The sequence below is a fragment of the Beduini sp. genome (assembly GCF_047239305.1).
Classification (GTDB): domain Bacteria; phylum Bacillota_I; class Bacilli_A; order Erysipelotrichales; family Coprobacillaceae; genus Beduini.
The window spans coordinates 1-461373 of sequence record NZ_JBKTEM010000002.1 but is presented as its reverse complement, the minus strand read 5'-3'; the positions used below and the strand labels follow the sequence as shown (position 1 = coordinate 461373).

Here is a 461373-nt window from a genome sequence, read left to right as displayed (position 1 = left end):
TATTTATTAATACAAAACTCTTTACTTCATCATTAGTCGGATCATAAAAATATTCAGCTTCTAAATCATTGTTTCTATACACTTTCACGTTCCCATAAGGACTATCTAACTTACCCGGCTCAATCAAGTTTGTATCAAACATATAGATCGGCTGAACCTCTTCTACTCCTTTTGTTTTTTTTATTTCTTCCAAAAAACTGTCGGTAAGAAATGCCTCGTTTGAAAATGGTGCATACTCTGAATCTTTTTGGGTGGATTTCACAGCCATATACCAATTTGAACTTTGTACTTTAGGTTCCTGTTTCTGACATCCAACAATTAAAAGCGCGAGAACACATAATATAATTTTCTTCATAAGTCACTGCTCCCTTCTTGATTCTCTAAAAAAACCACCCGCTTAGAACGATACTCAGACAATGTGGATTCTCACCCTTTCCCACTTATCCTTTTAACAGATTATAATATTTCCCCCAATACACATTATTAAAATTATTTATATTATTTATCTAAATAAATTTTACCATGCCCCATGTATAAGTCAATCCATTCACATTTATATTTACTAAAAGTCAAAAGTATAAAATATAATATTTATATTTTCATAAATAAAAACTGTTTCTTTTAGAACTATCCCTTAATCTGAAATATTTCAGATTTACTAGAGAGTTCATACAGAAACAGCTTCTCTTTACTTCCTTATTTTATTTAAAAACAATTCAATACGTCCTAATGCTTCTTTGATCTGATCAATGCTGTAAGCATAAGACACACGAATAAATCCCTCACCGGCATCTCCAAAGGCAGTTCCCGGTACACAGGCGACTTTTTGATCACTTAACAATGCTTCACAAAACTCTTCACTTGTCATCCCTGTCGATTTGATACATGGGAAAATATAGAAAGCCCCCTGTGGCATAAAAGTTTCTAAGCCTAAATTATTAAAGCCTTCCACAATATAATTTCTTCTCAGCATATAAGACTGCTGCATGCTTTCAATCTCATCATCACAATGACGCATCGCTTCGATTGCTCCATACTGAGCTGCTGTCGGCGCTGACATGATGACAAATTGATGAATCTTGTTCATCGCTTTAACAAATGTTTCATTTGCCAGCACATAGCCTAAACGCCATCCGGTCATAGCGTAGGCTTTAGAGTAACCGCTGATTAGTATCACATGATCTTTAATTTCATCAAATGAAGCAATCGAACAGAACTTTTCATCATAGCTAAGTTCCGCATAGATTTCATCTGTAATCACTAAAAGATCATGCTTCTTAATGATCGGAACAATTAATTCATAGTCTTCTTTCGTCATGAAGCCACCGGTCGGATTATTAGGAAAATTTAATAAGAGCAGTTTAGTTTTATCTGTGATAGCCGCTTCTAATAATTCCGGTGTCAGCTTAAACTGATTTTCCTGTGTTAATGTAATTGTGACCGGTGTTGCCCCAGCCAATTGTACGCCCGGCATATAGGCAACATAACTGGGATCCAGCAAAATAACTTCGTCTCCCGGATTGACTAAGGCACGTAAAGCGATATCAATGCCTTCGCTTCCGCCCACAGTAACAATCGTATTTTTAATAGGATCATAATCTAAGTTAAAACGTCTTTTTTGATATTTGCAAATTTCTTCACGCAGTTCCAACAAGCCCTGATTAGCAGTATAAAAGGTCTTTCCTTTTTCGATAGAATAGATCGCCGCCTCACGAATCTTCCAAGGTGTCGCAAAATCCGGTTCTCCTACGCCTAAAGAAATAACCCCCTCCATCTGGCTCGCTAAATCAAAAAACTTGCGAATACCGCTTGGTTTTATTTCTTTTACTTTCTGACTTAAGTATTCTTCATACATTATGGTGTCACCACCAAACGTTCATTAGGATCTTCATCTTCAACAAAAGCAATCCCATTGTTTTTATACTGTTTCAAGACAAAATAAGTGGATGTTCCGGTTACAGATTCAATAATCGCCAGTTTACTCGCCACAAAATTTGCGACATCCTGCATTGTCTTTCCTTTGATAATCACTAAAAACTCATAGGCTCCGCTTAATAAATACATCGTATCTACTTCCGGGAATTTATAAATGCTCGCCGCAACACGGTCATAACCATATTCCCTTTCAGGAGCTGCATTGATTTGGATTAGTGCCATGACATCATCTTTATTTAAATGATCATAATTGATCATCGTATGATAGCCACAGATCACTTTTCGTTTTTCCAGATCGCTCATCGTATTCAATACATTTTCTTCGCTCTCCTGTAAAGCCATTGCCAAGTCTTTTACTTCCATGCGGGCGTTCTTTTCCAGCAATGATAATAAAGCCAATTCTTTCATGGGAACTCCTCCTATCTAATTTATAGGTTTTATTATATCTTTTTTATAATTGAAAATCTATACTAATAAAATAGAATTGAACTGCGTATGTATAGAAAAGAAGGTCAGGTGAAAACAATGGGATATACAGAAATGATTTTTATCGCTGTCGGACTGGCAATGGATGCCTTCGCTTTAGCTTTATGCCTTGGTTTGCCTATGCATAAGATGGATTGGGGAAAAGGGATTAAAGTAGGCATATACTTTGGCTTCTTTCAAGGATTGATGCCCTTTATCGGCTATTTATTAGGAAAGCAGTTTGCAGTTCATATCGTCCAGATCGATCATTGGATTGCATTTATTTTATTAACCTATACCGGCATTAACATGCTTAGAGAAGCCCATATGGAAGAAGAAGTCTGCCCGGCTTTTGATTTTACGACATTGTTTCCATTATCCATTGCCTGCAGCATTGATGCTTTTGCCATTGGGATCACCTTTGCGTTCTTTAAGATAGAGATTTTAGATGCAACACTGATCATTGCCATAATCACTGCCATTATCTCGATTATAGGAGTTAAGATCGGGCATCTGTTCGGAAGCAAGCTCAAATCCAAAGCAGATATTCTTGGGGGAGTGATTTTGATCTTGATGGGGATCAAAATTTTGATTGAACATTTATTTTGATAAATTGAAAATAGATTGAAAGCGGATAAGCACTGAATAAATCAGTGTTTTTTTATATTTCCGGTCAATTTCAAAAGAAAAATAGCGATTGTCATAGTCTCTTAGACATAGTATAATTTGGCGAAGGAGGTATTTTTATGAATCCAATCATGTGTATCACTTTGAATAATCAAAAGCAAATTAAAATTGAATTGTATCCGGACATTGCCCCGAATACCGTCAATAGTATGATCACTCTTATTCAGCAAGGCTTGCTTGATCATCGTCCGATTCAAAGAATTGCTTATGATTTTGTACTGCAGTTTACATACAACGGATTTAATCATGATCCTAAATGTGAATATATTATTGATGGGGAATTTGATGAAAACGGACATTCTAATCCGATTGCATTTGAAAAAGGGGTTGTCGGAATGGGCGGAGATGGCAGCAGCATCGCTTCAGGCTGTGATTTTTTTATTGTGATCGGCGATCACTGTCAGGAACGTTTAAATGGTAAATTCACTGCTTTTGGCAGAGTGATCAGCGGTTATGAAGAAGTGGACAGGATCATTCAAGTACCCACTAAAAAAATAATACGTGCCGACAATCCTAATGTGGATATCAACGAACCCCTTGTTCCTGAAATAATGGAAAGGGTTACCGTTGAAACCTTTGGCATTGAATATCCAAAACCGCATATTTTACGCTATGGAGAATCCTAAGCACATCTTTAGTAATCAAAAAGATTTTATTTTATAATGAGTCATATATAAGGAGTGGGAAAATGAAATTAGAGGAAATCAGAGTTATAAAAAAGGACAATACCAAAGAAGTATTTAATATCCAAAAAGTAGTAATCGCTGTGAATAAATCAGCTTACCGTACTTTAGTGACTTTCACAGATGAGGATATTAAGAAGATCTGTGAAATCGTAGAAAAACGTGTCGGCGAATTAACACATCCGGAAATCTATATTGCACAGATGCACAACATTGTTGAAGAAGCATTGGAAGCTACCAATCCTAAAGTCGCAAAAAGTTATCGTGACTATCGTAACTATAAACAGGATTTCGTGCAGATGCTGGATGAAGTCTATAAAAAATCACAATCGATCATGTATATTGGGGATAAAGAAAACAGTAATACAGACAGTGCCCTTGTTTCTACAAAGCGCAGCTTGATCTTCAACCAATTAAATAAAGAATTATATCAAAAGTTTTTCTTAACAACAGAAGAACTTCAAGCCTGCCGTGACGGATATATTTATATCCATGATATGTCAGCTCGCCGTGATACAATGAACTGCTGTCTTTTTGACGTTCAGAATGTTTTAAAAGGCGGATTTGAAATGGGGAACCTTTGGTATAACGAGCCTAAAACATTAGATGTTGCATTTGATGTCATCGGGGATATTATTCTTTCTGCTGCCAGTCAGCAATACGGCGGATTTACCGTGCCAAGTGTAGACTTATTATTAGAACCTTATGCAATAAAACAATATGAAATCTTAAGAAAAAAATATACAAACTTGGGACTGGGACAGGAAAAAGCAGAAGAAGCTGCTTTAAAAGATATCGAAAGAGAATTCAGACAAGGATTCCAGGGGTGGGAATATAAATTCAACTCTGTTTCTTCTTCTCGCGGAGATTACCCTTTCATCACAGTAACTACAGGAACCGGAACAGGACGCTTCGCAAAAATGGCATCTCTTAAAATGTTGGAGGTGCGTCGTATCGGTCAAGGAAAAGATGGTAGTAAAAAGCCTGTCTTATTCCCTAAGATTGTTTTCTTGTATGATGAAGAACTGCATGGTGAAGGAAAACCGTTAGAAGATTTATTTGAAGCCGGTGTGCTTTGTTCAAGCAAGACCATGTATCCGGACTGGTTAAGTTTAAGCGGTGAAGGCTATGTGGCAAGTATGTATAAAAAATACGGGAAGATCGTTTCTCCGATGGGGTGCCGTGCTTTCTTATCTCCTTGGTATGAAAGAGGCGGAATGGAACCGGCAGATGAAAAGGATGAACCTGTATTTGTCGGACGTTTCAACATTGGTGCAGTCAGCCTGCATTTACCTATGATCTATGCCAAAGCGAAACAGGAATCACGTGATTTCTATGAAGTATTAGATTATTATATGAATTTAATCCGTGAACTGCATATCCGTACATATGACTACTTAGGAGAGATGAAAGCTTCTGTAAATCCATTAGCTTACTGTGAAGGCGGGTTCTACGGCGGTAACTTGAAACTAAACGATAAGATTAAACCATTGCTTAAATCTTCTACAGCATCTTTTGGAATTACAGCCTTAAATGAATTAGAACAGCTGCATCATAAAAAATCACTTTATGAAGATGGAAGCTTTGCTTTAGAGGTGCTTGATTATATTAATAAAAAAGTGAATGAATTCAAAAAAGAAGATGGTATCCTCTACGCCATTTACGGAACACCGGCAGAAAGTTTATGCGGATTGCAGATTCAGCAGTTCCGTAAAAAATACGGTGTCATTGAAAATGTATCTGATCGTGAATATGTCAGCAATTCTTTCCACTGTCATGTCTCAGAGGATATTACACCTATTGAAAAACAGGACAGTGAGGGACGTTTTTGGGATCTATGTAACGGTGGAAAGATCCAGTATGTAAAATATCCGATCGATTATAATATTGATGCGTTTAAAACATTATTGAAACGTGCAATGAAAAAAGGATTCTATGAAGGTGTCAATTTATCACTTTCTTACTGTGATGACTGCGGTCATGAAGAATTAAACATGGATGTCTGCCCAGTCTGTGGAAGTACTAATCTGACAAAAATTGAACGTATGAACGGTTATTTATCTTACTCAAGAGTAAAAGGGGATACTCGTTTAAATGATGCCAAGATGGCAGAAATTAAAGAAAGGAAATCAATGTAATGCGTTATCATGATATTACCAAAGATGACATGTTGAATGGGGATGGACTGCGTGTCGTACTTTGGATTTCAGGATGTACCCATGCCTGTGAACAATGCCAAAACCCTATCACTTGGGATATTAATGACGGATTGGTTTTTGACGAAAAAGCAAAAGCTGAATTATTTGAAATCCTGGGACGTGATTATATTTCCGGCATTACTCTGAGCGGCGGAGATCCTTTGCATCCGCAAAACCGTGAAGAAGTCGGAAAATTAATTGAAGAAATCAAAGAAAAATTTCCTAATAAAACAATCTGGTGCTATACCGGATTCTTATATGAGGAGATAGAGGATTTAGACTTCATGCCTCTCATCGATGTATTAGTAGATGGGAAATTTGTGATCGGACTGCTCGATCATCAACTGCATTGGCGTGGGAGTTCAAATCAGCGTGTAATCGATGTAAAAGAGACCTTAGCTTTAAATAAGATTGTTTTGCATAATTCTTAGAAGATGGTTTCCCATCTTCTCTTTTTTTCTCTTTTATTTTCCATTTTTTTATAGTATGATGGTGCTGAAAGCATTTTCAAAATATGAAAAGAGAGTGAAAAAAGCGTGGAATATAAAGATAATTTTGATTACTTTCTAGAAGAAAAACAAATTAATACGTATCAATTAGTAAAAGAAATAGTAAACCAAGAAGAGCATCGGGTATTCTATTTTAAAGACTTAGAAAGTCGCTTTTTGTATGTGAATGATGCATTTGTCAGTAAATTTAATTTAAAGAACCGAGATGAAGTCATTGGTAAAACGGATTATGAATTATTTACTCATTGTCCAGAGCATGCCAAGCTGGCTTATCGGGATGAACAGGAAATTATTGCAACGGGAAAAGCGATTGATATTCTTGAGTATGAAGGAATCCGAGATGGGATTGAGCGGGTTGTGCGTACGCATAAATATCCTCTCTATGATCATCAGCATCGTATTTGCGGGACATTTGGGATTTCTGAGGATATCAGCATGGATCTCCAAATTATTCAAGAGGAAAGAAAAAAAAGAAATAGAAATGGCACAGCAAATTCATAAGCTTAATGAAAAGATCAATGAAGATGCACTGAGCAAACTGAAAAATGCCCGCTATGCTAAACGGCGCTATCGTTATCTCTATCAACAGTTTATCAAGGAATACATTCCTTTTTCTATCATTCTTTTAGACAGTGATAACTTTAAGCAGGTAAACGATGAATTTGGGCACATGATCGGAGATCTGGTCATCAAATATATAGGCAAGATCCTGTTATCGATCAAGGAAACTTATAAAAATGAATTAAATATTTGCCGTATCGGCGGAGATGAATTTTTAGTAATTTTGCCAAGCACGACAATCAAAGATGCCAAAGATGTTGCTTTTATGATTAAAGAGGCCTTTGAACAGCGTCCTTTTTGTGAAAATGAGATTCTGACAAATATTACCTTTTCAATGGGCGTCGGTGAAATTCAGCTAAATGAAACATTAGAAGACTTTTTACATCGAGTTGATACTCATTTATACCGTGCAAAACGCAATGGTAAAAATGATATTGACTTTAATGTATCAAATTTAATTTAATAGGAGAGAGATTTATGTATTTAGTATTTGATATTGGCGGAACATTTGTTAAATATGGATTGATGAATGATATGGGAGAAATCTTTGAAAAAGGAAAAACTCCTACAATCAATGACAATCTGGAAGCATTCTTAGACAGTTTAGTTACTGTTTATAATCAGCAAAAAGATATTAAGGGAATTGCCATCAGTTGCCCCGGATTAGTAGATATTGATAAAGGAATCGTCTATGGCGGAGGTGCTGTTACTTGTTTAGATCAGGTTCATATTGTCGATGAATTATCAAAGCGCTGTGACGGGTTGCCTGTCTCAGCGGAAAATGATGGAAAATGTGCAGGCTTGGCAGAGGCGTGGATTGGTGCAGCCAAAGATGTCGATAACTGCTGCGTACTGGCATTTGGTACCGGAGTTGCAGGTGCAATTATCAAAGATAAGAAAATTCATCGAGGAAATCATCTTGTTGCCGGAGAAGCCAGCTATTTTATTATGGATGCCGATCGTAAAAGCATAAAGCTGAAATATTTCGGTCACGATTCTTCAACTTTAGGTACCCTTAAAAAAGCAGAACACTTATTAGGGATAGAACCGGGAAGTTTAAGTGGGGAAAAACTCTTTAGCTTAGCTAAAGACAATGATCCGATCGCTACAGAAGTATTAGAGGATTTTTATTTCAATATTGCCGTACAATGCTATAACCTGCAATATGTGTTTGATCCCGATATTATTTGTATCGGCGGCGGAATCAGCGAACAACCTGCTGTCATTGAAGGAATCAATCGCTATGTAACAGCGATCTATGAAAATACCAAACAGTTTTTAAAACCGGAAGTGACTGTCTGTCAGTTTAATAACGATTCTAATCTGATTGGTGCTTTATATAATTTTAAACAGATTCATGAATCCTAAGACCGTTAAATCGGTCTTTTTATTATAATAAAATCCTATTCACGTTTATGACAGCGATCTAAGTACACTGTTCCACATAGAGGATTATTGGTGAATAAAAAAAAGAACCGCAGTTTTAAATGCGATTCACTAATTTTGTTCTTATCCATTTAATGATCTGAATTACAAATAAATTTGATAAAGCTAATCCCCAGATCAGTCCTAATAATTCAAATGAAATATCGGCGACACTGAATAATCCATGTAATCCTGGGAGTAGTAAGACACTCATCAGTAAAGTTACGCCTACTAAGAAGGCTCCTAATAAGAATTTGTTGTTCATGAATTGTTTGGTAAACAATACTGGATGCTGCGATTTACAGTTATAGCCATGCACTAAACGAGAAAGACACAGTGTTGCAAAGGCTAATGTCTGTGCAGTTAAAGTATCAAAATAAGTAATTCCAACCCAAAAAGCAATGAATGTCGTTACCGAAATAACAATACCTTCAATCAAGATCGTGGTCACAAAATCTTTAGTTAATATTCCTTCGCTCTTTGGTCTTGGCTTTTCTTTCATCACATCTTTTTGATCGGGTTCCAAGCCTAATGCAATCGCCGGTAAACTGTCTGTCAATAAGTTAATAAAAAGCAAGTGAACCGGAGCAAACGGAACCGGCAAAGCTAATAATGAAGACAACAGTACAACAATAATCCCCGCCGTATTTCCGCTTAATAAGAACTGAATTGAACGTTTGATATTGGCATAGATGTTACGTCCATTTTCAATCGATTTAACGATTGTCGCAAAATTATCATCTGTTAACACCATACTCGCTGCATCTTTAGATACTTCTGTTCCGGTAATCCCCATTGCTACTCCAATATCTGCCTGTTTTAAGGCTGGAGCATCATTGACACCATCTCCGGTCATAGATACAATATGTCCTTTTTCCTGCCATGCACGAACAATTCTGATTTTATGTTCAGGACTAACACGGGCATAGACGGATTTATTTTCTACAAACTCTTTTAATTCTTCATCACTCAAGTGGTCGATTTCCATACCTTCAACCGCTTCATCTATATTTTCTAAGATACCGATCTCTTTTGCAATGGCAGCCGCTGTAATCTTATGATCGCCGGTAATCATGATAGGTTTGATTCCTGCTGCCTTACATTTTGCTACTGCTTCTTTTGATTCTTCACGAGGCGGATCAATCATAGCAATTAAACCTACAAAAGTCAGTCCTTTTTCATCTTCTAATGTTAAATCGAGGTGATCGATCATTTTATAACTAAAGGCAAGTACACGCAGTCCCTGACTTGAAAATTCCTGATTTACCTGAACCAGTTTTTCTTTTTGTTCTTCGCTGAGATCCATGCGTGTCAATAAAACATCGACAGCTCCTTTTGTAATCATGACATCATTGCCCCCAATATGATGAGTTGTTGACATCAGTTTACGATCTGAATCAAACGGGATTTCTGATAAACGAGGGTATTCCTTACGAATTTCATCGCTGGAGAAATCATGTTTAATGGCGTAATCAATTAAAGCCACCTCTGTAGGATCGCCAATTTGCTTTCCTTCTTCATCAATTAAAGCATCACTACATAGGATACCATCTAAAATAAGTTTGCGTAAATGCTGTTCATCATCTTTGAATAAGAAATATTTTTGTACGGTCATTTTGTTTTGAGTCAGAGTTCCGGTCTTATCCGAACAGATAATCGAAACACTTCCTAATCCTTCCACTGCCTGCAGTTTTCTGACAATCGCATGTTCCTTTACCATCTTTTGCGTACCAAATGATAAGACGATCGTAACAATAGAACTCAAGGCTTCAGGAATGGCCGCTACAGCAAGAGCTACAGCAAACATAAAGGAATCTAAAATCGGCATTCCTCTCAATGCACTCACACCAAAAATAATTGCACAGATAATTAAGATGATAATTGACAAACGCTGTCCAAACTGATCTAAGCTGACCTGCAACGGCGTTTTCTTTTCTTTTGTTTGTTTAATTAAAGCCGCAATTTTTCCTACTTCCGTATCCATTCCAATGTTGGTTACTACATAGTTCCCACGCCCATAAGTGACATAGCTTCCTGAGAAAACCATATTTAACCGATCTCCTAAAGGCATATCTTTATCAAATACCGTATCTTGCTTATCTACACTTTCACTTTCACCAGTCAAAGCACTTTCATTGATCTTCAAGCTGGCATTTTCAATAATGCGTCCATCGGCACTGATATAATCTCCCGCTTCCAGCATGACAATATCTCCGATCGTTACCTCATTTGAAGGAATGATCATTGGCTTTCCTTCACGAATAACTTTTGCGGATGGCGCCGATAGTTTTTTCAAGCTGTCAATCGACTGATCCGCTTTTGTCTGCTGATAAGTTCCTAGTAAAGCATTCATGACAACCACGGTAAAAATAACGATGGCACTTTCATGATCTCCTAAAATTGCGGAGATTGTTGCCGCCACTAATAAAATAATGACTAAAAAGTCTTTGAACTGTTCTAAAAAGACGAGAAGAATACTTTTCTTCTTCGTTTCTACCAGCTCATTCAAGCCATACTTCTGCTGATTTTGTTTGACTTGGGTTTCCCCTAACCCTTCGCTCGAACAATGCAGCTCATCAAGTAATGCCTGCTTATCCATTTGATAAATCTTTTTGCTAGTTTCCAATGCATATCCCTCCTATTTGTATATAAACGAAAAGCGAGCCCATATTGAAAACGCGCTTAACGTTTCAATAAAGTCTCGCTATTTAAACTTGCTCCGGATGAATTCACCGTGTATTGACGGATGACAAGTACACTATTGGCTAGCTACTCCCTTTATGATTTATATCATACTCGATTAAAATTTAGTTGTCAACTAAAAATTCTGGAGCAATGCATCTTGTCCGTAAACAGATTTAAAATCTTGATTGAAGTCTTTAACGGCTTTATCGATTGAGGGATGGCTTAATGCTGCCGCAATAACATCCACACCCATCGTAGCGGTTTGAGCGCCTTTCATAAAAGCATTATTGACTTGATTCATGTTTTTAAAACTCGCTGCAAGAATTTTTGTTGAATAATGATACTTTTCAATCATTTTAGAAAGACTTTCAATCACTTCTAAAGGATCAATATTAAGATTTTCCATTCGATTATAATAGGGAGCAATAAAATCAGCCCCGGCTTCCATTGCCATTAATCCCTGTGCCACTGTATAAATGGCAGTAGCAGTGATATGAACTCCTTTTTGCTTTAACTGATGTATAGCCTTTAATCCTTCTTCATTCGTAGGAATCTTAATGTAAACAAGTGAATCCACTTTTTCTAAGATAGTCATAGCATCTTGTATCATTCCTTCACAATCCTCAGAAACTACCTGAACATGTAATGTTTTTTCGTTTCCGATCAGTTCACGTATTTTGCGAAGATGAGCAAACAGGTCAATCTTTCCTTCCCTTTTTAAAATAGTTGGATTGCTGGTCACTCCCGTAATTTTAATAATCTCCTGATATTTTTTTATTTCTTCTAAATTAGCCGTATCTAATAAGTATTCCATTTTATTTTCTCCTATAGTATATGCTCCGTACGGGCAATGATGTCATCTTGAGTCGTCTTTGATAAAACATTGAAGAACGCTGAGTATCCAGCCACACGTACAATCAGATCACGATGCTGTTCAGGATGGATCTGAGCATCGATCAAGGTGTCACGTGACACTACATTATATTGAACATGGAAGCCATGCAGACGATTGAAGAAAGTTCTTAATAAGAAAATCAGTTTTTCTCTGTCTTCTTCTTTTTCTAAAACCTGCGGTGTTACTTTTTGATTAAGCAGAACACCACCGGTAATCTCTTTTGTCGGCAGTTTTGACACGGATTTAAATACGGCGGTTGGTCCATGTATATCCATTGCGTGAGTAGGTGAGCAGCCCTCTGCTAATGGTGTATAGGCATGACGTCCGTCAGGTGTCGCCATAGTGCCTAACCCCTGTCCGACATTGGCAGAAATAGATGATGTTCCGGCATAGCGAGTTCCCCCAATAGGACCTCTTTGAAAACGGGTATTTGGATATTTCACTACTTCATCAATATAGCTCTGGTAAGCTTTAGTCACCAGTAAATCTACATAATCGTCATCATTTCCGTATTTTGGTGCTGCCAGCAGCATCTTTTGAATGCGCGCCCCTTCTTCACCACTAAAATCATTCATTAACACCTCCCATAGCTGTGCAGGTGTTATCCATTTCATTTCAAATACACATTGTTTAATTGCGGCTAAGGAATCCGCCAGATTGGCAATTCCCACTTGCAATCCACTGATGAAGTCATAAATTGCACCGCCTTCTTTTAATGTCTTTCCACGTCCGATACAATCTTTAGTTAAAGCAGAGCATAGTACATCAGGGACATCCGCTTCCAATACGAGATCACAGGTATTTTCAATAATAACACTGTGACGTGTAATTTGACGAATCACTTTATCCCAAGCTGCTTCGAGTTCTTCATATCTTTGCATCGCTGTGAAATGTCCTGATCCTTCCACTAATTTTTTACCGCTTTTTGGATCTACTCCATCATTCATCACAATCAGCAATGATTTAGGAAAGTTAATAAAGCTCATTCCTGTACAACGGTATCCCCATTTTCCGGGTACAGCTACTTCCACGCAGCCAATCGCACTATAGTTATAAGCATCTTTTTCACTGATGCCACGATCAATAAAAGACGGAATGATAATCTCATCATTATTAAATGCCGGCATTCCTGTTCCTAACCGAATCATTTCAATACATTCTTTCATAAAATCCTCATCTAACCCGGCATGATAGCGCACTGTCAAATTAGGCTGAGGCAGCTTCGTCTGTGCCACACTCTTTAAGATCAAATAAGTAAGTGGGTTTACTGCATCCTGATGATCGGTTGTTTGTCCGCCGATTGTAACATTCTGATATAAAGGACTTCCAGCACTGAACTGTGTATGTGACCAACTGCGAATTTTATTAATTGTATACGTTTTAATCCATAAATTCGTCAGCAGTTCGACAGCTTCTTCACTTGTCAGAATACCTTGATCGATATCTTTTTGATAGTAAGCAAACAGATACTGATCCATTCTGCCATAAGATAAAGAATGCCCATTTGATTCAATTTGCAGTACTAGATGAACCAGCCACATTGATTGAATCGCCTCATAAAAATTATCGGCAGATAGATAAGGAACTTTCCCCATCATTTGGGCAATTTTATTGAGTTCTTCTTTTCGCTTTACATCTTGTGTTTCAATTGCCTTTTGTTTAGCTAACTGCTGATATCTTTGGGCAAAATTACGAACGGCTTCAATCACGATTAAGATTGCCTGATAAAAATGATACTGTTTCAATACACAAAAATCAGTTAAATCCAGCTTTGCCAGCATTTCTTTTGTGTAATCCTCATAATATTTTAAGCCATGCTGCATAATCATGCCATAATCCACCGCTAAATGAGCATCACCGGAAGTAATATTTCCTTCTGCTTTAATAATTCCCAAATCATAAAACAATCGGCTTTCTTTTGGCATTGCCGCCAAGCCCTTGTCTTTAGTAGTATTATGATACCAGAACGGGGCAATCTCTCGCAGCTGTTCCTTTGTTTCCTCCGTAATATAAAAGACATCTCCATCCCTTTTTTCAAACTCATCTAATTCCGCAATAACCCAATCCATGGCATATTCAGGAAAAATCGGTGCTGAACGATTACTTGATGCTTGATTTCCTACAATAAGCGTATCCTCTTCAATAAAGATCTTCATATTCTCTAATATATTTTTCAGCATATAGGCTCGTTTTAATATTGTTGGCTGATCTGCATGTTCCTTATAACTCTCTGTCGCTAAAACGGCACGTGTTGCATCAACATATGGTTTTTGGCTTAATACATCTTCTCTAAAAGCTTCCATTCTTTTCGTTAAATGCCCAAAATAAGCTTCCATTCTATTTCCTCACTTTCATATGAAACTATTTTATATTTTACTTGCAATTAAAATATATCATTCTTTTATTTATTAGTCAATCTTATTTCATATGAAAGTTAAATATGTTTAAAAGAAAAAGATCTTTCGATCTTTTAAAAGAATACGGTTATAAATCGTATGAAAAATATTAAAATGACTACCAGTACAATGACGGTTATCGCAATTGTATTTTGTTTCGATGCCATCTTATTAAGCTCGGTCATCTCATGGTCTGTCATTTTAGTGCTGCGAAAATTTTGACCATTCATTAATTTATTAAACATTTTTTCTGCCGATGTATGTGCACTATATTGTTCTATATGATTAAAGTCGTTTAATTTCACCTTAGGTGTCACTTTAGCTGTATCAAATTCTCTTGGTTTAAACGTTGTCTCAATATGATCAAATCGGTTGAGTGCTCTTTTCTTTTTCAGCATTCGCCCGCAGTTTAGACAATAATCATCATTCTCATAAAGTTTATTATGACAGTATGGGCAATATTTCATTTTAATCCCCTCCCCATTTACTATACTCCAATTACTTTTATTGTAGCACTAATATAAGGAAAGAGGTATGAATTATTGTGAATTTTCACACTCCTTTAACATCTTTCGTGCTTATTGCCTACTATTCGCTTTATACTTATCAGCAATTTCTTTTAGTTTTATTTTCGCAGAATATATATCAATGGTGAATGAGTAATAAACTGCCCCTTTTACAAGTTTAAGACAGAAATTTCATCAAAATTTCTATGCCATAAGCAATACTGATATACATTCCAATATAAAGCTCACCTTGTCTTGGCTGGTTATAAAGAATAGTCTCCTTTTCAATATCTGCTATTTTAATTGCCACAGCAAGTAAATCAATATAAATATTTTTTGTCTCCACTCCATTTTTCACATACAATATTCCTAATCCTCCACATTGGATGTAACTCATAAGTATCATCTAATCTCTTTTTTTCTATTTATAAGATACAGACCTGATATATAAAAATGATTTTTAAAGTGTTAAAGAAAGATGAATCTATGATAAAATAAAAACGGAGGTACTCACCATGCACATTGATTTAACCGACTATTCCTATCTTACGCCTTTATTGACACGAATCGATTTGAGAGAGGATTGTAAAAACTTGCTTTGTCTGCATCATAAAGAAAAAACATGGGAGCATGTTCAGCAGGTGGCTAAGGTGGCTCAAGATTTAGCACTCGCTTATTCTATTGATTCACAATCTGCTTTTGTTTGTGGTTTGCTGCATGACATCAGTGCTATTATAAAACCTGAAGACATGTTAGTGTTGATGAAAGAAAATCAGCAGGATATTGACCCTGCGGAAGAAAAATATCCTTTTTTACTTCATCAAAAAATATCTGCCTTGATTGCACAAGATTATTTTCAATTCAATGATCCAATGCTCCTTTCAGCAATAGCTTGTCATACCACACTGCATAAACACCCAACAAAGCTGGATATGATTTTATTTTTAGCGGATAAGATGGCTTGGGATCAAGCAGGGGAAGCACCTTATCTGCAAGCCCTTAAAGCTTCATTAACCCATTCTTTAGAACACGCCTGTCTAACCTATATCGACTATCTATTTAATGAAGGCAATCTGCTTTACCCACATCATGACTTAATTGAAGCACGTCAGTATTTAAAGGAGTCAGCGTTATGAAATTTAAACGTCTCATGATTTTAGCTGGTCTCTTTATTTTAACACTTATTCCTAATTATCTGATTTATAGAAGGGTTATCTATTCATATTTATTTGATATTCGCTCCTTCTGTCTGTTTAAGTTTATCAATACACCATATTTTGTAATTGTATATTTAATTCTTGGCGAAATATATTATATGACTGTTTTTAATCAGTTATTAGAAGAAAAATACATAAAAATTTAATAACCGGATCGCCTTAGTTTAATCTTTATCTTGTTTTTTAAAAGTGTTGGCATCAGGGGCTGTGAATGGAATGTTTTTAAACTCATTGACTATCTGCGTTATGATACAACTGCCGCTTTGATTAATCTCTTTTTGTTTATACCGATGGGTTTATTCATTAAACGATTAAATGTAAAGACTGTTTTTTTAAGTATTGGCATGTTGTTTGGGATTGAAGCAATTCAATATATTTTCTCACTGGGGATTTTTGATTTACTTGATATCCTTTTAAATTTTGTCGGTTTGCTGATTGGGTATCAGTTAAGACGCCTTATAAAATCTCAGAATATTATTATTGAATAAAAAAAATCATCGATAGTTTTCGATGATTTTTATATTTTCTATTTATTTACAGTTTCTACGATCTTTTTGACTAACTCTAATGATACCACATCATAGTCATTATGATGGGCTTCGTCTGCATAGGCATACGTCACACCATTCGCTGAAGTGGTTGAATCACTCAGCCAGTCTTTGCATGAACTATGCACTTGATGAATGCCGGTATAGGCAATCATTTCATTCGCATTTGTCGCATTGATGCCGCTTCCGGCTAAAATCTCAATGCGCCCGTTAAATTTTTCCTGAAGCTGTTTAATCATTTCTTTCCCGTCCATTGCTTTTGCTTCAAGTCCGCTCGTTAACACACGGTCAACGCCTAAAGCAATCAATGCTTCCATCGTCGCAAAAGGATCTTTCACACAATCAAAGGCACGGTGGAACACAGCCGTTCCATTGTATTTTTTAATGATAGTGATGATCTGACGATTGCGTTCAATATCCACTTCACCTTCGGCATTCAATATTCCAAATGCTAAACCATCCGCATGATTTTGCATCAATAGTTCAGCATCTAGCAACATCACTTTGAAATCTTCTTCATTATAATTGAATCCTGCCCCACGTGGTCGCACCATGCAGATGACATTAAGATCAAATTCTTCTTTAACCAATTTTAAACTAGCCAATGAAGGGGTTAATCCCCCTAAATGCAGTGCGCTGTTTAACTCAATTCTTTTCGCACCGCCCAATGCTGCCATTTTTGCGTCATAATAGCTTCCGCAGCAAATCTCAACGATCTTTTCCATATTATTTATTTCCTTTCTTGGCATTTAGATAATAGAAACTTAATGCATATATTTTTGCGTTCGCAATGATATCTTCGATCTTCATCCATTCATTCGGCAGATGAGCGATACCCTTTTGTCCGGGGAAGCTTGGTCCAAAAGGAACGATATTTGGCATCAGCTTTGCATAAGTCCCGCCTGTTGTTGTGACCGGTGTCCCATCTTTCCTAGTTACTTCTTCATAGGCTTTCTGCAATGAACGCACTAAGAAGCTGTCTTTTTCAAAGCGAACCGGTAAATAATGTTTTGTACATTCACAGCTGAACGGACATGTTTCCTTGATTTTATCCATCAAAATCTCTAAAGTAACCCCGGAAGGGTAACTTAAAGTAAAATCAAAATAGAGATGCTGATCATCACTATCTAAATGATAGCCTCTCATTTCCAGCATGCCGAATTCCTGATCTCTAAAGTCAATGCCAAGTGTTTCACCATTGTTTTTGGTGTTCATGAAATAAGTATTCAGATAATCAAAGAACTTCTGATGCTGTTTAAGAGGGGCAGTAATACGGATAACGGCACGTCCGCGTTCTCCATAAACAACCGGATACTTACAATCCGGAGTAAATCCCATCACCGGCGGCTGTTCTTTAGAAAGATAGTATTCTAAATCTTTGAAGCCTGTCTCTTCATCACAGCCAAAAATGATACGTACTTCCTTTTCCATCTCAATGCCTAATTCTTTTAATGCATATAATGCATATAAGCAGCTAAGAATAGGGCCCTTATTATCTAACACACCTCGTCCATATATAAAGCCATCTTCCTCAAATGCACTAAATGGGGGATGTTTCCATCCTGTCCCAACAGGTACAACATCTAAATGTCCGATTGCACATATATAATCTGTGCTTTCTCCCCAAGAGGCATAACCGATATAGTGATCCATATTGGTGGTTTTAAAGCCTAATTCCTGACTGATTGTCAGTGCCTCCATCAGTGCCCTTTTTACCCCTTCACCAAAAGGGGCATCAAGCACGGCAGGCTGTTCAACACTATCGATCTGAACCATTCTCTTAATATCTTGAATAAGACGATCCTGCAGTTGGTCTATTTTTTTTAATATTTGCTTTTCCATATTATTCCTCTAAAGGTGCCATTCTGGTACGCATATAATTATCCAGCCATTCCTGACTTGCTACTTCGTGAATACAATGTCCATCTACATTTTTAGTCAGATAAACTGTAGGAGCTTCTTTTTGAGTCGCTACAGCAAAAGAGAATCCTTCAATGTTGGTGGCAACGCCCCATTCTCCTTCGTTATTCATCGCGATTACCGATAAATCACCTGCCTCACCACGGCGTTTTGTCAGTTCCGCATGCAGTTTATTCACTGCTGTTTCACAGGCTAGCTGCGGATGCATTCCTTCTTTCATCAGGCGTACGATCTCATAAGAGATACATCCTTTCATCAGATCTTCTCCTAATCCGGTTGCACTGGCTCCGCCTACCTCCGAATCCGCATAAAAACCAGATCCGGCAATCGGTGAATCCCCGACACGCCCTTTTTTCTTCATGAAAAGTCCGCTGGTAGAAGTCGCTGCTGTTATTTTACCACTTTGATCCAAGCAGACCATTCCCACCGTGTCATGCCCTGAATAAGGCTTGATTTCCTGACTCAATTCTTTTATACGTTTACGATAATGAATCTTTGCACGATCACTCAGCATATTTTTACGTTCAAAACCTTCTTTATGAGCAAACTTTTCTGCCCCCTCGGCAACTAATACGTTATTTACTTTTTCTTCGGCTAAGCGTTTAGCTATTGAAACAGGATTAGCAAAATCCTTGATAGCCGCTACCGCACCAATGCTTAATGTATTCCCGTCCATAAATGCAGCATCTAATTCCACTTCCATTTCTTCATTAGGCAGCCCGCCATAGCCTACTGATTTATAATAAGGGAAGTCCTCTACTTCTCGAATTGCTGTTTCAATAGCGTCTCCGGCATCTCCGCCAGTTTCTAATTCTTCTTTTGCTTTAGTGATTCCTTCAACTGCCATTCGCCATGTTGCGATAATACCCCACATATCTATATCCTCCTTTAATCCGGGTTTTCCCACTATTAGTAGTATAACTTTTTGAATAAATCTTGTCTATTCATTACACGAAATTTGCATTATTTTTCCACAACAAAAAAAACAGGCAATATCTGCTATCTGCCTGCTTTTTCTCAATATCCTAAATAAGTCTCAAAACGTTTGATGTCACTCTTTTTCCCAACTACATATAATTTATCGCCGGTTTGGAAAACATAGTCGGGAGTGAATTCAACCGTAGTTTCATGGTCATGACGCACCGCAATAATATTCAAGTGATACTGCTGTCTTAATGACGCTTCTAAAATCTTTTTGCCAATTAAAATTTCCGTGACGATCACTTCAAAGATTGCAATGTTCTCATCTAATTCAATAAAATCCGATAAGGTAGAATACAATAGTCGATTCGCTAAACGACACGCCATATCTTTTTCTGGATAAACGACTTCTGCACCAATCTTTTTTAAAACAAAGCCTTGATCTTCACTGATAGCTTTGGCGATTACCCGCGGAACTCCCATCGAAATCACATTTAATGTTACCAGAATACTTTTATCAATCTGCTGACCGATACAGACAATAACTGTCTGACAATTTTGAATACCCGCTTCTATCAAGCTTTCCTTGGTTAAATGATCAACAACCAATGCTTCTTCTACAAAATCTCGAATATCTTTTATTTTAGACTCATTATTATCTATAACAAGTACTTCTTTTCCGTTATTGGCAAGTGCCATAGCTAGTGCCATGCCAAAGCGACCTAATCCAATGATTCCATATTCAATTGTTTGTTTCATACTCTTTTCCACCTATCCTATAGTAATTGTCTCTTTTGAATAATGCACTCCGGATTTTTCATTGAATGACCAAAGTGATGCGATTGTCAGCGGTCCTAAACGACCGATGAACATAGTGAGAATAATCAGTAATTTGCTGACTACATTTAAACTGGTTGTAATCCCGGCAGATAATCCAACTGTACCAAAAGCACTGGTCACTTCTGTCAGTACATGAATAAAAGAAAACTCCGGCTGTAAGATCGTAATACCTAGTGTCACAAAGACAACGACTGACAGTCCTAAAAGCAAGATGATATTTGCCTTGGTGATGGTATCATTGCTGATTTCACGTTTAAAGGTGCTGCAGTTTTTATTTTTCGCAATGCTGATGACATGTTTAAATAAAATATAGGCTGTTGTTGTCTTGATCCCGCCCCCGGTAGATCCCGGAGAAGCTCCGACAAACATTAAAATAATTAATATAAATAAAGTTGCATTTGAAAACTGTCCCAATGGAAATGTACTAAAACCGGCGGTTCTTGCTGAAGTAGAGTTAAAGAAGGCTCCCAGCCATGTAATGTTCTCTGTACATTTAATGCCAATTGTACCGATTACTAATAAGAAAACTGAAGTCACGATGACTACTTTTGAATGCAGAGTCAATTTTTTAAATGAACGTTTTTTCATGATATCTAAAATAACCAAGAATCCTAAGCCGCCAAAGATGATGAGTCCACAGGTGGTTAAATTCAATAATACATTGTTTTGATAAGGAATTAGATTCTGCAATCCGCCTAGTATATCAAACCCTGAGTTATTAAATGCGGCGATGGAATGAAAGATACTGATCCATACCGCTTGAAGGAAAGGATAATCCTTTGAAAAAGTAATAAAGCTTAATACTGCACCGATGCTTTCAAAAGTCAGTGTCATCAGTAAAATGGCTTTTACCAGTTTCACAATGCCCCCTAACGAATCTAAATTCATTGCTTCTCTGACTAAAATTCGGCTTTTGATTCCTACCTTTTTACCGGCAAGAATAATAAAGCCTACCCCAATACTGGTAACGCCTAAGCCTCCGATTTGAATCAATGCGGCAACGACGATTTGTCCGAATAAATTAAATGTATCTGCGGTATCAACGGCAATCAATCCGGTGACACAGACTGCACTCGTTGAGGTAAACAAAGCATCGATCAATGAAACATGAATGCCTTCATTTGCACTGATTGGCAGCCATAATAAAAAGGCGCCCAGCAAAATAACGCCAGCAAATCCCAATGAGATGATTCGCCCCGGTCCGAGTTTTTTAAAGATACGCATTTTTCTCACTCCCTACGCTAACAGTGTATTCCCAAATAATTTTTAACTCAACAAAATTGACTTTATCTTAACAACATCTTAATCCACATTCACACGATTTACTTTTGCTTAATAGATGTAAATGTATATAATGATAATAGGTGATAAAATGAACAAATCAAAAGATCTGCTGATCACAATCATTGCGATGGGATGTGCAACGATGATCGCTCAGCTGTTTACCCTCTTTACCAATAATCCCGCGAATACCTCTATTTCCTATATTTTCTTTATCGTTCTCATTTCACGTTATACCTCCGGCTATCGATGGGGTGTGATCGCATCTGTATTTTCTGTTTTTGCGATCAATTTCCTTTTTACTTATCCATATTTTAAAATTAATTTTACCTTGTCAGGCTATCCTTTAACATTCATCGGGCTGTTGCTTATCTCAATTTTTTGCAGTACCATTACGGCACATGCCAAAGAGCAGACAAGGATTGCCAATGAGCGGGAAATGATGATGGTACGTTTAAATGATTTCAACCGTTCATTACTGATTTCTAAAGACAGTGATCAGACCATTGATATTACACTAGCCTATATTCATACTCTGCTGCATCGTGATTGTCTGATCTACTTTGAATATGAGGATATAAAGAAGCAGACATCTACCTGCGATCCTGCCTGCTTTGAAGAATTTTCCGTCAAAACCAGCATCGCTCATGTTTTAAAAGAACAGACAATTTTTAAAGATCATAGCTATACATATCTGCCATTGGATCAACTTGGTGTAGTGGGAATCAAGGATTTAAATAGCGATACTTCTTTAACTTATCTTTCTTTAATCGTTCAGCAATCCGCAATGAATTTAGAAAAACAGGTGCTTCAGGATACTCATCATCGTTTAAGTGTTGAAACGGAAAAAGAAAAGATGAGAGCTAACCTATTGCGTGCCATTTCTCATGATCTGAGAACACCGCTGACAAACATGATTGGTGCAAGTGCAACTTATATCGAAGCAAAAGAACATTTAAGTCAAAAAGAACGTGATCGTTTAGTAGCAAGTATTCATGAAGATTCCAACTGGCTTTTGCACATGGTAGAAAATCTTCTATCCGTGACTCGCATTCGTCAGGAAGAAACAAAAGTAACCAAGACAGCAGAAGCGGTCGAAGAGATTGCGGCGGAATCGATCACCCGCGTTAAAAAGCGCTACCCTGAAACACAAATAAAAGTCACGGTACCTGATGAATATTTACTGGTGCCGATGGATGCCACTTTAATTGAACAGGTTATTATTAATCTAATCGAGAATGCCATTAAATATGCTAAGTCTACTCAGCCAATTGAACTTATTGTCACTAAAACAGATACTCACGCAGTTTTTGATATTATTGATTACGGGGTGGGGTTTGATACCGAAGATATGGAAACCATCTTTGATTCTTATCGCAGTAATGATGCTTCTAAAGGAATGGGAATCGGTCTATCGATCTGTAAGACCATTATTCTTGCCCATGACGGAGAAATCTCTGCGAAAAAGAATCCACTGGGAACTCAGTTTACTTTCTTATTACCATTAGGAGGTCAATCTTATGAAAGCTAAAATTATGATTATTGAAGACGAAATCAATATATGCAATTTTGTATCGACTACCTTACAGGCTCACCACTATGAAACCTGTAAATTTTTGAAGGGAAAAAAAGCATTGGACTATCTTCAATCCAATGTCGTTGATCTAATCTTATTAGATTTAGGACTGCCGGATATAGATGGCATTGATATATTAAAATACGTTAAAGGGCATACCACAATCCCAATCATTATTATTTCCGCACGTACCGACGAAAAACAAAAAGTAGAAGCACTGGACTTAGGCGCTGATGACTACATTACCAAGCCTTTTGGAACAGAAGAACTTCTAGCTAGAATCCGAACAACTTTTCGTCATTTCGATCATTTGAATCCCTCTCATTATCACTATAAAGAATTGCTGATCGATTTTGATAAACGCCGCATCACGCTCGCAGACAAAGATATTCATCTTACTCAAATTGAATATAAGTTAGTTTCTCTGCTTGCCAAAAATGCCGGGAAAGTATTAACCTATGACTTCATTATCAAACAAATTTGGGGTCCCTATGCTCCTGACGATAATCAAATCCTCCGTGTCAACATGGCAAACATTCGCCGTAAATTAGAGACAAACCCAGCTGATCCGCAATATATTTTTACAGAAGTCGGGGTTGGTTATCGCATGGCAGAACCTCAGTAAATATCCTAATACGATTTATGCCAAAAGATTGTGACATTTTTCTACATTGATTTCACATCATCATTATTTTATGCTTATAGTAGATAAACAATAGGAGGCAAGGTATGGAAAATAAATATGTACGTCTTCTTGTATTAGTAGTGGGAGTATTGCTTCTGAGCGGTTTTATGTAAGAAACATTTCCTTGAAAAGATGCTTGGTTAAATTTGGGCTGATTTAACTTAGCATCTTTTTACTTTTTGATTAGATAGTCTCACTGAGTAATCTCCTAAAATAAAAAAATCGTAGGTTTCCCTACGACAAAGCTAGTCACTTGTGACTGCTTTTTTATTTAGTTTTACTTTTTCGATACGCAAATCATGAATTTCAACAACCGTGAACTCCAAATCACCAATCACAACGATCGGATGCGCTCCCGGTTTTGGAATATAACCCAGCTTTTCAATGATTAAGCCTGATAGAGTATCACTGTTTACAGACGTTAAATTCAAGTCAAGATCTTCATTGATCTCCACTAAGCTTAATTTTCCATCTAAAACATAGCTGCCATCTGCATTGCATAAAATCTGGTCTTCTTCAAAATCATATTCATCATTTAAGTCTCCGACAATCTCTTCGACTAAGTCGACCATCGTGACAATTCCACTGAAAGCACCATACTCATCGATAAGAATTGCCATATGCTGACTGCTGTTTTGGAGCTGGGTGAATAATTCTTTTGTATTCTTGCTGTCTGGTATAAAATAAGGGTCCTTCATGATCTTTCTGATATCCACTTCTTCAAACGAATGATGACGTGCTTCGATCATAAAATCTTTCATATTCAAAACCCCGATGATATCATCAATGTCTTCATCATAAACCGGTACACGGCTATGGTAGGTATTCAATAATTCATCCAGGTAATTTTTTATTGGTTCATTAATATCAATCGCATAAACATCAACACTTGGTGTCATAATATCACGAGCCGTCTTATCATCAAATAAGAAAATTGAATTAATCATCTGAGCATCCTGCTCATTAAATACTCCGATTTCACTTCCGTTATCCAGCATGGCAATCACTTCTTCTTCCGATACGCTTTCTTCAAACTCGGATGAACGAATCCCTAATAATCTTAATACACCATTTGTGGATAAAGACAATAATTTGATAAACGGCGACATCATTTTAGAAATAAAATTAATCGGTTTAACTGTCATCAAACTAAACTTTTCTGCATGATGCAGCGCTAAACGCTTTGGCACCAATTCACCAAAGACTAAAGTGAAGTAAGATAAAATAATTGTAACGACTACAACCGCTAATGTTGATGAATAAGGAATTCCTGCCTTCACCATTACATTGGCTAAAACCTGTGAAATTCCGGTTGCTGCCGACGCACTTGAAAAGAATCCGGCAAAAGTAATCGCAACTTGAATTGTTGATAAGAACTTCGTTGAATCATCAAACAGATGAGTCAATAAAGTCGCTCTCGAATCTCCTTGAGCAGCTCTTGCACGTATCTTATTTTTATTGACAGATACAATAGCCATCTCTGCTCCTGCAAAAAAGGCATTCACTAAAGTTAAAAAAACTAAAAATAATAATTGAATCAATATGTTTCCCGACGCGGGGTCCATTTCTTCATTCCTCCTAACATATTGCTACCATTATAACAAAACTATTATGAATAGATGATGAATAAAATTAAATCTTAACATTTTCTTTATTATTCCTGTTCGTAATTTTCTTCCATCCATTCTTTGAATTCCTCTACAAATTCATTGAATTTATTCTGTCTTTTCGTTTCATCACTGATACCGTAATAATCTAAATCTAAAAATGTATAGCGATCTATAATCTTATTATTCTGGTAATGCTGTAAAGTGGGAGTCCAGTCGAAATCAAGATTCTTTTGAAGATTGTCATAAAAATCTATTTCTTCTTGTGAGGCGCCTTCTTTCTTCGCATTATCTCTGAAATTTTTCACATTTAAATAGTAAATCCCCTGTCCGGTCTCATTAACATATTCCTCTAAATAAGGATAAAAGACCTGACAATCCCCGCAATCAGGTCGTCCGATATAGAGCAGGAAATCTGTTTGGGAAGATAGTTTTTCTTTTAACTGTGTATAATCTATTTCTTCAATTGCAGTTGTTCGATCATACTGCGTTTCTACTTTTCTTTGCGTACATCCCAATAGTGTAACCATTAAACAAATAACGATGAACCATCTTTTCATAAGCTCCTCCTTTTTTTATGACTATATCATAAATAGATGATCGTTTCTATCTCTTTCCTTATTTCTTACGCCATCGATAGAACGTTGAGATACTGACATTCAGCATATCGGCAGCTTCTTTTGTAGTAATTTGTTTTTTATTGAACAGACGAATCACTTCACTGTAATAATCCGGTTTATTAATTGGTGTTGGTCCAAACTTCACCCCGCGCTTTTTTGCCGCTTCTATTCCCTCCGCCTGACGCTGACGAATGTTTTCTCTTTCATTTTGAGCGACGAAGCTTAATAACTGCAAAACCAAGTCCGAAATAAAGGTTCCCAGTAAGTCTTTGCTGCGGGTTGTATTCAGCAGCGGCATATCAATAACGACAATATCTGCTCCGATCTTTTTTGTAATCAACTTCCATTGATCGATGATCTCTTCGTAGTTGCGTCCTAAGCGATCAATTGATTTCACATAGACAATATCACCGTTTTTTAATCGCTTAATCATGCGTTTATAAGCTGGGCGATTAAAATCTTTTCCACTCAGTTTATCCGTATAGAGATTCTTTTTAGGTATATCATACTGATCTAATGAAAACTTTTGACGATCATCATTTTGATCTTTGGTTGAAACACGGATATATCCAAAATTATTTACCATAATTTACCTCCTTATATTGTTAGTATGACTACGCAAATTAATAGTATACTAATTAGTATTTTGCAGTAAATCATCGTAAAAGAAAATAGTAGTTTCTATACTTGTTTTTCTTTTTTTAATAACCAAATTAAAAACACGAATCAAGTCGTTCGTGTTTATTTTATATTATTTTTATATCTGATTTTTGATTATCTGCATAAACACTATATTTTCAAGCATTTTGAAGTATAGAAGCTCATTTATTTTACCACGAATTTGCCAAGATTGAATGAGCCTTGATATGATAATAAAGCAGCACTAAAAAGACACCATTGACACCTATGTGGTATCTTTTATTAAAAAACAGTTAATCCTAAGACTAACTGCTTTGTGTGTATGGATATGAAGTTGTCAAACTGAAATTTAGTTGTTCCAGATTTTATATGATTGATACAAAATATCTTTAAGAACTAACATTGCGTCTTGTTTACTATATCCATATTCATTCTTAATTTCATTAAACATTTTTGTAATTCGAAAAGCATAATTTGAAGTATTTACTTCTCTCTGGTATTTAAGGAGTATAGGATATTTCTTTCCCCATGCATTTGTCCAATTCACTTTTTCATTTAGTTTTTCATCACTTTTATCAATCATTTCTTCGATTTCTTGTAAATCAATATCAAATTCAATAAGTTCATCTAAAGAAATTCTATAGAGTTTCGCCATCTTCTTTGATTGGTAAATATCTGGAACTGTTTCATTGGTTTCCCATTTTGATATTGTTTGTCTGCTTACGCCGATTTTTTCAGCAACTTCCTCTTGTGATAATCCACTTTTCTTTCTTGCGTGAAATAAACTATTTCCTAAATTCATTGTGTTATCCTCCTTGTTCTTTGATAATCAAATTATAGAGAATATTAAAGAAGAACTCCACCAACTTTTGCAATTAATATCGCACGAGAATTTAACAAACTGAAATTTGTAGTTCTAATTAACAATAATACAATCACCATAACAATTTTCAATAGTGTATCTATTAAAAGTGTTTTATAAATAGAACTATCTTTTTTAACAAAAGAATATACAGCATTCAAAGTAACTAGAACACTTAAAATAATATTATAAATTATTTAAAACTTTTATATGATTCGCTTTTAATAACAGCTGCTGAATAAATTCCAGCTTCCTTACCGGTGAGATTAGTATCTCATCTTCCCCATTTCCACCGTTTTGTGCTTTAAAGACGAGATCAATACGATCTAAGGATAAAGCAGAAGATGCAAGCGGGTTATGAGTCTCTTTTAATGTATGAATATCCTTATATGGGATTTTTAAAGGTCTTCCGATTCCGCAGCGAATAAAAAGATGATCTTTTTCTAATACATAGTATGTTCTGAAGGTGAGATCCAACATATACAGATCACAAGGGATCATGATAAGCAGCACAATAAAGACAGTTGTATTTGACGCAGCTTTTTCGATTAACGGAATATTCAGCCATATCATCGTAATCATGGAAATAATCCAAATTGCCCCAATTTTAGAACGATATTTCATAATGCTTCTCCTGTTTCATAAAAAGATCCCAAACGGGATCTTTTATTATTTTAATAAACTGTTTCCTGTCATTTCTTTTGGAATTGGCAATCCTAGAAGTTCAATGATCGTTGGTGCTAAATCGCCTAATTTTCCATCTTCTGCTAATTCTAAATGAGAATTTGTCAGAATTAATGGCACATCATTTGTGGTATGAGCAGTAAACGGATTATTGTCTTCATCTAACAGCATTTCACTGTTTCCATGATCGGCAGTAATCAGCATTGTTCCTCCTAATTCCAATACTTTTTCATAGATTTCACCAACGCATTCATCGACAACGCTGACGGCTTTGATGGCAGCAGAAATAATTCCTGTATGTCCTACCATATCACAGTTTGCAAAGTTGACGATAACGACATCATGAATATCTTTATCTAATTCTGCAATCAGTTTATCTTTTACTTCATAAGCTGACATTTCCGGCTGAAGATCATAAGTCGCTACTTTTGGTGAATTTACCAATACACGTGTTGCTCCTTCAATTTCTTTATCGATTCCGCCATCCATGAAGAATGTAACATGAGCATATTTTTCAGTTTCCGCAATTCTTAATTGCTTCATTCCCATTGCAGATAAATAATCTCCTAATGTGTTCGTTAATGTAGGCAGTGCAAAAGCGATGTCTCCATTTACCGTATCCGCATATTTCATCATGCAGACAAAAGCAAGATTTTTAGGCTTATTATCTGGTTTGTAATCATAAACATCAGCAGTTAATACATTGGCAATCTGCATTGCACGGTCTGGTCTGAAGTTTGCAAATACTACTGCATCATTATCAGCAATCGCACCATTGACTTCACTATTATATGCAGGGATAACGAATTCATCAAAAACTTCTTTTGCATAGCTGTCTTTGATATATTGTACCGGACAAGTGAATGATTCTCCTTTATGGTTAACCATTGCCTGATAAGCTAAATCGATACGTTCAAAACGTTTATCTCTGTCCATTGCATAATAACGTCCTGAAATACTTGCTACTTTACCGATTCCGATTTCTTTCATTTTATTTAATAATTCTTCAACGAATGAAGCTGCTGAATCAGGGGCTACATCACGTCCGTCTAAAAACGCATGCACATAAACTTCTTCTAATCCCTGCTGTTTTGCCATTTTTAATAAAGCATAGATATGCTCGTTAGAAGAATGCACTCCACCATTTGATAACAATCCCATGATATGGAATTTAGAACCATTGGCTTTCGCATGATCCATTGCTTTAATGAATTTTTCATTTTTGAAGAATTCTCCATCTTCTACTGCTTTATTGATCAATGTCAATGACTGATAAACAATTCGACCGGCACCGATATTCAAGTGACCTACTTCACTGTTTCCCATTTGTCCTTCTGGCAATCCTACCATTTTTCCACTGGCTTTGATCGTTGTTGTCGGATACATTGCCATCAAATCATCAAGTGCTGGTGTATTCGCTAATTTAACGGCATTTCCTGATACTTTAGGGCTTAATCCGTAACCATCTAAGATACACAACACAATTGGTCTTTTTTTCATCAATAATTACCTCCTATATGCTTCATATTATAATCATTTTAACAACAGAATTCAAATATTAAAAGGAAAATACACCGTTATTCAGCCATTATTTTTATGCAACCGTTTACATTATGTTTTTTTATTTTTTCTTTCTTGGTTCTCCCCAAAGATAAATACCGATAAACACTAAAACCAACGGCCAATAATTTTCAAAGAAAGTAGTGAGCTTCTGCAAGATTCCACTAAACTCACTGGTCTGATCCATTGTTAATATAAATCCTAGAATAATTAACATAATTCCTAAGTTTTTTCTGATTTGCATCCTTATCACCCATCTTATCTTAACAGTGAGGATAAAAGAAAAATGTCAAATCATAAATTTGACACTTCTTTTGCGAAAACAAGAAATTTATCCAGTTTGATCCGTTCTTCACCTCGGCGTGAAAAGACACGAATAAAGTGCTCCTGTGTATCGTACTCGAATCGAGCTGAGTGAATCAATGCATTGACATCATCACGGATATATTCAGGAATAACAATATAGCTATTTTCACTCATCTTTCTTAGGAGGACTGCTAAGAGAGCCAATGTAATCTCTAAATCAAAATAGCTTTCTTCCAAGTCCAGTTCTAAATAGTGATCGGCAATAAAATCTTCCCGGTCATAGATCTTATCAATTCGATTCATCACCATCTCTACCTGATTGATATTTGCTTCTACCGCTTCGATAAAGCATTGCTTTTTCATTTTTCTTGTTCTTTTTTGAGTCTCACTCATCTTACTCTCCCCCTAAATGCTGATAATAGAAGATCGCCAGCTGTGTACGATCCCGCAGTTCCAATTTATTTAGTAAAGAACTTAAATAATTGCGGACCGTTCCTTCTGATAAAAACAAAGTCGCCGCAATTTCTTTATTATTAAATCCTTTTGCTACCAAAGTAATAAAATTCAGTTCTTTCTCATTAAGCTCATACTTCTCTATCGCAGAAGGAATCTTATTATCTTTTAAAGTGGGAATCTTAGAAATGATCTCTGTATTAAAAACATTCTGACCGGCAGCAACTGCTTTTAAAGAAGGCACAATACAGTCAAAGTTCTGTTTTAAGATATACCCCTTAATCCCCAGCTTAAAGGCTTCCATGATGTATTCGTCATCTAAAAAAGTCGTTAAAAATAAAATCTTTGCCAATGGATCTGCCGCCAAGATATGCTGACTGGCTTTTACGCCATTCCCCTCAGCCATACGAATATCCATTAGGATGACATCCGGATGCCAAAACTGATAAAGTTCAATGGCTTCATTGCCACTGTGCCCTACTGCCAGCACTTCAATATGATTTGCTTCAATAATCGTCTTTAATGAACTGGTGACTAATGGATCATCATCAATAATAATAATTTTCAAATTACTTTTCCTCCTTTGGTATCGTAATAAAGATTTCAAAACCTGCTTCTGTCTTAAAATTAATATATCCTTTATATTGTTCCACTCGATCACGCATATTTTTTAAACCCATGCCATTTCCCTGAATAGTGCTTGGAGTTCCGTTATCTTTAATAATCAATTGATAAAAAACAGGCTGTTCTCTTAATAAAATATCTATCTTGGTTGCATCGGAATGTTTATAGGTATTATGTATTGCTTCTTTCACAATCGCAATAATCGTATATTTAAGCTGGATATTATCTAAATGTATAATGTCATAAGCAAAATGGATAGAATATTGCGGATATGCTTTAATAATTTTATTTATAGCCACTTCTAAATCCAAAGCATCGTCTTTCATATCATGTACATTGCTGCGAATAGCATCCAATGATTCTGTTAAGGTCTTCTTTAGATTTAACAGCGGTTCTTTTATATTTTCCTGCTGATTAATCGCAATTAATGCGCCAACCTGCAATAAGGAGCTGGATAGTCCGTGACCGGCATGATCATGAATTTCACGGGCAATACGATTACGTTCACTCAAAATCGCTAATTGTACCTCATAATCCTTTTGAACGATCAGATCTCTGTTTTGCTTGGTTAAAAGCATTGAGATTTCCTGACTCTGATCTCGCTGCAAGCGATACAATGCATCTATCTTTTGATGATCTTCATAGCGCTTCTTCAAAATAACTGCCATCATCGCCCCTATCACCACAGCAAATAAAAACAGACCGTCACATAAAAAGATATTCCAGATAAAAGGCAGAGCAAACAAGGTAATTAACCCATGAGACTCTTTTCCAAATAAATCATAGATCGCTAAAGGTAAAAAAGCTAAGAAGCTTTGATTGAAAAAACAGCAGACGCCAATCAGCAAAGGCAATATCCATGAATAGACCTTATCTTCCCATAAATAATATAGACTGCTGAAAATTAAGGCACCCAGTAGTACAACGATGGAATAGAAATCAAGTCCATATAGGAATAACAGGATCCATCCTAATATATAAAAAATACATTTATCCATTATTTTTGTCATGATATGTCCCTCTTTTTCTACTATAACAAACATTCTAGGATTACTCAATTGCTTATTATGACAAATGTCATTTGCGATTATGACTTCCTGCACTTATATATCTTATGTAAAAATAATAAGATAGAAGCATAAGGAGGGATTACCCATGATTATTCATGTTGAACAATTAGTAAAAAGATATAAAGACTTAATAGCCTTGGATCATTTTGATCTGGATGTCCAAGAAGGAGAGGTTCTTGGATTATTAGGTCCTAACGGAAGCGGTAAAACGACAGCCATCAACTGTATGCTTTCACTGCTTAAATATGATAAAGGAACGATTGAATTATTCGGTAAACCGATGAATGCTAATTCATATGATCTTAAACGGGATATTGGATTAGTATTGCAGAATGTAGCAGTATTTGATGAATTAAGTGTGGAGGAAAACATCGATTATTTCTGTGGACTTTATATTCATGATAAAGCAGAGCGACAACGTTTAGTCAATGAAGCCATTGACTTTGTCGAGTTAATTGATTTTAAAAAGTTCAGACCAAAAAAACTAAGTGGGGGATTATTAAGAAGATTAAACATTGCTTGTGGGATTGCTCATCGTCCTAGGCTGATTTTTATGGATGAACCTACCGTTGCCGTAGATCCACAGAGCCGCAACAGCATTTTAAACGGAATTCGCCGATTAAATAAAGAAGGAGCAACCATCGTCTATACGTCTCATTATATGGAGGAAGTAGAGGATATTTGCAGCCATATCGTCATTATGGATAATGGCAAAAAGGTAGCACAGGGAACAAGAGAGCAACTAAAAGCCATGATCTCATTAAAAGAAAAGATTGAGATCGATCAAATCAAATTGACAGATCAGCAGCTCGATGCCATCCGTGATATTGCTAATGTCAGTGAAGTTCAATACTATGGCGATCATTTAGAGGTTAAATGTAATGGCGGTGATCATAACTTAGTAAATTTGTTGGATTACTTCAAAGAAAATAACATAGACTTTGGCATGATCTATTCAAAATTACCGACTTTAAATGACGTATTCTTAGAGATTACAGGTAAAGAATTAAGAGATCAGGGGTGATTAGAATGATGTGGCATTTAATTAAATACCGATTTAAAACTTTGCTTAAAGATAAAAGCCTGTTGTTCTTTTCTATTTTGTTTCCGATTGTGTTAGCGACTTTCTTTGGAATGACTCTAAAAGGAGCTTACAATGTAGAAACATTAAAACCGGTAGATGTGGCAATCGTGTTAAACGATAATTATAACCAGGATCAAGCATTTCAGGAATTTGTTAAAGCGATATCTCAGGAAGACGGGTTACTTTTACCTCACTACGTCAGTGAAGAAGAAGCAGAATCACTTTTGGAAAGCGGCGATGTAAAAGGGATTATCACTAAAACAGAGAGTATTAAATTAACGGTGAAAGCTTCCGGAATCGATCAAACAATACTTAAAACAGTCACTGACGAATATTTAGTTAAAAGTCATATGATTGAAAATATATTAGCCAATGGAGCAGATTTCCAGCAGCTGATGGCATCAATGAATGAAACAACGGATTATTTACAGTCTAATTCGGCAGACAATGTTAATTTATCTTATATCTTTTTCTACACGATCATTGCCATGACCTCACTTTATGGAGGAAACTGGTATATGCGATGCATCTGTGATACAACCGCCAATCTGAGTGACCGCGGTGTTCGCTTTAACGTATCCCCAGTAAAAAAATCACAGGCTTTGCTTTGTGATTTCATAGCGGCAAATATTATTCAGTTTTTTTCCATGGTTATTCTTCTGGCTTATCTAATCTTTGTGATTGGCATTGATTTTGGCAGTCAGATTCCGCTGATTTTCCTTACTATTTTAGGCGGAAGTCTTGCCGGAAGTGCATTAGGAAGTCTGATCAGTGCCATCGGAACACAATCTTATCAGATTAAAACCAGCTTACTGGTTGGACTGACAATGCTGATGTCATTTTTATCGGGAATGATGATGGTGGAAGTAAAATATTATATTCAGATGTATGCACCGATGATCGCTAAAATTAATCCTGCCAATATGATTACCGATGCCTTTTATTCACTCTATTATTATGGCGGAGGATCACGCTTTTATATGAATATCGCATCCCTCTTCATTTTTTCAGGAATTCTTTATCTCATCAGCTTTGTTATTCTAAGGAGGAAACAATATGACAGTTTATAAACTCTACTTAAAATTAATCCGTCGTAATTTTAAATCCATCCTTCTGTATTTATTTATCTTTGTCGGTATCTTCTTCATGTTTGTAATAATTAATTCAAACAATAAAACAACGAATAGTTTTAAAGAAGTAAAACCGACGATTGCCTATATCGATGAAGAACAAAGTAATCTCTCAATGAATTTAAAAGATTACTTAGCAACAATAACTAAAATCTCTGATATTGATTCGGCTGAATCAGGAAAAGACGCTCTTTTCTTTGGTGATATTGCCGCCTGCATTACCATTCCTGATGGATTTAGTGAACATTTCAATAATCAACAGGTGACAAATATTCAGATCGAACAGCGTGAAGACGAAAGCAATGCCATGCTGGTACAGCAATATGTCAATAGCTATCTGCAGTCTGTCAGCACCTATCAAAAAAATACAACCTTAAGCTTAGATGAGATTCATGCTAAGATTCTAGATGATCAATCGAATAAAACAGAGGTAGCATTTGCTATTGCAGATCCCGAAACCGCTAATGATGATGTTATCTTACGTCAATTATTCTTCAATTACTTATCCTTTATTTGTTTAAGTGTAACAATCTTAATGGTAGGGGTAGTGATGCACAGCATGAATAACAGTGAAATACGAAAAAGAAATTTAGCTGCACCAATTAAAAGTCTTTCTATGAACATTCAAATGGTTCTAGGAAACCTTACTTTTTCAATCGGACTATGGGTTCTCTTTATGATAATCATCTGTGCTTTTAGTAATAATATGTTCAGTTTGATCGGCTTTACTTATATGTTAAACAGTCTTGTTTTCTTCCTTGTCGCTTTAAGTATTGCGTTCTTAGCCGCTAACTTAATTGTCAACACGGCACACCCCACAGAACTTCTCAGTGCAATTACCAATATCTTAGGATTAGGAATGACATTCCTTGGCGGTGCCTTTGTGCCTCAGAAGTTAATCAGTGATTCAGTCTTAGCAATTTCCCGCTTTACTCCTACTTACTGGTATGTATTAGCTAATGATAAACTGGTCGATCTAAGTCAGCCTACTTTGGAAATCTTCCAATATATTGGCATCCAGTCTTTATTCGCTGTTGCCTGTTTTATTCTAAGTATGGTAGTTTATAAAAATAAACGTGTACAAGAAAGTATATAGTAAAAGATATAGCGAAATGTGAAGGGCTCCCAAAAAGTTAGACCAAAAATCTAATCGATTGAGAGTAGTTCAATAGCTATATCTTTCTTTGTTTGTTTTAACCATCAATTTATTTGATCGCCAGCAATTTTTTAATATCCTCAACATGGTCTACAGAAGTGACTCGATAGTGTATCCAGCCGCCATTTCCGCAAGGAAAGCGGTTATCGATATACTCCTGAGTATACTTTTGCAGTTCAGGATAAATCGATTGATATTGCCGATCAGATAAACGCATCATGATAGTAAATGCATTATTTTCCGCAAAAACATTGCAGATTAGCTTCGTCTTTACTTTCCAAGCAACACCCCATCCATAGCTATTGCCATAAGGAAAGACTATTTTCTTTACAATTCCTTCCTTTTTAGAGAGCCAGGCATTCAATTCGATAAATAAAGCTTTCTGCTTACCACAGTATGCTGCCATTTCATCAAATGTCGGCGTTACTGTCTTATCCAGCATTCTCTCATACATGTTCTTTTCCTCCTAAAACTTTGCATTGTACATACGTTTTTAAATAAGTCCCTGGCTTGATAAGAATTTTTCAAATCTTTTTTCACTCATAATCTCATTGGTTATAAATTCACCGTTATAAAATAAAGTATATGTCGTAAACGGGGTTGGTGCCGTCTGTGCTTCAACTGTCGTAGTTATCTCATGAATCGTTAGGTTCTGTCCATGTTTAGCGGCACATTCTTTCAATACAGGCACGTATTTATCGGTATGAGGACATTGACGTGTGTAGTAAAGAACAATCCCCATCTCCTCAATTTTACCTGTTTTAACGCAGTCTGCAAACTTAGGCATCGGTACTTCCTCATTAAAAGGAAGATAATATAAAATAAAATCATTAGGAACTTCATCGGCAATCAAGAATCCCTTATATTTCATATAATCCGGATCGGACAAATAACCACGTTTCTTTTTTGATGAAATAATGGTAACCCCGCATTTCTCTTTTTGCTTTGCATCTTCAATGCAGTATGCTAATAACTCATTGGCATATCCCTGTCCTTTAAACTGACCGGACACCCAAAAACAGTTGATATGCATATATCCCTCTGCCATAATCGGATACCATGCCTTTTCTGATGGAATATATTCGATAAAAACTTTTCCCCGTGTATCTAATTTCCTAAAAACCAATCCCTCTTTAAAACGTTCGCTTAACCATGCTTTTTTTGAACCCACACAGTTTTCCTTTTTTTTATCAGATATCGCACAACAAATATGTTCCTCTTTAATATTATGTTCATCAACAGTGATAAAGTTCATTTCAATAACCTCCTTTATACTTTACATTATACATGGGATAACCTGACAACAGATTGTCTAGTTATAAATTTAAGCTCATTAAATATTCATCTTCATAATGTCCATCACGATACTTAAAGGATTTTTTTCTTAACCCATACGCTTCAAATCCTAATTTTTTATATAAGCCAATGCCTCTTTCATTGCTCGCTACTACTTCTAATTCCAATTGTTCATAACCCATTTCTTTTGCTTTATTTATTAAAGCCCGAGTAATGGCACTCCCAATGCCTAATCCCCAATACGCTTTTTGAATAGACACCCCAAACACTGCCCGATGCTTTCCGCGGTCACAGCTTCCAACCGGATCAATTCCACCATTGGCAACAATCTTTCCCTCCACTTCGGCACAGATCATCAGACTTCTAGGCTCTTTTTCAACTTTAGCCAAATAGCTTTCTTCCATCTGTATTGTCATTTTAATTTCATCCGGATAACGCAGCATAAAATCGGTTTCTCCCGATGTAATCACAAGATGATGCAAAATGCTTTTAGCATCCTGTGCCGTAGGATGACGCAGCAGGCACTCTCTTCCATCTTTTAATTGAATAGGTTGTTTATAAATCATAAAGAACCCTCCCTTTTCAAAAGTATAACATATAATAAAGACTATTATATACAAAAAGAAAAGATAGAGTTTTCACTCTATCTCAGTCTATTATCCTAAGTTTTCGATCATTGCGATATAAGAATCAGCAACTAATGAAGCTCCACCAACTAATGCTCCATCAATATCAGGCTGTTCCAATAAAGTTTTGATTCCTTCAGGTTTAACAGATCCACCGTATTGGATACGTACAGCGTCTGCTGCTTCCTGACCAAATAATTTAGCAAGTTCATCACGGATGATAGCACATACGTTTTGAGCAATTTCGTTTGTCGCTGTTTTACCAGTTCCGATTGCCCAAACAGGTTCATAAGCGATGACAACTTTTTTGATGCAGTTAGGACATACATCTTTTAAAGCTGCTGCTGTTTGAGTTCTTACAACGTTTTCAGTTTCGTTTGCTTCAAATTGTTCTAAAGTTTCCCCTACACAAACAATTGGAGTAAATCCATTTTTTAATGCCTGTAATGTTTTAGCGTTTACTGTTTCATCAGTTTCACCAAAATACTGTCTTCTTTCAGAATGCCCTAGAATTACCCATTCAATTCCGATTTCTTTCAACATATCTGCACTAACTTCACCTGTATAAGCTCCGTTATCTTTGAAATGCATATTTTCAGCAGCAATATTTAAATTGCTTGCTAATTCTTTTGCTTTAGCTAACGCTAAATAAGGAACACCGATTCCCCAATCCGCATTATCCTTTACTTCTTTATCAACTGCATTGATGAATTCAATTGTTTCAGCAATTGTTTTATTCATCTTCCAGTTACCAAAAATGACTGGTTTTCTCATTTTATTTCTCCTTATGCTTTCTTCTTATTTATCATCAATAGCGGCAATACCAGGTAATACTTTACCTTCCATGTATTCTAATGAAGCTCCGCCACCAGTTGAAATATGAGATACTTTATCCGCATATCCTAATTGCATAACTGCAGCAGCTGAATCTCCACCACCGATAATTGTATTGCATTCAGGTAAGTTAGCCAATGCTTCACATACAGCGACAGTTCCTTTAGCAAATGGTTCTAATTCGAATACACCCATTGGTCCATTCCAGATGACTGTTTTAGCACCTTCTAATTCTTTTTTGAATAATTCGATAGATTTAGGTCCGATATCCAATCCTAAATATCCATCAGGTACATCTTCACCACATTCTTTGATGTCTCCATCTGTACCGAATTTATCTGAACAGATAGAATCGATTGGTAAGATTAATTTTCCTTTACCTTCTTCAATGAATTTTTTAGCCATTTCTACTTTATCATCTTCACATAAAGAGTTACCGATAGAATGTCCCATTGCTTTAGCGAAAGTATAGCACATACCTCCACCAACAATAACTTTATCTGCAACTTTTAATAAGTTTTCAATAACACCGATCTTATCAGATACTTTAGCTCCACCTAAGATTGCTACTAAAGGTCTAACTGGATCATTAACAGCTTTACCGATATAAGCGATTTCTTTTTCTACTAAGAAACCTGCTGCTGAAGGTAAATGAGCTGGGATTCCTGCTGTAGAAGCATGTGCTCTATGCACTGAACCGAATGCATCTTCAACAAATACATCCCCTAATGAAGCCCAGTATTTTCCTAATTCAGGATCATTTTTACTTTCCCCTGCTTCATAACGTGTATTTTGAACCAAAATAACATGTCCGTTATCCGCTTTAGCGATTGCTTCTTCTAAAACCGGTCCTCTTGTAGCATCTACGAATTCCACTTCTTTACCTAATAATTTAGATAAAGCAGGAGCTACGACAGCTAAGTTATTTTTAGCTTTGTCTTCTTCTGTTTTTACTTTACCTAAGTGAGAGAATAAGACAACTGCTTTTGCTCCGTTATCGATCAAGTATTTAATAGTTGGCAATGCTTGAACAATACGGTTATCATTAGTGATTTCTCCAGTAGCTTTATCTCTTGGTACGTTGAAGTCAACACGAACTAAAACTTTTTTTCCTAATACGTCAATATCTTTGATTGTTTTTTTATCCATTGTAAAATCCCTCCATGCAAGAATTATACCAAAATTAGCGGTTGATGTAAATTTCTTTTACCACTTTTCACAAGGTTTTGCGCCTTTTGTCAAGCTATTTTAATAAAAATAAAAAGTATTCTGAATTTCCTGTTTTTCTTATTCTTTAGCACCTTTATGAAATAGATTCATATACTACATTGAGGTGGTCACATGTTCTATTATGATTATTATATGCGCGGGTGTTTCTATCAAGATCTTGCAACGATTCCAACCCTCCAGCGGCAAAAAGCCCAGCTGATCGATTTAAGAAGCAGCACTGCTTTTGAGCATGCCCATATTCCCGGTTTTATAAATATTCCCTATTCCCAAATTTACCAGCAGCTCCAATATATTGATAAGCGTTATCCGGTTTACTTTCTATGCGATAACGGACAAAAAAGCGAAATTGTTGCCAGTGATCTGTGTGCCCATGGATATCAAGCCTATTCATTTATTGGCGGCTATAACCATTATCACTATCAAATAGACCAATCTCTTTATTAAAGACATCTTAGGATGTCTTTTTATTGACAAGTATACTTGGCATAGAGGTGAATTATATGATACAAGAAGAAATACTTAGAAGAAGCCTCAGTGAAAGAAATGATGTACGCAGTCAATGCACTGATATAGGTATTCTTTTTTGCGATCAACTTTGAATCCACCCGTTTCAAGCATAATAAGACCTTGATTGTAGCCAGTGTCTGCGGTCTTATGACCGCTATCATTGCTATCATTCGTTACTTCAATATTTTATTAGGATAAATCTATGGAAAATAATCTGATCCTTAAAAACCGGCTTAAAACAGTCCGTACACAAAAAAATCTATCACAGAGTCAGTTGGCAGAATTAGTCGGAGTATCTCGCAATACGATCAGTTCGATCAAAACCGGACAGTTTAATCCTACCGTCAAATTAGCCTTAATTCTTTGTATTGCCTTGGATAAAAAATTTGAAGAACTCTTTTATTTTGAAGATATTTAAAAACACTGGGCCTTAACTCAGTGTTTCTTAATTCGTTTTAGATTATATAAATTTGAGGCTCCCGTAACACCGCCAGCCAACAGACTGCCTAAGCCAAAAGTGCTTCCTTGAATTAGCCCCCATATTCCCACTCCGATCAAAATGCCGCCAACACCAATCCCAACTGTTGAACCAGCTCTGGCAACCTTTACATTTGGATAAGTTCCTGCAATGGCACGTTTGGATAAATCTTTCATTTTTTTATTATGTTCTTTTATATCTAACATTTTTATTCTCCTTATTCAAAGATGTCCTCAATCAAATGATCAATCATAAAATCAAATACCGCTTCAGGTTCGGACAGCATTTCATCTTTCTGTACAATCGTATTCAATGTTGCCGAAAGAATTGAAATCGCTAAATTCTCTTCGATCTTCAGCTTTAAAAACGGCTTATTCAGCATAAATTTAGTTCCTACATAACTGTTTTCATTCAGCTGCTGACGTTGATTATCGCTCAATTTATTGATAAAGCTTAAAAAATCAGGACTTTTATTATCGTACATAAATGGGTGTGTAACATACTCTGCATAAATTTCTTTTAGCGCCGTAGCAACTCCGTATTTACTTTGATCTTGTTCAAGACGGCTTTCTACCGTTTGATACAGATTTTCTTGAATTTGTACGATTACCTCATAAAATAAAGCTTCTTTTGTTTCATAGAAATGATAAAAGGATCCTTTCGCAATACCGATATTTTGACACAGCATATCAATGCTGGTTTTTTTATATCCAAATTTCTGCCAGCAGGCTTTGCATTCATTAAACAATTTTTGTTTTACTCTCTTTTTTTCTTCTTCACTAAATCCCTTTGGCATGGTCCCCCTCTTCTCTGTGACTATTATATTCATTTAAGTCACATATATCATATAGCTAAAATGTATTTTTGTCAACTAAGAAAAAACCAGTTGAATGAATCAACTGGCTATCTGAATCCATATTGAGTATGAGGAACATAGGGGGCTTCTAAATATTGAATATCCTCTTTCGTAAGCCGGATATCGAATGCTTTGATCGCTTCTTCTACATATTGAATTTTGGAAGCTCCGACTAATGTGCTGGTCACATAAGGTTTTGAATAAACCCAACTCAAAGCGATCTGGCTGGCAGAAACTTCATAGCGCTTAGCTAATTCATGGACACGTTTTATAATCTCACGATCACTTTCCAACTGATACTCATTCTGCAATGCTCCGACACCATCGCTTCTTGGCGCATCGGCTGCTTTTACCAAAGCTCCATGAGCTAACGGTGACCAAGGAGTAATCGCAATATTTTCATACTGACACATTGGGATCATTTCCTTTTCTTCCTCACGATAAAGCAGATTATACATATCCTGCATGCTGATGAATTTAGTCCAGCCATGCTTTTCAGAAATACTGTTAGCTTTGATAAACTGCCAAGCATACATGCTGGATGCACCGATATATCTTACTTTTCCCATTCTGACAAGATCGTTCAAGGCTTCCATCACTTCTTCAATCGGTGTCGTATAGTCCCAGCGATGAATGATATACAGATCTAAATAATCGGTTTGCAGTCTCTTTAATGTTTTATCAATCTCTGTAAAGATTGCTTTTCTTGATAATCCTTTTGCATTGGCACCATCAAACATTGGATAATACAGCTTGCTTGCGATGACAACTTCATCACGATTAGCAAAATCTTTTATAGCCCGACCAACAATCTCCTCACTCGCACCTAATGAATAATAGTTGGCTGTGTCAAAAAAGTTAATACCTTGTTCTAGTGCATATTTAATAATCTTTCTAGCTTCTTCTTCATTCGTTTTTCCGGGAACTCCACCCCGATCCATTTCTCCAAATCCCATGCAGCCTAAACATATTTTTGATACTTTTAGTCCCGTTTTTCCTAGATTAACATATTCCATAATTATCGCTCCTTTGCTTCATTTACATTCCCACTTTAGCATTTGGAGTGCGCTCCAAGTCAATAGACTTTTTTAAATAAATCATTACTCATATTTTTTACCTGTAAGATAAGTCACTATGACTAATCCTCCCAAACAGATCCAGATCAGCGGCATTTTAATTTGTTCCCATAAGACCAAATCGGATACATGAATAACGATCAAACAAATGAGCGGATATAAAACAGCAATCGATAAGGTTCCTATTTTTAATAATCGGCAGATAAAGCTCCAATTACTGTTGTTGAAGGATAATCCCGGCATGTGCATTCTCACTATCCCCTGTGTGTAATAGTTTACTTTATTTTGATCGTAATAACCCGGCAGCAAGTCTTTCGCAAAAAAACAGAACCAGCCGCCAAATGCCAGCATTAGTCCGATCATGACCAATACATCATTGCGCAGCTCATCAAGTGTCATATTGGACATAAGCAAAAGAATAACTTCCCCAACAGAAAGAATAATGCAAAGCATATAAGCCAATATCCAGTTTCTTTTCTGCTGTTTTAAAGTTTCTTGAATTTTTAAGTCAAGCGATCCTGCCCCTATCCCTTCTACTTCACTTGCATCAAAAGGTTCGTCTTTAATGATTCTTTCTCCTCGCAATAATTCGGTTACCGTTACCTCCAATATTTCCGCAATTGGAATCAGCAGGGCGATATTAGGCATACTTAATCCTCTTTCCCATTTACTCACCGTTTTATCTGTTACGTATAATTGTTCTGCTAATTCTTTTTGCGTAAGATTTTTCTCTTTTCTGATTTCTGATACAAATTGACCAAATCTTTCATTACTTACCTGCTCCATACTTGTCCCTCCTGTTTCCATACTAGCGTGTCGATGTTTATAAATCAATCGACTGTCAGTAGAATAAGAAAAAACAGCCAATCACAAAAGTGCGGCTGCATATCTTCAATTATAATGTCACCTCATTAATGATATTGATGGCATTTAAGGTTCTTGGAAACCCAATGTAAGGAATACACTGGGTAATGGCTTCAATCAACAATTCTCGGCTATTGCCTACACGGATATTGGCTCCTACATGACTGCGAAGCTGATTTTCGCAGCCACCTAAAGTCGACAGCATTATAAACGTAATAAGCTCACGCTGTTTCAAGTCCAATCCCGTTCTTGTATAAAAATCACCAAAGCAATATTCAGATAAATAGTTTTGAATATGCTTTAATTCCTTTGGTGCCTGATCGTGTCCGCTTTGTATAGCTTCTTTTGTAAAAGCTTCACTTTGAACCTCAAATCCTTTTTCAAAACGAGTTTCATCAGTCACTGTTTTTTGAGAACATAAAGGAAGTTCAATAGAGTAATCAATAAAAATTTGATTAACGACTCTTAAAGCTTCAGTAACCTTTCCAACACCGATATAGGGTGTACACTGATATACTGCTTCTTTGATCGCAATCGGCGAAAGGTCACAGTTCAGCCCCGCCACAACATGTTCCTTTAATGTTTCTAAAGTATGATTGGTTGTATTGGCAACAATCGCAATTAATTCTCTTGTCTTTAAATCCAGTGTTCCATGCTGATAAACGTTCCCATATATAAAATCTTTCATGATCTGCTGATACTCTTTATCATAATCTAAGGGACCTGCATGCAATGTATCATATAATTTCTGTGCTTTTTCTGATCTTTCCATTTTATCTCTCCTTTTGCAGTGTATAAATCAAATAATCAATTGAATTGATGTTTTTTTGACCATCATGTATATTTTTTAAAAGTCTTGATCTTTCTTTTTCTAAAATCTTTACCTTCTCCTGTCTGCTGCAGATCGGCAAATCTAAATAATTAGAAATAGCAGATAGAGTAAATCCAGCATTTTTCAAGGTCATAATCAGACTTAAACGATGAATATCCTCATCAGAGTATTCACGTCTTCCATTTATTCTTTGAACATGATCAAACAGTCCTGAGCGTTCATAATACCGAAGTGTTGATATAGAGATTCCAAAGTTTTTGCTTACTTCACTTATTTTCAATGATTAATCCTCTTTTTATTTTAATAAGGCGTACACTTCATCACTGACTGCTTCCAACCATTCATTGCTGGCATTTTCTGCTGGAATCTCAATAGCTAAATGAGCAAACATACTGTCTTTAGCAGCACCATGCCAATGTTTCACTTCAGCCGGGATATTCACGACATCTCCAGGATTAAGCTCCTGTGCTGGTTTTCCCCACTCTTGATAATAGCCTCTGCCATTTGTCACTAATAAAATCTGTCCGCCACCATGATGGATATGCCAATTATTGCGGCAGCCTGCTTCAAATGTTACATTGGCGACTCCAACACCACCATTTCTAGCCAGCATATTCAGATAGCTTTGTCCGATGAAGTATTTCGCATATGCATCATTTTTCTCACCAATACCAAACAAACTCTTTAATTCAGTCATAAATAATCTCTCCTTTTTATTCTGTTTATTTTCTACACTTTTATCTTATGACGAAAAGCAATGATTGTCTAATGCCTATAATTTATCTTAATCCATGCATTTTAAGCATTAAAAAGGTTTATCCATAACAGAATAAACCTTACTGTTTGATAAGCTGATGAACAAGTTCTAAAAAGCGTTTCATGATTGGCGTAAGTACCTGATGCTTTTTCCATACCAACACCGTATTTGAAACAATTGCAGGTGAAAAGGGAATAAAGCGCATGTCTGTATGATAACGCTCAGTTAAAGCACCTTCGATAGCAATGGCTCCACCCATCTCGTTTTTAAGAATGGCAATGATATTGGAAATCAAATTATAGGATGCCATGAACTGATATTCTCCATAACAGCCTTTTGCCCAGCTTTCCAATTCATTCTTAATGATTGTCCGACGATCATTAAAAAACAGAGGAACCCCGATCAAATCTTTAGGCAACAAAGTCTCTTTATTAGCGATCGGATGAAGCTGATCGACAATCAGTCCCCATGGATCCTGATAGGGAAGACGAATGAAATCAAATTCTTCGATGTCAATCGGTTCAAGCAGGATACCTACATCCAAGATTCCCTGGTTTAGTTTTTCTTTTACTAAATTTGCTTCTCCAGTATAAAAATCATATGTCACCAAAGGATACTGAGAAGAAAAGGAATGAATGATATTTGGCAGGAAATGATAAGAAGCACTGCTTTCTGCTGAACCAATGGAAATCTGACCTATCAGCTGTTCAAGTTCATTTGTCATTTCTCGCTCTGTCTTACTGACGAGATCTAAAATTTCTTCTGCCCGCCTTCTAAAAAGCATACCTGCTTCGGTCAACTGAATACCCCGTTTTCCTCGAATAATCAGCTGCTGTCCGAATTCTTCTTCTAATGACACTAGCTGTCGGCTTAAAGTTGGCTGCGTAATATGAAGAAGTTCAGCACTGCGGGTAATATTTTTCTCTCTGGCAATGGTTAAAAAGTATTCTAATAAGCGTGTTTCCATTTCATCATCTGCCTCCTTTTAATTTATTATAAGGGATTTATAATCAGATATCAAAAGATAATAAAAGCTAAAAGCACTAAGCTCTTAGCCAATAATTATAAAACAAATTTTTCAATGGCTTCCTTAACAGCTCCTTGATCGTAGTCATTTTCTGTCACATATTGACAGAGTTCTTTGATATCTCCTTCTGCACAAGGCACACAGATGCCTAAAGCTGCTTCTTTGATCATATCCACATCGTTATAATTATCACCGATCGCAATCGTTTCATTCATATCAATGCCTAGATATTCGGATAGCCAGCGCAAGGCAAAGCCTTTACTTACACCAATCGCATTAAATTCTAAATAGCGATAAGAAGAATAGCTTGCGCAAACGCCGATTCTTTCTATATCTTCCAACAGATCCTGTTCAATACTTTTTAATAACGGCATATTTGGACGTACATACAATAGTTTAGCGATCTGGTCATCCTTTAAAAAGTCCATATTAAATTCATCAATAATTTTAAAAGGTGCTTTCTGTGCGGTTTTTCTTTCTACTTCGGTAGGGTCTGCATTAAATAAATAACACATACTGGTAGTAAAAATCATCACACAGACATCATAATTCTTCGCTAATTCAAATAGTTCCTTTGCTTGTTCAAACGAAATACCTTGAAAGTGAAGAACTTTATCATCTTTATTTTCCATGATTAAAGCACCATTAAAACAGATTGAATATTGTTCTTCTTTCTGATAAGTTCCGATCTCTTGTAAAATCTCCTGAATCATATTATAAGCACGCCCTGTAGCAGGGACAAATTTTAATCCTTTTGCCTGTGCCTTTTTGATTGCCTCTGCATTCTCTTTAGGAACATGGTGATTCACTAACAGTGTTTCATCCAAGTCTGATAACATTAATTTATACATATCCTTCCTCCTATTGCTTTCATCATAATATAAAGAAAGTAAAAAGTCACTCTTTTTCACTTATAAGAAAAGGAGGTTCCCCTCCTAATCTAAGTCTTCTCCATTGCTGGCAATCACCTTTTTATACCAGTTAAAAGAATCCTTTTTCATTCGTTTAAACGTTCCCTTACCTTCATCATCAACATCAACGTAAATAAATCCGTAACGTTTACTCATTTCACCGGTTCCGGCTGAAACTAAGTCGATGCAGCCCCAAGTGGTATATCCCAATAAGTCCACCCCATCCTTTTCGATGGCTTTTTTTAATTCTTTAATATGACGACGTAAATAATCAATACGGTCAGTATCATGTATTTGCCCGTCTTCAATATAATCGACATCTCCGTACCCGTTTTCCACAATGAATAACGGAATACGATAAGTCGTATAGATTTCATTCAACAGAATGCGCAGTCCTACCGGGTCAATATTCCATCCCCATTTACTTTCTGCTAAATATGGATTTTTCATACCTCCGGCAATATTTCCCACCGACTGCTCTGATTGATCATCAGGATGGGTTGTAATCGTGACACTTTGATAATAGCTAAATGAGATAAAATCAATTGTTCCTTTTCTTAACGCTTCTTCATCTTCTTTGGTAATATCTAAAGTAATGCCTTTATCTTGTAAAATAGCTTTACATTTTGGTGTATATTCCCCTTTAACCATTACATCATTAAAGTAAAAGAAGAACTGATCTTTCATTTTTTGTACTAATAAATTATCCTGTGGATCACAGGTTCCAGCATAAACACTGGCAGCCGCCAACATATTTCCTACTTTTAAGTTAGGATCGATGGAATGTGCCAAAGCCACTGCTTTTGCCCCTGCCACAAAGGCATGATGCAGTGCTTGAAACAGCTTCTTTTCATAATCCTCATTCTTTTCTAAAATCATTCCTAATGCTGAATAAGTAGAATGCAATGCCAGGTTGATTTCATTGAAAGTCAGCCAGTATTTTACTTTTGTATGATAACGTTCAAAGATGACTTGACAGTAATTCATGAAATAATCTATCATTTCACGACTTTCCCAACTATTGCATTTCTTCATTAATCCATAGGGACTTTCATAATGGGAAATGGTCACCATGGGTTGGATATTGTATTTCAAACACTCATCAAATACATCATCATAAAATTTCAATCCTTCTTCGTTAGGTTCCGTCTCATCGCCATTAGGAAAAATTCTTGACCAGTTAATTGATAAACGGAACATCTTGAATCCCATTTCTGCAAACAGGGCAATATCTTCTTTATAGTGATGGTAAAAATCGATGGCTTTATGACTTGGATAATATAATGTTTCATCAATTTCCGGAGTAAACCCTCTTTTCTTGTCTTTACTTCCAGCTAAACGGAGATCTGCGATACTTAAACCTTTTCCATCTTCTTGATAAGCTCCCTCACATTGGTTAGCCGCTACAGCGCCTCCCCATAAAAAATCTTTACTTATACTCATTCGTCTCTTCCTTTCTATTTTTCTTTTAGTTATACTTATTATAGAAATGAATCTACTGTAAAACAAACATTAAAACAACTAAAATCTGTTGGATAATCAACAGATTACAATGAATATGTTGAAAAGGATGAGAAGATATGAAAGAAGATCGCCGTATTCAAAAAACTAAACAAGCCTTAATTAATGCGTTTGGCGCTTTAGTAAAACAACATGAAGGCTATCACATGACAGTAAAAGAATTATGCGAAAAAGCCAATATTAACCGCAGTACCTTTTACTTATACTATCAAGATCTCAATGATTTCTTAGATCAGCTGCAAGATACGGTTGCCCAAGAAGTCGCCAAAATCATCAATACCTATCATCATCCCAAGATTCCTATGATCCAAAATCGTGAGATGATCTTAGCCTTATTTACCTATTTTGAAGAAAAACAGTATTTTATGCAGGCAATCCTGACTCGTTCAGTCTTACGTCGTGCCATCATTGAACATTTTTGTTTTATTTTAGAAAACGAACAAATCTTTAAAGACTATGAAAACGAAGATTTAATGATCCCATATATTACTTATGGCTTTATTGGTCTTGTCAATAAGTGGCTGAATACAAAAAAAGAATCTCCGGAAGAAATGACAGAGATTACCCTTGATTTTTTTAACGGACAATTCCATAAAAAGGAAAAAGGATGAGAGTTCTCATCCTTTTAGCTTGTCTGCAATTATTTACTTAATTCAGAGAAATATTTGATTGTTCTAACCATGTTAGAAGTGTATGAATTTTCATTATCATACCATGCAACAACTTGAACTTCAGTAGTTCCGTTTTCGCAGTCTTTAACCATAGTTTGAGTAGCATCGAATAATGATCCGTAGTTGATTCCAACGATATCAGAAGATACTAATTGTTCTTCAGTATAACCAAATGAAGGGTTAGATGCTGCTTTCATAGCTGCATTGATTTCTTCAACAGTTACTGTTCCTTCAACTACTGCAGTTAAGATAGTAGTAGATCCTGTAGGTACAGGTACACGTTGAGCTGAACCGATTAATTTTCCATTTAATTCAGGGATTACTAATCCGATTGCTTTAGCTGCACCAGTAGAATTAGGTACGATGTTTACAGCAGCTGCACGAGCTCTTCTTAAATCACCTTTTCTATGAGGTCCGTCTAATACCATTTGGTCACCAGTATAAGCATGAACTGTTAACATGATACCAGATTTGATTTTAGCTAAATTGTTTAAAGCGTTAGCCATAGGAGCTAAACAGTTTGTTGTACAAGAAGCTGCAGAGATGATTGTATCATCAGCAGTTAAGATGTTTTCATTTACACCAAATACAACTGTTGGTAAGTCATTTCCAGCTGGAGCTGAGATAACAACTTTTTTAGCACCTGCATCGATATGTGCTTGTGATTTAGCTTTAGATACATAGAACCCAGTACATTCTAATACTACGTCTACACCTAATTCTCCCCAAGGTAATTTTGAAGCATCAGCTTCTGCATAGATCTTAATTGTTTTTCCATCTACAGTGATTGAATCTTCACCAGCAACAACTGTGTCACCTTTTTCGTATCTACCTTGTGCTGAATCATATTTTAATAAATGAGCTAACATTTTAGGATTAGTTAAATCGTTGATAGCTACTACTTCGTAACCTTCTGCTCCAAACATTTGTCTGAATGCTAGACGTCCGATACGTCCAAAACCATTAATTGCAACTTTTACTGCCATTAAAAAATTCCTCCTTATATTTGTATATACATATTATAAGCCACCAATCAAATAAAATCAACACATGAAACCACTTACATGTGAAATTGTTAACTTTTTAGCATGAATATTTTTTTTATTTAGAACTATAATTTAAACATGGAGGTACGAATACATGCAAATCATTCCAACTGTTATTGAGAAAACAGAAAGATCGGAACATGCTTACGATATTTTTTCGAGATTATTAGAAGAAAGAATCATTATACTGACAGGAGAAATCAATGATCAGCTCGCCAGCAGCATTGTTGCTCAGCTACTTTATTTAGATTCTAAAAGCTCTACTCAGCCCATTTATATGTATATCAATTCACCGGGCGGATCAATCAGCTCCGGTTTTGCCATCTATGATACAATGAATTTAGTGAAGTGTGACGTTTCTACCATTGCGGTAGGGATGTGTGCCAGCATGGCAGCTTTTTTATTGTCTTCGGGAACACCGGGAAAACGTCATGCCCTGCCTAACAGTGAGATCATGATTCATCAGCCTTTAGGCGGATTTAACGGACAGGCCAGCGATATTGAAATTACTGCCAAACGCATTCTCAGACAAAAGCAGCATTTAAATGAATTACTGGCTAAACAAACATCAATCCCTTTAAAACAGATTGAAATCGATACTGATCGTGATCATTTTATGACGGCTAAAGAAGCATTGGATTATGGCATTGTCGATGAAATTATTGATCAATAAAGAAAACTGCGCCAATTGACGCAGTTATTTTAATTGCTGAGCTATTTTTGCCATGCTTTGGTAATGCTCCTCTAAAAAATCCTGATAGCCGCAGTAATGCTGATCAAAGTAAGTGATACTTAATCGTTTGCAGTTGCCGTGACAGATATTTTTAAATTTGCATTCAACGCAGCGATCGCATTGCGGATGCGGCTGAGCTAAGAAGTCTTTCATCGCCTTGCTCTGACGAATCTCAGCGAAGCTGGAATCTTTGATATTACCGGTATCATATTCATCTAATACATAAAAATCACAGGGGTATACATGCCCGTTTGACTCAATGACATATTGTGGCAAGCACTGTCCCAGCATCCCGCACTGCTGTGGCGGAACGCCTTTAAACATCAAAATCAGATTATCAAAAAGTGTCACTGACATATAATCCCCTTTTAGATAGTCCGCTTCCCATAAGCGATAGAATATCTTATAGAATTTAGCGAAACCCTGCGGTGTTAATTTATAAGGGTCCTTTTCATTATCCAGTCCCGGCAGACAGGGAATCAGCTGCACATATTTAAATTTCTGTTCTTTAAAAAAGCGATAAAGCTTTTCCGGATGCTTAGCCAAGGGCTGAGATAAAACCGTCAGAATATTATAGTCAATCTGATATTTTTTCAAACGTTCTATGCCTGTCATGATCGTTTTAAAGGTCGGCTTATTGGCATTGGTCAAACGGAAATAGTCATGATTTTCACGATACCCATCTAAGGATACACCCACTAAAAAATGATACTTTTTAAACAGCTGACACCATTCTTCTTCTAATGATACTCCATTGGTCTGAATGGCATATTGAATCGTCTGATTAGATTTTTTATGTAAAGAAACATAATCTGTAAATTTCACAAAGTAGTCAAGACCGGCAACTGTCGGTTCTCCCCCTTGAAAAGCAAAGGTAATTGTCGCTTCATTTTCAACCACTAAGGCACGATCAATTAAAGTATAGAGCGTATCATCGCTCATTACTCCATTAGATATGACTTCCCGATGCTCACTGACATCATGGTAAAAACAATATTTACATTTCAAATTACATAAAGATGATGCCGGTTTGATTAGATAACTATAATATTCCATATGTATACTCCTATCTTCTTAAAAAAGCTTGCACTCTATTATAGACGCTGCATAGATTAGCCCCTAAAACTGTACTGCTAAATAATTTGAGCCCTGTGAACATAAAATAGCCACGCACTTTTATATTAATGAAAAAGAATGAAGCAAAGACCGTGACAATGAATTGTTCCTTCGCCTAGTCCGGCACTGACGCCTAAAAATGTAAGAATAAAATGACAATGATATAAATAATTTCAATCATCATTTCCCATTTCAGACTAAAAGGGGAATGTTTCCCCGCTAGTCTAATCTCATATTTAAATTTAATTGATACATCACATCATTAATTCGTTCTTTACCTACCGTTTCTTCAACCAGCTGGTAAAACATCGTTTCATCAATTAAAGCCTGTTTTTTAAAACATTCAGCAATGTAAGAAGAATCAGGCATATTTTTTATAAAGGCTAAATACCCTTCTTTTAATTCTTCCGTCGTAAAATGGATGCCCTGTATCAACTCCGCTTCACTCTCAACAACTTGCCGATCTAATAATTTCAGATATTCGGGATTAATCTCATGATCAAATCCATAAAATGAATAGAGTTCACTTGGTGCATCATTTTCTTCCATCATTTTTTTGATAGCTTGAATTAATCGGCATTGAATCTCTTTATCTTCAATCTTTCTTGTTTGCTTAGGATCAACATCAATATGATACAAACGGTTTTTGAAACGGTGATAGTTGCTTCCGCCAAATCCTTGAGCAGGGATTTTAAGCAGCGGCACACCTTTAGTAAAGCTAAATGGTTTCGCTAATGTCATTCCTTGAAGTTCCTGTGTGGAAAATAAAGAATTGATATGGGTTGGCATGATCGTGTATTCAAAGATATGATCCTTTTCGTCTGTAATCGGTGCATGCATATACGTATAATGACCATCCGTAATATTAATATTTGAACCAAAGTAGCCATACATTGCATATGGACGATTCGGTTCATCTTTTTCTATGATGCCTTTTAGAGACTGTCCCATCATCTCCTGCGGTTTATCCAATCCAAAATACTCCAGCAAAGTTGCAGGCACGTCAATGTTTTGAGCAAGCGATTGACGTTGTTCGTTTTGGATTTTTGAACGCGGATCATAAATAAAGAAAGGAATATTCGCGATTTCATTATAGATTGGCATGATATTCTTGCCCCACCAGTCATGTTCTCCCAATAAGAAGCCATGATCGGTGTTAACGATCAGCATTGTATCTTTCCATAGATCATAGCGATCAAAGGCATCCAGCACTTTTCCTACATAGGCATCACACATGCTGACTAACGCTTTATAATACCCTTTTAACAGCTCATTCGTACGTCCATCCTGATTATTATAGTAGTATGACGGCCAGCCGTGGAAGCCTTCTTCCAAACCATACATTTTCAGATATTTTTTTGGTACAAAGAACGGTTCATGAGGATCAAAGCATTCAATCTGCAAATACCATTGATCACTCTGATAATTAGTATCGATAAATTCCAGTCCGGCTTGCACCGTACGGCATAATGGATGCATCGCTTCATCTCTCATATAGCGGCGATTGACAAAGTCCTGATCACGGCTTTTTGATTTAAATTTCTTTGATAAAGGGGCTTCATTGAGTTTCAAATCAACATGAGGTTTATCTACAACCCCTTTCCAGTTGTCACCCTCTTGCCCGCGGATAAACTCATAACTGCTGTAACGGGGATGATAGGTGGCTCCTCCATCACGCCAGTAATGCTTATGATCGGTCACAAGATGTGTATAGATTCCCTGTTTTTTCATGAGCTCCACAGCTGAGTTTTCCCAAGGTTCCAAAGGGCCCCAGCTGCGATGTAAAAAGTTATAGCGACCTGTGTGCAGTTCACGTCTAGCCGGCATGCAAGGCATGCTTCCTACATAGAAGTGTTCAAATGCAACAGTTTTTTCTTTTAATCTTTGAAAATTAGGTGTAATTGTTTCTTCATTGCCATAAGCACTCAACAAGTCTTTTCGCAATGAATCAAACATCAACATAACTGCTTTCAAAATACAGCCTCCTTATTAAGTTTCACGAATGATCAAGCGTTCCTTTCGTTCATCTAATTCCTGAACATATTGATCTATAATCGGTTGAACATTCTCATTTCTGATGGCTGCAATCAAAATATCAACAGCATAGCTAGTTGTCGTCTGACAAGTTGTAACGGTAGTCAAAGCAGGTGTCACTAATTTTGAATAAGGAAGGTCATTATAGCCAACGACCGATACCCTTTGGGGGACTGCAATGCCATGATCGATTAAACATTTAACCCCCGGAATAGCGATATCATCATTAGAATAGAAGATAGCATCAATCTGGTCTATTTTCTTTATTATTTCCTTTGTTATTCGGTATCCATCTTCATACTCGCTGCCATTTGCATTAAATACTATCTCTTCGTTAAATTCTAAATTAAGTTGAGTTAATGCTTTCCGATAAGCCTTAAAGCGACGAATTGTTCCTAACGTATGAGGCAAAGCTTTCACAAAAGCGATTTTACGATATCCTTTATTATAAAGGTACTCGACAACCTCTTCTCCCTGAGTCACATTTGACAATGGTTCGGAATAGACATGTTCTGCGGTCAGATAGCGCCCAATCACAAAGATCGGCATATCTTTACAGGCATAGCGCAGGACATCTTCATCTTCAATACGATTCGTAAAGACAATAACACCATCTGCTCTTCGTTCTGAAATATAGCGTTTTGCGGTTTCAATATGACCATTAAACGTTGTTGCAATCAATAGGTCATAACCATATTCACTGACCTTGCGCTGTACTGCGTTGATCGTTCTGGAAAAGAACGGACGTGAAGCATCATCTACAACCAATAAAATCAAATTAGTTGACTTACGCTGCAGATCCACTGCAATACCATTTTTTACATAGTTTAATTCCTTTGCTTTTGCTAATACCTTTTGTCTTGTTTCCTCATTGATTCGAGGATTCCCATTCAATGCCATCGACACCGTTGACACGCCTATATTCAACTCTCTTGCGATATCTTTGATTGTTGCCATAATTATCACTCCATCCACTTCATTTCAGTTAAATTCTAACATGTTTAATGGGGGATGGCAAATTAATTGAAACGTCTCAACTAAATGCTTGAAGCGTTCTCCTGAGTCAGCATTTGTTTATCATATGCTTTAACAAATGGCAATAAAATCAAGATATCCGCAGCAAACATAATTACCCACATAATCACCGCTCTAAAGTCCATCGTCGATAAGAACAGATTGATCACACCCGGGGTTGTCCAAGGCACCGTTATGTAGATCGAACCAATCAATCCGGCATCCATAATCAGATATGCAATAGAACACATCACTAAATTACAAAGCAGCAGCGGCAAAGCAATCAAGATGTTCATTACGACAGGGATCCCAAATGTTAAAGGTTCATTAATATTAAAGATATCCGGTACCAAGGCAATCTTACGAAGAGATTTTAACTGAGCTGAACGAGCTACCAAGAAAAAACATACCATCATTGCCGGATAAGACATCCAGTTACCGAAAATTGTCATAAAAGAACCTGCAAGCGGTGTTGTTGGTCCGCTCCCATTCATGACCGCTGAAGCATTTAAGGCAATATTCGCTGTAGTAATCGGTGTTAAAACAGAACCGACGATATTGTTTCCATGAATGCCCATGAACCAAAATAAACTAAGTAAAATACTGCACAGCATAACAGATGGCAATGAGCTTGAAGCTCTCATTAAAGGATATAATAAGGTAAAGATTAAACGACAAAGATTGTTTCCGGTTATATTAATACAAACAATATTACCGATAAAGAATAAAGCAGTTAAAAAGACTAAAGGAAATAAAGCTTCAAACGGTGCCGCAACATTGGGCGGTACTTGAGCAGGCATTTTTAATTTAATATTATGATCACTCATCCATTTAAAAACTTCAACAGAGATAAACGCTACGATAATTCCATAAAACATTCCTTCTCCGCCTAAATTCTTCATTGACATAATCAAACCATTATCTGCTGACGTAAAAGGTTCAGCTGAGGTCATTAAGAATAAAAATAAAGCAGATACTCCACATGAGATTCCATTTAATTTATAATGTTTCCCTAACTGATAAGCTATTGAGAAAGTAATATAGACCGCTAACAAGCCAATCGTTAAATTATAAGGAACACTCAATATTTGTGCATAAGTGGTAGACCAGGCTTTCCAGTCTAATAAAAATTTAAAGAAAAAATTGGTTGGCTGTAAAGTAGCCGGATTAACAGGCGGCTGTGCTAGTAACATGAAGAAACCACCAATGATCGTTAATGGGATTGTACAGGTCATCCCATTTTTTAAAGCTGCCAAATGACGTTGTGAATTTAATTTGTCTGCAATAGGTAAAAAGACTTCTTGAATCTTCTCTTGAAAAAGATCCATTTTGCTTGAACTCATTGTATTTTCCTCCCAATGATATATGTTGAAACGTTTCACAAACACATTATAACATTTAAGAAAGCGGTGTCAATACTTTTTTGAAACGTTTCAACAATATTTGAAAACGAGAAAAGCGAACTTGAGTTCGCTTATCGTTTATCTCTTCCCATTGGGACAAAATCTCCGGTTTCCATGAAATACTGCAATAGTCTCTCTTTCATTTTCCATACCGTCTCCTGATATTCCGGTTCTTCAATCAGGTTCTTTAATTCCATCGGATCTTTATCTAAATCATACAGCTCATCTTTTTCATATAAGCGCATCGTATATTTGATATTCCCCATTCGCATCATCGTTGCTTTCGTATGTTCCGGTCCTTCTGACCCTTGTGTCGCTAAACGTGGATAGTATGGCGATTCTGGTCCATGTCCTTTTTCCATACATTGTTCTTCTCCGTGAATTCGTCCGCCTTCACAGAAAACTGCATCTTTATGCGTTTCATTCCCTGCCAATGTCTCTAATAACGGCTTGCCAAACTGGGTATAGCTTAATTCAAATCCTCCCATTTTTGCGATTGTTGCAGGTAAATCCACTAACTCGACTAACGCTTTTGAAACTCTCGGCTTCACTTCAAACTGTTTGGCTGGTTTGATGACTAACGGGATATTCGATACTGGATTTTCAAAACAGTTCTGCACTTTTTCACAGATCGAATAATCCCCTGTATAATCTCCATGATCACTGTAAACAAAGATGCTGGTATCATCGTATTGATTCGTTTCTTTCAATTTATCGACAATCATTCCAAACTGATGGTCGAAGCGTGAAACCATCGCTAAATACGTCGCCCTTAATTCGGTGAAGCGATCTTCACTCCAATTATCTAAATGTTGTTTCGCATTGATGCCATAAAGCATGCTGGCTTTATCTTTCAGTGTTTGTATATTAGGTCTTCGTGGTGGTACTTTACTGCGATCGATCATACTGTACCAAGGATCTTCACAAGCGTATGGTGGATGTGGGAAAGAAATCGTACAGTATACAAAGAACGGTTTAGAATCATTTTCCTTGCTTTTTCTTTCAATATAATCAATCGCACTCTTTACACAATTCCAATCCATACTTCCATATCCGCTGCTATTTTCTAATTTACCGATATAGAAAGAATACAGACTGCCGTCATTCATCATTTCTTCTGTAATTTTCGGCTGATTATCCCCATGTCCGCCAAAAGGCTTATCATTGGTGACATCACGCATATTCGTAAAATGGATACCATCATAATATTCATCACAATAGGCTGTTTTCAGCTTGTCTCCGGGAACAACGTCATTGCGTCCGATCCAGATTACTTCATAGCCGTTGTTTTTCATTTCTTTTAAAACATTGGGTTCATTTTCTCTTTGTAAGAAATGCATTGTACGATGTCCGGTTGTATGTGGATACAGCCCCGTTAAAAAACTGCAGCGAGACGGCACACAAACTGGATTTTGGCAGTAAGCATTTTCAAAGGATACCCCTTCATTCAAAATATTATCAATATTCGGTGTTATTGATGCTTCATTTCCTAAATGGTGCAATGCATCCGCACGCATCTGATCTGCCACAAAAAATAAAATATTTGGTTTTTTTGCCATGATTTTTCATTCCTCCCTATCTAATTTAACTATACCTTTTGGGATTTGTTTTCTCTATACACCCTTTTGCCACAATGCTTGGCATACTATAGAAAGAGTGAATAATTTGTTTTCCCTATCTCTTTTATAGCACGTATTGAAACTTATTTCAAATATAATTGGTAAATTTATCGTTAAATGGAAAAAGTTCCAAAACAATAGATTTTAACATTAATCATGCTATAATGGGGACGGAGGGATAAACATGAATCCAATAGATAAATTAAACATATATAAAGACTCGTTCACTAAATCTGAACGTCTCGTTTATGACTATATTATGAAAAATCCCAATACGATCATTCGCAATACAATCGATAGTTTAGCGGAGCGAACGGACACCTCCAAATCAGCTATCATGCGCTTATGCAAAAAAATGGGATATCAAGGGTTTTCTGAATTCAAATTTGAGTTGTCACGCTATATTATTTCTATGGAAAAAGATTATGAGACGGATAAACCAGATCCGATCGCCAAGATTGCCAACGAATATTCCAAACATATCTTAGCATTAAGACAACATGTTGAACCCAATCAATTAAAGAAGATTGTCCAATTATTTAAAAAAGCAAAACGAGTAAAAGTGATGGGAAATAATCGTACCGGTCTATCTGCTCAGCAATTTCGCTATCGTGTCGCTCAGTTGGGATTTGACTGCGAAGCGATTGTAGACAGTGTGCTGATGATCAATCAGGAAGGAATTTTAACGAAAGGGGACCTATGTATTATTTTCACGATTACCGGATTATCCCATGTTTATGAACAGTTAACTGCTAATTGTAAAGAAAAAGGCTGTGATGTCATCATCTTTACAATGAATCCGCACTGCCCGCTTTCAACTTACGCTAAAGAAATGATTTATCTGCCGTATATCTCCCGATCTTCTTACGATTCATTCCTTGATGATCAAGCAATCTTCTTTGTATTTATCGAATTATTCCTGAGTGAACTGGCTACTCAATCCAAATAGTGCTTCCTTGAAGCGCTTTTTTAATAGAAAAAAAACAGAGAACCTTCTATTCTCTGTCTGATTATTAATATTCGTCTTCTTCAGAAGCAACCTCTTCCTCTTCGCTGTCTTCTTCTATTTCTTCAATAGCGTCTGCTTCTTCTGTTTCATCATCATTGTAGATGTCATTCATATCGATATGCACATTTTCAAATTTATGTCGGCTTCTTAAATCCCACTGGTTTTCTCCTACGGTGATGAAACGACCATCTAATGTGATATTAGTATAAAATAATGATTGATGTTCACTAGCATCCTCACTGTTAAATCCTTTGATTTCACTTACTTCTTCGTAAAGTTTATAAAAATCTACCGGTTTCTTCTTTTTAGACATTAAATCATAAGCAATGTCTAACATCGAATTTTGACTCATTTCTTGCATAACCTTATCTCCTTACATTTTGTCAGGTGCTTCAACACCAATTAAATTCAAAGCATTTTTTAAAGTGATTTTCGTCGCTTCCACTAACGCTAAACGCTGAGCGCTTAACGCTTTATTTTCGCTGTCCAATACTTTGCATTCACCATAGAAGCTATGGAAAAGCTGTGCCAGTTTCTGAATATAGTTCGCGATTTTATGGGGGGTGCGATTCTTTGCACTATCGATGATTTCATTTCTAAACTCATTGATATGTTTCACTAGTTCAATTTCTTTTTCTTCTACTATTAAATCATATTGAGACGACTTGTCAATATGAAGTTTCTCAGCCTGTGTCATAATAGAGCACATTCTAGCATGAGCATACTGTGCATAAAAGACAGGATTGTCATTTGACTGGCTCTTTGCAAGATCCAGATCAAAATCAAAACGGCTGCTGGCTGCTTTGCACACAAAGAAATAACGTGTTGCATCCACTCCGATTTCTTCTACCAGATCACGGATCGTAACTGCGTTTCCTGTACGTTTTGACATTTTCACTTCCTGACCGTCCTGAATCATTCTAACCATTTGAATAATGTCAATTTCCAACTGATCGGCGTTATATCCTAACGCTTGAACCGCCGCCTTCATACGAGCGATATAGCCATGATGATCTGCACCCAATAAATCGACTAAATAATCATATCCACGATTAAACTTATCTAAATGATACGCAATATCCGGTGTCAGATAAGTATAGCTTCCATCACTTTTGATTAATACACGATCTTTATCATCACCAAAGGCTGTTGATTTTAACCATAAAGCACCTTCTTCTTTATAGGTATAGCCCTTTTCATTTAATTTATCCAAGGCTGGCTGAATACGTTCTTCTTCATATAGACGTGTTTCCGGATACCATACATCATAAGATACTCTGAATTCTTGTAAAATATCCTTGATTTTCTGCAATTCATATTTTACTCCGATATCTCTGAACTGCTGACGTACCTCTTCATATTCACTATTCACAAAACGATCGCCAAATTCCTCTTTCATTTTTTCAGCGATATCAATAATATCCTTACCATGATACCCATCTGATGGCAATTCTACTTCTTTGCCAAAAGCCTGTAAGTAACGAGCAAATAATGAAGCTGCCAGATTGTTGATCTGATTCCCTGCATCATTAATGTAATATTCTCTTGTTACCTCATAACCGGCAGCATCTAAGATACGGCAAATACTGTCACCTACCGCTGCCCCCTTGGCATGACCTAAATGAAGATCCCCGGTTGGATTAGCCGAAACAAATTCAACATCATATTTAATTCCTTTCCCAAAATCCGTACGACCATACTGGTCTCCTTCACTGATAACTTCACCGATAATTGATGTCATTGATGCTTTATGTACAAATAAATTAATGAATCCCGGACCGGCAATCTCTACTTTCGTGATTAGATCATTATCCGTTTTCAAACCATCAACGATGGCCTGCGCAATTTCACGAGGATTTCTTTTCAATTGTTTCGTAAGCTGCATCGCAATATTTGAAGAATAATCCCCATGAGTCGTGTCTCTAGGAATTTCAATAACGATATTATCTGCTTCGATTGTATCTAATAAACCACTTTTAATGACGCTGTCCGCCAATAACTGTTTAAGGGCTGTTTCTATTTTATTAATAGCCATTATCTGACCTCCTATCAAAATACACACAAATATACACTATAATAAAACAAAATGATGTCATAGTCAAAGAAAAAATAAATTTTCTTCTATTTATCAATAAAAAAGATCAACTAGCAGGCAGCCAGTGGATCTGCATATAGATATTTGAAATGCATTCCTCTTCATGAAATAAACGATATTTTATTTTTAAGCGATCTTCATTTAACTCTAAAACATCTAAATGTGTAATTAACCCCAACATACCATAAGGTGTCTGATAACTGTTTTCAATCATTTTTTTCATTTCTAAATGAAGTTTGCTTTCTCCTTGCTTCAAATCAAGGCATTCATTTTCAATATCAATCTCAAATACTGTTTTTTCTTTTGATTCAAAATAAATGTTCGTATGACCGTTTCGTTCATGAATTGTTCCATTCGCACTGATCTCAACACTGTTCTTATCGTCACCATTGACCATAATGCTTTTATATTTTATCCTAACAAACTTATACATTTTTATCACCAGTGAATATTATACACGAAATTATCCAAAATAAAAACAGGTGATAAAATGAAAAAGTTTACGAAAATCATGATTTGTATTGTTCTTACGCTTGTCGCTTTATTAATTAGTGCATATATCATTGCTTTTTTATCAAGCAAACCATCCATAGGAAAGAGTTCATATTTGGAAATGTATGACAATAAAGGAGAAATCTTTTATCAAGCCAACCATGAGAACAGCGGCAGTTACGTCAGTTTAGAAGAAATTTCCCCATTATTTATTGATAGTATCATTGCGATCGAAGATCGTAATTTTTATCAGCATCATGGTTTTGATCTGACAGGTATAATTCGTGCCATCACAAATAACGTGACATCCGATACAACACAAGGGGCAAGTACCATTACTCAGCAATATGCTCGTAATCTTTTTTTGACGAATGAAGTCACATATAAAAGAAAAATCGAAGAAGCCATCTATGCGATGCAGATCGAAACGCATTATTCTAAAGATCAAATCTTAGAAGGGTATGTCAATACGATCTATTTTGGACATGGTGTTTATGGCATTGAAAATGCTGCAAAGTTCTATTTCAACAAATCTGCCAGTGAACTTAATCTTTTAGAAAGTTCGATGCTTGCCGGGGTAATCAACGGACCTAATATTTATTCTCCCCTGATTTCTCCCGAAGATGCGAAAGAAAGACAAGGGGTTGTTTTAGCTGCTTTATTAAAACAAGGAAAAATTGATCAGGAAACTTATGATCAAAGCATTCAACAGGAGACACCTTTAAATACAGATAATAATCCTTTTATGGATACTACCCTTTACTATTATAAAGATACTGTCATTAATGAATTAAAGGAGCTTGGTTTTTATGAAATGGACTATATCAATAAAGGCTTAAAAGTCTATACAACGATGGATGCTGCCGCTCAAAATGAAATGAGCAACAGTGTCAACAATCGAATGACCAATGAACAGCTTCAATGTTCTGCGATTGCGATTGAACCTTACACCTTTAAAATTCTCGCATTAACCGGTGGGAAAGACTATCAGGATTCACAGTTTAACCGTGCAACCGATGCTTCTCGTCAGGTAGCTTCTACTATTAAACCACTTCTCTATTATATTGCCTTAAAACAAGGATTTGATCCTACTACAAGTTTCATCAGTGAACCGACCAAATTTAAATTAGCAAGCGGAAAAGAATATGCTCCGACAAATTTTGGCAATCTCTATGCCTTTGATAAGATTACACTCGCCTGTGCGGTTGGCTTGTCAGATAATATTTATGCGATGAAAACCCATCTTTTCTTAGGGGAAGATGTCTTAACCAATCAGTTGAAGCAATTTGGCTATACCCATATTTCCCCTGATGCCTCTTTAGCACTGGGAACGTTTACGGGATCAGTGTATGATATTGCGCAAATTTATGCCGCTTTTGCTTCCGAAGGACTCTATGATAAACCCTACAGTATTGAACGAATCGAAGATCAGGAAGGAAATGTGCTGTATCAGCATTCCAGCACCCCTACTCAGTTACTGGATAAAACAACTTGTCTTGTATTAAGCCAATTATTAACAGCTCCTTTCGATGATAAATGCATCCTTTACAGCAATCCTACTTTATTAAACTACAAACGTGCACAGGTGTTTGCCGGAAAGAGCGGAACCAGTGATTATGACAGTTTAGTCGTTGGTTATAATCAAAAAGTCGTCTGTGCCACCTGGGTTGGCTTTGATGATAATACAAATTTAGATAATTATGATGACCGTGTGGTCGCAAAGGATATGTGGTATGATCTCACAAATCTCTATGTAACGGATTCCTGGTATAAGCCAAACGGCGATATCGAAGAACGAATCATTGACCCAATCACCGGAAAATCTACTCCTAACGGCAGTCTCTATTGGTTTAAACGTGAATCTTCCACCAAAATTGTAAATGCAGCACCAAACGATGAACAAACTCTTGGTGAATAAAGGCTATTATAAGCAGATAGCCTTTTATTTCAGTCAAAACAAATCACCAATATGACTGTTCGATAAATATTTCATTATTATTTGACTGTTTTTGATTGACTATTTGATTGAACAGTCATAAAATAAGAATGAAAGTGGTGATTATAAATGATGACAGATAAAAGACATGATTATATCTTAAAAGAATTACAGAAAAACAAAAGTGTCAGTGTGGTCGATTTAGTAGAACAGATCGGCGCTTCTGAATCAACGATCCGGCGTGATCTATTAGAATTAGACCAGCAAGGCTTATTAAAAAGAGTGCATGGCGGTGCTGTCATTCTCGACAAAAGAAATGTTTTAGTAGAAAACCCATTGAGCGAAAGACAGCTGCAGCATGAACATGAAAAACAGGAAATTGCTTATCATGCCTGTCAGTACATAGAAAAAAACGATATTGTTTATATCGATTCCGGTTCAACAACTTTAAAATTATTGGATTATCTGCAGGAAAAAAACGCAACCTATATAACAAACGGACTTCTGCATGCTCATATCTTAGCTATTCATGGCTTTAAAGTTATTTGTATTGGCGGAGAAATACGTGGGATCACCGGCGGATGTGTAGGAAGCCAAGCTATCAAAGAAGTATCTCGCTACCATTTCACGAAAGGTTTTTTTGGTACTAACGGTGCAGACAGTGAATATGGCTTTACCACTCCTGACAGTGAAGAAGCTGCCATGAAAGAAGCTGCATTTTACCGCTGTGAAAAAAAGTATATCCTTTGCGATCACAGCAAATTTAATAAAATCAGTCCCGTTCATTTCGCCAATATTGAAGATGCCATTATTATCACCGATTACTGTGATCATACAAAGTTAAAAAATCTTACCCTTATTAAGGAGGTTTCAAAATGATATATACCATAACATTTAATCCATCGCTAGATTATATCATGCAGGTTCCCGATTTCAAAGAAGGAGAAACCAACCGTTCTGTCAAAGAAGACATGTATCCCGGAGGAAAAGGATTCAATGTTTCAACAATCCTGCAACGTTTAGGTTATCAAAATACGGCTTTAGGTTTCATTGCCGGCTTTACCGGTCAGCAAATCAAAAAAGAATTAGCTCAGCGTGGTTTCATCTGTGACTTATGCGAACTAGAAGATGGTATGACACGTATCAATATTAAAATGAAAGGTGACAAAGAAACGGAAATAAATGGCAATGGTCCGTTCATTTCGCAAAAAAAGCTGGACGAACTTATAAGCAAGATCGATACCTTAAAAAAAGGAGATACCTTAATCTTAGCTGGAAGCATTCCTTCTTCATTGCCGGATGATATTTATGAAAAAATCATGGATCGTTTAAAAGACAAAGAAATACAGATTTTAGTAGATGCGACCAAACAGCTGCTGTTGAATGTTCTGCCTTATAAACCTTTCCTGATTAAACCGAATCATCGTGAATTGGAAGAAATTTTTCAAACAGAAATCAACAATCAAAAAGAATTAATCTCCTACGCAAAAAAGCTGCAGGAACAAGGAGCGATGAATGTTTTAGTCTCTCAAGGCAAAGATGGAGCACTACTTATTGCCAGTGATCAGAAGGTCTATTACTGCCCGGGTGCAAAAGGAACGCTCATCAATTCAGTAGGCAGCGGTGATTCGATGGTTGCCGGTTTCTTAGCTGGATATTTAAAGCATCATGATTACAGTGAGGCCCTGCGTCTTGGCAGTGCCTGCGGCGGAGCAACAGCTTTCAGTAAAGACTTAGCCCACAAAGAAACCATCGATAATATCTATCAACAACTAAAAACGGAGGTAATACAATAATGAGAATCTTAGATTTACTAAAAAGTGAATCCGTTGATGTTCATGCACAAGCTGATAATAAAGATCAGGCAATCAATCACTTGGTCGATTTAATGAATAATCAAGGAAATTTAAAAGATAAAGAAATCTACAAGCAAGGCATTTATGCCCGTGAAGAATTAAGTACAACCGGAATCGGTGAAGGAATTGCTATTCCGCATGCTCAAAGTGAAACTGTTACAGCTCCCGGATTAGCGGCAATGGTCGTTAAAAACGGAGTGGATTACCAGTCATTAGATCAGCAGCCGGCGTATCTCTTCTTTATGATTGCAGTTCCTAAAACCGGTGGGAATGAGCATCTTCAGATTTTAGCGATGCTTTCTCAAATGCTGATGGATACTGAATTTAAAGATAAGCTAATCAACGCTAAAGATAAAGAAGAATTCTTAAATCTAATCAATGAAAAAGAAGTCAGTCAAAGACAAAAGGAAGAAACAAAAAAAGAGGAACAGAATGCTTTTAGCGGTACTTATCGCTTATTAGCAGTCACTGCTTGTCCAACCGGAATTGCTCATACTTATATGGCTGCCGAAGCCTTGGAAGAAAAAGCAAAGCAGATGGGAATTTCCATTAAAGTTGAAACTGATGGAAGCGGTGGGGTTAAAAACGCACCTACTGCCAAGGAAATTGCTGAATGTGAAGCCGTTATTATTGCAGCTGATAAAAATGTTGAGATGGCTCGATTTAATGGCAAACCCGTTATTCAAGTTAAAGTAGCTGATGGCATCAATAAAGCAGAAGAATTGATTAATAAAGCAATCAGCGGCAATGCTCCAATCTATCATAGTGACCATGCTGTGCAATCCGATGAAGAAACTTCTTCCGAAGGAATAGGGCGTACTATTTATAAACACTTAATGAATGGGGTATCTCATATGCTGCCATTTGTTATTGGTGGGGGAATCCTCATTGCCTTAGCTTTCTTATTCGATGACTTTTCTATTAATCCAGCAAATTTTGGAACTAATACACCACTGGCTGCTTTCTTTAAAAAAGCCGGTGATACTGCCTTTGGTTTCATGCTGCCAATCCTATCCGGTTACATTGCCATGTCGATAGCCGATCGTCCCGGATTAGCTGTTGGTTTTGTAGGCGGAGCTTTAGCTAATGCCGGTGGTTCCGGTTTCTTGGGGGCTTTAGCTGCCGGATTTGCTGCCGGATATTTAGTAAACGGTCTGCGACGCTTATTCGATCATCTGCCAGATGCGTTTGAAGGGCTAAAACCCGTTCTGCTTTATCCATTCTTTGGAATTTTATTTATGGCACTGGGAATGACTTTCTTAATCAATCCGCCCATGTCTGCAATTAATAACGGTATTACCGGTTTATTAAATTCCATGGGCGGTTCAAGTAAAATCCTGCTTGGTATCGTCTTAGGCGGAATGATGGCTGCCGACATGGGAGGACCAATCAATAAAGCGGCATATGTTTTTGGAACCGCATCAATTGCAACCGGAAATTACGATATTATGGCGGCTGTTATGATTGGCGGAATGGTTCCTCCATTAGCTATTGCGTTAGCTACATTCTTCTTCAAAAACCGTTTCACTAAAAAAGAACAGCAGACAACTTTAACGAATATTATCATGGGATTCTCATTTATAACCGAAGGTGCCATTCCATTTGCAGCTGCCGATCCACTGCATATTCTACCTTCTTGTGTTATCGGTTCAGCCGTAGCCGGAGGTCTGTCGATGGCATTAGGCTGTACACTGATGGCACCTCATGGCGGAATCTTCGTGATCGGTGTTATCGGGAACCCTATTGGCTATATCATCGCTTTAACAGCCGGATCAATCATTGGAATGATCATGCTCGCCTTATTAAAAAGACCACTTAAAAACGCTTCATAATCGAAGCGTTATTTTATTTCTTTGGGATAATATACTTTTTGATCTGTTTTATTGCGCTTGCTGCGGACAATAGCGTCAACGATCTCCGATACTTCAGGAAGATCTTTCAATGTTTTTTGATCATCCATCAGTATTTTAATATCCTCGATTGCTCCATCTGTTCCATAATGCTTATAGGGAATCTGACGCTGATTATCGGTAATGATATAATATTTAGGATCAAATCCATTTTCTAAAGCAATCTTAGATAACTGTTCTACTTCTCTAGGATCATGATAATCCTGATGCTTCAACAGATGACGATTTAAGAAACGGCGGGATAAATCAGATAATATCGGATCTTTGCTGTCACTGAAACATCTGAAATAATATTGTACGACAGATTCATCTAAATTAAGATAATCACGATAGTCCCAATGATTCTTTAAAAACGGCAGCAGATAACGGATATCCGTATCAAAATCAAAGCCATCTTGATAAAGATCCTTGATACGTTTAAACACCTGCGATAAAAGCTGCTCAAATGAACGGGCAGTAGGATGATAATATACCTGCCAGTACATATGATAACGAGCTAAAATATAGTTTTCAATTGCCTGTACTCCCGAATTTTTATAAACAATCTGGTGATCCACTAAACGCAATGTTCTTAATATGCGTGCCAAGTCAAATTGCCCATAAGTCGTACCGCTAAAATAAGAATCACGCAGTAAATAATCCATGCGATCCGCATCGATCTGACTGGATACCATCTGTACCAGCACTTTGTTGGGATGCTTTTTTTCGATGACTTTCGCCACATCTTTAGGTAAATCAGGATGATAGCGCGTCAGTACCTGATTCACTTCTGTATCTCCTAATATGATATCGACCGTAATCGTTTCATGATGTGTTTGAAACACTTGTTCAAAGGAATGGGAATAAGGACCATGCCCCAAGTCATGACATAAACCTGCACACAGTACTGTTGCCATATCATAATCACTCAAATACTGTTTGATTTCTGTTTCTTCAATCATGCGGCGGACAATCTCATAAACCCCTAAAGAGTGGGTAAAACGTGAATGTTCTGCACTTTGGTATACCTGAAAGGTTCCGCCTAATTGCTTAATACGACGCAGACGTTGAATTTCTCTGGTATTGATCAGCTGCCAAAACAGTAAATGATTGATATGAATATAGTTATGAATCGGATCCCTAAACACACGGCTGTCATGCAGCTGCAGTTTATCTAGTTTAAAATGTTCTTTGTTCATTTTCCCACCTCGCTCTTTACTCTTATTATACATGAAAGTTTCTCTTTCTTCCTCATATTTGTTTCACTTTTTCTTATTTTATTTACGATATACCGGCAAATTTCGCTTTTTTATTAAGCCACTTTAAAAACAGACAGAGAACATGATATAATATTAAAAACAATAAAGGAGAAAAATCGATGATTAATAAAATTAATGAAGCTTCTTGCTATATCCAGCAATACTTGCCATGGCAGCCGGAAATCGCTATTATCCTAGGTTCAGGGTTAGGACCATTAGCAGATATCGTAGAAAATCCAATTACTCTTGATTATAAGGATATACCACATTTCCCAACCCCAACGATTGCATCTCATGCGGGTAAATTAGTGATTGGAACAATCCGTAACAAAAAAGTGGTTATTCTAAACGGACGTTTTCATTATTATGAAGGGCACGATATCTACACGAATACCTTACCGGTTCGAGTGTTTAGAAAGTTAGGCATTGAAACATTAATTGTAACAAACGCTTGCGGTGGTTTGAAAGACGACATGGAAGCTGGTACAATCTCAATCATTGAAGATCACATCAGTTTCTTTGCCCCAAGTCCATTACGCGGTCCAAACTTAGATGAATTTGGTCCTCGTTTCAAGGATATGACCGAAGTCTACAATAAAAATTATCAGACTTTGGCTAGAAAGGTTGCAGATGAGCTTGCAATTCCGGTAACAAGCGGTATCTACTGCTTCTTCCAAGGTCCGATGTTTGAAACTCCGGCAGAAATTCGCATGCTGAGAATGTTAGGTGTCGGCATGGTGGGAATGTCTACTGTACCTGAAGCCATTGTCGCTCGTCACAGCGGTATGAAAACCTTAGGAATTTCTTTAGTTACCAATAAAGCGGCTGGTTTATCTCAAAATCAATTATCACATGAAGAAGTGATGGAAGCTGCTAATAAAGCAGAAAAGAATATGGTAGCCTTAGTATCTGGTATTATCGAGAAAATAGAGATTTAATCTCTATTTTTTTACGTTTTAAAAGGGCTGCTTTGATCAACAGTCCTCCATTTGCTCTCATCATTCGTTTTCACTTCAAAATTCTTCATAACAGCTTTCAATCATATTTCTTGGTCTGACATTTTATTCACGATCACTGATCAGCTTCACCTGTTCCGGCAGATTCAATAACTCCTTAGCAAAAAAGTTTGGAAAAACCGTATAGTTTTTCAGCTGATCGATCGGCAGCCAGCATAAGATTTCCTTATTTCCCGTCTCCGATACAGAAGTGCATACCATCTCTTGATCTTCACTTGGCTGCTTCATCAAGTAATAGAGGGAGATTTCATGAAAATGTTCTTTAGAATCCACTTCATCAAAGAACTGTTCATGAAAGAAGATAGGACGATCAATTTCCAGTTCGATTCCTAATTCTTCTTTCACTTCACGTTTTACAGCTTCTCTTGTTGTTTCACCAAACTGCACACGTCCGCCCACACTGTAATGATAGGTTGATTTTTCATTCTTAACAACTAATATTTTTCCGTTTTTTATTATGATTGCCCCGACACGATAGTTAAATCGTCCGCAGTCAGTTTTAAATGTTAGATCCATCATAATTCCCTTTCTTTAAAACAGTCGATGATGACTGTTTATTTTTTAATATACACTTACCGCCTTTTTTTCATCATTTCCTGACTTCTTTATCATTAAATGATGAAAAAAAGCAATATCTCTAAACTGTGGAATCTGATCCGCTTTTCTTTCTAAAGCGAACATCTCCTCCAACCAACCCGGTTTTACTTTTAAATCATTATTCTGCAAAGCAAAGAAAATTCTTACCCCATAATAATCGTCAATCTTCAACAAACCTTTAGAATAGACTTCTATCTCATTATTTTCATAGAGATGAATCGTTCCGAAATTTGATGATTTTACATCCTCATTATCCAGTAATGTCATTGCTTCATCGACTTTATATTCAAGTACCGCCTTCTGCATGATTTTTCCCAGTTTATTATGCTTTACAATCGATATAAATCCGTCCTTTTTTAACACTCGATGAAATTCCTCTAATAATGTTTGGCGGTCTTCTACGTATTCTAAAACATTATGACAGATAATCACATCGTACTTTTCATTCGGTTCCTGCTTTAATCTTTCAAGTGTCCCGATCAGTTGTGTATAAGCATGCTCAGAGCTTCTTAACTGTAACATATCTTCATTAGGTTCGATTGCTGTCACTTCATTCTTGGCGGCTAAATAATTTGCCGTAATACCAAATCCACTGCCATAATCCAGTATCTTTTTATTATTTAAGTTTCCCAGCTGATCCCATATAATCTTATAAAACAGTAACCCCCAAGGCGCCTCCACATTTCTTTTATAGCCTTTTAAGCCTTCGATTTCTTGTTCTTTCTTATTTATTGTTTGTGCATTCTCCATACACTTTCCTCCTTGTTTTATTTTCAATCCCCCTAAACGTGGGCAGCCCATTGACAATCCATTATTTTTAATTCTGTAAAAGAAGCTTTAAAAGAAGAAGCTTCGGGACTGCAGGCATAGACTCCAAAAGAGATTTCTTTACTCCCTTCCCATAAATGGCATATTCTCATCTGTTTAAAATGAATGCCATCTTCACTGCATTCGATACAATAATCACTTTCTCTTCTGCTGAGACGATACCACATTTCCTTGATAGAAGCAGAGATATCCGTTGTTGCCCAATCCGAATAGCCATGATTTGTAACTACACTCCCCAGTCTTTGATACGTTTCATTTTCATATTCAATCGAAGCTTTCAGCCAATTCTCACTGTCTAAATATAAAACAATGCCACATTGATCGAAGCGATGCTTGCTTTCAAAGGTCGTCTTAACGACAAAAGAAAAGTATTGTTCTTTGGTTTTCATCTGCAAAACAGGTGCGTTGTCATTTTGAAAACCATAATAAGTTCGCTGCCATAAATCTGTTTTAGGCAGTGTCATGATCTCAATCTTCCCATCTTCCACTTTCACATGTTCGGGTTTTCTAATCCAAAATAAATCTTCCTCTAAAAAGTTTTTCATTTTCATTCCTCCACATCGCCTATTGCCCCTATATCAAGGAAAAGGCGACTATAATCAACGGCGTATACTTTTCTTTGTAGTTCTCATCTTTTTTGTTCATTCATGGTTATCCATTCCAAAATGGAACAACAAAACACCAAGTAAGATCATGATAACACCATAGATAGTTCAATGCCATAGATAACCCTATTTTTCACTTTCTTTGATTCATGGATACTACGTAAAGATTAATTTAATTTCGATGATATTCCTCTTCTTTTTCTAACATTTAAATCTAATGGCTGCTGATCTTTATTTTTATTCCCTTGTCTCCATAACAAAACATACATAACAAAACTGCAATAAAACCATAAACAGGGAACAAATTCAAACTTAATCACAGTATCTAATGGCTTAAATAAAAAGAAGATAGTCGCTATTATAAATGTTGCCGCCATTCCCAACAAGGCCGCATAAAGCAAAGTGCTTCTTTTTTGTGGGCGCTTTATCTCAAGTATCATGCAGCTTAATATATGGGTTAACAAAATAACAAGTAAAAGGCTGATCATTCCCGATGATAGGAAATCTATCTGATAGGCATGCCCGATCTCCTCCACAAGGATAATACAGACCGGATGAATAAAATAATAGTATTTTGATAATCGGCGAAATTTCTTAGTATCACATTTAGGTGCATAGGGAATAGAAAGCAGCCAAATAAAAAAGAAGAAACTAAAAGGGACCAGCATCAGTAAAAAGTTCATATCCAGTCTTTCGATCGAATAAAGGAAGGTTCCTTCTATCACTAACAATACAGCACTGATGAGTGTCAATACCGGAACATATCTTAATAATAGCTTTAATTTTTCCTGACGATCATAAATATAAAATCCCATTAATGTAAACATCATACCAAAAAACAGTCCGCTTCTGGTCGTAAATATAATTTGTATCAGCAAATCAAAGAAATCTTTAAATGTACCATTTTGCAATAAACCGTAATATGTTTCAAGACTGCCGAACATAAACAGCACTGTAGATAGGATAAAAAGGTATTTATAAGAAAAGTGCTTCAATAGTTTATTTACAAAGAAAACAGAAAAGATCAGCGCAGGGATATACCAAAGATGGTAATAGGTACCAATATGAATAAGTCCATAAATTAAAGCAAAGGGCAGTAAATAACTGGAAATGCTTAAATTCTGATGAATCCAGTCTAAGCCAATCGGGATAAAAACCAAACTCCATGCCCAATACGATTTCATTAATCTCTTTAAATAGTCTGAAACATACCTCGGCTTTCCATCACTGCCTTTTCTAATAAAATAAGCACTGCTGATAAAAAAGAACGGAACAGCGATCCGACACATGATCTGCTTTATGAAAAAATTGAGATAAGGTTGATTAAACAGTACATTGCAATGAATACAGATGACCATAATTGCTGCCACATATTTCATTAAATCCAGCATTTTATAGTTATTCATCGCTGTTTCTGTCTGCATCATCATTTATTCTCCATAACCCTTTTATTATTTTTTATAAACGCTTTAATTTGAATACTGTCGGGCAAATGCAGCATATGATGCAGCGTTAACGGAAGCAAGATCAATCCGGATACAGTATATTTTCCCCAAAAGTCTTTGAGCCATATCGATTTTTTGTCCTCCAAAAGCCCGCCTTCGCTGACCAGTCTGTCCAAATACTCCGGTTTCAGCTTTCTTTTAAGATCCTCTGCTTTTAATCTTCTGAGAATATTCCGCGTTTGACAGCCAACCGCATTACGGTAGTGTATCAATGCCTGTTTGTTTACTTTTTGGCTAAAAACAATAATTTCTTCGTCACTCATTGCATTGCCGGTGTCCTTAATCTCTACGTTAAGCGAAGTCATCCACTCGTCATTAAAAACCTGAGGCTGCTCAGCAATCAACAGATTGCTGACCAAATCCTCAATTCTTGCAATATGCCACAAATGCCAAGCAATTGTTTCATCTTTACTTGTTGGCATGACACTGTAATCTTCATCTTTTAATCCCTCCAGCAACGTATCACAAAGAGTGGGCTGATCCCTGCCAGACACAATGCTTGTATGTGTCATCGCATGGATTTCAAGTGCTAACTGCATAGCGGAATCGAATTGCTTAGATGTTCTTATCTTTTTTCTTAATTTATCGATTTTCTGTCGATAGTCTATTTCAATCTCTGTTTTCACATTATTTTCCATATCTCATTCCCCTAATTCTTATAATTTTATTTCAAAGCCATATTCCCATAAGGTCAGTTCATCATCTATTTTTTCTTCTAAAACACCTTCTACCTGTTTAAAGCCATTCTTTATATACAGTTTTATCGCCGGAGTATTCATATCCACAACAAAAAGGCGCAGATACTCCCCCGTCTTGTCTTTTGCCACAGTCATCGCTTCTTTCAGCATAAAACTGCCCAGTCCCCTTTTTAAATAATCCGCATTCACACCAAATCGATCAATATAAAACGCTTTAGCCTGCTTATTTTCCCATTGCATCGCCTGTGCTCCCAAATGTGTATCACTCAATACGAAAGCCCCGACAATCGTTTCATGATCGATCAAAACATAAAGTTGCTTTTGCTTGATGTCTTCACCTAAAAATGCGCTTGGATAAACATCATCCCAAATCTGTATATTATTTTCGTTCATTTGTGTCACAATCTTGTTGTACATGATTTTTAGCGGAGATAAATCTGCTTCATTCGCTAATCTTAATTCCATATCCGTTTCTCCTTATTTCATTTATCTATTTGCCATTTTTCAACTTTAAACTCTGGATCACCATAGCAGCATATATAATGATCTCCTTTGCCATCTGTAAATTCAATTGCCTGATCTGCCCTTTTTTGAACTTTATCATAAAGATAAATACAACGGGCTTGAACAGAGTCTGGATCAATGTCTGTTTTTATTAAATGATCTCGAATCTCGTTAATATTCTTATTTAAATCATAGGAATATGGAGTTGTCTCTTTTACCTCCCAGTTGGTAATGCTGGGATCAGAAGCATTATAAGCAAAAACCACATAGCCATAACGATTATTTTGATAAGAAAAATTACAGCAGTATAGCTGCTGATCGGGATACATTACCTTTAAATCTGCATCGACATAGACAATTTTTGTAAAAATATTATCTTGCCAGATCGGCTGATCGATATCGCCTGTTTCGTTTTTTACCCACATCGCTAAAAATCTTTGAATGCTGGTATGATGAAAATAATCATAAGCAGGAGAATCCTGATCAAGATAATAAGAAGCCATTATAGCATTCGTCAATAAATCTGTGTTATCTTCTTCAATCGGACTAGGAACAGGTTTATTTTTTAAACATGCCGTTAATAAAGAAATAATCATAACTCCAAAAAACAACTTCACAATACTTTTTTTCATCTCTGTTCCCCCATTCCAATATGTTTTGCTTCGCTGATTCTTTCCCCCATTATAGCAAAGCTCTAAAGCTAAAACATCTTTAATAAAATTAATTTCAAACATCTTGCAGTTTTCATTGTATTTTTTTTGATACATACTATAATGATAAAGGAATTTACATAAGGGAGAATTTAAAAACATGGTTTATGCAAAATCCAAAGAACAAAAGCTTTGGAAAAAACATCTTATTTCGATTATTTGTGTCGTGATTGCATCATTCATTATGTCTTGCAATATCAAGTCCTTTGTACGGGCAGGAAACCTACTGCCCGGTGGATTTACCGGATTATCCTTGCTGATTCAAAGAATCGCTTTAGAATTATTCGGTATCTCTTTGCCTTATTCAATTATTAATATTGCTTTGAATGCTGTACCAGCATATATTGGCTTTAAAACGATTGGTAAGAAGTTTACCGGTTATTCTATTTTAATGATCGTTCTTAATTCATTTTTAGTTGATCTTATTCCGGCAATGCCGATTACATCGGATCCTTTGCTGGTTTCAGTGTTCGGGGGAATCTTTAACGGTTTAGCTATTTCGATCGCTTTACATGGCAAAGCTTCAAGCGGGGGGACAGATTTTATTGCTGTGTATTTATCTGATCGCTGGAATACCTCTTCATGGAATTTTGTGTTTGGCTTAAATACGATTATCCTCATGATTTCCGGTGTCTTATTTGGCTGGGAAGCGGCTTTATATTCGATCATCTTCCAGTTTGTATCGACACAGATCATCGGACAGCTCTATCAGCGTGATCAGCGTACAACCCTATTTATCATTACTGCTGATCCCAATAGTTTAGAAAAAGCATTGTTAACTTATACGCATCACGGAATTACACGTTTTGAAGGAAAAGGCTGCTATAAAGATGAACCGCGTACCTTGCTTTATACGGTGGTTTCAGCCCATGAAGTAAAAGACGTTGTACAGTTTGTAAGAACCTACGATCCAAAAGCCTTTGTCAATATTGCTAAATCAATTAAGATAGATGGACGTTTCTATAAAGAACCGATGGAATAATTGGTTCTTTTCTCTTTATTTATGGGTTGACTTTCTTATTTCGGTACCTTACAATAAAACAATGTAGGAGGAATTATATGGAAAAAAATGAAATGGGTACGGGAAAGATTTCCCAGTTATTAATTAAATTCTCTGTTCCGGCTATTATCGGAATGTTAGTAAACGCTATATATAATATCGTCGATCGTATGTTTATCGGAAATGCACCGCATTTAGGATCATTGGGAATTGCCGGGATTACAGTCAGCTATCCGGTTACATTGATATTAATGGCGGTCAGTTTGATGTGTGCTGTCGGAGGAGCTACATGTTTTTCCATCAGTTTAGGTGCAAAGCGAAATAAAGATGCCAGTATATACATAGGGAATGCATTAACTTTGGCAATTATTTTCGGAGCCGTCATCATGATTTTTGGAAATTTATTTATTAATCAGGTCTTGGGAATACTGGGAGCCAGCAGCAATGTATTGCCTTATGCTCGCTCATATTTAAGTATTATTTTATACGGGGCTGTTTTCTCATGCATTACAATGTGCGGAAACAACTTCTCAAGAGCACAGGGGAATCCTAAAAATGCTATGGTTTCTCAATTGATTGGGGCAGGCTTCAATATCGTCTTTGATTACATTCTGATCTTTAAATTTAATATGGGAATGGAAGGCGCTGCTTTAGCGACCATTGGCGGTCAATTTTTAAGCATGGTCTGGCAGTTAGCGTTCTTATTTTCAAAGCGTTGTTTAATTCCAATTCAATTAAAATCGATGGTTTTAAAATTTGAACATACTAAAAGGATTATAACGACAGGAATTCCTGCTTTCTTAATGCAGTTTTCTAATAGTATCTTAAATATCATCTTGAATGGTACATTAGTTAGTTATGGCGGTGATATTGCGATCTCAACAGTGGGAATTATCACCAGTGTGCAAACGATCTTATTCATGCCAATTACCGGTCTAACACAAGGACAGCAGCCTTTAATCAGCTACAACTTTGGGGCAAAGCAAATGAGTCGTGTCAAAGAAACATTGAAATATGCAATTATCGCAGCTACTACCATTGCGGTTATCGGTTTTGCAGCGATCCAGCTATTACCGGGATTTATTATTACAGCTTTCAATAAAGAAGCGGATATCATCCAGCTGGGAACCAATGCCTTACGAATTTGGTTTCTATGCCTGCCGCTGATCGGAGCGCAAATCTGTTGCGCCAACTATTTCCAAGCCATTGGAAAAGTACGTGAAGCTAGTATTCTGACACTATTAAGACAGATCATTATTTTAATCCCAATGATCCTGATCTTATCGAATCTATTTGGTCTATACGGAATTTTCTTTGCCGTGCCAATTGCCGATGCCGCTTCATTCCTAATTACTACTTTACTAACCTATCACCAAATGAAGCAGATTCGCACTGAACCAGAAGAAACGGCAGTAACTGAAGAAATCATTGAAGAGGCACAATAAGCCTCTTTTTTCTTGTTGTGACTTTAAGGATCATGATATGATAGTGAAAATGAGGTGATACCATGCAAGTGATTAAAGCAAAATCAATTCTTCAAAAAGTCGGAGAACATTCAAATCAGTGGTTTGGCATCGATTATAATATCAATCTTTATAAAGGGTGTTCTCATGGGTGTATCTATTGTGACAGCCGCAGCAGCTGCTATCAGATCGACCATTTTGATGAAGTACGCATCAAAGAAAATGAGATCGCGATTTTAAACAAGGAACTTCAGTCAAAAAAGAAAAAAGGCGTGGTAGGGATTGGTGCCATGAGTGACACCTATAACCCCTTTGAAAAAAATCTTGAGATTACCCGTCAAGCTTTAAAGCTGCTGCAATTTTATCATTTTGGCGTATCAATCGATACAAAAAGTGACCTCGTTGCCAGAGATATTGATATATTAAAGCAAATGAAGAATGTTATTATAAAGTTCACAATTACAACCGCCGATGATGAGCTGTGCAAAAAAATCGAACCGCATGTCTGTGCTTCTTCTGCCCGTTTCAAAGCGATGAAAGCATTGAGTGACGAAGGGATCTTTACAGGAGTATTATTTACTCCGATCCTGCCTTTTATCACCGATCAGGAAGACAATATCAGAAACGTTATTCGTCTTTCCTATGAGCATGGAGCTAAGTTTATTTATTCGATGTTTGGGGTAACATTAAGGGAAAATCAAAGAGACTATTACTATTCGCAGCTAGATCAGTTATTCCCCGGATTAAAAGAAAAATATCAGCAGTTTTTTGGAAACAGCTATATGTGTGGAATCCGAAATTATTCCCATTTAAAGAGGATTTTTATACAGGAGTGCCAAAAATACGGACTACTTTACAAAATGGAAGATATTATCGCTGCCTATAAAGAAGAGAATGAACAGATTCAGTTAACATTTGATTTATAGTGTGCTAGAATAAATACGGAGGTATAAGATAATGATGAGGATAATGTTAGCATGTGCCGGTGGAATGTCAACAAGCTTACTTGTAACCAAAATGCAGGAAGAAGCTAAAAAACAAGGTATCGATTGCAAGATCTGGGCGATAGGAGAATCTGGAATCGAAAATTATCTTGGTGACTTTGACGTTTTACTGCTAGGACCGCAGATTCGCTACAAGCTAGAATCGGTCAAAAAAATCTTAAACGGTAAATATCCTGTCGAAGTCATCGACATGCGTAATTACGGAACAATGAACGGAAGTGCCGTATTTACAACTGCCGCTAACCTTTACAAAGAATTTTACCAAAAATAATAGTTAAAAAAGTACGGATTATAATCTCCGTACTTTTTTATTGTGCCTCGATTTCTTCATTAATGGCATCAATAATTCCTTGTCGATCATATCCTAAGCCATTCATTTCACTGACAAAAGTATGCACTTTTTCATGACTGATCTCGAAACGCAGGCGATCAATCAATTCAAGATCTTCTGTCACAAAACGTCCGACGGTTCGTTCACTATGCAGTAAACCAGCTCTTTCAAGCTCACTGAGTGCTTTTTGAATCGTATTAGGATTAACACTATATTGTAAGGCTAATTCACGTACAGAGGCAATTTTATGCCCTGGCAAGTAGTGATGAGTGAAGACATCTTTTTTGATTTCGTCCATGACTTGCAGATAGATCGGTAAATTTGGATCGAAACTGTTCTTCATATTCCCACCTCGCTATTCAATTTGTAATTTTTTATCAATTAAATAGGTTGTTCCAACAAAGAATCCAACAGTAAATACTACATTGATAAATATATTAAAGATATAAAGTGATGAACTGTTCATTGAACTGACTAATCCATAAAACATTGATGAATCGGCAATAAATCCTAAAGCCAAAAGTCCGAGAATATATCCGCCTACCCCAATCAATACTCTGTTTTTAGTAACATATTTCGTATGCACAAAGGTAATCGTAAAATAGAATGAAGCAATCATCGCTAAAATAGAAGTGAAGGCAGCAAGAAGTGACTGCAATACTTCTCCCGGATAAAGAGATATATTATAGCACAGCTGATTAATAAAATTAAAGATATCTCCGAATGAAAAGTCGGCGATTAACATCATTAAGATCATCAGTCCCAACCCTAAGATAAAGAAAGCTACAAAAGTCCAAATCATTGCCCCAATCATTTTAGAAAAAACAAGTTCTTTAGATGATACCGGCAAAGTTAGAGTCAAATAACCGGGACGGTTAAACATTGAGCGTGAAAAGTGCTGAACAATATTGACAAAGATGGATATGACGATCCCAAATAAAGCTACCATCAATAATCCACTCAAAAATTGATTAATCACTGTCGGCAAGAACGGTGTCGCACAGCAAAGTAATAAATAAACAGCAAAAGTCAATAAATACTGACGATAAGAACCAATTAATTCATATTTTAATAATTTTAGCATTTGAATACCTCCCTAAACAATTCATCGATAGACATATGACGATCATTTCTCAATGTCTCCGTATTTTCGTGCATAATTAATTTCCCCTCTTTAATAAAGACGACTTCATCAAAGATAGTTTCCAAATCACTTATTAAATGGGTAGAAATAATAATTAAGGCATCTTCAGCATAGTTATTTAATATCACATCTAAGATGACTTCTCTGGCAGCCGGATCCACCCCTGCAATCGGTTCATCCAAAATGTAAATCTTTGCTTTACGTGACATCACCAAACATAATTGAAATTTTTCTCGCATCCCTTTTGACATCGATTTAATCTTCATTTCCGGTGTTAAGTTGAAACGAGTCATCAGTTCGATGCAATGTGCATATTGAAAATCTGAATACAGTTCTCTAAACATATTTAATGCATCTTTAGCATGCATCCAGTCTAAGAAATAAGATTCATCCGGCAAATAAGAGATGATTTCTCTTGAATGCACTCCGATTGGCTGTCCATCGATCAATACATTCCCATGATATGCTTTTAATAACCCGTTCAATATTTTAATCAATGTTGTTTTCCCTGAACCATTTGGTCCTAATAATCCAATAATCTTCCCTGATGTAAGACTTAAAGAAATGTTTGTTAAAGCAATCTTCTTTCCGTAAGTCATTGAAAGATCTTCTATTTTAATTAATTCGTTTTCCATAGTTTCCCTCCTACTGTATTAATACACTAATACAATAACACGGACTATAATGATTGTCAACAGAATAAATAAAAAAGTTAGAAATTAATCTAACTTTTCAATCAGTACCACATGATGAGGATCGACAATTCGTTTTCTCTCCAAATCATATTACCCTGTCCCATTATTGTTTATTTAATGCTTCATCAATCGCTTTAGCGGCGTTTTTACCTGCTCCCATCGCTAAAATAACAGTTGCCGCACCGGTCACAACATCCCCGCCGGCATAAACCCCGTCTTTGCTGGTTGCCATGGTTTCTTCTTCCACAATGATTCCGCCCCATTTTTGTGTTTCCAACCCCGGAGTTGTCTGACGGATCAAAGGATTCGGACTTTGACCGATCGCTTCGATAACAGTCCCTACTTCCAACAAGAATTCGCTGCCTTCTTTTTCAACCGGACGTCTTCTTCCGGAAGCATCAGGTTCTCCTAATGTCATTTCCACACATTCCATCGATTTTACCCATCCGTCTTCACCATGAATCGCAATTGGGTTATTCAATAGTTTAAAGATAATCCCTTCTTCTTTAGCGTGATGAATCTCTTCTTTTCTGGCAGGCAGTTCTTCTTCACCACGACGATAAACGATATACACCTCTTTTGCACCGAGACGCTTTGCCGTTCTGGCGGCATCCATCGCTACGTTTCCACCTCCGATAACAGCTACTTTTTCACTGATTTTAACCGGAGTCGGGTGATCAGGGAACTGATAAGCCTTCATTAAATTAACACGAGTTAAGAATTCATTCGCAGCATAAACCCCATTCAAATTCTCTCCGGGAATACCCATAAAACGAGGCAGTCCGGCACCAGAACCGACAAAGATCGCTTCATAGCCTTCTTCTTTTAATTCATCAATCGTGATGGAACGTCCTACAATCACATTCGTTTCAACATGAACTCCTAATTTTTTTACATTATCTACTTCTTTTGCCACAAGTGCTTTTGGCAGACGGAATTCAGGGATTCCATAAACTAATACCCCACCTGTCTCATGCAAAGCTTCAAAGACAGTCACATCATAACCACGTTTGGCTAATTCTCCCGCACAGGTAATTCCTGCCGGACCGGAACCTACGATTGCTACTTTATGATGATTCTTTTCGATTTCAACCTTTTCTTCTTTATTTAAAGCCATGTGATAATCGGCAACAAAACGTTCCAAGCGACCAATTCCAACCGCTTCTCCCTTGATTGCACGTACGCATTTTCCTTCACATTGATTTTCCTGTGGACAAACACGTCCACAAATAGCAGGCAGTGCATTCTCACGTTTGATTGTTTGATATGCCGCTTCGATATCCCCTTCAGCTACATGCTGGATAAATTCCGGAATCGGAACTCCTACCGGACATCCATTCATACAAGGCTTATGACGACAGTTTAAACAACGGGTTGCTTCTTCTTGCGCTTGTTCTAAAGTATATCCCAAAGCAACTTCCTTAAAGTTTTTATTACGTACATCTGCCTCTTGTTCAGGCATCTTGACTTTTTCTAATGACATGTTTGGCATTTTATCTATCCTCCATGGTGAGGTGACAGATATGCTGTTCCTCAGATTTAAACATACGCTGACGATTAATCAATTCATCAAAATCCACTAACATTCCATCAAAATCAGGTCCATCTACACAGGCGAACTTGATCTTGCCATCGACACTGACACGACAGCATCCGCACATTCCGGTTCCATCAATCATGATCGGATTCAAGGACACTGAAGTCTTGATCTGATATGGTCGGGTAACATTAACCACTGCTTTCATCATTGGCACAGGTCCGATCGCAATGACCTCATCAAATGTTTCTTTCTTATCTAACAAATCCTGCAATACGGTTGTAACAAACCCTTTTGTCCCCATTGTCCCATCATCTGTCGCAATGTAAACATGTTCACAGATGGGTTCAAATTTTTCTTTCCATAAAATGTATTCTTTGCTTCTTCCCCCAATAATAACATCCACTTTTACACCCATGTCATGCAGTGCTTTTAACTGCGGATACAGTGGTGCAGCGCCAACCCCTCCGGCAACTCCAATCACATGCTGATGTTTAGACAAAACGGTAGGAACGCCTAACGGTCCGGCAAAGTCCTGAAGTTCATCGCCTTCATTCAGCTTTGCTAATTGTGCAGTAGAATATCCCACGATCTGGTAAATGATCGTTACAGTTTCTTTTTCACGATCAAAATCTGCAATTGTTAATGGGATTCTTTCGCCATCTTCACTTACTCTTAATATAATAAACTGCCCAGCAAGACATTTACGTGATACATGAGGTGCTTTAATTTCCATCAATTCAACGACATCGTTTAATTTCTCTTTTTTTATGATTTTATACATTTTTCAACCCTCTTTCCACTTTTTCCTTATTATATATAAATTTTATTTTAAAATCAATCAATCTTTGTTACTATTGTTAAGGAGGTAACAGCATGAAAATATTAATTATCGGCGGTACCGGTACGATCAGTACTCCTATCACTTCCGCCTTAGCTCAAAACGTTCAAAATGAAGTCTATGTTTTAAACCGCGGTAATCATAATGATCGCCTGCACCCAAACATTATCTCATTGGTTGGGGACATCAATGATAAAGAAGCAATCTCTTCTTTAATCAAAGAAATGACATTTGACACTGTCATTAATTTTATTTTATTCACACCCGCACAGGCCTATGATAATATTGCATTATTTAAAGGGAAAACGAGGCAGTTTATTTTTATTTCGACAGTGGTCACGTATAACCATGACGGAGCTGTCTGCTTTAATGAAGATCATCCGCTGGGAAATCGTTATTCTCGCTACGGACAAGGGAAACAAGCTTGTGAAGAAATATTCAGAAAAGCCTATCAGGAAGAAGGATTTCCAATTACTATCGTTCGCCCTTCCCAAACGTATTCCAATGACCGTATTCCTCTAAGTATTAAAGGAAAGAACTGCTACAGTGTTATTAAAAGAATGCTGGAAGGAAAAGAAGTGATTATCCACGGTGATGGAAACAACTTATGGACATGCACACATGCTGATGATTTTGCCAAAGGTTTTGTTCCTTTAGTGGGAAATCCTGATACAATCAATGAAGCCTATCAAATTGTTTCTGATGAACAGGTCAGTTGGAATATGATTTATCTTTATTTAGCTAAATTATTGAGCGTTCCTTTTAAACCTGTCTATATGACTACAGATTTGCTTTCTAAAAGCAAAACCTACGCATTAAGTGAAAGCATCCAGGGAGATAAGCAGTTCTCCCATCTATTTGACACAACAAAGATCAAACAGGCTGCTCCTGACTTTAAATGTGCCATTACGATTGAAAAAGGATTGGCAATGTATCTTGATTATATGGAAAAACACCCCGAATTAAAACAAGCAGATGAAAAATTTGATCAATGGTGTGACCAAGTTATCGCTGCCTATAAATTGGCAATGAAGTCCGTAGAAGAGGTTTTATAATCATGAGAAAGCTTCTGTTCTTTGATATTGATGGGACCTTATTAAGCGATACTACTCATCAGGTTCCTCAAAGTGCCAAAGAAGCATTAAAACAGGCACAGGCAAACGGACATCTCATCTTTATTAATACCGGTCGTCCTTATGCTTCCATCTCACAGGAGATCAAAGACTTGAACTATGATGGAATATTGTGCGGCTGCGGCACTTACATCGAGTATCATCAGCAGATTTTATTTCATCGGGAAATTTCCCCGGAAATAATCGTTCAGGTCATAACTGCTTTAAGAAAACATAAGGTCGCTGCCCTTTTAGAAGGAAAAGATGCCGTATATTATGATCCAAACAACCAACACCCTCATGTAGCCCAAATTAAAAATAAATATACAGCAATTGGGATGGATACTCAGCACACATGGGATGATGCTGATATTCATTTTGATAAGTTTACAATTTGGCATGATGCACACAGTGATTTTCCGGCGTTAAAAAACGAGATGACTTCTCATTTCGATTATATCGAACGTGCCCTTGACTTTGGCGAATTTGTACCGCATGGCTTTACCAAAGCAACCGGTATTCAGTTTTTGATGAAGCATCTGCAGGTAGACCATCAGCATACATACTGCTTTGGTGACAGCACAAATGACCTTTCGATGCTTGAATATTGTCAGCACAGTGTCGCTATGAAAAACAGTGATCCGCGAATCTTTAGTCATGTTGAATACGTCACGACAGATGTCGATGATGACGGCATTGCCAATGCTTTAAAGCATTATCATCTAATATAAAAAAGGACAATGACATGATCATTGTCCTTTTCTTGTGATAAAACTGCCATCAACTTCATCGAGGGGCAGGATCATCAATACTCCCGAATTCGGCTGATCCAAACCACCGGTCACATCGTTTACAATTTGTTTAAACTTTGCAACCTTTTCTTCTTCCATACAAAAAAGCATTGTCTTGTTGGCATCCCGAGGAATAATAAACAGCTGTTTTAATACAGATACTAAATCCTCATTCTGATAATCTGTTTGCTTCTTTGCCATCCCCATACTATCCAAAATTGTACCACCACGAATCCCGGCATTATAAAGCTTGCCTAAAAACGTTTCCTGTAAATCCGGATTGTTGAGAATAAAAATGACTAATTTCATTTTTCTCACCCCATTATTTATAAACTGTACGTGTTACCACGAAACTGCCTTCTTTCTTGAACTCTCGTTCAAAATAATCATAATAAGTCCCCGGTGTGATCATCCCGTTGATATTCAATAAATCCGTTCCTGCTTTTCCTAATACACTGTCAGCCAGCAAGACACAGTTTGTACTCATGACAAAATAGGTTTTAAAGCGGCTGTATTTAAACTTGTAAAGCAAAGCGTCGCAATCTTTAACTAACAGACTCCCATAATCCTGATATTTCTCCGGATGCTCCGGATCTTTCATAATCGGTGGCTCCCAGGGCACTAATCGTGATTTCAAATCATCAATCTTCGCTTTGACATTTTTATATTGTTCTTCATCTAATTTCAAACCATAGCTGAATAATGTTTTTTTACTGTGTTCAATGCAAAAGGGAATATATTTTTCTTTAGTTGTGATAAATAAAATCCCATCACCGATAGATTCCATCAGTTTAAAGGAATCTTGATCATAATTGCCATAAGAAATAATCTCGTTGTTAAAGTATAAATCAACATGTCCTAAGGCACCATAGCCATTTTGCGTGACATGAATAAAAACCTCGATATCCGGAATAACCTCTTCTTTCTTTTCTACAAACTCAGTGACCTCGCCGTCATCATCGTATTCCCCTAAATATTTATTGATCGCCTGCAAAGCACGATACGGCAATAATGCCACCAAAAAGATTGGTAAATTAATACGGATCATCCTTTTATACTTTGTTTTTGTTGCTTTTGGAATGATGAGCTCAAAGCCATCACGTACATAGGTATAGCCCAAACATACGGCATACAAACCCAACAGTAAAAACAGCTGCCCTACTCTGGCAAAAGGAGTTAAGACCAAAAACAACCCTAAACCAATAAACAAGAGTGCATCCAATAATAAGATTAAACGTCCTTTCACATGATCTTTACGGTAAATAAAATAAGTAATAAGCTTTAACACTCCCGTCATAATGCCATACAGTCCAAACAAGATGACAATCAAAGAAACCGGCACTTCGGGAAATAACTGTATCAGTTCTCCTGCCACAATACTCACTAAAGCCGTTGTCAGAGATACTGATTTTTTAATATCATTTGAACCAATCACTAATGCCACTAGTTGAAATACTCCGGCGATAATCAATAGGGAAGCGATAAGTTCGATCATCGTAATCGCAAACGTAGCTCGCATAATCATAACGCTGATGCCTAATACAACAAGACATGTTCCCCCGATGACCATTGAAGAGGATTCCCAACGTTTATCCTTCATCGCTCTCCCTCCTTATATTTATTATATAATAATAATTAATCCCGATAAAGCAAATGTTTCCATGCTTTCTTTACAAATGGAATCTTATAAATGAAAAAGACAATCATGACCCCGGTAAAATTTAATATAAAATCATCAATATCACCAACACCTACACTAAAGTATACTTGTGCACACTCACTTAAAATGATAGTTGTCGCCATAAAAAGCGGAAAGCGAAAGAAAGAATCCATCGTTTCCGATAAGGTTGGCAACAGAATCCCCATTGGAGCAAAGACGATTAAATTGCCTACAACATTAAGCAATAGATGGGATAAGTAGATATTGCCATTTTGATAAGCCAGCATGTAGTCCTTCATCATTTTAAACGGTTCTAAATTAATCCCTTCAACCATATGGGATAAGAGTTTATTACTTTGCACGGTGATATTTCTGCCAAAGTCGCTATCAAAGAATAATAAATAGACGAGATTAACCAAATAAATAATAAAAACAATAAAAATAAAGGCGGTCATCAGCTTACGTTTTTGTGAACGTTCCTTTAATTCTTTTAATAGCTGCCATACACAAAGGCTCAGCCATAAAATCCCCAGTGTCACGACTCCGATTTTTTCTTTTACTCCAAATGTAATAAGGGGACTTACGGCTACAAAGATTTGATAAAGAAGGGTAGATAAAAATAAAATAAAGTATATAATGAATGATTTATTTATTTTCATACGAGCCTCCTTCTTAACCCTTATAGTATATCATAATGTCTGTCTATTCCAAATAAAAAACAAAAAAATAATCTGAGGTTTGATCCCCAGATTATTTCAATTTCAGACATTACTTTTTAGTTGTTTTTCTTTCATAGCTGTAAGTTAATCTTAAGATTTGTTCCATATCTTTAACCATCGGCATTCTAGGGTTAGCTGGTGAACATTGATCTTCATAAGCGTTCATAGCGATTCTGTGAACTGCTTCTTCCCAATCTTCTTTGCTGATTCCCTGAGATGCGAAGTTAGAAGGGATTCCAACTTTTCCTGATAACTCATCACAAGCTTGTGCAAACATTTCTACACCTTCAGCCGGAGTTTTTGGATTTAATCCGATTAACTGAGCTAATTCCATGTATTTAACATCAGCTTTATAGTTTTCGATCTTAGGCCAGATGTTTAATTTTGTAGGTACTGTTCCGTTATAACGGATAACATGTGGTAATAAAATAGCGTTTGTACGTCCATGAGGGACATGGAATTCTCCACCGATCTTATGCGCTAATGAGTGATTCATACCCAAGAAAGCATTTGCGAATGCCATACCAGCGATCGTTGCAGCATTATGCATTTTTTCTCTTGCTTCAGGATCGTTTTTACCATTTTTAACTGATCTTTCTAAGTAATCGAATACTAATTTAACAGCTTGTTTAGCCCATCCATCTGTAAAGTCAGATGCTAAGATTGAAACATAAGCTTCAACGGCATGAGTTAATACGTCAACTCCTGTATCCGCAGCGATAGAAGCAGGCATACTCATTGCAAATTCTGGATCTACGATGGCTACTGTTGGTGTTAATGCATAGTCAGTTAATGGATATTTTTTATTTTCTTTACGATCAGTAATAACCGCAAATGGTGTTACTTCTGAACCTGTACCTGAAGTTGTTGGGATACAGATTAATCTTGTTTTCTTACCTAATTCAGGGAATTTGAATGCACGTTTTCTAATGTCCATGAATTTTTGTTTAATATCATCGAAGTTTACTTCCGGATGTTCATGTAATAACCACATAACTTTAGCGGCATCCATTGAAGAACCTCCACCTAAAGCGATAATAACATCAGGATTGAATTTATTCATCAATTCAACACCTTTTTGTACTGTATCTACACTTGGATCTGGTTCAACATCAAAGAATAATTCGATATCTACTTTATTTCTTCTTCTCTTGATCGCATCTTCAATTTTAGCTACATAACCTAAATTATACATACCACGGTCAGTGACGATCATAGCTTTTTCCATTTCTTTCATATCAATCAAGTATTTGATTGAGTTCTTTTCGAAATAGATTTTTGGTGGAAGTTTAACCCATTGCATATTGTTGTTACGTCTCCCTACTCTCTTAATATTTAATAAGTTGATGGCACTTACGTTGTTAGAAACTGAGTTTCTACCATAAGATCCACATCCTAATGTTAATGAAGGAATGAAGGCATTATAAACTGAACCGATTCCTCCGAATGTAGATGGAGCATTTTCAATAATACGGATTGCTTTACAAGCTTTACCGAATTCGATTGTTACATCATGATTTTGAGTATGGATCGCTGCAGAGTGTCCTAAACCGTTAAATTCAACCATTGCTGCTGCTTTTGCGATACCGTCTTCTGTAGAATCCGCTTTTAAAATTGCTAATACTGGAGATAATTTTTCTCTTGTTAAAGGTTCTTTTGGTCCTACTTCATTACATACTGCACAAAGAATCTGAGTATCTTCCGGTACTTTGATTCCGGCTTCCAAAGCGATTGAATAAGCTGAATGTCCAACGATATTTGGATTTAATTTAGCGTTTTCAACACCTTCAGAGTTAGAAGCAAATCCGAACATATATTTTTCTAATGCTTCTTTTTCTTTATCATTTACAAAATAAACTTTAAAGCGTTTCATTTCATTGATCACTTCATCATAGATTTCATGATCGATGATTGCTGCTTGTTCAGAGGCACAGATCATCCCGTTATCAAAAGATTTTGATAGGATAACGTCATTCACTGCACGCTTGATGTTACAAGTTTTTTCTAAGTATGCAGGCACATTTCCAGCTCCTACACCTAATGCTGGCTTACCGCAAGAATAAGCAGCTTTAACCATTGCGTTACCACCTGTTGCCAAGATTGTAGCGATACCATCATTATTCATTAATGAAGTTGTTGCATACATTGATGGAGTTGGTAAATCCAACCATTGAATACAATCTTCCGGAGCTCCGGCTGCAACCGCTGCATCTCTCATACAAATAGCTGCTAACTTAGAACATTGTTGAGCAGATGGATGGAATGAGAAGATGATTGGGTTTCTTGTTTTTAAAGCGATTAATGATTTAAAGATAACTGTAGAAGTTGGGTTTGTTGTAGGGATAATTCCACACACTACCCCAACCGGTTCAGCAATTTCAGTGATTCCAGTTAGTGGATCTTCATTGATGATTCCTACTGTTTTTAAGTGACGTAAGTTAGAGTTTACGTATTCGCAGGCAAATAAGTTTTTAACGGCTTTGTCTTCAAATACCCCTCTGCCAGTTTCTTTGATAGCAGCTTCTGCTAAAACACCGTGCTGATCTAATCCAGCAACTGAACATTTTGCTACGATATAATCTACTGCATCTTGATCTAAACGTCTAAATTTTTCCAATGAAACTAAGGCTTTGCTTACTAGACCATCTACATAAGCATCCACTTGTTCATTTGTCATTTCTTCTACTTTGGCAACTTTTTTTTCTGCCATGATCACACCTCCGTATGTTTTTTGTGAAATATTTAATTTGATTTACACACGTAGTTTATCATCTTGTGAAAAAAAATACAATAGCTTTTTTACCTCCTTTTTGACATTAAGCGCTTACACTTAAAAAATTTTTTTAAACCCCGTGAAATGTAAATCAAACTAGCTCTTATTTATATTGATTTTATCATACTTTTTCTTAATTTTAAAGTGAATCGCCAAAAGAACGTTTTTTTCAAAATTTTACACTTTTTTTATGTTCAAAACAGCTTGATTTTCACTCCTTTACAAACGAAAGTCCTTTCATAAAACTAACCTTTATAAATTAAAAAAAGATTGCAGTTCTGCAATCCTTACCGATTGATTTCATAGGGCCAATCTAAAATTCCACCAAAGTTATACACATTCTGATAGCCCATTTTTTCAAGTTGTTCACATGCCGCCGCACTTCTTTTTCCGCTGCGGCAATAGACTAAAATCTTTTCATCGAGATCTTTTAATGATTCCGCTGCTGTTTGTGTAATCGTTCCTAAGGGAAGCAGGATTGACCCTGGGATATGGCATTGCTGCATACTCATCTTCTTCACGAACATCCACGATCGCTACTTTTTCATGATCGATCATTTCTTTTGCAGTCTGCGGTGTGATTGTTTTATACTCCATTCGATTTTCTCCTTCACCTTTATTATAACAAGATATCATGCGGTATATTCGCACAAAATGCTTCCAGCATCGGTGTCATCTTTTTATTCTTATTCATTACCATCGTGATTGGATTGCTCAGGTTTAAATCTGTAATCTCTAATTCTATCAATTTGTTTTCTTTTAACTCCTGCTGAACCAATACTTTGGGTAAAATCGCAATGCCTAATCCCATTTTTGCTGCTTCGATCAAGGTTTGTGAATCCACACTGACCCACTGAGCAAAAAGCTGATAACCCGCCAATGTCACGGCTGATTCAAAAGTTTCCCGCACTGCACTCCCGCGTTCTCTTAACAGCAAGCGATGCTCCATCAATGCTTTGAGTGATAATTTACTATGAATCGTTGTATTAGGTGACACATAAGCCCCAATGTCATAATTTAAAATCGGAGTCATTAAAAAAGACTGTGACGGCAGTGCCCCTTCAATAAAGGCAACATCCGCTCTTCCCTCTAATAATGCTTTTAACGCTGAAGCCGCACTGTTAATCTCTACTTGTACTTTAGTATGATGAATACTTTGAAACTGCTCAATATAGCGGGGCAGCCAAATTTGGGCAAACGTAATACAACTGGAAATAGAAAGCGGCGCCGCTTCCTTCAACTCCCCTAAACGAGCCTCTAAGCGTTCCATTTCTTCAAGAAGAGGGAGGACTTCTTTTAAAAGTAATTCTCCGCTTTTTGTCAGCTTCACACTTTTATGCATTCTTTCAAATAAAGGCGTATTGACTTTACCTTCTAATTCTTTCATTGCATGAGAAACGGCTGATTGTGTTAAAAACAGATTTTCTGCGGCACGGGTAAAATTTTCTGTTTTAGCGACTTCTCTAAAAATAAGATAGTGTTTAAGGTTCATATAAAGCTCCTTTTGCCATGAATTTTATTCATATCACTCCCAATATATTATCATTTCACAAATGGCAAAGCAACTTTTATAATAAACCTTGCATACAAAGAAAGGAGTTCTATGAAAGAGAAAATTCGTTTTTATTTATGGCTGTGTTATGTCAATCTATTTATCAGTACGTTTACTTTTGGCGGAGGGTATGTGGTCATCCCGATGATCAGAAAATACTTCGTCGAGCAAAGAAAATTATTCAGTGAGGAGGAACTGATGGAGATGGCTGCCATTGCTCAATCTTCTCCGGGAGCAATCGCAATCAATTTAAGTATCTTAGCAGGAAAACGCACCGCCGGCTGGATCGGCATCCTCATCAGTAGTCTTTGTTCGATTCTTCCTCCCATCATCATTCTCAGCTTTATATCTACTTGGTATGTGGCATTTTCCAATAATCTCTATATCGCCGCAATCTTAAAAGGTATGCAAGCCGGCGTTGCCGCTCTGATCGTTGATTTGATTATTGATATGTATAAAATGATCTTAGAAGAAAAATCGGTATTATTAAATCTATTGGTTCCCGCCGCTTTTATTGCCAATGCTTTTTTTAATGTTAATGTCATGCTGATCCTGGTTATCAGTTCTTTAATCAGCGTTTTCTTCTTATTTATGCAGCCGGTTGTCAAAAGGAGGCAAAAGCATGTTTAATCTTTTTATGACCTTTTTAAAAATCGGTCTATGCAGTATCGGCGGCGGTTATGCGATCATACCGATGATTCAGCAGCAAGTTGTTTTAACACAGGGATGGATCAGTGAAAAAGTATTTACTGATATTATTACTATATCACAAATGACACCGGGTCCTTTAGCGGTGAACACCTCTACTTTTGTCGGGATTCAGATTGCAGGCATTCCCGGCGCTATCGTTGCCACTGTAGGATGTATCCTGTGTGGTATCCTTATTTCTACCTTGCTTTATGAGTTCTTCAAAAAATATAAACATTCTAAATATATTTTTGAGATCCTTAAATCATTGAAAGCCACCTCTTTAGGTTTAATCGTCTCTGCCGCCTTTACGATTCTGCTGCTGACTTTTTTTGGCACTTCCACTTTAAACAGCTCTGTTCATGGGGATTTGCTGGCAATGCTGGTATTTGGAGCTGCCTTATTTTTATTAAGAAAATATAAGGTGAATCCGATTGTCATGATGAGCTTATGTGGTGTCATCGGCCTATTTATCTATATTTAAAAAGGTTGGAAATTCCAACCTTTTTAAATAAACCGGTAATGCTTTAACGCTTTGGCTACACCATCTGATGCCACATCATCACTGATGTATTCGGCAATTTCTTTCAATGCTTCTACAGCATTTTCCATCGCTATACCGTGCCCAACAACACTTAGCATTTCAAGATCATTATTTCCATCACCAAAAGCATAGGTATCCTTAATATCAATGGCTAATGCTTTAGTCAGTTCAATGATTCCTACCCCTTTATTAATCCCTTTGATATTAAGATCAAAGGAAAGCTGATTAGGATGCTGAGCAATATCAAAATGTTCTCCCAGCAAATCATAGACTAACTTAAATTCTTTAGGAGCTTGAACCTTGACCATTGCAATATACGCTTCAATATCCTCTTCATCGAAGCTATCCACCATCGTTTCTGCATTCATTTCCCAGCGTCTGCTGAAATCCTGGATGCTTTTTCTATTTTTATCATTTACATAAATATGATCATAGCCTTCAATATAGTAATCAAAACCATATTGATCACATACCTGTATCAGCGTTTTAATAGCAGACTGAGAAATTTTTTGCTTAAAGATGCATTTCCCTTTATATTCCACATAAGCTCCATTGCATGTCACAAAACCGCTAAAAGGGAAATCCCGAATCGGCTTTACAATAAAACATTTTGTTCTTCCAGTCGCAATGAATGCCAGATGCTCTTGCTGAAGTTTTAAAATAGCGGCTTTATTCACCGATGAAATATCAATGAGTCCATGTGGAGTATCTAACAATGTCCCATCAATATCAAAAAAGAAAGCTTTACTCATAACCTACCTCCTACCTTGTTTATCATACCAAGAATTTTCCTTAATTACTATTAATTACTAAAGAAAAACCGCCGGCTTCACCAGCGGTTATTCTACTTTTTAAGGAAACCAAAGAGTCCCTTTTTCTTATTTTTTTCTTGTTCTGCTTTTTCTTTTTTGACGTTTTCCAGTTTCTCAACCGCTTCTTCGTACCCATCATTTACAGCTTCCTGATACCAGCGAATCGCTTCATCTAAATCTTTTTTAACGCCAATACCTTTTTCATAACAGTGCCCTAAATTGCTTTTAGCGATGCGATTTCCCTGACGGGCTGCTTTGGCATAAAGTTCTACTGCTTTTGCTTCATCCTTTTTGACACCGGTTCCATTTTCATAGTTGACTCCTAAATTATTGATCGCTGTAATATGTCCTAAATCTGCGGCTTCTTGATAAAGCACAACAGCTTTTGCTTCATCTTTTTTCACACCGGTTCCAAAATCATAACAGCAAGCTAAGTTATAGATCCCTTGCGGAAATTTTGCATCTGCACTGCTTTGATATAGTTCAATCGCCTTTTTAAGATCGACTTCGACACCGATTCCCGTTTCATAGCAATACCCTAAGAAGCAAGTAGCTCTGGCATACCCAAGATCAGAGGCACGACGATATAATTCTACGGCTTTATCCGGATTTTTATCAACCCCATAGCCGTTTTCATACATAACCCCTAAGTTAGTCATCCCTCTGCCCGAATTCATATCAGCAGCTTTTTGATAGTATTCCACCGCTTTTTCATAAGATTGTTCCACACCTTTTCCGAATTCAAAGAAAACCCCAAGATTACAGCAGGCATTGATATCATCCTGATCCGCAGCTTTTTGATACCATTCAGCAGCCGTTTTGAGATCCGCTTCGACACCGTCTCCTACTTCATAGCAATAGCCTAAATTGCATTGGGCACGCGGATAGCCTTGCTGAGCAGAAGCCTGATACCATTTAAATGCCAAATCGATATTTTTTTCTGTTCCGATTCCGTAATCGTACATATAGCCTAAGTTGCATTGTCCGACTGCATCCTCATTTTCCGCTGATAAAGTATAATAATGAAGTGCCAAAGCAAGGTCTTTTGTAGTCCCTTCTCCCATTTCATAGCAGTAGCCAGTTACACACTGGGCTCTTGCAAATCCTGCATCCGCCGCTTTTTTATACCAAACAAACGCTTCTTCCATATTAGCTTCTACACCATCACCGTTTTCTAAACAGCAGGCATAATTATACATCGCACGTGGATAATGCTGATTAGAGGCGGCAATATACCATTTTACCGCTTCTTCCATATTCTTTTGAGTACCACGTCCCACTTCATAGCAAAGTCCTAAATTACATTGGGCACGCGGATAGCCTTGTTCTGCTGCCAACTGATAGAAGTGAACAGCCTGCTTGGCATCTTCTTCAACCCCAATTCCAACTTCATAGCAATACCCTAAATTGCATTGGGCTACCGGATATCCAAGGTCAGATGCTTTTCGATAATAATCGGTTGCTTTTTTCTCATCCTGCTCGCACCCCTGACCCGCTTCATAACAATACCCGATACATGAAATGGCGCGTGGATAATCTTGCTTGGCTGCCATATCATAATATTTAAAGGCTTCATCATAATTGATTTCAACCCCGATTCCCACTTCATAACAATATCCTAAGTTACATTGAGCTACTGCATAGCCTTGTTCTGCCGCCTGACGATATAAGGAAACGGCAATCTGCGGATCGGCTTTACAACCTAATCCCACTTCATAGAAATAACCCAAGTTTGCCAGACCACGTGGATAGCCTTCTTTAGCAGACTGCTCATAATATTTAAAAGCCTCGTCTGCATTTCTTTCTACCCCTATTCCACTTTCGTAGCAATACCCTAAATTGCATGCTCCGATCGGATCCCCTTGATCAGCCGCACGACGATAATATTCACATGCCAAAGCTTCGTCTTTTTCAACCCCAAAGCCTACTTCTAAGCAATATCCGTATTTGCACTGTGCCTGCGGATAATTCGCTTCTGCTGCCTGGCGGTATAAAACTACTGCACGTTCAATATTTTCTTCTAAACCAATGGCATTTTCATAGTTGTAAGCAAGATTATACATTGCTCTTGGATACCCTTGATAAGCAGCACGCTCATAAAGCTCATTCGCTTTTTTTATATCCTTTTCAACTCCATTGCCGTTTTCATAGCAATACGCTAAATTACATAATGCCGGTGCATAATCCTGATTGCTGGCAGCCACATACCATTCGATGGCAGCATCCATGTTCTGTTCGATGCCTTCCCCAAATTCATAACAGTACGCCACATTGAACTGCGCTCTTTCATATCCATCTTCTGCCGCTTTTAAATACCATTCAAACGATTTTTCCGGATCCGGATTCACATAAATCCCAAATTCATAACAAGCGCCAATACACCATTTAGCCGGAGTGAAATTCTTTTCTGCCGCTTTTGTATAATATTCAAATGCTTTTTGATGATCCTTTTCGATTCCAATCCCATATTCATAGCAATGCCCTAGATTGCATAATGCTCGTGCATACCCTTGTTTTGCCGATGCCTGATACCATTTCACCGCTTCCTCAAAGTTTTTTTCTACTCCGCGTCCCATTTCATAGCAATACGCTAAATTGCATTGTCCGACATCATCCCCATTGTTAGCTGAGGCAGTATACCAGTGAATCGCTTCTGACAAGTCTTCGCCTACTCCCTGTCCCATTTCATAGCAATACCCTAAAATACATTGAGCAGGAGGAAATCCTAAGATAGCCGCGTGCTTAAACAGCTCTGCCGCTTTAATCTCATCATGCAGCTTTCCATTTCCATAAAAATATTTTAATCCTAATTCATAGATACCTTCTGGCGTAGACGGCATTTCTTCCACTTCTTCAATGATCTCGTCTTCCTTCATTAAAAAGCAGATATCCATTCCTAAAATGCAGTCATCTTCTTCTATATAATAATGTTCTTCATTGATATAGGGAGTATTGGTAAAATCCAAGTCCTCTATTTCATAATTGCTTAGTACCTGCTTATACGCTTTATCAAGTTCATTCATCTTCTGATCATTATCATCACTCTTAGCTGCTATCAATGTTTTTACTTTTAATAATTTAGTCTGTGTTTCGCTAAATCCTTCGATTTTCACTTTACACCAAGTGATATCACCTTCACACGTTATAATCTCATCGACATTCCATTGATTAAATAATGGTTCATAAAATTTTAACCTTTCTAATATATCCATATTATTCTCCCCGTATTTATAATTTATATATATCTATATCATACCATATTCGTTATATTTGAACAAAAAAATTATAAAAATTTCAATTCTTAAAAGTAACTTTACAATTTTGAACCATAATAAGACTGTACCAATAAACTATTTAGTGTTAATATTAGTTTGGTGTATGCTATTGTTTCCAAATAGCTAACAGAAAATATGATAATAAAGGAAAAAGAGAAACAAATAATTTATTTTCATACAAGTTTAGAGATTTTATCGTATTTTCTATATGAATCGTATATAATATGATTAAAGTTTTTAAAAAAAATGAGGGTATAAAATGAAGAAATTAGGGTCAAGAATCGTTGGATTACGACAAGAATTAAACATTACGCAAATTTCTTTAGCGAAGTCTGTAGGTATAACAAAGTCAATGCTATCTAAATATGAAAATGATATCAATGTTCCAAAAGCTGATGTGCTTGGAGAAATTGCTACTCGTTTAGATACTTCAACTGACTATTTGCTTGGTAAAACGGATAATCCGGCACCAATTATAAAGAATGATACATGGATTCAACTTCGCGAAGATGAATATGAAATTCTTCAAGGCTTCAGAGCGTTGAACGAAGAAAATAAAGTGCGTATTAAAGAACGTATGGATTGTTTGTCGTCTTTCCAAGAAAAGTAAAAAAGCGTAAATAACGAAATTATCTGTCATTAGGTAATTTCGTTATTTTTGTTTAACTCGCCGGAGCGTTGGTTGTATAAAGGAAGAAATTCGCTACAATGATAGAGGAGGTGTTGTTATGAACAGTTTAAAAGTAGGACAATTAATTTTAGCTTTACGCAAGGAAAAGAAGATGACTCAAAAAGAATTGGCAGATCAACTATCAATCAGTGATCGCACCGTTTCTAAATGGGAACGCGGAATCGGCTGTCCTGATATCAGTCTGCTTCCTTCATTAGCCAATCTGTTTGGTGTAAGTGTTGAGGATATTCTTTCCGGAGAACTTTCATGCAACGTCCTAGATGGAGGAAATATGAAGCGAATCAAATTTTATGTGTGTCCCATCTGCGGCAATATTATCTATTCGATGAATACCATTGACATTGCCTGCTGCGGACGTAAGCTTGAACCCTTAGAAACAAATAAACCTGATGACTTACACCATTTAAATATTACTGAAAGTGATGGTGAGGACTATATTACGTTTGATCATCCGATGAACAAAGATCATTACCTTTCTTTTATCGCTTTGATGATGTATGATCGGGTAATGCTTGTCAAACTCTATCCCGAACAATCAGGGGCATTGCGTATGCCAAGAAAAAGAGGAAGCAAAATTTATTATTACTGCACTCAAGACGGTTTATTTATGATTTAAGATCCTGCGGGATCTTTTTCTATATCTAAAAAAGATAGGTCTTCCTATCCTTTTTAATATTATTAAGCCGTCAGCTTCCACAATAATGAGTTCATTGACTTACTTAAATACTGAACGATGATCTTAAATCCTTCATCTAAATCATGAATTTCTAATAAATCTTCTTCCATTGAGCAGATACCGTCTTTACAAATATTTTCAATATATTCCACTTCATGATCATACGTATAGCAGATGTGATAACGATCCAGAATTTCCTTCGCCGGACGGCTGATCACATGGGCATGTAAATATTGAATGCGGCTCCTAGCCAGCAAGATTGCTGTCGCTTTGCCAACACGACATTCTAAAATAACGGCATCTTTGAAATAATAACGATGCTTAACAGCTTTGTATAAGATCGGCGTTGTTCCACTATCATTCGCCGTATATAAGTAATCTTGTGAACTCGCTACAAAAGAGTAATGATTTTTTCTTTGCATTTCTTTTAATTCTTCAATGGTCATATAAATCCCTCCAATCGCATGTCTATTGAATGAACATCTATAGCTTAGCACTTGGAGTTAACTCTAAGTCAAGGGCTTTTTTGTATTTTTATAAAAAAGTAAAAGCATTACACTTCTACTCTTTTATCCATTCCTCTTTTAAGATGGCATACTCAAATGTATCCTGCCAGATCGGATTCCCATTTTTATCTTTAAAAAACCAAATGTTTTTGATATGATGAGCCTCTCTGCGCATGTTTAATCGTTCCATCAATTTCCAAGAAGGTATATTTTCCGGATTACACATCGCTACTACACGGTGGGCGCCCTGATTAATAAACACATCCTTTATCAAAGCACGAGCAGCTTCTGAAGCATATCCCATACCTTGGAAATGCTGGTTAAACACATAGCCTAATTCCCATGTATCAAAATCCTGCTTTTCAAAATATATATTACCGATCAGTTTTCCGTTTTCTTGCAGGCAAACCGCCCAAAAAGCCGGATTGACTGATCGTTTAACTGCTTCTTTCTTTGCTTTTTCCAAAGTAAAGACATCATAAGGCTCATATTTCACAACCTCTGCCTGTGATAAATATTCATATAAACCCTTATAGTCTTCTGACATAAACCGTCTTAGAATTAATCTTTCTGTTTTCATATCATTCCTCTTTCTTTAGCCCCCATTATAGCATACACTGCATAGCGCTTACAAATCTAAAAAAGACCAGTTTGAAATGGTCTTTTAATAATCTGATTTTGTACTGATCTCTTTATAGTTGTCAATTTCCTTGATTCTTTCCTGCAATGCTTCTGAAACGATTCTGACTGCATCACTTCCTAATAATAACCTAAAGGGATAATCTTCACGTTCAATTGCTTCAACAATAACTTCTCCGCCTTTAATCGGATCTCCCGGCTGATTTTTCAAATTAACAACATTTTCTTTACGTGTTTTTCCAGCCGTTTCAGCGTAATCCTCAATCTTCTTTTCTGTTCCTTTCAATGATGTATCATAGAAATGTGTTCTGAATGATCCCGGCTCAACAATCATGACTTTAATGCCCAATGGTTTCAGTTCTTTTGCCAATCCATCCGTCATCAGTTCCAAAGCTGCTTTACTAGCGGCATAATATCCAGAACCAACACCTGAACGAACCGCTGCAATAGAAGAAACATTGACAATCGCTCCGCTTTTATTAGCTCTTAAAGTTGGCAGTACTTCTTTAATTAATTCGATAGGTCCAAAAAAGTTTGTATTGAATAACTGATTGACACCTTCAATTTCTCCTTCTTCTACTGAAGAGCGATAGCCATATCCGGCATTGTTGATTAAAACATCAATCGTACCAAATTTAGCCAAGGCTTCTTTAAAGGCGTTTGTAATGCTTTCTTTATCAGTCACATCCAAAGCGACTGCATAAGCGGTCTTGGGGTATTCTTTTACCAAATCTGATAGTTTTTGAGGATTTCGAGCTGTAACCACTGCCTGATCTCCCTTTTTTAATACCGCTTTAGCAATTCCTTCTCCAATCCCACTTGAGCATCCTGTAATTAACCATGTTTTCATACTTTTTTCTCCTTTATCTGTTTTTTATTTCTATTACAAGAACAGTATAATGCTTGGAGTATACTCCAAGGCAATAAGAAAAATAAATATTTTAGAACTTAACTCATAAAAATCATCACAAAGGCTGTGGCGATTACCAAAATTGGCAAACGCTGACCGACTTTGTGTTCGGATGCTGGTGTCTCTTTTACTTTTAGTTTTAAAATTAACTGATAACAAAAGAATCCGAGCAAAGCACCAAAAGTATTGGCAATCAGATCATTAATATCCGTTGCCCGATACAGCGTAAATAACTGACTTAATTCAATGACTAAGGATACTCCAAATCCTAATACTACAACATTTTTCATCTTATTAAAGGATTGACTGACCAGCGGGCAGAAAAACCCTAAAGGCATAAAACAAAAGATGTTCAAGATAAATCCGAGACTGACACCGCCATCTAATGGAATTAAACTGATATTTGGATTAAACAAAGGTTCTCCTAAACTTGTGACACGTATAAGTTCACTGATTGTCGGAATTCCCACCACATTATATAAAACAATACATACATAATAATACAATAAAAATGAAGCAATGATGATCTGACCTTTAGGTAACTTATTCTCTTTCTTAAACAATGCAAATAACACCACTGACAACAATACAAATCCGATCATAAATATTGGTTTTAAACACAACATATCAATGATTGCATCAAAAACACTCAACTGACTTTCCATAGTTTTTATTTCCCTCCTGCCTTGCTTACAGGATACAATAAAAGCCTTAAATTAAAGTCAAAATAGATGAAAACCTTTCTAAAGAATTACAGTATTTTTTAAAAGAATTGCCAAGTTTTATATAAGAAAAACAATAATAGGAACAGTCTTACAACGAAGGTGATCCAGCTCGTAATTTTATTTTTCTAGTCATGATCTAACTGATATAATTGATAGAATTTAAAAGATAAAAAGAACATTAAAATACTGATAAGCGAATAAAAATCCATTTACTCCAAACGCTCTTGATTTCATCTCATTCATTTTAGCAATATCTATCAGACTTTCTTCATGGCGTTCATTCCTTTCTTGTTGGAGAACATGCTCACCTAACAAAAGATCGATAACGCTGACACCCAGCAATAAACTTAAAGGCTTTAATAACGAGATATCCATTAAGCAAATTCCTCTTTCCCACTTGCTTATAGCAAAACATTAAGCTTCTCAGCTAATTGTTTTTAGGTTAAATTTTCTTTATGTCGTTGTTTTACAATGAACTTACCGATTTTAAGCTGATCCATAGTTTCTGCCTCCAAGATTATTTTAGGATAATAAAGTCAAATTGAAAACAAATCTATGGTTGAATTAATCTCTAAAGTAAAAAACTCTGCTTTATCGCAGAGTTATTATTTATTTAAATCTTCATCTGTAAAGGTTTCTGCAATAGCGCCTCCCGGTGCTACCATCGGCCATACTTTATCATCTTGATCGATGATGCATTCGATTAAAACAGGAGCGTTTAAAGCAATCGCTTCTTTGATTATGCCTTCTAGTTCTTCTTTCTTTGTCACACGATAAGCTTTTGCCCCAAAGGCTTCCGCCAATTTCACAAAGTCTACCCCGTCATTTAAGATCGTGTGAGAATAACGCTGATCGTAGAATAGAGTCTGCCATTGTCGCACCATTCCCAACACTTGATTATTCAGCACGACTTGTATAAGCGGAATCTGATTGCGGCATACGGTTGCCATCTCATTTAAATTCATTCTGAAACATCCGTCACCGGCAATATTAAACACGGTTTTTTCTCTGTTCCCTAGCTTTGTCCCAATGGCTGCACCTAAACCAAACCCCATTGTTCCTAATCCGCCTGATGTAATGAACTGACGAGGATGTTTGTATTTAAAATACTGTGCTGCCCACATCTGATGCTGTCCGACTTCGGTGACCATCAAGGCTTCCCCGTTTGTCACACGGTCAATCGTTTCAATTATATAAGGACCCGTTAAAATACTTCGATCGTAAGTTAACGGATATTTTTCTTTTAACTTCTGAATTGTGTTCATCCATAATGAATGCTCTTGTTTTTCTAAACGGCTGTTCAACACTTTCAGAATCTCTTTAGCATCACCGACAATGGCATGATCCACTTTGATATTCTTATCGATTTCTGCTTCATCAATATCGATGTGAATGATCTTCGCCTGACTGGCAAAAGTTTCTGTATTCCCAGTCACACGGTCACTGAATCTAGCCCCGATAACGATCAGTAAATCAGATTGACTAACCCCAAAGTTAGTGGGTTTTGTTCCATGCATTCCAATCATGCCGGTATAACGTGAACAGGTATTCGGGTAACTTCCTTTACCCATTAATGTATCACAGACAGGGGCATCAACCAGATCAACAAAAGTTTTCAGTTCGTCGGTTGCTTCGCTGATGATGACTCCTCCCCCACTCATAACAAACGGCTGCTTGGAAGCTTTGATCATTTCGACAGCCTGATCGATTTGATCTAAAGTAAATGTATCTTTCGCCATTTCTTTTTCTTGTTTTGGCATTTTTTCATATTCATATTTAGCGGCTGTCACATCTTTAGTAATATCAACAAGAACCGGTCCCGGTCTTCCCGATGCAGCAATTTTAAAGGCTTTTCTGATCGCCGGTGCCAAATCACGAATATCTTTAATCATATAATTATGTTTAGTAATGGGCATTGTCATTCCCATGATATCCACTTCTTGAAAACTGTCTTTACCGATCAGGTTGGTTATCTGGTTGCATGTAATCGCAACAACAGGTACAGAATCCATATAAGCAGTTGCTAATCCGGTTACTAAATTCGTCGCTCCCGGACCTGAAGTTGCCATGCATACCCCTACTTTTCCGGTTGAACGGGCATACCCATCTGCTGCATGGGATGCCCCTTGTTCATGTGAGGTCAAAATATGCGTCAGCTTATCGCGATATTGATATAAGGCATCATAGACATTTAAAATAGTTCCTCCCGGATATCCGAAAATAGTGTCTACGCCTTGTTCCAAAAGACATTCAATGACGATCTGTGATCCTGTCATCAACATATTTATTCCCCCTTACTTTTCTTCCGGTACTTTTAATACGGCTCCTGTATTTGCTGAAGTGACTAAAGCGGCATAACGTTTTAAGTAACCCGTTGTAATTGATGGTGTTTTTGGTTTCCATCCCACTTTACGTGCTTCTAGTTCTTCATCACTAATTTGTACTTCTAAAATATGATTTGGAATATCAATATGAATCATATCTCCCTCTTCAACAAAGGCAATCGTTCCGCCCACGGCAGCTTCTGGTGAGATGTGTCCGATGGATGCCCCTCGGGTTGCCCCAGAGAAACGCCCGTCTGTAATTAAGGCAACATCTTTATCTAAGCCCATTCCGGCAATCTCAGATGTTGGTGAAAGCATTTCACGCATACCCGGCCCGCCTTTAGGTCCTTCATAACGGATTACTACCACGTCACCTTTGACAATTTTATTTGAGCGAATCGCTTCGATCGCTTCTTCTTCTGAGTTAAACACTCTAGCTGGTCCTGTATGCACAAGCATTTCTTTAGCGACCGCTGACTGTTTTACCACTGCCCCATCTTTTGCCAGATTTCCTTTTAAAACAGCGATACCGCCTGTTTTTGAATAAGGCTCTTCTACCGGACGAATAATCGTTGGATCCAGGTTAATGCATCCCTCGATATTTTCTGCCACTGTTTTTGTGGTACAGGTGATGATATCGGTATTCAGAACACCGATTTTATTTAATTCATTCATGACTGCATAGATTCCGCCGGCATCATTTAAATCTTCAATAAAGGTATCTCCGGCTGGCGCTAAGTGACATAAATTCGGAACTCTTAAACTCACTTGATTAGCGACTTCTAAGTCTAGTTGCACCCCTGCCTCATAAGCAATAGCAGGAAGATGAAGCATAGAGTTCGTTGAACATCCTAAAGCCATATCCACAGCTAAGGCATTCATAAAGGCTTTTTCATTCATAATATCTCTTGGTTTAATATCTTTTTTCACAAGTTCCATGATCTGCATTCCGGCATGTTTAGCTAAACGAATTCTTTCAGAGTAAACCGCTGGAATTGTTCCATTCCCTTTTAACCCCATCCCTAAAACTTCAGTTAAACAGTTCATTGAATTGGCGGTGTACATCCCCGAACAAGAACCACAGGTAGGACAGGCTTTATTTTCAAACTCTTTTAATTTTTCTGCTGTCATTTTTCCGGCATTAAATTGTCCGACTGCTTCAAACAAAGATGATAAGCAAGTACGTTTACCGTCCAAGGCTTTCCCTGCTAACATCGGTCCGCCGCTGACAAAGATTGTCGGGATATTGACACGGGCTGCCGCCATCAATAACCCTGGAACATTCTTATCACAGTTAGGAATCATAACCAGTCCGTCAAATTGATGAGCAATCGCCATCGCTTCTGTGGAATCGGCAATCAATTCACGAGTCGCTAATGAATATTTCATTCCCACATGTCCCATTGAAATTCCATCACAGACCGCAATAGCCGGTATTTCTACCGGTGTTCCTCCGGCTAGATAGATACCTTTTTTAACGGCTTCCGCAATTTTATCAAGATTCATATGTCCGGGTACGATTTCATTATAAGAATTTACCACACCGATCAATGGACGTGCTAATTCTTCTTCGGTATATCCTAATGCATTATATAATGAACGGTGTGGTGCACGCTCTACACCGCTTTTTGCGTTATCACTTTTCATCCTTGTTCCCCCTCTTATACTCTTTGGGCAATTAATGTACCCATTTGACTTGTTGTTACTTTCTTTGTTCCTTCTTCGTAAATATCGCTTGTACGATACCCTTCTTTTAATACTTGCCCAACTGCTGCCTCAATCTTTGCTGCTTCTTCATCTAAATCAAAAGAATAACGAAGCATCATTGCTGCAGATAAAATGGTCGCAATTGGATTTGCTTTTCCGGTTCCGGCAATATCCGGTGCAGACCCATGGCTTGGTTCATATAAACCGAATTTTCCTTCCGCTAAAGAAGCACTTGACAACATACCGATAGATCCTGTTACCATGCTGGCTTCATCGGATAAGATATCACCAAACATATTTTCTGTTAAGATGACATCAAACTGCTTTGGATCACGAACCAACTGCATGGCACAATTATCTACCAGCATATGTTCTAATTTGACTTCCGGATAATCCTTTGCCACTTCTTCCACTACTTTACGCCATAATCTTGATGAATCCAAAACGTTTGCTTTATCCACACTGATCACTGATTTTCGACGTTTCATGGCAATATCAAATCCCCATTTTGCGATTCTGCGAATCTCGTTTTCATCATAAGTTAAGATATCGGTAGCTTTCTTAACCCCGTTCACTTCTTCTGTTTTACGATCACCGAAATAGATTCCGCCGGTTAATTCACGCATAATCATCATATCGAAGCCACCCTTTGTGATTTCTTCTTTTAATGGGCAGGCACCTTTTAATTCTTCATAAAGATAAGCAGGTCTTAAGTTTGCGAATAAACCTAGTTCTTTTCTTATTTTTAAAAGTCCGGCTTCCGGGCGAAGATTAGGCGCTAACTGATACCAAGGTGACGTCGTTGTATCGCCGCCAATCGCCCCTAGAAGAACGGCATCACTTTTTTTAGCGATGGCAATCGCTTCATCGGTAATAGGAACACCATAGGCATCGATGGATTCTCCCCCCATCAATACACGTTCATAATTGAATTGATATCCGTATTTTTCCCCGACAGCATCTAAAACTTTGATTGTTTCATCAACGATTTCGGGACCAATCCCATCCCCTTTAATCACTGTAATCTGGTAAGCCATTATTGTGCCTCCTTCTTTTTTGAGTTGACATAGTTCACCAATCCGTCTAGTTCGATCATTTTCTGTAAAAATGGCGGAAAAGGCTGAGCCTGATAATGTTTATTCTTTGTTTTATTATAGATAATTCCGGTTGCATAATCGATTTCGATTTCATTTCCTTCATCGATGTCATCTGCTGCCTCTACACATTCTAAGATCGGAAAACCGATATTAATTGAGTTACGATAGAAGATACGGGCAAATGATTTAGCAATGACACAGCTTACACCACAGGTCTTGATTGCTAAGGGGGCGTGTTCACGAGAAGAACCGCAGCCAAAGTTTTTTCCACCGACAATTATATCCCCGGATTGAACCTTGTTCACAAATTCTTTATCAATATCCTCCATGCAGTGTGCGGCCAGATCACGAGGATCAAATGAATTTAAATAACGTGCCGGGATAATGACATCTGTATCAACGTTATCCCCATATTTGAATACTTTTCCTAATGCTTTCATAATGTTCCTCCTTTAAATATCTTCCACGCATGCTATGACACCTTTAATAGCGCTGGCAGCGGCTACTGCTGGTGATGCAAGGTATACTTTTGAATCAACATGTCCCATACGTCCAACAAAGTTACGATTTGTCGTTGAAACACATTTTTCTCCTGCAGCTAATACGCCCATATGTCCGCCCATGCATGGTCCACAGCTTGGTGTATTAAATGTACAGCCACTTTCAACAAAGATTTCTGCCAAACCTTCGGTAATACATTGCAGATAGATTTTTTGTGTTGCCGGGATCACCATTACTCTGACATGATCCGCAACTTTATGGCCCTTTAGGATAGCAGCAGCTTCACGCATATCGTTCATACGTCCGTTTGTACAAGAACCGATAACAACTTGATCAATCTTAATCGGTTCCATCGCATATACTTCATCAATCGTTTTTGCATTTCCCGGTAAATGTGGGAAAGCAATCGTCGGACGAATTTTTGACAAATCAATCGTATATTCTTCATCATATACAGCATCTTCATCCGGTGCATATTCAGTATATGTTTTTGTGGAATGTTCTTTCATGTAGTCTCTCGCCTGATCATCAACGATAAAAATCCCGTTTTTTCCTCCGGCTTCAATTGCCATGTTGGAAATCGTGAAACGATCATCCATAGTAAGTGAAGAAACACCTTCCCCAACGAATTCCATTGATTTATATAATGCTCCATCTACTCCGATCATCCCAATAATATGCAAAATAACATCTTTTCCACTGACATGGGGTGGAAGTTTTCCTACTAAATTAAATTTAATGGCAGATGGGACTTTGAACCATAGTTCTCCGATTGCCATCCCGGTCGCTATATCCGTACTTCCAACACCGGTAGAAAAAGCGCCCAAAGCACCATAGGTACATGTATGACTGTCGGCTCCGATGACGCATTCCCCAGCGACAACCAATCCTTTTTCCGGCAGTAACGCATGTTCGATCCCCATGCGTCCGATTTCATAATAATGCGTTAAGCACTGTTCACAGGCAAATTCTCTCATTGCTTTTGCATTTTCGGCAGATTTAATATCTTTAGCCGGTGTAAAATGGTCTGGTACAATTACCACTTTGTCCTTATCAAAAACCTTTGATCCCATTTCTTCAAAAATCGGTTTAGCCATTGGACCGGTAATATCATTTGCCATTACGATATCCAGTTTTGCTTCAATCAGCTGTCCGGCTGTTACTTCTTTTAATCCGGCATGTGCTGCCAAGATTTTTTGTGTCATTGTCATTGCCATTGTTGTGTCCTCCCTTTGTTTAAATGACGAAGCTACTAATGAGTATCGATTACTCATTACTAGCATCGCATTAAATGCGATGTGTTTAATTTAGTTGTCTAATAATTTGTTGTCATCATTCCAGCTGTATAATTTACGTAGCTCTTCCCCTGTTTTTTCTGACTGATGGTTCGCTTCATTTTTTCTCATAGCTAAGAAATGAGGACATCCCACTTCATTTTCCACTAACCAATCTCTGGCAAATGTTCCGTCTTGGATATCTGATAAGATCTTCTTCATAGCTTTTTTAGTATCTTCTGTGATGATTTTAGGTCCTGTGATGTAGTCTCCATATTCTGCTGTGTTTGAAATTGAATAACGCATTCCTTTAAATCCGCTTTGGAAGATTAAGTCAACGATTAACTTCATTTCATGAATACATTCAAAATATGCACTTTCAGGTTCATATCCAGCTTCTACCAATGTTTCAAATCCGGCCTTCATTAAAGCCACAACCCCACCGCATAATACGGCCTGTTCTCCAAATAAGTCTGTTTCTGTTTCTTCTCTGAACGTTGTTTCCAATACTCCGGCTCTGGCACCACCGATCGCTAATGCATAAGCTAATCCGATGTCATAGGCTTTTCCGGTTGCATCTTGATGAACAGCGATTAAGCAAGGTACTCCTTTTCCTTCTTGATATTGGCTTCTTACTGTATGACCCGGACCTTTAGGTGCGATCATGAAAACATCGATATCTTTAGCCGGTGTAATGCACCCGTAATGGATATTGAATCCATGAGCAAACGCTAAAGCTGCTCCTGATTTTAAGTTTGGTTCAATATCATTTTTATATAATTTAGCTTGTTTTTCATCATTGATTAAGATCATGACGATATCTGCTCTCTTTGCTGCTTCGGCAGAAGTGTACACTTGGAAGCCTTGTTCTTCTGCTTTTTTCCAAGATTTTGATCCTTCATATAATCCAATAATGACATTCACTCCTGATTCTTTCATGTTTAATGCATGAGCATGCCCTTGTGAACCATAACCGATCACCGCTACTGTCTTTCCGTCTAATACTGATAAATCACAATCACTTTCGTAGTAAATCTTTGCCATTTTCTTTTCCCCCTTGGTTATTAATTATTTATGTTTCCATCACTGATACCACGGCTAAGTCCGGTTAAGCCGGTTCTTGCCATTTCAATAATGTTGAAACCTTTCATCATGGCGAGCAATCCATTAATTTTGGATTGATCCCCTGTTACTTCTATGGTTAATGATGCCGGTGCGACATCAATGACCTTCGCTCTAAATAAATCGACGATTGAGACAACTTTCTGACGGCTGTCATCATCGACTTCCACTTTTAATAAGACGAGTTCTCGAAATACCGATCCTTCTTCCGGCAATTCATAGAGTTCTACCACATCAACTAATTTACTAAGCTGTTTTTTGAGCTGTTCAATCACATCTCTTTCTCCGCGAGCCACCACTGTCATGCGGGAAATTCCCGGGATCTGTGTGGTTCCGGCAGTCAGCGTATCGATACTGTACCCACGGCGGGCAAACAGACCGGTCACACGGCTGAGCACTCCAAATGAATTTTCTGCTAGGATTGAAATTACAAATCGTTTCATTGTTTCACCTACTTTTTCATTTTTTCATCTATACGATTCATGGCTGAGAAGATTGCTTTGATCGAAGCGATATTAATATTCGGATCGACCCCTGCACCAAATTCACAGATGCCGCTTGCAGATTCTTTTAACTGAACGTATGCCGCGGCTTTGGCACTTGAACCGGAAGCTAAAGCATGTTCTTGATAATCAATTAATTCTGTTTGAATATAGCCATTTTGATCTAAAGCATTTTTTACGGAATCAATCGGTCCGTTTCCATGCCCGATAATTGTTTTTTCATTCCCATGATCCATCAAGGTTATTTCTACTTTAATAGGGTTCTCACTAGTTGTATCATGATGATCTTCAATGCGGTATCTTACAAAAGCATACGGTGTTTCTTTCGTTAAGTATTCCTGATCGAATGCCTGATAGATTCTTTCCGGTGTGATTTCACCTTCTGCTTCGGTAATCTTTTGAATACTTTTAGAAAAGTCCTGCTGCATTGCCTTTGGCAGTCTGAAACCGTAAGTCGTATCCATCACAAAGGCAACCCCGCCTTTTCCAGATTGAGAGTTAATACGAACGATCGGTTCATACTGACGATTCAGATCCGCCGGATCAATTGGCAGATAAGGCACTTCCCAAGTACCGGTATTTCTTTCATGATAAGCCCTCATGCCCTTATTAATTGCGTCTTGATGGCTGCCTGAGAAAGCAGTAAAGACAAGCTGTCCGGCATATGGATGTCTTGGACCGACTTCCATTTTAGTAACACGTTCGTAAACTCCTTTAATCGCATTCATGTCTGACATATTTAATTTAGGATCAATGCCATGAGTAAACATATTCATTGCGACATTGATAATATCGACGTTTCCGGTTCTTTCTCCGTTTCCAAATAAAGTCCCTTCTACACGATCAGCTCCGGCTAAGAGTGCTAATTCGGTAGAAGCAACGCCGCATCCGCGGTCATTATGTGGATGAACACTGACGATCACACGGTTACGATTTTTAAAGTTTCTGCAGCAGTACTCAATCTGATCGGCATAGACATTCGGAGTATTCATCTCCACTGTCGAAGGAAGATTGATAATCACTTTTTTATTTTCTGTCGCTTCCCATTCATCCATGACCGCATCACAGATTTCGACTGCGTAATCCATTTCCGTTCCCGTAAAGCTTTCCGGTGAATATTCCAAGATGACTTCACCGTCAAACTCCGACGTTAAGCTTTTAACTAAACGCGTTCCTTCTACGGCAATCTGTTTGATCTGTTCCTTATCCATTCCAAACACAACATCACGCTGTAATACTGAAGTTGAATTATAAATATGCACGATTGCTTTTTTCAAACCTTTCAAGGATTCAAAGGTACGTCTGATCAAATGTTCTCTCGCCTGTGTCAAGACTTGAACAATCACATCATCCGGAATCAGCTGGCGGTCGATCAAAGCTCTCAAAAAGTCATATTCAATCTGTGACGAAGAAGGAAATCCCACTTCAATTTCTTTAAATCCCATATCTACCAGCATTTGAAACATCTCTATTTTTTCTTCAATGTTCATTGGGGTAATTAATGCCTGATTGCCATCTCTTAGATCGACACTGCACCAGATCGGTGCTTTGGTGATTTCATTATCCGGCCATGTACGATCTTTCAATTTCACGGTTTCAAATTTTTTGTATTTTTTATAATTCATCATTGTTTCGCCCTTCCTCCATATAAAATAAAAACTCCCGCACTAATCTTAAAGATTAGAGGACGAGAGTTGTATGCTTCCGTGGTTCCACCTCAATTTATTAATATGTCACCATATTAACCTTATCAAGTACGCTGAATAAATCAGTATATACTCTAGCACGATAACGGGTGCAGGGACCGTAGCAGCTTACTTGCCTATGGCGTTTAGTGCTCTGCTCGTGGACGAGTTCGATTAATCACATATGATTCTTTACACCAACCAGAATCTCTCTATGCTATGTTCATCATCTACTATTTCCATTCATCGCATTTGTTTTGTTGACATGATATTACCTGTTTTTTATTAAAAAGTCAACCCCTTTCATTATATTATTTAAAAAATTTTTTTATTAATTTAGCAATAATATAAAAATGGATTAATTTGTTTAATAAAGTGAATTATCTTTCATGAGATTGCCGTCTTTTTACCATGACATAATTTTTCATCTGAACCCCAGCTTTTTCTACAATTTGTGCATGATCTGTCACATACCCCATTCTTATAAAAAACGGTTTAGCCGTAATCGATGCATGGGTTACAATATCTTGATCTTCTGCCACACAAGCCTCCAGTGCTTCTAATAAAAGTCTGCCGGCTCCTTTTCCTTGAAAGGAGGCATGTATATAAAATCGATCGAGATAACCCGAATCATCAATGTCGCCAAATCCAATCACCTGGCCCTCTTCTTCAACAATCAAGCTGTAGTGTTCAAGAAAAGAGATGTTCCATTGATTAGAATCTCGCTTTTTAGGTGCCCATACATCAAGCTGTTCCTGATTATAATCGCGGCAATTAATTGTATGAACAGTATCATAAAATAACTGCATGGTCGTAAACGTATCTGATGGCTGATAGTTTCTTATTTTCATATGTATTCCCCCTTTCCTAAGTATACACGATAAAATAAAAAGATGATCAAAGATCACCTATTTTCGATAATAAATACAAGATTCATAAGGACGAAGAGTCAGTTCTTTTTTCAGTGACTGCGAAGGATAATTGCTTAACAATAACTGATAACCTTCAATATCATCTAGTTGTATCATGACTTCCTTGGCATAAAAATTATTAATTACCAACAAAGTTTCGGACTCAAGATGTCGCAAATAAGCAAAAACTTGCTTTGAATCCTCTAACAAGGGTTCATACAATCCCTCTTGAATCACAGGATATTGTTTTCTTAACTGAATCAATCTAGCGTAATGATAAAAGATTGAATCGTTATCCTGCAAAGCAGCTTCTACATTGATATGCAGATAATTGGGGTTTACTTCCATCCATGGTGTCCGATCACTAAAGCCCGCATTCATCGTGTTATCCCATTGCATTGGTGTTCTTGCATTATCGCGTGATTTTGATTGCAGGATAGCATAAATTTCTTCATCTTTTAATCCTTGATTTTTAAGGATATGAAAATGATTAATACTTTCAATATCACGATATTGCTTTAAATCTGTGAAATAAGCATTCGTCATGCCCAATTCTTCCCCCTGATAAATATAAGGTGTTCCACGCATCATATGCAGGGCTGTTGCGAGCATCTTTGCAGATTCACGATGATACTCCTTGTCATTGCCGAAACGAGAGACAATACGGGGCTGATCATGACAGCACCAAAACAAAGCGTTCCAACCGCCTCCTTCTTGCATACCGATCTGCCAGTCATTAAACAGCTGCTTTAATTCCATAAAATCAAATGGCATTAACGTCCATTTCTCTTTATTTAAATAATCCACCTTTAAATGATGAAAGTTAAAGGTCATATCTAACTCATGATGTTCCGGTTTACTGTAGCGTACACAATTTTTTATTGTGGTAGCTGACATTTCACCGACGGTAATCGTATCATCACAACGACCAAACGAATGTTCATTCAACTCTCTTAGATAATCATTTACTTTCTTACAATCAGTGTAGAAACGTTTTCCTACGCCTTCAAAATCATCTTCAAAGCTTTCCTTGCTGATAAGATTGATGACATCAAAACGGAATCCGGTAATTCCCATCTCTAGATAGTAGTTGACAATCTTTGCCATCTCTTTAACAACATTCGGATTTTCCCAATTTAGATCTGCCTGTGTAACATCAAATAAATGTAAGTAATATTCATCGAATGCTTCTACATATTCCCAAGCATTTCCACCAAATTTGGACTCCCAATTCGTCGGCGGCTGATGATTTTGTCCTTTTTTGAAAAAATAAAAGTCTTTATAGTAAGGGTCTCCTGCCATTGCTTTTTTAAACCATTCATGATGGGTAGATGTATGATTAAAAACCATATCAAACATGAGCCCGATTTCTCTTTTTTTAGCTTCTTTAATCAATCGCTGTAAATCATCAAGGGTTCCGTAAATCGGATCTATCTCATAATAATTAGCTACATCATAACCATTATCATTCTGCGGTGAGACAAAAAAAGGCGTCAGCCACAGCATATCTACCCCTAGCCTTTTTAAATAATCTAACTTTTCAGTCACTCCATTTAAATCCCCAATACCATCATGATTCGTATCATTAAATGATTTAGGATAAATCTGATAGATCACTTTATCTTTAAAGTTCTTCATTATGTTCCCCTTTCAATTCTATAATCTTTTCTTGTAATGCCTTTATTTTCCCGCTTTGTTTCAATGTAATTTCCTGTCCATTGGTGAAGATAATGGGTGAAACCAACGATTTTCCCTGTTGCAAAATATAAGTCGGATCAACTTCCACCAGCTTGTCTCCTTGTTTAATCCTATCTCCGACTTTTACTAAAGGAATAAATCCTTTTCCCTGTAAAGCCACCGTATCCATACCAATATGGATTAAAACCTCCTGCCCATCCTGACTTTTAATACCATAAGCATGACCGGTTGGATAGGTCATTACTACTTCACCATCAAAAGGAGCATATACTGCGTTTCCCTCTAATTCAATCGCAAAGCCATCTCCCATTAAACGCTGAGAAAAGACCTGATCTTCAACCTTTTCTAAAGGTATTAGCTTCCCTTTCATCGGTGAAACAAAGAAAGCTGAGACATCTGATTTTAAGCATAATTTACCTGTAATCAAGGTGAGCATAAACGAAATACATATAGCGATGAACAGCGCAATCAGGTAAGAAGGAATAAATTGAGGTAAAATGGAAAAGATACCCGGCAATCCCCCTACACCAATAGAGGCCGCCATAATCTGTTGGTGTACAGCAAACAAAGCCGCGCAGCTGCTGCCAATCACTGCACAAATAAATGGAAAACCATATTTTTTATTCACTCCAAACAAAGCCGGCTCAGTCACACCAAGCATACAGGAAATACAAGCGGGTACATTCACAGCCTGATACTTCTTTTCATTTCTTTGCAGACAGATCATCCCTAATACAGCAGCTCCTTGGGCAACATTCGCTAAAGCAATCAAAGGCCAAAGCATCGTTCCGCCAAAGCTGCTGATAAACTGCAAATCTAGCAATGTTGTGATATGATGCATGCCTGTCATCACTAAAAACATATAGCCTCCGCCAAATAGAATTGCACTCAGGTAAGAGAATGGTGGAGTAAAAAGAAAATACAGCAAATCAGCCAAACCACCACCAATCAGACTACCTAAAGGCGCTAAAATAAACTGACTAAGTACAACTGCGCTGATCAACGATCCAAAAGGAACCACCAGCATACCGATTGATTCCGGCGATAACTTCCTAAATAAACGTTCTAAATAAACAAGGGCAAACCCCGCTAAAATAGCCGGAATGACTTCAGATGGATATCCCTTAATGTTTTCAAGCTGCTGATAGGAGGTAAGCAAAGCCGGAGATACCAAAGTAATCCCTAATACAATACCTAATATCTCACTGCCTTTCATTTTCTTCATGATGGACCACACAATCGCAATCGGCATGAAATAGAAAACCGCATTGCCTATCATTCCCAATAATTCTGCTACTGCAAGAAAGAATGGAGAAATCTGAGCTAATGTATGAGTTCCCTGATCAAAGAAATAAATACTGCCAATAATATTTTCTAAGCCAATCACCAGCCCACCGCAAATAATAACCGGGATGATGGGTGAAAAAATTGCTCCCAGATTAGCCATGATCTTTTTTAACGGATGCACATTTACTTCTGACTTTAGCTGTGTGGATGTGCTAGGCTGATATAGCTCCATTAAATCTTGGTAAAACAAAGAAACATCATTTCCGATAATAATCTGAAACTGTCCCGATTGCTTGACTACCCCTTTCACCACGTTTATCGTTTCAATCGCTTCCTGATTGACCTTCGATGAATCTCTTAATTCAAAACGTAAGCGGGTCACACAATGGCTTAACGCTTTAATATTTTCACTTGCTCCCACCGCCTCAAACAGTAGTTCCGCTTCTTTTTTATATTTTCCCATCTTGCTTCTCTCCTCTTTTATCAGTTGCATTATAACTTGTACGTACATGTATGTCAATGGTCAAAATAAAAACTATCCGAAGATAGTTATCCATGGCGTCTGGCAAAATCTACAAAGCGGAATTTATCGGGACGATGGCGAGATTCAGTAAACTGAAACAAGCGAGTATCTTCCAAATAAACCAACGATTTTACTACGACAACCAAATCATAATTCAGCATATCCAAATAATTCCGATCCACTGCTGTGCATGACTGCACCGTTATTTCCTTTTGAGCATAGCTGATGGGTAAATGCAGTGTATTTTCAATATATTCATACAGTGAGTCTCCGGCAATTCGTTCATCCATGAAAGGGACAATGTCTTTGATTAAGTAATCAATATCATAGATAATCTTCTCATCGTCATACTGACGTATTCGTTCTATTTTATATAGTTCTGTATTTTGAGGTATCGACATTTCTTCACTCAATGCTTGATCGGCTTTGATGATGCATACTTTTTTCACATGCGTTTTAATACTTTCTGGGCGTCCTTTTGCCAGTTCTTTAAAACTGATAACACCGGAAACCGGAAAGCTGATGCGATCCGTTTGCAGAACAATCGATCCTTTTCCTTTATTTTTTTGAATAAATCCATTTTGAGCCAATAGCGTCAAGGCTTTGCGAATCGTATCCCGGCTTGCCTCATAGGTTTTCATCAATTCGTTTTCACTGGGAAGAAGTTCTCCTTTTTGGAATTTCCCCTGTTCAATAGCTTCTTTTAACTGCAGATAGATCGCATAGTATTTACTCATATTCCCACCTCTTTCCTATTTTATAATAATTCGAATATCTCTACAAGCAAACATAATAAAAAGATGGTTCCCCATCTCTTATCTTTCTAATGCCAATTCGATTAAGCGGTCTAATAATTTTTGATAGCTCAGTCCACTTGCTTCCCATAATTTAGGATACATACTGATACTTGTAAACCCGGGCATCGTATTGATTTCATTTAAATAGACCTCTCCGGTATCTTTATCTAAAAAGAAATCCACACGTGCTAATCCATGTCCATCGACTGCTTTAAATACTTTGACTGCTGTTTCCCGAATATATTTTGTCACTTCATCACTCACTAATGCCGGTGCTCTTGTTTTTGAATTTTCATCTTCATATTTAGATTCAAAAGTATAGAAGTCTCCGGCTGGCAGAATCTCTCCCACGATTGTTGCCTGAGGATCATCATTTCCTAAAACCGCACATTCCAATTCTGTAGCGTTAATACCTTCTTCTACGACTACTTTACGATCATACTGGGCTGCTTCCTCTAATTTTGCCATTAATTCATGACGATCATTCACCTTATAGCAGCCCACCGAAGACCCGCTGTTAGACGCTTTAACAAAACAAGGATAACCAAGCCTTGATGTAATGATGTCTTCAATATTCGTATGTTCACAAAAATCCTGATCGACGATTACCAGAGTGCCATCGTAACGCTTTTTCACATAGGCGGATTTCACTTGCTTCACCCCTGCCTGTTCAAGGATCATTTTTGTATAAATTTTATCCATTGATACACTTGAACCCAGCACTCGGCAGCCGACATAAGGCACTTTAGCTAATTCCAGCAACCCTTGAATCGTTCCATCTTCTCCATACATTCCATGAAGTACCGGAAATACAACATCAAAAGATTTAATCAATCCATAAAGATCTTCCACTTTTTGGCTTCCATCCAGCCAAGAAGGCAAGGTTAAATCGGTTTGCTCAGGTGATAAAATGTGCCATTGCCCCATTAGATCGATTCCCGCTAGTGTAATCTCATATTTATTTTTATCTAATTCTCTATATACAGATGTACATGACATTCTTGATACGGAATGTTCAGTTGACTGTCCTCCGCAAATGACAAGTAATTTTCGTTTATTCATCTCTCTCGTCCTCTTCTTTTTTTAATCCTTACCTATTATATCATTGAACTAAAAAAAATCACTAAAAAATAAAAGAAATTCATCTCACAAATCAACATGCTATCTTCAGACAATTAAGCCATTTTTCAATTTCTGACCACTTTACAGATGACAACGCCTTCAAAAACTGAATAAACTGCCTCTGCCATTCCATCGAACTCTCTAACTCCTCTAATAAGGAATGGTTTAAACATTGGGTCTGATGGAAAGCATCGCCATTAGGATTAAGCAGTTTGATGATAACCGCCACCTCCTTTAAGTCCATACCGGAAAAGAACTGCTGGTATTCTTCACCATAAAAGATATCATTTTCCAATAAATCCAGTACATCATAAAATGGAATATCAGCAAGATAACGAATCTTTTCCTCTGCTTTGGTCATCTCTTTTAAATCATAGAATGCTTTATCAAATACAGCATTAGCTGGACTTTCTAAATAGACCATCGTTTTTTCACTAAAGGTAAGCTGGTATACGAAAGCATCATAGTTCTCATAAATAAAATATTTAAATATACGGATAATATTTTCTTTATAACTAAGTAAATAGTTTCTGACTTCCTGATGTGCGACATGGGATAAAGCGGAGGTTATTTCGTGTGTTATATCTTTGTCTGATAAGATATTTTTCAATTCATCTATGTCTTTCTTTTCAAAAAATAATCCGATGGAATGATGCAGTAAACAGTAAGCTGTCATCTGACATGCGATTAATTCAAAAAGATTGATGCTTAAATAGTCGATTGAAATGCCTTTAAGAGCAACATATTGCCCAATAAGCTCAGGCAAATCATGACGAAAATACCAGCAGAAACGATTTTCTAAAGCAAAACGACGGATATAGTAAATAACTAAGTCTGTTCCCGATAAGCCATACATGTCATGATCTAACGGTAATCCATCAATGAGCGGATAATCCAAATCTCCTTCTACATAGCAGTAATTAAAAACTGCTCGATACTCTTGTAAAGTCTTTAGAAAATTAGGAATCTGTTCATTGATGATACTGAGATAGCGGTCATTTTGAACAGGGAGTATCTGTGTCTTTAAGGAGTCGTAGATGACTTGTATTTTTTGAGTGTCTCTTTTTAGTATATGAAGTCCATCCTCAAAAAAGAACATGATTGAATGATCGTTTAATGCTTTAGGATCTTTACAGCTATGCTTAAACATATAATTAATGGTATCAATAATCCTTAAAAACTGACTCTGACTGACCGAGCTGCTGTTTTGATGTTGGTAATGCAACGCTAAATGCAAAGTAAGCTCCTCTATTTCCTGATAGATACTTGCAGCTTTTTCATCGCTGATATAATGCCGATCTAAAGCAATCTGAATTGTCTCAAAAAGAGAATAGTGTGGTAAAACTAATTCATTGATTCTCATGCTGACCTACCTCCTGATCCAATAAAATAAGGAGTTCATCCATGATCGAGGTGTACTGACCCTTTGTTTGTTTAAAAGCAATAGCAACAAGTTCACTTAAACGATCATCGGACAGTCGCCAGTCATTTTGTGACCGAACCATATAATAAGAACGAATGATCATTCTTAATGTATCTATATAGTTTTGATCGTGCAGATAACCACTCTCAATAATAGGGATTATCATTTTCCTCATTTTAGCAGGATCAAGCTCAACCCATTCCAATTGTTTACAAACCTGTCTTTGATAGGTAACCAGGTTTTGATAATCTTCTAAAGATAATGTCACTTTGATCACTAAAAAATCCTGCTTTAATTTCAGCCATTCTTTATCCTTTTCCACTTGTTTTTTTATGAGCATATGTTGTCTCCTTTCTAAAGACTACATACTTAATAACATATCCATGCTTACATATCAATTCTTGAAAAAATCGTGATTTTGTGGTAATATAAGCATAGAGATAAAGAAAAAAACGTGTCATACAGCACGTTTTTATTGTTTTAACTGTTTTTTTGCTTCCTGCATTGCTTCACGCATTTCATCAGATACTTCAGGATACTGCGGATCAATTTCTTTAAGCGCATCAAGCATAATTTCCGATACTAAATAGCGGGTATACCACTTTTGATCGGCAGGAATGACATACCATGGTGCTTCCTTTGTTGCCGTTTTAGTGATCGCTGTATTGAATGCTTCCATATATTCTTCCCAAAGCGCTCTTTCTTTTAGATCACTTTCAGAGAATTTCCAGTTCTTTTCAGGAATTTCAATACGTTCTAAGAAACGTTTTTTTTGTTCCTCTTTTGACACATTCAAAAAAATCTTAACAATACGGTAACTGTTGTCGTAAAGGTATTCCTCATAGTGACGAATATGTTTATAGCGTTTTTCAAAGAAATCTTTTTTCAGGCAGCGCTCTGCCATCTGGTAGGTCTTTTGCAGTTCATGAACCTTTACAACCAAAACATCTTCATAATAAGAACGATTAAAGATCGCCATCTTTCCTCGTCTTGGCATCGCCTTGTTGGCGCGCCATAAGAAATCATGTGCCAATTCTTCACTGGTTGGCTGTTTAAAACTGTAGACATCGATCCCTTGAGGATTAATGCCGCTCATCACATGCTTGATTGTACTGTCCTTACCGGCTGCATCCAGTGCTTGTATAATAATAACTAATGATTCTTTGGAATCCGCATATAATCGATCCTGCAAAGCATCGATTTTCATTTGATTTTCATTTGTTTTACGAACGATTTCTTCTCGCCTTGACTTATCCAGCTTACTGTTGGTTGGCATCTTTCGAATATCACATTCCTTATCTCCATCAAATCGATATTCTTTTATTTCCATACTTTCGTCCTCCTCATTGATTTCATTATACCCCTATTTATATAAAAATGCCAAAAAGATAAACCCTAACTTTTTTGTTTTTGCTTTCTTACAAAAATATAGCGTGACTCATCAGACAACGCTTCATCAAAATGATAGCCTAATTCATGAAAGGCCTTCACCCCTTCAAAGTCTAAAATGTTATGTTCACTTAAATAGCGTACCATTGCCCCTCGTGCCATCTTGACATAAACACCTTTTTCTTTTAACAAAGTACCATCATCTTCCATAAAGTAGCATTTCACGTATCTTACATCCGACGTAACAAATTTTTGTATGATACGGCTATGCTGGGCACTCGCTAAATCTAAGATTTCTTTATCTTCCTTAATAATAGCTTGATAGATCTTATCTTTCCAAAAATCATACAAGCTGCTACAAAAAGAAGTATGAAACGGATTATTGATTTCCAAACGATAGGGTACCACTCCGTCAAATGCACGCAGCAAGCCATAAAACCCAGATAAAATATAGAGATGTTCACCGGCATAGTCAAACCATTTTGTTTCAAAGATATGAGGTGCCATGTAGGTATACTGAATCCCATCAAACGCTAATAAAGCCGGAGTGAAAGATTCTTGAAGATTCATCTTCTGATACATTTGATAAGCCTGCTCCGCAATCGCCTCACTGCATCCTAGTGTCTTTTTTAAGGCTGGAACATTCAATGTTTTCATATGGCGTCTAAGCTCCTCGCTCTCTTGAATGAACATGGGAATTGTTTTAGCTTCCATATAATCGATATTCGTTCGCATCTTTTTAGCTGGAGCAATAATAATCTTCATGGTCTCACCTCCGATTAAAAGAGACTGTCCTTTGACAGTCTCTAAGCTGCTTTATAACGTTCCATCAAATAACGTGTAATCTCTACTAAATTCATGCCCTGAGACCCTTTCACCAGCAAAATATCCTCCGGTTTTAATAAGCTGTCTAACTGACGGATAGCCGCACCATTATCTTTAAAATGATAAGTTTCCTTGATCCCATTTCTTTTGGCACTGTCTTCAATAAACTTAGATTCCTTTCCGATACAGATAACAAGATCAATCTTCTTTTTAGCTAAGGTACTCCCCACCTGACGATGCAGATCTTCACTGAATTCACCCAGCTCCAACATATCCGCTAAGATCGCTACTTTTCTTTCTTTATATTTAGATAACACATCAATACTTGACATCATGGAATCTAAATTAGCATTATAAGTACCGTCTATCAGCGTCATGTTTTGTGATAATGAATAAAAATCCATTCTTTTCTTTGTAAGTTCAAAGGATTCAATACCTTTAATCATCAATTCCGGTTCAATCTTTAACTGATCTCCCACTGCAATCGCCGCCAAAGCATTTGATACAAAATGACTGCCCGGAACATTTACCGTTACCAAGCGATTTTTCCATTTAAATGTACTTAAATGTGGGATGGATACAATATCAGATGCCTGATAAAGAGAAGGCTGTTCCATTCCAAATGTAATCACCTCATGATTTAAAGCATATTCATGAAGCTTATCATTATCATTATTAATAATTAGTTTGCCATCTTCTTTCAAGCCGTCAATAATTTCCAGCTTTGCTTTTAAGATATTGTCACGTGATCCTAAATTACCGATATGTGCCGTTCCGACATTGGTGATGACCGCAATATCCGGTTCAGCAATCAAGCTTAATTCATGAATTTCACCTAAGTTATTCATTCCCATTTCCAGTACCATGACTTCTTCATCCTGCAGTCTTAAAATAGTGAGAGGTAACCCAATCTGATTATTATAGTTCCCTAAAGTTTTTAAGGTTTTATATTTGGTTTCAATAACACTGGCTATCATATCTTTCGTACTGGTTTTGCCAACGCTTCCGGTAATCGCCACTACTTTTACACTCTTATGCATACGATGATAATGTGCCATGTCCTGTAATGCCTTTAAGGTATCCGCTACTAAAATGACAGTTTTATCCGAAGGATAATCGCCTTCTTTTGCTGTGATAATCGATCCTGCACCATTTTGAAAAGCCGTCTCAATAAACGTATGACCATCAAACACTTCTCCCACTAAAGGAATATACATATCCCCTGGCTGTATTTTTCGTGTATCTTGATTAAATGATCGAATGTCCGCATTTATATCTCCTTGAAGCAATTTCCCATTTGTAGCCGCTAAGATATCTTTTACTTTCATGTTATCCCCACTTTCGTTGTAATTTTATTATACTATAAAAAAACATTGGTGCAAGTTATAAGCCAATTTCTCGAACTAAAATAAAAACTCCTCTTTCTATCATTGTAATCCCCGTGCATATTGCTTATAATTAAATTAATATGAAGAAACGGAGATAATAATCATGATCAAAATATTAATTAGTTGTGGAGCCGGGATGTCATCAAGCTTTTTAGCCCAAAAATTGCAGAATGCCTGCATCGAAAAAGGATTGGATCAAGAATACAGTTTTGATTTTTACCCCATTCATATGGCAGGGGACAAAGCTGTTACTAAATTAAAAGAGTATGATATTTGCATGGTATGTCCTCATTTGCGTCTTTTTGTAGATGCTTTATGTAAAAAACAAAATGTGACAACCCCTATCTATGTTCTGCCGCCTAGAATGTATGGCACTATGTTTTTAGATCAAGTCATTACGGATGCAAAAGATATTGTAGAAGGATTCAAACAAGATCATATGAATCCATGGCATTTCCCCGGTGAAGATAACCCATTAAAAATAAGAAGAAGATTTGCTTACCGCAATCAAGACCAGGATAAAGGATAAAACAGCCAAGACAAAACATTGTTTTGTCTTTTTTAATGAAAGGAGTTTATCGTGTATACATTAATCAAACAGGTAAAAGACAATGAAACATTACGAAAAAGCTTTAATTCCCTAGCCCAAAAGACTTTCGGCATTACCTTTGAAAAATGGTATCAAGATGGTTTTTGGACAGAGCGCTATATTCCCTATGTTTTTGTGAAAGAGTCAAAGGTAATCGCTAATATATCCGTCAATCTAATTCATATAGTGGATCAAGGCACAAGCAGAAAATATATTCAACTGGGTACCGTAATGACCGATGAAAATTATCGCCACCAAGGCTTAGCTAAACTCTTAATGAAAGAAGTCATTAAAGAGTGGAAAGACCAGTGTGACGGCATCTATTTATTCGCCAATGAAACTGCTTTAGAATTCTATCCTAAATTCTCTTTTATAAAAGCGATGGAGTATCAGTACAGTTTTACTATTCAGCCAGTAAGCGGTGATTTTTATGAACTGGATATGACTCGGCATGAACATCAAGCCTTATTTAAACATTATTATGCACTGGGGAATCCATTTTCCAGTTTTGCTTTGAAAGATAACCTTGAACTGCTGATGTTTTACTGTCTGGATGATCTAAAAGACTGCGTTTACTATTCTAAACAATTTGATCTTGTCATGATAGCAAAGCAAAAAAAGAACACCCTGCTGTGCTATGATATTTTCGGCAGACCGAACGCTTCATTAGAAGAGATAACTGCTTCCTTTAGCGACCTTAACCATCCGCATATCACCCTCGGATTTACTCCAAAAGATACAAAGGGCTATACTGTTATGCCTTTAGAAGAAAATCATTTATTTATCACAAAAAATATGCTTACTCATTTTGATACAAAGAAGATGTTCCCTTTGTTATCGCATACTTAGATAATGTTTTATCATACCTTGAAAATTGATAAAAACTTCCTCTATTATTTATGGGGAAGTTTTTTATATCCTATATATACATTATTTGGAAACACCAGTAAAAAAAATCTGCATACCATAATGCAAATCTCTTTTTCAAAGAAGCTTTTATTTTCTCAGATCATTAAATTTTTTAATGAATAGGATCATAAATTTACATAATTCTTTCACCAAGGTACCTATTGCCAACATTAGAAAAAATAATGCAATCCAAGTCAGCCACAATGTAATTTGGGCAGTATTCATATAATGAACATCTTTTAAAATCCAACAGACACCATACAGCAATAAGGCGTTGGATAAAATTAATCCGGATATGATTAAGTATTTTATTGTATTTTTAAAACTGGTCTGATCAACTTCAGGTTTCATTTTTCTCCTTTCCAAATAATATATCTTTACTAAAACAGGCTAATTTAACAGCTTTCTAATATTAAGTGAATCCACTCATTTTTTCCTGTAAATACCGATATAAATGATGCCATTATAAAAAGTATAGCAGATCCTAATAAAGTACAGTGAATACTGCTTTTAGATCATCTTTCATCCAAATCATCAAACAAATGATGCTGCAGGCTGTCAGGATCATCTAAAATCAATTTATAGGTCTGGTAAATATCGGTATCTTTGAGATTGACTTTACTAAAATGATGGTTGAGATCATAAATGATGCCATCTCGATAAGAAAGCAGGATCGGTGAATGGGTACTGATAATAAACTGTGATCCCCCTTTAACAAGATCATGAATCAAGACAAGTAAAGCCAGTTGTCTTGAAGGCGAAAGTGCCGCTTCCGGTTCATCTAATAAGTATAAGCCATTTTTAGTAAAACGGTGAGTCATCAATTGCATAAACGATTCACCATGCGAACTTTGATGCAGACTTTTCCCTCCGTAGCTATTGAAAGCACCGGACTGGACTTTGTCTAACTCTTCCAATTCGGTTGCAACATTATAAAAGCTTTCTGCACGTAAAAAGAATTTAGTTTGGGGTCTGCGATAGCCCTTCATAATTTTTAGGTATCGGTATAAATCAGAATGTGTGTTTGCTGTCTGAAATAAGAAGTTTTGAGTACCGCCTTCGGCATTCAACCCCAAACCAACTGCCAAAGCTTCAACAAATGTGCTTTTACCTACACCATTTTCACCAATAAAAAATGAAACCGGACTTTCAAATACCAGCCTATCAAAATCTTGAATAAGCGGTATGTTGAAAGGATAGGCTTCCATTGAAGCTGTCTCTTTTTCTAATCGCACTTGTTTGACAAACAATCCATCCATAACATTCACCCCTTTTTCTCATTATAGCAAACTCTATCAAGATTGAGTATGTTTATATAAAAAGGACATCCAAGATGTCCTAAATATTTATTTAAACATACTAAAGAGATGAATCAACCATGATGGAAGCTGACTGTTCCACTGACGAATAAATTCAAAAATCTGAGATGATGTTGTACTTTCTATCACCTTGAGTACATGAGTTCCCTGAGCCTCTGCACCAATGGCTATATAACCTTTGGCAAAACCACCTACCGCAAGCTGTGCCCCTAAAGCCACTCCACCAAAGCTGTACACGCCCAAAGCAAAACCACCAAGGGCAAAGATTCCAAAAGCTACACCGCCGTGGGCTGCGAATCCTGCTGCCAGCCCAGCTAAAACAAAGAGTCCCAAGCCAAGTCCACCTAAAGCAATTCCGCCGCAGCTTAATCCGCCAATGGCGAAAGCTCCAATCGCAATATTACCAAAAGCAAAGATTCCTTTTGCTACACGGTAACCATAGCCAAAATTGATATGCACTAAAGGGATTTTCCCAATATGCAGCTTACTCTTATATTCATATCCCATCGCCTGACGAATGGTATGGCGTAAAGTAATCGGATCAAGCTCATTTGTTGAAACAGTGGTCTGTCCTCTGATTAACTCATCTAAACTGACATGGAATAAATCGGCCATTTCAATAAGCCTTTCTAATTCCGGTGTTGATTGCCCCGCTTCCCATTTACTGACGGATTGTCTGGAAACACCAAGTTGATTAGCCAGTTCTTCTTGAGAATAGCCTTGTTTTTTTCTTAATTCAATGATCTTATCTGCAAGTTCCATGTTTCTTCCTCCTCATTGCCCTTAAATCATAGCATGACCTTTATAAAAGGCAATAAACCGCCGCTTATCAATCTGTCAACCAACGGTTGCATCGCTTATAAAGCTACATAACCACTCTCCTCAATCAACGTTTGTCCCTGCTTTGACAACATAAATTCCAACATCTTATTTACATTTTCATTTTTGTTGCCTTTTACTGTAATACAGTACAAATTAACGGTAAGAGGGTAAGAGTCATCTCTTATTGTCTCTTTATTAGGTGCAATCCCATCAATACTTAACATCTCAACTTCAGGATTTTCACTCATTCCCGTTAAAAAGAAACGGAAAGAATAACCGATGGCACCGGAAAGATTGCGATAGTCTGCTACCCTTTCCGCAACCCCTGCCATAGCCGCTTGATATTCCTCTTTCAAAGGTGTTTTTAATGGTGTATCTCCCATAAACTTTACCATCATTGACTGACTGCCGGAACGTTCCGGTCTTTGAAATGCCATAATCCTTTGATTTTCTCCGCCAAGCTGTTTCCAATTTGTATATTCCCCTGAATAAATCTTGCGAATCTGTTCACTGCTTAGCTCTTTGATTGATTGATTTTCCGGAACAAAAAAGACAAACGCTTCTTTTCCTATCGGCGTATATTCCAGCTCTACCCCTAAATCTTTAGCTAACTGAAGCTGTGATGCAGATGGATAAGCTCCAAAAAACATATCCGCTTTTCCATTGACTAAACGTTCAAATCCAACCGCTGTATTATAGAATGAAACAATGCGTTGAACATTTTTTTCCGCTTCACTCTTTGTAGCTTCTTCGTCAGTTTCCTGATTCATTCCTAAACGATCACGCTCTATTTCATCAATATTGACATATACTGCATTCGCTAATGCGCTGTATACGGGATAGGCAGCTTCTGCCCCATCTAGTATTGGCATCTTATCGGGATCCGTGATAGTAAAGGCAGCCGGTTCGTCAAGTTTAGCTAACTTGTTGTCCTTGTTGATGACATCATATTCCTCTAAATTGACACTGGAATAACCACCACTGTAATCAAAGCCATGTCCCGGCAGTACGACGTGCTGACGTTGATACAGAATCACACTGCTCACACTTAACCCAATCACTAAACTCACAATCAACTTAATATGATGTTTCCACTGATAGTCCTTATTGAGGATGACCATACCCATATAAACAGTCATCTGCCAAATCAGAGGGACTAGATAGTAGACCATTGGTTCATTATAAAGGACTGCAAATAGACGTACAGGGAATGATGGCAGCAACGCATAATTATAGAGCCCTCATATTTGATGACTGTTAGCCCCCTTAGAAATCAATAAACAAAGCATGAGAACCATGATGGTATACATGATATAATAGCTGAAATATTTTTGAATCTTAGACTCAATTTTCTTCCGTTTAACCCAAACGAAAAAGACAGCAAAAAATATCATCCCTAAAGCCATAATCCAAGTAGTAGTAAAACGAGAGAATAAGCCGATAAACAGTCCCATTATTATTAAGGAACTTAAAAATTCATAAAGCAGCCAGCTAAACATAATCATCTCCTCCTATCACTTTTATTTTACCATAATTAGAGGCAGTGATGAATCTTAAGATTTTCTTCTAAATTTTACCCACAATTACTTTAAAATTATCAAGTACACTGTACACGAAAGTGAGTGAGTAAAATGAGACATCGCCGTTTATCGAATAAATTTTTAACCGTTGTATTTTTCCCTATCATTATCCTGCTTTTGATGTTCGCTAATTTTTTAATTGATCAGCCCAGTCATCAGGCGTTTAGTCAGCAGCGAATGACACAGACACCAACCGGATTAGGGTTTGATGTCAGTGAACATCAGCAGACAATAAATTGGCAGGAAATTGATACCAACACATATAGTTTTGTTGTTATACGTAGTGGATATGGAGATACTTTAACGGGAGCGATCGATCAATATTTTTATGAAAATATAAAACAGGCAAAAGAACGTGGACTCAAAGTAGGAGTCTATCACTACAGTTATGCGATGAGCGCCCAAGAAGCTAAGCAGGAAGCGGAATTTGTTTTATCCATCTTGGAAGGCATCGATCTTGATCTCCCGGTTTATTTTGATTTTGAAGATTCTTGTCATGATGTATTAAGCAGCAATGAAATGAATAAAATAGCCAAGGCATTTTTGACAACAATAGAAAACAGTCATTATTCAACCGGTCTTTACGCCAACAGTGATCGTTTAAGCTATCTTTCATCTGATCTCTTAGATCAGCATGATATTTGGATTGCCAGCTATGGACAGGAGCCGATTTATTACGGAACGATTAAGCTATGGCAATATACCAACCAAGGCAAGATTCCCGGAATCTCTACAGATGTGGATATCAATTACAGTTATTATTGACGAACATAAGACAAATTCAAGACATCATGGTAAAATAATAGATAGACAACCATGGGAGGAATAATATGGCGACAGACATTGAACAGATCTTATCACACCGCTGCGATAATGGCGATGACTATTGGACAACACCTGATCATAAGCTGCTTAAAGGCGCTCCTTTTACCACTTTAGAAAGTGTCCTTTATTTATTGGAATTAGGATTTGATCCCGGTGATCCGATCATGAAAGAAACCGCGGCTTTGATCTTTAGCACTCAAAAGAAGGACGGACGGTTTAAAATATCCCCAAGCGGCGGTATTTATCCATGTCATACTGCCATTGCCTTAAACAGTTTATGTCATATGGGATATAGTCAGGATGTCCGCTTGAAACAAACTTTCCACTACTTTTTAGAGACTCAGCAAGAAGATGGCGGCTGGAAATGCAACAAGTATAGTTTTGGCAGAGGGGAAGAAACCCAATACTCCACTCCGAATACTACTCTATATGTCCTAGATTCTTTTCGCTTTACCACTGGCTTTGAACAAAACAAACAATTAGAAAAAGCGGTAGAATTCTTACTTTGGCATTGGGAAGTTCGTAAGCCAATCAGTCCTTGTCATTATGGTATCGGTACCCTTTTCATGCAGGTGGAATATCCGTTTCGTGGCTATAATCTATTTTATTATCTTTATGTTCTTTCCTTTTACCCCTGTGCAAGAACGGATCCCCGTTTCTTAGATGCCTTAAAAATACTGGAAGACAAGACCATAGACGGTCAGATCATTGTCGAAAGGGTTGTTCCTAAATTAAATAAATTGGAGTTCTGCCGAAAAGGAAAGCCAAGTGTGATTGCCACGAAGCGTTATCAGGAAATATTAGCGAACCTAAAAAAATAGCCATTAGGCTATTTTTTCATTTGATGCTGCTGGAAGCATCTTTTTCATTTTAGAATGATAAGCAAAGAATAAGATAAACACGGCTCCGCACCATGCGGTTACTTCAGCAAAGTAGATGCCATCTGATCCTAAGAATTGTGGAAGGATCAATGCTGTACCAACACGCATGATTAATTCCGCAATACCTGAAACCATTGGCATGAAGGTATCACCCATCCCCTGCAAAGCTGAACGATAAATATGAAGCATATATAAAACCCAAAGCAGACAGCTCATGACAAATAAATAATGATAAGCAATGCCTAATACTTGTGAAGTGACATCCGGTGTTCCTGAGACAAATAACTGAAGGAATACTTTTCCAAACGGAATAAGGATTGCAGTTAATACAAAGGAAATCAGTAATCCCATGATTAAAGCGGCTTTTACTCCGGATTTAATACGATCATATCGTTTCGCACCCAGATTCTGTCCGGCATAGGTTGCCATCGAGAACCCTAATGAAGTAGCTGCTAATTCTAATAATCCATACAGCTTATTGGTTGCGGTAAAGCCGGCTACATAAATAAATCCGAATCCATTTACTACACTTTGAACAACCATGCCGCCGATTGAAATCACAACATTTTGAAACGCTGTCAGTGTTCCTAGCTGAATCAGTCTTTTGATAACCGAAAAGTCTAACTTAAAATCTTCTTTATGAATCTCAATGATCGAGATTCGTCTGATTGCGAAAAAGCAGAATACACTAGAGAAAAACTGAGCTATCACAGTTGCGATTGCAGCTCCGGCAACGCCCATTTTAAACACCATAACAAACAGTAAATCCAATATGATATTAATAATTGCCGCAACAATCATCGCATACAGCGGTGTCTTACTGTCCCCTAAAGCACGTAAAATAGAGGAGAATGTATTATATAAAGTGATAACGATAATACCTAAAAAGACAATATATAAATAGGTAAGCGATTGTCCGATGATATTCAAGGGAGTATTTAATAGATGCAGGATCGGCTTTGCCATCAATAACGCAAGAACCGTCAATGTAACTGCCATAATCATACCTAATACAAAAGACATGGCGATTGATTTTCTTAGTTTGCTCTTATCATTAGCTCCGAAGTTATGCGAAATCAGAATAGAGAACCCTTGTGTAAATCCTAATACAATTCCTAAGACCATCCAGTTCAGCCAGTCTGCTGCTCCTAAAGCTGCCAAGGCTTCAACACCTACCCCTCGACCTACGACCATAGTATCGACCATTGCATAAAATTGCTGACAGGCATTCCCCAACATTAGCGGAATTGCAAAGCTAAATATCAGTTTTGCGGGTGATCCGCTTGTCATATCTTTAACGCGTGTTGCCATTATTTTCCCCCTCCATTCATTCCCTGTTCGATTAACTGAGTTAATCGTTCATTAATACGTGTAAAATCTTCACGATCTTTTATACTTAATTGATTAAACGCCTCAAACTCTATTTTATCTAAATCGGCAATAATCTTTTCACAAAGCGTACAGCCGGATTGGGTAAGATAATAGAGGCGCAGACGTTTATCAACGGCAGAATTCTTTTTATATACGAATCCCTTTTTTTCTAAGTTGCTCATCACACTGGATACTGTTTGCTTTGGCATATTCAATACACAACAGATATCTTTTTGACTGCATCCATCTTCATGATGATAAATTTCATCCAATGCTGTCATAGTAGCTCGTGTTAAATGGTAGCGTCCGGCATATTTACTATATAAATATTCAATGTACAGCCATTGAGCATACCAGCTTTTAATATGTTGATCAATCTCCATTATCCTACCTCCATTTAGTCCGATATAGGACTATATTAGCATAATACATATAAAATGGCAATTAAAAAGAAGTGATCTTTCACACCTCTTACTCCAAGCCTTTGATTAGGTTTAATTCCTTAACCGCATCCTCTTTTAATTTTTTAAAATGTTCACGATCAAAATTTGCACCTTGATCAATTAAATCTAATAACAGATCATATTTTTCAATCGCCAGTTCCATGGAAGCAGCCTTGATTGTATAATCTAATTCCTCATGAGCAGACTGCATAATACCATTTAATGCTTTATATTTTTCCTTAAACACCTCATCCAAATCCACTGTTTTTTTCTTACTGAATAGTCTCATAGGCATCCTCCTTAGCTTTGAGTATACCACCGATTATCTTTATAAACAATCCCTGTGCTTTCTCTCTTTAACTATCCCAGTCAACATCAAACCGATTGCGACAATATACAACACAATAGCGATAAAATGAGGAATATGATCCCTACACAAAATACAAAATGAGTTCATTAATAAACCAAAACCGATAAAATAGTTTGCTTCTTTACCTCTTCTTCTGCACATAGTAATTCCTTCTTTCTAATATTTTTTAGCAAAATACACCTTTAATATACCTAAGATAATACCCATGCCATAAATGACACTGATCAGCGTCAATGCAACAGTTTGATTGATATAAACAGCAATCAATGTCGCAACGCCTAAAAGTCCGATGCTGATAAACAGTGTTCCCATTGCCATTTTGCTTTTAATTAACACTTTTCTTTCATCATGCTCCTTGATATACAGCAGCTTCAAGCGATCCTCATTGCGATAAGCATGTTCATACATATACAGATTAATAGATAGCAGGATAATAAGACCGATCAGTACTCCTATTTGATAGCCGAAGGCAAAATCGGGAATATTCGTAAATCGATCTCTAAATACATTAAGTAAAATATCAATGACAATAATCCCCACTAGCAGAAACCTTCTCAATAAAATACGCTTACGTACTTCTGCTTTAAAATTCTTCATTTAAAACTCCTCCAGTTCTGAAAAATCAAATACTTCTTCTATCGTTAAGCCAAAATAGTGTGAAATTCGATAAGCTAGCGGAAGAGAAGCAAGATATTTTTCTTTTTCTAAAGATATAATTGTTTGCCGCGTAACACCTACAGCTAAGGCTAATTCATCTTGGGATATTCGCCTTGCTTTTCTTAATTCTTTAATTTTTGTTTTCAATGACAGCCCTCCTGTCCCTTATAAATAGTATAGTTTACTTTACATTTTTTGTAAAGTATATTTTACATTATTTATTAAAATAAAAACCACTGTAAAAGTGGTTAATGCTTATTGCTTAGATCGATCATATCTCCATATAATGGGGTAGCCAGTCCAAATCCTCCTGAAACGGCTAAAATCTGTCCGGTTGTAAACTTGGATTCATCACTGGCAAAATAAACGACTGCATGTGCTATTTCTTGCGGTTTTGCCATTCTTGGAATAGGACTGTGCTTTAAGAAAAACTGAGTAAAGCCCTCACTCATATTATCTGTCACTGCCTCAGTTGCCGTCATTCCCGGCATGACTGCATTACAGCGAATCTGATCTCTTGCCGTTTGTACCGCAATATTTTTAGTCAGATAGTTAATGGCATCCTTGGAAATGGCATAGCCGATTCTTGAAATATCGGGAATCATTCCACCGACAGAAGAAATATTGATGATACTTCCGCCCTTGTTTTCCCGCATATAAGGAATGACTGCTTGCACAGGCAAAAAGACACTTGCGAGATTCATTTGGATCGTATCGATAAAATGATGATATTCGGTATGCTCAATATCAAGATCGGTTTTTGGATCAGATGTTCCAAAGTTGTTGACTAAAACATCAATATGACCGGATTGCTTGATTACCGATTCTATCATTTGCTTATAGCTTTCTAAAACGCTCGCATCATTATAAACCGTTCGTACCTGATAACCCCGAGCATTAAATTCGTCTGCCCGTTCTTTTGCCCGTTCCATGTTTCGGGCTCCCATGTAGACAATAGCCCCTTCTTTCGCACAGGCCTCGACAATTGCTAACCCGATTCCACGTGTCGATGCTGTGACTAAAACCACTTTATCTTTAAGTCTCACTATGAATGACCTCCTCTTTCTTATACCTTCATTATTGCTGAAATGGTTAAAAATATGCAGAGAATGTATTCACTTAAAGGGATCTTTAAAAAACTGTGGTATAGTAGTAGTGAGGTGAAACATATGAATCATGTATATTATTATGATTTTCCTATAGGAAGACTGGCGATTGCAGATAACACAGAGGCAATTACCCAAATTTCCATTCATGATGGATTTGATAAAGAAGAATATCAATTAATAGAAACACCCCTTATTAAAAAAGCCAGCTTACAGCTATCCGAATATTTTGAGGGGAAAAGAAAAAATTTTGAGCTTCCGTTAAGTCCAAAAGGCACGGACTTTCAGAAACGATGCTGGGAAGTTTTGCAGACTATTCCTTATGGAGAAACGTGGTCTTATAAGCAGCTGGCACAAGCAATCGGAAATGAAAAAGCCTGCCGAGCAGTCGGAGGTGCTAATAATAAAAATCCGATCATCATCGTTATTCCTTGCCATCGTGTGATTGGAGCAAACGGACAATTAGTAGGCTACGGCGGTGGATTGCCTATAAAAAAAGCACTTCTCACTTTAGAGCGTGAATACCGTTAACCCCAGTTATTTTCCTTATACGCTCCAGCAAGTTGAGCAATTAAAAAGCAATGCTCCCCAATTAGGGAAGTACATTGATCAGATCGGTCCTCTTTCAAGGATTGTTTTCCCTGATCCTTATACTGCGATGATTCACACCATTGCCGCTCAGCTCATTTCGACGGCCGCCACAAAAAAGATATGGCAGAAAATGCAGGATAATTTAGGCGATATAACACCTGCCAACCTCGCAAATAAAACCGTTGAGGAAATTAAAAGCTGTGGCTTAACCTATAAAAAAGCAGAGACTATTCATCTATTAAGCCATAAAATCATTACTCACCACTTTTGTTTAGATACTTTATATACGATGAACGATCAAGAAGCAATCGATTATCTATGTCAAGAAAAGGGCATCGGTCCTTGGAGCGCCAAGATGATTTTACTTCATGGGCTGCTGCGTATGGATATTATCAGCTATGAAGATATCGCTATTCGCAAAGGAATGTGCAGAGTTTATCAAACGGAAAGACTAACTAAAAAAGAATTTGATAAGATCATTCAATATTATCACCCTTATGCATCCATTGCTTCCATTTATCTATGGCGTATTGGTACTCAGTAATAAAAAAGATATTTAAGCTAGAACTCAAATACCTTATCTTGATAATCTTGTGTTAGAAACTGTGTGTCCTTTAAAAACTGTTTTGCTTCCTCAAATTCTTCCTTTTCAACATCTTCAATAATCCCATCATGATAAAGTTTACAGACATCATACATACTAAACCAGATACCATCAAAAGGATAATCCATTTCCTTCTCATCTGCTTTTTCTGATGATTCATAAACATACATAGAATGTGCTGTTTTTACTGCTGAATCGATTGTATATTCCATAATGCTTCCTTTCATATAAAAAGTCGGTTTCCCCGACTTTTTATTTTACCTGATCCTTATGATCAAAATAGTTCCCCAATCTTACTTTGATTAACAGTTTTACATCATGTCGCATTTCTTTTTCTTTATGCTCTAAGAGTGGGACAGGTGTAGAATCCACAATGTTTTTTTCCAATTCCGGATAAAAGGCATCCATTAAAGAACCGTTAATCCAATCAATCATCCCCATTTGAATGGTTAAACGTGTTGAAACATTATGCCTAAAGATAACAGTACAAGATTTCGTCGCTGTTTTGCTTCTTCTGATTTGGCAGGCATAACGAGCCCCATCTTCTTCACTTTGGAACTCATATCCCTTAATCTCAGCATAGAATCTTAAATCCTGTTTTAACTGCTCCATTTCTTTTTCATTAAACTTATAATAGTAGCGTTTCATTGAATTCTCCCTCCTTAATTAAAATATAACGCACAACCCTAATTTTGACAATCCTTTAATTGATAAAGTGCCATAAATTTATCTTTTAAATAATCTACATAGTAATGAGCATTGAATTTCTCTTTTGTTAACATCATTAAAAGTTCATTCGTATCATAAATAGCCCCATACTGATGGATATGTTCTTTCAAATAAGCTTTGATTGAAGCGAAATCACCTTCGCTGATCCATTGATCAATCGCTGTATTTTTCTGCATATAAGCATAAATCTGGCTGGCGATCGCACTTCCTAAAGCATAACTTGGAAAATATCCCAACATTCCCCCAGCCCAGTGAACATCCTGCAAAATACCGGCTGTATCGTTTGGCGGTGTAACGCCTAAGTATTCCTGATACATCTGATTCCATAATGCCGGTAAAGCATCATAGTCAATTTCTTCACTGAACAATTTCTTTTCTATTTCATAACGGATCATGATATGCAGTGAATACGTTAATTCATCCGCTTCCGTACGAATCAAACTGGCTTCAGCTTTATTGATTGCTTCCATAAAATGATCGAAAGTAATATCATCCAACTGCTTAGGAAATAATCCTTTCAATTTAGGATATAGAGGCTTCCAGAAGTTCTCGCTGCGTCCAATCACATTTTCATAAAATCGTGACTGTGACTCGTGTCTCCCCATTGACACTTGATTCGCCGGTGTTAAGGTGATGTCATCGGCAATATTGAATTCATAAGTGGCATGCCCGGTTTCATGAATTGTGGAAAAAATGGCACTTTCTAAATTATTCAAATAATAATGTGTCGTCAAACGGACATCATGATTATGGAAATTCGTAGTAAACGGATGTTCACTTTCCTTAATCACTCCCCTATCAAAATCAAATCCAATATATTTAGCCAGCTGTAAATTAAATGTCTTTTGCAAATCAATCGGATATTCACGAGTCATGAACGATTTATCAATCTTTTTGGGTGATGCCTGAATTCTTTTTAATAATGGTACTATCTCTTTTCTCAGCAAAGCAAAGAATTCATCTAATTCCTTTGTAGTAAATCCCGGTTCAAAATCGTCCAGCAGGACATCATATAAACAGGCTTCGTCTTCCTGACGATATTTTGCGAAGCGTTTTTGATCTTCCACGATCTTTTTTAAATAAGGTTTGAACAGCGGATAATCATTTGTAACCTTCGCCTGCTGCCAGACACGTTGAGCCTTCATGATTAATTCCTGATGAGCCTGATACTCTTCTGCCGGAATTTTTTCAAGCTGCTTAAGGTCTTTCAGCCATTTTTTCACAACTGTTTTTTGTGTTAACGGCAGATCCTGCTGTGATAAATCCAATAATATCCTTTTTACTTCAGGATTAGTCACAGCCTCAAAATAATCATTGGTCAGTACCCCGACAAATTTAGCCGTGTTATCCACCGATTGGCTCGGTGCCTCTGTATCCTGATCCCATGCAAACAATGTCAATGCGGCATTCAATGCCTGACATCTCAATATATGTGGTTTTAAATCTTCATATGTCATTCAATTCTCCCCCCTTCATGTGTTTAATCATATCACAAACCATTAAAAAATGGAGCAATAATACAAAAAAAGCGTATTTCTACGCTATGATTGAGTCAGCATTTTACGTTTACGCCACATCCCGCTAAAAAAGTAAACGGCAGCAGGAATTGTTGTTCCATAAGCAGCTAGAGAATATCCTAGGAAAAAGCCAAATAATCCCAGATTTAGGAAGATTCCCAAAAACCAGCTTAGTGTAATACGAATCACGATACCATCCAATAAAGCCGTTACAAAAGAGAATGCAGCAAAACCGATTCCCTGAATAAAAGCGTTGATTGGTGACATAAATGCCATTGCCGGAAAGCCTAAAAGCATCGATGTTACAAACATTCTTGATAAGTCAATAACTTCCTGTTCATTTGTAAAGATTGAAAAGATTTGACTTGGGAAAAGGAAGAAGACAATTCCCATCAATGTATAAATGCAAGTCGTAAACATCAGTCCTACATGTACCGTGTGTTTAGCACGTTCCGGTTTTCCTGCTCCCATATTCTGTCCAACCATTGAAGATACCGCCATTCCGATCGACTGTCCCATGATCCCAGGAATTTGCGAAACTTTCGTTCCGACTCCGAAAGTGGCTGAAGCAAAAACACCAAATGTATTGACCAGTCCGCTTACAAATACCATGGATAATGAGATCGCACTTGACTGCAATGCGAAGGGAACCCCTAATTTAACTAACACTTTTAAAGTAGGACGATCTATTTTAAAGCTTTCTTTCTTAAAGTCTAAAGAAAATGAAGCTTTATTTTTATATAAGAAATACAATGCCCATAAAAATGAAACCGCCTGACCGATGATCGTTGCTAAGGCTGCACCGGCTACTCCCATTTTAAGCGGTCCGACAAAAAGCAAATCAAGAACAAGGTTGATGACAGACGCTATCGCCACGAACATGAAAGGACGTTTAGAATCCCCCATACCTCTTAATACTGCCGATACCATGTTGTAGCCAAAGGTAAAAATAATCCCGCCGCTGCAAATATACATATAAATATTAGCCTGAGCAATCGATTCTGATGGTGTATTTAAAAGATGCAGAAAAGTATTTGAGCCAACGATTCCGATGATACTCATGATCACTGCCCCGATCATTAAAGTAGAAAACAATGTTCCAACCGCTTTTTTAATTCCTTCTTTATTACCGGCACCGGTCAGCTGTGATATATACACCTGTCCGCTAGTCGAAAACCCCATGCATAACGTTGTCATCAGCATCACAATCTGAGCCGAAATAGAGACAGCTGAAAGTCCTGAACTCCCTACAAATTTACCTACAACAACCATATCAACCATATTATAAATCATCTGCAAAGCATTAGATAACATAAAAGGCAAAGCAAAAACTAACAGTTTTTTACCGACATGCCCCTCTGTAAGGTCATTTGTTAATTTTCTATTATTCGACATGATTTCCCTCCTTAAAATATATCTTTTTTACAATACCATACCTAATTAGTATACCGATATATTTTTCAGGTTTTGAAAACCATCAAAAAAAGAAGCACCTCACAATACGATGCTTCTTTCTATTTATTCATTGATTCCAGCAAGAGTTCTTTCATTGTAAAACCATTTCGGTTCCTTAGAAAAGTCAGCTCCCACATAAGTTTTAACAATATTAAAATAACCTCTTGATTTACTTGATTGACTTATCTTTTCAAGAATACGGTTTAAACACAGCAGCAAAGGTTTAAATAAACATTCATTGTTTTCCGGTTTTACTTCTATTATTCGATCAATGAATTCCTTCAATGCCGGATTGAGATACGGATCACTGCAATACAAGATATTCTTAGCCAAGAAATGCAGATCCTCCTCAACATAGTCTTCAAAATTATGAACCTCTTGATCGATTTCATCAAAGATGGTTTGAATAACAACATGAAGAATCTTTTTTGCGTCATTTTCATTAATATCAAAAAGCAAATATGCCATATATAAGGATTCTTCAATCGCAATCAATTCATCTAAATACTGGCGTTCATTTTTTCGTAGATCGCCATAATCTTTTTTTATTCGTTTACTGTTGTTTCTTGCATCACGTTCATCAAACGATTCAGCTTCTTCATTAGGCAAAGTATAATGGACATCGTTTAAATAAGATTTCCATTCAAACTCACTAAATGGCTGGTTCGATCCGATAATCGCTTTCGTATAGGTTTCTAATACATAAGCCATTAGCTGTACAATTCGTTCTTCATGATAACCATCTTTATACAGTTTTTCATAGTATTCAATCGTTGTTTTAGGCTCTTTTGTATTCAACTGATAACGGATAATGCTTTGGTATTGTCTTCTTTGTTCTGTTCTGCCCATAAATTCCTCCTAATATAATGAATCAATATCATTATATTAGCGCATTTATCATTTTACCGATTCATTTTTTCAAAATTAGACAACTCCCGCTATTTGAGATGTTCCGCAAAATTTAAAGCATATGCCTTAATCTCTTCAATCTGCTTATCACTTGGCTTGAATTTAACACGATAGCCTTCATCCACAATTTTATGTTTCTGCTGTTTTAAACGTGTCATCATATTGCCTACTGCTTCTCCTGTCCAGCCATAATCACCAAAAGCGGAAACAACTTTTACCCCATCATACGCCGTTATGATACTGTTCATTACATCATAAATCGGCGGCAAGGCATCGTTCAGCAAGGTTGGGCAGCCATACATAATGCCATCTGCCTGTTTCATTTTAGTAATCACATGATCACGGTCTGCCTCTGTCAAATCATAGATTGCTACTTCAATACCATTATCTTTCAATACTTCTGCAATCGTTTCTGCCATGGTCTGTGTATAGCCATAAGCTGAAACAAACGGAATGACGACTTTAGGCTGATGGTTCGGTTTAGGCTGGCAAAGCTTATAATAATGCTCCTGAATCTCTGTAATCTCCTGATCTAACACAGGTCCATGTCCCGGTGCAATCATATCTATCGTTAACCCTTCAATCTTTTTCAATGCTTTCAGCATAAACGGTTTAAACGGTCCTAAAATCATATTAAAGTAATAATCCAAAGCTTCCTGATAATCCGCTTTGTTTTCCACTGTTGAAAGAAGAATCCCATCATGCGCATAATGAGCTCCAAAAGAGTCACACGTTACTAGTGTGTTTAGTTCCTTAATGTATGTATACATCGTATCCGGCCAGTGCAGATTCGGGACCGACAAAAATTTAAATGAATATTCTCCGATTGTCATTTCTTCATTGTCTTTAACGATCTTAGAATTAAATTCTTTATTTGTGATTTCCTTTAAATAATTTGCAGCAATCATCGTTGATACGATCGTAATATTAGGATTTAATTCTAAAAGCCTTTCGATTGAACCGCTGTGATCCGGTTCAGTATGTTCCACAATGATATAGCTGATCTCTTCTATATTGCAGTATTCTTGGATTTTTTCTAAATAATCATCAAAAAACTTAGCTTTAGCTGTTTCAAATAGAACTACTCCCTCATTCGTTTTTAATAAATATGAGTTATAAGTCGTTCCGAATTTTGTTTCCATGATAATGTCAAACACTCTTAGCTGTGCATCTTGGATACCGATCCAATAAAAATTATCTTTTAATTTCAAGCAATTCATTTATACATCCCCCGTTTCCATTAATGATTATAGTCGTTTGCTTTGTTTTTTTCCATTAATATGATTGATAAATTGATTGCCTTTTCTACTCTATTTTATAATAGAATGATATTCTTTTTTAATTCATAGCATAAAGTCAAAAATTTGCTATAATAATAGAGATGAATAAGGAGGATACATATTATGAAAGATGGCTTTATTCGTGTAGGTGCCGCTTCCATTCAGACAAAGATCGCAGACTGCATTTCCAATACAGAACAGATCATTAAAATGATGAAAACAGCACAAAAGAATCAAACTAAAATTTTAGTATTTCCGGAGCTTGCCATTACCGGATATACTTGTGAGGATTTATTTTTTCAGGATCGTCTTTTAAACGAAGCCTTGCAGCAGTTAAAAAATATTATAGCAGCATCGGAATCATTAGAGATGATGACTATTGTGGGCTTACCTTATGTTTTAAATCATAAATTATATAATGTGGCGGCTGTTATTTATGAAGGACAGCTACTAGGACTGGTGCCTAAAACGCATATTCCTAACTATAGTGAATTTTATGAAGCTAGACATTTTGAATCTGGGAGAGAGATTCTCACCGAAGTGATCTTCGATGATCAAATCGTGCCTTTTGGCAGTCATATTCTGTTTGAAAACAGTCAAATGCCGGCAATGAGTGTCGGAGTTGAAATCTGTGAAGACCTGTGGGCACCCAATCCCCCCAGCAGCGATCATGCACTTGCCGGAGCTACGATCATAGCCAACGCTTCAGCCAGCAATGAATTAACCGGAAAAAGCGATTACCGTCGTTTACTTGTTCAGTCTCAATCTGCCCGTTTGGTCACTGCTTATATTTATGCCAATGCCGGAGCCGGGGAATCAACGACTGATGTTGTTTTCAGCGGACATAATATCATTGGCGAAAATGGAACGATTCTAAATGAATCGGACTGCTACTCTGTAGGAATTATTTATGCAGATATTGATGTTTCAAGATTAACGGCAGAAAGAAGAAAGATGACAACGTTTAAAACGAATGACGAGTATGACCGTGTTTATTTCAATATGCCGATTAAAGAATTTAAGATTGATCGCCGCTATGATCCAACACCGTTTGTTCCCAGCGATCCTCAGCAAAGACAAATACGCTGTGAAGAAGTATTTAATATTCAAATCATGGGACTTAAACAAAGATTAGAAGCCACCCATACTAAAAAAGCCGTTATCGGTATTTCTGGTGGACTGGATTCTACTTTAGCTTTGCTGGTGACTCATATGACGTTTAAGAAGTTAGGTTTGCCAAGCGAGAATATTTACGCTATTACCATGCCTTGCTTTGGAACCACTTCGAGAACCTTAAACAATGCCTTAGGCTTAATGGAAGAATTAGGGGTAACCAGCAAGACGATTCCGATTAAAGAGGCAGTACTGCTGCATTTTAAAGATATAGATCACGATGAAAATGTTCATGATGTCACTTATGAAAATGTCCAGGCAAGGGAAAGAACACAGGTCTTGATGGATCTTTCCAACCAGATCGGTGGCATTGTCGTAGGTACCGGTGACCTTTCTGAAGTTGCTTTAGGCTGGTCTACCTATAATGGGGATCATATGTCAATGTACGGGGTCAATGCTTCTGTGCCCAAAACATTAGTTCGCTATTTAGTGGATTATGTTGCCAGTCAATATAAGGGACAGCGATTAGAAACACTCCTGCGTGATGTATTAGATACTCCAGTTTCTCCCGAGCTTCTACCGGCCGCGGATAACGAAATCACACAAAAAACCGAGGATATCGTAGGTCCTTACGAACTGCATGACTTTTTCTTATATCATGTTGTTCGATTCGGCTATGAACCAAGCAAAGTTTTGCGTATTGCGGAAATGGCATTTAAAACCCAATATGACAAAGCAGTGATTTTAAAATGGCTAAAAACATTCTATCGCCGCTTTATCACTCAGCAATTTAAACGCAGCTGCATTCCGGATGGTCCGAAGGTCGGAAGTGTGGCTTTATCTCCGCGCGGAGATTTACGTATGCCAAGTGATGCCAGCTATCGCTTATGGCTTGAACAATTAGAGAATTTATAATTAATTGCCTCTTTCATGAGGCTTTTTCTTTACTTTTTAGACAAAGTTCTCTATTAGATAATGAAATGACTATACCAATTATGATATACTGTTTACATAAAAGGAGAAACGTATGAGTATTTTTAGTCAGTATAAGGAACCCATTTTTCTAAATAAGTCTTCTTCATTACAGGAACAGATCGATCAGCTCAAAGAATTAGAGCCTAAATTAAATGAAGTTGGAAGAGAAAAAGTAAAAAAGGATATTAAATTGTTAGAGTATGGTCTGCTAGGTGAAAATTCGATTATCTATGAACTGCAAAACAGTCATATGCCCCTATATATTTTACATGATGTTTATTTTGAAATTGATGGTTTTACCGCTCAAATCGATTTTCTTGTATTTACGCCCAAGCTATGCTTTGTTATTGAATGTAAAAATTTATACGGCAACATCACCGTAAATAATGACGGCAGCTTTAGCAGAAAAGTCTATTTTGGCAGCCGTTATATTTCTGAAGGAGTCTATTCACCCATTACTCAAAATGAAAGACATCTGCAGGTTATCAAGAAAATAAGATTGAATCAAGCGGGAACGATCAAGAAAATCCTTATAAACAACGCATTCGACATTACTTATAAACCCATCATTGTCATTGCCAATTCTAAAACGATATTAAACACTCGCTATGCACCTAAAAACATCAAATCTAAAATAATCCGCGCGGATCAGCTGATCGAATATATGAAAACGGAATACAATGCTTCCAAGATTTCCCCGTCTTCTGATAAGCTCACTCGGCAATGGGCGGAATCATTCTTAGCCTGTAATCAGACCAATATTACAGATTATTTAAAAAAGTATAATCCGTATATAATAGAAGAACCTGAAAGATTAGATAAAGATACACTCTATCAAAAATTAAAAGAGTTTAGATATGAAACGGCTAAAGCTGAGAATATTGCTGCATATATCGTTTTTAATAATAAAACTTTAGACGCGCTGATTGAAAAGCACCCTACAACATTAGAAGAAATAAAGGAAACTCCCGGCTTTGGAGAAGTAAAAGTCCAAAAATACGGAAAAGCAATCTTAGATATATTCTTAGGAAATACAAGCAAACAAAAACAGCCCTCATAAAAGGACTGTTTTCTTATACCCTAATAAATATCATTCAATAGACCAAGATCTTTTTTATCGCATAGATGAGCAATATAGTAATTTTCATAATGCAAAGGAATAGCATAAGTTTGTTCAGTCAAATACCTTTCAAGCAAATCCCCTGCTTCAAGCAAAGACTTTCCATCTAATTGAAAGTAGAATTCACTTAAATCCCAATTGTCCAATAAGGTATCTATTTGACCACTGTAATAATAGAGAGAAACATCGGTTTCTTCAACAGTAGACGTATTGATCGGTTTCTTTCTTCCTTCAACATTTACCCCCACATTTGCAAGCTGTTTAGTTAATGCTTCGTAAAGACTTTGCTGTGTTCCCTCATAGCTAAATTGAAAGATAATACTTTTATTTAAACTGTGTTTCTTCGACTTCATCAAAGAGAGATAATTCGGTGCTTCTTTATCACCGGATAAAAGTCCGACAGACTGCTGTCCTGTTTCGTATGCCTCTTTAAATAATACCTTGGTATCAATAGATTCCGCCATTTCACGACGTTTCTGTACATCTGCTATCTCTTCATTATTGAGATTAAACAATATAAAATCCTGATCTTTCATTCCCTGCTGAGATATTTGATAACTGCCTAAATTCTTTATCTCCTCTAATTGAGTTTGATTGATGATCATTGTATCCAAGTTTTGTGATTCAAGCTGATTGAGATCAGCTGGCACTACTTTTATCGTTTTATAAGGTGCGCTTTGATGACTGTAATTATTTTTAATTAATTCTATCTCCTGATAAAGAGTATGTTTATCAAGCTTATAAGCCCCACTGCCTAATTGCGTTTTCCTCATGTCAAAAACAGAATAGTCATGATCTTGTGGGTGCAGGATCGGCAACTCAAAAGCTTGAAACATCTCCCATGATTTTTTTATAAAATCAATTTGTATCTCTTGATCAGAAATCTTAGTAATACCGCTAATCACATCACTAGACCCCATTTGATATTCACTCATGCCTTTAATGCAGGTATAAATCGCTTTATTATCATAGGCAATGCTTGAATGATTAAAAAACATAAAAGAGTAAATAACATCTTCAACTGTCATTTTACAGCCATCACTAAAAAAGGAGTTAGAATCCATCTTTATTCTAGCACTATGGGTATCCTCTTGAAAGACAATGCTTTTAGCTAATTGGTACTGATAATCTCCCTTTGTTTTTTTCGCAAGTGAAGGAAATACCAAGTCATTTACAACACGTGATCCTTCTGTGAGCTGTAAGTAAGGCTGCATGGTCATGGGCAGCTGTGAGACGCCTATGATATAAGTATTTTTTCTATCTTGATCTTGAGGTAAAACCTTGCTTGTATCTCCTTTAAAAAAGAGATGAGATGATGAACGATCTTTTCTATTTAAGTAAAGTCCACTGGCGATAATGATCACTAGCCCTATACATACGATAATAAAACTCTTCTTTTTCATTCCATTCTCCTATAAGAAAGAAAAGGAGTAATGTGTATTACTCCTCTTCCTTTTTCTTTCTGTTCAACATGGCGATAACTAAGCCTGATACAAGCATTAAGCCTGCAATTCTAATGATTGAATTTCGATCTCCGGTATCGATGTTGCTGACCGGTTCCGCATATGACAATCCTAAATACAGTTTACCTTCCTTTAAGATATCCTGTGGCTTATACATCAATCCATAATAGTTACTGTGGCTTACATATGATTGGACATTATCAACTAATTCGAAACTATGCGTAATACCATCATGTTCCGAATAACCGCTGTCTAATCCATGGCGTTTACCATAACCGTTTAATCCTCCTTCATTATGAATGTCATTAGCTTTTACATAAGTGAAGTTTGCTTGTTCCGGTTTGATCATACGCAAACGATAGCGATACAATTCATTTGTTTCTTCATTCAGCATTGGAATATCTTTAAATTCCACTCTGCCTTCCTCATTAGAAGTCATGACAGTATCATTATACAACTGATAGATACCATCTTCAGCAATTCCGGTTTCTGAAGAAATTTTTATCGGTGAATCGCTGTTTTCGACCATGACTTCCAACATTACCTGCTGTCCGCTAATAACCGATTCTCCTTCATCAAAGATACCATTGCTGTTTTCATCTTCAAATAAGATCGCTTCAATACTACCAGATTTATATGGTGTTAATCCGGCATCCAAATTCGTTTCATGATCCACTTTAACGAAGTTGTAGCCATTTAATACATAGCTTGGATCGATCGTATGATCCGCCTTTTGAGCTAATACAATATAATCGTCTGCATGTTCCAAATATCCTGTTTCTTCGTTTAAATCACTATCCAGATATTGACCATTTAACTGATAGTCAGAGACATTGTATCCTTTAGGCAAGGTTTCGATTTTCACTTTATATCCTAAAAGAACCTGTTCGTTATCTACATAGCTGAATGTTGCCAGATGGTTGAATTCATAACTTCCATCTGCACTCGTTGTGGCAGTTAGGTGTTGATCTTCCATCAGATGCCATTTGCTGTTTTGATAATAATACGTTTCTAATGTCACTTTAATATCAGAAAGCCCTCTTTCCGACTCATGCTGAATACCATTATAGTCGTCGTCTTCCCAAACCATTCCGGAAATCGTTCCTTCATCGATCGTTGTCAGACCAACGTTATAATCAGTTAAATGTTTGGCTGCGATAATATCATAATCTCCGATAGTATAGTAAAGATTTTGATAGCTTTCTTCACTCACATTTTCGGCTATTGTGATCAAGCCTTTGTTCATCTCCGGCAGCTTAGGATCATTCTTGATTATCTGCAATGTACTCGCATTTAAAGCACTGTCTTCAATGCCGGCATTCTGCTGATATTTCGTTGCTGCATAGCCTTGAGGAATGCCGTTAATCCATAACTCATAGCCATAGACATAACGTTTTCCATCAACTTCTTTGTAAGTTTCTAAATTATCGAAGCGATAGTGTCCATCACTTCCGGTTAGGAACTGACGATAAATGCTTTCAGGTCTTTCTGTGTTTTCAGTGTTTTCATCGTCCTTAGGATTTTCTTCGATAACTCTTGGACTGCGGTCATCTTCAATCCATTTTCTTTCATCACTATTGTAATAGTAACGTTTCAACTGTACTAAGATTCCCTCTTTAAACGAATCACTGTTGTTGAAAATTCCATCATAATCACTATCGACGAAAGCAATTCCTTCAATACTTCCTAATTGATATTCAGTAAATCCGGCACTGTAATCCTTGTTGTTTTCTCCTACTAGAATATCATAATAGCTTACTGAACGGAACCAGCCATTGTCAACCTTGATTGTATATGGCTTATTGATATAAGCATCATTCGTTACATTCTTTGCCAAAATGATATATTCTTTTGCTTCTGTCATGCTTGAAGTTTCCACGCTGAGATCATTGTCTTTTGTTGGATCTTCACCTTGACGGTATTTTGTCACAGCGTAGTCTTCTATCATTTCTTCAAGGCGCAGCTGATATCCATAAAGATAACGTGTACCGTCAGCTTCTTCTTTATAAACCGGCAGATCACTAAATAAGTAATGTCCGTTTTCATCACTCATACCTGTCAGATATTCATCTTCCACTAATTCCCATTTACCATTCTTCAGTAAGTATTGAGACAAGATGACATTCTGATCTGCGATGCCTTGTTCATCTTGATCTTTGATCCCATTGTAGCTGGTTTCACCGTTTTCACTGCTGTCCAGCCAAATATCGCCTTCGATGCTTCCTAATTGATAAGGCACTAATCCGGCATCGTAGTCGTTTACTGTACGATTTAATAAGATGTCATAATCCTGACCCTTATAAGAATAGATATACTGTTCATTACGTACATCATCCTCTTGTAATGGATAGGCAACGATAATATTTTCATCATCTGCGTTCTTTCCATCATTTAAGTTCAGGTAGCCTGTTTCATAAACAAGGTCACTGTCTCTTATTTCATCATACGTATCACTTTCACCTGTACGCATATTGAGATGAGTAATTCCATACTCGTTTGGAATCGTATCGATTCTTACTTTGTAAGAAGCTAAGTGAACACTTCCATCTGCCAAAGTGACATGCGTAGGCAGATCCTTAAATTCAAATATTCCTTTATGGCTGTTTACTGTCTGAGTCAATGTGGATGCATAATCTGCGGTTGCATCTGTACGCACCCAATGATTGTCATCATCTAAATAATACTGTTCGATAAAGACTTCAATATCATTGATTCCCACTTCTTTTGTTTCATCATAGAAACCGTCGTAATTTTTGTCTTCAAAGATCGTACCGATAATATTTCCGCCTACTTTATCGGTATACCCTACGTTATACTCATTTAATTCTCTTGATTTGATTAGGTCGTATCCATTGATTACCGAACTGCTGTTTACAATATCGTTTGCCTTATTGTGATAAGCGGCAATGATATAGCCATTTGTTTCTTCTGCAGCGGTTCCTGTGTAGCCATCATCAGGACTCGTCTTTGTAATCAATAAGTCTGTGCCTGCTTTATATAAAGCACTGTCGTTTTGACCGGAATTTCTCAAATATTTAGTAACTCCAAATCCTTCCGGAATTAAATTAATGGATAATTTATATCCTGCTAGATAATGTTTGTCATTAACATAGACTTGTGTTGGCACTTGATCAAAGACATATTGTCCGTTTTCATCTACCTCTGTCACTCGTTGTACCGGCACACCAACATTTATCAATGGCTGCCAAACAGAATTCTCATCCAAGTAATAAGAAGTAAGTGTCACTTCTAATTTCTGACCGGTTGCTAAAGCATCTTTAATATCGCTGTAGCTTTCTTCTGTGTCATACAGACCATCATAATCTTCATCTGCGAATACATTTCCGGAAATCGTTGATTTTTGGTAAAGGGTTAATCCGCCATCATGCTGATCACTATCTGCAGCTGTCACAAGGTCATAGCGATTGCCTTTCAGTTCGATGATATATGGTGTGTTTTCTTTTCCTGCTGCCACTTTATCGGCCGTAATAATATATTCATCCTCTTTTTGCATCTTATACTGTGATGATAAATCACTGTTTCTTTCATCATTTTGTATATTGACTCGATAAAGTGTAATACCATAATTTTCTTTATTTGGTATTGTGTCTTGATCAACAGTGACTTTGTATCCAGCTAAGTAACGCTGACCATTGATAACGACATGTGTATCCACATCTTTAAACAGATAATTACCATCAGCATCGGTTACTGCCTGATGATTTTCAGGATCCCAAAGACTTACTGGAACCTGTTTCCATTGCTGATTCTCATCTAAATAATATTGTTCTAAATGAAGAGTTACATTATTTATACCCGGTTCATCAACTAATGAATCATCTGTCTCTTTGTACTTATTGATAATACCGTCATAGTTTTTATCATCCCAGATTTTTCCTGAGATTTCCGCTTTTTCATAAGCCGTTAAACCGGCATCATAATGATCAATATTTTCTACTTTGTGAATATCAAAGTTACCTAAATTATTTTTAATGATATATTCCGGAGCATAGTTAAGATTATTCACTTTCTTAGCTACAACAAGATATTCATTATCCTCTGTCAAATTCAGGTTTTCATCAATCAAGTTGCTGTCAAGGGTTGTATCTGTAGTTGCTTTGTATTTTGTTACGGCATACTTACTGTCAATATCTTTAATATGAACCTTGTAGCCAGTAATATAATTCTGTCCATCAACTACAATATAAGAATCTAACTGATTCACTGTATAAACCCCATTAGCATCGGTTTTAACTGTTGGTGACACATAAGCTTCATTTTTGATCCATTGAGAATCTTTATAATAGTATTGCATAACTTCCAGTTCAATATCGGCAATGCCCGGTTCATCTTCTAACCCTGTCTCACTCTGATATTGATTTTGGATACCATCATAATTCTTGTCATCCCAAACAATACCGGTGAAGGATGCTTTGTCTTTTGAAGTCAATCCAATATCCAAATCAAGAATCATTCTTCCTTCAGCGGTGTTATAATCCACCCCATTATAGGTTTTGATATAATCCGCCTGTGTATGTTCATCTGCCTTTTCGGCAATGATGATCATCTGTGACGTTGCATCGTGATCCCCGACTGAGGTTAAATATCCATCCGATGATAGAATTGGCAAATCACTGTCATTTCTACCACTGTTCATCTGGTATTTTGTTACCGCATAATCACTTGGTAAAGTGGACGGATCTACTTTAATCTTATATCCTGCCAGATATACTTTATCGCCTAATGTATAAGTGGTCTTTACATTTTGGAACGTGTATGATCCACCGGTATTAGTGAACTGCTCTGTAGTTGGGGCGTCCGGTACCGGCTTCCATATATTATCCACATCATCATAATAGTATTTTTCTAAAATAAACTTAATGTCTTTAAGTCCCGGTTCACTGACAAGGTTACCGTCTTGGTCTAAATAGTCCCCACGAATACCATCGTAGTTTTTATCATCCCAAACATATTTACCGAGATATCCTCGACCCGCTTCTACGAAACCTAAGCCAATGTAGTTATATTTTCCATAGTAATTGCCATCTGCGTTCATAATAGGTTTACCGCTGGCATCAAATTCCACACCTGTATGCAATGTAAAGGTCTGATTATACAACTTATCATCTGAAAGTATTAAGTCATTATCATTGTTTTGTGCTTTAGGATCAGTATTTAATGTAATAGGCGATGGTTTATAAACACCGTTTGTATTGGAAGTATTAACTCTGGCAATATAACTTCGGTCTGGATATAAAGACATCTCGAAGTTACCATCAGCATCACTCTTGGTCACAGCCGGTTTACCATCGGCATTGATTGCCTGTACTAAACCTGTGTCTGTCACTTCATAGAAAGTGATATCGACATTTTCCAAGCGTTCTTCTGCTGCACCGATCAATCCATCACTGATGATGTTATCTGGATCTGTCGGATCTTGTGTTTCATCCACCCATGCGGTTCCGCCATAAACATACGCTCTTGATACACCAACGTTATATGATGTCATTTTTGCATCATAAGCGGCATACGTGCTTGGATCACTGCCGATTGCATCGATACGTATACTGTCAGCTGTCTGTACTATTAATTTATTGGTGACTGTCTGAGCATCGCTCTCGACATCTCCCTGACCTGGATTTCCTAAATCCGGCAGCGTATCACCATCACGATAAATATCCATTTTTGCCTTTGTATCCCCTATTTCTAAGGTCGTTAAGGCATGTGTGTTATACGTTTTTTCAGGGAACGTATATCTTAATTTATAGTTACCCGGTGTAACATTGGAAATCACAAAGTATCCGTTATTTCCATAAGCATCTGCTTCTGTCGTATATGTTGCCGGTCCATAGATCGTGTAAAGATAGGTTCCGTTGACATCTTTCTTCTTCAGACCTGTTGCTTCATCTACAAGAATGAATTTACCGGTTCCTTCCTCTTCAACAACTGCTTCACCCAGTTTATTTACCGGATATCCGTTTTCTGATAATAATTCAACAAGTACCCCATTGATTCCCGGATCATCATTGATACCATCATAATCCAAGTCTTTTGTCTTATTTTTAAAGATCAGACGACCATCATCACGACGAACATATTCACCTTCATCGATATTAGCATTGTAGTTGGCATCATACCAGACATAGCTTCCGATATAGCCTTTTTCTACTGGAGCATTCAAATAGACACCTGCACGTGGAGATTCTACAACTGAAATCGGATTATCATTGTTGGAAGCTTTTGCTTGAACCGCAAAAGTATTCCATCCTGTATAGTTCGCTACACTTTGACGAATTACATCATCACCAAGATCACTTGTTATGGCACCATTGTATTGTGGAAGGTTCAATGGTGAATGCAAGCTGTAATTCAATTCAAACTTCATACTTCCGTCCAAGCCTAGATCATTACGATCTTTGATTTGAACCCAAATCGCTTGAATATTCTTTGATAACATTTTATATCTTTCATTATCAGTTGTTTGTAGAGCTTTCAGTTCAGATAATTTCACAAAATACTGTCTGCGCAAATTTTCATCGGCATACAGCTTACTGTAGAATTCTGTATTCTGTGTATCTTTAAATGCTGGTAACTGGCTGATATCTTTTAAGTTAATCGTTCCACCGCTCTTTTCAAACGGACCTATCCAAGCTTCGTAGTCTGTATTATCGACTAATTCCGTTGTTACTGTTCCGCCTGTTGCTGGTGTAGTTGTTTTAGATACTTTGATAGTCTCAGGCATTACCCAGCCTGCCCATGCCGAATCACGACTGGCAGCAGGTGAATCAGGATCATTTCGATCTAATGGGTTGACGATATTCTTGTCATTCGCATAAGGCAGGACATCATAAATAATCGCTTGCTTATACCCCGGTTCTCCATAATTATCCGGATTCAGGATGACTGATCTGAAATTGTAGTCTGTTCCTTCCGGTACTAATGCAGGACGTGTCGTTTCCAATCCCGATGTATCGTATTCGGAGTATGCAAATTTCAGACGATTCAATGCTTGTTTCGATTCGAATGAAATTCCACCGACTCTTTTTACTAAAGTCGCTTCACTGATCGTCTTACCATTATTATTGATATCACGAGAATCAATCTCGATACTATACGTTTCATTCGTATTTTCTGATGGCGGGATATATCCTTTAAAACTTCCCTGCAAGAACCCAAAGCCGCTACAGTTCAATAAGTCCGGAGAAATCATACCAAAATCTTTTGTTCCAATCGGAACCATGAATTCAACTGCTACTGTTTCACCTGGTTCCAAATAGCCATCAAATGACCATGTTAATATCTTTCGATCTGTTCCGGATAAATCGGCACTCTTCTTATAAGATTTGAAATCAACATCTTTAATTCGAGAGTTTGCTTTGATATTACCGTCACTATCCTGAACGTAATAAGTCCATTGTGCCTGATCCCTTTCGATTCGCTCATCAGATGTATACGCTGTATTAACAAATGAGTCTGCATACTCTTGTGAATGAGCATCCACATAATTGTACTTCGTATCCATGATATCTTCCATATATGGCAGGATCGCCGATATTTCCGGTCCAGTTGCATTGTCTTGCTCTTCACCGGCAAAATCCGTCATCGCAATTTCATCATCTGTCAAGTTCTTAATTGTCATCTTATATTTCAGCATTGTACTGAATCCTTGCTTGATGACCATATCTGTATCTGACCATTCAAAGCCATAGTTTTCTTCATCTATTTTATAGCGATGGAAGTAGTATGGCACAAGGTCAACTTGAATTGCTGGTAATTCTGTATTAACAAAGTATCCAGCACGAGCGGCATTGGATAAAGCACTGTATTGTGTGTCATCATATCTTGCCCATGCTGTCGCAAAATTATTAGCGTGCAGCTTGACTGTTGTACTGTTTTTATGAGCCGTTGTTAATTGAATATAAGCTGCATTGTTTTTAACACTGTCAGGCAGTTCCTTGACATTATCACGATTTGGATCGATTTCGTCCATTTCCTCTTTTTTATCCGAAGTGGTTGAGTCTGCATCGATATCCAATCTAAATCCTTGTGGAACCGGATATTTTTGAGTCGCTTTTGTATCCACCGGATCCTCCGCTTTAATGACGTAGCGAATCTGAACAATGGATTCGGCATAATACAGATTTTCCACATCAATCTCTTGATTGTCTGTTAACCCATAGATGCCTAAATCTTTCCATTGTGAACCCGTATATTCTCCTGATGCTCCCGGAACCGTATAAGGGAATGTTCCCGGATCCGATACAACTAAGGCATAGATATGCACCTTCAGTTTATTTTGAAGCTCTGCAACACTTGAAGGACCTTTGTAGTCTGCTTGATCCGGCAGTTCCCAAACTCCGGTTCTGATCTTTCGTACAGAAGAGTTCAATTCAGGTGCAGACATAGGCGCTTCATAGATCGTTCCTGATGTAGTTCCACGGTATGGAACACGATAATCAACAACGAATTCCGAAACAGCTCCACCACGATTAACAACCTCATCCATATAAACGGTCACTAATGTAGCTCCTTTAATACTTGGGTCTTCCGCAACGACGATACCTGCATCCGGATTATTCAGCTGGTTACGTTTAATAGAGGTATCTAAACGAATATCCGCCTGCGGTTTCAATATCGTGACACGTGCAGATGTATCAGATGCATAGCGTTCTTCTAAATCACCATCGCCATCATAGTCGATATCTTTACTGTTTGGATCGGTTGGTTCTTTCTTTTGATCTTGAACTTCTCTGACAAACTCAACGAGATCCGCAGACTGTTCCGTTAAATCACTCATTCCCAGATAACCGCCATCTAGTTCATGGAACGTGACATAACTTTGAGCATAATAACGATTATCCCAATAGTCATCCCCGGCCAACACCGTATTCGGTGTATCTAAATGATCGATTACCGTCTCCATCTTTAATTCGAAAGAATCTCCTGTACCAAAATAACCGGCTAAATTCTTTCCTGTCAGATACTCATCATAATCTGTTGTTTCCCCTGGAGTAATGATTTCAAAAATCTGTGTTTCTTCGTTCGTATCCGGATCAATGACTGTATCAATATTCTTGATCTGCCATCCATGATTAATGGCTGGGTCCGGATTTTCGATATCATCTTTTGATAATTTAATCGTTTGGCCTAAATCATCTTTATATTCTAAATAATATTGTTCTTGATAGGTGACAATTGAAGGTAGCTTCACTGAAACAATAATTTTAGCGTGTTTAATATCCCCTTTATGCATGTAGTCTGCATCATTTGCCGGAATATTTGACACTTTTGTTGTATACCATAAATGATCGGCATATTGGCGATGATCTTGATCTGTCTTGATGTAATTTTGATTATCAAAATTAACGGTTGGATAATGATCAACCCCCTGAACCGTATCCGTATCTCTCATCGCATCTGTGCTGTCTTCTTTATCTCCAACATGATTTTCTACTTCCAAGCGAGCATGCTTCGTTCTGATTCTCATCGAAGTATGAACCCCTTGATCATTAAAATCTCCCTCAGCAGGAACATCCGTATGGGTAAAGAATCCGCTTAGATCAAAGTCTTTATCATCATCACTTAGCTTTACATTTGCTCGGATATCCGTATAATCCTCTAAATTGAAAGTATCATTTTCATTATAGCGATGATTGGTTGCGTCAATGACTTCATAGCTTGTATTCAAGATGCTGACTGGGATGTTTGGAAGAACGCCTCCCGTTATATAACTGCTGCTTCCCGGTCTTTTCAAGGTTCTTGCAATAGCGTCTTTACGTCCATCTCCTGTGTTGTATTTACCTGCATAAAACGGTGACCATGCGATACCGACATTGTATGGATTAGCATTAATATCACTGTCTGTAATGAATTTAAATCCTGTTAACTGACTCGTTACATAAGTATGGTTCGACTGATACTGTGCGAGTAGTTCACTGTTTTCTGTACCGTCTTTTGTAGTTTTATCCGGTTCTTTTACAGTGACAAGATCAATACTATACACACGGGTATCACCGGAAACGATTTTCGCATCAGGATCATTTCCTTGAGTCGTTTTATCCTGATAGAAGGTAACTTTAAAACGTCCTTCTTTACCGCTTCCATCTTCTTTGTCTAATTCGATATATTCTACTTTCGTTGTATATAAATCTTTTTCCAAAGCATTGATATTGGTTTTGGTTTGACCGTCATAAATATCCCATTTTAAAGTCATACCGGCATTTACTGTGTTATCTTTAGTAAATGGATCTCCGTTGACATCCTTAGGCACTACGCCCTCTGGCAGGATATTGGTAATAACTGGGAAGAATAAGGTTCCCTGATTTCCTCCATCTGTCGAATAATTATGAAGATGGCGTAAAGCACTGTCACTATCCTTGCTTCCGGTTAATGGAGAATTTCCGTTTGTCGACTGATCATTCCAATAGTAATTGTTCTCCACATGGATATTTAGGATTCCCTGATCCGCTTCCGGATTCAAATAATAAGCATTTGGATCGGCACCATCAATATCATCGCCCATGGTTGTCCATGTACGAATCAATGGCTTTCGCATATGTGCACGTGTTCCTGTTGCCGCATAAGTATTCGTACTTCCGGAACCATAATACGATTTTAAATTCCCATTAACTTCTATTCCGTTGATATCGGTATCCACGGTGACTTCACTGTTTTGGATATTGAATCCATTAATATATGGCATGTTTGGTGAACCGTTATTGTAATTCGTCGCTAAATCAGGGTCATTAGCGTCATCATAACCGTCCCATAAATAGTCCATTCCGCCAAATTGTGTGCTGAGTGATCCATAACCGTTCTTATAGCTCTTGACTTTTGTAGCCCCTTGCCATGAGGTTATATCGTAAATCTGATAATATAAGCTGTTTTCACTGTCGATTGGTTTAGCGAACACCTTATCATACCAGTATTCACTTTCATTTGTACTATCAACATGACAGCCGATATCGACATTTAAAATATAGCCTGTATCACTGCCGCGGTTAAACCATTTTTTAAGATCTTGATTTACTGTTACTTTCAATACCCATGACTGTGCATCAGCAGCGTCATAATACTCATTGCTGTTATCATAAATATCGGTGGTCGTATTAATCTTGGTCTGAACAAGATAAGGATCTTGAACTTTCTTTGGTGAAAGATAGCCGCTGTTCAATGCATTCGGATCTTGAATAACTTGAACCGTAATATTTGCCGGATCAATCGCAGTGTATCCTCCGCTATATGAATTCCCGCTTGTCAATGTTGTTCCACTAATCACAATATTGCCTGATTCATCTCGTTGTGGAGAAACCCCTCTAGGCAGTACATAGATGAATTCAACACCATCTAATGACCAATCCCCATAGTTATATGCAGATAAACGTGCATTATAAGACTCATCATATTCAATTGTTGGAATTGAGTCATCAGGGAATAAAGCATGACGGGCATGTTGTCCATAGTTATCATAAACATAGTAACTATAGTTTGGATTACTGCTACTGTTGGCCCATTCTATTTTAAAATAGTTCGTATACCCATTGTTTAAATATTCTAAGGCATGATTTGTATATTGAACACCAGCTTCACCAGCCTCTTGATTCGGTATAATCTGTGAACTGGCAGCAAGCCAAGCTGTCTGTAAATGACTTCTGGCTTCTGACCATAAAATAGGTGTATGCAGAGTTTTATTATCCCATGATGATTCATTGAGATTAGTTCTTGGCTGTACCACATATTTATACATATCTCGATTTGCATTGCCAACTTGGTACTGGGAACCTGTAGGCATAATATCTAAATTGTTTCCTGTAACCGAAGGTACATATTTTACTTTTTGATAGATACTTCCTGAAGCACTATCATAATCCATCAATACATTATTACTTCCATAAAGCGAATAGTTTGAATTTGTATCATTTGATTCGCTCCCCGGAATATAGGTGGTTGAGCCAGTCAGGAATTCCCAACGGTCAACATCCGTATTCAAGGTTCCGCTGATTCCTACATCGTGAATCAGATAGCTCATATCCATCATGATGCCACTATTATTAACTGCTCTGATTCTTCCATCGGCTGATGAGCCACTTCTGCTCGTATTGATTAAAGGCCAACCTGAAATTCCGTAAGAACTTCTATAAGCTGTTTGATAATATTCTCCCATCTTAGGATAGTATTCCGGATAAACATTGCCATTGTCATTGACATAAACCATTGGTAAGTTTTCTTCTCTGGCAGTTGCTTCATACCAGATTTCAATCGTTTCGCCTACTTCTAAGCGTGCGTTACCTTCAAAAGAGAATTCATAAACAGTGTAATTTATCTCTGTTGAATTATCCTTATTAGGAATAATATCATCAAAGTTCTTACCATGAAGATTGCCTCCCTCTCCTTCTTTTACAGAAGATTTTGGCACCACCATATCTCCGCCATAGTCAGATGCTGTAACAGTGGTCAACACTTTTGTTTGAATTTTAGGAGCATCGGTTTTAACAGTTCCATCAGCATTCAGCCAACGAACTTGCAAATGATCCATATCGGCACTGACATATTCAGGAACCTTATCATAGAATACTGGGTCTAATAATACTCCCTGATTTCCTGTTGCTGCTTCGGCTTCACTTAATTTATTGTTGATGACGGATACTTTATACCACATCGTATCGTTAGGACGATATCCATTCTTTTGTACAGCTGCCGGATCATAATTGGCTTCTGCTTTTTCCTGACTATCGAAGATCTGTGTCTGATAAGTAAGGACCGGACGTTCACGAGCGATAGAAACCTGTGCCTCACCTTCTCCATAATAATTAATCAGATTATCTACACTAATCGGCGTTTTTATGCCGTCAATTGTATTATCGACAGTTTCTTTATGCTGGTGTATTGGGGTTACTTTTCCCTCCGTTACCATCGTATAACGATCTTTAATTGGCGTCGAATCCGTTTCACGAATATCATTGTAGCGTCCCAATCCTTCAAAAATGAATGGATTTGTTTGGGTAGCAAAGACAATCTCATTGCCGTCGGTTCCAAATGCAGGAACATCGTAATAGGTCCAACGAATCTTTTTTGCTTCTGTAGTGAGATAAGTTGTACTTAATACTGCGGTTCTTGAAACAGATGGTTCATTTACTAAAGATTCATCTACCCATTCGTCCACGCCATTGACGTCAAATAAATATTCTATCTTGATCGGCTGAGCAGAGGTCATGTTTTCAGGATATTCAAAGGTAGGTTTTTTGGTCAGATCAAACCCTTTGAAATAACGATCTACTCCTGCTGATGTCGTTTCTTTTGATAAGAAAGACACTTCAAAGATCATTTCTGCTACATCATGATGCAGATCATTTACCGCATCCACTTTAGTGTGAGTAACAGAGTCCTTACCGGTAACTTTCAAGGTCATTTCTTGACCGTCATATTGTGTTGTCTTATCTGTAAATGAATAATCGAAAAATAAATCATTGGAATCCTTAAATGTCACATTACTTGTAATGATAGAAGTATAGTCATTTCCTTTATAAGGAGTTCCGTTTTTTCCATAGAAGTCGGTTTTCTTACGGTAATAAACAACGTCATTATCACTTGAATAAGCACTGTCTCCATAGTAAGCAGTCGTATTTCCATTACCACTGATCGAATACTGACTATACGTATGTTTAGGCTGACAAACAGCTTCATACTTCGCAGTTACTGTTTTTCCTTCAAATGCCGGATTGCCGTCATTATCTTTTAATTCATCGTTCATTTGAGTATAAACAATGATTTCAATCATTTCTCCCGCTTGAATTTGATTTTCCAGTTCACTCTTAGTCGTATCTCCAATTGAGAGATTCAATTCTTTATAATTTGTTTCAGCGCCATTATTATCCAGTAAATAATAATGTTCAGCCAGCATTGGAACATCTGTATTTGTTCCTTTCACAAAAGCTGTCATATCATCATCACTGATGTTTGCAGTCCCATTATTTTTAATTTTCCAGCCAACGATACGCTGTCCGTCTGGCGCAGTAAAGCGAAGATCTGCATGCTGTAAAGGAATTGGAGAATCATTACTGGCCTTTAGTGAAAGTGTATAGTCAATATAATCATAAGGAACGATATGCTTTTGATCGACCGGTAATTCCACGATGGTTCCATCTTGATTTTCACTGCGGTCATAAGCAAAACTATTAGATCCATTAATCTTAGTTCCTCTATCGATCGCTACTTCCATTTTTCCAACTAAGTTAGCAATATTGTAATTTTTGGTTCCTGTAGTGCCACTGACATTGCCCTGATAATTTTCCGCATTGAAATCTGCAGCGGTAAATTTAACGGCGGTTGTCGTTGTCGTCGATAATGCCGGATATTGATTTGGGGTCATTCCAAAGGTAGGGCGTGACTCAGCGCTCCATACATTATTAGCTACATCGTCCTCTGTACGATCCACCCAAACACCGTCATAAGTCACTGCGTATCCTTCATTTTTATCTGCACTCAAATATTGAGAAGCTGCCAACAATGTTTCTTCCTTTTCTACATCTGAGTTTACCGCAGACATGGTCAAAACAAAACTGTTGATATGCTCTTTAAGATAAGTCTCGGCTGAATTATCCACCGTATATTGAGGCAGGGAAGCCGCAATCTCACTAATAAACTTATTCACATCAAAGTAATAATCTGTCCCTACCTTAATTAGATATGGGGTAATGTCTTTTGTATTAACATTAGCGTTATCATAATCGAATGTCGTACTGGCATTGCCTGAACTTAACGTATAATTTAATTTGATGGAAGTCACATTAAACCATGTTCCATCGATAAATTCTCCCGGAATATGAATCTTCTTCAGATTATAATGGGTATCTAAATTACTTGTGATTTCGACCGTTTTAATTCTGGAAGCTTTATCTTTAACCGGATCATCCCCATCATTTTGATTCCAAACCTTAATTCCAAATGTTGTCGTATGCGGTGTAATATTCGCCTCAACATTATTTGAAGAATCGCTCACACTCTCATAATCCAGCTGTATCGCTTCACTGTTTCTGCCTTCAATTTTATAACCTGCTTTAAATGGCAGTCTGAATCCCATCAGATACGCCGTATCGGTATTTTGATCATACAATGTATCTGCAGAATCATTTTTTAAAGTAGATTTGATACTGTTAGTGGCATCACTCACCGGATTAATATCTTTAATCAGATAAACATATCCACCTACTTTAATATCTACTTTACTGCTGTCACCATGAAAATCAGCTACCTTTAAGTCTGTATTTCCTAATAATTCTCTCGCATAATCGGCACTGCCCGGAATATTCTTTAAGACGATTTTATAACTATAAAGATAGTCCTCTTGTTCAAAGACAATTTCATTCGCTGCATTAGAAACAGCATCGGCGTCTTTTTCCTTATATTTAAATAGAATCTTATAGTTATTGTCTGCATCCTTAGCCCCTAGATCACTTTGAGTCAAAGTCATAAATGGTGTCTGTTCTACAGTTGTCTTATAGCCTTTCATTCCGTCACTGCTGTCGGGAACCGCTGTTGAACTGCTGTCTTTGATAACTTTCTGTTTTGTTAGTTCAATACGATCAATATATAGATATAATTCTTCTGATATCAAGATGTCTTCGGTTAGGAAACCATAATAGTCATTTGTGTCATCTTTTCTTATCTTTGGCAGTGTATCTTCCAAATAGATTTCATCTGCAAATGACACCTTATTTGCCCAGTCATCAAGATCCTGATATGTCCAGCCATTATTTCCTGATTTATAATCATGGTTTACGGCATCGGATTGACGGTAAAAGCTGACCGCAAAATAATCTTTGCGAGAATATTCAACGTTAATATCCTGATTGGTTGCCGGACTATCATGCACTCCTTTTAAAACGACATTCTTATCATTTCGTACATTCACCCATGCAGTTGATTTTAAGTGACGGGCATCATATTCAGCCGTTGTACGCTCATTCCAGTAATAGCCTGTTTTATATTGATAAGTATTCTTATATGACCAGTTAGAGCGAGCATTTTGATCGCCTGAATCGACTCTTGCTTTACTGCGTCTGCTTCCAACATTTAATTGCGTTGTTGCCGTAGCTTCTGCTTTTCCGGTTTCATAAAATCTTCCGGTCACTTCAAACATGTATTTAGTTTTTTGATCATTAGGATTATACCAAGATCCAAATTAAACTCAATGGAAGTTACCGGGTTTACCGCTTCATAATCCACAGGTGATTTATAATAGTCCGTATTACTGCTTGCAGCTGCCACCGTTTCATACAAATCGGCATTTTCATCTGCGAGATTGATTCGGAAATAATGATTTCCATTCATATCTTCTTCAATCCCATTGCCCACCTTGCTGATCCATTCGTTTCTTTCTAACTTCCTAATCGTTCCATCGCTTCGTGTAATGGTAATCGTATTAAGGTAATCTACGGCACGAGGATCAACTTTGATATAATACGTATCAAATTTGTCAGAAGGCAGATTCATCGTCATATCAAGATTTGCCGCTGTATTGAAAGACTGGGTATAGATGTAATTCATACTCTGATGTTCTTGGCTGACATACCCTAAATATCCAGAAAGCGGATTAGAGTCAATCGGATAACTGGTTCCGACATTTAAATACTGTCTGAAATCTAACATGTAAGAACCGATTGCCTTATAACCGATATCCAATTCACTGTCATCCTTGAAACTATTTCCGTTACCAGCACTCCCTGTATAACCACCGTTAGTATCACGATAGCCTCGGCGCACATCTTCTACTTGAGTAGAGGTTTGATCAAAACGATCCGTATCCTGCGTTTGTTCGGTATCTTTAAATCCTGCCGTTAAAATCGTATCAAAATACATCTTACTTACAGTCGATATTGAACTGTCATTCGCACTTATCTTATAAGCATCGTTTCGGATTCCATCTAAATAATTTTCAGTAAGTGCCGTTACTGTATTCTGCACTCCAAAATCTGAATCCGAATAACCATAGAAATCAATCCATGCTTCATCTGTACTATCATCTTTTAATTTGACTTTTTCACCATGAACAATGACTTTACCTAAATAAGGGATGTTGAAGCTTTCTAAATCGGCTTGGTTGATTTCTAAATCCCCATCCGCATTGAAAGATAATGTTTTGTGATCTGATGAAATAAAAGCATCAGCTGTTTGATCATAGATAAATTCAACACCATGATTTAAATCGTCCTGATCAAATAGAGTAATGGAGTCGACACTCGCATACTGATCAAAGAATTCCTTATTAAATACTGCTTGGGTTGTATGGAACCCGGTATGTGCTTCATCTCCGTTTTTATCGTTGATAGGTAAAGTAACTATCAAATCAACATCATCGATAACAGAAACTTCCTTATTTTCAATAGATACTCGATACTTGAAATTGCGGTCATACGGAATCCCCAAACGAGTTAGGTTTCCATCACTATTTGCACTTGCATTCGATGATGTTTCCGGAGTATTCTCGTAATAATAAATATTCGTATGCACCATTAGAGCTGGTCTTTTTACTGTCAGCCCTGCGGTCACTGATTTGATTTGATCAGACATGGTTGGGTTTTGCGGTTCAAAAGTTAAAACCGCATCTAAATTATCAAACCAGTCTGTTGTTCCATCAATCTCGATCATCAGTTTATCCGGATTAGATTTATCTGCCTGACCATAGAAATCAGAGAAAATTACATTAATCTGCAGGATTCTTTCCAAACCAGCTAGTTTATCCTGTCCGATAAATAAACGTCCGTCAGCCAAAACCGTAATATCTGCTAGTTCTATTGATACAGAGGGTGTGTCATGAGCAGGATCTTGATTCCAATCAAAGAATTCCACACGTTCGATCGCACCAATCTGATCATAATTGCTTGAAAAGTAAACATCACTGACATCGAAGCCATGGACTAACTGCGGACAAGCTCCACCGCTTCTGAAAATACTATCAAAGAATGATGTCGAACAAATATTTTTATCTCCCACACTTGATGACAGGTCAATAGAAATATGTGTTTCTCCTGCCGGTGAATTTGAAGCATTACTGACTTCGAAAATATATCCGGTGTCAGCTTCTTTATTAGGTACACTTAATCGTGCCGGATTTCCTGTTATGTGCGTATTGACAGAAGAGTAATTGCCCGCAGCATCATGACTTTTTCCAGTCAATTGTGGGTTGATTGCTTCAATTCTCAGTGTTCCGTTATCGGTTGCCTTACTATCCGCAGCAGAATTGTTGTATTTAGTTTCAAAAGACCCTGTTACGGTTAAATCTCCCACTAAGTTCGGTTTCCCATTAATCATAATATAGATATCATCTGTGATACTGACATTGTGATCAAATTTATTAAAAGTGACCTGTACCTTATTCACATTCGACAAAGAAGACCATTGTGATTTACTGATAACAATTTTACCGTCACTGTCTGTGACTAATTTATTGCTTGGGATCGTAATCGTTCTGCCAGATATATCTGTAATCAGAACGTGATCGACTTCACTTACTGCAATTAACCCCTTTGAAAGGACAATCGAATCTGCCACTAATCCATAATATTTCCCATTAACCGTCTTTAATAGATTTCCTGATTCAAATACCGCCGGAATAATAGAAGAAATACTGCTGTTTCCTAAACGATAACGGAAGCCGGAATTCGCTTCATTAACTGCCACTCCTAATGGATCTCCATAAAGATAGGTATCATTTGAAGCGTTGTAGTGGTATCCATCTGTATCTATTACCGGTATCCCCGGTTCTGTATTGACGATTGCTTCATCTTGCTCCACTTCTTTTGGTGTCACCAGATACCCTTCTTCAGCCGTTGTCGTGGCAGTAGAATATATCCACATTTCATAACTGGTATCGATGGTGTTCTTGTATTCTTGTAGAATTGAGGCAACGCCATTGACTACGATTCTACCATTGAATTGAGCATTTGTACGAATACGTTCCGCTAAGTTGAATCGCATATGTCCTGTAAACGTTGAACCAACATGCGTATTTAAATAATTTTGGATTTTACCTTTCATATCCAGTGTCCAAACCTTAGATGCACTTGTATCCTGTGAAGCTGTGACAGTGCCTAAATTCACGTAACTGGCATTACCGGATGCATCGGTAAATTCAAATTCTAATAAACGATCTGTTTTGAACCATTCCGATAAATCAGGAATATAGCTTACATCCAATGAATCAAAATCTAATTCGATCGAGATCTTCTGTAGATCAAAATTTTCTGGCAGTGTATCCACTACAACTGGATTGAACGCCGGAATATTTCCCGTATTATCAAACCCAGACAAGTAGTAATTTACCGAATCTCCAATCGCTATGCTGCGTTGATCCACCTTATTATTGTTCTCATCTAATAAATACTTTTCGTGACTCATTCCTGCTTCTGGTGCAACAAAGTAATTATTATAATTCGCTGTCTTTGACCATGAAAGTCCCTGTCCAAAATAAATGGTTGGATAGGTTTCTGTTTTAAAGCGATAGTTTAAAACCTCCGGGAAATTATTAGCGAATGGAATCGCTACGTAGTAAACACGTTCCTCACTCATATCAATTCGCTTATCTTTAACCGGAATGTTAATAATCCTATTGTTCGTATAATGATAAATCATGGAATTTTCATCGACATTTGCATATGTACTCAAATCCCACTTCTTTAATTCTTCGTCTGTTTTACCAGTCACATCATAAATCAAAACCCCGCCTTGATTAGGCACCCCAACGTAACTTCGGTCTGTGATTTCCAACTCATCATTTTTAATCGGATCTCCATTCTCGTTATAGATCCATGCCATGATGTCTTGATCCAACACCCCATAGTTTTGTTGACTGTAAGAAGGAACCGTAAAGTTTAAATCGAATGAATCAAAGAAACTATCTTCATCATTAGATGTATTCTTCATTGTCACTTTATAGGTCATATAATTATATTTATCCCACATGACTGGTTCTCCGACCTGCTCTACAGCAGATTCCCAAGTCAGATTGGAATTAATCAGTGTATATGAACTATTTTCACTTTTACCCGGAGCAACTACATAATTAATATCACAGCTAACCGAATCCTCAGTGACATACTTCTTATATCCCCCTCCGGCCTCCACGGAAACGGCTGCATTTTCCGGTACTGAACCATAAAAACTCAGTGCCACACGCACTTTCTGCGGAGATCTGGCATCAACTTTTGCTCCACTGGTGATTTGCATTGAACCCTTGTAATATTTTGTAGTATCTGTAGCGTCAAAATCCCCGCCATCAACGACACGTGCCTGAATCCCCATCAGCTTGTCTCCCCGCTGATTAATAGGTACATCTTCAATATTAGTACTATAAAGAATCTCATTTGCCTCTCCATAGTATAAATAAGGTAAGTTCATCTGTAGGCTTAGTCCTAATGCCTCTCCCTTATCAAATTCTGCATCCATGACAATATCAACGACCAGTTCTTCTTTTTTACCGATCAATGAAGTCATGGACTGACTGGTTTCTACCCCTCCGGATACCTTTTTCAAGGATACTTTTACCCCAGGTCGTCCAATCGTATCACAGGTTGCACTTGTTCTTGCTTCATTTTCAGCGTAGACTTTAAATCCATTCCAATCCATCATTGAAAACAACATAGCAAAAACCAGAACAAACTGCATACACATCTTCAACAATTTACCTATTCGCTTTTTAGTCCCCATAATTCCTTCATCCTTTCTCTTTCTAACCATATATATTTGAAAATGAAAAAAGTTGATTTAAATTTTAGAATTTAATCAATACTCATTTTTAATATCAAATTCCTATTTTTTAAAGATTCCTTATAACCAAATCCTTAATTTTATGGCACAAATTTAAAAATAATTAAACAAAATCTCACATAATTAGACGATAAAATGTAACAAATATAATTCTTGCTGTATGTAAAAATGTTTGAAAACATTCAATTTCTTACAATATTCGCCAAATTCATAAAATTATCTCATATAAATATATGAAATGTTATACTTATATGTTATTTATTTCACATAACAGTCATCACTAATATAAATCTAATATTAAAAATAAATATTATAATATTTGTCTTTTAAACAAATTTACACATCTATTAATTTAAATAGCTACTCTGAAATGAAAAGTCGAACATTGAATAGAATAAGTCAAATTGTATACGTTGTGAATACGTTGCTCCTCTGTTTTCCAACCTAATTTAATCACATTATAAAAGTAAAGTCAAACGTTTATTTTTGGTAAAAAATATACTAAATTAGTAGGGTTTAATAAAATAAACACTTATATTTTTTATTAAATATATATGGTCATAATGTATACGTTATGACCGCCTAAGATAACGTTTAAATTAAAAAGCAGCCACTTTACTTTTATAAGTAAAATGACTGCTTTTATGTTTTGTACTAATCCTTAATTTGAATATTTCAATACTAGCCCGGCAATCCGACAAAACAAAATCGTATGAAGTCAACAATGCCATGAGCTAGCATCGCCGAAGAAAGATCCTGCTTCTTTTGAAGCAAAGCAAATGGTAATCCATATAAAACAGTATAAATCAATGTATTCATCATACCGCCTATTACCCCCATTTGAATAAACAGGCTTGGTGTATGAATGAGGACATGGGGCATCACCATCATAAAAAGACATATCAGATGCTGCCCGTTTGTTTCAAGCTTACCTTTAAAACAGTGCAGGCATAGGGCATAAAATAGTGTTCTCATAACTAATTCTTCCATAATAGCGGGGCTGAAAGAACCTAGCAAATTATAAATACTAAAGTTAAATGTCACAGGCTGACCAGCAAGAATTAAATTGACAGTACCCAATAAAACACCAATACTCAATCCTATAAAAACAGTGATCAGTAGTTGATATTTCCCATTTTTGATAAAAGGCAGTGCTAGTTTGTGATAACGATCAAAGGTACTGAATACAGCTAATATACCAATGAACGTTATGATTGGATTCAACAGCATCGAGCGAGGATTGGTCATAACATTTGGCAGATAGGACAAAGCCACCAATATGCTTAACCCGAATGTGATCATCACTTTATTCAGATCAGGAAGTTTGTATTTTGATAATAAACAGATGGATATTATGACACAAAATCCATCTAAGATCAGCCACATGCGTTGAGTTGCCATCGCTCCTGCAATATACAAATTGCCAATAAACAACAGTATAAATATAAGAAAAATTGTCATAATTTTTTTTATTCCACTCATGCCTGTTCCCCCTTTTTATTTTGAATCGAATGTTCAGAAATAGAATCCCGACATAATAAATAGATCACCAATCCTACAACGCTTATAGAGATGATTACAAAAAACCATGGGCGAATACCTCTGTTTATGCAATCCTTATATACATAGCGCATGACTAAACTGATGATAAACAAAGCTAGGACAAACATAATACCTCCGGAAACCGTAGCGATCCATAATGTGACAGACCGATCAAACTCAACGATCTTTAAATAGACTGCCGGTATAAATGTCATTAAAAATAAACTAATCAAAGTAACTACTATTTTTAAATTCATTTTATTATGCATTAAATCAAGCAGTATTGCCTGTGAATCATAAACAATGCCAATATTGGTATTTAAATCTAAGAATTGTTCTAAATCTATGTCAAAATAAGCAGCTAAGCACTTTAAATTTTCTGTGCTAGGCTTTGATTGTCCCTGTTCCCATTTTGAAACAGCTTGTCTGCTGACTCCCAGTTCACTGGCTAAGATTTCCTGTGAGACACCTTTAAGTCTTCTTAGTTCCCCTATCTTTTCCCCGATTGTCATCTTATCCCCTCCTTACTTTCTATAAGGTATCAAAATATTATGGTTTTTACTACCAACTATTGCGCAACCGTATTGCTTTTTTCACTCAACTTTATGATTTATGCAGTTTAAGAGCTGAATTATGCCTTTAAAAGACAGATTCAGCTCAAATTAGAATTTATAAGGTTCTGCTACTTTCATACTGATAATTTCACCGCATTTCGCACAGAATGTCACATGCACCTCCGAGCGTTTTAAATTTACAATCGAATTCATTTCAACGATATATGCCGGTGGATTGAGTCTTCCTGTTTTGATGACATCATGTCCGCATACCGGACAACTTATTTTTTTATCTTCCATTTTAACGTCTCCTTTCCATTTATGATAAAACATCTGCTTCCTCTTATCTTTATCATAAACGAAATGAAACAATAAAAAAAGATATAGCCGTCACTATATCTATCCTAATGAAATAAATTTTTCCAGCCAGCTGCCTGCATAAATCAATGTCAGACTATACATGGCAATAGAAGCCGGTTTTCCTAATAATATAATAGCGGAGAATCTTTTTAGGGACATCTTGGTTAAACCAGCTAGCATGCATAAAAAATCATCCGGAGCAACAGGGAAGAAAATTGCCAAAGCAAAAAACTTATCAAATTTCTTTCCTTTATCCAGCCAGTTTGAATATTTATCATACGTACTTTCACTGACAAAAGACTTTACTAAAGTTGTTCCATACTTTCTTGCCAAATAGAAGTTGATGAATGAACCGATCACGATTCCCACATAATTATAAAGCAGCCCTGCCCAAGGACCGAATAAAACAACACCGGCAGCACAGCTGACTCCACCGGGAATAATTGGTATAACGACCTGAATAATCTGAATCAAAACAAAGATTAATGGTCCCCAGATTCCACCTTCGGCAATAAATTGTTTTAGACTATCCATATCACTAAACAGATTATTTTCTAAGCCATAATATAAGAACAATCCCATTGATATAATGACGATCGCTGTAATGAAGTGTGTCCATCTTTTTATGTTTTTATTTTCCATAACCATCTCTCCTGTTTCTTTACATCTATATTATAGCTTTTTAAGCCCGGCATATTTCTTACACTTTTGTTAGATTTGTGCTATAGATAGTATATACAAAAGATATTAAAAATTACTTAAGAAGAAGAGAAGATTTTCCAACAAAAAAATGAGGTTTTACCCTCATTTTGCTTCAAACATCACAAGATCTGTGATATTTTCATATTTTAGATACTCTTTCATACCATAAACAACATTGCTTAATACATATTCTCCATAATTGACATATATTTCAATGACCTGCGTATCGACATATATATCTAAATGACAGCCGTCTTGAAGTGTTGGTGTGGAAAATTTTGTGCCGGCTTTCGTATCATGATTGAATAATTTTGCTCCACAGACAAAAACATCCTCACGATCGGTATGCACTTTCTGATCCTCGATCCAGATTTTATAGCCCCCAATATCTAAACGGCTTCCTTCTTTAATGTCAACGCTGATCTTCATAGCGTTCGTTAATGTAAACTGGCTGACAGACTGACTGAACTGTTTTTCTATTTCCGGATGTACACTAAAATAAATACGGTTATTTTTGATGGTCACCACTCTTGGAAAAGTATATACACCATTCCACTCTAAGTCTTCACTTGGACATGGCATACGCAGCCAGCTAATTACTACACGCCGATAATCTTTATCCAACGTGGTTTGAGGGGCATATACATCTAAACCATAGTCTAAGAAGTACATATCACTGTTCATCGCAATCTCACATGTATCATGTTTAAAATCCACTAAACTGATCATCGCATGGCTAGGATAATTAGTTCCGTCTTTTATTGTATTTTCCGGTGACATAATCAGTACATACTGATCCTCTATTTTAAATAGATCCGGGCATTCCCACATGTTACTGTCAAAGTCCGTGTTTATCAAACGGTTTTGGTAATCCCAGCAAACACCGTCATGACTCGTATAAACTAAAATTTCTCCACGCATTTCATGAACGCTTTTATCATCATACTGACTTCCCAATACCATATAATAAGTATCTTCTTCTTTCCACACTTTTGGATCTCTTGTGTTATTTGGATGCCCGATTTGATCTTCTTCAAAGACCGGAATAATCATTTGTTTTTTATCATTATCAAAATGAATGCCGTCATCACTGATCAGCAGTGCCTGACTGGCGATAATTTTATTCCCTGTCACATGAATATTATCAGGATTCAGCTGATCGTAAGCGATCGCTGTATAATAAAGATACATTTTCCCATCGATCTCGATAGCGGATCCGGAAAAACAGCCATTACGGTCAAAATCTTTGCTTGGGTAAAGAGCGATGCCTTTATCTTCCCAATGAACTAAGTCTTTGGATACTTTATGTCCCCAATGCATCGTACCCCATTTTGTATCATAGGGAAAATGCTGGTAAAAAAGGTGATATTCACCTTTGTAATAGATGAATCCATTAGGATCATTCATCCAGTTTTTAGTTGGTGTAAAGTGTAATTTAGGTCTCGTCATATCTTCCATCCTTCCCTTGCTGTCATTATTATAAAAGTCTCCTCCACATGTGTCAAACCAAAAAGAAAGCCTGCGCTTTCTAATCAACGATCCATTTAAACCATGTCATATTCATAAAACTGTACATTAGAAAACGCGGCATTAGATAACGGTCATCACTACGGGTTGCTCTTCTGTTTTGGGCATAACCATATCCCATAATCGTGCCATTTTCAACTAAGACTTCTCTTGATGTTTTAGATGGGCGTCCAAATGGATAAGCAAAATAACGATCATCGACAATCCCTTTATTAGCTGCAAAGTCTTCTTTAATTTCTTCTGTTGTCAGTGTCTCGATTTTCTTTTCAAACATCCCTGTACTGACATGCAGATTATAAGAATGCGAATAGTATTCTACATTTTGAGTATTCACTAACTGGTCCTGTTTTAAATATTCATAGAAGTCCGGTTCATCCTGACACAGCACCCCGATGACAAAACAGGTCGCTTTTAAATTATATTTTTCCAGAATTGGCTTGACCATCGTATTAAATGTTTCAAAGCCATCATCAAAGGTAATTACTACACTTTTTAAAGGTATTTCCATTCTTCCTTCATACCACTCTGTCACTTCACCTAAACTCAACGTAGTGAACTGATTATCCGCTAAATACTTCATCTGCTTTTCAAAGTCCGAAACAGCCATTGTATAAATATCACCGCGATGATACTTGGCTTTATCCTCATCCGATACGACATTATGATAACCAAGAATAGGGATTCCTGATTTATACTTAAAATACTTATAGCCTTCAAACCCCACCACCGCAATTAAACAAATTACAAGCAGGACACATATTCCCTTTATTACTTTTTTCATTCTTTTCATTCCTTTTTACCTAACCTATACGCCTTTATTTATTAAATTCTCTTATGCGTTCATAATAGGCTAACTTCTTTTCCACATTACTTTCATAATCTAATTCAAAGAAACATGTGTATAAACAATCTAATATGTACAGTAAAGACAGTCGTGTAGAAAAAGAAGAAATCTTATTGTAATGATTTTCATATGAACTCATAAACAGCTGATAATCGACATAGCTCATCAGCGGATTTTCATGTGTTGACGAAATCAAAACAATAGGCGTTTTCACTGCCTTTAAGGTCTGTACGAAATAATTCATTAATAAACCTCTTCCGCCAAAGGAAATAATAAAAGCCAGATGCGTGTCATCGCTGCTTGAAGCTGTTAATCTTTGCATATATTCTTCACTGGGAACATTGACCTGAATACCGATTTCCTGCATTTGAAACTTAAAGTTTTCTGCAAAATAGAGATTTCCGGCTGAGGTATAAATATCTATCGTCTTGGCTTTTTTCATCTGATTGACCACTAAGCGAAGCTGTTCAAGATCCAATAAGTTCTGCGAAGAAATCAAAGTCTGTTCATAAACTTCTTTTAATTTATGAGTAATCTGATACTGTGACTGATGCTGCTTAATCGGATAATCATAATCAAAATCTTCTTCCTCTTTCAAATAGTTATCAATCGAGGCAGAAACCAGCACTTTTAATTCTGATAAACCGGATACCCCCACCTTTTGACATAAACGGTAAATAGAAGAAGTCGATACGTAGCACTGCTGACTGATCTGGGCTGCGCTTAAACGAATAAAATCTTCGGTATGATCTTTAATATAATCGACGATTGCTTTTTCATTATCGGTTAAGTCGGTAATATGTTTTAATTTACTAAAAATGTTCATGAGTATTCACCCCATGAACATTATAATCGATTATGAATTTAATCACAAACTAATTTATTTCCGGCATATGTTTATAAAGATAATCTGCGATACCATCTTCTTCATTAGAAAGTGTAATCGCATCTGCAATATCTTTCAAATCTTGAACGGCATTTTCCATTGCCACTCCGACACCGGCATATTTCACCATAGAAGCATCATTATGCCCATCACCGAAAGCGACCATTTCTTCACGCTTATATCCTTTTGGAATTAAAACGGTATCTAAAGCTTTTGCTTTGTCAATTCCCTGTGCAGTAAATTCGAAATAGACAGGTGCAGTGAACATACAACTTAATTTACCTTCAAATGGTGCCATCATTTCTTTATAGTGAGCCTGAAGATAGTCCGGTTCACCCGCTGTCAATATCTTGTTTAATGGATAATCAGCAAAAGCGGCCAAATCATCCTTTTCGCATAATTTAAATTTTCCACCACGTGATTCATACTGAATAATATTAGTTGGATTACCGTTGTTTTCCAGCATTCCGGCAAATACATCATTAACGTACATGTAATCTCCTTTATCAATCATTGGCATGACATCAAATTTTTTCATATGTTCTAAGACTGCTTGTCCTTCTTCAACAGTCATTGCCTGATTAAATAGGACTTCATCCGTTTCACAGTCAATTACTTTTGATCCGTTGAAAGCAACTAATAACCCATGATGTTTGTCCATTTCTAATTCGGCAGCTAAGTCACGCAGTCCTGAAGTTGGTCTCCCTGAAGCCAAGATTAGGATAGCACCTGCTTTTTGTGCTTTCATTAACGCTTCTTTTGTTTTAGGAGTTACGACCTTTTGGCTATTTGTCAAAGTTCCGTCAACATCCATAATAATTACTTTGATACTCATATAGTTCCTCCTCTTTTTTTAATATCATATCAAGGATCACTATTTAATCAAGTCATGTTTAAAAATTGAAAAAAATATGTCATAACTTTCTAAGATCAAAGCGTAAAATTGAAATAAATATGTAAAAAAATGTTAAGCATCCTCACGAAACAAATAGATAACACGTATATAAGGATAAAGAATATTATCTTTTTCTAAGATATTATCAAAAATCAAATAGATAAAATGAGTATTTACTGGCTGAATAAAACGCAGCCGTCCACAAAAAAACTCTTTATTTCCATAAAGCTCATTCTTAACTTCGGCAAAGGAATACTGCTGATCTTTATATTTTAATATGCGCCAACGAAGCTCTGCCGGGCACTGCATAATTTGATCAATCACATTTTGATAAAGTCTCTTTTTATCACTGTCACAATAAGTCGGACGTTCAGGTTTACAATGCATAATTTCATGGACATCATAGCTTCTTAAGGTTCCTTGTCCGCACCAGATTAATTTCATTTATATCACCCTTTAATGGTAGTATGGTCATCCAAATAAAATTAAATCTTTTAAATTAGTATATTGACAAACTATTTATGCAATGATAAAATATGTTAGAATTCTAACATTTAGGAGGCTATAAAGATGGTGCAAATCGGTAAGGAAGTCGGTAATTTATCCAATCACATTAAACGTACGGTAGATGCGAAAATCACAGCAATCACCAGTGACATTACAGGATTTCAGTCAAGAATTCTGCATTTCATTGCTTTTTGCGGTCATGATGTCTATCAGCGTGATATAGAGGAGGAATTTGAGATACGGCGTTCCTCAGTAACAAGCGTCTTACAGACGATGGAAAGAAACGGGCTCATCGAAAGAGTCAGTGTTGAACAGGATGCCCGACTAAAGAAGATCATCCTGACGACCAAGGCTAAAGATTTAATACGCCGCATCGGTGAAGTCATCGATGAGTTTGAAGCTTCATTAATGGAAGATCTATCTATTGAAGAAATAACTGTCTTTATGCAAGTGATCAATAAAATGATGACGAAGCTGAATGATTAGAATGATATTTAATAAGGGGGTATATGATGTATAGAAAATTAATGGCTTATATAAAAGAATATAAGTTAGCTTCCCTGCTTGCTCCTATATTTGTTTCATTAGAAGTAGTCATGGAGGTCCTAATCCCAATGATGATGGCACAGATTATCGATGTCGGATTAGCCAATAACAATATTCCATATGTATATAAAATTGGAATCATAATGATGGGAATGGCGCTTGTTTCATTATTATTTGGTGCTTTATCAGGGCGCTATGCGGCTGTTGCTTCAGCAGGAGTAGCCAAAAATTTAAGACAGGCAATTTATCATAAGATACAAGATTTTTCCTTTGCCAACATTGATAAATTTTCCACTTCAAGCTTGGTTACACGTTTAACCACCGATGTGACAAACGTGCAAAATGCTTATCAAGTGATCATCCGTATGCTGGTACGTGCACCGATCATGCTGGTCTTTGCCTTGTTTATGTCTTTTCAATTAAATGCACGTTTATCTGTTATCTTTTTATTTGTCATTCCATTTTTAGGAATTGCTTTATATTTCATTATGACACGTGCGCATCCTAACTTTGTTAAGATGTTTAAAAAATATGACCTTGTAAATCTGGTAGTACAGGAAAACCTGACTAGTATCCGTACTGTAAAGGCATATGTCAGAGAAGATTATGAAAATAAAAAGTTTAAAAACGCAACCGGAGAATTACAGCAGTATTCTATCAACGCTGAAAAGATTTTGGCGTTTAACTCACCAATCATGCAGCTATCCATGTATTTTACAATTATTATGATCTCTTGGTTTGGCGCACAATTTATTATTGGCGGTTCTATGGAAACCGGTCAGTTAATGTCACTGTTTACCTATGTTACACAAATCTTATCAAGTCTGATGATGATCTCAATGTCTTTTGTGATGGTAACAATGGCTAAATCTTCGGCAGAAAGAATCGTCGAGGTATTGGATGAAGAAAGTGATTTGACAAACGCTGCGTCTCCATTAACTCAGATCAATGACGGATCGATTGAATTTAAAAACGTAGATTTCAGCTACAGCAAGGATCCAAACAATTTAGCTTTAAGTCAGATTAATATTAAGATTGAATCCGGTCAGACAGTTGGTATTCTAGGAGGAACCGGTAGTGCCAAGACTTCTTTGGTGCAAATGATTCCAAGACTATATGATGCCACAAACGGTCAGGTTTTAGTCGGTGGTCAGGATGTTCGTGACATCGACATTGAAACATTAAGAGACAATGTTGCGATGGTACTGCAAAAGAATGTGTTATTCTCCGGTACAATCAAAGAGAACCTGCGATGGGGAGATGCAAATGCGAGTGATGCGGATATTATTCATGCCTGTCAATTGGCACAAGCAGATGAATTTATTCAATCTTTCCCAGATAAGTATGATACAATACTGGATCAAGGCGGAACCAACGTTTCCGGCGGACAAAAACAGCGTTTATGTATAGCTAGGGCGTTGCTTAAAAAGCCTAAGATTTTAATCTTAGATGATTCAACCAGTGCCGTAGATACTAAAACAGATGCATTAATCCGTAAAGCCTTTAAAGAGGAAATTCCGAATACCACAAAAATTATTATTGCTCAGCGTGTATCTTCAGTTGAAGATGCTGATATGATCATCGTTTTAGATGATGGAAAAATAAATGGTATCGGAACACATGAAGAACTGCTAAAAACAAATGCAATCTATCAAGAAGTATATGAATCACAAACGAAAGGGGATGATCAGGAATGAGAATGAAACCGATTGCCGGACCTAAACCAAAACGTGGAGATACAATTAAATCACTGAAAAGAATTTCTGGTTATCTCTTTAAATATTATAAAATTCATTTTGTAACCGTTGTCATCTGTATCATTGTCAGTGCTTTTGCCAATGTTCGCGGAACTCTATTCTTACAGACATTGATTGATGACTACATTGTTCCGTTTATTGGTCAATCGAACCCGGATATGAGCGGATTAATGAGTGCTTTGATATCGCTTGCCGCTATCTATTTAATTGGCGTTGCAACGACCTATATATACAACCGTATCATGATTAATGTTGCAAACGGAACGTTAAAGCATATTCGTGATGATATGTTTACACATCTGCAAAGTCTGCCGATCCGCTATTTCGATCAGCACACGCATGGTGAATTGATGAGCCGTTTTACCAATGATACCGACACACTGCGTCAGCTGCTCAGCCAAACAATCCCACAGATTCTAAACTCTGCCATTACAATCGTCAGTGTAGCAATTTCAATGATCGTATTAAGCTGGCAGTTAACGATTATTACTGTATTAATGGTGATGATTATGATTGTCACAAGCCGTAAAGTGGGAGCTCAAAGTTCTCGTTTCTTTACTAAACAGCAAAATGATTTGGGAAATTTAAATGGGTATATTGAAGAAATGATGGATGGGCAGAAAGTCGTTAAAGTATTCTGTCATGAAGATGTTTCCAAACAGGAGTTTGACACGTTAAATGCACAATTATGTGCTTCTGCTACCAGTGCCAACAGTTTCGCTAACTTCATGGGACCTATTTCAGCTAACTTAGGTCACTTGACTTACAGTGTTACCGCTATTGCCGGAACTATCTTTGCGATCAACGGCATCGGCAGTTTATCTATCGGTAAGATTGCTTCTTTCTTACAATTAACACGCAGCTTTAATATGCCGATTTCTCAGATTACTCAGCAGTTTAACTCTATTGTCATGGCATTAGCCGGTGCTAAACGTATCTTTGATTTATTGGATCAAGAACCTGAAACCGATGAAGGCTATGTTACATTAGTGAACGCTGAAATTGATGAGACAGGGAATATTACCGAGTCACAAAAAAGAACCGGTCAGTGGGCATGGAAGCATCCGCACAGCGACGGCAGCATCACTTATACCAAATTAACCGGAGATGTTCGATTCTTTGATGTTGATTTTGGTTATGTCGATGATAAAATCGTTTTGCATGATGTCAGTCTATTCGCTAAACCGGGGCAAAAATTAGCGTTCGTTGGTGCTACCGGTGCAGGTAAAACAACGATTACCAATCTTATTAATCGTTTCTATGATATCCAAGATGGAAAGATTCGTTATGATGATATCAATATTAATAAGATTAAAAAAGATGATCTTCGCCGTTCATTGGGAATGGTATTGCAGGATACTCATCTTTTCACCGGGACAATCAAAGACAATATTCGTTATGGTAAATTAGATGCTACTGATGAAGAAATCTATGAAGCTGCTCGCATCGCCAATGCCGATACCTTTATCAAACATTTGCCTAATGGCTACGATACGTATTTGACAAGTGACGGAGCCGGTCTTTCTCAGGGACAGCGTCAGTTATTATCTATTGCCAGAGCCGCTGTGGCAAACCCACCTGTATTAATCCTTGATGAAGCTACTTCAAGTATTGATACGCGTACCGAATCATTAATTCAAACAGCAATGGATCAATTAATGCATGGACGTACTGTCTTTGTCATTGCTCACCGATTATCTACCGTTAAAAATTCTGATGCCATCATGGTGCTTGAACAAGGACGTATTATTGAACGTGGAAACCATCAAGAATTAATTGAACAAAAAGGGCGTTATTACCAGTTATATACCGGAGCCTTTGAACTTGAATAAATAAAGCCGTATCTATCAGGATACGACTTTTTTCTTGAACTCAAAACTATATTGAGATATAAAATACCGACCTCCAATCGGTAGATTTTTTAGGTCTATCTTTGGGGAATCGGTAAAATAGCTAATCTTCAAATAAGCATGCACCATTTGTTTCAATGACTTTTTTATACCAATAGAAAGAATCTTTGCGATAACGATCATAGGTTCCTTTTCCATAATCATCAGCATCAACATAGATAAAGCCATAACGCTTAGACATTTGTTTCGTTGATTCGGATACTAAATCAATACACCCCCATGATGTATACCCTAAGCATTCTACCCCATCAATTTCAATCGCATTCAACATTTCTTTAAAGTGTGCATCAAAATAATTGATACGATATGGATCATGCACCTTGCCATCTGCTTCCAAAACATCCTTAGCCCCTAATCCGTTTTCAACGATAAATAAAGGTTTACGATAGCGATCATAGAGATCGACCATTGAAACTCTTAAACCAATCGGATCGATTTGCCATCCCCAGTCTGAACTTGGGATGTGTGGATTTTTAATTGCGAAAATTGTATTTCCGGCTGTTTTTTCAATTCCTTCATCTTCTTTAGCGGCTACACATGATGAAGAATAATAAGAGAAGGAAACGAAGTCTACCGGATATTTTTTCATAATTGCATCATCTTCAGGTTCTTTATGAATAACTACCCCGTTGTTTTTAAATCTGGCTACCAAGTAAGCCGGATATTCTCCAAATACCTGTGTATCGCTATAGCAATACGTGCTTCGCATATCTTGCTGTGCTTGTAAAACATCTTCCGGTTTACATGTATAAGGATAGAACGTTAATTTTGTCAGCATACATCCCACCATAGATCCCGGAATAATTTCATGACAGATTTTAGTCGCTAAAGCTGATGCAACAAACTGATGATGCATCGCTTGGAAAATAACGCTTTCCCAATGCATTCCCTCAAATCGATCACGTACTAAACCACCCGTTGTATAAGGATGACGAATCATAGAATCTACTTCATTGAATGTCAGCCAGTATTTAACGTGATCCTTGTAGCGGGTACAAATTGTTCTTACATACTTTTCAAAGAAGCCAATAACTTCCCTTGAATACCAGCCATTATATTTTAAAACTAAATTTAATGGCGGTTCATAGTGAGACATTGTCACTAAGGGTTCGATATTATATTTTTTTAATTCATTAAAAACATCTTCATAAAACTTTAGCCCTTCTTCATTCGGAGTTTCGTCATCACCATTTGGAAAGATACGTGACCAAGCAATCGACATACGATAAACCTTGAATCCCATTTCAGCCATTAGGGCAATATCTTCTTTATAATGATGATAGAAATCAGCACCATGACGCTTTGGATAATATACTTCATCCTCTGTAGCCATTGCTTCCTCAATATCTTTTGTCGTAATCTCATTATGTTTTTGATAATCCGTTACATCAACATCTAAATGAGAGCGGGCACAGTCAGATACAGAAAGTCCTTTTCCGCCTTCTTTCCAGCCACCTTCTACCTGATTAGCTGCGGTTGCCCCACCCCATAAAAAACCTTCAGGAAATTTTCTTTTTTGTTCCATTTTCTTACCTCCATATATATTTTTATTATAACTTTAGCGAAGTATTTTTGAATAGTAATTTTCATAATTGGTAGGAATATCCAAATTTAAGATAAAAAAAGGAGACTAGCTGAAATTTTTCTCCAGCTTCTCCCTAATTTTTTGCATAAGCAATCCTATACTTGATATTTCTTCTACATCTTTTAAGCGGTCACGGATAATGTTTGCCCCAAAATCGTGAATGAGAAGCCCTTGTATACAGATTTTTATATATTGTTCAATAGTAAGTGATCCAAAATAACCGGTCAGATAAGCTTTATCGAATTGAAATAATTCACAGATAATAACTGCCCATTCATATTCAATCGGTGCCATTAAGGCATCAGCAAAATCGATTATATGAATCTGTTGGTTATGATCTATAATGAGATTATCCCCATTAAGATCCCCATGTACATAAACCGGTGAACAGCTTGAATACTGATCTAAATACTTAATCCTCTCTTTTTGAAAAGCATCAGGAAAGATCTGCCAGTGCTGATTAAGTTTTGCCTTTTCAATATAATCTACTGAATTTAATATGTTTGGTCGATTGAGACAATCTGTCAGTTTTCTTAGCTGTCTGCCTAGCTTTACCTTCGTTTGCATGTCATATTCAAACATTTTTAGTGAAAACGGAATTCCATCAATGTATGTCAAAACTAAATAACTAAATACGTAACGGTCATAGCGTATTCCCTGACATAGAACCTCTGCAGTTGGAACAAGTGATTGTGCATCATTTAATCCTGCTGTTTCCACTTCATAATCATGTCTGGTATCACATCCCGATTCTATCGGTGCAAAGATTTTAATAATCTTATCTCCCACTTTAAATACAGCATTGGTTCCAGCCTGACAATGTTCAATAGGCGCCATCATCCATCCATTTTCTTTCCAAATCGAAGTGATTAAGGCAGAAAAGGCAGGAATTGATTGGTATACATTTGCCCACGCTTCCCAGCTATTAATCCTTTCATTGAACAGATTCATTCTTCTTTCCCCCACCGTTCTCTGGCTTCCCTTAATTCTTCGGTAATCGACTTTAAGTGATCATAATGCTGGATCATTAAAGAAGCTACCATAATATCAAATATATACTGTGTTGACATTGTAAACATCACATTGGAAAATTCCAGTGTATTGCGTGTCGTCATAATCTGCAAAGAAGTATCACACCATCTGCTTAATGATGATTTTTTTGTCCCAACGATACCTACCATAAAGATATGAGCATCTTTTAAACGCTTAGCACTATCAATAATCCCCGGATTTTTTCCGGTATGGGAAATCAGTATGGCGATCGTATTAGTTTTATTTTTTTCCAATAGTTTCACATGTGTCCAGTTAGCACTGGTATAGGCATACGCAGATACCCCGACCTCTTCAAACTTATAAGCCGCAATCTTTGCCAATTCGTAATTTACGCCATCACCATAAATTTCTATGCGTTCAGATTGTTTTAAACGATTGATTATTTGAATGATTTTATTTCTTTCCAGCATCGTTTTTGTGAAATCGATTGCTTTCGTATAAATAAGCGGCATAGTCTGAATAATATCATCAATCGTGCTTTCCTTTTCGTAAGGAATTGGCTTTAATTCTTCCTCCATCTGCTGCATATGAGAATACTCACTGGCATATTGTATTTTTAATTCACTAAAGCCTTTATACCCTGCCTTTTGAGATAAGCGAATGATTGTTGAGGCACTGGTGTGGCTTGCCTTTGCTAACTGATTACAGTTCATTTTTAAAACATCTTGCGGATTTTCTAAAATATATTGCACAACATAGGTTTCCTGCTGAGTTAAATTATCTAAGTTTTTGATTTTGTCTACTAACATGGCAGATCCGTAATATTTTTCATGCTATTCATACATCTCCTTATGGATTGATTTTATCTGATTTTCATAATTAAATATTTATATTTGTTATTTAATTTTTAAATATAATGAATTGATTTTTTTTAAAAATTCTGTATCTTTCTCTTCCACAGAACTTAATACTACTAAATCAATTGGCAATTCGATTATTTTTTTAAAAAAAGAACGAATAAAGTTTAAATCATTAATTATTTTATCTGAATACTCTGAATAAATAAGTAACATATCAATATCATTCGGATTACTTTTTACATCTAGTATTGATCCAAACAAATAAACATTATCAAAATAATCAAACAACACTATATGCTGATCAATTACCTCAAAAATACTAGTTTTTGAATTTATTAATGTATTCATAAAAATCTTCCATAGTCAATAAAGTTACATTCATTTTTTCAGAAAGTTTATATGCTTGATCCGATATACAACTTCTCCCATTCCAATTATGTAAATTAACGATAATGCTATTCTCTTCTGGAGATAACTGCATTAATTCAACTTTACTTAAACAATATTCATAAATAAAAATTACTTTTTCTCCATATACACTAACTTCTCTTAAATTATTATATTTTAGAAATTCATAACTGATGCCATTGAAATTCATATATTTAAATGCATAGTTCAAACTTTTTAACCTAACCTTCGTTTGACTAAAACAATTATAATTAAAGTATAATTGTCTTAATCTAGGGGTATCAGATAATAGTAATTTAATTAGTTTCCCATCCTCTTTTAATATAATGTAAGGATCATTTATTCCCATAACTATAGATTTAAATTTATTCTCTTCATTTAATTTTGTTATTAACATTTCTAAAGATTCGACCGATGGTAGTATAGAATCCTTAACAGGAGTTATTCCAAACATAGAATTAATTTCTCTTGGGAAAAGAATTTGTCTAATTTTTTCTTCATCACTGCGAGTAGTTTCAAACTCATCTACATGTTGCATGAAAGAAAAAATATATTCTAAATTTGAATAGGATTCTTCAGGATGCCTTTGAATCAAATAAAGATTTTGTTCAAACAATTTTCTCAACTTCCTATTGTTCGCTAATACTTTAACTTCAAATTTGTCCCATAATTCTCTATTATTACCTAAATAATAGCTTTCATAAATAATTTTATTCTCTAAAAGTAAAGGCGCTACCTCCTTTCTTAAATTTTCAAAAGATGCAAACTTTTTGCAAAATAATTTATCAACCTCTTCTCTGCGAATCTTCTTCCAACTTTTAACTTCTTCAGGACTAAAAGAATAATTTTTATCAAAATCTTTATGACAATTAGGACATAAAACAACTAAGTTTTCAAATGAATTATCTGCTGTCTTACAATAAGGAATAATATGAGCTTTCTCAACTATATCTCCGTTACTCATAAACAATTCCCTTTGACAATCAGGATTCATACATCTCCCCATAGATTCCGCATATAGCCTTCTTTTAACATTTTCGTCTATTTTATCTCTACCCATTATATAGTTCCCCTTTGACTAGTGTTTCTATTGTCACAGTAATGTCGATTACTGCAATCTGTTTATCTTGAACTTTTTAACATATTAAATTATCTCACAGAAATTATAATAAACTTCCACATATAAATACATAAAGTTAGAATTATTCCCCTTATAATAACCTAATACTATAATACCATGAAATATTAAAAAAAGAAGATTCAATTATATCTTTAATCTTTCCTATATAACATCATTTAGCTCCTCAAATTGGTATTCATTTTTCAGATATCAATATGTCGTTAACCTTTTCAATTCATGTATATCCCTTTATTTATTATTAACAATACTCATGAATGTTTATAAAAAAGCAAGATACCATTTTACATATAGTCTTCTTTTTTGACTTCATATACTAAAGAGGTAATTACCATGAAAAGAAAAAAACCTGTATAAACAGGTTTTCGTCAAGAATATCGTATTAATGCCTATCATTTACTAGCAAAAATGATAGATCATCAATGTTCATCACTGCACATAATATTATTATAAGCATTCGGAAAAATCAAAGGACATGCAGTGAATGAAATAGGAGAATATTTCATGCTTAATTTACTAAGCTTTGGTTAGCTTCAACTAACCATCTATATATTAGCATAAGCTAACTTTATTTGTCAACTAAAAAATCTATTATTCCTCTGTTGTATTATGATGAATTATAGAAAAAACGTTGAATTTCATCATTCAACGGTCAGTCATTCACTTAAATACTATTTTTAATCTAATTCATCATCATTATAACCATTTAACTTAGCGATTTGTTTTAATCGTTCAATTGGAAAAGGCGGGTTTGTCAAAGGCTTTAAAGCGATTGACATAATTTTCAACGGGTTATCATCTGCCGCAGTCCGATTAGAACGGATATGTCCGCAGCGGCGGCAGCGATGAAGAATTGCCCATTCTCCGTCTTTTCTTACCCAAACCCCGATTGGATCCATTATACCGCCGCAATCTGCTGAGCGATCACCCGGTATATCATCTAAATGAATACTGGATAAACAATTAGGACAGTGATTACGATGAAGACTCCCTGCTCCTTCTATTGTCACTTCTTTTCCACATACTTTGCATATAAATGGTTTAATATCTGTATTACTTTTATTATTAAATTTCTTCATACTATCCTCCTCTAGTTAAAACCTAACTTATGGGAGGTATTGCATCAGATTTAGAGTACGCAAACCTCCCGGTCTGCTACAATATCCTGTGTACCTACATTAAACATCAAGCAATAATTCCTTTCTTATAATATGCTTTCATTATAAATACTGATATTAAAGAAGTAAAGCAGTTTTACCCTTATATAAAAAATAGTCTTCTGATGAAGACTAACCTCTCTAACTAAAATTGTCATAATAGTAAATATTCAAATTATTATAATTTTCTTCTGTAATGATCTCTGCTTTTTGATTTGGAACAACTGCCACATACTTGAATTTATTTCCATCTTTCAACTTGAATCCATAAACTAACACCGGACATAAGGTTTCTTCTGGTTCACATGAGCGTCCGTCACTATACCGTTTTTCATATCCCACCGTATAATCCGCTAAATTCTCATCTCCTGATAATTGACTTAACTTTTCAGGGGGAATTGCTGTTTTCAAACTAATACGATGGTTAACCGGTACATCAGGACGAATAGGATCAGTTAGTTTTAGACTATCCTCTAATCTGCCTTTTTCAATCTCTATGGTTAATGCTACATAGTCTGATCTTGCCATAGATATAAACTTCTGATCATTTGCATCTTCAATATATCCGGTTACTACAGGAATCGTTAACGCAGATAATATGGCAATGATGGCCAATACCACGACTAACTCAATAAGAGTAAACCCTGACTTATCCTTTATTCGTTTTTTCATTTTATACCTTGCTTTCTATTTCATTTATAATGTATATATCGACATTTTTCTATCTATATTATACACAGATAAAACAAAATATGAAATCCTTACTTCTTATGCTGGCATTGTTTTGCTTTACTGCATCCTGAACAGTCACTGCAGCCATGTCCGCTGCGATGATCTTTTATCATCTTATGAATACATATAGCGACTGCAATAACCAACAGTGAAGCAACTATAAAGGTTGACATTTTCTTCACTTCCCTATTTATCTAAGATAAACGAATCGTACCATTGCGCAATAAGTCTTGTCAATTAAGACGCAAAAAAAGAAATGATCCTCTCATTTCTTCTTAAAATGTGCCTTTAAGCAAGCAAAGGTTTTAGGGCTCAAGGTATGTTCGATTTTGCAGGCATCCATAGCCGCTGTTTCTTCATCTACCCCTAAACGCATTAGCATCGCCATTAACAACTGATGCTTTTCATAGATATCCTCAGCAATCTGACGTCCTTCCTGAGTTAATTCTATCTTTCCATCAATCACATCGACATACCCTTGTTCCCTTAATACAGAGACAGCACGGCTGACACTTGGCTTAGAAAAATGACGTGCTTTCGCAATATCAATAGCTCGCACACTTCCTTTATTATTTTTTATAACGAGGATCGTTTCTAAATAATCCTCACCGGATTCATGTATTTCTATCACATATCTTCCCCCCACATCAACTTTAAATATTATAGCATAATTCTGTATTTTATAGCGGTTATTATCATATTTTTGAAATGAGGTATAGTTAATTCCTATAATCAGTGATACTTATAATGAATTATATCATAACAAGGAATCATGCTATGATGGTAAAAAGGGGGAATAAGTGATGGATAAAGCACCATTTAAATATGACATTGTTGGCAGTTTTTTAAGACCGGAGCGTTTAAAAAAGGCTCGTGAAGATTATTTTAACCATACGATTACAAAAGAAGAATTGACGGTTATCGAAAATGAGGAAATAAAAAAACTGATTGATAAACAAAAAAGTCTTGGATTAAAAGCAGTTACCGATGGGGAATTTCGTCGACGCTGGTGGCATTTAGATTTCATACAGGCATTAAACGGCATTAGTGTGTATGATAAAGTAACTACCGGTTTTCAGGGAAAAGAAATGAAAGTACAGGGAAGCTATATCAGCAGTCCTATTTCTTTTAATGAAAAACATCCATTTTTAGAACATTTCCGTCTTACTCAGGAAATCGCCGGTGATACTCTAGTCAAACAGACGATACCGGGGCCTAATATGATTTATTTAGATTCCTTAATCCTTTCACCGCAATATAAAGAAAATCCGGTTTATTCAGATATAGCGGATTTTAGAAAAGATCTTATTGAAACTTATCAGAAAGCCATTTCAGCATTTTATGAGGCAGGATGCCGTTATCTGCAATTAGATGATACATCATGGGGAGCTCTTTTTTCTTCTGCTTTTAGAGAAAAAATTGAAGCCTGTGGCTATCAGCCGGATCAGTTAATTAACGAATTTGGGGATATCACTGAAGCAGCTTTAAGCGTAAAACCAAAGGATATGGTGATCACTTTCCATATCTGTAAAGGGAATTTCCAGTCTTCATGGCTTTATGAAGGATTTTACGACATTATTGCCAAGCGATTATTTTCTATTGATGCCTTTGATGGTTTTTTCTTGGAGTATGATGATGAACGTTCAGGTGATTTCAGTCCATTAAAATACATTCATAATCAAAAAGTAGTATTAGGTTTGATTACTACTAAAACCGCAGATTTAGAAGATAAAGAAGCGATCAAGCAAAGAATTATAGAAGCCAGCCAATATGTTCCATTAGAACAGCTATGCCTATCTCCGCAATGCGGTTTTGCTTCCACGCAGGAAGGAAACCATATTACCCAGCAGCAGCAATGGGCTAAACTTGAACATGTTGTTGCGATTGCGAATGAAGTATTTAAATAAAAGTCGGATCAAACCGACTTTTTTTGCTTTTTCTATGAAAACTGTCCTACAACAAAAAAATGGATCCTAAGATCCATCTTATAAAAATAATTCTTCTAGTTTACAAGCGACACCATCCTGATCTACCGGCAGACAGACTTCATCTGCATGTTCTTTAACGTGTTCAGGCGCATTGCCCATTGCTATACCATGCCCCACAGTCTGAAGCATTTCAATATCATTCGGTCCGTCTCCAAAGGCATAACTGTCTTGAACATCGATATTCAGCTTTTCCAAAACTTTTAATATCCCCGTGGCTTTTGATGTATTCTTAGAATAGAGTTCAAAAGTAAACGGAGGATTTCCCATCATTGCAAAATCGTCTCCTTCCAAACTGCGGCAAAAAGCAATATTTTCTTCACCAACCGGAAGCATCTCTAATTTCACAATGTCATCTAACAGCTGATGAGGAGTGAAATCCTCTGTTTTTATATAATCATAATTGACACTGCAGCGATCATAGAACGCTTTCATCAGTTTATTCTCTTTATTCATATAAGAATATTCTTTCGTCTGCATAATATACTCTATCTTACGTGTTTCAAAATCATTAATTAACGTTTCTATTAATTGTTTTTTCATTGGTGCATGATAAAGCAAATGTTCATGGTATAAAACCACTGCACCATTGGATAATACGTAACCATCAAAGCCGAAATCCACAACATCTTTATCTAAAAAGGCATAGGGTCTTCCTGTAGCAATAAAGATTAAATGCCCTTTTTCCTGTACTTTCCTTAATACTTCCTGTGTTTTTTTACTAATGGCAGGTGCATCGTTCTCGTTTTTGCGATACAGTAATGTGCCATCCATATCAAAAAATATGACTTTTTTCATTTTTTCACCTCACCCCATTATAGCAAAGCTCTTTTATAGGATGTATTATTTTGAGAATAAGAAAAACTTTTCGCTAAGCAAAAAGTTAATCTACGACCATCTTATATCCTGTCTGCCAAATATCAGTAATATATTTTTCATCAGGATGTGCAGAGGTTAATTTCTTTTCAATTGTACTGATTAATCCTTGTATATAATCAATAGTGATTGCTGCATTTTCACTAAACAGCATTTCTTTCATCTTTTCTGCAATGAATGATCGATAAGGATGTGCCATCAAAAGATCCAAGATCAAAAGTTCTTTATCATTAATTAAGACTTCTTTATTCCCTACCATTAACTTAGAGGTACTGACATTTAATTCTAAATCTTTAAAATGCAGGATCTCTTGTTTGGTTGGTTCATAATCTTTAATCAGCTGATGAGCAATATTGAGCATTTGTCCATAATTGATCTGTCCATACATCAGCTTATCGACATGCTGCTGTTCAAATTCTTTTACACGTTCACCTTCTGTAACATCATAAACGATCACCGGCAAACGATAATCCTTAAAATAAGTGATTAGGTTTGGGTGTTTTAAATATTGAAAACTCGCTAAAACGATATTAAAAGTGTTCTTTTTAAGTGCGGTTTCGATATATTGTTCGGTTGTGCAATACAATTCAACGTCACTTGTTTTAAAATACTCTTTCATCGTGTCTCTTGTATATTGATTATCTTCGATAACTAACCATAATTGTTTTGCCATGACTTTTCCCTCCACGCCTATTATAGACCTATAAGAAGGAAAAATGAATATTAAAATTACAATATTTCGCCATTGCTTTCAATCACTTTTTGATACCAGTAGAAAGAATCTTTGCGATAGCGCTTAAGATCTTTAAGATCATGTTCATCACGGTTTACATAAATAAATCCATAGCGTTTTGCCATTCCCTGATGGGTAGAAATTAAATCAATCGCAGACCATGGGCAAAAACCAATCAGATTGACTCCGTCGTTGATCGCTAAACGGCATTGAGCAATGTGATTTTTCAAGTATTCAATGCGGTATGGATCATGGATACTTCCATCTTCTTCTAATTTATCATAAGCTCCCAATCCATTTTCCGTGATAATGATAGGCAAGTCATAACGATAAGCTAATCTTCTTAATGCATTACGCAGTCCCACAGCATCTATTTCCCAGCCAAATTCTGAACGTACTAAATGTGGATTTGCATAGCCCTTGACTACTCCTTGAATATTATAAGAAGTCATATCGTCAGCTCCGCCATTTTGACTGATCGCCATACCGACACTTTCATCTTCTAAACGAGAATATCCAACAGTTGCAGACATGTAGTAATTGAGCGTCAGCCAATTCGCATTGTGAGCAGCGATAATTTCCATATCTCCCGGCTGAATATCCGGCAAAGCATCACGGTCTTCTAAGAAGCGCCATACCAAAGGATGATATTTTCCTTTGCAGGCAACATCTAAATAAAGATAGACTCTAAACGCATCATTATTATCTACAGCAAGCTGGTCTTCCGGGCGTGAACTGTTTGCATACCCCGGTTCATAGTGAACTGTTGGACCAATTAGCGCGTCTGGCCACATTTCTTGACAGATACCAATTACTTTTGATTCTGCAACCAATTTGATATGTGCTATATTAATTCCTGCTTTTAAGGCATTTTGATCGTCAATCCCAGCTGTTTTATCCCCAAAGGAACTATTCAGCATATCAAAGAAAAAGCTGTTGTATTCATTATTGACTGTCCAATGTTTTACACGATCACCAAATTCTTTAAAACAAACTGTGCAGTATTCAGCAAAGTCATTGATGACCTCTCTAGAGCGCCAACCGCCATAGCGTTCTTCTAAGCAGTTCGGGATATCAAAGTGATGCAATGTCACAATAGGGGTAATTCCGTTTTTTAAGCATTCATCGATTACATCATTATAATGCTTTACCCCTAAGGCATTCACGATTCCATCGCCATTAGGGATTATTCTTGTCCAAGCAATAGAAAAACGATAAGCCTTAAATCCCATTTCTTTCATTAATGCGATATCTTCTTTATAACGATGGTAATGATCACTGGTCGTTGAGAAGTCCGCAATATTATCAGGTACCGGTCTTAATTCCCTTTCACATTTAGATTTTCCATCTTCATCATAAGCCCCTTCGCATTGAAAAGCACTTGTACTTGCTCCCCAAAGGAATCCTTCAGGGAAAGAGATTAGTTTTTTATATTCCATAATTTCAGCTCCTTTACTCTATTAGTATACCGATTTTCTATTTTTCCTTAGCTTTTTTTCAACAAAAGAAACACCGGAATAACCGATGCTACAACAAACCTAAATTATGTTTCCAGCGTAAGATTCGTTCTACAGAAACATTGATTTGGTCCATACTGATCGTTCCATCTTGAACAGCTTTTTCTACGGCTTCAATCTGCCGTGGAGCATCACTGGTCAAAAGCATGTCATTGCCGGCTAGAATAGCCATAACAGCAATGTTTTCACTATCCGCATAATCAGCGACGCCATCCATTGCCAAATCATCTGTGATAATCACCTTATCAAACCCCAAATCATTTCTTAATATTGAATGAACCTCTAAAGAAAGGGAGGCTGGATGAACACTGTCCATTGAGGTGATGATATTATGGTTGACTAAGATACATTCAGCTCCGTTTTTTATACCGGCAAGAAACGGCAGAAAATCACTGCTTGTAAAGGTGTCATAGCTTCTTTCATCATAGCAGATGTTTGTATGAGTATCCCCGTTATTGCCATAGCCCGGGAAATGTTTCAAGACACTGCCCATTCGATCCTGCTTCATACGCCATACGACCTGTCCTACATAATCAGCATCTTCGCCGGCACTCTTACCAAAACTGCGTTCGTAAATAAAATCATTGGAATTTGTAGAGACATCTGCAACCGGTGCAAAATTGACATTGATGCCAAATCCTTGCAGAAAACGAGATTTCTCATCGACATCTTGAAGAATCGCCTGCATCCCCCCCTGATTAAAAAGTGCTTGCGGTGACAAAAACGGAGTATCACGAAAATAACGGCTCACACGGTTAACAGTTCCTCCCTCTTCATCTGTTCCAATAAGCAAAGGAATCTTGCTTGCCAACTGATAGGAAGCAATATTCTGTGTTACTTCTTCTACTGTCTTATTTTCAAAGTCCCGCCCAAAAAGAATATAGCCCCCGATCTGATATTCTTCAACAAAGGCTGTTTGATCTTCTTTGGGACAGCGTGCCATAAACATCTGTCCGATCTTCTCTTGGGCACTCATCTGATTCATCAAGGCAATAATCGGATCAAGATACCCCAAATCCACTTTGGTTACATCAATAAATTGGATGGTCACATCTTGCACCCCTTCATGAGTATCATTGATTTTTCCATGATAGGTTACTTTAGCGTCATACCCCGCAATCACATTATCCCCTCGTACATTCATGCGGCTAAATAAATATTCACTGCCGTCACCCGCTCTGATTGCGATAGAATCCTCAGTTGCCTCCATAATTGTTCCCTCATAATAGTGATCCACTTCTTTTATTTCCATGGTTACCAAAACAACATTTTGTATAAGCTGATTCGGGTTTAAAGTTCCTCGATAGGTCACAGTAATTTGGTTTTCTGCAATAATCTGTCCTCCGCTGATTTTATCTTCTGCTGTTTTAAAGCCATAAGTTCTTTCTTCACTAGATAAGAAGACAACGTCTGCATCTTTAGATTCAATAATACCTTGAATCGTATGAGTGGGTAATGTAATCGTCGCTTTTATCAGCTTTGCCTTTTGTACAGTATCCTTGTTTTCTTTTAAATGTCCTTTGTAAGTCAATTCAATATCGCCATTGACCTCAACCGGATCTCCTTCAAATACTGTCTTTTCCCGATTAAATATATAAATATGCTGATCGTTATTCATAATTGTTACGGTTTGTTCACTAACTGCTTTGATTGTTCCGTGCATAGTCTTTTCCTTATTTAAAACAGGTATCATAACTGCAAATACAGCCGCAATAATAATCAGTAAAAGAAATAAGACTCTTATTATTTTATTGTTTTTACGCGCATGTTTTTTCATTGGTATCACCTTCATTTTTATTCTAGCATAGAATAAATGCGATCCTTTGTATTATTTAGTAAATAGTAGTTTATGTATGTAAAAAATCTCCCAATGCACTTGGGAGATCATGACGATAGCTTTTAATTAATCTGCGTTTTGTTTATTTGACATCATAACAAACGGTGTCCATAACAATACTAAGAAGACGATTCCGATTGCCTGATAGATAGTCGCTCTGAATCCTCCGCCGGTAACCAAGAACCCGCTTAATAAAGGTGGTGTTACCCAAGGAATAGACAGACATCCACGTTCAATGATATTGAAGTCCATTAATAAGTAAGTTGTGATAGATAAAACAACCGGACCTAAGATAAATGGAAGCATATAGATAGGGTTCATAACGATTGGTAAACCAAAGATGATAGGTTCATTGATTTCGAATAACCCCGGTGCGATTGAGATACTGATGACTGTACGTTCTGCTTGTACTTTACTGAATAGTAAAGAAGCGATCAGTAACCCTAAAGTTGCCCCTGATCCACCCATTTTTGTGAATAAGTCAACTCCTGGCACAACATTAGGAATAGCTTGATGGTTTTCAAAAGCTGCTGTATTTTGCACTAACATCGGCGTAAAGATTGGTGTTGTCACCGCTCCTACTAAGTTTGCCCCATGTAATCCAAATACCCATAAGATATGTGTTAAGAATGATACTAATACGGCAGTCCCTAAAGTATCGGCAACACTGTTTAATGGTGCAGATACGAATTTTTGGATAATAGTCCATAAGTTCATTCCGGTAAATCTGTCAATATAAGTTCCAACTGCCACAATTAAAATAACAGTTAAGATAGCCGGTACTAATACGGTGAATGATCCTGCTACTGCCGGTGGTACACCGTCTGGCAACGTAATTTTTAATTTATCATTTTTAGATAAACGAATGAATACTTCGGCTACAACGATTGTAAGAAGCATCCCAACGAACATTCCGTTAGAATCTAATTTTGCTCCAGCGATACCGCCGCTGGCAATATCATCTGTCAATACTTCTACATTTTTCGCATTTTCAGCCCAAGAATAAGAATTGTTTAAAGTCTGCACTGCTGGTGCTAACCCTAAATAGCAAGTAAGTGAAACAACTGAAGTGGCAATACCATCTCCGTTTAACCCTTTTGCCATTTGGTAACCTAATGTAACTACAAGTAATACAGCCATCATGTTGATTGACCCTTTGTTTACTGCTGACATTACATCAGAGATCCCTGTATTGTTGATAAAGTTTGTATATCCGTTATAGATAGACATAACATTCAATCCGTTTTCAGCGAATACCCCCTGAATGTTATTGATTAATACCGCAACCGCACCCACGATTGTTACCGGCATAATCACGACGAAAGCATCCCTAATTGCAACTAAGTGTCTTTGTGACCCGATTCTAGCTGCAAATGGGACGAACTTTTCTTCTAAGAATTTCATTGCTAGTTCCTCCTATTAAATTTTAACTATGCAAGTAATTGCATACTTAGAATACCGATTTATTTTGCGCATTATCCGTATTCCACCCTTATCGTCACCACTTATGATAACTAATGAAGAAAGCGTTGTCAATATTTTTTGTATTCACTTACATACAAAAATTCATCCTATTTATATTAAAATTTTATTCCTCATACGATTAATACTAGACGATTAAAAAAAATTGGTGTATGATGTAAAAGGAAATTATGCAGAAGTGGTGGAATGGCAGACACGCTGTCTTCAGGCGGCAGTGCGGCAACGCGTGGGAGTTCAAATCTCCTCTTCTGCACCATTTGAATGGAACGACGGATTATATCTGTCGTTTTTTTGTTGTTCATAATAAAAAATAAATAGTAAGTGATTTATTAAAATAGTTGACCAAAAAGTTAGTTTATGCTAACATGCCCTTAGTTAGCTTTGACTAACTCAGTAGGGGAGGAGATATTATTTTATTTCGTAAATATTACCGCAGCTTATATCTTATAATGCTTATTCTATTTGCTGTTTATTCTTTAAGCATCGGTGTGCAGGATTTCAGTTTTATCGCCCTGTTTAATGGCGAAAGCAGTCAGCTGACACTTGCGATTATCAGTCGTCTGCCACGTTTAGCGAGCATTTTATTGACCGGAGCAATGTTAAGTGTTGCCGGACTCATCATGCAAAGTATTACCAGTAATAAATTTGTTTCTCCTTCAACTGCGGGAACTATGGAATGGTGCCGTTTTGGAGTGATGATTGCAATGGTTCTGTTCAGTCAGGCAACTACCGGTCAAAAAGTTTTCATTGCCTTTATTATTGCTTTATTGGGAACAATGCTGTTTATGAAAATCTTGCAGAAGGTAAAGATCAAAGATACGGTAATGACACCGTTAATTGGGATGATGCTGGGCAGTGTTGTCAGCAGTGTTACTACCTTTGTCGCCTATCGATTAGACATTATTCAAAATATGTCATCATGGCTGCAAGGCAGCTTTGCCTTAATATTAAAAGGAAACTACGAACTGCTTTATTTAGGAATCCCCTGTCTGATTCTGTCGATGATTTATGCCAATCACTTTACAATAGCTGGAATGGGAGACAGTTTTGCCAAAAATCTTGGACTGCGCTATGAACATATCATTTTTATTGGTCTGAGTTTAGTCAGCATTATGACTTCGATTGTTGTAGTGAATGTAGGAAGTATTGCATTTATCGGTTTAATTATTCCCAACCTGCTTTCAATGTTTAAAGGTGATAACGTTAAGAAGAACGTCATCGACTGTGCCCTATGGGGAGCTGGTTTTGTGTTGATCTGTGACATATTCAGCCGAGTGATTATTTTTCCTTATGAACTGCCAATCAGCGTCGTCGTCAGTGTTATCGGCAGTATCCTCTTTTTATTCTTGATTAGGAGGAAGAAAAGATGATGATAAATGCTTTATCCAAACAAAAGAAAATCATATTTCTTACTGTTATTTTATTTATAGGGATTTGTCTGCTTTATCTTTTACCTCAATTAAATGCTTCTAACTGGCAATATTTCCTATCAAAAAGAGGCACTAAGGTTTTAGCGATTCTATTAACCGGCTTTTGTATTGGTGTTTCATCTTTATCTTTTCAAACGATTACCAATAATAAGCTGATTACGCCCAATGTAATGGGATTGGAATCTCTTTACATGTTTATTCAAACATTTATTATCTTTATTTGGGGAAGCAAAGAACTATCGATGATGACAAACTACAGTCAATTCTTCCTATCCATCGGATTGATGATGATCGCTTCGTGGGGATTATTTAATCTTGTCTTTAAAAAAGAAAATCAAGATATTTATCGATTGGTATTAACAGGAATGGTCTTAGGCAGTCTCTTTGGCGGATTATCTTCATTTATGCAGGTTCTGTTGGATCCAAATGAATTTACTATCCTGCAAGGAAAGATGTTTGCCTCATTTAATAATGTAAATGTTTCTTTGCTTGGCATCAGCTGTCTGCTGATCTTGCCTTGTGCCTATATTTTACTTAAAGACCGTCATGCCTTGAATGTATTATCATTAGGCAGAAGTTCTTCTATTAATCTAGGTGTCAATTACTATCGTTTAGTCAAAAGACAGCTGATGCTGAGTGCTGTACTGATTTCAATTTCTACGGCATTAGTAGGCCCCATTACCTTTTTAGGTATCTTAGTTGTCTCTTTGACTAGAAAGTTACTAAATACTTATCGTCATCAGGAAATGATGATCGAAGTGACAATACTTAGCGGTACATTCTTATTAGCTGCCACTTATTTAGTCGAACGTGTCTTTTCATTTAATACGACTGTCAGTGTTATTATTAATTTTATCGGCGGAGTATATTTTATCTATTTAATTATAAAGGAGCGTCAAAAATGATAGAAGTAAAACAAGTGACTAAAACCTATGATCAATTTCCTGTACTTAATGAAATTGATGTCTGTCTGCCAGAAGAAAAGATCATTGCCTTTATTGGCAGCAACGGAACCGGAAAATCTACACTTCTCTCAATTATCGGGAGAACGTTAGAGAAAAATGGCGGTCACGTCTATATTGATGAGATCGAGCTATCCTTATGGAAAAGTCAGGAATTGGCAAAACACCTTTCGATACTTCAGCAGGCACAGCAGTCGATTGTCCGTTTAAGAGTTGAGGAATTAGTAGGATTTGGACGTTTTCCTCACAGTCAGGGAAGATTAAGTCAAGAAGATCATCAGCATATTGATCGAGCTATCGCCTATTTGGAGCTTGATCATTTAAGAACACGCTATTTAGATGAACTAAGCGGCGGACAAAGACAGCTTGCTTATATTGCAATGGTATTAGCACAGGATAGTCATTATATTTTCCTAGATGAACCCCTTAACAATTTAGATATGAAGCATGCGACACAGATCATGAAAGTATTGCGCAAATTAGTCGACGAGCTGCATAAAACCGTTTTAGTCGTCATTCACGATATTAATTTTGTTTCTTACTACAGCGATCACATCATTGCCTTAAAGAAAGGAAAGATCATCGCTCAGGGAAGTACGGATGAAATTATTCGTCCGGAAGTATTAAAAGAGATTTATGATATAGAAATGACCATCAAAGAGATTGATGGCAAAAGATTTTGTTTATATTTTGAATAGGAGCCTAACAATGAAAAAACATATAAAAAAAATATTAACGTGTACCTTCGCCTTATTTATGGCATTCGTATTAGCCGGATGTCAAAGTACTCCTGAAAAAAACACATCGGAACAAAGCATGACCATTGAACACCTTAAAGGAACAGCTGTAATCAAAGGAGAAGTAAATAAAGCAGCAGTCTTTGATTTTGGTTTCTTAGATACCATGAAAGTGATGGGAATCGACACCGAATTGGCATTGCCAGTAAGCAGTCTGCCGGATTATTTATCTGAATATAAGAACGCAGTAAATGCAGGTGGTATCAAGGAACCGGATTTAGAAGCCTTATATACATTTGGGCCGGATGTCATTATTATCTCCGGCAGACAAAGTGATTATTATGATGAATTAAGCAAGATTGCCCCAACCGTTTATGTTGAAGTAAATGCAAAAACATATTTAGAAGACGTTAAAAAGAATACTGAAATTGCCGCAGAAATCTTTAATGCTGAAGATGCTGCAAATAAAGCAATCCAAGATTTAGAAGCACAGGTTGAAGAAGCGAAAACAACAGTCGGTTCAACCGATCAAAAAGCTTTAATCCTTCTGACAAACGATGGAAATATTTCAGCCTATGGAGCCGGATCTCGCTTCGGTTTAATTCATGACCTTTTAGGAATTCCAACAGCGGATTCAACAATCACTGTGTCTACTCATGGACAGAGTGTCAACTATGAATATATCGCTAAAATCAATCCGGATATTCTTTACATTGTCGACCGTACACAGGTCGTAGGGGGAACCACAACAACCAACACAACCTTGGATAATGATTTGGTTAAACAAACGAAAGCTTATCAAAACCAGCAGATCATTAATTTAACCCCGGATTACTGGTACTTATCAAGCGGTGGCTTGCTATCTGTTTCTGAAATGATTAAAGAAGCGACTGCTCCCTTTAAATAAACAAAAATCAGGCGTTGTTTTATTGCCTGATTTTTTATATAATTTTTTTCTTTAATAAAGAAAGGGTTAATTGTATGATACCATTTAAAATCTGATCTTCCTTGCTTTCAATCAGAACTAAGCGTGGGAGATGAGCTTTAGGAATATAGCGTTCCATCTTCAAAGCAATATAGTCTAAGTCTTTTTGCTGATAACCACTGATGCCAATAATCGCCGGATTGATAATTGCTGCTATGGAAGTACATATTTTAACTAAAAGATCTACCTGCTGTTTCACACTGAGATCAAAGACTTGGCGCATTCCCTCTTCTGGATAATACATAATTTCCCCCGCAAAATTGCTTGCTCCTTTTAATAACTGCCCATTAGCATAGATGCCTGCCCCTAGTCCACGATCGATCAAGACGATGCCTTTATCCGCTTCTTTTGGAACCAAAACGGCGTAACCTAAGACCGCCAGATTCAAATCGTTTTCAATGACGGTTGGCACCTTGAATAAGGATTGCAAACGTTTTGGCAAGTTGCCAAGTTCAAAGACATAATCATTGGCGTTATGAATATGATCATCTTCAAGAATCCCGGCAATGCTGATACCAATCGCCTTAATATTGGGATAATCTTTAAACAGGATCTCCACCTGTGCCTCGACTTTATCGTCATGATACTCTTTTTCTTCTGTAATCAAGGAATGAACTACATTTCCAGACAAGTCCACAATACGATAATCCATTTTAACGTAATCTTCTTCCTGCACAGTAATGATCGTTAAAACCAATTCATGCTGTTCATTGATATAAAAGCGTTTTGCTCGGCGTCCCCCCGTCGATTCGCAATCAATGACATTTTTTATTTCCCCACTATTCATCAAAATTTTAAGTATGTTTGTACATGATGCCAATGAAAGCTCAGTGGCAGTACAAATCTCATTTTTAGTTAACCCATTGTTTTTTAATAGAGCGCTCCTTACTAATTCAATATTCATCTTACGAATGTTCATCGTATTATTTACTGTCATTTCCCACACCTCTTTTAATTATTCTATCATAGAAATCAAAAACACCAATTTCTTTTCTATCCATGAAATAAATTTCATTATTCATATCATAACACATATAAAATGACTTAAAGTTATGCTATAATGGGGGCAAAACAGGGAGGAACATATGAATAGAAAAATTTTGATTATGGGTGGCAGTTATTTCATCGGTAAGAGCATTGCCGAAACATTCAGTCAGTTTGGAGATGACGTGTATGTCTTAAATCGTGGCAGTCGACCATTACATGATTCAAGAATCAAGGAACTTGTTTGTGACCGAGAAGATCAGGAACAATTAAAAAAGATCTTGAATGATCATCATTTTGAAGTCGTTATTGATGTCAGTGCAACAAATAAAAAGCATTTACAGTATTTAATCGAATCCTTACACACCGATCGGTTAGCTTCTTTTATCTTTATAAGTTCTAGTGCTGTTTATGATGTAGAAAACCTTTCCATTCCTTATAAGGTCAGTGATCCATTAGGTGAAAACAGCTATTGGGGAGATTATGGAACTAATAAAATCGAAGCGGAAACGTATTTGAAAACACAGCTGACAAATAGTCAAATCATTATCTTGCGACCGCCATATGTTTATGGGGAAAATAATTATGCACAGCGTGAAAGTTTTATCTTTGACCATCTTGTGCATCATCAGCCAATTATTATACCCAATCAAGGAGATACCTTACTCCAGTTCATTTATACACACGATCTTGCGAAAATCTGTTTAGATCTTTCTTTAAAGAAATTAGATCATCTTTCTATTTATAACGTAGGAAATAAAAAGCCATTATCCATTAAAGAATGGATCCTATGTCTTAGCGAAGTCGCTAAAAGGGAACCTATCTTTAAAGAATTTGATTACTTAAAACATGGGTATAAAATTCGAGATTTCTTTCCTTTCCATGATTATGACAATGTCTTAGAAATTAATATTGATTTTGATGAGACTTTGTTTATTGAAGGCGCACAGATTGCTTTTGACTGGTACCAAAAGACGCCTATTGAATTTAAAAAGAATGTGCGTAAAAATGAAGAAGAAATTATAAATAAATACTTTTAATATTGATGTGTTCTTAATTGAACACATTTTTTATTTATATTTCTTTGTATACAATTTAATTTATGGTACACTATCAAAGAAAAGGAGTAAGTGCATGAAAAACAATAAACAATATGGATTATTCACTGCCATTACGATGATTATTGGGATCTGTATTGGTTCAGGAATATTCTTTAAAAGTGACAATATACTAGTAGCGACTAACGGAAGTATCTTTCTTGGGGTGTGTCTGTTTGCTTTAGCCGCTTTTTCGATTATCTTTGGCAGCTTAACCATCGGTCAACTTGCCAGCCGCAGTGAAAATCCCGGTGGGATGATTACCTATGCTCAGGATTTTATCGGTGATCAGGCGGCATGCAGCTTTGGCTGGTTTCAGACCTTTATCTACTACCCGACGATTACTGTCGTAGTAGCTTGGGTGATTGGCGTTTATACGGGAATACTATTTCACTTAAATGCTTCATTGGAATTAGAAATTATGATTGGTTTAGTTTTTCTAACCTTATGTTTTATTTATAATGTCGTCAGTCCGATGATAGGAAAAACTATTCAAAACGGAGCGACAATCGTTAAAATGATTCCTTTATTTCTATTAGGAATATTAGGGCTTCTGTTTGGTGATCCGATTGGTGGATTGACACATATAAGTACCAATGAACTTTTCTCAGTGACATGGCTGAGTGCTTTAGGACCGATCGCATATTCTTATGATGGCTGGATCGTTTCTACCTCCATTGCCCATGAAGTGAAGGATTCTAAAAAAACATTGCCACGCGCATTAACGATTGCCCCTTTAATTATCTTAATTATCTATGTCACTTATTTTGTCGGAATCTCCTCTTATTTAGGACCTCAGAATGTTATGGCTTTAGGAGATCAGCATGTCAGTGTGGCAGCCAGTCAGTTAGTTGGCGTACAATTTTCTAAAATGATTGTGATTTTTGTGATTATTTCAGTTATGGGAACGGTAAATGGGTTAGTGACCGGTTTTATCCGTACTCCCTACTCTTTGGCATTAAGAGAGACTATGATGCCTTTTTCTAAGAAACTCTCTGCTGGAGTATCCCATCATGGCATTCCGATCTATTCTGCTGTTTTTGCCTATGTATTAGCTGTCTTTTGGATGTTTGTCCATTACATCTGTGCGAAATACCATCTATTGCCTAACAGTGATGTATCTGAAATCTCCATCGCTATTTCTTATCTTCTTTACATCATGCTTTATTATCAGGTATATCGTTTATATAAAGCTAAAGAGATTACCAGTAAATTTAAAGGGATCATCTGTCCCCTTTTAGCGACGGTGGGTTCATTAATTATTTTATCCGGAGGAATTCAAAGCTCACTGTTTATCTATTACTTGATTTTTTGTTTAACGATTATGCTGTTAGGGCGTTATTATTACATAAAAAATTCTAAAGTTGTATAGCAAATGCTATACAATTTTTTATTTACTGATTTCTAATTTTGATACAGCGTGGACAAACAGATTAAATTAAGCTAAAGTGATATTATAGAAAAGAGGTTATCACATGGAAACATATATTATGGCGATTGATCAAGGGACAACCAGTACCCGAGCCATTCTTTTTGATAAAAAGACACAGGTGATTGGGATCGCTCAAAAAGAATTAGATAATTTTTATCCACAGCCGGGCTGGGTTGAACAAGATGCTAATGATATTTGGGCAAGTGTTGTCGGGGTAATGTTTGAAGTGCTGGCAAAAACCGGAGTCAAAGCTAAACAGATTGCCGCAATCGGAATGACTAATCAGAGAGAAACAACTGTCATTTGGGATAAAGCAACCGGAAAACCGATTTATAATGCGATTGTTTGGCAGTCACGTCAAAGTGATTGCTATACTCAGCGATTAAAAGAAGAGGGCAAAGAGCCGTGGATCAAACAAAAAACCGGGTTATTATTGGATCCTTATTTTAGTGCCAGCAAGATTCGCTTTATCTTAGATGAGACCCATTCACAGCAAAGAGCCGAAGAAGGAGAACTGCTTTTTGGTACGATCGATACTTGGCTGCTGTATAAATTAACAGAGGGTAAACAGCATATGAGTGATGTATCGAATGCGTCACGTACACTATTAATGAACTTAGAGACATTGGATTATGATGAACAGTTGCTCACATTATGGAATATTCCTCGCTGCATGCTCCCTACAATCGTGGACACAAGCAGGATCTATGGGTATTGTGAGGGGTTATTTGACACACAGATTCCGATCTGCAGCATTGTCGGGGATCAGCAGGCAGCTTTATTTGGGCAGACCTGCTTTACAGCCGGAGATGTAAAAAATACCTATGGAACTGGCTGCTTCCTATTAATGAACACAGAAGATCATATCATTCATTCTAAAAATGGTTTAGTGACTTCGGTCGGCTGGCGCATTAACGGAAAAGTCAGTTATGTGTTAGAGGGGAGTGTTTTTATTGCCGGAGCTGCTGTGCAATGGCTAAGAGACGGCTTGAAAATTATTCGCAGTGCAAATGAAAGTGAAGAACGTGCACAGCTTGTTGCAGATAATGACGGGGTATATGTTGTCCCATCCTTTACCGGATTGGGTGCTCCCTACTGGAAGCCTCATGTTAAAGGGGCCGTTTACGGACTGACACGAGGAACAAAGCAGGAACATATCATTCGTGCAACATTGGAATCGTTAGCTTATCAAACCTCAGACGTTATTTCTGCTATGAAAGAAGATGCTGCCTTGCAGCTAAATGAATTGAAGGTCGATGGGGGCGCTTCTATGAATCAATTCCTGCTGCAGTTTCAAAGTGATATTTTAAATATCCCGGTTAAACCTGCCGTTATTCAAGAGACAACAGCATTGGGGGCAGCCTATTTAGCCGGTTTAGCCATTGGCTATTGGAAAGATCAAAATGAGATTTGTCAGCTTTGTCTTAGCGGAACCATCTATCAGCCCAAAATGGAAGAAAAAGAAAGGGCGGATAAATTGAAGCAGTGGGATAAAGCGATTCAAGCTACGATACTTTTTGGTGAAGAATAAAAATAAGTTAACACCTGAGCCTATTTTGGAGTATGATAAAGTTAATGGAGGAATAAATTATGGAAAAATCAAAGGTATATTATACAGACTTACGTGCTCGTCCGGGTACAAGTCTGCCGCAAAAGTTAGAGAAGTTAATTCGTAAAGCCGGAATCGGTGATATTGACTTTGACAAAAAGATGGTCGCTATCAAGATTCACTTCGGAGAACCGGGTAATCTTTCTTATTTAAGACCTAATTATGCCAAGGTGGTTGTGGATGTCGTTAAATCATTAGGTGGTTCACCATTCCTGACAGACTGCAACACATTGTATGTAGGGCGTAGAAAAAATGCGTTAGACCATCTTGAAGCAGCTTACGAAAATGGATTTTCTCCTTTTTCTACAGGATGTCATGTTATTATCGGAGATGGTTTAAAAGGAACCGATGATGTCGAAGTACCTGTCGAGGGCGGAGAATTAGTAAAGAACGCTAAAATAGGACGTGCTGTGATGGATGCCGATGTTTTTATTACCCTAAGTCATTTTAAGGGACACGAATTAACCGGTTTTGGCGGTTGTTTAAAGAATGTCGGAATGGGATGCGGAAGCCGTGCCGGAAAAATGGAACAGCATAATTCCGGGAAACCTACTGTCGATCACAGTAAATGTGTAGGCTGTCGTTTCTGTGCCAAAAATTGTGCACACGGAGCCATCAGTTTTGGGAAAGACCATAAAGCAACGATTGATCACAGTAAATGCGTGGGCTGCGGGCGCTGCTTAGGATCATGTAATTACGACGCTATTCACAATGATAATGACAGTGCCGTAGACGATTTAAGCAAAAAAATCGCAGAATATTCAAAAGCCGTATTAGACGGCAGACCAGCTTTCCACATCAATTTAGTCATTGATGTTTCCCCTTACTGTGACTGCCACGGAGAAAATGACTTGCCAATCATACCTGATGTGGGAATGTTTGCCAGCTTTGATCCGGTAGCTTTAGATCAGGCATGTGCTGATGCCTGCAATCGTATGGCACCGATTCAAGGAAGCTTGCTTGATGACAACACACATGTGGAAGGCTTCTGCGATCATCATGACCATTTCAAGAATACAACTCCTATTACCGATTGGAAAGTATGTTTGGAGCATGCTGAAAAACTTGGTTTAGGTCACCGTGAATATGAGATTGTTGAAGTAAAATAAAAAAAATCAATAGGTTCTATTGACGTAATAACCTCCTAACAGACAGTAAAAATAATTGAACTGTCTAAAGGAGGTTTTTATATCTTATCAAGAACTCATTGACTTTTTTATTTGATAATAGTTGGATCTAAATAGACTTGTAATGCGGTATACGCCATTGTCTTGACTGCAATCGCCAGAGTCTGGTAAGCCAGTGTCCCGCTGACACAGTTCAAGAAATCCTCATTATGTGCATAAGCAGGAGGATTCGCTCCCGTATTCAACTCAATATAGCAAGTCGGACATACATGAGAGACATTGCCAATATCACTTGATCCTGATGCATTCTCATCGTTTTCCACGAAATCTGTAACGCCTAAATCTTCCATTGTTGTTTTCGCTAAAGCTATCAAGCCTGGATGATTAATCAAATCATCATAAGAATTTTCAAAATGGCGATAAGTTAATTTAGCCCCTGTCATTAATTCAGCTCCTTTTGCACAATTAATGACTTTTTGCGTTAATTCATCCAGATATGCCCTTTTTTTAGCACGGATATAAAACTGGCATTGTGCTTTGTTAGGCACTGTATTGGCTGCCTGCCCGCCATTAGTAATTATCCCATGTACACGAGCATCGGGCTGCATATGCTGACGCAATGCATTGATCCCAGCATAAGTTAATTGTACGGCATCCAAAGCATTAATCCCACGTTCCGGATAAGCCGCCGCATGTGCAGCTACTCCTTCAAAATTAAATTCAATCGAATCAATCGCTAAGGTTACAACATTTAAATTATTTTCTGCTCCTAAGTGCATCTGAAAAGCCGCATCAATATCATCGAAGGCCCCACGATCAACTAAATCACATTTCCCCCCTGTTGTTTCTTCTGCCGGTGTTCCGATAAACACAATCGTTCCGTTAAAATGATCTTTTAGCTGACTTAACACTGCACACGCTCCATAAGTAGAAGCAGCAATCCAGTTATGTCCACAGGCATGAGCTGTCTGATCTCCAGATTCACCATATCCCGGCAGGGCATCATATTCCGCTAAAAAGGCGATCTTCGGTCCTTTTCCGCAATTCAACTCTGCCCTAAAGGCTGTTGGCAAATCTAAATAAGGATAGGTAACTTCAAAACCATATTGACTAATCTTATCCACAAGGTATTGAGAAGACATGTATTCTTCATTCCCTAATTCCGGATGCGCATAAATATAATCATTGACTTCTTTAAATTCTTCCAGTAATTCCTCTGTTTTCGTATATACACATTCTTTTAATTCCATATCGCTCCTCCTAACTAAAACCAATAAAAATCGCTAAGCAAAGCAGAAGAATCTCTGCTACTAACAATAACCCAAATAGCGGTGTAACAAACTTATACCATTTGTTTACCGGCATTCCCATGATTCCACACATCATAAAGACAGACGTTGGCCAGAAAATATTAGAGAATCCATCTCCAAATTGAAAAGCTAAGACTGCAATTTGACGATTCAGTCCCACCATTTCTCCTACCGGTGCTAAGATTGGCATAGTAATCAATGCCTGTCCCCCACCAGAAGGAATAAAGAAATTCAAGATGTTTTGTACAAACAACATACCTAATCCACTTAAATATCCGGTAAACTGCTGTAATCCGCTTGATAGCCAGTAAACGATCGTATCAATGATACAAGCATTTTCCAAGATGATCGGAACCGCTCTGCTTAATCCACAGATCAATGCCCCAAACATCATTTCTTTAGCGGCTTCAATAAAGTATTCAGCAATCTGACTAGGGGTAAATCCGGAAATAAACCCAGCCACTAACATCATAATAAAGAACAGTGCTGCGATCTCATCGATATACCATCCTAATTGGATCGTTCCATAAAGCAGCATCCCAATCGTCACGACAAACAATAAACAAGATAGTTTATGACGGAACGTAAAGCTCGTGTTCATCATCGTTTCTTTTGATCCGATTTCTTTGATTTCCATCTCTTCTCCATAAAGAATCGATTTTGTCGGATCATTTTTAACTTTCTTACCATAACGCCACACATAAATAATGGCAATACTCATAAATACCACAAAACATAGAATACGGAAACCTAAACCGGAAAATAATTCAACTCCGGCGACCTCTTGGGCAATCCCAATTGTAAAAGGATTGATCGTTGCTGCGGCAAATCCAACTGCTACCGCAATATAAACGATTGATCCCCCTAGAATCGCATCATAGCCTAAGGCAATCGCAATCGAAATAAAGATCGGTAATAACCCATATGTTTCCTCGAATAAACCCATCGTGCTTCCCAAAACACCAAAGGCAATCATACAGATCGGAATAATCAGTTCAATACGTGAGCCGACTTTACGCAAAGTGGCTCCTAATACAGCATCAAATGTTCCATTCTTCAACAGCATGTAAACAAAAGCATAGGCAAAAATAATGAAGAAAATAATCTGTCCGGCATCAATAAACCCTAACTGAATCGATACGAATATATCAAACAGACCAATCCCAATCTTAGGTATGTATTGAAATGAATCTGCAACAACAACTGTGTTCCCGAAATCATCGGTTACACGTGTAAATTGCCCCGCCGGTACGACATTCGCTAAAATGGCCGCTAAAATAACCATTCCGAAAATGATGACGTAGGTATGGGGCATTTTAAATTTTTTCTTTTTTTCCATAAGTCTCTCCTCAAAATAAAAATGTCTCTATACCACTTTGCGGCATAAAGACATTATAAAATCATCCTCAAGCGCCAAGTAGTGCTCCTTTATAGCGGCAGCTATAAAGACAGTGTCATACCTCTTAAATATGACCCCAGCAGTTATTTTGACATAACCACTTCGGCAGTAAATCCTTTCTATCTAATTCATCGGCTTTCGGCCTCCTTAGATATACTGATAAGTACTGCACCCCTATCGACTATGTAAGTCGAAACTAACTATAGCATAAATTGTATACATTTGTAAATAGTTTTACACTATAAACAAAAAAGCAGCCATTAAGCTGCTTTGGGATCAATTTCGACTAAATGCTTTTTATAGCAGCGTTTATACAAGTATAAACAGATGAATAAAGAGATAACTTCGGCAAAGGCAAACGATGCCCACAGCATAGTCATTCCAAAGAGTTTATTCAATATGTACGCTAATGGTAAAATAACTAATAACTGACGACATACTGACATGATTAAACTGTACATTCCTTCTCCTAATGCCTGGTATAAAGAAGATAAAACAATTCCTACCGCAGCTAATGGGAATGATAAAGATATAAAGCGCAATGCCGGTACTCCGATTCTAAGCATTTCTGAAGAAGCATTGAACATCATCAATAACTTATCCGGAATTGCTAAGAAGACTGCCATTCCAATCGTTAAGATAATCGCTGCATAAATCAGTGCATCTTTTACCGCAAGCAAGATACGATCTTTTTTCTTAGCTCCAAAGTTATAAGCACAGATTGGAATCAATCCATTGGTTAATCCAAACACCGGCATAAAGATGAAACTATTTAATTTAAAGTAAACCCCTAATACAGAAATAGCTGCCTGACTAGAAGCTAAGATGACATTTAATCCCATGGTCATAACGGAACCAATCGATTGCATAACAATACTCGGTGCCCCAACACGATAAATCTCACCAATTAAATAACCATTTAACTTAAAGTCTTTAATCGCGATACGCACTTCATGATTCTTTAAATGATTTAATAACAGCGATAACAGCATTGCGACGATCTGACCGATAACGGTTGCCATCGCTGCTCCGGCAATCCCAAACTTGGGTGTACCAAATAAACCAAAGATCATAATCGGATCTAAGATAATATTCGTAACAGCTCCAACCAGCTGTGTTACCATATTGTAAATGGTAATACCGGCTGACTGCATGATTCTTTCAGAAATAACCTGTAAAAAGATACCGAATGAGAAGATCGTACAGATACTGATATATTGTACTCCCATATCGATAACTACCGGATTATTTGAGAACGCTTCAAAATACATTCTTGAACCGAAAATTCCAAATAACGCAAAGACAAAGTAACTTAAAATCCCTAAAAGCAAGCCATGACTTGCCGCTAAGTTCGCTTCATCTTTTCTTTTTTGTCCTAATTTTCTTGAAATCAATGAATTTAAACCAACAGCCGTTCCGACAGCCACCGAAATCATAATCGATTGTACCGGGAAAGCAAGCGAGACCGCTGTTAAAGCATCTTCTCCTAATTGAGCAACGAAGATACTATCCACAATATTATACAATGCTTGAACAAGCATTGAGATCATAATCGGCAGAGACATTGAAATCAGTAATTTACTGACAGGCATATAGCCCATTTTATTTTCTTTTTCTTCCACTATATCACTCCTTTGTAACTATTCAATATTATCAATTCAAAAAGATATAGTCAATAGTTAATCGAAAAACATTTTTGTGTTTAAATTAATCTATAAAATAAATAGGAATAATTACTATTTAGATATTGACTTTTGTAATATTTAGGGATATGATAAATACAGAAAGAAATATTGGAGGTAATAAAATGAAAGATTTAAAAGGAACAAAAACAGAGGCAAACTTACAAACAGCATTTGCCGGAGAATCTCAGGCAAGAAATAAGTATACTTACTATTCAAGTAAAGCTAAAAAAGATGGTTATGTTCAAATCGCTAATATTTTTGAAGAAACTGCTAATAATGAAAAAGAACACGCTAAAATCTGGTTTAAATTACTTCATGGTGGTGCCGTTGCTGATACAATGACAAACTTAAAAGATGCTGCTGCCGGTGAAAACTACGAATGGACAGATATGTATGCTACTTTCGCAAAAGAAGCAAAAGAAGAAGGTTTTGATAAAATTGCTTTCTTATTTGAAGAAGTAGGTAAAATCGAAAAAGAACATGAAGAAAGATATTTAAAATTACTTAAAAACATTGAAGAAGGTGCCGTATTTGAAAAAGATGGTATCACAGTATGGAAATGCGGTAACTGCGGATATATCCATGTAGGAGAAAATGCTCCTGAGAAATGTCCGGTATGTGACCATCCAAAATCATATTTTGAAGTAAGATCACAGAACTATTAATTAGCTTAAATCACACCTTGAGTGTGATTTTTATTTTCTCTAACAGAAAATTGCTTCTTGATGTAACCGCTTTAAAAGTGTATGATAATGAAGTAACAGTAATTACATAAAGGAAATAAAATATTTTGAAAGCTCTATTTCCTGCTTTATTAGAGATAATGGTTATAAAAATTATTTTTATTCTTTTTAATTATTTTAATCTTGATGTAATTGCTTTTAAAGAGTATTATAAAAATAGGATGGTGATGACATGGGAACACTAAAGTTCTCCCTCAAGATGTTGCGATTAGACTTTAAAAAGTGCTTTTTTTATGGCCTTTCGTTAGTTTTATCGACATCAATTATTTTTGTATTTTTCAACTATATCGATAATATTTATTTAGGCAACAGTCTTTCTGAAAAAAGCGGTGCCAATCAAATATTAGCGTTATTTATTATTATCATTGCATGTGCAAATGCCTGCTTTGCTAACTCATTTTTTATTTCACGTAAAACAAATGAGATTGCGATTGCCTCAATGAGCGGTGCCAGTGTATTTGCGGTAGCTGGCTATCTTTTGGTTCAAAACTTTGTAATCATGGGGTTAAGTATTCCAATCGGGTTTGGTGTTGGCTATATTTTCAATCATTTCTTTAATTTATTTATCTATGCTTCATTAGATGTCGCAGCCAATACGTACTATGTCTCAATGCAAGGCTTAATTATGAGTACCATCGTAATTTTGACACAGATTATTGCATTGACATTAGTCAATTCCGGTTATGCTTACCGTACGGAAATCAAAACGTTATTAAATGAACAGGAATCGATGACAAAGAAATCAACGAAACCAATTAAGACACCTGTTATCTTTTATTGGATTCTCTATCTGATTCCAATCGTATTATTCTTTATCGTTGATCTTGATCCAATGATCTTTGTTGTTGTTTCCTGCATTGGCGTATTTGGTATCGTGGGATTATTGAAGGTAGGTCTTTCAAAGTTAATTATGTATAGACAAAAGAGCCATTTAACAAAATCAAATTCTTTGATTGCTTATGGGAATCTTTCCTATTCATTGAAATCTACGGGAATGCTGATGACGATTATTATTCTTTCGATTATCTTATTTATTGGCTTGATCATTATCAATGTCAATAGCCCAAAGGATCTATTTATCGTATTGCTCTCTTATGGCATTATTATCTTCTTAATGTCAACCAGTATTTTATACAAGATTATTTTAGAGACATCTACCCGATTAGGATTATATCAGTCACTTTTTAAATTAGGATATCTAAAGAAACAGTTAAAAGCGATCATGAGAAAAGAGATTGTGATGCTGTATGGGGTTATTCTTTTCTTCCCGACCAGCTATATTGTGATTATGTTAGGCCGCTTTGTTGCTGCCAAGGAAGTAGTATTGAGTTTTGCGATTGCCTTAGTTTTAGCCTATGTAATCCCGATCTGCATTACCGCATTCATTGCTTATTTAGTTTATAAACGTACGATTATTGCAAATATTTAAGGAGGAAAAATATGGATGAAGTATTGAAAGCAACCGGAGTCGAAAAGACTTATGGACTGCATACAAAACAACCGTTCAAAGCTTTAAAAGGGATTGACTTGACGATCAATGAAAATGATTTTATTTGTATTATGGGACCTTCCGGAAGTGGAAAATCAACTTTTATAAATGTTATCTCAACAATTGATAACCCTACTGGCGGTCGTGTCGTGATCGGAGGACAGGATGTCACTGACATGACAGAGGAACAATTAGGTCGCTTTAAATATGAAAACCTTGGCTTTATCTTTCAGGACTTCAACCTGATTGGCAGCCTGACTATTTCTGAAAATATTGCTGTGCCGCTTTCATTGTCTCATAAATCTAAACAAGAGATTATTCAAGATGTAGAAGCGGTCGCAAAAAAATTAGGAATCGACCATCTGCTGCATAAATATCCAGAAGAATGTTCCGGTGGACAAAGACAGCGTGCCGCTATTGCCAGAGCTTTAGTCAACCAGCCAAAACTTATTGTTGCAGATGAACCGACAGGTAACTTAGACAGTGAAAACTCACACGAAATTCTCAGACTGTTCAAGCAGTTAAACGACGAAGATGGTGTTACGATTTTGATGGTAACTCATGATTCCATGATTGCCAGCTTTTCTAAAAAACTCTTATTTATTAAAGATGGTGAGTTGGAAACAACTATTGAAAAACTAAATAAAACCCAAAAAGAATATTATTATGAAATCGTCGATGCAAATTCAAAAGAATCACAGGAATTATTTCAGTAATGGGTAAAGCTAAATTTGCTTTAAGGATGCTCAAACTAGAGTATCAAAAAACATTCTTTTATGGGCTGTCACTCATTTGTTCTTCTGCTGTGATTTTCTTATTCTTTAATTATATGGATAATCATATTATTGGAAATGAAATTAGTACCGGAATGGGATTTAGTAACTTACTTTCTCTTGCCATTATGCTGATTGCTTCGGCTACAGCCTGTTTTGCCAATGGCTTCTTCCTTTCTAAAAAGAACGAAGAAATAGGGATTTATACGATGTCCGGAGCCGGTGTTGGTGGTGTCAGTATTTATCTGATTGTTCAAAACTTTGCGATCATCCTCGCCGCCATTCCGTTAGGTTTTTTGATCGGTTATCTAGCGAATCCGATCTTGAATCAGATTGTTTACAGCAGTCTTCATATTACCGGTAACCTTTGGCATATTTCTACTCAAGCGATTGTCATGTCAATCATTACGTTATTAACTCAAACGGCTGCCTTGACTGTTGTTAATGCAGGATATGCGTATCGTCATGACATCCTTCAATTATTACATTTTAATAATACAATGAAAGCAGAAGCCCCCGCTTCTTCCATCCGTATGCCGATTATTGTCTACTGGATAACGGCACTCATTCCGTTATATGTCTTTTTTCAAGTCCCTGTAGCCAGTAATGATACAATGGTCTTTCTCATTGTTTCTTGTATAGGACTTTATGGAATTTCCGGTTTGTTCAAGCGTGGACTTCCACAGTTATTTGAATTCCTGCAACGTCACTTTAATATGAATCATAAGATTCGTCTGATTGGTTTTGGGAATCTCTCTTACTCAATCGCCAGAACGGCAACCTTGATTAAAATTATCATTGTCGCTATCATCTGTATGATCTGTTTATGTATTACGTATCATGATGATCCCAGCAACAGTACCTTGATTTACTTTTCTTATGGGGTAATCATTTTCCTAATGACCTTCTGTATCGTATATCGTGTCATTGTGGAGAATTCATCGAATGGACCCTTGTTTGAATCTTTATATAAACTGGGATTTGTTCGTAAAGATTTAAAAAGAATCATGCGTTTTGAAACATTAGGGCTTTACGGCATTATCTTGTTTATTCCAACTTTATATATCGGTATCATTCTCTTTATTTATATTCAGCATGGTTTGCTTCCGATAGCGATCGCTGTTAATCTTGTCTTAGCCTATCTGATTCCAATCGTACTGGTTGGACTCATCACATATCAAAATTATAAAAAAGTTATTTTTAATTATATTGAAGGAGGACACTAAATGGAAACAAATTCTGTACTTACCGCTAAAGGTGTCAAAAAAATTTACGGTCAGTTTGATGATCAGAAAGTTGAAGCCTTAAAAGGAATTGATTTGAATATGGTGGAAGGAGAATTCGTCTGTATCATGGGACCTTCCGGAAGTGGAAAGTCTACTTTGTTGAACGTTTTATCGACAATAGATCTTCCTTCAAAAGGATTTGTTCATATTAACGGAACCAATGTTGTCAGCATGACAGAATACGAATTAGGACAATTTCGTTATAAAAACTTAGGCTTTATTTTTCAGGAATTTCATTTAATTGAGAGTTTAACGATCTTAGATAATATTGGCGTACCTCTCTCATTAGCGAATGTAAATAAAGATGAGATTAAAACCCGTGTGACAGATATTGCAAAACAGTTGAATATCGATATGACCTTAGAAAAACATCCGAGCGAATGTTCCGGAGGACAAAGACAGAGAGTGGCGATTGCCAGAGCTTTAGTCACTAACCCTCGTTTAATTGTTGCCGATGAACCAACCGGAAACTTAGATAGTCAGAATTCACATGAATTACTTTCTATTTTCCGTCGTTTAAACAAGGAACAAGGAGTTACAATTTTGATGGTAACTCATGATGCAACGATCGCAAGTTATTCAACCAAAATGCTTCGAATTAAGGATGGATTAATCGAAACCGAATTAGAAGCCGATGGTATGAGCCAAAAAGAATACTTCTATAAAATTGTTGAAGCAAATTCACAAGAATCACAATTAGAATTTATGGATTAAGAGCTGTAACGAAAAGATAGGTAGTTAGCTATCTGAGCGTTCAGCTCTTTTTTTATGTGATGGACTTAAAATCTATTTCTTATATTTAGGAATCTTTATATAGGCGCTGTGACTTTATTTTACAATAAAAAAACCTACCTCTATCGATGAATGAATTTATATAACTTCATTTATCCACTTTGGTAGGAGCGTATTACACAATTCTTAAAACATTATACTTTTTTCTTTTTAGTTAAAGCAAATATACCTGCTATCGCTAAAATGCTTAATCTCGCAAGACCGATAATAGATGTAGCATCTCCCGTATCCGCAACTTTAGGTTGTGTCACTTTTGGTGTGTCTTGTTGTTCTTCATTTTCTATAGGAGGAGTAGGTTCTGCTGTGAATTGCTGAACGGCTAAGCGTGTTGTATCAATTGCTGCCTTTAATCCATTATAAGTAATTGCTACATCCCCTTCTCTATTTAATGCCTGATAATCCTCCATCGCTGCATTACCATCTTTTATCGCCTGTAACAAAGCCAACATATCTTTTATGTATTGCATGTTTAATTCTTCTCCAGGTGCTAATTCACCATAAGTCTGCTGCCATGCATGACCTGGCAAAATAGTGAGTTGTTCCATTTCTTTTACTGTATTATATAATGCCTTCATATCCACTTCATATGTGGTTAATGGATTTTCAGTAAAAAGCAGCCAAACAAACCTAGATCCCATGCCATCTCCGGAGTATAAGACTTGTCTTTTAGCATCTAGATATGCAATTGATCCATCAGTATGTCCTCTTAAATTAATTGCTTCTAATGAATACTGTGCGGTATCAATAGTATCTCCTTCCGCAATTAAAGAGACATCATAATCCTTTAATAAAGCTTGTGTTGCTTCATCATAATCGCCTTCACTTATATATACTCTCGTTCCTGCTGCTATCGTTTTATTTTTTAATTCACCGATATGATCTCCGTGGTTATGAGTAATCGCAACCTCTAATGTACGATTCACAGATAAAGCATTCATAATCACTTTAAAATCTTCTGAATAAAAACCATTTCCTGCATCAATTAATAGTGTTTTATTTTCATCTGCAATAAAATACATACTTGATCCATTATTTTCAAGACCACATGGATTACTCTGTGTTCCTTCATCTACATGATAAACGCCATTTAAACTTGTTTGATCACCAGATATTTTAGTCACTGCCAAATGGCCCACTTCGGCATAATTGTTATTCAATAATTCTTTAGTAAAGATATCCTCATTATTTTGACTCCACACAATATTTTGAACAAAATGCTGAAAACTTTGTGCCCATACAAACCAGTCATGAGCTCCGTATAAATAACCACCATCTATGAAGTTATCCATAGAGTTATCTGCTGCCCATTTTACTAAATCTTCGTACTTGATATCTTCTCCGGACATAATTGTTGCTGAAGCAATATCGCATGTTCCAACAGTAGCAGTAACAATCGGATAAGATAATTCTGGTTTATCCGTTAAAGCCTTCATGTCAGTTCCTGAAAAAATACCAAAATAACCAAATGCGTCAGGATGATCAAAATACATATGGGTTGTTGTCATTCCGCCCATAGACAGACCACAAAAGGCACGATCATTTACTGAAGCAGAAACATTATAGTTTGTTTCCATATAAGGAATAATATAATGAAGGACATTGTCTTCTATTTTGGCAAAATCCCAATTATAAGATGCATTATCCATTGTGACAACGATCGCTTCTTCTGTTTGTCCGCTGCTGATTAAATTATCCATAATGTTATCGGCATGTCCCATAGCAAACCAATCCGTTTCGTTTCCGCCACCGCCATGACTGGCATAGATTACTTTATATGGTTTTTCACGATTTTTATCGTAGCCTGCCGGAAGATATATTCCTAAATCCTGATGACTGCTTAAATTTCCTGTGTATTCTACATATTGCTGAGTCCCCTTACTGCCTGAACTCGGAAGCACATAGTCTAAGTTTAATGACTTTGACTGCTTATCTGCATCATATCTGCCATACACAATACTATGTGTGCTGTCCCCAGTCGCAATGTCACTATTGCCGTTATTTTTTGCCGGTGATGGATTTGCCGGATCATCAATAGTGATCGCATCTTCACCAACGTACTTCACAATATAGCTGTATGCATAGCTTCCACTCGTGATTGGAAAATCTGCTTCATATTGTCTAGCTGAAGCATTGTACACCATCGTTTTTGTGTAACCCCAGCCATTTGCCATCCCCGCTCCCGGTGCAAAATTAGTCGCATACATTCCATTGACATATTCATCCGGTCCATACTGGTTATCAGCTGCCTTCAGATCTTTATTGGGATCAACATACTGAAAAGGTCCAGTTACACTAACACTTTCAACCGTTTTTCCGCTTGTATCCTTATAAACAAAATGAACTGTATATCCAGATGGGGATAACTCATCTTTTATCACAGTTGCTCCGGGTTGATAGGTTTCTGCGGCCATGACTTTAAAACTCATTGTAGATGCCATTAACACGAATGTCAAACCTCCTTTAAACACTTTTAATAAATATTTATTCATGATAGTCTCCTTTCTTTATCTATACTTTAAAAATATAACGATTTCACATATTATTCCATATTTAAAACAGAAAGCTTTATCAAATAAAAAAAAGCAACTTTCATAAAATGAAAGTTACATCTCATAATAAAACAACTCAGATAGAATACGACTAATATACAACAAAGAATAATAACCTGTATTCAAGCTTTTACTTTGACCATAGTAAACAATTAAATCAAATAAATCATCACTCTCTAAATCATCCTGAGTAAATACAATAATCTTAGCCCCGTTCTTTTTAGCCACTTCCAGTATTTCCTTTTGTTCACTACTGAAAAAGCCACTATATACATTAAAAAACATTACTACGGAATTTTGATCTATAAATTGCATATGCAGTCCTTGCACATCTGTAATTTTAAATAAATAGGAAGGGGTTCCGTTAGCCAATAAATCTAACTGCAAGGTGTAGAAGATTGATAAAGCATGGTCATCTCCATAAAAGCTAACTGAACTCGCTTCTTTCATGGTTTTAATTATGTGGAGCAGTAAATGTGTTGGAACAATTTCTCTTGTTTTCGTTAAATTATCTATTGCTTCTTGATGAATCTGGTCAGCCATCTTTTCTACCGAACGATGAGGATACTGCGTTACATTTGCTAGTTTACGACTTAATTTTATTTCTAAGAAGGCTTTTTGAAAGGATTCTCTAAAATCCTGATAAGATTTAAAGCCCATCTTTTTAATAAAGCGGCTAACACTTGCTTGTGATATGTTTGCCTGATTGGCTAACTCTTCCAATGAAACGATCTCTAAATCATTTACATAAGATAGTATTGTTCTTGCGATATTATAATCATTATTATTAGCCACTTGTGTATTACAACTATTAATTAATCTGAATACAGTTCCCATATAATTTGACATAGCTCTGCTCCTTCCAAATTGTATCCCCTTACAAATTGTAACATGGCATTTATTTAATCACAATGTCCGTGTATGAGATTCTATTAACTATTTTTGAAAACAGACTTATAGTTGTAATAATTAAAAGATATTTCTTTTTAAAATTTATTTGACTTTGACTCTTTTCTCTTTACTTTCTTTGATGTATAATATCTTATGTATTCATTGCCGACATAGCTCCAACGGTAGAGCAATCCACTCGTAATGGATAGGTTGCTGGTTCGATTCCAGTTGTCGGCACCATAAGAGAGTTAAGGGATCACTTGGTGGTCCTTTTCTTATAATTGAAAGGAGATATAAAGATGGTTGGTCTATACTTTAGTGGAACAGGGAATTCAAAATATTGTTTAGAACGTTTCTTAAAAGAATTTAAAGATATTCAAATATTCTCAATTGAAGATCATAAGGCGATTGAGCAAATTAAATACCATACTCAGATCATCATCGCCTATCCTGTTCAATACAGTAATATACCTAAAATATTAAGAGATTTTATCATGAAGAACACAGTTCTTTGGAAAAATAAAGAAATTTTTATTATTGCTACAATGGGGCTTTTCAGTGGGGATGGGGCCGGAATCCTCGCTCGTTTATTAAAGAAACAAGGTGCTCACATTGTTGGTGGTCTGCATTTAAAAATGCCGGATAGTATCGCTGATGAAAAAGTCCTGAAACACTCATCAGAAAAAAATAAAACATCAATTCTTGAAGCAGAAAAGAAAATAATACAAGCGGCATATAATTTTCAAAATGGACATCCATCACAAGAGGGAATCGGTTTATTCTCCCATCTTATTGGATTATTTGGACAACGACTATACTTCTATACGAAAACAAGACATTACTCAAATAAGTTAAAAATAAATGAAACTCGTTGTATTGGCTGCGGAAAATGTGTAAAATTATGTCCTATGAAAAATATTGATATGACGAATGGCAAAGCTGCGGCTAAAGATCAATGTACCTTGTGTTATCGCTGTATCAATCAGTGTCCAACGCAGGCAATGACTCTGCTAGGAAAAAAAGTAGTGAAACAATACGATATTAACCACTATTTATAAATTTTCCTTATAACACATTGCACTTTCTATTTATTTTAGTAAATAACTATATACTGGCAATTACAATTACTTTACTAATCATCCTTGTTACATTACCATTTAGTACAGGTATAAATGGAGGAATAAAGATGAAAGAGAGATTAGAGACTTATCTAAATGAATGCCGATTACAAAAAAATTTAAACATGAAAACCATTAAAGCTTATTCAATTGATCTAAAGCAGTTCTTAACTTATAGTCAGGATAGAGAATGCTCCAGAGAATTACTGAATGATTATATTGGTTATTTATCCAGACTCTATTCAAAACCAAGGACGATCAAAAGAAAAATTGCCAGTCTAAAGGCTTTTTTTAATTATTTAGAGCTAGATAACTATATTGACTATAATCCCTTTAATAAAATACGTTTTAAATATAAAGAACCTTTGCTGCTTCCCCGTACGGTAGATCTTCAATATATGACATTGATCTTAAAAAAAGCTTATGATGATATCCGCCAAAGCCGTTCTCCTTATGAAATAAAAACGACCACGCGTAATGCCGCTGTGATCGAATTGCTTTTTTCTACCGGATTAAGAGTTTCCGAATTATGTAATATTAAAAAAGAAGAAATTAACCTTGATCAAGGACAACTATTGATCTATGGAAAAGGAGCAAAAGAAAGAAATCTTTATATAGGCAACTATAAAGTATTGCAAATATTAAAAGAGTATGCTTGTTTATTTCAGGATCAGATTGATGATTCAATCTTCTTTTTTATTAATCGGAACGGGAAGCGTTTATCTGAACAATCTGTCCGATTTATTTTAAAGCACTATGAACGTGTATTGAAATTAAACCAGCATATTACCCCTCATATGCTTCGACATACATTTGCAACACAATTACTAGAAGAAGACGTTGATATACGTTATATCCAACGAATCTTAGGACATAGTTCCATAACCACTACCCAAATCTATACACATGTAACTTCCAACAAACAACGTGAAATCTTAATACAGCGAAATCCACGTAATCGCATTCCATTATAGAAAATATCTGGAAACGAATGTATTTCCAGATATTTTTTATTGTTTAGAAATCACAAAATAGGGGCATTCATACATTCCTTCTACATTCCTGCACAAATTTTTATACACCTCTATAGAAGTCTTACGATTATATGGGAGTTCTTCATCTTGACAGTTCGCCATATAAGATAAACTCTCGGCAAAATAAAAATAATCTTCATCATAGCCGATGATAGGCACATAGTGCGTATTGGGTTCTTCCATGTTGACACGAATAAAAGAAATGACGGGCACTCCTAAGCTGATATCATGTTTCAATTCTTCAATACTGGCATTCTTCTTAAATTCGATTGAGTATCCCTGTGTACGAAAAAAAGTAACAATTCCATCCGGAGTTGCCCCTTGAGGAATTTTTCCTGGGAAATTCTCATATAAATGCTTCCCATCAGCGGTCTCTCCAAAAAAACGCAGTATATAAGCCGAAGAATAGCCTGAACATTCTAATCCTGACTGATAATCAAAATAATTATCTGATTCATTCATCACTGCAGGTGGGTACTCCCATTTCTGCTCAGGCTTCAATTTAGGTAACAATATAAGACCTAAGATAATGATAAGACCAATGAGGAGATATTTTTGATAACGGTGAAATCTATTTTTCATGGTTTCCCTCCTTTCTATCATCATAACATTTTTAGAATACACAATAAATTTAATACAAAAAAATGTATTGCCCCTCGTAAATTTAGACAGTTTATTTAAAGTTAATCTGACTAAAAAAAGATAGAATAAACACATAATATATATTTAGTGGTTGACAAAAGTTTTATACGTCATATAATTTTAGTGTAAGAATAAAATAATCTGGTAGGTGAGGCTCCTACAGGGATAAGGACTGCTGCCGCGAAATGATGGAGACATCATGAGTTGGTTTGAACAGGTTATATCGTCAAGGTATAGCATAATGCAGTTTCATCGCCCTGCAAAGCTAAAGCTTGAACGGTACTAAAAGAAAGAACATTTTCCATGGACCGTTGGCTTCCATGGTTTTTTTATTGAAAGGAGATGAGCATGATGGATGAGTATCGAGGTTGTAAAGATTGGCAGATGTTTTCATCATGCTTGTTTTAAGCATGTCTAAAACCCGTCTGCCATTCGTGTGGACGGGTTTTTATTATGCCCAATTTATAATAAAGGAGGTGGGAAAAATGGATTTAGATTCCAGTAGCAGCGGCACAAAATCAAAAGAGCGAGTCTCGAGAAAAACGGATTTAAATCCACTTTTCTCATTAACAATTTAATAGAAGTTCTTAATTTTGTGCCTTTTAAAAAAAGAGGAGGTACAAAAAATGAAATTAAAAAACAAAAAATTATTTACACAGCAAGAGCTAGAATCAAAAAAGTTACTAAAATTAGCAGCTATGCCAGTGAGTTCGTTACTTAACCAATTAGAAAGTTCAATGCACGGACTTACTATTGAGACAGTAGAAGAAAGACAGGAAAGAGACGGAAAAAATATTATTGACCATCAAAAAAGAAATCCGCTTTATAAACAACTATTTTTAGCGTTTGCAGATCCCTTTTCAGCTATTTTACTTGTCTTAGCGATTGTTTCTTTATTTACAGATGTCATCTTAGCGGATCCTCAGGATAAAGATCCCACTACAGTCATTATTATTTCTATTCTCGTATTAATTTCCGGTACACTGCGTTTCGTTCAGGAAAGCCGAAGTGGGAACGCTGCCGCTAAACTTTCAAAAATGATTATGACAACAACTTGTGTAGAACGTGAATCTATTGGAAAAAAAGAGATTTTATTAGAAGATGTCGTCGTAGGGGACATCGTTCATCTTTCTGCCGGTGATATGATTCCGGCTGATCTGCGTATTCTATCAGCAAAAGATTTATTTATCAGTCAGTCCGCTTTGAATGGTGAAAGTGAACCGGTGGAAAAATATAACACTGATCAGCATTATGATGATTTATTTTCACATCCACAGTTAGCCTTTATGGGCAGCAATGTCATTAGTGGCAGTGCGGTCGGCATTGTTTTAGCGACGGGTTATCGCACGGTTTTAGGAACAATCGCTAAAACGCTGAATGAAAAACCACCAAAAAGCAGTTTTGAAGAAGGCGTTAATTCAGTGTCATGGGTATTAATTCGCTTTATGCTGGTGATGGTTCCGATTGTTTTCTTCATCAATGGATGGACTAAAGGCGATTGGATGGAAGCTGGTTTATTCGCTATTTCTGTGGCGGTAGGATTAACTCCGGAAATGCTGCCGATGATCGTAACAACCGGATTAGCTAAAGGGGCAGTTGCGATGTCTCACAAAAAAGTGATTGTTAAAAATATGAATGCAATCCAAAATTTAGGAGCAATGGATATTTTATGCACAGATAAAACCGGTACTCTCACTCAAGATAAAGTCGTATTAGAATATCATTTGGATATTACCGGTAACGAAAACACAAGAGTATTGCGTCATGCATTTCTAAACAGCTATTATCAGACCGGATTAAAAAATTTAATAGACATAGCTATCATTCAGTTTGCACAAGAGAACATGGATGCTTCCTTCTGTAAAGAAGGTTATCATAAGATTGATGAGATTCCTTTTGATTTTGAGCGCCGCCGCATGAGTGTCGTGATTGAAGATAAAAACAAAAAAACGCAGATGATTACCAAAGGGGCAGTTGAGGAAATGCTTAAAATCTGTGCTTACGTGGAATATCAAGGTGAAATCCAGCCTTTAAATGAGACACTTAAAACCATGATTGAGCATATTGCCGAGGAATTGAATCAACAAGGATTACGAGTGATTGCTTTAGCTCAAAAAACAAATCCAAAACCAGTTGGAGAATTTTCAATCAAAGATGAAGAAGATATGGTATTTATGGGATATTTAGCTTTCTTAGACCCACCAAAAGAAACGACCGCAAAAGCCATTCAAGCATTGCAGACCTATGGCGTGCTAACGAAGATATTGACGGGTGATAATGAAAAAGTAACTAAAAGTGTCTGCAGCCAAGTGGGATTAAAAGCAGATCATGTCCTGTTAGGCAGTGACATTGAAAAAATGAGTGATAGTCAGCTATCTCAGGAAGCAGAAACCACTACTGTCTTCGCTAAACTTTCACCTGCACAAAAAGCAAGAATTGTTAATATTTTAAAACATAACGGACATGTTGTAGGGTATATGGGGGATGGCATCAATGATGCTTCCGCAATGAAAGTTTCAGATGTAGGCATTTCAGTAGATACTGCTGTTGATATTGCCAAAGAAAGTGCAGATATTATCCTTTTAGAAAAAGACTTAATGGTATTAGAAGATGGTATTATCGAAGGAAGAAAGATTTATGCCAATATGATTAAATATATTAAAATGACTGCTTCATCTAATTTTGGCAATGTCTTTTCAGTTTTGATTGCCAGTGCCTTTCTTCCATTTCTGCCTATGGCTTCAGTTCAGCTTCTATTATTGAATCTCATCTATAACATTACATGCATCGCTGTGCCCTGGGATCATGTTGATGAAGATTATCTGCTTATGCCAAGACCTTGGAACGCATCTTCAATAGGAAGATTCATGGTATGGATAGGACCAGCTAGCTCTATCTTTGATATTATCACCTTTATCTTCATGTATTTTCTGATTTGTCCGATGATTTGTGGAGGTATGTTTCATCAGTTAAAGGATCCAGCCATGCAGACTTTATTTGTTTCATTGTTCCAAGCAGGATGGTTTGTTGAATCAATGTGGAGCCAAACCTTAATTATTCACATGATTCGCACCCCAAAACTACCATTCTTTCAAAGTCGAGCTTCAAAGCCATTAACTCTTTTTACTCTGTCTGGTATCTTGATCCTTACTGTTATCCCATACACCTTTATCGGGGAAAAAATCGGTCTTTCACCACTTCCTTTAATCTATTATGCTGGATTACTGTTTATCATTACCGGTTATGTAATATTGACCACGATTATCAAAAAACAATATATCAAAAGATATAGTGAGCTGCTGTAATTAAAAATTCCTGCTATTCTCTTTAGAATAACGGGAATTTTATTTTATTCGCCCTCCTCCTGTCTTTTAGATGCATATAATAGGAGGGGTGACATTTATTATGCTGTATATATTAACCGGAATCATTCTTTGCCTACTTTATTTCTATATTGAAACAAGAGTCCGCTATCAATTAGAATTTAAAATGATACGTTTGATGAATCAGTCCACACAAATTTACAGCCGTGGACAATACTATGAAAAAAGAAGCTATGTGGTAATGACTATGCTGTCGGAGCTCAACTATCTGGAACATCTTTTTATCAATGAATATAAGCTTAATATGATCTATCGTAAATTATTACTGCTTTATCCTACTCAGCCATACATTCTATAGATTATCTATAGAATACATACCCGGCAAATAAAGCTGAAAAATAGATGAGCAAGGTGACAAACAAACATTCTTTCTTATTTTTATGATAACGATACAGCGTCAGCATGCCTAATCCGGTACTGCAGCTTAATCCGGTAAACAAAGCACCAAAACTGATAAGACCATTTAAATAGACCTGAGCTAAGATCATTGAGCCGGCACAATTTGGAATTAATCCAATTAATCCGGCAATAATCGGTTGTAAAAGAAGATGCGTATTTAAAAAACCGGTAATTTGGTCTTCACCGATAAACGCAATAATTAAAGAAATCACAACCTGACTGATAAAAACAAATAGTGTAATTCTTAATGTATGTTCAAAAGCATGTCGCCAATGGTGATGGCAATGATCTTCCTCTGCTTCTTCTTTTATCGCTGGTGTTGGAAAATGAACTAGGAAATTCACAAAGATACCCAATAGGATACCAAAAACCAGTTTCAAAAATAATAACCATAAAACATCCTTACTGAAATGAGAGCCTGTCAATAAAATAATTACCGCTTCATCACTGGAAGAAACAAAGATAGCAATCAATGTGCCTAAACTGATCAATCCGGTACTAAATAATTTCGATGCCATGATACTGGTGCCGCACTCCGGTAAAATCCCAATCAGTCCGCCGACGATGGGTCCTGCTTTTTTAAAGCGATGGTGCAGCCAGTCTTTATCCTCAATATATTCTAAAATCAAATAGATAATAAAGATCACCGGAACGATCATGAGTGTATCTTTGATTATATCTAACATAAGTTCCATGCTTACACCTCCTACTCCCATTATTTACAATAATAGCCCTATTCATTCAAAAATTCAAATATAGCGTATCAAAATCTGTTTTTCAAATTATAAAAATACAGATTCTATTTTAGATTCCTCACTATACTATACCTTATAGATAGGAGGATTTAATCATGACAAGACTTATTGTTAATGGGGATGACTTCGGTATGTGCGAAGGGGTCACCTTAGGAATTTTAAAAGCACATAGAGACGGGATTTTAAGATCGACCACCATGATGACAGGAATGCCTTTTGCTGCTCAGGCGGCACAAATGGCAAAGGACTATCCAAATCTAGGCGTTGGACTGCATTTTAATCTGACTGCCGGCAGACCGGTTTGTGATCCTAAAGAGATTCCCAGCTTGGTAGAAGCTGACGGGAGCTTCCATTCCAACAGCTGGCATGAAAAAAATAAAAAGAATCCACAGGATATGGTTAACTATGAAGAAGTTTATAAGGAATACAGTGCTCAATTACAGCGTTTTATCGAATTGACAGGACATATGCCCGATCATTTTGATTCTCATCATGGATCAAGTGATTATCCACTTCTGCATGCTCAGCTGCAAAAACTCATTGATCAATATGATGTGCCTACCCGCTGTTCATTTGATTATATCGACTGCAATTATGAAAGACCGGCATATTTTAGCACCTTTTATGATAAACTAGCAGCTGTTGAATATTTCACTGAAGATCAGGATCATCTTTTAGAAAAGGATTTAGTGGAAACCATGTGTCACCCGGCTTTTGTTGATGACTTCCTTTATACCACTTCCTCTTATAATGTTCAGCGTACAAAGGAACTATCTGTTTTATGTGATCCACGTGTATTAGAATGGATTAAGATCAATCATGTCGAATTAATAAACTTTCAGGATTTAAAGAAAATAAAGTAAAAAGCTTCTGCCTTCAGAAGTTTTTTTGCTCTGATTAAAAAGATAATTTTCAGAATATTAAAAAGCATTTATTATTTAACTATTCCCACTATACTATAACTTATAGATAGGAGGACATAGATTAATGACAAGACTTATTGTTAACGGGGACGACTTTGGTATGTGTGAAGGCGTTACTTTGGGGATTTTAAAAGCACATAAGGAAGGTATATTACGTTCCACAACCATGATGGTAGGAATGCCTTTTGCCGCTCAGGCAGCTCAGATGGCAAAGGATTATCCGAATTTGGGAATAGGAATCCATTTTACTCTAACGGCAGGAAAACCGGTAAGTGATCCTAAAGATGTACCCAGTTTAGTGGAAGCGGACGGAACTTTCCATTCACAGGATTGGCATATTAAAAACAAACAAAAACCAATCGAAGAAGATGAATTAAACTATGAAGAGGTCTACAAAGAATATTGTGCTCAGTTAAAACGTTTTGAAGAATTAAACGGACGTCTGCCAGATCATTTTGATTCACATCATGGAACCAGTTCTTATCCACGCATTTATGAACAAACAAAAAAACTGATTGAAAAATATGATGTACCTGTTCGCTGTTCATTTGATTATGTTGGCGGAAACTACGAAAGACCGGAATTTTTAAATTATTTCTATGATGATCAGCTTTCTTTAGAATATTTCATTGAAGATTATGATCATATCTTAGAAAAAGATCTTTGTGAAACAATGTGCCATCCGGCTTTTGTTGATGAATATTTATATACCCATTCTTCTTATAATATTCAACGTACAAAAGAATTAGCGATTCTAACCGATAAACGTGTATTAGATTGGGTAAAAGATAATCATATTGAATTAATTAACTTCCAAGATTTAAAAAAGATAAAATAAAGGGGACAAACAATGACTAGATTAATTATTAATGCAGATGACTTTGGAATGAGTGAGGGTGTCACTTTAGGGATTCTGAAAGCACATCGTGACGGTGTATTACGTTCAACAACGCTAATGGTAGGAATGCCTTTTGCTGCTCAGGCAGCAGAAATGGCAAAGGAATATCCTGATTTACACATTGGCATTCATTTTACCTTAACTGCCGGTAAACCGGTTTTAGATCCTAAAGAGATTCCTAGTTTAGTAAATCAGGACGGTTATTTTCATTCACAGGACTGGCATTTAAAAAACAAAGAAAAACCAGCGGATCAAGATGAACTCAACTATGATGAAGTCTATCATGAACTAGAAGCTCAGTTTAATCGTTTTATTGAATTGAATGGGCGCTTGCCAGATCATATCGATTCTCATCATTTCTCGTCATCATATCCACGTGTTCATGAACAAGCCAAAAAATTTGCTTTCCAATATGATTTGCCTGTTCGCTATACACATGATTATATTGAAAGCAATTATGAAAAGGTAGAATTTTCTAATCGTTTCTATGCGAAAAATGTATCCATCGAATATTTCACAAACGACTTTGATCAAATGCTTAAAAAAGATGCTTTTGAAATTATGTCACATCCGGCTTTTGTCGATCAGTATGTAATGACACATTCATCTTACAATGTTCAAAGATGTAAAGAATTAGATGTTTTATGTGATCCTCGCTTAAAAGAATGGATCAAAGAAAACAATGTTGAAATGATTACTTTCGGAGATTTAAAGAAATTATAAAGATGTGCTGTGTGCACATCTTTTTATTAGAATGGGTATAACGGACTTGTTAGTTCCGTTTTTTTAATAAGTAAGAGAAGGAGGAGCAAATTTAATATCTGCTCCGATTTCATATTCTTATATTTCATGCTAGTCAATTTTTATCGTAAATGCCGATTTAGAATCAATAATAGATGGATAATAAGCTAATTTTAATCCTGTATCTCCCACTGGTTCTTCAAACACTAAATCTCCTTCAACAATCCCTCTGGCTAATAAATCTCCGCTGTTTAATGTTTTGATATTATCCAGTGCTGTGATTTTATAGCCATCTTCTTGACCATTGGAATTCTGCATTTTCCAATCTAAGGAATTATAAGAGATTTTATCATCCGTTTTATTTTCAATCTTGATATGGACAATGACGTATTCCATTCCCTCTGCTGCTTCAAAATACTGTTGTCCTTTTGTTTTTTCAACGCCTGTTACAGTGTATTCTACTTTTTTATAAGTAGCTACCTCTGATTGAGCAAATTCTGTTTTTTCCGGTGTTTTATTTTTCTCATCCCCAGAACTTGAACATCCGCCCATCAATACTGCACATGCTGCCAAAGCAGTAAATGCCTTCAATAATTTTTTCATATTTTCCCTCCACATTTAGAATAATTTAAATTATTCTGTCTAAGATTATTCTAACAAATAAAATAATCATTTACAATGATATTTTATCATTTCTGATATATGGTCAAATTATAGAAATATGAGAAAATAAGTTTGAAAGGAGTGTGTAAGCTATGGAATTCGAGTTCCTTAATGAAGATAAACTTTATGATATTATCGGTAAAAATATAAAATACTATCGAAATTTATACAGCATATCAAAACAAAAGATGACGCAAGAGACATTAGCAGAAAAAATTAATGTTTCCACAGCTTTGATCGGTAATCTAGAAAGCAGCCGAATTCACCAAGGTATCAGTATCTTAACCCTTTGGAAGATCAGCCAAGTCTTAGAAACTCCTATTGAAAAGTTTTTTCAAATACCTGTTATTGACCAAAATAAAGAATAATCTTTAATTTTATTATAAATAATAATGAACTATTGTGGTCTGCCCTCAGCAGACAAAGACCAGCGAATTATAATTCTGCTGGTTTTTTATGTAAGGGAAAAAGCAGCCATCAGGATCACAAACAACCAAAAGATAGCGGTTAAAACCAAACCGATAGCTTTTATGATCTTGTTTTTACACTGACTAAATAAAGCGGTTTTCTTTAACCCCATGAAATCAAAGAACAATAACGGAAGGAAAAGAAACCAAATCGAAAAACTCACTTTTGAGGCTAGCTGTTCATTGCTCGTTCCATTGACGACTGTTATATTCATCGCTAAAAAAAGACTGGCTGCATAATAAATGATCGATGTAATCATATGAGATATTTTTTTGTGACGAAATCCCGGTATACCATATTTTTTATGATCATCAGACTCCTCGTCAGGATAATAATGATGCAGTGCTTGCTTTAGCTGCCGAACATTTTGATATCTTTTTTGAGGATCTATAGCGGTTGCCTTTAAAATAATTTTGCTTTCCTCTCCTTTGTATTGCTCATCTTGAGGCAGCTGCTTCGTAAATAAAACATTTAATAAGACGCCTAATGCATAGATGTCACTGCGGGAATCGCTTTGCGAAAACCCAAACTGCTCAGGCGCGGCATATCCGACACTTCCCATTACTTGGGTATCTTTATTTTTCATATAATCATAGACACGTGAAATATCAAAATCAAAAAGAATCGCATGTCCTCGATAGTAAAAGATATTTTCCGGCTTAATATCCCTATGGATGATCGGCGGATAAAGCTGGTGAAGAAAGTCCAATGTATCACATAAATCATCCATGATGCCAATGATCTGTTCCTTGCTTAACTCCTCATTAATTAAAATATTATCTAATGTTAGTCCATTAATAAATTCCTCAATCACAATCAGTTTATCCTCTTTAACCCAAAGATCCATTATCCGCACAAATCCGGGATTAGGATGTTCCTTCAAACGCTGATAGGTGTCTAGATCATACTGACTTAATTCTCTTTTGATATAATAACAATGATCGATCTCATGATAAACAAGTTCGATACGCTTGCTCTTAGTTGCTTTAATCGTTTGAATCGTTTTATAAACGGTTAATTTATCCATCCTACTATTCTCCCTTGTTAACCCACTGTAATTATTATAAAATAAATTGGGTGAGAAAAAAATGAAATCAACGACAGATTTATTAAATATTATAAAAAATAGTAAGGATGAAGCCTTAAAGCAGACCATTGACACAATTAAAGAAATGTCTTTTAGTGAGTATTTCGATTATTTGTGCAGAATAAAAGAAGTAAGCCGAAGTGATATCATCAAGCAAACGAATTTATCTCGAACTTATGCTTATCAGATTTTTGACGGAAGCAAAAAAGCCGGGCGTGATAAAATTATTCAGATTGCTTTAGCTTTAAAGGGAAGCTTAAAAGAAACGGAACGCCTGCTTAAACTATCCGGACATAGTCCACTGTATTCAAAGATCAGAAGAGACGCTGTTTTGATCTTTGCGATCGAGCATCAGCTAACTGCCATTGCAGCTAATGAATTATTAGATGATTTTCAGTTCGAATGTTTAGAGTAATGAAAGGGGCTATATGGAATACATAATTATTGGATTATTGATCTTCATTGCATTGCTGCTGTTGTGGCTGATTTACCAGCAGACACAACAGAAAGCTAACCAGCAGCTTATTAAAAAAGAAATGATTGGTGAGTTATCGAATACAATTAAATGGTCAACTAAACTACAAAAAGAAATTGGGTTAACGCAAAACAATAGTATCGCTCAAATGAATCAATCATTGATGATTTCTTTAAGCCAATTAGAAAAACGCCTGCAAACCTTAGAAATGACTAATGAACAAAAATTTGATGGACTTCGTCTGACTATGGAAAAAAGGCTAAGCTATATTCAAGAAGACAGTAACAAAAAATTAGAGGAGATTCGTCACACGGTGGATGAAAAACTACAGACCACATTGGAGGAAAAGATGACGCAGTCCTTTCAGTTAGTCAATGAACGACTGGAAGCTGTCTATAAAGGCTTGGGGGAAATGCAGACACTGGCTAATGGTGTCGGTGATTTAAAGAAAGTATTGTCTAACGTTAAAACACGCGGTATTTTAGGAGAAATCCAATTAGGCATGATTTTAGAAGAAATTTTATCTCCGGAGCAATATGAAACGAATATTGCGACAGTTCCAAACAGTAAGAATGTGGTTGAATATGCTATTAAGCTGCCGGGGGATGAACGCAGTGTCTACTTACCCATCGATTCTAAGTTTCCTGCCGATGCTTATCAGGCACTGCAGGAAGCCTATGAAACAGGTGATGCCGGCATCGTTCAAAACAATGCGGATATTTTGATTCAACGAATAAAAAGTTTTGCTAAAGATATTAAAACAAAATATATCGAACCGCCCTATACTACTGATTTTGCTATTATGTTCCTACCTTTTGAAGGATTATATGCCGAGGCCGTCAATCGTGGTCTTGTGGAGATACTGCAAAGAGATTATCATGTCAATTTGGCGGGTCCAAGTACAATGGCAGCATTATTAAACAGCTTGCAGATGGGCTTTAGAACCATTGCTCTTCAAAAAAGAAGCAGTGAAGTCTGGGAAGTGTTAGGCGCTGTCAGAACTGAGTTTGATAAGTTTGCCGACATTCTCGCTTTAACCCAGCAAAGAATCGATCAGGCAAACCGTGAATTAGATAAATTAGTGGGTGTGCGTACCCGTGCGATACAGCGGAAACTGCGAAACGTTGAAAAACTCGATACTGCCTTGGCACAGGATATCATTGAAACTGAATAAAAAAGGATGAGCTAATGTTGCTCATCTTTTTTATAACCATTTTTCTAAACCATGCTTCTCCCATAACTGAATGATCCATTCCAAAAGCTTCGTTGACCATTCAAAGAACAGTGGGGAGAAAGTAATTGCAGAGACCAGCAGCAAAAGGACATTGAAGTCTACAGCGACAAGCTCCAAGATGCCTTGTCCGATTAAGATAGAAATCAAATAAACAAGACGCATAGAATAGATCACAACTTTTCGATAAGTCGACAGCGGTGAATAGACTCTTTCTAATGCCAGCATGTAATTCCAGCCGGTAATCAATACACTGGCGGTGGTTAGCATCGAACTGCTTGATCCCATGGCACTGCCCAATGAAGTGATTAAAGTAATACAGATAACGATCGTTAAAGCTGTCGGTACGGCATTTTTAAAAACTTGCTTGAAGAAATGACCATCAACTCGATTAAAATTTGATTCCTGAGTCATTAAGAAGGTTGGAATTCCTACTGCACAGCTGCTGATGATTGATAATTGAATCGGTGCGAACGGATAACCCTGTCCTAACAGGATCGTTTGTAAAGATAAAATCACCGAGAAAACTGTTTTAATTAAAAACATAGAAGCAGCATAGCTGATATTATTAATTACCCGACGCCCTTCATTGACAATATTTGGCATGACTGCAAAGTTACAGTCCATCAATACAAGATTGGCGGCATGCTTAGCAGCATCACTTCCTGAAGCCATTGCAACGGATACATCGGATTCTTTAAAAGCTAATACATCATTGACACCATCTCCGGTCATTGCAACAGTATGACCTAATTTTTTAATTGCCATAATCATTTGCTTTTTCTGCTTTGGTGTTACTCGACCAAACACACTGTAATGCTGCACAGCCTGCTCAATCGCTTCCTCGTCTTGAAGACTGGCAGCATCTATATATTTTTCAGCATTCTTTAATCCTGCTCTTTTCGCAATGGCAGATACAGTCACCGGATCATCACCGGAAATAACCTTAACCTCTACCCCCTGCTTTACAAAATAATCCAGTGTTTCTTTTGCCTCTTTTCGAATAACATCAGACATCTGCACAATCGCAATAGGTTCCAATCCTTCGGGGATCTCTGTATCTTGATTGATATTAGGGGAGTAGCCAACTACGATTAAACGGTAGCCTTCCTTTGCTAACTGATGACACCTTTCTTGAAGATGCTCATAACCATGTGGGAATAAAAATTTATTTGCCCCCATCAAATAGGTACCTTTTCCTTTAAAAGCGGCACCACTATACTTGCGATCGGAAGAAAACGGAATAAAATGATCCAATTCAAAATCATCAGCTTCTTTAAACTGTTCACGCAAAGCCATTGCGGTGACATTTTCATCCTGAACTGCATGCATCAGATTTCCCATAATCAAATCTATATCAACATCTTTTAATTTTTCGACTTTCTCAACGGCAATTCGTCCTTCGGTGATCGTTCCTGTCTTATCTAAGCATAAAACATCAACACGTGCCAATGTTTCCATACACGAAAGTTCCTGTACCAGAACCTTCTTCTTTGCTAAACGCATCACTCCGATTGTCATCGCCACACTCGTCAGTAAGACTAATCCTTCTGGAATCATTCCTAATAACGCAGCCACTGTCTGTAAGATGGAACTGCGGAATGTTAAATGGGTTAATAGGTATTGCTTGGCAAATAATCCCACACCAATAGGAATAATAATGATACTTATTAATTTTAAGATACGATCTAAGTTGCGATTTAACTCTGAGCGATGCTTTTTAAATTTTTTGGCTTCGGCAGTAATCTTTTCCATGTAGTTATCTTTTCCTACATGCACCACTTCACAATAAGCCTGTCCGGAAGTAACGAAACTTCCTGAAAATAAAGAAGCGCCGGTTCCTTTAAACTGCGGATCGGATTCTCCTGTCAATAAAGATTCATTTACTTCGATGCGTCCTTCAATAATAATGGCATCCGTAGGAATCTGTAATCCCTGTTTTAAAAACAAGATATCGCCAAGAACGATCTGATCAACCGGGATACTGATCTTACTCCCATTTCGGATAACTTCAATCTGGCTGACCGTTAAAATAGTCAGCTTATCCAGCGTACGCTTTGATCGGATTTCCTGAACAATTCCCACTAAGGTATTGATCACAATAATCATAATAAACAGCATGTTTTTGAATGAACCAACAAGAATGACCAAACCTAATAAAATGATATTAATGATATTAAAAAAAGTAATCGTATTATCTAAAAAGATTTGTTTATATGTTTTCGTGATCGTATTGCTTAAAAAATTGACCTGTCCGTTTTCGATTCTCTGCTGGATCTCTTCATCATTTAATCCGTGTTTTACTTTATTATGATCTGTCATTTTTTCACCTCAAATTCGTTATTATGACATTATACAGCAATTTCTCCCATTGCCTTTATGATACAATAAATTCCCATTTTAAGCAACTAAATGCCCTTACCCTTAGTCTTAACCTTTTCAAAGAAAAATAGACCGCTGAACGGTCTATTTTAACTGTATTATTTCAGTGACATCTTCTTCCAGCAGATAACCGATAGTTAAAGTATCCCCAGTTTGAAGGAATGGAATATTTTTCTCATCCACACTGATTTTAATACGATACTTATTGCCATCTGTATCTTTAATATAATAGTAGCTGTCTCCATTAATCATAGAATCCGTAATCGATCCGATCGTGATATCTTTAAACTTAACGCTTTCTTGATCAATAATCGCTTCTTTATCTCCAATATAGTTTTGTGCAGCAGCTTCAATTCCCTCGGACGCATCAGTCACTACTACCTTTTGATAATCCGTTACGTCTACAAAAGCATACATCTTTACAAGACCGGCATTATCTTTCAATGAAATCAGATAAGTCGGTTTATCGTTTAAATTGATCAGCAATGGGAAACTTGCCGTATAGTTCATTTGCTGAACCTGTCCTTTGGCACTTTCCATCGCCGACATCTCCTGAGCTCCCGGCACCGGATAGAAAATAGTTTCCTTCGTTCTCATATTAGAAAGAATAAAGCCGATATTGGCAGCATCTTCAGTTGCTGAAGTGATTCCGGTATAAAGATAAATATCATCATCTTTTGCGATATAGTTATATCCATCGGTAGTCTTTACCACATTCTTTTGTCCGATAATAGAATTGATAAATCCATTGCGGTAACGTCCCCAGTCATCACTTTGTTCAATCAGTAATGAAGCAGGATAAATATGATCAACCCATGTTGGCACATCGGCCACATTATAATATTGTGACTCTCCTGTAACCGGATCTAAAATAACTGCCCCTTTAACGTCTTCCAACAGCTCTACACCCTTGTATTTTAGAACCGGAACGATCCAAAATGGTTTCCCGGTTTCGTCCACTTCAAATGATTCCTCACCAAAGATAAAGGTTGGATATTGGAAACGCAGCTGACGGTAAAGATTTTCATTAAACATTGCAGACGGCAGGATCTTCATCCCTTTTTCCAATTTAACTAAGTTTGATGAACCATCTACAGAATCTACGGTAATGTATCCCATTACCCCATCATTGCGATTAGAAAAATATTTAAAGAATCCGTTATATTCCAACGGTGTTACACGTACGACACGATTTTTATAATTGATTTGCGTATATAAATCTGAAACATAGAACTGAGATACTAATTCCGGCATCTGCCCCATCACACGATCCCCTAGCTTGCTGGAAGAATCTTTATCTAATAAAGGCAGAGAATTAAAATCTACTGCACTAATATCCGCAGTAAAGTTCCCATCTTCACGCACTGCAATTCGCTTTGAATACATCGATGCATTAATCAGCGGTGAATAAAAAATATTTAAAACAACAATAGCCAATACAATAACCACTAGAATCATTGGCTTTTTACCAGTAAACTTCATTTGCTGCAACTGACGTGGATCAAAACTGGTCGCAAAATAAATGATCGTATAAAAGGCGATCAGCATCGCTGCATACACATAAAACAACATCGATTGTAAATTTAACGGCGGTAACATAAAGTAATAAAGAATAGCTCCCGCTATAACCGTTAATACAATATTAATCAGAGTTTTCTTTTTCATAATGCCTCCTTGACAATACCATTAATATACACTAAATATGTGACAATTTCCACCGATATTACATTAAATTTTTCAGATGGATTGCTTGGACATGAGGATCTTCAAAATACAGATTTTCCCCACTTTCAACCTGATCCAAATAGCGTATCATCAATTGAATATCCGCTTTTGTCAGATTTAACGTATGCCCGCCAAAAAAACGATTGATAGGCAGCTGTAAATATCGCTTTAAAGTATCCCTATAGACAGATAGATTCTGTCTATCTAACTGTATGATCGGTTTTTCTAAATTATCTCCGGCAAACAGCCAATGATGCTTATGGTCATAAATACTGATCCCATCTTCGCTGTGTCCGGGCGTATAAATCAATTCTATTTCCGCTTCTTTAAAAAAGAAGTGATCTTCAACGAATCGAGAGGGATATACAATTTCTTTCTTCCCCTTCAAAAATTGCTTGTTTTTCAGATAATCTTCTTCTCCGTGCCGAAGAATTGCTTCTTTGCATAAGGGATGTGCATAAATCTCCTCTGCCTTAAAAGCAGCATTGCCCCAAATATGATCAAAATGATAATGCGTATTCATAACACAATAGTCATAATCAGGATACATCTGTTTAATTTCTTCCATATAATCACTGCCGCAAAATGTATCAATGATAAAAAGCGTATTGTCTCTGATAATCAAATAGACATAAGTTAAATAAGGGGTTAGTTCATCGTATTCTAAAGCATAGACATCACTCGCCAGTTGAATTTTATTCATAGTATTCTCCTTTCCCCTATTTTAACAAATTAGGATAAAGATGTCATATTTTCTTTATTGGGCATATATTTAATATGAGGTGAAAAAATGAATAACGATCTGTCCTTTATAAAAGAAGCGATCATTGATGAATACAAAGCCATTCAAACCTATCATACTCTAGTCAATGCTTCTAATATTCCTGAATTAAGACAATTATTTACCCAATTGGAAAGTGATGAACAGCGTCATGTTAATTTATTAGAATCCATGTATTATGAAATAACCGGTGAAAGCTATCATCCGACTATTCCCCCGATGGACCCTAATAAACATGCGGAGGAATTGATCGACAACAGCATTCAGTTTGAAATTGATGCTGTGGCCAGTTATAATAAAGCTGCCAACACGACCAAAAACAAACGTTTCCGAAGAACTTATCGTCAAATCGGCGGTGATGAAAACGTTCATGCCTTGCGTTTGCTTAACTTGCAAAAATAGGAACTTAAACCTAAACAGGTTTAAGTTTTTTTGTTTTTTGCCTCAATTCTTTGGCAAAAATAAAACATTTGAGAAGCTTCTTTTTATATTAAAATAAGTGTAGAAACGACCGTTTCAAATTCTGATATTTTGAAGTAAATTAACTGAAAAAATGCTATAATTTGTTGCAAGGTCGTTCATCAAGGAGGAAAAAATATGGTAAGAATTATTTTAAACGCTGATGATATCGGCTACTCTGAAGCAGTAACGTTAGGGATCATTAAAAGCTACCGCGATGGGGTCATACGTTCTACAACAATGATGACCAATATGCCGTCTGCCCCTTTAGCTGCTAAGTTATTAAAGGAAAATCCTGGTCTTTATTGCGGACAGCATTCCAACATTGTGATTGGAACACCAGTCAGTGATCCTAAGGAGATTCCTTCATTAGTGGATGAATATGGACATTTCAACGTGAAACAGCGATTGAAACAAGGACTAAAACTGGATGTTGAAGACATAAAAAAAGAAGTACGGGCACAAGCCGAACGTTTTAAAGAACTTATGGGATATTATCCTACCCATATTGAAGGTCATGCTGTCTTTGATCCGGGGTTAGCCGTAGCGATCAGAGAAGTGGCAGTCGAACTTCATGTTCACTACACCGATAATATTCATTATATCGAAAACGGAGAAATGGTTCAGCTGCGTGATACTCATGATTCCGGCTGGGAAGTGCCTGTGATGCCTAAAGTGGGTTATTATCAAGATAAAGTGTCTTTAGACTACTGGCTAGATGACCAAGCCGATTTATTAAGCGAAGATCTTGTGGAAATTCACTCTCATCCGGGCTACATCGATCAGGAATTACTGGATTGGTCCTCTTATAATATTACCCGTGCAAAAGAGGTACAGATCGCCTGTGATCCTGCCTTAAAAAAATGGGCAGAGGATAACGATGTTCATTTTATAAGTTTTAACGATATTAAGAAAAAATAAAGAAGTGGGGATGCAAAATGGATAGACGTTTTATTCAACTATTTAAAATATTAGCCAAAAAATCAGATTACATTAAATCTGAAGACTTGTGTGTACAGCTGGAAATACGACCTCGTACTCTACGTGAAGATATTCGTAAATATAAAGATACGATTGAGAAAAAAGCAGGAGCAAAAATTGAATCCAAACCCAATGCAGGCTACTATCTGCATGTCTTAAATGAAGATTTATACAATCAATTTGTTAAATCATTATTACAGGAAGAATCTTCTAATCAATATTTGATCCCGGTTCATCAAGAAGAACGAATCAATTATATTATTCGTTACTTTTTAGCGCACAATGAATACGTTAAAATTGCGGATTTAGCAGATGAAATCTATGTCAGCCGCAGTACATTAAATGCTGATATTAAAGAAGTGAAAGAACGTTTATCTTATTTTCATTTAGAACTTGCAGGGAAAGCGGGTTATGGTTTGAAAATAAAAGGAAAAGAAAAAGATATCCGTTCATGCATTGCTCAGTATTTCTATCACTTTGATGATTATGATCAGCATTATATTCAAGGAATTGATGTAAGCAGTGAATATATTGATCAGGATGCCTTTGAATTTATAAAAAAAGTCCTCTATCAGGCAATTTTAAAACATGAGTTTAAACTGACTGATTTTGGCTTTCAAAACTTATCTATTCATATTTTGATTGCGATTAACCGCATCATGGGAAAAACTTATGTTGATGAGTTTTTTCACCAGACACAGCAATTTCAAGATCGTCCGGAAATGATGATTGCCAATGAAATTGCCTTAGAATTAAATAATTATTTTGGCATTACGATTCCTTCAAGTGAAATCCACTATATTGCGATTCATTTAATGGGAAAACAAGCGTTAAAAATGAATAATGCCAATATTGTTATGGAACAAACAACTATGGATTTAATTGATGCCATTTTAGAAGAAACAAAACAAGTATTCAATATTGATCTGACCTCAGATTTAGAACTTTATTCAATGATCGCCGTTCATATTCAGCCTATGCTGAATCGTTTGCATTATGGACTTAAAATAACGAATCCATTGACAGAACAAATCAAAAAAGATAACCCTATTGCGTTTGAGATTGCGATCCTTGCCGGAAAAGTCATCTCTAAACAGATTAATGCTTCAGTTGATGAGAGTGAGTTAGGCTATTTAGCTCTTCATTTTGCCTTAGCTTTGGAAAGACTGAATAAACCTGAGCAAAAGAATATTATCATTGTGTGTGCCAGCGGTGCCGGCAGTTCCCAAATTTTATTATATAAAGTCAAATCTAAGTTCAAAGACTATCTAAATAAAGTTTTAGTTACACAAGCCTATGAATTGTCCCACATCGATCAAAGTCAATATGATTTTATCCTTTCGACAATTCCGCTACCGTTTAAAACAGAGATACCGGTTATTCAGGTTCAGTATTTCCTAGGGAATGATGATATTGAAAACCTTGAAAATATCTTGATTAAAAACAATGAAGATTATGATTTTATCCGCCGCTGTTTCAGACCGGAGTATTTCTTTACTCATGTTGATGTGAAAGATAAATATGAAGCGATTACCTTTCTATGTGAAAAGATCAAGGAACAGCGTTCCCTTCCATCAAATTTCTATCAGTTAGTGATGGAAAGAGAAGCGGTCTCCCCAACCGAATTTGGAAATAAGATTGCTCTGCCGCATCCTATTAAAACTGTAATGGATGAAACGTTTGTCGCTGTCGCTATCTTAGATAAACCGATTCGCTGGGAAAAACAAATGGTTAAATTTATATTTTTACTCTGCATTAAATCTAATTCAGACGAAGCTCTGACTATCTTTAATGAAGTATTATCAAGCTTAGTCTTAAATCGCGAACGTATGGCAGAACTGGAAAGACATCCTGATTTTTCAACTTTACAACATTATATCGAATCTTTAAGCAAAGAAAAGGAAGAACTGCTGACTGACAGCATTTTCCAATAACTTATGAAACTATTAGTTTGCTGTGCTTCAGGTATGTCAAGCAGTTTACTAGTTCAAAAAATGCGTGATGAAGTGAAAAGACAACAGTTAAACGGAATTAAAATCGGTTCTTGTTCAAGAGATCAATTGAAAAAATATATCGATGAGGCCGATGTGATTTTAATTGCCCCTCAGCTTCATTTCTTTGAACAGCAGATCAACGATCTCGCTTCTTTGCATCATACTCGTGTAATCAATATTTCGATGGATGATTATGGATCATTAAATGTGGAAAATATTATTTACAATGCCTTAATGGATGACTCTCCTCCACCTGCCCCTATCGCTGAAGAAGAGGAGATTTCAAGAATAGAAGCCTTACAGACCAAACTTTATCCATTGGCAAAAAAGATTGCTGCCAATCGCTCTTTAAACTCGATCAGCCGTGCCTTCATCACAACGATGCCTGTAACCGTGATCGGTTCATTACTGACATTAATTAAATGTCTACCGATTACCGCTTATACCGACTATCTGTCAAGTACAGGATTAACTTCCATACTCGATTTGGGAACCAGTGCCTCGATTGATATCATTTCTTTATATACAGTCTTTTTTATCAGTTATCATTTAGTGGTTTCTTATGACTTATCCGGTCATGGCGCCGGTCTAATTTCTCTGTCTTGCTTCTTTTTGATTACCGGTCGTACAGATGGCAGCTATTCAACTAGGTTCTTAGGATCAAACGGACTTTTTGCCGCTGTCTTCATTGGTTTGTTATGTGGTTATTTATATGTCTTCATCATAAAAAGGAATTGGAAAATAAAACTTCCCTCAAATATTCCCCATCAGGTGCTGAGTTCATTTGAGGCGATTATTCCTTCATTTATTATTATATCTGTTTGTCTATCCATTACTGCCGTTATGAAGCTGACAATTTACCATGACTTACATACACTGATTTATTCCACCATACAATCTAATTTAATGAAATTTATGGGGAATAATCTGCTATCCTATATTTTCTTTCAATTTATCACCAATATTCTTTGGTTCTTTGGACTTCATGGCGGGAATATCGTAGGTGCTGTGACCAATCCGATCTATACCCCCTTAGCTTTAGAGAACTTAGCCGCTTTTCAAGCGGGTGAAACTATGCCGAATATTATAAACAGTCAATTTGGTAAATTGTTTATCCATGGCGGCGTCGGCTCGATGCTGAGTTTATCGATTCTTATGCTTTTATTTTCCAAGTCTCAAAAATACAGAGCATTTGGAAAGCTCTCATTGCCAACCTGTCTGTTTTTTATTAACGAACCTTTATTGTTTGGAGTTCCTGTTGTGTTAAATCCGATCTTTCTTATCCCATTACTATTTGTCACACCGATTCTTGCTGTTATTACTTATTTTGTAACAAAAATTGGTCTGCTTCCGATCGTCACCGGTGCCCAAGTTCCTTGGACAACCCCGCCGATTATCTATGGTCTGCTTCAAGGCAGCTGGCGGTTAGCTTTGTGGGAAGTGGTCACCATTGTTTTAGGTTCATTTCTTTGGTACCCATTTTTTGCGATGGCAGATAAACAAGCATTTGAGGAAGAAAACAATCCTTGCCACAATTAATTGGCAATAAGACAAATTTATTAATCCTTGACGCTATTCTATAATGTAAGTGTAGGAAGTGAAGCGCTTACAGGTTAAGCAAATGGGAGAAATTCAAAAAAGGAGGAATACATATGGATAAATTAATGGGTGTACTAGAAGAAAAATTAGTACCAATTGCAGCCACGCTTGGACAAAACAAATATTTAAGAGCTATCAGCGGCGGATTTATTGCAATCATGTCCGCTACCATTGTTGGATCATTATTCACATTATTAAGTAACCTCCCTATTAAGGCTTATACAGATTGGCTTGCTTCATCAGGCTTTGGTAGTATCTTAGCACTGCCTAGTCAAGCAACAATAGATTTAATCGCTTTATATGCGGTATTCTTTATTGCTTATACATTAGCTAAAGAATTTGATGTAGATGGTTCCGGTGCCGGGTTATCAGCATTAGTATCATTCTTCTTAGTCACAGGACGTACAGAAGGGGCTTATGCTACTGCATTCTTAGGGGCTAAGGGATTATTCTGTGCTATGTTCGTTGCTTTGGCAGCTTCAAGGATTTATATCTTTGTAGTAAAACGCGGATGGGTAATTAAACTTCCCGACAGCGTACCGCCAAATGTTGCCAATTCATTCTCAGCACTAATTCCGACAGGTATTGTTGTTTCTATTTTCTTGGCAATTGCCGGATTAATGACATTAACAAGTTACCATGATTTACATACTGCGGTATTTACAATCATTCAATCAAACTTAATGCGTTTTATGGGAGATAACTTATTCTCATTTATCTTCTTCCAGTTTATGACTAATATTCTTTGGTTCTTCGGATTACATGGTGGTAACATCGTTGGTTCTATCACCAACCCAATCTATACACCATTAGCCTTAGAAAACTTTGCAGCATATCAAGCAGGTCAAACCCCTACTCACATCATTTCAGGATCATTAGGTCGCTGCTTTATCTCTGGTGGTGTAGGATCAATGTTCTCACTTGCTATTATAATGTGTTTATGGTCAAAGAGTTCACAGTTCAAAACATTAGGAAAATTAGCTTTACCGACAACCTTCTTCTTCATCAATGAACCGTTGATCTTCGGTATCCCTGTTGTATTGAACCCACTGTTCTTTATCCCATTACTACTCATTACCCCAATCTTAGGTACATTAACTTATTTTGTAATGAAGATTGGTCTCGTCCCAATTCCAAGTGGTGCTCAAATTCCTTGGACAACTCCACCTATCTTATATGGTATCTTACAAGGTAGCTGGAAAATCTCAGTTTGGGAAGCTTTCTCAATTTTGGCAGCTGGCTTAATGTGGTTCCCATTCTTCAAAGTAGCTGATAATAAAGCTTACAAAGAAGAACAAGGACTTACAACTGCTGAATAATTATAGACCTCCCCTTGACTATCTGGATAGTCATCAAAAGACACATCGCCTTGATGTGTCTTTTTGCTTTATCTTAACAAGTTTCTTTAGTTAATGGAATTGGCTGTGTCCCATTACTATCTTTAAAGCCATAATCCATAGCCACCCTAAACATTATTCACTAAAATATCAAGCTTCCCTTCTTCCTCAATGATCTGCTCCACCACTTTTTTGTTTTTTCACCGTTTTGATAATCGCACTCGATTCCATACCCCACTCCATTGTTTTCTCTGATTTCAGCTTCTGTTGCTGCAATCGCTCCGCTTAAAGCAACAGCTCCTTGAAATTCAACCTCTGTTCTGCCAGTAAAATAAACGATTGCTCCCATTTTAGAAAGGGCAATCGCAATTCCCTTTCCTATTCCCCGCGTTGCTCCGGTGACTAAAGCAATTTTCCCATTCAAATCAAACATACTGCTTCCTTCTATAGTTTAAATATATGATGATCACTTAGATGTCATAGCACGCACCATCTTCTAGTATTTCATTTGACATAAAAAAAGATTCCCGATTATAGGAATCTTACATATAAAGCATCATCACGAACGTTCCCATGAATACGCCTGCTCCCAATGAGAAGATTGATAAGCCTAAGCCTAATTTAGATAGTCTTGGATTTAAATGTACACGGTAGCGATTGAAATATTGGACATTCAAAATACGTGCCTTTCTCGCTGTAAAATAACCACAGAATCCAAAGACAAGGACTAATACACTGTACCACCATTGGGTTTGAATTTCTAATCCGGCAGGCCATAAAACTAAAGCTGCTCCGATCAATCCAAAGATAAACGAATAGAGAACATAATTATTTTTCAATCCTTTTTCCTGTATGATTCTTTTTTCTTTCTCTAATTGTTTCTGGCGAATTGCTTTTTGTTTTTCCTTCTGATGACTCTCTGCCTCCACCATTTGATTAAAATGATTAGGGGCCTTCGCTCCGCATTCAGGACAGAATTTCGCATCCTTCATCTCTGTTCCGCATTTCTTACATTTCATTGGAATCTCCCCTTCCTCTACTTCTATTTTACTTGATTCAAAGTATCTTCGCTATATATGGATATGCCAACAAATTGTGGCATAACTTAACATTCTTTCTTAATAGAATAACCGTTTTTTCAATATTGGAAACAGATCATAAAATAAATTTAAACATCACCCGTCATTTTAGTATATAATTAAACTATATAGATTTAATGAGGTGAGAAAATGAAACAGGATAACATAAATAAAACGGAAGAACCGTCAGATCAGCAAATTTTCCTCCCTAATGGGGAAGAGGATAAAAGAAAAGTACTTACTGCTTTTATCGATCATATCCTTGATATAGATTGTTTAGGCATTCGTTACTTTTATAATCAAAAGAAAGTAACTCCGCCTTATTTATGGGGAAAAGATTCGTGCAATCAAAAGCAGCTGCTTTCTTTGCTAAGCGATTTATTTCATCATATTCCATTGAATACTTCGATTACCCGCTCCTTTGTAACCGCCTATATCGATAAGCATTATCCGCAAATAAATAAGCAAACTGATCCTCACATCCACATTATTAATTACCAGCAGGTTCCGATTGGGATTGCTTTGATCGGACATCGCCTTAACGCTCCTATTGACGTTAACGATTATCATATCTGCTGTAAGCTAATTGACTTATATGCGGGTGAATTAATCCATGGCTTAGAAAAATCGGCTTATGAGAAATTATTTTATACCGTTATTAATGGAATCTCTGATTATATTTATGTAACAGATCCCCAAAGCGATGAAATCCTGTTTATGAACGACCCGATGAAGCAGGTTTATCAATTAGAAAATCCGATTGGTAAAACTTGCTGGCAAATACTGAAAAAGGGAAAAACAAAGCGATGTGAGTTCTGTCCGATTGAACGTTTAAAGCAAAACCCGGAAAAAAGTATTACCTGGGAAGAAAAGAATACAATCGATCAGCACTATTATAAAAATAAAGACAGTTTAATCCGTTGGCTGGATGGACGTCTTGTTCATCTACAGCAATCCACAGATATCACTGATTTTAAAAAAATCTCCAAAGTGGCAAATATTGATGAATTAACCAAGCTTACCAATCGCCGTGCCGGTAAAATAGAGCTTCAAATTCTATTAAATCGTGTAAGGATAAATCAAAAGTCACTTTGTTTGGTCCTTATGGATATCAATGGTTTAAAACAAACTAATGACCATTATGGGCACCAAGTAGGAGATAACAAGATTCGTTATATCACCGAAGCTATTCAATCTCTTATCAGTCAGCAGGATCTGTTTTTCCGCTTGAGTGGAGATGAATTTGTTTTAGCGTTCTATAATACTGCCCCTATTCAAGTACGTGATATAATGCGAGGTGCTGCCAAAAAACTATGTCATTTAAAAAAGATTTTAGATATTCCCTATGAGCTTGGCTTCTGCTATGGGATGATTACTGTTAAGCCTGATAATCAGCTGGATTTGGAAACATTGCTTACGATTGCCGACGAAAAGATGTATGAACAAAAACGTTTAGTTCATCTTCGTCAAAATGAAGCTTTGCTGCAAACAGATAATGTTCACACTGTCAAAATTGAAGATTTTGAATATGATAAAGAACATCTTTATGACGCTTTAGTGGAAAGTACAGATGATTATGTATATATCTGCAATATGAAAACCGGTTTATTCCGCTATTCTCCTAAGATGGTCAAAGAGTTTAACTTGCCTGGAGAAGTGTTAAAGAATGCTGCGGCGATCTGGGGAAGCAAGGTGCATCCTTTAGATAAAGAATTATTTTTAAAAAGTAATCAGGAAATCATTGATGGCAGAGTGAGTGATCATTGTGTGGAGTACCGCGCCATTAATCGTTATCATGAATGGGTGTGGCTCCGCTGCAAAGGAAAAGTCATTTTTGATGCCTTGGGAGAACCTGACTTATTTGCTGGAATCATTTCAAATATCGGACGAAAAGAAAAGATTGACACGTTAACCGGTTTATTCAATAAATTTGCCTTAGAAGAAGATCTTAAACAGTATATTCAGGCTACTTCAACCCCCTTAGCCTTACTCCTTTTAAATTTAGACAACTTCAAATCCATTAATCAATTGCGCGATCATGCTTTTGGCGATGAAGTATTAAAGAACGCAGCACAGACTATTTGTGAAACTGTACCAAAAGAAGCAACAGTCTATAAACTTGATGCTGATGAATTTGCCGTGCTTTTAAAAGATTATTCTTCCCAACAGATCGAAGTCCTATATAATCAAATCAAAGCACCATTTTCACATCATCAGCAGTATATGAATGAACGCTATTACTGCAGCATATCTGCCGGCTGTGCCATCTATCCGGAGAATGCCAATGTTTATATCAATCTCTTTAAATATGCCAGCTATGCCTTAGAAACAAGTAAAAAGAATGGGAAAGATCAGTTAAACTTCTTTTCAGATCAGATTGTTTTTGATCATCTTCGTAAATTGACGCTGACCGAAGAACTGCGAGAAAGTGCAGAAAATAACTTTGAAGGCTTTTCTTTGCAATTCCAGCCTATCGTATATACCGATTCTAAAAAAATACGTGGAGCTGAAGCCTTGCTTCGTTGGACCAGTCCGGCTTATGGAACCATTTCTCCATCAGAATTTGTTCCTTTGCTTGAAGATACTCGCATGATTATTAAAGTTGGCCGCTGGGTCTTTGAAGAAGCTGTTCGTAAAGCCAAAGAGTTTATCAAGACCGATCCTGATTTTATTGTGAGCATTAACTTATCTTATGTACAGGTCAGTCCGGCTCCCATCATTCCTTTTATCAAGGAAACCTTGGATAAGCAGCAGCTTGATCCTCATAATATTATCGTAGAGTTTACAGAAAGCTATTTAGCGTCTGACAATATATCCAATATCTATCAGTCTTTACGTGATCTGGGTATTACGATTGCAATGGATGATTTTGGTACCGGCTATGCTTCTTTAAGTGTCCTCAAGCAATGCCCGGCAGATATTATTAAAATCGATCAGGCTTTTGTGGAAAAGATTACCCATAGCCCTTTTGATATCACATTAGTACGCATGATCATCGAGTTATGTCATGAAGTAAATATTGCGGTCTGTGTAGAAGGTGTTGAATCTGCTCAAGAATATGAGATCATTAAAGAATTCTCTGCCGATTATATACAAGGCTTTCTGTTTGGCAGACCCTGTGATGATAAAGAACTGATACAGTTAATAAAGCAAAACCGAGTATCCTAAGATGCTCGGTTTTTATGAGGCAGGAAGACTGTTATTTTGCGATAGTACCAGTGATCTTGATCACGGTTCTGCCAGGCGAAGTAAGAGTAGCGGCAGGAACGTTAAGAGATGCTGTATTGGCATTAGGCAGAAGAATCATCCCATTTAAGCGATTGTATTGATATTGATCCGGTGAATATATGACTTGGTTTTCATTGGTTTCTACGATGATTTGATGAATGTTAAAGGAGAAGGGCAGCCAATCCATTAACGTTATATGCGTTGCTTCTAAATTTCCGTAGTTTAAGAGTTGAATGGTATAAGTGAGTGTTCTATAATCTTGTGTCCATTGACCGCATAAAACAAGCTGACTGGCTGTTTCTTTATGCAACGTAACACTTGACGGCGGTTCTACATTATAAGTGCTGCCATCTTCGCTATGGGCTGTGATATAAAGAGAAGAAGTTATAGCGCAGAGGCAAGGATCAATATTTGAATCCACTTTCATACAGTAAAGGATAATTCCCTTATCTTGAGGTGACATATTCTTTGGGAGTGTGATATAAAGTATATTTGCTTCGACGGTCGGTACGATTGGTATTTCAACGCTGTTAATAAATACTTTTAAAGATCCCAACTGATAGGTTGAACATATCGGGAGAGACACTTTCATCGTGACAGAAAGCGATTCTGTTCCCATGTTTTCTATTTGTATCAGATAAGTGATAACCTCGTTGAGATTAAAAGCAGACTGCAGAGATGTCATGTGAGCTTTGATGGGCAGAATATCTTCAATAATAGTTTCAACAATGTTAGAGCGAATATTGCCAACAGACTGTTCGTAATGATAAGTGACTTCTGCTTGATTATGAATGATGCTTGGCATTATTTCCCACCTCACTATAAAGTATGCCGGAAAGATTTTTATAAATAATGAAAAGAACTAAACAGATCAGAAACTTTTAAAGTTTTCTGATGCGTTTAGTTATAAGAATGGTTAATACTATTTTTAATGTATCACCGATTAAAAAAGGAAAGACACATAAGGTTAATGCCGGCAGCAATGCCACCTTCATGCAGAACATAAACCAAAGTGTTCCTAATGTATAACAGACAATCGTTCCAACGATCAGTGCTATGATCTTTCTTTTAAGCAGTTTTCCGATTACAAATGCCATAACTGGCAAAGCAATCAAATATCCGCCGGTTGGGGCAATTAATGAGAAAATTCCTCCGGAAAACCCGGCAAATACAGGCAATCCTACAGCCCCTAACAACAAATAGATCAAACAAGCCAGCACCGCCTGCTTTCTTTCATATAAACAGGCGATAACATACACTGACAGCGTCTGCATTGTGATTGGGACCGCCGTCATTGGTAAAACGACTGTGAGCTGTGCCCCAACAGCGATCATACAGGCTCCCAGTGAACAATAGATCAATGATTTCACTTTTGTATTCATTTGATTCCTCCTGTAGCCATTATACATAAATTGATTTAATCTGCAACTATTTCCTTTTCCAATATTAACAATCAAGAAAGAATATGCTATCATACCAAAGTAAGGAAAGTGTGGGATAATATGGGGTATTTATTTCAGTTTATGATCATTGGCGGCATCACCTTGATAGGGGAACTGCTGCATTATTTCTTACCGCTTCCGATTCCTTCGAGCGTGTATGGAATGATCATTCTTTTTATTTGTTTATTGACCGGAATTATTAAAGAAGAGGATATCAAAGAAACCGCTGATTTTCTTTTACTGGTTATGCCGATCATGTTTGTAGGTCCTAGTGTCGGGGTTATGGAAAATTTCAGCCTGTTATCTAGCTCGCTGATTCCGTTTATTGTGATTGTGTTAGTTTCGACATTCCTTATTATGATCGTAACCGGAATGACTGCCCAGATGATGATAACACATAAGGAGAAACACCATGAATGATGTAATGATAAACTCCGCTTATTTTGGTCTTGTTTTAAGTTTACTGGCTTATTATTTAGGCACCAAGCTTAAAAATAAAACGAAAATAGCTTTGTGCAATCCTCTTTTAATAGCTACAGCTTTAATTATTGTATTACTGATGCTTTTAGATATCGATTACTCGACATTTAACCAAGGAGCGCAATACCTAACCTATTTGCTGACACCGGCAACGGTTTGTTTAGCTTTACCGCTTTATCGTGAATTCAAAATTTTAAAGGATCATCTTTTTATTATTTTTATTGCCTTAGTAGCAGGCTGTATGACGTGTTTTGCGGTCGTTGGCGGTATGGCATTGCTTTGGCAAATAGATCGCACAATAGGAATCTCTCTATTACCAAAATCAATTACTACTGCGATCGCGATTGGATTAACCGAAGAAGTCGGCGGTATCAGCGGCATTACAGTCGCAGCGGTCATCATTACGGGGATCTTTGCTTCGGTCATTGCTCCGTCTATTTTTAAATGGGTTCATATTAATGATCCGATTGCTCAGGGATTGGCACTGGGGGCTTCCGGACATGCGATCGGCACCAGCAAAGCCTTGGAACTGGGAGAGATACAAGCCGCTATGAGTTCTTTAGCAATTGTCGTTACTGGTATCTTAACCGTAATCATTGTTCCGTTAGCTGCACCTTTATTTAAATAAAAAAACTTACTGTTGCAGTAAGTTCGATTTTAAGCTAAGCACTGATCTTAGCATTTTTTATTTTTTCTAATAAATCTGCTACTCCCTTTAAATCTTTGGAATAATGTTCATAGTGCAGTGTATTTTCACTTCTAACTAAGATAGCCGTGATTCCCGCATGTTTGGCTCCGCGAATATCTGCATTATAATTATCGCCAATCATAACAATATCTTCAGGATTATTCAAATCGTTCAAGATTTCTTGATAGAATTTCACATTCGGTTTATCATATTCCATCAACGCAGAACTGTATATTTTTTCAAAATACTGGTCTAAATTTAATTGCTCGCAGAGCTGCTTTAATTCCGGCACATGATTTGAGGCTATGATATGCGTATATCCTTCCTCTGAAAGTTTCTCTAATGTTTCAACAGTATCTTCATAGACATGCCATTGACTTAAATCGAGATAACGATCTTTAAACTCTTTTGCATACGCTTTAGCATGGACTTCTCTTACACCTAAGATCACAAATACACTTTCTAAATAGCTTTCAACATGTTCCCACCATGTTTTATTCCCTAATAACTCAGTATGCGGTCTTTCAAACTCATGCCAGGGAAGTCCGCGGCCCATGAACGCTCTTAATGAATCATAGGCAATATTGATACGATGGCTCACTAAAATATCATTCATCGTTTTCGACCATTTTCCATCACGATAAGCAAGAGTGCAATCAAAATCCCATAGTATATACTTTTTCATCTATTTCACCTCGTTTAACACTAGTAAATTATATCATAGATGGATTGCTTTCATGCATATTTCGCACCTGTTTTTTCGACAAATTTAACTAACAAACACTAACAGTAGGGCCGTCATCGTGGCAATACTGACTAAAATGCTGATGGAATTGGCTAAAGCCGGTGCCGGATCTTCATTGTCAATCATCTTACTGTAAACCGCTGACACGGTTGAGATCGGACAGAAAAGTATTAAAGTGACCATCTGTTTTGCCAGCAAGGGAAGCGGCAGGATAAAGAATACTGCAACACTTAACAGGATATTACCGACATAGCGAACTCCTAATATTTTGATAACTGCTTTTGCCTGAGAACGAGTGATCTTTATTTCAAGAATAATTCCGATCATCAGCATCGCCAGAAAGCTGTTTGCTCCACCGATCATTGAAGCAATGGTCGTCACAGGAGCCGGCAATGTTAAATTAAATAAAGATAAGATAAATAAAAGCAAGTAAACATCAAAGGGAATCGACCTTACTAATACTGAACAGAGATTTTTAATATCCAAACGTCCCCGTCCATCGACTTCGTTACGTGCCAGGGCATAAGTTCCCCCTAACCCCATAAAAGCATTGCCGATATCAAACATACACATATAAATCATTCCGGTTGCATCAAAGAAGCTGGAAGCAAAGGGAATAGCAAAATTACCGATATTATATCCTGAACAGTTAATCATGCTTAATGCTCGTGTTATCGGTGATTGTTTGCGATTGACATATTTCGCTAAAAAGATATTGAAAAAACCACAGCATAATCCTATCAAGATAATACTGATCGTAATCAAATTGATTTCCATTCCACTTGAATTAGCAATCAAGGCAGCCGGTAGCGTAATATTCATAACCACCTTGGAAAAGAACAGACCATCTTCCTTTTTAAAGAATCCTACTTTTTTTAAAATAAACCCTAAAACAATAATAAAAACAAAGCCTGATGATTTTATGAATACTTCTAACATGATGATCCCCCTTATTAACTCATACATTATAGCAAGTTTCTTTAAAATCAGAGCTAATTTTTAATATTAGGAAACTGTTCCTAAAAATGAAACTTATCAAATAAAAAAGATATGGCGAACCATATCCTCCTTATTATTTGTTTAATATTTTTCTTACTGAATCGACAACAGCATTACCGTTGATTGTCGCAAAATCAATATTGTTGATTACTACAACAGGAATCTTATTTTTAACGATTTTTTCTACTTCCTCTTTAGTATAGCGAATCTGTGGAGCTAATAAAATAATGTCCGCATCGATATCTTTTGTAATCATTGTTTCAGGCAAAGCCAACACCTGAGCATTGAATTTCTGCTCATCACATGCTTTGATCACCTTTGAAACTAAGACGTTTGTTGTAATTGAACTTGCACAACAAATAACCATTTTTACCATATATAAATACTTCCTTTCCCATGTTAATTTTTTATCTAAGTCTATTATACCTTTAACAAAGCGCTTACACAACTGTTAATTTGTTATTTCTGATCTTTTCCATCAGTTCGATAATCTCGATCGTATCATCCATTGTATGACGTGGACTTTCATTTAAATGATGTGTCAGACAATGCTGAAGCTCAGCAATTTCCTTCGTCATATCATCACCGGCTAAAGGATAGCGACGCTCTAATGTTGTTCCATCATTAAGCTCGATTTTATAATCAATAATACGATTAAACATCGGTACTATAATCTTACCCTTATCTCCAATAATCAAGGCATAGCGTTCTTTTGCTTCATCGATCGCCCCCTCAATAATAGCTTTTGTTCCCTGTTTAAATGTCAAAGCAGCATGGAAATGTTCATCAATATCATCCACAATCTTTAACGTAGAAGTCAGGTCGACAACCTCATCTTTCAATAAGTCCAAGACAAACCCTAACAAATAAGGTCCGACATCATTCAATGCTCCGCCTTGTTCCTTATCAAATAAAAAACTGTTTGTACCTTTTAAAGCCAGTCCATTTGAACAGAAGTTGGCTTCAATATTTTCCACTTTTCCAATCAAGGGAAGATCCTTAATTAAATGATCCATCCCATCATTAAGCTTTGTTTTCAAGGCTTCTAAAAAACACGTCTTTTCTTTTAATGCCACAGCTTTGATTTCTTTCATATCCTCACTATTCAGAACTGCCGGTTTTTCACATAGAATTGCCTTCTTTTTTTCTAAAGTTTTAATTGCCCATTCCTTATGGAATTTATGCGGCAATGCCAAATAAACTGCATCGATCTTAGAATCATTTAATAAACTTTCATAATCCTTGTACACCACAACCTCTGGATGTACCTTTAAATAAGGATCATCTTGTCCTCCACTGCATGTTGCCACCGCATAAATCATACCATCCGGTAAATTTTCGATGCTGCCTGCGAATTTATGAGCAATTCGCCCAAATCCAATAATTCCCCAACGTATCATTTGTTCTCCTCTCTGCCATCGGCTGCAAATACAAGGTTTGCAGATGCTTTTGCCTGATCGATGACATCCATGACGATCTGGCTATGCATTAACATTTTATCACTTGTTTCAATATCATTTTCTTGAATAATTTTCGCAAAAGCCACAAACTCATCATACATACGATGTTTCCCATTCGTATAATTAAATTCCTGTCTGCTTTTATCATTTTTATAAAGGGTATAAGCGGAACATACATTCAATGGAACATCTAAATGAATGCAGCCTTCATCTCCCTGTACATTAGTTGTTACAGGGGAAGAACAGTCTTTTGCGCCAATGCAGACACATTTGAAAGAGCCATAATCCATCGTTAAAATACCGGATGTATCAATTTTATTTTCAATGTTAGCAAGATACGCTACTCTATCAGGTTTACCAAAGAGTCCCACTACAAAATGGATATTATAGATATTCAGATCCATCAACGCTCCGCCTGATTTCCGATAATCAAAAGCAGGCAAAATTGTTCCTTGTTTAAAAGCGTTGTAACGAGATGAATATTGAGAATAATTACATTGAACAATCTTGATCTTACCTAATTCATTCATATGTTCCTTTATAGAAAGATAGTTGCGATTATACTGATTGGATATTGCTTCTACCATAATCAGCTGCCTTTGCTTTGCGATCTCTACTAATTCTTTTAACTCTTTACCATTTGAAGTAAACGGCTTTTCACAGATAACATTTTTTCCCATCAATAAAGCATCTTTGCACATCTGATAATGCAAGTGATTAGGCGTTGCGATATAAACGGTGTTTACTTCTTCGTTTTTAAGCAGTTCCTTGTAGTCAATATAGACATAGCGAATATGATGCTCATTGCTTAACTCATTAAGCTGATCCATGCTGCGCGGAGTACCCGCAATTGCATAAAACTCATATTCCGGAATCTCCTCTATAAATCGGAATAAGTCATGAACAATCATTCCTGAACCGATAATTCCAACTTTAATCTTATTCACACATCTTCGCTCCCTTCTCCAAAATTTCCATTTGCCATAATGTTTCTTCATCTTTAACGATCTTTTCTTTTCCATGAATAATCACTTCATAAAGTCCGTCATAAACTCTGCCATAATCCCCAATCTCACTAACTACTTTTTCTTCATGGTAAATACCTTCTTCATCATAATACGTCAATGTTCCGTAATGCTCAGGAAGATCAACACCAAAGCCTTCCTGATCGGGCATATAAAACAGCTTTAAATGTTCTTCCATACGATCTTTGGTCTCTTTAACAAACATCCCTTTCTTTCCGTACACGACAAAGCTTGGTCTGCTTTTAATTCTAAAGTAGCTGGATTTTACGGATACTTTCAACTGATCATAATAGAGATCTAAATCAAAGTAATCATTCATTCTGCCTTTGCCTAATAACTGTCTGACATCATAATGAATCGTATCCGGCTTTCCGAAATAAGAGATCACCTGATCCAATGTATGACATCCATGTCCGTACAAATAGCTATTATAGAAAGTATAGTTACGCACTGCCTCGGGAATTTCCGGACGATAATAATCAAAATGCATTTCTACTTCTAATAAATCTCCGAGTTTTCCACTCTCAATAACCTTTTGAACTGTTAAGAAATCTGAGTCATAACGTCTGTTTTGATAACATTGTACCACTAATCCCTTTTCTTTAGCATATGCAAATATCTCCTGTGCTTCTTTTAAAGTCATCATAAATGGTTTTTCCACCAGCACATTCTTGCCATGATCCAGTGCCATTTTAGCGTACTGATAATGATAAAGCTGTGTCGTACAGACAACGATCAACAAAATGTCAGGATCTTCCATCAGATCTTCGATTCGATCAGTGTACTTAATACCATCGATCTTCTCCCATTTAACGTGCTCAACATCTAAGTCATAGATCGTTTTTACTTTGATTGTATCTCTTTTCTTTACAAATGGAAGATGATAACGATTTGTGCTCTTTCCATTTCCTACGTATCCAATAGTTAACATCATATCGCCTCCTGATACTATCATACCTAATTCAAGAATAAGGCGTAGCTTTTTTCAAATTATCATAATTTTTTTAAAGATTGACAATACTGATATTTTCCGCTAGAATTTTAAGTACATGAATGAAACGTCATCAGAAGGTGACATACAATACCATGAAGGTATTCCGCTTATAAAATGTGGGATATTTTTATGGTATTTTTTCATGAGAATGGGAGGTATTATTTTGAAAACATTAACTACACGAAACATTGTCTTAGCTGCATTCTTTTTAGCTTTAGGCTTTGTATTACCATTTTTTACTGCACAGATTCCCAGCATCGGAAGTATGCTTTTGCCAATGCATTTACCTGTATTGATCTGTGGATTTGTCTGTGGCTGGCCATTAGGACTGATTGTCGGTGTGATTTTGCCGCTTTTAAGAAGTGCAATTTTTGGGATGCCGCCAATGTTTCCTACAGCTATTGCCATGGCATTTGAATTAGCTGCATATGGAGCATTAACTGGTCTGCTATATCAGCTTCTTTCAAAAAAACCATTAAACACTTATATTTCACTAATCGGGGCAATGCTGGGTGGTCGTATTGTTTGGGGATTAGTATCAGCTGTCTTATACGGTGCATCGGGAAAAGCCTTTGGCTTAGCTGTTTTTATGGCAGGTGCTTTTACGAATGCAGTTCCGGGAATTATCTTACAAATCATTATCGTTCCAATCCTTATCCTGACTTTAGAAAAGTCACATTTAATTAAACGATGATCGATACTTTAAAAGAACATCTGCAGCGCTATCCCCAAATGCAGGGACAAGATATCATCAAGCTTTGCTTTCAAAATGAATTTGGCTGCGAACATATGCTGCACAATCAGCAAAAAAGCTTACAGCGCATTATTGATGAAAGTCAGTCACTGTCAAAACAGGCAATAAGAGTGGAACTCATCGGAAACGGTTTTGCCCGTTTATATTTCGGGCATCTGACCACTGATGAAGCTTATACACTTCATCAGTTATTTGCATGGACTGCTCGTACATATCAAGGGAATACCGATACATTTATTCACAAATTAGAAGAATGTCAAAAGTGGCTGAATGATGAAGCAATTCATCAGGAAATGGATCAGTATTTAAAAAATGGGATTTATCCGATTAGTCATTCTGAACACTACCATGAAGAATATGATCCGCATTACCGCGTTATACGAGCAGACTTAGCTTTTTGTTTCCCGCTTTTTTTAAAGATCAATCAGTTACAGGCTGAAAAAGAAACACTTTTGATCGCAATCGATGGTAAATGCGGTTCCGGAAAAACAACTTTGGCTGGTTTATTAAACGAAGTCTATCAGGGAAATGTCTTTCACATGGATGATTTCTTCTTACAGCCACATCAGCGTTCCTCTAAGCGTCTGGAAATGCCGGGAGAAAATGTTGACCATGAACGTTTCCTTAAAGAAGTGCTGAAACCTTTAAGTCAACAGCAAAATATTCTCTATCAGCCTTTTGACTGCAGCATAATGCAGTTATCTGACCACAAAGAAACTGTTCCTTTTCATGCGATTAATTTTATCGAGGGAACTTACAGCTTACATCCTGATCTTATCGATTACTATGATTTAAAAATCATAACAACAATCGATGACAAAACACAAATGGAACATATTTTAAAAAGAAATGGTCCTGATCTCGCTAAAAAGTTTAAAGAGATCTGGATTCCATTAGAAAATAACTATTTTAAACAGCTGGATATTTTTTCAAAAGCAGATATTCGCTGCAGTACAAAAAATAATCATGTGGATATTCTCCCATGATTATTTTTATTTATCACATAGCTGTCAAAAATCTTTATATTCAACTAATAAAAATGCCATCGAAACAATTTGTTTTTATGGCATTTATCATTATAAAGTTAAAATGAACCAGCGGTCACAAGCATAGTGTTCACTCTCAAACAATGGTTTGGTTAAGGCAGTAAAACCATATTTCTGATAGAAACGAATAGCCTGCACCATATTAGAAAACGTTTCTAAATAGCATTTCTGATAATGTTTTTTTGCAAAAAGCAATGCTTTATCCATGAGCTGCTGGCTAATTCCTTTACCGCGATATTGTGGATAAGCATACATTTTCTGCAGTTCACAGATCCCTTCTATTGGCAGTGGACCAATCCCACAACCGGCAACCACCTTACCACTATCTACCGCTACCCAATATTTTTTATTTTCTCCCTGATAGATTTCAAAAAAACGTCCAAGATCCGGATCACTCCAAGCACACCCCGGTTTATCGGCATTATATTCTTTTAAACAGCTTCTAATCAAGGCTTCTATCTGTGGATTATCCTGTTGCTGTACTTCTCTTATTTCCATTTTATTTTACCTCTATTTTTAATTCCAGTCCAACTTCAAACATGCGATTCCAAGGAGAATAGGCTTTTAATTCTGTAATCTTTACATTTTTAAAGCTATGCTTGATAAAATGTTGATAATAACGATGCATCTGTCTTTCTATTTCCTTGGAAATGAGCGCTCCTTGAGTTTTCAGATCAAAATAGCTGAGACCCTTATCTTTTAAAGTCGCTGTAATCTGCGGACGTATGATCGCTTGATAAAATAAGTCATCAAGTAAATGATAAATCAGATGATGCGTAATGGAATGTACATCTAACTGGTGATAAGCAAATATCCCTTGTGCAATGGAAGTACCTAAGGTATTGCAGTAAGTATTCCAGCCTTTATAGGAAATTAAACGATCCAGAATTTCTAAATCGTCAAACAGTGTCACTAACTCTACTTCTCCCCCATTAATAAAGGCACAGTCTGCCAAAGCGACCGGTTTATTCATATCCAACCATTGTCTGATGTGATAGGCAAAGCTCAATAAATGACGATGACTGGTATAACTGATATCTTTTTCTCCCTGCATCGGTGCTTCTTCCATTGTTTTTCCCGGACAGTTGATCGCTAAGATGAAATCTGCTTCACTGACAGATTCTGCTTCTTGACATCCGGCTGCATATATATGGGACTGTAAACTTTCATACATCGGTCGATCTTCATACTTAGGAATGATTGCAGGTCCATTTATACCGGAAAAATAAGGGTATATTTTAGGACATTGTCCCATAAGCTCATTAAAACAACGACCTAATAAAGTCGCTCCTGATTCATCGGCACCGGGATACATCATGACCTTTGTCTGAAGGCGCAGTTCTCTGATCTTTTCACAGATCTGCTGCTGGTCGATTGCCGTATAGCCATACTCAGAAGAATCATCTTGAGGAATAACCATAAAATCAATAACCTGACTTTCTACCAATTCTAATATATCCAAAAGTGTCTCACGATTATACTGACGTCTTTCTTCATAATCTCTTTGGTAAACTTCGGGGATCTCGATGGAGTTTTGTTCTTCATCTTCATTAACGCTTAATCCGACACGTTTCTTTTTATCTGATAGATAAGCCTTTCTAAATAAACTGTACCCATACTCTTCATAATAATCGGGTTCTTCATCTGCACTGTTGTATTGCGGCGTACGCATAATTAAAGCGGACATATAAATTTTTAAATCAGGTGCCATAATCTTTAATCGCTTAATGCGTTCTATCAAAATTTTACGCTGCTGATTGTCACGGTGGTGCAGACGTGACGGCAGCAGTCCACCATAACCCATCATTTCTAAGGGCATAATCAAAGCTTCACTGGTATCAATCTGACGAAACACATAATCCCAAAGACCTTCTACATCAGCCGCCCTCTTTTTTTGTGATAATAATCTTATAGGAGGACTTACTATTTCGATAGTATGCTGACTTTCTGCCATCATCATCGGAAAAAGGCGATTGCATGGTCGCTCATCTAAAGGAATATAAATAACTTTTCTCATAATCTGCTCCTTTGTTTTATCATCATTATCCTATCGGCTTTTACAAGTAAAAGCAAAGCATTCTCATACAATGAAAATATATCTATTATCCCCAACCTATGACAAAGTAAAAGAAAAGTGCGTTTACTATGGTGTCAGTAAGCTTTACAACATTCACAAAAAAGAGATTGGAAACTAAATTTCCAACCTCGTTATTAGTGCATAAAAAACCAGATAATCACAAATAGGAATCCTAATGCCATTGAAATAGATACACATAATTTCAATGGAATAAAGATAAAACGGTCTGTAGTTCCCTCTTTAGCAGGGAAAACGATTGTAAACACTTTAGTGATAACAGCGGTTGTAAGCATTGTTAAAGCAAAATGCAAGCCTGTTTCAAATCGAAAGTTTGGAGACTGCCAAAGGGCACTGATCGGTTCTGTGATCTTCCAACTGAGAAAGACAAATAAAATGTATAAATATCCTTTTAATTTTAACATTTATTCTTCCTCCCCTATACTATATTCACTTGGAATTAACTTAATAGTGAGTCCTTCATCAACCGTAAGCTTAGTATATTTCTTCAGCTGTACATTTCTAAATTCCCGCAATGAATAATAATCATCACTGAAAGATAACCCCTCCTGAATTCCATAATCATAGTTTTCTGATGATACATGACCTTCCCCTTCAACCGCAATAATATCATAGGTTCCTTCCGGAATCATCTCACCGATCATTACCGGTGAAGAGACCGTATATTCCTGAGTCAGTGTATTTTTATGGCGTTTTCCCATTAGATCGTTTCTAGCGTTTTCACTTTCAAATTTCATCTTATCTGTACTGACAGTAACTTGTGCACCTTGATATAAACGGACATCTTCTAAATAGGATGAAAAATAATCACTTGTTTCCCCCTCCATAATCATACTTGTAAATATTGTAATCATATTTACGTTATCCCTGATTGAAAGAGGTCCAAACCCGGATAGATTCGTCACTTTATAAACCCCCTCCGGAATATCTTTGCCGACTGTATAATTTCCAGCCGGTAAAACCAGTTCGACAGAATCCCCGGTTTTTTGTAATGAATAAGTAGCTTCTTTATAGGTACGACGATCAACTTTGGTCATTACTTTCTGTTTTGAATTAAAATTTGACCATACGAAAATCTGAATATCTTCATGAAAAGGAGAACTCTCACTGCATATCATTGAAGTTCCTAAAATAAGAGCTAAAACAATAAACCATAAAATATCTCGTTTATTAAAGCTGAAACGACGTTCATCCGAGCTTGTGTAGATTCCCTCATCACAGATAGGACACTTTCCTCTTTTTAGTTGGCTTCCGCAGCGTTCACAATATTTTGCCATACTATCACCTCTATTTTTTTATTCTATCATAATTCTAAAAGAAAAAGGAGTATGTCTTTACAATCTTTTGAAACTCTGAAATTCTCTGTAAAAATTTGATCCCATGATGCATATGATAAAAAGAGGAGGTAGATGAATGTATTATATTAGATCCAACGATGGAACAAAAATAAGTGTTGAAGATATTAATCCCACCTATTCAAAAGTCATTGTTATGGTTCATGGCTGGCCAATGAGCAAGGAAATGTTTGAGTATCAAAAGAATATGTTTACTCAATGGGGATACCGCATTATAACGTTTGATATTCGCGGCTTTGGGGATTCAGATATATCCGGAAGCGGCTATCAGTACGATCAATTAGCAACAGATTTATACATGATAATTGAAAGCACAGGCATTAACAATATTATTTTACTGGGATTCTCTATGGGCGGAGCTGTTTGTGTTCACTATATGGGGATGTATGACAACCATAAAGTATCTAAGCTGATTTTAGCCGGAGCAGCTGCACCGTCTTATTGCGTAAGTAGTGATAATCCGTATGGTCACAGTGTAGATGAAGTTAATAAGCTGATCATTGGTCTATATAACGATCGACCAAATACGATTCAAGAATTTGGTAATAATGTCTTTGCTTCAAATCCAAGCCCAGCTTTTAAAACATGGTTCCAAGGACTGTGCAATAAAGCAAGCGGCTTAGGTACAATCAATTGTGCAGAATCTCTGCGTGATGAAAATGTCTTCAGTGATCTTGGCAGAATCAAAGTGCCTACAGCAATTATGCATGGAAAATTAGATAAAATTTGTCCTTATGGATTTGCAACAATCATGAATCAGCAAATTCCCGGTTCATTGCTTTACCCGTTTGAAAAGAGCGGTCACGGTATCTTCTATGATGAATTAAGTGCATTTAACCATGCTTTAATGAAATTTATTGAAGGTGTCTAAACTATGGTGTTTTGCATCATAGTTTTTTATTTTTACTTTATTTGTTACTTATCGTTAAATGGCAGAACCATGCAAAAATGATTATCCGGTTATTCCCCATTTTTCATTTTTTCTTTCGTAGAAAATAATATGAAAGCGCTTTTGTAAGTGATATAGTTAATACAAAGGGGTTGGATTTATGAAAAAATTTGAAGGGTTATTATTTTACATCTTTTACTTTCTGTTCTTTGCAGCATTGAGCGGTTTTACTACCTATATCAATGTTTATTTGGAAAGCAAAGGCTTGGTTGGTTCACAGTTTGGACAAATTACCGCTGCCGGATTAATGATCAGTGTGTTCTTTGTACCACTTTGGGGAATCATAGCTGACAAAACCAAGAAATATAAGTTGCTGCTGTTAATTTCTTTAAGTGCTACATTAGTTGCTTTGTATTTCTATGCTCAGCAAACCGTTTATATCGGGTTGATTGTCTGTGCCATCATCTTAGACTTATGCCGTTCAGGCGCAATGCCAATGGCAGATGTGCTAAGTATGAATTACTGTAATAAAAACCATAAAAACTATGGATCTATTCGTTCGATGGGGTCTCTTGGCTGGGTGATCGGAAGCGTTTTAATTGGATTCTTGGCTGACCGTTTTGGATTAGATGGAGCCTTATTTGGTACTTATGGAGGTTTATTGATTATCAGTTTTACGATTGCTTTTGGTTTTCCAACAGCTAAGGCAGATCCTAAAAAACAAGCTATTGAAGTTCCTGATGCACCTAAAGAAAAAGTGGGTTTCTTTGATGTATTGAAGAATTCAAATTTCTTGTTTATATTAGGACTTTCTTTAATGACAACAATTCTAATCGACAGCTGCGCCGCCTATAATGGAAATCATATCGTTACAACATTGCATGGAAGCAATCAGCTGTTAAGTATGTATACCGTTGCGACCGCCTTGCCGGAAGTAATCTTTTTAGCTGTAGCAATCAAATATTATGAAAAGTTTGGATTTAAAATGATGTATCTCATTTCTGCCTCATGTATTTTTATTCGTTTCTTAGTTTATGCTTTTGTCCCAAATGTCTATGCGTTCTTGTTTGTTTCTATCCTGCACTGTGTCTCTACAGCCTGCGCGACAGTAGGTAACCTGCAGTTTATCCGCAGTTCGCTTTCACCGGCTGTTTTCGCAACTGCTGTTACTTTACTCAATGCCTGTGTTTCTTTAGGCAGAGCAGTATACAGCTACGGCTTTGGGATTGTCTATGAAGAATTCGGTAGTTTTACCATCTATCGTATCGGTGCCATTATTGCCTGTTTAGCCATTTTTTGGGTAATTAAAACAAAGCATTTTGATCATATGAAAGGCTTTAAAATTACGACAGCTGATAAATAAAGAAAAGAACCCTAATATAAATTACACCAGTATGCTGCAATTTATATTTCAGGTTCTTTTTATTCGTCTTTTTTACGGCCATAATTCTTATAATATAACACTATCGGGTTATGCTTTTCATTAAAGAAACTGCTTACTGCTAAAAACAAAAGAATGAGGATGCCCCAAAAGATACCAAATAATCGATATACCAGATAGAGAGTTCCTAAAATCATAATAATGCCAATCGTATCTAAAATGATTTTTTTCATAAGCCTCACCTCACTTATACATTACTCTATTTATTTAAGTTTGTCAAAAGCACAAGACGTACGATTTTACCCGTACGTCATTTTTATGATTACTTTTTATCTTACTTCATCAGTATCCTTCATCAAGCCACTGCGGCTTACGATGAAACCCAATATGATAAGAGCTCATCTCCATAGTGAATTGATGATCCCCCAGCTTGTAAACACCGACCGTTACATCTTTTCCGATAATCTTTCCATGAGGGAAATCATTGAGACAGCGATTAAGCAATTCAACCTGTTTTTGTTTAGATGTCTCTGATAATAAATGATTAGGATTTACACTGCCAATATTGACTATTTTAATATAACGAACTGGCTCATCCTTATGTTTTCGATCTAACATCCCTGCCATATCATTCCTCCTGTAATAAAGAAGCCTTATCTACAGCTAATAGCTGTTCAAGCAATTGAGTTTCCTTCTGACTGCACAAACGTCTTGATTCTGTTTCTTGATTAATCTTTTGATCCAGTTCTAATAATGTCGACCAAGCTTCGTTATTTTGCTCATGCTTACTTATTGACTCTTTTATTGCTTTAAACTCTTCATAATCTTTTATTTTTAATTGTTCATCTTCTAAAAGCAAAGCATTAAAATATAAAATCTGATGATGAATCAGTTCATCTATTCTTTTTCCCAGTATAACTGTCTTATCATAGAATTTTTTTAGTCTTCTTTTTTCAAGCAGATTGATTTCCTCTTGTCCGGTCACGACTTGTCCATCATCTCCTATCGGCTTTGCTCCAAGGCTTCTGGTAATCTGCTGAAGATCCATGATATCTTGAACCCTAGCCAACCCTTCAGTGATGGGTTCATTCTCTAAACGTATCTTAAAATGAACTTTTGAGATATTGTCACTTTCTCTCACTTCCGGTGCACAGATACGTGCTTCAAAACCAATCGTCTGATCATCTTTTTTAAACGAACGAACTTCAGCGTTAAAGTCAATAACCGCTGTTTTTACTTTCATGCTTGTTAGAGGGATGATCGATAACAGCGGCACTTGCAGCAGCATATCTTCAATGGCTTCTTCGTCCCCACTACTCTTTACGTGTTTATACTGCAATCCCATATAATCAAGGATGGTAATCTTATCTCCGATAATAGGCTTTTTAGTACCCGTGGCTTCGATGGCCTCAATAATCTTGCGATTAATGTTTAGATTAGACTGCGCAACCGCATCGATCGGTGCCCAAACTAACGAAGCTAGATCGGCAAATTCACTTTCCACTTGAACCTGACGTTCTGTAGCATTCTTTTTAAACATTGATTATTCTCCTGATGGAGTTGTTCCGCCATATAGAAGCTTATTATATTCTTCCTTATTGGCATCTCTTTTTTCAATCGCATCGTACTGTGCCTTTTGTTTAGCGACTCCATCTTTAAATGCAACTAGGATTGTATCAGTTTCACCGCCTCCGGTTTTTTTACTTCCGGTTAAACTGATAATTTCTCCGGTATCACTGCATCCTTTAAGATTGGCTATACTATCGAATGTAACATCTATGGTTTGTCCTTGTCCCTCTGCGGTTGTCGCTAAAATAATATTATCTGCAATCGACGCTGCAAAATCATCGAATGATCCCTGAATTGTTGAAGCATTAGTAATTAGCTTTTGTTTTTCTTCTGATTCAGCTTCTGCTTGATCAATTAAATTTGTCATCGTAACGACATATTTATTTTTTAAAGAAACAGTTGCTTTGCGTATACGGTCAATACTATTGCTTAAATTCTCTCCTGAAGCCCTGACTGCCGATTCCAAACGACTTCCTTCTGCTGATAAGGCTTTTATCTTTTCTGATCTTTCTTTAGCGGCACCCTGCAATGCTTTCCCATTTTCATCAACAACGGTACTTGAAGTTGTCATCGGAGCTAAGTTTGCGGCAATAATATCCAATACTCTTGACAGTCCCTCTGGTGTCCCATGGTTTGATGCACGTACATCGACATGATACTTTGCAGAATGATCGCTAGAACGTACATTGGAACTATGACTTGACACACTTCCGCTAACTGTCGCTTTAAATAGCCCAAAGTTGACACTGCCGGTGAAGCTTCCACCCCCATCAAGTGAAGATTCCGATTTTTCGGTTTCCTTGACTTCCATATCAAATAATACGTTAACTTCGTCTACTTGTAAGTTTGGTGCTTCCGTAATCGCTAATAAAGGAATATCAATGTTCATTTCTTTATCAGTTACGGTGCCATCCGGGTTATTTTCTTTTTGAGTATACCCAAAGCTTGCAGTTCTGATTTTTCCATGTTCATCAAAACCAACTTTTTGAATAAACTGTGCGGTTGTTTCCGCCATTTGTAAATTGGCATCTGCCGCCGCATTGAGCGGAGCACCAATTAAGTTTTTCATATCTAATCCTGTAAATTGTCCACTAATTGACATCATTTCTCACCTCTCTATTTTATTTATACTTTTAAAATAATGTTACCGACGATATATTTTCATACCTATCATTCCTCCTTACTTCTACTATAAGTATAAAAAGCAAGAAGCCAAGAAAACATTAATCTACTTTATAATACATAATATATCATATTAAATACAAATAGAAACAAATAATTGTAAATAAGTTTCGTTTTTTCGCATTTTATATACATTAAGTACAATTATGGTTGCTCTCCTTAAATAATGAAATTAACCAGTAAAGGAGTGATACTATGAAAAACAATTTACACAATAGAAAAAAGAAAAGGTATAATAGGGGGGCCGATAGCAAAACTTGGAAAGGGAAACCGGTGAAAATAAAACTTAAAAGATCTGCCGATATAGAACCTGGGTGTATTATTCTGACATGTAATCAGGCGGATCATGCCTATGTTTTAAACCTTGTTCAGCAGCTTAATCAGCGAGTTCTTAAAATAAAGGTTTTCAATCAGCGTCAAAGTATTATTCATATTGCGGTAAATGACATTTATTATGTAGAGGTTATCGACGCAAAAGTATTTGTTTATGACCGTACAAACAGTTATCAATATAAAGGTAAGTTTAAGTCCATTTATCAGCTTTTAAAGAATTTCGCTTTTATACAGGTCAGTCGCAATACGATTATTAATACCGAGCATATTTACTCTATTAAAACATTGCCGCAATGTCATCGTAAACTGACTTTAGAAAACGGTGAAAATATTATAGTAAACAGAAAATATAAAGATGACATTATTATTTAGCCTTTCCTTTCATCTTCACAAGAAATAGTGATTCTATTTCTTTTTTAGTATTCAAACTCATCTTTTTGTATTATTAAATGGTTTTCTGTTTAATAAATAAAAACTAATTTATAGTGTAATTAGGAATTCCAGGAAATGTGCACAACAATGAAAGAGAGGAAAATATATGGAACAAGAAATTTGTGAAGGAAAATTAATTGAAAACAAAAAATATGTACTAAATGGAGAAATCTACGAAGGAAGTTTTATTGACCATGATGGCATTGCCATTGTACAGGGAGATATTAAATTAGGAAAGATTGAAGATGTCTTACAATTCTCAGACTTTTTGACAGCCTATGAAAAATTAGGATCACAGCAGAAAAATGCCTGTCTAATTAAAAAAAATCTATGGGATACCAAAGAAATTCCCTACTGTATTGATGCAGGGCATCCTAAAACAGCTGAAATTAATCAAGCCATTGCAGTATTTAATGCAGCTAACTTAAATATTAAATATCGACCTAAGACAACAACTGATAAAGATTATGTAAGATTTGATTTAGATTCAGGATGTGCCGCAGATATTGGAAAAGTTGGCGGAGAACAAACTGTTGAAATTGCCAATTGGGCAGAAGTTGGAAATGTATTACATGAAATGCTGCATGTCTGCAGTATCGAACATGAACATTCTCGAAAAGACAGAGATACTTTTATTACTGTTGAATATGCTAACTTTGATGAAAAATATAAAGATAATTTTGAATTAATTTCCACTTCTGTTCCTTATGGAGATTATGATTATGAATCAATTATGCACTATTCAGCAAAAGCCTTTTCTGAAAATGGAAAAGATACAATTTCGATTAAACCGGGACATGGAACACATCCTAATATGGGGCAAAGAGATGCCATGACTTCTAAAGACATGGATGGCGTTAAAGAACTTTATAAATAAACAAAAAGCAATGAATTCGTTTCATTGCTTTTATTCCTCTTCATCCATCATAACATCTTGATATAGATTATCAATAAATGCTCGTTCTTCTTTATCTTCATCACTTAATACCATGTACTGTTTAACTTTTTGATAGTATTTTTTAAACATTTTATTGTTTGAAAGATCCAATGTCCCTAATAAAACACGAGTATAGATCACAAAGATTGATAATCTATAAGTTTGTTTTATCTGTTGAATTGCGGTATCAATCTCCTGTTCATCTCCAAGAGAAGCGATTCGTTCTAATTTTAATAGTGAAAGATTCATCTTTAACTCTTCATTTCGATCATAGCAATCCATAAAGTGTTCCACTAAAGAAATAAACTCTTTTGTTTCTTCTTTGGTTAAAGGAAGTGCCTGATAATCTTCAAACAAACGATAAATGACCTGTTCACATTCTTCTTCAAACACACCAAAGTAGCCTTCAACATGATTGAGATGATAGAGATTATTCAGCCTTAACAGGCGCTCAATAATCTGTTTGATCTTTTCTTTTGACTTGCCTTCTGTTTTTAATTCCTGAAACAAGTAATAAGGATCAATGGAATCTTCAACATCATAATTTTCTCTTACTATCTTATCTAAAATATATTCGAGATAATCTGAGGTAACAGATTTATTCTGTTTATCTAATGCCTGCAGTTCTTTACTGTAAAGAACTTTTAAACTGTCTAACAGCTGATAAAGATTAAAGCTATTGGCATATTGTTTAATTAACAGCGATTTATTTAATGAAATATTATATTTGTTTAACTTTTCGATCAATTGATCTGACGAAGCCTGATTAATAAATCGATCCTTCATTTTTATTCCTCCCATTAGGAAACTTCTGCAGCCTCACGAATAATTTTCTTTTTTATTTTGCTGGGATCTCTGCGGGCATCGACTTTATATGTGTCCACTAAATCATGAACAAGGTATTTAATATTTTCGCTTTCATCATGAGCAGCTTCATAAAGTTCATCTAAATGACTGAATAAAACATTTTCATCAATATCGATTGGCTTCCCAATTTTAATCAAAGCATTTTCTGTGGTCTGCAGTCCTTCTTCATCCATCAGCAATTCTTCATAAAGTTTTTCTCCGGGACGAAGACCGGTGTATTCAATTTTAATATCGACATTAGGTTCATATCCTGAAAACTTAATTAAGTTATAAGCAAGGTCTGCAATCTTAACTGGTTCTCCCATATCAAGAACGAAGATTTCTCCCCCTTTAGCTCTGGCACCGGCTTCAAGCACCAAAGAAACAGCTTCCGGAATTGTCATAAAGTAACGTGTAATATCAGGATGAGTAACCGTAACCGGTCCGCCTGCCTGAATCTGCTTTTTAAACAGCGGTATAACAGAACCGTTAGAGCCTAATACATTTCCGAAACGAACAGCTACGAAATCCGTATTAGAATGTTTATTATAGGTTTGAACAATCATCTCACAAATTCGTTTTGTTGCTCCCATAATATTTGTAGGGTTTACAGCTTTATCGGTTGAAATCAAAATGAATCGGCTGGCACCATATTGGTCAGCTGCTTTTACTACGTTTAAGGTTCCAAAAACATTATTTTTAACTGCTTCATTTGGAGAATCTTCCATCAACGGCACATGTTTATGTGCAGCAGCATGATAGATGATATCCGGTTGAAACTCTTCAAATAAGGCATTTACTTTTTTCACATCTCTGACAGAAGCAATCATGACTTCTAAATTCAAAGAAGGATATTTTCTTCTTAACTCTAACTGTATGTCATAGGCGTTGTTTTCATAGATATCTACAATAATCAGCTGTTTAGGTCCATTAGCAGCGATCTGACGGCATAACTCACTTCCGATTGATCCTCCGCCTCCGGTTACCATAACCACTTTATTATTTACATAATTCATGATTTCTTTAAGATCTACTTTAATAGGTTCACGCCCCAATAAATCTTCGATTTCAACATTTCTTAAACTGCTGACCGTTACTTGACCATTCACTAATTGATAGATACCTGGCAGAATCTTCAATTTACATTCCGTATCTTTGCATAAATCAATCAATTCTTTTTTATTTTCCGCATCAATCATCGGTAAAGCAATAATAATTTCATCAATCGATAATTTTTCAGCTGCTTCCTTGATTTTCGTACGATCTCCATAGATTGGTTTTCCTTGCAGACGCATTCCCTTTTTTGTGGGCATATCATCAATAAAGCAAATAACCTGTTTATTCAATTTCCCAACCTGAACAATTTCTCTGGCAATTTTATCTCCGGATTCACCGGCACCAATAATCATGACACGCGATTCATTTTCTCGTGTACGCCCAAATAAATGACGATCCTGAACCACAATTCGGGTAATACGATAGAAGAATCGACTAGCACCAATCATAGTCATCAAAACCAGCCAGTTAATCAAATACCATGATTTTGCGATTGGTACATCTAATAAGGTAAAGATCACTAAATCAACAATCGTCGCTGAAAAAGTTGCGATAACCACGTTTTTTAACTCAATTACACTGGCAAAGTGCCAAACGCTCTTATAAAGATTCAGTATTAAAAACACAAACAAAGATGTTCCTAATAACAATAAAAATACATAACTGGGAATTGCCCGAACATAGTTCATGAACTGTCCGTCATATAACACCCACAAGCTAATCATTCCGGCAAAACCAATCGAAAAGATATCCCAGACTATTAAAAATAGCCTTTTTAAACTTAATTTCATTTTCTTCCCCCTGCACTCAAAACACTACATTGTTATTACATCACACTGATTATACAAGATTCGACACTATTATTCAAGTTGAGTTGCCCTAACCAAATAAAAACACCTCACAATTTGTAGTGAGGTGTTTGCATTATTTCCCTTCAACAGCGTCGATTTTCTGTTTTGCCGCTGTCACCGTGCTTTGATCCGGATCCATGACATAAAGTTCATATCCAGGCATAGAATAGCAATTTGTACTTGTTGATCCGCTTCCGTCCAACGAGATTTGTTCAATATTCCAGCTTGACATATCATCGATCTGCATTTGAATTAATTTTTGCAGGTCGCTAGATTCCATGTTGGTCTCGAATGCCCCTGAAACAGAATTCAAGATAGAGTTATAGTTCGTAATCATAGAAGCTGACATCAGCTTATTTAATAAACCGGTTAATACTGCCTGCTGATTTCTTACTCTATGACGATCACCATCGGCATAAGAATAACGTTCTCTTGAGAATGCCAAAGCTGTTTCTCCATCCATGTAGTTGCTTCCAACACTCAATGTACGACCGCCTACAGTAACAGCCTGATCCACATTGACATTAATTCCGCCCACTGCATCTACCATAGTAATCAGTGAGGTGAAGTTAACACGCATGTAATAGTTCAAATCAATATCCAGTAAGTTTTCCACTGTAGACATTGTTTCTTCGATTCCGTAAATTCCTGAATGAGTCAATTTATCACGGGCATTGAATGAAGCCAATGTCACATGGTAATCACGAGGAATACTTGTCAGTAAGATTTGCTTTGTTTTGGGATTGACAGTCATGATCATATTTACATCGGATCTTGATACGGTTGAAACCGGTCCATAAGTATCAATACCGGAAATATACACATTAAATGCATCTTTTGTAACATTAACGGTTGATGTATTTTTATTTAATGTTTCTTTAATTTCATATTGGTAAATCACTTTGGTCTGATTAGAAAAATCACCGTTGAATTCCTCAATAATTCCACGATATGCTTCATTAAAAATAATAGCATCACATTCTTTATTTACTAAAGCCTTCTGAAGCTGACTAAGGTCTGAATAATTGGTTTTGGTCAAAGTTGTCTTATCCTTTGTTCCAATATTGTCTATTGCTTTATTAATGTTATCTGTATCAATTGCCGATACATAACCTAAGCTTTTATTTTCCAAGTCTTTAATTTTCTGATAACTGCTGTCTTTTAACACCACAACAGAAATAACCTGTGTCTGATATTTTCCACCGGTAATGTTGTTTAATACGGAAACACCTTTATAAGCAAAGACACTTCCCACACCGATTAAAATCGATAATACTAAACTGACCAAACGCAGCCACATCTGTTTCGCTGAATTTTTCTTATTTCTTAAAACAAAGAATACGAGAAGCCATAAAACTAAAAAGATGGCTACAACAATCAGCCAATATTTCATTGGCAGTACTTTTTTAGCTAAATATGCTAAGAATATAGATAATACGAATTGTATACTGATTAAGGCAATATCAAAAATATGTAATGTTTTTTTCTTATTGGTCTGGTTTTGTCTTCTTCTGCTCACGCCACCAACCTCCTATCATTTGAGTTTTTAAACATGTATATCTTAGCACAGTTACTTATTGATTTCCACCAAAACTATATAGACAAAAAGAAAGAATTCACCCACATTTAACATAATTTGAACGAGAATTTAGTCTTGGTTATGTATAATGTATCTATACATTGGAGGTTATTATGAAATTAAATATATTCAGTGATTTTCATTATTGTGAATTTGCAGAAGCAAACGTGTTAAAGCAAGCTCAGGATTACTACTTTACTTTTTTAAACAGTGCTGCCAATGATTCAGCAGATTATATCTTTTCTTTGGGTGATCTGGCAACAGAGGGAAATATTAACCATTACCGGACAATTGAACCCATCATAAACCAGCATAAAAACTTTATTAATGTTTTAGGCAATCATGACACCACCTATGTCTCAAAGAAGGATATTCAAAATTGCTTTAATGAAGAAAGATATTTTATTAAGGAATTTGAAGATTTTGCGATCATCGCCTTAGATTCCACAAAAGAATTTGTCTTAGATAATTGGGGTGGAATCATTGATGAGGAGCAATTAACTTGGCTAAAAAAAGAAGTAACTCGTCTGTCTGACAAAAATCTGATTGTATTGGCTCACCATCCTATCACTTATACAACCTTTAACAGTGATCAACCAATGGCAAGTATTGAAAACAGTCAGGCTGTCAATGATATTCTTTCTCTTCATAAAAAAAACAATCTCTTTATCTGCGGACATGTCCATTACAACAGCGTTGTCACAAAAGAGAATTGGACTTACATTCAGTTAGGGGCAGCGATTGATACCGGCAGTTACTTGGAAGTGTTAATTGAGCCGGAGTATTTCAAAACACATCTTAAACTTGCCAAAGGGATTCAATCGTATGATAAAGCCTTTTTAGAAAAGGTATACCATTTTACCGCTAATCTTAATAATGAAGACATACCCGATCAACACATACCAAGATGATGAACGCATCATCTTTTCTTTTTCCTTAATTACAGGGCAGAATTCCTAGAACGAACTGATTCCTCCATTTATTCAATACCTTTTATTGAATTAGTTGCATTTGGGCTTAAACTCTTGCGTTTTCATTGATTTTATTGCTTAGTAGGCTATAATTTTAATGTTAGGATTGTGGCTTGCAAATATATTTTGGAGGAAAATAAATGTTTGAAAATCAAATAGGGGCTATTATTCGACTCAACCGGATTCAGCAGAATATGTCCATTCGGGCCTTAGCCGAAGCCGTTGGAATTGAGTATAGTCAGCTCAGTAAAATCGAGAGAGGGTTGGAGTTTTCTAATAAACTAACTATTGAATCCATATTTGATGCTCTAGATATCGATTACCAAGTTACAATCGATTATATTCCTATATGCGCTCATAAAGTCGAACGGCTTTATCATGATATGCTTTATCGGAAACAAAAAAAGACAATTACCGATCAATTAGATGAAATTAATTTTGAGGCACGTACAATTGGAATATCAACACCGATACTGATGATTAATCTGATACACGCTGTTTTGTATACAGAGACGGATTTTCCCTATGAAAATCTGTTATCCATATTAAAAAAAGTGGAAGATTCCATGACTTCATTTCAAAAACAGTTGTTTTATCAGTACAGCGGCTTCTATCATTATCTAAAGCGAGACATTGAACAGGCATTAAACTATCTGGAAATAGCTGAAACTCTTTATACCAACGATAGCAGCTCTGCTATGATCGCTTATCAAAAAGGTATTATTTATAGCTACCGTGGAGAAACCTTTGAAGCCTATGAACATCTCAATAAGGCCAAGTACATATTTGAACAGCATCATAACTATATTCGTTCAATCATTTGCAGTGTATCTTTGGCTAATGTTTTTTTATTGGTTGAAAGATTTGATAAGGCTTCACAAATGTACCAAGAGCTATTAAACATTTATGACGGATTATTAATGGATATCGAAGACGTGTCGATGATTTGTTCCAGCATGCTGTTAGGAGCATTGATGGTAAACGACTTCAATCAATTTTTTAAAGTCGAAAAAAAATTTGATAAAGAAGTCATCGACTATTTAAATCATAATATTAATTACATATTCTATCGTATCATTGCTTTATACCAAACGAAACAATACAAAGAATGCTTGCTTTATATTGAACGATTTGAATCATTTAACCTGAATCTGCCGCGCAATCATTTAATCGAGTATTATAAATTAAAGATCAATGCCGCTTCACAGAAACGCCTTTACGGAACTTTAAAACTAAATCTTAAAAGTCTGGATAAAAGAAATGATTATAATTTCGTAAAACTGGTATTAAAGCTGATTATTAAAGAGTATGAAGCATCAAAGGATTACGAAACACTCTATCAATATGCAATGAAACTCTCTCAATTAAAATGGTAAAGAGCCGACAAACGGCTCTTTTATAGTGGAAACAAACTGAATTCATAGTCCTTTACATAATAACGGATATGCGTTCTCCCCTTTTTAATGATAGTATGTCCCTCTTCTTCCAGCTTCTTTTTCTGAGCTTCAATACCACCGGGATATTTAGGATTAAGTTCTCCATTTACTTTTAGTGTGCGCCAGTATGGCGTAAGGTCTTCTTTTCTTTGATAACTTGCCCATGCCGCAATCGAAACAAAAATTCCTGCTGTAATCGGATCGGTAAAATCGGCGTTATTCTTTTTCGCAAAATATTCACGTATTGCCTTAACAGTAATTACTTTTCCCATTGGAATCTGTTTCATGATATGATCATAATCCTTAGGCGGGGCAAAATACATCTTTTCACCGCCATATTTTTTGTTCGTTGCTTCATCACTTACAATTTGTATTTTAGGCATGCCGTTATCTTTTTGAAGCATCGCATTGAAATCTTTCTTATCTTCATTTGCCATAATGCTCACCTCCTATAAACAACATACCCTTTTTATACTAAAGATTCAATGAGACGGTTTTTATTTTTTCCAATAAATAATTTTATTTTCATCATAGCGATCGATGAGGGGCTTTGTTTCATCCGGATAACCAATGGCAATGACCGCTACCGGCAGATAAGTATTCAAAAAATTGAAATAATTTCTAAACGCTTCGATTCGTTCTTTATTTGGTCCGATTGCACACCAGCAGGTTCCTAATCCGAGATGTACTCCTTCTAATAAAATATTCTGTATTGCGGCAGCACAGTCCACATAAATATAAGCATCAATTGGTGTTACCTCACGATCTCCTAAAACAATGATCGCTGCCTGTGCCTGCTTCATCATCCCTGTATAGGGAGAAAAAAGTGCAATATTATCTAAAGATTCTCGATCCTGTACCACCAAGAAACGCCATTCCTGACGATTTTGTGCAGTCGGTGCACGCATAGCCGCCTTCAGCAAAGCCTTTATTTTTTCTTCCTCGATTGGCTGGTTCGTATATCGGCGAATACTTTGTCTTACTCTGATTTCTTCTAACATAAACATTCCTCCTTTTCCTATATTTTATCACTTTTAAGATAAGAGTATAGAAAGATTATGGAATATGTTAAAATAAAAAATATTGGAGGTTAACCATGGAAAAAGCTATTTTCACAAATCTTTGTATGATCTATGATGATCAAGGACAAGTTTTAGTTCAGAATCGAACAAGCAGACATTGGCCCGGAGTTACTTTTCCGGGCGGACATATCGAAGATCAGGAATCTTTTATTGAATCGACGATTCGAGAAGTAAAAGAAGAGACAGGTCTCGATATTTCAGATTTAGAATTATGTGGGTTAAAACAATGGCCTACCGATAAAGGTGAACGTTATGTCGTCATTTTGTATAAAACGAATTGTTTCACAGGAGAACTGACCTCTTCAAATGAAGGAGAAGTCTTTTGGGTAAAAAAAGAGGAACTCAAAAACTATCCGTTAGCAGAAGACTTTGAAATGATGCTGGGAATGTTTGAGCATGAGTTCAGTGAATTTTACTATTATAAAGATAATGATGATTTTAAAATCAAGCTGCTTTAGTCATGATACAATTCAGATACAAAATAACATTACGATAATACAGGTGATACTATGAAATTATTAATTGTTGAAGATGAAAAAGCGATTGCAGATTTGATTATGATGAATCTAATGCGGGTAGGCTATCAGTGTGATTATGCCAGTGACGGGGACAAAGCCGCCAATATGCTGGAACAAGAATCCTATGATTTGGTTTTGCTTGATATCATGCTGCCTAAAGTCAATGGCTATGAATTTATGGAATACATTGAACCGATGCATATTCCGGTGATTTTTATTACGGCAAAAGGAAGTATAAAAGATCGTGTAAAAGGTCTGCATATGGGCGCAGATGATTATTTGGTCAAACCCTTTGCGATTGATGAACTGCTGGCAAGAGTAGAGAGTGTGCTGCGCCGCTACCATAAAGGAATGGAAGATATGCCCATTCTGGATATTGTGATCCATACCCATCTGCGCACTGTCACACAGAATAATCAGACCATACCGCTGACAAGAAAAGAATACGATTTACTCTTATATCTTGTACAAAACAAAAATATTGCATTGTATCGTGATACCTTATATGAAAAAGTGTGGCATGACGAACTGGAAGGAAACACACGTACACTCGATTTACATATTCAGCGCCTCAGAAAAAAATTAAACTGGTCGGATCATATTAAAACTGTATTTCGGATCGGCTATATGCTGGAGGTGCCAAAGTGAAATTTACCTACAAAATAATAACGACCTGTCTTATTACGATTACGGTAATCTTTTCTTTAGGTTCTGCTTTGGTGATTTATCAAAATCATGCTCATTTATTGAAATCGGTAATCGAACAGGCAGACTTTATTTAAAATAAACTAAAAAATAAGAAGCTATTGGAGAAAACGATGTTATGCATTCAATAAATCAGCATAGTTTTAGTTGCATTTTAGACACTAATTCGCTAAACTAATAGGAGTAGAAAGAGGTGTTATCATGCCATTAACAGCAGGAATTGTGGGATTGCCAAACGTTGGAAAGTCCACTTTATTTAATGCAATTACTAACGCGCAAGTGGAAGCTGCCAATTATCCATTTGCCACGATTGACCCTAATGTCGGAGTTGTAGAAGTACCGGATCATCGTTTAGATGAACTGACAAGATTAGTTCAGCCTAAAAAAACTGTTCCTACTACATTTGAATTTACGGATATTGCCGGTCTTGTAAGAGGGGCGTCAAAAGGCGAAGGATTAGGAAATAAGTTCTTAGCCAATATTCGTGAAACAGATGCGATTTGTGAAGTTGTCCGCTGCTTTAGAGATCCCGATGTTACCCATGTAGACGGAGACGTGGATCCTATCCGTGACATTGAAACAATCAACTTAGAACTAATCTTTGCAGATTTAGCGACTGTTGAAAATCGTATTGCCAGAATTGGCAAGAAGGCTCAGTCAGGAGATAAAGAAGCGAAAGAAGAAGTTATTATTCTAGATAAGTTAAAAGCCGCTTTAGAAGCGGAAAAACCAGCCCGTTCTATTGACTTTACAAAAGAAGAAATTCTATTTGTAAAACAATGGTCATTGCTGACGATGAAGCCGCTCATCTATGTGGCTAACTTAGGTGAAGAGGATTTAGAAGACCCTACTGCTAACCCTTATTACAATACACTTGTAGAATATGCCGGTAAAGAAGGCAGCAAGGTAGTTCCGATCTGTGCAAAGATCGAAGCTGAATTAGCAGGATTAGAACCAGAAGAAAAAAAACTGTTCTTAGAGGAACTAGGAATAAAGGAAAGTGGTTTGGATCGTTTAATTAAAGAAGCTTATGCTCTTTTAGGATTATGTACCTTCTTTACAGTAGGTGTGCAGGAAGTGCGTGCATGGACCTTTAAAAAAGGGATGCTGGCTCCGGAAATGGCAGGAGTGATCCATACTGATTTCCAAAGAGGATTTATTAAAGCAGAAACTTATAGTTATGATGACTTTATCCAATACGGAAGTGAACAGGCTTTAAAAGATGCCGGCAAGGTACGTCAGGAAGGTAAACAATATGTTGGTCAAGATGGTGACATCATGTTGTTTAAATTCAATGTCTAGTGAAAAAATACATTAGACGCATTCTCCTTGTTGTCTGTGTCATCGTATTCTGTTTTTCTGCTTATCAGTTATTTACTATCTTTATGCAATATAAAACCGTTGATGACAATAATGCTCAGATTCGCAATACTGTAATTCCGGAAAAAAAAGAGGATGTTCCTTTTACAATAGATTTCGCTAAATTAAAAGAAATAAACAGCGATGCTGTAGCCTGGCTGAATATTGAAGATACGGATATCTCTTATGCCGTTGTTCAAGCCGGTGACAATGATTATTATCTTCATCGTAATTTGCAGAAAGAAGATTCATTTGCCGGAACATTATTTGCCGATTATCAAAATAGTTCCGATTTCAGTGATTTTAATACCATTATCTATGGACACAATATGAAAAACGGAAGTATGTTTGGTAAACTAAAAAAATATAAAGATGTCAACTATTATAATGAACATCCTTATATTGATTTGTATATTGAAGGACAGAAGCTGCGTTATCAAGTCTTCTCAGCACGAGATGTTGATGTTGCTTCCACAAAGACTTACTATAATGTCTACGGACAAAGCGGATTAAAGCAAGAAATGATTGATGAGTGGTTTTCAACAGCCCTTTATTCAACCGAAGTTGAAGTAACGCCTGAAGATCAGGTAATTACTCTATCGACATGTGTCGATTCTTTAGATGATCAGTATCGCTTTGTTGTGAACGCAAAATTAATTGAAACCAGTGATTATTAAGACGGAGCAAGGCTCCGTTTTTTATTACATAATTAGACAAAGAGATAACCTCATTATATAATGAAGCTATAATACGGGAGGAAATAGAATGATCACAAATATTGTTTTTGACATGGGCAATGTCGTTTTATCTTATGATCCAAACTACATTATCCAACATTTTACTAAGGACAAGGATCAGCAAAGATTATTAGTTGAAGCCATTTTCAAAAGTCCGGAGTGGCTTGCTTTAGATGAAGGGACATTGTCTAAAGAAGGTGCCTGCTCCATTATGAAGACACGTGTGGAGCTGCAATTACAGCCGTTGGTTAAGAAAGTTATGGATGAGTGGTATTTGCATCTGACGCCGTTTAAAGACATTATAGAGCTTTCTAAAAAACTAAAAGAAGAAGGATATACACTCTACTTGCTATCAAACACATCGCTTAGTTTTTATGAATATTATGAAAATGTCGAAGCCTTTGCTTATTTTAAAGATTTCTACATATCCGCTAGGCATTTATTAATGAAGCCGGATCCTGCTATTTTTAAAGATTTTTGTAAAAGGAAGCAATTAAATCCTACTGAATGCTTTTTCATTGATGACAGTCAAGATAATATCAACAGTGCTAAGTCAATCGGTATGCAGGGAATTTGTTTTAACGGTAATTATGATAATGCTCAAATGATTTATGATGCAATTAAAAAGTGCAGCTAACGATAGCTGCATTTTATTTTACATTTTTATTTCACATAATTTTAAAGCATATTTATATAAGGTTTTATAATCTTTAGAATGCTGATGTTCTTTCAGCATCAGTTTTAATACAATACGATTTGAGGCTGGAAACGACGTTTTCTCTATCGCTTTAAGGTTGTGATCCAATACTTTAATCAGTTCTTCACTCCCTGCTCCTTCTATCTTCAAGCGGTAATATTTAGCCATATATTTATCAATCGGATCTTGATTCAATGCTTCAAACTGATCAATTGCTTTTTTACATAATTCCATGTCATCTTTATGATAAGCTACCATCATTTGGTAATAAAAATACTGAGGGTATTTTTCCATCAATTGTCTGACATCCTCATCAAAGCTTTCAAAGGTAGGCAGAAAATTATCATATTCCTCCATCAGTATGCACAAATATAAAAGATTATTGCAGACAATCAATTTATCTTCCGGACCTAAGCCGAAATTATGATAAACTTCCAACATTTCTTCATATAAAATACGTGATTTACGGTATTTCCCGGTCATCAGATGAATATTAGCGACACATACACTACAGAAAGCGCTGCGGACATAGTTATGATGCTGTTCAAAGAGACGCTTTGCTTCACCTAAGCTTTCAAAGGCTTCCAGAAAATCACCATGTTTAGCATAAATAACACCTTTTTGATACGAGATCATCGCTAGATTTCCAATATCCATATAAAAAGTTTCAGCTTCTTCCAGCATTTCAATGGCATCGTTGAAATTACCCTTAATAAACTGATAAAATCCTTGATACTGTTTAAAAATCTGCTTTTGCAGTAAACTCATTGTATCCTCTACTTTACTTAAAGCAGTGAACAAGGTGTCATATTCACATGGCTGCTGCCAAAGAAGATCAAAAACCAAATTAGCCAGCAAAAGAGATGTTGTTAATCCCATTTTAAGACTGTCATGATTTAATTCTTCTAACTGCCTGACCAATTCCTCTCTTGATTTACGATATAACATATCATGATAAAGCCTATGCACCTTTTTAATACAAACAGGTAAATATTCTATTGTTTGATGATAGTTTAAATCTAATGCTTCAAAAATGGATTCCATCGTTACCGGATTGGAAGATTCCATTCCTCTTTCAATTTTACTAAGCTGACTGTATTCGATCCCTACAATTTCAGCTAATCCACGTACAGAGATATTTTGATGAATCCGATTGAGCCTAATGACCGCTCCAACTTGCGTTTCCAACATTTTTAATTAAATCCCCACTTTCCCATAAATCGGTCAAACCGGCAGACTTATCCCATCGTAAGAACATCCATACTGCAATAACTGAAATATAAATTTATATGTGACTTGCACTCTTATTAGGGTTATATGTTCGACCTCTTTAATTTAATATTTATTATAAAAAACATCGACAAAATCCCTCATTTTTATACCTGACTTTATAATAATATCAAATTTAAATATAAAATACTATCTATTTAAGCGGTTAATCTTCAATTTAAGATAAAAATGATGCATTCCCTCGAAATAAAAAAACTGCCCAAATAATTAGGCAGTAAAACATTAATCCAAATCTTCTCCATTTGATTCAAATGCTTTTTTCACCCAGTAGAAACTTTTCTTTTTATGACGTGATAAATCTTTTAGATCTTTCTCATCACGATTGACAAAAACAAATCCATATCTTTTGGCAATTTCACATTGACTGCTTGGAATATCAATAGGTCCCCATGTGACATACCCTAAACATTCTACACCATCAACTTCTACTGCGGCTTTTAATTGTTTGATATGCTCACGATGGTAGTCAATACGATAATCATCTTCTACCGTGTTATTTTCGTTTAAAGATTCACGATGGGCAATTCCATTTTCTAATACAAACACCGGCTTGCCACTGCGATAATAAATATCTCTGGCGATACGTCGAATTCCGATCGGATCGATCTGCCATCCCCATTCTGTCCCATCTAAAAATTCATTTTTACGATGTGCCTCTGCAATGACATCCCCTAAGAAACGTCCTTCGTATTCTGCAGTTGTAACAACGGCACTGGTATAATAGCTAAATGCCATATAATCCACGGTATAGCTCAACAATACATCATCCTCTTTATCAAATTCCGGCATCCAGCCATGAACAGATAAATAGTTGATCATATAATTTGGATATTTTCCTTTCGTAAAGACATCCACATAAAAATTATTAAAGTAATCATTTGTTAATTGTGCAATCATGTTTGCTTTTGGTTCGGCACTGTCTGGATAAGTAAGTCCATAAGCGACCATTCCGCAAAATTGTGCATCCGGCACTAATTCACGTAATGCTTTAACTGCTTTGCAGTGAGCAATAAATACATGATGATTGACCTGATACAAGAATTTAATTGGATCTTCTCCCTCAGGAATCTCTTCTGCATTTGAATATCTTAATGACTGTGAAAACAGATTTTGTTCATTGAAACTCATCCAATGTTTAACACGATCCCCGAAACGTTCCATACACACACGGGCATAACGTTCAAACAGATCCACTACTTTTCTTGAAGCAAATCCATTATATTCTTTGACTAAATGATAAGGCATATCAAAATGCACCAGTGTGATCATAGGTTCAATTCCTGCTTCTAAAAGCTGATCGATTAATTGATTATAGAAAGCCACACCTTCTTCATTGATTTCATCATCACCGTTAGGAATGATTCTTGACCAGCAAATCGAAAAACGGTAAAAATTAAATCCCATCTCTTTCATTAATGCAATATCTTCAGGATAACGATGATAGGCATCAATAGCTACTTTCCAATCTGAAAAATTTGGATTTGTCGGTCTGACATCATAGATTGATAATCCTTTTCCGCCTTCATCCCAAGCTCCTTCAGTTTGAAAAGAGGACACTGATCCGCCCCAATAAAAATCTTTATTAAATCCCATTTTAGATCCTCCTTGTAGTTATGTGTTTATTATATACATCCCTTTTTAAAACCTCTAGCCTTTTTCAAGTTATTGAAATTAGATTTCATCATTTTATTCTTTTTGGTAAAGAATATAAAATATAGGTTTATAAAGTTTCCCAAGAAAAAAGACCGACTTACGCCGATCTATATTATAAGGTTGTCATCATCAAAGTAAGCTGACCATCAAACTCTATCTTTTGAACATCATGACAGACAATAAAGTGCTGTCCTTTTTTTATTGGACAATCATTGACATATCCTTCTCCTTCAATGACACTAAACAGACTAAACGGCTGACTATGCACAAGACCGGTCTTTTTTAAAACCTCAATCTTTGATACAGAAAAATAAGGAGCTTCAATCAAGCATGTTCTGATAAATGTGTCCGTGATCTCTTTTGATAATTCCTTTTGTAAAGTCTGATGATAAGGAACTGTTGTTACATCGATGGACTGCTGAACATGAAGCTGACGTTCGTTACCCTCTTTATCTTTACGATGATAATCATAGACACGATAGGTAATATCCGAAGACTGCTGTGCTTCATAGATTAATGAGCCACTGCAGATCGCATGAATCGTTCCGGAAGGGATATAGTAAAATTCTCCCGGCTTTATTTCAAACTTATTAAGCAAACGGTCATACTCGTCATTTTCGATACATTTTATTAATTCCTCTTTTGTTTGAGCATGATGTCCCATTACCATTTGGGTGTGCGGGTCTGCATCAAGTACATACCAGCACTCCGTCTTTCCTAAAGAATGTTCATGCTTTGAGGCATAGTGATCGTCAGGATGAACCTGCACACTAAGATCTTTAGAAGCATCGATAATTTTAATCAGCAAGGGAAATGCAGGATCTTTAATATTACCAAACAGCTCACGATGCTGCTGATAAAGCATTGAAAGCTTCATTCCTCTATATTCACCATTTAAAATGGTACAGTCACCGTTTTTATGTGCAGAAATAGCCCAGCATTCCCCTGTAGAATCACTCGGAATGGGATAATTATATACATCTTTTAAGCGATGCCCGCCCCAGATCATTTCCTTAAAAACCGGTTTCATAAATAAAATATGTCCCATATAGATATCTCCTTTTCATTTTTTCATTATAGCATAGCCCCACTTTATTTTAAATTAGAATCATTTAGAACATTTAAACTTCCTACCTGATTATATACATTGTTTGCATCTAAAATATGATAAGGCTGGGTTTGATGATCGCCCTTTGCTTTGGCACTTACAAAGATATATTCTTTTCCATTGATTTGTGCAAGACTGGCTAAACATAATCCGGCTTCGTCAGTATAGCCTGTCTTTCCGCCGATGATATTCCCACCCACAACCTTTGTATCATTCATGGAACTGAACATGGTGCTGTTAAATGTTAATCCTTCAGGATGCAGATTAGTTGCGAAGATGCTGTACTGTCTGCTGGTAAAAATCGTTCTGAACTCTTTATTTTTTAGGGCATACTGTAATAATTTTGCCATATCTTCAACTGTTGAATAATGATTAGCGTTATGCAAACCGGTCGAGTTGCAGAAAAGTGTATTATTCATACCCAGTTCTTTTGCCTTGCTGTTCATCAAATTCACAAACTTACTTTCTGACATAGCGATTTGATCTGCCAACGCCAAACAGCACTCTGCTCCTGAGGGCAGCAGTGTTCCATACAGCAGATCTTTCATTGTAACTTTTTCTCCCGGTAGGAAGCCTGCCATGGAAGCATCTCTTTCATATAAAGTTTCAAAATGCTTATTAGTCAGAAGCATCTCCTCAGTCAAATTCTCTATGTTTTCAATCGCAATGATTGCTGTCATAATCTTAGTTAATGAAGCCGGATAAATCTTACTTTGGCTTTTGTTTTGTGCCAGTGTTTGATTAGTACTCAATTCCACTAAGGCTGAGTAGGGACTATATAAATGTGTCAGATCGATAGAATCGGATGATTGCGGCGGTATATATTCTTTTGTATTTGTTTTTTCAAAGATAGAGAAAAAAGAATTTTTTTGATGATCGATTACTGTACGTAATTCTTTCGAAATCAATATTAAAGCGGTGAGAGTAGTCAAAATAAAAATATATAAAAGAACCTTTCTTTTTTTATTTTCCAACTTAGTACGTGATGTTTTTTTATTCATAAACAGCCCTGCCTTTCTTAAACAAAAAAATAGCTTTTGTACAGTCATTATTCTACCCAACAAAAGCTATTCATAGTTTAATATTTAATTGTTTAATTCCTAAGAATATATTAAGAAGGTAAATAATAGTTAGTTTAAGGGAAGCGTAATACAAAATGTTGTCCATTCATTCTCACTTTTGGCTGTGATCGTTCCTTGATGCAGGGTTATAATTTCTTTAGCGATTGCAAGACCTAAGCCGGCACCCCCGGTATTGGTTGTTCTGGCTTCATCTAATCGGAAGAACTTTTCAAAAATAGCATTTAATTTACGTGGTGGAATCGTTCGTCCTTTATTACGGAAATAGAGAGCAAGTTCTGTATCTGTTTTTTCAGTCCAGATTTTAATTTCCGTATCTTGATAACTGTAGGCAATCGCATTCTTTAAAATGTTGTTGAAAACTCTTGCCAGCTTGATCGGATCCCCATATAGAAACGTATCTTCTTTTACGTCAAGATTGATCGTATTACCATGAGTTTGCAGCAGCGGATAAAACTCATCGGTCATCTGTACCAGCATATAGGAAAGATCGATGGATTCTTTTTCCAATTCGATTTGCTGAAGATTATAGCGAGTTATTTCGAACAGTTCGTTAATCAGCTTTTCTAAGCGATGTGATTTATCCAAGGCGATTCCAATATATTTGTTTTTTTGTTCACTTGGCATATCCGTTGCTTCATCCAGTAAGCTTAAATAGCCAATCACGGAAGTTAACGGTGTTTTTAAATCGTGTGTCAGATATACGATTAAATCATTTTTTCGGTTCGCCTCATCTCTTAAAATCTGTTCATGATGCTGCATGGCAGACTTAATTTCCAGCATTTGCGAAGAGATTTCGGCATATTCCTTGGGAAATACTTCTTTAGCCTCTTTTTCTCCGCCCATATAATCGCGCATCATCTGCCTGGCATTCGACAATGCTTCTTTTATCTTTCTATTAGCATAAAAATGAGAGATGACAAAGATCACAACAGTTACAATAATGATCCCTGTAATAGATAGACCGAATATAAACATTTTAAGTTCATACCAATTCAATGTAGTGTATATTGAAGTCTGAACCACACCGTCAACGCTTTCATAGGGTTCATATTGTAAACTGATAAAATGGTCTGTAAACCAATTCACAAAAGCCCCATTAAAGACCTGATCAATCAGATAATAAAGACCATAAAAGATTATTATTGCAATAAAGATAATACGAAGCATTCGGAACAGCTGTAAATATTTACTTTTCAATTTTATAACCACACCCCCAAACTGTTTTAATATACTTAGGATTTTCAAAGGAATCTCCCATTTTTTCTCTCAAATGCCGGATATGTACGGTAATCGTATTATTATTTTTACTAAAGTATTCATCGCCCCAAATCCGATGAAACAGTTCTTCCGAACTTACCACATTTCCCTTTTGCTGACACAGGATGCTCAAAATGGAAAATTCCGTAGGTGTTAACGAAAGCGGCTTTTCGTTTAAAATGCATTCATGCGTTTTAATATTCAAGACCAGTCCCGAATGAATAATGACATTTTCATCTGTCTCACTGCTGCCATTATATCTCTTATATCTTCGCAGCTGTGCTTTTACCCGTGCTACCAGTTCCAGCGGTAAAAAAGGCTTAGTGATGTAATCATCTGCGCCTAATGTCAGCCCGGTGATTTTATCAATTTCCTCACCTTTTGCTGTCAGCATGATCACCGGATAATGGTGCTGTTCTCGTATCTTTTTACATAGCTGAAAGCCATTGAGATGCGGCATCATGACGTCTATTATCGCAATATCTAAGGATTCATTTTCGATGCACTGTAAGGCATCTAAGGCATTGTAAAACTTAAAAATCTGAAAGTCTTCATTCTCTAGGTAGAGAGCCACAAGATCGGCAATTTCCTGCTCATCATCTACAATCAGTATTCTGTTTGTCATATTTCCCAGTCCCTTCTTTCGAGAATATTATATTATCATAATGTTCTTGAGAATTTATAAATATTCTTATAAGAGAACATTAAGATTTTCTTATGTTTACAGGTTAAATGTTTTATAAAGCCGTATAAAAAAGACATGATAATAAGATCATCTCTTCTTAATCATGTCTTTAACGAATAAACTCTATGAAAAAATATTGGCATTATTTTGCTTATAATAGGAAAAAATCAAACCGACAAAGCGCTGATAGCTGACGACTCCCTCTTCTACTGAATTCATTTTTAAATAGGTGTCATTAACGGTATTGGTAATCGTACTCATCGTATCACCATATTGATTCCAAAAGGCGTGATCCTCCTTCAAGTCCTTTATAATCGGTTCTGAAAGCTGCACATAATAAGGATTAATATCTACACCCAAATCGTAAAGCTCATTTGTTATATAAATAAAAGCTGTAAGATAAGCACTGTAGCGAAAATACTCCTGATCGGATTGTGAACAGGCAAGATAGGCTAAAAAGTTTGCTTCATCCTCAGACATATAACCTTGCAGGTGGGATAACTCATGACACATCGTAAAAGGGGTATTAAAAGCCGTCATATCTTTATTATAATTGGCTTCAATGGTAAACGGTGAGAAAATACCGCTTAGTCCACAGGCAGTCATCAGTTTTGAAAACAGCATCGGTTTTGGATTGGGATAGTAACTAGAAATAATCCGATTCATAGCGATACGGCTTTGCTTTGCCATTGTTGCTTGATCCATCGCAGTTGTATCTAAGATATACAACTGATTGGTCACATACTGACACAGCTGCTTTAGTTCTTTAGTTGTGTAATCCACCTTTGTAAATTGCATATCTTTCTCGATTGGCTGACGATGATAATTGATTCCTGTAGTCAAGGTAAATACTAAACAGATCACAAGAAGATAGCGAAAAACCAGCATCCATGAACGATATTTAATAATGATAAACAGTAAGCCTATAATCAAGAATAAAACAACCCATTCAAATAAGGAAATAGGGAATAAGCCGGCTAATCTCCCAATGGTTTGCACAAACAACGGAGAAATATAGCGGGCATAAAGAGTGGCAAAGGCTTCTATTGCTGCTAAGGCATTCAACACAATAACAGATAAAAGCAAAATCAGATTCTTTTTCATAGTCCTCCTCCTATCGCCTCTATTCTACCATAAATAATAAAAAGGGTGTTTATATTACACCCTTTACTCACTGATTGTTTCATACAGTGTGATATTAAACTGACGACATAGCTTAGCAATCGAATATAGATGATCCGCTATTCTCTCAATATCGGTTAAAATTTCACTGTAAACAACGCAGGCTTCCGCTGAAATTTCCCCTTTTTTAAGACGCTTGATCTGATTTTCACGATAGCTGGCAATCAATTCATCTACCAATTCTTCATTTTCAATAATCTTATCCATATTTAATGGTGTTAACTGTGTTTTGGATTCTTCAAAACAACTGATACTGCTGTCTAGGGTCTGCTGAAGAATGGTTAATTCTGTTTCCGCTTGGGCACTGTATTTAAGTCCGTTCGCTTTTGTTTCATCAATATATTGTGCCAAATTAATGGCATGATCACCAATACGCTCAATATTACCGGTAATTTTGAATAATGCATTGGTCAGCAAAGAATCATTTTCATTCGTATCTACTAAAGTTACCTGTGCACTAAAACGGGTGATTTCTGTATTTAAATAATCAATATATTTTTCATTATTGCTTATTTTTTCATTATATTTATCGGTCACTTTCGTTAGACCTTTCATTGTTAGGACAATGTTTTCTTTCGCAAAATCAAACATACGGGCAATTTCTTTACTTAGCTGTGTTGTTGCCATAAATGAAGCTGCCGGTTCGGTTGCTGAAATATAAAGTGTCTGCAAATCCTGTTCCTCATCTTCTTTTAACGGCAAGATCTTCTCGACTAATTGAACCAGCTGATTACCAAAAGGAAGCAGCAGCATCGTTGTGGCAATATTAAAGACAGTATGCACATTGGCAATCTGATTTTGCACAGAACCCGGTGTTAACGCTACAATATAATCGGTAAATGGAATAAAGAGACATACGGTCACAAAGACTAATGTTCCAATAACATTGAATAAAAGATGGATCATGGTCGTTCGCTTTGCATTTCGGTTAGTTCCGATTGACGCAATAATAGACGTGATACATGTTCCGATATTTTGTCCAAATAAAACAAAGATAGCACTATGTAATTGAATTGCTCCACTCATTGCCAAAGCCTGCAAGATCCCAATAGAGGCACTTGAGCTTTGAATGACCGCTGTAAATACAGCTCCGGCAGCAATTCCTAAGAATGGATTTTCAAAAGTTGTCATCAGATCAACAAATGGCTTGTAGTCACGTAATGGCACCATGGCATCTGACATGAATTGCATTCCCACAAATAAAATTCCCAGCCCGGCAACGATTTCACCGACATAGCCAACCTTTTTATTGCGGATAAACTGGATCAGAAAAACACCGGCAAAGATTAGGATTGGTGCAAAGTCTTTGACATTCAAGGCAATTAGCTGCCCGGTAATCGTCGTTCCGACATTAGCTCCCATAATAATCCAAACCGCTTGGGATAATTTCATTAACCCGCTGTTGACGAATCCGACAACCATAACCGTCGTAGCAGATGAACTCTGAATCACCGCTGTAATTCCGGCTCCGATCAGTACACCGACAATACGATTAGATGTAATTTTCTCCAAAATCTTTTTTAAGCTGTTTCCAGCTACGTTTTCCAGTCCATTGGACATCATGTGCATTCCATACAGGAATAAGCCCAATCCTCCCAGCATAGTAAATAAATTTGTTATTGTCACCTTACAACACGTCCTTTTTCATATTTTTTAAATAGATGGTTGTTTTTGTCCCAATTCCTAAGACACTCTCTATTTTTAAGTCTCCTTCATAAAGCTGTACAATATGCTTTACAATCGCCAACCCTAATCCGGTACCCTCGATTGCTTTTGTACGTCCTTTATCTACACGATAGAATCGTTCTGTTAAATGGGGAATATCTTCCTTAGGAATACCAATCCCATTATCCTCTACAATAATTTTAAGACTATCTGTTTCCAGATTGAATTTTACGGATACCCATCCGCCATCACGACCATATTTAATCGAATTGGATAATAGGTTGGTAAAAAGTTGATTCATTTGTTCCAAATCACCGTAGAAATCAACATTTTCACTATGACAGATCAGGTGAATGCCACGATCATTTGCCATCGGTGATAAAGTATGGAATATATCTTCAATAATTAAGTTTAAATGCAGTAATTGTATATCCGGTATCGTTTGATGATTTTCAAGCTTAGAAATAACTAGAATATCATTGATCAAACGTGTCATATTCCTTGTTTCTTTAAGAATACGATGGACAAATTCATCTTTTTGCACTTCATCATTAATCAAATGCTGATTCAATAATTCCGCATACCCTTGGATAGAGGTTAACGGTGTCTTCAATTCATGTGAAGCATTCGAAAAGAACATCTGTTTCATTTTCATCGCCATTTCTTCCGGCGTTACATCTAAAAACAATACGATTGTACTGTTTTTGAATACACCGCTGTCGATTTTAGCTTTATGAATTGAAAAATATTTATCTCCTAAATGAAATGTCTCATAGACATTTTGACTTTTGATGCGTTTTAATATTTTACGTTCCTGAATATAGCTTTCAATGGGCAAGCCTTTATCTACCCCTTCGCAGTTAAACATCAGATTAGCGGCATGATTGATCAAGATAACGGAGTTATCCTCATCCACAACAATCATTCCTTCCTGCATGTTATCCAGGATATAATGTACTTTATTCTTTTCTCTTTTTAAAGAAGCGATTGTCTGATTGATTTTATTTGCCAAACGATCGGTTACACTGGCAATATTGTTTAACTCGGTATATTCATAGGTATGTTTTTTGAATACCGGATCATTTTCTTCAATAGACAGCAGCTGCAAAGATATTTCTTCTAAAGGCTCTGATACCTTTTTAGCGATATAACGGGAAAAAAGAACCGATAATCCCAACGAAATAATGATACTGATACCAATTCCCGGAATAGCCATTTTAAGATAGTCAGTCAGTCCGGAATAAGGCACAGATAAACGAATAATCACGTTATGCTCACTAAGATAAGCCACATAAAGCATATTTTTATGAATTGTACTTGAATAGCGAACTTCTTTTCCCACACCCTCATGAATAGCCTCACGTACTTCTTTACGATCCAAGTGATTTTCCTGCAAATCATCAACAGAAGAATCCGCAATCACCTGACCATCCAATGAAATAACGGTCATTCGACTGTCAGATTCCAATGTTTTTTCATTGACTAAATCAATTTGCACACGTAAATCCTGCTCGTAGTCAATAGAATAATCGACCAGCTGCAAACTATAAAGCATATTGTTGACATTGTTGTTGAAAGTGAGACGTGAAAAAATGTAAGTGGATATCACACTGCAAATTAATAATGCAGTCACAATCAATACATTGATATTTCTAAATATCGTCTTTTTCATTGTTTGACGTATCCATAAAACGATAGCCTACACCGCGAATCGTTTTTATGCATTCTCCTTGATCTCCTAATTTTTCACGTAAATGACGAATATGCACATCGATTGTACGAGTATCCGCGCTTCCGCCATATCCCCAGATCTTATTTAACAGCTCTTCTCTTTCTAAAACCTGGTTATGATTCTGCATCAGCAATAAAAGCAGTTCATATTCTTTATACGTTAATTCGATCAGCTGTTTATTACGGTAAACATCACGTGTTTCCTGATTAATCATGATGCTGCTCATTTCAATCATTTTAGACTGATCGGTTTTCATTTTGCTGCGTCTGATCAGCGCACGCACACGGGCACATAATTCCAGTACGGAAAATGGTTTTGTCATATAGTCATCCGCTCCGCCTTCTAACCCCTGAATTTTATCGACTTCACTGTCTTTAGCCGTCAAGACAAGCACCGGTAGGTCTTTGACTTTTGACATTGTACGTACCTTTTTTAAAGCGGTGATGCCGTCCATTCCCGGCAGCATGACATCAAATACAGCGACTGTCGGAAGATCATCCTGAATCGATTTCAAGGCATCTTCCGCATTATCAAAATCTTTAACGATAAAATCATAGCTATTTAAAGCAATTTTAATTAGATCACGAATATTGTTATCATCTTCAATAATATAAATTAATTTTTCCATAGTCCATCCCTCTTTGCCCTCATTAAACCAAAAAAGACTACGACATTAAAGTTATTTAAAGTTAATATTATGTTAAGTTTTTGTTAAGATCCCACATAATACTCTTTCATTATAACAAACTTAAAAGCCTGTAAAAAGTATTATTTCTAATAAACATTAAAGATTTGCCTGATTTTTTCTGCCTCTTTTGTTACACTGAGTGCCAACATCAATAATACCCTCGCTTTTTGCGGTGATAAGGTATTGCTTGGCACCGTATAATTTTCTTTATCAAAGACCGGACTTTCAAAGACAATTCCATGTCCGACACGGCTGGAACGGACAATGATGATGCCTTTTAGACTCAAATCCTTAACTTTTTCAATCCATTCTTTTGAGTAGTTTCCACTACCACTTCCGGCAATGACAATCCCCTTACAGTCTTTTTCTAATGCTTGCAGCACTTCAATTCCCGCACCTGCATAATAGTAGGCAATTCCTACCTTAGGTAAAGTCGTTAGCACCTGCTGACTAAACTGTGACTGCAAGGTATGTTTTTTAAAGGCTCTGGCAAAGAAATACGCTTGGTCATCCCGCATATATCCTAAACAGCCAAAATCCTTTTTATCAAACGCATCGGTTTTAAAGTTATTTACCTTTTGGATATCACGTCCTGAATAAATCGTATCGCTAAAGACTGCCATGACACCATGTCCCATCGCTTCTTCATGGCACGCTAAAGCTACAGCCTGATAAAGATTCATCGGACCATCAGCACTCGCTGCTGTCGCCGGACGCATTGCCCCGGTAATAATGACAGGTTTATAGGTACGCAAAGTCAAATTCAGAAAATAAGCTGTCTCATCTAATGTATCGGTACCATGTGTCACAACGATTCCATCCACATCTTCTCTTAATAGTAATGCATTTAAATAATTAGCTAACTGCACCCATCTGTCGGGTGACATTTCATTACTGTCAACATTCATATATTGGATTGCTGATAAATGGGCAATATGATTAATGGCAGGAAGGGACTTAATGATCTCATCAATATTGATTTCTCCTGCCTGATAGCTGGCACTTTTACCGATTTCTCCTACACCGGCTATTGTTCCGCCGGTAGCGACGATCATAATATTCTTCATATCTGTATCTCCTTAGCCAAGGATATCGGCAAGCTTGCCAAGATCCGAAATAAACATTTCAGACTGTTCCAGCAATCCTTGATCGTGCATCAACAAATCCGGAACACATACGACAGGTATTCCGGCACGATTCGATGCAATGATTCCATTTTTAGAATCTTCTAATACAATCGCTTGACTGAGTTCCACTTCAAATAATTCACATGCCTTAATAAAAACATCCGGTTCCGGTTTGCTGGCTTTCACCATATCGCCCCCTACAATCCCCTTAAAATACTGACGTGTATTTGATATTTCCAAGTAATGTTCAATCGTTTTAGAACTTGATGAAGAGCCGATTACACAAGCAACATTCAATGCTTTTAAACGTTCCAATAATTTAATCAACCCCTTTTTCATTGGCAGACCATTAGTATCAATTTCTTCACGCAGTAATGCAAAAGCATGGCGGTCTACAGTTTCATAAGGATAATCTGTGCCAAACTCACTCACTAATATTTCTTTTGCGATCTTGCCTGATGTACCGATCAGCTTATGACAGATTTCTTTTGTCATCGGATAACCATAGTCATGGTGAGCTTTGATTAACGGTTCAATGCACAGCCATTCTGTATTAAACATCAAGCCGTCCATATCAAAGATAGCAACTTTGGGTTTAATTCCCTGAAGCAGTTCTTTGACTTTAAATAAACTAGATACGGTTGCAGTTGTCATTTCAAAAATTTCCCGTTCATGGAAAATCAGATCAGGCACACAGATTACCGGGATATTCCCAGCATGTGCTGCCATAATGCCGTTTTTAGAATCTTCCAGCACTAAAGCATCTTGAACATCTACACTAAAATGTTCACAGACATGCAGAAAGATTTCCGGATGCGGTTTACTGTTGTGGATCAAATCCCCACTGATAATATAATCAAATCTTCCTTCTAAGCTACTCATCTTTAAATAACGATCAATTACTGACCTGCCTGAAGAAGAAGCAATCGCCATTTTAATACCTTCAATTTTTAAATAATCCAGCAGTTCAACTAATCCCGGCTTTATCCCTAAGCCATGCTCCTGAAAATGAACTTCACGATATTCTCCGGAACGTTCACGTATTTTATCTAATGGGCAGTCCTCACCCAAAGCTTCTTTTAATATTTTAGTATTGCGGATCATGTTTCCGCCAATTAAACTCTTACTTAACTCTTCTGAGATAGTATAGCCAAACTCTTTGGCAGCTTGAATATGACAACGGCTTCCCATTTTTTCTGTATCAAACATCAGACCGTCCATATCAAAGATTACTAATTTTGGTTTATGCATATTGTGTCCTCCATTGAAGCATTATATCATCATTATTCGAACAAAAAAAGATTTTACACACAAAGAAAAAAGAGCGTCTGAACGCTCTTTAATCGCATTATACTAATTTAAAATTATCAATCATTCCGGTCTCGTTAAATTCGATCCATTCACAAACATTTTTAATATGATCTCCGATTTTTTCTAAATATTTTGAGATCATAAGGAAGTCTAAATAATAATCGATATTTTCTTCGTCTTGTTTAATCAATATCACTACATCTTTTTTACACTTATCAAATAAAGCATTGATCTTCTGATCTTTCTGACGAGTTTCTCTTGCCAGTTCTACATCTTCATTTTTAACTGCTGCAGTCAATTGCTCCATCATCTCCACAATATGCTCCAGCATAGAAGCAATATGCGGCAGCTTCGTATAAAGATCATCCATTTTTGTAAGCACTGTGATCTCTGCAATATCGGCACATTGATCCCCGATACGTTCTAAGTCTGTCACTACTTTTAACCCGGTTGACACTAAACGCAGATCACGTGCCACCGGCTGCTGCTTCAATAATAATGACAGACAGCGGGTTTCAATGTTTTTTTGCAGCTCATTGATATATTTATCATGCTCAACTAATTCTTTCGATTGTGAAACATCAGGATGTTTGATCAATGCTTCCATCGTATGCACAGTTTCGTTGACTGCTTCTGCCATCTCTCCAATATCTTTTTTTAAGTGGTTAATTTCATAATCAAATTTTTTTCTTGTTACCATAATTGTCTCCTAACCGAATCTACCTGTAATATAGTCTTCTGTACGTTTATCCTGCGGTGTTGCAAATAAGTCACGGGTTTTACCGTACTCTACCATTTCTCCGACTAAAAAGAAGGCTGTATAATCTGCGATACGTGTTGCCTGCTGCATATTGTGCGTCACTATAATGACAGTATACTTTTTCTTTAAATCTTCCATTAAGTCTTCTATTTTTAATGTCGAAATCGGATCTAACGCACTGGTTGGTTCATCCATCAGGATCACTTCCGGTTCAACCGCTAATGCTCTGGCTATGCAAAGACGCTGCTGCTGTCCTCCTGAAAGGCTCAGGGCAGACTTCTTTAGATCATCTTTTACTTCATCATATAATGCGGCTCCCTTTAAACTGTTTGCAACAATTTCATCTAAACGCTTTTTATCCTTAATACCATGCAGTCTGGGACCATAGGCAACATTATCATAAATACTCATCGGAAAGGGATTAGGCTGTTGAAATACCATTCCTACTTTCTTTCTTAATAAAGTAGTATCCACTTTTTTATCATAAATATTTTCTTCATCTAATTCGACCAATCCATCGATCTTAACATTTTCGATCAAATCGTTCATACGATTAAGTGTTTTTAAGAAAGTAGATTTACCGCATCCACTAGGTCCGATAAAGGCTGTCACCTTATTTTCATAAATATCCATACTCACGTTTTTTAAAGCGTGATTTTGTCCATAGTACAAGTTTAAATTTTCAACTTTTATTTTTGTGTTTTCCATGCTGATCTACCCTTTTTCTCTATTCATTCTATTAGCAATAATATGTGTAATACGGTTTAAAACGAAAACTAATATAATTAAAACCAAAGCAACTGCAAATGCCTGATCGTATCTAGCTTTTGTCATACTTAAATACAATTGGATGGTTAAAGTTCCTCCCGATTTAAAAATATGTCCGAAGAAATCATTGACTAAATAATAGCTGCTTCCAGCTGTAAACAATAAAGCGGCTGATTCACCGATGATTCTTCCGATGCCTAAGATAATCCCGGTAATAATCCCCGGCATTGCACTAGGCAAAATAATTGTACGGATCATATACCATTTCGTTGCTCCCATTCCGGTTGCTCCGGCACGATAGGATTCCGGTACACTTTTTAGTGCCACTTGTGTTGAGCTGGTAATAATCGGCAGAACCATTAAGGCTAAAGTTAATGCTCCAGTCAAAATGGAGAAGCCTAGTTTTAATGCGGTTCCAAAGAAAACCATTCCGAATAAACCAAAGATAATAGATGGGATTCCTGACAGTGTCTCAATCGTAAACTCGATCGCTCTTACCAATTTTCCACCCTTTGCATATTCGTTTAAATAGACAGCTCCGCCTACGCCTAAAGGGGTGACGATCAGTAATGTAATGACAATGATATAAAGCGTATTCACGATATTCCCTAATATCCCAAAGGTATTATTAATACCACTGGTAACAGTTGAAATTAACTGCCATGATAAATGTGGTGCTCCTTTTACGATCACTAAGCCGATGATCCCCACTAACACAGCGACAGATACGAATGCACTTAAATAAATGAGGACACGAATGACATTGTCACTGACTCTCACACGTTTATCATAAATACTGTTATGCATGCTGATCATCTCCTGACTTAATGATTTTAGTAAGAATGATGTTTATGATCATAATAAAGATAAATAACACCAGTCCAATCGTAAATAACACCTGACGATGTGTTCCTGAAGCATAAGACATCTCCGAAACAATCGCTGTGGTTAAAAAGCGCACTGAGTTAAATGGCAGCGGTAAATTAACAGAGTTTCCTGATACCAAAACGATTGCCATAGCTTCTCCGATCGCACGTCCTACACCTAATACGATGGCACTTAAAATTCCTGTTTTGGCTGCCGGCAGAATCACTTTAAAGATTGTCTGCATCTGACTTCCGCCCAATGCCAAAGAACCTGACTTTAAATGTTTAGGTACTGCACGTATAGCTGATTCACTGATATTGATAACGGTGGGTAAAATCATAATAGCTAAAATGATAATGGCTGATAATAAATTACATCCACCGGTAAACTGATGGGTAGGATCATTCTTGAAAAAGAATAATTCTAGTTTATACATCACCGGATTAATTAATAAAATTCCAATTAAACCATAAACAACAGACGGAATCCCTGCTAATAATTCTACTGCCGGCTTGACGATCTTTGCCATTCTTGAACTAGCTACTTCTGAAAGATAAACAGCTGTCAGTACGCCAATGGGAACTCCGACAAGAATAGCACCGGCACTTCCAACAATCGAAGTAAAAATAATATTTAATATCCCATATTGAGGATCGGCTGCACTCGGATTCCATACATTTGAAAAGAGGATCTCCTTGATCCCCACTTTCAAAAGAGCTGGTGTTCCAGAATAAATCATGTAGCCAGTCATCATTACGACAGCAATAAGAGCAAACAACGCACAAACCTTAAAGATCCATTCCGCTGTTTTTTCTACTCGAGATTTAGTCTTACTATTGATCATGATTGATAATACCTTATTCATGATTTATTCCTCCTAATGATTAGTCAACTGTGATAAGTCCAACTGATTTAATGATTTCCTGTCCTTTATCTGATTGTACAAATTTAAAGTAATCCTGAACCGACTGATCTTGTTCACTGATTTCTCCTTTAGTTACCATAACGAATGGTCTTTGCAATGCATAAGTTCCGGCTTTGATATTTTCTTCATTTCCTACAACGCCTTCGATTTTTAATGCTTTTACAGTATCGTCTACAACATCTAATGAAACATATCCGATTGCCCCAGGAATAGACGCTACTTTTGCCATTACCGCACCTGTAGAATCAATTTCCTGGGCATATTTACAGTTATTTTCTACTTTTAAAATTTCTTCGAAAGCTCCTCTTGTCCCCGATCCGGCTTCACGTCCGATAACTACGATGCTTTGATTTTCTCCGCCAACTTCTGACCAGTTTGTAATTTCTCCGGTATAGATTTTAGCTAATTGTTCTTTTGTTAAGTTTTCCACACCGTTTGCTTTGTCTACTACGATTGCAATTCCATCGATAGCCACAATATTTTCAACTGCACCTTTTGCTTTTTCTTCATCTTTTAAAGCTCTTGAAGCATTCCCAATATTAACTGATCCGGCTAAAACCGCTTCGATTCCCGCACCTGATCCTGTATATTCTGCTGTTGCTTCATTATTTGTTTCATTGTAATAAGCTTCGTTCATTGCCGTCATCATTTTTTCCATTGAAGTTGACCCTGACATTGTCACTGGCTTATTTGCTTTACTATCTCCTGTACCGCCACATCCAGTAATGGCAAACGCAACTGCTGCTACCATTAAAGATTTAAGTAATTTTTTCATTTTCTTTCTCCTTGTTTTTACACACATGTTTATATTCAATTTTTAGGTGACTTCCTCTCACCACGCCACCATTATAACAAGTCATTATTTAATACAAGTTTGAATTAAGTTAAATTTATGTTAAATTCAGATGTTGATTTCTCCTCCCTTTTTTAACAATTCTTCACTTCTATATTAACCTAGCTGATTTTACTCACCTTATTAATACTTTCTTTAAATTACAGGTGATTTATTGCGTTTTTGTTAAATTTGGGTAAAAAGAAAAAGAGCCTAATTGGCTCTCGTCTTGTATTTTGCTTTTTCAAATTGATCGATAGGAACAAACATATTCTTTGTTTCCTGATAAAACTGATCATAATACACATACTCTTCTATATATCCATCTAATAATACATCGATACGTACAATTTCTTTTCCGCCGGTAATTTCAATGCGGGTATGCGTAGAAAGAATTAATTCAGGATAAGCATTGATAATCATCATATTTACTTCTCTCATGACCAGATTAGCATTCTCCAGTCCCACAACACTGCCGTCTTTTTCCATACCTACATAGATCGTACCGCCATCATTCGTCAGCAGCTCCAATATATCCGCTATCAAAAGAAGTGAGGGATTGGTTGTATATTTAATTTTCTTATCCATTTCCAACACTCCTTTCTAAAAGTATTCTCCTTATTATATTATTCAGTCTGTACTCTTGGTTATTCATTTTGCCTAAAGCAATTTTTATATTCGACAAAATCATACTTCTTTAGTGTGAATTTTATATTAACTTCCTCTACACGGTTATTATAGTCCATATTATTTGATATATACATTGAATAATCTATTGCGATTATACAACTAAAACTATTATTTGACAAATATTTTCAAAATTTGAATAGTTATTAGTATTTTCAATATATATAGATAAAATCAATTGAAATTTATAATACACAGTCTTTTTCACTCATTTTCAATAATATTTACGTTACTTATGATAAGTAAAAAAATATGTTTAGATATTTACATTTTTTTATTATATTATAGAAAAAGAAATGCTATAATGTAAACGATAACAATGAGGAGGAGAAAATTATGGGATTTCCACAAGGATTTTTATGGGGTGGCGCTACTGCTGCTAACCAATATGAAGGGGGCTATAATGAAGGCGGAAGAGGTTTAGCGACTTCTGACGTGATTACTGATGGTAATATGACAACCCCAAGAAGAATTACAATCAAATTAAAAGACGGTACTTTAACTTCAATTAATCGTTTTGAAGAATTACCTGATGGGGCTGTAGGATATTTAGATCCAGATACGTATTATCCAAGCCATGTAGCAACAGATTTTTATCATCATTATGAAGAAGATATTAAGTTATTTGCTGAAATGGGATTCAATTCATTCAGAATGTCAATCTCTTGGACAAGAATCTTCCCAAGAGGAGATGAAGAACAGCCAAACGAAGAAGGATTGGCTTTCTATGATAAAGTCTTTGATACTTGCTTAAGCTACAATATTGAACCTATTGTTACAATCTGCCATTTCGATGTGCCTAAATTCTTAGCTGATGAAATGGACGGATGGTCTGATCGCCGTGTAGTAGATTACTATGTCAATTACTGTGACGCAATCTTCAAACGTTATAAAAATAAAGTTAAATATTGGATGACATTCAATGAAATCAACTTATTAAACGGATATACAACTTTAGGATGCCGTAAAACAGATGATCAAACACGCTACCAAGCATTGCATCATATGTTTGTTGCCAGCGCACAAGCTGTACAATTAGGACACGTTATTAACCCTGATTTTGAAATCGGAATGATGGTTGCTTACATCTTATCTTATCCTGAAACTTGTAACCCTGCCGATCAGCAAGAAGATATCGATGCGGCAAGAAACTTAAAACATTTCTTCTGCGACGTACAATGCCGTGGATACTATCCATCATATAAATTAGCTGAATTTGAAAGAAAAGGTATCGTTATCAAAAAAGAACCTTATGATGATGAAATCTTATTCAATGGTACAGTTGATTATATCGGATTCTCTTACTACAACTCAGGTGTTTCAACTTCAAGAAAAGATGCTGAAACAACAGACGGAAATGTAGCAAGAGTCGTTAAGTCTAAATACTTAAAAGAATCTGAATGGGGATGGCCAATCGATCCAATGGGATTAAGAATTGCCATGAACCAATTATGGGATCGTTATCAATTACCTTTAATGGTTGTTGAAAATGGATTAGGAGCTAAAGATACTGTAGAAGCTGATGGTTCAATCAATGATGATTACCGTATCGATTACTTAGCTGACCATATTGCAGAAATGAAAAAATCAATCGAATTAGATGGTGTTGAACTTTGGGGATATACACCTTGGGGATGCATCGACCTAGTTTCTGCCGGTACAGGTGAAATGACAAAACGTTATGGTATGATCTATGTAGATATGGATGATAAAGGAAACGGTAACTTAAAACGTTCTAAGAAAAAATCATTCGACTGGTATAAAAAAGTGATTTTATCAAACGGTGAAGATTTAAGTAAATAATAATAGAGAAAGTACACTTTGAATGAAGTGTGCTTTTTATTAAAAAAAATCTAAGTATTTGTTTTTTTATATTGAACAGGATAAAATAAGGTAAATCTCTATGAATTAAGAAAGAAGGAAAATAATGTTAAGGGATGGAAATGAAGTTTATTATTTAATGAATGGTTATGTCATGAGCGGAAAAGTCATGAATATTAAAGGAAATGAAGAAGACTATACTTTTAGTATTGAAGGCTATGCCGGATGTGCAGGACCCCACGAAATTTCTTCGAAACAGCTTCATTTAACGGTCTTCTTATCTCAAGAAGAAGCCGAAAAGTATAAAGATAATCCACAGATGTATTTACCTGCTTATTGTTAAAGAGACTACGGTCTCTTTTTTTAATATAAAAAACCTACAGGCTATTCTGTAGGTCATATGTCTTTAAATTTATATTTTTACATAGAATACACTATTCTACGAAACGAATTATAGCATAAAGCTGTTTAAAATAAAATATAAAATACGTATTTAGAAAGATTTTGCAGAAATTGATCGTATTTTTTTATTTTTAGTCTAACTGGTGTTTCTCCATTAAAAAATGATAGATTGACAGTGGTATTTTATAAGGAGGAATAACAAGATGCAAGCGAACATCAATAAAGATATGCTAACAATTTCTAAAGAATGGCTTGAATTAAGACGAGTCTATATCAAATACTCTACTTATATTAAATATAAGCGGCTCATTGAATTACAGCTCACTCCATTTTTTCAAGAATGTCATATACAAGATCTCAATGAACAAATTGTTGTTCAGTTTTTACAGAAGAAAATGGAAGGTCACTATTCATTTAGTATGATGGCTTCAATACGATTTACTTTAAAATCAATCTTAAACTATGGAGAATATAAATATGGTATTCCCCATATCGATTTTCAATTTATTAAACTGAATACTAAGAAAGAAGAAACCAAAGTACTGACTTCTTTTCAAATTCAATGTTTAGATAATTATTGTTTTCATCATGTTGAATCAACATCAATCGCAATTACTTTAGGTCTATATGCCGGTCTGCGTATTGGAGAAATTTGTGCATTGCAGTGGAAAGATATTGATTTATCTTTAGGAATTATCAATGTCACAAAAACAGTTCAAAGATTAGAAAATACTGATCAAACTCACTCTAAAACTTCATTGATGGTATTTGAGCCTAAAACTGAGACTTCTAAAAGACAAATTCCTTTACCAGACTTTATGCTGAGACATCTTTATAAATACTATAGTTCAATTGGCGTAAAAGATAAAAACCATTATATTCTCTCCAACAATGAAAGAATCATTGATCCCCGAACAATTCAGTATCGATTTAAAAAACTTTGTACGGAGAATGGATTCTCTATTAACTTTCATTCACTCAGGCATACTTATGCTACCAACTGCGTAGAAAGTGGAATCGAAATTAAGTCACTAAGTGAAATGTTAGGGCATTCTGATATAGCTATTACTTTAAATCGTTATGTACATTCATCACTAAAATTTAAGCAGGATCAGATTAATAAAATAAGGCAGCCTAAAATTTCGTAGAATAGTGTATTCTACGAAATTTTTATTATTCACAGAAAGGAGACTTTATGTATTGGTGCGTCATTCATACTAAAAGTGATAGAACACAAGAAATAGTGGATTATTTTAACCGTCAAGATAATATTTATGCCTTTATACCTAAGATAGAAAAATGGTTTTCTAGCTCTAAATTAAGAGAATATCAAATTTCTTGTATGTTTCCTGATTATATTTTTTTAAAAACAACCATGACTAAAAAGCAATTCAATGATCGATATGCGGAAATATTAAAATCTATTCATCGATTTGCCGCTTTACTGGAGTATACAGATGTCATCGCTTTAGATCCGAATGAAACCCACTTCTTAGAAAAAATGCTTGATAACAAAGATATTATTAAGCATTCTACTGGTCATATTACTGACTCCATTCTTAAAGTAGACAGTGGTCCATTAGTCGGAATGGAATGTCAAATAAAGAAAATTGACAGGCACAAAAGAATTGCATTTCTTGACTGTGGCATGCTAGGTAAACATATGAAAGTTCCTTTAGAAGTTGTAAGCAAAACATGAATTGGTATATATTGTTTGCTTTGTCTGCTAAACTTCAAAAGCTATTAAAAATACTAAATAATAAAAAAGAACTTTACGCCTTTATCCCACTCATAGAATATTATCGGCGAGATATTAAAGGTTATGCATTAAAACCCTTATTTCCTAGTTATATATTTATAAAAACTAAATTAAATCAAACTCAATTTGATATCTTACTGGCCAGTATGAAAGAAGATAAAGACGGACTTATTAAACAATTAAAATATAAAGATGTCGCAGCTTTAAGTCAGGAAGAAATTAACATGTTTGAAAGCTTATTAGATTCTTTCGGCGTATTGAAAATGTCCCAAGCCTATTTAATACATCATAAAGCTAAAATCATCGGGGGACCGTTACAAGATTTTGAGAATGAAATTATCAAGATCGATAAACATAATCAACTGGCTTATTTAAATCTAAGATTCATGGATCGCCATATCCAAGCCGGTTTGAATATTACAAGCAAAATTTAATATATAGAGCAGGTTTACCGCCTATATAAAGAATTGGAATATAGTATCACTTACTTGGGGTAGGGGGAACTGTATTCTTTTTTATTTTTAAGGAGGTATTTATGTATAAACATTATATAAAAAGGGGATTGGATTTTATCTTATCCCTTTTAGGGTTGATTCTGGTTAGCCCTATCATTCTAGTCCTTTGCATTTGGATTAAAACAGACAGCAAAGGCCCGATTTTATTTAAACAAAAAAGAGTTGGTAAAGACAAACAATGCTTCTATATACTAAAATTTCGCACCATGTATATTAATACGCCAAAAGATACACCAACACATCTATTATCTAACCCTGATCAATACATAACAAAAGCCGGGCAGTTTTTAAGAAAAACCTCATTAGATGAACTGCCGCAGATCATTAATATCCTAAAAGGAGAAATGGCTATTATCGGACCTAGACCAGCTTTGTGGAATCAAGATGACCTTATAAATGAAAGAGAAAAGTATCACGCTAATGATATCAAACCCGGGCTTACCGGTTGGGCACAAATTAATGGGCGAGATGAACTGGAAATTGAAATAAAAGCTAAGCTGGACGGAGACTATGCAAAGCATATGTCTTTTTTATTTGACTGCAAATGTTTCTTTAAAACGATTACCACTGTATTGAAACATGACGGAGTTATCGAGGGAGGCACTGGTGAAATGCATAAAGGAGAAGATACTTTATGAAGCGTATATTGATTACCGGAAAAGATAGTTATATAGGAAGTCACTTTAAAAATTATTTAGAAGAGTATCCCGAGGACTATGAGGCGATAGAATTGGATGTTAAAGATGAAGGTTGGAAAAAATATGATTTCACTCAATTTGATGTGGTGTTTCATGTTGCCGGACTAGCTCATTCCACTCCTGATGAAAGTCAAAAGAATCTTTATTATAGGGTAAATACTGATTTAACTTATGAAGTCGCAAAAAAAGCAAAAGCAAGCGGTGTTAAACAGTTTATTTTTATGAGCTCAATCATTGTTTATGGAAGCGGTAGAATTGGCAAAGACCGAATTATCACCAAAAATACTCCGCTTACTCCAGATAATTTTTACGGAGATAGTAAAAAACAGGCTGAAATTAAGATTAGTCCTTTAGAAGATAGCAATTTTAAGATCGTTATTATAAGACCGCCTATGATATACGGCCCCGGATCTAAAGGAAATTATCTATTACTATCTAAATTCGCTAGGAAAACACCAATCTTTCCAACTTTAGATAATAAGAGAAGCATGCTGTTTATAGGAAATTTAATGGAATTTATTAAACTTATGATTGATAATAACGAACATGGTATTTTTCTTCCGCAAAATGAACATTACACTTCAAGCAAAGATCTTGTAAAACAAATAGCAGATACTCATCAGCATAAGATTATCTTCATTGGCTTATTTAATCCCTTTATTAAATTATTCAAAAAGAAAAGCTGTATCAATAAAATCTTTGGCAACTTGATGATTGATAAGAACTTATCCGAATATAAAACTTCATACTGTAAGTTTTCTTTCACAAAATCAATAGAAATTACAGAGGTCAATTCATGAAAAAAGCATTGATGTATGCCTCAGTTGCCTCAATGATTGCTCAGTTCAACATGGAAAACATAAAATTACTACAAAAATTGGGCTATCAAGTGGATGTTGCCTGCAATTTTGAGAGCGGCAGTACAATATCATCTGACAAAGTTGATGAACTAAAAAACATTTTAAATTCTATGCACATTAACTATTTTCACATTCCGCTTTCCCGCAATATAACGAACATTAAGTCACTTTGGAAAGCCTATTGTCTAACTAAGCAATTATTGAATACCCAGCACTATGATTTAATCCACTGTCATTCACCGATTGGGGGTATAGTCTGCAGAGTAGCCAATAAGAATTCAAATAACTATTGTTATACCAAGATGATTTATACTGCTCATGGATTTCATTTCTTTAAAGGTAATAACCCTTTAAAGAATTTTTTATTTAGAAATATTGAAAGGTATGGAGCAAAATATACAGATACACTTATTGCTATTAACAAAGAAGATTATGAAGCGGCTAAAAAATTCAAATTAAAAAAACAGGGAACAGTGGAGTATGTCCCCGGGGTCGGAATTGATTTGGATAAAATTAATTCTATTCAAGGGAATAGAGAAAAGCTTATTAATGAACTTGATATCCCTAAAGACTCCATATTATTGCTTTCAGTGGGAGAGTTAAACGAAAATAAGAATCATAGAATTGTCATTGAAGCTTTGCCAAGACTACCTAGTAATATTCACTATTTAATATGTGGGATTGGACTATTAAAAGATTCACACTTCGATTTAGCCGAGCAGCTAGGTGTAGATGATCGTCTGCATCTATTAGGCTATAAAAACAATATCATTGAGACGATGAAATCTTGCGATATTTTCGTTTTTCCGTCTAAACGGGAGGGATTACCCGTCGCATTGATGGAAGCCATAGCTTGCCAATTACCATGTATTGCTTCTAACATTCGAGGAAATCGTGACTTGTTGTCAGGTAATTATGACTCTAGGTTATTTGATTTAAAAAAAGATGATTTAGCTAGGATAATCTTAGATTTAGTTAATCAACCTGATGAAATTCAGCATGAGAAAAATGAGGATATCCTTAAACTAATAAGTAAAAATCATATTAAAAAAATAATGACAGATATATATAAGGAGGAATCTTATGCCAAGAATTAGTATTATTATGGGAATATATAATACTCCCAATAAAGAAATAGTAAAAGAAGCGGTGGATTCCATTTTAAATCAATCTTTCAAAGATTTTGAATTTATTATATGTGATGATGGATCGACTGATGAAACATATCAAACGGTTAAAAAACTCATTAATAATGATCTGCGGTGTATACTCCTTAAAAACGATAAGAATGTTGGTTTAGCTCAAACTCTGAATAATTGTTTAAAAGTTAGTAATGGTGAATATATCGCTAGAATGGACGCTGATGACGTTTCCGTATTAACAAGATTAGAGGAGGAAATTAATTTTTTAGATCAGCATCCTGAATTTTCCTTGGTAAGTGGCTATGCAGAATTATTTGATGAATATGGCATATATGGCATTCGAACAAATGTGGAATATCCGCAAAACAAAGATATGCTGTTTGGTCCTCCTTTTATTCATGCGGCCATGCTCATCCGCAAAAAGGATTTACTTGATTTAGGCGGTTATCGAGTATGTAAAGAAACCCTGAGAGCAGAGGATTATGATTTATGGATGCGGTTATATGCCTCAGGAAAACGAGGATACAATTTGCAAATGGTTGTATATAAGATTAGAGAAGATAAAAATGCTTATAAAAGACGCGCCTATAAATATAGATTTGATGAAGCACAAGTAAGATATCATGGATTTAAACGACTAGGATTACTGCCAAATGGATTATTTTATGTGATCAAGCCACTAATAGTTGGATTAATTCCACAAAGCATACTTAAAATTTTAAGAAACGAAGCAATTTAGCGCCAAGGAGAATCCCAATATGAAAAAAATAGCACTTAGTTTTAATAATGTCCTTTTTCTCTTCTTATTCTCAATTCATAAATTAAATAACCTAAAACAATTAAAAGTGGATTTATGCTTTACTTACTAAATATATTTTTAATTTTCATCTTATTAATGTATTTAAAAACACATCATTATAAAACGGAGAAAGTAGAACAATTAATTATTATCTTACTTATTTTATTTGCTGGATTACAGTTAAATTTTAGTGATGATTATCAATCTTATAGGGGTCTATTTGGAGAAATCAATTCTATAAAAGACGTTATTAATACTATTTTAGAACCTGGATTCGCTTTTTTAATATTTACATTTAAAAAGATAGGATTAGGGTTTAATACTTTTTTATTATTTATTGCTTTTTGTTCCATTAATTTAAAAAAGAAAGCAATTAAAAAGCTCAGTTCCCTTCCCTACTTATCTTTGTTGTTGTATTTCCTGCTGTATTACATAACCCAAGATGTCATACAAATCCGGCAAGGCTTAGCGATTGCTATATGTTTCTACGCCATTATTTTTATTGTCGAAGAAAAGCCTTATGCCTTTTTTGGAGCTGTTTTTATAGCAATTACCTTTCACTACAGTGCCATTATCTTTCTTCCTGTTTATTTTTTAAAGAATATTAACCTAAAAAATAAAAAGTTAATTCTATTTTTAGTATTTATCAGTTTATTAATTTCCAGTGTCAATATATTATCTATCATTAATTGGGTTAACACTTCTTTTCTGCACAGTTCATATATTTTTCATAAACTAAAGATCTATGACACTGTTAGTATTTCCATTATTAGTGTGACTTTTATCATTCGCTTACTTATCTATATTTTTTACACCTTTTTTACAGACAATGATAACCAGAATAAACTTTATGCAAATATATATTTACTGGGTATTTTTATCTTTTCTATGTTTCATTCAGTTGAAATACTGGCAGCGCGGTTTACTATTTATTTTCGCTTTATAGAAATACTTATGATCCCTGATATTTATAAAAGCGCTAAGAAATGTGAAAACAAATCTAAGAAAATTATGATATACACATTTTTACTATTTATGCTTTTCTACTACATACTAAAGTTCGTTTTGGTCCTTATCGATCCTAATTACTTATTCTATCAGTCTATTTAAACTGGGGGTTTTTATGAAAAAAAAGATATGTTTTATTATCAATACCTTATTAGGAGGCGGAGCAGAAAGAGTGATCTCTACTCTAGCAAATGAATTTTGTGAAGAATATGACATTACCATTCTCCTACTGCTTAATAAAGAAAAAATTGATTATTCATTGGATAAAAGAGTCCATATTATTCAGCTGCCTAAATTTAAAAACAAACTAACAAAATTTATTGGTATCACAAAGAATCTATCTCATTTAATGAAAGAATTAAATTGTGATCTATATATATCCTTTTGCACAATAGAAAATGTGATGAGCTTAACAGCAAATTTATTTGCTAGAAAAAATCTCTTTATTTCTGAACGAAATGCCCCTAAAACGGAAAAAAATAATATGTTCATCATATTACTAAGAAAATTACTTTACAGTAAAGCAAAGGGTTATATCTTTCAAACCGAAGAGGCTAAAAACTGTTATTCAATAGGAATCCAAAAAAGAAGTTATGTTATAGCGAATCCATTAAAGCCTGATTTACCAACAGCACAGCCTAATAACAATAAAATGATTTGCGCCGTTGGAAGATTAAATGCCCAAAAAAACTATCCGTTGCTGTTAGAAAGCTTCTCCGAGTTTTTAATCCATTTTCCAAATTATCGTCTTTTTATATTTGGAAAAGGTCCACAAGAAAACCTCCTGCACTCGATGATTCATCAATTAAACCTTGAATCTGAGGTTATTCTCAAAGGCTTTAGTAATAATGTCCATGAGGAAATCAAAACCATGGATTTTTTTGTTATGAGTTCTGATTATGAAGGCATGCCGAATGCCTTAATGGAAGCGATGGCAATGGGTTTACCTTGCATTTCTACAGATTGTCCATCCGGAGGGCCAAGAGCACTGATAGAAAACGGCGTAAATGGACTATTGTTTCCCGTTCAAGATAAGCAGGAACTAGTCAAACAAATGTCCTTATTAGCAAGGGATAAAAAGTTGAGAATGAGCATTGCTGAAAACGCTAAAAAAATAGCAGATAATTACTCTGTCTCAACAATTATTGAAAAATGGAAAATATTATTTCATGAAAATATATACTAAACAAGGAGGTCATTCATGACTACAATATTCATTACAGGCGGAGCAGGATTCATTGGTTCTCACCTTACACAAGAATTACTTAAACAGGGAACACAAGTTATCAGCATAGATAATTTTAATGATTATTACGACCAAAATTTAAAAGAAAAAAACTATGAGTTAGTCAAGCAAACCGCAAAAGAAGTTAATACATTTTATAAACTTTATAGAGGGGATATCCGTGATAAAGAATTAATAGAGAAAATATTTGCTGAAAACAAAATAGATGGTGTCGTTTCTTTGGCCGCCAATGCCGGTGTTAGACCCTCTATTGAAAATCCATCATTCTATGTTGATGTTAACTTAATGGGATTAACAAATTTATTAGAAGCATGTCGTTTTCACGATGTCAAAAGCTTTGTATTTATTTCTTCATCCTCAGTATATGGAAACAACAAGAAAGTGCCATTCAGTGAAAAGGACGCAGTAGATAATCCTATATCTCCTTATGCTGCAACTAAAAAAGCGGGGGAATTATTGTGCTATACTTATCATTCACTATTCACAATGAATATTGCTTGTTTGCGATATTTCACAGTATATGGTCCCAGACAAAGACCTGATTTAGCAATCAATAAATTTACTCGCCTTATTTTAGAGGGGCAGCCCATCCCCATGTATGGAGATGGGGGTACTTCAAGAGATTATACATATATAAGTGACATTGTAACAGGTACCATTCAAGCATTAAATTATGTCATACAAAAAGACAAACTAATTTATGATATTTTCAATTTAGGGGGGAGTCACCCTATTATATTAAGAGAACTTATAAACATAATAGCCCAGACAATCAAAAAAGAACCTATCATTCAACAGCTTCCTATGCAGCCGGGAGATGTGAATACGACATATAGTGATTTTTCACACGCTAAAAAAATTCTGAATTATCAGCCTAAGATCGAAATAAAAGAAGGTATAGCTAAGTTTGTTGGGTGGTACATTCAAGAGGTATTCAGTCATGTCAATTAAAAGAGAACTATTTAAGTTACTACCGGATAAAATTTATTTACAGCTACAATACTATAAATATTTTAAAAAATTTATTAATTTTAAACATCCCAAAACCTTTAACGAAAAATTGCAATGGTTAAAGCTTAATGACAAAAAAAAGCAATATACTGAACTTGTGGATAAGTATCAATTCAAAAAAGTAATCTCTCAAAAACTAGGGGAAGAATATGTCGTTCCACTAATTAATGTTTATGATCAAGCAGATGAAATTGACTTTGACCAATTGCCTAATCAGTTTGTATTGAAAGCTACCCATGACAGTGGAAGTGTTTTTATATGTAAAGATAAAAATGCTATAGATATTCCTAAAGTTAGAAATTTTTTTAATCAAAGTCTTAAGATAAATTATTTTTATGGCACTAGAGAGTGGCCATATAAGCACGTTAAACCAAGAATCATTGCAGAACAGTATCTCATTGATGAATCAGGGTTTGAATTAAAAGATTATAAAGTTTTCTGTTTTAATGGTGTTCCTAAACTAATTGGTTTGGTTAAAGGAAGAACTAATACGCCTACCGAAGACTTTTATAGCACAGAATGGAAAAAAGTAGACATTGAGTTTGGGGGCTATCCAAATTCAACCACTATTATGGAAAAACCAGTCTTCCTAGAAGAAATGCTTAGATTATCGAGCTTGCTAGCCAAAGATACTTATTTTTTAAGAGTGGACTGGAACTATGCAAACCAGCATCTCAAACTAGGTGAATTAACGTTTTACGAAACTGCTGGTTTAGAGACGATAAAACCCGATCAATGGAATCATCAGTTAGGAGAATGGATTCAATTACCCATTGATAAAACCTATAAAAATAGGAAATATAAACGAAAAGCGAGGAATTAAAATGTTTGATATTTTTGAAAAAAGAGAATCACAGGTGCGATCTTATTGCAGAAACTTTCCAATTGAGTTCAATAAAGCAAAAGGAGCTGTTTTAACGAGCATTGATGGTCAAGAATATATTGATTTTTTTGCTGGCGCCGGGGCTATGAACTTCGGACACAACAATGAATACATAAAAAAACAAATAATAGATTATTTATCTCAAGATAAAATTATTCATGCTTTAGATATGTATACAGAAGCTAAAGAAAAATGGCTGAATGGATTTACTGAAAAAATTTTCATTCCCAAAAACCTTGACTATAAAATCATGTGTTGTGGAGCTACTGGCACAAATGCAGTTGAAGCCGCTCTTAAACTAGCAAGAAAAAATACGAAAAGAACAAATGTGTTTGCTTTTACTGGTGCTTTTCACGGCATGACCTTAGGCTCTCTTGCCATGACTAGCGATAGACACAGCCGTTTAGGAGCAGGGTTACCATTAAATAATGTAACCTTTGTTCCCTACTATAATGCATTTAAAGACTATACACAGTCTTTAGATTATCTTGAAATGATTTTATCGGATGATCATTCAGGAATTGATCTGCCTGCAGCAATTGTATTGGAAACCGTACAGGCAGAGGGTGGTGTTAATGTAGCACCTAAAGAATGGCTCCAAGGTATTCGTAAAATTTGTGATAAATACGGTATTCTCATGATTATAGATGATATACAGGTGGGTATATGCAGAACCGGAGATTTCTTTTCATGGGAACGAGCAAATATAATTCCGGATATGGTCGTTTTATCTAAATCAATAAGTGGTTTTGGATTACCTATGGCTATACTATTGGTAAAGCCCGAATATGATATTTTTTCACCTGCTGAACATAATGGCACATTTAGAGGAAATCAACTTGGATTTGTAGGATCTCTAGCTGGAATAGAATACTATCATGATCATCAATTAGACAAAGAAGTAAAAAGAAAAGAAAAAATAGTTCAAGATTTTTTAGAAAGAAAGATTATGCCGATAGATGTTCGTCTCAATATTAGAGGCATTGGATTAATTTGGGGAATAGATTTTATAAAGATTGATGCTCAGCTTTCCAAAGCAGTTATGCAAAAATGTGTTGAAAACGGATTAATTATTGAAAGAGCCGGAAGAGAGGACAGTGTAGTAAAAATCCTACCTCCGCTTACCATTGAAGATGATATTTTATTAAACGGACTCAGTATATTAGAAAATGCTGTTAAAGATGTTTTATCTAATCCTGCAAGGTAAAAGAAATGGTAAAAAAATTTATAAAAAAAATTATCCCAATAGAAATAATACTCAAAATTACAAGAGGAATGCACACTGTATCTTATTTTTATCATAAAGATAATCGGTCACTTTTTTTAGCTTTAAGAACCAAATTAAAACCAATATCTCTTATTCAATTACTAAAATATGTTTATATCAGTCCCGGCTTCAACAGTTTTGCAAAGGCATATCTGAATCCCAGTGTAAAATTATTAAACGAAAACTGGAAGTCTGTTAATTTAAAAGAACCCATATTTATTTGTGCTGTTAAAAACGATTTGATACGCATTCAATTACAGCTTGAACATTATCGCAAAATAAATATTCATCATATTGTATATATTGACAATGGGTCTACAGATGGAACCTTTGAATATTTAAACAAACAACCTGACGTCAATCTATTTACTACATCAGAGAATTTTAATGCCAGTATCAAAGATGCATGGATTCGTCAAGTAATGGATTATTATGGCTATGATCGCTGGTATCTTATTGTTGACTCAGATGAGTTATTCATTTATCCACATCTCGAAAAAGTAGGAATTTTAAAACTGATAGATATATTAGAAAGCAGAAAAGAAAATGCTTTATTATCAATGATGCTCGATATGTATACAAAAAATACTATCTTCGATTTAACTCAGACTACTGATACTCCTGAAGATATTGTAAAGCAATATTCCTTTTTTGATACAGATAGCTATGTGATTAAAAAAGATGGCAGTTTCACTAATATCAGCGGCGGTCCACGCGAAAGAATATTCTCTAAAAACAAAGAATTTAAACCATTGCTTACAAAATATCCTCTTATTAAAATGCAAAGAAATTCATTTTATGGATATCACTGGTTTATTTCAAAGAATAAACTTTATCATTACCCCTTATTTTCTGCTTTATTGCATTATAAATTCTTACCTACCGATAACACCAAATATGCCAAAATAGTTCAAGAAGGCACTTATGCTGGAGGAAGTGCTGAATATCGCCAATATTTAAAAGTTTTAGAAAAGGAACCAAATCAATCTTTTTATTATGAAAATTCCTGCCAATTAACAACTTCTTGGGATCTATCAAAAATAAAAATTTTTAAGATAATAGAGGAACTGAAATGAATAAGCTAAAACGTAATATATTTTATAGTACTTTTTATCAGATTATTCAGATCATTCTTCCCCTTATCACTACTCCGTATATTTCAAGAGTATTAGGTGCGGCAGGCGTCGGTACTATTTCTTACGCACAGACAATTGTTTCTTACTTTGTTCTCTTTGCACTATTGGGGTTAGAAAACTATGGAAGCAGAGAAATTGCACAATGCAAAAATCATAAAGAATTAAATAACACCTTCAATGAGATCGTCTTTTCTCAATTTTTTATGGTTATTGCCACTATCATCATTTATTTTATTTATATTGCCTTTTTTGCTTCAAACAAGCAGCTATATCTACTTTATACCCTTATGTTGTTTGGACAAGGCATAAGTATTAACTGGTTCTTTTGGGGAATGGAAAATTTTAAGATCACTGTCATTCGAAATCTAATCTTAAAAATAATATCTATACTTTGTCTCTTCCTATTCGTTAAAACTAAGCAAGATATTATGATTTATGCCCTAATTAATATCTTATCTGTTTTGCTAGGTGAACTATGGTTATGGAAAATCACTAAAAATACAATTGATATTCGAATGCCTGCATGGGTTAATATAAAAAAACATATCCAACCAAATTTAATGTTATTTCTGCCTGTGCTTTCCAAAAATATTTATTTATCCATCGATAAGCTTATGTTAGGCGCCATGTCTACCATCGAAAGTGTTGGCATCTATACCTACGCTGAAACGATTGTCAAACTGCCAATGGGAATTGTCACCGCCTTTTCAACCGCAATGATGCCAAGAATTACAAATTTATATTCAAATCACGATACTGTTACAACAAAAAAATATCTGCGATTATCTATGTTTGCGATTCTATTTATTACATCTGCCATATCTTTTGGCATTGCTGCTATAGCTCCAACACTTATTCCACTCTTTCTTGGCAATGATTTTAATGATGCCATAACCATTGTAGAAATGTTATCTATAATTGTTATTATTATTTCTATTGGAAGCATCTTTAGAACTCAGATCCTAATCCCACTAAAAAAAGATAAGGAGTATTCACGCAGCATTATTATCGGGGCAGTCATTAATGTCATTATTAATTTATTATTAATTCCAAAAATTGGAATTCTCGGAGCTGCTATAGGTACGGTTCTATCTGAATTTACTGTTGTCTGCATTCAATTGTACTATATAAAAAATGAAGTACACATTATTAATAGCTTATTATCCGGTATTCCGTTCATTCTTTTTGGACTTATTATGTTTATTCTAATACGTACATATTTTCAATCTTCTCTTCCTACCATAAGCAATCTTCTTATACAAATAATGGCGGGAGGTTCCTTTTATCTAGTTTGTTCATCTATATATTTTATTATCTACAAAAAAAGACTTTACCACAATTAAAAATAGGAGGTTTATATGAAAATAGCAGTAGCAGGAACAGGTTATGTAGGGTTAAGCATTGCCACATTACTATCACAACATCATGAAGTCATTGCTTTAGATATTTTAAAAGAAAAGGTTGATATGATTAACAATCGTATTTCGCCCATACAAGACAGTGAAATAGAGGATTTCCTAAAACATAAAGAACTAAATTTAAAAGCAACTCTTGATAAAGAAGTTGCTTTTAAAAATGCTGATTTTATTATTATCAGTACACCAACAAATTATGACGAAAACAAAAATTATTTTGACACTTCAACAGTTGAAGACATTATTGAATCTGTCCTTGAAATAAATCGAACTGCTGTGATGATCGTTAAATCTACAGTCCCTGTCGGATTTATTAAGCAGATGAAAGAAAAATATAAAATTAACAATCTTATCTTCTCACCTGAATTTCTAAGAGAAGGGAAAGCGTTATATGATAATCTTTATCCATCTCGAATTGTCATAGGTGAAAAAAGCGATAGAGCACAGACATTTGTCAATTTATTAAAAGAAGGAGCGTTCAAACAAGATATTCCTGTCTTATTTACAAATAATACAGAAGCTGAAGCAATTAAACTATTTGCCAATACCTACCTTGCTTTAAGAGTGTCTTATTTCAATGAACTGGATACTTATTCAGAAATGAAAGGATTATGCTCAAAAGATATTATTGAAGGCGTATGCTTAGATCCAAGAATTGGAAATCATTATAACAATCCATCTTTTGGATATGGAGGTTATTGCCTTCCAAAAGATACAAAACAACTAAAAGCCAATTATCAAGATGTACCGGAAAATTTAATCAGCGCAATTGTTCAAAGCAACAGCACAAGAAAAGATCATATTGCTCAACAAATTATTGATTGTCAGCCTAAAATCGTAGGCATTTATCGTTTAACAATGAAGAGTGGATCGGATAATTTCAGAGCTAGTGCTATTCAAGGCATTATGAAACGAATAAAAGCAAAAGGAATTGAACTGGTTATTTATGAGCCTACGTTAAAGGATTCTACCTTTTTTAATAGCAAAGTTATTAAAAATTTAGATTACTTTAAAGAAATTAGTGATCTTATCGTAGTGAATCGAATGAATGATGAATTAAACGATGTCACAAATAAGATTTATACACGAGATCTATTTTATATTGATTAAATAAATATACTTCAAAATGGGAAAGGAAGTTTTTAATGTTATTTAATTCCTATATTTTTATCTTTCTATTTTTGCCAGTAGCCATTATAGGCTACTATATTAAACAAATTAAAAAAATATTTCTTAGGAGAATATTTCTTAATTGTGATGTCTCTTATTTTTTATGCCTATTTTAACATCCGTTATTTTCCTATCATATTTTTCAGTATACTTGGGAACTATTATCTAATATAGATGATAAATCACACAAAGTACTCTAATTGGAAAAAGACCATATTTATTATAGGGTTACTATCCAACGAATACTGTTTTATTTTCTTTTAATAATAATTTTGACATTATTACCAATCTAGGTGATTATAAGGATATATCCCATTATAACGGAAATATAAATAGTTACATACTTCGTAAAATGAGTCAGGAGGAATATCGTTTAACAAAAGATAACTATCAAAATTACTTACAAACCATTGAAGAATATTATACGTATTATGACTATGATTCTCTTTTTCAATAGTAAGAACAGCCATTCGTATATATTTATGAATGGTTCTTTTTTTATCCAAAAAAATAAATAGCCAGACCAATTAACTCTGTTATCATCCCAATAATTCTTCCGATTACCTTTGTTTTCTTAAATCCAAACATTTCATAAGACTGTGGCGTACAATAAGGAAATAAAACGATGATGGTTCCCAGTTCAAACATACTGCCGCCAACTAAGCGTGACTGCCATAGTGAATCGGGATAAAACGCTCCAATAAACATCACTATCACACCTGCTGCTATGCCTATATAAAACCATTTTAAATTCTTTTGAATCGAACGCATTTCTACTTCATAATCATTTTGACAAGATGGACTGCAAAAAGGTTGATGATCATAATAAAACACTGCATTCTTATGACAATAACAGCATTTTTCTTTCTTTATAGAAGGAATCGGCTGTTTCTTTGTAATTAATTCATCTAAAGTAATATTATACAAACTGGCTAACTTAATCAGATTGTCGGTATCCGGACGGCTTTGATCATTCTCCCATTTAGATACAGCCTGACGACTGACAGTTAAGTATTCTGCTACAGCATCCTGTGATAATTGTGTTCGTTTTCGATAATAATAAAGTTTTTCTCCTAATGTCATCCTCTACACCCCGCTTACTACTCATGATTATACTCAATTTTTCTTTTTTGTATATCAACTATCGGTTGCAGTTATTAAAACATCAAAAAAGCGTATGACTTTTCAGCCATACGCTCCTTTTATTTTTCTTCTTTCTTTTTTCTTAATGCTATATATCCTGCTGCAACAGATAAGACTGCTAATCCGCCTAAAGCTACTAGATTGCTCTTATCTGAGGTATCCGGTACACTCGTTCCTTCTTTGATTACTGGTTTAGATTGACTTGCCAGCCATTCAAAGATAGTCACATCATTTTCTACACATTCATTATTCAATGTATAAATCCAAGACCAATGTCCATTGTACTGATATGGAGAAACTCCATCAGGCATAAAGTATAATCCACTCGTATCATGCACGTCATCGAAGTAAGAACGATGTAGATTACCTGCATTCATAGCTGCTAAACGATCATATGTTGGCAGCATTGTTTTTTGTGGATCAACAACTGTATCATTTGCTGCCTGAGTAAACCAAATCGGAAGATCCTTAATGCCTTCAAGCATCTCATTTGTAATCCATGAATCATCATAAGCCTCACAAATTGGGAAAGCTGCCGCAAAATAAGTTGGATATTTCAAAATCATATTCATCGTCATGAATCCACCGTTAGAACATCCACCGATATATACACGATTAGGATCGATATCCGGATGTGAATCAACAAAGTTTTCAATCAATGCCATCAATACTTCTGTATATTGGCTTGTTCCGTCTTTTGTATATTGTCCGCTGCCATCATCCATCCAGAAAGTCGGAGACTGCGGTGCCAATACATAAGCTCCATTCATAATTCCTTGGATTTCATCACCAACTAGAGCCGTTACTTTATTTCCTAAAGTATCGATCGTTGTATCCGTTCCACCTTCACCGGCACCATGAAGCCAGATAATCAGTGGATTTTGACCATCATCTGCACTTGGTGCGAATGAAGCATATTTTAAAGTCTGGTTTCCTGAAGTAAAACTATTTTCAGTAAATAATTCTGCTGTCGTTAAATCTTTTGATGATGGTGTTGGTGTTACTTTTAACTCATCAATAAATTTATCCCCGCTGATTAAACGCACACCATCTCTTAATGTAATGTTTAAATCATAAGGCTGTGTCCAGCTGTTTAATCCTGAAGCTAAATCATAATAGAATGGACTTCCATCATTTGGACTTACCGCCATTTCAATAGTTATATATGCAGAAGCTGTGTTTACAGGGTTTCCGTTTATATCACTTAAATAGGCATTGGTTACTGTACGATCAAAACTATACACACCATCTTTCATTGTTGACCAATCCATTGCATGCTTGCTCTCTACTACTTTTAGCTGAGAAGCTTGAATACTGTTAATTGGTGTATCTAAAGAAACGATTGTTTTTGTAACGGCTGGTCCCCAGTCAAATCCTTCAACAACGATCGATTGTGTTCCGGAAGCCGCAATTGTCTGAGTTGTATTCTTTTGCTGTCCTAGCCATTGGAATAATTCTGTTGCTCCTTCAGTTGCCTCGTTATTGAAAACGTATATCCAAGACCAGTGTCCGTTATATTGATAAGGCTGTCCAGGATTATCTGGATTTTTGTATGTTCCGCTTGTATCATGAACGTCTGCCGGACTAAACACATGTAAATTTGTTGCTCCGATTGCTTTTAAACGTTCGATCATAGGTTTAGAGAAAATATCCGGTTTTAATACCGTATCATTTTGTGCATAAGTAAACCATAACGGGAAATCTTTTAATAAAGCTAGTTTTTCATCACTCATTGTTGCTGAGGCATACCCTGAACAAATTGGGAATGCTGCCGCAAAATAACCAGGATATGTTGTCACCATCTGTAAGGTCATATATCCTCCGTTAGAACATCCACCGATATAAATTTTCTGTGTATCAATATTTGGATGAGAGTTCACATACCAAGTGATTAATTCCATTAATCCTTCTGTATAAATCGAATCTCCGCCATCAGTGGTTGAATAGCCATCCATCCACATCGTTGGTGACTGTGGTGCTAATACATAGGCACTGCCACCCATTGCAGTTTGTGTTCCTGATTCTAATAATCCGGTCACACGATTTCCTAATGTTACAATAGAGGCATCGTTTCCACCTTCACCACCACCATGAAGCCATATAATTAATGGTAAGTTAGATCCGGCAGGTTCATAGCTTGCATAGGCATAACTTTTTCCATCTGCCGCAGCATTGTAAGTTTTATTTTCAAATTTTTCTGCTAGTCCAATATTTTTATCCGTATACTTTTGACTAATAGCCAAAGTATCAATTGTCTCTGTCCCTGACTGCCAGCTTTTTCCTGTTTGAAATTCAAAAGTTAAATAATAAGGATCTGTCCAGTCATTTAATCCTGCATAAATAAATGGTGATCCGGTACCATCCGGTCCGACTTTCATTTCTACTGTGACAAATTTTGAACTGCCAGATGATACCTTGTTTCCGTTTTCATCAGATAAATAAATGTCTGTCACGTCTCTGGCAAAATCCTGAATCTTAGTTCCATCTTCTTTTGGATACCAATTCTTTGTTTCTGTCACTTTTAAATCGTCAACAGCGACACTATCAATTGGTTTATCCAATGACAACACTGCTTTAGAGACAGCCGGTCCCCAATCATAGCCGTCCACTATAATTTTATAGTTTCCGGTCGCTGTTGTGTTTGCCGCATGGATCGGCTTAACCGAACTGATAACCATTAAAGCGCAGACAAAGCAGCTTAACACTTTCTTCAACATCTTCTTCCCTCCTTAGATGATTATTCATTTAATTATATTATAGAATTATAAGCGCTTACATTCTTACCGTTTTCTCACATAATTATAGGCATTTTCTCATCATTACACGATAATGCATAGGAGTATCGTGATATTCTTTTTTAAAAACTGTATTAAAGGATTTTATATTTGGGAAACCATTATTTAATGCTATTTCTATTATTGGATAATCTGTATTCACTAGATCTTTATAAGCTCTTTTTAGTCGCACTGAAGTAATGAAATCTTTAACTGTTGTCTCTAAATGATCTTTAAATAATTTAGATAAATAACCATTTGATAATTCAAACTTTGCCGATAGAAAATCGATCGAAAGCTCTTCTTTATAATGCACTTCAATGTAATTTACAATATCCGCTATTCTTTCACGATAGCGATCACTTTTAATAATCGTTGCCTGTGGTCTCTTTTCTTTCTGTTCACTTAAAAGCAAATAGATCAGCATCAGCAGATAACTCTTGGCTTTTAAAGATCGATGATAATCTTCTTCATCATACACTTTTATTATTTCAAAAATAAGGCGTTTAACTTTTATGAGAGTTTCTTCATTATTAATCTCTTTAAAATAAATCTCATCAATCTGCGGATAACATGATTGCATATACTCATAATTTATTTGCAGTACATATCCCTTATAAGGCTTCGTCGGTTCCGCTCCTCTAACATTATGAATATCTTTAGAATTGATAATATAGACCTCTCCCGCTTTTACCAAAATCTTTTGATTATTGATCCAAACATCCAGATCACCTAACAAAGGTACAAGTATTTCAATACTATGATGCCAATGCTTGGCTAAAATGGGGTGATCTTTTTCTAAATAAATATCAATCAATTTAATTGGCATATCTTGATCTAAATCTATTTTTTCATATTTTAAAGGCATATTCGCACCACCTTTCATCCTATACTTATATAATACCGTATAAAAGAATAGGAATAAAGTCGAAAAAACTGTGCCTAAGCACAGCTTATAAGATATAAGTAACCGATTCGTATGGATTTAGTGTCATGATTTTTTCTAATGGCTTCTCTACATCATTTGTGATAAGTACCTTTGCTTCTTTTAATAAGTCATTAGGAATTTCTACTGTTTGCTTCTGATCTGTAAAGTTGCACATCACAAGCAATTGCTGTTGTTCTAATGTACGGGTATACATATAAGTATTCGGATTCTCTTCATCTAAGATTTCATAATGACCATATATCATAATTTTATACTTTTTACGCAAAGTCAGCAGTCGTTTATAGAACGAATAGACAGAATCCGGATCGTTCACCTGTGATTTGGCATTAATGCTTGTATAATTTGGATTAACAGCGATCCATGGCTGAACCTCAGAGAATCCGGCATAAGCACTATCATCCCACTGCATCGGTGTTCTGGCATTATCGCGTGAATGAGAATAAACGCCCTTCATGAATTCTTGTTCACTCAATACTTTCTTGTCTTCTACTAACTCTTTGTAAGCATTTAAGATCTCTATATCCTTATAATTATGGATAGAATCAAAACGGACATTACTCATACCCAATTCTTCCCCCTGATAAATATAAGGCGTGCCTTGATGCATATGCAGACACATTGCCAGCATTTTCGCTGATTTAATATGATATTCATGATCATTTCCGAATCTGCTCACAACACGAGGCTGATCATGGTTGTTCCAGTATAAACTGTTCCATCCCTTATTCTCTAACCCTGTCTGCCATTTTTTCATAACTGCTTTCAGCTTACATAAGTCAAATGGCACAGGGGTCCATTTCCCATATTGTCCTAAATCAATATCCATCAGTTCAAACTGAAAAACCATATTTAATTCATGTTCATCTTCTCCCGTATATCCCATCGCATCTTTGACACTGACACCCGGAGTTTCACCAACGGTTAGAATATCATATTTAGACAAAACTTCTTTATTCATTTCTTTTAAATATTCATGTACTCTTGGACCATTTACCGTATAAGGAGAAGAATTTCCATACAACCCACCATTTTTTTCACCATCTGGAAAGTTCTGATCCTTTGAGATCATATTAATAACGTCCATTCTAAATCCATCGATTCCTTTATCCAGCCACCACGTCATCATATCATAGACAGATTGTCTCATAGCTTTGTTTTCCCAGTTTAAGTCAGGCTGTTTTTTAGCGAATAAATGCAGATAATACATGTTTGTTGCTTCATCATATTGCCAAGCGGGTCCAGAGAAAACAGAACCCCAGTTATTAGGATAATGGTCTTGATTTCCTTCTTTCCAAATGTAGTAATCACGATAGGGATTATCTTTTGATTTACGGCTTTCAATGAACCATTGATGTTCATCTGAAGTATGATTGACTACAAGATCCATCACAATCTTTAAACCTTTTTGATGTGCTTCATTTAATAAGGCTTCAAAATCCTCCATTGTCCCAAATTCTTTCATAATAGCTTGATAATCACTAATATCATAGCCATTATCTTCATTAGGTGAAGCATAAATTGGTGAAAGCCATACAACATCCACCCCTAAATCAGCTAAGTAATCTAATTTTTCACGAATTCCATTTATATCACCAATTCCATCATAATTGCTATCCTTAAAACTGCGAGGATAGACCTGATAAATGACACTTTCTTTCCACCACGTTTGTTTCATTTTCTTGCCTCCTTTTTTATAAGTATAAAACGCTTACAGATAAAAAAACAGATATCTAATTGACTGATCAACGGTCAATTTTTGACATCTGTTTAAAATATTCTTTAGGATTTACACCATAGCTGTCTTTAAATACACGGCGGAATGTTTTCTCATTAGGCAATCCGGCATCTATCACTGCCTGTGTAATAGAAGCCCCCTCCTCAATCTTTTGTTTAGCATAAATAACACGTGTAAGATTAAGAAAATGCAGGAACGTATCTCCTGTGACCTTTTTAAAATAACGTGAAAAATATTCGGATGACAACCCTACTTTAACCGCTACCTCACTTAACGTTAAAGGTTCCTGAAAATGTGTTTCAATATATTCAATAGCTTCTTTGGCATATTCAATATTACGCTGTGCCTGTAAATAAGCCCCTGTTTTTTTTAACATCTGCGACTTTTCTAATAGTGCATAAAGCAGTTCATGAATCAAGGCTGCTACTTTAATATTGTAATATAGCTCTTTTTGATCATAATAATGATCAATTTCCAGCATAATCTGAATAATCTCCGGATCATTGTCAACGAAATTAAAGAAATACTGATCGATATCACTGACATACTTCTTTACCCATTCATAGGAGATCAATACTGTCACGACTTCAAGATTCACATTTCGATCCAAGGAATCTGTCGCATGAATCAAAGATGAATTCACAAAAACAAAATGTCCCGCACCCACAATTTCTGTCTTAGAGTCAATCATAATTTTCATGTTACCCTCTTTGACATAATTAAATTCCAGACTATGATGCCAATGCGGCAACGCTAAAGCATTTTTACCGGACGGCTTTTGCAGGAAAATTTGAGCAGGTATATTTTCTTTAAATAATACGACTTGATGTTGTATTGTCATCTTTATCACCTCTTACATCATACCATGATTTCTATAAGGATATCTAATGAAAACGTGTTGAATAAGTCATTTCAATCTCTTACAATAGAAATGAAGGAGAATGCTTATGAACCCGTCTTTACAACAAATACAATCTTTATTAGAAACGCTCTTTCTTGCTTTTATCCTGCTTACCTTTTATCTTTTATTCCAAAGCCGAATTATCTTTAAAAGGATAGAAGCAAAAAAATATGTTCATCGTTTAGAGAAAGAAACAGATTTCTTTAATGAAGATCACTTATACACAATTATTTATGATACCTTTGAAACTTTACAGACTGCCGCAGTTGAACAGCGCTTGGATATCGCAAAAGAATATATGACACCTGCTGCCTACGATGCTTGGTCCACTCCGCTTAATTGGGCGATTTACCAAAATGGGTATCTTCCGCCTCGACATACAAAGATAAGCTGCTGCTGGATTGTCGCTATTCATGCCGATCTAAATAAACAGGATTATTTTTGGGTTTATATCCAAGGGTATCATGACCACCAGCCTTTTATTGTAACACAGGAAGAAGAAACTCAGCCAATCGGTTCTCTTAAACCATCACGCAAGATCAATCGTATAATTAATAATGAATTTCAGGAGTATTGGAAATTTATTCGTCAGGAGGATCAATTTTATTTAGATGAAATGATCCCCCGTAAACAGATGAAAGTACGTCATTTAAAAAGTTCAATAAATTTATAAGATAAATCAATCTCGGTTTATCTTTTTTCTTATATGAAAGCACTTGCAGTTCTTTAGTATTAATGTTACGATTATTTTGTCACGATATAGCGACAGAAAGGAAATTAATCATGAATACTTATTCAATAAAAAGTCATAATATCCATCTGCAAGTTTATGCATTAGGAAATATTCAAGCAAGAACAGCCGTTTTATTTCTGCATGGCGGTCCCGGCAGCGGAGCAATGCCAGTAATTGAACTCCCTGCTTTTCAAGCCTTTGAAAAGGATTATTTATGTCTGCACTTCGATCAAAGAGGAAGCGGTAAATCTAATTATGATTTAAAAGAAGGATTGCCTATTGAATTGATAACCGATGATGTGCTGGCGGTAGTCAAAGATAGTAAAGAACGCTATAACTTCACTTCTCTATTCTTATGGGGAGGATCTTTTGGCGGCTGTTTAGCCTCATTATGCATGGAGAGATTCCCTAGCGAATTTAATGGTGTCATATTAAGCAGTCCGGCAATCACATTCAGTCGTGAACAGGCATTAGATTTCTATAAAAGGATGAGTGCCCCCTATCAAAAACGTATGGATCCGTCTATGCAAAATGAACTGCAGCCATTAGATGATCCGACACCGGAAGCCTTCTTTTCCTTATCAAAAGTGCGTGATTTTATTTTCAGTCCGCAAAATACAATCTCTTCCATACAACATATTGCGGCAATGTCTTCTTGGTTCTTTAATCATGTTTTTCCATATCTTTTTGACGAGGCTTCCATCCCGACTTTAATATTGCAAGGTAAAGAAGACCCAATCTGCCTATATCAAAATATTGACCAACAAATCAGCATGACATCTAATAAGTTGATACAGTATCATCTTTTAGAATCCTGTGGTCACGCTGTCTTTGAAGATCAAAAAGAAATATTTATTGATCTAATTAAAACATTCATAGAAGATACACTTTCTGCTTCATCGTCCTCTATACAATCTTAATAAAAACCTATATAATAAAGTAAAAATGGGGGTTTTAAATAATGATTGATCTTAGCCAAGTCCTGACTTTTAGTGAAGCCGCCGATAAATGGGGCTTTGCGAATGGGAATACATTAAGAAAAGCTGTCGAACGAAACAAGTTTTTACCTGATGAGGTGCGTAAAAGCGGAGATGTTTGGCTGACAACTTATGAAGCGATGGGCCGTGTGTTTGGCGAACCAAGAATGACGGATATTACACTTTCTTATAATGAAATTTCCGAATTATTTATTCAATCGGTTTATCAGCAAAAAGAGTCACAGAAAAAAATTCAGACTTTGCTTCAATCCCTTCACACTGCGTTACAGGAAAATAAAACGATCAGCATTATTGAATCTCTTGAACACCCCGAACGTATTATTGTCATTATTAAAACTTCGGCTGATCTCGCGTCATTTGAAAGATATATACGATCTCTTTCTATTAATATAGACTAGCATAATAAAGAAACGGAGTCTTTTATGAAAACTCAGCAACTGCAAAACTTTGTCGAGGTCATCGACAGCGGCAGTATTAATAAAGCCGCAAAAAAACTATATATGACTCAGCCTAATGTCAGTCGTTCGATTCATTCACTGGAAGAAGAAATGGGACAAGTTCTGCTCATCCGAACAAATAAGGGGATTCAGCTAACACCGGCTGGTCAGTCCCTTTATTTTTACGCAAAATCTATTCTAACTCAATTTCAAATGCTGGAAAAACTGAAATATATGAATCCGCATGACTTGTTTAATAAATTAACTATATCCGTTGATTCTATTTTCTTAAGAGATGATCTGATTTTATTGTTTTACGATCACATCAGATCTGCCGATACAGAAATTCATATGTTTGAGACCACCTGTGAAGAAGTCATTGAAAATATCAGCAGTCTAAAATCAGAGCTAGGTATTACTGTTTTGAATAACCACCAGCTTTCTGTTTTCAAAAAGATGTGTGAACTAAAAGAGCTGGAATATGAAATATTGGACAGCGGTCCCCTGTATGTACATCTAAATGAGAACAATCCTCTTGCTAGTAAGGATAAAATCAACGCCAATGACTTATTAGAAAATACATATATTCACCTGCCGTATGATTTGTTTTCAAACATTAATCTTTCTATCAGTGTCGATAATGTTCAGCTATCTACCTTTACACATACCTTAACAATGAGTAATTATCATGCGATCATACACTTCATAAAAAACACGAACGCTTTCTTATGCGGACATAAATGGCAAATTAAAGAGCTGGCAAAAACCCATATTAAAAGTTTATTAATTGAAAACTGTGATTTAGAAATGAATTTAATTGTGATAAAAAGGAAGCAGAATACCCTTTCTGACTCTGCAAGTATCTTTTTAGAAATATTTAAGCAGTATTATCCCTGAGTATAACGCTTGTTATACTTTTTATTTATAACAAAGACGCAGCAAACAAGCATTACCCAAAATTCTTTTTTCGATATACAATTGAGTTGAGGAAAAAATCAAAAAGGAGAATTTAATATGAAAAAAAGTACAATTTTAGGTGTTTTAACAGCTGCCGCTTTAATCACAACTTCAGCTGCTACTTATGCTGCTTGGGATCAGACAAGTGATACTGCAGACCAAACTATTGCTATTAGAGAAAGAGTTACATTAGAGGCAAATGCTACTGCATTTACCGGTGGAGATTTAGAAACGACGAATAATGAAATCACATATACTGGTACTTACACATTTAAAGCTGCCACGGTTAATGGTACAGTAAATACTCTGAATCTGACACCTACTGTAAAAGGAAATGATGGAACAACAGCCTTAGATCCAAGCAAATATGAAATCGAGATTAAAAAAGGAGACACTGCCCTTACTCTAAATGACGGTGCCTATACGGATACTGTTGTTGATGGGGTTAATACTTATACTGTCAATTTAAAAATTAAAGACCCGACTTTAGCTAATACAAGTGTCACTGTTAGTATAAATGGTCAATTAGTTAAAACTACACCAGCTTCATAAATCATCAAAGTAAATAATCAATAATATTTAAAGGAGGGTGTTTGATGAAAAAGATCAAAAAAATAACATCCTTCTTTTTTCCTTATGTTATCGTATATTTTGTGGTATTGTTTACAGCTTTAATTTTGATACCAAAAGAAGTACCTAGTTTGCTTGGCTATCAATTCTACACAGTTCTAACTGACAGTATGGAGCCTACTATCCCAACTTATTCCATTGTTTTAACGCATATATTGGATGAGGATGCACCGATTGAACCGGGCACTATCATCACCTTTCATGCCGATCGCTTTGGAGAAAATATCATATTGACCCATTACTTCAAAACCACGCAGGTTGATGAAGGTGAAACCTATTATCGTACACAAGCAGAAATAGCAGATACATATGATAACTATCATACTTTGCGCAGTGATATTATTGGGGAATACGTATTTCATATTCCCTACATTGGAAAGATATTTTTATTTTATCAAAGCAAGTTTGGATTGCTGGTACTGGCAGAATATGGTTCTATCTTTTTAGTCTATCTAACAATCAAAACAAGATGGAAAGAAAAAGACAGTTTAAATGATGAAGTCCATCTTTTCAAAAAGAACAGAGCATAAAAAGCGGTTGAATTCAAATGTTTTTTATATTATAATTAGACATGTTCAGAATTAAGGGAGTAGTTAGCACACCGTGTAGCAAAATCAACATAATGATCGTCTGATCTGGTTTTGCTTTAAATAACGAGACTTTTCTGTATAGTTTTTCTATACAGGGAAGTCTTTTTTATTCCCATATCAAAGGAGAAATTTATGAACTTAATTGAATTATTCATACTAGCAGTTGGATTATCGATGGATGCTTTTGCAGTGTCAATCTGTAAGGGATTATCGATGCAGAAAGTAACCGTTAAAAAATATCTGATCATTGGACTTTATTTTGGGATCTTCCAAGCCGGAATGCCTATTTTGGGTTACGCATTAGGAGTGCAATTCAAAGACTATATCACAAGTGTTGACCATTGGATTGCTTTTGTTTTACTTGCGGCAATTGGAATCAATATGATTCGCGAAGCCTTGGGCGATGATGAAGAAGGATCATGCAATGATTCTCTGGATATGAAAACCATGCTGTTGCTTGCGATTGCAACAAGCATAGATGCATTAGCAGTTGGGGTAACCTTTGCCTTTTTAAGTGTTAATATCGTTCCGGCGGTTTCTTTCATCGGTGTTACTACTTTTGTGTTATCGATGATTGGAGTTAAAATAGGCAATATCTTTGGTGAAAGATTTAAAGCTAAAGCTGAATTAGCAGGTGGAATCATCTTAATCGTAATGGGATTAAAAATATTGCTGGAACATCTAAATCTGCTTCCATTTTAAATATAAAAGCTGTACTCTTCTTTAACACTCTAGTACAATAAAATCAGAAACCGTGTTAAGGAGGAAAATAATATGAGAGTATTTGAAAAAGAAGGACCCATTAATACAAAAGAAGCGTTAGATTTAGCGATTGCGAAAGCCATTGAACTCAATACAGACATTGTTGTTGCGACAACTTCCGGAGATACTGCAATGAAAACAGCATTAACTGCTCGTCAAACTGAATTTAAAGGTAAAATTATTACTGTTACACACGCCTATGGATCACGTGCTGTCGGAAAAAATGCAATGCAGGAGATTACCCGACAAGAATTAAAAGAGATGAATGTTGAAGTAGTCACTGCTGCCCATGTGTTAAGCGGAGCCGAACGCGGACTAAGCAAAGTACATCAGGGTATCTACCCGATTGAGATTATGGCAGATACATTACGCATGATTTCACGCGGAGTCAAGGTTTGTGTAGAAATTTCAGTTATGGCAAATGATGCCGGAAAAATTAAGTATGGCAAACCGGTTGTATGTATAGGCGGAAGCAGAAGCGGTGCAGATACCGTCTGTATCATTACCCCTGAATATGCTTCAAATATACTAAAAACACAAATACATGAGATTGTTTGCATGCCGTATTAAACAAAATATTTTATGATGCTACCCCAAAAGTTGAATTGACAGCCAGAGGGGTTTTATTATATCTACTCTTTCTTGATATTTATGGAAATAGGAATGAAACTGATCCTAAAAATAAGGGACATTATCATAAAAAGCAAATATTTAATTTATCAACATTAATATGCAGTCTCTATTAATTCACTGTAAATAATTTTATTCCATAAAATGAAAAAATCATGAAACCGTTTTAAAAACTGCTATTATAAAAATAATGAGGAGGAATTATATTATGGGATTTCCAGAAGGATTTTTATGGGGCGGAGCTACCGCTGCTAACCAATACGAAGGTGGATATTTAGATGGTGGTAAAGGACTTTCAACATTAGATGCGATTACCGATGGAAGCCATACTGTACCAAGAAAGATATCTTTTAAAACAGCTGACGGAGAAATTAAATATGTTACCCGTGATCAGGAATTAGGAAAAGGGGCAACCGGATATGTGGATCCAAATCAATATTATCCAAGCCATGTAGCGACTGATTTCTATCATCATTGGAAAGAAGATATTGCTTTATTTGCAGAAATGGGATTTAAAACATTCAGATTATCTATTGCTTGGTCAAGATTATTCCCTAGAGGAGATGAAAAAGAACCAAACGAAGAAGGTGTTAAATTCTATGAAGATGTATTTAAAGAATTAAGAAAATATGATATTGAACCATTAGTTACTTTAAATCACTTTGATATGCCAATGTATTTAGCTGATGAAATGGATGGATGGCTAGATCGCCGTGTTGTTGATTATTTCGTAAACTTTGCTAGAGTATGCTTTACTCGCTATAAAGGATTAGTAACATTATGGAAAACATTTAATGAAATTAACTTCATGCGTGCATGGAATACTTTAGGAACAAAAGCATATGATGATCAGACACGTTATCAAGCTTTGCACCATGTTTTTGTAGCAAGTGCTAAAACTGTATTATTAGGACATGTGATCGATCCGCATAACTTAGTCGGAATGATGATTGCCTATGGTACAAGTTATCCAGAAGACTGCAATCCGGATAACTATATGAAAAACATAGAAGAAATGCATGTTAAACAATTCTTCTGTGATGTGCAATGCCGTGGATATTATCCAAACTACAAATTAAAAGAATTTGAAAGAAACGGTGTAGTAATAGAAAAAGAAGAATTTGATGATGATATTTTATTAGATGGTACTGTCGATTTCATTGGTTTTAGTTATTACAGTTCAGGAATTTCAACAATCCGTACAGATGCAGAAACAACTGATGGTAACCAAAAACGCAATATTAAAAACCCACATTTAAAAGCAAATGACTGGGGATGGCAGATTGATCCGGTTGGTTTACGAATTGCTCTAAACGAGTTATATGATCGTTATGAATTACCGCTGTTTGTTGTTGAAAATGGACTGGGAGCTATTGATACTGTAGAAGAAGATGGTTCAATCAATGATGATTATCGTATCGATTACTTAGCAGCCCATATTGCAGAAATGAAAAAAGCTGTTGAAATTGATGGTGTCGAATTAATGGGTTATACACCTTGGGGATGTATCGATTTAGTTTCAGCCGGTACTGGTGAAATGAGAAAACGTTACGGATTTATCTATGTTGATATGGATGATGAAGGAAAAGGAACATTAAAACGCTCTAAGAAAAAATCATTTGATTGGTATAAAAAAGTCATCGCTTCTAACGGAGAGGACTTATCAAAATAATAGAATCGATCCCGCAGACCTTGTGTCTGTGGGATTTTATTATAGAAAACATTTTAATTACATAAATTTATTATATAATAAGGACATTGGGGAGGAAAATTATGCTTGAGAAACTGATAAATAGAACTAACTTTAAATTACTCTTTATTTTTTATGTCTTTATTAATACTTTAGCATTGGGATATTTTGGCATTCAAACAAATCCACTATATATCGTTGTCTTTATTTATGGAGCTATTGTTTTATTGTATGACTTGTTTAAAAAGGAAGTCATCTACTCTAAAAACCATTTGATCCTAATATTTTTATATGGAGCATTATTATGTATTGCCACCTATTACAACAAAGCCTATTCAGATAAAACTTCTTACATTATTGCCATCATGCAGATGTTTATCTTTTTATTGATCTTTGCCCAGCCAAGGTCAATGACACTTAAAAAGCTGAAAAAAGAATTGAAATTGATTATTCCGTTTGTCTCAGTATTGGTTGGAACAGCTTCTTTTATTTCACTGGGAATGTACTTTCTTAATATTTCATCCACACGTAACGGGTGGTATTTGGGATTAGTCGGAACTCGTTTATTTGGAATTTATTTCAACTGTAATCCGGCATCATTTTTAGCTGTCATTACAGTTCTGCTTTCCCTTATTGCCATTAGTAATCAATACCATTTCCGAATATTATACATAGCCAATATCGGCATTCAGCTTGGTTATATTATATTAACGCAATGCCGAGCCGCTATACTAATTCTTGCGGTTGTTTCGACAGCGGTTATTTATTATTACTTCTTTCGGGCAAAGGAATTTTCTAAGCTTAAACGTATTACTTTGAATATTGTTCTATGTCTATCCATCTTATTTGGCACAGCCATTATCAATAAAGTCGCTTATATCATTCCTCAATTACAAGGAGCCAGCGTGAAAGAAGAAGGAAGATTCCAGTTCCAAAGCATACAAGAAATCATCGAATTAACGATGAGCGGCAGCATCAGCAACATTCCTAAGATTATTGAATTAACCGATCAGGTCACAAGTGGGCGTATCACGTTAGCTAAGGATTCTATCAAAGTATGGCAGAAAGATCCGCTTCATGGAATCGGTGCAGGCAATTTCCGTAAAATGCTGGTAGATCAAGATGCCGGTTCCGCAAATTATGGTCAGCAAATCCTACATTCTCATAACGTATTCTTAGAGACATTGGTCACTGCCGGAATATTTGGTTTTGCGATCTTCTTCCTATTCTTTATTAAGACTATGTTTGTTACTCGTGATATTTTAAATAAGTATAAGAATAAGCGAGCCTATTTCATCATCTTATTGTTTATCATGATCTTTTTAAGTGAATTTATCGGCGGCTTCTTTGATTTTGGTGTTTTCTATGTCTATTCACTCTCCGCAACCTTAGCTTGGATGTTCTTAGGCTACACTTACTGGCTTAACGATCAGCCTGACATGCCTCTTGTGGACCATTCACAATCAGTCACATTCAATCGTTATGAATTAATCTCGATCCAATATCGACATGAAGATATTAAATTGATTAAACCGGAATTTGTAATATTAAATACACGAGATTATTTAGATGACTATATTATTCAAGTTCAATATATGTTAGGTAAATCAACATTTATATATGATCTTTATTACTCTTTAAACAAAAAGAAAAAAGATAATGAAGCTTTGAATAAAACATTAGTCAAAGAATTTTATCCTTTAATTGAAGACGAAATAAAAAGTATCTATGCACAATCAGAAATTAAGTAGTGATTTAGGGGAAAGGAAAACTTTTCCCTTTTTCCTTTTTTTATCATATCATGATTTATAATTGATGTGCAGAGCTTACCAATATTATCAACACTTTACATACATACCGTGGTTCCATTTTATGAAAAATATCGTTCTTATACAGATATTTTGATATGATAAACCTGTACTATGAAGGAGGATATAAAAATGGCATTTCCTAAAGGATTTTTATGGGGCGGAGCTACCGCAGCTAATCAATATGAAGGGGGATATAATGAAGGAGGTCGTGGATTAGCAATATCTGATATGATCTCTGCCGGAACACATACAGAACCACGAAAAATTTATTATCGTACTAAAGGCGGAGAGATCGGAGCAACGACACTAGGATCTTCTCTTCCAAAAGGAGCTGTGGGTATTATCAAAGAAGATGTTTATTACCCAAGTCATCAGGCAACAGATTTTTACCATCACTATAAAGAAGATATTGCTTTATTCGCTGAAATGGGATTTAAGTGTTATCGTTTATCTATTTCCTGGACTCGAATCTTTCCAAACGGTGATGATGAAACACCTAATGAGGCTGGATTAAAATTCTATGATGAGGTTTTCGATGAATGTTTAAAATACGGTATTGAACCATTAGTGACGATCCTGCACTTTGATATGCCTCAGCACTTAGCTGATGTGTATGGCGGATGGGCAAATCGTAAATTAATCGATCTTTTTGTTCGTTACAGTGAAACCTTGTACAGACGCTATCAAAATAAAGTTAAATATTGGATTACTGTGAATGAAATTAATGTATTAGGGGGTTACTGGACATTAGGAACAACGAATAAAACGGCTAATACAACTAAAATTGATGGCGGTGTGACACCAAATGCATTTAAACCCGAAGAAGCGGCAAGCAAATACCAAGCTATTCATCATTTAATGGTAGCAAGCAGTCTTTCAAACAAGATTGGTCATGAAATTAATCCTGATTTCAAAATTGGATGTATGTTAGCATTGAGCGGAATCTATCCAAAAACATGTCAGCCGGAAGATGTATTCGGTGCCTATGATTTTAGAAGGAGAGCCTTGCTTTTTGCGGATGTCATGATGAGAGGATATTATCCTGCTTACGCAAAAGGTATCTATGAAGAATATGGTTTTGAATTAAAAATGGAACCGGGAGATGAAGCGATCTTAAAACAATATCCGAGTGAATTCTTGGCTTTCTCTTACTATCGTACAACTGCTTTTGATCATACAGCAGAAGTGACAGTCACTACCGGCGGACAGCAGGCTTCTTCTAATCCTTATCTGCCTGAAACGCCTTGGGGATGGCCTATCGATCCAAAAGGTCTTCGCTATGTGTTGAACGAACTTTATGACCGTTATCAAAAACCATTGTGGATCGTTGAAAACGGAATGGGAAATATTGATGTTGTAGAAGAAGACGGTTCAATCAATGATGACTATCGTATCGATTATATGGCAAAACATATTGCTGAAATGAAGATTGCCGTTGAAAAAGATGGAATTGATCTTATCGGTTATACCCCTTGGGGATGTATTGATCTCGTTTCTGCTGGAACCGGAGAGATGAAAAAACGTTATGGTTTCATCTATGTAGATATGGACGATCAAGGAAATGGCTCTTTAAAACGCACTAAGAAAAGATCATTTGACTGGTATAAAAAAGTTATTGAAACTAATGGTGAAGATTTATCATTTTAACCAAAAAAGGAATGTCAATCAAGGCATTCCTTTCTTTTACTTTATTTAAAATCGATTCTTGTAAGTTTTTTCTTTCCAAGTCTTATAACCATATTAATACCATTATCTCAATTACTTTGTTTTTGTATTATCCCGATAACAGCAACAGTGATAAAATTAATAATCCTAGTTTTATCAATTTCATTATATTTTCCCCAATTCTCCTCTTTCAGAGGCATTTTTATATATGATAATGATTCTTTAATTGGCTTCGTCAATTATTTTATAATCATCTGCTAAATAAATACACTTATTCAAATTTTTAATAATCGCATCCTATAAGTTTTTATAATGATTGGGGCTATCTACTACTTATTTCAATCATTATTAATACAATACAAAATTCCTGCTGCTTCTTTATTTTTCCTCCTTTCTTTCAGCCAAAATTTGACTAAATAACTTTAACATTGAGACAACGTAATATGTATTATGTTGTATAGGTCAATGGATTATCCGAATAATACCGCCATATTATTTTAATTTATCATAAAATAACCACTTATTAATTATATAATATCATTTTTAGACATAATAGGCAATACTGCACCTAAAAGTAACTTTTAGTAATTATATTGATTAATAGAGGAAAAATTTGCTTGTATAGAAATTACTATAGTTCCCTTAAATGGTATGTAATATAAAATATTTCTATTTTATGACTACATAATACATATTATGTTGTATTTTTTATAATTGTATAATGGAGATTATTAGTGATCTAAAAGAGAGGAAAGTGTTACATGAAATTGACAGATAAGCAAATAAAAAACAGTCTTAATACATGTTTATATTTTACTTTATGTTTTATAATTAATTATTTTGTTATGAGATAGAATATTCAGATAAACTTTATATTATATATCCTCAATATCTTATTCTTTATAGGTATCTACATTAAATATAAATATATCAATGCTTTAAAAGCGATCCTTATTATTCTTATGATCATACTGGGAAGTTATGCCGCTATAAATGAATTAAAACTATCCTTTGCCGATATATTCATCACACTCATTACATTTCTTATAATAATGATGTTCAATAATAATATAAAAACTTTACTAAAAAATGAGATGATCATTCTCGGTATTTTGTTTATTATCTTACTGCTCCTTTTATTTACATATACCAATAGCCGCTTATATTTATTGACCTTATTGTTTAGCTGTTTTTATTATTCACTATTATTAAATAAGATAGATGCATTACATACAAATTAATAATCCTAAATATAAAATTATTTTCACAGCAAAGTATCTAGTTATAGGCAACAAAAAAAGAGCAAGAATTTGCTCTATTTAACATAGTTGTGAAGCATCTGATAAAAGAAGCGGATACCTAGCTCTAAGTCCTCAAAGCGTAAGAACTCATTGACTCCGTGAACTGTTTTCAATTCCTCATCACTGCATTTAAATGGCCCAAACTTATAGATATGATCACAGATATCATCAAAGTATTTTGAATCAGTTGCCCCAACCATAACAAAAGGGACAGCTGCTTTTAATTCCGGGCAAACTTCTTTGATGGTTTGCTGGAGCAATTGATATTCTTCATCCATGAGTGAGATTTTTGAAGGCTCTGAACGCTGCTGAAACTCTAATTCAAATTCATCTCCGATTACCTCACGAATATGACTGACTAAGCTGTCAATTGAATCTCCGGGAATAATACGGAAATTAACCATCACTGAGGCAACACTTGGCAAAACATTAGGTGCTGGTGCCCCTTGTGCCATAGTCACTGCCGTTGTGGTTCTTAAAAGAGCGTTGGCAGAAGACATATTGGCAACCATTGCTTCTACTTTTCTTGAATCTTCAATATCTAAACTGCTGCTGATTTCTGAGGGTAAAAATGGTTTTAGTGTATTCATCATTTCCTTAAAAACATCACTGACAACAATCGGCATTTGATGTTCCTCCAGCAAAGCTGCGGCCTTACAGACCTTTCCTAAAGCGGTATGAATAGGTGGCATAGAAGAATGCCCTCCAATACCTTTAGCCGTTATTTTCACATTTGCGAAGCCTTTCTCACTGACTCCGATTAATGCAAACTCTCCGGGGATTCCCATTACACCGTTATTAATGGTTCCGCCTTCATCAATCACTGTACCAATTTTAATCCCTTGCTGCTTTAGATGCTCCACGATCTTTGCCATTCCGTTAAGACCGCCGTTTTCTTCATCATAGCCTAAGCAAAAATACAGATCATAATCAAATTCTTTTCCTTCTTTTAAAGCTAATTCCGTAGCTTCAAAGAAAGCGACCATTTGATTTTTCATATCCTTAGCACCACGCCCATAGATGATACGATTATCAATTGTTCCGGAAAATGCTTCAAACTTCCATTGATCCGCTGTTTTTTCATCTACAGGAACAACATCCATATGTGCCATAAATAAAAGAGGAAGTTTCTTCGGCGCTTTGGCTTTAAACGTATAAAGCAGCGCCCCGGTATTAATCACTTCTATGTTTGCCTGCTGATGTATCAAAGGATAGGTATCTTTTAACCATTGATGTATTTTCAAAAAAGGTTCAAAATCAATTTCTTCGTAAATGCGGCTGGACAAGCTTTTAATTTGAATGACTTCACTTAGGTGCTGAGCAGCTTCTTCTATTTTTATGTTCATTTTAATTCCTCCGATCTTTAAATTTTATTTTATACCTCCACGCATTAAATTGAAAGCCCTTTTATTATTTCAATATTAATTTATGTTTACAAGCTATACATGTTTTTCTATAATAAAATAAAGATGGAGGTGCCTATGAAAATATTAAGATCTACACCAAAACAAGATGGTTTTTATATGCCGGCAGAATTTGAGACGCATGATGGCTGCTTTATGATTTGGCCCGAGCGTGCCGATTCTTGGCAGTTTGGAGCAATCAAAGCTCGTCAGGCTTTTGTGGAAGTAGCAAGCACCATTGGAAAAACAGAAAAATTAATTATGTGTGCCAGTCATAAACAATATAATAATGCCAGAGAAATGCTGCCGGATTATGTGCGTGTTGTAGAAATGAGCAGTGATGATGCATGGGCAAGAGATGTCGGTCCGACTTTTGTCAGAAACAAAGAAGGGATAGTCAGAGGGATTGACTGGTATTTTAATGCCTGGGGCGGACTTGAAGATGGGCTCTATTTCCCTTGGGATAAGGATAATCAAATGGCAAAAAAAATGTGTGATCTTTTAGATAAAGATATCTATGATGCTCAAGATTTTGTCTTAGAAGGGGGAGCTATTCATGTAGACGGTGAAGGTACCGCAATTGTTACGGAGGCCTGCCTGTTAAGCAAAGGGCGCAACCCAGATTTATCAAAGGAAGAGATAACTCAAAAGCTGAAAGATTATTTAAACGTTGAGAAAGTAATTTGGCTTAAATCAGGAATTTATAATGATGAAACGAATGAACATGTGGATAATATCTGTGCCTACATCAGACCGGGAGAAGTAGTTTTAGCTTGGTGTGAAGATAAAAATGATCCGCAGTATGCCTTATCTAAAAGCTGTTTAGACATCTTAAACAATGAAACCGATGCTCAGGGAAGAAAAATAATTGTACATAAAATACCCATGCCTTCTCCTATTTTAATTACTCAGGAGGAATGTAACGGTCTCGATCATATGAATTTTGAGCCAACCCGAACACAAGGAGAACGATTGGCAGGATCTTATGTTAATTTTTATATAGCGAATCAACAGATCATTATGCCCGGATTCAATGATCCTATGGATAAGGAGGCTAAGGCACTATTGCAGCAGCTTTTTCCGGATCGTGAAGTTATTCAGATTTATGCACGTAACATCTTAATCGGTGGCGGCAATATTCATTGCATTACTCAACAGATACCTAAAGGAGGATTATAAATGAGAAAAGTAACCGTTGGAAGTATTCAGATGGCAATGTCATGGAATAAAGAAGAGACTCTTTCTAAAGCTGAAAAACTTGTTCGTGAAGCCGCAAAAAAAGGAGCCCAAATAATTCTATTGCCGGAACTATTTGAGACTCCCTATTTCTGTCAGGAAAAAAATTATGATTACTATCAGTTAGCTACTACACTTGAAGATAATCCTGCTATTTTACGCTTTAAGCCTATCGCAAAAGAATTAGACATTGTTTTACCGATTAGTTTTTATGAGATTGATGGCAATTCTCTATTCAATACCGTTGCTTTGATCGATACCAACGGTGAAGTAATGGGAATTTATCGTAAAACCCATATTCCCGATGATCATTTCTATCAAGAGAAATTCTATTTTACGCCCGGAGATACAGGCTTTAAAGTATGGCAGACAAAATACGGAAATATTGGTGTTGGGATCTGCTGGGATCAATGGTTTCCTGAATCTGCACGCTGCATGGCACTGTTAGGGGCAGAATTATTATTCTATCCTACCGCAATCGGCAGTGAACCCGTATTGGAGTGTGATAGTATGCCTCATTGGCGACGCTGTATGCAGGGACATGCTGCCAGTAATATTATGCCCTTAATTGCCAGCAATCGAATTGGTGAAGAAAAAGTGTTTCCAAGCAAAGAAAACAATTATCAAGAATCAAGCTTAAATTTTTATGGATCTTCTTTTATCGCCGATGAAACCGGTGAAATCGTGAAGAGTGGTCAGCGTGATCAAGAAGAAATTCTCATTCATACATTTGACTTAGATGCAATTAAGGAAATGCGTTTAAGCTGGGGCGTTTTCCGTGACCGCCGTCCGGAGGCTTATTCTCCAATTATGAAAAACAAATAATATGTACTTACCCTTGAAAGCAAGGGTTTTTTTAATGAAGTATAACACCAATATCTGAAGAAGTGATCGCCTTTTTCATTTCAGCAATGACGGCTAATTCATCATCTCCGCTAGCTTGGATAGACAAAATTGCTTTTGTCGGCACCCCTAGTGAAATGACTGCCATCATGCTTTTAAGGTTAACTTCCTTTTTCTCATAGATCATCTTTACATCACTATAAAAGTTGTTTGCAATATTGACCAATACCGTTGTCGGCGTTAAATATAATCCTACCGGATCTTTTACTTCAACTGTTATTGTTTCTGCCATATTTTTACCTCCCAAACTATTATAGCATTGCCCCTTTTAAATGATGTTAAATAACGTTCGTCAAAGTATGCGTGATCTTTACATGTTTTGATAGACATAAAAAGTCCTCGACATTAAAACAAAAGAACAGCTAAAAAGCTGTTTTACTAATCTTGATCCAAAAGTTTTTCAAACTCTTTATTACCATGCAGGAATTCCAAGGCTTCTTCTTGTTTTATTTCCTCTGTCAAGCTTTTGAGATAGTATTCTGGCAGTCCTGCTTCTTCTGACTTTTTAGTAGGGATATGAGGATAAAGCAATGAATTTTCAATTGACCATGGGTGTTTTATTGATTTAAGCAATCCCTTTAGCCCTTTCAGCGTACTTACAACATCTTTCCTAAGTATACCATACTGCATATCTACTAAATTCGATCCATATTCCCATAGTTCATACAAAGCGATGGTTTGCTTCGAAACCTCTTTTATTCGTTCCATACTTTCCCACTCTTTTAATTCTTTTTTAACCGTTAGTAAAGAAAGCTGGGTATCTCTCAGATTTTCTGCATAGCTGAGCATCTTTTTTTCAAGTAATTCAACTGCTTTTAGATATTCTTTTTTCTGAATCAGCAAATTAGCCTGAATTCTTGTTTTATCTACGATACGATCCGGAATTTCATTTAGTAATGCTTCAGCTTTTTCCAGTTCTCCTGCGGCAATATATTTATTGATTAAAAGAGCTAATATCTGATGACGAATAATAAGATCTTCACTTTTTAATAAGCGTTCATACAATTGATCGATCTCTTTTTGATAAATTGTGTTATCTGCTTTTGGATCCATTGCTAAAACACCATCGATCGTCATAGCAACATTACAGATCAATCGATCACAGTTTGGATACTCTCTTATTTTTTCTCTTGCCTCTTCCATAATATCAGAAAAGGGAATACTGCCGACTTTTTGTGAAAGTTCATTTACGAATACTGCAATTTCCTGATCTGTTAATTCTTCATTAAAAGATAATAGTGTATTAAGGTCAACTTTTAATAAGCGTGCTAACGGCGGCAAGAGGGTTATATCTGGATAAGTATGTCCGCTTTCCCACTTACTGACTGCCGCAATAGATACGCCTAAATACTGGGCTACCTGCTCTTGTGTTAACGATAATTGCTTACGTTGTCTTTTGATGATACTATTGATCTTCATAGTGAACCTCCATTCCTTGTACCCTCATCATAACAAAGTTCTCTTTTACCTACAATGGAGCAGTTGTTTAATAATCTCTTTATTTATTAACTATAAGTTAAAAACCGATCTAAAGACCGGTTAGTTAACAGGAATCAATTTTCCTTCTTTAATTTGAATAACAACATCGCACTTTTTAGCAATCTCTTGTGAATGTGTCACTAAAATAATGCATTTATTTTGTTTATGAGCCAAATCAATAAAAAGTCGAATAATTTCTTTAGCTGTCTTAGAATCGAGATTCCCAGTTGGTTCATCAGCTAAGATTAAATCTACATCACGAGCAATTGCTCTGGCAATTGCGACACGTTGCTGCTGTCCGCCAGATAGTTTACGAATATCGCGTGTACTCAAAGATTCATTTAGACCTAATGAGCCAAGAACCTGAAGTGCATATTGCTTTTTATCAGGTATCTTTACTTTTGAAATACTCAAAGCATTTAATACATTTTGATAGGCATTCATGTAATAAATAAGATTATATGACTGAAAAACAATTGAAATCTCTTTCTGACGATAAACTGTCAGCCCCATTTCCTGAATATCTCTTCCTTTAAAATATATTTTTCCAGCTTTTGGCTGATCCAGTCCTCCGGCTAGTACCAGGCTTGTTGTTTTTCCGGATCCTGATGCTCCTACAATTGCATAAATCTTACCCGCTTCAAATGTTTGAGAGGCTTTTTTTAATATTTCCACTTGCTGATTACCATCTTGATAATAATAATCCAGATCTTCGAATCGTAATATTTCGTTCATTGCTTAGCCTTCCTTTCTAACAAGGATTTCCCTTGGTGACAATCTTAATATATATAATGCTGGCAGCAATGTATCAGCAGCACAAATAAATGTTGTGAGTCCTGCTAATTTTAATATATCCGGCGTTGTTAAGGAAACGTCTAACTCACTGTTTTGCGGTGCTGTGAACACATTATCAAATGCATTGCCTTTTTGTCCACCTCGGTCATTTGGCATTCCTGAAAAGCTTTCTTGACTATCAGCTCCCATCTGTGGCATCTGCATGGTGACAAAGCTGTTGGAAGTATTGCTCTCCAACATATTGCTGATGACATTCGATATTAATTTACCACTTCCCAAAGAGAGGGTAAAAGCAATAACACCAATAACTGCAATTTCAATAAATTGCTGAGCAATAATATTCAGTTTCGTTTCCCCTAATGACACCAAAACACCGATTTCATAGGTTCTGTTCTTGATCGTTAAGATTAAGATCAAACAAAGAATGCTTCCGCCAGCTATTACCACTACAATGACAAAGATCGTGGCAAATGATTCCATATTTTCTAGTGTACTAATATTGCGTTCATACATTTGATCATTCGCATCCAAGCTGTAGCTTTCCCAATCGATGGTTGTTTTTTCTTCAGCCTCCTGCTTAAATGCTTCAATATGCTCTGGATCATCTAAATAATAAACCGCTGAAGTTAAGTTTTCACTTCCTGTTATTGTTTTAGCGGTATCTAAACTAACGTAAAGTGTATTCATTGGATTTTGCTGATTGAACATCATATTCCCCATTGAATTACTTGAATTAATTGTAAAAATGCCCACAACTTCCAACATAGCTGTATTGCCGCCATCAACTGAGGAAATCGTGATCTGACTGCCTATAGATAAATTATTTTCCTCTGCTAAAGTTTCACTAATTACAACATAGGGAAATCCTTCATCGGCTTCGCTTAATAATTTTCCCTCTGTTAGTTCATAAGAACCATCAACAAATGATTCAAGATTTTGCATTGTTGTATTCCCTGACAATGAAAAATCTCCTAAAGTAGTTTGAGTTCCCCCATCTTTAAATTCTTCTTTCATCCCATTGGGTATCTGTGTTTCTGCCTGTGTTTTGATTGCAGTCATTTCCTCACTATTAACACTACTCAATATTGTATAGTTGTAACTTGATACATAATTTAAATCTTTTAATTGATCAGCCATCTCCTTGGTAATAGGGCTCATCACTTGATTCATAGCCTGCCCTTTTTGGCGGTTTTGCATCATAGTTGACATATTTACACTTAGGGTAACATCACTCCCTAAGGATTCACGAATCTGTTTCATCGACTTTTCTGAAGCACTCTGAATAGATAACCCAGAAATAACCAGATTAGCAACTACCAACATGATGACAAATAATAATGCTGTTTTTCCTTTGCTCTTTTTTAAGCTGAGCATTGCTCTCCATAGCATTTACATCATTCCTTTCCTTCATCACTATAAGAAAAAAATGTGTATAGGAAATCAAAACAATGTGTGAAAAAAGCATTAGATACTTTACATATCTAATGCTTAGAAATAAAATCTTTATACCAGTAATAAGAGGCTTTAGGTTTTCTTTTCAAATGATCTTCAAAATCGATTGCCACTAGACCATAACGTTTTTCACACCCATTTTTCCATGAATACAAATCAAACGTTGACCAAGCATAATACCCTCTTACATCAGCGCCTTCTTCTTTTGCTTTTAAGATGGCTTCAATATGTTCTTTCATAAATTCGATGCGATAACGATCATCAACTTGCTCCACAGTAACATCTTCACTGACCCCTATGCCATTTTCGGTTATAAAAATAGGTAAATGATATTTCTGCCAAGCATCCAAAATTCCCTCATAAAGTCCCTGCGGATAAATCTCCGTATCCCATTCTGTCTTTTTAGTATTAGGATCTGCTACTTGTTCAAACCATCCTTTAATAATTGTTTTACTTGTCCCTTTACCCGCTTTTCCTTTATTGTTGACAATTAATGTGGTCTCTCCTGTTGTATAAGGTTGAACCAAAGCACGAGAATAATAATTGAGTCCAATAAAATCAACTGTATTATGTTTGATAACCGTCAATTTATCAGGTGTCATATAAGACAGGTCATGTCCTTCACTTGATAGTTTCCCTAGCATATCAATAGGAATTTCCCCTAAAGCGGCGGTGTCTAATACCCAGTTATTGCAGTAATTGTCTGCATAGCGCATAGCAATTCTTGTTTCCACAGTATTATCAACGCCATTAACCGGCGTGTAGCTATGCACGATCCCAATCTTTCCGGGATAATTTCCTTCTCTAAATACCTTGATCGCTAAAGCCGAAGCATACATGACATGAAAAGCCCCCTTGATTGTCATATCTACATCATGACAGCCAGGCGGATAATTACCAATAAAATATCCGTTGAAAATAAACCAACGTGGTTCATTAAACGTTACCCATATATCGACTAAATCATGAAAACGATTAAAGCATACTTTGGCATAGTGAAGAAAAGCTTGACATGTTTCTTCATTTTGCCATCCTCCCTGTGCTTCTAAATACTGTGGAAGATCCCAATGATAGATTGTTACATTAGGTATTAGTCCATAGCGGTGGCACGCTTTTAATACAGAACGATAAAAAGCGATGCCTTCTTCATTCACTTCCCCTTGTGGATTCTTAATAATTCTTGGCCATGATAAAGAAAACCGAAACGAGTTCTGTCCGCCTTCTTTTGCCATCTTTAAATCTTCATCGAAACGATGATAAAAATCACTTGCAACATCACCGTTCTCCAACTGAAGCTCATGCAGATAATGATCCCACATACTTTCAAGTTTATTATCTTCCTGCCATGCACCTTCACATTGATAAGATGCTGTAGCACTTCCCCATAAAAATTTTTCCATGTTATTCACCTCTGCTTTTATTATAAACAACTTTATATCAATCGTATGTAGAATTACAGAAACTGAAAGAGAACTTAAAATATTTTATATTTGATGTACGTTTCTATCAATCTTTAATCTAATTCTTCTCTCATTTAATACATAAAATTACTCAATGCTACTGCTGCTTGGATTAACCTATATTTTTTTACCTATGATACAATATAAACACACTAAATTTAGCGATAAGGAGATTAATATGAGAACAGATATTTTAGACTATTTACAACAGGATGTGTATTCAAGATGTACAAAACCAACTAACAGATTTGGAATGGGCTGCTATTACCATATAGAAGCAGTTGTTAAAAATGGAGAGTTGCTGGCAGAAAAATATGGAGCAGATAAAGAAATAGTGATGATTGCCGCTTGGCTGCATGATATTGCTTCGATTACAGATTACGCTTTATATGAAGATCATCATATTCATGGTGCAGATATTGCTTATGATCTTTTAACTGAACTTTCCTATGAACAAGATAAAATAGAGTTAGTGCAAAAATGTATTAAAAATCATAGAGGAAGCAAAAAGACTGATAAGAACAGTGTTGAAGAATTATGTGTTGCCGATGCAGATGCAATATCTCATTTTGATAGCTTGCCAAGCCTTTTATATCTTGCTTATAAAGAAAGAGATATGGATATTGAAAAAGGAATCGAATTTGTAAAGGGAAAATTAGAAAGAAGTTTTAATAAATTATCTCCGGAAAGTAAGGCTTACTATAAAAATAAATATCAGCAAGTAATGTCTGTACTGAATCAATAAATATGTCAACTACTAAATAAGAACCTGTCAGTGCAGGTTCTCTTTCATTTTCCTTTATTCACTTAAATAAGTCTTTGTATAATATCAAACATTATTATAATCTTTCTTTAGCTAACAGATAAGCTCCGTATTCCGGTGGATACAGTGGTGGAATTAAAGTAATCTTAGAATCTAAATAGTACTTTAATGGATCTAAAATATACTGTTCTGCTTTAAATACACCGCCAATATAAGAAACGGTCACTGGTCCATCAAAATTCTTTGATAATGTATTGAGCATCATTGCAATTTCTAAAGCTGCTTCTTCATATATTTTGATGGCATAGCTATCCTGGTGCATAGCGGCTTGCCATACAATAACAGCCATTTTTGCAATTTTATCCCGTTCATTATTAATAACATTATTCATATAGGTAATTAATTCATGATCTGCTTGAATATGCAGATGTTGTTTAAGAGCATCGTATAAATATGTTTTAGGCAAACGCCCATCACTTTGCTTACAGAATATTGCAAGCAGTTTTTTGGCGATCCAATAGGCACTGCCCTCATCTCCTAAACTGTATCCCCAGCCACCGCATCGGATTTCTCGGTTACCCTGTTTAGCTAAAGCAATCGATCCCGTACCGGCAATAACCATTATTCCATCCTGTCCGTTAAGTGCACCATGTAATGCTGTTTCAACATCGTTGGTTAATGTATAAGGAATATTAGTAAACGCTTGATCACAGATATCTTCGATCTTATTACGTAATTGGGGATTCTGTCCGTAGCCTGCAAGTCCAAGCCCTATCTTTAAACGAGACCTAGCTTGTGGATATTGTTCAAGCAAATAATAAATTCCTTCTTTTAAAATAGAAATGATCTGCTCCTTTGATACCTGTAAGATATGACAGGTTCCCAATACAGTTTGTGCAAGGAGTACTCCGTTTTCATTATATAAAGCAAATTTTGTCTTGGTTCCACCACCATCTATTCCTGCATAATACATGCTGCTCCTCCTGTTTCTTCTGATTTTTTTAATTGTTTATCATAATAAATAAAGAACGGCAGATAAACTATAATAGAAATAATAAATAAAACAATAAGTAAAATAAGAATCTTCAATGTCCCTCCGCTGCTGATGAATCCGCCTAAAAGAAAAGGGAATACCCATGGAGATAAAAATGAAGGATACAATAAAGAATGAGGAAATATCCAAATATAGCTGACAATCGCACAAAGACAGGGGGTCAGAAAGAACGGTATCATCATTACTTTATTCATCACGATGGGAGTGCCGAAAATTATCTGTTCATTAATATTTACCCAGCCAGATTTGATTGCTGCTTTTCCTAATGCACGTAAATGATTACTTTTTGAAAAACAGCGCATCAAAATAACAAGTCCTAAAGTAGTGCCGCTGCCGCCAATCCAAACATGCCATTGATAAAAGGGTTCTGTACCGATATACAAGGGAGATTGATTTCCTAATAGATTAGACATATTCAGCATCAGCATTTGCAGCCAAAACGGACGGAGCAAGGTACTGATAAAAGCTACTCCATGCATTCCTGTACTCCAAAAAAATACAGTAATCAACACAACAATTAAAATTCCATAAATAGAATTGATAGCAAAGTAAATCCCATTAATAAGCATTAATAACATTGGATAAATGCTTACCCCACAATAAATAATAACTGCCATTATAATGAAATTTAAGCATAATAACACTATTTTATGAAGATAATCACCGGCTCCCTGTGGCAAGACACCTTTTATACTAGGAACTTTAGAACTAACATGAAGAAATGAATTTAATATAAAAGTAAAGAAAAGAATGGACAGACAGCCTTCCAGCAGAGAGACATTGCCTAAATAGCTAAATAAAAGCATGAAACTAATATCATAAGTTATAATTTCAACGACTGAGCATTGCGCATCTTGTGCATAATGATAGCCATAAGCAGCAATCAAAAAAAGTGGATAAAGCTGACAAAGAAGGAGTCCCGCTTGATCGATAGACTCCCATTTTATATAGCGATTGATCCATAAGATCAAACAGCCTGCAATAAATTCAGGAAGAAGATCAACAATTGCTTTTTTTAATGCTTTTAAATGTTTGAGATCATTCACTTTTTCTACATAGAACTGAAGCATCGGCATTCCTTTTTCTAGCATGCTTTCTTCCTTCCATATGTCAAATTACCTAATATGACAGGTTCTTTGGCGCCTGTTGCAGAGATGACGTTAGAAGGCTGACGATGTAAGGTTTCATTACCCATGACCACAAAAGCAATTGCTTCTTTTGCCGCACTGGAAAATCCTAACGATTCTTGAGTGAGTACTTCTAGTTCAGGCAGCTCCTTTTGAATAAACTGCATTAAAGTCTTATTGTATGCACCGCCGCCGCCAACAATTAATTTTTTGATTGGATAAGTGGGTAAAAGAAACTGCTTATAATTAACCGCAATAGAACGGGCTGTGAACATTGTGACTGTCGCAATAATATCTTCTTTAGGCAATTCATGATAGCGTTTTAATAAATCTAAAGTAAATGTCTGACCAAACATTTCTCGTCCTGTGGTCTTCTTTGGAACTTGTAAGATATAAGGATGTGCCATCAATTCCTTTAACATTGTTTCATTGATTTTACCGGCAGAAGCTACATGACCGCCATCATCAAAAGGGACACCGTATAGCTGAAGCATAGCTTCATCAATAATCATATTGCCCGGTCCGGTATCAAAAGCAAGTAATGGCAATGAACTTTCTTTTGGCGGAAGAACACTGACATTGCCTATACCACCGATATTTTGTAAAGCGATACACTCATTCTCTTTTTGATATAGAACTTGCTCACTATAAGGAACAAGAGGGGCTCCCTCTCCTTTAGCTGCCATATCCATGACCCTAAAATTAGAGATAACATCTACTCCGCACTCATAAGCGATCACTGCTGCTTCTCCAATCTGCAAAGTAGAACGAACATGTGTGTCATCCGCAACTGGCTGATGATAGATCGTCTGTCCATGGCTGGCAATAAAATCTAATTGGTTTAACTCAAAATCAGTCTGTTTGCAGATTGCTTTTACACTTTCCGCAAACAATTGTCCCAATTCAAAATTTAGTGAACAAATTAAATCTGTTCCTGACTGCATGGGATCACAGGCTTTTTTTATCTTTTCTTTTATATCATCTGGTATCTCATATGTATCAAAAGCTATCATTTTCACTTTTGTTGATTTCTGGGATCCAGTGATTTCACATAAAACTGCATCGATACCGTCTAATGAGGTACCGGACATCAATCCTACTGCATACATAATGATTCCTCCTAAAAATAAACAGACTGATTAATCAGCCTGTTTATCTATAATTGCATTTTTAACAAAGCCGTGATGTTTCTCTAATTGCAGACGGGCCGTTTTTTCGTCACAATCAAGTAAGATCATCACAATCGCTATTTTTGTTTGACGATGGCTTTTTTCAAACACTATAGAAGCCTGTTCATAGCTGCATTCCGTTGCTTCCATTATAATGTGTTTGCTTCTTTCCACTAATTTTTCATTGGTTGGCTTCATATCTACCATCAAATTCTGATAGGTTTTCCCAATTCCTACCATAGAAGCGGTAGACAGCATATTCAATACTAGCTTTTGAGCAGTTCCAGCCTTCAAACGGGTGGATCCAGTAATAACTTCTGGACCTATTGTCATATCAATCGCCAGTTTTGCTACCTGCCCTATTTTACTGTTTGGATTACAGGCAATAGAAATTGTGAAAGCACCGATCTCATTAGCAGCTTTTAATGCTCCGATCGTGTGTGGTGTTCTTCCACTTGCAGCAATACCCACGACAATATCATCAGCGGTAATATCCGCATTATAAATATCTTGATAACCGCCTTCTTCATTATCTTCAGCGCCTTCTTTTGCTTTCACGAAAGCACTGTCACCTCCGGCAATGATTCCTTGAACTTCATCTGTAGTTCCGAATGTAGGCGGACATTCCACAGCATCCAATACACCTAAACGTCCGCTTGTTCCGGAACCGACATAATAAAGTTTGCCACCATTTTTTAAAGCATATATGATCTTTTCAACGGCTTTTTCAATTTGCGGTAAGACTTCTTTTACTTTAAGAGGGACACTTGCATCTTCCTCATTCATGATTTCTAAGAATTGATGAATACTCATATCATCTAAGTTCATTGTTTTGGGATTTCTACTTTCAGTCACTAAGTGAGTGATTTCAATTTTTGCCATAAGACCCTCCTAAATTCTTTTTATAATTTTTCAAATATAATGATTGTATCATTATCGATGTAATTCAATAACTCCACATATTCCGGATGAATGAATCCAATCACATTGACACGTGCATCCATTCCCATGTCTATCTTATTCAAATGAATTTCACCGCTGTAGCGTCCCGCTAAAGCATTCTGCATAGTGATACTTCCTCTTGGACGACGGGTATTATGATATACTTCTACATCACTGACTCTTTGCACTGCCAAGCGAATCACCTGTTCAGCCTGATCTTTTCTAATCTGAATTTCCTGATCATATAAATACTGATAGTTTTTTTCCAAATGAGCTTTAATATAAAGCTTCTTGCCTTCCATATATGCTTGAATGCTTCTCAACGTTTCTATAGAGGCCTTGCTGTCACCGATTAATACATCTTTAATTCCACAGTCATGAATTAATTCTACAGCTGCACATAATGGATGCTTTTCACGATGACATTCTAATGTTGGCAATCCTTCATATAATGGAAAACGTTTTAATACATCTCCGCAAATAAAGGCTTGAATTGTTAATCCATATTTTTTAAATATTTCATTTTTATGATTAAAGGCTTCTATTCCTAGCCCGGTTTCTTTTCTTGGATAGAAGTTGTGTGTCAACGCAATCTTTGTCATATCCACACCGGCTTCGATCGCTCCGTCAAGATACTCCTTGTTCACAACACTGGCATTCAGCATTAAATAAAAGTCTTTTTGCAGTTGTTTCACCGTTTCATAATTATCAAAGCCATAATCTAATCTTAAAGATTCAAATCCCATTTCCTTTAAACGGTGATAATCCCCTTTTTCTACTTTCAATTTGTCAAAGGTAACCGGTGATACATCGGGTACAACCTGCAATCCCAACTGCTGACACGTGTTTAGAAACAATGGTAACTTTTGATCTAAATCACTGTAGTCTTCTTCGGGGATATGCAAAGAAGTAAATACATACTTTGCTCCACATTGGGCTGCTTCTTTTAAATATTCTACATCTAAATCTTTAAAATATACAGAGATTCCTAACATGTTTTTCTCCTATTCAGCTTGTAAGCCTTCTTTTTCTTTCTTTAAATCCTGTTTTTCAATTGTTTTAATAAATGGATAAAATACTAACGCTAAGATTACCCAGGTAATAATGACAAACAAGGTTGCCGGTATATTACCTGCCGTGGCAATATAGGTTTTTATTGGTGCCGGTGTAATCCATGGTGCAATTAAGACCGGTACCGGCAATATGCCTGTGATGGTCAAAATCACTGCGACAATAGCTACAACAACATAACTAATAACAAACGGAATCATCATTAATGGGTTCATTACGATTGGCAGACCGAAGATCAATGGTTCTCCGATGTTGAAGAAAGCTGCCGGTAAGGCAAGTAACCCTAATGTTTTAATACGTTTTGACTTAGAGAAACACATTACAATCGCAAGAGGTGCTAACCCAGTCCAAATATAGTTGTCATAGAAGACACCGCTGAACATATGAGGCAATGCTGTTCCGGCTTCCATTGCGGCAATGTTGGCTACATTCATCTGTGTCCAAATTGGTGTCGCTACAGCACCCACAACGTTTCCTCCATGAATTCCGACTGCCCATAAAATACGATTTAAGAATGTCGCGGTAAAGACAGTAGCTGGTGAATCTCCGGCATTAATTAACGGAGTAAAGACATCCATGATCATCTGTGGTAAGTTCAAGTTTAATACTACACGTACAAACCACCAGATCGTAACGATAATAGCTGTCGGGATTAAAGCAACGAATGCTTGTGATACCATGGTAGGCACCCCTTCAGGCATTTTGATGACTAATTTCTTACGTACAAAGAAACGATATAATTCCACAGTCACAATGGCAATGACCAATGCGGCAAAGACTCCCTTTGCTCCTAAAAAATCAGTTGGCAGCCCGGAAAAAGATCCGGCTTTATCTGATCCTTCAACCACTGTTTTAACAGTCTGAGCGGGAATCATCAGTAAGAATGATGCAACAGAAAGAATGATTGGCGCTAAAAAGTCATTTCTTTCACCCTTTTTAGAATTATAATATTCAATTGTTGCATAAGCAGCTGTCACAGAAACATAAAGTCCGATAAAGCTTGTTCCGATTCCAGATGCTGATGAAAATTTAGCTGCAAATGTTCCGATGAATTCCTTATACCCAGGAATTGGCAATGCCGCTAAAAGCAAGAATAATGATCCGACGATCAATAATCCGGTAAACGTGATAAATGTTCTTTGAATGATTTGAACATACTTCAAATTTGAGAATTTAATAAGCGGTGGCGCTATCTTCTCTTCAATAAACCCTGTAAACTTCTCCATAGTGTTCTCCTTTCGCTCCCAAATATTGGAATGGCTTACATACTCAGTATAACAAATAAAAATTATATTTCAATATAAAAATGTAAATTTGTGAAATATTATTTCATTAAAAATTCATAGAACTGATTTCGCCATTCTAATATCAATGAATTATCACGCGTTGGATGAATACGATTGCTTAAAACAATTACAGCTAATTCTAAGTCAAAATCTACCATGATTGATGTTCCCGTAAAACCGGTATGCATGATTGCCCGTTTAGAATGAAATGGTGTTATGCGCAATGGATCACTGTTGATAAACCCGATCCCCCGATTGCCATTGACATTAGGCGTTCGATTTTGATAAAGTAAAGCAATACTTTTTGGCTCTAATATTGTCCGGTCTTTATATTTCCCTCCATCTAGTAGCATCTTTGCATAATGGCTTAGATCATAGATCGTTGAGAATAATCCGGCATGACCGGATATTCCCTGCATCATACGGCACTTTCGGTCATGTACCTCTCCACGAATCACTCGCTTTAAAACAGGGGAATTTTCTGTTGGCGCACAGCGCTGTCTCCATGCAGGATCAGGAAGATAGCTAGTTTCTCTCATCTCCATAGGTAAAAACAGCCATTCTTTACTTAATTCAGCTAAAGATCTTTTAGTGATGGTTTCAATGATTTCACCTAAAAGAATAAATCCCAAATCAGAATAGATAATCTGCTTTCCCGGTTCTAAATCAGATGTTAATTTATAAATAGCTTCTAAAATCTGGGGCTTATGGCTTCCCATTGGTAATGCTGTATCTGCCGGCAGTCCACTGGTATGAGTCAATAAATGTTCTATGGTGACCTGAGGACATTGAAATAAAGGCAGCAGGGACTGAACCGATTGATTTAGGCTTAATTTGTTTTGTTCTATAAGCTTCAAGATCAGTGGTGTTGTCACTAGAACTTTAGTCAGACTTGCCAGATCATAGATCGTCTGGCTGTCATTTATTTCTTTGTATGGATAAACACTTTTATCTCCGGCTATAAAGTATTCGCTTTTGCCGTGATCCATGATAAACACATGACATCCGCAAAAGACGCCACGCTCAATAGACTCGATTAAATAGTTTTGAATTTCCGATTTATCTTTCATAATTATTCTCCCATTATTTGAAATATTATTTCATATTTATTATGAAAGCTTTTGAGTTTTATGTCAACAACCCAAACGGAGTGAATGTTTTTTAAGAACTTTGGCTTTAAACAATAAAAGCCGCCAAAAAGCGCCTCTTATTTTTATTGCCTGTATAGCTTAATTATCACTTTTAGGGTGGCGAATCTTTACATAGACAGACACCACAAATAAGCTCCACATTAGTCAAATCAATAGTCTTAAAATTATCAGTCAATTATTGCATAGCGTAATCTGAGATATGAATCTTCCAAAACTTCACATTCCTGTAATTTCAATACTCCTAATTTAGATAATTCTTTGTCTGATAATAAGGATTTGCCATCAATCAAGGTAGATGTATCTTTACCTCCAATTAAAACAGGAGCAACAACTACATCAATATAGTCTAACAGCTTTTCACGAAGGAACAATCCGTTTAATGTGCCACCAGTTTGTACAGTGATTCTCTCACAACCATATTCCTTTTTTATTTTTACAAGTGCATCTGTCAAGGACAATTCACTTTGATAAATAATATGAAGATTGTCCTTGTCTACCTGAAAAGCCGGATGGTCTGCATTGGAGGTAATCAACACAAACTCCCTAGATAAAGCACAAAAATATCGAATACCATGCTCGTTTAAATGATTGTTATCTATTATCACAAATGAAACAGGCGTTTTATCAGGCATTTTCTTTACATTTACGCCCAGTTTTGCCTGCACCCGACCGGAATTAAGAGACCATAAATCTGTTGTCTGTTCTATTTCATAGTATTGATGTAAGCCTTCTTTAACCCCCTTAATTTCAGGAAAATCTTTATCTACATCTAAATTATCCGATGCACCAGTGCTTATTTTTCCGTCAACAGACATCAGCATAAATAATGTTGTAATCGGTCTTTCCATCTTGCTCCCTCCAAATTTGTATTTATTGAATACATTTTTTCCGCCTAAAACATACTATGCTTTCTAAAAGACATTCCTCCATATTAGTGACGGCGTTTTGTAAAAGTTGTATTGCTTCTATATTTATTCCTCCCTTGTCTATTAATATAATTGATTGGCAGCTATAAATCCTGTTCTTGTTTGCACAAATAAGTCCACTTAATAAAACTGCAAATATTTAAGTAAACAAAATAAGCCGATTGACTCGGCTTTATGATTTAAATTCTTTTACCATCTCTTTAGTTTTTAATAGGTAATCATGAGTTTGCTCTAAATTATCTTTAGCGATAGCTAAATAAAGCAAATCGGTAATAATCAAAGATGATTCACGTGAAGAAATGGCACCTATTCTTACTTCTCTTTCTTCGGTTGGGATATAAAGCAGTATATCACAATAGCGGGCTAAAGGAGATTTCTTTAATTGTGTAATCCCAATCGTCACGGCTCCACTTTCCTTTGCATAGCGCATTGCAGTGACCACTTCTTTTGTTTCTCCGCTGTAACTGATGCCTAAAGCAACATCATCTTTGGTAATATGAGCAGCATTGGTGATCTGAAAATGGGTATCATGATGATGAATCGCAAACTTACCTATACGAGATAATTTATGCAGCAGATCATCACAGACGATGCCGCTTGATCCAACCCCAAACAAATAAATATAGCGTGATGATTTCAATGACTGTACCGCTTTTTCCATTGTGCTTTCGTTCATCAGATAATAGGTTTGCTCAATCACTTGCAAATTGACCTGCTTTGTTTTTTTGATCAGCGTATGAATACTACCCTCAGCATGAATCTGTTCTGTAAAGTTTTCAATATTTCCTCCGCTTTCTTTTGCGAGTTCAACTTTCAATTCACTAAACCCGCTGAACCCGATCTTTTTTGAGAAACGAATAATTGCCGCTGCTGATGTTCCCGTCTTATCGGCTAAGACTTGGGCGGAATCATTCAGGATATCCGCATGATTATCTACGATATAGTCTGCCAGCTTTCCTTCGGTATCTGTCATCATGTTTCTCGCTTCTTTGATACGATATAAACAACTCATTTTATCACCTGCTTTCTCTCATTATAGAATATTTATCTCGCTTAGAAAAGAGATAAATATATAAAAACGGCAACAAAACGTTGCCGCATTTCATTTAAATACCAAATAAGAGTTCCATATAGGTAGGCATTGGCCAATATTTTTCATCCACAATCACTTCGATCTGATCAACTGTTTTTCTCAATAATTCCATATTCACAAAAACATCGTCACGCCATAAGGCTGCCAGTTCCCCCACTGCTGATTGTGATTCTTGACATTTACTCACATTGTTTTCTAATATAGTTAACTCGTCTTTCATTTGTGAAAGAAGTGCTGTCATTTTTTTTGCGTCTTCCACTAAGAATGATGTATCTAATCCAAGCTCTTTAGTTGCTAGAATATCTGCTGAAAAATCTCCTAAATAACTCACAATGGCTGGATAAATCTGTGTTTTTGCCATCTTGATGGCAGTTAAAGCTTCCAGCTGGATAGTTTTAATATAATTATCCAATAAGATTTCATATCTTGATGCTAATTCTACGTTTGTATAAACCCCTAAGCGATCAAACATTTCCAAATTCTTAGGTGCTCTTAAACATTCCAATGCAGATACTGTATTTTTATTATTTAATAATCCGCGGCGTGCTGCTTCTGCTTCCCATTCTGCTGAATAGCCATCGCCATTAAAAATAATGCGCTGATGATCTTTAATGAAGTCACGAATGACATCCATCAGTTCTTTTCCACTTTCAATCGCGTCGGACATTTTATTCATTTCATCTGCCAGCATTGAGTTTAATACGGTATTAGGTCCGGCGATCGATTGACTTGATCCAACCGCTCTGAATTCAAATTTATTCCCGGTAAAAGCGAATGGAGAAGTACGGTTACGATCCGTTGTATCTTTTGAGAATGTAGGGACTACAGATACCCCGGTTTGAAAACGTGCACCTTGAGCATGTGTTTTCACTTTTCCGGTAATAATATTCTCAATCAATTCATCCAATTCATCCCCTAAAAACATAGAGATAATCGCAGGTGGTGCTTCATTAGCCCCTAAACGATGATCATTTCCTGCTGTCGCAATCGACATTCTTAATAAGTCTGCATATTCATCTACCCCTTTAATGGTACAAGCTAAAGCAGCTAAGAATGGGATATTTTCTTCTGGATTTGCCCCCGGATTAAACAAGTTCATTCCGGTATTGGTAATAATAGAAAAATTATCGTGCTTTCCTGAACCGTTGATACCCTCAAAAGGTTTTTCGTGTAACAGGCAGCGAAGTCCATGTTTTTTTGCTACATCTTGCATCAGAATCATCAATAAATGGTTATTATCTGTCGTTATATTCATACGTGTATAAACACAAGCCACTTCGTGCTGTGCAGGTGCGGCTTCATTATGCTTTGTTTTAGATGGAATCCCATATTTCCATAGTTCTTCATCTAACTCTCTCATAAAAGCTGCAACTTTACGCTTCAGACTGCCAAAATAATGATCTTCTAATTCCTGCCCTTTTGGTGCCATAGCCCCAAACAATGTGCGTCCGGTTAGTTTTAAATCCATACGCTCTTGGAAATAACGGTCATCAACTAAAAAGTATTCCTGTTCCGCTCCCACGCTCGCATACGCACTGGTTACTTCTGTATGCCCAATCAAATGCATCAAACGTACCACAGCACTGTTTAAAGCATCCATCGATCTTAATAATGGTGTTTTTTTATCTAAAGCTTCTCCTGTATAAGAACAAAATAAGGTTGGAATATAAAGAGAACCCTCTTTAACAAAAGCAGGTGAAGTACAATCCCACGCCGTATATCCACGCGCTTCAAATGTTGCACGAAGTCCTCCTGATGGAAATGATGAAGCATCCGGCTCCCCTTTTCTAAGTGTTTTTCCACTGAATTCTGTAATCGCATGTCCTTGTCCATCGGGTTCCAAAAATGAATCATGTTTTTCCGCAGTCAATCCTGTCATCGGCATGAACCAATGTGTAAAGTGCGTTGCTCCATTTTCCATCGCCCAAATTTTCATCGCATTCGCAATAACCGTTGCTGTTTCCCTTGATAAGGCTTCTCCATTCTGTAAGGCTTCATGAAATGCCTTATATGTTGATTTAGGAATGCGTGCTTTCATGGTATCATCTGTAAATGTTTTACACCCATAAGTTTCAATAATTTTATTCATATCCATCTGTCAAATTCCTCCCCTATTTAGCCTGTTATCCTGTTCTTTAAACTTACAGGATAATTATATCATCAGATCTTTTACTGTCAATAAAATCATTCTTTAATATATATGGTAAATTTACTAAATAAATACAAATAAAATGATTTTACCCGCCTTCTCTTCTGATAAAAGTAAATTATTTACCATTTTTATGTAAGGGCTCACTTAATCTTATGACTAATTCACAAAATGACGGACTGTCATACAGCTCTGAAAAAGGAGAATGTCCGCTTTTAGGCATCTCATAAATTTTTTTGATTTTTCCAAACTTCTCCAACGGTTCAGTAACTCCTTCAATGGGATGTGGATCATATTTGCCCTGTATTAGATATACCGGACAATTAATCTTAGTAAAGATTTTCTCCCACTTTCCCTCCTGACGCCACTGACTCGCTTCCTGCCAGATCGCATCATACATACTGCCATCCGTTTTTCCTTCACAGATAAGTTTTGAGTTGAGACAGTAATTATCCGCCTTCTCTACTAAACTGCCTAGATAATACAATGCTGCATCCTTGTTTTCATCTGCTGGATCTCCTAGTTTTTTCAAAAGAGTTTGAAACTGTTCTTTTTCTTCTAAAGTAAAACGCTGGTACCTTCTTTCTTCAATCATTGAAACATAGCGTTCAGCTAATGGCGGACACCCCACCAAAATAACATTCTCTACAAGCTCAGGATAACGCTTGGCAAAGAGCCCTGCCAGCCACGCACCCCAAGAATGTCCTAATAATGTTACTTTATGATTCAAAGGTGAGATATCCTGCTTTAATTCCTCTATAAGATCCTCGATAGTATATTTAGTCTGAATATGTTCCGCAACCCCTATGCTTTTACCTAACTGTTGAGCTAATATATGCAGAGATCCGATTGCTCCCGGTCCGCCATGAATCAAAACCAGCTGACATTCTTTCTTTCCTGAAAACTCAATCATACTTATTCCTTCTTTCTTTTTTGATAAAATACTACGTTTAAAATCAATATAGACTTGATATATGGTATAATTTCGTTGAAGGAGGTTATATGAAACAAACGTATACATACAAAAAGACAAATAAACCGGATCTTAAATGGCTCTTACAAAACAATCATTCCTATCGTCTTTTGCTTTTACAAACCTTAAATGATGAATCTCAGCTTTCGATTGTTGAGCGTACATTCACTATTTTAGAAAAGATTGATCAAGATCTCTTTATAGAACAAATAGCACGTATCTACCATAAAATCTATCTAATTAAAAACCAAATGACAATTCTCTCTTTTTTAGAAACAAAACTAGCTTTAAAAAAAGAGGAGATTGTCAAAAAATTTGATCTCTATAATGAGTATACTACATTATATAAAAAACAAGTTAAACAAAGTATTGATAAAATGAGCTTTGAAGATATGACCGGCTTTATCCTACAGCACTATCCCCGTCTTTATTTTAAAGATTTATTAGATCATCAAAAACCTTATGTCACTTCTATTTTAGACGCTTATCACCATAATGATCAAACCTTTTTAAAGGAAGAAGCCGCTATCCTATTAAAAAAAGAAGATCATTCGATTCAACAGCAAAAACATAAGCTAAAACAGCGAATCCTGCAAAAAGCAAAGAGACAGCTGCGTACCTACTTAAAATTAAAGGATCGGGAGCAAAAAAATAAACTGCTTTCCCAATTAAAAGAAACAACACAAGAAAAATTAAACGGCTATTGTGATGAAGAGGTCACTAGTTTATATGAAACGATAGATCAGGCGATGCTTTCATCACCATCCCTTTTACTGCCTGCTGTTCAATATTTTCATTATACTAAAAAAGAAGCACCGGACACCGCTGATTTAGAAGTAATCCTTTCTTTCTATAATCAGCATCATCTTTATATTAAACTTAAAAAGATTAGGAACGAACTCTTACAGTTCCCATCTATCCCTGCTTTTTTTAAACAATACTACCTTGCCTATCAGAATAGTAAAATCAGTGAAACGATTAATCAGCTGGATATTCTGATTGAAGATATTCACATTCACAGTGAATTAAAAAAATTAGAATCCATTGGTAAACTGCTATCCATCAGCAAGAAAGAAGTAGAAGCTATTATTCGTGAAGCGGACAATAAGATAGAACCATTAAAAGATGGAAATATTTCTACTAATCAGGAGGTTCCGGAAAACTGTATAACGATTGGCGGCTTTACATTAAATGCGGATACTGTTCGTGCTAATCCCGATACATTGGAAACCTTAATCCCATTGATTAGTTTTGACAGGCTCCATCAAGTCGATCAATTACAAAAGCTGATGTATGAAGTGGGATACGATAAACTCAAAACCTATATACAAAAGCAGCCTCAGTTAGAATTTCGTAATCTTTTAGCGATCGTCAGAATTGATCGTCTCTTGCGTTATCAGTATCAGGCATTATTAGAGAGTGTTGAACTCTATTTTCGTTCGGGTTTTACACAATACTTATCCAATAAATATGATGAAATTTATGAAGTCATTGGTAAAGATACACGTCATTTCTATTATCGCGGCTACTTACGAAACTATGTTTTTGAAGATAATATCCTACATTATGAAAATATCAAAAAACTGAATACTCGCATCGATAACGAGATGATTGCCAATAATCAGCAGGTTATCGATGAATATCGGGAATGCAAATATGCAATCAGTTTTTCTACCGCTGCAGGTCTAATGACATTTGGCTGGCTGATCGGAATTTTCCAAAATTTGATTGTCGCTGAAAAGAAAGCCCTGCTGGAAGAGTATTATGTTGATTTAACACCTCAGACCTTTAATGCATGGATCGTTGGCTTAAATAATTTACGTAATAAATGCGCCCATTACCAAAGTCTTTACCGTTTATCTTCTATGAAAGAACTGCGGCCAATCATGACAAAACCGGAAGATCAGTGCGAAATGGATAAAACGATTAATCATCATTCTTTATTTTATTATACCTTGTTAGCAGTGCGCTTATCTCCCAATGAAGAAAATGTAATCGAGTTTATCGATTCTGCAGAAAGACTTTTTAGAAAAGCACATCAAGAAAACGGTTCGTTCAATTTAGAGCTGGATTATTCTTTTCCTGTAAACTGGAAAGAAATTCTGCTTAATGAAAAAAGCAGGCATATAAACAAAAAGAGGAATCAATGATGGATTCCTCTGACTACTTTAAAAACAAATCGTGTTATGGATGAAACAATCAGCAATGCAATAGCGATGGCGACTGCATTCCCTAATGTTTCAATTCCTTTCGATAAGGCTAAGTCATAATTATTCTGTATAAAATACAGCATCGTATAATAGAGTCCGGCTCCCGGTACTAATGGGAGGATCGCCGGCAAAGCAAATACGGTTACTGCATCTTTATACACTCTGGCACAGATCTCACAGATAATGCTTAGAACCAAAGCCCCTACAAAAGTAGCAATAATAGTTCCTTGTCCAAACTGCAGCATTATCTTATAGGCTGCCCATCCAAAACCACCGGCGATGCAGCCTTTTAGTATGGCTTTAAGCGGGCAGTTAAAAATATAGCCAAAACCTAAACAGGAAATAAATCCTAATAAAAATTCTGTAATCATAGCAGTCCTCCCAAATTTGAAAAGAACAGAGTAATCCCGACTCCAAAAGCAATGCCTAAAGCAATGATTAAGGCCTCTACGGTGCGAATAGTCCCCGAGAGAATATCACCATTAATAATATCACGAACCGCATTAGTTACAGCTACGCCCGGCACTAGGATCATGATCGTTCCAATAACGATGGTATCAATATCGCGAACAATTCCAAAACTCACACACATTGAGGCTAGAAATGTCATTAAGATTGCCAACAACGCATTGGCAATAAAGGCATTCATTTCATATTTTTTTAGAAACTGCATTAAATAATACGTAAAACATGTGATAATGAAAGTGACTATAAAATCAATCCAGTTTGCCGTTGGCATAAACATGATACCAAAGACACCGCAGCTGGCACTGATCGTTACTGCCCTTTGCCAGTTAGGAAGTCCCTGACAAGACTCCACATCCTTCAGCTTTTCTTGAAACTGTTCAAGCGTATAATTCTTTTTAACGATGCTTCTGGATATGTCGTTGATCTTAGATATACGCGCTAAATTTGTTTCACGCTGATAAATACGGCGGATGCGCGTATACGTATGTCCCTCGATATTGACTGATAAATAAATACAAGTTGCCAACGTAAAAACATCAATATTTTTCACACCAAACGCACGGCAAATATTGACTATGACTTCTTCTGCACGATATATTTCAGAATTGCTTTCTAACATCATACGTCCAGCTTCAAGACTTAATTCTAAGATTTGATCGATCTCTTTCATTTTATCACCCACAGCTTTTTATTATAAGCGATCCCCTATAAATTACAAGTTATACTTGAGCAAATGATGGCGTATTCCCACCTCATAAAACGGTTCTCCGCATTCTTCAAAACCAAGCTTCTGATAAAACCCTAAAGCATTCTCTCTGGCATGAACCATAATGGTTTTTACTTGCCGCTGTTTTAATTTCTGAATAGACTGTATAAACATTTCCCTTCCAATATGCCGTCGCTGAAAAGAAGGGTCAACTGCAACCTGTTTCATCTGCATTGTCTCTTGATCAATCGATCGATAGAAGCATACACCGATGATTTGAGTCTCCTCCATAACTACAATATGCAGATCTTTCTTTTCTGCTTCCAAAGGATCATCATAAATGCTCATACCTAATGGCTGCCGCAATACTTTATCTCTTAATTCCAATGCTTTTTTATAGTCTTCACTGTTCCATTCAATTTGCTTAACTTTCATCTTCGCCTCTTAGATCAATAGAAGCAACGATTTCATCTTCAAATGTCTTAATCGTAAAAATATGATCTTCATAGATGCCAAAGCTGTTGGTTCCCGCTTTAGGCAAAGAAACAGAAGAAGGATTCAGAATAAAAATATCTCCTTCTTTTTGGGCAAGCGGTACATGATAATGCCCATAGACCAAAATGTCATTCTTACTTAAAGGAGGCAAAGCATCTTTATGATAATGATGACCATGGGTTAAAAAGAAACGATGCCCGTCAATAAATAAATGGGTGTAATCACTTAACATAGGAAAATCCAGCATCATCTGATCGACTTCACTGTCACAGTTACCTCTGACACTGATAATTTTATCTTTATATTTATTCAGCATCGCCGCTACTTTTTTAGGCGCATAATCAATAGGGAGATCATTGCGTGGGCCATGGTATAGAAGATCTCCCAAAGAAATAAGATAATCACATTTTTCTTTTTCAAACTTATTTAAGCTTTTTTCCATATAATAAGCTGATCCATGTACATCAGAAATAAACATTATTTTCATTTTATTCTCCTATCCATTGGTTAACTCATCCAAACATATATAAAATAACACTTTATCCATATCCAAAGTTTCAATACCGTATGTTTTTAAAAACAATTCCATATCAGATGAGGTGAAGGCTTCATGCAGCCATTCAAAATTAAAGCGCAGTGTTCTTAAAGCAATCGCAATATCTAAATAACGATCATTGACACCACATCCTACAACATCGATCCAGCCGGTGACTTTCTTATCCTCTATCATAAAATTAGGCATGCAGACATCGCCATGACATAAAACCAAATCAAAGTCTTTAGGATAATGTGTCATCATCAAGTCGTATACCTCCTGTCCGCTCATTCCTTTAAATTCACGTTCAAAATATTGAGTTTTGACTAGATTATGCTTGATATTATGGCGAACATGCTTTAATTTATCTTCCAGCGTATTATAGGAAGGAAAATCATGGTAATCGAGCTGATGCCATTTTTTTATTTCTTTGGCATAGAGGATCACCATTTCCTCCCTGCTCATTTGTTTAAAACCATATTGTCCCATCATTCCCGGCAGCATTTCCATCACTAAGTAATAGATGCCATGATCAAAAAGATGAAAATAGACTTGCGGTACTTTTATTTTATCCTGAAGCCAGAGCAGAATCTGAGCTTCTTTTTCAATATCTGATGAAGCAGAGCATTTAATCACAATATCTTTGTTCAAATAGCCATGTTTGACTTCATAAACTTCAGCATCGGAATATCCCATCTGAGGACGAGTGACTTCACTCATATCTATTTTATTTTTTAATACATTTGGCAGCTGCATATTTTTCTCCTAATAAAATTCATCTAGTAAAAAATAAAATTCACGTTTTCTTTCATCTATCTCGAATATGCCATACGTCTCTAAAAAAAGTGTAGTATAAGCATCTCTATAAGGTTGATCGATCATTTCGATATTCGTTTTCAAACTCCTTAAAGCCAAGGCGATATCTTGATAGCGGTCATCAATACCGCTTCTTCCTAAATCAATAAATCCGATTTCCTCTCCGACTAATATATTGGGCATACAAAAATCACCATGACAAATTACCAAGTCACGGTCAAGCGGCTTTAATTCCACTAATCGTTGAAATGTTACTTCCAACCCTCGTTCCTTTGTAATCTCCTCTAAAGTATTAATATCTATATCCGGAAGGTGATTTTTAGCTGTTTGAATCAGTTCTGATAAATCTCGCTGAATCGGATAGTCCTTTATCGGCAAGTCATGGAGCATTTTCAATGCCAAAGCATAGAGTTTAATCGTACCTTCTATGTCTTCATGAAGCAGATCACACAGCATTCTGCCTTTTACTTCGCTCATTAATAAAAAGTATTGTCCGTCTTTTTGAGTAAACTCATAAACTTTCGGAACATTTAGTTTATCTTCTAAATAGCGGTAGGCTTTGACTTCATTTAGAATCTCTTTGTTGCTTGATATTTTTAAATAGTAATTTTGTTTATTGTTTGTTAGAAAATAGACACCGTCAGCCGAACGTCCTATCTGATTTTTTGTAACCTGAGTAATATCATATTTTCTAATCCATTCCTCAAACATTGATCTCTAATCCGACCGGACAATGATCGGAACCTAAAACATCCATATAAATTTTGGCATCTACTAATTGATCGTTTAAGCTTTGGCTGCATAAAAAGTAATCAATACGCCAACCGGCATTCTTTTCTCTTGATTTAAACATGTAAGACCACCAAGAATATACTCCCGTTGCATCAGGATAGAAATGACGGAAAGTATCTGTTAATCCAATCTTTAATAACTCACTGAATTTATTTCTTTCTTCATCCGTAAAGCCGGCATTACGACGATTGGTTTTAGGGTTTTTAAGGTCGATTTCCTGATGAGCAACGTTTAAATCCCCACAAATAATAACAGGTTTATTTTCCTGCAAACGAGCAATATAGGCTTTGAATGCATCTTCCCAAATCATGCGGTAATCCAAGCGCAGCAACTCTCTTTTCGTATTTGGCGTATAGCAAGTGATAAAGTAAAAATCAGCATACTCTAAAGTGATGACACGCCCTTCCTGATCATGTTCCTCGATATCTAATCCGTATGTAATCGCTAAAGGTTCCTTCTTAGTATAGACCGCAACCCCGGAATACCCCTTTTTAACGGCGCTGTTCCAGTAGCTGTGATACCCTTCAAATTCCAAATCAATCTGATCCGGCTGTAATTTTGTTTCCTGAATGGCAAAAATGTCTGCATCTGCAGCTTTAAAAAAATCAACAAAGCCTTTTTGAACACAGGCACGTAAGCCATTGACATTCCATGATATTAATTTCATAATGACCTCCTATTGCCCTTATTATTTCATAAATCAATTTATTTGAATAGTAAAAAGCAAAGAAAAAAACGATTTTCATCGTTTTCTAAAGTTCACAGATTGGGTAACGAATAATCGTTTTTAATTTTTCCGGATCTACTCTCTGCGGATCATTCAAATAGATTTCATGATGCAGTCCGTTAAGCTTATAACCCTGAATGGTTACATATTCCATAATCTGAGTTGTTGAAGTGATTTCAGTATCATATGCCCCAATATGAAGCATTTGAACTGCTTCTCCTTCATCACGTTTTTTTAGATAAATATCTTCTAAATATGGAATATTTTTCTTTTCAATCAACATTTGTTTGATTTCTTCAAATATTTCCTGAGTCATTGCAGTTGGCTGCACAATCATCAACGTATATTTGATTCTTTCTTTACGCGTAACGTCAAATTGACCATTATCATATGTATCCCAAACACCTTCTAATGGTGAACTCATGTAGTCTGTTAAACCATGAGCTTTGTAGTATTTTTTAACGGCTTTGGCAAACAGATGCAATGCTTCCGATTTTTCTTTAAACTCAACTTCACGAGGATTGCCGATACCATCCAACATAATAAACTGAAATTCAGGGACTTGGACAATATCGATTGATTTCGTACTGGCATCAAATAATTCCTTATACTCTTTTTTAATGTCTTCTTTCATCTTCTCACCTCACCACTTAATTATTATATACAAATTCTAAAAAAATGCTACATAATTTAGTTATTTTTTAACTTTATTTCCATCATTGTCATTTCTACCCCCATCACCGTTTTACTTCTCGACAGACTGGTAAAACCACAATGTTCATAAAATTTGATGGCATGTGTCTCTGCATCCAATGACACATGGTCTAATTTTGGATCCAATGCCTGACAGCGCATGATGGCATGTTTTAGCAGTTGTGTTCCATATCCCTGTTTTTGATAGGGTGGATCAACAAAAATATTAGTTATAGTATTCCCATCCTGAATCTCTACAAACCCAACGATTTCGTTTTTAATTAAAACATATAATTCATACTGATTGTCTAATCGTGCTTCTATATTTTTTAATTTAAAATAACTTTTAACGAAATGTTTTGCCAGATAAAGTTTTTTATTCTTACGAATATTGCTGTCAAAACATTTCAGTGCAATCTTCTGCACACGTGGTGCATCCGCTTCTTGAAATTCTCTGATCACGATAAAAATAGGCATTACGCCTATTTATTATGCATAACGAAATTCCATCCGTCTTTACACATCTCATCAATGTCCGCTTCGGCAACAAAGCCTAATTCTTCTTTTGCTTTTGTTGTGTCAGCATAACATTCATCAATGTCCCCAGGACGACGAGCCGTTATTTTATATTTGATTTTAATCCCTGTTGCACGTTCAAAGTTATTTACAATATCCAAAACACTATAGCCTTTTCCGGTACCTAAATTGTAGATATGCACCCCGCTGCTGTTCATGACTTTATTAATGGCTAAAACATGTCCGCGAGCTAAGTCTACCACATGGATATAATCTCTGACTCCGGTTCCATCATGTGTATCATAGTCATCTCCAAATACATTTAAGCATTCTAATTCTCCGGAAGCGACTTTTAAAATATAAGGCATTAGATTATTGGGAATATCTTTTGGATTCTCTCCAATCAACCCGCTCTTATGGGCTCCGATCGGATTAAAGTAACGAAGTAATGCAATTGACCAGTCCGGATGAGCAAATTGGATATCTGTTAAGATTCTTTCTGTCATCAGTTTTGTTGTTCCATATGGATTCGTTGTTGATAAAGGAAAATCCTCTTTAATAGGGACAGATGCCGGTTTTCCATATACTGTCGCACTTGAAGAGAAGACGAGACGTTTGCATCCGTATTTCTCCATCATTTCGCATAAAACAAAGGTGCTTACCAGGTTATTTGAGTAATACATCAATGGTTTTTCCACAGATTCTCCGACCGCTTTATAGCCTGCAAAATGAATGATTGCTTCTACGTTATTATCTCTGAATACTTCATCCATCTGTTCCCTGCATGTGACATCATATTCATAGAATTTAAAATCTTTGTTTGTAATTGTTCTGATCTTATCTAAAACATCCGCACTTGAGTTATAAAAATTATCTGCAATAATAACTTCCTGATTATTTTCCAATAACTGCACAACTGTGTGACTTCCAATAAATCCTGCTCCACCCGTTACTAAAATTGCCATCGTTTATCCTCCTATAAACTTTTGTTTAGTACTTCTTTAATCTGTTCCTTTGTTGCCGCTCCTTCATGAACTTTCACATCGTCAATAAAGAAAGTCGGTACATAATAATAATCATGCGCATCTGCATAGACAGATTCTTCACTTTCTTCAATCATTTTAATTTGAAGATCTGCATATTTCGGTTCTGCTTTTAACTCATTCATCCAGCTGATTGCTTGTTTGCAGTAAGGACAATTCTTCAAATAAAACAATTCTACTTTTTTCATTTAGATCACCTCGATCGTTTTGATGATCTGCTTTGATAAAGGCGCATCTTGAAAATCTGTCGCTGTTTTTGCGATACGGTCAACAACTTCCATTCCTTTTGTAATCTTACCAAAACCGGCATAATCTCCATCTAAATGCGGGGCATCCTTATGCATGATAAAGAACTGACTTGAAGCCGAATCTTTTACCATAGTACGTGCCATAGATAAAACTCCCGGTGTATGTTTTAAATCATTCTTAACTCCGTTTGAAGCAAATTCACCTTTAATGCTTCTTGCTTCTTTATGCTTCATATCTTTATCGAATCCTCCGCCTTGAATCATAAAACCATCAATGACTCTATGAAAGATTAATCCATCGAAGAAATGTTCTTTAATTAAATTAACAAAGTTTTCTACTGTGATTGGAGCGATTTCAGGATATAATTCCCCCTCCATGACTTCTCCGGTTTCCATTGTTATTCTGATATTAATTGTTTCCATTATTTTTTTCCTTTCTGTTACTTTATCTCATTATACTTTTATTAGGACCTAAAAGCAAATAAGTCAAACTGAGGATTTGTAAAATGATCATCAGCGGAACACCAATACTAAATTTCTTTTTATTCACTTTGTGATGCGCTGTCTGCATGCCGATATAACTGCCGATACTGCCACCAAGAACAGCTAAAAGCAGCAAAGTTTTTTCGCTGATTCGCCACAAATGATGAACAGCTCGGTATTTATCGATCAGCATGGAAAGAAAGCCGATCACGTTCATTACAAGAAAATAACAGATCATTTTATCACCGCCCCCATTATAGCAAAATCCTTCTCTTCTGCCAATGAAATTAAGGTATTCCATACAATAAAAAATCGTATCAGATTCCTAAGAATAATATGATTTTTTAAGATCTATGTTATTATAATCAACCTAGTACATCTATTTATATTACAATCCTGTTGAAGATGAAATTGAGGCAGATCTACGAAAAAGAACTAACCCAATAATAAAGATGAAGGCTAACATTCCTACTCCAATATTAACACTATTGAATACTTGACTGGCTATTGAAATAATTGCGGTTCCAAAAAATGATGCCCCTTTTCCGCAAATATCCATAATTCCAAAATATTCCCCCGATTTATCTGCCGGAATAATTTTCGCAAAGTATGAACGAGATAATGCTTGTATCCCGCCTTGAAACATTCCCACAACAAAAGCTAAAATCCAAAAATGCAATTGTGTGGATATTACCAAAGCAAACAATGCAATCCCTGTATAAGCAATAATACATAAAGTGATTAACGTCTTATTATCATATTTCTTTGATAATCGTCCGAAAAGTAAAGAACATGGAAAAGCAACGATTTGTGTCATTAACAATGCAATCAAAAGACCGTTGCTTTCTAGCCCTAATGCCTGCCCATAAGCCGTAGCCATTTCAATGATCGTATAAACACCATCAATATAGAAGAAAAATGCTAAGAGAAAGTAAAGTATTCTTCGATCCTGTTTTATATTTTTTAATGTTGTCCATAAACGCTTTAAACTTTGTTTAATAAGATGCGACTGGTGTTCAACATAATATTTTTGTTGATACATTTTTAGTAAGGGGATACTCATCGCCACCCACCAAATCGCTATTAATAGAAAAGTGAGAATCATGGACGTTGTCATGGACAATCCCATGCCGCTTCCGCCAAGCACTAAAAATAAACCAATCCCAAAAGGAAGACAACTCCCAATATACCCCCACGCATACCCTTGACTCGAAACTGCATCCATTCTTTCTTTTGTTGTAATGTCGGTCAACATCGAATCATAGAATACTATACTAGAAGAATATCCTACTTTAGCAACGACAAAGATAGCAAGAAATACAAACCAGGTTGAGGCTGCTCCTAGTAATGCACAGCAAATCGCTCCAATAACCATCGAGATCGTAAAGAGCTTTTTCTTAAAATTTTTAATATCTGCCAAAGCACCAAATACAGGACCGATAAACGCTACAATCAATGTTGAAAGAGACATCGCATATCCCCAATAGGCTAAATACTCTACTTCACTTAACCCCTTTAAATCGGCTAAATAGTTAAAATAAATGGGTAAAATAGTGGATACAAGCAGAATAAATGCTGAATTACCAATATCATAAAGAATCCATGCTTTTTCTAATGATGTAAGTTTAAATTTCATAAAAACCTCCTTAATTCTCTCCAAAAGTATGTTCAAATCCATCAGATAAAGAACAATCACTTATCCGTGACTGATCAAATGATTGAATTAAATGAACGGCTTCATGAATCGCTTCCTGCATTAATTGATCTAAATTTTGGTTACTTTGTTGACAGCGTGGATTAGCTTTTTTAGATATGATATGCTCCTTAAATTCTCTTTGACCAACAAGATCCATTCCCAAATAAAGAACTTGACGCTTGAAACCATAAGAAGCATGTAAGAGATGGTGATAAAAATTCATCGACTTCAACGCTTTTAATATATCCTTAGGCGTTGTTATTGTAAAATAAGGACTGATAATCTCTGCCCTATCTAAAGAAGGATGAATATGGCAGCTTAACGGATACTTTAAAGGATTAAATCCATTTTTTTCTAATAAATAACGATCGAAATTAACTTCTATGGATGTGTGTGAAACATTATTTTCACGACGATATTTTTCTACATACGGATGACATTTTGCATCCAAGGCAAAGTGACAGATTACTCCATAAAGATAACTAAGGTGCAAAGCCTGCTTATTTTGTTTATGATAAATTTTTATCGCTGACTCAAAAAACGCTTTCCCTGTTTTTTCATGCAAGTCATAGCCTAAAGAACATATAGGATTCTTTTTTAAGGGTTGATAATAGAATAAAATATCCGGTCCATGCAAACCAATATCATATAATTCTCGATTTTTCAAAACTATTTGTTTTTGTGACTCAGAAAGTTCATTTAAAACATATTGTCCAAAAACATAATGTGCATAAGTTGATGCCATTTTAACCCCTCATTTCTAACACGCTCATTATAGCATTCTTTCATCATAAAAAAAGTTAAATAAATATTAATTTCTTTGATTTTTAAATAAAATCTCTGCTTTTAGTTATTAAAAATCTAATTCATTTCATATGCGTCTAATCTAATTTCGAATTTAACTCAAAGCATTATTCCATTCCTGACAGTTATCTTCATATAAGGGCTTACTTAAATACTTGAACGTTAACTATTCATGAAATTTCTTTATGCAAATAAAAAAATCATAACAGACTCCTAAGAGCAGTATGATTTCCTTTAAATTAAATAGATAAGATCATATTAGATTTTTTCGATATGCCAGATATCATCAACGTATTCCTTAATGGTACGATCAGATGAAAAGTATCCGGATTTCGCAATGTTAATCAGACAAGCCTTTGCCCATTCCGCTTGATCCTGATAGCGTTCTTCGATATGATTCAAAGCTTTCAGATAAGCATCAAGATCTGCCAGTACAAAGTATTCATCATTATGATTCATCAGTTCTTCAAAGATAACTCGGAATTGTTCACGATTATTATCCCAGCTGCCATCGACCAGTGAATCAATGACTCTTTTGATCTTAGGATCATTATGATAATAGTCCCATACATGATAATTTGGTTTTAATTCTTCTATTTCTGCGGTAGTCAATCCAAAAATTTCACAGTTTTCTTTTGCTACCTGCTGAACGATTTCAACATTTGCACCGTCCATTGTACCTAAGGTAATAGCACCGTTCATCATGAATTTCATATTGCCTGTCCCGCTGGCTTCTTTTCCTGCCGTTGAAATCTGCAAAGAAACATCGGCTGCGGGAATAATCAATTCTGCTAAGGTGACACCGTAATTCTCAATAAATATAACTTTCATCCACTTCGATACATCTTCATCTTCATTAATTACTTTGGCGACACTGTTGATTAATTTAATAACCGTTTTCGCAAAGTAGTAGCCCGGTGCAGCCTTTCCGCCAAAGATAAAGGTTTGCGGATACATCTTATAATCAGGATTATTTTTAATCTCATAATATTGATAGATGATGCCTAGAACACTTAATAGCTGACGCTTGTAGGCATGGAATCGTTTTACCTGAATATTAAAGATAGAATCTATATCCACTTCAATATGATTGTTTTTTAAGATATAGTCGGCAAGCAGTTGTTTTCTTTCTTTTTTTACTGCAGTAAACTGTTCCTGTAGTTTCGGATCTAATGAGCAATCTAATAATTTACTTAATAATAAAGGCTGTTCGATCCAGCTGTCACCAATCTGCTGTTTAATAAGATCAGATAACTGCGGATTGGCATAAAGCAGCCAGCGACGATGGGTGATCCCATTAGTTTTGTTGTTGAACTTTCCTGGGAAATAATCACTGAGTTCACGCATGACATCGTTCTTTAAGATTTGCGTATGGAGATAAGCAACCCCATTGACACTAAAGCTCCCTACTACCGCTAAATGTGCCATATCACAATAGCCATCTTTTAGAATACCTAAACGATCTGCTTTTTCTTTATCTCCGGTTCTTTTGATGACTTCGTCATGGAAACGGTGATGAATTTCATCAATGATCATATACACTCTTGGAAGCAATGCCTGCATTAGTGTAATCGGCCATCGTTCAAGCGCTTCTATTAGCACTGTATGATTTGTATAGGCGAAGGTATGGCTGACGATAAACCATGCCTGATCCCACTTATAATCATATTCATCAATTAGGATACGCATCAATTCAGGAATACATAATACAGGGTGCGTATCATTTAACTGAATAACTGACTTTTCATGGAAGTTATCTAAATTCGGATAAAGACTAAGATGATACTTGATAATTGCCTGCAATCCTGCTGCCACTAAAAAGTATTGCTGTTTTAGACGCAATGTTTTGCCGGAAATGGTACTGTCATCAGGATAAAGCGTCTGACAGATATCTCTGACTTCTTGATTGTATTGTCTGAAATCCTTATTGCTGGGAATGTTGTCGCTTGGCTGAGCATGCCATAGACGCAGTGTATTCGTCACGGTTGTATTCATTCCAACGATTGGCACATCATAAGGCACTGCACTGACACATTCTGCTCCTTGATGCTCATATTTCTGAGTCTCACTATTGTATTGAACCGTTCCCCAAAATTTCACATCAACGGTATGTTTAGGTTTTCTGACTTCCCAGCCATTCCCTAGTTTAAGCCATTGATCCGGCACTTCAATTTGATAGCCATCTTCGATCTTCTGTTTAAATAAACCATATTCATAGCGGATCGTATTGCCATTGCCCGGGTAGGACAGTGAGGCTAAAGAATCCATGAAGCAGGCTGCCAGCCGACCTAATCCACCATTGCCTAACCCAGCATCGGTTTCCAATTCTTCTAATTCATGTATATTGATACCTAACTCGGATAACCCAATCTTAGCGACATCATAAATACCTAGATTCATCAGATTATTTACCAACATTCTTCCCATTAAAAATTCTAATGAGAAATAATACATCTGCTTTTTATTATATTTAATGATATCTGCTTTTGTTGTTGCCCAGTTAACAGAAGCATAATCACGTACCATGCTTTCCAACACCATGAATTGTTCCGTTACATGAGACTGACTTACACAGCGTCCATAAGTCGAGATAATTCTTTTAGAAAATTCCATAATGAATTCTTCTTTACTTGTAAACACGAAAAATCTCCCTTCCGTATCAGTTTGATACACTACATTTAAAGATCATTGAAGCAAAAGGACCAATATTTACCTGAAGTGAATAATTTTCACTAATTTTTGCTCCATTGACAAAGTTTCCTCCTGAATAAATATCCTGATCCGTATTAATGAGTTCAATATATTTCCCATTGACCGGAACCGGCACCATATAGCCATAATGTTTGTTTTCAGTAAAGTTTAATACAAAAACTAAAATATCTTTTTCATAACGACGTGTAAAGGCAAAGACACTTTGTTTATTATCATCAACCACCATCCATTGAAACCCTAACAAGTCATAATCAAATTTAGACATGGCAATTTCATTTAAATACAGGCGATGTAGATCACGCATGAAATGGTGGAAAGCATCATGGATTGGATAAGTTAAGATATTCCAGCCTAATGACTTTTTTTCATCCCATTCTTTAAATTCTGCCAGTTCATTTCCCATAAAATTCAGTTTCTTGCCCGGATGTCCGAACATATAGATATACAGTGTTTTTAATTGTGCCATCTTCTGATGCATATTGCCCCAGATTTTATCGATAATGGTCTTTTTAGAATGAACGACTTCATCATGTGAGAAAGGCAGAATAAAGCGTTCATTAAAGTTATACGCCATTGAGAACGTAATTAACGAATGTTCATATTGGCGATAAACAGGATCTTTAGCCATATATTTCAATGTATCATTCATCCAGCCTAAATCCCATTTATAATCAAAGTCTAACCCATTTTCATTGGTTTTTTTCGTTACATTATTAAAATCGGTAGAATCCTCCGCAATCAGCATGATTCCCGGATAACGTGAATGCAGATGATAATTACAACGCTTGACAAATTCCAACGCACCATCATTGACGCCGTTATTCTTATTAGCCTGCCAATAAATAAGATGACTGACGGCATCATAGCGAATACCATCAACATGAAAATAATCCAGCCAAAATGAGGCAGAAGACATCATGAAGCTTCGTACTTCCTCTTTTCCCAAATCAAAATAACTGGTTCCCCATTCACTGTAGCGACGATATTCTTCTTGATATTCATAGACATAGCCACCATCAAATTTACTTAGACCATGCTGGTCATGAACAAAATGCACAGGGACAAAATCAAAGATAACCCCGATATCATTTTGATGACACTGATCAATAAATGCCATTAGCTGCTTTGGATTTCCATAACGGCTTGTCGCACTAAAATAGCCTGTTGGCTGATAACCCCAAGAACCATCATAAGGATGCTCCATTAAAGGCATCAGTTCGATATGGGTATATCCCATCTCTTTTACATAAGGAATCAGCAGGTCTGCTATCTCTTCATAGGAATAATAGCTCCCATCCTCTTCCTCTGTGAAATCTTTCTTTAGTTTCCAAGATCCTAAATGAACCTCATAAATATTAAGCGGACGATCATAGCCATTAGTACGATATTTGAGATAGTAGTCATCATGCCAGTCATAACCATCAAGATTAAATACTTTCGATGATGTTCCCGGTCTCAATTCACTGTAAAAGGCATATGGATCTGCTTTATCTATTATTTTCCCCTCTTTAGTTTCTATGCGATATTTATAATTTTCTAATTCCTTAACCCCATCAATATATTGGTAAAAAATTCCCCCATCACTGACTCTCTCCATTTTTGTCCCCTGCCAATGGTTGAAATCACCTACGACATCTACCGCTTTGGCATTTGGCGCATAAACGCTAAAGACTGCGCCGTTATTAAGTATATGTGCACCAAAGATTTTGTATGCTTCAATACACTGTCCCTCATGAAATAAATGAACTAACCATTGATCCAACATTATTCATTCCCCCTCACTAATTGAATAAAAGCAGTTTTTAAAGTTAAGCTTTTTATATGAAATAAAATGTTTACTCGTTCTTTATGTAAGAAAACATTAATCTTGGAACCATCATGTAAATAGAAGATAAGTGCATTCTTTCTTGCTCCCTCTAATTTGGCAATAGCCGATTTTGAATAACGCTGCAGATATAAGCAATCATCATAATACAAGACCTCATATAATGAAATATAGATAGGCGGATTATGACGGATTCTCTCTAACATCTCTTCGCTTCCACATCTTGGTTTTAAGCTGTAATAACTTTCATGCATAGTGTCACCTCTATCCTATTATACGTTCTAGCTAATCGATAACCTAGATTTTTAAAGCCCGAAATATTGACATAACCCGTCACTTCCATAAAAAAAGAGTATCGATTTTACAATCCATACTCTAGTTCATATCCCCGATTTTCCCTTTAACGGCTTCGATCAGATCCTGTGGTGAAAGGATAACCTGTAATCCCCGTTTTCCAGCACTGACATAAACTTCTTTTAATTGAAGAATATCTTCCTGAAAATAAGTTGGAAATAATTTCTTCATCCCGATCGGACTGCAGCCTCCGCGAATATAACCGGTAATGCTTAACAAGTCTTTTTGATGAAGCATCTCTACCTTTTTATGATGAGATAGTTTTGCCAGCTTTTTAAGATCAATTTCCTTATCCACCGGTATACACGCTACTAAATACTCTTTCTTATCTCCGATCAGCACAAGGGTTTTATAGACTTCTTCTGCTTTTAACCCCAATTGTTTAATCAGATGTTCTCCTGATAAATCTTCTTCATTTACTTCATATTCTTTAATCCGATAAGTAATCTTTCCTTTATCTAACATTCTTAATGCATTGGTTTTATTTGCCACACTACTCCCTACTTTCTTTAGATTTAAGTATAGCTAATAATCTGAGGTTAATCTACAAAAAAAGAAGAGAATTTCTCTTCTTTAAGCATCTTTATCAATTAATCCAAAATGAACAAAAGCATTATATAGTCCATCCTGATCGACATCATCAGTAACGTAATCTGCCATGGCTTTGATTTCATCTCCGCCGCTTCCCATTGCAACTCCGATCTTACAGTATTCCAGCATTGGAATATCAATTTTCGCATCACCAAAAGCAATCGTATCTTCGATGCTTGCTCCTAAATACTGCAGTAAATGATCAATCGCATTGGCTTTCGTAATATCTTTAACACCTAAATCTCCAAATAAGGCAACTTCTCCTTTACCACCCCATGTTCCCGGTTTTAAATCCGGAAACTCTTCAATGGAATCAAGATGATCCTGATAACTTTCTAAGATGAAGCTGACTTTGTTTAAATCATCACGATATAATTCTCCGCCGTATATCATTTCCGGAAAGACATCTTTAACCGTCATCTTATCACTGTTGTCTTTTCCTTTTCTGCGGCTGTATTCCTGAATAACCGGTTCTCCTCGTGTTTCAAAGTTTTCACTCGCAAATAGACCATTATTACTTTCTAAATAGAACTCTAAATTCCTGCTTTTTAACCAATCTACAATATGTTTTCCTTGTTCTTTGGTCATCACCTGATGCATCACAACATGATCATGATCCTCTACGTAACTTCCATTTCCACCGATCATACCGTCAAGCCCGATATCCCATAGATAAGAATAGACTTCTGCCTTGCTTCTTCCTGTACAAATATACACTTTATGTCCGTTTTGTCTTGCTAATTTAATTGCTTTATCTGCTGATGCAGGAAGTTTATTTTCATAATCCAATAATGTTCCATCTACATCAATAAAGATAATTTTACTCATTGTCACTGTTCCTCCTTCAACGTATATATTAATATTTTAGCATAATTTCATATTAAAAGAATGCCCTTACACTAAAGTGAATGATTTGTTTCATTTATCTCCTTATTATTGATTAATACACTGATGAATTTATTTCAAAAGAAAAGACACTGATTTTATTCAGTATCTTCATCATATCTTGCTTTCTTTGCATATAAGAAACCAAAACCACTTAACAGTAAGAAAAATGTATAACCCACTATGCTGTTTTGATCGCCAGTATCTATGTTCTTAATGACAATGTCTACTTTTCCATCATCATTGGTATCAATATTTAATTCCGGGATTTCATCATCATTGACATCAATGTTGAGATCTGCAATATTATCTCCATTTGTATCAATGTTTAAATCTGCAATGCCATCTCCATCGGTATCAATATTAATATCCGGAAGTCCATCTCCATTGGTATCAATATTAATATTAGGATTTGCGGTATCGTAAGTGACGGTCTCTTTTACAACATCAGTGTTTGGTTTCCAGTTATCATCGATTCCATCTTTATTTAAATCAATGGCAGGTCGGAAGTATTGAGTATCCCCCATCCCGTTGCCATTAATATCCATATTGGTATCAGGCTTCCATATTTTATCACTGTTTCCGCCTTCACTGCTTGGTTTCCAAATTCCCGTATTATCGGTATCGATATTAATATCTGGTTTACCATCTTTATTTGTATCGATATTAATATCCGGTTTTCCGTCTCTATCGGTATCAATATTCACATCAGGAAGAAGATCACCATCGACATCAATATTCGTGTCTGGTTTTTTGTCACCATTGACATCGATATTCACATCAGGTTTTCCATCTCCGTTTGTATCAATGTTAATATCCGGCGTTTTATCCCCATTCGTATCAATATTAATATCAGGTTTGCCATCGTTATCTATATCAATATTAATGTTAGGTGTATTATCCCCATCTGTATCGATGTTAATGTCAGGTAATCCATCGCCATCGGTATCAATATTAATATCAGGTGTACCGTCTCCGTTAATATCGATATTTATATTAGGATTGCTAGTTTCATAATTTATTGTATCTGTTTCCACATCTTTATTGGGTTTCCAATTGTCATCGACACCATCATCATCTAAATCAATAGCCGGGCGATAATAGTTAGTATCTCCAGTACCATCTCCGTTGGTATCTATATTTGTATCCGGTTTCCATACTTTATCTTTATTTCCGCCTTGTCCGCTTGGTTTCCAAATTCCGGTATTATCTGTATCGATGTTAATGTCAGGTTTCTTATCTCCATCTGTATCGATATTGACATCCGGTTTACTATCGCCATCGGTATCAATATTAATATCCGGTTTCTTATCTCCATCAACATCAATGTTGATATCTGGAGTATTATCCCCATTTGTATCAATGTTGATGTCTGGCTTTCCATCTCCGTCAATATCTATATTAATATCAGGCAGTCCATCTCCATTAGTATCAATATTTATATTTGGATTAGCAGTATCATATTTTTTAGAACCATCTTCTCCATAATCAACTGATAGTTTTGGTGTCCAGTTATCATCAATGCCATCACCATCTAAATCAATAGCGGGACGATAATAGTCCGTATCTCCGATACCATCTGCATTGATATCCATATTTGTATCTGGTTTCCATATCCCATCAGCATTACCGCCTTCACTGCTTGGTTTCCATGTTCCGGTGTTATCTGTATCGATATTGATGTTTGGCTTCCAATCATTATCTATATCAATATTGATATCCGGTTTTCCATCTCTATCCGTATCGATATTAATATCTGGAATTCCATCTCCATCTACATCAATATTTAGATTATCCATTACTAATTCTATTTCATCTTTTGATCCATCGTTATAATTACGATCATCACCAATATACTCAAATGAAATATTCTGGATCTCTCCATCTGTACAATACTCGTCATTTAAAGGATCCCATTCAATAGAGGCTGTACTGTAATTGTAGCTGCTGTTGTCTGCTTTTGCCTGTGCAGTTAACTCAACCGGTTCGCCAAACTTTTCACCATTGATATAAAACTGTACATAGCCTTTAGGAGAAGCACAATCCAAACCTTCTCCATCAGATGGTTTCACCTTGGCATTTAAAGTAAGCAGTTTATCCGGTCTAAATGTATCCGGTTCTTTACTTAATCCATCTATAGATATAATCGATTCTGTATCGGCAGGTATAATTTCTGCATATTTAAAATAGGTACGATGACCCCAATAAGAGTCTTTAAAGTTTTGTTCTGTTGAGTTTGCGTATTGGGTAGAGGTAATAATCAATTGATATTTCCCTCCATCTGCATTAATTCCCTGGGTAATTTCCGCATTATCCTCGGGAGTTATCCCATCATCTTTCAATAATTGTGAACTAATGGTTAGCTGTGACGCATCAGTTAACGTTCCACCAGATGGAATGGTTGTAGGAATAGCTAAATCTGCAACAGCTTGTTTTATATCATCATCATTCAATTCTAACCCATTATACCTCTTGGTAATTAAACCATCCGGAATAGTGCTATCGCCAATTTCAAAATTGACATATTGCTTTAAGAAAGTATTACTACCATTCCCTACATCTTTTGCAAAGAAAGTATCTGTCGCTATTAAATTATTTGTCGTTTTATCAATAATATCCAAATCAATGCTTACTTCTGCCCCTTTGTTTGTATCTGGAAGCCAGAAATATAAAATTCCATTACTATCTGTATATGATGGAACCCCATAGTTATAATCAATTCCATTGATTTTCATATCCATATTATCTACTAGGGTTGTTCCTACTCTATCTGTTCCCCAGCTTTGCAGTGTAATTTTAGTCATAAAAACCTGAGTGGTTTTATCCATATCACCATAAGCGACAGATCCGCCCATACTTGAAAAACGGCTGGCACTCAATGATCCGCCTAAAACGAAAACATCTGCCTGTGATCCACCTAAATCGTTACGTCCGCTGACTGCATTGGGAATAATGGTTCCGCCAGTAACTATGATTTTATATTGATCTGTTGTTGTATAACCGACACAGCCATCACCAAAGGCATCGCCATGAGCACCTCCATTAGAATAAGTCAATCCACCATTAATCGTAATGTTTCCGCTTTTAGCTTTACCTGTTGCTTTATCCACTACAGCCGGATTCAAAGTCGTCGGAGCAGTTGCGTAACCTGTTGCATATCCACCGCCGATCCCAGCTGCATGATAAGCCCCTTGTGCCGTAATCGTACCACCGTTAATAACAATGTTTCCACCAGCAGCGTAATTTCCACCACCGATTCCAGCACCACCGTTTTCAACTCCACTTCCTGTTCCTACACCTGTTGCTTTAATAATACCGCCATTAATTGTGATGTTTCCACCATCTTCACCATCACCGCCGCCAATTCCCGCAGCATAATTACTTCCCGTAACATTAAGGACACCTGGATTCAGACTATCCATTAAAGTCAAACGATCCCCTTTATTTAGCACTGTTCCGTTCAACAATGTAACATCATTGGGAACCCTTCCCAATTCAGGGACAATTGCATTACCGTTAATATCTTTATTTACAATGGCATCATCAATTGTTAAAGAGGTTGTTTTTCCACTTCTTAACCCTGGATAATAAGTTGAGTTTGAAACTAACGTATTTGTACTGTAATCCGCTAATACAATATGAGCAGATGCACCCTTTCCATCTCCATTACTATCCGGAGTCAACGTAAATGGACTATTGGATGTTGTTTTTATGTTTACACCCGCAAAAACGAGATTTGCATCTACAGTTTCAGGTACAAGGATACGATCAGTCGTTGCTGTATTAACATTTTTATTTTTGATCGTTAAAGTTTCGCTGCTAAGAATCGTCAATACCCCACCTGTATAACTGTAATCTGTGTTTAATGCACCACCGCTTATATGAAAACTACCGACATCTACTCCATCTTCTGCCTTAATTGTAATGGAGTTGCCAAACAGCATCCCTCCGCAAATCAATGGTAAAAGAAAGATCCACTTCTTTTTCTTCATCTAATTCCCTCCATTTTAATTTTTCTTATCTTTAAATAAAATGTTTAACCTAACATTCATCCCTTTCCTATTTATTTTAAAGTTACAGTCATTTTGCATTCGCACTTTTACAACATAATGATGATTATGTTGTGTTAATAAAAAAAGCACCTTAGAAAGTGCTTAATATAAATATAATTTCTTAATAAAATTCTTGATTTATAATAAATCCTACTAATTTTAGGCAGTTTATTCTTGATTAAAACAACGGATAACACCTTGAAACTATGGGTGTTTTAACCTATAATGTAAGAGTAAATGGACATATTTATTTATAATGCTACTACATAATCATCATTATGTGGTAGCATTTTTAAGTCTCTGTAAAGCAAAAAAGGAAGATTAATTCTTCCTTTTTTACTGTTCAAAATGTTTTGCGACCTCTGCTAATCCCTCAATGATATGAAGATGCTGAGGACATACTGCCTCACATTGTCCGCAGCCGATGCATTCACTCGCCTTACCAAATGTTTTCGTTAAATTATTGTAATATTCCCCTTGAGGTGTCCAGCCTTTTTCTTCTACTTCTTGTAAATCTGCATTATATAATGAGAAATACTTAGGAATATTTATTTTCATTGGGCAGCCATCTGTACAATAAGAACATCCTGTACACGGAATGGCAATTGTGGAATTAATTTCAGCAACAGCGCATTCAATCAACTGCATTTCTTCCTCATTTAAAGGTTTAAAATCACTCATATACCCGGTATTATCTAAAACTTGTTCCATATTACTCATACCACTTAATACTAACCATACATTTTGATGACTAGCCGCAAAGCGTATTGCCCAAGATGGAATAGAAGCCTCCGGTGCATAATCCTTAAACATCTTTTCTACTGATTCAGGCACTTTCGCAAGTGTCCCACCTTTTACTGGTTCCATAACAATAACCGGTTTATGATGTTTTGTAGCCACTTCATAGCATTTTTTAGATTGAACCCCTGCAGAATCCCAATCTAAATAATTAATTTGCAGCTGTACAAACTCAAATTCAGGATGTTCAGTTAAAACTTTATCCAATAACTCCGGACCATCATGATAAGAAAAACCAATATGCTTTACTAACCCTTTTTCTTTTTTATCTTGAATCCAATTAAAGCAATCTAACGTATTATATGTTTCTATACTATGTGTATTTATGTCATGAAGCAAATAATAATCAAAGTAAGTAACACCTGTTTTTTCTAATTGTTCATTAAAGATACGGTCACGATCTTCCTTATTTTTAAGAAATCCGGCATGCAGCTTTGTTGCGAGTGTATAGCTGTCTCTTGGATGACGTTTCACCAAACATTCTCTAGCAGCTACTTCACTTTTAAAAGCATTGTACATCCAAGCTGTATCAAAGTAAGTAAAACCTTTTTCAATAAATGTATCAACCATTTGATTAACTAATTCAAAATCAATTTGAGATGGATCATTGGGATCTAATGAAGGCAGTCTCATTAAACCAAATCCTAATTTTTTATTTTCCATTTCTATTCCTCCCATCAGTTAACATTATACCTTTTAAAGTTAACTTTAAGTCAATAGGTTTTTAATAAAAAAAGAAGCGCTGAGCGCTCCGATTTATTATGCTTTACCGATACTTCCGAATAATTCCATTTTTTCTTTAACGCAAGTTTGGATAGCAGCAGCACCAGGTGCTAATAATTTACGAGGATCAAATCCTTTACCTTCTAAATCTTTTCCTGCTTCAATATATTTACGTGTAGCTTCTTGGAAATATAACTGACATTCAGTATTTACATTGATTTTTGATACTCCTAAAGTGATAGCTTTAGCGATCATATCTGCTGGGATTCCAGTTCCGCCATGTAATACTAATGGTAATACACCTGTTTCTTTTTGAATAGCGTCTAATGCTTCAAAATCTAAACCTTCCCAATTAGCTGGATATTTACCATGAATATTTCCGATTCCGGCAGCTAAGAAATCAACACCTAAATCTGCAATCATTTTACATTCTTTAGGATCTGCTACTTCACCTTTACCCACTACACCATCTTCTTCTCCACCGATAGAACCTACTTCTGCTTCGATAGATACACCTTTTGAATGGCATAATTCTACTAATTCTTTAGTTTTTTCAATGTTTTCTTCGATTGGATAATGAGAACCATCAAACATAATTGATGAGAATCCTGCATCTAAAGCTTTTTTAGCTCCTTCATAGCTACCATGATCTAAGTGTAAAGCTACTGGTACAGTAATATTTAATTCTTCGATCATTGCTTTTACCATAGCTGTTACAGTTTTGTAACCTGTCATATATTTTGCTGCACCTTCAGATACACCTAAAATTACAGGTGATTTTAATTCTTCTGCTGTCAATAAGATAGATTTTGTCCATTCTAAGTTATTGATATTGAATTGTCCAACTGCATATTTCCCTGCTTTTGCTTTAACAAGCATGTCTGTTGCTGAAACTAATCCCATATTCTAAACACTCCTTTTCTCTTTTTTAATTTCATACCCATTTTACTATGTTTTTTCTTTTTAATCCACTATTTATAAAAGAAATGTTAAATTTGTTCACATTTTTAAACATGTTAAAAAAATGATAGCGCTATGATTTTAGAAAACAAAAATCTGCCTATTTGGCAGATAATGTTTCAATCGCAATGGATAATTGTTTTAAAGCTGTTTCTAAGATAGAGCGAGGACAAGCGACATTGAATCTTTCAAATCCTGCTCCGCCGGTTCCGAAGATATACCCTTCATCCAGCCACAGCTTAGCTGTTTCAAGCATAAATTTTTCCAGTGCTTCATGGTCTAAACCTAAAGCCGTAAAATCAACCCATACCAGATACAATCCCTGCGGACGAATCACTTTGCACATCGGCATATGCTTTTCAAAATAGTCTACCATAAAATCAATATTGGCTTCCAAATAACTCACTAATTCATCCACCCATTGAGCCCCTTTATTATAAGCGGTCTGACATGCAATCAATCCGAAAATATTAGGATTTGTAACCCCGGAATTTTCTTTAGTCGCAATAAACTTTTCACGCAGTTCTTGATTGGCAATAATGATATTGGATGTCTGCAGTCCGGCTAAATTAAATGTTTTACTTGGTGCAGTACAGATGATAGAAAAATCTTTATAGCTTTCATCAACATTATAGAAAGGAATATGCTGATAACCTTTATAAATGAAATCCTGATGAATTTCATCGGCAACTACTAATACATTATGCTTCTTACAGATATCTCCGATTTTCTTTAGTTCATCTTTAGTCCATACCTTACCGATTGGATTATACGGATTACATAAGATAAACATCTTAACATTGTGATCAACAATTTTCTTTTCAAAATCTTCATAATCCACAGTATATTGTCCATTTTGATAAATCATAGGGTTTTCAATGATTTTACGTCCATTGTTTTTAATAGAAAAATCAAATGGATAATAGACCGGCTTATTAATAATGATAGCATCATCTTTTTGAGTATATGCCAGTACCGCAATCTTTAATGCCGTTACAACACCGGGTGTTGTGATGATCCAGTCTTTTTCCACATCAAACTGATGTCTGTTTTTCATCCAGCCGCAGACTGCCTCCAGATATGTATCGCCTACAAAGGTATAGCCAAAAATACCATGTTCAGCACGTTCTTTAATCGCTTCATTGATATCCGGCAATGTTTTAAAATCCATATCCGCTACCCACATTGGGATAATATCTTCAGGATATCCTTTTGTTTTTGTCTGATCCCATTTTACGGAATCGGTTCCTTTTCTTTCAACAACTTCATCAAAGTTATACATATTCTTTCCCCCTATATATGTTTATTTTTTATTGCTGATTCAAATTCCAATACGGACATGGCTTCAAACTGCCGCTTAGAAAAATGTGATAATGCAATTCCCAATGCCATAGATAAATTGAGTGAATCAATTAACCCTGTGTGCGGGATAAAGACACTCTGTCCATAGTTTAGATAATGATCCGGCAGTCCACTGCTTTCATTTCCAAAGACCAGACTGTGATACTGATCGGTAATCTCTAACTGATGAATGTTTTTTGCCCCTTTCAGCATCAATGGATACATCTGATGAGCAGAAAACTGATCCCGATAGGTTTCAAAGCTATCGAAATACTGAATATTCATATTGAAGATAGCCCCCATTGAAGCACGAATAACTTTAGGATCAAACACATCTACGCCCGGTCGTATAATGGCAAGATGACGATAACCAAAACCAAGCATCGTACGAATAATTGTTCCCATATTGCCCATATCGCCAGGATTAACTAATACGACATGATGGGCTTCTTTTAAGACTGTCTGATATTTATTGAAAACACCTATTGCATAGCAGTTACCCTTTTTACTAAGCTTATTAATCGTTTTATCGCTTATCTCAATAGGAATACTTTCCTTAGCACAAAGTTCTTTGATCACCGGTATACCGCTGTTTTTATCCGCCTGAGAATGAAGAATAATACGAGTCACTTGTTTTGGTTTATTTTTCAATAATTCGATGGTAGGAAAAACACCTAAAGTATAAGAATAATCATTTTCTTTTTGATATGCTTTCATTCATAAACCTCCATCTAGTTTCTTGTTTTCATTATAGCACACTCTTTATTTATTAATAAATATTTTTAAAAGGATTGATGAAAAGCAATCATTTCATTTATGCTAAATTATGACAAATAATGATATATTTAACTAGACAAAATGATGCTTTTATAATACCTTTAATGTATTGAAAGGAAGAATGATAATGTCTAGAAAAATATTAACACTTTTGATTGTTGGACTAATGATTCTGACACAGCTCCAACCAATTCATGCAGAGGATACACAACCGGAGCCTGATGTTACGGCTCCTGCTTATATTATTATGGATGCCAAAACCGGAACCGTTCTATATGGTAAAAACGTAGATCAAAAGGTTTATCCGGCAAGCACTACTAAAATTATGACGATTCTGTTAGCCCTAAAATACGGGGATATCCAAAAATCTTTTACCGTTTCTGATTTCGATGTTTTCTCTTTGGAAGACGGTGCCAGCAATATCGCTTTAGAACCGGGCGAAGTCATTCAAATGGAAGATGCTTTGTATGCTGCCGGAATTCCTTCAGCAAATGACGCCTGTAACGGCATTGCCGAGGCGGTCGGCGGTACCTATGATCAGTTTATTGAAATGATGAATAAAGAAGCGAATGATGCAGGAGCTAAGAACACTCATTTTGCCAACCCCCATGGATTACATGATGATAATCACTATACAACGCCATATGATCTTGCGATGATTATGCGTCAAGGGATCAACGTTGATGGATTTACTAAATATTTATCCACGGATGAATATGTGATTCCCGCGACAAACAAACATGAAGAAAGAGAACTTTATACACATAATTCCTTGATTTACAATGAATCTCCATATTACGTAGAAGGCATTCAAGCTTCTAAGACCGGGTATACCGAGGAAGCCAATCTTACTTTGATTTCCTATGCCAAAAGAGGGGATGTGGAATTAATCGTTGCTGCTTTTGGATTACCTGACAGCAAGACCAACTTTCAAGAATCGCAGACCCTATTCAATTATGGCTTTGAGCATTATACCGCACAATCCACATTGAGTATCAATATTCCTATTCCAGAAGCAGCCTTACCAAGTAATTATCACTTTTCTGCCAAACATTTCTATGCATGCGACATTCCTGAAAGTGTAACGGCTTATAAAGATATGGTTCAATATCCAATTAATGCAGAGATTACCCTTGAACCCATCAGTAAAGAAGCAGTTAAAGGAGATGTCATTGGAAAGCTTGAATATAAACAAGATGGAAAAGTATTATCAACGACGAATGTCTATTTGAATACTAAAATATTTAAGTTTGATATTTTTGACTTTATTCTTATTATTTTGAGCATTATCTTGATTCTCCTTATTTTAGTGATAGCGGGATTATTTGCTTTAAGATACTTCGTACGAAGAAAAAGAAGAAAACAACGCGCTAAAAAACGATACCACTACTAATAATTTCCTATGAAATGGTGTATAATCACTTTAAGGAGGGTTACCATGAAAAAATCAGTTATACTATCTTTAGTTCTAGCCTTATTTCTGACATTAACTGGCTGTCAAAAGAAAAGCGGGGAAGATCCTGAGGCTCAGAAAAAATTTGATGAATTTGTTAACGCTGAATTTGTAGATTACATTTCATCAAATTATCTTAATATGCATTACAGTGTCATTGATCCGGAAAAGTACGGAGTTAACCGTGATGAAGTAGAGGTCTCATTCGGTGATGATTTCACTGATGAAGCTATTCAAGAATCATTAGATGACTTTGAAGAAACAAAAAAGGAATTTAAAACATTTAACCGTTCTGCTTTGACAGCGGATCAGCAATTAACTTATGATATCATCAATTATCAGATTGCACTTGCTGAAGAGGGCGTTAATGAAAAATTTGATTATATCTCTAATGCATTTTCTCCAATGCAGGGGATGCAGTCTCAATTTCCAACTATTTTCAGTGATTTTATTTTCTATACGGAACGTGATATTCAAGACATGATCACTTTAATGAATGATGTTCCTCGTTATTTGGCTGATACATTAGGTTATACTCAAAAACAAAAAGAGAATGGGTATATGATGTCTAACGCAACAATTGACAGTGTTGTGGAATATTGTAATAAGATTTTGGAAAATGGGGAAAACAGTTCTATTCTTGATGCCTTGAGTAAAAGCATCAATGAATTTGAAGGCATCGACGAAAGTACAAAAAATGATTATATCACACAAACAAGAGCGGCTTTTATCAATTCATTCCTACCTGCTTATCAGAATATTGTCGATACTTTGACAACTTTTAAATCAGATGACAATAATTCAATGGGATTAGCTAACGTTGAAAATGGTAAGGAATACTATGAGTATTTATTTAAAGCAAAGACGGCTTCCAATAAGTCTGTCTCTGACGCTGAAAAAGCATTGAAATCTTTAGCGCAAAAAAGTATTGCCAGTGCTCAAAAAACAGCACAAAGAAGTCCTAGTGCTTATGATGATTATTATGAAGGAACAACAAAGACGAACTATACTGACTTTGAGAGCATGCTGAAAGATCTGAATACTTGGAGCAAGGATAACTTTCCAACCATCAACGATGTTCCTTATAATATTCGGGCATTGCCGGAAGAAACAGCAAATAACGGGATTGCAGCGTATTATATGAACTCACCGATTGACAATACGCATCCCGATGTTATCCGTGTTAATATGACAAGCGGTAATGTCAATGATATCAGTACCTTTAAAACGATTGCTCACGAAGGAATTCCGGGGCATATGTATCAAATGAACTACACAAAGCAGAACATTAACAGCAATTACCTGAATACTTGTGTCAATATGCTAGGCTATACCGAAGGTTATGCGACCTATGTAGAGTTTGAAGCATTAGACAGTCTCGATATCAATAATAATCTAAGAGAATTGTATCGTGATTTAGAAATATATCAGAATACACTCATTGCCTTGATGGATATTGGGATTCACTATCATGGCTGGGATAAAGCTGAAACTGAAAAATTCTTGAGCGACAATGGATTAAGTGTATCTTCTGTCGATGCAATCTATGATCAAATTCAAGGTGATCCCGGTGCATTCCTTTCTTACTATGTAGGGTATATGGAAATCAGAGAACTTAAAGATAAAGCAGAAAAAGATTTAGGAAGCAAGTTTACTGAAATAGGATTTAATACTGCTTTACTGGAAAGCGGAACGGCTCCATTTAGTATCGTACAAGAAAATATTGAACAATATATTAAAGACAACAAATAAAGGATGCGTGATGCATCCTTTTTATTGGCGAAAAAATTGATTACGTATACGGATTTGCTGTTTCCATTTCACACAGGCATTAAAGTGCATAATGAGATGTCGGCTGGGCGGCATTAACAATAATCCCGCTATATCCTTGCTCCCCCAATAATCCAACAGCCAAATCGAATCTTGCTGAGAAGTAACTCCGCCTGTTTCCTTGATTTGTCGGATTCCTTTTGAAGATACCATACGATGTATATCCTCAGCTTGAAGCTGACTGACAATCTGCTGAGTTCTTTTGCCAACTTCATTGCGATATTCTATAAGTGTTGGAATATGTATTTGATGACTAAGTTCCATAATTTCATCATCATTTAAAGCATTACCCGTATCTTTTATGCTGACATTCATCTTCTTTTGCCACTCTTCATTAAAAATCTGCTGTCCCACTCCGACTAATATCCCCATTGTTAAATCCTCAATTCGGGCAGTATGCCACAGTACCCATGCAATCGTTTCATCTTTTTTTGTCGGCATAATCGCATATTCTTCCTCTTTAAGATCGTACAATAGCTGATCGACTTCATTTTCAGAAGTTTGAGTGACTGCCCCCATATGCAGCAAGGCATGCAGATCGAGAAAAAGCTGCTTAGCTTCTTCTATCTTTTCTGGTTTATAAATAATACGGGCTAATTGTTTATGCATTTCTCCCTGTTGCTGACCAAAATATTTCATCGCTTTTACCTTTCTTTTACCGGCAGCCAGATCTCGCTTTTATAATTCGATGCAGTGGTTTCACCGATAGAATAATATTCTAAGTTAATATCTAAATCTAACTCATAATGAGGATTTCCCGGAAGCCATTCTTTATAAATTTTAGTATTGACTGATTGTAAGGCACCCGGCAAAGATCCGCTGCATCTAAATTTTACCCAAACGGCATTTGGAATTTCTAATACTTTTAACCCCTCCGGAATATATCCTCCCTCATATATTCCGGCAATCATATAATAAAACCTATCCTTATCTGTTTGAGTATTAATGCAGATTCCAAATTCACCAATGTTAAACCGCTCAATCATTTCTTTCGTAACTTGGTCTTGACAGCAATTTATCTTAAATTCATTCCAAAACATCGGAATCTCCTGATAGGATGTCTCATAGGAAATACTTTTTTCTATTCCGATTACTTTAAAACTATTCATTTTTTCTACCACATAATCCATGTCATTTCCCCCTTTAATAGATATTGAAATCTTCAGAGGTAAAAAGGGCTTTATTTTTTTAGTATCTCGCTTCAATTGACTGGGGGAAACCCCATGAAAACGACTAAATGCCTTAGTGAAGCTTTCAGGAGTGTCATACCCATATTTATAAGCTAAATCTATGACTTTTACATCACTGCCGGTATATTCTAAAGCCGCTAAATAAAGTCGACGATTTTTTATATATTCATTGATGGTATAACCCGTCATTAATTTAAATCCGCGCTGAAAATGAAAGGAAGAAACATAGACATTTTCAGCGATGTCATTGATACTAATATCCTCTAAAAGATGTTCCTCTATATAATTTACTGCTCTTTTTAAAGCTTCAGTCCAATCCATCTTCTTTACCTCCTAATATCATTTTAATAGTCTAGGCTTACTGTGTCCTGTCATTATGTGCTTAAATATGTCTGTTATGTGTTATTTTTTATTTTATTTCTCCCATTATAGCATAACTTTTTTGCTTAAAGAAAAAAGAAGTGGTTTTATCACTTCTTTGCCAGACTGAATTCATTGACATGTATGTAATGCAGCTGATCATCCTTAATTATCTCAATACGTCCATCAGCTAAAAGATTTCCTATCTCAACCTTACCGTATTCCTGTAAATATACGGTTTTATTTTTTAAATAGGCATGTTCATTAGCGATCTTTAATAACTGCTCATATTCTCCTGCTTTAAACAGCTGATAATTCTCATTAAAATAATGCAGAAAGCTGTCTAATGTCTCTTTTATGCCTAATGGACTTCCTAAAGACTGCAGGCAGACTGCACTAGAGGGTAATCCCTCGTCCTTTACATTGATGCCAGTCCCGATTACGATCCCTTGAAGTTCTTTTTCAAAAACAGATTCAATCAAGATTCCAACCAGTTTTTTATCTTTGACATAAATGTCATTGGGCCATTTAATTTTTGCTTTTATTCCCAGTGATTGACACAACTGCCATACACTCACCGCACACACTTGAGTCAGCTGCTGTATGCGATTTGCTTCAATCTCTTCTTTTATGATAATACTCGTCATGACATGTGCCATTTTAGGTGCCATCCATTGATGATCTCTTCTTCCACGTCCACGAGTTTGATAATCTGCCCAAATAACATCATAATGATTTAAATTTGTGATATTCGCTTTAGCATAAGTATTGGTAGAGTCAATAGATTCAAAATGTAAAATATGAAACATGATTACTGCTGTACTGCAAAAGTCAATTCTGCTTTCACTGCTACTTTGCCATTTACTTTTGCGATTGCTTCTCCGATTCCAATAGGTCCCTTTTTCTTGATCAAAGTACACTCTAATTCAAGAACGTCTCCGGGGATTACCTGTTGTTTAAATTTACAGTTGTTAATTCCTGCAAATAAAGCGATCTTTCCTTTGTTTTCTTCAACCGATAAGATTGCCACAGCACCTACTTGGGCTAAAGCTTCAACAATCAATACGCCTGGCATGACATGCTGTTGGGGGAAGTGTCCGCAAAACTGCATCTCGTTGACACTGACACATTTAATTCCTTTTGCATATTCTCCCGGCTGATAATCTGTAATTCTATCCACTAAAGCAAAGGGATAGCGATGCGGCAGGATTTCCTGAATCTGGTTACTGTTTAATTCCATAGTTATTCTCCTTTATACTTTTTGAATACTAACGTGGCATTATGTCCGCCAAAACCTAATGAGTTACTGATGGCATATTCGATATCCTGAACTCTGCCGGTATTTGGCACAATATCTAAATCACAGTCTTCATCAGGAACCTGATAGTTGATTGTTGCGGGGATAAATCCATCCTGCAAAGCTTTCGTCGTGATAATCGCTTCGATTGCTCCGGTTGCCCCTAATAAATGTCCTGTCATAGATTTAGTTGAAGATACAGCTAATTTATAAGCGTGATCTTTGAACGTTGCTTTAATAGCAGCTGTTTCTCCTTTATCATTCATTGCTGTAGAAGTCCCATGAGCATTGATATATTGAATCATATCGGTTTCAATATTGGCATCTGCAATGGCTTCTTTCATAGCTCTGGCTCCGCCTTCTCCGTCCGGTGAAGGAGCCGTAATATGATAAGCATCACATGTTGATCCATAGCCGATCACTTCTCCATAAATCTTGGCGCCACGTTTTTTAGCGTGTTCTAATTCTTCTAAAATAACGATTCCGGCACCCTCTCCCATAACGAAGCCGTTACGTTCTTTATCGAAAGGAATAGATGCACGCATTGGATCTGTCGATTCACTTAATGCTTTCATTGAAGTAAAGCCGCCAATTCCTAATGGTGTAACCGCTGCTTCACTTCCTCCGGCTAACATGATTTCTTGATACCCATCACGAATATTTCTAAAAGCGTCTCCGATACAATTCGTTCCTCCGGCACAGGCAGTCACGACACAAGAGCACATACCTTTCGCTCCCACTTCAATAGCGACATTACCTGCAGCTAAGTTTGTGATCACCATCGGAATATAGAAAGGAGATACACGATCATATCCTTTGGCTAATGCTTTGCTGTGTTCTCTTTCGATTGTTTGCAATCCGCCGATTCCGCTGGAAATGATGCAGCCAAAGCGGGCAGCATCAATTTCATCAATGTTGATTTGTGAATCTGCAAAGGCTTCTTTTGATGCAATCATTGCTAGTTGAGTGAAACGATCCATTTTCTTAGCTGACTTTTTATCAATAAAGTCTTCTACTACTAAATTTTTTACTTCACCGGCTACTTTAACACGCTGATTGGTTGTATCATATCCTTTAATGAAATCAATTCCGCATTTTCCTTCTTTTACCGCTTCCCACATGACAGGAGCAGTATTTCCGATTGGACTCACTGCCCCTATTCCAGTAATTACTACACGTCTTTTCATTCGTTTACTCCTCCTACATTGCCATTCCGCCATCGACATGAATGACTTGGCCTGTAATATATTTTGATTCATCACTCGCTAAAAAGGCGACTGTATTTGCGACATCTTCTACTGTTCCCAATGTTCCTAAAGGAATATTCTTAGCTAGATCTGCTTTTACTTCATCACTTAAAACAGCTGTCATATCGGTTTGGATAAATCCTGGGGCAACTGCATTAACATTAATTCCGCGGCTGGCTAATTCTCTGGCTAATGACATGGTCATCCCGATTACTCCGGCTTTACTTGCTGAATAGTTGACTTGACCGGCATTCCCCATTACACCTACAACAGAAGCCATTGAGATGATTTTTCCGTATTTTTGTTTCATCATAATGCGTGTAACATGCTTCATACAGTTCCATGTTCCTTTTAAATTGACATTGATAACAGCATCGAAATCTGCTTCTTTCATACGCATCATTAAATTATCTTTTGTAATTCCGGCATTATTGACTAAGATATCAATTCTGCCAAACGCTTCCATTACTTCTGCAAACATAGCTTCAGTATCTTCGAATGAAGAAACATCGGCACTGACAATCATCGCTTTTACACCTAATGCTTCAATTTCTTTCTGTGTTTCTTTGGCAATCGCTTTATTGTTTCCAAAATCGATATAATTGATCGCAATATTAGCTCCCAGCTGTGCCAGTTTAAGACATACCGCTTTACCGATTCCTTGACTACCCCCAGTGACTAAGGCAATTTTATTTGTTAAATCCATTATTTTTCTCCTTTTAATTCTTTTAAAGTTTTCTCTAACGATTCTTGGTCTTCCACTTGACAGCATTTGATCGTTTTATCAATTTTTCTAATAAACCCGCTCAATACTTTTCCCGGTCCGATCTCAATAAAAGTGTCTACGCCCTGTGATAGCATATAACGTACACTGTCTTCAAAATAAACAGAAGACTTTACTTGTCTTGTCAGCATCTCTGCAATGGTACTGTTTGCTTCCAATGGTTTGGCAGTTGAATTAAAGATAACTGGCATACGCATCTCATGAAATGTTACTTCTTTAAATTTATTGGCTAAGGCAATACTTGCTTTTTCTAATAATGATGTATGGAATGGTCCGCTTGTGTTCAATGGCAAGGCTCTTCTGGCTTTGTTTTCTAAAGCCAGCTTCGCTGCTTTATCGACCGCTTTTGCTTCTCCGCCAATGACTAATTGTCCCGGACAGTTGTAGTTTGCAATTTGAACAACGCCATAGGCACTTGCTTCTTCTACACATTTTTGTAAGGTTTCACGATCAAGCCCTAAGACTGCAACCATCTTGCTTTCAATACCTTTTGCTGCTTCTTCCATAGCTTGTCCTCTAAAGCGAACTAAATCAATCGTTGTTTTTGCGTCCATTACCCCGGCACTGTATAAGGCAGAATATTCTCCTAAGCTGAGTCCTGCTGACATAGCAGGTTCAATCCCATTTTCCTTTAATAATTCTGTTGCCATGATTGCACAGGCAACCATGCAGGGTTGGGTATACTGTGTCTGTGACAATACGTCGATTGGTCCGTTGAAGCATAGATCTTTAACATCAAAATCAATCTGGATCGAATCCATTATTTTTCTAGCTGTTTCATAATGATCGTAGAAAGATTTTCCCATTCCTACAACCTGACTTCCCTGTCCGGCATATATAAAACCAATTTTCATGATTATTCCTCACATTCCTTTAATAATTCACTGATTAATGTATCCACCGATTGAATAGCTTCTATACGGTAGGCATTGCTTCCGCAGAAAACTAATCCCTGATCCACATCTCCCTTAACAGCATTGATTAATGCCATTGAAATACAATAAGGCGTTGTTTTAGGGTCACACGGTTTTAAACAGTTAAAACAATGAGTCAATGGAATCGTTTCTCCATCTGCTAAGCGATCAATCAGTTTTGTACGCATTGCCCTTCCCGGCATACCTACCGGTGATTTTACAATAACGATATCTTCTTTTTTACAGTCGACAAACATTTGTTTATAGGTATCGCTGGCATCACATTCCTTCGTTGCAATGAAACGTGTTGCCATCTGTACTCCACTTGCATTTAAATCAAGGAAATGACGGATGTCTTTTCCATCATAGACTCCTCCGGCTACAAATACCGGAATCTTTTTATTATATTTTTCTTCGTAAGGCGCAATAGCGGCGAAAACATCTCTTAAAATTTCTTCTAAGCTTTGTGTTTTACCATCAACCAGTTCATCTTTGCCAAAGCCAAGATGACCGCCGGCTTCGCTTCCTTCAATCACAATAAAATCAGGTATAACGTTGAATTTTTTATCCCAAGTACGACAGATCAGTGCTGCCACGCGACCGCTGGATACAATAGGTGCTAAGGCAATATCCGTATCTTTTGTATGTTTAGGCAAAGTAAGCGGCAATCCGGCTCCGGAGATAATGGCATCAACCCCCGATTCTACGGATTGTTTCACCATTTCATCATAATCTGTGATAGCCACCATTACATTTACGGCGACCATTCCTTTACCATTGGCAATGGCTTTTGCTTTTTTTATTTCTTTGTCTAAAGCGATTAAATTTGAGTGTGTTGTATCTTTTAAGAAGTTCTCTTCACGATATCCCGGATGAGCCGTTGAAATAACGCCCATTCCGCCATTTTTTGCAACATGACCGGAAAGATTTCCTAATGATACTCCTACCCCCATTCCCCCTTGAATAATAGGGATTGTCAATTCTTTACTGCCAATTTTGATATTTGTCATGGTTATTCTCCTAGAAAATTTATTAACTTTTCTTTTTCTACTTCACATTCATGGAATAAATCTTCGATAATAGCTTTTACCGGCTTGATCTCTTTAACTAGTCCGGCTACCTGTCCAGCCATCAATGATCCGTTTTGAGTATCGCCTTCCAATACTGCTTTTCTTAAAGATCCTAACGTGTAAGTTTCCAGTTCTTCCATAGAAGCCCCTTCTTTTTCACGTTTGATGTATTCTTTTGCCATTCTGTTTTTTATGATTCTTACCGGTGTCCCGCCAATTCTTCCGGTTACAGTTGTATCGGTATCTTTAGCTTTCACGATGGCATTTTTATAATTTTCATGAACCGGACATTCTTCACTGGCTAATAAGCAGGTTCCTACCTGTACCCCGGAAGCGCCTAAGGCATAAGCTGCAAGCAGCTGTTTTCCTGAAGCAATCCCTCCGGCAGCTATCACGGGAATTGAAACGGCTTCAACTACTTGCGGTACCAAAGCCATGGTTGTTAGTTCTCCGATATGTCCTCCGGCTTCCGTTCCTTCGACGATAACAGCATCTGCTCCGCTTCTTTCCAAACGTTTCGCTAATGCTACAGATGGTACCACCGGCATTACAATAATTCCGGCTTCTTTCCAGGCTTTCATGTATTTTGACGGATTTCCTGCTCCTGTAGTAACTACTTTGATTCCTTCATCAATCACTAACTGTGCCATTTCATCAACATATGGATTCAGCATCATTAAATTAACACCGAATGGCTGAGATGTCAGCTCTTTACATTTTTGAATATTTTCTTTCAGAATCTCTGTGGTCATTCCTCCGGCACCAATCAATCCTAACGCTCCTGCATTAGAAACACTGGCTGCAAATTCACCGGTCGCAATATTCGCCATTCCGCCTTGGATAAGGGGATACTTAACATTTAATAATTCATTGATTTTCATAGTTTTCTCCTTCTACCATTCAAATAGTGTTGCGCCCCAAGTGAGTCCTGAACCAAATCCAACACAAATAATTTTCTGATTTTCTTTTAATAATCCCTGTTCATTCATTTCTGATAATGCCATTGGGATGCTAGCTGCTGAGGTATTTCCATATTCCTGTAAATTCATGAAGAATTTACTAGGATCAGCCTTTAATTTTTTATACACATGTGAGATGATGCGGTAATTTGCCTGATGACATACCACATAATCAATTTCATCAAGGGTTAATCCGCTTTGACTAAGTAGGTTTGCAATCGATTTATTAATAGCGTCAACAGCAAATTTGAATACTTCACGTCCATCCATATAAAGGCAGCCTTCTGTTTCATTATTGAAAGTTCTGCCTTTACAATAAAGCGCTTCTTCATTTCCCGTTGAATTATTATAACTGTAGAATAAGCGGTTATCACTTCCCTCTACAATGGCAGCTCCGGCCCCATCACCAAATAAGATACAAGTTCCACGATCCTGCCAGTCAATTAATTTAGAAATGACTTCACTTCCGATAAGAATCGCATATTCATCTTTTTGAAGCATTCCTTTGATGATGTTTAAACTATAGACAAAACCGCTGCAAGCCGCATTAATGTCAAATGCCATGATTTCTTGGTCGTTCAAGCCTAACTTCTTTTGGACGATACACGCCGTTGACGGAGTATAGTCATCCGGAGTAAAGGTCGCTACTAAAATATACTTAATCTTAGAAGTATCGATCTGCCCTTTTTCAATCGCATCTTTTGCCGCTAAATAAGCTAGCTCCGATGTATTTTGATCAACAGATATATGACGGTTAGCAATCCCGGTTCTGCTTTTGATCCATTCATCACTGGTTTCTACCACTTTCGCTAAGTCATCATTGGATACCACTTTGCTTGGTGCATAATGTCCTGTTGATAAGATTTTGATTCCTTTCATTCTATTTCTCCACTTCGTATTTATATTTGATATCATTAACAAATCCACTTAATTTAGAAAGCAGATCTATCAAATGATCCTCTTTCATCAATTCTGCAGAATCACATACTTGTGATACCATTTCTTCTTGAAACGCATTATGCAAAGCAAAAATATCTTTTCCTTTAGTCGTTAAATACACATGTTTATAACGACGATCATAATTATCTTCTTTACGTATGACATAGAGCTTCTTTTCTAACTTTTTTACTGAGGTTGTAATCGTTCCATTGGTTAAGCATAAGCGTTCTGCAATAGAACTCATAGTTGGATTTTCATCTTTTGCAATAGCGTTAATAATATTAATTTCGGACATCGACAGGTCTTTGATTCCAGCTCCTTTAAAATACTGATGTTCAACGGAGATCGCGTCACTTAACAGATTTGACAATAAATCACTGATGATCTCTTTTTGTACAATCTTGCGATTATTCTTCAAATCCATTACCAATCTCCCTGAACTTATGATAGCGTTCATCTAATATCTGTGATTTTCTTTTCTTTGTCAATTCTTTCAGTTCAGATTCAAGATATTGCTTAATCTGTAAGAATACTAACTCTTTATTATTTTGAATTCCGCCGACAGGTTCTTTAATAATGGCATCAACGATATGCATATCATAGAGATCTTTCGCTGTGATTTTCATCAGTTCACTTGCTTCTTTTGCTTTTGAACTGTCTTTATAAAGAATAGAAGCAAATCCCTCCGGTGATAAAACAGAATAAACTGCATTTTCCAACATAACAATACGATTCGCTACACTCAAGGCTAAAGCTCCGCCGCTCCCGCCTTCACCGATAACGATTGAGATGATTGGAACACTTAACATGGACATTTCCATGATCGATCTGGCAATTGCTTCTCCCTGACCATGCTTTTCAGCTTTGATACCCGGATATGCACCAGGTGTATCCACAAAGGTAATAATCGGACGATTGAATTTTTCTGCCTGTTTCATTAAACGCAGGGCTTTGCGATATCCTTCGGGACTTGCCATTCCGAAATTGCACTGCACGTTTTCTTCTACGCTTTTTCCTTTTACGGTTCCAATAACCGTTACCGGCAGATCATTAAACATTGCAATACCACCATAAATAGAGGCATCATCACGATATAAACGGTCTCCATGAATTTCAATAAAATCATCAAAGATGTCTTGAATATATTCTTTTACATTTGGACGTCCGACATGGCGTGCTAAATAAACACGATCATAAGCATTCATTGATCCATAAGCTTCATCTAAAATCTTTTGTTTAGATTTCATTAGTTCACTTCTTGTTCCATCAATATCAATTCCCTGAATTTTAAGATCCTCTAGTTTTAAAAGTTCTAATTCGATTTCTTTAATCTTTATCTCTGCTTGTTGTAATGACATTTATCTCCCTCCCAAGGTATGCATCTTTAATAGCTTTGCCAAAGTCTGACGCATCTCTTTTCTTTCTACGACTATATCGATAAATCCCTGTTTAAGCATAAATTCAGATCTTTGGAATCCTTCCGGCAGCTTTTGATTAATCGTTTGTTCAATGACACGGGGACCGGCAAATCCAATCAGTGCATTGGGTTCAGCAATAATAATGTCCCCTAAAGAAGCAAAGGAAGCTGTTACGCCGCCGGTAGTTGGATGAGTAATATAAGAAATATACAGCAGACCTTCATTTTGATGCTTAGCAATCGCTTGAGACGTTTTTGCCATCTGCATTAAAGAAATGATTCCCTCCTGCATTCTGGCTCCTCCGGAAGCACTGAAGATGATTAAAGGTAATTTCTTTTTAGTTGCATATTCTGCGGCACGGGTAATCTTTTCACCCACGACGTTCCCCATGCTCGCCATTAAAAAGCGACTGTCCATAACGGCAATAACTGCTGGCATCCTATCGATTTTTCCTACTCCGGTAACAACAGCTTCATTTAACCCGGTTTTTATTTGCAGATCCTTGATCTTTTTTTCATAGTTGGGGAACCCGATTGGATTGGTAAATTTCATTTTTCCGTTTAATTCTTTGAAACTTCCTTTATCTACTAAGAATTTTAATCTTCTTTGAGCCGATATTTTTAAATGTTCATGACAGTGCGGACATACATAGAACTGTTCTTTTAACTCTTGTCTAAGCAGTGTTTCACCACAGTTTGTACACTTTACATAAATCCCTTCAGGAACATCTTTTTTTTCCGATTTAAAATTTTTATTTCTAAAAGCTTTAAATATATTTAATTTTTCTTTTCTCTCTTTAAATAGTTCTTCCATTATCTCACCATTTCATCTAAGTTATTTTCAATAAAACTTGTGGTAAAGTTACCTTTAATATATTCAGGGTGATGTAAGATCAAATATTGTAATTCCTGAGTAGTTTCTACACCGTTGATTACAAGTTCTTCCAAGACTCTTCTCATTCTTCTGATTGCTTCCAAACGATTATTTCCATGCACGATGACCTTTGCGACCATTGAATCATAATGAGATGTCACACGATATCCCTGGTACAGTGCTGTATCAATACGAACACCTAATCCTCCCGGAATATGCACACTATCTACAATTCCCGGACATGGTCTGAAATCATGCTTGAAGTCTTCCGCATTGATACGGCACTCAATAGCATGTCCATTTAACTTGATTTCATTTTGTTTAAGCGACAAAGGCTGATTTGAAGCAATACGGATTTGTTCTCTGATTAAATCAATGCCGGTAATCATTTCGGTTACTGGATGTTCTACTTGGATACGTGTATTCATCTCAATAAAATAGTAGTTTCCTTTATTATCTAAAACGAATTCGATTGTCCCGGCATTAGCATAATTCGCTGCTTTTGCTGCTTTCACTGCATCTGCTCCCATTTTTTCTCTTAATAAAGGCGTTAATGCCTTAGAGGGCGCTTCTTCAATCATTTTTTGATTTCTTCTTTGGATAGAACAATCTCTTTCTCCTAAGTGAACAACGTTGCCGAAATTATCCGCCAATATTTGAAATTCGATATGCTTTGGATCAACAATCAGTTTTTCAATATACATTTCATCATCATTGAAGCATGCTTTTGCTTCTGCTCGGGCAGTTTCAAAGGCTTGGGTAATCTCATCTTTCGAGAAGGCTTTACGCATTCCGCGCCCACCACCGCCGGCGGCTGCTTTAATCAAAACAGGATAACCGATTTCATCTGCACAAGTAACTGCTTCTTCCGCATTTTTTATGCTTCCCTTACTTCCGGGAACGACCGGAACTTTTGCGCTGATCATTAATTTTCTAGCCGCTGATTTATTCCCCATCATGTCGATAACATCTCCGCTTGGACCGATAAATGTCATTCCGCATTCTTCTACTAATCGTGCAAAGGTCGCATTCTCAGATAAGAAGCCAAATCCCGGATGAACGGCATCACAGCCTAAGGCCGTCGCCGCCATTAAGATATTCTTCATATTTAAATAGCTGTCCATCGCTTTAGGACCACCCACACATACAGCTTCATCTGATAATTGAACGTGCAGAGATGTTTCATCTGCCGTTGAATAAATGGCAACAGTCTCAATTCCTAATTCATGGCAGGTACGTATAATGCGAACTGCGATTTCTCCTCTATTTGCGATTAAAATTTTCTTAAACATATTCTCACCTATCCTTGGATGCTCATCAATACTTGATCAAATTCTACTAAATCCTCATCTTTAACTAAAATACTTGTTACTGTACCACTGATTGGCGCTTTAATTTCATTCATAACCTTCATTGCTTCAATGATACATAGTGTATCTCCAGCATTAACATGACTTCCCACTTCTACGAATGATTTTGCTTCCGGTGAGTTTTTAGAATAGAACACACCTACAAGCGGTGCTTTCACCATTTCTCCGCTGAAACTTTCTTCTTGCACCGGTGCTGACAAAGCAGGAGCTGCAGGAACTGGCTGAGAAGGCATTTGCATGGCAGGTGCCTGAGTCATCACTACTTCTTTTATATCTTCTTTTTCTAATTTAATCTTTATATCATCAAATTCTACATCCATTTTATGGATATCAGAATCAGAAAACTTATCCATTAATTCCTTAATAATATCTAACTTCATAATATTCTCCTTTGTGTTTTGAACTTCAAACTATTATTTTAAAAAAAAGTTTACTCGAAAGAGTAAACATTATTTATTTGTTTCAATGTAATCTACAATATTTTTAACTGTCTGCATTTGTGTAGATACATCATCAGGAATCTCGATATCAAATTCTTCTTCGATCGCCATGATCAATTCTACAGCGTCCAGTGAATCTGCTTCTAAATCGTCTTTTAAACTTGCCTCTAATGTAACTGCATCTGCATCACAGCTTAGTGAATCCACAATAATTTCTTTTACTTTATCAAATACCATAAGTTTATTCCTCCTCGTTAGTAACAAAAGCATTATAGATGATTTGAAGTTAAAAGTAAATAGTTTGAAGTTCAAAAAGTTATTTTTTTATACTTTATTTTTCGTCATTTTATTTCATTTATCAAACTAATATTAAATTATATTGATATATAGAGGGTATTTTCATATTAATAAAATTACTGAAAACTAAAAAAGGACTATAAAAAGAAAGGGGTACCACTTTCTTTTCTTCTTATTTTACTGAAAAATTGCTTAGTTTATATAAATAAATAGAAAACTATCATGTCTAATAAGCAATAAATTTGTTTGGTATTTAGGGATAGTTTATTTTTACATTTCTCTCTTTTTCGATTATAATAGAGACTATGGAAAGCAGGGTGGTTATGAAAAAAGTATTTCAGAAACAGTTAGAAGAACTTGGATTTATTCGCTGCAATCATTGTGGTCATTTTGCCCCTGGGTACATAGATACTTACAATACCCAAAAGACATTACTGGGATTTCCACTCTCCAAAGTATCAAAAGGGTTTGTTTTGCGATGTGATAACTGTCACCATGAAGAAATGATCGATCGTGATCAGGTGCAGGATTATATTAAACAAACAAAAGATACCCTTCCTTATAAGCAGCAGCTAAAAATATGGAAGCAAATATATACAGCACATAAGTATTTATCTGCCGATGATGATCTTTCTAAAGATTTAGGTCCTTTCTTTGAAGCCGTAAAAAAAGAAGCATGGGCAAATATTCCTTTTGAAATCAATGAAAAAGATTTCAATTATATTTTTAATGCTTATCTTACAAACCTAACAAAATCAAGCAAAAAAGAAAAGTAACCCGTGAGTTACTTTTTTGTTTCATCAATTTAGCTGGTTCTTTTCTTTATTATAGAGATATTCATCAACTTCCTCATCTGTGACCGATTCAATAAAATCTAAGAAACCATTAAAATCATCTTCCGGTGACAATCCTGTCTTATAATGATACGCCCTTTCTAACTTTTTCATAGTATCAATCTGAAGTCCGCTCAATACATCACTCATACGGCTTACCGGATAACCACGGGCTGCCCATGTATTCAAAGTTTCTCCCATCTCATCACAAAGATCCATCAATTCAAAGAACTTATCTGCATTCCTTTCATAATGAGGATAATGATTATAAATATACTTTTTGATCATATTTTTATCCAATAAGAGGTTTGTTACATTCTGAATAAGATTTAAAAACTGGTCTTCATAGAAATAACTATTGATTTCCCTCATGCGTTTTAATAAGCGCTGCAAGGAATCATTCTTATAATTCAGTTCATAAGCAGCGTAGTCCATAATTTCATTATAGTTAAACTCATATTTTGGTAAAGCTAATACATCAATATACACATCAAGGAAGTCAGCTACTTCTTCTACATCATAGTAAGTAAAAAGGGTGACCGGAATATTATCATATGTAATCTCAAGAATCGCTATGCGATGACCAAAATAATCCGATGATTCAATAATAGACTCGATCTGTTCATTCGTATAACAGCTTAAATAACGGTGAATACAATCATAAAATTCTTCTTTCGTTAAAATGCCATAAGCATTGCATAAACCGATGCAGACTTGCTGTAGCTCTAATATTCTCTTTCCTTCTGCCGTATTTATTTTTTCTACCACCCTTTTTATGGCATCATAAAATTCATCATAAATATAAATTTCATCTGCAAAATAAGAAAAGCTAATTAAAAGTTTACTTGATAACTCGCTGACCAGGGTTTTATTTTCATCGGTTAATATTTTTTCCTCATTCTCCACAATCTTTTTTAATAAGTTAATTTCTTGTGCGGACAAGGCATAAAATAAATGATCATTAATATTATAGTAGGCAACAATTGTTTCCAGCATTCTTTTTCTAGTAATTTTTTCATAAGGAAGCGGTTTATCAATAGTTGTTGAATAATAATCATATAAGTTCTCTTTATCAAAACGATTTGCCCAGGTATATATAGATTTCATTGGTCTCACCTCTTACTTTTATTCTATCATAGCTATTAGTTGAGGTGTAGTATTTTATATTTAATCCTTTCTAAGGTTAAATTATACTAACCTTATTAAAAAACACCAAAGATAAATTATTCTTTGGTGTTTTGATAGTTATTTTATTAGTTTTTCCTTTTTCTTAGTCAAACCAAAGTATATAGCACCTGCCATTGAGAAGAATGCTAGGTATGCCCAAACATTTGAAACTCTATCTGAAGTATCTACCCCGTCATTTTCAGTAACAATAGGTATAATTGTAATATCGACTATGCCGTCATAATCACTGTCTATATTAACATCTGGTTTTCCATCTCCATCTGCATCAATGTTGGTATCCGGTTTTCCGTCCCCATCTGTATCAATGTTAACATCCGGTTTGCCATCTCCATCCGTATCGATGTTCACATCCGGTTTTCCGTCTCCATCAGTATCGATATTGACATTTGGTTTTCCGTCTCCATTGGTATCGATGTTGACATTTGGTTTTCCATCTCCATCGGTATCGATGTTGACATCAGGTTTTCCATCTCCATCAGTATCGATGTTGACATTTGGTTTTCCATCTCCATCAGTATCGATGTTGACATCCGGTTTGCCATCTCCATCGGTATCGATGTTGACATTTGGTTTTCCATCTCCATCAGTATCGATGTTGACATCAGGTTTTCCATCTCCATCAGTATCGATATTGACATCAGGTTTTCCATCTCCATTAGTATCAATGTTAATATCCGGTTGATTATCCCCATCGGTATCAATATTGACATTTGGTTTTCCGTCTCCATCGGTATCGATATTCACATCCGGCTTGCCATCCCCATTTATATCTATATTAATATTTGGATTAGCTGTATCATAACCCGGATGAATAATACCGTTTGGATAAACATCCTGATTTGGCTTCCAATTATCATCAACACCATCTTTATTTATATCAATGGCTGGTCGATAATAATCTGTATCCCCTACACCATCGCCGATAGTATCTATACTTGTATCAGGCTTCCAAATGCCATCCTTATTTCCACCTTGTCCGCTTGGTTTCCATACACCGGTATTATCTGTATCAATATTAATATCTGGTTTTCCGTCTCCATTGGTATCAATGTTGATATCCGGCTTGCCATCTCCATCAGTATCGATATTCACATCAGGTTTACCATCTCCATCTACATCAATATTGACATCAGGTTTTTTGCCTAAAACAACTTTGACAACATGATCTGAAGAAATTTGATCAAAATTAATATTTCCATTCCCTGTATCACTAATAAGATCGGGTCTGCTTACTCCATCTACAATAATATCGCGAATTTCATAACCGTCTTCCGTTACTGACCAGTTGACATCATGATTTGCACCATTTGTTACTGTTGTGCTGTTTGATATCGTTCCAGGTCCGCCAACGATTTCTGTAATAATATTGAAATTATCAGTATTATCAGGCGGAGTTAAATCATTTACCTCATCATTGTTAGGTAATTCCGTTCTTTTGACAATAACTTCTACATCTTTATTTTCATTAAGATTTTCCAATGTAATAGAGTTGCCATCATAAGGAACAGAAACTCCATTAACTTTAACATCTGTTACTTCATATTTATTAGAATCAATATCCCAAGTCACGGTTGTTGACCCTGCATGTCCGTTATCAGGATCTACATGGAATATTCCTGTACCGTCAATCGCTCCGACACCGCCAGAAATATTTCCGGTAACGTTGATCAGTTGATCATCTTGAGGAAGCTCACTGATATCATTTGCAAAGTATACCTCAATGATATGATCCTGCTGAATGGCATTAACACTAACATGTGCTTTAGAATCATTTGCCTCTTTAACTTGGATATCTGTCAGATCCGTATACATTGCTCTTGCAGATCTGTAATATATTGCCGGAGCTGCTTCAAATTTCACTTCACCGTCGACAACGATTTTAACAATTTTTGTTCCATCTCCTGGCTGCCCGATAATTTGTTCATAATCTTGTTCACGATAAAGCGTTTTTGATTCGGAAATAGTTCCATTTCCATATTTAATCGTTTTAACATGATATAAATCCGGTTTTAAATAAACTTCTACTTTTTGATCTTTATCAATATTTTCTAATTGAACTTTTTGATCATCCTTACTGATTTCCTGACCGTTTACAACGACTTTATCAATAACATAAGTGGCATAGTCATCAGAAGATTTGTCTTCGGTTGTTTGGTACACTGGGTTCCATTCAACATCATAGCTGCTTCCTTTTTCTACAACACTGCCACCGGTAATAGTTCCCGGTCCGCCAATCAGTTCTGTTACGACCTTAACGGAATCTTTGTCATAAATAGACGGAATGCTTTCTCCATCCTTTGAAAAGTAGACATCTACAACATGATTTGCAGATATATTTTTGAAATCAATGTTTCCTTGTTTTATTTTCTCATCATCTAATTTTACCCCATCAACAAATACCTGATAAACACGATATCCGTTCTGGGCTTCCCATGTCACAAGTTCATCACTGTTCATTTGTACAACTTTACTTGGACTTGTCACTGTGTTTTCCGGATGTACAGTATCCCCACCATATTGATTTACAGTTAAAGTATAGTATCCCAGTGTACTGTTACCACCGATGCTTGGTAAGCGGTCAACCGTAATAATGACTTCATGATTTGCCGCAATACCTTTGAAATCAATATTTTCTGTATCCAATGGGTATTCTTTTCCATCAACTAAAATAGAGGTAATATAATATTCACTGTCAATCTGCCATTCAACTTTGTGATCTTTACCTTTTAATACGGTCATTGTCGGAGTAATCACTGTACCGCCAGTATCGCCTACTACTTTCGTTTTAACAGTATAGTAGTTCCCCATATCCGGCTGATCTCCACTGCTTGCACTAAATATTACCGAAACTTCATGATGAGAAGCAATATCATTAAATGTAATACTGTTTTTAGATAATAAATCATCTCTTACAATACCATCTACAATAATTCTTGAAGCCTTGTGTCCGCCGTTTGGTGACCATGTAACCGTCTGACTGCTATACTCTTTCACACTAGCTGAAGGAGTAATAACCCCGTTAACTGCTTCTGTATTAATATTGAAATAACGGTCATAGTATAATTTTAATACAAGTTTTCCATCTCCTGTGACTGTTCCCGAAGTAACATTCATAGAGAGATCAGGATTATACCAGTATCCGCTAAGTCCTTTAATATCACTGTCAAGAGTAGATACAGTTGAATCCGTTGTTCCTGTTCTGTTTTCTGTCAGCTCATCTAATCTCTGGTACCCATTATCCCCTTTAACAAAGTATTGAATCTTATATTGAGTATCTGAGTTTGCGATCCAATGTGCAGTTAAGGTATGATCTGTTTTGCTGTAAACGGCATCACCTTCTGCTTTTTTATCACCTGCTTCATCATACCAGCCATCGAAAGTATACCCTGATCGGCTTGGTGTATTTAAAGCTCCATAAACATTTTGACTTGAAGCATAAGATTTATCATTAATCTGACTTCCACCGTTAGAATCAAAATGCACAATATATTTACTTGTATCTTTTTGCCAAACAGCGTATACCGTATAATTCTCTGCCGGCATTGTGACTGCACCTAAGTCTGTTCCTTCAACATTCTTTGCCCAACCTTTAAAGATATAACCTTCTCTTGTTGGTAAAGAGGTTCCCTGATAGTTATTACCAGCTTCATCTTTTAATGTTTCGTTTTTTATGTTGCTTCCAAAATTAACTGTTTTTTCTTTCAGCTTCCCTAAAGCTCCGCCATTAGCATCAAATTTTAGTTTATAGCTATTAATACTCCAATTAGCCTGTAAGGTTAAATCACTGTTCGCTTTCTGATCAGTTACTAATGTATTGACTAATGTCCAATGACTGAAATTATATCCTGTTTTTGTAGGAAGGTCATCACCTGAAAGTAAGTGATCGATAACTAAACTTCCTTTAGGGACTTCAATCTGAATCTGATCCCCATCAGCAAAGCTTCCGCCATTGGCAGTAAATGTCAGGATCACTTTTTCTGTTGTATAAACGGGATGCAAAACAAGATTGTCAGAGACTATTGTTTCCGGTCCTACTAAATTATCTGATTCATCTGCCCATCCGGCAAAGTGTTCATTTGGATTATCTGATTCCACTGCATCCGGTAGCACTCCTAATTTATCTCCGCTTAATACATAGTAATCATCTTTAATATTACCGTCGAAAGCTACATTAAATGTAGTAAATGTTTTCGTAGTACTATTTCCACATTCATCCCATGAAGTAATGGTCAAATTATCTGCGGTCAGCGGAACGTCAAAAGAAGTACTGTGAGCTTCTTTATCCAATGTAATGATATTTCCATCATTCACCTGATATTTTAATACACCACTACCTTGATTTTCGATCAAAGTTACTCCATCACTGTCAATTCCCCAGCCTTGATCAGTCAAAGTAATCTTTGCTTTAGATGACTGTCCTAATGCATTAGCTGTGATATTAGGTCCGGCAGTATCTTTATAGGCAGTAACAAAGGTTTGATATGTACTTGATTCAATTCCGGCGCTATCTTTAACAATTAATTCAAAGATATATTTTCCCTGCTTTGAATCTTTATTAAAAGTATAGGACTTCAATGAATCCGGACTAGTTACAAAACTATTAGTATCTAAAACTACACTATTATCAGGATCATAAACTTTTAATTTCCATCCTGTCACCGTTTTGCCTTCTGCCGCCTTTGATTTATCACGTATTTTTAATTTAACGATATCACTATTTTCTTTTAAATGTTGTAAATGAACCGTTAAAACCTGATTCGCTTTTTGTGAATCTTCTACGATAATAAAATCTGATATCGGTTTATCTTTTTCCTGCAAAATTTCTACAGGTATAAATTTTTCTTTATCGTTATATTTTTTAGCGATAAATTCGGCAATCTGATTGACATAATTTGCATCTGTTGCATATAACCCATTGTCTGGTCCGATTCCTGAACTCGAATCGGTTGGTTTTGTTAATACATTACCATCATCAGTATTACTGATATAAAAGATTTCATTCTGATTTAAACGCTTGATCCCTTCAAGATATGCTTCTTCATCTTCAGGCACACTAGGATCATTGTTTGTCCCGGTTAAATTGATGAAATATTTGTACTCTGCTTTTTCAGAATATTGAGTATTTTTTAAAGCATCAAAAGCATTTGCTTCATACGTCATTTCCAAATCGGAATATACAAATGATGTAAGCTCACTGCACCCATGAGATTTATAAGCGATCATCGGACCAAATCCGTTATATCCGGAATTTGGAATAGAGACACTTCCTCCAAATAATGTCTGTAGTTCGGAAAAAGTACCATCACTTTTATAATTACGCTGTTGAACAGTTAACTTATTTGATTGTAAATCAACATCTATTCTGGATTTTTTTGTTGTAGCATCTAAGCTGAAAGTTGTTTTACTTACTGCGCTTCCATAAAGTGCCGTTATTGATGCAGTATTAATTGCTGATGCATCAATATTATTTATTTTTAAAATATAGATATTTCCAGCTGTTTGTGAAGTAAACTGATAAAATAATAAATACCCATTCAATTTACCGTTTACAATACCACTGTTGATAAAAAATCCTGTTCCTTCAAGTGTATGATTTCCAACACCTTTAGCGTCAATATCAAAGCTAAAAGTCCTTCTGGCATCACTTGGGGCTGGATAAATCATATAATCCACTAATGCCTGTGTTCCATATCCGGCAAAAATCATCTTTGCCTTACCGGCAGCATCTTTTGATGATGCGATATGCTGTATAAAATATCTGCACGTTGTCGGTGTTGTTGCTGCAAATTCTTTTTCAATTGTTGTTGGATTGGTTCCGCTGGCAGACGAATTATCTGCTTGACGAAATGGCTGTTTACTACTGTCTAAGCCTAATTTATTATATTCATTTTGATTTAAATAGTGGTCATAGACATACCACCCCGATGTATCCGTCGTATCAATTTTCATTGCTGATGAAATGATACGAAATGTCCCCGGCTCTAAGCCTTGTTCAATTAATTGTTGTTCTAAGTCTGATTTGAAATCCTGAAAAGTCCCGGGATAATCAGCTGGTACATTGACCATGATATCAATAACCGGATCAGGGTTACTAATGGCTTCATTGGCTTTTATGGGATTGCTGATAATTAAACTGCATACCATAGAAAAAGCCAGCATAGTACCGACTATTATCTTTTTCAGTCGGTTAGATTTAAACATTTTCTCTCACACCTTTCTGTTTCTTATTAATACAAATTTCCCATAATCTCTTATGTCTAATAAACCTCACCTCGATAATTTTATTTTAATCTTCTAGTTTATTATTGGTTTAACGTCAAAAAGTACACTACTTGAAATTACTAATTTTAAAGGTTCAAATTATCCTATAATCGTAAATTCATACTAATTTAGTACATTTTTATGCATAAATTAACATTTGACTTTGTGATAATCGTGTGATTAAATATAGTTGATTATTGGATAGTTAATTAGTTCACAAAGTGTACTTTATGAACGATAATTTGCAAAAAAAGAATATTTCAATAGTTTTATAATTTATTTAAAGTGCAAAAACCCAGTCTTAATAGATTGGGTTTTATGTTATATCCATATTGTCTAACAAAAAAATCTAGCGATTAGCCGCTAGATTAATATTTTGATAATCTTTCGATAGTTGTATCTTTACCAATTAACATAATAGAGCTTGCTAAATCTGGTCCATGCATAATACCGGTTGTTGCGATACGTATTGGCATATAAAGCATTTTTCCTTTAGCTTTTGCTTCTTTTTGTGTTGCTTTGATGCAAGCTTGAATATTATCTTTTGTAAATTCAGTTAATTCTTCTAATTTTTCTTTAAATACTTTTAATGTATTGAGAATCGTTTCATCTTTCATGAATTCTGTTGCTTCTTCATCAAGGTGAAGTTCATCTTCAAAGAATAAGTCAACTAAATCACAAATTTCTTTACCATAAGATAACTGATCATGATATACAGCAATCAAGTTAGTGATCCATTCTTCTGATTTATTAGAAAGATCATATTTTTCAGCTAAGAATGGCTTACATAATTCCACAACCTCTTCTAATGGTCTTTCTTTGATATAACGGTTATTGACCCAAATTAATTTCGACTTATCAAACATCGAAGGAGACTTTGATAAACGGTGTTCATCAAATACTTTAATCAATTCATCATGTGTAAAAATTTCTTGTTCTCCTTCAGGTGACCATCCTAACAATGCCATAAAGTTAAACATCGCATCTGGCAAGTAACCTTCTTCTTTGTATTGTGAAACAAACTGCATGATGGTTTCATCACGTTTAGATAATTTCTTTCTGTTTTCATTTACAATTAATGTCATATGTCCAAAAATCGGTGCATCCCATCCAAACATTTTATAAATCATTAACTGTTTAGGTGTATTTGATAAATGCTCTTCGCCTCTAAACACATGGGTAATGTCCATTGAGTGATCATCAATAACGACAGCGTAGTTATAAGTCGGAATTCCATTCGCTTTTACTAATACCCAATCCCCAATATCCTTTGATTCAAAAGAGACATGTCCGCGAATCATATCCTCAAATTCATACACTTCATTATCGGGAACCTTTACACGAATCGTGTAGGGTAGTCCCGCAGCTTCTTTACTAGCTATTTCTTCCGGTGTTAAGTCACAGCATTTACGATTGTATTTAGGTGCCAGTCCGGCAGCTGTTTGTAATTCATGTTCGGCTTCCAATTCTTCTGGTGTACAGAAACATTTATAAGCATACCCATGATCGAGCAGCCATTGTGTGCGTTCTTTATAGATATCTAATCTTTCCATTTGACGATATGGTGCATATTTAGGGTTTGGATTTACCGGTGATTCATCAGGAATAATCCCTAACCATTCTAAGTTATCTAACTGACTTGCCTCTCCGCCTTCAATATTTCTTTCGATATCTGTATCTTCGATTCTGAAAACAAAATCTCCGTTATGATGTTTTGCAAATAAATAATTGAACAATGCTGTTCTTGCACCGCCAATGTGCAAATGTCCGGTTGGACTAGGTGCATATCTTACTCTTACTTTTTCCATTTTACTGATCCTTTCCTAATAGAAGACATACTGCCTGAGACAGAATCCCTTCTTTTCTACCTACAAATCCCATTTTCTCTCCACGGGTTGCCTTGACATTGATATTGCTTATGTCTGTATGCAGAACATGCGCAATATTTTCCCGCATTGCATGGATATGCGGTGCCATTTTAGGTGCTTCTGCTAATATGATTGAATCAATATTCCCAATCTTATATCCTTCATGATCCATGAGATTATAGACCTGTTCAAGCAGAATCATCGATGAAATGCCTTCGTATTGAGGATCTGTATCGGGGAAATGCTTCCCAATATCACCTAACCCCAATGCCCCTATAATACTTTCTGCTACTGCATGAAGTAAAACATCTGCATCACTGTGTCCTTTTAAACCTAATGCATGGTCAATTTCCACTCCGCCTAATATTAATTTACGTCCTTCAACGAGTTGATGGATATCAATGGATTGTCCTATTCTTATCATATTATCACCTGCCTGTTCCATTCTAACACAAAAGGATTTGCTTTTAAACCAAAGAAACCGCTAAAAACAGCGATTATATGCATTATTTATCTTTTTTAAATCGCGCCCTGATTAACTCTAAAACATCATAATGCAAGACGATAACATAAAAAAGTAAAATAACAGATATAATGCAGTTTCCTAATACGACACTTCTTAGCTGAGGGTGTACATCAAAGATCATGACCAGTCCGGCACACAGAACAGTATGCCATAGATGCCAATAAATATAGCTTGTTCCAAGTTCGAGGATATACTTATAGATCAGATAATAAAACAAATATAAGATACCCAATAATATGATGGCATAGTTCATGGTCAACACCTCCGTCTAATATTTTAACATATTTTAAAGGGTTTATGCTATAATGTTGTGGAGGTGAAAAAAATGCATAAACTCGCATGTCCAAAATGTAAAAAACCATTATTTCTAGAAGGAAATTCTTATAAATGTGAAGATCGTCACACCTATGATCTATCAAAAACAAAATATATTAACCTGCTGTTGAATCCGGATAAAGCAACGAATAATCCCGGTGACAGCAAGGAAAGTCTGATTGCCAGAAAAGCATTCTTAAATCAAGGTTATTATCATTGTATTTCAGATACAATCAATGACTATATTGCTAAGCACAGTATGGGATCTACACAAATTCTCGATTTAGGCTGCGGAGAAGGGTATTATACTTGGCGTATGAAAGAAACATTAAATAACCTAGAGCATACCTATTATGGTTTGGATATTTCCAAAGAAGCGATTAATATGGCTACGAAATATACCCGTGATATTTATTGGATCGTCGGTAATTCTAAAAATATTCCCGTTCAAGATCACAGCATGGATGTGATCTGTGCGTTATTTACAGTGGTTAATAAAGAAGAACTGGAACGCTGTCTGGCAAAAGACGGTTACATCATTCATGTCACTGCCAATCCTAAGCATTTAGTTGAAATCAAAGAATTGATTTATGACGAAATTAAAATTAAATCCGATGAGTATATACGTCTGCCTTTTACTATCAGAGAATCATGGGATCTAGTGGAACAGGTACATATCAATAATCATGAGGATGCACTGAATCTGCTTAAAATGACTCCTCATTACTATCACATAAAAAAAGAAAAGCGACACGTATTAGATACTTTGGAATCTATGGATATCACTATTGATATCAAAATTACAGTTTATGAAGTATAAACTACAAAATGTTTGGTTAACCTTTATAATAGATGATCAATTTGATAATAAAACAATTGATGATCTATTTAAATATTTCCATCTATCTAAAAAAAGTATTCACTTATTAAAGCAAAATAAGGAATACTTTTTAAATAATCAATTCGTAACTTCTAATACGTGTCTGCATAAAAAAGATCAGTTTAAAATCCGCGCTTTTGATGACAGTGGGATAGACTTTATCCCTCAGCCAAAGGATATTCACATCATTTATGAAGATGATTTTCTTTTAATTATTAATAAAGATGCCGGAATGAATGTTCATCCCGATCAAAAAGAGGGGATAGATACATTATGTAATTATGTTGCCTATTATTATCAGCAGCACCATTTAAATTTGCCTGTTCGTTACCTGCATCGCTTAGATTTTGATACCAGCGGGCTGATCATGTTTTGCAAATGTGCCTTAATTCAGCCTTTATTAGATGACTCTCTGGCACACAAACTCATTAAACGCTCTTATTTGGCATTAGTAAAAGGAAATATTCCAACTTCTAAGACACAGACAATACAAACCTATATTGCTAAAGATCGTCATCATTCAAATAAGATGAGAGTCGCAGAGCATGGGCAAAAAGCAATTACCCATTACCGGTTGATTAAAAACTATAAAAACAAAGCATTAGTGGAATGCACTTTAGACACAGGAAGAACCCATCAGATTCGTGTGCATTTAGCTTCGATTGGTCATGCCATCATTGGCGATCCCTTGTATGGAACACCCTCTGATAAAATTAAACGTCAATTTTTACATGCTTATCGACTTGAATTTACACATCCTGTCACGAATGAATCGATACAATTAGAATGTCCTTTACCAAAAGATATATCTTTATAAAGGAGATTCTTTTTATTTGACAGTTTTAGAATAAAGGTGTACATTATAAATAGGAATAATTACTAATAAAGGAGGCATTTTATGAATAATTTAGCAATGTTTAAAATGAGTTATGGTCTTTACGTACTTTCTGCTCACACAGAAGATAAGGATAATGGGTGTATCATTAATACAGCTATGCAGATTACCGATACGCCAAAACAGATTATTATTGCAGTCAATAAACAAAATTTAACACATGATATGATTATGCAGACAAAGATGTTTAATCTGTCCATGTTAGATCAGCGCACACCTTTCAGTATTTTTGAAAACTTTGGTTTTCAAAGCGGGAGAACTGCCGATAAATTTAAAAATATCGCTATGAAGCGCAGTGAAAACGGTATTGCTTATTTAACAGATACAACAAATGCTTATATCTCAGCAAAGGTAATTGCCACATTAGATGTCGGAACACATACGCTTTTTATTGCTGAAGTGACAGAAGCGGAGGTTTTATCAGACTTAGAATCTGTTACGTATACTTATTATCAAAGCCATATCAAACCGGCTCCTAAAAAAGAAACAAAAAAAGGATGGCGATGCAAAATCTGCGGATATGTTTATGAAGGAGAAGAATTGCCGGAAGATTACATTTGTCCGATCTGCAAACATGGTGCTTCTGATTTTGAAAGAATTGAATAATATCATTAAGCTGGGAAGCTACCAGCTTTTTATTTTATCGATATCCCTTTCTTTTTTCTTTATCTAAAGTATACTAATAATAAGTGAGGTGACTTAAATGAAACGAATTATGATCATTGAAGATGATAAATTAATGCGTGATGAATTAGCTAAGCTGCTGCAAAGTCATGAATATGAAACCTACATTTGTGAGGATTTTGATACCGCCCATACACAGGCTAAGGAAGTAAATCCACATCTCATTCTACTGGATATCAATCTGATCGGGGTGAATGGCTTTACGATTTGCAAACGTATTCGCCGCCTGCTTAAAACACCTATTATTTTTGTAACCAGCCGCAATACTGATGAAGATGAACTAAACAGTATTATCAGTGGGGGAGATGACTTTATCGTTAAACCTTATAACAAGCTGATTTTATTAGAAAAAATAAAACGTCTGATTACCACGTTTGATCCTACTCATTTTAAGGAAATTAAGATTGATGAAGTGATATTAGATCTTCATCTGTCATTAATTAAATATCAAGATCAGGAAGTAGAGTTAAGCCGCAATGAGTTTAAGATTATGTATTATCTTTTCTTAAATCCACATAAAGATATCAGTAAAGATGAGTTGATTGAATATTTATGGAATGATAAATTTTATGTTGATGAAAACATACTGAATGTAAATATGACACGTATTCGTAAAAAATTAGAAAGTATTAGCTTATTTGATTTTATTAAAACTATTCATAAGAAGGGCTATCGCATATGAAATTCAGACATTATTTAGAACAGCGCATTCGAGTAATCTTTCTGAACATTATACTGTTTATCTTCTTTGGCAGTTTCATGTTTACCCTTTATGATAGCTTTTCTCTCCTATTATTAATGGGAGGAGGGTGGTTCATCATTTTATTTATTTACTTTATGATCAGCTATTCCCAACTAAAGCATCAGTACGATAAAATTGAACGTTTGGTTGATGATCTTGATCAGAAATATTTAGTGCATGAGATTATTGAAGAACCCCGTTTGCTGGAAGCAAAAGCGTATTATTATGCCCTCAAAAAAGGTTCAAAGGCAATGACCGATCAGGTCAGTGAAGCACGCCGCAGCAGTAAAGAATATCAGGAATATATTGAAAGCTGGGTACATGAAATTAAAACACCTATTGCCGCTATTTCCTTACTTTGCGATAATACTCAAAACAAAGAATTAAAACAGCAGGTGAATAAGATTGATCAGCTTGTCGAACAGGTTTTATTCTATGCCCGCAGTGATAATACACAAAATGATTATCTGATCAAAGAAACTACACTAGAAGAAATGATTCATCAATCTTTGATTGACTTTAAAAATTTGATTCTTGGCAATCATATTCATCTTGAAATCCATGATCTGGATCAAACTGTATATACAGATGAAAAATGGATTCACTTTATATTGAATCAAATCCTCTCCAATGCCATCAAATATATGAAAGATGAACCGCGAGAATTAATGATCTATAGTGAAAAACATGAATATAATATCGATTTAATCATTAGAGACAGCGGAATAGGGATTGCCCCTCAGGAACTGCCGCGTGTCTTCAACGCCGGCTATACCGGTGATGACCGCAAGAAGGACCACGCCACCGGAATGGGATTATATATCAGCAAGAAATTATGTGACCGTTTAAACTTAGCATTGACTGTTGATTCTAAATTAGGCGAATATACCTGTGTTAAAATTACCTTTCCAATTGGAAAAGTTCATCAATTCAACCAAGAATCTTAAGAAGTTCTTACAAAAGTGTAAGGATTTTTTTCGTTTTTACTTGCTATAATAAGGGTGTAAAAGAAAGAAGATGAAATTTATGAAAAAACATTATGTCCGTTCTATATTTTTTACCCTATTTGGCATGCTGTTATCTCTAATTATATTTATAATCGCATCACCATTTATTCTGATCGATCGCTTATCTGCTTATTATAAACAGAATAAATCGGCAATGATGCCAATAAGGAGTAAAGTAAATGAATAATTTACTACAAGTTAAAAATGTAGAAAAATACTATGGCAGTAAAAAGAATATTACAAAAGCGTTGGATGATGTCAGCTTTGACATTAATAAGAATGAATTTACAGGAATCATGGGATCCAGCGGCAGCGGTAAAACAACCTTACTGAATTGCATTGCGACTATTGATACAGTAAGCAGTGGATTTATTTATATGGATAATATTGATTTATCTGAGATAAAGGATAAAGATATTGCCCGTTTTCGACGTGAAAATATTGGCTTTATATTCCAAGACTTTAACTTGCTGGATACACTCACCATCAGTGAAAATATTGCTTTATCTTTAATCATCAATAATATTGATACCAATAAAATTGATACACTGGTTCAGGAGTATGCTAAGAAATTAGGGATTGAAGATATCTTAGATAAATTTCCCTATGAAGTATCGGGAGGACAGAAACAGCGCTGTGCCTGTGCAAGAGCTTTAATCAATCATCCAAAATTAGTATTAGCGGATGAACCGACCGGAGCGTTAGATTCTCATTCTGCCGGACTGCTTTTAGAAGCTATGAAAACAATGAATGAAAAATTAGGAGCGACAATCCTGATGGTAACTCATGATGCCTTCAGTGCCAGTTATTGTAAACGAATACTGTTTTTAAAAGATGGGAAAATATTTAATGAGCTTGTCAAAGGCGATAAAACCCGCCGACAGTTCTTTGAAGAAATACTGGATGTTTTAGCGACTTTAGGCGGAGATCATACAAATGTTAAGTAAATTAGCATTACGCAACGCCAAGCGCTGCTTTAAAGACTATCTCATCTACCTCATTACACTTATTATAGCGTTTGCTTTAATCTTCTCATTTAATTTAATAGTTTTTACTGATGATATTATTGAACTCAGTACAAATATGGACAGCTTCTTGTTAATGATTGTCTTTATCAGTATTCTGATTGTTCTTATTATCGGTCTGCTCATCAACTACATGAATAAGTTTATTTTTGAAAAGCGCAGTCGGGAATTAGGTACTTATCTTTTATTAGGGGTAGAAAAGAAAAGCATTTCCCGTATGTTTTTGATCGAACAATTAATTTTAGGTGTAGTATCTCTATTAATTGCCTTAGTGATTGGCTTATTTTTAAGCCAAGTCTTTGTTGCCATTATTATGAATATCTTCGAACTGCCTTACATCGTTAAGTTTAATTTGACGTATGAAGCAATCGGACTAACGATTATTTATTTTCTATCTATTTATATGGTTGTCTTATTCCGATCAAGCCGACGTATCAAGAAAATGAATATACATGATCTTATTTATTTTGATAAAGTAAATGAAACTTCTTTATTTCAAAAGAAAATCTACCGTAATATTATCTTTGTCATTGCGGTCGTTCTAGGAATTTGGGGATTATATATCTTTCAAGGCATCTTTGGTCCAAACGCTGAAACTTTCTATTTTCCGGATTTCTTGCTGTCAATACTTTTATTGATTGTCAGCATCTATGGGGTTTCAATGACATTACCGCATTTTTTAATGTCCGTCATTCTTAAAAACAAAAGAATAAAATATAAACATGACCATTTGTTTATTCTTCGTAATATTACATCTAAAATTAATACGATTGGTCTTACCATCGGAACCATTACGTTACTAATTGCGTTAACGTTAGTCAGCACCAATGTCAGTAATCTGTTTACACAGGCTATGACTTTCCAAAATGATCAGCAGCTGCCCTATGACATCTTAGTGCATAATGCCTATGACAATGCTGATTTCACAAAAGCACTGGATCTTATTGAGGATCATTATACGATTGAAGATCAGGCTGTTTTTAAAGTGTATACAGATCGTTCCATCTATTTTTCACAATTTATCGCTGATGAACTCCAAAGCTACGACTCAGTTAATAATTATATTTCTCTAAGTGACTATAATCGCATTACTGCTCTTTTAGGAATGGCACCCATCACTTTGAATGAAGATGAATATTTCATTAACTGTAGCCGCAATGTTCTCCCTGTTTTGTTAAGAAACAAAGATCAGTTTGTATTGATTCATCCTAATAAAACGACTATGCATATTAAAGAGGTAGTCAGTGATCATTTTACTTCTGCTTGGGCGGATTATTCTGTTGTCATCATCGTTCCGGATTCCTTTGTTGAAGGAATGGAAATCATTAATACGAATCTAGCTGTTAATACAGTGGAAGAAACAACTGAAGCTTTTTTCTATGAAAGTTCTCAGGTGATTGACCATAACGCTACTAAAGAAATGAATGAGGATGGATCATATTTATTCTATGTGCTGAATACAATTCAAGTACGAGGCTATTATCTTACCCAAAATCGTTCGGCGATTACCATTATGGGATTCTCACTTCTTTATATATCCTTTATCTTTACTGCTGTTACAGGAACTATTCTTGCTATTCAATGTCTAAGTGATTCTACTAAATACAAATTCCGTTACAATTTACTAAGTCAGCTTGGATTAAGTAAAGACGACATCCACCGCACTATTTTTAAACAATTAGCTTTAACCTTCCTATACCCGCTAATCTATCCGATTATTATATGCATTTCCACAGGATTATCCATCAATCAATTATTCCTTCAAGTCTTACCTAACTCCTATGTTATTTGGGAAACGATGGGATTAGCGGGACTTATGTTTGGAACAATCTATATTGTTTATTTCATTACAACTTATATTGAGTTTAAAAATAACCTCGGAATCAAATAATGTAACCGCTTTAATTAATAGTGGCAATTTGTAAAGAAACTTGTTATAATTTAATCGATTTAGATACAATCATTTGACTTTGGAGGGCTGTATAGTGAAACGTCTAATAAAGGAAAATAAAGGTGAATTCTTAATCTTTATAACCCTTATCGGTTTCTTATTAGTGAATAGTATCATTGATAAAATTACCGTCGTACAAGTTAGCGGCTTCTTGTTAATCCTGATTGCGGGATTATTGAGAATTCTTGTATTTAATAAACTGTGCAAGCAGAATCAAAAAACCGTTAATGATTACATCCACATTGAAAAAAGCTAGCCGATTGGCTAGCTTTATTACTTTAATAAAAAAGAACCTATAAAGGCGCTTTTTTGTGTATTTGTTACGGGAAAACAAATACTATTATAGATATTTGGGACAAGCATAGTATAGCATATTCCCTAGCAAGTTTTTTTCATATTTTGTAAATTCAGTTTATTTGTTTTTCATCACCATTTTAATTTCAAAGCAGTTAATTTCATTTACTATGCCTTTAAAATAATAATGAAAATCATCATGATACATGAATAAACTGACTTTTTCATTAGGGGCAATTTCATGTTTGAAAAAAATATCGACTGTATGAATAAACTGATCTTTAAATATGGTATAATCCATTAGATCACATGCCCATTCCAAGTAACGGGCATTATTCATATGCTGATTTGTATCAATATCACTGTAGCGAACTATTCTTTCTTCTACTAATTGATAAGGGATTTCCTCGGTAATTTCTTGAGGTATGGCAATTTCTTCCTTGACTGATGTAATCTCCGGAAAATCAATTCCCACACGCTTAGGCATCGTAATTCTTCTTTTCTTTAGATCCAGTAAAGTCCATATGGAAGAAGCCTTCATGATGGGCTGATCCTCCTTAAGCAACTGATAGTAGCGTGGAAAGATCACTTTCGAAGCAAAACCGGGATAAGTCAATAACTGATAATCTCCTGCGGTGATTGGTTCTTCTATTTCTAAATGCATCTTTGAAAGTACCCAGCCATATTGTTCAATCAAGCTTTCATTCCACACATTCAGCATCACGGCATGGGTTGTCGCAACATTGGATAACACATCGAATAAATGGGATAACTTTAATTTTCCTGTATAATCTACATTCTGATAATTAATCTCAAAATCTTTTTTATATTCTAACATTTTTTCATTCCTTTCTATAAAAGTTTGTATTTTAAATCACATCAGCATAAAATTGCGGTTATTTTACATAAAAGGCACTAATAATAGTAAAATTATATCATTTTTTTATAAAAAATATAGGATTTATTCAAAATATTTTGTATAATGGATGATAGGTATTGAAAGGAAGGTTTTTATGGATAATTTAGGAAATATTGGAAATATACTTAACCAAGTCATTCCTTTTGTGATTATGGCCTTTTTGGTTTATTTCTCATTAGTTGTTTGGTCATGTATCATTGGAACTATAAAACAAAGACGCCAAGACAACAGTTTAGAGCCTTGCATGTCGAAAGCCGGGAATATTATTTACGGCATTGCATCTGTTCTATATATCATACTGTGGGGATTCTCAATTTATTATTTTGTTATCCTACTGAATATTAAATCAGGGATTATTACAGCCCTGGGAGCATTTAACGGGATTACCATCTATACATTGGTATATGCTATGTTTATTCAGGATTTCATTCACGTTGGACGTAAAAAACTAATTATGGGAAATCGTTTATTTGAATATCGTCGAATGAAAAAAATTGCCTATCCAAAAAAACATAAAGCAAGTTTTATCTATGGACAAAAAGAATATATCTTTTCTACACGTTTCGTAGATGTTACAAAATTAAAAAAACATCTGACAAAAGTAAAATAGGCTATAACGAGCAAATATCGTTATAACCTTTTTTATTTAGTCTCCTACTCCAAAATCTGTTGGCTCATATAAAAAATCATAGCGTGGATCGTCCTTAAGATATGCATATTGATGCATGAACCATTCCACTAATCCATCGTCTCTTTTAATTGAGGTTGTGTTATTGCGGTAGATACTGATCGTACCATGATTAAAATTAGCTTGGAGGATATCCATATCTCTCTTTATCATTTCCTGTGTCTGCCCCTGAATGCCAACCATTAAACAAGGAGAATCAAAATATTGTTTTAGTTCTTCAATAGATGTAAAAGCTGCATTCTTATTTAAAACATGATTACGGAAATGTTCATCGAATGTTTCTACCCCAATTTTACATATCACACGAATTCCAAAGTAATCTTTCATTTCTTTTACTTTTTGATGATACAGCCAGTGACTTTCAAAAAATAAAGTATGAATTTTTTTATCTTTAATAATCTCTTTGATCCTTTGCAGTGTTTCTTTTGGCAATTCAAAAATACTGGCAGAATCAATCACCTCTAAAACACCATATTTTCCGGTCACCTGATCTAATACTTCATTGTTGATCTTCAGCATTTCTTCATTGCATGTAGAATTATCTTCAATATAATCACAAAAGCTGCATTTCGACCAGATACATGGTTGAGCTTTAAGCAAGACAATTTCTCTTTTTATTTTATCGGTTATTTCGCTGTAGCGTTCCATTTTATCCCCCACTTTTCTTTTAGTTTTCCTTTTTCAATAACGAGCTTCGCTATAAAATAAGCGATCGCTTTATCGGTGCAGTCGGTGATGACTTGAACAAGCAGGACACTGACGACTAAATGAAGTCCAGCTTTATTTAATAATAAAGCAAAGATGCCGCTGCTTGAAGATGTGATACCACCAAATAATCCGGCAGTGATCATGGCACTCGCTAAAGAAGTCGGTAATCCGATCATCATTATTCCTAATGGCATCCTTTTTCCTTTCAGCCAATGGGCATGGTATAAAATGCCGGCAAAGAACCCTGTCAGCAGCTGTGTTGGTGCATAGTAAAAGGAATACATATCAAATAATATACCACTTGTAAGGCTTCCTAAAACCCCTGTAATCATGGCATATTTAGGACCTAATAAAAGAGCGGCTAAAAGTGTCCCGATGGAATCCATATAAAAGGGAATAGATAAACTCATTGCGATGTAAGCCCCTACCACATTCAGCATGATTCCTACAGTAATAACAATTTGTACTTTAAATTTTTTCATTTTTGTTCCTTTCTTTAAGGAAACAAAAAACATGCCTAAAGAAAGCATGTTTATGCGTTTATCCTTAGTATTTTTATACTGGGTGGCTATCGAACCAGTGTCATTTAATTCTTTAAAACAATAGCATATTTTTAACAAATAATCAACCCTTGTTGATTATCCCATCTAAGATACCAAAAATAGGAAAGACCATCCAACCCGGATGCCATAACCCAAATCCAAATCCTAATAGAAAGAAGACAATAACTGAGCTTTCTGCGATTGGATAACGTTTATGATGTTTATGAGATACGGTAAAATCACTGTAGCTGTCTGATTCAATGCTTTCACTGCGTGTCACTAAACGATAAGTGTCTAATTCCATTCCGGCTGTAATGAAAAGATAGACAGAGAATCCTAGCAGAATCATCATGATTCCTGCGCCTAAATTTTCGTGGTTTAATAATTCTTCCCCTATAATTGTAAAGGCAACCCCGGCTAAGATAGAGAAAACTCCAAAGGCAATCTTTTTAGCGAAACGCGCCTTGATTTCTGAAAATTCTGCCATGAAATAACTATGATCACTGGCATTCATCACAAAGTCGGGTTTCGGGATCTGGGAGAAGTTGATTCCTGCCAAGATAATCAAACCTACTCCAATGCCAATAAAAATCATCATCAGTGCTGCTGCCAGATTTTCCATGAATTCTAATGTGATTGGTAATACTACACTTGCGATTATAATCATAACCCCTATTCCGATTTTACTGGCAAAGCGATGCCGCAGTTCAATATAATCTTCTACCTCTGTAATATCTGTAAATTCCATTGCTTCTTTTGGTGTCGGACGTATTTTTTCATCTTCAAATTCATTCTCACTTGATATAACTGGTTCCACTTCAATCACTTCTGGTACTGTATCCATAATATCATCCTGTGTTTTCACAAGATAATCTAATGTGACATCAAATAAATTACTGATTTGAATCAATTTATCTAATTCGGGATATCCATCCCCAGTTTCCCATTTACTTACTGCCTGTCGAGATACGCCTAACTGATCAGCCAGCTGTTCTTGAGAGAATCCCTTGCTTTTTCTTAAATTCTGTAGTTTTGTCCCAAAATTCATTCTACTCACCTCTCCTTTATTATACAGTCCTGCTGATAAAATACTATCAAGTTCAGTTTGCGTTTACGCAACTTAAAGTTGCATCACTGTATTTAACTATTTATTGTATTCAAATTGATTCAATAAAAGCTGATAATCTTCCTGTGTTTTTATATTTAATAATGTCAAATCCGTATTGTAATACGTATGCGGTAAAACTTCACATAATTCTGTCATAGAATAAAGTCTATCATTGATTCGCTGTTCGATGGCAGTCATCGCAGATCTTTTAAATACAGCAACTAAAGGTTCCACTTTGCCGCTGTTTCTTAAAACGATACATTCTTTTTCTTTGATATTTTCTAACATGGCTTTATAGATAGCAATAGGAAGCATTGGCTTATCACAGGGCATTATACAGTAATAATCGCATTCAGATAGCAACATACATTGATAAATTCCTTCAATTGGTCCAATATTATCTCTTTGATCATAAGTAATCTGATAGCCATTGATTGACTCATTTGCAGATATGTAAATCTCATCTGTAATTTCTTTTGCTTTATTAACTATAAAATCAATCATTCGCTGATTGTTGAGCATCAATTCATGTTTGGGATAATTCATACGTGTCGATTTCCCACCGGCTAATATAATAAATCCTGTTGTCATGTTATGTTCCTCCTATGATAATATATTATCATGGTAATGAAAATAAACAAACGAAAAGTTGTTTTTATTTATACTTCATAGTAAAATAAAAGCACTTAGGGGGTTGTTTATGATCAAATTAATAGCGACAGATATGGATGGAACTTTTTTAGATTCTACCAAGAACTTTGATATTGAATTTATCAAAACATATCAGCATCTGCGTCAAAGGGGAATAAAATTTGTTATTGCGAGTGGTAATCAGTATCAGCGCTTGTTTCAAAAATTCTTGCCTATGAGCTTAGATATGGTATTTATTGCCGAAAACGGAAGCTATATTGCCGAAGGATCAAATGAATTATATACTAACACCGTAAATCCTATAGACGCTAAAAAGATATGTGAAATCTTTGAGCAGCATCCGGAGGTCTTTATTGTCCTCTGTGGAAAAAAGACAGCTTATATCAAAAATGCTAATAAAGATTATGAAGAGATGATTAAGCTTCATTATTGTGCATTTCAATTTGTGGATGCATTTGATACTCTTTATGATGAGGATATTTTAAAGATAGCGGTTTACGATCCTAATGCAGATATTAAACTGTTTTTAGAGAAGATCAAAGATCAGCTGCCGGAGAGTGTAAAAGTCGTTACTTCCGGAAATATGTGGATGGATATTCAAAATAAAAGCATTAATAAAGGAATTGCGATGAAATATTTGCAGGATTTATATCAAATCAAGCCGGAAGAATGTATGGCTTTTGGTGATCAAATGAATGATTATGAATTGCTTTTGAGTGTGAAATACGGCTTTGCAATGGAGAATGCCGTTGATCCTATTAAAGACATTGCTTATGATGTATGCCTCGATAATGAAAATCAAGGCGTAATCAAGAAGATCAATGAGTATTTAGGTATTTAATATGGAACTTCAATTATTAGAGACGAAAGTCATTGAATCTATCTTTCATCATCATATCGTCAAGGATTTTCCCGCAGCAGAAACACGTCCGTTAAAGAATATGCTTCAGCTTTATCATTCGCAGCATTATAGAGGCTATGGCTTATATGACCATGATGAATTATTAGGCTATGCTTTCTTTGCCGGTGACCAAACTCAGCAGGTGTTATTATTAGATTACTTCGCTATTGTTGAAAACAAACGCAGTTTTGGCTATGGCAGTCAGTTTCTTCAATTACTGAAAAAACAAATGCAGGGAAATTTAATCATCGCTGAAGTAGAAAGTGTAGAGAGTACAAAGAATAGTGAAGAAAGACAGCTCCGTCACAGACGTATTCAGTTTTACTTAAGAAACAGCTTTACAAAAAGTTCATTGAACTGCCGCTTGTTTGGTGTAGACTATTCCCTTCTTTATTTATTCGATCAGCAAGTTGATGATAATGCCCTTTATGAATATATCAAAGCATTATATCATTCCATCTTTAATCCTATTATTTATAAATTATTTGTGAAATTAAAAAGAGGCGTAAAATAGCGCCCCTTTTCATTTATCGTTTTGCCTTATCGTAAGGTTCACCTGCCGCTCTTGGACCGGTTGAATTCTTAGATGTAAATGTCAGCAGCAATAATGTTGCGACATAAGGTAATAATTTAAATACAATATTAGGAATTCCTAAACTTAATAAGAATGGGATTCCGGAATAAGCATTGGCAATCGTTTTGGTAAATCCAAAGAAGAATGCCGCTACTCCGATTTTCCATGGTGTCCATTGTCCAAAGATCAATACTGCTAAAGCTAAGAAACCGTAACCACTGACATTGCTTGCATATTCTGTACTGATTGGAATAATATAGATTAATCCACCTAATCCGGCTAACAGTCCGGAAATAAAGACACCGGCATATCTTATTTTATAAACATTGATTCCAGCCGCATCGACTGCTTGCGGGTTTTCTCCGCTGGCTCTTAATCTTAGTCCGAATCTTGTCTTATATAAGATGAAAGAAGCTAAGAATAAGATTCCAATCCCTAAATACGTTGTAATATAGGCTTGTTTAAACAAGAGATCCCCGATAACCGGAATTTTTGATAAAATAGGAACTTCTGTGATTCTAAACTGATTTTCAAAACGAATGTTCTGTGTCGTTTGAACCATCTTTGCGATAAAGATTCCTAAAGCAGGGGCAAACAGGTTTAATGCTGTCCCGCTGATGGTCTGATCAGCTTTCATATTGATGGAGGCAAAGGCATGCAGTAAGGAGAAGAGTCCACCGCTTAAAGCCGCAATGATCAATGCGATAATCAATAAACTTTGTCCTGAAAGAACACCGTTTTGCTGCATAATATTAATAAAGAAAATGCTGGTGAAAGCACCAAAAATCATGATCCCTTCCAAAGCGATATTAACAACACCGCTTCGTTCAGAGAACATTCCTCCAACAGCGACAACTAATAGAGGAATCGAAAATAATAAGGTTTGTCTAAATAAGAAATAGATAATATCCATTATTCTTTACCTCCTACTAGTTTTCTGCTTCTTCGTCTATTCATAATTTGTTTGATAACTAATGCAAACGAACTGAAATAAATGATTGAAGCAATGATAATATCAATTATTTCAACGGCAATATTACATGACTGCATGTAGTTTCCGCCAACATTGATATATGAGATAAATAATGACGAGGCAACAACACCCAATGGATTGCTGAAACCTAATAAGGCAACCGGAATACCGTTAAATCCTTCCGGTGCCAGTGTTTCTACAATCGCTAATGTTTTCCCGGTTCCAGCTAGATAAGTCAACGCTCCGCCTACTCCGGCAAAGAATCCGGAAATAGCCATCGATAAGATAATACATTTCTTTTCACTCATACCAGCATAGCGGCTTCCGTCAGGGTTATATCCACAGGCTTTTAATTCAAACCCAAAAGTCGTTTTGTTTAAAATTATATACGCTAAGATACATAGTCCTACAGCGATAAAAAAGCCAATATTGACGCTTGCGCCATTAAATAATTTATCTAGTCCTAATCTAGGCAATGCTTTTTCTAAAGGAACAGAGTAAGATTCTGCTCCGGCAGCATTGTAGATCGTTGATTTTACTAATTCGATGACAGCTAACATTCCAATGTAGTTCATCATAATACATGAAATAACGACGTTTACATTTTTAAATGCTTTTAAGATTCCCGGAATAACTGCCCAAATCGCACCGGCAATCCCAGCTCCCAATACTGCCGCAATCCATAACATTGAATTAGGAATAAAAGTACATTTCAATGAAATAAAGACAGCGGTAAATGCTCCCACGATGAATTGTCCCGGTGTTCCGATATTAAAGAGTCCACATTTGAATGCAAAAGCAACAGACAGACCGGTCATCATAATCGGTGTGGAATTATAGAGAACGAGACCTAAACTTTTAATTCCACGATAAAATCCACCTTGCAGCAGGATTGAAAATGCACGAACAGCTTGATTCGGATTAGCGATAAAGATAATAATCAAACCAAACAGCAGACCTAAACAGATGGCAAAAATGGAAGAAATAAATGAGTTTAAAGCTTCTTTATTTTTCATATCCTGCACCTCGCTTTGATCCGGCCATATATAGACCTAATTCTTGTTCTGAAGTTGTTGCCGGATCAAGATCAGCGACGATCTCACCTTCGTACATAACTAAGATACGATCACTGACATTCATCACTTCATCTAATTCCAATGACACAAGCAATACCGCTTTTCCGGCATTTCGTTGTTCAACTAACTGCTTATGAATATATTCGATTGCCCCAACATCTAAGCCACGTGTTGGCTGAACAGCAATCAATAAATCTGAATTACTGTCAATTTCTCTGGCAATAATAGCCTTTTGCTGATTTCCCCCGGACATACCACGGACAATTGATTTTTCCTGCTGTCCTGAACGAATATCAAACTTTTCGATTAAACGTTTAGCGTCTTCATTCATCACATCAAACTTAATAAAGCCTAAATGCTGATGCTTTTGATCAAAGTAATTTTTAAGAATTAAGTTTTGTGCCAATGTATAATCGAGGATTAATCCATGCTTATGACGGTCTTCAGGAATATGAGCCATTCCCGCTAAACTACGTTCACGAATTCCCATATGGGTAATCTCTTTATTATTTAAAGTAATTTTCCCTTGATGGATTGGCATCATTCCTGACAGAGCATAGACTAATTCTGATTGACCATTGCCGTCAATTCCGGCGATACAGACGATTTCTCCGCCTTTAACATTGAAACTGACATTATGTACCAATTCTTTATGCGCATGTTTTGGTTTTACTGTCAATCCCTCTACATTTAAAATCACATCTTTTAAATGCTGTTCACCCTTTTCAACAACGAAGTTTACCTTACGTCCGACCATCATTTCTGACATCTGTTCAGTTGTTACAGCCTGCACATTGACGGTATCAATATATTTTCCTTTTCTTAACACAGTGCAGCGATCGGCTACCGCTTTAATCTCGTTTAATTTATGGGTAATGAAAATAATTGATTTTCCTTCTTTGATCAAATTTTTCATGATATGCATTAATTCTTCAATTTCCTGCGGAGTTAATACTGCCGTCGGTTCATCAAAGATTAATACTTCATTTTCACGATAAAGCATTTTTAAGATTTCAACACGCTGCTGCATCCCTACTGTGATATCACTGATTAACGCATCAGGATCGACATTTAAATGATACTGCTTAGACAGTTCCAACAATTTTTTTCGTGCTTTATCTTTCTTTAACAGTCCTTTGCTTGTTTCTTCTACACCTAAAATAATATTTTCTAAAACGGTAAAATTATGTACTAATTTAAAATGCTGGTGAACCATTCCGATTGCATAGCGGTTAGCATCGTTTGGATCACTTATTTTAACTGCTTTTCCATTAATTTTGATTTCACCCTGATCTGGTTGATATAAGCCGAAAAGAATACTCATTAAAGTAGATTTACCGGCTCCGTTTTCTCCCAGCAAAGCGTGAATCTCGCCCTTTTTTAACTGTAAGGTGATATTGTCATTCGCTCGAATACCGGGGAAATCTTTGGTAATATTCAACATCTCAATCGCATATTCCATGTCATCACTTCCTTTACATTATTATTATACACGAAAAAACGAGCGATTTTATCTCAACTCGTTTTATTCTTCATTATTTGCTTACATCCATCACTGTAACAAATTCATTATTTAAAGTTGTTGGATCTGTTCCAACTTCTTCATCATTAAGGATTTTAACTTCACCAGATTTAACTTTTTCAAATATTGCTTCATAATCTGCTTTTGTAAATTGTTTAAATCTTGAGAAATCATCTGGTAATCCAACATATCCACCGGCAGCTGTTAAAGTATCCACTTTACCACCTTCAAAAGTAGGATTGTCAGCAAAGATTTTTCCTAATTGGTCATATACAGTGTTGTAAACACCTTTCATAGCTGAAGTAATTACTGTTTCTGATGCATCTTTTTGGTCTGAGTCAACTCCGATAGATTTAGCATTTGCTTCCTGAGCAGCTGAGAATACTGAAAGACAGATTGATCCACCGCAAGCGAAGATAACTTCTGTTCCATCTTGATACCAAGCTGAAGATAATGTTTTTATTTCAGGTGATTCATTAAATGATCCTGTGTAGTTATATTTAATTTCAACTTGAACATTCATTTCTTTCGCAGCATCGCTGGCACCTTGAATAAATCCATAACCGAAACGAATAACTGCCGGTAATTTCATACCACCCATGAAACCTAATTTTGTATACCCATCTTTAACTGCCGCATAACCAGCTAAGTATCCCGGTTCTTGTTCAGCGTATAAAGCAGCATATACATTGCTTTCAATTTTGTCACCACTTGGTGTTGCATCAATCATAATAAATTTTACATCCGGATACTGTGATTGTTTTTCCTGCATTGCATCTGAAAATTTATATCCAGGTGTTACGATAACTTTTGCTCCGTTATCTACTGCTTCATCAATTGAATCACTGTACCCTGCTGTATCGAAGTTTGCTGGTTTATAATATTTCTTAGTCAGCTTATTTTCATCAGCAAATTTTTCCACGGCTTCCCAAGCACTTTGGTTAAATGACTTATCATTAATATTTCCGGCATCTGTAATCAAGGCAATTTCATATCCACTCTTTGAATCACCACCTGATCCACAACCCGTTAATACTAGCGATAAAGCAAGTAAAGACGCTAATAATTTTTTCATCAACTATTTCCTCCTTTTTCTTTTATCCATCTAAATGTTAGCATTAATCTGTCGAAAATTAAAGTAATTTTAACGATAATTTAACATAAATTTCAAAAGTTAAAATATTTTGTATACAATCTAAATTATTTCGGAATAGACGTAATTTTTTACTTATAATAAATTATTTTTAAGTATTGTAAACACAAAAAAATGGATAAGCTTCCTATCCATTTTAGTATTTATCAATTTAACTTAATTATTCTTAAAGAACATCTTTATATAATCACCTGCATTAATATTTACAATTTCATTAAAATAATCCTGCTGTGATTTGTTTTTTCTTTCCAGTATTTTTTGTATTTTACCATCATGTACATAGACTAAACGTTTTGAATAACTGGCAATCATTGGATCATGGGTAACGATCAGCAATGTTTTTCCTTCTTCATTCAATTGTTTAAAAATAGACATTAATTCATGTGAATTTTTGCTATCCAAATTTCCTGTCGGTTCATCGGCAACAATTAGTTTTGGTGAAGTGATCAAAGCACGGCAAATTGAAATACGCTGTCTTTCTCCACCTGAACAATGATCTGTACTATGGGATAATAAATGTGAGATATTTAATTTTTCAGCTATTTCTTTGACTTTTTGATCAATTATATTTGGGTCCACTTTCGCTAAAATTAAAGGTGCTGCGATATTATCATAAACATTCATACTGTCAATCAGATTGTTCGACTGAAATACATAACCGAGGTTTTCATAACGGTATTCAGAAATAACACGGCTGGTCATTGCCAAAACATTTTCTCCATTGATAAAGACTTTACCGGAAGTAGGTTTATCCAATGTCGATAAACAGTTGATCAGTGTTGTTTTTCCGGAACCACTGGGACCCATAATACACACAAAGTCTTCTTCATCAATCGCTAAATTAATATGATCTAATGCAATCGTTTCATCAGACATTCCCTGATTATAAATTTTGGTTAAATTTTCTGCTTCTAAAATATAATCTTTTATAAATTTCATTATGATTCCCTCCCAGTATATTCCTTTCTAAACACAATTAAAGTCAATGCAAAAGCAACCATGAAGATCACAATATAGCTAATGATCATAATTATCATTATGACAGTCGATAATCCTCCAAAAACATAGCTTTTATAAATTTGTACCGCAATTGAGATCAATGGCAAAACAGAAGCAATCAGAAAATGATAAATAACTTCTCTATTTATAATCTTTTTAATAAGATCTTGATTATATCCCATCACAGACAGTGATTTAAATTCACTTTCTCTTGAATGAATATAGACAACATTTTTAAAATACAAACATCCCGCTAAAATGATTTCCAAAACGACATAACCGATTAATGCTACCATTCGGTAGAGATTTTCCCCTAAAGAAAAACTAATGATTGACACTACGCTTGGTAATACAGCAACAATCATCACAAGAGGAACTAATGAATCTTTAAGCATTAGCTGAAGATCATTCAATACTACAAATCTTACCGGGCTCTTATTCATAAAACCGCCATGTGCTTTTCCTATGAAATAAGGAATAGCAAATGATACGATCATCGCTAAAGCAAAGCTATTGATATAACAATACATCGCAAAATTACCACTAGTGAAATCGTTAATAATCATTAATACTAAAGTAACAAAATAAGCGATGATAGATACTAATGTAATGAGCAGTGGTTTCTTTCCTGCTTCACTCTCTTGTTTCAATTTACGTTCTTCTATCGTTTCATTAATTGACTTTGTTAAGATTTCCTGTCTCGCTTTTGGATCCATTCCAATCATTCCAAAAGAAGCAAAAGACATTTTAATGGATGCTCCGCCACCATATTTAACGATATCCATCATCTGTTTATTTTTCTTTTTATCTGTATGGTTAATAATTTCAATAATCTCATTTCGATAAGTAAAGCCAATATTAATGATAATAATATATCCGATCTTCGTTAAAACAAAAATCATCGTTTCAATAAGCCCTGTCAGATTATACTGAAAGATATTCATTCCTATATCATATTGATGCGCTATGAAGGAATAAAGAACAGGCAGGATCAATGCACCCAATATGAACCCGATCGGTATAACAATTATAAAAATAACTAAATATTGAAGTAATAAGTATTTACTGATATCTAATAAGTTTCTTCCACATAAATACAACAATCCTAATTCTTTTCGCTTATAGTCAATATACTGTGAATTGACATAGAACGTAATAAAAAAACTGAATGTGATGATCATCAAGGATAAAATACTCATACTTATTCTTTCGGTTGCCGGCATTCTGGTGATCAGCTGATGATTTACCAACTCAAAAAAGATAAATTCAACTGTTGTCAAAATGAGCATCGTTATTGCGAAAGAGAAGTATTTTCGTTTTTCCTTTGACATTACCTTCAAAGAAAATTTAAACATATAATCGCCTCCCGTGGTACCCCTTACTTAAATTGTATCACATTATTAATATTATTCAATATAATTATTTTTATTATTTTATTATATTAATTATTTGTCTATCTTTCACAATAATGGTGCAATCAGTATACTGAGCAGCTTCTTTTGAATGTGTCACCATAATAATAGTTTGATGATTCATTTTATTTATTTTTTGTAATAATTTCATGGTATCGTCTCCTGTTTTGCTATCCGGATTTCCTGTTGGTTCATCGGCAAACAAGATTTCCGGCTGTCTAATTAGAGCTTGGGCAATCGCTACTCGCTGCTGCTGTCCTCCGGATAATTCACGAGGTGTATGCTTACGTCTTTTGGTGAGTCCCACTACTTCTAAAATATGATTTAATTGCTGTTTGTAGTCTTTCATTTTCTTTCCATCTAATAATAATGGCAGCATAATATTCTCTTCTACATTTAAATTGGGGATAAGATTATAGAATTGAAATATAAAGCCAATCTTGCGGCGACGGAACTGACTCATTTGATTATCATTTATTTCTTAATATTTCTTTTCGAATATAGTCAATCGTTTGATCCAGTCCTTTTTCTTTTAATCGTACAAAAAGCGATTCAATTAATTGCATTGTATTGGGATGCATTAAATAATAACCGGCTTTATTATTTAGAAAGTATTCTAAAGGATAGCCATCATGATAATTTTCTTTTGCATATACCTGACTAGCTACAACCCGATCACAGAACATTTCTATCACATAAGGAATTTCCATTTCTACGCCTTGAAATTCTCCTTGAATGGAATCAATCCAGTATTCAAAATGATGTTTATTTCTGCCTTTATGATGAAGCCATCCTCTTGAATATCCGATTACTTCTTTTTCACGGCTGATCGGTGAACGATAACCTTGATAAAAGCGAACTCCGGGAATAAATTCGGTTAAAGAGTATTTAGACAAATCATGCAGCAAGCCTTGTTTATATAAGCCACAGCGAAAACATAATGCCATAACCTTGAATTTATGTATTGTAATGGTTTTAAAATGTCCTAAAAAATTGTTTAACATAATAACTCTCCTTTATAAAAAAGTGCTTACAGCTTTCTGTAAACACTTACCCATTATTTAATTCTTGTTCCGTTAGGCAGATCTTTCACTAATGTAACTAAATCCAATTCATCAGAAGTTGATCCTGCCAAAATCATTCCCTGAGATTCAACCCCTCTTAATTTAGCCGGTTTTAGATTGCTGACAACGATTACTTTTTTTCCAACCATTTGTTCCGGTGTAAAGAACTGAGCAATACCGCTGACAATCTGACGTGTTTCTTTCCCAATATTAATTTGTGACACTAACAAGCGGTCTGCACTTGGATGTTTTTCACATGCTTCAACAGTTCCTACTGTTAATTCAATCTTATTGAAATCATCAATTGTGATTTGAGGAACTTCATCTTTCTTTAATTCTTTTACCTCAACTGTTTTTGGTGTTAAAGCTTCTATTTTCTTTTCAATTTCTTTAGCATCAATACGTGCAAACAGCATTTCCGGATGTGCGGTTACTTTTGTTCCGCTTGCATACTGACCAAATTGATTTAACGATTCTAAAGAGTCTACTTGTGTATTCAACTGTTCTAAAATCTTTTTGGCGGTTGAAGGCAGAAATGCTTTTAAGCATACTGCACTGAAACGAATGCTTTCACATAGATTATATAATACTGTCGCTAAACGATCTTTCTGACTTTCATCTTTAGCTAATGCCCAAGGCATTGTTTCATCAATGTATTTATTCGTTCTTCTTAACAATTTAAAGATTTCATCAATAGCATCTGCTACTCTTAGTTCATCCATCTTCGAAACAACTTTTTCTTTTGTTTCTAAAGCAACCTGAATTAACTCCTGATCGACAGGCTCATTGATTCCTTTATTTTCTACTATTCCATCAAAGTATTTATTTGACATTGCAATCGTACGATTGACTAAATTTCCTAATACGTTAGCTAGATCAGAGTTTACTCTTTCAATCAGTAAATCCCAAGTAATATTTCCATCATTATCAAATGGGATTTCATGAAGAACAAAATAACGTACAGCATCTACGCCAAATAAATCTACTAGATCATCTGCATAGATCACATTTCCTTTTGATTTTGACATCTTCCCGCCACCTTGCAGCAGCCAAGGATGACCGAATACTTGTTTAGGTAATGGTAAATCTAATGCCATTAACATAATTGGCCAATAAATTGTATGAAAACGAATAATATCTTTTCCGATTAAATGTAAATCTGCCGGCCAGAATTTTTTAAATAATTCTCCATGATTTCCATCAACATCATATCCTAAACCAGTAATATAATTCGTTAAAGCATCAATCCATACATATACGACATGCTTTGGATTAAACGGCACTTGAATAGACCATTTAAATGTTGTACGGCTCACACAAAGATCCTGTAATCCCGGTAATAAGAAGTTATTCATCATTTCATTCTTTCTTGATACCGGCTGAATGAATTCAGGATGTGTATTGATATGTTCGATTAAGCGATCTGCATATTTTGATAACTTAAAGAAATAAGCTTCTTCTTTTGCAGGCTTTACCGGTCTTCCACAGTCCGGACACATACCGTCAACTAACTGGCTTTCAGTAAAGAAAGCTTCACAGTCTGTACAGTATAATCCTTCGTATTCACTTAAATAAATATCCCCTTGTTCATAGAGCTTGGTAAATATCTTTTGTACCTGCTGTTCATGGTATTCATCTGTTGTTCTCATAAAGCGATCATAAGATGTATCCATCAAGTCCCAAATACGTTTTATTTCCCCGGCAATACCATCAACAAATTGCTTAGGATCAATTCCTGCTGCTTCTGCTTTCAGTTCAATCTTTTGTCCATGTTCATCCGTTCCTGTTTGAAAACGAACATTATAGCCTTCTTCTCTTTTAAAACGGGCAATCGCATCAGCTAAAATAATTTCATATGTATTCCCAATATGCGGTTTTCCGGAAGTATAAGCAATGGCCGTTGTAATATAATAATCTTTATCTGTTTTTTGACACATAATAATTCCTCCTTTAATAAATAAAAAAACGCCCTTAACAAAGGACGAAATAATCGCGGTACCACCTTTTTTCGTATATGACTATACGCTCTTGAATCCTTAACGCGGAAGACGTGATTTCTAATTATTCAAAATCAATGCTCCTGGACCATCTTCATTCACACATCATTATCGGGTTCCACCATTTCCGACTCTCTATCAACTAGTGATCACTACTCTTCCATTCTCTGCATATACTATTACAATAACAACTCATTTTGATTTTGTCAATATATTCTTACTTTATTGATAATATGCCCTATATTTCTAAATTTATGCTTTTATTTATACACTTGCAATTCATTAAATTAAGTTTAAAATGAAAAACAAGGGAGGAAATGAAAATGATTGACGGACATGTTCATATAGAGAAAAGTCCATATACGATAGAGTATATTATGGAATATGTAAAGCAGGCACAAGCAAGAGGAATTGATGAAATTAACCTTTTAGAACATACGCATCGCTTTATCGAATGGAAAGAATTATACGATTCTGCACGAAATGCGCATCCTAAAATGAAGGAATGGCTGGATAATAAAAATACGATCTCTATTCAAGATTATTTTAAATTCATTGCCAAAGTTAAAGCAATGGATCTGCCGGTAAAGTTGAACTTTGGGTTAGAGGTCTGCTACTTTAAAGATAAAGAAGATTTTATAAAAGAACAGCTGGCTTTATTCCCCTATGATTTTGTCATTGGCAGTATTCACTATGTCTATGACATTGCTTATGATCTCGACAATATTTCCCAAGCAATATTATGGGATGTTAAAGATGTAGATGATATCTATCGGACCTACTATAAAGATACGGAGCATTTAATTTGTTCAGGATTATTTAGTCAGCTGGCACATATGGACACGATTAAAAAATATAATTTATACCCAAGTTATGATTTAACAAAGACATATCATCATATTGCTGAAATGCTTAAAAAGCAGGATATGAAGACAGAATGTAATGTTGGCTGTTATTATCGTTATCATCATCATGATTTAGGGCTTAGTGATGAGTTGCTGGAAATCCTAAAAGAACATCAAGTGGACATTATACCATGCAGTGATGCTCATCAGCCAAGTGATGTAGGGATTCACTTTAATGAAGTACAAAAACGATTATATGATAAAAGACCATGATTATGTATTGACCTCTAATCGTTAGATTTTTGGATCTAACTTTTGAGACCACATCATCTTCATGGTCTTTTTCCTCCCCTCTAGAATAGTTATGAGTTTAGGATTTGCTTACATATCTATCATAATCAAATTGTTTCTATCTTTGTTTCAATTTGTTTAAAGTGCCTGTTTTTTTGTCTAAATTAAGATGGTTAGAGATTTTAAATCTTCTTTTTATTTTCTTAAAAGTCAGTTCTGCAATATGGTCATAAGTTATTTTATTGACATAATCTAAGTTTAAAATAACCGATCGGTTAATACGTAAAAATCGATAATCCATTATTTTTAAAATATCGGTCAACCGATAGTTAATCAAATATTCTTGTCCATAGATTGTCTGCATCATCAAATGACGATTTTTCATTTCAAAGTATAAAATCTCATTATACCGATAAGATTCTATTCCGTCCTCTGTTTTAAAATAGCACCCAAACGTCTGCATGACCATCGCCAGATATGTTTTAAACTGTTGGTTAAAGGAATCTAGTTGATCATACGTTAAATATCCCAAAACATTATAGCCTATCGCCTTATAACAAGAATTAAGATTTTGTGAAATATAAATATAATAGGTATTCCGCCATTTTTCCTGACTCTTAAACTGATCAGGAATACTCCCGTATTCATCGATATCTACAACCAAAAATAAGTATTTCATTCGTTCTTTTTGTATTCTTTCTTGTTTCCATTCATGGTGAATATAAAGGTTGCGATAAATACATTTTCTTATTTCTTTTTTTATCGTTTCAGCAAGATCATTATTGCTGCACAAGATCATAATATTAATCATTTAATTTCTCCTAATTTTAAATTGGAGATAAATGTGAAATTTCTTTATTACTCTAACATAGTTTAATCTTTAAATAAAGAAAAAAGGCATCTGCCTTTTAATCTATATGATATGATTTATAAACTTCATTTTTAGAAAGATTTCTTTCTTTTGCTACTTTCTTGATTGCTTCCTTAGAGGTTAATCCTTCATTCATATAAACCTCTATTTGTTCATTAATATCTAAATCAAAAGTTTGTTCAATAATTTCTTTACTGCCCTCTACAACAATTACCATTTCACCTTTAAGACTATCACATACTTCTAATACTTCACTGATCTTTCCACGGATAATTTCCTCATGTCTCTTTGTAAGTTCACGACATAGCGCGATAGGACGATCTCCTAAATATTCAAGCATCAGTGTTAATGTTTTATTTATACGGTGAGGGGATTCATAAAAAACAATGGTTTCACGATAATCCTTTAATGAAGTTAATTCCTTCTTTTTAGTTTTATCGCTATGATTTAAAAAACCATAAAATAAGAAGGGCTGAGGACAGATACCGGAAACTACCAAAGCATTAAGACAGGCATTAGCTCCACTGACAGAAACGACATTATAGCCTTTTTCAATCACTTTCATGACTAATTCATAACCAGGATCAGAGATTGCCGGATAGCCAGCATCACTGACTAAGGCAATATTGGCATCTTCCAGTAATTCCAATATTTTATATGAAGAAGCTTCAATGTTGTGTTCATGATGAGAGATCAGTTTTTTCTTAATGTTGAAGTGATTCAGCAACTTAATCGTATTACGTGTATCTTCTGCAGCAATATAATCGACTTCATTTAAAATATTAACGGCACGATAGGTCATCTCATCTAAATTACCAATTGGCGTCGCTACTAAATATAAAGTTGATTTTTCATTTTCAAAACTTTTTTGTCTAATCATCGAACTTTTCTCCAAATATTTTTCTTATTTCTTTCGTATAATCTCCATTTTCTTCATGGGCATAAATAGGCGGAAGGATTTTTAATCCTGTATTTCCTTTATATATTGCTTCAACTAATACCGTATTGCATTCTTTTCCTACTTTTGGATAGACTAGCTGCATTCTTTTTGGTTCAAGGTCATATTTTTTCATTAATGTAATAATTTCAATCAGTCGATCCGGACGATGAACAATCGCAAATCGACCTTTTTGATTCAAGATACGACTGGCATTTTGAACAATTTCTTCCAAAGTAATCATAATTTCATGACGGGCAATCTTTAAATACTCGCTTTCATTTAAATTACTTCTTTCTCCCAATTTAAAAAACGGAGGATTGCAGACCACCAAATCAGCTCCGACATCTTTTTGACAATACTCTTTAATATCAGAATGAACAATCTTGACTTGCTCTGTTAAGTTATTAAGCTCAATATTTTTTTCTGCAAGCAAACAGGCTTCCTCTTGAATTTCAACTGCGGTAATCGGACAGTCTGTTCTTAAAGATAGAAACAATGGAATAGCAGCATTATTGGTACCAAAATCAATGATATGACGGCAATTTTTATTGATTGTACAAAAATTGGCTAATAAAACAGTATCCAAAGAAAAGTTAAACATGTCCTTTCTTTGGATAATTTTGAACTGTTCATGAGCCAATAAATAATTTAATACTTCATTTTCTTCCATCATATTATTGTTTTGGCTTTACCTGTTTAATTTCACTTAAATCAACAAACAGAATATTGCCGTTATCTTCAATTTTTATTTGCTTATTCAAAATGTTAATTCCTAATACTTTATATGTATGATCATTATAAATAACGCGACTGCCAATTTTAGGAAAATGCTTTTTTGCTTCGCTGTATGCTTCATCTTCATATTTTAAACAGCACATCAAACGTCCGCAGGCTCCTGATATTTTTTCGATATTGATTGCCAACATCTGATTTTTTGCCATATTGATAGACACTCCATCAAATTCGCCGAGGAAAGAAGAACAGCATAATGGTAAACCGCAAGTTCCCAGTCCCCCCACCAGTTTAGCTTTATCACGAGGACCAATCTGTCTTAATTCAATACGACATCTAAAAATGCTCGCTAATTCCTTTAATAATTCCCTAAAGTCTACACGTTCTTCTGAGGTATACATAAAAATAACCTTTGATGCATCATGAGTATACTCACAGTGAATCAGATTCATATCTAGTTTATGCTTTTTAACGACCTTCTTGCAGACTGCCAAAGCATCTAAGGCATTTACTTCATTTACTTTTTCTTTTTCAAGATCTTCTTTTGTCGCAATACGGATGATCGGTTTTAATTCCATATCTAAATTAAATTCAGATAATTCTTTCATATCCGTTACCACTTCCCCAAGTTCTAAACCACGAGCTGTTTCCACAATAACAGCATCTAATTTTTTTAATGGGACATGCGTAGAAAAATAATAAACCTTTCCTACACTTTTAAAGCGGACTCCAACTATTTTTTTTTCTTCCATAGGATCCTCCTTTTAAATACTATAGACTAAACGATCAATGATCAAAGCAATATTCGCATTATAGCTTAAATCATTTTTAATCGTTAATATATTTTCAATTTTTTCTATCAATGCTTCATCTTCATCCTGACAGTTTAAGATAAAATCATGATCACAAAAAATTTGATCGATATGATTATTTTTATTTAAAACATCTTTAAAACCTAAAACAATTAAATCTAAAAACAAAGCTATACTATCACGATCTTTAAATTTTTTCAAAAGATTTGTCTGAACGTTCAACGCTAAATTCTCTTTTTTAAAATAATAATCTTCAATAAAGTTTAAAGCTTCAATGATTAAATCATTAAAAGAATCATTTTTAGACAGTTCTAACATTTGTACAGATGAAGAACTAATATGCGTGAGTATATTCGCCTTTTCTTCTGTTGTTCCCTGTTCTATAAGATTATCTTTCATTAACCCCATGTTTAATGGTTTTAATCGAAAGATCTGACAGCGTGAAACAATCGTCGGCAATACACGATTAATATTTTCACATGTAAAAACAGCATAAATGCCTTCTACCGGTTCTTCTAATATTTTTAAAAGGCTGTTGATTGCTTCTGGTGTAGAGTTTTCAATAGATTCGATAACATAAATCTTTCCATGTCCTTCTACAGACGTTTTCAGCAACTTGCTTTGAATCGCTTCTATGGCACCTTTTTTAATCGGTTCTTCTTTACCATTATAATGAATCATATCAATATAGCTGTTTTCACTTACCTGCTGACAAATACGACATTGATTACAACATAATAATTCGTCTTGACACAAGAGTGATTTAACTAAAAATTCAGCATACTGATAAGCATCATGTCCTTCAATCAAATAAGCATGATTACGTTTATTTTGTTTAAATTCATTATAAATTGTTTGATAGAAGATTGGCTGTTCTAATTTTATTTGCTCAATTGTTTTCATTTTAAATGATCCTCAATTAAATCCATAACATTGTTTTTGACTTCTTCAATAGATTTTGAAGCATCAATACAAATAATACGCTCTTTAAAGCGTTCTACTACTTCCATATATCCATCATAAACTTTCTGATGAAAAGTAAGATCTTCCAAATCTAAGCGATCTAATGTTCTCTTATCATCTTTCTTGGTTCTTTCTAATCCCAATTTTGGATCAATATCAAAAAAGATAGTAAAATCAGGCATGATTCCTTCAATGGCAAACAGATTCATTTCATAAACTTTATCAATGCCAATGCCTCTCCCTACTCCCTGATAAACAAGGGAGCTGTCAACAAAACGATCACAAATCACAATTTTATTTTCTTTTAAAGCCGGCAGTACCTTTTCAATAAGATGCTGACGTCTTGCTGCAGCATATAATAAAGCTTCTGTTCTTTCATCCATGGCAGTATTTTTGGGATCCAATATAATCTTACGAATCTGTTCAGCAATTTCTATGCCTCCCGGTTCTCTCGTTAAAACAACATCGATCCCTTTATTCTTTAATGCTTCTGCGACTAAGGCTGCGATGGTTGTCTTTCCACTTCCATCCGGTCCTTCAAACGTTATAAATAATCCTGCCACAAAATACACACCCTTTCTATTTTACTATATTATAGCGAATTTCTCATTCTTTTTAAAGGAAAGTTTTAATAATTATAGCGACAATAAACCCAGGGATTCCCAAAACAGTAATCATGGCTACATTAAAGATATTTAAAGGTAAGCTAAAGTTATATTTCATTGCAATAGAATTAAATAGCATAATTAAGACAGTTGAAAGGATAAAACGAATAATATATTTATTTACATTTTTAAGCATAAAAAACACCCCATATTCATTCATATGAGGTATTTATTTTATTAAGACTAAATTTTTCTTCTTCCTTCAAATGATTTTAGTAAGGTCAGTTCATCTGCATAATCTAAGTTACTTCCAATCGGCAGTCCATTAGCAATACGAGTTACATTAACATTTTTATTACTTAATAGTTTAGATAAGTATAAGGCTGTCGTTTCCCCATTACGCGTAGGATTCGTGGCAATGATTACTTCCTGTACATTTTCTAAGCGATTTAGTAAGCTTATAATATTAAGATCTTCGATCATAACACCATCCATGATGGAAACAACACCATGCAAAACATGATAAAGACCCTTGTACTCTTTCATTTTTTCCATCGCATATATGTCTTTAGGTGTTTCGACAACGCAAATCATTGAAGTATCACGAGCTTGATCTTTGCAGATCTCACACAAATCATCTTCACAGATATTCCCGCACTGTTTGCAGTAATGAATATTTTCCTTTACTGCCGTAAGTGCTTTGGCGAAATGTTCTGTATCATTCTCTTTCATTGATAAAACATGGTAAGCAAGCCTTTCAGCATTTTTATTTCCAATTCCCGGAAGCTGCTTAAAGCAGTCGATCAATTGCTGAAAACTTTCTGGATATTGAAGCATTAAAATAATCCTGACATATTGGCTCCGCCAGTTGCAGCGTCAATTGCCTTTTCTCTTTCATCACGCACTTTTTTTACAGTTTCATTGATTGTAATCATTAAGAGATCTTCTAATACTTCTTTACCATCTTTATCTAACAATTCCTCATCAATAGTTAAAGATGTAATTTTAAGATTACCATCAATCACACCTTTGATTGCTCCATCTGCACTTTGAAACTCTACTTCTTTTTCATCATACTCTTTTTTAATTTTATCTAATTTTTTCTGCATCACTTGTGCTTGTTTCATTAATTGATTAAAGTTCATATTTTATTCTCCTTTTATTTCGACTAAATCACCAAACAGCTTAACACCAAATGCTTCAGCTTCGCTTAATGTTTTCTCTTCTTCTTTCTTTTCAACAATATGGATATGACTCAGTTGAATCGGTTTTGGTTCCGGCAGCTGCTGATTTCGCTTTAATTCGATAAATCGATTTCGCATCACAGGCCATTCTTCTTTTAATACTGCAATAAACTCTAGTTCCAAGCCTAATATTTCCAATAAGAATTGTTTTAATTCTAAATAATAATTACCGTTGTTAATTTGATTGACCATCGGCTGAAATTCAAAAGCAATCACTAAACCATTGCTGCTGGCAGCAACAGGCTGCCCATCACATAACATAGAAGCCAGTTTCGCTGTATTTAAATTAAACTTATAGCGTTGAATCACATTCCACTTTTCCTGTATATCCATCAGCACCTTTTTATTGGCTTGTACTAAGATATTTAAAATATCATTAAAATCAACTTCTACATTATTTGTATTTATTTCTTCTTTAAACGAAAGTGTTTGTTCAATAGGTTTCGCAGTCTCATTTTTTAAGACCGGTTCCTCATTTATTAAAGAATCAATATCTTCTATTTTTTCAAATTTTATTGGTGCTTCGTTAAACATCGGTGTTTCTTCTTGAATTAGTTCATCAATTTCAACTATAGGTTCTTCTACTACTTCATTTTCAATATTCAAATCGATAGGTTCAGCTTTTACTTCTTCTGTCTTTTCAATAGTTGGTATTTTTTTTGTTTCTGATGTTTTTTCGATATTTGGTGATTTTATTACTTCTTGCTGAACAGTTTCAACTATGATTTTATTTTCTTCAGTCACCTTGTTTGCAATCTTCAGCATCGCTAATTCAAAATATAATTTAGCGTTGGAAGCAAATTTATACTGCTGATCAGCTTGAATTAAAATATCAATATATGTAAAGGTTTCTTCTGCTGTAATATAAGGAACAATTCTATCAATTTCTTCCTGTTTTAAAACAAAAAGACAGTCTGCATTCTGTGTGTTTTTATAAATAATTATATCTTTTAAAATATCAATTAAATCTGTCGTTAATCGTTTTACATCAATTCCTGTTTGAAACATTTCTTCAATACGTTTTAGTATCACAGGGATATCTTTATTCATCAGTGATTTTAGAAAAGATAATTTTTGAGCGGAGGAAACAATCCCATAAATTTCATTAATATCTTTTACAGTTAAATGACTTGAATAAGCAAGACATTGTTCTAAGATGCTCAATGCGTCACGCATCCCACCATCTGCCAAAGAAGCGACTAATTCTAATGCTTCTCTTTCACATTGAATATTTTCACCTTCCAAGACGGTTTCTAATCTTTCTACGATCGACTGGTCATTGATCTTACTAAAATCAAATCGCTGACAGCGTGAAATAATTGTCGGTAAGATTTTATGTGGCTCGGTCGTTGCCAAGACAAATACAACATGTGCCGGCGGTTCCTCCAAAGTTTTTAATAAAGCATTGAATGCCCCTGTAGACATCATGTGAACTTCATCAATGATATAAACTTTATACTTTCCTTCGATAGGTGCATATTTTACTTTTTCAATAAGATCACGAACTTCATCTACTCCATTGTTGCTTGCTGCATCAATTTCCACAATATCCGGATGAGTTCCGTTCATGATTGAAATACAGTTATCACATTCATCACAAGGGATGTTTTCTTTATTTTCACAAGTACAATTAATTGCTTTTGCTAATATTTTTGCAACGGTTGTTTTCCCCGTTCCGCGTGGTCCACAGAAAAGATAAGCATGAGCAATTTTATTTTGTTTCACTGCATTTTTCAATGTCTTTACAATGTGTTGCTGCCCAGCTAATTCTTCAAAATTTTGTGGTCTATAAGAACGATATAAAGCTTTATATGCCATAGACGCACCCCCTTGTTTGTATTATACAATATCTTTTAATTTTTATATATTATTTTCTTTTTTTCTTGAAATAATCTGTCATGATTTGAGAACATTGATTTTCTAATATACCGCCATAAAATATGGGGGTATGATTAATTTCTGTTTTTCTATATTGTAATAAAATAGATTCAAGACTAATAAAGCGATGATCTGCCGCCCCATAAACTACTTTTCTTAATCTGGCATTGATAATCGCCCCTGTACACATCATACAAGGTTCAAAAGTGACATACATATCACAATCTAATAAATAAGGTGAATTTAAAACCTGACATGCTTGCTGGATAGCTAATATTTCGGCATGTGCTGTGGCATCATGATGACTTTCTTTTAAATTATATGCTGAAGCAATTATTTTTCCGTTTTTAACGATAATTGCTCCTACCGGCACCTCATCTTTTTTATATGCAATTTTTGCTTTTTCCAGAGCTTCGCTCATATAGACTTGATCTATATTCATAATTCTTTCCTCTTTATAATTTAAAAGCCACTACACATAGATAGGGATTCTTAATGCTGCTACCTTCCGGTCCTGACATGGTTCGAATATTTCTATTGTAATGGCATAAATTATTATATCATTGAATTTATCTTCCGTCAATATATATTACTCCTTTTAAGAATACTATTAAAATGTTTCACGTGAAACAAAAAGAAGCAGGATCTCCTACTTCTTCGTTATCTTTTCTTCGCCACCCATATATGGCTGTAATGCTTTTGGAATATTAATACTTCCATCTTCATTCAAATTATTTTCTAAGAATGCAATTAACATACGAGGTGGAGCTACTACTGTATTGTTCAACGTATGAGCAAAATATTTTCCCTCTTTGCCATTAACACGAATTCCTAATCTTCTTGCTTGGGCATCTGTTAAATTTGAACAGCTGCCAACTTCAAAATATTTCTGCTGTCTTGGTGACCATGCTTCAACATCAATACTTTTACATTTTAAATCCGCTAAATCTCCTGAACAGCATTCTAACGTTCTTACAGGGACATCAAGGGATCTAAAGAAATCAACTGTGTTCTGATATAATTTTTCGAACCACATTTTGCTTTCATCTGGATGACATACGACAATCATTTCTTGTTTTTCAAATTGATGTATACGATAGATTCCTCTTTCTTCTATACCATGAGCTCCTTTTTCTTTTCTAAAACATGGAGAATATGATGTGTACGTATAAGGAAGCTTATTTTCATCAAGAATGGTATCAATAAATTTACCAATCATTGAATGTTCACTTGTACCAATTAAATACAGATCTTCTCCTTCAATCTTATACATCATCTCATCCATTTCATTGAAGCTCATAACTCCAGTGACTACATTGCTTCTAATCATATATGGTGGGATTACATAAGTAAATCCTCTATCAATCATAAAATCTCTCGCATAAGATAATATTGCTGAATGTAAACGTGCTACATCTCCCATTAAATAATAGAATCCATTTCCGGCAACCTTTCCGGCACTATCCATATCAATTCCATCTAATGCTTCCATAATTTCTGTATGATATGGAACATCAAATGGTTTCAATGCTGGTTCTCCAAATTTTTCAATTTCAACATTTTCACTATCGTCTTTTCCAATAGGAACAGTATCATCAATAAAGTTAGGAATCTGCATCATCAATTCTTTCAATTTTTTGCTTAATTCATCTTCTTTCACTTCCAACTGTGAAAGTTCATCTGCCATTTCATTTACTTTTTTCTTATTTTCTTCAGCTTTATCTTTTTCACCGTTTCTCATGAACTGTCCAATTTCCTTGCTTAAAGCATTTCTTTGGCTCCTAATTTCACTGGCTCTCGTTAAAGCGGCACGATAATCAATATCTAATTGTAAAGCTTCATCTACAATATGCAGTTTGTGATCTTGAAACTTCTTTTTCATGTTTTCTTTCACACGTTCAGGTTCTGCTCTTAAAATCGCTATATCTATCATAAATAAATCCTCCTTATATAAAATAAAAAACACCTCATCAAGGGACGAATACATCGTGGTGCCACCCTATTTCGTAAGCAATGCTTACCTTTCATTAGATAACGGCTAATACCGGAAATGATTACTTAATTCATCATCCCACTCCTAGGTTGATTTCTATAAAGATCATTACTATTTTGCACCGACCAATAGCTCTCTTTAAATGATTTCTTCATATACTTATCCTAATCTTCGATTTATTTGTATTATACTATAATATTTTTTACAAAACAACCCTTCTTTATACTTTCATTTTAAATTTATTTAAAGATATATTCTTTTGTCTCTTGATTAAATAAAGACCAAAGAACAGGGATAAATTGATTATAATTATACATATCTTCCAGTTCGTTTAAGTCAACTTGTGCTGCCGATACGGTTTCTCCTTTTTGTAATAGAATGTCATTTAAACAAAAATTATAATGTAAAATATAAGAATAATATATATTATTCCCAATAAACCTTTTATCAAATAATTGAAACTGTGATATATCTGCTTCTATTCCTGTTTCTTCCTGCAATTCTCTTTTTGCAGCTTCCAACTGATTTTCTCCAGCAATTACTGCACCTCCGGTACATTCCCAATATGAACCATAAAAATCTTTATTTGGATCACGCTGGGTAATCAATAACTTTTTGTTATAATTTACTGTCCATATAGTCACTATTAATTGATATTCTCCATCAAGCATTTTAATGCCACGATCACATATCTTTCCTGTTCTATTTTCATACTGATTATAAATATCGATTTGTTCCATTGTTTCCTCCAAATGTTTCACGTGAAACATTACTATTCAAATAGTTTCGTTTTCTTTACACGTTTCCATGCTTTTAAGACAAATTGATCTTGACTAACTAATTTTAGGAATTCTTCTTTTGTTACTTATTGGACAGCAACAATCTCCCCCTCTTGCAAACACACATCAGCAAGATCAAAGTTATAGCGGTATACGTATATATCATAAATAGACTGATCCATAAAAGTCCGACCTACCTTTTCAAGATCATTTTTATTCGCTTTTAATCCAGTTTCTTCATATAATTTTCGAACAGCTCCTTCAATGCTGGAATCACCCGCACTCATTGATCCTCCTGTGCATTTCCACAATAAACCAAATGGTTTATCCTTATCTCGCTGTGTAATCAAAATTTCATTTTTATCATTAATTGTCCATATTTCTACCACTAAATGATATTTTTCTTCTTGTAAAGGCAGACCTCTTATTCCTATTTCATTTAATTTATTTCCATTCTGATCATATAAATTCCATTTTCCCATTGGTTTCCTACCCTAATGTTTCACGTGAAACATTAATATAAATAAATTATATCATTTTTTAAATTATTGCAAAACAAAAAATACCTCGTAAGAATTTCTTACAAGGTATTTAATCTTATTCTTCTATTGTTTCTCCTTCATCCTCAGCTTCAGCTTTTTCAACAACTTCAACAGTTGAAACTTTAGATCCATCAGCAACTTTGATTAAACGAACTCCCTGAGTATTACGTCCGGCAGTTTTAACCTGATCCATTGGTAAACGAATAATAATACCTGCATCGGTTATGATCAAAAGATCTTCATCTCCATTAACAGCTCTTAATGAAACAATATTACCATTCTTTTCTGTGGCATTCAAAGTTTTAACCCCTTTACCGCCACGGTTAGATTTACGATATTCATCGATTGGAGACATTTTACCATATCCCTTTTCTGTGACTACCATGATATATTGTCCTTCTTTATCTGTTGTCATACCCACAACATAGCCGCCATCAGTATTAATACCTTTTACTCCGGAAGCAGTACGCCCCATTGGTCGTACTCCACTTTCATCGAAACGTACCAATTTACCATTAGAAGAAGCAATTAAAATTTCATCTTGTCCGCTTGTCATTTTAACTGTTACTAATTCATCATCTTCTTTCAATGTAATGGCAATTTTACCAGATTGACGAATATTTTCAAATTCTTCTACACTGACACGTTTTACTAATCCTTTTTTAGTAGCAAAGAATAAGTACCTTTCAGTAAAGTTTTCTTCTTTGAAATGTTCTCTTGAAATGCTGATCATAGATTTAATTGATTCATCTTTATCAAGATTCAATAGATTAATAACTGGTAATCCTTTAGCAGTACGTCCAAATTCAGGAATCTGATATCCTCTTAAACGATATACTTTACCAAAGTTTGTAAAGAATAACAGATCATCATGTGTTCCCATGTTAATCATTTGGTCAACCACATCGTCATTATTTGTTGCCATTCCTTTGATACCACGCCCTCCTCTATTTTGAGTTTTATAAGTATCTACCGGCTGACGTTTAACATAACCATTTGTTGTCAGTGAAATAATGATATCTTCTACTGGTATCAAGTCTTCATCTTCTAAGTCAAATGTTCCTTGAATAATTTCTGTTCTTCTTGGATCACTGTATTTATCTCTAACTTCTAATAATTCTGTTTCAATAATCGCAATAATTCTTTCAATATTATTTAGTATATCTTGTAAATCTGCAATCACTTCTAATAAATGCTGATATTCGTTTAAGATTTTTTCTCTTTCCAAACCGGCTAAACGCTGCAGCTGCATTTCACGAATAGCTTTCGCTTGTTTATCTGATAAACCAAATTCACTCATTAGGCGTCCTTGGATATCTTCAGTAGTTCTTGAACTGCGAATTAAATTAATAATTGCATCAATATTGTCTAAAGCAATCTTTAATCCTTCTAAGATATGCGCTCTTTCCTGCGCTTTTCTTAATTCAAATTGAGTCCTGCGGCGAATAACTTCTTCTTGATGTTCCAAATAGTTTGTGATAATGTCTTTGATTCCTAAAGTTTTAGGCTCATTGTTAACCAAAGCAATCATATTAACACCAAAAGTTGTTTGTAATGCTGTCAGTTTATATAACTGATTCAATAAGACCTCCGGCTGAACATCTTTTCTTAATTCAATAACAACACGGATTCCTTCACGGTTTGATTCATCACGCAGATCCGTAATCCCTTCGATTCTTTTTTCTCTTACATGTTCAGCAATTTTTTCAATCAGTCTTGCTTTATTAACCTGATAAGGCAATTCATTAACAATAATCGATTTTTTACCATTGCTGCTTTCAACAATATCTGTTTTAGCACGCATAATAACAAGACCGTTTCCTGTTTCATAAGCTTTTTTTATGGCAGATTTTCCTAAAATGTAAGCTCCGGTCGGAAAATCCGGTCCATGCAGATAGTCCTCCATCAATTCTGTAACGGTAATATCAGGATTTTTCGCAACTGCTAAAACTGCATCAATCGCTTCCCCTAAATTATGTGGGGGAATATTGGTTGCCATTCCAACTGCAATCCCGGTTGATCCATTAACAATTAGATTAGGAAATCTTGCTGGCAATACTTCTGGTTCTTGTTCTTCGCCATCATAGTTGGCGATAAAGTTAATCGTTTCTTTATTGATATCACGAACCATTTCCATAGATAATTTTGACATTCTTGCTTCGGTATAACGCTGAGCGGCAGCCCCATCTCCATCGATTGATCCAAAGTTACCATGTCCATCAACTAACATATAGCGATATGAGAAATCCTGTGCCATTCTGACTAAGGCATCATAGATAGAAGAGTCTCCATGAGGATGGTATTTCCCCATAACTTCCCCTACGATACGGGCAGACTTCTTATACGGTTTATCACAATAAGCACCTAATTCATTCATTCCGTATACGATACGTCTTTGTACTGGTTTTAACCCATCGCGAACATCGGGTAAAGCTCTAGCGACAATAACGGACATTGAGTATTCCAAGAATGAACGTTTCATTTCTTGTGTTAATTTAGTTTGCTTTATTCCTCTTTCTTCCATAATTGTTCCTTTCCTTATACATCAAGATTTGTTGCATACTTTGCATTTTCTTGAATGAATTCACGTCTAGGTTCCACTTTTTCCCCCATTAGCATATCAAATATTAGATCAGCTTCCATTGCATCATCTACAGTAATCTGCAATAAAACGCGGCGTTCAGGATCCATGGTTGTCTCCCAAAGCTGTTCGGCATCCATCTCTCCAAGACCTTTGTAACGCTGAATCGTATAACGGGCATTGGGTCCTAATTCTTCTTTTAAACGGTCAAGCTCGTCATCGCTATAACAATAATGTTCTTCTTTTCCCTGCTTTAACAGATATAAAGGAGGCTGAGCGGCATATACAAATCCCTGTTCTACAAGTGGACGTAAATAACGATACAAGAATGTCAGCATTAAAATACGAATATGTCCTCCATCGACATCGGCATCGGTCATGATAACAATTTTATGATAACGTAATTTTGAAACATCGAATTCATCTCCGATTCCGGTTCCAAATGCAGTGATCATTGAACGAATTTCAGCATTAGTCAATATTCTTTCCAATCTTGCCTTTTCAACGTTCAAAATTTTACCACGCAATGGCAAAATTGCCTGCGTATTACGATCACGTCCTAATTTTGCAGAACCCCCTGCTGAATCCCCTTCGACGATAAATACTTCTGAAATTGTTGGATCCTTTGATGTACAGTCTGCTAATTTACCGGGAAGTGAACTGACTTCCAAAGCACTTTTACGACGTGTCATTTCACGCGCACGTTTAGCTGCCATTCTCGCTCTTGAAGCAAGCAACGCTTTTTCTACTACGATCTTAGCCGTATCAGGATTTTCCAATAAGAATTTATCAAGTTCAGAAGATATAATATTGCTGGCAATACGACGCACTTCTGCATTACCTAACTTTGTTTTTGTCTGTCCTTCATACTGCGGATCAGGATGCTTTACAGAAATAATTGAAGTCAATCCCTCACGCACATCGTCTCCAGTTAAATTATCATCATCCTTCTTCATTAATCCCTTTGCTTTCGCATAGTTATTAATGCCTCTTGTTAAGGCTAAACGGAACCCTTCTTCATGAGTTCCACCTTCAATGGTGTTGATATTATTACAGAAAGAATAAATATTTGGTTGGTAGCCGTCATTATACTGCATCGCTACTTCTATTTGAATACCATCCTGCTCATCTTCCATATAAATAATATCATCATGAATCGGTGTTTTGTTTTTATTGATGAAAGCAACATATTCTTTAATTCCACCTTCATAATAATATACGGTTTTCTTTTCTTCATCTTGACGACGATCGATTAAAACAATTCTTAAACCTTTATTTAAGAAGGCCAATTGACGAATACGATCTCTTAAAGTTTCATAATCATAAGTAGTAGATTCTGTAAAAATAGTCGGGTCTGCTTTAAAAATAACTTCTGATCCGGTCTTATCTGTATCACCAATCATTTTTAAATCTTCTACTGCTTTTCCTCCGTTAGCAAACTTCTGATAATAAAGTTTGCCATCACGAGAATTATGAACGTACACTTCCAGCCACTCTGATAAAGCATTTACAACGCTGGCACCAACCCCATGCAATCCACCGGATACTTTATATCCGCCGCCGCCGAATTTACCTCCGGCATGTAAGACAGTAAAAATAGTTTCAACCGTTGATTTTCCGGTTTTCGCATGAATTCCGGTTGGCATCCCACGACCATTGTCCGTAATTTTTACAATATCGTCTTTTTCCAAAATAACATTGATCTCAGTACAATACCCGGCTAATGCTTCATCGATTGCATTATCGACGATTTCCCAAACCAAATGGTGAAGCCCTCTTGTAGATGTAGATCCGATATACATTCCCGGACGTTTACGTACAGCTTCTAATCCTTCTAAGACTTGAATGTCCGATTCATCATAGCTATGTTCTACTTTTTCTTCGCTCATCTATTACTCCTCCTTCAATTTTCCTTCTTCTATTACAAATACACTGGCATTCCTTAATATTTTTTGATCAATATCATCCAGTGAAGTAGTGGTGATAAAAGTCTGAATTTTCTGATTCAAGAGATTTAACAGCATCCCTTTTCGAGATTCATCCAGTTCTGATAACACATCATCCAATAGTAAAACCGGATATTCTCCGATTTCAATGCGTATTAATTCCAGCAACGCAATTTTAATAGCTAACACGATTGTTCGCTGCTGTCCTTGTGAAGCATAATCAAAAGCATCATGATCATTTATAAATATTTTCATGTCATCTTTATGAATGCCATCCTGCGTCATTGTATAACGAATATCACGTTCGATATTTCTTTCATATCGTTTCAATATTGCTTCATACAAGGTATCGAAATCAAGAGCGATAAACGACTTATACTTAAAACGAATATGCTCATGATTGTTTGCTATCTTTTGGTAAACGACTTCTGAAAGAGCCGTTAATTGATTAATGAAATTCAATCTTTTCTTAATAATATCTACCTGCAGTGCGGCTAACTGTTCATTTAGAACTTCTAAATAAGGATCACTTTTACTATTTCTTTCCTTCATCAGCTTTAGAAATTTATTTCTTTCTTTAAGCAAACGATTATATTTTGATAAGTTAAATAAATAAATGGGTGATACCTTGCTTAATTCTAAATCAATAAAACGGCGTCTTTGACCAGGACCTCCCTTGACTAAAAACAGATCATCCGGTGTAAATACAACCACATTTAAATAGCCAACAAATTCACTGGTTTTCATAATATCATTGCCATTAACCTTTGCTCGCTTATTTTGATCATTCAAGATAACTTCCAAGTCTAAATTTCGATGATTGGCTTGAATGGTTCCCTGAATCCTTGCAAATGGCTGATCAAATTGAATCATCTGCTTGGTAATATGCGTGCGAAATGAACGGCAAAGAGATAAAACATAAAAACTTTCAATGAGATTTGTTTTACCTTGAGCATTTTTTCCAATAAAAATATTAATATCATGATCAAAATTTAAATGGAAAGAATCAAAATTACGAAAATGTGTTAATGAAATAGAATTAATTTTCATTATTCAACCATAAAAGATTGATGGTTAAATTCAACTTTATCTCCGGAGCGCAATTTTCTTCCGCGGCGACAGTCGGTTTCCCCATTGACTTTTACTAATCCATCTTGCACAACGATTTTTGCTTCCACACCGCTGCTTACAAGAGAAGCTAATTTCAAAGCTTGACCTAAAGTAATGTATTCATCTCTTATTTTAATGGTTTTCATATTATCCCTCTTTTAATTTCATAATAAGCCAAAGGTATTATATCACATATGTAATAAAAAATCATCATTTTTTGCCGATATAAGGATTTTAAACAAAATTGATACTTAAGTATAAAAATGATGAAAAAGCACGTATAAATGAAAAAAAGTGCTTAATAAGCACTCGTTAAGATAAATTAGGCATAAAAGTGAATCCAGATTAATATGTTCTTACTGGAAGCACAAGCTGAATGATTGATAAATCAGATTTATTCTTTACAACAAATGGTTTCATCTGACCGGTAAAGAAGATAGTGATCTTATTAGAACCAATCGCTCTGACAGCATCTGTTAAATATTTAGCGCTAAATGAAATATTTAAAGGTTCTCCTTCATAGATTGCACTTGTGAGATGTTCTTCAACAGATCCGATTTCCTGAGATGAAGATGAAATTGTTACATTTTCTTTATCCATCGTTAATTTAACAATATTGGCACTTTCACTGGTTAATAGTGATGCTCTGTCAATCGCAGACAATAATTCACGACTATCTGCATTTAATTCATAGTCATAAGACGTTGGAATTAAACGAGAAGTATCAGGGAATGTTCCATCAATTAAACGTGTTTGAATAAAAACATTATCTAAGACGAATAAAATCTTACGATCCGTAATATAAATATCAATGACTTCATCTTTTTCGATGATCTTAGAGATTTCATTTAGACTTTTACCGGGTATTGTAATATTAAAAACTAAGTTATCTTCAACATCGATATATTTTTTGGCTAAGCGATAGCTGTCTGTTGCTGTGCATTCAATAGTATCTACAGAAGATTTAAAGTTAACTCCGGTTAATGTCGGACGAGCTTCTTTATCACTGGTAGCAAAAATGGTTTGATCAATCACGTTCTTTAATAAAACAGAATTAATTTTAAAGTTTTCTCCTGTTTTGTTTAAATCTATTTTTGGATAATCAATTGATTTAATTCCGTTTAGATTAAATTCACTGTTATCTCCTGTAATTTTTGTTAATGAACCGTCAATAATATCAAATGTAACAAATTCAGAATCAATCTTTCTGATGATTTCAGAAATAAAACGTGATGATAGGACAACTGCTCCCTCTTTAACGATTTCTAAAATATTTTCTTTTTCTTCAATAATAGTTTGAATCGTAATATCTGAATCACTACCTGTAAGTATTAATCGACCATCTATGATTTCAAATTTAATTCCGGTTAATACAGGTAATGGACTTTTACTGGAAACCGCTTTTGATACTTTAGATAAAGCATTAAGTAATTCAATTCTTTGTATTCTAAATTGCATCTTTTTTCTCCTCTTTTATATATTTATTTTATATATAAGTCTTTAAATAATAATAATAAGGACTGTGAATAATGTGAATAACTCAAATTATTATCATTTTATCAACTTAAATGATAAATTTTTAGTGTGAATAAAATGTTGATAAAGGTGTGTAAACTAAATTAATATTTTTTTAAGTTCTGAGATCGCAATTTGATAATTTTGATCTGTTTTTTTATTTTCTTCTACTTTATCGCAGGCCTTCATTACTGTTGAATGATCGCGTCCGCCAAATGCTTCACCTATTGATACAAATGAGGCATCTAATAGATCACGAATCAAAAACATTGCCATGTGTCTCGCTAAAGCAATATTAGCCGTTCTTGATTTAGAAATTAATTGCGTCGGCGTTAAGTTATAAAAGTTAGCGACTGTTTTTATAATAGTCTCAGTAGTTAACTGGTCTTTAACTTGATGCACCTGAATATCATCTCTAAATGATTTCAAAGCAAATTTCATATCAATATGATCTACTTTTTCTAAGATAGATTCAAAGATCAAGCGATTAAGTGTCCCCTCTAATTCACGAACATCTTTAGCGAAGTTACTTGCCATATAGCTTAATACTTCTTCATCGATCATATTTGAATTAAAGCTTTGCAGTTCAATCTTTTTTTTCAAGATCGCTAGTGCGGTTTCAAATTCAGGAGTATCAATCCCTACACGCATCCCATAAGAGAAACGGCTGATTAAACGATTTTCTAAGCCATCTAATTCCTGCGGCAAACGGTCACTGGTAATGACAATCTGCTTATTATTGTTTGTCATATTATTAAAGATATGGAAAAATATTTCATTTGATTTTTCTTTCCCAACTAAAAATTGGATGTCATCAATCAACAATAGATCCATAAGCCGGTACTTTTCTTGAAAATAATCAATATTACCGGTTTTAATGCTATCTACATATTCATTAACAAAATCAACCGCAGATAAATATAAGATTTTATATTCGGGATGATATTTTTTGACTTGATTTCCAACAGAATTAATTAAATGTGTTTTTCCTAATCCGGAATTTCCATATATAAATAAGGGATTATATACACTTTTTCCCGGAGATTCACTGACAGCAACGCAGGCAGAATGGGCAATTTTATTCGAGCTTCCGACAACGAATGAATCAAATGTGAAGTTTTCAATTAAACGATCTTCAAAAACAATTTCAGGTTTTTTATCTTCTTCCTGTTCATTATTCATTAATTCTCGTTCATTAATAAATTGAATCGTATAGTTTCCTTCTACAATTCGATTTAATATCTCTTCAATCTCAGTTTTATAGTTTTTTGCCATCATAATATAAAGATCTGAGCTGGTTGTAATCAATGCAATATTGTTTTGTAAAGAAATAAGCGATAGATCACGGAAAATGATAAAAGCTTTATCATCATTTAATGTAATTTTAAAGCTTTCTAGGACTTGTTCCCAAATTTTATCTAAAGAATCCATTTTTTCACCTTCCTTTCTATATTTCTACATTTATAAGTATAATAAAATGTGAATAAAAAATAAAGCAAGAAATCTATTCACATTACTTTTCCACATACTTATTCACATTAAAAAGTATTGATTATATAGGTAAAATATAAGTTTTCCACAAATTTGCATTATTTTAAATGTGAACAACTTTTAATTCACATGTGAACAAATGTGAGTAATGTGGAAAACTATGTCCTGTTTTTAGTTATTCATAGAGTTATTCACAATAAAAAGTATTGAGTTTACAATAATTTTTTTAGTTTTCCACAGATGTGAATAACTCTATTATGAAAAATTGTGTCTTTGTGAATAACTAAAAAGTAGTGAAAAATAGAAGATAATTTTTACTATTTAATTGACTTATTGAATAATATCGTATAAAATGAATGGGCATATGTTATTGTGTATAAAAAGAATATTTTAAAAATCGGAGGTGCAATATATGAAAAGAACATATCAACCAAATAAAAGAAAACATCAAAAAACTCACGGTTTCAGAGCTAGAATGGCTACTGTTGGTGGTAAAAGAGTGCTTGCTCGTCGCCGTCAAAGAGGAAGAAAAGTATTATCAGCTTAATTAAAAAATCCACATTTATGTGGTTTTTTTTCTAAAAAATGAAAAAAGTATATCGAGTTAAGCGCAACGAAGATTTTCAGACAATTATTAAAAAAAAGAATAGTGTTGTTTCCAAACAATTTGTAGTATACTTTAAGAGTAACGAATTTGATCATAGTCGAGTCGGCATTTCAGTAAGTAAAAAATTGGGAAATGCCGTGATTCGAAACAAGATTAAACGTCAAGTCAGAAGTATGGTAGATGCTATTTTTGATATGAATGAGGCAGTAGATTACGTGATAATTGTTCGAAATCAATATTTATACAAGACATTTGACGAAAATAAGCAAGATTTGATGAAATTAAAAAAGAAAACATTATCGAATCGATAGGAGGAAACATGAACTCAAGAAACAAAAAAATACTTAAAGTTTTATCTTTAGTATTTATATTAGTAGTTCTGACCGGATGTACGCAAAACTTAGATGCTAATAACCAATTACTTCCAGGTCGTGCTATCACAAGTGATACACCATGGAGCATACAAGCAGGAATTTTCGATTTCTTATTTGTATTTCCAATCGCTAAATTTATCTTGTTTGTAGAACCTTTTATGGGGGTTGCATTAGGGGTTATCTTAGCAACAGTTATTATTAACTTAATAACTTTACCGTTAATGATTAAATCTCAGATCTCTGCTCAAAAAATGCAGTTGATTCAACCTAAACAAGAAGCAATTCAGAAAAAATATAAAGGACGAAGTGATAAGGCAAGTCAAATGAGAATGTCTGCAGAACTTCAGGCTTTATATAAGAAGAACAATATTAGTATGGGGGCTTCATTCCTACCGTTCTTATCGTTCCCTATCATGATTGCGATGTGGCAGGCAGTACAGCGTATAGAAATTTTATACAGTTACAATTTCTTAGGCTTCAATCTTGGTGAAACACCGATGTCGCATATTTCTGAATGGCCATACATTGTGCTTGTTGTTATATTAGGAATTACTCAATATTTCTCAGTTGAAATCAATCAGATTTTAATGAAGAAACAAAAAGGATATCGTCCTAATGCGGCAATGAAATCAATGAAATACATGAATATCTTCATGATCGTTATGATCGTATACATGTCATTAGTAATGGCTTCAGCAATGTCAATTTATTGGATCACAACATCAGTGATTGCTATTTTAAGAGCGTTATATATCCATTATAATCACACGACTAAAATAGAAGATGATACACCAAGAACTTATTTAGACAAAAAAAATAAAAAGTAGGTGTTCATTATGATTAAAACATATACCGGAAAAACTTTAGAAGAAGCAATGAACAGTGCATGCAGTGATTTAAACTGCATGCAGTCTGATCTTGTTTATGAGGTCACTTTTGAAAAAAAAGGTTTATTTTCAAAGAAAGTAGAAATTAAAGCTTACTGTTTAAATACAGTGATTGAATTTGTAAGAAACTATTTGTTTACAATCTTTACTGATATGGAATTATCATTGATTGAAATTGAAATGAGTTTTGAAAATGATCGTATTAAAGCAAATCTAAATACAGATCACAATCCTTTATTTATCGGTAAAGCCGGAGCAATTTTAAGAGCGATTAATGTAATCGTTAAAAATGCCGTTCAAAATACTTTCAAGAAACGTTATGAAGTAGATGTTGATATTAATCATTATAAAGCGGATCGATATGAGAAAGTTGAAAAGATGGCAAAGCGTTTTGCCAGAAGTGTTCAAAAATCACATGTGGATATGAAATTAGATCCATTGCCGGCAGATGAAAGAAAAGTGATGCATCAGGTCATTTCTCAAATGAACTATGTAAGAACACAAAGTGTTGGTGAAGGAAGAGATCGTTGCTTAACGATCATCTATGATGAAAACAAGAAAGTAAAATAAGCTTAGCTGGAATTATCCAACTAAGCTTTTTCTTTTTATATATTATCGTTTAATAGATTGAGCCATTTTGAAATAAGTATGACGTCTGCCTCTGATTGCGATAGATAAGGTCATAATATTTTCTGGAATAGCGACACCAGACCATCCGGCATCTCCGATATGTTGAATATCAGCTCCGGCACGTTTATTGATTAGGGCGATTTCTCTGATTGTATCGACATCAGCACCTTCTTGGCTGGTTCCGATTGCGGTTAAAGAAAGAGCTCCTTTTTCTTTGATTAAACGGCAGGCATCTGCTACTTCTTTTTCACTAAGACCTTGAACTGTATCAATGGCAGGCATTAAGATCACATCAGCTCCGGCATCAATGAATTCTTCAATGCTTTTTAAATCTACAACAGGTTCATTTACTCCGGCTGCATGCATTTTCCCGGCAATGATTAATCCGGTAAAGTTTTCCTTAGCTACTTTAATCGCTTCAGCGATCGCTTTATTAGTAACTCCGGTACCAGGATTTCCTGTTAAACAGATAAAGTTACATCCCAATTTTTCGGCTGCGATAAATGTTTCTTTGACTGCCTGACGTCCCTTTGAAATTTCAATTCTTGATTCCATCATGTCCGCATTCACATCAACAGGCTCCAAGTTACATCCCACAACACGTCCGATTAATTCTTTTAATAATTTAACCGGTTCATCTGTTTCAGGAAGTCCTCCAATTTGTGGATTTAAAGCATCAAATCCATTTAATAAGATCATGTCTGATCCAAAAGCCGCTGCTACTTCAGCATTTGTAATACCTCCTAATAATGGAGATGTTGCAACTACGGTTTCAGTAATAACAGTTCTGCCTTCACTTGCCATGATTGCCTGTTTCAATTCTTTCCCGTTCATGTTCAGCATTTCACTTGCTTGACAGCTAAGTAATCTTTTCATTTACTTTGTCCTCCTATAATAGTATTTTTTGATTACAACTATTATTGTAGTTTCTAAACGAAGAATTTTCAACATGTAATCTTGCTAATTTAATCGAGCATAATATTTTTGCTTGTTTTCTTCTGTTTCCCCTACCAAGACATCAGGATTCTTTTCTTTAATAATATCTAAAACAGTATTAAATGAACGCATAATCTTTTTTCCGGTTCCCGATGAATTCATAATCTTGTAATTCTTACCATCTGCTGTATAAACAAGCATTGTCAATCCAAAAGTACGGGAAGTAAGTAATTGCTGTTTAAAAATATACACCCATAATATATCTTCATATGCAATAATGCGTTTGATCCCAGCTTTGGTATAGATGTAATGATCAGTACAGCGACAGTCCGGACAATCATAAATTTCTTTATCTGAAGAAGTGTTGGCAAAGCGATATTTTACATCATGAGTTAACTTATTTTTTTGATAATGGCGAACATACAAATATTTAATAAAAACAATTAACAAAATAATTCCGAAAAAAGCAAGTAAATATAACATAATAATCTCCTCTTTTTCATTCATGATATTTTACTTTTTGTTTGTATCGTCTCAAATCTTCTTCACTGTTGCCAATGATACAGCCGGGATTCTTTTCTTTGATAATTTCAAGAAAAATTTCAAAATCTCTGTAATCTTCATTTGCCCCATACATCACTTTATACTCTGTTCCATTTCTACTGTACGCTTTTATCATACGTCCAACATCTTTAGAGGCAATAAAATTATGTTGATAAGGACATATCCATAATACATCTTCATAGCAAAGCACAGCTTTTTTTCCAGTCTTGATAATTAAATAATGCTCAGTACAGCGGCAATCCTTGCAGTCAAATAATAGAGTATCTTCTGGTGTCTTGTAATACTGATAGCGGCTGTCTGTTTTTATTATGCGCATTTGCTTGTATCGCCCCCATAAATAATAAAGAACACACAAAGCAATAATACTTCCAAAAAATATTAATAATTTATCCATTCAGATCATCCTTTCCATTAATAAAGGATACTCTATCTTATGATTTTATCTTAAATTTGCTAGGGTAAAGGGGAAATATCCAATAATTCAGCGGCTTTGGCAAAATCCTCTTCTGTTGGTCGCTCATGTCCCGCAATCTCAATCGCTTTTAACAATAAAGCCAAGACTTCATTAACGCCCGTTTCTAAATTTTTAAAACCAGCCGCAGCCCAATAAAAACAATCTTCATAATATTTTGAATCAATCATACGCTGCTGTTCTAAGGTATAATCATAAGCAATGTATTTTTGAGTAGGCATCCATTCATATTCATTCCATTCTAACAATAAATATTGAGCGCGATTATCCCCAATCACACTGCTTCCAACAGATCCGGGATTCATAATCATTCGATCTTCCTGCTTCAAAATAAAAGGAGTGTGAGTATGTCCAACAATCAAAAGCTTTTCTTCAAATTTTTCAAACCAATTAGATAGTTCCGGATCATCTTTATAAAGTCCCTGATAACAGTTCTCTGGTGAACCATGAGCAATTAAAATAGGATCAGCACCTTCTAACTCAATTCTTTGAGTTAAAGGCATTGTTTTCATAAATTCAATATCGATCGGTCTTAAATGTTTGCATGTATGATATAATG

At 35.8% G+C, this 461373-nt stretch carries 440 protein-coding genes, 2 tRNA genes, 1 other RNA gene, 2 riboswitches and 3 other annotated features (1 of these 448 only partly in view); of the genes, 145 read left to right on the top strand and 298 right to left on the bottom strand.

Going from position 1 to position 461373, the window contains the following annotated elements; all coding sequences use genetic code 11:
- The 3 genes from ACLRVU_RS05975 to ACLRVU_RS05965 all read right to left on the bottom strand — a co-directional run.
- Window positions 1–355, bottom strand: partial view of a hypothetical protein gene (locus tag ACLRVU_RS05975; protein ID WP_412891128.1) — the 5' portion only. Its footprint begins 506 nt before the window's first position; only the first 355 of its 861 coding nucleotides appear in the window; the start codon lies at window positions 353–355; its stop codon lies beyond the left edge, outside the window.
- 333 nt (window positions 356–688) lie between these two features.
- Window positions 689–1855, bottom strand: coding sequence for an aminotransferase class I/II-fold pyridoxal phosphate-dependent enzyme (locus tag ACLRVU_RS05970; RefSeq protein WP_412891127.1), 1167 nt, complete (start codon window positions 1853–1855; stop codon window positions 689–691).
- The gene (locus ACLRVU_RS05965) at window positions 1855–2343 is read right to left on the bottom strand and encodes an Lrp/AsnC family transcriptional regulator (protein ID WP_147552213.1); all 489 of its coding nucleotides are present in this window, start codon (window positions 2341–2343) and stop codon (window positions 1855–1857) included. The genes ACLRVU_RS05970 and ACLRVU_RS05965 overlap by 1 nt, the downstream gene beginning before the upstream one ends.
- A gap of 117 nt (window positions 2344–2460) precedes the next feature.
- On the opposite strand from ACLRVU_RS05965, the gene ACLRVU_RS05960 reads away from it, so the two are divergent.
- The 7 genes from ACLRVU_RS05960 to ACLRVU_RS05930 all read left to right on the top strand — a co-directional run bounded on the left by ACLRVU_RS05960 (window position 2461) and on the right by ACLRVU_RS05930 (window position 8406).
- Window positions 2461–3009 (top strand): manganese efflux pump MntP family protein, encoded by a 549-nt coding sequence (locus ACLRVU_RS05960; protein WP_412891126.1) that lies wholly within the window; start codon window positions 2461–2463, stop codon window positions 3007–3009.
- A 137-nt stretch (window positions 3010–3146) separates the two neighbouring features.
- Window positions 3147–3713 (top strand): peptidylprolyl isomerase, encoded by a 567-nt coding sequence (locus ACLRVU_RS05955; RefSeq protein WP_412891125.1) that lies wholly within the window; start codon window positions 3147–3149, stop codon window positions 3711–3713.
- A gap of 62 nt (window positions 3714–3775) precedes the next feature.
- Window positions 3776–5908: an anaerobic ribonucleoside-triphosphate reductase gene (gene nrdD, locus ACLRVU_RS05950; RefSeq protein ID WP_412891124.1), complete on the top strand. Its 2133-nt coding sequence runs from the start codon at window positions 3776–3778 to the stop codon at window positions 5906–5908.
- Window positions 5908–6399 carry an anaerobic ribonucleoside-triphosphate reductase activating protein gene (gene nrdG, locus ACLRVU_RS05945; protein WP_412891123.1) on the top strand — a complete coding sequence of 164 codons (492 nt, stop codon included), beginning with the start codon at window positions 5908–5910 and terminating at the stop codon, window positions 6397–6399. The genes nrdD and nrdG overlap by 1 nt, the downstream gene beginning before the upstream one ends.
- Before the next feature lie 105 nt (window positions 6400–6504).
- Window positions 6505–6978: a PAS domain-containing protein gene (locus ACLRVU_RS05940; protein ID WP_412891122.1), complete on the top strand. Its 474-nt coding sequence runs from the start codon at window positions 6505–6507 to the stop codon at window positions 6976–6978.
- A complete protein-coding gene (locus ACLRVU_RS05935) occupies window positions 6959–7501 on the top strand; it encodes a GGDEF domain-containing protein (protein WP_412891121.1) in 543 nt (180 codons plus the stop codon). Before ACLRVU_RS05940 ends, ACLRVU_RS05935 begins: the two co-directional genes overlap by 20 nt.
- Before the next feature lie 14 nt (window positions 7502–7515).
- On the top strand, window positions 7516–8406 hold the full coding sequence (locus tag ACLRVU_RS05930; protein WP_412891120.1) for an ROK family protein: 891 nt from the start codon (window positions 7516–7518) through the stop codon (window positions 8404–8406).
- A gap of 115 nt (window positions 8407–8521) precedes the next feature.
- Here the strand turns inward: ACLRVU_RS05930 and ACLRVU_RS05925 are convergent, their stop codons facing one another.
- The 5 genes from ACLRVU_RS05925 to ACLRVU_RS05905 all read right to left on the bottom strand — a co-directional run bounded on the left by ACLRVU_RS05925 (window position 8522) and on the right by ACLRVU_RS05905 (window position 15342).
- Window positions 8522–11062, bottom strand: coding sequence for a cation-translocating P-type ATPase (locus tag ACLRVU_RS05925; RefSeq protein ID WP_412891176.1), 2541 nt, complete (start codon window positions 11060–11062; stop codon window positions 8522–8524).
- Between the two features lie 219 nt (window positions 11063–11281).
- Window positions 11282–11962, bottom strand: coding sequence for a fructose-6-phosphate aldolase (locus tag ACLRVU_RS05920; protein ID WP_412891119.1), 681 nt, complete (start codon window positions 11960–11962; stop codon window positions 11282–11284).
- An 11-nt stretch (window positions 11963–11973) separates the two neighbouring features.
- Window positions 11974–14379, bottom strand: coding sequence for a glycyl radical protein (locus tag ACLRVU_RS05915; protein WP_412891118.1), 2406 nt, complete (start codon window positions 14377–14379; stop codon window positions 11974–11976).
- A 134-nt stretch (window positions 14380–14513) separates the two neighbouring features.
- A complete protein-coding gene (locus ACLRVU_RS05910; RefSeq protein ID WP_412891117.1) occupies window positions 14514–14906 on the bottom strand; it encodes a zinc ribbon domain-containing protein in 393 nt (130 codons plus the stop codon).
- A gap of 217 nt (window positions 14907–15123) precedes the next feature.
- Window positions 15124–15342: a hypothetical protein gene (locus tag ACLRVU_RS05905; protein WP_412891116.1), complete on the bottom strand. Its 219-nt coding sequence runs from the start codon at window positions 15340–15342 to the stop codon at window positions 15124–15126.
- A gap of 118 nt (window positions 15343–15460) precedes the next feature.
- On the opposite strand from ACLRVU_RS05905, the gene yqeK reads away from it, so the two are divergent.
- From yqeK to ACLRVU_RS05890, 3 genes are read left to right on the top strand one after another with little or no spacing between them, the layout of a single operon-like run.
- Window positions 15461–16081 carry a bis(5'-nucleosyl)-tetraphosphatase (symmetrical) YqeK gene (gene yqeK / locus ACLRVU_RS05900; RefSeq protein ID WP_412891115.1) on the top strand — a complete coding sequence of 207 codons (621 nt, stop codon included), beginning with the start codon at window positions 15461–15463 and terminating at the stop codon, window positions 16079–16081.
- Window positions 16078–16308, top strand: a complete 231-nt coding sequence (locus tag ACLRVU_RS05895) for a hypothetical protein (protein WP_412891114.1) — start codon at window positions 16078–16080, stop codon at window positions 16306–16308. Before yqeK ends, ACLRVU_RS05895 begins: the two co-directional genes overlap by 4 nt.
- A gap of 30 nt (window positions 16309–16338) precedes the next feature.
- Window positions 16339–16650 (top strand): VanZ family protein, encoded by a 312-nt coding sequence (locus ACLRVU_RS05890; protein WP_412891113.1) that lies wholly within the window; start codon window positions 16339–16341, stop codon window positions 16648–16650.
- 38 nt (window positions 16651–16688) lie between these two features.
- Here the strand turns inward: ACLRVU_RS05890 and ACLRVU_RS05885 are convergent, their stop codons facing one another.
- The 5 genes from ACLRVU_RS05885 to ACLRVU_RS05865 form a co-directional block, all read right to left on the bottom strand.
- Entirely contained in the window at window positions 16689–17435 is a 747-nt protein-coding gene (locus tag ACLRVU_RS05885; protein WP_412891112.1) for a copper homeostasis protein CutC, read from the bottom strand.
- A gap of 1 nt (window position 17436) precedes the next feature.
- The gene (locus tag ACLRVU_RS05880) at window positions 17437–18552 is read right to left on the bottom strand and encodes a Sapep family Mn(2+)-dependent dipeptidase (protein ID WP_412891111.1); all 1116 of its coding nucleotides are present in this window, start codon (window positions 18550–18552) and stop codon (window positions 17437–17439) included.
- 1 nt (window position 18553) lies between these two features.
- A complete protein-coding gene (locus ACLRVU_RS05875; protein ID WP_412891110.1) occupies window positions 18554–19504 on the bottom strand; it encodes a N(4)-(beta-N-acetylglucosaminyl)-L-asparaginase in 951 nt (316 codons plus the stop codon).
- 143 nt (window positions 19505–19647) lie between these two features.
- Entirely contained in the window at window positions 19648–20310 is a 663-nt protein-coding gene (locus ACLRVU_RS05870; RefSeq protein ID WP_147552245.1) for a potassium channel family protein, read from the bottom strand.
- 12 nt (window positions 20311–20322) lie between these two features.
- Window positions 20323–21615, bottom strand: coding sequence for a TrkH family potassium uptake protein (locus tag ACLRVU_RS05865; protein ID WP_412891109.1), 1293 nt, complete (start codon window positions 21613–21615; stop codon window positions 20323–20325).
- 148 nt (window positions 21616–21763) lie between these two features.
- Between ACLRVU_RS05865 and ACLRVU_RS05860 the strand changes: the two genes are divergently transcribed.
- Both ACLRVU_RS05860 and ACLRVU_RS05855 read left to right on the top strand, forming a co-directional pair.
- A complete protein-coding gene (locus ACLRVU_RS05860) occupies window positions 21764–23203 on the top strand; it encodes a DUF4118 domain-containing protein (protein ID WP_412891108.1) in 1440 nt (479 codons plus the stop codon).
- Window positions 23193–23873: a response regulator transcription factor gene (locus ACLRVU_RS05855; RefSeq protein WP_147552251.1), complete on the top strand. Its 681-nt coding sequence runs from the start codon at window positions 23193–23195 to the stop codon at window positions 23871–23873. The genes ACLRVU_RS05860 and ACLRVU_RS05855 overlap by 11 nt, the downstream gene beginning before the upstream one ends.
- Before the next feature lie 305 nt (window positions 23874–24178).
- Here the strand turns inward: ACLRVU_RS05855 and ACLRVU_RS05850 are convergent, their stop codons facing one another.
- The 10 genes from ACLRVU_RS05850 to ACLRVU_RS05805 form a co-directional block, all read right to left on the bottom strand.
- Window positions 24179–25498 carry a hemolysin family protein gene (locus ACLRVU_RS05850; RefSeq protein WP_412891107.1) on the bottom strand — a complete coding sequence of 440 codons (1320 nt, stop codon included), beginning with the start codon at window positions 25496–25498 and terminating at the stop codon, window positions 24179–24181.
- 89 nt (window positions 25499–25587) lie between these two features.
- Window positions 25588–26100 carry a thioredoxin gene (locus ACLRVU_RS05845; RefSeq protein WP_412891106.1) on the bottom strand — a complete coding sequence of 171 codons (513 nt, stop codon included), beginning with the start codon at window positions 26098–26100 and terminating at the stop codon, window positions 25588–25590.
- 58 nt (window positions 26101–26158) lie between these two features.
- Window positions 26159–26746, bottom strand: coding sequence for a recombinase family protein (locus ACLRVU_RS05840; RefSeq protein ID WP_147552257.1), 588 nt, complete (start codon window positions 26744–26746; stop codon window positions 26159–26161).
- A gap of 402 nt (window positions 26747–27148) precedes the next feature.
- Window positions 27149–27601, bottom strand: coding sequence for a helix-turn-helix transcriptional regulator (locus ACLRVU_RS05835; protein WP_412891105.1), 453 nt, complete (start codon window positions 27599–27601; stop codon window positions 27149–27151).
- 246 nt (window positions 27602–27847) lie between these two features.
- Entirely contained in the window at window positions 27848–28285 is a 438-nt protein-coding gene (locus ACLRVU_RS05830) for a PH domain-containing protein (RefSeq protein WP_412891104.1), read from the bottom strand.
- Between the two features lie 45 nt (window positions 28286–28330).
- The gene (gpmI, locus tag ACLRVU_RS05825) at window positions 28331–29845 is read right to left on the bottom strand and encodes a 2,3-bisphosphoglycerate-independent phosphoglycerate mutase (protein ID WP_412891103.1); all 1515 of its coding nucleotides are present in this window, start codon (window positions 29843–29845) and stop codon (window positions 28331–28333) included.
- Window positions 29846–29966: 121 nt separating this feature from the next.
- Window positions 29967–30149, bottom strand: coding sequence for a LiaF transmembrane domain-containing protein (locus ACLRVU_RS05820; protein ID WP_147552273.1), 183 nt, complete (start codon window positions 30147–30149; stop codon window positions 29967–29969).
- A 50-nt stretch (window positions 30150–30199) separates the two neighbouring features.
- Window positions 30200–30604, bottom strand: a complete 405-nt coding sequence (locus ACLRVU_RS05815; RefSeq protein ID WP_412891102.1) for a hypothetical protein — start codon at window positions 30602–30604, stop codon at window positions 30200–30202.
- A 1-nt stretch (window position 30605) separates the two neighbouring features.
- Window positions 30606–31232: a response regulator gene (locus ACLRVU_RS05810; protein ID WP_412891101.1), complete on the bottom strand. Its 627-nt coding sequence runs from the start codon at window positions 31230–31232 to the stop codon at window positions 30606–30608.
- Window position 31233: 1 nt separating this feature from the next.
- Entirely contained in the window at window positions 31234–32298 is a 1065-nt protein-coding gene (locus tag ACLRVU_RS05805) for a sensor histidine kinase (RefSeq protein ID WP_412891100.1), read from the bottom strand.
- 145 nt (window positions 32299–32443) lie between these two features.
- Here ACLRVU_RS05805 and ACLRVU_RS05800 point away from each other — a divergent pair, with 145 nt between their 5' ends.
- From ACLRVU_RS05800 to ACLRVU_RS05790, 3 genes are read left to right on the top strand one after another with little or no spacing between them, the layout of a single operon-like run.
- A complete protein-coding gene (locus ACLRVU_RS05800) occupies window positions 32444–33382 on the top strand; it encodes an ATP-binding cassette domain-containing protein (protein WP_412891099.1) in 939 nt (312 codons plus the stop codon).
- A 5-nt stretch (window positions 33383–33387) separates the two neighbouring features.
- Window positions 33388–34512 (top strand): ABC transporter permease, encoded by a 1125-nt coding sequence (locus tag ACLRVU_RS05795; protein ID WP_412891098.1) that lies wholly within the window; start codon window positions 33388–33390, stop codon window positions 34510–34512.
- Entirely contained in the window at window positions 34499–35668 is a 1170-nt protein-coding gene (locus ACLRVU_RS05790) for an ABC transporter permease (RefSeq protein WP_412891097.1), read from the top strand. The genes ACLRVU_RS05795 and ACLRVU_RS05790 overlap by 14 nt, the downstream gene beginning before the upstream one ends.
- A gap of 109 nt (window positions 35669–35777) precedes the next feature.
- Here ACLRVU_RS05790 and ACLRVU_RS05785 read toward each other — a convergent pair whose 3' ends face one another.
- The 5 genes from ACLRVU_RS05785 to ACLRVU_RS05765 all read right to left on the bottom strand — a co-directional run bounded on the left by ACLRVU_RS05785 (window position 35778) and on the right by ACLRVU_RS05765 (window position 39633).
- Window positions 35778–36182, bottom strand: a complete 405-nt coding sequence (locus ACLRVU_RS05785) for a DUF3788 domain-containing protein (protein ID WP_412891096.1) — start codon at window positions 36180–36182, stop codon at window positions 35778–35780.
- 39 nt (window positions 36183–36221) lie between these two features.
- A complete protein-coding gene (locus tag ACLRVU_RS05780) occupies window positions 36222–36983 on the bottom strand; it encodes a GNAT family N-acetyltransferase (RefSeq protein WP_412891095.1) in 762 nt (253 codons plus the stop codon).
- Window positions 36984–37044: 61 nt separating this feature from the next.
- The gene (locus ACLRVU_RS05775; RefSeq protein ID WP_412891094.1) at window positions 37045–37590 is read right to left on the bottom strand and encodes an N-acetyltransferase family protein; all 546 of its coding nucleotides are present in this window, start codon (window positions 37588–37590) and stop codon (window positions 37045–37047) included.
- Between the two features lie 90 nt (window positions 37591–37680).
- A complete protein-coding gene (gene tpiA / locus ACLRVU_RS05770; RefSeq protein ID WP_412891093.1) occupies window positions 37681–38424 on the bottom strand; it encodes a triose-phosphate isomerase in 744 nt (247 codons plus the stop codon).
- Between the two features lie 24 nt (window positions 38425–38448).
- A complete protein-coding gene (locus tag ACLRVU_RS05765; protein WP_412891092.1) occupies window positions 38449–39633 on the bottom strand; it encodes a phosphoglycerate kinase in 1185 nt (394 codons plus the stop codon).
- 192 nt (window positions 39634–39825) lie between these two features.
- Here ACLRVU_RS05765 and ACLRVU_RS05760 point away from each other — a divergent pair, with 192 nt between their 5' ends.
- Window positions 39826–40158, top strand: a complete 333-nt coding sequence (locus tag ACLRVU_RS05760; protein WP_412891091.1) for a rhodanese-like domain-containing protein — start codon at window positions 39826–39828, stop codon at window positions 40156–40158.
- Between the two features lie 20 nt (window positions 40159–40178).
- On the opposite strand, the gene ACLRVU_RS05755 is transcribed toward ACLRVU_RS05760, so the two are convergent.
- The gene (locus ACLRVU_RS05755; RefSeq protein ID WP_412891090.1) at window positions 40179–40391 is read right to left on the bottom strand and encodes a hypothetical protein; all 213 of its coding nucleotides are present in this window, start codon (window positions 40389–40391) and stop codon (window positions 40179–40181) included.
- A gap of 32 nt (window positions 40392–40423) precedes the next feature.
- Between ACLRVU_RS05755 and ACLRVU_RS05750 the strand changes: the two genes are divergently transcribed.
- Window positions 40424–40639 (top strand): helix-turn-helix transcriptional regulator, encoded by a 216-nt coding sequence (locus ACLRVU_RS05750; RefSeq protein ID WP_412891089.1) that lies wholly within the window; start codon window positions 40424–40426, stop codon window positions 40637–40639.
- 17 nt (window positions 40640–40656) lie between these two features.
- Here ACLRVU_RS05750 and ACLRVU_RS05745 read toward each other — a convergent pair whose 3' ends face one another.
- The 10 genes from ACLRVU_RS05745 to ACLRVU_RS05700 form a co-directional block, all read right to left on the bottom strand.
- Window positions 40657–40905, bottom strand: a complete 249-nt coding sequence (locus tag ACLRVU_RS05745) for a hypothetical protein (protein ID WP_412096795.1) — start codon at window positions 40903–40905, stop codon at window positions 40657–40659.
- Window positions 40906–40916: 11 nt separating this feature from the next.
- Entirely contained in the window at window positions 40917–41495 is a 579-nt protein-coding gene (locus ACLRVU_RS05740) for a TetR/AcrR family transcriptional regulator (protein ID WP_412891088.1), read from the bottom strand.
- Between the two features lie 107 nt (window positions 41496–41602).
- On the bottom strand, window positions 41603–42571 hold the full coding sequence (locus tag ACLRVU_RS05735) for an aldo/keto reductase (RefSeq protein ID WP_412891087.1): 969 nt from the start codon (window positions 42569–42571) through the stop codon (window positions 41603–41605).
- A gap of 84 nt (window positions 42572–42655) precedes the next feature.
- Window positions 42656–43417: a helix-turn-helix domain-containing protein gene (locus ACLRVU_RS05730; RefSeq protein ID WP_412891086.1), complete on the bottom strand. Its 762-nt coding sequence runs from the start codon at window positions 43415–43417 to the stop codon at window positions 42656–42658.
- Between the two features lie 109 nt (window positions 43418–43526).
- Window positions 43527–44267: a carboxymuconolactone decarboxylase family protein gene (locus ACLRVU_RS05725; protein WP_412891085.1), complete on the bottom strand. Its 741-nt coding sequence runs from the start codon at window positions 44265–44267 to the stop codon at window positions 43527–43529.
- Between the two features lies 1 nt (window position 44268).
- Complete coding sequence (locus ACLRVU_RS05720; RefSeq protein ID WP_412891084.1) at window positions 44269–44607, bottom strand: MerR family transcriptional regulator; 339 nt, start codon at window positions 44605–44607, stop codon at window positions 44269–44271.
- 15 nt (window positions 44608–44622) lie between these two features.
- Window positions 44623–45024, bottom strand: coding sequence for a cupin domain-containing protein (locus tag ACLRVU_RS05715; RefSeq protein ID WP_412891083.1), 402 nt, complete (start codon window positions 45022–45024; stop codon window positions 44623–44625).
- 139 nt (window positions 45025–45163) lie between these two features.
- Window positions 45164–46051, bottom strand: coding sequence for a LysR family transcriptional regulator (locus ACLRVU_RS05710; RefSeq protein ID WP_412891082.1), 888 nt, complete (start codon window positions 46049–46051; stop codon window positions 45164–45166).
- A gap of 95 nt (window positions 46052–46146) precedes the next feature.
- Window positions 46147–46962 carry a Cof-type HAD-IIB family hydrolase gene (locus ACLRVU_RS05705; RefSeq protein ID WP_412891081.1) on the bottom strand — a complete coding sequence of 272 codons (816 nt, stop codon included), beginning with the start codon at window positions 46960–46962 and terminating at the stop codon, window positions 46147–46149.
- Between the two features lie 84 nt (window positions 46963–47046).
- On the bottom strand, window positions 47047–48465 hold the full coding sequence (locus ACLRVU_RS05700) for a family 1 glycosylhydrolase (protein WP_412891080.1): 1419 nt from the start codon (window positions 48463–48465) through the stop codon (window positions 47047–47049).
- A 137-nt stretch (window positions 48466–48602) separates the two neighbouring features.
- Between ACLRVU_RS05700 and ACLRVU_RS05695 the strand changes: the two genes are divergently transcribed.
- On the top strand, window positions 48603–49154 hold the full coding sequence (locus ACLRVU_RS05695) for a TetR-like C-terminal domain-containing protein (RefSeq protein WP_412891079.1): 552 nt from the start codon (window positions 48603–48605) through the stop codon (window positions 49152–49154).
- Window positions 49155–49183: 29 nt separating this feature from the next.
- Here ACLRVU_RS05695 and gap read toward each other — a convergent pair whose 3' ends face one another.
- Window positions 49184–50200, bottom strand: coding sequence for a type I glyceraldehyde-3-phosphate dehydrogenase (gap, locus tag ACLRVU_RS05690; RefSeq protein WP_147552330.1), 1017 nt, complete (start codon window positions 50198–50200; stop codon window positions 49184–49186).
- A 154-nt stretch (window positions 50201–50354) separates the two neighbouring features.
- Here gap and ACLRVU_RS05685 point away from each other — a divergent pair, with 154 nt between their 5' ends.
- Window positions 50355–50933 (top strand): ATP-dependent Clp protease proteolytic subunit, encoded by a 579-nt coding sequence (locus ACLRVU_RS05685; protein WP_147552333.1) that lies wholly within the window; start codon window positions 50355–50357, stop codon window positions 50931–50933.
- A 24-nt stretch (window positions 50934–50957) separates the two neighbouring features.
- Here the strand turns inward: ACLRVU_RS05685 and ACLRVU_RS05680 are convergent, their stop codons facing one another.
- The 5 genes from ACLRVU_RS05680 to ACLRVU_RS05660 form a co-directional block, all read right to left on the bottom strand.
- Window positions 50958–52049 carry a radical SAM protein gene (locus ACLRVU_RS05680; RefSeq protein WP_412891078.1) on the bottom strand — a complete coding sequence of 364 codons (1092 nt, stop codon included), beginning with the start codon at window positions 52047–52049 and terminating at the stop codon, window positions 50958–50960.
- Between the two features lie 279 nt (window positions 52050–52328).
- Entirely contained in the window at window positions 52329–54083 is a 1755-nt protein-coding gene (locus tag ACLRVU_RS05675; protein ID WP_412891077.1) for a sulfatase, read from the bottom strand.
- 15 nt (window positions 54084–54098) lie between these two features.
- A complete protein-coding gene (locus ACLRVU_RS05670; protein WP_412891076.1) occupies window positions 54099–55100 on the bottom strand; it encodes a LacI family DNA-binding transcriptional regulator in 1002 nt (333 codons plus the stop codon).
- An 80-nt stretch (window positions 55101–55180) separates the two neighbouring features.
- Window positions 55181–56500, bottom strand: a complete 1320-nt coding sequence (locus ACLRVU_RS05665) for a PTS sugar transporter subunit IIC (RefSeq protein ID WP_412891075.1) — start codon at window positions 56498–56500, stop codon at window positions 55181–55183.
- Window positions 56501–56631: 131 nt separating this feature from the next.
- Window positions 56632–58119 (bottom strand): sulfatase-like hydrolase/transferase, encoded by a 1488-nt coding sequence (locus tag ACLRVU_RS05660; protein ID WP_412891074.1) that lies wholly within the window; start codon window positions 58117–58119, stop codon window positions 56632–56634.
- 244 nt (window positions 58120–58363) lie between these two features.
- Here ACLRVU_RS05660 and ACLRVU_RS05655 point away from each other — a divergent pair, with 244 nt between their 5' ends.
- Window positions 58364–59128, top strand: coding sequence for a MurR/RpiR family transcriptional regulator (locus ACLRVU_RS05655; RefSeq protein WP_412891073.1), 765 nt, complete (start codon window positions 58364–58366; stop codon window positions 59126–59128).
- Between the two features lie 64 nt (window positions 59129–59192).
- Here ACLRVU_RS05655 and rpoE read toward each other — a convergent pair whose 3' ends face one another.
- From rpoE to ACLRVU_RS05640, 3 genes are all read right to left on the bottom strand, one after another.
- On the bottom strand, window positions 59193–59549 hold the full coding sequence (gene rpoE / locus ACLRVU_RS05650) for a DNA-directed RNA polymerase subunit delta (protein WP_412891072.1): 357 nt from the start codon (window positions 59547–59549) through the stop codon (window positions 59193–59195).
- Between the two features lie 12 nt (window positions 59550–59561).
- Window positions 59562–61223 carry an arginine--tRNA ligase gene (gene argS, locus ACLRVU_RS05645; protein WP_412891071.1) on the bottom strand — a complete coding sequence of 554 codons (1662 nt, stop codon included), beginning with the start codon at window positions 61221–61223 and terminating at the stop codon, window positions 59562–59564.
- A gap of 106 nt (window positions 61224–61329) precedes the next feature.
- Window positions 61330–61716 (bottom strand): DUF1934 domain-containing protein, encoded by a 387-nt coding sequence (locus ACLRVU_RS05640; RefSeq protein WP_412891070.1) that lies wholly within the window; start codon window positions 61714–61716, stop codon window positions 61330–61332.
- A gap of 57 nt (window positions 61717–61773) precedes the next feature.
- Here ACLRVU_RS05640 and ACLRVU_RS05635 point away from each other — a divergent pair, with 57 nt between their 5' ends.
- The 4 genes from ACLRVU_RS05635 to ACLRVU_RS05620 all read left to right on the top strand — a co-directional run bounded on the left by ACLRVU_RS05635 (window position 61774) and on the right by ACLRVU_RS05620 (window position 67399).
- Window positions 61774–63693, top strand: coding sequence for a transglycosylase domain-containing protein (locus tag ACLRVU_RS05635; protein ID WP_412891069.1), 1920 nt, complete (start codon window positions 61774–61776; stop codon window positions 63691–63693).
- A 147-nt stretch (window positions 63694–63840) separates the two neighbouring features.
- Window positions 63841–64590: a DeoR/GlpR family DNA-binding transcription regulator gene (locus ACLRVU_RS05630; RefSeq protein WP_412891068.1), complete on the top strand. Its 750-nt coding sequence runs from the start codon at window positions 63841–63843 to the stop codon at window positions 64588–64590.
- Window positions 64587–65507, top strand: a complete 921-nt coding sequence (gene pfkB / locus ACLRVU_RS05625) for a 1-phosphofructokinase (RefSeq protein WP_412891067.1) — start codon at window positions 64587–64589, stop codon at window positions 65505–65507. Before ACLRVU_RS05630 ends, pfkB begins: the two co-directional genes overlap by 4 nt.
- On the top strand, window positions 65507–67399 hold the full coding sequence (locus tag ACLRVU_RS05620) for a fructose-specific PTS transporter subunit EIIC (protein ID WP_412891066.1): 1893 nt from the start codon (window positions 65507–65509) through the stop codon (window positions 67397–67399). Before pfkB ends, ACLRVU_RS05620 begins: the two co-directional genes overlap by 1 nt.
- 8 nt (window positions 67400–67407) lie before the next feature.
- Here the strand turns inward: ACLRVU_RS05620 and ACLRVU_RS05615 are convergent, their stop codons facing one another.
- Complete coding sequence (locus ACLRVU_RS05615) at window positions 67408–68655, bottom strand: HD domain-containing protein (RefSeq protein WP_412891065.1); 1248 nt, start codon at window positions 68653–68655, stop codon at window positions 67408–67410.
- A 179-nt stretch (window positions 68656–68834) separates the two neighbouring features.
- Here ACLRVU_RS05615 and ACLRVU_RS05610 point away from each other — a divergent pair, with 179 nt between their 5' ends.
- Window positions 68835–69653 (top strand): purine-nucleoside phosphorylase, encoded by an 819-nt coding sequence (locus ACLRVU_RS05610; RefSeq protein ID WP_412891064.1) that lies wholly within the window; start codon window positions 68835–68837, stop codon window positions 69651–69653.
- A 123-nt stretch (window positions 69654–69776) separates the two neighbouring features.
- Here the strand turns inward: ACLRVU_RS05610 and ACLRVU_RS05605 are convergent, their stop codons facing one another.
- From ACLRVU_RS05605 to ACLRVU_RS05575, 7 genes are all read right to left on the bottom strand, one after another.
- Window positions 69777–70250, bottom strand: a complete 474-nt coding sequence (locus tag ACLRVU_RS05605) for an NUDIX hydrolase (protein WP_412891063.1) — start codon at window positions 70248–70250, stop codon at window positions 69777–69779.
- 42 nt (window positions 70251–70292) lie between these two features.
- Window positions 70293–71078, bottom strand: a complete 786-nt coding sequence (locus tag ACLRVU_RS05600) for a class I SAM-dependent methyltransferase (protein ID WP_412891062.1) — start codon at window positions 71076–71078, stop codon at window positions 70293–70295.
- A gap of 32 nt (window positions 71079–71110) precedes the next feature.
- On the bottom strand, window positions 71111–71701 hold the full coding sequence (locus tag ACLRVU_RS05595) for a DUF1349 domain-containing protein (protein WP_412891061.1): 591 nt from the start codon (window positions 71699–71701) through the stop codon (window positions 71111–71113).
- A 227-nt stretch (window positions 71702–71928) separates the two neighbouring features.
- Window positions 71929–73188 (bottom strand): acyltransferase, encoded by a 1260-nt coding sequence (locus ACLRVU_RS05590; protein WP_412891060.1) that lies wholly within the window; start codon window positions 73186–73188, stop codon window positions 71929–71931.
- On the bottom strand, window positions 73188–73904 hold the full coding sequence (locus tag ACLRVU_RS05585; protein ID WP_412891059.1) for a DinB family protein: 717 nt from the start codon (window positions 73902–73904) through the stop codon (window positions 73188–73190). Before ACLRVU_RS05585 ends, ACLRVU_RS05590 begins: the two co-directional genes overlap by 1 nt.
- Window positions 73905–73922: 18 nt before the next feature.
- Window positions 73923–74429, bottom strand: a complete 507-nt coding sequence (locus ACLRVU_RS05580) for a GNAT family N-acetyltransferase (protein WP_412891058.1) — start codon at window positions 74427–74429, stop codon at window positions 73923–73925.
- 17 nt (window positions 74430–74446) lie between these two features.
- The gene (locus ACLRVU_RS05575) at window positions 74447–75202 is read right to left on the bottom strand and encodes a hypothetical protein (RefSeq protein ID WP_412891057.1); all 756 of its coding nucleotides are present in this window, start codon (window positions 75200–75202) and stop codon (window positions 74447–74449) included.
- A 76-nt stretch (window positions 75203–75278) separates the two neighbouring features.
- Here ACLRVU_RS05575 and ACLRVU_RS05570 point away from each other — a divergent pair, with 76 nt between their 5' ends.
- From ACLRVU_RS05570 to ACLRVU_RS05555, 4 genes are all read left to right on the top strand, one after another.
- Entirely contained in the window at window positions 75279–76160 is an 882-nt protein-coding gene (locus ACLRVU_RS05570; protein WP_412891056.1) for a YitT family protein, read from the top strand.
- Window positions 76161–76237: 77 nt separating this feature from the next.
- Window positions 76238–77623: an MATE family efflux transporter gene (locus ACLRVU_RS05565; RefSeq protein ID WP_412891055.1), complete on the top strand. Its 1386-nt coding sequence runs from the start codon at window positions 76238–76240 to the stop codon at window positions 77621–77623.
- A 62-nt stretch (window positions 77624–77685) separates the two neighbouring features.
- A complete protein-coding gene (locus ACLRVU_RS05560; protein ID WP_412891054.1) occupies window positions 77686–78567 on the top strand; it encodes a radical SAM protein in 882 nt (293 codons plus the stop codon).
- Window positions 78568–78598: 31 nt separating this feature from the next.
- On the top strand, window positions 78599–78916 hold the full coding sequence (locus ACLRVU_RS05555) for a PTS sugar transporter subunit IIB (RefSeq protein WP_147552388.1): 318 nt from the start codon (window positions 78599–78601) through the stop codon (window positions 78914–78916).
- Window positions 78917–78953: 37 nt separating this feature from the next.
- Here the strand turns inward: ACLRVU_RS05555 and ACLRVU_RS05550 are convergent, their stop codons facing one another.
- The 5 genes from ACLRVU_RS05550 to ACLRVU_RS05530 form a co-directional block, all read right to left on the bottom strand.
- Entirely contained in the window at window positions 78954–79319 is a 366-nt protein-coding gene (locus tag ACLRVU_RS05550) for a GntR family transcriptional regulator (protein WP_412891053.1), read from the bottom strand.
- A 12-nt stretch (window positions 79320–79331) separates the two neighbouring features.
- Window positions 79332–80060: a hypothetical protein gene (locus ACLRVU_RS05545; protein ID WP_412891052.1), complete on the bottom strand. Its 729-nt coding sequence runs from the start codon at window positions 80058–80060 to the stop codon at window positions 79332–79334.
- Entirely contained in the window at window positions 80054–80755 is a 702-nt protein-coding gene (locus ACLRVU_RS05540) for an ABC transporter ATP-binding protein (RefSeq protein WP_412891051.1), read from the bottom strand. The genes ACLRVU_RS05545 and ACLRVU_RS05540 overlap by 7 nt, the downstream gene beginning before the upstream one ends.
- Window positions 80756–80918: 163 nt before the next feature.
- Window positions 80919–82307 (bottom strand): NADPH-dependent glutamate synthase, encoded by a 1389-nt coding sequence (gltA, locus tag ACLRVU_RS05535; protein ID WP_412891050.1) that lies wholly within the window; start codon window positions 82305–82307, stop codon window positions 80919–80921.
- 1 nt (window position 82308) lies between these two features.
- Entirely contained in the window at window positions 82309–83136 is an 828-nt protein-coding gene (locus ACLRVU_RS05530) for a sulfide/dihydroorotate dehydrogenase-like FAD/NAD-binding protein (RefSeq protein WP_412891049.1), read from the bottom strand.
- A gap of 92 nt (window positions 83137–83228) precedes the next feature.
- Here ACLRVU_RS05530 and ACLRVU_RS05525 point away from each other — a divergent pair, with 92 nt between their 5' ends.
- On the top strand, window positions 83229–84248 hold the full coding sequence (locus tag ACLRVU_RS05525; protein WP_412891048.1) for an NAD-dependent epimerase/dehydratase family protein: 1020 nt from the start codon (window positions 83229–83231) through the stop codon (window positions 84246–84248).
- 2 nt (window positions 84249–84250) lie between these two features.
- A complete protein-coding gene (locus tag ACLRVU_RS05520; protein ID WP_412891047.1) occupies window positions 84251–85036 on the top strand; it encodes an HAD family hydrolase in 786 nt (261 codons plus the stop codon).
- Between the two features lie 18 nt (window positions 85037–85054).
- On the opposite strand, the gene ACLRVU_RS05515 is transcribed toward ACLRVU_RS05520, so the two are convergent.
- The 7 genes from ACLRVU_RS05515 to ACLRVU_RS05485 form a co-directional block, all read right to left on the bottom strand.
- Window positions 85055–85405, bottom strand: a complete 351-nt coding sequence (locus ACLRVU_RS05515; protein WP_412891046.1) for a hypothetical protein — start codon at window positions 85403–85405, stop codon at window positions 85055–85057.
- Window positions 85406–85418: 13 nt separating this feature from the next.
- Window positions 85419–86696, bottom strand: a complete 1278-nt coding sequence (locus ACLRVU_RS05510) for a DUF308 domain-containing protein (RefSeq protein ID WP_412891045.1) — start codon at window positions 86694–86696, stop codon at window positions 85419–85421.
- A 35-nt stretch (window positions 86697–86731) separates the two neighbouring features.
- Complete coding sequence (locus ACLRVU_RS05505; RefSeq protein ID WP_412891044.1) at window positions 86732–87415, bottom strand: VanZ family protein; 684 nt, start codon at window positions 87413–87415, stop codon at window positions 86732–86734.
- Window positions 87416–87524: 109 nt separating this feature from the next.
- The gene (adhE, locus tag ACLRVU_RS05500) at window positions 87525–90185 is read right to left on the bottom strand and encodes a bifunctional acetaldehyde-CoA/alcohol dehydrogenase (protein WP_412891043.1); all 2661 of its coding nucleotides are present in this window, start codon (window positions 90183–90185) and stop codon (window positions 87525–87527) included.
- Between the two features lie 350 nt (window positions 90186–90535).
- Entirely contained in the window at window positions 90536–90706 is a 171-nt protein-coding gene (locus tag ACLRVU_RS05495) for a rhodanese-like domain-containing protein (protein ID WP_412891175.1), read from the bottom strand.
- The gene (locus tag ACLRVU_RS05490; protein ID WP_412891042.1) at window positions 90666–90845 is read right to left on the bottom strand and encodes a rhodanese-like domain-containing protein; all 180 of its coding nucleotides are present in this window, start codon (window positions 90843–90845) and stop codon (window positions 90666–90668) included. The genes ACLRVU_RS05495 and ACLRVU_RS05490 overlap by 41 nt, the downstream gene beginning before the upstream one ends.
- Before the next feature lie 22 nt (window positions 90846–90867).
- Window positions 90868–91740, bottom strand: coding sequence for a LysR family transcriptional regulator (locus tag ACLRVU_RS05485; RefSeq protein ID WP_412891041.1), 873 nt, complete (start codon window positions 91738–91740; stop codon window positions 90868–90870).
- Window positions 91741–91851: 111 nt separating this feature from the next.
- On the opposite strand from ACLRVU_RS05485, the gene ACLRVU_RS05480 reads away from it, so the two are divergent.
- Window positions 91852–92430 (top strand): chromate transporter, encoded by a 579-nt coding sequence (locus ACLRVU_RS05480; protein ID WP_412891040.1) that lies wholly within the window; start codon window positions 91852–91854, stop codon window positions 92428–92430.
- Window positions 92423–92971: a chromate transporter gene (locus tag ACLRVU_RS05475; protein WP_412891039.1), complete on the top strand. Its 549-nt coding sequence runs from the start codon at window positions 92423–92425 to the stop codon at window positions 92969–92971. The genes ACLRVU_RS05480 and ACLRVU_RS05475 overlap by 8 nt, the downstream gene beginning before the upstream one ends.
- A gap of 23 nt (window positions 92972–92994) precedes the next feature.
- Here ACLRVU_RS05475 and ACLRVU_RS05470 read toward each other — a convergent pair whose 3' ends face one another.
- Entirely contained in the window at window positions 92995–93783 is a 789-nt protein-coding gene (locus tag ACLRVU_RS05470; protein WP_412891038.1) for an HAD family hydrolase, read from the bottom strand.
- Between the two features lie 92 nt (window positions 93784–93875).
- Window positions 93876–97055: an SEL1-like repeat protein gene (locus ACLRVU_RS05465; RefSeq protein WP_412891037.1), complete on the bottom strand. Its 3180-nt coding sequence runs from the start codon at window positions 97053–97055 to the stop codon at window positions 93876–93878.
- 322 nt (window positions 97056–97377) lie between these two features.
- Here ACLRVU_RS05465 and ACLRVU_RS05460 point away from each other — a divergent pair, with 322 nt between their 5' ends.
- Both ACLRVU_RS05460 and ACLRVU_RS05455 read left to right on the top strand, forming a co-directional pair.
- A complete protein-coding gene (locus tag ACLRVU_RS05460) occupies window positions 97378–97728 on the top strand; it encodes a helix-turn-helix domain-containing protein (protein WP_147552428.1) in 351 nt (116 codons plus the stop codon).
- A gap of 118 nt (window positions 97729–97846) precedes the next feature.
- Entirely contained in the window at window positions 97847–98425 is a 579-nt protein-coding gene (locus ACLRVU_RS05455; RefSeq protein WP_412891036.1) for a helix-turn-helix domain-containing protein, read from the top strand.
- A gap of 62 nt (window positions 98426–98487) precedes the next feature.
- Here ACLRVU_RS05455 and ACLRVU_RS05450 read toward each other — a convergent pair whose 3' ends face one another.
- The 23 genes from ACLRVU_RS05450 to ACLRVU_RS05340 all read right to left on the bottom strand — a co-directional run bounded on the left by ACLRVU_RS05450 (window position 98488) and on the right by ACLRVU_RS05340 (window position 122781).
- Window positions 98488–98931: a DUF1893 domain-containing protein gene (locus tag ACLRVU_RS05450; RefSeq protein ID WP_412891035.1), complete on the bottom strand. Its 444-nt coding sequence runs from the start codon at window positions 98929–98931 to the stop codon at window positions 98488–98490.
- Window positions 98932–99046: 115 nt separating this feature from the next.
- Complete coding sequence (locus tag ACLRVU_RS05445; protein WP_412891034.1) at window positions 99047–99571, bottom strand: GNAT family N-acetyltransferase; 525 nt, start codon at window positions 99569–99571, stop codon at window positions 99047–99049.
- An 84-nt stretch (window positions 99572–99655) separates the two neighbouring features.
- Window positions 99656–100480: an oxidoreductase gene (locus ACLRVU_RS05440; protein ID WP_412891033.1), complete on the bottom strand. Its 825-nt coding sequence runs from the start codon at window positions 100478–100480 to the stop codon at window positions 99656–99658.
- 98 nt (window positions 100481–100578) lie between these two features.
- Entirely contained in the window at window positions 100579–101205 is a 627-nt protein-coding gene (locus ACLRVU_RS05435) for a VanZ family protein (protein WP_412891032.1), read from the bottom strand.
- 219 nt (window positions 101206–101424) lie between these two features.
- Window positions 101425–101640, bottom strand: a complete 216-nt coding sequence (locus tag ACLRVU_RS05430) for a hypothetical protein (RefSeq protein WP_412891031.1) — start codon at window positions 101638–101640, stop codon at window positions 101425–101427.
- Window positions 101641–101870: 230 nt separating this feature from the next.
- Entirely contained in the window at window positions 101871–103547 is a 1677-nt protein-coding gene (gene ilvB / locus ACLRVU_RS05425) for a biosynthetic-type acetolactate synthase large subunit (protein WP_412891030.1), read from the bottom strand.
- Window positions 103548–103559: 12 nt separating this feature from the next.
- A complete protein-coding gene (ilvD, locus tag ACLRVU_RS05420; protein ID WP_412891029.1) occupies window positions 103560–105236 on the bottom strand; it encodes a dihydroxy-acid dehydratase in 1677 nt (558 codons plus the stop codon).
- 14 nt (window positions 105237–105250) lie between these two features.
- Entirely contained in the window at window positions 105251–106333 is a 1083-nt protein-coding gene (gene leuB / locus ACLRVU_RS05415; RefSeq protein ID WP_412891028.1) for a 3-isopropylmalate dehydrogenase, read from the bottom strand.
- The gene (gene leuD, locus ACLRVU_RS05410) at window positions 106333–106833 is read right to left on the bottom strand and encodes a 3-isopropylmalate dehydratase small subunit (RefSeq protein ID WP_412891027.1); all 501 of its coding nucleotides are present in this window, start codon (window positions 106831–106833) and stop codon (window positions 106333–106335) included. Before leuD ends, leuB begins: the two co-directional genes overlap by 1 nt.
- Window positions 106834–106845: 12 nt before the next feature.
- The gene (leuC, locus tag ACLRVU_RS05405) at window positions 106846–108111 is read right to left on the bottom strand and encodes a 3-isopropylmalate dehydratase large subunit (RefSeq protein WP_412891026.1); all 1266 of its coding nucleotides are present in this window, start codon (window positions 108109–108111) and stop codon (window positions 106846–106848) included.
- 90 nt (window positions 108112–108201) lie between these two features.
- Window positions 108202–109212, bottom strand: a complete 1011-nt coding sequence (gene ilvC, locus ACLRVU_RS05400; RefSeq protein WP_412891025.1) for a ketol-acid reductoisomerase — start codon at window positions 109210–109212, stop codon at window positions 108202–108204.
- 20 nt (window positions 109213–109232) lie between these two features.
- A complete protein-coding gene (gene ilvN / locus ACLRVU_RS05395) occupies window positions 109233–109733 on the bottom strand; it encodes an acetolactate synthase small subunit (protein ID WP_412891024.1) in 501 nt (166 codons plus the stop codon).
- A gap of 8 nt (window positions 109734–109741) precedes the next feature.
- Window positions 109742–111421, bottom strand: coding sequence for a 2-isopropylmalate synthase (leuA, locus tag ACLRVU_RS05390; protein WP_412891023.1), 1680 nt, complete (start codon window positions 111419–111421; stop codon window positions 109742–109744).
- 52 nt (window positions 111422–111473) lie between these two features.
- Window positions 111474–111734: a binding site (T-box leader), on the bottom strand.
- A 124-nt stretch (window positions 111735–111858) separates the two neighbouring features.
- Window positions 111859–112329: a GNAT family N-acetyltransferase gene (locus ACLRVU_RS05385; RefSeq protein WP_412891022.1), complete on the bottom strand. Its 471-nt coding sequence runs from the start codon at window positions 112327–112329 to the stop codon at window positions 111859–111861.
- Window positions 112330–112386: 57 nt separating this feature from the next.
- The gene (gene treC / locus ACLRVU_RS05380; RefSeq protein ID WP_412891021.1) at window positions 112387–114027 is read right to left on the bottom strand and encodes an alpha,alpha-phosphotrehalase; all 1641 of its coding nucleotides are present in this window, start codon (window positions 114025–114027) and stop codon (window positions 112387–112389) included.
- A complete protein-coding gene (gene treB, locus ACLRVU_RS05375; protein ID WP_412891020.1) occupies window positions 114014–115837 on the bottom strand; it encodes a PTS trehalose transporter subunit IIBC in 1824 nt (607 codons plus the stop codon). Before treB ends, treC begins: the two co-directional genes overlap by 14 nt.
- Window positions 115838–115923: 86 nt before the next feature.
- On the bottom strand, window positions 115924–116634 hold the full coding sequence (gene treR / locus ACLRVU_RS05370; RefSeq protein WP_412891019.1) for a trehalose operon repressor: 711 nt from the start codon (window positions 116632–116634) through the stop codon (window positions 115924–115926).
- Window positions 116635–116712: 78 nt separating this feature from the next.
- Complete coding sequence (locus ACLRVU_RS05365) at window positions 116713–117756, bottom strand: D-alanine--D-alanine ligase family protein (protein ID WP_412891018.1); 1044 nt, start codon at window positions 117754–117756, stop codon at window positions 116713–116715.
- Window positions 117757–117847: 91 nt separating this feature from the next.
- Window positions 117848–119179, bottom strand: a complete 1332-nt coding sequence (locus ACLRVU_RS05360; protein ID WP_412891017.1) for a DUF6179 domain-containing protein — start codon at window positions 119177–119179, stop codon at window positions 117848–117850.
- Window positions 119166–119579 (bottom strand): DUF6323 family protein, encoded by a 414-nt coding sequence (locus tag ACLRVU_RS05355; RefSeq protein WP_412891016.1) that lies wholly within the window; start codon window positions 119577–119579, stop codon window positions 119166–119168. The genes ACLRVU_RS05360 and ACLRVU_RS05355 overlap by 14 nt, the downstream gene beginning before the upstream one ends.
- A 132-nt stretch (window positions 119580–119711) precedes the next feature.
- On the bottom strand, window positions 119712–120569 hold the full coding sequence (locus ACLRVU_RS05350; protein WP_412891015.1) for a polyphosphate kinase 2 family protein: 858 nt from the start codon (window positions 120567–120569) through the stop codon (window positions 119712–119714).
- A gap of 65 nt (window positions 120570–120634) precedes the next feature.
- On the bottom strand, window positions 120635–121393 hold the full coding sequence (gene yaaA, locus ACLRVU_RS05345; protein WP_412891014.1) for a peroxide stress protein YaaA: 759 nt from the start codon (window positions 121391–121393) through the stop codon (window positions 120635–120637).
- 41 nt (window positions 121394–121434) lie between these two features.
- Window positions 121435–122781: a UDP-N-acetylmuramoyl-tripeptide--D-alanyl-D-alanine ligase gene (locus tag ACLRVU_RS05340; RefSeq protein WP_412891013.1), complete on the bottom strand. Its 1347-nt coding sequence runs from the start codon at window positions 122779–122781 to the stop codon at window positions 121435–121437.
- Window positions 122782–122944: 163 nt separating this feature from the next.
- Here ACLRVU_RS05340 and ACLRVU_RS05335 point away from each other — a divergent pair, with 163 nt between their 5' ends.
- Both ACLRVU_RS05335 and ACLRVU_RS05330 read left to right on the top strand, forming a co-directional pair.
- A complete protein-coding gene (locus ACLRVU_RS05335) occupies window positions 122945–123370 on the top strand; it encodes a PTS sugar transporter subunit IIB (RefSeq protein WP_412891012.1) in 426 nt (141 codons plus the stop codon).
- A gap of 51 nt (window positions 123371–123421) precedes the next feature.
- Window positions 123422–124279, top strand: a complete 858-nt coding sequence (locus tag ACLRVU_RS05330; protein WP_412891011.1) for a GNAT family N-acetyltransferase — start codon at window positions 123422–123424, stop codon at window positions 124277–124279.
- 147 nt (window positions 124280–124426) lie between these two features.
- Here the strand turns inward: ACLRVU_RS05330 and ACLRVU_RS05325 are convergent, their stop codons facing one another.
- The 5 genes from ACLRVU_RS05325 to ACLRVU_RS05305 form a co-directional block, all read right to left on the bottom strand.
- Complete coding sequence (locus ACLRVU_RS05325; RefSeq protein WP_412891010.1) at window positions 124427–124690, bottom strand: hypothetical protein; 264 nt, start codon at window positions 124688–124690, stop codon at window positions 124427–124429.
- 164 nt (window positions 124691–124854) lie between these two features.
- Window positions 124855–125598 (bottom strand): AAA family ATPase, encoded by a 744-nt coding sequence (locus ACLRVU_RS05320; RefSeq protein WP_412891009.1) that lies wholly within the window; start codon window positions 125596–125598, stop codon window positions 124855–124857.
- Between the two features lie 87 nt (window positions 125599–125685).
- The gene (locus ACLRVU_RS05315) at window positions 125686–126420 is read right to left on the bottom strand and encodes a helix-turn-helix domain-containing protein (RefSeq protein WP_412891008.1); all 735 of its coding nucleotides are present in this window, start codon (window positions 126418–126420) and stop codon (window positions 125686–125688) included.
- A gap of 95 nt (window positions 126421–126515) precedes the next feature.
- On the bottom strand, window positions 126516–127607 hold the full coding sequence (locus tag ACLRVU_RS05310) for a PstS family phosphate ABC transporter substrate-binding protein (RefSeq protein ID WP_412891007.1): 1092 nt from the start codon (window positions 127605–127607) through the stop codon (window positions 126516–126518).
- 114 nt (window positions 127608–127721) lie between these two features.
- Complete coding sequence (locus ACLRVU_RS05305; RefSeq protein WP_412891006.1) at window positions 127722–127979, bottom strand: hypothetical protein; 258 nt, start codon at window positions 127977–127979, stop codon at window positions 127722–127724.
- A 132-nt stretch (window positions 127980–128111) separates the two neighbouring features.
- Here ACLRVU_RS05305 and ACLRVU_RS05300 point away from each other — a divergent pair, with 132 nt between their 5' ends.
- Window positions 128112–128825 (top strand): glycoside hydrolase family 25 protein, encoded by a 714-nt coding sequence (locus ACLRVU_RS05300; protein ID WP_412891005.1) that lies wholly within the window; start codon window positions 128112–128114, stop codon window positions 128823–128825.
- Window positions 128826–128890: 65 nt separating this feature from the next.
- Window positions 128891–129706 (top strand): prenyltransferase, encoded by an 816-nt coding sequence (locus ACLRVU_RS05295; RefSeq protein WP_412891004.1) that lies wholly within the window; start codon window positions 128891–128893, stop codon window positions 129704–129706.
- Window positions 129707–129709: 3 nt separating this feature from the next.
- Here ACLRVU_RS05295 and ACLRVU_RS05290 read toward each other — a convergent pair whose 3' ends face one another.
- The 7 genes from ACLRVU_RS05290 to ACLRVU_RS05260 form a co-directional block, all read right to left on the bottom strand.
- Complete coding sequence (locus tag ACLRVU_RS05290) at window positions 129710–131077, bottom strand: MATE family efflux transporter (protein WP_412891003.1); 1368 nt, start codon at window positions 131075–131077, stop codon at window positions 129710–129712.
- Window positions 131077–131520, bottom strand: coding sequence for a MarR family winged helix-turn-helix transcriptional regulator (locus ACLRVU_RS05285; RefSeq protein WP_412891002.1), 444 nt, complete (start codon window positions 131518–131520; stop codon window positions 131077–131079). The genes ACLRVU_RS05290 and ACLRVU_RS05285 overlap by 1 nt, the downstream gene beginning before the upstream one ends.
- A gap of 88 nt (window positions 131521–131608) precedes the next feature.
- Window positions 131609–131869 carry a hypothetical protein gene (locus ACLRVU_RS05280; RefSeq protein ID WP_412891001.1) on the bottom strand — a complete coding sequence of 87 codons (261 nt, stop codon included), beginning with the start codon at window positions 131867–131869 and terminating at the stop codon, window positions 131609–131611.
- A gap of 39 nt (window positions 131870–131908) precedes the next feature.
- On the bottom strand, window positions 131909–132091 hold the full coding sequence (locus ACLRVU_RS05275; protein WP_412891000.1) for a hypothetical protein: 183 nt from the start codon (window positions 132089–132091) through the stop codon (window positions 131909–131911).
- A 15-nt stretch (window positions 132092–132106) separates the two neighbouring features.
- Window positions 132107–132547, bottom strand: a complete 441-nt coding sequence (locus ACLRVU_RS05270; RefSeq protein WP_412890999.1) for a hypothetical protein — start codon at window positions 132545–132547, stop codon at window positions 132107–132109.
- The gene (locus tag ACLRVU_RS05265) at window positions 132548–132760 is read right to left on the bottom strand and encodes a helix-turn-helix transcriptional regulator (protein WP_412096818.1); all 213 of its coding nucleotides are present in this window, start codon (window positions 132758–132760) and stop codon (window positions 132548–132550) included.
- Between the two features lie 95 nt (window positions 132761–132855).
- Window positions 132856–133653: an SDR family NAD(P)-dependent oxidoreductase gene (locus ACLRVU_RS05260; RefSeq protein WP_412890998.1), complete on the bottom strand. Its 798-nt coding sequence runs from the start codon at window positions 133651–133653 to the stop codon at window positions 132856–132858.
- Window positions 133654–133776: 123 nt separating this feature from the next.
- On the opposite strand from ACLRVU_RS05260, the gene ACLRVU_RS05255 reads away from it, so the two are divergent.
- Window positions 133777–134244 carry a methylated-DNA--[protein]-cysteine S-methyltransferase gene (locus tag ACLRVU_RS05255; RefSeq protein ID WP_412890997.1) on the top strand — a complete coding sequence of 156 codons (468 nt, stop codon included), beginning with the start codon at window positions 133777–133779 and terminating at the stop codon, window positions 134242–134244.
- Entirely contained in the window at window positions 134231–134848 is a 618-nt protein-coding gene (locus tag ACLRVU_RS05250; RefSeq protein WP_412890996.1) for a DNA-3-methyladenine glycosylase family protein, read from the top strand. The genes ACLRVU_RS05255 and ACLRVU_RS05250 overlap by 14 nt, the downstream gene beginning before the upstream one ends.
- Before the next feature lie 17 nt (window positions 134849–134865).
- Here ACLRVU_RS05250 and ACLRVU_RS05245 read toward each other — a convergent pair whose 3' ends face one another.
- The 6 genes from ACLRVU_RS05245 to ACLRVU_RS05220 all read right to left on the bottom strand — a co-directional run bounded on the left by ACLRVU_RS05245 (window position 134866) and on the right by ACLRVU_RS05220 (window position 140738).
- The gene (locus ACLRVU_RS05245; RefSeq protein ID WP_412890995.1) at window positions 134866–135120 is read right to left on the bottom strand and encodes a hypothetical protein; all 255 of its coding nucleotides are present in this window, start codon (window positions 135118–135120) and stop codon (window positions 134866–134868) included.
- Window positions 135121–135160: 40 nt separating this feature from the next.
- Window positions 135161–135556: a hypothetical protein gene (locus ACLRVU_RS05240; RefSeq protein ID WP_041140050.1), complete on the bottom strand. Its 396-nt coding sequence runs from the start codon at window positions 135554–135556 to the stop codon at window positions 135161–135163.
- Between the two features lie 38 nt (window positions 135557–135594).
- Window positions 135595–137094, bottom strand: a complete 1500-nt coding sequence (locus tag ACLRVU_RS05235) for a carboxypeptidase M32 (RefSeq protein WP_412890994.1) — start codon at window positions 137092–137094, stop codon at window positions 135595–135597.
- 84 nt (window positions 137095–137178) lie between these two features.
- Window positions 137179–138549 carry an MATE family efflux transporter gene (locus tag ACLRVU_RS05230; RefSeq protein WP_412890993.1) on the bottom strand — a complete coding sequence of 457 codons (1371 nt, stop codon included), beginning with the start codon at window positions 138547–138549 and terminating at the stop codon, window positions 137179–137181.
- 123 nt (window positions 138550–138672) lie between these two features.
- Complete coding sequence (locus ACLRVU_RS05225) at window positions 138673–139458, bottom strand: hypothetical protein (RefSeq protein ID WP_412890992.1); 786 nt, start codon at window positions 139456–139458, stop codon at window positions 138673–138675.
- A gap of 89 nt (window positions 139459–139547) precedes the next feature.
- Complete coding sequence (locus ACLRVU_RS05220; RefSeq protein ID WP_412890991.1) at window positions 139548–140738, bottom strand: FprA family A-type flavoprotein; 1191 nt, start codon at window positions 140736–140738, stop codon at window positions 139548–139550.
- A gap of 183 nt (window positions 140739–140921) precedes the next feature.
- Here ACLRVU_RS05220 and ACLRVU_RS05215 point away from each other — a divergent pair, with 183 nt between their 5' ends.
- Together ACLRVU_RS05215 and ACLRVU_RS05210 are read left to right on the top strand one after the other, a co-directional pair.
- Window positions 140922–142826, top strand: coding sequence for an NAD(+) synthase (locus tag ACLRVU_RS05215; RefSeq protein WP_412890990.1), 1905 nt, complete (start codon window positions 140922–140924; stop codon window positions 142824–142826).
- 112 nt (window positions 142827–142938) lie between these two features.
- A complete protein-coding gene (locus ACLRVU_RS05210; RefSeq protein WP_412890989.1) occupies window positions 142939–143946 on the top strand; it encodes an HRDC domain-containing protein in 1008 nt (335 codons plus the stop codon).
- Between the two features lie 20 nt (window positions 143947–143966).
- Here the strand turns inward: ACLRVU_RS05210 and ACLRVU_RS05205 are convergent, their stop codons facing one another.
- The 12 genes from ACLRVU_RS05205 to ACLRVU_RS05150 all read right to left on the bottom strand — a co-directional run bounded on the left by ACLRVU_RS05205 (window position 143967) and on the right by ACLRVU_RS05150 (window position 173986).
- Window positions 143967–145409 carry an ABC transporter substrate-binding protein gene (locus ACLRVU_RS05205; RefSeq protein WP_412890988.1) on the bottom strand — a complete coding sequence of 481 codons (1443 nt, stop codon included), beginning with the start codon at window positions 145407–145409 and terminating at the stop codon, window positions 143967–143969.
- 37 nt (window positions 145410–145446) lie between these two features.
- A complete protein-coding gene (locus tag ACLRVU_RS05200) occupies window positions 145447–161607 on the bottom strand; it encodes an SdrD B-like domain-containing protein (protein WP_412890987.1) in 16161 nt (5386 codons plus the stop codon).
- A complete protein-coding gene (locus ACLRVU_RS05195; RefSeq protein WP_412890986.1) occupies window positions 161595–166172 on the bottom strand; it encodes a hypothetical protein in 4578 nt (1525 codons plus the stop codon). Before ACLRVU_RS05195 ends, ACLRVU_RS05200 begins: the two co-directional genes overlap by 13 nt.
- 741 nt (window positions 166173–166913) lie before the next feature.
- Window positions 166914–167714, bottom strand: a complete 801-nt coding sequence (locus tag ACLRVU_RS05190) for a type II CAAX prenyl endopeptidase Rce1 family protein (RefSeq protein WP_412890985.1) — start codon at window positions 167712–167714, stop codon at window positions 166914–166916.
- Entirely contained in the window at window positions 167711–168286 is a 576-nt protein-coding gene (locus ACLRVU_RS05185) for a helix-turn-helix domain-containing protein (protein ID WP_412890984.1), read from the bottom strand. Before ACLRVU_RS05185 ends, ACLRVU_RS05190 begins: the two co-directional genes overlap by 4 nt.
- Window positions 168287–168436: 150 nt before the next feature.
- Complete coding sequence (locus ACLRVU_RS05180; protein ID WP_412890983.1) at window positions 168437–168628, bottom strand: hypothetical protein; 192 nt, start codon at window positions 168626–168628, stop codon at window positions 168437–168439.
- Between the two features lie 99 nt (window positions 168629–168727).
- Window positions 168728–169330: a TVP38/TMEM64 family protein gene (locus tag ACLRVU_RS05175; RefSeq protein WP_147552552.1), complete on the bottom strand. Its 603-nt coding sequence runs from the start codon at window positions 169328–169330 to the stop codon at window positions 168728–168730.
- Window positions 169331–169492: 162 nt separating this feature from the next.
- Window positions 169493–170839 carry a glycoside hydrolase family 32 protein gene (locus ACLRVU_RS05170; protein WP_412890982.1) on the bottom strand — a complete coding sequence of 449 codons (1347 nt, stop codon included), beginning with the start codon at window positions 170837–170839 and terminating at the stop codon, window positions 169493–169495.
- 79 nt (window positions 170840–170918) lie between these two features.
- Entirely contained in the window at window positions 170919–171698 is a 780-nt protein-coding gene (locus ACLRVU_RS05165) for a polysaccharide deacetylase family protein (RefSeq protein ID WP_412890981.1), read from the bottom strand.
- Between the two features lie 34 nt (window positions 171699–171732).
- Entirely contained in the window at window positions 171733–172587 is an 855-nt protein-coding gene (locus tag ACLRVU_RS05160) for a MurR/RpiR family transcriptional regulator (RefSeq protein WP_412890980.1), read from the bottom strand.
- 49 nt (window positions 172588–172636) lie between these two features.
- Window positions 172637–173482 carry a Cof-type HAD-IIB family hydrolase gene (locus tag ACLRVU_RS05155; RefSeq protein WP_412890979.1) on the bottom strand — a complete coding sequence of 282 codons (846 nt, stop codon included), beginning with the start codon at window positions 173480–173482 and terminating at the stop codon, window positions 172637–172639.
- Between the two features lie 132 nt (window positions 173483–173614).
- Window positions 173615–173986 carry a hypothetical protein gene (locus ACLRVU_RS05150; protein ID WP_412890978.1) on the bottom strand — a complete coding sequence of 124 codons (372 nt, stop codon included), beginning with the start codon at window positions 173984–173986 and terminating at the stop codon, window positions 173615–173617.
- 126 nt (window positions 173987–174112) lie between these two features.
- On the opposite strand from ACLRVU_RS05150, the gene ACLRVU_RS05145 reads away from it, so the two are divergent.
- Genes ACLRVU_RS05145 through ACLRVU_RS05135 form a run of 3 tightly spaced genes read left to right on the top strand, consistent with a single transcriptional unit; the run spans window position 174113 to window position 178184 of the window.
- Entirely contained in the window at window positions 174113–174535 is a 423-nt protein-coding gene (locus tag ACLRVU_RS05145) for a MarR family winged helix-turn-helix transcriptional regulator (RefSeq protein ID WP_412890977.1), read from the top strand.
- Window positions 174536–174561: 26 nt separating this feature from the next.
- Entirely contained in the window at window positions 174562–176292 is a 1731-nt protein-coding gene (locus ACLRVU_RS05140; protein ID WP_412890976.1) for an ABC transporter ATP-binding protein, read from the top strand.
- Window positions 176289–178184, top strand: a complete 1896-nt coding sequence (locus ACLRVU_RS05135) for an ABC transporter ATP-binding protein (protein ID WP_412890975.1) — start codon at window positions 176289–176291, stop codon at window positions 178182–178184. Before ACLRVU_RS05140 ends, ACLRVU_RS05135 begins: the two co-directional genes overlap by 4 nt.
- Window positions 178185–178305: 121 nt before the next feature.
- Here the strand turns inward: ACLRVU_RS05135 and ascB are convergent, their stop codons facing one another.
- From ascB to ACLRVU_RS05090, 9 genes are all read right to left on the bottom strand, one after another.
- Window positions 178306–179787 carry a 6-phospho-beta-glucosidase gene (gene ascB / locus ACLRVU_RS05130; RefSeq protein ID WP_412890974.1) on the bottom strand — a complete coding sequence of 494 codons (1482 nt, stop codon included), beginning with the start codon at window positions 179785–179787 and terminating at the stop codon, window positions 178306–178308.
- 105 nt (window positions 179788–179892) lie between these two features.
- Window positions 179893–180798, bottom strand: a complete 906-nt coding sequence (locus ACLRVU_RS05125) for an aminoglycoside phosphotransferase family protein (protein WP_412890973.1) — start codon at window positions 180796–180798, stop codon at window positions 179893–179895.
- Complete coding sequence (locus ACLRVU_RS05120) at window positions 180795–181649, bottom strand: MurR/RpiR family transcriptional regulator (RefSeq protein WP_412890972.1); 855 nt, start codon at window positions 181647–181649, stop codon at window positions 180795–180797. The genes ACLRVU_RS05125 and ACLRVU_RS05120 overlap by 4 nt, the downstream gene beginning before the upstream one ends.
- 87 nt (window positions 181650–181736) lie before the next feature.
- Window positions 181737–182048: a hypothetical protein gene (locus tag ACLRVU_RS05115; protein WP_412890971.1), complete on the bottom strand. Its 312-nt coding sequence runs from the start codon at window positions 182046–182048 to the stop codon at window positions 181737–181739.
- Window positions 182020–183168 (bottom strand): HNH endonuclease signature motif containing protein, encoded by a 1149-nt coding sequence (locus tag ACLRVU_RS05110; protein WP_412890970.1) that lies wholly within the window; start codon window positions 183166–183168, stop codon window positions 182020–182022. The genes ACLRVU_RS05115 and ACLRVU_RS05110 overlap by 29 nt, the downstream gene beginning before the upstream one ends.
- Window positions 183169–183923: 755 nt before the next feature.
- Window positions 183924–184325, bottom strand: coding sequence for an RNHCP domain-containing protein (locus ACLRVU_RS05105; protein WP_412890969.1), 402 nt, complete (start codon window positions 184323–184325; stop codon window positions 183924–183926).
- Between the two features lie 219 nt (window positions 184326–184544).
- The gene (locus ACLRVU_RS05100) at window positions 184545–185075 is read right to left on the bottom strand and encodes a type II secretion system protein (protein ID WP_412890968.1); all 531 of its coding nucleotides are present in this window, start codon (window positions 185073–185075) and stop codon (window positions 184545–184547) included.
- 89 nt (window positions 185076–185164) lie between these two features.
- On the bottom strand, window positions 185165–185308 hold the full coding sequence (locus ACLRVU_RS05095) for a FeoB-associated Cys-rich membrane protein (RefSeq protein WP_412890967.1): 144 nt from the start codon (window positions 185306–185308) through the stop codon (window positions 185165–185167).
- A 92-nt stretch (window positions 185309–185400) separates the two neighbouring features.
- Window positions 185401–185766 carry a metal-dependent transcriptional regulator gene (locus ACLRVU_RS05090; protein ID WP_412890966.1) on the bottom strand — a complete coding sequence of 122 codons (366 nt, stop codon included), beginning with the start codon at window positions 185764–185766 and terminating at the stop codon, window positions 185401–185403.
- Between the two features lie 172 nt (window positions 185767–185938).
- Here ACLRVU_RS05090 and ACLRVU_RS05085 point away from each other — a divergent pair, with 172 nt between their 5' ends.
- A complete protein-coding gene (locus ACLRVU_RS05085) occupies window positions 185939–187042 on the top strand; it encodes a 5-methyltetrahydropteroyltriglutamate--homocysteine S-methyltransferase (RefSeq protein WP_412890965.1) in 1104 nt (367 codons plus the stop codon).
- Window positions 187043–187120: 78 nt separating this feature from the next.
- On the opposite strand, the gene ACLRVU_RS05080 is transcribed toward ACLRVU_RS05085, so the two are convergent.
- The 5 genes from ACLRVU_RS05080 to ACLRVU_RS05060 all read right to left on the bottom strand — a co-directional run bounded on the left by ACLRVU_RS05080 (window position 187121) and on the right by ACLRVU_RS05060 (window position 193487).
- Window positions 187121–187918, bottom strand: coding sequence for an HAD family hydrolase (locus tag ACLRVU_RS05080; protein ID WP_412890964.1), 798 nt, complete (start codon window positions 187916–187918; stop codon window positions 187121–187123).
- A gap of 85 nt (window positions 187919–188003) precedes the next feature.
- Complete coding sequence (locus ACLRVU_RS05075) at window positions 188004–188669, bottom strand: winged helix-turn-helix domain-containing protein (protein ID WP_412890963.1); 666 nt, start codon at window positions 188667–188669, stop codon at window positions 188004–188006.
- Window positions 188670–188725: 56 nt separating this feature from the next.
- Window positions 188726–190168, bottom strand: a complete 1443-nt coding sequence (locus ACLRVU_RS05070) for a glycoside hydrolase family 1 protein (protein WP_412890962.1) — start codon at window positions 190166–190168, stop codon at window positions 188726–188728.
- 88 nt (window positions 190169–190256) lie between these two features.
- Window positions 190257–192023 (bottom strand): glycoside hydrolase family 3 protein, encoded by a 1767-nt coding sequence (locus ACLRVU_RS05065; RefSeq protein ID WP_412890961.1) that lies wholly within the window; start codon window positions 192021–192023, stop codon window positions 190257–190259.
- A gap of 126 nt (window positions 192024–192149) precedes the next feature.
- The gene (locus tag ACLRVU_RS05060; RefSeq protein ID WP_147552600.1) at window positions 192150–193487 is read right to left on the bottom strand and encodes a PTS sugar transporter subunit IIC; all 1338 of its coding nucleotides are present in this window, start codon (window positions 193485–193487) and stop codon (window positions 192150–192152) included.
- Between the two features lie 250 nt (window positions 193488–193737).
- Here ACLRVU_RS05060 and ACLRVU_RS05055 point away from each other — a divergent pair.
- From ACLRVU_RS05055 to ACLRVU_RS05035, 5 genes are all read left to right on the top strand, one after another.
- Window positions 193738–193821: transfer RNA gene (locus ACLRVU_RS05055), tRNA-Leu, on the top strand.
- A 193-nt stretch (window positions 193822–194014) separates the two neighbouring features.
- Window positions 194015–194935: an ABC transporter permease gene (locus tag ACLRVU_RS05050; RefSeq protein WP_412890960.1), complete on the top strand. Its 921-nt coding sequence runs from the start codon at window positions 194015–194017 to the stop codon at window positions 194933–194935.
- The gene (locus ACLRVU_RS05045; RefSeq protein ID WP_412890959.1) at window positions 194932–195900 is read left to right on the top strand and encodes an iron chelate uptake ABC transporter family permease subunit; all 969 of its coding nucleotides are present in this window, start codon (window positions 194932–194934) and stop codon (window positions 195898–195900) included. Before ACLRVU_RS05050 ends, ACLRVU_RS05045 begins: the two co-directional genes overlap by 4 nt.
- Window positions 195897–196655: an ABC transporter ATP-binding protein gene (locus ACLRVU_RS05040; protein WP_412890958.1), complete on the top strand. Its 759-nt coding sequence runs from the start codon at window positions 195897–195899 to the stop codon at window positions 196653–196655. The genes ACLRVU_RS05045 and ACLRVU_RS05040 overlap by 4 nt, the downstream gene beginning before the upstream one ends.
- 10 nt (window positions 196656–196665) lie before the next feature.
- The gene (locus ACLRVU_RS05035; RefSeq protein WP_412890957.1) at window positions 196666–197601 is read left to right on the top strand and encodes a siderophore ABC transporter substrate-binding protein; all 936 of its coding nucleotides are present in this window, start codon (window positions 196666–196668) and stop codon (window positions 197599–197601) included.
- A 34-nt stretch (window positions 197602–197635) separates the two neighbouring features.
- On the opposite strand, the gene ACLRVU_RS05030 is transcribed toward ACLRVU_RS05035, so the two are convergent.
- Window positions 197636–198616, bottom strand: coding sequence for an ROK family protein (locus ACLRVU_RS05030; protein ID WP_412890956.1), 981 nt, complete (start codon window positions 198614–198616; stop codon window positions 197636–197638).
- A gap of 148 nt (window positions 198617–198764) precedes the next feature.
- On the opposite strand from ACLRVU_RS05030, the gene ACLRVU_RS05025 reads away from it, so the two are divergent.
- The 4 genes from ACLRVU_RS05025 to ACLRVU_RS05010 all read left to right on the top strand — a co-directional run bounded on the left by ACLRVU_RS05025 (window position 198765) and on the right by ACLRVU_RS05010 (window position 203910).
- Window positions 198765–199703 carry an NAD-dependent epimerase/dehydratase family protein gene (locus ACLRVU_RS05025; RefSeq protein WP_412890955.1) on the top strand — a complete coding sequence of 313 codons (939 nt, stop codon included), beginning with the start codon at window positions 198765–198767 and terminating at the stop codon, window positions 199701–199703.
- A gap of 94 nt (window positions 199704–199797) precedes the next feature.
- Window positions 199798–201132, top strand: a complete 1335-nt coding sequence (locus tag ACLRVU_RS05020; protein ID WP_412890954.1) for an APC family permease — start codon at window positions 199798–199800, stop codon at window positions 201130–201132.
- A gap of 103 nt (window positions 201133–201235) precedes the next feature.
- Window positions 201236–202723 carry a glycerol kinase GlpK gene (glpK, locus tag ACLRVU_RS05015; protein WP_412890953.1) on the top strand — a complete coding sequence of 496 codons (1488 nt, stop codon included), beginning with the start codon at window positions 201236–201238 and terminating at the stop codon, window positions 202721–202723.
- Window positions 202724–202782: 59 nt separating this feature from the next.
- Window positions 202783–203910, top strand: coding sequence for a DUF362 domain-containing protein (locus ACLRVU_RS05010; protein WP_412890952.1), 1128 nt, complete (start codon window positions 202783–202785; stop codon window positions 203908–203910).
- A 107-nt stretch (window positions 203911–204017) separates the two neighbouring features.
- On the opposite strand, the gene ACLRVU_RS05005 is transcribed toward ACLRVU_RS05010, so the two are convergent.
- From ACLRVU_RS05005 to ACLRVU_RS04995, 3 genes are all read right to left on the bottom strand, one after another.
- A complete protein-coding gene (locus ACLRVU_RS05005; RefSeq protein ID WP_412890951.1) occupies window positions 204018–205178 on the bottom strand; it encodes a M20 family metallopeptidase in 1161 nt (386 codons plus the stop codon).
- Between the two features lie 10 nt (window positions 205179–205188).
- Window positions 205189–206577 (bottom strand): YfcC family protein, encoded by a 1389-nt coding sequence (locus ACLRVU_RS05000; protein ID WP_412890950.1) that lies wholly within the window; start codon window positions 206575–206577, stop codon window positions 205189–205191.
- A 71-nt stretch (window positions 206578–206648) separates the two neighbouring features.
- Window positions 206649–206822: riboswitch (Lysine riboswitch) on the bottom strand.
- Window positions 206823–206897: 75 nt separating this feature from the next.
- Window positions 206898–208259, bottom strand: coding sequence for an MATE family efflux transporter (locus ACLRVU_RS04995; RefSeq protein ID WP_412890949.1), 1362 nt, complete (start codon window positions 208257–208259; stop codon window positions 206898–206900).
- Window positions 208260–208444: 185 nt separating this feature from the next.
- On the opposite strand from ACLRVU_RS04995, the gene rbr reads away from it, so the two are divergent.
- The 5 genes from rbr to ACLRVU_RS04970 all read left to right on the top strand — a co-directional run bounded on the left by rbr (window position 208445) and on the right by ACLRVU_RS04970 (window position 213327).
- Window positions 208445–208987 (top strand): rubrerythrin, encoded by a 543-nt coding sequence (gene rbr / locus ACLRVU_RS04990; protein ID WP_041140090.1) that lies wholly within the window; start codon window positions 208445–208447, stop codon window positions 208985–208987.
- A 250-nt stretch (window positions 208988–209237) separates the two neighbouring features.
- A complete protein-coding gene (locus ACLRVU_RS04985; RefSeq protein WP_412890948.1) occupies window positions 209238–210494 on the top strand; it encodes a hypothetical protein in 1257 nt (418 codons plus the stop codon).
- Window positions 210495–210505: 11 nt separating this feature from the next.
- Window positions 210506–211270 carry an ABC transporter ATP-binding protein gene (locus ACLRVU_RS04980; protein WP_412890947.1) on the top strand — a complete coding sequence of 255 codons (765 nt, stop codon included), beginning with the start codon at window positions 210506–210508 and terminating at the stop codon, window positions 211268–211270.
- On the top strand, window positions 211270–212553 hold the full coding sequence (locus ACLRVU_RS04975; protein WP_412890946.1) for a hypothetical protein: 1284 nt from the start codon (window positions 211270–211272) through the stop codon (window positions 212551–212553). Before ACLRVU_RS04980 ends, ACLRVU_RS04975 begins: the two co-directional genes overlap by 1 nt.
- Window positions 212554–213327, top strand: coding sequence for an ABC transporter ATP-binding protein (locus ACLRVU_RS04970; RefSeq protein ID WP_147552644.1), 774 nt, complete (start codon window positions 212554–212556; stop codon window positions 213325–213327).
- Between the two features lie 212 nt (window positions 213328–213539).
- Here ACLRVU_RS04970 and ACLRVU_RS04965 read toward each other — a convergent pair whose 3' ends face one another.
- Entirely contained in the window at window positions 213540–215894 is a 2355-nt protein-coding gene (locus ACLRVU_RS04965) for an alpha/beta hydrolase-fold protein (RefSeq protein WP_412890945.1), read from the bottom strand.
- A 114-nt stretch (window positions 215895–216008) separates the two neighbouring features.
- On the bottom strand, window positions 216009–216803 hold the full coding sequence (locus ACLRVU_RS04960) for a MurR/RpiR family transcriptional regulator (protein WP_412890944.1): 795 nt from the start codon (window positions 216801–216803) through the stop codon (window positions 216009–216011).
- A gap of 206 nt (window positions 216804–217009) precedes the next feature.
- Between ACLRVU_RS04960 and ACLRVU_RS04955 the strand changes: the two genes are divergently transcribed.
- The 3 genes from ACLRVU_RS04955 (at window position 217010) to ACLRVU_RS04945 (ending at window position 218937) form a co-directional block, all read left to right on the top strand.
- Window positions 217010–217085: transfer RNA gene (locus tag ACLRVU_RS04955), tRNA-Thr, on the top strand.
- 59 nt (window positions 217086–217144) lie between these two features.
- Window positions 217145–217903, top strand: coding sequence for an EFR1 family ferrodoxin (locus tag ACLRVU_RS04950; RefSeq protein ID WP_412890943.1), 759 nt, complete (start codon window positions 217145–217147; stop codon window positions 217901–217903).
- 128 nt (window positions 217904–218031) lie between these two features.
- Window positions 218032–218937, top strand: a complete 906-nt coding sequence (locus ACLRVU_RS04945) for a tyrosine-type recombinase/integrase (RefSeq protein ID WP_412890942.1) — start codon at window positions 218032–218034, stop codon at window positions 218935–218937.
- A 36-nt stretch (window positions 218938–218973) separates the two neighbouring features.
- Here the strand turns inward: ACLRVU_RS04945 and ACLRVU_RS04940 are convergent, their stop codons facing one another.
- Window positions 218974–219579, bottom strand: a complete 606-nt coding sequence (locus tag ACLRVU_RS04940; RefSeq protein WP_412890941.1) for a C39 family peptidase — start codon at window positions 219577–219579, stop codon at window positions 218974–218976.
- A 193-nt stretch (window positions 219580–219772) separates the two neighbouring features.
- Window positions 219773–219930: riboswitch (M-box (ykoK) riboswitch) on the top strand.
- 335 nt (window positions 219931–220265) lie between these two features.
- On the opposite strand from ACLRVU_RS04940, the gene mgtA reads away from it, so the two are divergent.
- The gene (gene mgtA / locus ACLRVU_RS04935) at window positions 220266–222944 is read left to right on the top strand and encodes a magnesium-translocating P-type ATPase (RefSeq protein WP_412890940.1); all 2679 of its coding nucleotides are present in this window, start codon (window positions 220266–220268) and stop codon (window positions 222942–222944) included.
- A 100-nt stretch (window positions 222945–223044) separates the two neighbouring features.
- The gene (locus ACLRVU_RS04930) at window positions 223045–223320 is read left to right on the top strand and encodes a hypothetical protein (protein ID WP_412890939.1); all 276 of its coding nucleotides are present in this window, start codon (window positions 223045–223047) and stop codon (window positions 223318–223320) included.
- A gap of 1 nt (window position 223321) precedes the next feature.
- Here the strand turns inward: ACLRVU_RS04930 and ACLRVU_RS04925 are convergent, their stop codons facing one another.
- Entirely contained in the window at window positions 223322–224116 is a 795-nt protein-coding gene (locus ACLRVU_RS04925) for a putative manganese transporter (RefSeq protein WP_412890938.1), read from the bottom strand.
- A 155-nt stretch (window positions 224117–224271) separates the two neighbouring features.
- On the opposite strand from ACLRVU_RS04925, the gene ACLRVU_RS04920 reads away from it, so the two are divergent.
- The 3 genes from ACLRVU_RS04920 (at window position 224272) to chbG (ACLRVU_RS04910) (ending at window position 226720) form a co-directional block, all read left to right on the top strand.
- A complete protein-coding gene (locus ACLRVU_RS04920) occupies window positions 224272–225039 on the top strand; it encodes a carbohydrate deacetylase (RefSeq protein ID WP_412890937.1) in 768 nt (255 codons plus the stop codon).
- A 124-nt stretch (window positions 225040–225163) separates the two neighbouring features.
- Window positions 225164–225937 carry a chitin disaccharide deacetylase gene (gene chbG / locus ACLRVU_RS04915; protein WP_412890936.1) on the top strand — a complete coding sequence of 258 codons (774 nt, stop codon included), beginning with the start codon at window positions 225164–225166 and terminating at the stop codon, window positions 225935–225937.
- Window positions 225938–225949: 12 nt separating this feature from the next.
- Entirely contained in the window at window positions 225950–226720 is a 771-nt protein-coding gene (gene chbG, locus ACLRVU_RS04910; protein ID WP_412890935.1) for a chitin disaccharide deacetylase, read from the top strand.
- A gap of 129 nt (window positions 226721–226849) precedes the next feature.
- Here the strand turns inward: chbG (ACLRVU_RS04910) and ACLRVU_RS04905 are convergent, their stop codons facing one another.
- Window positions 226850–227341: a DUF4352 domain-containing protein gene (locus ACLRVU_RS04905; protein ID WP_412890934.1), complete on the bottom strand. Its 492-nt coding sequence runs from the start codon at window positions 227339–227341 to the stop codon at window positions 226850–226852.
- A 152-nt stretch (window positions 227342–227493) separates the two neighbouring features.
- Here ACLRVU_RS04905 and ACLRVU_RS04900 point away from each other — a divergent pair, with 152 nt between their 5' ends.
- Window positions 227494–227769, top strand: coding sequence for a helix-turn-helix domain-containing protein (locus ACLRVU_RS04900; protein WP_147549313.1), 276 nt, complete (start codon window positions 227494–227496; stop codon window positions 227767–227769).
- 86 nt (window positions 227770–227855) lie between these two features.
- Here ACLRVU_RS04900 and ACLRVU_RS04895 read toward each other — a convergent pair whose 3' ends face one another.
- Complete coding sequence (locus ACLRVU_RS04895) at window positions 227856–228896, bottom strand: serine/threonine protein kinase (protein WP_412890933.1); 1041 nt, start codon at window positions 228894–228896, stop codon at window positions 227856–227858.
- Between the two features lie 61 nt (window positions 228897–228957).
- Here ACLRVU_RS04895 and ACLRVU_RS04890 point away from each other — a divergent pair, with 61 nt between their 5' ends.
- A complete protein-coding gene (locus ACLRVU_RS04890) occupies window positions 228958–229371 on the top strand; it encodes a hypothetical protein (RefSeq protein ID WP_412890932.1) in 414 nt (137 codons plus the stop codon).
- Window positions 229372–229384: 13 nt separating this feature from the next.
- On the top strand, window positions 229385–230605 hold the full coding sequence (locus ACLRVU_RS04885; RefSeq protein ID WP_147549319.1) for a DNA recombination protein RmuC: 1221 nt from the start codon (window positions 229385–229387) through the stop codon (window positions 230603–230605).
- A 30-nt stretch (window positions 230606–230635) separates the two neighbouring features.
- Here the strand turns inward: ACLRVU_RS04885 and ACLRVU_RS04880 are convergent, their stop codons facing one another.
- The 3 genes from ACLRVU_RS04880 to ACLRVU_RS04870 form a co-directional block, all read right to left on the bottom strand.
- Window positions 230636–232984: an HAD-IC family P-type ATPase gene (locus tag ACLRVU_RS04880; protein WP_147549321.1), complete on the bottom strand. Its 2349-nt coding sequence runs from the start codon at window positions 232982–232984 to the stop codon at window positions 230636–230638.
- A gap of 144 nt (window positions 232985–233128) precedes the next feature.
- On the bottom strand, window positions 233129–234709 hold the full coding sequence (locus ACLRVU_RS04875) for a hypothetical protein (protein WP_147549323.1): 1581 nt from the start codon (window positions 234707–234709) through the stop codon (window positions 233129–233131).
- Window positions 234710–234767: 58 nt separating this feature from the next.
- A complete protein-coding gene (locus ACLRVU_RS04870; protein ID WP_147549325.1) occupies window positions 234768–235472 on the bottom strand; it encodes an MBL fold metallo-hydrolase in 705 nt (234 codons plus the stop codon).
- A gap of 87 nt (window positions 235473–235559) precedes the next feature.
- On the opposite strand from ACLRVU_RS04870, the gene ACLRVU_RS04865 reads away from it, so the two are divergent.
- From ACLRVU_RS04865 to ACLRVU_RS04845, 5 genes are all read left to right on the top strand, one after another.
- A complete protein-coding gene (locus ACLRVU_RS04865; protein WP_147549327.1) occupies window positions 235560–235952 on the top strand; it encodes a ferritin family protein in 393 nt (130 codons plus the stop codon).
- Between the two features lie 195 nt (window positions 235953–236147).
- On the top strand, window positions 236148–236930 hold the full coding sequence (locus ACLRVU_RS04860) for a ChbG/HpnK family deacetylase (RefSeq protein ID WP_412890931.1): 783 nt from the start codon (window positions 236148–236150) through the stop codon (window positions 236928–236930).
- A 17-nt stretch (window positions 236931–236947) separates the two neighbouring features.
- The gene (locus ACLRVU_RS04855) at window positions 236948–238924 is read left to right on the top strand and encodes a BglG family transcription antiterminator (RefSeq protein WP_147549331.1); all 1977 of its coding nucleotides are present in this window, start codon (window positions 236948–236950) and stop codon (window positions 238922–238924) included.
- Window positions 238925–238927: 3 nt separating this feature from the next.
- Entirely contained in the window at window positions 238928–240523 is a 1596-nt protein-coding gene (locus ACLRVU_RS04850) for a PTS transporter subunit EIIC (RefSeq protein WP_147549333.1), read from the top strand.
- A gap of 113 nt (window positions 240524–240636) precedes the next feature.
- Entirely contained in the window at window positions 240637–241902 is a 1266-nt protein-coding gene (locus tag ACLRVU_RS04845) for a PTS sugar transporter subunit IIC (RefSeq protein WP_147549335.1), read from the top strand.
- A gap of 160 nt (window positions 241903–242062) precedes the next feature.
- Here ACLRVU_RS04845 and ACLRVU_RS04840 read toward each other — a convergent pair whose 3' ends face one another.
- Both ACLRVU_RS04840 and ACLRVU_RS04835 read right to left on the bottom strand, forming a co-directional pair.
- On the bottom strand, window positions 242063–242353 hold the full coding sequence (locus tag ACLRVU_RS04840) for an SDR family NAD(P)-dependent oxidoreductase (protein ID WP_147549337.1): 291 nt from the start codon (window positions 242351–242353) through the stop codon (window positions 242063–242065).
- 109 nt (window positions 242354–242462) lie between these two features.
- Window positions 242463–242939 carry a zinc ribbon domain-containing protein gene (locus tag ACLRVU_RS04835; RefSeq protein WP_147549339.1) on the bottom strand — a complete coding sequence of 159 codons (477 nt, stop codon included), beginning with the start codon at window positions 242937–242939 and terminating at the stop codon, window positions 242463–242465.
- A 210-nt stretch (window positions 242940–243149) separates the two neighbouring features.
- Between ACLRVU_RS04835 and ACLRVU_RS04830 the strand changes: the two genes are divergently transcribed.
- Window positions 243150–246167 carry a diguanylate cyclase domain-containing protein gene (locus ACLRVU_RS04830; protein ID WP_412890930.1) on the top strand — a complete coding sequence of 1006 codons (3018 nt, stop codon included), beginning with the start codon at window positions 243150–243152 and terminating at the stop codon, window positions 246165–246167.
- Window positions 246168–246198: 31 nt separating this feature from the next.
- On the opposite strand, the gene ACLRVU_RS04825 is transcribed toward ACLRVU_RS04830, so the two are convergent.
- Entirely contained in the window at window positions 246199–247032 is an 834-nt protein-coding gene (locus ACLRVU_RS04825; RefSeq protein WP_412890929.1) for a hypothetical protein, read from the bottom strand.
- 76 nt (window positions 247033–247108) lie between these two features.
- A complete protein-coding gene (locus tag ACLRVU_RS04820) occupies window positions 247109–247609 on the bottom strand; it encodes a biotin transporter BioY (RefSeq protein ID WP_412890928.1) in 501 nt (166 codons plus the stop codon).
- A gap of 120 nt (window positions 247610–247729) precedes the next feature.
- Between ACLRVU_RS04820 and ACLRVU_RS04815 the strand changes: the two genes are divergently transcribed.
- Window positions 247730–248089: a CidA/LrgA family protein gene (locus ACLRVU_RS04815; RefSeq protein WP_412890927.1), complete on the top strand. Its 360-nt coding sequence runs from the start codon at window positions 247730–247732 to the stop codon at window positions 248087–248089.
- The gene (locus ACLRVU_RS04810) at window positions 248082–248777 is read left to right on the top strand and encodes an LrgB family protein (RefSeq protein ID WP_412890926.1); all 696 of its coding nucleotides are present in this window, start codon (window positions 248082–248084) and stop codon (window positions 248775–248777) included. Before ACLRVU_RS04815 ends, ACLRVU_RS04810 begins: the two co-directional genes overlap by 8 nt.
- Before the next feature lie 34 nt (window positions 248778–248811).
- Here ACLRVU_RS04810 and ACLRVU_RS04805 read toward each other — a convergent pair whose 3' ends face one another.
- The 6 genes from ACLRVU_RS04805 to ACLRVU_RS04780 all read right to left on the bottom strand — a co-directional run bounded on the left by ACLRVU_RS04805 (window position 248812) and on the right by ACLRVU_RS04780 (window position 253997).
- On the bottom strand, window positions 248812–249522 hold the full coding sequence (locus ACLRVU_RS04805) for an HAD family hydrolase (protein ID WP_412890925.1): 711 nt from the start codon (window positions 249520–249522) through the stop codon (window positions 248812–248814).
- Between the two features lie 84 nt (window positions 249523–249606).
- Window positions 249607–250521 carry an AEC family transporter gene (locus ACLRVU_RS04800; RefSeq protein ID WP_412890924.1) on the bottom strand — a complete coding sequence of 305 codons (915 nt, stop codon included), beginning with the start codon at window positions 250519–250521 and terminating at the stop codon, window positions 249607–249609.
- Window positions 250522–250654: 133 nt separating this feature from the next.
- Window positions 250655–250957, bottom strand: a complete 303-nt coding sequence (locus ACLRVU_RS04795) for a PTS sugar transporter subunit IIB (protein WP_412890923.1) — start codon at window positions 250955–250957, stop codon at window positions 250655–250657.
- Between the two features lie 64 nt (window positions 250958–251021).
- Complete coding sequence (locus ACLRVU_RS04790) at window positions 251022–251981, bottom strand: Gfo/Idh/MocA family protein (protein WP_412890922.1); 960 nt, start codon at window positions 251979–251981, stop codon at window positions 251022–251024.
- Window positions 251978–252979, bottom strand: a complete 1002-nt coding sequence (locus tag ACLRVU_RS04785) for a Gfo/Idh/MocA family protein (protein ID WP_412891174.1) — start codon at window positions 252977–252979, stop codon at window positions 251978–251980. The genes ACLRVU_RS04790 and ACLRVU_RS04785 overlap by 4 nt, the downstream gene beginning before the upstream one ends.
- Window position 252980: 1 nt before the next feature.
- Window positions 252981–253997 carry a Gfo/Idh/MocA family oxidoreductase gene (locus ACLRVU_RS04780; protein WP_412891173.1) on the bottom strand — a complete coding sequence of 339 codons (1017 nt, stop codon included), beginning with the start codon at window positions 253995–253997 and terminating at the stop codon, window positions 252981–252983.
- A gap of 226 nt (window positions 253998–254223) precedes the next feature.
- Here ACLRVU_RS04780 and ACLRVU_RS04775 point away from each other — a divergent pair, with 226 nt between their 5' ends.
- Together ACLRVU_RS04775 and ACLRVU_RS04770 are read left to right on the top strand one after the other, a co-directional pair.
- On the top strand, window positions 254224–254754 hold the full coding sequence (locus tag ACLRVU_RS04775; RefSeq protein ID WP_412890921.1) for an ECF transporter S component: 531 nt from the start codon (window positions 254224–254226) through the stop codon (window positions 254752–254754).
- Window positions 254751–255800 carry a hypothetical protein gene (locus ACLRVU_RS04770; protein WP_412890920.1) on the top strand — a complete coding sequence of 350 codons (1050 nt, stop codon included), beginning with the start codon at window positions 254751–254753 and terminating at the stop codon, window positions 255798–255800. The genes ACLRVU_RS04775 and ACLRVU_RS04770 overlap by 4 nt, the downstream gene beginning before the upstream one ends.
- A gap of 90 nt (window positions 255801–255890) precedes the next feature.
- Here the strand turns inward: ACLRVU_RS04770 and ACLRVU_RS04765 are convergent, their stop codons facing one another.
- The 4 genes from ACLRVU_RS04765 to ACLRVU_RS04750 all read right to left on the bottom strand — a co-directional run bounded on the left by ACLRVU_RS04765 (window position 255891) and on the right by ACLRVU_RS04750 (window position 259232).
- The gene (locus ACLRVU_RS04765; RefSeq protein ID WP_412890919.1) at window positions 255891–256358 is read right to left on the bottom strand and encodes a GNAT family N-acetyltransferase; all 468 of its coding nucleotides are present in this window, start codon (window positions 256356–256358) and stop codon (window positions 255891–255893) included.
- Between the two features lies 1 nt (window position 256359).
- Window positions 256360–257877 carry a DUF4127 family protein gene (locus tag ACLRVU_RS04760; RefSeq protein ID WP_412890918.1) on the bottom strand — a complete coding sequence of 506 codons (1518 nt, stop codon included), beginning with the start codon at window positions 257875–257877 and terminating at the stop codon, window positions 256360–256362.
- A gap of 194 nt (window positions 257878–258071) precedes the next feature.
- Window positions 258072–258359 (bottom strand): hypothetical protein, encoded by a 288-nt coding sequence (locus tag ACLRVU_RS04755; protein ID WP_412890917.1) that lies wholly within the window; start codon window positions 258357–258359, stop codon window positions 258072–258074.
- Window positions 258360–259232 carry a hypothetical protein gene (locus ACLRVU_RS04750; protein ID WP_412890916.1) on the bottom strand — a complete coding sequence of 291 codons (873 nt, stop codon included), beginning with the start codon at window positions 259230–259232 and terminating at the stop codon, window positions 258360–258362.
- Between the two features lie 136 nt (window positions 259233–259368).
- On the opposite strand from ACLRVU_RS04750, the gene ACLRVU_RS04745 reads away from it, so the two are divergent.
- Window positions 259369–260181, top strand: coding sequence for an alpha/beta fold hydrolase (locus tag ACLRVU_RS04745; RefSeq protein ID WP_412890915.1), 813 nt, complete (start codon window positions 259369–259371; stop codon window positions 260179–260181).
- A gap of 178 nt (window positions 260182–260359) precedes the next feature.
- Window positions 260360–261562: an MFS transporter gene (locus ACLRVU_RS04740; protein WP_412890914.1), complete on the top strand. Its 1203-nt coding sequence runs from the start codon at window positions 260360–260362 to the stop codon at window positions 261560–261562.
- 59 nt (window positions 261563–261621) lie between these two features.
- Here the strand turns inward: ACLRVU_RS04740 and ACLRVU_RS04735 are convergent, their stop codons facing one another.
- From ACLRVU_RS04735 to ACLRVU_RS04720, 4 genes are all read right to left on the bottom strand, one after another.
- On the bottom strand, window positions 261622–261813 hold the full coding sequence (locus tag ACLRVU_RS04735) for a hypothetical protein (RefSeq protein ID WP_147549381.1): 192 nt from the start codon (window positions 261811–261813) through the stop codon (window positions 261622–261624).
- A 109-nt stretch (window positions 261814–261922) separates the two neighbouring features.
- Window positions 261923–262207 (bottom strand): hypothetical protein, encoded by a 285-nt coding sequence (locus tag ACLRVU_RS04730; protein WP_412890913.1) that lies wholly within the window; start codon window positions 262205–262207, stop codon window positions 261923–261925.
- A gap of 1 nt (window position 262208) precedes the next feature.
- A complete protein-coding gene (locus tag ACLRVU_RS04725) occupies window positions 262209–263120 on the bottom strand; it encodes a DUF2589 domain-containing protein (protein WP_412890912.1) in 912 nt (303 codons plus the stop codon).
- Between the two features lie 3 nt (window positions 263121–263123).
- The gene (locus tag ACLRVU_RS04720) at window positions 263124–264254 is read right to left on the bottom strand and encodes a DUF2589 domain-containing protein (protein ID WP_412890911.1); all 1131 of its coding nucleotides are present in this window, start codon (window positions 264252–264254) and stop codon (window positions 263124–263126) included.
- A 350-nt stretch (window positions 264255–264604) separates the two neighbouring features.
- Between ACLRVU_RS04720 and ACLRVU_RS04715 the strand changes: the two genes are divergently transcribed.
- Window positions 264605–265036 carry a LytTR family DNA-binding domain-containing protein gene (locus tag ACLRVU_RS04715; protein WP_412890910.1) on the top strand — a complete coding sequence of 144 codons (432 nt, stop codon included), beginning with the start codon at window positions 264605–264607 and terminating at the stop codon, window positions 265034–265036.
- 166 nt (window positions 265037–265202) lie between these two features.
- On the top strand, window positions 265203–265973 hold the full coding sequence (locus ACLRVU_RS04710; protein ID WP_412890909.1) for a M12 family metallopeptidase: 771 nt from the start codon (window positions 265203–265205) through the stop codon (window positions 265971–265973).
- A 30-nt stretch (window positions 265974–266003) separates the two neighbouring features.
- Here the strand turns inward: ACLRVU_RS04710 and ACLRVU_RS04705 are convergent, their stop codons facing one another.
- From ACLRVU_RS04705 to ACLRVU_RS04695, 3 genes are all read right to left on the bottom strand, one after another.
- Entirely contained in the window at window positions 266004–266819 is an 816-nt protein-coding gene (locus ACLRVU_RS04705) for a hypothetical protein (RefSeq protein WP_412890908.1), read from the bottom strand.
- Window positions 266820–266833: 14 nt separating this feature from the next.
- Complete coding sequence (locus ACLRVU_RS04700; protein ID WP_412890907.1) at window positions 266834–268726, bottom strand: polysaccharide biosynthesis protein; 1893 nt, start codon at window positions 268724–268726, stop codon at window positions 266834–266836.
- 133 nt (window positions 268727–268859) lie between these two features.
- The gene (locus ACLRVU_RS04695) at window positions 268860–270305 is read right to left on the bottom strand and encodes an LCP family protein (protein ID WP_412890906.1); all 1446 of its coding nucleotides are present in this window, start codon (window positions 270303–270305) and stop codon (window positions 268860–268862) included.
- A gap of 173 nt (window positions 270306–270478) precedes the next feature.
- On the opposite strand from ACLRVU_RS04695, the gene ACLRVU_RS04690 reads away from it, so the two are divergent.
- Together ACLRVU_RS04690 and ACLRVU_RS04685 are read left to right on the top strand one after the other, a co-directional pair.
- Window positions 270479–271276, top strand: a complete 798-nt coding sequence (locus ACLRVU_RS04690) for a metallophosphoesterase family protein (protein ID WP_412890905.1) — start codon at window positions 270479–270481, stop codon at window positions 271274–271276.
- Window positions 271277–271476: 200 nt separating this feature from the next.
- Window positions 271477–272712, top strand: a complete 1236-nt coding sequence (locus ACLRVU_RS04685) for a tetratricopeptide repeat protein (protein WP_412890904.1) — start codon at window positions 271477–271479, stop codon at window positions 272710–272712.
- A 20-nt stretch (window positions 272713–272732) separates the two neighbouring features.
- On the opposite strand, the gene ACLRVU_RS04680 is transcribed toward ACLRVU_RS04685, so the two are convergent.
- On the bottom strand, window positions 272733–273209 hold the full coding sequence (locus tag ACLRVU_RS04680) for a methylated DNA-protein cysteine methyltransferase (protein ID WP_412890903.1): 477 nt from the start codon (window positions 273207–273209) through the stop codon (window positions 272733–272735).
- Between the two features lie 60 nt (window positions 273210–273269).
- Window positions 273270–273773 (bottom strand): nitroreductase family protein, encoded by a 504-nt coding sequence (locus ACLRVU_RS04675; protein ID WP_412890902.1) that lies wholly within the window; start codon window positions 273771–273773, stop codon window positions 273270–273272.
- Window positions 273774–273868: 95 nt separating this feature from the next.
- Here ACLRVU_RS04675 and ACLRVU_RS04670 point away from each other — a divergent pair, with 95 nt between their 5' ends.
- The 6 genes from ACLRVU_RS04670 (at window position 273869) to ACLRVU_RS04645 (ending at window position 277810) form a co-directional block, all read left to right on the top strand.
- A complete protein-coding gene (locus tag ACLRVU_RS04670; RefSeq protein WP_412890901.1) occupies window positions 273869–274312 on the top strand; it encodes an 8-oxo-dGTP diphosphatase in 444 nt (147 codons plus the stop codon).
- Between the two features lie 51 nt (window positions 274313–274363).
- The gene (locus tag ACLRVU_RS04665) at window positions 274364–275020 is read left to right on the top strand and encodes a response regulator transcription factor (protein WP_412890900.1); all 657 of its coding nucleotides are present in this window, start codon (window positions 274364–274366) and stop codon (window positions 275018–275020) included.
- Window positions 275017–275154: a hypothetical protein gene (locus tag ACLRVU_RS04660; protein ID WP_412890899.1), complete on the top strand. Its 138-nt coding sequence runs from the start codon at window positions 275017–275019 to the stop codon at window positions 275152–275154. The genes ACLRVU_RS04665 and ACLRVU_RS04660 overlap by 4 nt, the downstream gene beginning before the upstream one ends.
- Window positions 275155–275278: 124 nt before the next feature.
- Window positions 275279–276379 carry a redox-regulated ATPase YchF gene (gene ychF / locus ACLRVU_RS04655; protein ID WP_412890898.1) on the top strand — a complete coding sequence of 367 codons (1101 nt, stop codon included), beginning with the start codon at window positions 275279–275281 and terminating at the stop codon, window positions 276377–276379.
- Entirely contained in the window at window positions 276379–277113 is a 735-nt protein-coding gene (gene srtB / locus ACLRVU_RS04650; RefSeq protein WP_412890897.1) for a class B sortase, read from the top strand. Before ychF ends, srtB begins: the two co-directional genes overlap by 1 nt.
- Window positions 277114–277201: 88 nt before the next feature.
- Entirely contained in the window at window positions 277202–277810 is a 609-nt protein-coding gene (locus tag ACLRVU_RS04645) for an HAD family hydrolase (protein ID WP_412890896.1), read from the top strand.
- Window positions 277811–277828: 18 nt separating this feature from the next.
- Here the strand turns inward: ACLRVU_RS04645 and ACLRVU_RS04640 are convergent, their stop codons facing one another.
- The 18 genes from ACLRVU_RS04640 to ACLRVU_RS04555 form a co-directional block, all read right to left on the bottom strand.
- Window positions 277829–279061 carry a helix-turn-helix domain-containing protein gene (locus ACLRVU_RS04640; RefSeq protein ID WP_412890895.1) on the bottom strand — a complete coding sequence of 411 codons (1233 nt, stop codon included), beginning with the start codon at window positions 279059–279061 and terminating at the stop codon, window positions 277829–277831.
- A gap of 321 nt (window positions 279062–279382) precedes the next feature.
- Window positions 279383–280753 carry a glycoside hydrolase family 1 protein gene (locus tag ACLRVU_RS04635; protein WP_412890894.1) on the bottom strand — a complete coding sequence of 457 codons (1371 nt, stop codon included), beginning with the start codon at window positions 280751–280753 and terminating at the stop codon, window positions 279383–279385.
- A 172-nt stretch (window positions 280754–280925) separates the two neighbouring features.
- A complete protein-coding gene (locus ACLRVU_RS04630; protein WP_412890893.1) occupies window positions 280926–281861 on the bottom strand; it encodes a type I phosphomannose isomerase catalytic subunit in 936 nt (311 codons plus the stop codon).
- A gap of 44 nt (window positions 281862–281905) precedes the next feature.
- The gene (locus tag ACLRVU_RS04625; protein ID WP_412890892.1) at window positions 281906–282922 is read right to left on the bottom strand and encodes a D-alanyl-D-alanine carboxypeptidase family protein; all 1017 of its coding nucleotides are present in this window, start codon (window positions 282920–282922) and stop codon (window positions 281906–281908) included.
- Between the two features lie 129 nt (window positions 282923–283051).
- On the bottom strand, window positions 283052–284200 hold the full coding sequence (locus tag ACLRVU_RS04620) for a sensor histidine kinase (protein ID WP_412890891.1): 1149 nt from the start codon (window positions 284198–284200) through the stop codon (window positions 283052–283054).
- The gene (gene vanR, locus ACLRVU_RS04615; protein ID WP_412890890.1) at window positions 284190–284885 is read right to left on the bottom strand and encodes a VanR-ABDEGLN family response regulator transcription factor; all 696 of its coding nucleotides are present in this window, start codon (window positions 284883–284885) and stop codon (window positions 284190–284192) included. Before vanR ends, ACLRVU_RS04620 begins: the two co-directional genes overlap by 11 nt.
- A gap of 183 nt (window positions 284886–285068) precedes the next feature.
- A complete protein-coding gene (locus ACLRVU_RS04610) occupies window positions 285069–286049 on the bottom strand; it encodes a DUF3810 domain-containing protein (RefSeq protein WP_412890889.1) in 981 nt (326 codons plus the stop codon).
- A gap of 63 nt (window positions 286050–286112) precedes the next feature.
- The gene (locus ACLRVU_RS04605) at window positions 286113–287753 is read right to left on the bottom strand and encodes a Na/Pi cotransporter family protein (RefSeq protein WP_147549457.1); all 1641 of its coding nucleotides are present in this window, start codon (window positions 287751–287753) and stop codon (window positions 286113–286115) included.
- 1 nt (window position 287754) lies between these two features.
- The gene (locus ACLRVU_RS04600) at window positions 287755–289464 is read right to left on the bottom strand and encodes an ATP-binding protein (RefSeq protein ID WP_412890888.1); all 1710 of its coding nucleotides are present in this window, start codon (window positions 289462–289464) and stop codon (window positions 287755–287757) included.
- Window positions 289445–290152: a response regulator transcription factor gene (locus tag ACLRVU_RS04595; RefSeq protein WP_412890887.1), complete on the bottom strand. Its 708-nt coding sequence runs from the start codon at window positions 290150–290152 to the stop codon at window positions 289445–289447. Before ACLRVU_RS04595 ends, ACLRVU_RS04600 begins: the two co-directional genes overlap by 20 nt.
- A gap of 146 nt (window positions 290153–290298) precedes the next feature.
- Window positions 290299–291279 carry an asparaginase gene (locus tag ACLRVU_RS04590; protein ID WP_412890886.1) on the bottom strand — a complete coding sequence of 327 codons (981 nt, stop codon included), beginning with the start codon at window positions 291277–291279 and terminating at the stop codon, window positions 290299–290301.
- A gap of 12 nt (window positions 291280–291291) precedes the next feature.
- Window positions 291292–292590 (bottom strand): HAD family hydrolase, encoded by a 1299-nt coding sequence (locus tag ACLRVU_RS04585; protein ID WP_412890885.1) that lies wholly within the window; start codon window positions 292588–292590, stop codon window positions 291292–291294.
- Between the two features lie 97 nt (window positions 292591–292687).
- Complete coding sequence (phoU, locus tag ACLRVU_RS04580; protein WP_412890884.1) at window positions 292688–293350, bottom strand: phosphate signaling complex protein PhoU; 663 nt, start codon at window positions 293348–293350, stop codon at window positions 292688–292690.
- Between the two features lie 9 nt (window positions 293351–293359).
- The gene (pstB, locus tag ACLRVU_RS04575; protein ID WP_412890883.1) at window positions 293360–294118 is read right to left on the bottom strand and encodes a phosphate ABC transporter ATP-binding protein PstB; all 759 of its coding nucleotides are present in this window, start codon (window positions 294116–294118) and stop codon (window positions 293360–293362) included.
- A gap of 6 nt (window positions 294119–294124) precedes the next feature.
- The gene (pstA, locus tag ACLRVU_RS04570) at window positions 294125–294985 is read right to left on the bottom strand and encodes a phosphate ABC transporter permease PstA (RefSeq protein WP_412890882.1); all 861 of its coding nucleotides are present in this window, start codon (window positions 294983–294985) and stop codon (window positions 294125–294127) included.
- Window positions 294978–295910, bottom strand: a complete 933-nt coding sequence (gene pstC, locus ACLRVU_RS04565; RefSeq protein ID WP_412890881.1) for a phosphate ABC transporter permease subunit PstC — start codon at window positions 295908–295910, stop codon at window positions 294978–294980. The genes pstA and pstC overlap by 8 nt, the downstream gene beginning before the upstream one ends.
- Window positions 295911–295929: 19 nt before the next feature.
- Complete coding sequence (locus tag ACLRVU_RS04560) at window positions 295930–296745, bottom strand: phosphate ABC transporter substrate-binding protein (protein WP_147549479.1); 816 nt, start codon at window positions 296743–296745, stop codon at window positions 295930–295932.
- Window positions 296746–297015: 270 nt separating this feature from the next.
- Window positions 297016–297390, bottom strand: coding sequence for a helix-turn-helix domain-containing protein (locus ACLRVU_RS04555; protein WP_412890880.1), 375 nt, complete (start codon window positions 297388–297390; stop codon window positions 297016–297018).
- A 435-nt stretch (window positions 297391–297825) separates the two neighbouring features.
- On the opposite strand from ACLRVU_RS04555, the gene ACLRVU_RS04550 reads away from it, so the two are divergent.
- The 17 genes from ACLRVU_RS04550 to ACLRVU_RS04470 all read left to right on the top strand — a co-directional run bounded on the left by ACLRVU_RS04550 (window position 297826) and on the right by ACLRVU_RS04470 (window position 314561).
- A complete protein-coding gene (locus ACLRVU_RS04550; protein WP_147549485.1) occupies window positions 297826–299292 on the top strand; it encodes a family 1 glycosylhydrolase in 1467 nt (488 codons plus the stop codon).
- A gap of 124 nt (window positions 299293–299416) precedes the next feature.
- Complete coding sequence (locus ACLRVU_RS04545; protein WP_412890879.1) at window positions 299417–299653, top strand: hypothetical protein; 237 nt, start codon at window positions 299417–299419, stop codon at window positions 299651–299653.
- 262 nt (window positions 299654–299915) lie between these two features.
- Window positions 299916–300860, top strand: a complete 945-nt coding sequence (locus ACLRVU_RS04540) for a tyrosine-type recombinase/integrase (RefSeq protein WP_412890878.1) — start codon at window positions 299916–299918, stop codon at window positions 300858–300860.
- Between the two features lie 47 nt (window positions 300861–300907).
- The gene (locus ACLRVU_RS04535) at window positions 300908–301411 is read left to right on the top strand and encodes a transcription termination/antitermination NusG family protein (RefSeq protein WP_412890877.1); all 504 of its coding nucleotides are present in this window, start codon (window positions 300908–300910) and stop codon (window positions 301409–301411) included.
- Window positions 301408–301905, top strand: a complete 498-nt coding sequence (locus ACLRVU_RS04530; protein WP_412890876.1) for a transcription termination/antitermination NusG family protein — start codon at window positions 301408–301410, stop codon at window positions 301903–301905. The genes ACLRVU_RS04535 and ACLRVU_RS04530 overlap by 4 nt, the downstream gene beginning before the upstream one ends.
- 101 nt (window positions 301906–302006) lie before the next feature.
- Complete coding sequence (locus ACLRVU_RS04525; protein WP_412890875.1) at window positions 302007–302624, top strand: sugar transferase; 618 nt, start codon at window positions 302007–302009, stop codon at window positions 302622–302624.
- Window positions 302621–303484 (top strand): NAD-dependent epimerase/dehydratase family protein, encoded by an 864-nt coding sequence (locus ACLRVU_RS04520; RefSeq protein ID WP_412890874.1) that lies wholly within the window; start codon window positions 302621–302623, stop codon window positions 303482–303484. The genes ACLRVU_RS04525 and ACLRVU_RS04520 overlap by 4 nt, the downstream gene beginning before the upstream one ends.
- The gene (locus ACLRVU_RS04515; protein ID WP_412890873.1) at window positions 303481–304641 is read left to right on the top strand and encodes a glycosyltransferase; all 1161 of its coding nucleotides are present in this window, start codon (window positions 303481–303483) and stop codon (window positions 304639–304641) included. Before ACLRVU_RS04520 ends, ACLRVU_RS04515 begins: the two co-directional genes overlap by 4 nt.
- Window positions 304628–305425, top strand: coding sequence for a glycosyltransferase (locus ACLRVU_RS04510; protein ID WP_412890872.1), 798 nt, complete (start codon window positions 304628–304630; stop codon window positions 305423–305425). Before ACLRVU_RS04515 ends, ACLRVU_RS04510 begins: the two co-directional genes overlap by 14 nt.
- 114 nt (window positions 305426–305539) lie before the next feature.
- Complete coding sequence (locus ACLRVU_RS04505) at window positions 305540–306595, top strand: EpsG family protein (RefSeq protein WP_412890871.1); 1056 nt, start codon at window positions 305540–305542, stop codon at window positions 306593–306595.
- A gap of 13 nt (window positions 306596–306608) precedes the next feature.
- Window positions 306609–307679, top strand: coding sequence for a glycosyltransferase family 4 protein (locus ACLRVU_RS04500; protein WP_412890870.1), 1071 nt, complete (start codon window positions 306609–306611; stop codon window positions 307677–307679).
- Between the two features lie 15 nt (window positions 307680–307694).
- Window positions 307695–308690: an SDR family NAD(P)-dependent oxidoreductase gene (locus tag ACLRVU_RS04495; protein ID WP_412890869.1), complete on the top strand. Its 996-nt coding sequence runs from the start codon at window positions 307695–307697 to the stop codon at window positions 308688–308690.
- Entirely contained in the window at window positions 308680–309573 is an 894-nt protein-coding gene (locus ACLRVU_RS04490; protein ID WP_412890868.1) for an ATP-grasp fold amidoligase family protein, read from the top strand. The genes ACLRVU_RS04495 and ACLRVU_RS04490 overlap by 11 nt, the downstream gene beginning before the upstream one ends.
- 1 nt (window position 309574) lies before the next feature.
- Window positions 309575–310840 (top strand): diaminobutyrate--2-oxoglutarate transaminase, encoded by a 1266-nt coding sequence (gene ectB / locus ACLRVU_RS04485; RefSeq protein ID WP_412890867.1) that lies wholly within the window; start codon window positions 309575–309577, stop codon window positions 310838–310840.
- Window positions 310841–310845: 5 nt separating this feature from the next.
- Window positions 310846–311976 (top strand): glycosyltransferase family 2 protein, encoded by a 1131-nt coding sequence (locus ACLRVU_RS04480; RefSeq protein WP_412890866.1) that lies wholly within the window; start codon window positions 310846–310848, stop codon window positions 311974–311976.
- Window positions 311973–313379, top strand: coding sequence for an oligosaccharide flippase family protein (locus ACLRVU_RS04475; protein WP_412890865.1), 1407 nt, complete (start codon window positions 311973–311975; stop codon window positions 313377–313379). The genes ACLRVU_RS04480 and ACLRVU_RS04475 overlap by 4 nt, the downstream gene beginning before the upstream one ends.
- 15 nt (window positions 313380–313394) lie before the next feature.
- Window positions 313395–314561, top strand: coding sequence for a nucleotide sugar dehydrogenase (locus tag ACLRVU_RS04470; protein ID WP_412890864.1), 1167 nt, complete (start codon window positions 313395–313397; stop codon window positions 314559–314561).
- A gap of 558 nt (window positions 314562–315119) precedes the next feature.
- Here the strand turns inward: ACLRVU_RS04470 and ACLRVU_RS04465 are convergent.
- The 5 genes from ACLRVU_RS04465 to ACLRVU_RS04445 form a co-directional block, all read right to left on the bottom strand.
- On the bottom strand, window positions 315120–315704 hold the full coding sequence (locus tag ACLRVU_RS04465; protein WP_412890863.1) for a helix-turn-helix domain-containing protein: 585 nt from the start codon (window positions 315702–315704) through the stop codon (window positions 315120–315122).
- A 119-nt stretch (window positions 315705–315823) separates the two neighbouring features.
- Window positions 315824–318481 carry a prolyl oligopeptidase family serine peptidase gene (locus ACLRVU_RS04460; protein WP_412890862.1) on the bottom strand — a complete coding sequence of 886 codons (2658 nt, stop codon included), beginning with the start codon at window positions 318479–318481 and terminating at the stop codon, window positions 315824–315826.
- A gap of 82 nt (window positions 318482–318563) precedes the next feature.
- Entirely contained in the window at window positions 318564–319406 is an 843-nt protein-coding gene (locus ACLRVU_RS04455) for an AraC family transcriptional regulator (protein WP_412890861.1), read from the bottom strand.
- Window positions 319407–319491: 85 nt separating this feature from the next.
- Window positions 319492–321162: a glycoside hydrolase family 13 protein gene (locus ACLRVU_RS04450; protein ID WP_412890860.1), complete on the bottom strand. Its 1671-nt coding sequence runs from the start codon at window positions 321160–321162 to the stop codon at window positions 319492–319494.
- 67 nt (window positions 321163–321229) lie between these two features.
- Window positions 321230–322063, bottom strand: coding sequence for a helix-turn-helix domain-containing protein (locus ACLRVU_RS04445; protein ID WP_412890859.1), 834 nt, complete (start codon window positions 322061–322063; stop codon window positions 321230–321232).
- Between the two features lie 106 nt (window positions 322064–322169).
- Between ACLRVU_RS04445 and ACLRVU_RS04440 the strand changes: the two genes are divergently transcribed.
- The 11 genes from ACLRVU_RS04440 to ACLRVU_RS04390 all read left to right on the top strand — a co-directional run bounded on the left by ACLRVU_RS04440 (window position 322170) and on the right by ACLRVU_RS04390 (window position 333008).
- A complete protein-coding gene (locus tag ACLRVU_RS04440; RefSeq protein ID WP_412890858.1) occupies window positions 322170–322796 on the top strand; it encodes a hypothetical protein in 627 nt (208 codons plus the stop codon).
- 110 nt (window positions 322797–322906) lie between these two features.
- Window positions 322907–323776, top strand: a complete 870-nt coding sequence (locus ACLRVU_RS04435; protein ID WP_412890857.1) for an alpha/beta fold hydrolase — start codon at window positions 322907–322909, stop codon at window positions 323774–323776.
- A 41-nt stretch (window positions 323777–323817) separates the two neighbouring features.
- Window positions 323818–324252: a helix-turn-helix domain-containing protein gene (locus ACLRVU_RS04430; protein WP_412890856.1), complete on the top strand. Its 435-nt coding sequence runs from the start codon at window positions 323818–323820 to the stop codon at window positions 324250–324252.
- A 24-nt stretch (window positions 324253–324276) separates the two neighbouring features.
- Window positions 324277–325188, top strand: a complete 912-nt coding sequence (locus tag ACLRVU_RS04425; protein WP_412890855.1) for a LysR family transcriptional regulator — start codon at window positions 324277–324279, stop codon at window positions 325186–325188.
- A 117-nt stretch (window positions 325189–325305) separates the two neighbouring features.
- Window positions 325306–325800: a hypothetical protein gene (locus ACLRVU_RS04420; RefSeq protein ID WP_412890854.1), complete on the top strand. Its 495-nt coding sequence runs from the start codon at window positions 325306–325308 to the stop codon at window positions 325798–325800.
- A 44-nt stretch (window positions 325801–325844) separates the two neighbouring features.
- A complete protein-coding gene (locus ACLRVU_RS04415) occupies window positions 325845–326408 on the top strand; it encodes a hypothetical protein (protein ID WP_412890853.1) in 564 nt (187 codons plus the stop codon).
- A gap of 192 nt (window positions 326409–326600) precedes the next feature.
- On the top strand, window positions 326601–327170 hold the full coding sequence (locus tag ACLRVU_RS04410; protein ID WP_412890852.1) for a manganese efflux pump MntP family protein: 570 nt from the start codon (window positions 326601–326603) through the stop codon (window positions 327168–327170).
- 72 nt (window positions 327171–327242) lie between these two features.
- On the top strand, window positions 327243–327800 hold the full coding sequence (locus ACLRVU_RS04405) for a pyruvate kinase alpha/beta domain-containing protein (protein ID WP_412890851.1): 558 nt from the start codon (window positions 327243–327245) through the stop codon (window positions 327798–327800).
- Window positions 327801–328068: 268 nt separating this feature from the next.
- A complete protein-coding gene (locus ACLRVU_RS04400) occupies window positions 328069–329532 on the top strand; it encodes a 6-phospho-beta-glucosidase (RefSeq protein ID WP_412890850.1) in 1464 nt (487 codons plus the stop codon).
- A 101-nt stretch (window positions 329533–329633) separates the two neighbouring features.
- The gene (locus ACLRVU_RS04395; RefSeq protein ID WP_412890849.1) at window positions 329634–331301 is read left to right on the top strand and encodes an O-antigen ligase family protein; all 1668 of its coding nucleotides are present in this window, start codon (window positions 329634–329636) and stop codon (window positions 331299–331301) included.
- A gap of 189 nt (window positions 331302–331490) precedes the next feature.
- Window positions 331491–333008: a family 1 glycosylhydrolase gene (locus tag ACLRVU_RS04390; RefSeq protein WP_412890848.1), complete on the top strand. Its 1518-nt coding sequence runs from the start codon at window positions 331491–331493 to the stop codon at window positions 333006–333008.
- Window positions 333009–334341: 1333 nt separating this feature from the next.
- Here ACLRVU_RS04390 and ACLRVU_RS04385 read toward each other — a convergent pair.
- Window positions 334342–335673, bottom strand: coding sequence for a M20/M25/M40 family metallo-hydrolase (locus tag ACLRVU_RS04385; RefSeq protein WP_412890847.1), 1332 nt, complete (start codon window positions 335671–335673; stop codon window positions 334342–334344).
- A 135-nt stretch (window positions 335674–335808) separates the two neighbouring features.
- On the opposite strand from ACLRVU_RS04385, the gene aguA reads away from it, so the two are divergent.
- On the top strand, window positions 335809–336909 hold the full coding sequence (aguA, locus tag ACLRVU_RS04380; protein ID WP_412890846.1) for an agmatine deiminase: 1101 nt from the start codon (window positions 335809–335811) through the stop codon (window positions 336907–336909).
- A complete protein-coding gene (aguB, locus tag ACLRVU_RS04375) occupies window positions 336910–337791 on the top strand; it encodes an N-carbamoylputrescine amidase (protein ID WP_412890845.1) in 882 nt (293 codons plus the stop codon).
- 31 nt (window positions 337792–337822) lie between these two features.
- Here the strand turns inward: aguB and ACLRVU_RS04370 are convergent, their stop codons facing one another.
- From ACLRVU_RS04370 to ACLRVU_RS04350, 5 genes are all read right to left on the bottom strand, one after another.
- Window positions 337823–338101 (bottom strand): HPr family phosphocarrier protein, encoded by a 279-nt coding sequence (locus ACLRVU_RS04370; RefSeq protein ID WP_412890844.1) that lies wholly within the window; start codon window positions 338099–338101, stop codon window positions 337823–337825.
- Window positions 338102–338247: 146 nt separating this feature from the next.
- Window positions 338248–339288, bottom strand: a complete 1041-nt coding sequence (locus ACLRVU_RS04365; protein ID WP_412890843.1) for a helix-turn-helix domain-containing protein — start codon at window positions 339286–339288, stop codon at window positions 338248–338250.
- Between the two features lie 120 nt (window positions 339289–339408).
- Complete coding sequence (locus ACLRVU_RS04360; RefSeq protein ID WP_412890842.1) at window positions 339409–340083, bottom strand: ABC transporter ATP-binding protein; 675 nt, start codon at window positions 340081–340083, stop codon at window positions 339409–339411.
- Between the two features lie 3 nt (window positions 340084–340086).
- Window positions 340087–341532 (bottom strand): ABC transporter permease, encoded by a 1446-nt coding sequence (locus ACLRVU_RS04355; RefSeq protein ID WP_412890841.1) that lies wholly within the window; start codon window positions 341530–341532, stop codon window positions 340087–340089.
- 92 nt (window positions 341533–341624) lie between these two features.
- Window positions 341625–342995 carry a glycoside hydrolase family 1 protein gene (locus tag ACLRVU_RS04350; protein ID WP_412890840.1) on the bottom strand — a complete coding sequence of 457 codons (1371 nt, stop codon included), beginning with the start codon at window positions 342993–342995 and terminating at the stop codon, window positions 341625–341627.
- Window positions 342996–343233: 238 nt separating this feature from the next.
- Here ACLRVU_RS04350 and ACLRVU_RS04345 point away from each other — a divergent pair, with 238 nt between their 5' ends.
- Window positions 343234–343800, top strand: a complete 567-nt coding sequence (locus ACLRVU_RS04345) for an HD domain-containing protein (RefSeq protein ID WP_412890839.1) — start codon at window positions 343234–343236, stop codon at window positions 343798–343800.
- A gap of 94 nt (window positions 343801–343894) precedes the next feature.
- Here the strand turns inward: ACLRVU_RS04345 and ACLRVU_RS04340 are convergent, their stop codons facing one another.
- The 11 genes from ACLRVU_RS04340 to ACLRVU_RS04290 form a co-directional block, all read right to left on the bottom strand.
- Window positions 343895–344791: an N-acetylglucosamine kinase gene (locus tag ACLRVU_RS04340; protein WP_412890838.1), complete on the bottom strand. Its 897-nt coding sequence runs from the start codon at window positions 344789–344791 to the stop codon at window positions 343895–343897.
- Window positions 344773–345963 (bottom strand): PTS transporter subunit EIIC, encoded by a 1191-nt coding sequence (locus tag ACLRVU_RS04335; protein ID WP_412890837.1) that lies wholly within the window; start codon window positions 345961–345963, stop codon window positions 344773–344775. The genes ACLRVU_RS04340 and ACLRVU_RS04335 overlap by 19 nt, the downstream gene beginning before the upstream one ends.
- Entirely contained in the window at window positions 345957–347108 is a 1152-nt protein-coding gene (anmK, locus tag ACLRVU_RS04330) for an anhydro-N-acetylmuramic acid kinase AnmK (protein ID WP_412890836.1), read from the bottom strand. Before anmK ends, ACLRVU_RS04335 begins: the two co-directional genes overlap by 7 nt.
- Before the next feature lie 30 nt (window positions 347109–347138).
- A complete protein-coding gene (gene murQ, locus ACLRVU_RS04325; protein ID WP_412890835.1) occupies window positions 347139–348050 on the bottom strand; it encodes an N-acetylmuramic acid 6-phosphate etherase in 912 nt (303 codons plus the stop codon).
- Between the two features lie 20 nt (window positions 348051–348070).
- Entirely contained in the window at window positions 348071–349105 is a 1035-nt protein-coding gene (locus ACLRVU_RS04320) for a MupG family TIM beta-alpha barrel fold protein (protein WP_412890834.1), read from the bottom strand.
- A 9-nt stretch (window positions 349106–349114) separates the two neighbouring features.
- Window positions 349115–350407 carry a PTS sugar transporter subunit IIC gene (locus ACLRVU_RS04315; protein ID WP_147549644.1) on the bottom strand — a complete coding sequence of 431 codons (1293 nt, stop codon included), beginning with the start codon at window positions 350405–350407 and terminating at the stop codon, window positions 349115–349117.
- A gap of 98 nt (window positions 350408–350505) precedes the next feature.
- Window positions 350506–351537: a serine hydrolase domain-containing protein gene (locus ACLRVU_RS04310; protein WP_412890833.1), complete on the bottom strand. Its 1032-nt coding sequence runs from the start codon at window positions 351535–351537 to the stop codon at window positions 350506–350508.
- A gap of 248 nt (window positions 351538–351785) precedes the next feature.
- Window positions 351786–352466, bottom strand: coding sequence for a dihydrofolate reductase family protein (locus tag ACLRVU_RS04305; RefSeq protein WP_412890832.1), 681 nt, complete (start codon window positions 352464–352466; stop codon window positions 351786–351788).
- A gap of 250 nt (window positions 352467–352716) precedes the next feature.
- A complete protein-coding gene (locus tag ACLRVU_RS04300) occupies window positions 352717–353556 on the bottom strand; it encodes a MurR/RpiR family transcriptional regulator (protein ID WP_412890831.1) in 840 nt (279 codons plus the stop codon).
- A 94-nt stretch (window positions 353557–353650) separates the two neighbouring features.
- Window positions 353651–355732 carry a glutamine synthetase III gene (locus tag ACLRVU_RS04295; protein WP_412890830.1) on the bottom strand — a complete coding sequence of 694 codons (2082 nt, stop codon included), beginning with the start codon at window positions 355730–355732 and terminating at the stop codon, window positions 353651–353653.
- Window positions 355733–355904: 172 nt separating this feature from the next.
- Window positions 355905–356699, bottom strand: coding sequence for an alpha/beta hydrolase (locus ACLRVU_RS04290; protein WP_412890829.1), 795 nt, complete (start codon window positions 356697–356699; stop codon window positions 355905–355907).
- 89 nt (window positions 356700–356788) lie between these two features.
- On the opposite strand from ACLRVU_RS04290, the gene ACLRVU_RS04285 reads away from it, so the two are divergent.
- Window positions 356789–358909 (top strand): Abi family protein, encoded by a 2121-nt coding sequence (locus tag ACLRVU_RS04285; protein WP_412890828.1) that lies wholly within the window; start codon window positions 356789–356791, stop codon window positions 358907–358909.
- On the opposite strand, the gene ACLRVU_RS04280 is transcribed toward ACLRVU_RS04285, so the two are convergent.
- From ACLRVU_RS04280 to ACLRVU_RS04160, 25 genes are all read right to left on the bottom strand, one after another.
- Window positions 358903–359340, bottom strand: a complete 438-nt coding sequence (locus ACLRVU_RS04280) for a threonine/serine exporter family protein (RefSeq protein ID WP_412890827.1) — start codon at window positions 359338–359340, stop codon at window positions 358903–358905. The genes ACLRVU_RS04285 and ACLRVU_RS04280 overlap by 7 nt on opposite strands.
- Window positions 359337–360107 carry a threonine/serine exporter family protein gene (locus tag ACLRVU_RS04275; protein WP_412890826.1) on the bottom strand — a complete coding sequence of 257 codons (771 nt, stop codon included), beginning with the start codon at window positions 360105–360107 and terminating at the stop codon, window positions 359337–359339. The genes ACLRVU_RS04280 and ACLRVU_RS04275 overlap by 4 nt, the downstream gene beginning before the upstream one ends.
- Window positions 360108–360149: 42 nt before the next feature.
- Window positions 360150–360578: a GNAT family N-acetyltransferase gene (locus ACLRVU_RS04270; protein WP_412890825.1), complete on the bottom strand. Its 429-nt coding sequence runs from the start codon at window positions 360576–360578 to the stop codon at window positions 360150–360152.
- Window positions 360568–361125, bottom strand: coding sequence for a phosphodiesterase (yfcE, locus tag ACLRVU_RS04265; RefSeq protein ID WP_412890824.1), 558 nt, complete (start codon window positions 361123–361125; stop codon window positions 360568–360570). The genes ACLRVU_RS04270 and yfcE overlap by 11 nt, the downstream gene beginning before the upstream one ends.
- A gap of 9 nt (window positions 361126–361134) precedes the next feature.
- Window positions 361135–361929, bottom strand: a complete 795-nt coding sequence (locus ACLRVU_RS04260; protein ID WP_412890823.1) for an APH(3') family aminoglycoside O-phosphotransferase — start codon at window positions 361927–361929, stop codon at window positions 361135–361137.
- Between the two features lie 9 nt (window positions 361930–361938).
- Window positions 361939–362700 (bottom strand): APH(3') family aminoglycoside O-phosphotransferase, encoded by a 762-nt coding sequence (locus ACLRVU_RS04255; protein ID WP_412890822.1) that lies wholly within the window; start codon window positions 362698–362700, stop codon window positions 361939–361941.
- On the bottom strand, window positions 362693–363448 hold the full coding sequence (locus ACLRVU_RS04250; RefSeq protein ID WP_412890821.1) for an exodeoxyribonuclease III: 756 nt from the start codon (window positions 363446–363448) through the stop codon (window positions 362693–362695). The genes ACLRVU_RS04255 and ACLRVU_RS04250 overlap by 8 nt, the downstream gene beginning before the upstream one ends.
- Before the next feature lie 85 nt (window positions 363449–363533).
- On the bottom strand, window positions 363534–364142 hold the full coding sequence (locus tag ACLRVU_RS04245) for a GyrI-like domain-containing protein (RefSeq protein WP_147549683.1): 609 nt from the start codon (window positions 364140–364142) through the stop codon (window positions 363534–363536).
- A gap of 56 nt (window positions 364143–364198) precedes the next feature.
- Window positions 364199–364678, bottom strand: a complete 480-nt coding sequence (locus ACLRVU_RS04240; protein WP_412890820.1) for a GNAT family N-acetyltransferase — start codon at window positions 364676–364678, stop codon at window positions 364199–364201.
- Window positions 364679–364683: 5 nt separating this feature from the next.
- Window positions 364684–365682 (bottom strand): UDP-glucose 4-epimerase GalE, encoded by a 999-nt coding sequence (gene galE / locus ACLRVU_RS04235; protein WP_412890819.1) that lies wholly within the window; start codon window positions 365680–365682, stop codon window positions 364684–364686.
- Between the two features lie 11 nt (window positions 365683–365693).
- Window positions 365694–365948 (bottom strand): glutaredoxin family protein, encoded by a 255-nt coding sequence (locus ACLRVU_RS04230; protein WP_412890818.1) that lies wholly within the window; start codon window positions 365946–365948, stop codon window positions 365694–365696.
- Window positions 365949–366431: a peptidylprolyl isomerase gene (locus ACLRVU_RS04225; RefSeq protein ID WP_412890817.1), complete on the bottom strand. Its 483-nt coding sequence runs from the start codon at window positions 366429–366431 to the stop codon at window positions 365949–365951.
- 22 nt (window positions 366432–366453) lie between these two features.
- Entirely contained in the window at window positions 366454–366729 is a 276-nt protein-coding gene (locus ACLRVU_RS04220; RefSeq protein ID WP_412890816.1) for a DUF1294 domain-containing protein, read from the bottom strand.
- 150 nt (window positions 366730–366879) lie between these two features.
- Entirely contained in the window at window positions 366880–368127 is a 1248-nt protein-coding gene (locus tag ACLRVU_RS04215; protein WP_412890815.1) for an MFS transporter, read from the bottom strand.
- 10 nt (window positions 368128–368137) lie between these two features.
- Window positions 368138–368932, bottom strand: coding sequence for a zinc dependent phospholipase C family protein (locus tag ACLRVU_RS04210; RefSeq protein WP_412890814.1), 795 nt, complete (start codon window positions 368930–368932; stop codon window positions 368138–368140).
- A 317-nt stretch (window positions 368933–369249) separates the two neighbouring features.
- Window positions 369250–371631, bottom strand: coding sequence for a glycogen/starch/alpha-glucan phosphorylase (locus tag ACLRVU_RS04205; protein ID WP_412890813.1), 2382 nt, complete (start codon window positions 371629–371631; stop codon window positions 369250–369252).
- Window positions 371632–371650: 19 nt separating this feature from the next.
- Entirely contained in the window at window positions 371651–373468 is a 1818-nt protein-coding gene (gene glgB / locus ACLRVU_RS04200; RefSeq protein ID WP_412890812.1) for a 1,4-alpha-glucan branching protein GlgB, read from the bottom strand.
- Window positions 373468–373782, bottom strand: coding sequence for a hypothetical protein (locus tag ACLRVU_RS04195; RefSeq protein WP_147549709.1), 315 nt, complete (start codon window positions 373780–373782; stop codon window positions 373468–373470). The genes glgB and ACLRVU_RS04195 overlap by 1 nt, the downstream gene beginning before the upstream one ends.
- 121 nt (window positions 373783–373903) lie before the next feature.
- Window positions 373904–374374, bottom strand: coding sequence for a Cys-tRNA(Pro) deacylase (ybaK, locus tag ACLRVU_RS04190; protein ID WP_412890811.1), 471 nt, complete (start codon window positions 374372–374374; stop codon window positions 373904–373906).
- A gap of 81 nt (window positions 374375–374455) precedes the next feature.
- Entirely contained in the window at window positions 374456–375307 is an 852-nt protein-coding gene (locus ACLRVU_RS04185; RefSeq protein WP_412890810.1) for a Cof-type HAD-IIB family hydrolase, read from the bottom strand.
- Window positions 375308–375456: 149 nt separating this feature from the next.
- Window positions 375457–379350 (bottom strand): hypothetical protein, encoded by a 3894-nt coding sequence (locus ACLRVU_RS04180; RefSeq protein WP_412890809.1) that lies wholly within the window; start codon window positions 379348–379350, stop codon window positions 375457–375459.
- Window positions 379351–379746: 396 nt separating this feature from the next.
- Window positions 379747–380871: an aldo/keto reductase gene (locus ACLRVU_RS04175; RefSeq protein WP_412890808.1), complete on the bottom strand. Its 1125-nt coding sequence runs from the start codon at window positions 380869–380871 to the stop codon at window positions 379747–379749.
- A gap of 96 nt (window positions 380872–380967) precedes the next feature.
- Window positions 380968–381834, bottom strand: a complete 867-nt coding sequence (fba, locus tag ACLRVU_RS04170) for a class II fructose-1,6-bisphosphate aldolase (protein WP_147549715.1) — start codon at window positions 381832–381834, stop codon at window positions 380968–380970.
- 157 nt (window positions 381835–381991) lie between these two features.
- Window positions 381992–383173 carry a MalY/PatB family protein gene (locus ACLRVU_RS04165; RefSeq protein ID WP_412890807.1) on the bottom strand — a complete coding sequence of 394 codons (1182 nt, stop codon included), beginning with the start codon at window positions 383171–383173 and terminating at the stop codon, window positions 381992–381994.
- Between the two features lie 11 nt (window positions 383174–383184).
- Complete coding sequence (locus ACLRVU_RS04160; protein WP_412890806.1) at window positions 383185–383949, bottom strand: TrmH family RNA methyltransferase; 765 nt, start codon at window positions 383947–383949, stop codon at window positions 383185–383187.
- Window positions 383950–384136: 187 nt separating this feature from the next.
- Between ACLRVU_RS04160 and ACLRVU_RS04155 the strand changes: the two genes are divergently transcribed.
- Both ACLRVU_RS04155 and ACLRVU_RS04150 read left to right on the top strand, forming a co-directional pair.
- The gene (locus ACLRVU_RS04155) at window positions 384137–385402 is read left to right on the top strand and encodes a D-alanyl-D-alanine carboxypeptidase family protein (RefSeq protein WP_412890805.1); all 1266 of its coding nucleotides are present in this window, start codon (window positions 384137–384139) and stop codon (window positions 385400–385402) included.
- A 45-nt stretch (window positions 385403–385447) separates the two neighbouring features.
- Window positions 385448–387214 carry a DUF885 domain-containing protein gene (locus ACLRVU_RS04150; protein ID WP_412890804.1) on the top strand — a complete coding sequence of 589 codons (1767 nt, stop codon included), beginning with the start codon at window positions 385448–385450 and terminating at the stop codon, window positions 387212–387214.
- Between the two features lie 21 nt (window positions 387215–387235).
- Here ACLRVU_RS04150 and ACLRVU_RS04145 read toward each other — a convergent pair whose 3' ends face one another.
- From ACLRVU_RS04145 to acpP, 16 genes are all read right to left on the bottom strand, one after another.
- Window positions 387236–387931: a DinB family protein gene (locus tag ACLRVU_RS04145; RefSeq protein WP_412890803.1), complete on the bottom strand. Its 696-nt coding sequence runs from the start codon at window positions 387929–387931 to the stop codon at window positions 387236–387238.
- A gap of 5 nt (window positions 387932–387936) precedes the next feature.
- The gene (locus ACLRVU_RS04140; protein ID WP_412890802.1) at window positions 387937–388803 is read right to left on the bottom strand and encodes an AraC family transcriptional regulator; all 867 of its coding nucleotides are present in this window, start codon (window positions 388801–388803) and stop codon (window positions 387937–387939) included.
- 149 nt (window positions 388804–388952) lie between these two features.
- Window positions 388953–389651: a biotin--[acetyl-CoA-carboxylase] ligase gene (locus tag ACLRVU_RS04135; protein ID WP_412890801.1), complete on the bottom strand. Its 699-nt coding sequence runs from the start codon at window positions 389649–389651 to the stop codon at window positions 388953–388955.
- A gap of 2 nt (window positions 389652–389653) precedes the next feature.
- Window positions 389654–390082 (bottom strand): 3-hydroxyacyl-ACP dehydratase FabZ, encoded by a 429-nt coding sequence (gene fabZ, locus ACLRVU_RS04130; protein WP_147549737.1) that lies wholly within the window; start codon window positions 390080–390082, stop codon window positions 389654–389656.
- 2 nt (window positions 390083–390084) lie between these two features.
- Entirely contained in the window at window positions 390085–391326 is a 1242-nt protein-coding gene (gene fabF, locus ACLRVU_RS04125; RefSeq protein WP_412890800.1) for a beta-ketoacyl-ACP synthase II, read from the bottom strand.
- Between the two features lie 13 nt (window positions 391327–391339).
- Window positions 391340–392092: a 3-oxoacyl-[acyl-carrier-protein] reductase gene (fabG, locus tag ACLRVU_RS04120; protein ID WP_412890799.1), complete on the bottom strand. Its 753-nt coding sequence runs from the start codon at window positions 392090–392092 to the stop codon at window positions 391340–391342.
- Window positions 392092–393024, bottom strand: coding sequence for an ACP S-malonyltransferase (gene fabD, locus ACLRVU_RS04115; protein ID WP_412890798.1), 933 nt, complete (start codon window positions 393022–393024; stop codon window positions 392092–392094). The genes fabG and fabD overlap by 1 nt, the downstream gene beginning before the upstream one ends.
- A gap of 2 nt (window positions 393025–393026) precedes the next feature.
- Complete coding sequence (locus ACLRVU_RS04110) at window positions 393027–394094, bottom strand: NAD(P)H-dependent flavin oxidoreductase (RefSeq protein WP_412890797.1); 1068 nt, start codon at window positions 394092–394094, stop codon at window positions 393027–393029.
- 2 nt (window positions 394095–394096) lie between these two features.
- Window positions 394097–395035, bottom strand: a complete 939-nt coding sequence (locus ACLRVU_RS04105; protein WP_412890796.1) for a DUF561 domain-containing protein — start codon at window positions 395033–395035, stop codon at window positions 394097–394099.
- A 12-nt stretch (window positions 395036–395047) separates the two neighbouring features.
- Window positions 395048–395992 (bottom strand): beta-ketoacyl-ACP synthase III, encoded by a 945-nt coding sequence (locus tag ACLRVU_RS04100; protein ID WP_412890795.1) that lies wholly within the window; start codon window positions 395990–395992, stop codon window positions 395048–395050.
- Between the two features lies 1 nt (window position 395993).
- Window positions 395994–396476, bottom strand: a complete 483-nt coding sequence (locus tag ACLRVU_RS04095) for a MarR family winged helix-turn-helix transcriptional regulator (protein ID WP_412096601.1) — start codon at window positions 396474–396476, stop codon at window positions 395994–395996.
- Window positions 396460–397410: an acetyl-CoA carboxylase carboxyltransferase subunit alpha gene (locus ACLRVU_RS04090; RefSeq protein WP_147549761.1), complete on the bottom strand. Its 951-nt coding sequence runs from the start codon at window positions 397408–397410 to the stop codon at window positions 396460–396462. Before ACLRVU_RS04090 ends, ACLRVU_RS04095 begins: the two co-directional genes overlap by 17 nt.
- The gene (gene accD / locus ACLRVU_RS04085; protein ID WP_412890794.1) at window positions 397411–398283 is read right to left on the bottom strand and encodes an acetyl-CoA carboxylase, carboxyltransferase subunit beta; all 873 of its coding nucleotides are present in this window, start codon (window positions 398281–398283) and stop codon (window positions 397411–397413) included. It abuts the gene before it with no gap.
- Window positions 398283–399635, bottom strand: a complete 1353-nt coding sequence (gene accC, locus ACLRVU_RS04080; protein WP_412890793.1) for an acetyl-CoA carboxylase biotin carboxylase subunit — start codon at window positions 399633–399635, stop codon at window positions 398283–398285. The genes accD and accC overlap by 1 nt, the downstream gene beginning before the upstream one ends.
- A gap of 8 nt (window positions 399636–399643) precedes the next feature.
- Window positions 399644–400093, bottom strand: coding sequence for an acetyl-CoA carboxylase biotin carboxyl carrier protein (accB, locus tag ACLRVU_RS04075; protein WP_412890792.1), 450 nt, complete (start codon window positions 400091–400093; stop codon window positions 399644–399646).
- 69 nt (window positions 400094–400162) lie between these two features.
- Window positions 400163–400390 (bottom strand): acyl carrier protein, encoded by a 228-nt coding sequence (gene acpP, locus ACLRVU_RS04070; protein WP_147549772.1) that lies wholly within the window; start codon window positions 400388–400390, stop codon window positions 400163–400165.
- A 383-nt stretch (window positions 400391–400773) separates the two neighbouring features.
- Between acpP and ACLRVU_RS04065 the strand changes: the two genes are divergently transcribed.
- On the top strand, window positions 400774–401226 hold the full coding sequence (locus tag ACLRVU_RS04065) for a hypothetical protein (RefSeq protein ID WP_412890791.1): 453 nt from the start codon (window positions 400774–400776) through the stop codon (window positions 401224–401226).
- Between the two features lie 24 nt (window positions 401227–401250).
- On the opposite strand, the gene ACLRVU_RS04060 is transcribed toward ACLRVU_RS04065, so the two are convergent.
- The 5 genes from ACLRVU_RS04060 to ACLRVU_RS04040 form a co-directional block, all read right to left on the bottom strand.
- Entirely contained in the window at window positions 401251–402390 is a 1140-nt protein-coding gene (locus ACLRVU_RS04060) for a hypothetical protein (protein WP_412890790.1), read from the bottom strand.
- A gap of 138 nt (window positions 402391–402528) precedes the next feature.
- Entirely contained in the window at window positions 402529–408672 is a 6144-nt protein-coding gene (locus ACLRVU_RS04055; protein WP_412890789.1) for an InlB B-repeat-containing protein, read from the bottom strand.
- Window positions 408673–409100: 428 nt separating this feature from the next.
- On the bottom strand, window positions 409101–410540 hold the full coding sequence (gene gltX, locus ACLRVU_RS04050) for a glutamate--tRNA ligase (protein ID WP_412890788.1): 1440 nt from the start codon (window positions 410538–410540) through the stop codon (window positions 409101–409103).
- A gap of 1 nt (window position 410541) precedes the next feature.
- A complete protein-coding gene (gene ispF, locus ACLRVU_RS04045; RefSeq protein WP_147549787.1) occupies window positions 410542–411024 on the bottom strand; it encodes a 2-C-methyl-D-erythritol 2,4-cyclodiphosphate synthase in 483 nt (160 codons plus the stop codon).
- An 82-nt stretch (window positions 411025–411106) separates the two neighbouring features.
- The gene (locus tag ACLRVU_RS04040; protein ID WP_147549790.1) at window positions 411107–411379 is read right to left on the bottom strand and encodes a hypothetical protein; all 273 of its coding nucleotides are present in this window, start codon (window positions 411377–411379) and stop codon (window positions 411107–411109) included.
- A 72-nt stretch (window positions 411380–411451) separates the two neighbouring features.
- On the opposite strand from ACLRVU_RS04040, the gene ACLRVU_RS04035 reads away from it, so the two are divergent.
- From ACLRVU_RS04035 to ACLRVU_RS04000, 8 genes are all read left to right on the top strand, one after another.
- Window positions 411452–412261, top strand: a complete 810-nt coding sequence (locus ACLRVU_RS04035) for a methyltransferase domain-containing protein (protein ID WP_147549793.1) — start codon at window positions 411452–411454, stop codon at window positions 412259–412261.
- The gene (locus ACLRVU_RS04030; protein WP_412842491.1) at window positions 412230–413138 is read left to right on the top strand and encodes an RluA family pseudouridine synthase; all 909 of its coding nucleotides are present in this window, start codon (window positions 412230–412232) and stop codon (window positions 413136–413138) included. The genes ACLRVU_RS04035 and ACLRVU_RS04030 overlap by 32 nt, the downstream gene beginning before the upstream one ends.
- 81 nt (window positions 413139–413219) lie before the next feature.
- On the top strand, window positions 413220–413822 hold the full coding sequence (locus ACLRVU_RS04025; RefSeq protein ID WP_147549796.1) for a flavin reductase: 603 nt from the start codon (window positions 413220–413222) through the stop codon (window positions 413820–413822).
- 97 nt (window positions 413823–413919) lie between these two features.
- Entirely contained in the window at window positions 413920–414582 is a 663-nt protein-coding gene (locus ACLRVU_RS04020; RefSeq protein ID WP_147549799.1) for a response regulator transcription factor, read from the top strand.
- Window positions 414579–415589, top strand: a complete 1011-nt coding sequence (locus ACLRVU_RS04015; protein ID WP_147549802.1) for a sensor histidine kinase — start codon at window positions 414579–414581, stop codon at window positions 415587–415589. Before ACLRVU_RS04020 ends, ACLRVU_RS04015 begins: the two co-directional genes overlap by 4 nt.
- 239 nt (window positions 415590–415828) lie before the next feature.
- Window positions 415829–416596 (top strand): ABC transporter ATP-binding protein, encoded by a 768-nt coding sequence (locus ACLRVU_RS04010; RefSeq protein WP_147549805.1) that lies wholly within the window; start codon window positions 415829–415831, stop codon window positions 416594–416596.
- Window positions 416586–418565, top strand: coding sequence for an ABC transporter permease (locus ACLRVU_RS04005; RefSeq protein ID WP_147549808.1), 1980 nt, complete (start codon window positions 416586–416588; stop codon window positions 418563–418565). Before ACLRVU_RS04010 ends, ACLRVU_RS04005 begins: the two co-directional genes overlap by 11 nt.
- A gap of 94 nt (window positions 418566–418659) precedes the next feature.
- The gene (locus ACLRVU_RS04000; protein ID WP_147549811.1) at window positions 418660–418881 is read left to right on the top strand and encodes a hypothetical protein; all 222 of its coding nucleotides are present in this window, start codon (window positions 418660–418662) and stop codon (window positions 418879–418881) included.
- Window positions 418882–419037: 156 nt separating this feature from the next.
- Here the strand turns inward: ACLRVU_RS04000 and ACLRVU_RS03995 are convergent, their stop codons facing one another.
- Window positions 419038–419757: an acyl-ACP thioesterase domain-containing protein gene (locus ACLRVU_RS03995; protein ID WP_147549814.1), complete on the bottom strand. Its 720-nt coding sequence runs from the start codon at window positions 419755–419757 to the stop codon at window positions 419038–419040.
- Window positions 419758–419932: 175 nt separating this feature from the next.
- On the opposite strand from ACLRVU_RS03995, the gene ACLRVU_RS03990 reads away from it, so the two are divergent.
- A complete protein-coding gene (locus ACLRVU_RS03990; protein ID WP_147549817.1) occupies window positions 419933–420448 on the top strand; it encodes a hypothetical protein in 516 nt (171 codons plus the stop codon).
- 36 nt (window positions 420449–420484) lie between these two features.
- Here the strand turns inward: ACLRVU_RS03990 and ACLRVU_RS03985 are convergent, their stop codons facing one another.
- From ACLRVU_RS03985 to ACLRVU_RS03970, 4 genes are all read right to left on the bottom strand, one after another.
- Window positions 420485–421174, bottom strand: a complete 690-nt coding sequence (locus ACLRVU_RS03985) for a radical SAM protein (RefSeq protein WP_147549820.1) — start codon at window positions 421172–421174, stop codon at window positions 420485–420487.
- Window positions 421153–421716, bottom strand: a complete 564-nt coding sequence (locus tag ACLRVU_RS03980) for an ECF transporter S component (protein WP_147549822.1) — start codon at window positions 421714–421716, stop codon at window positions 421153–421155. The genes ACLRVU_RS03985 and ACLRVU_RS03980 overlap by 22 nt, the downstream gene beginning before the upstream one ends.
- Window positions 421717–421858: 142 nt before the next feature.
- On the bottom strand, window positions 421859–422824 hold the full coding sequence (locus ACLRVU_RS03975; protein ID WP_147549825.1) for a helix-turn-helix domain-containing protein: 966 nt from the start codon (window positions 422822–422824) through the stop codon (window positions 421859–421861).
- Window positions 422825–422920: 96 nt separating this feature from the next.
- The gene (locus tag ACLRVU_RS03970; protein WP_147549828.1) at window positions 422921–423475 is read right to left on the bottom strand and encodes a molybdenum cofactor guanylyltransferase; all 555 of its coding nucleotides are present in this window, start codon (window positions 423473–423475) and stop codon (window positions 422921–422923) included.
- Between the two features lie 109 nt (window positions 423476–423584).
- Here ACLRVU_RS03970 and ACLRVU_RS03965 point away from each other — a divergent pair, with 109 nt between their 5' ends.
- Window positions 423585–424376 (top strand): HAD family hydrolase, encoded by a 792-nt coding sequence (locus tag ACLRVU_RS03965; RefSeq protein WP_412890787.1) that lies wholly within the window; start codon window positions 423585–423587, stop codon window positions 424374–424376.
- Between the two features lies 1 nt (window position 424377).
- Window positions 424378–424950, top strand: a complete 573-nt coding sequence (locus tag ACLRVU_RS03960; protein WP_412890786.1) for a hypothetical protein — start codon at window positions 424378–424380, stop codon at window positions 424948–424950.
- A 13-nt stretch (window positions 424951–424963) separates the two neighbouring features.
- On the opposite strand, the gene ACLRVU_RS03955 is transcribed toward ACLRVU_RS03960, so the two are convergent.
- From ACLRVU_RS03955 to metG, 9 genes are all read right to left on the bottom strand, one after another.
- Entirely contained in the window at window positions 424964–425923 is a 960-nt protein-coding gene (locus tag ACLRVU_RS03955; RefSeq protein ID WP_147549836.1) for an ABC transporter permease, read from the bottom strand.
- The gene (locus tag ACLRVU_RS03950; protein ID WP_147549839.1) at window positions 425923–426999 is read right to left on the bottom strand and encodes an ABC transporter permease; all 1077 of its coding nucleotides are present in this window, start codon (window positions 426997–426999) and stop codon (window positions 425923–425925) included. Before ACLRVU_RS03950 ends, ACLRVU_RS03955 begins: the two co-directional genes overlap by 1 nt.
- Complete coding sequence (locus ACLRVU_RS03945) at window positions 426989–428521, bottom strand: ABC transporter ATP-binding protein (protein WP_412890785.1); 1533 nt, start codon at window positions 428519–428521, stop codon at window positions 426989–426991. The genes ACLRVU_RS03950 and ACLRVU_RS03945 overlap by 11 nt, the downstream gene beginning before the upstream one ends.
- Before the next feature lie 73 nt (window positions 428522–428594).
- On the bottom strand, window positions 428595–429656 hold the full coding sequence (locus tag ACLRVU_RS03940; protein WP_147549845.1) for a BMP family ABC transporter substrate-binding protein: 1062 nt from the start codon (window positions 429654–429656) through the stop codon (window positions 428595–428597).
- Between the two features lie 234 nt (window positions 429657–429890).
- On the bottom strand, window positions 429891–430673 hold the full coding sequence (locus tag ACLRVU_RS03935; RefSeq protein ID WP_147549848.1) for an ABC transporter ATP-binding protein: 783 nt from the start codon (window positions 430671–430673) through the stop codon (window positions 429891–429893).
- The gene (locus tag ACLRVU_RS03930; protein ID WP_412890784.1) at window positions 430673–432088 is read right to left on the bottom strand and encodes an FtsX-like permease family protein; all 1416 of its coding nucleotides are present in this window, start codon (window positions 432086–432088) and stop codon (window positions 430673–430675) included. The genes ACLRVU_RS03935 and ACLRVU_RS03930 overlap by 1 nt, the downstream gene beginning before the upstream one ends.
- Before the next feature lie 73 nt (window positions 432089–432161).
- Window positions 432162–432608, bottom strand: a complete 447-nt coding sequence (locus tag ACLRVU_RS03925; protein ID WP_412890783.1) for an ABC transporter ATP-binding protein — start codon at window positions 432606–432608, stop codon at window positions 432162–432164.
- Between the two features lie 7 nt (window positions 432609–432615).
- Window positions 432616–433149 carry a DUF5662 family protein gene (locus ACLRVU_RS03920; protein ID WP_412890782.1) on the bottom strand — a complete coding sequence of 178 codons (534 nt, stop codon included), beginning with the start codon at window positions 433147–433149 and terminating at the stop codon, window positions 432616–432618.
- 53 nt (window positions 433150–433202) lie between these two features.
- Entirely contained in the window at window positions 433203–435146 is a 1944-nt protein-coding gene (metG, locus tag ACLRVU_RS03915) for a methionine--tRNA ligase (protein WP_147549854.1), read from the bottom strand.
- Window positions 435147–435183: 37 nt separating this feature from the next.
- Window positions 435184–435383, bottom strand: a binding site (T-box leader).
- A 146-nt stretch (window positions 435384–435529) separates the two neighbouring features.
- Here metG and ACLRVU_RS03910 point away from each other — a divergent pair.
- Entirely contained in the window at window positions 435530–436324 is a 795-nt protein-coding gene (locus tag ACLRVU_RS03910; RefSeq protein WP_412890781.1) for a PHP domain-containing protein, read from the top strand.
- Window positions 436325–436460: 136 nt separating this feature from the next.
- Here ACLRVU_RS03910 and ACLRVU_RS03905 read toward each other — a convergent pair whose 3' ends face one another.
- From ACLRVU_RS03905 to dnaA, 21 genes are all read right to left on the bottom strand, one after another.
- Window positions 436461–437153, bottom strand: coding sequence for a LytTR family DNA-binding domain-containing protein (locus ACLRVU_RS03905; RefSeq protein ID WP_147549860.1), 693 nt, complete (start codon window positions 437151–437153; stop codon window positions 436461–436463).
- Window positions 437154–437250: 97 nt separating this feature from the next.
- Window positions 437251–438093: a 16S rRNA (cytidine(1402)-2'-O)-methyltransferase gene (gene rsmI, locus ACLRVU_RS03900; protein WP_147549863.1), complete on the bottom strand. Its 843-nt coding sequence runs from the start codon at window positions 438091–438093 to the stop codon at window positions 437251–437253.
- Window positions 438086–438823 (bottom strand): tRNA1(Val) (adenine(37)-N6)-methyltransferase, encoded by a 738-nt coding sequence (locus ACLRVU_RS03895; RefSeq protein WP_147549866.1) that lies wholly within the window; start codon window positions 438821–438823, stop codon window positions 438086–438088. Before ACLRVU_RS03895 ends, rsmI begins: the two co-directional genes overlap by 8 nt.
- 4 nt (window positions 438824–438827) lie before the next feature.
- Window positions 438828–439637, bottom strand: coding sequence for a stage 0 sporulation family protein (locus ACLRVU_RS03890; RefSeq protein WP_147549869.1), 810 nt, complete (start codon window positions 439635–439637; stop codon window positions 438828–438830).
- Between the two features lie 12 nt (window positions 439638–439649).
- Window positions 439650–440600 carry a hypothetical protein gene (locus ACLRVU_RS03885; protein WP_412890780.1) on the bottom strand — a complete coding sequence of 317 codons (951 nt, stop codon included), beginning with the start codon at window positions 440598–440600 and terminating at the stop codon, window positions 439650–439652.
- Complete coding sequence (gene tmk, locus ACLRVU_RS03880; protein ID WP_147549875.1) at window positions 440597–441223, bottom strand: dTMP kinase; 627 nt, start codon at window positions 441221–441223, stop codon at window positions 440597–440599. The genes ACLRVU_RS03885 and tmk overlap by 4 nt, the downstream gene beginning before the upstream one ends.
- 52 nt (window positions 441224–441275) lie before the next feature.
- Window positions 441276–441461, bottom strand: a complete 186-nt coding sequence (locus ACLRVU_RS03875) for a pro-sigmaK processing inhibitor BofA family protein (protein WP_041140286.1) — start codon at window positions 441459–441461, stop codon at window positions 441276–441278.
- A 47-nt stretch (window positions 441462–441508) separates the two neighbouring features.
- Entirely contained in the window at window positions 441509–442102 is a 594-nt protein-coding gene (gene recR, locus ACLRVU_RS03870) for a recombination mediator RecR (protein WP_412890779.1), read from the bottom strand.
- The gene (locus ACLRVU_RS03865) at window positions 442102–442410 is read right to left on the bottom strand and encodes a YbaB/EbfC family nucleoid-associated protein (RefSeq protein WP_147549881.1); all 309 of its coding nucleotides are present in this window, start codon (window positions 442408–442410) and stop codon (window positions 442102–442104) included. Before ACLRVU_RS03865 ends, recR begins: the two co-directional genes overlap by 1 nt.
- 3 nt (window positions 442411–442413) lie before the next feature.
- Window positions 442414–444327 carry a DNA polymerase III subunit gamma/tau gene (gene dnaX / locus ACLRVU_RS03860; RefSeq protein WP_412890778.1) on the bottom strand — a complete coding sequence of 638 codons (1914 nt, stop codon included), beginning with the start codon at window positions 444325–444327 and terminating at the stop codon, window positions 442414–442416.
- A 49-nt stretch (window positions 444328–444376) separates the two neighbouring features.
- Complete coding sequence (locus ACLRVU_RS03855) at window positions 444377–444829, bottom strand: nucleoside deaminase (protein ID WP_412096594.1); 453 nt, start codon at window positions 444827–444829, stop codon at window positions 444377–444379.
- A gap of 14 nt (window positions 444830–444843) precedes the next feature.
- Window positions 444844–444941: signal recognition particle sRNA small type (ffs, locus tag ACLRVU_RS03850), an RNA gene on the bottom strand.
- Between the two features lie 95 nt (window positions 444942–445036).
- Window positions 445037–446320, bottom strand: a complete 1284-nt coding sequence (serS, locus tag ACLRVU_RS03845; protein ID WP_412890777.1) for a serine--tRNA ligase — start codon at window positions 446318–446320, stop codon at window positions 445037–445039.
- Window positions 446321–446357: 37 nt separating this feature from the next.
- Window positions 446358–446561 (bottom strand) — a binding site (T-box leader).
- A 58-nt stretch (window positions 446562–446619) separates the two neighbouring features.
- Window positions 446620–447120 (bottom strand): NUDIX hydrolase, encoded by a 501-nt coding sequence (locus ACLRVU_RS03840; protein ID WP_412890776.1) that lies wholly within the window; start codon window positions 447118–447120, stop codon window positions 446620–446622.
- A 125-nt stretch (window positions 447121–447245) separates the two neighbouring features.
- Entirely contained in the window at window positions 447246–447641 is a 396-nt protein-coding gene (locus ACLRVU_RS03835) for an NUDIX hydrolase (RefSeq protein ID WP_412890775.1), read from the bottom strand.
- 115 nt (window positions 447642–447756) lie between these two features.
- Entirely contained in the window at window positions 447757–450225 is a 2469-nt protein-coding gene (gene gyrA / locus ACLRVU_RS03830) for a DNA gyrase subunit A (RefSeq protein ID WP_412890774.1), read from the bottom strand.
- A gap of 14 nt (window positions 450226–450239) precedes the next feature.
- Window positions 450240–452171, bottom strand: coding sequence for a DNA topoisomerase (ATP-hydrolyzing) subunit B (gene gyrB, locus ACLRVU_RS03825; protein WP_412890773.1), 1932 nt, complete (start codon window positions 452169–452171; stop codon window positions 450240–450242).
- A 3-nt stretch (window positions 452172–452174) separates the two neighbouring features.
- Complete coding sequence (gene recF / locus ACLRVU_RS03820; protein ID WP_412890772.1) at window positions 452175–453278, bottom strand: DNA replication/repair protein RecF; 1104 nt, start codon at window positions 453276–453278, stop codon at window positions 452175–452177.
- Entirely contained in the window at window positions 453278–453484 is a 207-nt protein-coding gene (locus ACLRVU_RS03815) for an RNA-binding S4 domain-containing protein (protein WP_412097020.1), read from the bottom strand. The genes recF and ACLRVU_RS03815 overlap by 1 nt, the downstream gene beginning before the upstream one ends.
- 199 nt (window positions 453485–453683) lie before the next feature.
- On the bottom strand, window positions 453684–454796 hold the full coding sequence (gene dnaN, locus ACLRVU_RS03810) for a DNA polymerase III subunit beta (protein ID WP_412890771.1): 1113 nt from the start codon (window positions 454794–454796) through the stop codon (window positions 453684–453686).
- 156 nt (window positions 454797–454952) lie between these two features.
- Window positions 454953–456284, bottom strand: coding sequence for a chromosomal replication initiator protein DnaA (dnaA, locus tag ACLRVU_RS03805; protein ID WP_147549903.1), 1332 nt, complete (start codon window positions 456282–456284; stop codon window positions 454953–454955).
- Window positions 456285–456756: 472 nt separating this feature from the next.
- Between dnaA and rpmH the strand changes: the two genes are divergently transcribed.
- Genes rpmH through ACLRVU_RS03785 form a run of 4 tightly spaced genes read left to right on the top strand, consistent with a single transcriptional unit; the run spans window position 456757 to window position 458782 of the window.
- On the top strand, window positions 456757–456891 hold the full coding sequence (rpmH, locus tag ACLRVU_RS03800) for a 50S ribosomal protein L34 (protein WP_041140299.1): 135 nt from the start codon (window positions 456757–456759) through the stop codon (window positions 456889–456891).
- 38 nt (window positions 456892–456929) lie between these two features.
- A complete protein-coding gene (rnpA, locus tag ACLRVU_RS03795; protein ID WP_412890770.1) occupies window positions 456930–457262 on the top strand; it encodes a ribonuclease P protein component in 333 nt (110 codons plus the stop codon).
- An 8-nt stretch (window positions 457263–457270) separates the two neighbouring features.
- Entirely contained in the window at window positions 457271–458152 is an 882-nt protein-coding gene (locus ACLRVU_RS03790; protein ID WP_147549908.1) for a YidC/Oxa1 family membrane protein insertase, read from the top strand.
- Between the two features lie 9 nt (window positions 458153–458161).
- Window positions 458162–458782 carry a R3H domain-containing nucleic acid-binding protein gene (locus ACLRVU_RS03785; protein WP_147549911.1) on the top strand — a complete coding sequence of 207 codons (621 nt, stop codon included), beginning with the start codon at window positions 458162–458164 and terminating at the stop codon, window positions 458780–458782.
- Between the two features lie 42 nt (window positions 458783–458824).
- Here the strand turns inward: ACLRVU_RS03785 and ACLRVU_RS03780 are convergent, their stop codons facing one another.
- From ACLRVU_RS03780 to ACLRVU_RS03765, 4 genes are all read right to left on the bottom strand, one after another.
- Window positions 458825–459718, bottom strand: coding sequence for a haloacid dehalogenase-like hydrolase (locus ACLRVU_RS03780; protein WP_412890769.1), 894 nt, complete (start codon window positions 459716–459718; stop codon window positions 458825–458827).
- Between the two features lie 84 nt (window positions 459719–459802).
- Entirely contained in the window at window positions 459803–460261 is a 459-nt protein-coding gene (locus ACLRVU_RS03775) for a hypothetical protein (RefSeq protein ID WP_412890768.1), read from the bottom strand.
- A 16-nt stretch (window positions 460262–460277) separates the two neighbouring features.
- Window positions 460278–460736, bottom strand: coding sequence for a hypothetical protein (locus tag ACLRVU_RS03770; protein ID WP_412890767.1), 459 nt, complete (start codon window positions 460734–460736; stop codon window positions 460278–460280).
- 59 nt (window positions 460737–460795) lie between these two features.
- On the bottom strand, window positions 460796–461373 hold a 578-nt coding region (locus tag ACLRVU_RS03765), incomplete at its 5' end, for a metallophosphoesterase family protein (protein WP_412890766.1).

Coding starts and splice junctions, on each gene's coding strand:
- ACLRVU_RS05970 (WP_412891127.1), bottom strand. CDS start 1,855: ATGTATGAAGAATACTTAAGTCAGAAAGTAAAAGAAATAAAACCAAGC.
- ACLRVU_RS05965 (WP_147552213.1), bottom strand. CDS start 2,343: ATGAAAGAATTGGCTTTATTATCATTGCTGGAAAAGAACGCCCGCATG.
- ACLRVU_RS05960 (WP_412891126.1), top strand. CDS start 2,461: ATGGGATATACAGAAATGATTTTTATCGCTGTCGGACTGGCAATGGAT.
- ACLRVU_RS05955 (WP_412891125.1), top strand. CDS start 3,147: ATGAATCCAATCATGTGTATCACTTTGAATAATCAAAAGCAAATTAAA.
- nrdD (WP_412891124.1), top strand. CDS start 3,776: ATGAAATTAGAGGAAATCAGAGTTATAAAAAAGGACAATACCAAAGAA.
- nrdG (WP_412891123.1), top strand. CDS start 5,908: ATGCGTTATCATGATATTACCAAAGATGACATGTTGAATGGGGATGGA.
- ACLRVU_RS05935 (WP_412891121.1), top strand. CDS start 6,959: ATGGCACAGCAAATTCATAAGCTTAATGAAAAGATCAATGAAGATGCA.
- ACLRVU_RS05930 (WP_412891120.1), top strand. CDS start 7,516: ATGTATTTAGTATTTGATATTGGCGGAACATTTGTTAAATATGGATTG.
- ACLRVU_RS05925 (WP_412891176.1), bottom strand. CDS start 11,062: ATGGATAAGCAGGCATTACTTGATGAGCTGCATTGTTCGAGCGAAGGG.
- ACLRVU_RS05920 (WP_412891119.1), bottom strand. CDS start 11,962: ATGGAATACTTATTAGATACGGCTAATTTAGAAGAAATAAAAAAATAT.
- ACLRVU_RS05915 (WP_412891118.1), bottom strand. CDS start 14,379: ATGGAAGCTTATTTTGGGCATTTAACGAAAAGAATGGAAGCTTTTAGA.
- ACLRVU_RS05910 (WP_412891117.1), bottom strand. CDS start 14,906: ATGAAATATTGCCCATACTGTCATAATAAACTTTATGAGAATGATGAT.
- ACLRVU_RS05905 (WP_412891116.1), bottom strand. CDS start 15,342: ATGAGTTACATCCAATGTGGAGGATTAGGAATATTGTATGTGAAAAAT.
- yqeK (WP_412891115.1), top strand. CDS start 15,461: ATGCACATTGATTTAACCGACTATTCCTATCTTACGCCTTTATTGACA.
- ACLRVU_RS05895 (WP_412891114.1), top strand. CDS start 16,078: ATGAAATTTAAACGTCTCATGATTTTAGCTGGTCTCTTTATTTTAACA.
- ACLRVU_RS05885 (WP_412891112.1), bottom strand. CDS start 17,435: ATGGAAAAGATCGTTGAGATTTGCTGCGGAAGCTATTATGACGCAAAA.
- ACLRVU_RS05880 (WP_412891111.1), bottom strand. CDS start 18,552: ATGGAAAAGCAAATATTAAAAAAAATAGACCAACTGCAGGATCGTCTT.
- ACLRVU_RS05875 (WP_412891110.1), bottom strand. CDS start 19,504: ATGTGGGGTATTATCGCAACATGGCGAATGGCAGTTGAAGGAATCACT.
- ACLRVU_RS05870 (WP_147552245.1), bottom strand. CDS start 20,310: ATGAAACAAACAATTGAATATGGAATCATTGGATTAGGTCGCTTTGGC.
- ACLRVU_RS05865 (WP_412891109.1), bottom strand. CDS start 21,615: ATGCGTATCTTTAAAAAACTCGGACCGGGGCGAATCATCTCATTGGGA.
- ACLRVU_RS05860 (WP_412891108.1), top strand. CDS start 21,764: ATGAACAAATCAAAAGATCTGCTGATCACAATCATTGCGATGGGATGT.
- ACLRVU_RS05855 (WP_147552251.1), top strand. CDS start 23,193: ATGAAAGCTAAAATTATGATTATTGAAGACGAAATCAATATATGCAAT.
- ACLRVU_RS05850 (WP_412891107.1), bottom strand. CDS start 25,498: ATGGACCCCGCGTCGGGAAACATATTGATTCAATTATTATTTTTAGTT.
- ACLRVU_RS05845 (WP_412891106.1), bottom strand. CDS start 26,100: ATGAAAAGATGGTTCATCGTTATTTGTTTAATGGTTACACTATTGGGA.
- ACLRVU_RS05840 (WP_147552257.1), bottom strand. CDS start 26,746: ATGGTAAATAATTTTGGATATATCCGTGTTTCAACCAAAGATCAAAAT.
- ACLRVU_RS05835 (WP_412891105.1), bottom strand. CDS start 27,601: ATGAATTTAGGAAATAGTTTATTTCACGCAAGAAAGAAAAGTGGATTA.
- ACLRVU_RS05830 (WP_412891104.1), bottom strand. CDS start 28,285: ATGAAATATCGTTCTAAAATTGGGGCAATTTGGATTATTTCCATGATT.
- gpmI (WP_412891103.1), bottom strand. CDS start 29,845: ATGAAAAAAAGACCAATTGTGTTGTGTATCTTAGATGGTTACGGATTA.
- ACLRVU_RS05820 (WP_147552273.1), bottom strand. CDS start 30,149: ATGCAAATCAGAAAAAACTTAGGAATTATGTTAATTATTCTAGGATTT.
- ACLRVU_RS05815 (WP_412891102.1), bottom strand. CDS start 30,604: ATGAGTGAGACTCAAAAAAGAACAAGAAAAATGAAAAAGCAATGCTTT.
- ACLRVU_RS05805 (WP_412891100.1), bottom strand. CDS start 32,298: ATGACAAAAATAATGGATAAATGTATTTTTTATATATTAGGATGGATC.
- ACLRVU_RS05800 (WP_412891099.1), top strand. CDS start 32,444: ATGATTATTCATGTTGAACAATTAGTAAAAAGATATAAAGACTTAATA.
- ACLRVU_RS05795 (WP_412891098.1), top strand. CDS start 33,388: ATGATGTGGCATTTAATTAAATACCGATTTAAAACTTTGCTTAAAGAT.
- ACLRVU_RS05790 (WP_412891097.1), top strand. CDS start 34,499: ATGACAGTTTATAAACTCTACTTAAAATTAATCCGTCGTAATTTTAAA.
- ACLRVU_RS05785 (WP_412891096.1), bottom strand. CDS start 36,182: ATGTATGAGAGAATGCTGGATAAGACAGTAACGCCGACATTTGATGAA.
- ACLRVU_RS05780 (WP_412891095.1), bottom strand. CDS start 36,983: ATGAACTTTATCACTGTTGATGAACATAATATTAAAGAGGAACATATT.
- ACLRVU_RS05775 (WP_412891094.1), bottom strand. CDS start 37,590: ATGATTTATAAACAACCTATTCAATTAAAAGATGGAAGAGAGTGCCTG.
- tpiA (WP_412891093.1), bottom strand. CDS start 38,424: ATGAGAAAACCAGTCATTTTTGGTAACTGGAAGATGAATAAAACAATT.
- ACLRVU_RS05765 (WP_412891092.1), bottom strand. CDS start 39,633: ATGGATAAAAAAACAATCAAAGATATTGACGTATTAGGAAAAAAAGTT.
- ACLRVU_RS05760 (WP_412891091.1), top strand. CDS start 39,826: ATGTTCTATTATGATTATTATATGCGCGGGTGTTTCTATCAAGATCTT.
- ACLRVU_RS05755 (WP_412891090.1), bottom strand. CDS start 40,391: ATGATAGCAATGATAGCGGTCATAAGACCGCAGACACTGGCTACAATC.
- ACLRVU_RS05750 (WP_412891089.1), top strand. CDS start 40,424: ATGGAAAATAATCTGATCCTTAAAAACCGGCTTAAAACAGTCCGTACA.
- ACLRVU_RS05745 (WP_412096795.1), bottom strand. CDS start 40,905: ATGTTAGATATAAAAGAACATAATAAAAAAATGAAAGATTTATCCAAA.
- ACLRVU_RS05740 (WP_412891088.1), bottom strand. CDS start 41,495: ATGCCAAAGGGATTTAGTGAAGAAGAAAAAAAGAGAGTAAAACAAAAA.
- ACLRVU_RS05735 (WP_412891087.1), bottom strand. CDS start 42,571: ATGGAATATGTTAATCTAGGAAAAACGGGACTAAAAGTATCAAAAATA.
- ACLRVU_RS05730 (WP_412891086.1), bottom strand. CDS start 43,417: ATGGAGCAGGTAAGTAATGAAAGATTTGGTCAATTTGTATCAGAAATC.
- ACLRVU_RS05725 (WP_412891085.1), bottom strand. CDS start 44,267: ATGGAAAGATCAGAAAAAGCACAGAAATTATATGATACATTGCATGCA.
- ACLRVU_RS05715 (WP_412891083.1), bottom strand. CDS start 45,024: ATGACTGAATTAAAGAGTTTGTTTGGTATTGGTGAGAAAAATGATGCA.
- ACLRVU_RS05710 (WP_412891082.1), bottom strand. CDS start 46,051: ATGGAAACACGCTTATTAGAATACTTTTTAACCATTGCCAGAGAGAAA.
- ACLRVU_RS05705 (WP_412891081.1), bottom strand. CDS start 46,962: ATGTATAAATTAATGTTATCAGACTTGGATGAAACACTGTTAGTGAAT.
- ACLRVU_RS05700 (WP_412891080.1), bottom strand. CDS start 48,465: ATGAGTATAAGTAAAGATTTTTTATGGGGAGGCGCTGTAGCGGCTAAC.
- ACLRVU_RS05695 (WP_412891079.1), top strand. CDS start 48,603: ATGAAAGAAGATCGCCGTATTCAAAAAACTAAACAAGCCTTAATTAAT.
- gap (WP_147552330.1), bottom strand. CDS start 50,200: ATGGCAGTAAAAGTTGCAATTAATGGTTTTGGACGTATCGGACGTCTA.
- ACLRVU_RS05685 (WP_147552333.1), top strand. CDS start 50,355: ATGCAAATCATTCCAACTGTTATTGAGAAAACAGAAAGATCGGAACAT.
- ACLRVU_RS05680 (WP_412891078.1), bottom strand. CDS start 52,049: ATGGAATATTATAGTTATCTAATCAAACCGGCATCATCTTTATGTAAT.
- ACLRVU_RS05670 (WP_412891076.1), bottom strand. CDS start 55,100: ATGGCAACAATCAAAGATATCGCAAGAGAGTTGAATATAGGCGTGTCA.
- ACLRVU_RS05665 (WP_412891075.1), bottom strand. CDS start 56,500: ATGAGTTCAAGCAAAATGGATCTTTTTCAAGAGAAGATTCAAGAAGTC.
- ACLRVU_RS05660 (WP_412891074.1), bottom strand. CDS start 58,119: ATGGCAAAAAAACCAAATATTTTATTTTTTGTGGCAGATCAGATGCGT.
- ACLRVU_RS05655 (WP_412891073.1), top strand. CDS start 58,364: ATGAATCCAATAGATAAATTAAACATATATAAAGACTCGTTCACTAAA.
- rpoE (WP_412891072.1), bottom strand. CDS start 59,549: ATGCAAGAAATGAGTCAAAATTCGATGTTAGACATTGCTTATGATTTA.
- argS (WP_412891071.1), bottom strand. CDS start 61,223: ATGGCTATTAATAAAATAGAAACAGCCCTTAAACAGTTATTGGCGGAC.
- ACLRVU_RS05640 (WP_412891070.1), bottom strand. CDS start 61,716: ATGTATAAGTTTGTTAGGATAAAATATAAAAGCATTATGGTCAATGGT.
- ACLRVU_RS05635 (WP_412891069.1), top strand. CDS start 61,774: ATGAAAAAGTTTACGAAAATCATGATTTGTATTGTTCTTACGCTTGTC.
- ACLRVU_RS05630 (WP_412891068.1), top strand. CDS start 63,841: ATGATGACAGATAAAAGACATGATTATATCTTAAAAGAATTACAGAAA.
- pfkB (WP_412891067.1), top strand. CDS start 64,587: ATGATATATACCATAACATTTAATCCATCGCTAGATTATATCATGCAG.
- ACLRVU_RS05620 (WP_412891066.1), top strand. CDS start 65,507: ATGAGAATCTTAGATTTACTAAAAAGTGAATCCGTTGATGTTCATGCA.
- ACLRVU_RS05615 (WP_412891065.1), bottom strand. CDS start 68,655: ATGAACAAAGAACATTTTAAACTAGATAAACTGCAGCTGCATGACAGC.
- ACLRVU_RS05610 (WP_412891064.1), top strand. CDS start 68,835: ATGATTAATAAAATTAATGAAGCTTCTTGCTATATCCAGCAATACTTG.
- ACLRVU_RS05605 (WP_412891063.1), bottom strand. CDS start 70,250: ATGATGGATCTAACATTTAAAACTGACTGCGGACGATTTAACTATCGT.
- ACLRVU_RS05600 (WP_412891062.1), bottom strand. CDS start 71,078: ATGGAGAATGCACAAACAATAAATAAGAAAGAACAAGAAATCGAAGGC.
- ACLRVU_RS05595 (WP_412891061.1), bottom strand. CDS start 71,701: ATGAAAAACTTTTTAGAGGAAGATTTATTTTGGATTAGAAAACCCGAA.
- ACLRVU_RS05590 (WP_412891060.1), bottom strand. CDS start 73,188: ATGATGCAGACAGAAACAGCGATGAATAACTATAAAATGCTGGATTTA.
- ACLRVU_RS05585 (WP_412891059.1), bottom strand. CDS start 73,904: ATGGAAAATAATGTGAAAACAGAGATTGAAATAGACTATCGACAGAAA.
- ACLRVU_RS05580 (WP_412891058.1), bottom strand. CDS start 74,429: ATGGAATTAAGATTAGCGAATGAAGCAGATTTATCTCCGCTAAAAATC.
- ACLRVU_RS05575 (WP_412891057.1), bottom strand. CDS start 75,202: ATGTTTGAAATTAATTTTATTAAAGATGTTTTAGCTTTAGAGCTTTGC.
- ACLRVU_RS05570 (WP_412891056.1), top strand. CDS start 75,279: ATGGTTTATGCAAAATCCAAAGAACAAAAGCTTTGGAAAAAACATCTT.
- ACLRVU_RS05565 (WP_412891055.1), top strand. CDS start 76,238: ATGGAAAAAAATGAAATGGGTACGGGAAAGATTTCCCAGTTATTAATT.
- ACLRVU_RS05560 (WP_412891054.1), top strand. CDS start 77,686: ATGCAAGTGATTAAAGCAAAATCAATTCTTCAAAAAGTCGGAGAACAT.
- ACLRVU_RS05555 (WP_147552388.1), top strand. CDS start 78,599: ATGATGAGGATAATGTTAGCATGTGCCGGTGGAATGTCAACAAGCTTA.
- ACLRVU_RS05550 (WP_412891053.1), bottom strand. CDS start 79,319: ATGAAGAACAGTTTCGATCCAAATTTACCGATCTATCTGCAAGTCATG.
- ACLRVU_RS05545 (WP_412891052.1), bottom strand. CDS start 80,060: ATGCTAAAATTATTAAAATATGAATTAATTGGTTCTTATCGTCAGTAT.
- ACLRVU_RS05540 (WP_412891051.1), bottom strand. CDS start 80,755: ATGGAAAACGAATTAATTAAAATAGAAGATCTTTCAATGACTTACGGA.
- gltA (WP_412891050.1), bottom strand. CDS start 82,307: ATGCCAAACATGTCATTAGAAAAAGTCAAGATGCCTGAACAAGAGGCA.
- ACLRVU_RS05530 (WP_412891049.1), bottom strand. CDS start 83,136: ATGTATAAAATCATAAAAAAAGAGAAATTAAACGATGTCGTTGAATTG.
- ACLRVU_RS05525 (WP_412891048.1), top strand. CDS start 83,229: ATGAAAATATTAATTATCGGCGGTACCGGTACGATCAGTACTCCTATC.
- ACLRVU_RS05520 (WP_412891047.1), top strand. CDS start 84,251: ATGAGAAAGCTTCTGTTCTTTGATATTGATGGGACCTTATTAAGCGAT.
- ACLRVU_RS05515 (WP_412891046.1), bottom strand. CDS start 85,405: ATGAAATTAGTCATTTTTATTCTCAACAATCCGGATTTACAGGAAACG.
- ACLRVU_RS05510 (WP_412891045.1), bottom strand. CDS start 86,696: ATGAAGGATAAACGTTGGGAATCCTCTTCAATGGTCATCGGGGGAACA.
- ACLRVU_RS05505 (WP_412891044.1), bottom strand. CDS start 87,415: ATGAAAATAAATAAATCATTCATTATATACTTTATTTTATTTTTATCT.
- adhE (WP_412891043.1), bottom strand. CDS start 90,185: ATGGCAGAAAAAAAAGTTGCCAAAGTAGAAGAAATGACAAATGAACAA.
- ACLRVU_RS05490 (WP_412891042.1), bottom strand. CDS start 90,845: ATGGAGTATAAAACAATCACACCGCAGACTGCAAAAGAAATGATCGAT.
- ACLRVU_RS05485 (WP_412891041.1), bottom strand. CDS start 91,740: ATGAACCTTAAACACTATCTTATTTTTAGAGAAGTCGCTAAAACAGAA.
- ACLRVU_RS05480 (WP_412891040.1), top strand. CDS start 91,852: ATGAAAGAGAAAATTCGTTTTTATTTATGGCTGTGTTATGTCAATCTA.
- ACLRVU_RS05475 (WP_412891039.1), top strand. CDS start 92,423: ATGTTTAATCTTTTTATGACCTTTTTAAAAATCGGTCTATGCAGTATC.
- ACLRVU_RS05470 (WP_412891038.1), bottom strand. CDS start 93,783: ATGAGTAAAGCTTTCTTTTTTGATATTGATGGGACATTGTTAGATACT.
- ACLRVU_RS05465 (WP_412891037.1), bottom strand. CDS start 97,055: ATGGATATATTAGAAAGGTTAAAATTTTATGAACCATTATTTAATCAA.
- ACLRVU_RS05460 (WP_147552428.1), top strand. CDS start 97,378: ATGAAGAAATTAGGGTCAAGAATCGTTGGATTACGACAAGAATTAAAC.
- ACLRVU_RS05455 (WP_412891036.1), top strand. CDS start 97,847: ATGAACAGTTTAAAAGTAGGACAATTAATTTTAGCTTTACGCAAGGAA.
- ACLRVU_RS05450 (WP_412891035.1), bottom strand. CDS start 98,931: ATGACCATTGAAGAATTAAAAGAAATGCAAAGAAAAAATCATTACTCT.
- ACLRVU_RS05445 (WP_412891034.1), bottom strand. CDS start 99,571: ATGAAAACAGAAAGATTAATTCTAAGACGGTTTATGTCAGAAGACTAT.
- ACLRVU_RS05440 (WP_412891033.1), bottom strand. CDS start 100,480: ATGAAAACATGGTTAATTACAGGATGCTCAAGTGGGATTGGAGAAGGA.
- ACLRVU_RS05435 (WP_412891032.1), bottom strand. CDS start 101,205: ATGGAAAGTCAGTTGAGTGTTTTTGATGCAATCATTGATATGTTGTGT.
- ACLRVU_RS05430 (WP_412891031.1), bottom strand. CDS start 101,640: ATGGATATCTCGTTATTAAAGCCTTTAAGTTTATTGCTGGGTGTCAGC.
- ilvB (WP_412891030.1), bottom strand. CDS start 103,547: ATGTTGATGACAGGATCACAGATCGTCATTGAATGTCTTTTGGAACAA.
- ilvD (WP_412891029.1), bottom strand. CDS start 105,236: ATGAAAAGTGATAACGCAAAAAGCGGTGTAGAGCGTGCACCACACCGT.
- leuB (WP_412891028.1), bottom strand. CDS start 106,333: ATGGCTTACCAGATTACAGTGATTAAAGGGGATGGGATTGGTCCCGAA.
- leuD (WP_412891027.1), bottom strand. CDS start 106,833: ATGAAAGCATTAGGAAAAGTATTCAAATATGGGGATAACGTTGATACA.
- leuC (WP_412891026.1), bottom strand. CDS start 108,111: ATGGCAATGACAATGACACAAAAAATCTTGGCAGCACATGCCGGATTA.
- ilvC (WP_412891025.1), bottom strand. CDS start 109,212: ATGGCAAAGATTTACTACGAAAGTGATTGTGATTTATCAGTATTAGAC.
- ilvN (WP_412891024.1), bottom strand. CDS start 109,733: ATGAAACGATTTGTAATTTCAATCCTAGCAGAAAATTCATTTGGAGTG.
- leuA (WP_412891023.1), bottom strand. CDS start 111,421: ATGATGAATTATAAAAAATACAAAAAATTTGAAACCGTGAAATTGAAA.
- ACLRVU_RS05385 (WP_412891022.1), bottom strand. CDS start 112,329: ATGAAAATAAGAAACTATCAGCCATCAGATACGTTTACGACCATGCAG.
- treC (WP_412891021.1), bottom strand. CDS start 114,027: ATGAAGAACTTTAAAGATAAAGTGATCTATCAGATTTATCCTAAATCA.
- treB (WP_412891020.1), bottom strand. CDS start 115,837: ATGGGAAAATATAAAAAAGAAGCGGAACTACTGTTTGAGGCGGTGGGA.
- treR (WP_412891019.1), bottom strand. CDS start 116,634: ATGAGTAAATACTATGCGATCTATCTGCAGTTAAAAGAAGCTATTGAA.
- ACLRVU_RS05365 (WP_412891018.1), bottom strand. CDS start 117,756: ATGAATAAACGAAAATTACTTGTCATTTGCGGAGGACAGTCAACTGAA.
- ACLRVU_RS05360 (WP_412891017.1), bottom strand. CDS start 119,179: ATGAGAATCAATGAATTAGTTTTACCACACTATTCTCTTTTTGAGACA.
- ACLRVU_RS05355 (WP_412891016.1), bottom strand. CDS start 119,579: ATGCTCATAAAAAAACAAGTGGAAAAGGATAAAGAATGGCTGAAATTA.
- ACLRVU_RS05350 (WP_412891015.1), bottom strand. CDS start 120,569: ATGGAAATAAAAGAATATCGATTTGATGGAGATAAGGAATGTGATATT.
- yaaA (WP_412891014.1), bottom strand. CDS start 121,393: ATGAAGATTATTATTGCTCCAGCTAAAAAGATGCGAACGAATATCGAT.
- ACLRVU_RS05340 (WP_412891013.1), bottom strand. CDS start 122,781: ATGAAAGTAAAAGATATCTTAGCGGCTACAAATGGGAAATTGCTTCAA.
- ACLRVU_RS05335 (WP_412891012.1), top strand. CDS start 122,945: ATGATCAAAATATTAATTAGTTGTGGAGCCGGGATGTCATCAAGCTTT.
- ACLRVU_RS05325 (WP_412891010.1), bottom strand. CDS start 124,690: ATGAAACCTGAAGTTGATCAGACCAGTTTTAAAAATACAATAAAATAC.
- ACLRVU_RS05320 (WP_412891009.1), bottom strand. CDS start 125,598: ATGGATGGATTGTTTGTCAAACAAGTGCGATTAGAAAAAGAGACAGCT.
- ACLRVU_RS05315 (WP_412891008.1), bottom strand. CDS start 126,420: ATGGAACTTGCAGATAAGATCATTGAATTAAGAAAAAAACAAGGCTAT.
- ACLRVU_RS05310 (WP_412891007.1), bottom strand. CDS start 127,607: ATGGGTATGGTCATCCTCAATAAGGACTATCAGTGGAAACATCATATT.
- ACLRVU_RS05305 (WP_412891006.1), bottom strand. CDS start 127,979: ATGTTTAGCTGGCTGCTTTATGAATTTTTAAGTTCCTTAATAATAATG.
- ACLRVU_RS05300 (WP_412891005.1), top strand. CDS start 128,112: ATGAGACATCGCCGTTTATCGAATAAATTTTTAACCGTTGTATTTTTC.
- ACLRVU_RS05295 (WP_412891004.1), top strand. CDS start 128,891: ATGGCGACAGACATTGAACAGATCTTATCACACCGCTGCGATAATGGC.
- ACLRVU_RS05290 (WP_412891003.1), bottom strand. CDS start 131,077: ATGGCAACACGCGTTAAAGATATGACAAGCGGATCACCCGCAAAACTG.
- ACLRVU_RS05285 (WP_412891002.1), bottom strand. CDS start 131,520: ATGGAGATTGATCAACATATTAAAAGCTGGTATGCTCAATGGCTGTAC.
- ACLRVU_RS05280 (WP_412891001.1), bottom strand. CDS start 131,869: ATGAGACTATTCAGTAAGAAAAAAACAGTGGATTTGGATGAGGTGTTT.
- ACLRVU_RS05275 (WP_412891000.1), bottom strand. CDS start 132,091: ATGTGCAGAAGAAGAGGTAAAGAAGCAAACTATTTTATCGGTTTTGGT.
- ACLRVU_RS05270 (WP_412890999.1), bottom strand. CDS start 132,547: ATGAAGAATTTTAAAGCAGAAGTACGTAAGCGTATTTTATTGAGAAGG.
- ACLRVU_RS05255 (WP_412890997.1), top strand. CDS start 133,777: ATGAATCATGTATATTATTATGATTTTCCTATAGGAAGACTGGCGATT.
- ACLRVU_RS05245 (WP_412890995.1), bottom strand. CDS start 135,120: ATGGAATATACAATCGATTCAGCAGTAAAAACAGCACATTCTATGTAT.
- ACLRVU_RS05240 (WP_041140050.1), bottom strand. CDS start 135,556: ATGAAACGCTACTATTATAAGTTTAATGAAAAAGAAATGGAGCAGTTA.
- ACLRVU_RS05235 (WP_412890994.1), bottom strand. CDS start 137,094: ATGACATATGAAGATTTAAAACCACATATATTGAGATGTCAGGCATTG.
- ACLRVU_RS05230 (WP_412890993.1), bottom strand. CDS start 138,549: ATGTCGAATAATAGAAAATTAACAAATGACCTTACAGAGGGGCATGTC.
- ACLRVU_RS05225 (WP_412890992.1), bottom strand. CDS start 139,458: ATGGGCAGAACAGAACAAAGAAGACAATACCAAAGCATTATCCGTTAT.
- ACLRVU_RS05220 (WP_412890991.1), bottom strand. CDS start 140,738: ATGAATTGCTTGAAATTAAAAGATAATTTTTATTGGATCGGTATCCAA.
- ACLRVU_RS05215 (WP_412890990.1), top strand. CDS start 140,922: ATGAAAGATGGCTTTATTCGTGTAGGTGCCGCTTCCATTCAGACAAAG.
- ACLRVU_RS05210 (WP_412890989.1), top strand. CDS start 142,939: ATGAGTATTTTTAGTCAGTATAAGGAACCCATTTTTCTAAATAAGTCT.
- ACLRVU_RS05205 (WP_412890988.1), bottom strand. CDS start 145,409: ATGAAAAAGAAGAGTTTTATTATCGTATGTATAGGGCTAGTGATCATT.
- ACLRVU_RS05200 (WP_412890987.1), bottom strand. CDS start 161,607: ATGTTTGAAGTGACCGGAAGATTTTATGAAACCGGAAAAGCAGAAGCT.
- ACLRVU_RS05195 (WP_412890986.1), bottom strand. CDS start 166,172: ATGGGGACTAAAAAGCGAATAGGTAAATTGTTGAAGATGTGTATGCAG.
- ACLRVU_RS05190 (WP_412890985.1), bottom strand. CDS start 167,714: ATGAGTGGAATAAAAAAAATTATGACAATTTTTCTTATATTTATACTG.
- ACLRVU_RS05185 (WP_412890984.1), bottom strand. CDS start 168,286: ATGACAATCGGGGAAAAGATAGGGGAACTAAGAAGACTTAAAGGTGTC.
- ACLRVU_RS05180 (WP_412890983.1), bottom strand. CDS start 168,628: ATGGAAGATAAAAAAATAAGTTGTCCGGTATGCGGACATGATGTCATC.
- ACLRVU_RS05175 (WP_147552552.1), bottom strand. CDS start 169,330: ATGGAAAATAAAAACATAAAAAGATGGACACACTTCATTACAGCGATC.
- ACLRVU_RS05170 (WP_412890982.1), bottom strand. CDS start 170,839: ATGACGAGACCTAAATTACACTTTACACCAACTAAAAACTGGATGAAT.
- ACLRVU_RS05165 (WP_412890981.1), bottom strand. CDS start 171,698: ATGAAAAAAGTAATAAAGGGAATATGTGTCCTGCTTGTAATTTGTTTA.
- ACLRVU_RS05160 (WP_412890980.1), bottom strand. CDS start 172,587: ATGAACATTTTTAGTAAATTAAAACATATTACCGACTTAACCGATAAT.
- ACLRVU_RS05155 (WP_412890979.1), bottom strand. CDS start 173,482: ATGAGTATCAAAGTAATTATTATGGATGTTGACGGAACTTTGACAAAT.
- ACLRVU_RS05150 (WP_412890978.1), bottom strand. CDS start 173,986: ATGAAATTAATCTGGTGCGGACAAGGAACCTTAAGAAGCTATGATGTC.
- ACLRVU_RS05145 (WP_412890977.1), top strand. CDS start 174,113: ATGGTGCAAATCGGTAAGGAAGTCGGTAATTTATCCAATCACATTAAA.
- ACLRVU_RS05140 (WP_412890976.1), top strand. CDS start 174,562: ATGTATAGAAAATTAATGGCTTATATAAAAGAATATAAGTTAGCTTCC.
- ACLRVU_RS05135 (WP_412890975.1), top strand. CDS start 176,289: ATGAGAATGAAACCGATTGCCGGACCTAAACCAAAACGTGGAGATACA.
- ascB (WP_412890974.1), bottom strand. CDS start 179,787: ATGGAACAAAAAAGAAAATTTCCTGAAGGTTTTTTATGGGGTGGGGCA.
- ACLRVU_RS05125 (WP_412890973.1), bottom strand. CDS start 180,798: ATGAATCTGTTCAATGAAAGGATTAATAGCTGGGAAGCGTGGGCAAAT.
- ACLRVU_RS05120 (WP_412890972.1), bottom strand. CDS start 181,649: ATGTTAGTAGACAAAATCAAAAACTTAGATAATTTAACTCAGCAGGAA.
- ACLRVU_RS05115 (WP_412890971.1), bottom strand. CDS start 182,048: ATGAATACATTAATAAATTCAAAAACTAGTATTTTTGAGGTAATTGAT.
- ACLRVU_RS05110 (WP_412890970.1), bottom strand. CDS start 183,168: ATGGGTAGAGATAAAATAGACGAAAATGTTAAAAGAAGGCTATATGCG.
- ACLRVU_RS05105 (WP_412890969.1), bottom strand. CDS start 184,325: ATGAAGAAATTTAATAATAAAAGTAATACAGATATTAAACCATTTATA.
- ACLRVU_RS05100 (WP_412890968.1), bottom strand. CDS start 185,075: ATGAAAAAACGAATAAAGGATAAGTCAGGGTTTACTCTTATTGAGTTA.
- ACLRVU_RS05095 (WP_412890967.1), bottom strand. CDS start 185,308: ATGTCAACCTTTATAGTTGCTTCACTGTTGGTTATTGCAGTCGCTATA.
- ACLRVU_RS05085 (WP_412890965.1), top strand. CDS start 185,939: ATGGATAAAGCACCATTTAAATATGACATTGTTGGCAGTTTTTTAAGA.
- ACLRVU_RS05080 (WP_412890964.1), bottom strand. CDS start 187,918: ATGAAAAAAGTCATATTTTTTGATATGGATGGCACATTACTGTATCGC.
- ACLRVU_RS05075 (WP_412890963.1), bottom strand. CDS start 188,669: ATGGCAAAACAATTATGGTTAGTTATCGAAGATAATCAATATACAAGA.
- ACLRVU_RS05070 (WP_412890962.1), bottom strand. CDS start 190,168: ATGGAATATAAAAAACTAATCTCTTTCCCTGAAGGATTCCTTTGGGGA.
- ACLRVU_RS05065 (WP_412890961.1), bottom strand. CDS start 192,023: ATGAAAAAACATGCGCGTAAAAACAATAAAATAATAAGAGTCTTATTT.
- ACLRVU_RS05060 (WP_147552600.1), bottom strand. CDS start 193,487: ATGAAATTCTTAGAAGAAAAGTTCGTCCCATTTGCAGCTAGAATCGGG.
- ACLRVU_RS05050 (WP_412890960.1), top strand. CDS start 194,015: ATGCTTATTCTATTTGCTGTTTATTCTTTAAGCATCGGTGTGCAGGAT.
- ACLRVU_RS05045 (WP_412890959.1), top strand. CDS start 194,932: ATGATGATAAATGCTTTATCCAAACAAAAGAAAATCATATTTCTTACT.
- ACLRVU_RS05040 (WP_412890958.1), top strand. CDS start 195,897: ATGATAGAAGTAAAACAAGTGACTAAAACCTATGATCAATTTCCTGTA.
- ACLRVU_RS05035 (WP_412890957.1), top strand. CDS start 196,666: ATGAAAAAACATATAAAAAAAATATTAACGTGTACCTTCGCCTTATTT.
- ACLRVU_RS05030 (WP_412890956.1), bottom strand. CDS start 198,616: ATGACAGTAAATAATACGATGAACATTCGTAAGATGAATATTGAATTA.
- ACLRVU_RS05025 (WP_412890955.1), top strand. CDS start 198,765: ATGAATAGAAAAATTTTGATTATGGGTGGCAGTTATTTCATCGGTAAG.
- ACLRVU_RS05020 (WP_412890954.1), top strand. CDS start 199,798: ATGAAAAACAATAAACAATATGGATTATTCACTGCCATTACGATGATT.
- glpK (WP_412890953.1), top strand. CDS start 201,236: ATGGAAACATATATTATGGCGATTGATCAAGGGACAACCAGTACCCGA.
- ACLRVU_RS05010 (WP_412890952.1), top strand. CDS start 202,783: ATGGAAAAATCAAAGGTATATTATACAGACTTACGTGCTCGTCCGGGT.
- ACLRVU_RS05005 (WP_412890951.1), bottom strand. CDS start 205,178: ATGGAATTAAAAGAATGTGTATATACGAAAACAGAGGAATTACTGGAA.
- ACLRVU_RS05000 (WP_412890950.1), bottom strand. CDS start 206,577: ATGGAAAAAAAGAAAAAATTTAAAATGCCCCATACCTACGTCATCATT.
- rbr (WP_041140090.1), top strand. CDS start 208,445: ATGAAAGATTTAAAAGGAACAAAAACAGAGGCAAACTTACAAACAGCA.
- ACLRVU_RS04985 (WP_412890948.1), top strand. CDS start 209,238: ATGGGAACACTAAAGTTCTCCCTCAAGATGTTGCGATTAGACTTTAAA.
- ACLRVU_RS04980 (WP_412890947.1), top strand. CDS start 210,506: ATGGATGAAGTATTGAAAGCAACCGGAGTCGAAAAGACTTATGGACTG.
- ACLRVU_RS04975 (WP_412890946.1), top strand. CDS start 211,270: ATGGGTAAAGCTAAATTTGCTTTAAGGATGCTCAAACTAGAGTATCAA.
- ACLRVU_RS04970 (WP_147552644.1), top strand. CDS start 212,554: ATGGAAACAAATTCTGTACTTACCGCTAAAGGTGTCAAAAAAATTTAC.
- ACLRVU_RS04965 (WP_412890945.1), bottom strand. CDS start 215,894: ATGAATAAATATTTATTAAAAGTGTTTAAAGGAGGTTTGACATTCGTG.
- ACLRVU_RS04960 (WP_412890944.1), bottom strand. CDS start 216,803: ATGTCAAATTATATGGGAACTGTATTCAGATTAATTAATAGTTGTAAT.
- ACLRVU_RS04950 (WP_412890943.1), top strand. CDS start 217,145: ATGGTTGGTCTATACTTTAGTGGAACAGGGAATTCAAAATATTGTTTA.
- ACLRVU_RS04945 (WP_412890942.1), top strand. CDS start 218,032: ATGAAAGAGAGATTAGAGACTTATCTAAATGAATGCCGATTACAAAAA.
- ACLRVU_RS04940 (WP_412890941.1), bottom strand. CDS start 219,579: ATGAAAAATAGATTTCACCGTTATCAAAAATATCTCCTCATTGGTCTT.
- mgtA (WP_412890940.1), top strand. CDS start 220,266: ATGAAATTAAAAAACAAAAAATTATTTACACAGCAAGAGCTAGAATCA.
- ACLRVU_RS04930 (WP_412890939.1), top strand. CDS start 223,045: ATGCTGTATATATTAACCGGAATCATTCTTTGCCTACTTTATTTCTAT.
- ACLRVU_RS04925 (WP_412890938.1), bottom strand. CDS start 224,116: ATGGAACTTATGTTAGATATAATCAAAGATACACTCATGATCGTTCCG.
- ACLRVU_RS04920 (WP_412890937.1), top strand. CDS start 224,272: ATGACAAGACTTATTGTTAATGGGGATGACTTCGGTATGTGCGAAGGG.
- chbG (WP_412890936.1), top strand. CDS start 225,164: ATGACAAGACTTATTGTTAACGGGGACGACTTTGGTATGTGTGAAGGC.
- chbG (WP_412890935.1), top strand. CDS start 225,950: ATGACTAGATTAATTATTAATGCAGATGACTTTGGAATGAGTGAGGGT.
- ACLRVU_RS04905 (WP_412890934.1), bottom strand. CDS start 227,341: ATGAAAAAATTATTGAAGGCATTTACTGCTTTGGCAGCATGTGCAGTA.
- ACLRVU_RS04900 (WP_147549313.1), top strand. CDS start 227,494: ATGGAATTCGAGTTCCTTAATGAAGATAAACTTTATGATATTATCGGT.
- ACLRVU_RS04895 (WP_412890933.1), bottom strand. CDS start 228,896: ATGGATAAATTAACCGTTTATAAAACGATTCAAACGATTAAAGCAACT.
- ACLRVU_RS04890 (WP_412890932.1), top strand. CDS start 228,958: ATGAAATCAACGACAGATTTATTAAATATTATAAAAAATAGTAAGGAT.
- ACLRVU_RS04885 (WP_147549319.1), top strand. CDS start 229,385: ATGGAATACATAATTATTGGATTATTGATCTTCATTGCATTGCTGCTG.
- ACLRVU_RS04880 (WP_147549321.1), bottom strand. CDS start 232,984: ATGACAGATCATAATAAAGTAAAACACGGATTAAATGATGAAGAGATC.
- ACLRVU_RS04875 (WP_147549323.1), bottom strand. CDS start 234,709: ATGAAAAAGAAAACTCTGATTAATATTGTATTAACGGTTATAGCGGGA.
- ACLRVU_RS04870 (WP_147549325.1), bottom strand. CDS start 235,472: ATGAATAAAATTCAACTGGCGAGTGATGTCTATGCTTTAGAATACGAT.
- ACLRVU_RS04865 (WP_147549327.1), top strand. CDS start 235,560: ATGAATAACGATCTGTCCTTTATAAAAGAAGCGATCATTGATGAATAC.
- ACLRVU_RS04860 (WP_412890931.1), top strand. CDS start 236,148: ATGGTAAGAATTATTTTAAACGCTGATGATATCGGCTACTCTGAAGCA.
- ACLRVU_RS04855 (WP_147549331.1), top strand. CDS start 236,948: ATGGATAGACGTTTTATTCAACTATTTAAAATATTAGCCAAAAAATCA.
- ACLRVU_RS04850 (WP_147549333.1), top strand. CDS start 238,928: ATGAAACTATTAGTTTGCTGTGCTTCAGGTATGTCAAGCAGTTTACTA.
- ACLRVU_RS04845 (WP_147549335.1), top strand. CDS start 240,637: ATGGATAAATTAATGGGTGTACTAGAAGAAAAATTAGTACCAATTGCA.
- ACLRVU_RS04840 (WP_147549337.1), bottom strand. CDS start 242,353: ATGTTTGATTTGAATGGGAAAATTGCTTTAGTCACCGGAGCAACGCGG.
- ACLRVU_RS04835 (WP_147549339.1), bottom strand. CDS start 242,939: ATGAAATGTAAGAAATGCGGAACAGAGATGAAGGATGCGAAATTCTGT.
- ACLRVU_RS04830 (WP_412890930.1), top strand. CDS start 243,150: ATGAAACAGGATAACATAAATAAAACGGAAGAACCGTCAGATCAGCAA.
- ACLRVU_RS04825 (WP_412890929.1), bottom strand. CDS start 247,032: ATGCCAAGCATCATTCATAATCAAGCAGAAGTCACTTATCATTACGAA.
- ACLRVU_RS04820 (WP_412890928.1), bottom strand. CDS start 247,609: ATGAATACAAAAGTGAAATCATTGATCTATTGTTCACTGGGAGCCTGT.
- ACLRVU_RS04815 (WP_412890927.1), top strand. CDS start 247,730: ATGGGGTATTTATTTCAGTTTATGATCATTGGCGGCATCACCTTGATA.
- ACLRVU_RS04810 (WP_412890926.1), top strand. CDS start 248,082: ATGAATGATGTAATGATAAACTCCGCTTATTTTGGTCTTGTTTTAAGT.
- ACLRVU_RS04805 (WP_412890925.1), bottom strand. CDS start 249,522: ATGAAAAAGTATATACTATGGGATTTTGATTGCACTCTTGCTTATCGT.
- ACLRVU_RS04800 (WP_412890924.1), bottom strand. CDS start 250,521: ATGTTAGAAGTATTCATAAAATCATCAGGCTTTGTTTTTATTATTGTT.
- ACLRVU_RS04795 (WP_412890923.1), bottom strand. CDS start 250,957: ATGGTAAAAATGGTTATTTGTTGTGCAAGTTCAATTACAACAAACGTC.
- ACLRVU_RS04790 (WP_412890922.1), bottom strand. CDS start 251,981: ATGATACGTTGGGGAATTATTGGATTTGGGCGAATTGCTCATAAATTC.
- ACLRVU_RS04780 (WP_412891173.1), bottom strand. CDS start 253,997: ATGTTAACTATTGGATACGTAGGAAATGGAAAGAGCACAAATCGTTAT.
- ACLRVU_RS04770 (WP_412890920.1), top strand. CDS start 254,751: ATGATCGATACTTTAAAAGAACATCTGCAGCGCTATCCCCAAATGCAG.
- ACLRVU_RS04765 (WP_412890919.1), bottom strand. CDS start 256,358: ATGGAAATAAGAGAAGTACAGCAACAGGATAATCCACAGATAGAAGCC.
- ACLRVU_RS04760 (WP_412890918.1), bottom strand. CDS start 257,877: ATGAGAAAAGTTATTTATATTCCTTTAGATGAGCGACCATGCAATCGC.
- ACLRVU_RS04755 (WP_412890917.1), bottom strand. CDS start 258,359: ATGTTAAAATTAAAAGGATATTTATACATTTTATTTGTCTTTCTCAGT.
- ACLRVU_RS04750 (WP_412890916.1), bottom strand. CDS start 259,232: ATGGCAAAATATTGTGAACGCTGCGGAAGCCAACTAAAAAGAGGAAAG.
- ACLRVU_RS04745 (WP_412890915.1), top strand. CDS start 259,369: ATGTATTATATTAGATCCAACGATGGAACAAAAATAAGTGTTGAAGAT.
- ACLRVU_RS04740 (WP_412890914.1), top strand. CDS start 260,360: ATGAAAAAATTTGAAGGGTTATTATTTTACATCTTTTACTTTCTGTTC.
- ACLRVU_RS04735 (WP_147549381.1), bottom strand. CDS start 261,813: ATGAAAAAAATCATTTTAGATACGATTGGCATTATTATGATTTTAGGA.
- ACLRVU_RS04730 (WP_412890913.1), bottom strand. CDS start 262,207: ATGGCAGGGATGTTAGATCGAAAACATAAGGATGAGCCAGTTCGTTAT.
- ACLRVU_RS04725 (WP_412890912.1), bottom strand. CDS start 263,120: ATGTTTAAAAAGAATGCTACAGAACGTCAGGTTCAAGTGGAAAGTGAA.
- ACLRVU_RS04720 (WP_412890911.1), bottom strand. CDS start 264,254: ATGATGTCAATTAGTGGACAATTTACAGGATTAGATATGAAAAACTTA.
- ACLRVU_RS04710 (WP_412890909.1), top strand. CDS start 265,203: ATGGAACAAGAAATTTGTGAAGGAAAATTAATTGAAAACAAAAAATAT.
- ACLRVU_RS04705 (WP_412890908.1), bottom strand. CDS start 266,819: ATGAAGGATCGATTTATTAATCAGGCTTCGTCAGATCAATTGATCGAA.
- ACLRVU_RS04700 (WP_412890907.1), bottom strand. CDS start 268,726: ATGAAATTAAGTTTAAAAAGGCTATTTTTAATAGTCTGGGATATCTTT.
- ACLRVU_RS04690 (WP_412890905.1), top strand. CDS start 270,479: ATGAAATTAAATATATTCAGTGATTTTCATTATTGTGAATTTGCAGAA.
- ACLRVU_RS04685 (WP_412890904.1), top strand. CDS start 271,477: ATGTTTGAAAATCAAATAGGGGCTATTATTCGACTCAACCGGATTCAG.
- ACLRVU_RS04680 (WP_412890903.1), bottom strand. CDS start 273,209: ATGGCAAATGAAGATAAGAAAGATTTCAATGCGATGCTTCAAAAAGAT.
- ACLRVU_RS04675 (WP_412890902.1), bottom strand. CDS start 273,773: ATGTTAGAAGAAATCAGAGTAAGACAAAGTATTCGCCGATATACGAAC.
- ACLRVU_RS04670 (WP_412890901.1), top strand. CDS start 273,869: ATGGAAAAAGCTATTTTCACAAATCTTTGTATGATCTATGATGATCAA.
- ACLRVU_RS04665 (WP_412890900.1), top strand. CDS start 274,364: ATGAAATTATTAATTGTTGAAGATGAAAAAGCGATTGCAGATTTGATT.
- ychF (WP_412890898.1), top strand. CDS start 275,279: ATGCCATTAACAGCAGGAATTGTGGGATTGCCAAACGTTGGAAAGTCC.
- ACLRVU_RS04645 (WP_412890896.1), top strand. CDS start 277,202: ATGATCACAAATATTGTTTTTGACATGGGCAATGTCGTTTTATCTTAT.
- ACLRVU_RS04640 (WP_412890895.1), bottom strand. CDS start 279,061: ATGTTGGAAACGCAAGTTGGAGCGGTCATTAGGCTCAATCGGATTCAT.
- ACLRVU_RS04635 (WP_412890894.1), bottom strand. CDS start 280,753: ATGGGATTTAATAAAGATTTTTATTGGGGCGGATCAGTGTCCTCTTTT.
- ACLRVU_RS04630 (WP_412890893.1), bottom strand. CDS start 281,861: ATGGGACATATTTTATTTATGAAACCGGTTTTTAAGGAAATGATCTGG.
- ACLRVU_RS04625 (WP_412890892.1), bottom strand. CDS start 282,922: ATGAATAAAAAAACATCACGTACTAAGTTGGAAAATAAAAAAAGAAAG.
- vanR (WP_412890890.1), bottom strand. CDS start 284,885: ATGACAAACAGAATACTGATTGTAGATGATGAGCAGGAAATTGCCGAT.
- ACLRVU_RS04610 (WP_412890889.1), bottom strand. CDS start 286,049: ATGAAAAAGAATCTGATTTTGCTTTTATCTGTTATTGTGTTGAATGCC.
- ACLRVU_RS04600 (WP_412890888.1), bottom strand. CDS start 289,464: ATGAAAAAGACGATATTTAGAAATATCAATGTATTGATTGTGACTGCA.
- ACLRVU_RS04595 (WP_412890887.1), bottom strand. CDS start 290,152: ATGGAAAAATTAATTTATATTATTGAAGATGATAACAATATTCGTGAT.
- ACLRVU_RS04590 (WP_412890886.1), bottom strand. CDS start 291,279: ATGAAGAATATTATGATCGTCGCTACCGGCGGAACAATAGCCGGTGTA.
- ACLRVU_RS04585 (WP_412890885.1), bottom strand. CDS start 292,590: ATGCATAAACCAAAATTAGTAATCTTTGATATGGACGGTCTGATGTTT.
- phoU (WP_412890884.1), bottom strand. CDS start 293,350: ATGGTAACAAGAAAAAAATTTGATTATGAAATTAACCACTTAAAAAAA.
- pstB (WP_412890883.1), bottom strand. CDS start 294,118: ATGGAAAACACAAAAATAAAAGTTGAAAATTTAAACTTGTACTATGGA.
- pstA (WP_412890882.1), bottom strand. CDS start 294,985: ATGCATAACAGTATTTATGATAAACGTGTGAGAGTCAGTGACAATGTC.
- pstC (WP_412890881.1), bottom strand. CDS start 295,910: ATGAATAAGGTATTATCAATCATGATCAATAGTAAGACTAAATCTCGA.
- ACLRVU_RS04560 (WP_147549479.1), bottom strand. CDS start 296,745: ATGAAAAAATTACTTAAATCTTTAATGGTAGCAGCAGTTGCGTTTGCC.
- ACLRVU_RS04555 (WP_412890880.1), bottom strand. CDS start 297,390: ATGGATAAGAAAATTAAATATACAACCAATCCCTCACTTCTTTTGATA.
- ACLRVU_RS04550 (WP_147549485.1), top strand. CDS start 297,826: ATGGGATTTCCACAAGGATTTTTATGGGGTGGCGCTACTGCTGCTAAC.
- ACLRVU_RS04545 (WP_412890879.1), top strand. CDS start 299,417: ATGTTAAGGGATGGAAATGAAGTTTATTATTTAATGAATGGTTATGTC.
- ACLRVU_RS04540 (WP_412890878.1), top strand. CDS start 299,916: ATGCAAGCGAACATCAATAAAGATATGCTAACAATTTCTAAAGAATGG.
- ACLRVU_RS04535 (WP_412890877.1), top strand. CDS start 300,908: ATGTATTGGTGCGTCATTCATACTAAAAGTGATAGAACACAAGAAATA.
- ACLRVU_RS04530 (WP_412890876.1), top strand. CDS start 301,408: ATGAATTGGTATATATTGTTTGCTTTGTCTGCTAAACTTCAAAAGCTA.
- ACLRVU_RS04525 (WP_412890875.1), top strand. CDS start 302,007: ATGTATAAACATTATATAAAAAGGGGATTGGATTTTATCTTATCCCTT.
- ACLRVU_RS04520 (WP_412890874.1), top strand. CDS start 302,621: ATGAAGCGTATATTGATTACCGGAAAAGATAGTTATATAGGAAGTCAC.
- ACLRVU_RS04515 (WP_412890873.1), top strand. CDS start 303,481: ATGAAAAAAGCATTGATGTATGCCTCAGTTGCCTCAATGATTGCTCAG.
- ACLRVU_RS04510 (WP_412890872.1), top strand. CDS start 304,628: ATGCCAAGAATTAGTATTATTATGGGAATATATAATACTCCCAATAAA.
- ACLRVU_RS04505 (WP_412890871.1), top strand. CDS start 305,540: ATGCTTTACTTACTAAATATATTTTTAATTTTCATCTTATTAATGTAT.
- ACLRVU_RS04500 (WP_412890870.1), top strand. CDS start 306,609: ATGAAAAAAAAGATATGTTTTATTATCAATACCTTATTAGGAGGCGGA.
- ACLRVU_RS04495 (WP_412890869.1), top strand. CDS start 307,695: ATGACTACAATATTCATTACAGGCGGAGCAGGATTCATTGGTTCTCAC.
- ACLRVU_RS04490 (WP_412890868.1), top strand. CDS start 308,680: ATGTCAATTAAAAGAGAACTATTTAAGTTACTACCGGATAAAATTTAT.
- ectB (WP_412890867.1), top strand. CDS start 309,575: ATGTTTGATATTTTTGAAAAAAGAGAATCACAGGTGCGATCTTATTGC.
- ACLRVU_RS04480 (WP_412890866.1), top strand. CDS start 310,846: ATGGTAAAAAAATTTATAAAAAAAATTATCCCAATAGAAATAATACTC.
- ACLRVU_RS04475 (WP_412890865.1), top strand. CDS start 311,973: ATGAATAAGCTAAAACGTAATATATTTTATAGTACTTTTTATCAGATT.
- ACLRVU_RS04470 (WP_412890864.1), top strand. CDS start 313,395: ATGAAAATAGCAGTAGCAGGAACAGGTTATGTAGGGTTAAGCATTGCC.
- ACLRVU_RS04465 (WP_412890863.1), bottom strand. CDS start 315,704: ATGACATTAGGAGAAAAACTTTATTATTATCGAAAACGAACACAATTA.
- ACLRVU_RS04460 (WP_412890862.1), bottom strand. CDS start 318,481: ATGTTGAAGAAAGTGTTAAGCTGCTTTGTCTGCGCTTTAATGGTTATC.
- ACLRVU_RS04455 (WP_412890861.1), bottom strand. CDS start 319,406: ATGCCTTTAAAATATGAAAAAATAGATTTAGATCAAGATATGCCAATT.
- ACLRVU_RS04450 (WP_412890860.1), bottom strand. CDS start 321,162: ATGAAACAAACGTGGTGGAAAGAAAGTGTCATTTATCAGGTCTATCCT.
- ACLRVU_RS04445 (WP_412890859.1), bottom strand. CDS start 322,063: ATGACAATACAACATCAAGTCGTATTATTTAAAGAAAATATACCTGCT.
- ACLRVU_RS04440 (WP_412890858.1), top strand. CDS start 322,170: ATGAACCCGTCTTTACAACAAATACAATCTTTATTAGAAACGCTCTTT.
- ACLRVU_RS04435 (WP_412890857.1), top strand. CDS start 322,907: ATGAATACTTATTCAATAAAAAGTCATAATATCCATCTGCAAGTTTAT.
- ACLRVU_RS04430 (WP_412890856.1), top strand. CDS start 323,818: ATGATTGATCTTAGCCAAGTCCTGACTTTTAGTGAAGCCGCCGATAAA.
- ACLRVU_RS04425 (WP_412890855.1), top strand. CDS start 324,277: ATGAAAACTCAGCAACTGCAAAACTTTGTCGAGGTCATCGACAGCGGC.
- ACLRVU_RS04420 (WP_412890854.1), top strand. CDS start 325,306: ATGAAAAAAAGTACAATTTTAGGTGTTTTAACAGCTGCCGCTTTAATC.
- ACLRVU_RS04415 (WP_412890853.1), top strand. CDS start 325,845: ATGAAAAAGATCAAAAAAATAACATCCTTCTTTTTTCCTTATGTTATC.
- ACLRVU_RS04410 (WP_412890852.1), top strand. CDS start 326,601: ATGAACTTAATTGAATTATTCATACTAGCAGTTGGATTATCGATGGAT.
- ACLRVU_RS04405 (WP_412890851.1), top strand. CDS start 327,243: ATGAGAGTATTTGAAAAAGAAGGACCCATTAATACAAAAGAAGCGTTA.
- ACLRVU_RS04400 (WP_412890850.1), top strand. CDS start 328,069: ATGGGATTTCCAGAAGGATTTTTATGGGGCGGAGCTACCGCTGCTAAC.
- ACLRVU_RS04395 (WP_412890849.1), top strand. CDS start 329,634: ATGCTTGAGAAACTGATAAATAGAACTAACTTTAAATTACTCTTTATT.
- ACLRVU_RS04390 (WP_412890848.1), top strand. CDS start 331,491: ATGGCATTTCCTAAAGGATTTTTATGGGGCGGAGCTACCGCAGCTAAT.
- ACLRVU_RS04385 (WP_412890847.1), bottom strand. CDS start 335,673: ATGAACATAAAAATAGAAGAAGCTGCTCAGCACCTAAGTGAAGTCATT.
- aguA (WP_412890846.1), top strand. CDS start 335,809: ATGAAAATATTAAGATCTACACCAAAACAAGATGGTTTTTATATGCCG.
- aguB (WP_412890845.1), top strand. CDS start 336,910: ATGAGAAAAGTAACCGTTGGAAGTATTCAGATGGCAATGTCATGGAAT.
- ACLRVU_RS04370 (WP_412890844.1), bottom strand. CDS start 338,101: ATGGCAGAAACAATAACAGTTGAAGTAAAAGATCCGGTAGGATTATAT.
- ACLRVU_RS04365 (WP_412890843.1), bottom strand. CDS start 339,288: ATGAAGATCAATAGTATCATCAAAAGACAACGTAAGCAATTATCGTTA.
- ACLRVU_RS04360 (WP_412890842.1), bottom strand. CDS start 340,083: ATGAACGAAATATTACGATTCGAAGATCTGGATTATTATTATCAAGAT.
- ACLRVU_RS04355 (WP_412890841.1), bottom strand. CDS start 341,532: ATGCTATGGAGAGCAATGCTCAGCTTAAAAAAGAGCAAAGGAAAAACA.
- ACLRVU_RS04350 (WP_412890840.1), bottom strand. CDS start 342,995: ATGGAAAAATTTTTATGGGGAAGTGCTACAGCATCTTATCAATGTGAA.
- ACLRVU_RS04345 (WP_412890839.1), top strand. CDS start 343,234: ATGAGAACAGATATTTTAGACTATTTACAACAGGATGTGTATTCAAGA.
- ACLRVU_RS04340 (WP_412890838.1), bottom strand. CDS start 344,791: ATGTATTATGCAGGAATAGATGGTGGTGGAACCAAGACAAAATTTGCT.
- ACLRVU_RS04335 (WP_412890837.1), bottom strand. CDS start 345,963: ATGCTAGAAAAAGGAATGCCGATGCTTCAGTTCTATGTAGAAAAAGTG.
- anmK (WP_412890836.1), bottom strand. CDS start 347,108: ATGTATGCAGTAGGATTGATGTCCGGTACCTCATTAGACGGTATCGAT.
- murQ (WP_412890835.1), bottom strand. CDS start 348,050: ATGGCAAAAATTGAAATCACTCACTTAGTGACTGAAAGTAGAAATCCC.
- ACLRVU_RS04320 (WP_412890834.1), bottom strand. CDS start 349,105: ATGTTAGGAATCTCTGTATATTTTAAAGATTTAGATGTAGAATATTTA.
- ACLRVU_RS04315 (WP_147549644.1), bottom strand. CDS start 350,407: ATGGAGAAGTTTACAGGGTTTATTGAAGAGAAGATAGCGCCACCGCTT.
- ACLRVU_RS04310 (WP_412890833.1), bottom strand. CDS start 351,537: ATGAAAGATAAATCGGAAATTCAAAACTATTTAATCGAGTCTATTGAG.
- ACLRVU_RS04305 (WP_412890832.1), bottom strand. CDS start 352,466: ATGGAAAGACCGATTACAACATTATTTATGCTGATGTCTGTTGACGGA.
- ACLRVU_RS04300 (WP_412890831.1), bottom strand. CDS start 353,556: ATGAGTTGTTTATATCGTATCAAAGAAGCGAGAAACATGATGACAGAT.
- ACLRVU_RS04295 (WP_412890830.1), bottom strand. CDS start 355,732: ATGGATATGAATAAAATTATTGAAACTTATGGGTGTAAAACATTTACA.
- ACLRVU_RS04290 (WP_412890829.1), bottom strand. CDS start 356,699: ATGATTGAGTTTTCAGGAAAGAAAGAATGTCAGCTGGTTTTGATTCAT.
- ACLRVU_RS04285 (WP_412890828.1), top strand. CDS start 356,789: ATGAAACAAACGTATACATACAAAAAGACAAATAAACCGGATCTTAAA.
- ACLRVU_RS04280 (WP_412890827.1), bottom strand. CDS start 359,340: ATGATTACAGAATTTTTATTAGGATTTATTTCCTGTTTAGGTTTTGGC.
- ACLRVU_RS04275 (WP_412890826.1), bottom strand. CDS start 360,107: ATGAAAGAGATCGATCAAATCTTAGAATTAAGTCTTGAAGCTGGACGT.
- ACLRVU_RS04270 (WP_412890825.1), bottom strand. CDS start 360,578: ATGAAAGTTAAGCAAATTGAATGGAACAGTGAAGACTATAAAAAAGCA.
- yfcE (WP_412890824.1), bottom strand. CDS start 361,125: ATGAAAATAATGTTTATTTCTGATGTACATGGATCAGCTTATTATATG.
- ACLRVU_RS04260 (WP_412890823.1), bottom strand. CDS start 361,929: ATGCAGCTGCCAAATGTATTAAAAAATAAAATAGATATGAGTGAAGTC.
- ACLRVU_RS04255 (WP_412890822.1), bottom strand. CDS start 362,700: ATGTTTGAGGAATGGATTAGAAAATATGATATTACTCAGGTTACAAAA.
- ACLRVU_RS04250 (WP_412890821.1), bottom strand. CDS start 363,448: ATGAAATTAATATCATGGAATGTCAATGGCTTACGTGCCTGTGTTCAA.
- ACLRVU_RS04245 (WP_147549683.1), bottom strand. CDS start 364,142: ATGAAAGAAGACATTAAAAAAGAGTATAAGGAATTATTTGATGCCAGT.
- ACLRVU_RS04240 (WP_412890820.1), bottom strand. CDS start 364,678: ATGCCTATTTTTATCGTGATCAGAGAATTTCAAGAAGCGGATGCACCA.
- galE (WP_412890819.1), bottom strand. CDS start 365,682: ATGGCAATTTTAGTAACGGGTGGAGCAGGATTTATTGGAAGTCACACA.
- ACLRVU_RS04230 (WP_412890818.1), bottom strand. CDS start 365,948: ATGAAAAAAGTAGAATTGTTTTATTTGAAGAATTGTCCTTACTGCAAA.
- ACLRVU_RS04225 (WP_412890817.1), bottom strand. CDS start 366,431: ATGGAAACAATTAATATCAGAATAACAATGGAAACCGGAGAAGTCATG.
- ACLRVU_RS04220 (WP_412890816.1), bottom strand. CDS start 366,729: ATGATCTGTTATTTTCTTGTAATGAACGTGATCGGCTTTCTTTCCATG.
- ACLRVU_RS04215 (WP_412890815.1), bottom strand. CDS start 368,127: ATGAAATTTAAACTTACATCATTAGAAAAAGCATGGATTCTTTATGAT.
- ACLRVU_RS04210 (WP_412890814.1), bottom strand. CDS start 368,932: ATGGCATCAACTTATGCACATTATGTTTTTGGACAATATGTTTTAAAT.
- glgB (WP_412890812.1), bottom strand. CDS start 373,468: ATGTTGGATCAATGGTTAGTTCATTTATTTCATGAGGGACAGTGTATT.
- ACLRVU_RS04195 (WP_147549709.1), bottom strand. CDS start 373,782: ATGCATGAAAGTTATTACAGCTTAAAACCAAGATGTGGAAGCGAAGAG.
- ACLRVU_RS04180 (WP_412890809.1), bottom strand. CDS start 379,350: ATGAAGAAAAAGAAGTGGATCTTTCTTTTACCATTGATTTGCGGAGGG.
- ACLRVU_RS04175 (WP_412890808.1), bottom strand. CDS start 380,871: ATGGAAAATAAAAAATTAGGATTTGGTTTAATGAGACTGCCTTCATTA.
- fba (WP_147549715.1), bottom strand. CDS start 381,834: ATGGGATTAGTTTCAGCAACAGACATGCTTGTTAAAGCAAAAGCAGGG.
- ACLRVU_RS04165 (WP_412890807.1), bottom strand. CDS start 383,173: ATGTATAACTTTGATGAAGTTGTTGAAAGAAAAGGAACCGATTCCGTA.
- ACLRVU_RS04160 (WP_412890806.1), bottom strand. CDS start 383,949: ATGAAAGCATATCAAAAAGAAAATGATTATTCTTATACTTTAGGTGTT.
- ACLRVU_RS04155 (WP_412890805.1), top strand. CDS start 384,137: ATGTCTAGAAAAATATTAACACTTTTGATTGTTGGACTAATGATTCTG.
- ACLRVU_RS04150 (WP_412890804.1), top strand. CDS start 385,448: ATGAAAAAATCAGTTATACTATCTTTAGTTCTAGCCTTATTTCTGACA.
- ACLRVU_RS04145 (WP_412890803.1), bottom strand. CDS start 387,931: ATGAAATATTTTGGTCAGCAACAGGGAGAAATGCATAAACAATTAGCC.
- ACLRVU_RS04140 (WP_412890802.1), bottom strand. CDS start 388,803: ATGGATTGGACTGAAGCTTTAAAAAGAGCAGTAAATTATATAGAGGAA.
- ACLRVU_RS04135 (WP_412890801.1), bottom strand. CDS start 389,651: ATGTTTCATATTTTACATTTTGAATCTATTGACTCTACCAATACTTAT.
- fabZ (WP_147549737.1), bottom strand. CDS start 390,082: ATGGAATTAAACAGTAACCAGATTCAGGAAATCCTGCCGCATCGCTAT.
- fabF (WP_412890800.1), bottom strand. CDS start 391,326: ATGAAAAGACGTGTAGTAATTACTGGAATAGGGGCAGTGAGTCCAATC.
- fabG (WP_412890799.1), bottom strand. CDS start 392,092: ATGGATTTAACAAATAAAATTGCCTTAGTCACTGGGGGTAGTCAAGGA.
- fabD (WP_412890798.1), bottom strand. CDS start 393,024: ATGAAAATTGGTTTTATATATGCCGGACAGGGAAGTCAGGTTGTAGGA.
- ACLRVU_RS04110 (WP_412890797.1), bottom strand. CDS start 394,094: ATGACAAATATCAAAATTGGCAGTAAAGAATTGACAATCCCTATTATT.
- ACLRVU_RS04105 (WP_412890796.1), bottom strand. CDS start 395,035: ATGAAAATCAATGAATTATTAAATGTTAAGTATCCCCTTATCCAAGGC.
- ACLRVU_RS04100 (WP_412890795.1), bottom strand. CDS start 395,992: ATGAAAGGAATCAAAATCTTATCAACAGGACATTATGCACCAAGCAAA.
- ACLRVU_RS04095 (WP_412096601.1), bottom strand. CDS start 396,476: ATGGATTTGAAGAATAATCGCAAGATTGTACAAAAAGAGATCATCAGT.
- ACLRVU_RS04090 (WP_147549761.1), bottom strand. CDS start 397,410: ATGTCATTACAACAAGCAGAGATAAAGATTAAAGAAATCGAATTAGAA.
- accD (WP_412890794.1), bottom strand. CDS start 398,283: ATGGAAGAACTATTTAAAGAGAGAAAAGAAAAATTAAATATATTTAAA.
- accC (WP_412890793.1), bottom strand. CDS start 399,635: ATGTTTAAGAAAATTTTAATCGCAAATAGAGGAGAAATCGCAGTTCGC.
- accB (WP_412890792.1), bottom strand. CDS start 400,093: ATGAAGTTAGATATTATTAAGGAATTAATGGATAAGTTTTCTGATTCT.
- acpP (WP_147549772.1), bottom strand. CDS start 400,390: ATGGTATTTGATAAAGTAAAAGAAATTATTGTGGATTCACTAAGCTGT.
- ACLRVU_RS04065 (WP_412890791.1), top strand. CDS start 400,774: ATGAAAAAAGTATTTCAGAAACAGTTAGAAGAACTTGGATTTATTCGC.
- ACLRVU_RS04060 (WP_412890790.1), bottom strand. CDS start 402,390: ATGAAATCTATATATACCTGGGCAAATCGTTTTGATAAAGAGAACTTA.
- ACLRVU_RS04055 (WP_412890789.1), bottom strand. CDS start 408,672: ATGTTTAAATCTAACCGACTGAAAAAGATAATAGTCGGTACTATGCTG.
- gltX (WP_412890788.1), bottom strand. CDS start 410,540: ATGGAAAAAGTAAGAGTAAGATATGCACCTAGTCCAACCGGACATTTG.
- ispF (WP_147549787.1), bottom strand. CDS start 411,024: ATGATAAGAATAGGACAATCCATTGATATCCATCAACTCGTTGAAGGA.
- ACLRVU_RS04040 (WP_147549790.1), bottom strand. CDS start 411,379: ATGAACTATGCCATCATATTATTGGGTATCTTATATTTGTTTTATTAT.
- ACLRVU_RS04035 (WP_147549793.1), top strand. CDS start 411,452: ATGCATAAACTCGCATGTCCAAAATGTAAAAAACCATTATTTCTAGAA.
- ACLRVU_RS04025 (WP_147549796.1), top strand. CDS start 413,220: ATGAATAATTTAGCAATGTTTAAAATGAGTTATGGTCTTTACGTACTT.
- ACLRVU_RS04020 (WP_147549799.1), top strand. CDS start 413,920: ATGAAACGAATTATGATCATTGAAGATGATAAATTAATGCGTGATGAA.
- ACLRVU_RS04015 (WP_147549802.1), top strand. CDS start 414,579: ATGAAATTCAGACATTATTTAGAACAGCGCATTCGAGTAATCTTTCTG.
- ACLRVU_RS04010 (WP_147549805.1), top strand. CDS start 415,829: ATGAATAATTTACTACAAGTTAAAAATGTAGAAAAATACTATGGCAGT.
- ACLRVU_RS04005 (WP_147549808.1), top strand. CDS start 416,586: ATGTTAAGTAAATTAGCATTACGCAACGCCAAGCGCTGCTTTAAAGAC.
- ACLRVU_RS03995 (WP_147549814.1), bottom strand. CDS start 419,757: ATGTTAGAATATAAAAAAGATTTTGAGATTAATTATCAGAATGTAGAT.
- ACLRVU_RS03990 (WP_147549817.1), top strand. CDS start 419,933: ATGGATAATTTAGGAAATATTGGAAATATACTTAACCAAGTCATTCCT.
- ACLRVU_RS03985 (WP_147549820.1), bottom strand. CDS start 421,174: ATGGAACGCTACAGCGAAATAACCGATAAAATAAAAAGAGAAATTGTC.
- ACLRVU_RS03980 (WP_147549822.1), bottom strand. CDS start 421,716: ATGAAAAAATTTAAAGTACAAATTGTTATTACTGTAGGAATCATGCTG.
- ACLRVU_RS03975 (WP_147549825.1), bottom strand. CDS start 422,824: ATGAATTTTGGGACAAAACTACAGAATTTAAGAAAAAGCAAGGGATTC.
- ACLRVU_RS03970 (WP_147549828.1), bottom strand. CDS start 423,475: ATGACAACAGGATTTATTATATTAGCCGGTGGGAAATCGACACGTATG.
- ACLRVU_RS03965 (WP_412890787.1), top strand. CDS start 423,585: ATGATCAAATTAATAGCGACAGATATGGATGGAACTTTTTTAGATTCT.
- ACLRVU_RS03960 (WP_412890786.1), top strand. CDS start 424,378: ATGGAACTTCAATTATTAGAGACGAAAGTCATTGAATCTATCTTTCAT.
- ACLRVU_RS03955 (WP_147549836.1), bottom strand. CDS start 425,923: ATGGATATTATCTATTTCTTATTTAGACAAACCTTATTATTTTCGATT.
- ACLRVU_RS03950 (WP_147549839.1), bottom strand. CDS start 426,999: ATGAAAAATAAAGAAGCTTTAAACTCATTTATTTCTTCCATTTTTGCC.
- ACLRVU_RS03945 (WP_412890785.1), bottom strand. CDS start 428,521: ATGGAATATGCGATTGAGATGTTGAATATTACCAAAGATTTCCCCGGT.
- ACLRVU_RS03940 (WP_147549845.1), bottom strand. CDS start 429,656: ATGAAAAAATTATTAGCGTCTTTACTTGCTTTATCGCTAGTATTAACG.
- ACLRVU_RS03935 (WP_147549848.1), bottom strand. CDS start 430,673: ATGAAATTTATAAAAGATTATATTTTAGAAGCAGAAAATTTAACCAAA.
- ACLRVU_RS03930 (WP_412890784.1), bottom strand. CDS start 432,088: ATGTTTAAATTTTCTTTGAAGGTAATGTCAAAGGAAAAACGAAAATAC.
- ACLRVU_RS03925 (WP_412890783.1), bottom strand. CDS start 432,608: ATGAGTCAGTTCCGTCGCCGCAAGATTGGCTTTATATTTCAATTCTAT.
- ACLRVU_RS03920 (WP_412890782.1), bottom strand. CDS start 433,149: ATGTTAAACAATTTTTTAGGACATTTTAAAACCATTACAATACATAAA.
- metG (WP_147549854.1), bottom strand. CDS start 435,146: ATGTGTCAAAAAACAGATAAAGATTATTATATTACAACGGCCATTGCT.
- ACLRVU_RS03910 (WP_412890781.1), top strand. CDS start 435,530: ATGATTGACGGACATGTTCATATAGAGAAAAGTCCATATACGATAGAG.
- ACLRVU_RS03905 (WP_147549860.1), bottom strand. CDS start 437,153: ATGATTAATATTATGATCTTGTGCAGCAATAATGATCTTGCTGAAACG.
- rsmI (WP_147549863.1), bottom strand. CDS start 438,093: ATGATTAGACAAAAAAGTTTTGAAAATGAAAAATCAACTTTATATTTA.
- ACLRVU_RS03895 (WP_147549866.1), bottom strand. CDS start 438,823: ATGGAAGAAAATGAAGTATTAAATTATTTATTGGCTCATGAACAGTTC.
- ACLRVU_RS03890 (WP_147549869.1), bottom strand. CDS start 439,637: ATGGAAGAAAAAAAAATAGTTGGAGTCCGCTTTAAAAGTGTAGGAAAG.
- ACLRVU_RS03885 (WP_412890780.1), bottom strand. CDS start 440,600: ATGAAAACAATTGAGCAAATAAAATTAGAACAGCCAATCTTCTATCAA.
- ACLRVU_RS03875 (WP_041140286.1), bottom strand. CDS start 441,461: ATGCTTAAAAATGTAAATAAATATATTATTCGTTTTATCCTTTCAACT.
- recR (WP_412890779.1), bottom strand. CDS start 442,102: ATGCTTCAATATCCAGAAAGTTTTCAGCAATTGATCGACTGCTTTAAG.
- ACLRVU_RS03865 (WP_147549881.1), bottom strand. CDS start 442,410: ATGAACTTTAATCAATTAATGAAACAAGCACAAGTGATGCAGAAAAAA.
- dnaX (WP_412890778.1), bottom strand. CDS start 444,327: ATGGCATATAAAGCTTTATATCGTTCTTATAGACCACAAAATTTTGAA.
- ACLRVU_RS03855 (WP_412096594.1), bottom strand. CDS start 444,829: ATGAATATAGATCAAGTCTATATGAGCGAAGCTCTGGAAAAAGCAAAA.
- serS (WP_412890777.1), bottom strand. CDS start 446,320: ATGATAGATATAGCGATTTTAAGAGCAGAACCTGAACGTGTGAAAGAA.
- ACLRVU_RS03840 (WP_412890776.1), bottom strand. CDS start 447,120: ATGGAACAAATCGATATTTATAATCAGTATGAAAATAGAACAGGAAAG.
- ACLRVU_RS03835 (WP_412890775.1), bottom strand. CDS start 447,641: ATGGGAAAATGGAATTTATATGATCAGAATGGAAATAAATTAAATGAA.
- gyrA (WP_412890774.1), bottom strand. CDS start 450,225: ATGGAAGAAAGAGGAATAAAGCAAACTAAATTAACACAAGAAATGAAA.
- gyrB (WP_412890773.1), bottom strand. CDS start 452,171: ATGAGCGAAGAAAAAGTAGAACATAGCTATGATGAATCGGACATTCAA.
- recF (WP_412890772.1), bottom strand. CDS start 453,278: ATGAAAATTAATTCTATTTCATTAACACATTTTCGTAATTTTGATTCT.
- ACLRVU_RS03815 (WP_412097020.1), bottom strand. CDS start 453,484: ATGAAAACCATTAAAATAAGAGATGAATACATTACTTTAGGTCAAGCT.
- dnaN (WP_412890771.1), bottom strand. CDS start 454,796: ATGCAATTTAGAATACAAAGAATTGAATTACTTAATGCTTTATCTAAA.
- dnaA (WP_147549903.1), bottom strand. CDS start 456,284: ATGGATTCTTTAGATAAAATTTGGGAACAAGTCCTAGAAAGCTTTAAA.
- rpmH (WP_041140299.1), top strand. CDS start 456,757: ATGAAAAGAACATATCAACCAAATAAAAGAAAACATCAAAAAACTCAC.
- rnpA (WP_412890770.1), top strand. CDS start 456,930: ATGAAAAAAGTATATCGAGTTAAGCGCAACGAAGATTTTCAGACAATT.
- ACLRVU_RS03790 (WP_147549908.1), top strand. CDS start 457,271: ATGAACTCAAGAAACAAAAAAATACTTAAAGTTTTATCTTTAGTATTT.
- ACLRVU_RS03785 (WP_147549911.1), top strand. CDS start 458,162: ATGATTAAAACATATACCGGAAAAACTTTAGAAGAAGCAATGAACAGT.
- ACLRVU_RS03780 (WP_412890769.1), bottom strand. CDS start 459,718: ATGAAAAGATTACTTAGCTGTCAAGCAAGTGAAATGCTGAACATGAAC.
- ACLRVU_RS03775 (WP_412890768.1), bottom strand. CDS start 460,261: ATGTTATATTTACTTGCTTTTTTCGGAATTATTTTGTTAATTGTTTTT.
- ACLRVU_RS03770 (WP_412890767.1), bottom strand. CDS start 460,736: ATGGATAAATTATTAATATTTTTTGGAAGTATTATTGCTTTGTGTGTT.